Here is a 337,196-nt window from a genome sequence, read left to right as displayed (position 1 = left end):
GGCCGGCGCCGGAGCGGCCGGCGCCGGAGCGGCGGGCGCCGGAGCGGCGGGCGCCTCGGCCGCTGGAGCGGGCTCCGGTGCTGCCGGAGCGGGGGGAGCGACATCGGGTGTCGACTCCGAGGCGGCGGGAGCTTCTGCTTCCTCCGACACTTCGGTCGACGGCTTGACCGTGTCAGCTTCTTCTTCCTGCGCCTCGGCGGCAGGATCTTCGCCAGCCGGTTCTTCAGCGGGTGCCTCTTCGACGGGTTCTTCAGCGGCTGGCTCCTCAGCGGGAGCGTCACCGCCAGACGATGAGCCGTCTCCGATCTTCACGAGTGCCGTGCCGACCTCGACCGTCTCATCCTCCTGGACGAGAATCTCTTCGATCACCCCGGCGACGGGGGACGGGATCTCGGTGTCAACCTTGTCGGTTGATACCTCGAGCAACGGCTCGTCGACCTCGACCCGGTCTCCAACGTTTTTCAGCCAACGGGTGACCGTGCCCTCGGTGACACTCTCACCGAGCGCCGGAAGGCTTACGGATTCTGCCATGACCTTGTCTCCTTTGAAACCAGTTCTTTACGTATGTAGCTTAGATTGATCGCGCCCGGGTGGGTGCGGCCTAAAGTGCGTGGAGCGGCTTGCCTGCCAGGTGGAGGAAGGCCTCGCCGAGCGCTTCGCTCTGCGTCGGGTGCGCGTGGATCAGAGGAGCGAGGTCCTCCGGGTACGCTTCCCAGTTCACCGCGAGCTGACCCTCGGTGATGAGTTCGCCGACCCGGGCGCCGATCATGTGCACGCCGATGACGGGACCGTCGTTGACGCGGATGACCTTGATGTTGCCCGTGGTCCCGATGATCTCGCTCTTGCCGTTGCCGGCGAGGTTGAACTCGTATGAGGTGATCTTGTCTGCACCGTACTCTTCGGCTGCTTTCGCCTCGGTGAGTCCGACGGATGCGACCTCGGGGTCGCTGTAGGTCACCTTGGGGATGTTGACGTCGGGGATGAGCACCGGCTTGAGCCCGGCGATCTCCTCGACGGCAAAGATGCCCTGCTGGAAGCCCCGGTGGGCGAGCTGGAGGCCGGGGACGATGTCGCCGACAGCGTAGAGGCCCGGAATGTTGGTTTCGAGGCGGTCGTTGGTGATGACGAAGCCGCGGTCGATGGTGACGCCGACCTCTTCGTAGCCGAGGTTGGCTGTTGACGGTCCACGTCCGACGGCGACGAGCAGAAGTTCTGCTTCGATCGTTGTGCCGTTCTCGAGCGTGATGACCACGCCGTTCTCATCCTGGGTCACGCCCTGGAATCGCACGCCGAGCGAGTAGTTGATGCCGCGCTTGCGGAACGCACGTTCGAGGCCCTTGCTCATGGCCTCATCCTCGTTGGGGACGAGGTGGGGGAGCGCTTCGATGATCGTGACGTCAGATCCGAAGGACTTCCAGACACTCGCGAATTCGACGCCGATGACGCCGCCGCCGAGGACAGCGACCTTCTTCGGCACGAAGTCGAGCTGAAGTGCCTGCTCGCTCGTGATGACGCGTCCGCCGATGTCGAGACCGGGGAGGGAGCGGCTGTACGAACCCGTTGCGAGAATGACGTTCTTGCCGGTGACCGTCTGGTCGCCGACCTGGACGGTCGTCGGAGAGGTGAGCTTTCCTTCGCCCTCGATGACGGTGATGCCCCGCGCCTTGATGAGACCCTGAAGGCCCTTGTACTTTTTGGCGACGATCCCCTCGCGATACGCGGTGACGCCGGCGATGTCGATGCTGTCGAAGGTGGCCTTGACGCCATACTTCGCGGAGTCCCGCGCGACATCGGCAACCTCGGCCGAGTGCAGGAGTGCCTTGGTGGGGATGCAGCCGCGGTGGAGGCAGGTGCCACCGAGCTTGTCCTTCTCTACAAGTCCGACGGTGAAGCCGAGTTCGGATGCGCGCAGTGCTGCTGCGTATCCGCCACTTCCGCCACCGAGGATTACGATGTCAAAATTCTGCTCCGACACTGAGCTTCTCCCTCGTGCATCTGGGTTCGTGCTTAAGCCGCCGACACGGGTTCGAGCTGGCGACGATGGGGGCTGACTAGCCCATACGACCTTACTACGGGCGACCAATCTGTTCGGCCACCTTGACGAGAGTCCGAACTCCAACCCCACTGGGGCCGCCGGCGGTAAATCCGTACGGTGCGTCCGGGTTGTTTGCCGGCCCGGCGATATCGAGGTGCGCCCACGGAATCGTCTCCGCTCCCTCGTCCTCGCTCTGCTTGCCGATGAACTCGCGGAGGAAGATCCCGGCGAGGAGCATTCCACCCGCGGTATTCCCCACCTTGGCGTTCGCCAGGTCGGCCACGTCCGAGCGCAGCAGCGACCGGAGCTCGCCCGGGAACGGCATCGCCCACATCGGTTCGCCCGCGGTCCTTGCCGCGGAGAGCACATCCGAGACGAGGTCGTCGTCGCCCATCACAGCCGTGTAACGCTTGCCCAGTGCCACGAGTGCAGCGCCGGTCAGTGTCGCGATGTCGATGATGGCATCCGGGTGTTCCTCGCTCGCGGCGACGAGACCGTCGGCCATCACGAGGCGGCCCTCGGCGTCCGTGTTGGTTACTTCGACGGTGCGACCACCCTTCATCGTCAGCACGTCGTTCGGGCGGATGGCCGTGCCGGACGGCATGTTCTCCGCGATGCAGAGCCACCCCGTGAGCCGGACCGGGAGTTCGAGACGCGCAGCGGCGATGATGACACCGAGCACGGACGCCGCTCCGGTCATGTCGTACTTCATCCCGACCATGGAGGCGGCCGGCTTCAGCGACAGCCCGCCGGTATCGAAGGTGATGCCCTTGCCGATGAGAGCGAGGTGCTTCGCTGCGCCGGCGGGGGAGTACGACAGCTTCACGAGGCGCGGGCCTCGGCTCGATCCCTGGCCGACACCGAGGATGCCGCCGAAACCGTCGGCTTCGAGCGCTTTCTCATCCCACGTGGTGACCTCGACGGAGAGTCCGGCGACAGCGGACTCGGCTGCGGCGGCGAGCGTGGCCGGGTACAGGTCTCCGGGAGGTGTGTTCACCAGATCCTTGACCTGGGCGATCGCATCGGCGAGGACTTCGGCCCGGGTGACGGCAGCGTCGAACGACCCCTCGTCAGCCAGGGAACCGTCGAGGTGGACCGTCACGGATGCCACGCCCTGCTTGATCGAATCGAGCGATGTGTTCCGGTAGGCAGTGAAGGTGTACCCGCCGAGCGCGGCACCCTCGAGGATCGCATCCACATCGGTCGCGGATGCCGTGGGGAACGCAAACGCGACGGATCCGGCACCGGCCAGCTGGCGTACAGCGGAGCCGGCGGCATCCCTCAGGCTGTCGGCAGTGACGTCCGTTCCGATACCGATGATCGCGATACTCCTCGCTGAGCCGATCGTCGCAGGGATCCGCACGAGCTGGTCGGCGCTCCCGCTGACCCCGATGGCGTCGAGCGACTCACCGAGAGCCGAGAAGTCTTCGACCGCGTGGAGCGACGCCGACGATCCGGAGCTCACGGCTCCGATAACGAGGACGTCGACGGATGACTCGACGGCGGGGGAGGTGGACACGGAAAGCACGGGAACAGACATGCCCTTCATGCTAGACGCTGGCTCACGCGGAGCCGGCTCCGTGTTCGCTGAGCGCGTCGCGCGGCACGGTCTGCGCCCGGGCACGCCGATTAGAGTGGGAGCATGAGTTTCCCCGGAGAACTGTTCGAGTTGACGGCGTTGGCCGCCGACGTGCCCGACGGGCTCGACCTCGTCGTCGCGCTGACAGGCTTCTCCGACGCCGGTGGCGCGGCCGGGCAATTCAACGACTATTCCCGCGGAGCCTTCGAGAGCGAACCGGTCGCGGTCTTCGACAACGACCTGTTGCTCGATTACCGTGCGCGTCGGCCGATCATCTATTTCGACCAGGACCACCTGACCGAGTACTCGCCGCCCAAGCTCCAGCTCTCGCTCGCTTACGACGACCTGCGCCACCCGTTCCTGCTGCTCACCGGATATGAACCCGACTTCCTCTGGGAACGGTTCGTCCGCGACGTCATCGGCCTCATCGACCACTTCCGGGTAGCCCGAACGACGTGGGTGCACGCGATCCCGATGCCCGTTCCGCACACACGCCCGATCGGCGTGACTGTCAGCGGTACGCGCGAAGAGCTGATCGAGTCGATGAGCGTGTGGCGCCCACACACCCAGGTCCCGTCGAACGTGCTCCATCTGCTTGAGTACCGGCTGACCGAGCGCGGGGCGGGGGTCGCCGGGTTTGCACTGCTCATCCCGCACTACCTGGCTGACACCGAGTTCCCGACCGCGGCGATTGCGGCGATCGACAGCATCAGCGCGGCGACCGGCCTCATTCTCCCGACCGATGAGTTGCGCGAGGAAGGCCGTGAATTCGTCTCCCGCATCGACGAACAGGTGGGCGGGAACGAGGAGCTCAAGCGGCTCGTCGGCACCCTCGAGGAACGGTACGACACCTACATGGAGGGAAGCGCCCTCAAGTCTCCCTTGATGGACTCCGACGGGACGCTTCCGTCTGCCGACGACATCGCCGCGGAACTCGAGAAATTCCTCGCCGGCCGCAAAGGCCCGGACGACGGCCGCCGGCCGGGATCGGACGAGTAGCCCCCTCTAAGCTGGGAGGATGAATTCCGCGAAGTCCTGGCTGGTGTTCTGGGTCGGTGTCTTCGCTTACGTTGCAGCGGTCATGCAGCGGTCGACGCTCGGAGTCGCCGGCGTCAGCGCGGTCGACAGGTTCGACGCGACCGCATCCGCACTGTCCACACTCGCCGTGCTGCAACTGGTCGTGTATGCGGCGATGCAGGTCCCCGTCGGGGTTCTCATCGACAGGCTCGGACCCCGCGTCCTGATCGCCGCGGGACTCGCCTTCCTCGTTGCGGGGCAACTCGTCCTCGCTTTTGCTCCCTCCATCTCGATCGCCGTACTCGGCAGGATCCTCGTCGGTGCCGGCGACGCCGCGATCTTCGTCTCCGTGATGCGCCTGGTCACGTCCTGGTTCTCCGGTCCCGTGGTACCCCAGCTGTCACAGTGGATGGGAAACCTCGGCCAGGCCGGTCAGATCCTCTCGGCGATCCCTTTCGCATGGCTCCTGAACGCCTTCGGCTGGACGCCGGCGTTCGTCGCCGCAGCGTCGTTCGTCGCCCTTGCCCTCGTGCTCGCCCTCGCCGTCATCCGGGACCGGCCGGCAGGGACAGGGGGTGATGACCGGGCGGAGAGTTTCCGGGAGGCGCTCGGCTCCCTGAAGGCAAGTTTCCAACGGCCGGGCACCAGGCTTGGTTTCTGGTCGCACTACGTGACGCAGTCGTCCGGGACGGTGTTCGCCCTTCTCTGGGGTTACCCCTTCATGGTCTACGCACTGGACATCTCGGAAACGACGGCGGCCTCGATGCTTCTCGTCATCGTCGCCTCCGGTGTCGTGATCGGGCCGCTTCTCGGCATCCTCTCTGCCAGGTACCCCTACCGCAGAAGCAACCTCGTCCTCGGGATTGTCGCCGCGATCGGAGCCGCGTGGACGCTGCTTCTGCTGTGGCCAGGAACTCCGCCTCTCTGGGTCCTCGTGCTGCTGCTCGTCGTTCTCGGTGCCGGTGGACCTGGGTCGCTCATCGGATTCGACTTCGCGCGTACCTTCAATCCCGTTCGGGTCCTCGGTTCGGCCAACGGCGTGGTGAATGTCGGGGGGTTCCTGGCCAGTTTCGTGATGATGTTCTTCATCGGCCTGATCCTCGACTCGCAGGCGCCCGCAGGAACTGCTCCGGAGGAGTTGTACACACTGGACTCGTTCCGGCTGGCTTTCGTCGTGCAGTACCTGGTCATCGGTTTCGGCGTGGTGATGCTCATGATCGCCAGGCGCCGGACGCGCAGGCGCATCGTCGAAGAAGAGGGAATACAGGTGGGCCCCCTCTGGGTTGCAGCTCTTGAGGCAATTCGACGCCGCCGCCGCTGACGGCGAATGGGAAAATGGAAAGTTCTCCCAGCAAAACGTGACATAATGTGGACTAAGGACCCGTTCAAGTCCGTGCAGGCCGTGTCTTCCGACGCGATCCCAGCGCCAGGGCTTGACATGGGTCTTAGTAATGTCCGAAAACAATCTGGGCCCATGAGCGGGTGTCCGTGACAAACACGCTCCCGGGACTGAAAGGTGCTCCTATGGCCAGCAAGGCCGCACAAACTTCGGCAACGGAAGACAAGAAGACGGCAACGAAGGCCGCAACAGAAACAGCGGTCGCAGACAAGGCGACCACGACCAAGGCTCCGGCCAAGAAGGCGCCTGCGAAGACCGCGGCGGCGAAGGCCCCAACGAAGACAGCAGCCGCCAAGAAGGCTGAGGCAGCCGCAAAGGCTCCAGCCGCGAAGGCGCCGGCAAAAGCTCCCGCGAAGCGCGCGGCCGCCAAGAAGAAGACGGACGAGCCCGAAGAGGTTCACGTCGACCAGACGGACGCCGAGCGTGAAGAGGCTGAGGAAGCCCGCAAGAAGAAGGCAGCGGAGGCGGAGGCCCTCCCACAGGGTGCACTCGTGCTGTCGCTCGTCGACGACGAGGACGAAGTTCCCGTCTACTCTTCGGCGATCACCGGTGCGACCGCCGACCCCGTCAAGGACTACCTCAAGCAGATCGGAAAGGTCGCACTTCTCAACGCGGCCGAAGAAGTCGAACTCGCGATGCGCATCGAGGCCGGCCTGTTCGCTGAGGACAAGCTGTCACAGATGGACGACACCGAGAAGCGCACGCAGCTCGGCCGCGAACTTCAGTGGGTAGCGAAGGACGGCGCTCGGGCGAAGAGTCACCTGCTCGGCGCGAACCTCCGCCTCGTGGTGTCGCTCGCGAAGCGCTACACGGGTCGTGGGATGCAGTTCCTCGACCTCATCCAGGAGGGAAACCTCGGTCTCATCCGTGCGGTCGAGAAGTTCGACTACACCAAGGGCTTCAAGTTCTCAACGTACGCGACCTGGTGGATCCGTCAGGCAATCACCCGCGCCATGGCAGACCAGGCCCGCACCATCCGTATCCCGGTACACATGGTCGAGGTCATCAACAAGCTCGCCCGCGTCCAGCGGCAGATGCTTCAGGACCTCGGTCGCGAGCCGACGCCTGAGGAACTCAGCCGTGAACTCGACATGACACCCGAGAAGGTCATCGAGGTCCAGAAGTACGGCCGCGAGCCGATCTCGCTGCACACGCCGCTCGGTGAAGACGGAGACAGCGAGTTCGGTGACCTCATCGAAGACACCGAGGCCGTCGTCCCTGCCGATGCTGTTGGCTTCACGATGCTGCAGAAGCAGCTCGAGAGCCTGCTCGACTCGCTCAGTGAGCGCGAAGCCGGCGTCATCCGCATGCGCTTCGGACTTGGTGACGGTATGCCGAAGACTCTCGACCAGATCGGTGACACGTTCGGCGTGACGCGTGAGCGGATCCGTCAGATCGAGTCCAAGACGATGGCGAAGCTGCGTCACCCGTCACGGTCGCAGTCGCTCCGGGACTACCTTGAGTAAATCGACCGGCCTGCACTATGTCCTCCCGATTCTCGCTGGCCGCCTGACGCGTTTTGCGACGCGCCTGCGCGGCGGCGGGAGCGCACTGCCAGGCGTTGTCGTGCAGAAGCTGGCCCCGAATGTGATGCGCGACGTGGCGTCGCAGCTTCCGTACGGTGTCGTCTTCGTTCTCGGTTCCAACGGCAAGTCCACGACGACGAACCTGCTCTCCGCTGTCATGCGCGAGCACGGTCTCAGAGTCTTCACGAACCCGTCCGGCGCGAACATGCCGCAGGGCATCGCCTCGGCGATCCTTGCCGAGACGTCGCTGACCGGCCGGATGGACGCCGACATCGCCATTCTCGAGATCGACGAGGGTTACGGGGCCGTCATTGCGCGGCAGCTCAAGCCGGACACGGCAGTCATTCTGAACCTCCTCGTCGACCAGATCTACCGTTTCGGCGAACCAGACAAGGTTGCCGCGATGTTCCGGGGGATCGCCGCCGAGATCGGCTCGTCGATCGTGCTGAACCGCGACGACAACTTCCTCGGAACGCTGGGAACCGAACTGGAAGCCGAAGGCAGGCTCAACGTCGAATACTTCGGGGTCACGCCCGAGGTCCAGGCATCAGCGCCCCATGGCCAGGTTTCCGCCCGTGACTTCTCCGGCGCGGCGGCCACAGCCCTCCGGTCTGCTGTCGCCGAGGTCGTCCAGGCTGACGGTTACGACGCGAAGATCAGCTTCGCTGGAACCGTTCACGATGTGCGGATGCCGTCCCGCGGCATCCACTACGCCGTCGACATCGCCGCGGCATTCACTCTCGCCGCTCGCAACCTCGGCGACAGGTTCGACATCGCGAAGGCGGTGTCCGCCGTCCAGACCACGAAGACGGTCTACGGCCGGGGTGAGGTCCTGCACGTCAACGGGCGCGAGATCGAGATTCTCATGCTCAAGAACCTGGCGAGCCTGCAGCTCAACCTCGACTACCTCGAGGGCACACCGGATTCGGTGCTCTTCGCGTACGACGAGTCGAGCAAGGACCCGTCCTGGCTCTATGCGGCCGACCTCAGCAAACTCGACCACGTCGACGTCATCTCCGGGCCGAAGGGAGCGTTCGTCGCCCTGCGCCTCGCCTACGAGGGCAAGGACTTCGGTGTCATCGAACCCGACGTCACGAAGGCCGTGCAGCGGATGCTCGACGGCCCCCGGCCGAAGAGCGGAAAGCACACGTTCTTCCTCGACTACGACCAGATGATGGCGACGCGCCGTTACCTCGGCTACAAGGACCTGGAAGCGGGTGCAGCATGAGTGTTCGTGTTCTCGAACTGTACCCCGCAGATCTGTCGCTCAACGGTGACGTCGGCAACCGCACCGCGCTCGTCCGCCGGATGCGCCTCGCCGGGATCGCGGTCGAGGAGCTCAGCTATTCGGCGGGAGATGAACTCCCCGAGACGGCAGACATCGTCCTGATCGGGACGGGTTCCTCAAGCGCGGTTCGCTCGATCGCCGTTGACGTCGACCGCATCGCGCCGACCCTTCGCGCCTGGTCTGAAGCAGGTGTCGTGATCGTCGGTGCGGGAGCGGGCTTCCACCTCCTCTCCACGTCGATCCGGCTCAGCGCGACCGAGGTCATCCCCGGTGCTGGCGTCTTCGCCGGTTCGGTCGACAACAGCTCGAAGCGGATCATCACCGAGGCGTTTGCACTCGACAGCGACTTCGGGCTGATCATCGGCACGGAGAACCACACGTCGGTGTACACCGGGCGCCCGGATCAGAAAGCTCTCGGACGGGTCCGCAACGGCTTCGGAAACGGTGACGGTACCGACGGGGTCCGGGTGCACAACAGCATCGGGACACACTGTCACGGACCGTTCCTCGTTCTCAATCCGATCGTGACGGACGCACTGATCACCATCGCTGCCGAGCGCGCGGGACTGTCATACCAGCCGGGGCCGGCACACGCCGATCTCGACCAGGTCGTCGACCTCGCCCGCAACATCCTCATCGCCAAGCTTCCGTCCTGACCGAAGCCAGCGCGTGACAGAAGCCGCCCCCGGGTTCCCGGGTGGCGGCTTCTCCTTTGTCACAAGCGTTACCAGCCGCTCCGGGTCGGGGTGTGTCCGCCGCGCGCGTCATCTGGCATTGCCATCTCGGCTCGGAAGCCGAGCAGACGGATCGGCCGATTGGCGTCGATTCGTCCGACGAGTTCCATCGCCCTCTCGAGGACCACACCGGCATCCGCGGTTTCCGGGATCTTCTTCGTAAATACCTTGGTCGAAAAGGGCGCGTACCGAACCTTGAGGGTCAGACCGACAACCGGTCGCGCTTCGGCCTCGATGTCCTCCTGAACGCGGGCGACGAGTTCGCGCGCGGCTTCTTCCACCTCCGCGGGTGTCACGAGGTCGGTCTGATACGTCGTCTCACGGCTGTGCCCGCGCGCCACCCACGGGGTGTCATCGACCTCGCGCGCACCCTCACCCCGTCCAAGCTGGCCATACCAGGGCCCCATTTTGGGTCCGAACTCGGCGATCAGGGGCTCGTTGTCCGCTGCCGCCAGCTCGGATACGGTCGTGATTCCGAGCGCGGCGAGGCGCCGGGATACTTTGGCGCCAACACCCCAGAGATCGATGGTCGGCCTGTCACCCATGACCTCGATCCAGTTCGCCTCGGTCAGCCGGAATACGCCGCGGGGTTTACCGAAGCCGGTGGCGACCTTCGCGCGGACGAGGGTGTCTCCGATGCCCACGCTGCAGTGCAGCCGCGTGCGTTCGAGGACCGCGCGCTGGATGTCCCTCGCGTACGCCTCGGGGTCGCCGGTCGCGATACCGATGAAGGCTTCGTCCCAGCCGAGCACCTGCACGACGGCACCCGGCTGTTCCTTGAGAGTCGCCATCACGTCGTGCGATGCGGCAGTGTAGGCGTCCGCGTCGACCGGGAGCAGAACGGCATCCGGTGCCTTCCTGGCGGCGATGCGTAACGGCATCCCCGAGCCGACCCCGAAGGCGCGTGCCTCGTAGGAGGCCGTGGAGACGACGGCGCGTTCAGTCGGGTCACCCCGCCCACCGACGATGATGGGCTTGCCGGCGAGTTCAGGGTGTCTGAGCACTTCGACGGCCGCGATGAACTGGTCGAGGTCGACGTGCAACACCCATGGATCACGCGCGAAGTTCACGCGACCAGTCTGGTCGCCGGTCGATGGTTTGCCTAGCGGCCGGCTGCAGGCAGCACGAAAAAACCGCCACCTGGGTTGCAGGTGACGGTTTCTGGTTTTCCGGCTCGTGCCGGCGAAATCAGCGGGGGTCGGTGAGCAGCCGACTCGACTCGTCGTGCCAGCTGTGGGCGATGGCCGACAGCTTCTCCTCGTACTTCTTTCCGTGGTGAGCACAGAACAGCAGTTCGCCGCTCTTCACCACGACCCGGATGTAGGCCTGTGCTCCGCAGCTGTCGCAGCGGTCTGCGGCGGTCAGCTGTGGCTCGAGGGTGTCGACACTACCGTTCGTGACTCGTCCGGTACCGTGTTCTCCTGTTGACATGAGCTCCTCCTGACCTTGGTGTTCGAGCATGTGCTGTCACACAATGAAACCACGCGTGGCTGGATATCTTCCCACCGCGCCTGCCGTTTCGCTCAGCGCGTACGGCCACCGGGTTGCAATCGTGTCACTTCCGGCGCTTTCCCGCTTCCTCGGTAGGCTTGAATACTGTGAGTTCCGACTATTCCGCCCGCCATCTTTCCGTTCTCGAAGGCCTTGAGGCGGTCCGCAAGCGCCCAGGAATGTACATCGGTTCCACCGATTCCCGTGGACTCATGCACTGCCTCTGGGAGATCATCGACAACTCGGTCGATGAAGCGCTCGGCGGTCACGGCGACCGGATCGAGGTCGTCCTCCACGATGACGGAAGTGTCGAAGTACGCGACCGTGCCCGCGGCATCCCCGTCGATATCGAACCCAAGACCGGACTCAGCGGTGTTGAAGTGGTGTTCACGAAGCTGCACGCCGGCGGCAAGTTCGGTTCGGGTTCCTACGCGGCGTCTGGTGGACTCCACGGCGTCGGAGCATCCGTCGTCAACGCCCTCAGCGAGCGACTCGACGTCGAGGTCGACCGGAACGGCAAGACCTGGGCGATGTCGTTCCACCGCGGTGAGCCCGGGATCTTCACCGACTCCGGCGAGCCCAGCCCTGACGCTCCGTTCACTCCATTCGAATTCGGCAGCGAGCTGCGCGTGGTCGGCAAGGTCAAGAAGGGTGTCACCGGATCACGCGTTCGGTACTGGGCCGACCGCCAGATCTTCACCAAGGGTGCTGCATTCCAACTCGAGGACCTCGTCTCGCGCGCGCGTCAGACCGCGTTCCTCATCCCCGGTCTTGCGCTCACGATCGAGGACCGTCGTGCCGGTGAGACAGCGGATGCCGACACGCACCTCTTCGAATACGAGGGCGGTATCTCGGAATTCGTCGAGCACCTCGCGACCGACACCCCGGTGACCGACATCTGGCGTCTCACCGGCAGCGGAACCTTCACCGAGACCGTGCCGGTGCTGAGCGAATCAGGTGCCATGCTCGCAACCGAACTCGAGCGCACCTGTGAAGTCGATATCGCGCTGCGCTGGGGGACCGGGTACGACACCATCACCAAGAGCTTCGTCAACATCATCGCCACTCCGAAGGGTGGCACCCACCAGCTCGGCTTCGAGCAGGCGCTCCTCAAGCACCTGCGGCAGCAGGTCGAGCAGAATGCCCGCCGGCTCAAGGCGGGGTCGGACAAACTCGAGAAGGACGACGTTCTCGCCGGACTGACAGCGGTGCTGACGGTGCGTCTGCCCGAGCCGCAGTTCGAGGGACAGACCAAGGAGATCCTCGGTACCCCTGCCGCGCGGAGCATTGTCGCGAGTGTCGTCACGAAAGCACTCAAGGAACGGTTCAGCTCGACCAAGCGCGACGACAAGGCGCAGACCTCGCTCGTGCTCGACAAGGTCGTCTCCGAGATGAAATCCCGCATCTCGGCGCGTGCCCACAAGGAGACCCAGCGCCGCAAGAATGCGCTCGAGAGCTCGTCCCTCCCCGCGAAGCTCGTCGATTGCCGCAGCAACGATGTCGCCAACAGCGAACTGATGATCGTCGAGGGTGACTCGGCGCTCGGCACGGCCAAAAATGCCCGCGACAGCGAGTTCCAGGCGCTGCTGCCGATCCGGGGCAAGATCCTCAACGTGCAGAAGGCGTCCGTCTCCGACATGCTCTCGAACGCCGAGTGCGCGGCCATCATCCAGGTGATCGGGGCGGGCTCCGGCCGCAGCTTCGACATCTCGACGGCGCGCTACGGCAAGGTCATCATCATGAGCGATGCGGATGTCGACGGTGCCCACATCCGGACCCTGCTGCTGACCCTGTTCTTCCGCTACATGAGGCCCATGATCACGGAGGGGCGCGTGTTCGCCGCTGTCCCGCCGTTGCACCGCGTTGTCGTCATCAACAACGGTTCCAAACCCAACGAAACGATCTACACGTACTCGGAGCAGGAGCTGCAGGCGCTTCTTTCCAAGCTCAAGAGGTCCAACAAGCGCTACAAGGAACCGATCCAGCGGTACAAGGGACTCGGCGAGATGGATGCCGACCAGCTGGCGACGACGACGATGGACCGCAGGCATCGCACCCTCCGGCGTGTGCAGATGCACGACGCCGAGCAGGCCGCCCAGGTGTTCGAGTTGCTGATGGGCAACGATGTCGCACCTCGCAAGGAGTTCATCGTCGACAGCTCCGACCGCCTGAACCGCGACCGCATCGACGCGTGATCGGACGGGGCGCGTGCCCCGTGGCATCCGCGGGTTCGTTCGCCCGAGCGCCGCGGTGTTCGATTGTCGCTAACGCTCGCAAAGCCGCCGTTTGCGGTGCGTTAGCGACCACCAAACCCTGCCCGGATCCGTTCAGTTGTCACAAACGCACGGTTACGCGTCGTTTGCGGTGCTGGAGCGACCACCGAAGCCGGCACCGTGGTGTGTGCGGCGCCCATCGGTCCCGAATGTCCGGTTCTTTCGCCTGAACCCGGCATTCGGGACCGACGAGTCCAGCGGGCGCGACCGATCGGGGGTCGCCGGGGCGGCATCCGCTCGTCAGTCGGTCGTGATCTCGCGGCCGAACGAGCCGATCACGGAGTCGATCGCTGTACCGGAGCCGTCGCGTTTCGCTCCCGCGTCTGGAAGGACGCGAGACGACCCGTCCGGACCGACAGCATGCACGGGGGCAGGGCCTGCCCAGGCAAGAGACAGACCGTCCTCGCCCTTGAGGAATGCGTGGGCGCGAACACCGCCCGTCGCGCGTCCCTTGGCGGGGAACTCCGAGAAGAACGACACCTTGACGCGACCGGGATCCGTGCCCGGAAGCGCAGCGGATGTCACCGAAACGGTTGCGACGACGTTCTCGGCAGTCGGGTCGATCGCTCCGAAGAAGACGATGTGCGCGTCCGACGGGAGGTTCATCCCGGCAACACCGCCGGCGGGCCTGCCCTGCGGGCGAACCGCAGACGCGGGGAAGTGCAGCAGTTGCGCCGCCGAGCTGATGAAGACGAGCTCGGTGCTGTCTGGAGCCTGGGCGGCACCGACCACTTCGTCGGACGGTTTGAGGCCGATGAGTTCGAAGTCCGGCTTGTTCGGCCAGTCACCGGGGGTGACCCGTTTGACCGTGCCGAGCTTCGTGCCGAGGGCGATGGGGTCCGTGCTCTCGAGCGAGACGAGGGCGAGGATGCGTTCCGCCTTGTTGGGCAGCGCCAGATAGTCCGCAATCCTGGTGCCGGCGGCGAGCTGCAATGAATTCGCCGGGACGACGGGCAGGTCCACGGCGGTGAACTTAATAAGCCTGCCGAGGGACGTCACCGCACCGATCTCTGTACGTGCCGTCGTATCGAGGAACGACCGAACGGCATCGTGCTTGCTGCGCCGCCGGGCCCTGGGCTGGGCATCCGCTGCTGCGACGGCTTCGGCGTCGCTGAGGTCGATCCGTACGGCACGGCCGGTGGTACTCAGGAAGACACGACACGGGGTGTCTGCGACCTCGAGCTGGGCGGCCTGACGCTTCGACGACGTCGCGATACTCGGGCGTGCTTCGGTGAGAAGGGTGCGTCGTGGGGTGCCGAAGCGCTCGGCGACATCGGCGAGTTCATCGCCGACCTGCTTGCGGATGAGCGCCTGGCTGCCGAGAAGCCGTTCCAGGGCGGCGATCTCGGCGATGAGCTTGTCCCGCTCACTCTCGAGTTCGACGCGCGAGAACTTCGTGAGCCGGCGCAACCGGAGTTCGAGGATGTATTCGGCCTGCAGCTGGGACAGGTCGAACACCTCCATCAGTTTGGTGCGGGCCTGGTCGCTGTCGTCGCTGGCACGGATGACCTGGATGACCTCATCGATGTCGAGGATCGCGACAAGCAGCCCCTCCACGAGGTGCAGTCGTTCCTTGCGGCGGGCGAGCCGGTATGCCGAGCGACGGGTGACGACCTCGATACGGTGGTCGACGTAGACCTGCAGAAGCTCACGCAGCCCGAGGGTCTGCGGTCCGCCGCCGACGAGGGCGACGTTGTTGATGCTGAACCCGTCCTCGAGCGGCGTGTAACGGTACAACTGCTCGAGCACCGCTTGCGGGCTGAATCCGGTCTTGATCCCGATCACGAGTCTGAGCCCGTGTTTGCGGTCCGTGAGGTCCGTGACATCCGAAATGCCGCTGAGCTTCTTGTTGGTGACGCCGTCCTTGATCTTTTCGATCACGCGTTCCGGGCCGACGAGGTACGGCAGTTCGGTGACGACGAGGCCGGTCTTGCGGGCGGTCAGACTTTCGATGCTGACCTTGGCGCGGGTCTTGAAGCTGCCGCGCCCGGTCGCGTACGCGTCCTTGATGCCGTCGAGGCCGACGATCGTCCCGCCGGTCGGCAGGTCGGGCCCCGGAACGTATTCCATGAGCTCGTCGAGAGTGGCGTTCGGGTGTGAAAGCAGATGCCTGGCGGCACCGACGACCTCTATGAGGTTGTGCGGGGCCATGTTCGTCGCCATTCCGACAGCGATACCGCTCGCGCCGTTGACGAGGAGGTTGGGGAACGCTGCGGGGAGAACGTCGGGCTGGGTGAGCTGGTTGTCGTAGTTCGGGACGAAGTCGACGACATCCTCGTCGAGCCCCTCCGTCATCGCGAGAGAGGCTGCGTCGAGCCGCGCCTCGGTGTACCTGGCGGCAGCGGGTCCGTCGTCGAGGGAGCCGAAGTTGCCGTGTCCGTCGATGAGCGGCACGCGAAGAGTGAACGGCTGGGCGAGCCGCACCAGCGTGTCGTAGATCGCAGAGTCGCCGTGCGGGTGCAGTTTTCCCATCACCTCACCGACGACACGAGCGGATTTGACGTGGCCGCGCTCCGGGCGGAGCCCCATCTCGCTCATCATGTACAGGATGCGACGCTGCACCGGCTTCAGGCCGTCCCTGGCGTCAGGAAGGGCCCGCGAATAGATCACCGAGTAGGCGTACTCCAGGAACGACCCCTGCATCTCGACGGAGACATCGACGTCCTCGATGCGTTCGGTGAAGTCATCGGCCGGGGGAGGAGTGTGTGTGCGGGACATCCGGGATTTCTGGGGAAGGGGCAGGGACCGAACGATCGGCGGCCGCGTCGCGGTTGTGCCAGAATTGCCCGGATGGCCACCATGCTACCCACCGAGAAACCCGGCGCCCGGAGCCTTGCCGATGTTCTGCCGAATTCGGTGAGCGCACTGGCAGGCGAATCCAACGCTCTCGACCTGCCGGCCGTTCACTCCGTCGTCGTGATCGTCGTCGACGGGCTCGGCCGATCGCAACTGTCCGCTCGCGCAGGGCATGCCCGGTTCCTCGCAGCGCGTCCTCGCGACCCGATCACCTCGGTGTTTCCGACGACGACTGCGGCGGCTCTCGCAACGCTCACCACGGGTGTTTCACCCGGGCAGCACGGGCTGGTGGGGTACCGAACGCTCGACGCGGCAAATGACCGTCTCGTCAATCAGCTCACCGGGTGGGACGACAAGATGGTGCCTGACGTGTGGCAGCCCGAACCGACGGTGTTCGAGCGGGCCGCGGCAGGCAGCATCCGCAGTTTCGCTGTCGGGCCGGCGAAGTTCCGGTCATCCGGGTTCACGAAGGCCGTGCTGCGCGGGGCGGACTACCGCAGCGCCAACAGCCTCAGCGACAGGTTCGCCGCGGCCTCGAAAATCCTGTCGACGGGCGAACCGTCGCTGACGTACCTGTACATCCCCGAACTCGACAAGGCATCGCACCAATACGGGTGGGAGTCCGACCAGTGGCTCGGCGCGCTCGAGGCCGTCGACGCCGAAGTGCAGTCCTTCGCGAGAACGCTCCCCCCACGAGTCGGTGTCCTTGTGACCGCCGATCACGGCTCCGTCGACGTCCCTCAGCACTCGCAGGTCCTGTTCGACCAGGCGCCGGAGCTCGTCACCGGCGTTCGTCATGTCGGCGGAGAGCCGCGCTGCCTCCACCTCTACCTTGAACCGGGGGCGACGGATGCCGACCGGCTCGCGCTCGCGACGGTGTGGGAACAGAGCGAGGGCGAGAGGTCCTGGGTGGCGTCACGGCAGGATGCCGTCGCCAACGGCCTGTTCGGGACGGTGCGACCCGAGGTGCTTTCCCGCATCGGTGATGTGATCGTCGCCGCGCGCAAACGCATCGTCTACTACGACTCCCGGCCGACCGACCAGACCGCCCGCAGCATGATCGGGCAGCATGGTTCTCTCACAGCCGACGAGCGCATCGTCCCGCTCGTGCGCCTGGGTGCGTTCGAGCGCTGACGCGATCGACGAACCGAGCAGCGCTTCAGCGGATCAGTCGTCCTCGGACTTGGCGCCGAACACGATCTCGTCCCAGGACGGCATCGCAGCGCGGCCACGCTTGGGTCTCGCGGACGACGTCGGCTCCACGGGAGCCGGGGTCGGCAGATCGTCGCCGATTCCTTCGATCTCCAGCGGCACGTCGACGAGACGGGGAGCTGACCGCGACTCTTCCTCGGGGCGGTGCGCCGATTCGCGCTCACCGCGGCGTTTGCGGAGCGCCTCGAGCAGGTCGGCCGTCTGGTTGGACTGCCCGCTGGCATCCTCGGCCCTGTTGATCGCCGCGGCAGCAGCCGCCTTCGATGACGACTGGGGACGGGTGAGGATCTCGATGTGCGGGGAGACGTCACCGCTGTCGTCGGTGGTGCGGAAGTTGAACGCACCACTGTCGAACCGACTGTCGTCCGGGTGGGCGTCGTCGCGCTCGACCGCGCGCAGGCGCGGGATGAGCGCCGTCGGGAGTTCGCCCTGCTTCGACAGGGTCACGGCTTCACCGTTGAGCGGAGCGAGGGCCTGCTTCTTGGGCTCGAAGCTCCAGCGGGCGTCGTGGTCGACGTTCGCAGCTGTGAACGACAGCTTGACCGTCCATCCGCCGCCCGCTTCCTTCCAGCTGGTCCAGCGCTCGTCGCTTGCCCCGAGCGACTCGAGGCGAGCACGGATCGCTGCTCCGAAGGTGGAGTCGTCGTCGTCCGTCGTCGGCTCGATCGCCGTGAGCACGTGAACGCTCAGGGCAGCGCCGACGATGTGTTCGCGTTCAGCGAGCACAGGACCCTCGAAGCGCTGGATGTACTCGAGGTCGGCGCCGGTGAGGTTCGCAACCTCCTCGGCGGACATACCGGAACGGATGTGCGCCTGAACCTCGCGCGGGCTCGGCTTGGGGCCGTTCGTCGGCTCCTGGCGGCTGCGTCGCACGTGCGACTGCAGCACGTCGTCGATGAGGAGGCGGAAACGCTCTCCGTTTTCCGTCGCCGCGATAAGCGCGCCGTCCTCGACGCCAATGACTTTCAAGTCGTGCATGATCAACTGCCTCTCAGGCTGTGATTTGTTCCTCAAATCGTGCCACGGCTTGCCCGAATCGGTGGGAATACCGTGGGCGTGCCGCGGGTTCTGCTGTGCGGAACCTCGAGCGAACCTTTCCCGGTTTGCTATTCAGGTGGGAATCATGCAAACTGTCGCCGCCGCACAGCGAGCGGCTGACAACATTAGAAGTGGATGGACATGGCAACGGACTACGACGCCCCCCGCAAGACCGACGATGATTCAGAGTCGATCGAGGCCCTCAAGGAGCGCGTGCCGGACAAACTGTCCGGATCCGTCGACGCCGAAGACGCCGACAACCCCGGTGGTTTTGACCTCCCGGGAGCCGACCTCTCGGATCTCGACCTCGACGTCGTTGTGCTGCCGCCGCAGGCTGACGAGTTCACCTGCGTGAGCTGCTTCCTCGTGAAGCACCGGTCGCAGATCGACCACGAATCCAAGCTCGGCCCCGTTTGTGCGGAGTGCGCAGCTTAACGATTCCCTGAAGCATCAGCTGGCCGTCGTGATCCCTGGATCGCGGCGGCCAGTTCTGTTGGGTGCCGCGTCGAGACGAGCCAGTAGGGCGTCGGATCGGCAGGGTCGTTCAGTTCGACCCGCACGACGGCATCGATAGATCCCCGGATCATCAGCCATGCCCGGGCGTCGAGCCGTGGGCCGCGTTCCTGGCGCGCCTCTTCACCGGAGAAAGCCTGAGACGATCCGATCAGCTCGAGCGGGATGCGTGCGCGACCCGCGCGGAGCATCCGCTCGCCGACCTCGATCGTCGGAGCCCCGAGAACGAACAGGGCGACACAACCGGCGTACAGGATGACTGCCGTGACGATCCCCGCCAGCAGCGAGATCGGCGCAAGTACCAGCATGCTCGCCGGGATCACGAGCGCTGCAGCGATCAGGAGCCAGGGCGCAGGCCACAAACGTTCGCGATATCGGGTCATGGGCTCATCTCATTCATACTTCTGCACTACCCTCGACACGTGATCGAAAGCGTTGACGTACTCATTATCGCCCCCGAGCTGCCCGTGTACTCCCACCCTGGTGACGCTGGTGCTGACCTCATCTCGACGGATGCCGTCACTCTCGCTCCCGGGGAACGCGCGGTGATCGGTACCGGCGTCTCGATCGCGCTCCCGGACGGCTACGTCGCCTTCGTCGTTCCACGGTCCGGCCTCGCGGCCAAGCACGGGATCACCGTCGTGAACGCGCCTGGCACCGTCGACGCCGGATACCGGGGCGAGATCAAGGTCACACTCCTCAACACCGACACATCGAACCCGTACGAGATCGTCCCGGGCGACCGAATCGCCCAGATGATCGTGATGCCGGTCAGCAAGGCACGCTTTGTGCCGGTCGAGACGCTGCCGGGCAGCCTCCGCGGCGAAGGCGGCTTCGGCTCCACCGGCTACAACACTTCGAAGACAGGACCCCAGGCATGAGCAGGAAGAGCAAACAGAAGAAGCAGGACGAGATCGACCTCACCGAATCGACCGTCGGAACCGACGTCGACGCCGTCGATGCCACCACCGAGCTCGACTCGGTCGAGCCGGAAGAGCTGGGCACCGACCTCTCCAAGTCAGCACCGGAGGATCGCGAAATAGAGGGCCCGCTCGACGAGGCCGAGGCCAACTCCGTCCGCCCGTACATCGACCTCGGCGGTGTGAAGATCCTTCCCCGTGAGGGCCTCAACCTCCGACTCGAGATCGAAGAGAGCACGAAGCGCATCGTCGCCGTCGGCCTCGACTACGCCGGTTCCACGCTGCAGGTGCAGCCGTTCGCAGCCCCACGCAGCACAGGCCTCTGGAACGAAACCCGCGTTCAGATCCAGGAGCAGATCGCCAAGCAGGGCGGGACCGCGACCGAGCGGGACGGTGTCTTCGGACCCGAACTCGTTGCTGAGGTTCCCGTCGTGCAGGGAACGGACGGCGCAGCAGGCATGCGGATCGCCCGGTTCGTCGGCGTCGACGGTCCTCGCTGGTTCCTCCGCGGAGTCATTGCGGGAGAGGGTGCAACGAACCCCGAAGCTGCGGCCAAGGTCGAGGATCTTTTCCGCAGCATCGTGGTGGTGCGCGGGTCCGCTCCGATGCCTCCGCGCGACCTGATCCCTCTCAAGATGCCTGCATCCGCGACTCCCACCGCCTGATCGCGCGATGAGCGCGCCCAGCGAACCAGAGAACACGAGCGACCCCGGGAAAAACACGGAGCCCGAGACCGCTGATGCGATAGCCCAGGCTCTCGGAACCGCAGCCGCACGGTCGGGTCTTGGCGCCCTCGCGCAGGCCGACCAGCCGAACGGCAAGGTCCTGCTCGAGGCGATGGGCGGCATCCGGGGCATTTTCGAAGCTGTGCTGCCCGGCCTCCTCTTCCTCGTCGTCTACACGATCGACCAGAACCTGCCACTCGCGCTCGGCATCTCGGTGGGCGTCGCCGCGATCTTCACCGTGCTCCGGCTGGTGCAGAAGACTCCGGTGTCGTCCGCGCTCGGAGGCCTCATTGCGGCGGGAGCATCTGCCGTCCTTGCCCTCGTGACCAATCGGCCCGAGGACAATTTCGTGCTCGGCTTCGTCACGAACGGTGTGTACGCGGCAGCTCTCCTCATTTCCATCGCCGTTCGCTGGCCGGTCATCGGACTGATCGCCGGTTACCTGATGAACGAGGGAACCGCCTGGAAGCGCAACGCGACCAAGCGGCGGGTGTTCGCGATCCTCACCTTCTGCTGGGCGGGTATGTTTCTCCTGCGACTCGCGGTACAGCTTCCGCTCTACCTCTCCGGGAACGTCGAATGGCTCGCGGCGACCAAACTGATCATGGGTATTCCGCTCTACGCGCCCCTGTTGATCCTCACCTGGCTCGTCGTCCGCGCCCTCTACCGGAAGATCCCCTCCGAGGCCTGATAGAGTTATCTCGACATCAAGATAAATCGGGTCGGTTTCCCCGGCGGATGCGACGTGGCTGGTTAGGTTCGCCTTGCTAGCCACGCACGGGGTCGGGAAACCACTATTGACCTATGGCAGGCGTGAGCGTGCCTGTGCCAACGAAGGAGAAGGCCAGTGTCTACCGTAAACAGCTTTGGGGCGAAACAAACGCTCTCAGTCGGGGGTACCGACTACGAGATCTTCCGGCTTGACGCCGTCGAAGGATCCGCCAAACTTCCATTCAGCCTCAAGGTGCTGCTCGAGAACCTCCTGCGCACCGAAGATGGCAAGAACGTCACGGCTGAGCAGATCCAGAAGCTTGCCGGCTGGGTTCCCAGCGCTGACCCCGACACCGAGATCCAGTTCACTCCGGCGCGCGTGGTCATGCAGGACTTCACCGGGGTGCCGTGCATCGTCGACCTCGCCACCATGCGCGAAGCCGTCGCCGAGCTCGGGGGAGACCCGACAAAGATCAACCCGCTCGCCCCGGCTGAGCTCGTGATCGACCACTCGGTCATCGCCGACCTCTTCGGCACCGAGGGCGCCCTGGAGCGCAACGTCGAGATCGAATACGAGCGCAATGGTGAGCGCTACCAGTTCCTTCGCTGGGGCCAGACGGCGTTCGAAGACTTCAAGGTCGTCCCACCGGGAACCGGCATCGTGCACCAGGTCAACATCGAATACCTGGCTCGCGTCACCTACACGCGTACCGTGAATGGCGCCCTTCAGGCGTACCCGGACACGCTCGTCGGAACCGACTCCCACACCACGATGGTCAACGGCCTCGGTGTGCTCGGCTGGGGTGTCGGCGGAATCGAGGCCGAGGCTGCAATGCTCGGCCAGCCCGTCTCCATGCTCATCCCGAAGGTCGTCGGCTTCAAGCTCTCCGGCTCGATCCCGACCGGCGTCACCGCAACCGACGTCGTTCTCACCATCACCCAGAAGCTGCGCCAGCACGGCGTCGTCGGCAAGTTCGTCGAATTCTACGGTGAAGGCGTTGCCGAGGTTCCCCTCGCGAACCGGGCCACGATCGGAAACATGAGCCCCGAGTTCGGCTCCACCGCCGCCATGTTCCCCATCGACGACGTCACCCTCGGCTACCTGCGCCTCACCGGCCGCAGCGAAGAGCAGGTCAAGCTCGTCGAGGAGTACTCGAAGACCCAGGGACTCTGGCACGACCCGGCCGTCGAGCCCAACTTCAGCGAGTACCTCGAACTCGACCTGTCGACCGTCGTCCCCTCCATCGCCGGCCCGAAGCGGCCGCAGGACCGGATCGAACTGACGCTCGCGAAGAGCCAGTTCGAGTCGGACCTCGTCAACTACGCGACCGTCGAGCACGACCTCGTCGACCTCGAGACGTCCGAGTCCTTCCCGGCTTCGGACCCGCCAGGCAACACCCCGGAGAGTGAGCACAACAGTCACACCCACTCGCACAGGAGCCACGCACCCCAGGCTGTGTCGAAACCGACGTCCGTCACTCTCGATGACGGCCAGTCGTTCACGCTCGACCACGGTGCTGTGACCATTGCGGCCATCACGTCGTGCACGAACACGTCGAACCCGTCGGTCATGCTGGCCGCGGGTCTCCTCGCCCGCAACGCGGCGAAGAAGGGCCTGACCTCGAAGCCGTGGGTCAAGACGACTCTGGCTCCCGGATCCAAGGTCGTCACCGACTACTACGCAAAGGCCGGCCTCACCGACGACCTCGAGTCGCTTGGCTTCCACACCGTCGGATACGGCTGCACCACCTGCATCGGTAACTCCGGTCCGCTGATCGAAGAAGTCTCGACAGCGATCAACGAGAATGACCTCGCCGTCACGGCTGTCCTCTCCGGAAACCGCAACTTCGAGGGCCGGATCAACCCGGACGTCAAGATGAACTACCTCGCGAGCCCTCCGCTCGTCATCGCGTACGCCCTCGCAGGGTCGATGAACTTCGACTTCGAGACGGATGCCCTGGGCAAGGACCAGGACGGCAACGACGTGTTCCTCAAGGACATCTGGCCGGACGCCGCAGAGGTGCAGCACACCATCGACACCTCCATCGACACCGAGATGTTCACGCACGAGTATGCATCGGTGTTCGAAGGCGACGAGCGCTGGCGTTCACTTCCGACGCCGGCAGGCAACACGTTCGACTGGGATCCTGAGTCGACCTATGTGCGGAAGCCCCCGTACTTCGAGGGAATGACGATGGAGACGACCCCGGTGGCGAACATCACCGGCGCCCGCGTCCTCGCCAAGCTCGGCGATTCGGTCACCACCGACCACATCAGCCCGGCTGGTTCCATCAAGGCCGACAGCCCGGCCGGTCACTACCTGACCGACCACGGCATCGACCGCAAGGACTTCAACTCCTACGGCTCGCGCCGCGGGAACCACGAAGTGATGATCCGCGGCACCTTCGCGAACATTCGACTCAAGAACCAGCTGCTCGATGGCGTCGAGGGCGGGTACACCCGCGACTTCAGCCAGCCGGATGCTCCGCAGTCGTTCATCTACGACGCCTCGCAGAACTACCAGGCGCAGGGAACACCGCTGGTGATTCTCGGCGGCAAGGAGTACGGCTCCGGTTCCTCCCGTGACTGGGCTGCGAAGGGCACGAGCCTCCTCGGAGTCAAGGCCGTCATCACCGAGAGCTTCGAGCGGATCCACCGCTCGAACCTCATCGGCATGGGGGTCGTGCCGCTTCAGTTCCCCGCGGGCGAGAGCTGGGAAAGCCTCGGCCTCGACGGCACCGAGTCCATCAGCATCGCCGGGCTCGACGCGCTCAACGAGGGCACGACGCCCAAGACGGTCCACGTCGTCGCCGAACCGACTGAGCACTCGCCGGAGGGCAAGGCCACAGTCGAGTTCGACGCTGTCGTCCGCATCGACACCCCGGGCGAAGCGGATTATTACCGTAACGGCGGCATCCTGCAGTACGTCCTGCGGAGCCTCGTCTAAACAGCACTACCACAACGGCACCCCTCCGCGATTCGCCAGGAATCGCGGAGGGGTGCCGCGTAGAGTGGCAGGGTCGGCACTCGCCGGTTGCAGAATCCGAACAGGGAGTAGTACGCGATGGGTCTTCTTGAGACGATCAGAGATCCACGGGACCTCGACGCCCTCTCAGGAGAACAGCTCATCCAACTGGCAGCAGAGATTCGCACCTTCCTCGTCAGCGAGGTCTCCCGGACCGGGGGACACCTCGGACCGAACCTCGGCGTCATCGAACTGACCCTTGCGATCCACCGTGTGTTCCAGTCACCCACCGATGCAATCGTCTTCGACACCGGCCATCAGTCGTACGTTCACAAGCTTCTGACCGGACGCCAGGACTTCAGTAAGCTGCGTGAGCGCGGCGGCCTCGCTGGCTACCCGCAGCGGAGCGAATCGCCTCACGACATCGTGGAAAGTTCCCACGCCTCCAGTTCGCTGAGTTGGGCAGACGGAATCTCGCGTGCGTTCGAGATGACGGGACAGACGGACCGTCATGTCGTCGCGGTTGTCGGGGATGGCGCACTGACCGGTGGGATGACCTGGGAGGCGCTGAACAACATCAGCGACGACAACACCCGCAACCTGGTCATCGTCGTCAACGACAACGGACGATCGTACGCTCCCACGATCGGCGGCATGGCCCGGTTCCTCAACACGGTACGCACCCGCAGAACGTACCGGGACCTCTACCTCACCAGCCAGAAGGCTTTCGACCGACTCGGCGGCCCCGGTCGCGCCGTCTACCGCGGCGTTCGCGGCGGGATGCACGGCTTCCTCAGTCGCCTCACCAACAACGAAGCGCTGTATTCGAACCTGGATATCAAATACCTCGGCCCCGTCGACGGGCACGATGTGCAGGCGATGGAGGAGGCACTCACCCAGGCGAAGAACTACGGCGCTCCCGTCATCGTGCACGCGATCACCCAGAAGGGTAAAGGCTACGCGCCCGCGGTGCACGACGAAGCGGACCAGTTCCACGCCGTCGGAAAGATCGATCCCGTGACCGGCGAACCGATCTCCACGAGCACAACCCCCACCTGGACGGGTGTGTTCAGCGACAAGCTCGTGGAACTCGCAGAGCAGAATTCCCGCATCGTCGGGATCACGGCGGCGATGCTCCGCCCCACCGGCCTCAACAAGCTCGCGGAACGCTTCCCCGATCGCGTCCACGATGTCGGAATCGCTGAGCAGCACGCCGCGACGTCAGCGGCAGGCCTCGCCTTCGGGGGACTGCATCCCGTCGTCGCGATCTATGCGACGTTCATCAACCGTGCCTTCGACCAGGTCCTCATGGACATCGCCCTGCACAAGGCCGGTGTGACCTTCGTGCTCGACCGTGCGGGTGTCACCGGTCCGGACGGACCGTCTCACCACGGGATCTGGGACCTGTCGATCCTCCAGGTGGTGCCTGGGATCCGTCTCGCGGCCCCCCGAGACGCAGCTCGGCTCGAAGAAGAACTCGCCGAAGCCGTCGTCGTCGACGATGCCCCCACCGTCATCCGGTTCCCCAAGGGCGGCGTCAATGCCGACCTCCCTGCCCTCCGGCGCACGGCCGACGGCGTCGATGTCCTCCATGAGCACGGGGCAAAAGACGTTCTTCTCGTCACCGTCGGTCCGATGGCTGAGCTGGGCCTCGACGTCGCGGGGCGGCTCGCGGCTGCCGGTGTCGGCTGCACCGTCGTCGACCCGCGTTGGGTGGTTCCCGTCGCGAACAGCATCGTGGAACTCGCCGACGCGCACCGCCTGGTGATCACCATCGAGGACGGTCTTCGGGTCGGCGGCATCGGCACCCGTATCCGTCAGGACCTCCGCGCCGCGGGAGTGGACACCGGTGTCGACGAACTCGGACTTCCTGACGAGTTCCTCCAGCACGCCACCCGTGAGCAAATTCTCGAGGATGCCGGTCTCACCGGTGAGAGAATCGCCAACGATATCCTCGCCCAGATCTCCGGGACGCGCATTCCCGTTGCACGCCCCGCGACAGCGCCGATTTCCACCGCCAAGCAAAGCTGATCTTCCACCGGTTGCTCCCTGTGGCCGGTCCATCTCGAGGGAGTACCGATGACCGCCACTTCGCCACCAGCATCCGATCGAGCTCTCAGGCTCGGGGTGCTCGCAACCTCCAGGAAGAAGCACGAGCGTCGTCTTCCGATCCACCCGCACCACCTCAACCGGATCGAGCCGCATCTGCGTGATCGGATGATACTCGAGATCGGCTACGGGGAGCGGTTCGGGATTTCCGATGAACAGCTGTCGCCGCTGATCGGGCGCATCGCCGGCCGCGACGAGCTCATCCGGGACAGCAACATCATCCTGCTGCCGAAACCGCAGGCTGAGGACCTCGCCGAGCTTCGCGATGGACAGGTCTTGTGGGGCTGGCCGCACTGTGTTCAGGACGCAGAGCTCACGCAGGTCGCTATCGACAAGCGCCTCACCCTCATCGCTTTCGAGGTCATGAACCACTGGAGCCCCGAGGGTGGCTTCGCGCTCCATGTCTTTCATAAGAACAACGAACTGGCCGGGTATGCCTCTGTCCTTCACGCCCTCGAATTGATCGGATCCACCGGCGACTACGGCCGCCGGCTCAGCGCCGTGGTCATCGGATTCGGCGCGACAGCGCGCGGAGCGGTCACGTCCCTCAACGCTCTTGGCGTGCACGACGTCACCGTGCTCACCAGCCGGGGCCGTGCCGCGGTTGGTTCACCGATCCACTCGGCGACGATCGTCCAGTTCGATCAGGACGAGGACGGCCCCTTCCTCGCCAATGACATCGCCGAGGACGGTCGCAAACCGCTTGCGCCGTTCCTCGCCGGGCACGACATCGTTGTGAACTGTACGCTGCAGGATCCCAACGACCCCGTCATCTACGTGAACACCGCCGATCTGTCGCTGTTCCGACCCGGCAGCCTCATCGTCGACGTCTCCTGTGACGAAGGCATGGGCTTCGAATGGGCTCGTCCGACGACATTCGATGACCCGATGTTCGAGGTGGGCGACCACGTCCGCTACTACGCGGTCGACCACACCCCGTCACATCTCTGGGACTCAGCGACGTGGGAAATCAGCGAGGCGCTGCTCCCGTTCCTCGAAACAGTGATGGACGGCGTGACAGACGAAGACCGCAACGAGACGATTCGCCGTGCGGTCGAGATCCGGGACGGGGTCATCCAGAACCCGGCCATCCTCACTTTCCAGAACCGATCACCGGAGTATCCGCACCCCGTCCGGTAACCCAGGCAACAAAAAACGGGGTGCGAGGCTGGAAAGCCTCGCACCCCGTTCGTCGTTCTCGCTGTCAGTCGCGAATTCCGCGGATCTGCGGGTCATGGAACGTCCCGCCGAAAACACGCTCGCTCGCGCCCTCACGGTCGAGGTACGGCGTTACACCGCCCATGTGGAACGGCCAGCCGGCACCGAGGATCATGCAGAGATCGATGTCTTCAGGACCTTCGACGACGGAATCCTCGAGCATGCGGTGGATTTCGTCGGCGAGGCCGTCGACGAGCCGTACGAGGATCTCATCTGCCGTCAACGGCTCTTTGCCCCCGGAGACGATTTTGAGCGCTCCCCTGTCGAAGCCCTTGACCTTGCCCTTGGAGTCCTTCTCGAGCAGGGTGCCGTACTCGGCGAGCTTGTGCAGGTTGTCGCTGCGGTAGAACCGATCTGGGAACGCGTTGTGGTGGGTGTCGAGCACGTGCGCGCCGACCTTGAGCCCAACCAGATCGAGAAGCTGCGACGGCGGCATCGGCAATCCCAGGGGAGCCATGGCCTGGTCGACGACCTCGAACGATGTTCCATGGTCGACGGCGTACATCGCCTCACCGAGGAGCTTCGCGAGCACCCGGTTGACGACGAACCCTGGGGTGTCGCGGGTGATGACGGCGTTCTTGCGCAGCTTGGCCGCCGTTGCCATCGCCGTCGCGAGAGCCTCGGGGGTGGTCTGAGGGGTCTTCACAACTTCGATCAGGGGCATGACTGCCACCGGGTTGAAGAAGTGGAACCCAACGAGCCGCTCGGGGTGTGCGAGCTTTTCACCGATCTTCTCGACCGAGAGCGATGACGTGTTCGTCGCGAGAATCGTCGTGTCCGAGATGTACTGTTCGACATCGGCGAAGACGTCCTGCTTCACACCCAGTTCCTCGAAGACCGCCTCGATGACGAAGTCACAGTCGGCGAAGTCCCTCTTGTCCGTGGTGCCGGACACGAGCGCGTTGAGCCGGTTCGCCTCATCGGGGGAGATGCGCTTCTTCGACAGGAGCGCGTCGATCTCGTTACGGATGTAGTCGAGTCCCTTGTCGACACGGGCCTGGTCGAGGTCCGTGATGACGACGGGGACCTGCAGCCGGCGCACGAAGAGCAGGGCGAACTGGCTGGCCATGAGGCCGGCTCCGATCACACCGACCTTGGTGACCTTCTGTGCGAGCGCCTTGTCCGGCGCACCCGCCGGGCGCTTCGCGCGCTTCTGGACGAGGTTGAACGCGTACACGCTTGCCTGGAACTGGTCGCCGGTGGCGAGCCGAGCAAGCGCTTCGTCCTCGCGCTCGAATCCTTCTGCTTTCGTTCCGCTCTTCGCTGCCTTGAGCAGGTCAAGGGCGAGGTACGGAGCGACAGGGACGGTTCCGATCTTCGACTCGAGCATCTTGCGGGCGATGCCAATGGCGACATCCCATTTGACGAGCCGCTCCACCTTGCCCGGCGTGTTCTTGCGTTCGACCTTGGTCTTGCCTGCAAGGACCTTACCGGCCCAGGCGAGCGAGTCCTCGAGGAAGGAAGCCGCCGGGAAGATCGCATCTGCGATGCCGAGCTCGAACGCTTCGCGGCCCTTGAGCATCCGGTTCATCTTCAGCGGGTTCTCGATGACGACCTTGAGGGCGTTCTCGATGCCGATGAGGTTCGGAAGCAGATACGCGCCACCCCAGCCAGGGATGAGCCCGAGGAAGACCTCGGGAAGAGCGATTCCGGGAGCGGATGCATCGACGGTCCGGTAGGTCGCGTTGAGCGCGATCTCCAGACCGCCGCCGAGGGCGAGGCCGTTGATGAAGACGAATGACGGAACGCCGAGCGTGTCGAGCTTGCCATACACGTGGTGACCGAGCTGGCCGAGGAGCACGGCTGACTCGCGAGAGTCCACCTCGCTCACCTTGCTGAGGTCTGCGCCGGCGGCGAGGATGAACGGTTTGCCTGTGATGGCGACCGCCGAGATCTCCTTCGACCCCGCACGATCACGCTGGGCGTCGAGGATGTCGCCCAGCTCGAGGAGCGTGACGGGGCCGAGCGTGTTCGGGCGGGTGTGGTCCCGACCGTTGTCGAGGGTGATGAGGGCGATCACGGTGCCGTCAGGCAGGGTGACGTCGCGGACGAAGGAGTGGGTGACGACCTCGTCCTGCGCGTGGGCGAGAAGCGGGCTGAAATCGATGGTGGAGTAGTCAGTCATTGGAGTTACTTCCTGCCCTTCCAGTTCGGGTTTTCCCAGATGACACTGCCGCCCTGGCCGAGGCCGACGCACATGGCGGTGAGGCCGTACCGTACGTCGGGGCGCTCGGCGAACTGGGCTGCCAGCTGGGTCATCAGGCGAACGCCGGACGCTGCAAGGGGGTGACCGACGGCGATGGCGCCGCCCCACTGGTTGACGCGGGGGTCGTCATCATCGATGCCGAAGTGGTCGAGCAACGAAAGCACCTGGATGGCGAACGCTTCGTTGAGCTCGAACAGGCCGATGTCGTCGATGGTCAGGCCGGCCTTGCGCAGCGCCTTCTCCGTCGACGGGACCGGGCCGATGCCCATGATCTCCGGCTCGACGCCGGCGAAAGCAAAGCTCACCATGCGCATCTTCGGCTTGAGCTTGAATTCCTTGACCGCTGCGCCTCCGGCGAGCAGGCTCACCGTTGCACCGTCGGTGAGGGGAGAAGCAGTTCCGGCGGTGACGCGACCGTGGGGGCGGAACGGCGTCTTGAGGTTCGCCAGCCCCTCCATGGTGGTCTCCGGGCGGGTGCCCTCGTCACGCGTGGCGAGCCCCCAGCCCGATTCGCTCTTGATCGCGACCGGGATCAGGTCCGGCTGGATCTTGCCGGCGTCGTAAGCGGCCTGCAGTTTCTGCTGGCTGCGCATTCCGAAACGGTCGGCGCGTTCCTTGGTCAGGTGGGGGAACCGGTCGTGGATGCGCTCCGCCGTCTTTCCCATGTCGAGGGCGTCGGCGGAGACGAGCTTCTCGGACAGGAACCGCGGGTTCGGGTCAGCATCAGCACCGAGCGGGTGACGACCCATGTGCTCCACGCCACCGGCGATCGCGAAGTCGTACGCACCGAAGGCAATCGCACTTCCGACCTGGGTGACAGCGGTCATCGCGCCGGCACACATGCGGTCGATGGCATAACCGGGGACGGACTGCGGCAGACCGGCGAGGAGCGCGGTCGTGCGGCCGAGGGTGAGGCCCTGGTCGCCCTGCTGTGTCGTCGCCGCGATGGCAACCTCGTCGATTCGGTCCTTCGGAACGTCCGGGTTCCGCTCGAGAAGTCCAATCATCGCCTTGACGACGAGGTCATCTGCGCGGGTGTTCCAGTACTGGCCTTTTTCTCCGGCGCGACCAAACGGGGTCCGCACACCATCAACAAAAAAGACGTCGGCTATTTCGGCCACTTTGCCTCCCAATCATCGGATACCTATTGATCCTAGGAGAGGCAGGATTTTGGCCCGGAATCCTTTGATTCTTCCTACGAATCGGCTTTCTGCGCCTCACTCAGCGTTTGGTGAGACTCTACAAACGCGGAGGCGATTGACTGTGCAGTAGCTTCAATCTGCCACGGGCGAGCCGAAAGCGACGCCAGAGCATCACTCACTGATTCTGCGGTCACAGATTCGGGGGGATTCCATGCCACGCGCCGCAGGATCTCGGGGGTGAGAAGGTTCTCGACCGGGATGGCAAGCTCCTCGGAAATCTCGGTGATGGCCTGCCGCGCGGCCTTGAGGCGGGCATCCGCTTCTGGATTTCGCTCCGACCAGCTGCGCGGGGGAGGAAGGGCGTCGGTCGAGGACGCCCGAACGGGCGGAAGCTCGTCGGTCGTGCGGCCGCGTTCGATCGCGGCCCACCACCGTGGCAGCTCGCTTCGTGATGCCCTGCCCTTGAATTCCCGGAGGGCGGCGAGGGCAGAACGGGTGCGCGGCTCCGCTTTGACGGCGGCCACGAGGGAGGAGTCGGGGACAAGCCGACCGGGAGCGGTGTCGATCTCGCGAGCGAGAGCATCCCGCTCCATCCACAGCTCACGGGCGACCGCGAGGTTCCGTGCCCCACGGACCGTGTTGAGCCCGGAAAGCCTGCGCCACGGGTCCTTGCGCTGGACCTTCGACTGACGGGCAAGGGTCGCCTGGAATTCCTGGGAGGCGATTTCGCGTTTGCCGCCATCGTCGAGCAGGGCAGCGAGCTTGTCGCGGACGTCGACGAGCAGTTCGACGTCGAGGGCCGCGTACTCGAGCCAGGTGTCAGGGAGTGGCCGGGTGGACCAATCAGCGGCGGAATGTTCCTTGGCGAGGTGGATGCCGAGGAGTTCCTCGACGACGGTGCCGAGTCCCACTCGCGGCATGCCGAGGAGGCGCGCTGCGAGTTCGGTGTCGAAGATGCGTTGGGGATCGAGGCCCACTTCGCGAAGGCAGGGGAGGTCCTGGCTGGCGGCATGGAGGACCCACTCCGCGGGGACGATCGCCTCGTTCAACTCGTCGAACCGACCGACCGCTGGAGGGTCGAACAGGAAGAGCCCTGCGCCACGACGATAGAGCTGGATGAGATAGGCGCGCTGCGAGTACCGGTAACCGGATGCCCGTTCGGCGTCGACCGCGATGGGGCCGCTGCCGGCCGCGATGATCTTTACGGCGTCGAGGTATTCGTCCCTCGACTCGATGACGTGGCGTTCAGTCACGCGCCGTCCTGCGGCTAGACAACAGAGTGACACCTTCAGTTGTTGGTGGAAGCCCGGCAAGCATGCAGAGCAATTCACTCCAGCCTTCCACATGTGACGAGATGTCGTCCTCGCGCGGCGTCCAGGACGCCCGCAGCTCGATCTGCGCGCCGTCGCCCTGGGCAGCGAGTTCGCCGAATCCGGTCGAGAGGATCTTCGTCGCCGTGCCGGATGCAGAGTCGTATTTCGCCGAGCGCGCGTTGAGGGCGTCGACGAGCCAGGACCATGCGACCTCGGCGAGGAACGGATCAAGACCGATCTCCGTTTCGAGCGGAGCCTGGGCGAAGCAGACCACACGGAACGGACCGCCCCACGCCTCGGGCTCAGCCGGGTCGTACAGCAGGATAAAGCGGCCGGTGCCGAGCTCGGAGTCGGCCCCGTGCCTCGTCGGCGTGACGTCGGCCGCAAGGGCGACGCTGAACGGAGCGAGGTTACCCGGTGCGGGAATTTCGGTCACCGCGAGCTCCGGTCGCGCAGAGGCACGGCGCACCGAATCCAGTGCTCGCTGGAACTCTGCCGGCACGTCAGTACCTATCGGGATATCAGCCACGTTTGCAGACTAGAGTTACTTGCCAATGAAACGTCACAGCCACGCCGACCAGCCCGTCCCCCGCTCGTCGGCCCGCCGGAGGCGCATCGCCATCACCCTGGGTGGCATCCTTCTCACCCTCACCGGAAGTGCGATCCTCGCTGTCGGCACCGTGGCCAGGCGCGTTGTCACGCCGGCTCGTACCCGGTTCAGGGAAAGTGACGTGCTCGCCATCGATTCCTCGAACGGCACCATCACCCTCGCGAAGAACCCCGACACCGTTCTGCCCGGCCGGTACGGACTGTTCTTCGGCACGCCCGAGAGGTACCTGCGCCTCGGCGGGCTACTCGAATCGAACGGAACCACCGTCACCCGCGAGCTCGAGTCACCGAGCGACGGGCTACCCGAGCGCGGGCCGGCGACCTTCAGCGGCTGGTATTACTCCCGACCCGACGAACTCGGAATCGACTACCGGGACATCGCCGTTCCGACGCCAGCGGGAAACGCCCCGGCGTGGCTTTTCCCCGCGTCGGACGATACCGGCCGCTGGGTTGTCATCGTGCACGGTCGTGGAACGACGCGGAGTGAATGTCTCCGCGCCGTCCCGGTCTGGCGTGAGGCCGGGTATTCATCGCTCCTCGTCTCGTATCGCAACGACGGTGACGCACCCCGCAGTTCTGACGGGCTGTACGGCCTCGGCGACACCGAATGGCAGGACGTCGACGCCGCCATCACCGTCGCTGCGGAACATGGGGCAACCGAGATCGTGCTCATGGGCTGGTCGATGGGTGGGACGATCGCTGTGCAGACGACGTTGAGGACGAGCCGCCCGGATCTCCTCCGCGGCATCGTCCTCGAATCCCCGGTTCTCGATTGGGGTCGCGTTCTGGAATTCCAGGCGGATGCCACGCGCATCCCTGTTCCTCTTCGACTGGCAGCCATCGGGGCGATCTCAAATTCGTGGGGACGCGCTCTTACCGGTCTCGACGCAGCCGTCGACTTCCCAGGACTCGACGTCGTCAGCCGCGCAGACGAACTGCACCTCCCGATGCTCGTCCTCCACAGTGATGACGATGGATTCGTTCCGTCGTCAGGGTCGCACGACCTGGCCGCGGTGCGGCCGGACATCGTGACGTTCGAGCGCTTCACCGTCGCGCGGCATACGAAGCTCTGGAACTACGACGAGAAGCGGTGGACGAGCGCGATCCGCGACTGGGCTGCGACGCTCGACTGAGATCAGACCGAGGCTCGCGCGGCGAGCTGTCGTTTCGCTCGCTGCAGCATCCCGTTCATCCCGTTGAGGCGCAGCGGAGAGACCGCCTTGCCGAGCCCGAGCATCTGCGGGAAGTCGGCGGGAATCGCAAGCACCTCGTCGACGCTCAACCCGTCGATTGCCTGCGCCAGGATGCTCGCGAACCCACGGGTGGTCGGCGCCTCCTCCGGTGCCGTCGCGTGGAGGTGGACGCCGTCGTCTGCAACCTCGACGAAGATGAAGATGGGGGACTGGCACTCCACGACCCGTTCGAGCAGGTCGGGGTGGTCAGCGTAACGCTGGGGAAGCGCAGGCAGCTCCCGGGAGAACTCGAGCAGGAGCTGAAGCCTCGTCCGTTCGTCGACGGCGAGGAACTCGTCGCGGATCTCGGCAAGCTGGTTCGGAAGAGTTTCAGTCATGGTGTCCCTATTCTCCCACGACCGGATGCCGCGCGGCCGGGTCAGCGACGGAGCTCGCCCGGCTCGGTTCCGATCGCGATCGGGACGCGAACAGCGCTGCCCCACTCGGTCCACGATCCGTCATAGTTGCGCACGTTCTCGAAACCGAGCAGGTAGGACAGCACGAACCAGGTGTGGCTGGACCGCTCACCGATCCGGCAGTACGCGACGACCTCGTCGCCGTCACGGAGTCCGGCTCCGTCGCGGTAGATCGAGTCGAGATCGGTGACCGGCCGGAATGTTCCGTCATCGGCCACGGCCTTCGACCAGGGCACGCTCCTCGCCGTGGGAATGTGGCCGGAGCGCAGTGCGCCTTCCTCCGGGTACGCCGGGGCAGTGTTGCGCTCCCCGCTGTACTCCTCGGGGGAGCGCACGTCGATGAGCGGCTTGCCGAGGTGCGCGAGCACATCCTCCTTGTACGCGCGGATCCCGGAATCGTCGCGCTCGACGACGGGATAGTCCGTGCGTGGCCGCCCCGGAGCATCCGTCGTCATCGGGCGTCCTTCGGCGATCCACTTGTCACGCCCGCCATCGAGGAGACGGACGTCACTGTGGCCGAACAGGGTGAAGACCCAGAGCGTGTACGCCGCCCACCAGTTGCTCTTGTCGCCGTAGAGAACGATCGTGTCGTCGCGGGAGATGCCGCGGCTGGAGAGAAGTTCGGCGAAAGCGGCACCATCGATGTAGTCGCGTTCGACCGGGTCGTTGAGGTCGGTGTGCCAGTCGATCTTCACGGCGCCCGGGATGTGTCCGATCTCGTAGAGCAGGACGTCCTCATCGGATTCGACGACGACGAGCCCGTCGGTACCGAGCCGTTCCTCGAGCCAGGCCGTGCTGACGAGGCGTTCCGGGTGTGCGAAGTCCGCGAAGGCGGGGGAGTTGTCGGTTTCGATGGGCATGCTCTACCTCCGGAGTGGGCCGCTTCGCGGCACGGCTGGTGCATCGAAAAGGCTTAGGCTGGGGACCGTTCTTTCCTGCGAAATCCGACCCTGTCCCGACTTCCGGGGAGGCGCCGGACAACTTCGACACACGAGGTATTCTCCCATGAGCCAGACCGCTGAGACGGCCCGCACCCGCATCTCCGACCGATCGCCGTCGATCACCGGAGACGAGATCGCCGCAAGCCTCGTACCTCCGCGCCAGTTCACGGATGCCAGCTTCGCGAGCTACCGGCCCGACCCCGAGTTCACGTCCCAGCAGGAAGCCGTCGAACTGCTCGAGGCATTCTCCACCGGGTGGACACCGGCGAAGTCATCGGGATTCTTCGGACGCAAGAAGAAGGAGCCGGAGGTGAAGCCGGGTGTGTACCTCGACGGCGGCTTCGGTGTCGGCAAGACCCATCTGCTCGCGGCGTTGTGGCACGCCGCTCCCGGCCCCCGCAAGTACTTCGGCACCTTCATCGAATACACCGCACTCGTCGGCGCGCTCGGCTACGCGAAGGCCGTCGAAGCGCTCACCGGATCGACCCTGCTGTGCATCGACGAGTTCGAACTCGACGACCCGGGCGACACCATGATGATGACCAGGCTGCTGACCGACCTGGTCGGTAAGGGGACCCGCGTTGCCGCGACCTCGAACACCCCGCCGAACGCGCTGGGGGAGGGCCGGTTCGCCGCCCAGGACTTCCTTCGCGAGATCCATGCCATGTCGAGCAATTTCACCACGCTGCGCATCGACGGCAACGACTTCCGCCGACGCTCCACGGAGGGTCACGCCGCAACAGTCGATCCTGCCGACTATTCCCAGACTCTCGCGTCTGCCGATGCAGCGGGGGAGCGGATGTCGGATGACACGTTCGACGACCTCATCGCCCACCTCGCCACCGTGCACCCGTCGAAGTACATCAAACTCATCGACGGACTCGACCGGATCGGGCTGCGCGACGTTCACGAGCTGCACTCGCAGACCGAGGCGCTCCGGCTCGTGGCGTTCATCGACCGGGTGTACGACGCGCAGATTCCGATCACCGCGACCGGAGTCCCTCTCGACCAGGTCTTCGCCGGCGACATGCTCTCGGGCGGCTACCGCAAGAAGTACCTGCGGTCGATGTCGCGAATGATCGCCCTCACCGAAACGTCCTAGTCCCGCGAAACGTGCTTTTTACACAAGCACGTCCGGTGTAACCAACCCGAAACATCGGGCGCACCGCTCTCGAAACGTCCGGCATCCAAGCTGGCTTCACACCGACAGGCACCTTGTGTTCCTCGTCGGCGGCCCGATGCACTTCGAGAGAACTAAGGACACGATATGGACACCGGCAGCATTGCCTGGGGAATCACAGCAACCGCGCTCGTGCTGTTGATGACCCCTGGCGTCGCATTCTTCTACGGCGGCCTTGTGAAGGCCAAGAGCGTCATCAGCATGATGATGATGAGCTTCGGCGCACTGGGCCTCATCACCGTGCTGTGGATTCTCTACGGCTTCAACATGAGCGCGGTCGCGAGCCCCACCGACTTCGCTGGCAACCCGTTCGCCGACTTCGGGCTCACCGCCCTCGCGCAGGGTGAGGATGCCAACACCAACCTCCTCGGCGCGACCTACGGTGCCACCTTCGCCATCATCACCATCGCCCTGATCTCCGGTGCGATCGCCGACCGGGCGAAGTTCGGGTCCTGGATGCTCTTCGCCGGCATCTTCGCGACCATCGGATACTTCCCCATCGCGGCATGGGTGTGGGGTGGCGGCTGGATCATGAACCTCGGCACGACGCTCTTCGGTGAAGAATCAGGCATCGCCGTCATCGACTACGCCGGTGGTACCGCCGTCCACATCAACGCCGGTGCCGCAGCACTCGCACTCGCCCTTGTCCTGGGCAAGCGGGTCGGCTTCCAGAAGGGCATCCAGAAGCCCCACAATGTTCCGCTCACCCTCCTCGGCGCGTCGATCCTCTGGTTCGGCTGGTTCGGTTTCAACGCCGGAGCGGAATGGCTCAACGGCCTGGCGAACACCGGACTCATCGTCATCAACACGCTCGGCGCGACGGCGGCAGCGATCATCGGCTGGCTGATCATCGAGAAGCTCAAGGATGGCAAGGCCACCTCCGTCGGAGCAGCATCGGGAGCTGTCGCCGGCCTCGTCGCCATCACACCGGCCTGCGCGAACCTCACTCCTGGCTGGGCCCTCCTCCTCGGTGTCGTCACCGGTGCGGTCTGCGCCCTCGCGGTCGAGCTCAAGTTCAAGCTCGGCTTCGATGACTCACTCGACGTCGTCGGCATCCACCTCGTCGGTGGCCTCGTCGGAACGGTCTACCTCGGCTTCTTCGCCACCGGCACCGGCCTCTTCCTCGGTGGCGGGTTCGAACAGCTCGCCGTCCAGGTCATCGCGGCAGCAGCTGTCCTCGTCTACGCCTTCCTCGTCGCCGGGATCATCGGCTTCGCGATCCAGAAGACCCTCGGCTTCCGGGTCAGGAACGAAGACGAAATCGCCGGCGTCGACACCTCGGTGCACGGCGAAGAGGGATACGCGCTCGAGGTCGTCTGACCTTCGAAGCACACCGACAGATCGGGATGCCGCCTTCGGGTGGCATCCCGTTCCGTCGTTCACGGGGTGCTGTTGCGGCGGGGTTAGGATGAGCGGCGTCCGACCGCGTGCGTGACGGCGCGTCCCCGTGGACAGAAAGAGGCGACACCATGGCATCCGTCGGCAAAATGGTCCGCTCAGTTCTGACGGCGCTGCTGCGCTCGGGACAAACATCGACGCCGCGCGATGCTCAGCACTCTCCGTCGACAGCGAGCGACGCTGAGGCTGGTCGCTCCGGCTCTCACGCGACTCGGGAGATCGAACCTGGCACGGTCGGCCGGGTCCGGATGTCCTATGTCCCGTCGACGGATGGAAACCCGGATCCCGGCGAGATCGTCTGGACCTGGGTCCCGTACGAGGAGAAGGATGGCAGAGGCAAGGACCGCCCGGTGCTCATCGTCGCCACCCGACCGAACGGCTCGTGTGTCGCCGTGCAACTGACGAGTAAACCGCACGGGACCGAGGACGTGGACTTCGTGTCGATCGGCAGTGGGAACTGGGACGTTCAGGGCCGCCCGAGCTGGGTGGGCATCGATCGTATTTTCGAGGTGCATCCCGACGGCATGCGTCGGGAGGCAGCCGCCCTCGGTGAAGCTCAATTCGCCCGCGTCGCGCACGCTCTGGGACGTCGATACGGTTGGCGCTGATCCACAACGGGCCGGAGCGGCGGTAGAATTTCGGAATCGACTGTTCGGACGGGGAGTCCTCATCAGAATCATCAGCTACAACCTGCGCAAGCACGCAGCAAGCGCCGAACTCACCGGTCTGGAAACCCTCTACGAGGCCGATGTCCTGTGCCTCCAGGAAGCCGACAGTGAGCTTCTGCCCGAGACCGTCGGCAACCTGCGGCTGGCCGACTCGACCCGCGCCAACCGCCTGGGGCTCGCGATCTACTACAACCAGGACCGGTTCGACGCCATCACGACGACGGCTTTCGAACTGAAGAAATCCATGCACGACATGCTTTTCTCGCCCGCGAACGAACGACTCATCGCCACGAAACTGTTCGATAGGGAAGCGGGGCGCGAGATGCTCGTCGCCTCGTTCCACGCCGCACCCCTCACAGCGCTGAATTCGCTTCGTCGCAAGCAGATCAAGACGGCGCACAGTGAGCTGCACAGCCTCGCGGAAGGCATCCCAACCGTCATGGTGGGTGACTTCAATTACCCGATCTTCAAGAACAACCTGCGACGCAGGATCACCGAGATGGGCTACGAGCTCTCCCTGAGCAACGAGCGCACGTACTCGAGGTACAAGATTTTCCGGGGTCACTTCGACTTCGTGACGAGCGTCAACATGGGCATGGACGACGTCAAGACGCTGCCGCGCGGCGCGTCCGACCACCGGGCGATTCTCGTCACCACGACCTACATCGACTGAATCCGCTCTGATTTCCTCCTTGGCGGGGCTCGACAGGTCCGGCATTCCTGAGTAGCGTGCTGCAAACCTGAGGAATCCTCATGCTTGGTCCACGGGAAATCTCCTCTGCGGTGCGGTAGATACCGCAGGACGCGGGCGGCAGCATCCTGACTCCTCTGTCCAATTCATCTGACAAAGGAGTACAGAGTGAAAAGCACGACCCTGTCGGCGACGGTGTGCGCAGCCGTGATCGCGACCGTCGCGATCGCAGCGCCGGCATCCGCCCACGGTGGAAAACCACCGGTCAGCATCAGCGAACGAGTGATCGCAGACGGACTACTCAGCCCCCTGTCGCTCGACGTCGATCACCGCGGAAACGCCTATGTGACCCAGAACTTCTCCGGCGTCCTGACCAAGGTCCCTCCGCGCGGCTCGTCCACGACCATCGCGAGCGGGAACGGCGACGAGATCGGCGCGGTCAGCACCCGAGGCGACACCGTCTATTACGTGCAGGCATCACAGGATGAAGCACACTCGCGCGCGACGCTGATGAGGATCACGAAGCGCGGCGCTCCGACGGCGGTGGCAGATCTCCGCGCCTTTGAAGACCGCGTGAACCCTGACGGCGTCAACACGTATGGATTCACCGACCTGCCGGAGTCGTGCGCATCTCAGTTCGATCCCAACGGGCCATTCGGCGCTGCCAGTTACACCGGCATCCTCGATACCCACGCGTATGCGTCCCTGGCACTCAAGGACGGGGTCTACATCGCAGACGCCGGGATGAACGCCATCATCAAGGTCGGGCACAAGGGCAGGATCTCGACTGTCGCCGTGCTTCCGCCGATGCCACCGATCACCATCAGCGCTGAACTCGCTGAGCAGGCGGGATTCCCCGAGTGCGCCGTCGGGTATGGTTACCGGTTCGAACCAGTGCCGACGGATGTCGAGGTGGGACCAGGTGGGTGGCTGTATGTCACCGCGCTCCCTGGCGGTCCTGAAGACGCGAGCCTCGGAATGCGTGGCATGGTCTACAAGGTCAACCCGTGGAACGGCAAGGTTGTGACCCATGCGACCGGATTCGTGGGTGCGACAGGTCTCGCTGTCTCGCAGAAGACCGGCGTGGTGTTCGTGGCGGAGATGTTCGGCGGCCCCGACGGCACCGGTCAGGTCTCGGTGGTCCTGCCGTGGAGCAAACAGGCTGTGGCATCGTTCCCGGTGACCTCGCCCGCCGCGATCGAGCTGTCGGGCAGGTCGATCTATCTGACGAAGGATGCCTTCGTCATGGGCGCGGAGGGCCCACAGGCGATCGGCAAGGTCGTGAAGGTCAGCCTCAAGGGCAAATGGATGAAGTCCTACCTGGGTTGACAGTGACGTTCGGGGAAACGTCGAATCCAACACAGCGACACCGGGCCGCGCAGAGGTACTGACGGATGCAGACAGCCGCGTCGCGATCGACGAAGCGCTCGAGCGTAAGTACGGGCTCCGCTACAAGGCGATCCGGGCGGCCAGCCGGTTGCGCGGTGCGGCCTCGAATTCCGTCGTCGTGAAGATCTCGACCGGCGCCTGAGAGCCCGTACCGAGCCGGGAACGGCGAAAGGCCCGCAGGTGCCTGCGGGCCTTCATGGTGGGCGATACCGGACTCGAACCGATGACCTCTTCCGTGTGAAGGAAGCGCGCTACCAACTGCGCCAATCGCCCATCCGTCGAGAACCGAAAACGGTTCACAACGACGTCTCATCGTACCGGAACCGGAGAGGCCTCGCGAACCACGTGGCATCCGTTTTCGCGTCTTTCCGGCGATGAATGACACGGCCGTAACTCGATTTTGTTTCTCAGCAGTTCATCAAGTAGAGTCTTTCAAGCACGCAGGAATGCGAGCAAATGCGGATGTGGCGCAGTGGTAGCGCATCACCTTGCCAAGGTGAGGGTCGCGAGTTCGAATCTCGTCATCCGCTCGAGTGTTGGGGTTAGCCTTAGGGTTGACCACGGCATGTGGGCAACCACACGCGGTGGCGTGGCCGAGAGGCGAGGCAGCGGCCTGCAAAGCCGTCCACACGGGTTCGAATCCCGTCGCCACCTCACACTCAAAACTGAATTAGCATGGCACGTAGCATGAGCGATTGGCGCAGCGGTAGCGCGCTTCCCTGACACGGAAGAGGTCGCTGGTTCGATCCCAGTATCGCTCACAGAAAGAAGCCCGGACTGAAGAGTCCGGGCTTCTGTCGTTAAGCCCGCTCGGCGGGACGCGGCTGCAGCCGAGCGACGAGCTCACCTCTGCTTCGGACACCGACCTTCGCGAATGCAGACTTCAGATGGTCCTGCACGGTGTTCTGCGAGACGAAGAGATTGCCGGCGATGTCCGCGGTGGAATGCCCAGCGATCACTTCGCGGCAGACATCCCGTTCCCGAGGCGACAGCCCATATGCTGCGAACAACAGGGTGGTGAGCTGCTCACCGGCCGCAGGATCGATGGAGACCGCGACCGCGTCGGCGCCACCGCCGATGAGTGCGCTGGCTTGGAGGAGCGCCCACTGCCCCCGACCGTCGCGGATCCGCGCCCGGAAGACACCAGCGTGCGTGTTCCGCACTCCTGCGACCATGACGTGCATCATCGCGACGAACCACCCTGGCTCCAGGGCGTTCAACCGCTCCTGCCACTCCCTCGCAGAGCCAGTGGCGGAACGGATGTTCCCGGAGTCACTGACGATGACGATCGCCGGCTGCCCCGTTGCCAGTCTGTTCGAGATCTCGGAGCGAACGGCCAGCCGGGTTGCAGCACCAATGGCCGGCGCAACGGCGCCGAGATACTCCACCTCCCGGTCTGAGAAGACCAGGCCTGACCGCACTAGCCCAGCGGCACCCCAGGTGGTGCCATCCGCTGTGAAGAGCACGCGAACTTCCTGCTCGACACCGAGAGGACGCCACACGTTCCGGTATCGCCTGCTCCGGTCCCGATCGTTCCGGGGATAGTCGGAGAACCGGGTCAGCAGTTCCGCACGTCGAGCCATCGCGGCGAAGCTGTGCGTCTCGTCAGGCGAGAGTTCCGCGTTCGCGAGCAGCGGTTCGTATTCGACAGGAACCCGGACCTCACTGCTGGTCATCGCACTGATGACGAGCGACTCCGGATCCAGCGTCGCCCAGCAGGTCAACTCCGTTTTCACGTCGCGGTCGATGACCCGGATGGCCTCGGCGTGCAGGTCGCTCACGCCCAGTCCGGATGCTGCCAGGCCCGCGATTTCCCGGCGTGCTGCGTAGGCTCGTTCCTCCCACATGACGAAAGTATCCCACCGCGGCACGTCGCCGTCATTCCCCGATTTCTGGGATCGACGCCTGCGCATCCCGCTTCTAACGTTGCGGCCATGAACCACACGACCCACTTCAGGCACGCGGGTACCGGCAGGCAATTGCACGCTCCGGATGCCACGCTGACCGTTGTCGTCGGCGGCGAGCACACCGACGACGGATACGAGATCTTCGAGATCATCGCGCCGAAAATGGATCCCACTCCGCTGCATCGGACGGGCTGGGGCAAGAGCTACTACGTGCTTGACGGACGCATGCTCGTATTCGTCGATGGGGAGAGTTTCGAATTGGATCCAGGCTCGTCGGTCGCGATCCCTCCCCGTGCACTGCACACCTTCACCGTGCTCACCCCGACGGTCAGGTTCCTCGTGTTCAGCCTCACCGGCGGAATGGGCCGCTTCCACGCCGACCTCGACGCATCGGTGCCGCGCGGCAAGCCGGTCGATGAGGTCCTCCGTGACATCGGAGACGTGCTCGGACGTCACGACGTCACCCTCGAGAACATGAAGGCCGTGCCATGATCGTCGTCGTCTGGGCGTTCGCCCTGCTGACCGCGGGCCTGCACGTTCTCGTCTTCGTCTGGGAGTCGCTGCTGATCAGCCGCCCCGCCGTTCACTCGCGCATCTTCGCGATACCGGCAGCCGACGTTCCCGCGATCCGGCTCTGGGCGTTCGGCGTCGGTTTCTACAACCTTTTCCTCGCCTGCGGTCTCATCGCTGGAGTCTTCCTGTGGGCCACAGGTTCGGTCGACGTCGGGCGGGCACTGGTTTTTTACCTGTGCACCATCCTCTTCCTGTCCGGGGTCGTTCTCCTCATCGCGGACCGGATGTCACTGGGTCGCGAACGCGGATCCGGTATCGGGGGAGCGCTGTCGCAGGGCATCCCGCCGCTCATCGCCCTCATTGCGATGGCCTTCACCTGACGAGTTCACTCACTGCGGTCGGATTCACGCGGCATACCGGGTGAATCCGACCGCAACGGATGAAAACGCGGCCAGTTACGGCTTGAGCACCACCTTGATGCAGCCGTTCTCCTTCTTCTGGAACAGGTCGTACATCTCGGGCGCCTTGTCGAGCGGCACCCTGTGTGAGACGAGATCCTCGACGCCGAGCGGATCGGACGGGTCCTCGACGAGGGGGAGCAGCTCGTCGCGCCAGCGCTGGACGTTGCACTGGCCCATCCGGATCGACACTTGCTTGTCGAACAGGGACTTCATGGGGATCGGGTCAGCCTCGCCGGCGTACACGCCGCTCAGGGACACCGTTCCGCCCCGGCGGACCGAATCGAACGAGTTGTACAGGGCCTCGAGGCGGTCGACACCGGCGGTGTTCATGAGCTTCTTCGCGATGCCGTCCGGCAGCAGGCCGACAGCGTTCTGGGCGAGAGTCGCCCCGGGGCTTCCGTGGGCTTCCATTCCCACCGCCTCGACGACGGAGTCCGCTCCACGGCCGTCGGTGGCGTCGCGCAACCGTTCGACGACGTCGTCGGTCAGGTCGAACGTCTCGATGCCGTAACGCTCGGCCATTTCACGACGCTCGGCGACGGGTTCGACGGCGAGCACGCGATGCCCGAGGTGTCGCCCGATCCTGCTCGCGAACTGACCGACAGGCCCAAGTCCCATCACGATCAGGGTCCCATCATCGGGAAGATCGGCGTACTGCACACCCTGCCAGGCCGTGGGCAGGATGTCACTGAGGAACAGGTAGCGGTCGTCAGGCAGTTCGTGTCCGACCTTGGTCGCGTTGAAGTCCGCCAGCGGGACCCGCATCCGCTCCGCCTGACCACCAGGAACAGAGCCGTACAGTTCACTGAAACCGTAGAGAGTGGCGCCCGTTCCCTGATCGGTGTTCTGCGTCGTCTCGCACTGGGAGTGGAGACCCCGCGAGCACATGTAGCAGTCGCCGCAGGCGATGACGAACGGAATGACGACCCGGTCGCCTGGGGCGAGGCGCGTGACCTGTGAGCCGACCTCTTCGACCACGCCCATCGTCTCGTGACCGAGCACGTCGCCCTTGTTGAGGAACGGGCCCAGAGTTTCGTACAGGTGAAGGTCTGACCCGCAGATCGCGGCAGATGTCACGCGGATGACGACATCCGTGGGCTTCTCGATCGTCGGGTCAGGGACGGTATTGACGGAGACGGAGCGTTTTCCTTGCCAGGTGAGTGCTTTCATGTGCTCTGTCTACGCGTTCGGCCGCGTCACCGTCGACCGCCTTGACGCTCAGCCGCACGGCAAGTACCGTGCGCCGCGGTCGACCGCAACCATCCCGACCCGACTCGGTGAAGAAACTAGGCTGAGCGCATGAGCGCCGACATCGAGCCACAGCACACCACCGAGAAACCGTCACCGCGAAAGCTCTGGACAGACAGGATCGGCTACCTCGGGACACGAAGCATCCAGCTTCTCGTGATCATTCTCCTCGCCGGTGTCGTCATCTACGGGATGGTGCAACTGAAGCTCGTGGTCATCCCCGTGCTCATCGCGCTCATCGTCGCGGCAGCTGCGTCCCCCGTCATCCTCTGGCTTCGCCGGTTCATGTCCAACCTGCTCGCCGCGTGGGCAGCGCTTCTCACCGGCTTCGTGGTCTTTGGGGGAGTCGTCACCCTCATCGTCTTCGCGGTCCGCGGCCAGTCGGAAGAGCTCGCCGACTCAGCGATCCGCGGGATCGACCAGCTCCAGACCTGGCTTCTCGAGGGTCCGCTTCCGATCGATGCGCAGCAGATCGAGGATGCCAGGGACGCTGTCGTCGACTTCCTCACGAGCAGCCAGTTCGGCACTGGCGCCCTCGCCGGAGTTTCGGCAGCAGCGAACCTCGTCACAGGCCTCGTTCTCGCGATCGTCATCCTGTTCTTCTTCCTGAAGGACGGCGACGCGATGTGGCGCTTCTTCCTCAGCCCGCTTCACGGGGAACGTCTGGAACGCGGGCGCCGGATCGGGCACACCGCCGTCCGCGTCCTCGGTGGCTACGTTCGGGGGACCGCCCTCATCGCGTTCGTCGACGCGTTCTTCATCGGGCTCGGTCTCTTCATCCTCGGCGTGCCCCTCGCATTGCCGCTCACCGTCATCGTGTTCCTCGGCGGCTTCATCCCGATCGTCGGGGCGACGGCCGCAAGCATCCTCGCTGCTCTCGTTGCGCTTGTCGGAACCGAGAACGGCCCGATCGTCGCCCTCATCGTCATCGGTATTGCGGTTCTCGTGAACCAGCTCGAGGGCAACTTCCTGCAGCCGATCGTCATGGCGCAGTCGCTCAAGCTCCACCCGCTGGTCATCCTCGTCGCCCTCGCCGCCGGAACGATCCTGGGCGGAATCACCGGAGCCGTGCTCGCTGTGCCGATCACGGCCGTCGCCTGGGCGATCCTCAAGGTGTGGAACGGGCCAAACCTGCCCGTTCACAACCCTCAGACCCGCAAGGCGCAACGCAAAGCTGTACCGGCTAAGGCTGACGATTCCGCTGCGCCGGAGGCAACGACTCCCGCGTAACGTTCACGGGGGCCGTTGTCTGCTTGGCCTCGCGCGCGAAGGCAGCCAGGATCGACGCCGTCCGCTCCGGTTCAACATGCTGGACGACGTGGGCTGCGCCATCGACTTCGATCATCCGCCCGTCTCGAGCCGTCCGGGCCAGGCGAGCCGCCCATCCCCGCGGCGCGATGGGGTCCCTGCTTCCGCGAAGAACAAGAACGGGAACCGAGACGAGGGGGAGCCGCTCCTCGGTGCGGTATCCGAGCATGACCGGGAGTTCGGTGAGGTACCAGCGGATGCCGCTGCGCAGGTAATCCGTCGCGACGATCCAGTTCGCCGTCGGCGACTCCCGCAGCATGTCACGGCTCAGCCGCATCCCCTGCTGCCACGGCATCGGCGCCCGCTCGTCGACGACGGGACCGGCGAGCACCAGGCCCGCGAGCCGGTTCGGGTGCACAGCGGCGAGCTCTACGACGAACTGGGTGCCCATCGAATGGCCGACGAGAACAGCACCGTCGAGCTGTTCCGACCGCAGGAAGTCCGCGAGCAGCGCGGCTCCCTCTTCGATGGTCAACTGCCGCGGTGGGCGAGGAGCGGAACCGAAACCGGGCAGATCGACAGCGAAAACGGTCCCGTGGGCCCTGAGCTCGCCGGCCAGCCGCTCGAAGTAGCGAGAGGACACTCCGATTCCGTGGACGAGAACGAAGGTGTCCGTCCCGCCTCCCGCCACTCTTTCCCAGCGCCGGACGAGCATCGTGAGATCACCGGAGATGAAACGGCGTGGAGCGGGCAACGTCATCGTGTGTCGCTCCCGACCGCCACCGGTTCCGTGCGTCGCGCGGAGCCGAGCAGCCGCACGATCCCGATGGCGATGAAGCCCTGGCCGGAAAGATACGTGAGCATGACGAGGAAGCCGGCGACGGGAATGTCTGCGGCATCGACGAACGCGTTCACGGCGAGGATCGAGTCCGAGAGCAGGAAGAGAGCAGCACCGAGGCTCACCATCCAGCCACAGCGGGTGGCGATCGCAGCCATGGTGCAGATCACGAGTCCGTAGCCGACGACCGGCGCCAGCATCCCACCGAGGTGCGGAACGAGGATGACGAGCAGCAACGCGAACCACGCGGCGTAGACGACACTCCACACCGCCGGCTTGCCGGACCCCACGCGAGAGGAGAACAGCGCGACATAGCCCAGATGAGCGACCAGGAAGCATCCGAGTCCGATGAGGAACCAGGAGTCTCCATCGCCGAGGAGAGCAAGATCACCGAGCCAGCTGAAGAGCAGGGCGGCGAGAAGAAGGATGACACCCGACGACCTGCGGCCGCGTGAGAGCCAGAGGACCGCACCGGCGAGGAGGGGAATGAGCAGCGGCTTCGTCGCCAGCGCCAGGGGTTCGAACGATGCGAGGTGGCCGGCGAGATGCACTCCGCTCACGATCAAGAACGGGATCAGCGCTGGCAGGGGGGAACGGTTCTCGGATGGGGGCACGTCCGGGTCCTCTCGCATTCTCGGGTGCATTCACTCTAGAGGCGAGCACCCGGCTCCGGGCGGCGGCACGGGTGGCCGGGCCGACGGCGCTAAAGTTGAAGAGTCTTTCCAACAAGAGGAGCAAACCAGGTGTCTGACGGATTCGAACGATTCTCTGACCGTTCCGTTGTCGCGATGCGCGTCAACGGCGAACTGAAGGATCTCGCGACGACCCTCACGGACACCGACGAGGTCGAGGCGGTGACGATCGATTCCGCAGACGGGCTCAGCATCCTCCGCCACTCGGCCGCCCACGTCCTCGCGCAGGCTGTGCAGAAGGTCAACCCGGATGCGAAGCTCGGTATCGGTCCTCCCGTCACAGACGGTTTCTACTACGACTTCGAAGTGCCGGAGTCGTTCACGCCCGAGGACCTCAAAGCCCTGTCCAAGGAGATGGACCGGATCATCCGATCGGGCCAGCGCTTCGTGCGCCGGGTCGTCACGGACGCCGAAGCGCGTGAAGAGCTCGCGAACGAGCCGTTCAAGCTCGAACTGATCGGCCTCAAAGGCGGATCAGCGGATGGCCAGGACAACGAGAACGTCGAGGTCGGCGGCGGCGAGCTCACCATCTACGACAACGTCAACCCGAAGACAGGCGAGACGGAGTGGAAGGACCTCTGCCGCGGACCACACCTGCCGAACACCCGCATGATCGGCAACGGCTACGCCCTCACCCGGGTGGCCGCAGCGTACTGGCGCGGCTCGGAGAAAAACCCGCAGCTGCAGCGCATCTACGGAACGGCCTGGCCGACCAAGGACGAACTGCGCGCGTACCAGTCACGTCTCGAGGAGGCAGCCAAGCGCGACCACCGCAAGCTCGGCGCCGAACTCGACCTGTTCAGCTTCCCCGACGAGATCGGATCCGGCCTCGCCGTGTTCCACCCCAAGGGCGGGATCATCCGCTCCGAGATCGAAAACTACCTGCGCGAGCAGCTGATCGAGAACGACTACGAGCTCGTCAACACGCCCCACATCACGAAAGCGCAGCTGTTCGAGACCAGCGGGCACCTCAACTGGTATCGCGACGGCATGTTCCCTGCCATGCACCTCGACGAAGAGACGGATGCCGATGGCAACGTCACGAGGCAGGGCCAGGACTACTACCTCAAGCCGATGAACTGCCCGATGCACAACCTGATCTTCCGTGCACGGGGACGCAGCTATCGGGAGCTTCCCCTCCGCCTCGCGGAGTTCGGGACCGTGTACCGGTACGAGAAGAGCGGAACGCTTTCCGGCCTGACGCGCGTGCGCGGCCTCACGCAGGATGACGCCCACATCTACGTCACCCAGGACCAGATCAAGGACGAGGTGGGGCGCCAGCTCCAGTTCGTGCTCGAGACGCTCCGCGGTTACGGCCTCAACGACTTCTACCTCGAATTGTCGACGAAGGACCCCGTTAAGTTCGTCGGCAGCGATGAGATCTGGGAGAGCGCCACGCAGACACTCCGGGACGTCGCCGTCGATTCCGGGCTCGAACTCGTCGACGACCCGGGCGGAGCGGCGTTCTACGGCCCGAAGATCTCGGTGCAGGCGCGCGACGCGATCGGCAGGACCTGGCAACTCTCGACCGTGCAGCTCGACTTCAACCAGCCGGAGCTGTTCGAGCTCGAATACACGGCCGCCGACGGCACCCGCCAGCGCCCCGCGATGATCCACCGCGCACTCCTCGGGTCGGTTGAGCGGTTCTTCGCGATCCTGCTCGAACACTATGCCGGCGCCTTCCCGGTCTGGCTCTCCCCGATCCAGGCCATCGGCATCCCGGTCGCCGAGGAGTACGCTGCCTACCTCGACGACATCGCCGCGAAGCTCAAAGCCCGTGGGGTCCGGGTTCAGGTCGACCACAGCGACGACCGGATGCCGAAGAAGATCCGCACACACACCAAGGCGAAAATCCCGTTCCAGCTCATCGCCGGGGAGGACGACCGCGCCAACGGTGCGGTGAGCTTCCGATTCCGGGACGGAACCCAGCTCAACGGCATCCCCGTCGATGAGGCGATCGAGAAGATCGTCGATTCGATCTCGTCACACGCACAGGTATCGACGGCATGGCTCGACTAGGCCTCGACGACCACCGGGAACCGAACGAGCAGGACGCGCCGGTGGCGGACTCGGTGGAATCCGGGGCGCACCTCGCCGGGGTGCCGGACGAATTCCAGCGGCTGTGGACACCTCACCGTCTTGTCTACATCCAGCACGGCCAGCAACCGCACCAGGACGACTGTCCGTTCTGTCATGCACCTCAGATGAGCGACGAAGACGGCCTCATCGTCGCCAGGGGAAAACACGCCTACGTGCTGCTCAACCTGTTCCCGTACAACAGCGGTCACCTGCTCGTCTGCCCGTACCGCCACATTCCGACCTACGACCAGGCCACACCGGAAGAGGTGGCCGAGATCGGTGAACTCACCCAGACCGCCATGCGGGTCGTCCGGAGTGTGTCGAAGAATGACGGCTTCAACATCGGAATGAACCAGGGCATCGTCGCCGGCGCGGGAATCGCTGGCCACCTGCACCAGCACGTCGTGCCGCGATGGGCGCAGGACTCCAACTTCCTGCCGATCATCGCGAAGACCAAAGCGCTTCCGCAACTGCTCGGTGACGTCCGCGCGGCCATCGCAGACGCCTGGCCGGCCTCCTAGAACTCACGCGCGCGTCCGGCGTGTCCTCCAGCAACGATCTAAGATTGAGAATTATGACTAACAGCACCAGCACCGCCGAACAGGGTTCCAACCGCGTCAAGCGCGGTCTTGCAGAAATGCTCAAGGGTGGCGTCATCATGGACGTCGTCACAGCCGAGCAGGCACGCATCGCCGAAGACGCCGGAGCCGTAGCCGTCATGGCCCTCGAGCGGGTCCCGGCTGACATCCGCTCCCAAGGTGGTGTCGCCCGCATGAGTGACCCAGACCTGATCGAGTCGATCATCGCCGAGGTCTCCATCCCCGTCATGGCGAAGGCTCGCATCGGACACTTCGTCGAAGCGCAGGTGCTCCAGGCGCTCAAGGTCGACTACATCGACGAGTCAGAGGTGCTCAGCCCCGCCGACTACGTCAACCACATCGACAAGTGGAACTACGACGTTCCCTTCGTCTGCGGCGCCACCAACCTCGGTGAGGCACTTCGCCGCATCACAGAGGGTGCTGCCATGATCCGCTCGAAGGGCGAGGCCGGAACCGGCGACGTCTCCGAAGCCACCAAGCACATCCGCAAGATCAAGAGCGAGATCGCCTCGCTGTCGTCGATGTCCAGGGACGAACTGTACGTCGCTGCCAAGGAACTGCAGGCTCCGTACGAACTCGTCGCCGAGATCGCGGAAACCGGCAAGCTCCCCGTCGTCCTGTTCACCGCCGGTGGTGTCGCCACTCCGGCCGACGCAGCGATGATGATGCAGCTCGGCGCAGACGGTGTCTTCGTCGGCTCGGGCATCTTCAAGTCGGGGAACCCCGAGAAGCGTGCCGCGGCCGTGGTCAAGGCGACGACGTTCTTCGACGACCCGAAGGTCATCGCCGAGGTCTCCCGCGGTCTCGGTGAAGCAATGGTCGGCATCAACGTTTCCGACCTCGCGGCGCCGCACCGCCTTGCCGAGCGTGGCTGGTAGTCACAGGCCTCAGGTCGGCGTCCTCGCCCTCCAGGGCGACTTCCGTGAACACGCGGCGGTTCTCCGTGGGCTTGGCGCAGACGTCGTTGCCGTCCGCAGGCCGGAAGAACTCACCGACGTCGACGGCATCGTCCTCCCCGGGGGAGAGTCGAGCGTGCAGGACAAGCTGTCGCGAACGTTCGGGATGGCTGAACCGCTCAAGCAGGCCATCGCCGGCGGACTGCCCGTGTACGGGACGTGCGCCGGGCTGATTCTGCTCGCAGACAGCATCCTCGACGGCATCGCGGGTCAGCAGACTCTCGGTGGTCTCGACGTGGTGGTACGGAGAAACGCTTTCGGCTCGCAGCTCGATTCGTTCGAGACCGACATCGACATCCCGGAACTGGGGGAGGAGCCGATGCACGCGGTCTTCATCCGTGCGCCGATCGTCGAAAGCGTCGGCACGAAGGCGACCGCGATCGCGTCGCTTTCGGACGGTCGCGTCGTCGCCGTCGAACAGGGCAACCTGCTCGGCACCTCCTTCCACCCCGAGATGACCGGGGACATCCGGTTCCACGCCTACTTCCTCGAGAAGGTTCGGGCACACGCAGGCTGAACCGGCCCGATCAGCGCCCGGTGAATTAGACTGGCGCGGTTAGACATCCAGTAAGGGAGCACATGTCCGGACACTCCAAGTGGGCGACGACGAAGCACAAGAAGGCGATCACAGACTCGCGCCGTGCCAAAGCGTTCGCGAAGCTCATCAAGAACATCGAAGTCGCCGCGAAGATGGGCGGCGCAGACCTGTCAGGCAACCCGACCCTCGTCGACGCCATCCAGAAGGCGAAGAAGACGTCGGTCCCGAACGACAACATCGACCGCGCCGTCAAGCGCGGAGCGGGGCTTTCCGGTGAATCGGTCAGCTACACGACGATCATGTACGAGGGCTATGCGCAGCACGGCGTCGCCCTGCTGATCGAATGTCTCACCGACAACAAGAACCGTGCCGCGGCAGACGTCCGCACCATCATGAGCCGCAACGGCGGAACGATGGGCGACCCCGGCAGCGTCGCATACAACTTCGCGCGCAAGGGCATCGTCGTCGTCCCCGCCGCTGACACCACCGAGGACGACATCCTCGCCGCTGTGCTCGACGCCGGCGCCGAAGAAGTCGTCAACGAGGGTGAGACCTTCGAGATCATCACGGAGCCGACCGACCTCGTCGCCACCCGTCAGGCACTGCAGGACGCCGGGATCGACTACGACTCGGCCGACGCCGCTTTCGTGCCGAACCTCAAGGTCGAAGTCGACGCTGAAACCGCGCGAAAGATCTTCAAACTCATCGATGCGCTCGAGGACTCCGATGACGTCCAGAACATCTACAGCAACTACGACCTGTCGCCAGAGGTCCAGGCCGAGCTGCACGCGCAGGACGACTGACCGGTGACGCTCCGGGTGCTCGGCGTCGACCCCGGCCTGACCCGCTGCGGGATCGGAATCGTGGACGTCGAACCCAACCGGAAGGCTCGGCTCGTCCACTACACGGTCGTTCGGAGTCCGATCGACGCGACGATCGACCAGCGGCTCCTCGTGATCGGGCGCGGACTCGACGAGGCCCTCGACGAATTCCTGCCCCAGGCGGTCGCGGTGGAGCGGGTCTTCGCCCAGCACAACCTTCGCACGGTGATGGGCACCGCCCAGGTGTCAGGGCTCGCCCTGCACGCCGCCGCGAAGCGCGACCTCCGGGTCGGGCTGCACACGCCGTCCGAAGTGAAGGCCGCCGTCACCGGTTATGGTTCCGCCGACAAGAAGCAGGTGGCCACCATGGTCGCTCGTGTTCTCGGCCTCGCCGAGCCGCCGCAGCCGGCGGATGCCGCCGATGCGCTCGCCCTCGCGATCTGCCACGCGTGGCGAAACGGGGTGCAGGCGACCGGGGGAGAAACATCCGCTCTCACTCCCGCACAGCGGGCGTGGGCGAACGCCGAACGGGCCGCCCGCGGCGGTTCGTAGGCACCGCGCACCTCGCCAGACAGCGTGGCTCCACCCAACTGTCGGATGCCCCACGTAGGCTGACGGAGTGATCTCAAGCGTACGTGGAACAGTGCTCTCAGCCGTCGGCGGGAACATCGTCATCGAGGTCGGCGGGATCGGTTATGCGATCCAGGTCACCCCTGAACATGCCCTCGCATTGAGGGTCGGTGACTCGGCCTTCGTGCACACCGCATTCATCGTGCGCGAGGACGCGATGAGTCTCTTCGGCTTCGAGACCCGAGAACAACTCGCCGTCTTCGAACTGCTGACAGGTGTCACAGGCGTCGGCCCGAAGTCCGCGCTCGGCGTGCTCTCCGTTCTCGGCCCCGGTCAGATCGCCACGGCGGTCGCCGCCGAAGACGACGCCGCGTTCCGCAAGGTATCCGGTATCGGACCCAAGACCGCCAAACTCATCGTCGTCTCGCTCGCAGGCAAGCTCATCGCCCACGCCGAGCCCGCCGCCCGCCCCGCTGTGACGCCCGCTGGCGACCAGGTCGTCGTCGCCCTCGTCGGGCTCGGCTGGTCCGAGAAGATCGCCGCGTCGGCCGTCGAAGGGGTCATTGCAGCGAATCCGGATGCCGCTGCATTCCCCGTGCAGACGCTTCTGCGACTTGCCCTCGCCCAGCTCGGACCCGCCCAGCACAGTGCAGTCGCTGCGGGTGCGGAATCATGAGTGATTTCGATCTGACCGACCCCGAACCGCAGTCGGACTCCGAGCTCGTCTTCGAGGGAGCGCTCCGCCCGCAGAGCCTTGACGAGTTCGTCGGGCAGACCAAGGTCCGTGGGCAGCTCGAACTCCTGCTCAAGGCTGCAGCCATCCAGGGTCGTACCGCTGACCACATCCTGCTCTCCGGTCCTCCAGGACTCGGCAAGACGACGCTGGCCATGATCGTCGCCCATGAGAGCGACAAACCACTCCGGATGTCGAGTGGGCCGGCGATCCAGCATGCGGGTGACCTGGCTGCAGTGCTGTCGAGCCTCGTCCCTGGCGAGGTCCTCTTCATCGACGAGATCCACCGGATGGCACGCTCGGCCGAAGAGATGCTCTATCTCGCCATGGAGGACTTCCGCATCGACATCATGGTCGGCAAAGGCCAGGGCGCCACCTCCGTGCCGCTCGACCTCGCACCGTTCACCCTCGTCGGGGCGACGACGAGATCCGGAATGCTTCCCAACCCGCTCCGGGACCGCTTCGGCTTCACGGCACATCTGGAGTTCTACGACGCGCCCGAGCTCGAGCAAGTGCTGCAACGCGCGGCCCGGATGCTCAACTTCCCGATCGCCGACGACGCCCTCGCCGAGATCGCCGGCAGGTGCCGGGGCACACCGCGGATCGCGAACCGGCTGCTTCGCCGGGTGCGTGACTATGTCCTGGTGCACCGGACAGACGCAGACAAGGCATCGGTTCGTGCCGCGCTCACGCTCTACGACGTCGATGAACTCGGTCTTGACCGGCTCGACCGTGCGGTGATGGACATCATGCTCACCCGATTCGGGGGAGGGCCGGTCGGCCTCAACACCCTGGCGGTTTCCGTCGGTGAGGAAGCCGAAACGGTCGAGAGCGTCGTCGAACCGTTCCTCGTCCGGATCGGCCTCATCACGCGCACCCCGCGCGGTAGGGTTGCGACACCTCAGGCGTTTGCCCACTTCGGGGTACCCCACGCTCAGGGTTCCCTGCTGCCCGATGTTCTATAATTTGAACCTGGCCTCTCGGCCTGCTCCCTAACCTTGCGGTGAGACCACCGCGGAAGGCTTCACAAAACTCATGATTCTTGATCCACTCAGCATCGGCATGCTTGCCATCCTCGCCGTCCTCATCTTCTTCATGTTCCGCAACGGACAGAAGCGCAAGAAAGACATCGAGGAAAAGCAGACGAAGATCGTTCCTGGTGCAGAGGTGATGACGAACTTCGGTGTATTCGGCACCATCCTCAGCGTCAACGAAGAGAAGGTCCAGGTTGAAACCAGCCCCGGCAACGTTCTCACCGTGCACAAGCAGACCATCGTTCGCTTCCTCGACGAGGAAGTCGCCCCCGAGGTCGAGGAAGACGTCGTCGCGGACGACGAGCAGATCAACGAGGACCACCCGTCGTTCACGACGGAGCCTGAGTTCGGCGAGGTCGCGGACGGCACGGACACCAAGCCTGCCTCCGATTCACGTGAGAAGAACTCAGACCAGTAGTCTTCCTGAGGGGCGCGGCCGACCCGTGCCGCTCCTCTCCACTGCAACACCCTCGTAGCGCTCGTCCCATCCTCGTGTGGGACGAGCGGTCATTAGAAAGCTGAGTACGTCGTTGGCACAGTCGAAGTTGACGCCCACCCGGATGGCGGGACGTTCCCTGACCTGGCTCGGTGTGATCACCCTTGCCCTCCTCGGCATCCTTGTCGGAGGCATCATCTGGTCGAGCGCGAGCTGGGCACCGAAGCTCGCCCTCGACCTCGAGGGTGGCACGCAGATGATCCTCAAGCCGAACCTCGAGGGTGGTGAGCAGGCGACGCCCGAGCAACTCGCCCAGGCCGTTTCCATCATCCGCCAGCGCGTCGACGCGTCCGGCGTGTCCGAGGCAGAGGTCAACACCGAGGGCAACAACGTCGTCGTTTCCATCCCGGGTGAAGCCGACGAGGAGACCCGCAAGCGCATCGAAGCATCCGCGAAGCTCGAATTCCGTGCTGTCCTGGTTGCCGGCCAGCCGTCGAACACCTTCGTCGGCGAAGACGGCACCGAGACCCCGTACCCCAGCCCCGACCCTGCCCTCCCGAACACTCCGACGGCAGAACCGACCAGCCCGAGCGACCTCAGCCAGATCACCCCGGCACTCGAGGCGCAGTTCCAGGCATTCGACTGCAACGAACCCGTCGAGCCCGGTGTCGTCCAGCCTGCGGACGAACCGATCATCGCGTGTGAGGCTGACGGCAGCGTGAAGTACATCCTCGGACCCGTTGAGGTCGAGGGATCGAAGATCACCGACGCCACCAACGGCATGCGGACCACCCAGACCGGCGCGACGACCGGGGAGTGGGCGGTGAACCTCGTCTTCAACGGACAGGGAACCGACCAGTTCGCCGAGGTCACCAGTCGGCTCAACGGCCTCGAAAGCCCGCAGAACCAGTTCGCGATCGTTCTCGACAACCAGGTCATTTCGGCCCCGCAGACTCTCGCTGTGATCAGTGACGGCAAGCCCGAAATCTCCGGTAACTTCACGCAGGAGTCGTCGAAGACTCTTGCCGACCAGTTGAAGTACGGCGCACTTCCCATCAGCTTCGTGGTGCAGAGTTCCGACCAGATCTCAGCAACACTCGGCTCCAGCCAGCTCGAGATCGGAATCATCGCCGGGCTCATCGGGCTTGCGCTTGTCGCCGTCTACACCCTCTTCCAGTACCGGCTCCTCGGAACGGTGACCCTCGCGTCGCTCGTCGTCGCGGCGGTCCTCACCTACCTCGTGATCGCGATCCTCTCCTGGCGCAACGGGTACCGCTTGTCACTCGCCGGTGTCGCCGGGCTCATCGTTGCGATCGGATTCACCGCGGACTCGTTCATCGTGTACTTCGAACGTATCCGCGATGAGCTCCGTGACGGACGTGGACTGGAATCTGCGGTCGAAGCCGGCTGGAAGCGAGCGAAGCGGACGATTTACGCGTCCAAGGGCGTCAACCTGCTCGCCGCGATCGTTCTCTACGTTCTCGCCGTCGGCAACGTCAAGGGCTTCGCATTCACCCTCGGTGTGACCACCGTGATCGACGTCATCGTCGTGTTGCTCTTCACTCACCCCACCCTGCAGTTGCTGGCGCGGACGAAGTTCTTCTCCAGCGGCCACCCGCTCTCGGGCCTCGACCCCACCGCTCTCGGTGCCGTGTACCGTGGCCGCGCTCAGTTCCGCCAGCCGGTCGACGTGTCGAAAACCAAAGCAGCAAAGTCCAGCCGTGAGGCAACAAAGCGCCAGACCATCGCGGAGCGCAAGCAGGCCGAGCTCATCGCCGCTGGCGGAAGCACGAGCCAGGAGAAGGATTCCTAATGGCAAGCCTGACCACTTTCGGCAACGACCTCTACACGGGGAAACGATCCTTCAACTTTGTGGGCAACCGCAGGGTCTGGTTCACCGTCGCCATTCTTCTCGTCCTGGCATCGATCCTCGTGCCCGTCGTCAAGGGCGGATTCAACCTGAGCTTCGAGTTCACCGGCGGGTCGCAGTTCACGGTGTCACCCGTGGCCTCCGCCGATCAGGACCTGGCGACGGATGCTGTTGCAAGCGTCGTCCCTGACGCGGTCTCCAAGGTCAGCACCGTCGGAGACGACTCGGTGCGGATCCAGACCAACCAGCTGACGAGCGATGAGACCAACGACGTGACCGCGGCTCTCGCCGAGGCGTTCGACGTCGAGGAGAATGCCGTTGCCACCTCGTTCATCGGCGCGTCCTGGGGTCAGGACGTCACCCGTCAGGCGATCACCGGGCTCGTCATCTTCCTCGCTCTCGCTTTCATCACCATGGCGCTGTACTTCCGCACCTGGAAGATGTCCGCGGCGGCGATGCTCGGTCTGCTCGACGTCCTCGTCATCTCGCTCGGCGTGTACGCGCTCAGTGGCTTCGAGGTCAGCCCGGCGGCGGTGATCGGATTCCTCACCATTCTCGGATACTCCCTCTACGACACCGTCGTCGTCTTCGACAAGATCCGCGAGAACACAACCGAGGACGGTGACAACTCTCCGAGGACCTTCGGAGAGTCCGTGAACCTCGCCGTCAACCAGACGCTCGTGCGGTCGATCAACACGTCCGTCGTCGCCGCGCTGCCCGTGGCATCCATCCTCGTCATCGGGAACTTCGTTCTCGGAGCCGAGACGCTCCGTGACATCTCGCTGTCCCTCTTCGTCGGTATCCTCATCGCGACGTACTCGACGATCTTTGTCGCTGCGCCGTTGTATGCGCTGTTCCGCCAGAACGAGCCTGAGATCAGGAAGCGCGACGAGAGGATCCTCGAGGCACGCAAGCGCTCCACGGAATCACCCGTCGTCGCTCCAGCGGTCTGAATCGCGTCCGCCACGCGGGATAATGGAGAGAGGGAGGTTGTCCGATGACTGAAACACAATCGTCAAGTGCCTCCCTGCGCCGCCTTGTACCGCGTATTTTCTCGAAGGCGCAGCCCGTCGGCGCGGTCGAGCGGTTGATCCGCACTGCGCGAATGCACCACCCGAAGTCTGACCTCTCGATCATCGAGCGCGCGTATACCGTCGCCGAGAAAGCGCATCGCGGGCAGAAGCGTCAAAGCGGCGAGCCGTACATCACCCACCCCGTCGCTGTCGCGCAGATCCTCGCGGACCTCGGGATCGGCCCAAAGACACTCGCCGCTGCCCTCCTCCACGACACCGTGGAAGACACGGGATACCCGCTCGACGAGCTGCGCGCCGAATTCGGTGACGAGGTCGCGATGCTCGTCGACGGCGTGACGAAGCTCGACAAGGTCAAGTACGGCGAAAGCGCCCAGGCCGAGACTGTCCGGAAGATGATCGTCGCGATGTCGAAGGACATCCGCGTCCTCGTCATCAAACTCGCCGACCGGCTGCACAACGCGAGAACCTGGGGATTCGTTCCTCCGGAGAAGGCAGCCCGCAAGGCCACCGAAACCCTTGAGATCTACACCCCGCTCGCTCACCGCCTCGGAATCCAGACCATCAAGTGGGAGCTCGAAGACCTCTCGTTCGCTGTGCTGTACCCGAAGCTCTACGCCGAGATCGAGAGCCTCGTCAAGCAGCGCACGCCCCAGCGGGAAGAACTCGTCCACCAGGTCATCGACTCGGTCAACGAGGATCTGAAGGCTGCGAAGATCCGGGGCAAGGTCGTCGGCCGGCCGAAGCAGTATTACTCGATCTACCAGAAGATGATCGTGCGCGGCCGGGACTTCGACGAGATCTACGACCTCATCGGTATCCGGATCCTGGTGAACTCGGTCCGCGACTGCTACGCCGTGCTCGGTGCCATCCACGCGCGCTGGACGCCGATCCCCGGGCGGTTCAAGGACTACATCGCCACCCCGAAGTTCAACCTGTACCAGTCGCTTCACACGACGGTGATCGGTCCAGGCGGCAAGAGCGTCGAGATCCAGATCCGTACCCACGAGATGCATCAGCACGCCGAATACGGAGTTGCCGCTCACTGGAAGTACAAGGAAAACGTCAACGGCAAGAACGCTGGCGCCAAGGCCAATGAGAACGACATGGTCTGGCTCGCCCACATCTCAGACTGGCAGGCGGAGACCGCCGATCCGGGGGAGTTCCTCGACTCGCTCCGGTTCGAAATCGGCGCGAAAGAGGTCTACGTCTTCACGCCGAAGGGCCGCGTGATCGGGCTGCCAGCCGGCGCAACACCTGTCGATTTCGCGTACGCCGTCCACACCGAGGTGGGACACCGCACGATGGGCGCCAAAGTGAACGGTCGCCTCGTCCCGCTCGAGACCGAGCTCAACAGCGGTGAGGTCGTCGAGGTGTTCACCTCGAAGAACCCGGACTCTGGGCCGAGCCAGGACTGGCTCAGCTTCGTCAAGAGCACCCGCGCGCGCAACAAGATCCGGCAGTGGTTCACGAAGGAACGCCGCGACGAAGCGATCGAGCAGGGCAAGGATGCGATCGCCCGCGCGATGCGCAAACAGAACCTGCCCCTTCAAAAACTCATGAGCCAGGACTCCTTCGCCGAGGTCGCCGCGCAGATGCGATACGAGGACGTCTCTGCGCTCTACGCAGCGGTCGGTGAGGGTCACGTATCGACCCAGTCCGTGCTCGAGAAGGTTGCCGCGCTCCTGCAGGGCGACAGCGAGGCTGAAGCCGAGGCCATCGACTTCCCGGTGCGTGGACGCACCCGTAAGCTTCCGCACAGCGACTCAGGAGTCCTCGTCCGCGGCGCCCCGGACATCCTCGTGAAGATGTCGAAATGCTGCACCCCCGTCCCGGGAGACGACATCGTCGGCTTCGTCACCCGCGGATCCGGCGTCTCCGTCCACAGGAGCGACTGCCACAACGTGCAGGAGCTGCTCAAGGAACCCGAGCGGATGATCGACGTCGAATGGGCGCCGACGTCGAAGAGCGTGTTCCTCGTCAACATCCAGGTCGAGGCTCTCGACCGGGCGGGCCTTCTCAGCGACGTCACGCGGGTGCTCAGCGAACACCACGTCAACATTCTCTCCGCCACCGTGTCGACATCGACGAACCGTCTCGCCATCAGCCGGTTCGTGTTCGAGATGGGCGACACCACGCACCTCGACCGAGTGCTCAACGCCGTGCGGCGAATCGACGCGGTCTACGACGTTTACCGGGTCAACGGCGGCTGATTCCATAGCGCCGCGATCCGTTCGATCGCGAGCCGCGCTCCCGGCAGAGTCGCACGGATGCCGTCCGTCGCGTCGGCAGGACAGACCCCATGGTCGCCCACAAGCGTGGCGAGTGCCCTGAGTTCCGGTGCAGACAGCGTCGTTCGCCGAGCAAGGTCGAAGGCGGTGCGTACGGGCGTCGTCACACGGACCGGACCGATCCGTTCGACGTCCGCGTCGGCGAGGAGGAGTTCGCGCAACACAAACCTCCTCGTGAGCATCGGGGTCGACCGTTCTCCGAGTCGCGAGCAGGCCTCGTGACGCGGGGGAGGAACATCCGTCGCCGCGTGCAACCAGGCAGCACTGATTCCCATCACGATCAGGCGATCGGAGGAGGGCGGGAGAAGGCGGCTCAGCGCCTCAGCCCTGATCTCGCTGCCATCGGGCTCATCGGCACAGACCCAGCACTCGTCGACCGCAAACAGGTCGCCGTCGAGCCGGGCGGCGGACAACTCCGCCAGAGGGAGAATGCCGGGGGCCATCACCGGCGGAATCCGAAACACGGGTTACAGCCTGCCCGGATGCGCTCAGACGAAACCGGCGCCCGTCCCTGCTGTGCAGAGTCGGGCGCCGGTGGCGACGGTGTGGAGAAGCTCCGGTCTCAGGAGAGTGCGTTGAGCCAGAGCTTGCGTGCTTCAAGAGCCTCGGTCGCCTCGGCGATCCGCGCTTCGTCCCCGGATGCCTTCGCGTCGTCGAGTTCCCGCTCGAGCTTCGCGATAGCGGCGTTCAGCTGCCCGGCGAGGCCCTCGGTGCGAGCCTTGGTCTCCGGGTTGTTCCGCTTCCAGTGATCGTCGTCGAGGGTTCGCAGGTGCTGCTCGACCTTGCGCAACCGGTCCTCGACGTTCTTGACCTGGTCCCGGGGAACCTTTCCGATCTCGTCCCAGCGTCGCTGGATATCGGCGAGCGAAGAACGCAGCTTGTCGCGGTCCTTCTCAGCGAGGAGCGGCTCTGCTTCGTTCAGAAGGGCCAGCTTGAGTTCGAGGTTGCCGGAGAATTCGGCGTGGTCCCTGGCGTCTACTTCGGACTTCGCCGCGTAGATCGCATCGCCTGCCGCTTTGAAGCGAGCCCACAGCGCGTCGTCGTGGCGCTTGCCCGCTCGACCGGACTGCTTCCACTCGTCGAGGAGCGCGCGGTATCCGGGGATGCCGTCCACACCCTTTTCAATGAGCGCTTCGGCCTTCTCGATGAGCGCCTGCTTGCGGCTCTTGGCGTCACGGTGCACGGAGTCGAGTTCAGCGAAGAACGCACGCCGGTTCTGTTCGATCGTGGACTTGGCGGTGCGGAATCGCTTCCAGAGGTCGTTGGCCTCTCCCTTGGGAAGCTTCGGACCTTCCTGCTGGTGGGTCTGCCACTGGGCGAACAACGCGTTGATCTGCTCAGTGGTGTTCTTCCACTGCGCCTTCGCCGGGTCCTGTGCGGCCAGTTTCTCCGCTTCCGTGACGATCGCCGTCCGTGTCGCAAGTGCCTCGGCGACGGCCGCCTTCGCTTCTTCGCCCTGCTGCTCGGTGAGTTCGCCGACAGTGGAGTCGAGTGCGGCGACGCGGGCCTTCAGGCTCTCGAGGTCACCAACCGCATTGGCGCCCTCGAGGTTCTTCGCCAGGCGGGCGACGGCGGTCGCGACATCGGCGGCGGGGGCTCCCCGCTTGACGCGCTGCTCGAGCAGCGTCACCTGACCGGCGAGGTCGACGAACTTGCGCTCGAAGTATGCCAGTGCTTCTTCCGGCGTACCGTCTGGGTACTGGCCAACCTCGCGCCAGTTCTCACCCTCGCGGACGAAGACGGCGCCGGAATCGCCGACGCGACCCCATGGTTGCTGCTCTGAATTGGACACGTGCCTCACCTTGCTGTGGGTGCCGCACTGCTGTGCGACCGGAAACTCTGCTCAAGCCTATTACGTCGGCGCTTCCGCGCGGCAATGGCTACTCGACGGTGACACCGGTGATGACAACGGGAACCGCTGGCGGACCGTCAGTGACGCCACCCTCGATGCCCTCGTCGATCACTTGAGCCTTCAGTTCGTCGAGCCCGCTCGTGACCGACCCGAGAACGGTGTAACCACCAGCGGCATCCGACGGGATCGTGGTGTCCTCGTAGACGATGAAGAACTGGCTGCCGTTGCTGTACGCGTCGCCACCCTGCCTCGCCATGGCGATCGTCCCTGCCGGGTAGACGTCGTCCGTCGGCGCATTCTCGATCGGTCCGTAACTGTAACCGGGGCCGCCGCTTCCGTCGCCCTCCGGGTCTCCGCACTGGAGAACGAAGAATCCGTCGTTGGTCAGGCGGTGGCAGGAGACATCGGCGTAGAACCCCTTCTGGGAGAGGGAGACGAAGGATGCGACGCCCTGAGGGGCGGTCGCACCGTCGAGTTCGATGCCGAGCGGCACGTCATTGATCGAGAGAGTGCCTGTCCAGGTGCGCGCTTCGGCGAGGGCTGGATCCGGGACGTCACCGACGTTTTCGCCCTCGGCTGGGAGGGTCTCGGTCGGTTCCGGTTCCGGTTCCGCCGTTGCAGCCGGTTTTCCGGGGCCGGCGGAGAAATAGGCCAGTTGAGCGAAGGTGGCACCGATCGCGACGACGACGATGGCGACAACCGCAATCCAGTTGTCGCGCTTTCTGCGACGGATCCGAAACGCGTGCATCGCCTGGCGGGCTTTATATCCTTTGAGCCGTTCGCGATTCGCGCGTGCAGCGCGGTCTTCGATCTTGCTGGGTGCCACGTGGATCCTCCATGGGTGCCTGTGCGCAGTCGCGCCGGGGAGTCGCCTGCGGCTTCCTCACCCCGTGAAACCTTACGGTCCTGTGACGGCGGGTACCAAATGCCCAGGCGTGATTTAGGTTAGCCATGCCATACTTAGGTAATGCTTACTCTGAGCCCCGTCGCCGTCAAGGACTCCCGTCCCGCGTATCGCCCGTACGAGGCAACCGTGGTCGCCGTGCGCAAACTGAGCCCGCACTTCGTTCGCGTCACGTTCACCGGGGATGATCTCGGCGGCTTCGGCATCGACCGTCTTGACCAGCGGCTGAAAATCGTGTTTCCACTCGAAGGCACCGGGATATCGGAGTTCGGAGCGGCACATCCTGGGACGATTTCCGATGGCAGCTGGTACACACGGTGGCGTGCCCTGCCTGACGCCGAGCGCAACCCGTTCCGCACCTACACGGTACGCGCGGTCCGCCCGCACGACCGGGAGGTCGACGTCGACATGGTCGCGCACGGAGACGGTGGGCCGGCCTCGCGCTGGCTGAATCGCGCCGAGCCCGGAGACGAAGTCGTCCTCATCGGTCCAGACGCGGCGAGCGAGAACTCGGCTATCGGGATCGACTGGCACCCCGGTGATGCGCGGTGCGTGCTGCTCGTGGGCGACGAGACAGCGGCACCCGCGATCTGCAGCGTGATCGAATCGCTGCCAGCGTGGCGCAAGGCCAGGGCATTCATCGAGGTGCCAAGTGCAGCCGACATCCTGCCCCTCGATGTACCGGAAGGCTCCGAGGTCACCTGGCTTCCCCGGGAGGATCTCCAGCCTGGTGCTGTCCTCGATCCCGCGGTTCGAGAGTGGGTCGCCAGGAACCGACCGATGTATCGCGCGGCCCTCGCGAGTTCGGTTCAGCTCGTCGAAGACGTGGATGTCGACACCGAGCTCCTCTGGGATTCTCCCGAGGCCCAGCACAACGGTGACTTCTACGCCTGGCTCGCGGGGGAGGCCGGAGTGATCAAGACATTGCGCCGGTTCCTCGTCAGCGAAACCGGTATCGACCGTAAGCGGATCGCGTTCATGGGGTATTGGCGCACAGGGAAAGCCGAAGCGCAGTAATGGCCGCCGGCCTCATCGAGGCGACGGCAACGGCGACTCCGCTTGCGTCGCGGACGCGACGACGACTGGGACTGCTCGCCGCTGTGGGCGTGCTCGTCGTTGTCGTGGCACTCAGCCTCACCCTCGGAACCCGGGCCACATCGATCGACACGGTATTCGCCGCGTTGTTCGACCCTGTCGCCGGAAACACCGATCACTCCGTCGTGCGCGACCTGCGCGTCCCCCGCACCGTCATCGGCCTCGTCGTCGGGTCGGCCCTCGCCGTCGCGGGAACCATCATGCAGGGCATCACGCGGAACCCTCTTGCTGATCCGGGGCTTCTCGGAGTGAACGCAGGCGCGTCCCTATTCGTCGTCGTTGCGATCACCTTTTTCGGCGTCACAAGCCCGGCAGGCTACGTCTGGTTCGCTTTCGCCGGAGCCGCGGTCGCCGCGGCGATCGTCTACCTCGTCGGGTCGCTCGCACGCGGCGGCTCGACCCCCGTCACTCTTGCCCTTGCCGGGACGGCCATGACCGCGGGGATCACATCGATCATCACGCTGCTTCTCATCACCGACATCGACACGTTGAGCAATTACCGGTTCTGGTCGGTCGGTTCGCTCGTCAACCGGGACCTCGACGCCGCCGTGTCGCTCCTTCCTTTCCTGCTCGCGGGGGGAGTGCTCGCCGCCACGATCGGTTCCACCCTCAATGTCCTCTCACTCGGTGATGACCTCGCGAAAGGTCTCGGTCAGGGTGTGGGCGTGTCGCGGGCGATCGCTGCGGCAGCCATCGTTCTTCTCTGCGGTACGGCGACGGCACTTGCCGGGCCCATTGTGTTCGTGGGTCTCGTGATCCCGCACCTCGTTCGACCGTTCACGGGACCGGACTATCGCTGGATCCTGGTTTACTCCGCCGTTCTCGGCCCCGTCCTCGTGCTCGCGGCGGACACTCTCGGGCGGCTTCTCGCCTACCCGGGCGAAATCGAGGCCGGACTCCTCGTCGCTCTCCTCGGAGCTCCCGTGCTCATCGTCATCGTCCGTCGTTCGAGGATGGCCGGGCTATGACCGTTGTGAAACACACGGATGCCGATACACGGTCATCCCGCGCACCCTCGGCCCCGGCAACCTCTCGCCGGCGCATCGTCATCGCGTTGCTCGGCCTTCTCGTCGTCGTGCTCGCAGCGCTGAGTGTCTCTGTCGGTGCATACACGCTGACTCCGAGTGACCTCGTCCTCACCCTGATCGGGCAGGGCTCAGGGAGCGACAACGTCATCGTCTTCCGTTTGCGTCTGCCGCGCGTTGTTCTCGGGATCCTGGCCGGGGCCGCTTTCGCCATCGCCGGTGCCCTGTTCCAGACAATTCTGAGGAACGACCTCGCGAGCCCGGACATCATCGGCATCTCCGGGGGCGCGAGCGTCTCCGCCGCGACGGCGATCCTCGTTTTCGGGGCCAGCGGCGCGATCGTGTCGCTGAGTGCTTTCGCCGGGGCACTCGTCGTCGCCGCTGCCATCTACCTCCTGTCCTGGCGCGACGGAGTGAGTGGGTACCGGTTCGTTCTCATCGGTGTCGGTGTCGCCTTCCTGATCCAGTCGGCGCTCGGATACCTTCTCACGCGCGGCGAAGTGAAGGAGGTATCGCAGGCGCTCGTCTGGATGGTCGGCGGCGTCGGCGGGGCGAAGTGGCCCGACATCGCGGTGCTCGCAGGAACGCTCGTCGTCCTTCTCCCTCTGGTCGCCGCACTCGCCCCTCGCCTGCGCGTCCTCCAGCTCGGCGATGACACCGCCGGGGGTCTCGGTGTACCTGTCGAAGCGACCCGGCTCGCGCTTGTCGGCATCGCTGTCGCGCTGTGCGCCACGGCGACGGCGTTCGTGGGACCCATCGCGTTCGTCGCCTTCGTCTCTGCGCCCATCGCCCGTCGCGTCGTCCGCGACGGTTCTCTCGCTCTCGTGCCGAGCGCTCTCGTCGGCGCAGCACTCGTGGTCGCCGCCGACTTCCTCGCGCAGCACGCGCTTCCCGGCGAGCTTCAGGTTCCCGCCGGGATCCTCACCGGCGTCCTCGGGGCCCCCTACCTGCTGTGGCTGCTCGCCACCACGAACAAAGGAGACCGCAGCGCATGAGCCGAGAACGACTGCAGGGCGCGGAGCCCGCACATACCCTCGAAGCTGACGGGCTCAGCCTCGCCTACGACGGTCGGGAGGTGATCGGCGACCTCGACCTCACCATTCCCGACGGAGACGTCACCGTCATCGTCGGGGCGAACGCATGCGGTAAGTCGACGTTGCTGCGCGGGATCGCGCGACTTCTCCGCCCATCCGCCGGTATCGTCCGCCTGGACGACCGGCAGATTTCGACCTACCCGGCCAAGGAATTCGCCCGGGTCGTCGGGATCCTGCCTCAGTCCCCGATCGCGCCGGACGGAATCACCGTCGCCGACCTCGTCGGGAGGGGACGGCATCCGCACCAGGGGCTTTTCCGTTCCTGGTCGAGCGCTGACGGCGCCATCGTCGCTGATGCGATGGCCGCGACGTCGACGACCGAACTGGCAGGCAGGCGAGTGGGGGAGCTCTCCGGTGGGCAGCGGCAGCGGGTGTGGGTCGCCATGGCCCTGGCCCAGGACACCGACATCCTGCTGCTCGACGAGCCCACTACGTTCCTCGACGTGACTCACCAGATCGAGTTGCTCGATCTCCTCGCCGAACTGAACCACACCCGGAAGAAGACCATCGTGATGGTCCTGCACGACCTCAACCTCGCCGCGCGCTACGCCCATCACCTCGTCGTGATGGCTCATGGCGAGGTCGTCGCCACCGGCGCTCCGGCCGACGTGCTCACCCCGGAACTGGTGCAGCGCGCCTTCGGCCTGGAGTCTCACATCATTCCCGACCCCGTGTGCGGTACACCGATGGTGATTCCCATCGGTCGTTTTCACCGCCCGGCACCCATCTCGTATTAGGATAGGCTCACCTAACATCCCAAACTGAACCTGGAGCACCTGTGCCATCTCGACCCCGACTCGCGTTAATCGCGACCGCCGCCGTCACCCTGCTTGCCCTCAGCGGCTGCGCGCCGGCGTCCGCCGACAAAACCGCTCCCGCAGACGACACCGGCGCCTCATCGTTCCCCGTCTCGATCGAGCACGCCTTCGGCGACACGAAGATTGAAGAGGCCCCGGAGCGGGTCGTCACCCTCGGCTGGGGATCGACGGATGCCGCGATCGCCGTCGGGGTCGTCCCGGTCGGAATGGAAGCACAGAGCTATGGCGGAGACGAGAATGGCGTGCTGCCCTGGGTTGCCGAAGCGCTCGAGGATCTCGACGCCGACACCCCCGCGATCATCCCATCGACGGTCGAAGAACCCGCGTACGAAGACATCGCGGAGCAGTCACCCGACCTGATCCTCGCGGTGTACTCCGGGATCACCGAGGAACAGTACGACCTCCTGAGCGAGATCGCGCCGACCGTCGCCTACCCGGACGCCCCGTGGTCGACCCCGTGGACCGACGTCGTCACGACCGTCGGCGAAGCGCTCGGCAAAACCGCGGAAGCCGAAACCGTGCTCAACGATATTGCCGCGATCACCGCTGAACAGGCGGAGGCCCACCCCGAGCTGGCCGGCAAGACCGTCGCCGCCGTCGCCGACTTCGGAGGCAAGTTCTATGTCTACAAGGGCGCGGACTCCCGCGTCGACTTCCTCTTCGACCTCGGGCTCGTCGACGCCCCCGCCGTCGAGGAACTCTCCACCGGCGACTCAAGCTTCTACTACGAGCTGAGTTACGAAGAGGTCGACAAGCTCGAGAGCGACATCCTCGTCAGCTACTCGGACACTGCGGAAGCGGAATCCGCATTCCTGTCGTCGAGCTATGCGAAGACGATCCCCGCTGTCGCGAGCGGCGCTGTCGCATCGGTCGTCGGCGTCGAACTGATCGCCGCGGTGTCTCCGCCGAGTGCACTGTCGCTGACCTGGGGACTCGAAGACTACGTAGCCCTCCTCTCCACGGCCGCATCGGCGGTCGAATAGGACTCCTGGCCGCACCCGCCGCGATTGTCGGCGGGTGCGGCTAGCCTTGCACCATGGCAAATACGACAGCGGCGCTGCATTCGGGTAGCGTTCCGCTCGCCGTGCGCATGAGGCCCAAGAGCCTCGACGAGGTCGCCGGGCAAAAGCATCTCCTCAAGCCCGGTTCACCGCTTGTCAGCCTCGCCACGAGCAAATCCGGCGACAAAGGATCGGTGTCCGTCATCCTCTGGGGCCCGCCGGGAACGGGCAAGACGACGATCGCCCAATCGATCGCCCACAGTTCCGGCCGACGATTCGTCGAACTGTCCGCCGTCTCGGCAGGCGTCAAAGACGTCCGCCAGGTCATGGACGAAGCGATGACGAGCAGGGATCTGTACGGCCTGTCCACCGTTCTCTTCCTCGACGAGATCCACCGCTTCACCAAGGCGCAGCAGGATGCTCTCCTCCCCGGAGTTGAGAACGGCTGGGTCATTCTCGTGGCTGCGACGACCGAGAACCCCTCGTTCTCCGTCATCTCACCTCTGCTCTCGCGGTCGCTTCTCCTGACCCTGGAACAGCTCACCGACGACGACCTCCGGATCGTCCTCGATCGGGCGATCGAGGACCCTCGCGGACTCGGCGGCCGGTTCGATGTGACCGACGACGCCCGCGACACGATCATCCGGCTCGCCTCGGGCGACGCTCGGCGCGCCCTGACAGCGCTTGAAGCGGCATCCGTCAGCGCCGATTCGCTCGACGCAGGAGAGTCGGCCGACGACGACAGGAACACCGCCGACCTCGATCCTGACAACGACGACGACGAGAGCCCTGACGACGACGACGAGGAGAGCGAAGACTCGCCAGGGTCCGCCACCTCCAGAGCGCACGCCCCGGCAGCGGAACGACGCCCGGTGATCACCGCCGACATCGTCTCTTCCGCGGTCGATCGAGCACTGCTCCGCTACGACAGGAACGGTGATGAGCACTACGACGTCATCAGTGCCTTCATCAAGTCCATTCGCGGTTCAGACGTCGACGCAGCACTTCACTACCTGGCCCGGATGATAGAGGCGGGGGAGGACCCGCGTTTCATCTCCCGCCGCATCATCGTGTCTGCCGCAGAGGACATCGGGATGGCGGATCCGAACGCCCTGGTCATCGCTGTCGCGGCTGCCGACTCCGTGCAGTTCATCGGCATGCCCGAGGGACGCATCCCCCTCGCGGAGGCCGTCGTCTATCTCGCGACGGCTGCGAAGTCGAATGCCTCGTACGTCGCGATCGATCGTGCCATCGCCGACGTGCGGGCCGGCAAGTTCGGTCGCGTTCCCAAGCCGATGCGCGATGCCCATTACGCCGGCGCCAAACGGCTCGGGCACGGCAAGGGCTACCGCTATCCCCACGACGCCGACGTCGGTGTCGTGGAGCAGCAGTATCTCCCCGACGAACTGCAGGGCGTGCGCTATTACCAGCCGACCCAGCACGGCAACGAGAGGGATGTCTCATCACGGCTGGCGAAGCTTCTCCGCATCGTGCGCGGCGGGCGCGTCTGAGGCAGCCGGCGTGTTAGGATTGCTGCTGGCCTAGGCCCGGTTAACTGTATGGCTGCACTGAACCGGGTTGACGGACATGTTCTTTAGCCGAACTGTTCCGGCTCACCCCTCTAACTTTCCGGTTCGCCTCCGCGCGCACCGGCACATCCAGTTTGAGATTCCACCGAAAGGAACCCGTGTCTACCAAGTCACGTACACGTAGCAAGACCCGCCTCTCGCGGGCACTGGGCATTGCCCTCACCCCCAAGGCAGCGAAGTACCTCGAGAAGCGTCCATACGCTCCGGGTGAGCACGGCCGCACCAAGCGCAAGACCGACTCCGACTACGCTGTGCGTCTTCGCGAGAAGCAGCGCCTGCGCGCCCAGTACGGCATCCGCGAGAAGCAGCTGAAGATCGCCTTCGAAGAGGCTCGCCGCATCAAGGGCCTGACGGGTGAAAACCTCGTCGAGATCCTCGAGACCCGTCTCGACGCTCTCCTCGTTCGCTCGGCCATCGCCCGCACCACGGCGCAGGCTCGCCAGATGGTTGTGCACCGTCACATCCTCGTCGACGGCCAGCTCGTCGACCGCCCGTCCTTCCGCGTGAAGCCGGGCCAGCTCATCCACGTCAAGGCCAGGAGCGAAGGCACCGAGCCTTTCCAGGTAGCAGCGGCCGGCGGACACGTCGACGTTCTTCCTAAGCTTCCGCCGTACCTCGAGGTCGAACTCGACAAGCTCCAGGCTCGCCTCGTGCGCGCCCCGAAGCGTGCCGAAGTTCCCGTGACCTGTGAAGTGCAGTTCGTCGTGGAGTACTACGCAGCTCGCTAGTACATCCTTGCGTCGTTCGAACGGGGTCGCGGCTTATGCCGCGGCCCCGTTCTTCGTTGCAGCGGCGGGACGAGAGGTTCCGCCCGATAGGATGAATAGCTTGGAAGCATCCGCCCCACCGTTATGGAGGCCCCTATGAAGAACCTGCTCTGGCTGATCACAGGCATCGGCGCGGGTTTTGTTGTCGCTCACGAGATCAACAAGACCCAGCGCGGCAAGGAATTCTTTGCCGACCTGGACCTCAAGCTCAAAGAGTTCAGCGACACCGTCGCAGACGCATACAAGGAGCGCGAGGCCGAGCTTCGCGACGCCATCGACGACATCGCCCGAAACGCTGAAGACACGCTCGGCGACCTCAGCAACAAGAACTGACCAGCGCCGCCAGGCGCCACCGACTCCCTCGAACGGACCCATGAAGACCGCTGATATCCGCCAGCGCTGGCTAGATTTTTTTGCCGAGCGTGGCCACACCGTCGTCCCCTCCGCCTCACTGGTCTCCGACGACCCGTCACTGCTCTTCACCGTGGCCGGAATGGTCCCGTTCGTGCCGTACCTCACCGGCCTCGTCCCAGCGCCTTACCCGCGCGCGACCAGCGTGCAGAAGTGCATCCGAACGAACGACATCGAGGAAGTGGGCAAGACCCCGCGTCACGGCACCTTCTTCCAGATGAACGGCAACTTCTCGTTCGGTGACTACTTCAAAGAGGGCGCGATCAGCTACGCGTGGGAGCTTCTGACCTCTGCCGAAAGCGCCGGTGGTTACGGATTCGACGAGAAAGACCTCTGGGTCACCGTCTATAAGGATGACGACGAAGCCATCGCGCTGTGGAAGAAGATCGCCGGTCTCCCCGACGAACGGATCCAGCGCCTCGGCGAAGACACCAATTATTGGCACACCGGACAGCCGGGACCGGCCGGGCCCTGCTCGGAGATCTTCTTCGACAGAGGACCGGCATACGGCGCCGACGGAGGCCCCGCCACCGACGACGACCGGTACGTCGAAATCTGGAACCTCGTCTTCATGCAGTACCTCATCGGCGACGTCCGCTCCAAGACGGACTTCCAGATCGTGAGCGACCTGCCGAAGCAGAACATCGACACCGGAATGGGACTCGAGCGGGTCGCCTTCCTCAAGCAGGGCGTCGAAAACATGTACGAGATCGACCAGATCCGTCCTGTCCTCGACCGCGCCGCCGACCTTTCCGGCCGCCGCTACGGGGCCGACCACACCGACGACGTACGGATGCGCGTCATCGCCGACCACGTGCGCAGCTCGCTCATGCTCATGAGCGACGGCGTCACCCCGTCCAACGAAGGGCGCGGCTACATCCTGCGCCGCCTGATGCGGCGCACCGTCCGCGCCATGCGCCTGCTCGGCGTCGACGCCCCGTCGTTCCCCGAGCTGTTCGCCGTCTCCCGCGACGCCATGAAGTCCTCCTACCCCGAGGTCGAGCACGACTACGGGCGGATCTCGCAGGCCGCATTCGGCGAGGAGGAGACGTTCCTCCGCACGCTCGCAGGCGGCACGACGATCCTCGACCTAGCCGTCACCAAGTCGAAGGACACCGGAAGCACCCGGCTGCCGGGGGACACGGCGTTCCTCCTGCACGACACGTACGGCTTCCCGATCGACCTCACTCTCGAGATCGCCGAAGAAGCCGGGCTGTCCGTCGACCGCACCGCATTCGACGCCCTCATGACGAAGCAGCGCACGATGGCGAAGGCGGACGCGAAGGCGAAGAAGACCGCCCTCGCCGACCTCTCTGTCTACAGCGGATTCCGTGCCCAGGGCGAAACGGTCTTCACCGGCTACACCGAACTCGAAACCGAGTCCCGGATCCTGGGCCTCATCGTGGGCGGACACTCGGTGACCACCGCCGTCGCCGGTGACATCGCCGAAGTGATCCTCGCGGAGACGTCGCTCTACGCCGAATCCGGTGGTCAGGAAGCCGACCAGGGACTCATCGTCGGAAACGGGTTCGAACTCGAGGTCCTCGACGTCCAGAAACCGGTCAAGGGACTCATCAGCCACAAGGTCCAGGTCGCCCGCGGAGAAGTCGGAGTCGGGAACCTCGCCCGAAGCGTGGTCGACTCCGACTACCGCCGTGGAGCGAAGCAGGCCCACTCCGGCACCCACATCATCCACGCTGCGCTGCGCCAGATCCTCGGCCCAAACGCGCACCAGTCGGGCTCATACAACAAGGCCGGATACCTGCGGCTCGACTTCACCTGGAACTCCGGACTGTCAGCCGAGACGCGATCGGAGATCGAAGAGGTCTCGAACAACGCCATCCGGAACAACCTCGAGGTCGTCACACGCGAACTCCCGCTCGACGAAGCAAAGTCACTCGGCGCCATGGCCCTGTTCGGCGAGAAGTACGGCGACGTCGTCCGCGTCGTCGACATCGGTGGGCCATGGTCGCGCGAACTCTGCGCAGGGACCCACGTGGCATCCAGCTCCGAAATCGGCATGATCAACCTGGTCAGCGAGTCGAGTGTCGGTTCGACGAACCGCCGAGTGGAATCCCTCGTCGGCCTCGAAGCCTTCCGTGAACTCGCCGCAGAACGCGCGATCGTGTCGCAGCTGACGTCGTCTCTGAAGACACCAAGGGAGCAGCTTCCCGAGCGAATCGCCGAGCTCGTCGCCAGCCTCAAACAGGCCGAGAAGAAGATCCAGTCATTCGAGGCACGCCAGCTGAGCGAACGAATCCCGTCCCTCGTTTCGAAAGCCCGTGACGGCGGTCAGTACCGGATCGTGGCCGAAGACCTCGGCACCCTTGCATCCGCAGACGACCTGCGCCAGCTCGTGACCGGTGTGCGGGAGCGACTCGGCTCGAACGCGTCCGTCGTCGCCCTCGCCGCCACCGTCAAGGACCGGCCGATCGTCATCGTTGGAACCAACGATTCCGCCAGGACGCTCGGAGCGAAGGCGGGCCAACTCGCCCGTATCGCCGCAGGAATTCTTGGTGGAGGCGGTGGAGGCAAGGACGACCTGGCCCAGGGTGGCGGGTCGGATGCCGCCGCCGTTCCTGCAGCGCTTTCCGCCGTCGTCGACGCGGTCGCCCGCGAGGCGTGACCGGCGTGCGCACGGGAGTCCGCCTCGGCATCGACGTGGGTAAAGCCCGCGTCGGTGTCGCGAGGTCGGACTTTCACGCGATGCTCGCGACGCCGGTCGAGACGGTTCCCCGCGCAGCGACCGGGGACGCGGACATCCGTCGCATCCTCGACATCGCAGCCGACCTCGAGCCGGTCGAGATCGTCGTCGGCCTTCCCCTCGCGCTGTCCGGCGCGAACACGGCGTCCACAGCGGATGCCGTCGCGTTCGCGGACGCGCTGGCTGCAGCATCCGCCATCCCGGTCCGGCTCGTCGATGAACGCCTCTCGACGGTCTCCGCGCATTCCGCGCTCCGGACCTCCGGTCGGAAGCAAAAAGGGTCGAGGGACATTGTCGACCAAATCGCAGCCGTCATAATCTTGCAACATGCCCTCGATGCCGAGCGCGGGAGCGCGCTGCCGCCCGGCAGGCTCGTCGGCACGAACGAAGGACTCTAGGACGTGACTGATAAGACGCCGCGCGATGATGCGTTCGACGCCATCTTCGGATCCGAGCCGGCAACGCCGGAACAGGGCGCGCCGCCCGCGTCCGGCGCCGAGCCCGGACCGGTTCCCTCCTCCAGGCGCGAAGCGCGACAGCGCGCTGCGAAGACCGCTGGTGAGCCGACCGACGCCCAGGAACCGGCGATCCCCGCGGAATCCTCAACCCCGGGAAAGGATGAGCCCTCCGCGAAGCCGAGCCGTGCCGCGAGGCGGGCAGCGGCGGCGGATTACCCACCCCGTGAGAAACGCAAGAAGTCGGGCTGGCTCGCCGCGCTCCTCGTTCTCGTGCTCGTCGGAGGTATCGGAGGCGGCGGGTTCTATGTCTGGAAGACGTTCGAACCGCAGATCCGCTCGGTGATGGGCTGGCAGGAACCCATCGACTACGAGGGTGACGGCTCAGGCGAAGCTCTCGTGTCGATCTCCGAGGGTGACACGGGGACCGACATCGCACGAACCCTCAAGAACAGCGGGGTGACGAAAACCACCGAGGCGTTCTATGAGCTGCTCATCACGCAGCCGTCCGAACCGGTCTTCCACCCTGGCGTCTATCAACTGGCGAAGAAGATGAGCGCTCAGTCCGCTCTCACCGCCCTGCTCGACCCCAAGAACAAGATCGAACGCACTGTGCTGCTCCGCGAGGGCATCACCGGTCCGGAGATCCTGGCTGAATTGTCTGCAGGAACAGAGATCCCGGTGGAGGAGTTCCAAGCCGCCGTCGCTGACCCGACGATCTACGGCGTCCCCGCCGAGGCTGTATCGATCGAGGGCTGGCTGTTCCCGGCGCTCTATACCTTCGATCCGGGACTCAGCGCCCAGCAGGTCATCCAGATCCTCGTCGACCGCACGATCACGTCGCTGGACGACGCGGGCGTGCCTCCCGCTGACCGCGAACGCATCCTCACCATCGCGTCGATCATCGAACGCGAGGCCAGGCTCGAGGACGACTTCTACAAGGTCAGCCGCGTCATCCAGAACCGCCTCGCGATCGACATGAAGCTCGAGATGGATTCGACGGCGCAATACACCGACACCGCCAAGTCCGGCTCGGTGTGGTCGTCGAAGGAAGCACTCGAGTCCGACAACCCCTGGAACACCTACCAGAGGACCGGGCTGCCGGTCGGCCCGATCGCAAGCCCGGGGGATACCGCGATCAAAGCTGCGATGTCACCGGCAGACGGCCCGTGGCTGTTCTTCGTCACCGTCAACCTCGACACGGGTGAAACCATCTTCACGACGACGGTCAACGAACACGACGCCGCGGTGAAGCAACTGCGGACCTGGTGCGCGGAGAACCCAGACAAGGGCTGCTGATGTCCGATCACCTCGCGGTCTTCGGTTCGCCGATCGCGCATTCGAAATCCCCGGTACTTCACCGCACCGCGTATCGGATTCTCGGACTCGACTGGGAGTACGGCTCGCGAGACGTCGTCGCGAGCGACCTGCCCGGAACAGTGTCGGGGCTGGGGGAGGAATGGCGTGGACTGTCCCTCACGATGCCGTTGAAGTCCGCGGCGTGGGAACTGGCTGACAGCCGCGACGCCATGGCCGAACTCACCGGCGCCGTCAACACGCTGCGGTTCACGGGCAGCGGTGACGATCGCACACTGTTCGGTTACAACACCGATGTGGCCGGAATCACCCGGGCCCTCGCCGCCGTCGGCGTGACCGAAGCGACACACGTGCACATTCTCGGCGGGGGAGCGACGGCAGCCAGCGCTCTCGTCGCTGCCGCTGAACTCGGCGCGTTATCCGTCACGATCCTCGCGCGCAGTCCCGGAAAATCATCGGCGCTGACGGACCTCGGCCACCTGGCAGGCCTCGCCGTCGACATTGCCCACTTCGACCGAGTCCACAACCTCCCGGCACCCGAGCTCGTCATCAGCACGCTCCCGGGCGGTTCGCCCGCCCCTGTCGCCTATCCGGCGAGCGTCCTGGCTACGTCAGCACTGCTCGACGTCGCATACGATCCCTGGCCGAGCGACCTCGCCACCAGGTGGACGGATGCCGGTGGTCCAGTCGCGAACGGACTCTCGATGCTCGTGCACCAGGCGCTCATCCAGATCAGGATCTTCGCCACCAACGACCCGCACACCCCTCTCGAGGGTGAGGACGCCGTCCTCGCGGCGATGCAGGCATCCGTCGGTCTCGACGACAGCGGCCAGCCGGCCGTCTGACACAAAGCACCGGTCGTCCGAGCGGGGCCGGGGGCTGTGGAAGGATAGAGCCATGCTTCGTTGGCTCACTGCCGGAGAGTCTCACGGCCCGGAACTCATTGCAATCGTCGAGGGTCTTCCCGCCGGCGTCCCCGTCTCTCTCGACGCCATTCGCGCCGACCTCGCCCGCCGGAAGCTCGGCTATGGCCGCGGCTCACGCATGAAGTTCGAGCAGGACGAGCTGAACATCTCCGGCGGCGTACGCCACGGTTACAGCCTCGGAAGCCCGGTCGCCGTTCGCATCGGGAACACCGAGTGGCCGAAGTGGGTCGAGGTGATGAACCCGGAACCCGTCGAGGAAACCGAGAAGTCACGCGGCCGCAGCGCCCCGCTGACCCGACCCCGGCCAGGACACGCCGACCTCGTCGGGATGCAGAAGTACAACTTCGATGAGGCACGGCCCATCCTCGAACGGGCAAGCGCCCGCGAGACCGCCGCGCGGGTGGCGCTCGGCGCCGTCGCGCGGGGATTCCTCGCCGAACTCGGCATCACCCTCGTCAGCCACACCCTCTCCATCGGACCCATCAGGGTTCCGGAGGACGCCGCACTCCCCACCCCGGCAGACGTCGACGTCCTGGATACCGACCCGTTGCGTTGCTTCGACCCGGCCACGTCTGAACGCATGGTCGCCGAGGTCGACGCTGCCAAGAAGGACGGTGACACGCTCGGGGGCATCGTCGAGGTCCTCGCCTACGGCCTGCCGCCCGGGCTCGGTTCCCACGTGCACTGGGACCGTCGCCTCGACGGCCAGCTCGCCCAGGCGCTCATGGGTATCCAGGCCATCAAGGGTGTCGAAGTCGGTGACGGATTCCTCACCACGACCCGCCGCGGGTCGGCCGCCCACGACGAACTCTTCGCCATCAACGACGAGATCGTCCGCTCGAGCGACAAAGCAGGAGGCACCGAGGGCGGCATGAGCACCGGGACGGTCCTGAGGGTCCGCGCAGGCATGAAGCCGATCGCCACGGTTCCCCACTCCCTGCGAACGATCGACGTCACGACGGGTGAAGCCGCCGGTGCCCACCATCAGCGTTCAGACGTCTGCGCCGTTCCGGCCGCGGGAGTCGTCGCAGAAGCGATGGTCGCCCTCGTGCTCGCCAACAGCGTGCTGGAGAAGTTCGGCGGAGACTCGATCGATGAGACCCGGCGCAACCTGCAGTCGTACCTCGCCGCCATTCCGGCCGGGCTGCGAACCGCAACCGAATCGACGTCGCAATTCTCGTGAGCGCTCCCTCGGTGCCGCTTCCCCTCGTCCTGATCGGGCCGATGGGGGCAGGCAAAACCAAGATCGGTCGCCGGGTCGCGCGATCGCTTGCGGTTCCATTCGTCGACACCGACAAACGGATCGTCGCCGAATACGGGCCCATCACCGGCATTTTCGCCGAGCAGGGTGAACCGGCATTCCGTCGGCTCGAGCGTGACGCCGTGCAGGCTGCCCTCGCCGAGGACGCCGTGGTCTCGCTCGGAGGAGGCGCCGTACTTCACCCGGACACCCAGCGCGATCTCGCAGACCGAACCGTCGTCCTGCTGACCGTCACCGCAGCAGCGGTCGCCGCCCGGATTCGCACTGACAAACGCCCGCTGCTCGCCAACGGAACGGGCGACTGGCAGCGCATCTACGACGACCGCCGCCCGATCTACGAACGCCTGGCGACCGTCAGCTTCGACACATCGAGCGAACCCATCGAACGCATCGCCGAACGAATCGCCGACTGGGCGAGAGGACACTCATGACCGAGATCACGACCGTCCGGGTCACCGGAACCGACGCATACGACATCGAGATCGGCCGTGGCATCCTCGACCGGTTGCCCGCGATGCTCGGCGACAACGTCGCGAAGATCCTGCTCGTGCACCCGCCGACGTTGGCCGAGAAGGCAGAACGGCTGCGGGAGAGCCTCGCCGGCCGGTACCAGGTGCTCCTCGCCGAGATCCCCGACGCCGAGACAGGCAAAAGGGTCGAGGTCGCCGCGTTCTGCTGGCAGATCATGGGCCAGGCCGATTTCACCCGGACGGATGCCGTGATCGGCTTCGGTGGGGGAGCGACGACCGACGTCGCCGGTTTCGTCGCGGCGACGTGGTTGCGCGGTGTCCGCCTCGTCCAGGTCCCGACCTCCGTCGCCGGGATGGTCGACGCGGCCGTCGGAGGCAAGACCGGCATCAACACCAACGAGGGCAAGAACCTCGTCGGCGCGTTCTACGCTCCCGCCGGAGTCCTCGTCGACCTCGAGCTGCTCGACTCGCTGCCGAGGAACGAGATCCTCGCCGGATTCGCGGAGATCGTGAAGTGCGGATTCATCGCCGAACCCGAGATCCTCGACATCATCGAAGCCGATGTCGACGCGGTGACGAACCCGGCAACCGACGCGTTCCGCCGGGTGGTCGAACTGTCCATCGCCCTGAAGGCCCGGGTGGTCAGCGAAGATTTCAAGGAGGGCGGACTCCGCGAGATCCTCAACTACGGACACACCCTCGGTCACGCGATCGAGCATGCGGAACGCTACCAGTGGCGCCACGGTGCCGCCGTCGCGGTCGGGATGATGTTCGCCGCGGAACTGTCGCGACTGGCCGGGCGGCTCCCGGACGACGTCGCCGACCGGCACCGGAGCATCCTCGATTCGCTCGACCTGCCCACCGAATACCCGGTTGGCCGCTGGAACACCCTGCTCGCAACGATGCAGCGCGACAAGAAGGCGCGGGCCGGAATGCTGCGCTTCATCGTTCTCGACGACATCGCCAAGCCGACGGTCCTCGCCGGCCCCGAAACCGCGCTGTTGTTCGCGGCATACCAGGAGATCGGCTCATGACCTCGGCATCGGTTCTCGTCCTCAACGGCCCCAACCTCGGCAGACTGGGTTCTCGTGAGCCGGACGTGTACGGGAGCGGCACCCTCGACGATCTCCGCAGCATTCTCGAGGCGGACGCTCCCGACGGTACGACGATCGACCTGCGCCAGACCAACGACGAAGCCGAACTGATCTCCTGGCTCTACGAGGCGGTGGATTCCGGCACACCGGTGATCCTCAATCCAGCGGCGTTCACCCACTACAGCTATGCACTGAGGGATGCCGCAGCGCTCGTTCCGAAGGCCGGCCTCGCGCTCGTCGAAGTGCACATCTCGAATCCTCACGCGCGCGAGGCGTTCCGGCACACGAGCGTCATCTCCGGCGTCGCAACCGGAGTCATCGCCGGCTTCGGATTCGATTCCTACCGGCTCGCTCTGACGGCGATCACCCGCCTCGACTGACCTCCGGGGCAGCCGCGCCTTTGGTGAGCGCCGGTGCGGCAGGTAAACTCTCTCCGATGGCCCCGTCGGGCCAACCCTCTTCCCACTGAAATGGAACCCCCTCTTCATGGCATCTACCGCCGACATCCGCAACGGAATCGTCCTCAACATCGACGGCCAGCTCTGGAACGTCATCGAATTCCAGCACGTCAAGCCGGGCAAGGGCGGCGCGTTCGTTCGCACCAAACTGAAGAACGTCGTCTCTGGCAAGACCGTCGACCGCACCTACAACGCGGGCACGAAGATCGACATCGAGAACGTCGACCGCCGCGACTTCACCTACCTCTACAACGACGGTGACTCGTACGTCTTCATGGACGTCGCCGACTACGACCAGCTCACCGTCCCAGGCACCATCGTCGGCGACGCGGCGAACTTCATGCTCGAGAACCAGGCCGTCACGATCGCGCTCAACAACGGCAACCCGCTCTACGTCGAACTTCCGGCATCCGTCGTCCTCGAGATCACGTACACCGAGCCCGGCCTCCAGGGAGACCGCTCGACCGGCGGAACCAAGCCCGCGACCGTCGAGACCGGCTACGAGATCCAGGTTCCGCTGTTCCTCGAACAGGGCACCAAGGTCAAGGTCGACACCCGCACCGGTGACTACATGGGCCGCGTCAACGACTAGTGAGCGCCCGCAGCAAAGCCCGTAAACGGGCTCTCGACATCCTCTATGGTGCCGACCTCCGCGACCTTTCCCTGCGCGACGCCCTGACGGTCGAAGCCCAGCGCGCATCGAGCGAACCGCAGCGCGAGGCATCCTGGCTCTACGCCCGCGACATCGTCGACGGCATCATCGACAACGCCGAAGAGATCGACGAGCAGATCGAGACCTATGCGCAGGGCTGGACCCTCGCGCGGATGCCTGCCGTCGATCGGGCGATTCTCCGGATCGGCGTCTGGGAGGTCCTGTTCAACGACGAGATCCCCGCGGCCGTCGCCATCGACGAAGCGGTTGAATCAGCCAAGACGCTGTCGACCGATGACTCGGCCGGCTTCGTCAACGGACTCCTCGGAAAGATCGCTCAGGCTAACGGCTGACGAGCTGTCGACCGCACGACGCCCGCTAACGCACCCCCGTGCCGGCGGGCGTTTTTGCGTCCGCGGCATCAAGCAGCCGGATGATCCCCGAAACCGCCGCACGCCCCGCCCGGTTCGCTCCGATCGTCGACGACGACGGACCGTACCCGACGAGGTGCACGCGCGGTTCTGCGGCGACAGCGGTGCCGTCCATGACGATGCCGCCCCCGGGGGAGCGCACATGCAGCGGAGCGAGGTGGTCGAGCGCCGCGCGAAACCCGGTCGCCCAGAGGATCACGTCGGCGGCCTGGAATCCGCCGTCGGCCAGTCGCACCCCGGTCGGCTCGATCGCCGTGAACATCGGATGCCGCTCCAGCACGCCGCGATCCGCCGCGGCACGGAGCGCCGGCGTCCAGATCAACCCCGTGACGGAGACGACGCTGGCGGGCGGCAGGCCCTTCCGCACCCTCTCCTCGACGAGCGCCACCGCGGCGGACCCCGCCGCCGCATCGAACTCGGCATCCCGCCAGACCGGTTCGCGCCGGGTGAACCACGTCGTCGTGGTTTCGCGGGAGATCTCATCGAGCAGTTGGACGGCGGAGATTCCGCCACCGACGACGACGACGTGTTCGCCCCGAAACTCCCCAGCCGAGACGTAGTCGGCGACGTGCAGCTGTCTGCCGGTGAACGCCGACTGCCCGGGATACAGCGGCCAGAACGGTCGGGTCCAGGTGCCCGTGGCGTTGACGACAGCACGGGTGGACCAGCTTCCGGCGTCCGATTCCACCAGCAGTCGCCCAGCCGGGTTCGCGTCTTCCCGGGAAACGGTCCTGACCCGCACGGGCCGGACGATGGCGAAACCGAGGTCCCGCTCGTACGCGCCGAAGTACCCGGTGAGGAACTCGGAGCTCGGCTGAGCCGGGTCCACGTCCGGCTTGGGGATGCCGGGCAGGTCGCTGATCCCGTTCACCGTCGACATCACGAGGCTCTTCCAGCGATGCCGCCAGGCCCCTCCGGGTCCGTCCTCGGCATCGAGGACGACGTAGCTGGGCGCATCCGTTCGTGATGCACCAGCGGGCACGAAACCCCTGCGCTGCAGGTGATAGGCGGTGGACAGTCCGGCCTGGCCGGCACCGATCACGACGACATCGACCGTGACAGGAGAGGGCGTGAGGGTCGAGGCAGGGGAGTCCGGGGTCACATCGCACTGTAACGCGGTGAGCGCCGAAGTCCTTCCCGCGGGTCGACGACCCGCCGGCTGGTAGGCTCGAACAAATCGACAACCTTTAACGCCGTCCAGAGAGACGGAGAAGGGAGTCAGCATGAGTGCGCGAGTCGTACTTCAGCAGGCTGATATCACCAGGGCTCTGACTCGCATCTCACACGAGATCATCGAATCCAACCGAGGTGCAGAGAACCTCGTTCTCCTGGGTATCCCCACTCGCGGCGTGATCCTCGCCGACCGGATCGCCGCCATCATCTCCGGCATCACGGAGACCCCGATCGAAGCGGGATCGCTCGACGTGACGATGTACCGCGATGATCTCGCGAAGCATCCGACCCGCACTCCGTCCCCGACGCGGATTCCCGCCTCAGGGGTCGACGGGAAGACGGTCGTACTCGTCGACGACGTGCTGTACTCGGGTCGAACCATCCGCGCCGCCCTCGACGCCATCGGTGACTTCGGTCGGCCGCGGGCCGTCCGGCTCGCAGCTCTCGTCGACCGCGGCCACCGGGAACTTCCCATCCGCCCGGACTTCGTCGGCAAGAATCTTCCCAGCGCGCAGACCGAGCGCATCAACGTGCGGCTGGCGGAGCTCGACGGCGCCGACCTCGTCTCGATCGATTCGGCGGCCGGCTGATGCGTCACCTGCTTTCCACCCGCGACCTCGGCAGGGAGGGGGCCATCCGGCTCCTCGACGTCGCCGAAGACATGGCAGACACGCAGCAGCGCGAAGTCAAGAAACTCCCGACGCTGCGGGGCAAGACGGTCGTCAACCTGTTCTTCGAGGACTCCACCCGCACGCGGATCTCGTTCGAGGCGGCAGCGAAGCGGCTCTCCGCCGATGTCATCAACTTCAGCGCGAAAGGGTCAAGCGTCTCCAAGGGCGAAAGCCTCAAGGACACGGCCCAGACTCTCCAGGCGATGGGAGCGGATGCGGTCGTCATCCGCCACCCCGCATCCGGAGCTCCGCAGACCCTCGCGACGAGCGGCTGGATCGACGCCGGAATCCTCAACGCGGGCGACGGGACCCACGAGCATCCGACGCAGGCCCTCCTCGACGCCTTCACGATCCGCAAGCGCGTGCACGGTGACGCGTCCCGCGGCCGAGGCCTCGACGGCCTGTCGGTCACCATCGTCGGAGACATCCTGCACTCGCGGGTCGCCCGCTCGAACGTGTGGCTCCTCACCACACTCGGAGCGACGGTCACCCTCGTCGCCCCGCCGACCCTCGTCCCTGTCGACACGCGCCTGTGGCCGGTAACCGTCGGGTATGACCTCGACGAGGCCATCACGGCGGGACCCGACGTGGTCATGATGCTCCGCATCCAGGCAGAACGGATGCATGACGCCTTCTTCCCGAACACCCGGGAGTACGCGAGACGGTGGGGACTCGGCGACGGGCGACTCGCACGTCTGGAGCCGACTACCATTGTTATGCACCCCGGGCCCATGAACCGGGGCCTCGAAATATCCGCTGCTGCCGCAGACTCGCCCATGTCAACCGTGCGCGAACAGGTCACCAACGGTGTTTCCGTGCGGATGGCCGCACTGTACCTGCTGCTTTCCGGCGATCGGGAGAACTGAGAAATGTCCACGACAACGTACCTGATTTCAGGCGCCGCGCTTCCCGACGGGAGCCGAACGGACATCCTGCTGAAGGACGGTCTCATCGCCGAACTCGGCACAGGACTGTCCGCTGCGGGTGCCGAGCGAATCGACGCGAACGGCCTCGTTGCACTTCCCGGCCTCGTCGACCTGCACACCCACCTCCGTGAACCCGGCTACGAGCAGAGCGAAACCGTGCTCAGCGGAACGCGGGCAGCCGCCGCCGGCGGCTTCACCGCCGTGTTCGCCATGGCGAACACCTCCCCGGTTGCCGACACCGCAGGCGTCGTCGAACAGGTTCTCTCGCTCGGTGAACAATCGGGCTACGCCACCGTTCAACCGATCGGAGCCGTCACCGTCGGACTCGGCGGCGAACGTCTCGCCGAACTCGGCGCCATGGCCGCCTCCCGAGCCCGCGTCCGGGTCTTCTCCGACGACGGCTCGTGCGTCTGGGACCCGGTGCTCATGCGCCGTGCCCTCGAATACGTGAAGTCGTTCGACGGCGTCATCGCGCAGCACGCACAGGAGCCCAGGCTCACCGTCGGCGCCCAGATGAACGAGGGCGCTGTTTCGGGAGAACTCGGACTCACCGGGTGGCCCGCCGTCGCCGAAGAATCGATCATCGCGCGCGACGTTCTTCTCGCCGAGCACGTCGGCAGCAGACTGCACATCTGTCACGTCTCGACCGCAGGCTCCGTCGACGTCCTGCGCTGGGCGAAGGCCCGTGGCATCCGCGTCACCGCCGAGGTCACCCCGCACCATCTGCTGCTCGACGAGGAACTGGTCCGCAGCTTCGACGCCAGGTACAAAGTCAACCCGCCGCTCCGTCGTCGGGAGGACGTTCTCGCCCTGCGCGAGGCCCTCGCGGACGGAACCATCGACATCGTCGCCACCGACCACGCTCCGCATCCGGTCGAGAGCAAGGATTGCGAGTGGGATGCGGCAGCGAACGGCATGGTCGGCCTCGAGTCTGCGCTCAGCGTCGTCCACGCCTCCGTCGTCGAAACCGATCAGCTCGGCTGGGCCGATGTCGCGCGCGTCTTGTCGAGTGCACCGGCAGCGATCGGCCGGATCTCAAGCCACGGCCAGGGGATCGTCGCCGGCGCCAGCGCTCAGGTGACCCTCTACGACCCGAACGCGAGCCGCGATTTCAGCACGGCGGATCTTGCCGGTCAGGGTGTCAATTCTCCCTACATCGGCCGCACCCTTCCCGGCCGGGTTCTCGCCACCTTCCACAATGGCGCGGCAACTGTCCTCGACGGGATGCTCCGCCCCTCAGACGAGGTCGGGGCAGCGTCGCAGAAGGCAGCGCATGTCTGATCGGCTCGTCCCCACGGTGGTCGTCCTGACGATCCTCGTCGTCGCGCTCCTCGGGATGTGGATCGCCTGGCGTGCCCGCTCGAGACGGGACGCAGGTGTCGCCGGCTCCCCGCTTCCCGCCGAAGGAATCCATCCCACCCTCACGACGGGTGTTCTGTACGTGGCGACAACGCGCGCCGGACAGCCACTCGAACGGCTCGCGATCCGCGGCCTCGGATTCCGCGCCAACGCCGACCTGACCGTCGCCGAGGAAGGCGTTGTCCTGGCGATCCCCGCCCAGGACCCCGTTTTCCTCCCGGCCGCGAGCCTGCGGTCAGCATCGACGGCGACCTGGACCATCGATCGCGTCGTCGAATCCGACGGCCTCATCGCCCTGCAGTGGCGTTGGGGCGACATCGACGTCGACAGTTACTTCCGCGTCATCGACCCCACCCGGAACCGGTCGGTCCTCTCGGCCCTGACCTCCCTGACAGCCCCGGCTCCGGCCGGGCACTCCGACTCCACCACTGAGAGTGAGAAATAATGAGCAGCTCGACGTTTGGCGATGCAACCCCAGCGGTCCTCGTCCTCGAGGACGGAAGCCGTTACCGGGGCCGCGCATACGGCGCCGCCGGCAGGACCCTCGGCGAGGCTGTGTTCTCCACCGGCATGACCGGATACCAGGAGACCCTCACCGACCCGTCCTACGCCGGTCAGATCGTCTTGATGACCGCCCCGCACATCGGCAACACCGGCGTCAACGCCGATGACATGGAGTCGAAGAAGATCTGGGTCGCCGGATTCGTGGTGCGCGACCCCTCCCGCGTGGTTTCGAACTTCCGCGCCGAGGACAGTCTCGACAACGACCTCACCACCAACGGAATCGTCGGGATCAGCAACATCGACACGCGCGCCGTCACGCGGCACATCCGCTCGAAGGGCGCCATGCGAGCCGGCATCTTCTCCGGTGAATACGTCGACCTTTCCGATGGCGAGCAGCTGGATCAGGTCCGTCAGGGTCAGGGGATGGCGGGCAGGAACCTCTCCCACGACGTCTCGACGATCGACCCGTACGAGGTCCCCGCCCAGGGTGAGCGGATCGGCCGCGTGGCCGTGCTCGACCTCGGCATCAAGACCTCGACAGTGAAGTACCTGTCCGAGCGTGGTTTCGACGTCCTCGTTCTGCCGCAGAACGTCACGGCGGAACACGTACTCTCACTCAACCCGGACGCCCTGTTCTTCTCGAACGGACCCGGCGACCCCGCTGCATCCGACGCTCACGTCACCCTGCTCCGCGAGGCCCTCCGGGCCGACCTGCCGTACTTCGGGATCTGCTTCGGAAACCAGCTTCTCGGCCGCGCACTCGGCTTCGGAACATACAAGCTGCCGTTCGGCCACCGCGGCATCAACCAACCCGTCCTCGAGAAGGCGACAGGGCGGGTGGAGATCACCTCCCAGAACCACGGCTTCGCCGTCGACCTGCCGATCGAGGGCGAGCACGACTCGCCCGAGGGATTCGGCCGTGTCACCGTCAGCCACTACAGCCTCAACGACCAGGTCGTCGAAGGCCTCGCCTGCCTCGACATCCCGGCATTCAGCGTGCAGTACCACCCGGAGTCGGCCGCAGGCCCGAACGACGCCAACCACCTCTTCGATCGCTTCCGCGACCTGGTGATCTCGAACAAGGCCAACCGAGCAGGAGACAACAACTAATGCCCAAGCGCGACGACATTTCCAGTGTCCTTGTCATCGGCTCAGGCCCGATCGTCATCGGCCAGGCGGCCGAATTCGACTACTCGGGCACGCAGGCCTGCCGCGTCCTCCGCGAAGAGGGCGTCCGCGTCATCCTCGTGAACTCGAACCCGGCGACGATCATGACCGATCCCGATTTCGCCGATGCCACCTACATCGAACCGATCACCTGGGAGGTCCTCGAGACGATCATCGCGAAGGAGAAACCGGATGCCATTCTGCCGACCCTGGGCGGGCAGACGGCCCTCAACGCAGCGATCGAGCTGCATGAGCACGGCATCCTCGAAAAGTACGGCGTCGAACTGATCGGCGCGAACTTCGAGGCCATCAACAAGGGCGAAGACCGCCAGATCTTCAAGGAACTCGTGCTCGAATGCGGCGCAGACGTGGCGAAGTCGTTCATCGCCCACACCGTCGACGAGGCCATCGACTTCGCTGAGCAGCTCGGCTACCCGCTCGTCATCCGGCCGTCCTTCACCATGGGCGGTCTCGGCTCCGGTTTTGCATACACGCGCGAAGAACTCATCCGTATGGTCACCGATGGTCTGCACCAGAGCCCGACGACCGAGGTCCTTCTCGAGGAGTCGATCACCGGCTGGAAGGAATACGAGCTCGAACTCATGCGCGACACCGCTGACAACACGGTCGTCGTCTGCTCGATCGAAAACGTCGACCCGGTCGGCGTGCACACGGGCGACTCCATCACTGTCGCGCCCGCACTCACACTCACGGACCGCGAATACCAGAAGCTCCGCGACATCGGAATCGACATCATCCGCGCCGTCGGCGTCGACACCGGCGGCTGCAACATCCAGTTCGCCATCGACCCGGCGAACGGCCGCATCATCGTCATCGAGATGAACCCGCGGGTGTCTCGTTCGAGCGCGCTCGCGTCGAAGGCGACCGGATTCCCGATCGCGAAGATCGCCGCGAAGCTCGCTATCGGTTACCACCTCGACGAGATCCCCAACGACATCACCAAGGTGACGCCGGCAAGCTTCGAGCCGACGCTGGACTACGTCGTCGTCAAGGTTCCCCGGTTCGCTTTCGAGAAGTTCCCTGCGGCGGATGCCACACTCACGACGACCATGAAATCGGTCGGCGAGGCGATGGCCATCGGCCGTAACTTCTCGACCGCTCTCCAGAAAGCGCTGCGGTCGCTCGAGAAGCGGGGATCGAGCTTCCACTGGGGCGAAGAGACCCGTTCGGTCGACGAGCTCCTCGAAATCGCCGCGGTTCCCACCGACGGGCGCATCGTTGTCGTCCAGCAGGCGCTGCGTCTCGGCGCGACCCCTGAGCAGCTGTTCGCCGCCACGAAGATCGATCCCTGGTTCCTCGACCAGATCGTGCTCATCAACGACGTCGCGGAATACATCCGCACCGCCGACCGCCTCGACACCGACGTCCTCACGACGGCGAAGGACCACGGTTTCTCCGACGTCCAGATCGGTCAGCTGCGCGGCTTCGGCGAGGCCGAAGTCCGCGAAGTCCGCCACATCCTCGATGTGCGTCCTGTCTTCAAGACCGTCGACACCTGCGCGGGCGAGTTCCCCGCGCTCACTCCGTACCACTACTCGAGCTACGACGAGGAGACCGAGGTCGTTCCGTCCGATCGCCGCAAGGTCGTCATCCTGGGGTCAGGCCCGAACCGGATCGGTCAGGGAATCGAGTTCGACTACTCGTGCGTCCACGCATCGTTCGCCCTCCGCGACGCCGGGTTCGAGACGATCATGATCAACTGCAACCCGGAGACGGTCTCGACCGACTACGACACGAGCGACCGGCTGTACTTCGAGCCGCTGACGCTCGAGGACGTTCTCGAGATCATCCACGCGGAAAGCCAGGCGGGCGAACTCGTCGGCGTCGTCGTCCAGCTCGGCGGCCAGACCGCCCTCGGGCTCGCCGCCGGCCTCAAGGCCGCCGGAATTCCCATTCTCGGAACCAGTCCCGAGGCGATCAACCTCGCCGAGGAGCGCGGGGAGTTCTCACAGATCCTCGACAATGCCGGTCTCCTCGCGCCGAAGAACGGCACGGCGACCGAGGTCACGGGTGCCGTCACGATCGCCGAGGACATCGGCTACCCGGTCCTCGTCCGCCCGAGCTTCGTGCTCGGCGGCCGCGGAATGGAGATCGTCTACGACAGCGCATCGCTCAGGGACTACTTCGACCGGATGGCAGGACAGGGCATCATCGGCCCCCAGCATCCGCTTCTCGTCGACCGGTTCCTCGACGACGCGATCGAGATCGACGTCGACGCGCTCTACGACGGCACCGAGCTCTACATCGGCGGCGTGATGGAGCACATCGAAGAGGCCGGCATCCACTCCGGCGACTCGAGCTGTACCCTCCCGCCCATCTCGCTCGGCCGCGCCCAGATCGACCGGGTCCGTGAGGCGACGCTCGCCATCGCACAGGGCATCGGCGTACAGGGGCTCCTCAACGTCCAGTTCGCGATCGGCGCAGGCATCCTGTACGTGCTCGAGGCGAACCCGCGGGCGTCACGCACCGTTCCCTTCGTGTCGAAGGCGCTCGGAATCCCGCTCGCGAAGGCCGCGGCGCTCGTCATGACGGGCTCCACCCTCGCGGAGCTCAAGGATTCCGGACTGCTCCCGCCGGTCGACGGATCACGCGTGCCGATGGACTCACCGGTCTCCGTCAAGGAAGCCGTGCTGCCGTTCAAGCGGTTCCGCACCAAGGACGGCCGGATCGTCGACTCGATCCTCGGCCCCGAAATGCGTTCCACCGGAGAAGTGATGGGAATCGACCATGACTTCCCCCGCGCCTTCGCGAAAAGCCAGACCGCCGCATACGGAGGCATCCCGCAGACCGGGACCGTGTTCGTTTCGGTCTCCGACCGTGACAAGCGGTCGATCGTGTTGCCGATCCTGCGTTTCCAGGAGCTCGGGTACGACATCCTCGCGACGGAAGGCACCGCCGAGATCCTCAACCGGAACGGGATCTCCGCCCGCACGGTCCGCAAGTTCAGCGAGGGCAACGAGTCAGAACTCGGCGAGCCGTCGATCGTCGAACTGATCAACCGTCACGAGGTCGACATCGTCATCAACACGCCATCGGGGCGTTCTGGCCGGGCCGACGGGTACGAGATCCGAGCGGCAGCCGTCGCCGAAGACAAACCGCTGTTCACGACGATCGCCGAGCTCACGGCCGCCGTGGCCTCGATCGAGGCCGTCCGCAACGGGTTCACCGTTCGCTCACTCCAGGAGTACGCCGGAGACCGGGCGCTGCGGGCATGACCGCCAGCTTCGCCGACCGTCTGGCCGGGGTCTTCGCTGGCCCCGGCCGGCTGTGCGTCGGCATCGACCCCCACTCGTGGCTGCTGAGCGAGTGGGGGCTCGACGACACCGCCGCCGGCACCCGCGAGTTCGGTCTCCGCGTCGTCGACGCTGCGGCAGGACAGGCAGGGATCGTCAAACCACAGGTCGCGTTCTTCGAACGCTTCGGATCCCGCGGATTCGAGGCGCTTGAAACAGTGATCCGTTCCGCCCGCGATGCGGGAATCCTCGTCATCGCCGACGCGAAGCGGGGAGACGTCGGCTCGAGCGTCGACGCGTACGGCGAGACGTGGCTCGCGGAGGGCTCACCACTCGAATCCGATGCCGTCACCCTCAATCCGTTCCAGGGCGTCGGAGCCCTGAGCGGACCGATGGAACTCGCTCACCGCACCGGGAAAGGAATCTTCGTCCTTGCTGCCACATCCAATCCTGAAGGTGTCGCCGGTCAGCAGGCAAAATTGGCCTCCGGCGCGACCCTCTCGCGGAGTATTCTCGACGACGTGACCACGTGGAACAAAGCGCACGCGGACGGCCCGCTCGGGAGCGTCGGTGTCGTTCTCGGGGCCACGCTCGACCTCGACGGATTCGGGCTCGGTCCCGTCCCCGTTCCCGCGCCTCCGGTCCTTGCACCCGGTTTCGGCCACCAGGGAGCGTCCATCGACGACCTCGCTCGAATCTACGGGGATCTCGCCGACGGCGTCATCGTCTCCGAATCGCGTGCGATCCTCGCCACAGGGCCGGACGGCATCCGCCAGGCCATCACCGCCCGAGCAGAAGAAGTGAGACGGGCCAGTGCCTGAACCAACCGACCGCACACCCCCAGAGGTCGACCGCGTCGCCGCATCCCGTGCCGCCGTCGAAGCCCGCCGCGCACGAGCAGCGCTGAAGAACGCCATCGCCGCCGGAGAAGCGACAGCGCTGTCCGTTCTCGATGACGGACTCGACCACCCCGACGGCGTCGCAGGCAGGATGCGGGTCACCGATTTCCTGCTCAGCGTGCCGGCGATCGGGCGAACCAAGCTCACCCGGATCCTCGAAGACCTCGGCATTTCTCCGGCGAAGCGCATCGGAGGACTCGGCCACAACCAGCGTGTGCGGCTGCGGAGCTTCATCATCGAGCGAGAGGCACGCAACCGAGGCAGGCGCAAGAGCAGGCTCGTTGTGCTTGCCGGTCCCACGGCCGTCGGCAAGGGGACCGTCGCCACCTACATCCGGGAGAACTACCCGGACGTTCTGCTCTCGGTTTCCGCAACCACCCGTCGGCCGCGACCGGGTGAAGTCGAAGGTGTGAACTATTTCTTCGTCGACGACGCCGAATTCGACCGGCTCGTCGATGCGAACGAACTGCTCGAGTACGCCACCGTTCATAACGCCTACCGTTACGGAACGCCGCGCAAACCGATCGACGAGGCCCTCCGTCGTGGACACAGCGTTCTTCTCGAGATCGACATCCAGGGCGCCCGCCAGGTGCGTCAGGTCATGCCCGAGGCGACTCTCGTGTTCCTGCTGCCGCCGACCTGGGACGAACTCGTCCGCCGGCTCGTCGGGCGGGGGACCGAAGACGAGGAGGAGCGCGAGCGGCGCCTGCGCACCGCAAAGCTCGAATTGGCGGCCCAGAATGAGTTCGATTACCGGGTCGTTAACGGCTCCGTGGCTGAAGCAGCCCGGGAGGTCGTAGACTTGATGCAGACTCGTGGCCCGTCCGACGCCGTTCCGGTGTAACCAGCGGCCGCAAACAGACCTCTATTCTCCAATCCGCAACACACGAGGAGTGTGACTTCAGTATGGCTGAGAAGCCCAAGGGAATCATTGACCCGCCCATCGACGACCTGCTTTCCAAGGTCGACTCCAAGTACGCCCTGGTGATCTTCGCCTCCAAGCGCGCGCGCCAGATCAACGACTACTACTCCGATCTGCACGAGGGAAGCCTCTTCGACAACGTGGGCCCGCTGGTCGACTCTCACGTCGAGGACAAGCCGCTCTCCGTCGCACTCCACGAAATCAACGAGGACAAGCTCGTCCTGCGTCCCATCGTCGAGTAACACAGCACCTCCCCGATGACAGGTTCTCTGAATGTCGTTGTCGGCATAACGGGTGGCATCGCCGCGTACAAAGCGGTCGGTGTCATCCGTTCTTTCGTTCTCGCGGGGCATTCCGTGCAGGTGGTCGCCACCGCCGGCGCCCTGAAGTTCGTCGGCCGGCCCACCCTCGAAGCGATCTCACGCAACCCGGTACACACCGAACTGTATGAAGGTGTCGCCGAAGTCCGCCACGTCGCCATCGGTCAGGCCGCCGACCTCATCGTCATCGCACCGGCGACCGCGAACACGATCGCCAAAATAGCCGGTGGCCTCGCAGACGACCTGCTGGGCAACACCGTCCTCGCCAGCACAGCGCCCGTCGTCATCGCCCCGGCGATGCACACCGAGATGTGGCAGAACCCGGCGACCCAGGCCAACATCGCCACCCTGGTCTCCCGGGGCGTCACCGTTGTCGGGCCTGCGAGCGGTCAGCTCACCGGAGCGGATTCCGGCCCCGGCAGGATGGAAGAGCCGGATGCCATCGCGCACGCAGCGCTTGCCGCCCACGCCGCCGCCTCAACGCCAGGCGACCTGTCCGGCACCCGCATCGTGATCACCGCTGGCGGCACGCGCGAACCGCTCGATCCCGTCCGGTTCATCGGCAACCGCTCGAGCGGCAAACAGGGAGTCGCCCTCGCGACCGCCGCGCTTCGACGCGGTGCAACCGTGACTCTCATCGCCTCCCATCTCGACGTCCCCGTTCCCGCCGGTCTCACCGTCGTCGACGCGCCCAGCGCGGCGGAACTGCACGACGCCGTGACGGATGCCGCTGAGGAGGCCGACGTCGTCATCATGGCGGCTGCGGTCTCCGACTATCGGCCAGCCGAGGTGCAGGACGCGAAGATCAAGAAGGAAGACGTGGGCGATGAGCTCACCCTCCGCCTCGTCAAGAATCCCGACATCCTCGCCGGCCTGGCGGCAGCGGCCAGGGACGGACAGGTCATCGTCGGCTTCGCCGCCGAGACCGCGAGAAGTGACGACGATCTCCTGTCGATCGGCCGGGCGAAGCTCGAACGCAAGGGCTGCGACTTCCTCGTGGTCAATCGCGTGGGCTGGACGGAGGGCTTCGCGCTCGACACGAACAGTGTGCTCGTGCTCGAACGCGGCGGAAACGTGACGGCCGAAGCATCCGGCACCAAGTTCGCCGTCGCCGATCGCATCCTCGATGCTGTCACTGCGCCTGCGCGCGCTTCGTGACCGAACCGGGCCGGACGGCCCGGAGATATAGTGAACACGGCTCCCGCGCCGTCTCCTGTCGGTGGTGACACCGATACTTGACCACGGGCGGCCCTCTCGAACCCCTGTTTTTCGCCCCGTACCTTTGGAGTTGGTATGACGCATCTGCGCCTGTTTACCTCGGAATCCGTGACAGAAGGCCACCCGGACAAGGTCTGTGACCAGATCTCGGACAGCATCCTCGACGCCATGCTCGAACAGGACCCGGAGAGCCGTGTCGCCGTCGAAACGCTCGTGACCACCGGACTCGTCCACGTTGCAGGCGAGGTCACGACCGAGGCGTACGTCGAGATCCCCGCGCTGATCCGCGAGCTCGTCACCTCGATCGGGTACAACCACTCCGACGTCGGCTTCGACGGCGCATCCTGCGGCGTCTCCGTCTCCATCGGCCAGCAGTCCCCGGACATCGCGCAGGGCGTCGACGACGCCTTCGAAGCCCGCGAGCAGGCGAGCGTCGACGCGCTCGACTCCCAGGGCGCCGGTGACCAGGGCATCATGTTCGGCTTCGCCACCACCGAGACGCCGCAACTCATGCCCGTGCCCGGGTGGATCGCGCATCGGCTGGCCGAGCGTCTCTCCGCCGTCCGCAAGACTGGGGAACTCGACTACCTGCGCCCGGACGGCAAGACCCAGGTCACGATCGGTTACGACGGAAACACTCCGCGAACCGTCGAAACCGTGGTTCTGTCGACACAGCACGAGGACGGGATCACCCTCGATCGGCTCCGCAAGGACGTGGGTGAGCTCGTCATCCGTCCCGTTCTCGACTCCGTCGACCTCGACACCTCCGACGTCAACTTCCTGATCAACCCCACCGGCCGCTTCGTCATCGGCGGCCCGGCCGGCGACGCCGGCCTCACCGGACGCAAGATCATCATCGACACCTATGGGGGAGCCGCCCGCCACGGCGGCGGTGCCTTCAGCGGCAAGGATCCCTCGAAGGTCGACCGTTCTGCCGCCTACGCCATGCGCTGGGTCGCCAAGAACGCCGTCGCAGCCGGATTCGCTGACAAGCTCGAGGTGCAGATCGCCTATGCCATCGGCAAGGCAGCACCGGTCGGCCTGTACGTCGAGACGTTCGGGACGGCGAAGGTCTCCGAGGAGACCATCGTCGACGCCATCCGCGACGTCTTCGACCTCCGTCCTGCAGCCATCGTTCGCGACCTCGACCTCAAACGCCCGATCTACGCAGCGACGGCGGCGTACGGCCACTTCGGCCGTGAACTCCCGGACTTCACGTGGGAGCGGCTCGACAAGGTCGCCGACCTGCAAAGCGCCGCCGGACTCTGAAGCGTGAGAGCACGGCCATGACCGATGGCGTCGTTCCGGACCAGGCCGCACAGGCCGGTCCGGGCGCGCGGCGCGCGACAACGGCGCGCGTGGTGCTCGATTCGCCGCTGCCGCAGCTCGATCACCTTTTCGATTACCGGATCCCACCCGAACTCGCCGACTCCGCCACACCTGGCGTTCGGGTGACCGTTCCACTCCGGTCCGCCGGGCGGGTCGCCCGTGGCTACATCGTGGAGACCGTCGACGAGGCCGACGGGTTCGAGGGGGAGCTGAGCCCACTCGACTCGGTCGTCTCGCCGGTGCCCGTGCTCACTCCGGAGGTATGGGCTCTTGCACGGCGGGCTGCGGATCGCGCCGCCGGCGGAGCATCCGACATCCTCCGCCTCGCGATCCCCGGAAGACAGGTGCGCGTCGAGAAGGCGTGGCAGGCGGCTCAATCGACTCCGGTTCGGCCCGACCCGGTCGATTCGCCCGGCATCACCGGCTATGCGGGCGACCTCGCCCAACGCATCGCCGCGCACGAACGACTCGCCGTCGACGCCATCCCCGCCGTCGTCCAGGTCGATGGCGACAGCTGGGTGGGCGCCTGGGCGCTCTCCCTCGCGCAGATGGCGGCTCGAACGGTAGCTGCGGGGGAGAGCGCGATCATCGTCGTCCCGACCTATCGTGACGTCGACCAGATGCTCGCTGCCCTCTCCGGTTTCCTCCCCGCCGACAGGATCACGCGTGTGGACGCATCCCAGCCCAATGCTGAGCGCTACCGCGGTTTTCTCGACTGCCTCAGCGAGATCCCGCGCGTCATCGTCGGCAACCGGTCAGCCGTGTACGCTCCCGCGTCCAGGCTCGGCCTGATCGTCGTGTTCGATGACGGCGACCCACTGTATTCGGAGCCACTCACCCCGTACGTGCACGCCCGCGACGCCGCACTCATTCGGCAGGAGCAGTCGGGGGCAGCACTCGTTCTGGCCGGGCACACCCGAAGCGTGGACGTCCAGCGACTCGTCGACATCGGCTGGGTCACCGCGATCGGTCCGGAGCGCGCCACGAGCCCCCGGGTCCTCGTCACCGCGACAGCCGACCACGACGACCAGGCAGCGACAGCCCGGATCCCCTCGATGGCGTGGCGCCAGGCCAAGGAAGCCATCGCGACCGGCCCCGTCCTCGTCCAGGTTGCCCGCCCCGGGTACGCTCCCGTGACCGCGTGCGCCACCTGTTCGTCTGCCGCGAGGTGCACCGTGTGCGCCGGCCCTCTGGGCATCGCCCGCGCAGGCGCCGCACCGTCGTGCACCCTGTGCGGTGCGATCGCCGCGGGCTGGGCCTGCCCCACGTGTGAGGGAACAAACTTACGCCTGGTGACCCGGGGAACCGGCCGAACGGCGGAAGAGCTCGGCCGGGCGTTCCCCGGCGTCCCGGTGATCATCGCGGACGGTGAACGACAGGTCACCGCGGTCGACGCGCGACCGGCCCTCGTCATCGCAACACGGGGAGCCGAGCCGATCGCGGCCGGTGGCTACGCCGCCGTTCTCCTCCTCGACGGCGACAGGATGCTCGCTGCCGAACATCTCCGGATCGGCGAAGACTGCCTGCGCTGGTGGTCGAATGCCGCAGCTCTCGCCCGCCGGGGCGCTCCCGTGGTACTCACCGGCGTCACCGGGGACCTTGCACGCGCCCTCGCCACCTGGACCCAGCAGGCGTTCGCCTCAGCCGAACTGCTCGACCGCCGCGCGCTGCGGTTCCCGCCCGCCGTCCGAGCGGCATCCGTCTTCGGCGATGCCACAGCCGTTGCTGATGCCATCGCCGAGGTTCGCGACCTGCCGGGGGCGAACATCCTCGGTCCGACACCGGCCGAGGAGGGCGTCAGGGCGATTCTCCGGATCGACTACGCCCACGCCGGGAACGCAGCCCGGTTGCTGCGGGGAGCGGTGATCCGCAACGCGACGAAACGCCGCAAGGCCCCACCGGGCAAGGCGGGCTACCGGCCGCCACCTACACTGAAAGTCCGCTTCGACGACCCGGAGATCCTGTCATGACCGCCGCTCTTTCCCGACTCGAATTCGCATGAAGCTTCTTTTCGCCGGTACCCCCGACGTGGCCGTACCCAGTCTCGATCTGCTCCTGGCGGGAAGGCACGACGTCGTTGCCGTCCTGACCCGGGAGGATGCCCCTCTCGGGCGCAAACGCATACTCACCCCCTCACCCGTCGCGCTGGCCGCCGAGAGGGCGGGAATCCCGGTCATCAAAGCCAACCGCCTGACCCCGGAGATCGTCCAGGCGATCACCGAGCTCGAGGCCGACCTCGGCGTGATCGTCGCATACGGCGGACTGCTGCGGGAGCCTCTGCTCTCTGCTCCGAGGTACGGCTGGACCAATCTGCACTTCTCCCGGCTTCCCGAGTGGCGCGGCGCTGCGCCGGTGCAGCACGCCCTCATCGCCGGCGACACGGTCGCAGGCGCGAGTGTCTTCCAGCTCGTCCGTGAGCTCGACGCCGGTGACGTGTTCGGCGTGCTCGAGCACCCGATCGAGCCGAACGCCACGGCAGGAACACTCCTCGCCGAACTGTCAACGATCGGGGCCGGCTTCCTCGCGGGAATCGTCGACGACATCGACGACGGTACCGCGCGAGCGGTAGGCCAGCATGGGACGGTCACCCTCGCCCCGAAGCTGACCATCGAGGATGGTCGCCTGGACTGGCGGGACCCGGCGGAACAGGTCTACAACCGGTTCCGCGGGGTCACTCCAGAACCCGGCGCCCACACGAGCATCGCCGGCACCCGTTTCAAAATCCTCGAGGCTCGACCCGCCGCCGGGCATACTCTTCCCTCCGGCGTGCTCGACCGCGTCGACGGGCTCGTCCTCATCGGCACAGGCACGACCGCGCTCGAGCTCGTCCGGGTCCAGCCGTCGGGAAAACCGGCGATGGCGGCATCCGACTGGTGGCGGGGACTTCATCACGACCAGCCCATCCGGGCAGAGTAGGTTTCTCATGACCGCAGCACCTTCACGCTCCCCGTCGACCGTTCAACCGGCCAGGCGAATCGCCTACGACGTCCTCTCGGCGGTGAGCACCGACGACGCCTATGCGAACCTTCTGCTGCCGACGCTCATCGCGCGCGCGTCGCTCAACACCGCTGACGCCGGTCTGGCCACCGAACTCACCTACGGCACCCTGAGACTCCGCGGCTACTACGACCTCGTGATCGCTCTCGCGGCAGGCCGGGACATCCGTGAGATCGACCCGGCCATCCTCGACGTGCTCCGACTCGGTGCCCACCAGCTCCTCGCGACCCGTGTCGCCCAGCACGCGGCGGTGAACGAATCCGTCGTCCTCGCGCGCATGGTCGGTTCCCGTTCAGCCGTCGGCTTCACGAACGGCGTCCTCCGGGCCATCTCCCGGTCGACGCCGGACGAATGGCGGGAACGCGTGCTCGCCGGTGCAAAGAACGCCGATGACAGGCTCGCCGCAGACACCGCCCATCCGGCGTGGATCCTGCGCGCGTTCCGGCAGGCACTCGCGGCTGAAGGCAGGGCAGACGAGCTGGAAACGCTTCTCGCCGCAGACAACCAGGCACCGCGCGTCAACCTCGTCGCACTGCCCGGCCTCACCGCCATCCCCGAGGACGCGGACGCCAACCACTATTCCCCGTTCGGTTTCACCCTCGCCGGAGGTGACCCGGATTCCGTCATCCGGCACGAAAACGGACGGCTCAGGGTTCAGGATGAGGGCTCCCAGCTCGCTGCCCTGGCTCTCAGCAGGGCACGGCCCGTCGAGGCAGGGGAGCGCTGGCTCGACCTCTGCGCCGGCCCGGGCGGGAAGACCGCCATGCTCGGCGCCGAAGCCGCCCTGGCCGGTGCGCTGGTCACCGCAAACGAGATCGTCCCGGCCCGGGCACAACTGGTGCGCCGAGCGGTCGCGCCCGTCCCCGGCGACATCCGCGTGACCGAACTCGACGGAACCGACATCGGAGACCTCCAGCCAGAAGCGTGGGACAGGATCCTCGTCGACGCTCCCTGCACCGGACTCGGCGCCCTCCGCAGGCGTCCAGAAGCCCGCTGGCGGAAAACAACGAAAGACGTCGCCGACCTCACCATTCTCCAGCAGAAGCTGCTCCTCTCGGCCTTCGAAGCGCTGAAGCCAGGGGGAGTCGTCGCCTATGTGACCTGTTCGCCCCACGTCGCAGAAACCCGCGGTGTTGTCGCTGATGCGCTCCGTCGGCTGGGCGACACCGCGGAACTGCTCGACACCGCGAGCGTGCTGCAGTCGATCGTCTCCGAACCCCTCGACCTCCCTGAAGCACCGACAGCCGACGGCGCCGCCGGGACCACGGTGCAACTGTGGCCTCACCGGCACGGAACCGACGCCATGTTCATCGCCCTCATCGCCAAATCGCCGTCGGCGATTCGTTAGGCTGAACGGATGTCGATCCGAATCTCCCCGAGCATCCTGGCCGCCGATTTCGTCAACATGGAGCGAGACCTCGGCCGGATCGGCACCGCGGACCTCGTCCACGTCGACGTGATGGACAACCACTTCGTACCGAACCTGACGTTCGGCCCGCAAATGGTCGATCGGATCCAGCAGGTTTCTTCCCTGCCGCTCGACGTTCACCTGATGATCGACGACCCCGACCGCTGGGCTCCCGGGTACGCCGAACTGGGCGCTTACAGTGTCACCTTCCACGCGGAGGCGACGGCGGAACCGGTCGCACTCGCGCGAAGGCTGCGGCAGATCGGCTCACGAGCCGGCATCGCCCTCAAACCGGGCACCCCCGTGGAACCGTATCTCGACCTTCTCGCCGAGTTCGACCAGGTTCTCGTGATGACCGTCGAACCCGGTTTCGGTGGGCAATCGTTCATGTCGGAGACGATGCCGAAGCTCACCTCACTTCGCCAGACGCTGTCGAGGACCGGGGGAGATGTCTGGCTCCAGGTCGATGGCGGCATCAATGAAGACACCATCAGCATCGCGGCAGAAGCCGGAGCAGACACCTTCGTCGCCGGCTCGAGCGTGTTCGGGTCTGACAACCCCGAACTCCGGATCAGTGCGCTGCGCGAGGCAGCGGCATCCGGTCACGCGCACGGGGCTTTCGCCGGGAACTAGTACCCTGATACCTGTGAAGACATTCGACGACCTGTTCGCGGAACTCAGCCTCAAAGCCGCCGCACGCCCCGAGGGCAGCGGCACGGTTCGCGAACTCGACGCCGGCGTGCACGCGATCGGCAAGAAAATCGTCGAAGAAGCCGCAGAAGTGTGGATGGCAGCCGAGTACCAGAGCGACACCGAGACCGCTGAGGAAATCTCGCAGCTGCTCTACCACCTGCAGGTCCTCATGCTCGCGAAGGGCCTCTCGCCGGAGGACGTGTACCGACATCTGTGACGCTCGCGTCACTCCTGTCGACCCCTCCGTTTTCCCCACCAAGAGAGACTTCCGCATGTTGAGAATTGCAGTGCCCAACAAGGGCTCACTGAGCGAAACAGCCGCACAGATGCTGTCAGAGGCCGGATACGCCGGCCGTCGCGACCCGAAGGAACTCCACCTTCTCGACGCCCCTAACGGTGTCGAGTTCTTCTTCCTCCGGCCCCGTGACATCGCGACCTACGTCGGATCGGGGGCTCTCGACGTGGGCGTCACCGGTCGCGACCTGCTCCTGGACTCCGGCTCAGAAGCATCCGAGATCGAGAGCCTCGGTTTCGGTGACTCCACCTTCCGCTTCGCCGGGCCCACCGGCCGATTCGCCGACCTCTCGGACCTCGCCGGTCACCGCGTCGCCACCAGCTACCCCGGCCTGGTCGGGCGCTTCCTCGCGGAGCACAACGTCGACGTGACCCTCGTCTCCCTCGACGGTGCCGTGGAATCCGCCGTGCAGCTCGGGGTCGCGGATGCCGTCGCCGACGTCGTCTCCACCGGCACGACACTCCGCAAAGCCGGGCTCGACATCTTCGGTCCCGTCATCCTCGAATCCACCGCCGTGCTCATCGGGGCTCCCGAGGAGAAGCCGGGGCTCGAGACTCTTCGCCGTCGTCTGCAGGGTGTTCTCGTCGCCCGCCGTTTCGTGATCATGGACTACGACCTGCCTGCGCACCTCCTCGACGAGGCGACGGCCATCGCCGGGGGCATCGAGTCACCGACCGTGTCGCCGCTGAGAGACAAGGACTGGGTCGCCGTTCGCGTCATGATCCCGCGTGAGCGCACGAACCAGATCATGGACGCGCTCTACGAGATCGGCGCCCGAGCGATCCTCGTCAGCGCCATCCACGCGGCGAGACTCTGACCGGGAGCGCACATCATGTCCGTTGCCTGCCGTGTCATTCCCTGCCTCGACGTCGCCGGCGGCCGCGTCGTCAAGGGCATCAATTTCCAGAACCTCCGCGACGCCGGGGATCCGGTCGAACTGGCTCGGCGCTACTACGAACAGGGCGCTGACGAACTGACGTTCCTCGATGTGACCGCGACCGTCGACAACAGGGAGACGACATACGATGTCGTGACCCGCACAGCGGAACAGGTCTTCATCCCGCTCACCGTCGGAGGGGGCGTCCGCAGCGTCGATGACGTTGCCCGCCTGCTCGGAAGCGGAGCGGACAAGGTCGGGGTCAACAGCGCCGCGATCGCCCGACCGGCGCTGCTCGGCGAGATCGCCGACCGCTTCGGGGCTCAGGTACTCGTGCTGTCGCTCGACGTCAAGCGTGGCGGCAACACCGCATCCGGTTTCGTCGTCACCACCCACGGCGGCCGCACGGAGACCCGCATCGACGCCCTCGACTGGGCGCGCGAAGCAATCGAGCGTGGAGCAGGCGAACTCCTGGTCAACTCGATCGATGCCGACGGCACGAAGGAAGGCTTCGACACCGAGCTGATCTCGCTCATGCGCGAGGTCAGCAGCGTGCCGGTCATCGCTTCGGGTGGAGCCGGAGCAGTGACAGACTTCCCGCCGGCGATCGCCGCCGGCGCCGACGCCGTCCTGGCCGCGAGCGTTTTCCACTCCGGCGCGCTGACCATCGGCGACGTCAAGCGGGAACTGATCCACGAAGGGGTACTGGTGCGCTGATGAGTGTTTCCTCGACCATCGAACAGATTCAGTTCGACGGGAACGGACTCGTTCCCGCGATCGTCCAGCAGTGGGACACCGGTGAAGTGCTCATGCTGGGTTACATGAACGACGAGGCGGTCCGGCGCACCCTCACCGAGGGCCGCGTCACGTTCTGGTCCAGGTCCCGCCAGGAGTACTGGCGGAAAGGCGACACGTCCGGAAACGCGCAATACGTCAAGGGTGCCTCACTCGACTGTGACGCCGACACCCTCCTGCTCCAGGTGGAACAGGTCGGCGTCGCCTGCCACACCGGGACGAGGACCTGCTTTGACGCACACGTGCTCAGCCCCACCATCGGCGACCAGCCCGACGAGGACACCCATGTCACAGAGTGAAGGGGGCGGCACAACGAGCCGCGCCGAGTTCAGTGCGCTCGCCCGCGAGCACCGCGTCATTCCCGTTCTCCGCGAACTCTTCGCCGACGGTGAAACCCCCGTGGGGATCTACCGCAAGCTGGCCATCGGCAAGCCGGGGAGCTTTCTCCTCGAGTCCGCCGAACAGGGCGGGATCTGGTCGCGGTTCTCCTTCGTCGGGGTCTCCTCCTTCGGAGTCCTGACGCAGTCGAACGATACGGTGCAGTGGATCGACTACGGGCTCAGCCGCCAGCGCGCCCTCGGTGACGTGTCCGGACTCCGGCCGCTGCAGGCAATCGCCGAACTGCACCGTCGATGGGAGACCCCGCACATCGACGGGCATCCGCCCCTCACCGGCGGCCTCGTCGGTTTCATCGGGTGGGAAGCGATCCGCCAAATCGAGAAGCTGCCGCACCGACCGCCGAAAGAGTTCGACGTTCCTGGGCAGGCGATGTGTTTCGTCGCGGACCTGGTCGTCCTCGATCACCGCCGCGGCACCGTCCAACTCATCGCCAACGTGCTCAACGACGGTCTCGATGATGAAGCGACACTGTGGCGATCCGCCCAGGACCGACTCGATGCCATGCAGTCCCGGCTGGCAAGGCCCGCCGAGGCGTGGCTCGCGGACGTCGACCTGATGACCGCGCCGACGCCTCGGAACCGCACAGAGAAGGCCGACTTCCTCGACGCCGTCGTGACGGCGAAGGAACGGATCCGCGACGGCGACATCTTCCAGGTGGTCGTCTCACAGCGGTTCGACCAGGAGTGCACGGCAGAGCCGATCGACGTCTACCGGATTCTGCGGAGCCTCAACCCGAGCCCGTACATGTACCTGCTGACGCTGTCCGGCGTCGACGGTACGCCGTACTCGATCGTCGGCTCGAGCCCGGAGGCGCTCGTCAAGGTGCAGGACAAACGGGTGCTCACCCACCCGATCGCCGGCTCGAAGCCCCGCGGAGACACCCCCGAACACGACATCGAGCTCGCGACGGAGCTCGCGGGCGACCAGAAGGAACGCGCCGAGCACCTCATGCTCGTCGACCTCGCCCGCAATGACCTGCTCAAGGTCTGCACGGCGGGCAGCGTCGAGGTCACCGAGTTCATGCGGATCGAGCGGTTCAGCCACATCATGCACCTCGTGTCGACGGTCGAAGGAACGCTGAGTGACTCGGCGACCCCGATCGACGTGTTCACCGCGACGTTCCCCGCCGGCACCCTCTCCGGAGCACCCAAACCGCGGGCGCTCGAGATCATCGACGAACTCGAACCCGCCCAGCGCGGTGTGTACGGGGGAGTGGTAGGCTATTTCGCCTTCTCCGGCGATATCGACCTCGCGATCGCGATCCGCACCGCCACCATCGTGAACGGCGTCGCCCACGTACAGGCCGGGGGCGGGCTCGTCGCGGATTCCGACCCGGAAAGCGAATATCTCGAATCGCAGAACAAGGCAGCGGCGCCCCTGCGTGCCGTGGCCGTCGCCAACGCGATGAAACGGGTGCGATGACATCCCCTTCCGGTGCTTCGCGCACCAAGTACGTCCTCATCCTCGCCTCTCTTCTGCTGAGTGGCCTTGCGCTGATCGCGTGGACACAGACCTGGCTGACCGTCGAGCTGCAGCCAGGAGCTCCGACCACGTCCGTCGCCGTCGACGGCACCGTCGCCGCACCGGCGCTGGCGGCCCTCGCCCTCGCCGGCCTTGCCCTTGCGGCAGCACTCGCGATCGCCGGCGTTGTGTTCCGGATCCTGCTCGGAGTCCTCAACGTCGTTCTCGGCGCCTGCATCGTGCTGTCATCGGTCCTCGCGCTGACAGCGCCCGTCGGCGCCAGTGAAGCCGCTGTCACCGAAGCCACCGGTGTTGCAGGCTCGAACTCCATCGCCGACATCGTCACCTCGAGCTCGCTGACCGTCTGGCCCGTCATCGCTCTTCTGGCGGGCGTCCTGCTCGCGATCGCCGGGGTCGCGATCGTCGTCAGTGCGAGAAGCTGGCCGTCGTCCTCACGCAAATATTCAGCCGTCCGCCTCGAACCGGCCGACGGCGACGCCACACCGGATGCCGTCGACAGCTGGGACGACCTCACCCGCGGCGACGACCCGACCCGCTGAACCGCCGTACCCGCCCGGCCGCCGAGAGTCCGTCGCGACAACCGATAGACTGAGGCCGCACTGAATTACTGGAGGAAACCCATGAGCGCAGAGTCGACAGAACTAGGACACGGCCACTCACCGGCCGCCTGGACGGCGGTAACGGTGATGCTGATCGCGTTCCTCATCGGAACGATCGCATTCTGGCTGGACTGGGCCTGGCTCGTCTGGGCTGCTGCAGGGTTGCTCGTCGTCGGCGCACTTCTCGGCTGGATCCTCGCCAAGGTCGGCTACGGCGTCAACGGCCCCAAGTCTGCTCCGAAGGAGCACTAGCGCCGTGCTGGCAGACCTCACCGCTGGCGCGCTCTCCGATGCCCGCCAGCGCGAGATCCTGCGCCCACTCGCGCAGGTCGAAGCCGCAGCGACGGATGCCCCTCCCGCCCTCGACGCCCTGTCCGCGCTGGCTCCGGCCGACCGGGTGAAGATCATCGCCGAGGTCAAGCGGGCCAGCCCGTCGCGCGGGGACCTCGCAGACATCCCTGACCCCGCCCAGCTCGCCGTGTCCTACGAGCGCGGCGGCGCGAGCGCCATCAGCGTGCTCACCGAAGGCCGCAAATTCAAGGGCTCACTCGACGACCTCGTGAATGTGCGCGAATCCGTCGGAATCCCGGTTCTCCGCAAAGACTTCATCTCGATTCCGTACCAGGTGTTCGAGGCGCGTGCGGCCGGCGCAGATCTCGCTCTCCTCATCGTCGCGGCACTCGATACGAAGACTCTCACTGAGCTCTACGGTCTCATCACCGACCTCGGAATGACGGCCCTCGTCGAGACCCACAGCGCTGACGAACTCGAACGCGCGCTCGACCTCGGTGCCGGCCTCATCGGCGTCAACGCCCGCAACCTCTCCACGTTCGAACTCGACCGCGACCTCTTCGGCCGGCTCGCACCCCAGATCCCGTCCGGAGTCATCCGTGTCGCTGAATCCGCGGTCCTCGCCCCAGCCGATGTGGCGCACTACCGCGAAGCAGGGGCGGACGTCGTCCTCATCGGCGAAGCACTCGTGACGAACGATCCCATACTCACCCTCGGCGAATTTCTGGCGGTCTGAACACCATGGCACTACGCGACGAAACCGGTCCATACTTCGGAGACTTCGGCGGACGTTTCGTCCCCGAATCCCTCATTGCCGCCCTCGACGAGCTCTCCGAGGCATGGGAACTGGCGAAGCAGGACCCCGGGTACGCGGCCGAACTCTCCGAGCTCCACGCGACCTACACCGGCAGGCCGTCCATCATCACCGAGGTGCCCCGGTTCGCCGAGCACGCCGGGGGAGCGCGGATCATCCTCAAACGCGAGGACCTCAACCACACCGGTTCCCACAAGATCAACAACGTTCTCGGACAGGCCCTGCTCACCAAGCGCATCGGCAAGACCCGCGTGATCGCCGAGACCGGCGCCGGGCAGCACGGCGTCGCCACCGCGACCGCCGCGGCGCTGTTCGGTCTCGACTGCGTGATCTACATGGGCGAGGTGGATACCGAACGCCAGGCACTCAACGTGGCACGGATGCGGCTCCTCGGCGCCGAAGTCATCGCCGTGAAGACGGGCTCCCGTACCCTCAAGGACGCCATCAACGACGCCATGCGCGACTGGGTGACGAACGTCGAGAGCACCAATTACATCTTCGGAACCGTCGCAGGGCCTCACCCGTTCCCCGCCATGGTCCGTGACCTCCAGAAGATCATCGGAGAAGAAGCACGCCAGCAGGTACTCGACCTCACCGGCAAGCTTCCGGATGCCGTCGCGGCGTGCGTCGGCGGCGGCTCGAACGCCATGGGCATCTTCCACGCTTTCCTCGACGACCCGGATGTCGCCCTGTACGGTTTCGAGGCGGCGGGCGAAGGCGTCGACACGCCACGCCACGCAGCGACCATCTCGAAGGGCCGCCCCGGTGTCCTCCACGGCGCGAAGAGCTTCCTGCTGCAGGACGACGACGGGCAGACGATCGAGTCGCACTCGATCTCAGCCGGCCTCGACTACCCCGGCGTCGGCCCCGAACACTCCTGGTTGTCGAGCATCGGCCGTGCCACGTACCGGCCGGTAACGGATGCCGCAGCGATGAGCGCCCTGCGTCTGCTGAGCCGGACCGAGGGCATCATCCCGGCGATCGAAAGCGCCCACGCCCTCGCCGGCGCGCTCGAACTCGGCAAGGAACTGGGCGCCGAAGCGACGATCCTCATCAACCTCTCCGGCCGCGGAGACAAGGACATGGAGACCGCCGGTCGATACTTCGACCTGATCGACCAGGGAGCAGAACAATCGTGAGCAGTGTGGCATCCGTCCTCGCCGAACGCAAAGAAGCGGGAAGCGGTGCCCTGATCGGTTACCTCCCGGTCGGCTTCCCGACATTCGACGAGAGCGTCGACGCCGCCGTTGCCATCGCTCGGAACGGTGTCGACATCATCGAACTCGGCCTGCCGTACTCCGACCCGGTCATGGACGGCCCCGTGATCCAGAAGGCGACGCAGCACGCCCTCGCGAACGGGTTCAAGCTGAGCCACGGCTTCGACGCGGTTCGCGCCATCACCTCCAGAGTCGACGTCCCCGTCCTTCTCATGACCTACTGGAACCCTGTGGTGCAGTACGGCGTCGAGCGGTTCGCCGACGACCTCGCCGCTGCCGGTGGTGCCGGGCTCATCACTCCGGACCTCATCCCCGACGAGGGGGCGGACTGGCTCGCGGCGTCCGAACGTTCCGGCCTCGACCGGGTCTTCCTCGCTGCGCCGTCATCGAGTGACGCCCGGCTCCGCCAGGCCGTCGACGCCAGCAGGGGATTCGTCTACGCCGTCTCCACGATGGGCATCACCGGCGCGCGCGGCGACGTCGACAAGGCCGCCCAGATTCTCGTGTCTCGTCTCCGCGAGGCGGGTTGCGAGAACGCGTGCGTCGGTCTCGGCATCTCGACCGCCGAGCAGGTGCGCGAGATCCTCGCCTACGCCGACGGCGCCATCGTCGGCTCGGCACTCGTCAAGGCTCTCGCCGACGGGGGAGTCGACCGCGTCGCCGCCGTGGCCCGCGAATTGGCACAGGGAACAGCCCGCGCGAACTAGAGTTAACCGCGCACCTCGACAGCAACCCCAGAAAGGCATGGAACCACGTGTCCATCCACCTGAGCATTCCGAGCCCGGAAATCAATTCCATCCAACTCGGTAACTTCACGATCTACTTCTATGCCATCTGCATTCTCGTAGGCATCGTTGCTGCCGCGTTCCTCACGAACGCCCGGCTCACCCGTCGCGGCGCCGAACCGGGCATCGTGCTCGACATCATCCTCTGGGCCGTTCCGCTCGGTATCGTCGGTGCCCGGATCTTCCACGTGCTGACCCACCCCAACGACTACTTCTACCCGGGCGCCGACCTGCTCCGCACCCTGTATGTCTGGGAGGGCGGCATCGCCATCTTCGGTGCCCTGATCGGTGGAGCCGTCGGCGCGTGGATCGGCTGCCGGATGACCGGCATCCGCTTCTGGACCTTCGCGGATGCCGTTGCTCCCGCTCTCCTTCTCGCCCAGGCGTTCGGCCGGTTCGGGAACTGGTTCAACCAGGAATTGTTCGGCATCCCAACCACCCTGCCGTGGGGCCTCGAGATCGAGCAGTCGAACCCGGCATGGCCTGTCGGCCTGCCCGCGGGCACCCTGTTCCACCCGACCTTCCTCTACGAAGTTCTCTGGAACCTCGCCGGCGTCGCCGTGCTCCTCATCCTCGAGCGACGGTTCCGCCTGCAGTGGGGCAAGGTCCTCGGCCTCTACCTGCTCTGGTACGGAATCGGCCGAACGGTCTGGGAAAGCATCCGGATCGACCCGAGCGAAGTGTTCCTCGGGCTGCGCGTCAATGTCTGGGCCGCTCTCCTCGCGATCGTGGTCGGCCTTCTCATCCTCGCCGTCCAGTCCCGCAGGCACACCGGGTTCGAGCCGAGCCCGTACGTTGCGGGTCGCGAGTGGAACGGGTCCGGCGCTGGGGTACACTCGTCACACACCGATTCGGACTATGTGGATCTCGGCGAGCCCGAAGAGACACCATCTGAATCAGGGGATGCCCTCGCCACAAGCGACACTGCCCCCAAATCCTAGGTCTGCCTGAACCGTACGGCTTCAACCGACCACTCCTTCGCCTCGTGTGACACGTCACACAGTCCGCTGACGGGCGGCGAAAACGCTTCACCCTCCCGGGCCATCGTCGTCCCACCGCCCAGATTCTTCCGTGAGGACGGTTTTCTGATGGAGCCTCGACCCACCTTTTCCCAGTTCAGCCTCGTTCCAGAGGCGCAAGGACTGTACAACCCTGCCCGCGAAAAGGACGCATGCGGTCTGGCGATGGTCGCCACCCTGCGGGGCACCGCCGGGCACGACATCATCGTCTCCGCGCTCGACGCCCTGCGGAACCTCGAACACCGCGGTGCGATCGGATCCGACGCGGGAACGGGTGACGGTGCAGGCATCCTGACCCAGATCCCCGATGAGTTCCTCCGCGCTGTCAGCGGTTTCGATCTGCCGGCAGCCGGCCAGTACGCGGTCGGAATGGCGTTCCTCCCGCACGATGAGACCGAGCGGGCCGAGCTCAAGGCCGGCATCGAGCGGCTCGCCGACGACGAGGACCTCACCGTTCTCGGGTGGCGCGTCGTTCCCACCGACGACGAGCACCTCGGGCGTCTCGCCCGCGACGCCATGCCCGCGTTCGAGCAATTGTTCGTCTCGAGCACCACGACGACGGATGCCGGTGAGCCGGTCTCCGGAATCGTCCTCGACCGGCAGGCGTTCCGCTTCCGCAAGCGTGTCGAACGCGAGCTCAACGGTTACTTCATCTCGTTCTCGTGCCGCACCCTCGTCTACAAGGGAATGGTCACGACGCTGCAGCTCGAGCCGTTCTACCCCGACCTCAGCGACGAACGTTTCGCGTCGAAGCTCGCGATCGTGCACTCGCGGTACTCGACGAACACCTTCCCGTCGTGGCCGCTGGCGCAGCCGCTCCGGATGATGGCCCACAACGGCGAGATCAACACGGTCGAGGGAAACCGCAACTGGATGCGAGCGCGCCAGTCGCAGCTCGAGTCGGAGCTGCTCGGAGACATCCGGCCCCTGCTCCCGATCATCACCCCCGGCGCGAGCGACTCCGCGTCGTTCGACGAGGTTCTCGAACTTCTCACGCTCACCGGCAGGACACTGCCACACGCGATGATGATGATGGTGCCGGAAGCCTGGGAGAAGCAGACCGGGCTGTCACAGGAACTCCGCGATTTCTACGAGTTCAACTCGATGCAGATGGAACCGTGGGACGGCCCTGCCGCCCTGACCTTCACCGACGGTACCCTCGTCGGCGCAACGCTCGACCGCAACGGGCTCCGCCCCGGCCGCTGGCTCGAGACGACAGACGGCCTCATCGTTCTCGGCAGCGAGATCGGAGTCCTCGACATCGCTCCCGAGCGCGTGAAGCGGAAGGGCAGGCTGCGCCCAGGCAAAATGTTCCTCGTCGACACCGAAGGCCAGCGCCTCATCGAAGACGACGAGATCAAGGCCGAACTCGCGGCATCCCGGCCATGGGGTGAATGGCTCGAGGCCGGCAGGATCAACCTGTCCGACCTCCCCGAGCGCGAACACATCGTTCACACGCCGGCATCGGTGACCCGCCGCCAGCGCACCTTCGGCTACACCGAAGAAGAGGTGCGCATCCTCCTGCGGCCGATGGGCCAGACCGGTGCGGAACCGCTCGGTGCGATGGGTTCAGACACTCCGATCGCCGCGCTGTCCAAGCGTCCTCGCCTGCTGTTCGACTACTTCACCCAGCAGTTCGCCCAGGTCACCAACCCGCCGCTGGACTCGATCCGCGAAGAGGTCGTGACGTCGCTCAAACTCGGACTCGGCCCCGAGCGCAACCTGCTCAGCTCCGGTCCGGAACACGCGAGGCAGGTCGTTCTCGATTTCCCCGTCATCGACAACGACGAGCTCGCGAAAATCCAGCACATCGACCCGGCGCACGGTTCGAAGACCACGACGACCATCCGCGGCCTGTACCGGTTCGACGAAGGTCCCGATGCGCTGCGCAACCGCCTCACCGCGATCTGTGCCGAAGTCGATGACGCCATCGAGGCCGGCGCCCACTTCCTCGTGCTGAGCGACCGCGACTCGAACAAGGACCTGGCACCGATCCCGTCGCTGTTGCTCGTCGCCACCGTCCACCACCACCTGATTCGAGCGCAGAACCGGCTCAAGGTCGGACTCGTCGTCGAGGCCGGCGACGTGCGCGAGGTGCATCACGTCGCGACGCTCATCGGGTACGGAGCTTCGGCGATCAACCCGTACCTCGCGATGGAAACCTGCGAAGACCTCGTGCGCAGCGGCGTCATCGAGGGAGTGAGCGCCGAGAAGGCAGTTCGCAACGTGATCTACGCCCTCGGCAAGGGTGTGCTCAAGATCATGTCGAAGATGGGCATCTCGACGGTTTCCTCATACGCAGGCGCCCAGTGCTTCGAAGCCGTCGGGCTCAGCCAGGAGTTCGTCGACGAGTTCTTCACCGGCACCGAATCGAAGCTCGGCGGGGTCGGCATCGAGGTCATCCAGGCGGAAAACCTCAAGCGCCACCGGTCAGCCTTCCCGCTGAACACGGCCGAGGTCGCCCACGAACGGCTCGAGACAGGGGGCGAGTACTCCTGGCGTCGAGACGGAAGCCCGCACCTGTTCAACCCGGACACGGTGTTCCGCCTGCAGCACTCGACCCGCAACCGGCGCTACGACATCTTCCGTGAGTACACGCGCCTCGTCGACGACCAGGCCGAGAACCTGATGACTCTCCGCGGGCTGTTCACTCTCAAAACGGCCGAGCGCGAGAGCATCCCGATCGACGAGGTCGAATCGGTCGCCTCGATCGTCAAGCGCTTCTCGACGGGTGCGATGAGCTACGGCTCGATCTCGCAGGAAGCACACGAGACCCTCGCGATCGCGATGAACCGTCTCGGCGCGAAGTCGAACACCGGTGAAGGCGGCGAGGACATCGATCGCCTGCTCGACCCGGAGCGTCGGAGCTCCATCAAGCAGGTCGCCTCCGGCCGTTTCGGTGTCACGAGCATGTACCTCACCCACGCCGATGACATCCAGATCAAACTCGCGCAGGGTGCGAAGCCCGGCGAGGGCGGTCAGTTGCCGCCGACGAAGGTGTACCCGTGGGTGGCCAGGACGCGTCACGCGACAGCGGGTGTCGGTCTCATCTCGCCGCCGCCGCACCACGACATCTACTCGATCGAGGACCTCAAACAGCTGATCTTCGACCTCAAGCGCGCCAACCCGTCCGCCCGCATCCACACGAAACTGGTCAGCCAGTCCGGAATCGGCGCGGTCGCCGCTGGCGTCGCTAAGGCGCTGTCGGACGTCATCCTCGTTTCCGGCCACGACGGCGGGACCGGCGCAAGCCCGCTGAACTCGCTCAAACACGCGGGAACCCCGTGGGAACTGGGCCTTGCAGAGACCCAGCAGACGCTCATGCTCAACGGCATGCGGGATCGCGTCGTCGTGCAGGTCGACGGTCAGCTCAAGACCGGTCGGGATGTCATCATCGGCGCTCTGCTCGGTGCCGAAGAATTCGGATTCGCCACGGCCCCTCTCGTCGTCTCCGGGTGCATCATGATGCGGGTCTGCCACCTCGACACCTGTCCGGTCGGCGTCGCCACGCAGAACCCCGTGCTCCGCGAGCGGTTCACCGGAAAGCCGGAATTCGTCGTCAACTTCTTCGAGTTCATCGCCCAGGAAGTCCGTGAATACCTTGCCGAGCTCGGCTTCCGCACGCTCGAAGAGGCCATCGGCCACAACGAGCTGATCGACACGAACACAGCGATCGCCCATTGGAAGGCGTCAGGGCTCAACCTCGAACCGATCCTCGTCGGACCGGAATTCCGTCAGGGAGAACCTCGCACCCACGCGCGTGAGCAGGAACACGAACTCGACAAGCACTTCGACGTCGAACTCATCAAGCGCAGTCACAACGTCCTCGCGCACGGCGGCCAGGTCCGCATCGACCTGCCGATTCGCAACACCGAGCGCGCCGTTGGCACCATGCTCGGTCACGAGGTCACGGTGCGCCACGGCGAGAACGGCCTTGCGAATGGCTCCATCGACGTTCACCTGACCGGCTCGGCCGGGCAGTCCTTCGGCGCCTTCCTGCCGAGCGGAATCACGCTCCGCCTCGAGGGCGACTCCAACGACTACGTCGGCAAGGGACTCTCCGGCGGCCAGATCATTGTTCGGCCCCCGGTGTCCTCGACCTTCGAGGCCTCCGAGAATGTCATCGCGGGAAACGTCATCGGTTACGGCGCCACCAGGGGGAGCATGTTCATCTCCGGGACCGTCGGTGAACGTTTCCTCGTGCGCAACTCCGGTGCCACCGCCGTCGTCGAGGGCGTCGGAGATCACGCGCTCGAGTACATGACCGGCGGGCTCGCGCTCATCCTCGGGGCAACGGGCCGCAACCTGGGTGCAGGCATGTCGGGCGGAACCGCATACGTCCAGAACCTGTCGACCGATTCAGTCAACCGCGAAGCGCTCGCGACCGGCGAACTGCAGCTCACCGAGCTGGGCAGCGCAGACTCCGAGATCGTCCGCGATCTGCTCGAACGGCACCTCGCCGAGACCGGGTCCGAACTCGCCGCACGACTGCTCTCGACCTTCGACGAGAGCATCCGCACATTCGTAAAAGTACTGCCCCGGGACTACGCAGCCGTGCTGCAGACCCGCAGCGACGCAGTCTCCGAGGGGCTCGACCCCGACGGCGACATCGTCTGGGGCCGAATTCTGGAGGTAACCGGTGGCTGATCCCAAGGGATTCCTGAAAGTCACGGAACGTGAACTGCCAAAAAGGCGCCCCGTTCCGATCCGGCTGATGGACTGGAAAGAAGTCTACGAACAGGGCGACCCGACGCAATTGCGTCGACAGGCCGGCCGCTGCATGGACTGTGGCGTTCCGTTCTGCCACCAGGGCTGCCCGCTCGGGAACCTCATCCCCGAGTGGAACGACCTGACCTGGCGCGGTGAGGGCAGGCAGGCGATCGAACGGCTGCACGCCACGAACAACTTCCCCGAGTTCACCGGTCGGTTGTGCCCGGCCCCGTGCGAGAGTTCGTGCGTCCTCGGTATCAACCAGCCCGCTGTCACCATCAAGCAGGTCGAGGTGTCCATCATCGACCAGGCGTTCGCGAACGGGTGGGTCGATTCCCACCCGCCGGAGAGCCTCACCGGCAAGACGGTCGCCGTTGTCGGCTCCGGCCCTGCGGGACTCGCGGCGGCACAACAGCTGACCCGCGCGGGACACACCGTTGCCGTCTTCGAGCGCGACGACCGCATCGGCGGATTGCTGCGCTACGGCATCCCCGACTTCAAGATGGAAAAGAAGCACATCGACGCGCGGCTCAAGCAGATGGCAGACGAAGGCACGCGATTCCGTGCCGGAGTTCACATCGGCGTCGACATCAGCTGGAGCGACCTGCGTTCGCGGTACGACGCTGTCGTCATCGCGACCGGCGCGATGGTTCCGCGTGATCTTCCCATTCCCGGTCGCGACCTCGCCGGCGTTCACTTCGCCATGGACTATCTCGTCCCGCAGAACAAGGCGGGGGCCGGCGACGACGTCCCCGGCCAGATCACCGCCGAAGACAAGCACGTCGTCGTCCTCGGCGGCGGTGACACCGGTGCCGACTGCATCGGTACCGCCCACCGCCAGGGTGCTGCATCCGTCACCAACCTGGCGATCGGCAAGCAGCCACCACCGGCGCGGACCGACGCGCAGCCGTGGCCGATGATGCCGACACTCTTCGAGATGCAGAGCGCGCACGAAGAGGGCGGCGAGCGGCAGTACCTCGTCTCGACCGTCGAGTTCCTTTCCAACGAGTCAGGCGAAGTGCGGGCGATCCGGGTGGCCGAAACCGAATTCCTCGACGGCCGGCGTGTGCCGAAGAGCGGTACCGAGCGGGAGATCCCAGCCGATCTGGTTTTGCTCGCCCTTGGCTTCACCGGGCCGGAGACGGACTCGCTCGCGCCGCAGCTCGGAGTGCCGTTCGACGACCGAGGGAACGTCGAGCGCGACAACGATTACCAGACCAGCGAACCCGGTGTCTTCGTCGCCGGTGACGCCGGCCGCGGCCAGTCCCTCATCGTCTGGGCCATCGCCGAAGGACGTGCGGCAGCAGCCGCCGTTGACCGCTACCTCGAAGGCGAGACCAGCCTCCCGGCACCGGTTCGCCCGACCGATCGCGCGATCTCGCTCTAGACTCGAAGGGCGCGGCCACCGTCCGCCCTCATTCCATCCCTCCGCAATCCCGCCAGCGCAACCCTGCGCAGAACATGGAGCAGCATCAATGAGACGTGCAAAAATCGTCGCGACCCTCGGCCCAGCCACCTCGAGCTATGAGGACATCCGCGCGATCATCGACGCCGGTGTCAACGTGGCCCGAATGAACCTCAGCCACGGCACCTACGACGTGCACGAGGGCGTCTACGCCAACGTCCGTAAGGCCGCCGCGGATGCCGGCAAGCCCGTCGCCGTCCTCGTCGACCTTCAGGGCCCGAAGATCCGCCTCGGCAAGTTCGAGGGCGGCCCGTACCACCTCGCCGAAGGCGACATCTTCAAGATCACCACCGAGGATGTCCTCGGCACCCGTGAGCTGTCCGGCACCACCTTCAAGGGACTGCCGAACGATGTGAAGCCAGGAGACTTCCTGCTCATCGACGACGGCAAGGTCAAGGTCAAGGTTCTCGAGACCGACGGCGTCGTCGTGACCACGGAGGTCGTCGTCGCCGGCGCTGTCTCCCACAACAAGGGCATCAACCTCCCGGGTGTCGCCGTCAACGTTCCCGCCCTGAGCGACAAGGACGAGGCCGACCTGCGCTGGGGTCTCAAGCTCGGTGCCGACTTCATCGCCCTGTCCTTCGTGCGGAACGCTGAAGACATCCAGCGGGTGCACGAGATCATGGACGAGGAAGGAACGCGTCTTCCCGTCATCGCAAAGATCGAGAAGCCGCAGGCTGTCGACAACCTCGAGGAAATCATCGACGCGTTCGACGGCATCATGGTCGCCCGAGGCGACCTCGGTGTCGAACTCCCGCTCGAGGCCGTCCCGATCGTCCAGAAGCGCGCCGTTGAACTCTGCCGCCGCATGGCCAAGCCGGTCATCGTCGCGACGCAGATGCTCGAATCGATGATCTCCAGCCCGATTCCGACGCGCGCCGAGACATCCGACGTCGCCAACGCCGTCCTCGACGGTGCCGACGCCGTCATGCTCAGTGGCGAGACGAGCGTGGGGGAGTACCCCGTCATCACCGTGCAGACCATGGCGCGGATCATCGAATCGACCGAGGACCACGGCCTCGACCGGATCGCCCCCCTCGGTACCAAGCCACGCACGCAGGGCGGCGCTATCACGCTCGCCGCGAGCGAGGTTGCCGACTTCGTCGAGGCGAAATTCCTCTGCGTCTTCAGCGAGTCAGGCGACTCTGTCCGTCGGATGGCGCGCCTGCGCACACAGATTCCCGTACTCGGATTCACCCCCGACGAAGGCATCCGCCGCCGGATGCAGCTCAACTGGGGTGTCGAAGCGTTCCTCGTCGACCGGGTCACCCACACCGACGCCATGTTCGGTCAGGTCGACGATGTGCTCCTCGGCATGAAGATGGCAGAAATCGGAGACAAGGTCGTCGTGATCTCTGGGTCCCCTCCCGGAATCTCCGGCTCGACCAACGACCTCCGGGTTCACAAGGTCGGCGACGCCCACCAGGGCGCTGCGCCTGCGTACCAGAACTAGGTCGCGGAAGCACTCAGCGCGGGCACCGGTAAACCGGGGCCCGCGCCGAGTCGTTAACGCTCGAGGTCGTCCGGGTCGAGGTCGTCGTCCGATTCGAACTCGAGTTCGTCGATGGGTCTCTCCTCATCCGGGAGGGCGGCGACATCGAAGTCGAGTTCCTCGTCGTCATCAGGAAGGACCGCGAGGTCTTCGTCTTCGTTGTACTCCACCGGGTCTTCGTCCGGAATTCGGTTCATCATGATTCGAGTTCCTCCCGTCCTGGCCAGGCCGCGAGCCCGTGGCCGCGCTCAAACACTAAGCTGGCCATTCGAGCCGCTCAAGGCCTTGACCCGGTTCCGCGGGCGGTGTTAACACGGAGTAGAAGGACGCCGTCGTCCTGGGCTGAAGGCGAGATCATGTCAACCGGTAACCCGAACACCGGCACGGAGCGTCTGCTTGCAGGACACGGCCGTGACGAAACCGAACTGGAGCGCTCCGACCGCAACTGGGCCGATGTGCTCCAGGAATTGCGGGTGCTGCAGGCGGGGACGCAGATCCTGACCGCGTTCCTCCTCGCGATCGCGTTTCAGCCCCGATTCGTCGAACTGGATGAGTTCCAGCTCGTCCTGTACCTCACGCTGGTCTCCGTCTCGATCACGACAACCGTTCTCAGCCTGCTCCCGGTCAGCGCCCACCGCATCCTGTTCCGCCACCTTGTGAAGGACACAACGGTGAAAATCGGGCATCGGATGATCCGGGCGGTTCTCGTCGGCGTCTCCCTGTCGATGGTCGGAACCGCGATGCTCGTCTTCGACTTCGTCGTCAGCCGCGAGGCGGGAATCCTTGCCGCCGCCGCCGTCGGCACGATCGTTCTTCTGCTGGGACTCGTCGTCCCGCTCGTGGTCCGCACTACCATGTCGCGCCGCGAATCCCGGGACACCGGCAAGGGCTAGGCATCGGTATCGGCTCTGGTGTTCACTGGGGTGCATGAGAGCAATTTGGAAGGGCGCGATCACCTTCGGGCTCGTCAACGTGCCCGTCAAGGTTTACAGCGCCACCGAAGATCACGACCTGCCGCTGCACCAGGTGCACGACAAGGACGGCGGTCGCATCCGGTACCAGCGCCGCTGTGAGATCTGCGGAAAGATCGTCAAGTACGAGAACATCGACAAGGCGTACCAGGACGGGGATCAGACGGTGATCCTGAACGCTGACGACATGGCATCCCTCCCCGAGGAGAAGAGCCGCGAAATCGAGGTGGTCGAGTTCGTGCCGAGCGACCAGGTCGACCCCATCATGTACGACAGGAGCTACTTCCTCGAACCCGACTCGTCGTCGGCGAAGGCGTATGTCCTTCTGCGCAAGACGCTCGAGTCCACGGACCGCACGGCCATCGTCCAGTTCGCACTCCGCCAGAAGACCAGGCTCGCCGCCTTGCGGTCCCGTGATGGAGTTCTGCTGATCCAGACGCTCCTGTGGGAGGACGAAGTACGCAAGGCGGAATTTCCGTCCCTCGAGGAGAAGGTACGGATTTCGGCGAAGGAACTGGAACTGTCGTCGTCACTTGTCGACAGCTTCGCCGACGACTTTGCGCCGGGCAAGTACCGCGACGAGTACCAGGAGCAGCTCCGCAAACTCATCGAGGCGAAACTCGAACAGGGCGACGCCGTCGACACGGATGCCACGTTCGGCGAGTCAGGCGAGGACGCGGGGGAAAGCGGCGAGGTCATCGACCTCATGGAGGCGTTGCGGCGGAGCGTGGAGAAGTCCCGCGACGCGAAGAAGTCCGCAAAGAAATCGACGAAGAAGACCCCGGCGAAGAAGGCGCGCAAGCCGGCATAGTCCGGTGTGACCGCTCTCAGTCGGCGAGGGTCTTCACCGCTGGCCCCTCGAGGACGGTGCCGTCCGGAGCGAATCGCGACCCGTGCAGCGGGCAATCCCACGACGACTCGGCATCGTTCCACGTCACGATACCGCCGAGGTGGGTGCAGACGGCGGAACGTCGTCGGGTGATCCCGTCGACCGTGCAGACAGCGACGGGAACGACTCCGTCGCGAACGACGATGCCCGTCCCTTCGGCCGGCGCGTCTTTCGGATCCGCCGACAGTTCCGCGCCGAGCCAGCCCTGCGCGAGGTCGCCCGCGACCTTCGCTCCCGCTCCCAGGGTGCTTCCGACGGCGGTGAACGCGGGTGGCCTGCCCTCCAGCGTCTCGGCCCATGCCGGGCGGGTTCCTGTGATGCGGGAGGAGATCGCGATTGCAGCGGCGATTCCGTTGGTGAGGCCCCACTTGGCATATCCGGTGGCGACGAGAATCCGGTCGTCACCGGCAGTGACCGGACCGAAGTGAGGCAGTTCGTCCGTCGACCGGTAGTCCTGCGCCGACCAGCGATGTGAAGCGACGGCTTGCGGGAATTCTGCTGCCGTCCACCGGACCAGGTCGTCGACATTCTCGGTCGTGGGCGTGTCCTTGCCGACCCGGTGGCCGTTTCCCCCGATGACAAGGTAGGTGCCGTCTGCTCGGTGGGCGTCCCGGATGGTGCGGGACGGCTCGTCGACGGACAGGTACATTCCCTCGAGGGGTCGGCCCGGCCACCGGAAGGCGACAGCATATGACCGCTGAGGCTCCAGGGTGGTGAAGTGACCGCCGCGCTTGAGGAACGGTGACCCTGTCGCGACGACGACCCGGTCGGCTCGCACATCACCTCGCGTGGTGGAGACAACGCACGGGTCGCCTGAGTCGATCTTCGTCGCCCGGACACCCTCGATCACCAGTCCGCCGTGCCGCCGGACAGTGCCGACGAGTGACTCGAGCACGTCGACGGCATCGAGCTGAAACTGGCCGGCAAGGGCCACGGCGGCCGTCACCGAAAACGGAAGATCGAGCGTGCGCCTGGCCGTGACCGGCAACCCGAGATCGGATGCCGCGTCCAGCTCCGCTTCGACGGTCGGGGCTCCGGCATCCGTCGACGCGTACGTGACCGCCGTGCGCTCGTCGAACGCGACACCGTGGTCGCGCACGTGCCGCAGGAGCCAGTCCTGACCGGCGCGGTTCGCGCCGACGTAAGCTTCCGCGAGGTCGCGGGAGACGGCATCCCGGATCTGGGACAACCGTGACCCCTGCAGCAGTGTCACCTTGCCTGTCGTGTTCCCGGTCGTCACGGCTCCGACGGAACGCGCCTCGAGCACGACCACCGAGCGGCCCTCCTCGGCGAGCATCGCAGCGGTGGCAAGACCCGAAATCCCGGCCCCGAGCACCAGCACATCTACGGTGTCGAGTGGGCGCCACTCGTCGGTTTCGACCGGTGATGGCCGGTCAAGCCAGAGGGACCGGTGGAGCGGTGAGGCCGTCATGAGGAGCACCCTTCGTTGTCGTGGCGTTCGCGGCCGGGCCGCAGCCGCCCAACGCTACTGGGGATGCCACTCGAGCCGCCACCCCCTTCCACCTCGAACATCACGCGGCGTATGGTTCTACGCATCGTTCGCCGGACGCGGCACTCCCGCCGTTCCTGACCCATTCCTGAGACCGAGAGGGGCCTGCCGTGACCGCTGGAAACATCGACCCGACGTCGAAGTACACCTCCGAAGACTTTCCCCGCCAGGAACAGGACCAGCCGGGCCTCACCTCGAAGACGGACCCACGCCCCGACCACGGTGAAGAGAGCTATGTCGGGACGGGAAAGCTCGACGGCCAGGTCGCGCTCATCACCGGAGGTGACTCGGGGATCGGGCGGGCGGTCGCGATCGCATTCGCACGCGAGGGAGCGGATGTCGCACTCTCCTACCTCCCCGAGGAACAGGATGACGCGGAGGACACCGCGGGATGGATCGAGAAAGCGGGCAGGAGAGCACTCCTGCTGCCCGGCGACGCTCGCGAAGAACAGTTCAGCACCGACATCGTCGAACTCACGGTCGAAGAGTTCGGCCGGCTCGACGTTCTCGTGCTCAACGCCGCGTACCAGGAGAACCGCAGCGGCCTCGAGAATCTGCCGACGGCGGAGTTCGACCGCGTGTTCAAGACGAACCTGTACGCCCCGATGTGGACGGCACGCGCAGCGATCCCACACCTCAAGCCCGGGGCTTCCATCATCACGACGTCGTCGATCCAGGCGTTCCAGCCGTCGCCGCAGCTTATCGACTACGCGATGACCAAGGCTGCGCAGGTGGCATTCACTCGAGCCCTCGCTGCCCAGCTCGGAGAGAAGGGTGTCCGGGTGAACGCGGTTGCCCCCGGCCCGATCTGGACTCCGTTGATCCCGGCGACGTCCTGGCCGGACAAGGTCGAAACGTTCGGGCAGGACACGCCGCTCGGTCGTGCCGGGCAGCCCGCCGAACTCGCTCCCGCCTACGTGTACCTCGCTTCGGAACACGCCTCGTACGTCTCCGGTGCCGTCCTTCCGGTCACCGGCGGCAAGAATCTCTGACACCGAATACGCCAGGAAAAAAGATGCCGCAGAAGAAAAATCCCAGCCTCAAGGACCCGGACCTCTACGAAGAGCTCCGGGAGGACGGCGCCTCAAAACAGAAGGCTGCCCGCATCTCGAACGCCGCCGCACAGCGCGGTCGGAGCGAGGTCGGCCGCTCTGGCGGCGAATCGGGAAGCTACGAGGACTGGACGGTAGCCGACCTGAAGAAACGAGCGAAGGAGATCGGCCTGACCGGGTACTCTCACAAACGCAAGGGCGACCTGATCTCGGAGTTGAGAAATTCCTGAGTTCTCGCGGCGGGGTGATGCCTGATGCCGCGCCTGCGCAGAAGTGACACAACGGCTCCAGGACTCGGCAGGAGGAGAACCCGCTCCGGATTCCGCTATGTCGATGAGGGCGGGCACCCGCTCCACGACGAAGCGACCATCGGACGGATCACCGCGCTCGTCATTCCACCCGCATGGACGGATGTCTGGATCGCCCCGCACCCGAACGCCCACATCCAGGCGGTGGGCACCGATGGAGCCGGGCGACGACAGTACCTGTACCACGAGGCATGGTCGCGCAAGCAGGCGGAACGGAAGTTCGACCGTGCCCTTGAGCTGGCATCCGCCCTGCCGTCTGCTCGCCGTCTCGTCACCCTCGATCTGCGCAGCGTACCCGGGTCTCGGGAGCGAGCGCTTGCGGCCGGGTTCCGATTGCTCGACTCCGCACGGCTCCGGGTCGGAACGGAGCGGTTTGCGCTCGAGCACGGCAGCCACGGCCTCACCACGCTTCTCAACGCCCACGCGACCGTGAGCGGCGACACCGTGTTGCTCGACTTTCCCGGGAAAAGCGGGCAGGCCTGGTCGAGCGAGACAGAAGATGCGGACCTCGCCGCCGTGATCCGATCGCTCAAGACCCGCGGGCCACGGGCACGTCTCCTCGCCTGGAAGAGCGGTGACAGCTGGCGTCCTCTCCGACCGCAGGAGGTCAACGACTACGTTCGCGAACGAACCAGGGGAGACTTCACCGCGAAGGATTTCCGGACGCTGCACGGCAGCATCATCGCGGCGACCGCTCTGCGGCGCCTCGGCGTCGCGCCCAACGCAACCCGGTGTGCACGGAACGTCGTGACCGCTGTCAAGGAGACAGCGGAAGCCCTCGGCAATACGCCCGCCGTCGCCCGCAGCAGCTACATCGACCCGCGCGTCCTGGACCGCTATCAGTCCGGTGAGGTCCTGAACGGCAGGGGAGTGGCTCCGGAGACGGCGCTGCGTCGCCTGATCCTCGGCGACTGAGCCGGGGAGGGTGTCAAGCCCCTGTGGCCATTTCTCTCCCGCGGCAAGAATTCTGACATGACATCTTCTGACCCCAGCATTGCCCAGGCCATCGCCCTCGCCGAGGAGATCGCCGGAGCTGTCGAAGGGACACATCTCAAGATCGCGGTGGCTGAGTCGCTGACCAGCGGGCAGATCGCCGCCCGGCTCGGAGCCGCCCCCAATTCATCGGCCTGGTTCGCCGGTGGGGTGGTCGCGTACATGAGCGAGACCAAGCACCGGGTGCTCGATGTGGCTCCCGGCCCCGTCGTCTCTGCCCGGGCAGCCGAGGAGATGGCGACGGGAGTCGCCCGCCTCTTCGGTGCGAATCTGGCGCTGTCGGTCACCGGTGTGGGCGGTCCGGACGAACAGGACGGTCAGGAGGTCGGTACTGTCTTCATCGGACTCCGTTCCCCGCGGGGTGAGTTGCACGTCGTCGAACGGCAGCTCGGTGGCAGCCCGGAGGAGATCGTCGAATCGACGGTCGTCGCGGCGTTACGCCTGCTCACGTCGCGGGTGCAGGCTCTCGTGCAGCATTACGCCGGAACTCACTGAACCGATTGCGCACGTCGGCGCCGACGCAGACGGAGAAGAAATCCGTCAGCGAGGACGGCGACGACGGCACCGAGCGCGCCGGTGATCAGATCTGTCCAGACGAACGTCGTTCCGAGCACGTAGCGGACCGGTGGCAGTGCGGCGCCGAGCGAACTCGGGAGCCCTGTCAGTTGGAGCAACTCGACAGCGGTGCAGACGATGGCGGCGCCAATCCCGATGTGCGCCGCAGGCGCGGCGGGCGCGAGCATCGCGATGACGGCGTAGACGAGGACCGCGTAGAGGATGCCTCCTGCACCGTCTCCGAGAGGACCGGGAACACCCCGCACGGAGAGCCCGACCACCACGACGAGAACGATGACGCCGACGAGCACCGGGCGCCGACGGGGTGGTGTTCGTCGCACAAGGATCGCCGCACGGGAATTCGTCGTCACCGCCCCAGTCTGACTCACGCCGCAGCGCCAGGGAGCGCGGCGCGGCGTCCCGCGTATCCTGATTCGATGACGACGAAGCCGGAGACCGAGCTGAGTGAGGTGCTCCAGGACCTCTACCTGCGCACGCCGACGGAGTTCGTCTCGGTTCGAAAATCACGCGCGCGATCGGCGAAGGATGGCGGGAACGCCGAACTCGCCCGGCAGATCTCGCGCCTGCAGAAGCCGGCAACCGGTGCCTGGCTCGTCAACCTTCTCGTGGCACGCCGAGCCGACGACATCGACCGGATCCTCGAGCTGGGCGCTTCGCTGCGGGATGCCGAGAAGAATCTCGACGGCGACGACCTGCGCCAGCTGGGCAAGCAGCGACTCCAGTTGTTGCGGGCACTGGCACGCCAGGGCAGGGATCTTGCCGAGAAAGACGGCCAGAAGGTCAGCGCAGCCGCCATCTCCGATGTCGAACGGACGCTCCAGGCGGCCATGACGGACCCGCAGGCAGCCGACGCGGTACTGAGCGGCCGGCTCGTGCGCGCGCTGTCCTCGAACGGGATCGAACCCGTCGACCTCGATGGTGCCGTCGCCGAGCCCTCCGTGAGCACGCCCCGGTCGCGCCGACCCGCGCTCCGGGTTGTCGAGAACAAGAAATCCGCTGAACAGATCGCGGAAGCCGAGCGCAAAGCGACCGAAGCGCTGGCCAGGGCGGCGGATGCCGATTCCGAACGTGACGCGGTGAGGAAGAAGCGGACCGCCCTGTCCGAGCACCGGATCGAACTGGGGAAGCGACGCCAGGCGCTCGAAGACGAGATCGCAGAGCTCGCCCGGGACATCGCCGCGACCGAGAGGGAAGACGAGTCGCTTGGCCGCACCGCAGCATCCGCTGATCACGCTGCCGAGGTCGCCGGCCGTGCCGCCGAGCGGGCGTCGGAAAGGCTGCGGAGGCTTCGGGAGAGTTGACCCGATGCCGCCGATTCGAAATCATTCCCGCTCCCGGGCGCGTTCGGAGACTATCGTGCTTAGTGGAGGCGTCCTGCGCTCGCGAAAGGTAAATCATGGCAAAGCTGCTGTACGGAATTCCGGCCGTCGAGATCGACACGACCGACCGGGAACTGGCGCACCTGAAGGTCGTCATCGTGACAAAGCTCCGGCGGGGAGAAGTGTTCACCCTCGCTGTGAACGGCCGGATCAACGACGCGGGACCCGGACGCAGGATCCTGTGGGTGCATCCGTCCATTCCGATCCAGTTCCAGTTCGATGGCACTGCCGAGGAGAAGCTCAACCGCGAATGGCTCGAGGAGCTGATGGCTGCGGTGAACGCCGGCGGTAACCTGCAGATCACCCCGGAGCCGGCCGCTCACGGCTGACGCGGCGTCCGGCGTCGTTTTTATCCTCGCCCAGCGGTCAGCGGTCTGACATCCAGACCCCTAGGCGCCGGTCTCGCTCGCGGGAAAAGCTTCGTGGTGGCGGCTGCCATGCGTGCGGCGGTCCTCCTTCATTTCCGCTTCGAAGAGGTGCCGCCGACCGCCGACGAGCTGGCTTCGAGCATCCGCCTCCGCGTCGACGAAGGGACGGTAGTAGTTCTCGTCGTAGTCTTCGACGATCTGGAACGTCCACCGGCCTTCGATGACGTTCCGGCCGACGATCCGCTTTTCGAGGTCCTCCGCGAGGTCCTCATGCCCGGCCTTCCGCAGCAGCTCGACCGCTTCGCCGAGAGCGAGGTCTGCCGTCCCGGTCAGTCGGTGGAATCCGTAGAGCAGGCCGCGGGCGTGTTCCACGACTTCCAGTGCTTCGGAAAGCTTGCCGAGCGCTTCGACTGTGGCGTCGCTCACACCCTCGGGTCGGCGGTGGGCGGCATCTGGTCCTGAGTTCGACGGTGCGTTCATGAAGCCCGATTATGTCGTGGCCGTCGCGTCGAGCGCCATCCTCTTGCACGATCGACCGTCGACGAACGCGCCCCCGACCAAAAGAAGGAACCCCCGATCCTTCCAGCGCTAACGCTGACAGAATCGGGGGTCTTCATGCTGTACCGGTGGTGGGACTCGAACCCACACGTCCTTTCGAACAAAGCATTTTGAGTGCTCCGCGTCTACCATTCCGCCACACCGGCGCGTAACAACGTGCACAAGAGTACCGTAGGATTAGGGCGTGACCGAGCCAAACGTAACACCCCCAGCCCCTCGTCGAGTCGTCGTAGCCGAGGATGAGTCGCTCATCCGACTCGACATCGTCGAGATCCTCCGAGACAACGGCTTCGAGGTCGTTGGAGAGGCCGGAGACGGTGAGACCGCCGTTGCGCTCGCGACCGAGTTGCGCCCCGACCTCGTCATCATGGACGTGAAGATGCCGCAGCTCGACGGCATCTCCGCTGCGGAACGGCTCAACAAGGCACAGATCGCCCCCGTGGTACTGCTCACCGCGTTCAGCCAGAAAGAGCTGGTGGAGCGCGCGAGCGAGGCCGGCGCCCTCGCCTACGTCGTCAAACCGTTCACGCCGAACGACCTGCTCCCAGCAATCGAGATCGCACTCAGCCGGTACCAGCAGATCATCACCCTAGAAGCCGAGGTCGCCGACATGGTCGAGCGCTTCGAGACCCGCAAGCTCGTCGACCGGGCGAAGGGGCTGCTCAACGAGAAGATGGGCCTCACCGAGCCCGAGGCCTTCCGTTGGATCCAGAAGGCGTCCATGGACCGCCGCCTGACCATGCACGATGTCGCCCAGGCGATCGTCGAACAGCTCACAGCGAAGAAGTAACCCACCGCACGAACGGGCCGGTTGATTCGGCCCGTTTTGCGTTTAACCGGGTGCGGCCGGGCGGATGCCGTCAGCGGGCTGGCGCGTCCTTGATGAGATTCGTGATCCGGATGGTGGAACACCGCCGGCCCTGGTCATCAGTCACCACGATCTCGTGCACCGTCATCGAGCGGCCGAGGTGGATCGGCGTGCAGACACCGGTGACGATGCCTGACGTCGCCGAACGGGTATGGGTCGCGTTGATGTCGACGCCGACGGCGAGTTTCCCCGCGCCGGCCCAGAGGTTCGCTGCCATCGACCCGAGCGACTCACCGAGGACGACGTACGCGCCCCCGTGGAGGAGCATCGCCGGCTGGGTGTTGCCGTCGACCGGCATTGTCGCGACCGCCCGCTGCACCGTGAATTCGGTGAACTCGATGCCCATCTTGGCGGCGAGGGCACCGCTCCCGCGCTCCAGGACGTAGTCGAGCGCGTTCTCTGTCGTGTCGGTCATCGTCGCCTTTGCTCGTTCGGAAGCCACCGTCGGATGTCGCTTGTAGGCTGGGGTGGTGTCGGACAACGAAAAGCCTACCCTCCTCGTCATTGACGGTCATTCCCTCGCATTCCGGGCGTTCTACGCCCTGCCGGTGGACAGTTTCTCGACCAAGGACGGGCAACACACCAACGCGATCCATGGCTTCCTCGCCATGCTCATCAACCTGATCCGCGACCACAAACCGACCCACATCGCTGTGGCGTTCGACATTTCCCGCTTCAGCTTCCGCACCAGGGAGTACCCCGAGTACAAGGGAACCCGGGGCGAGACGCCGCCGGAGTTCATCGGCCAGGTTCCGCTTCTGCAGGACGCACTCGCCGCGATGAACATCACGACCATCTCGATCGAGGACTACGAAGCCGACGATATCCTCGCCACCCTGTCCGTGCAGGGCAGGGAACAGGGGTACCGGGTTCTCGTCGTGTCCGGCGACCGTGACACGATCCAGCTCGTGAACGACGACGTGACTCTGCTCTACCCCTCCCGCATGGGAGTCTCCGACCTCACGATGTACGACGCCGCGAAGGTGATGGAGCGGTACGGCATCCAGCCCCACCAGTACCCCGAGGTTGCTGCCCTCGTCGGAGAGACGAGCGACAACCTTCCCGGCGTGCCCAAGGTCGGCGAGAAGACCGCTGTGAAGTGGCTCAACCTGTACGGGAGCCTCGACGGGATCCTCGAGAACGCCGACAAGATCACCGGCAAAGTGGGGGAGAGCCTCCGCGAGCACAAAGAGAACGCGATCCGGAACCGCAAACTCAACCACTTGCTCACCGATGTCGAACTGCCAGTGACGATCGCGTCACTGGAGAAGAAGCCGATCGACGAGCAGGCCGTGCGCGAGATCTTCGCCCGACTTGAGTTCCGCACGATGCTCGACCGGCTGTTCAAGGCCGAGGGCATCGGCGAGAACGGTGATGGCTCCGGTGCGACCACCACCGCGACAGGCGCTGCCGCCGAAACAGCCCCCACCCCGCAGAACCTGCTCGACGAAGAGCTGGGAGCGTGGCTGACCCGCGCGGTCGCCGCCCACCCCGACGGCCTCGGCTTCACCGTCGACGTGCTCGACGGCAAACCGGCGGGCATGGGCATCTCCACCCCGACCGAGTCGGTCTCGGTCGCATGGCAACCCGGCCGCGCCGACTACGCGCCGTTCGAGGAGTGGCTCGCGAGTCCCGCGGCGAAACTCATGACCGACGCCAAACGGCAGCTCAAGGCGCTCAAGAACGCCGGACTGCCCTTCGCCGGCATCGCATACGACACCCACATCGCCGGCTGGCTGCTCCGCCCGAGCGGGCAGGAGAAGACGCTGTCGGACCTCGTCAGCCGCTACCTCGGCGAGACGCTCCCGGTCTCCGACCCTAACCAGCTCGTGCCCGTCAATGAGCCGGCCTCCGCCCCGGTCGAAGCCTGGTACACCGTCCGCCTCGTCGATGCCCTCAACGACGCACTCGACCCGGGATCGCTCCACGTTCTCACGTCGATCGAGATTCCGACGTTGCTCACGCTCGTCGACATCGAACTCCGCGGGGTCACCGTCAACCACGCGCAACTGACGGAGCTTTCCGCCGAACTGGCCGCCAAGGCCGCCGACCTGGCATCCCGCGCGTACGCCATCATCGGCCACGAGGTGAATCTCGGGTCACCGAAGCAGTTGCAGGAAGTCCTGTTCAACGAACTCGACATGCCGAAGACCCGCGCCAACAAGACCGGCTATTCGACGGATGCCGGAGCGCTGGCCGATCTGCAGGCGTCGAACCCGCACCCGTTCCTCGGCCTGCTGCTCGAACACCGTGACGCCACCAAACTGAGGCAGATCGTCGAGACCGTCGACAAGTCCATTGCCTCTGACGGGCGCGTGCACACCAGTTATGTGCAGACAGGGACCACGACCGGCCGGATCTCGTCGACCGACCCGAACCTGCAGAACATCCCGGTACGCACCGAAGAAGGACGTCGCATCCGCGAGTCGTTCGAAGCGGGCGCCGGCTATGAGACGCTCCTGACCGCCGACTACTCCCAGATCGAGATGCGGATCATGGCGCACCTCTCCGGCGATGAAGGACTGATCGAAGCATTCCGGTCGGGCGAGGACCTTCACCGGTTCGTCGGTGCTCGGATCTTCGGTGTCGCACCCGCGGACGTGACCAACGAGATGCGCACGAAGGTCAAGGCGATGTCTTACGGCCTGGCATACGGTCTCAGCGCCTTCGGCCTGTCGAAACAGCTTCGGATCGATTCGTCCGAGGCCAAAAAGCTCATGACGGACTACTTCGCGCGGTTCGGCGCGGTTCGCGACTACCTGCGCAACGTCGTCGAGCAGGCGGTCGATGACGGCTACACGACCACCATCTTCGGCCGCCGCCGCCCGTTCCCCGATTTGAAGAGCCCCAACCGGGTGCTGCGCGACAATGCCCAGCGAGCCGCGCTCAACGCACCCATCCAGGGCTCTGCCGCCGACATCATGAAGATCGCCATGGTCAACATCGAGGCCGACGTAGCATCCAGGAAGCTGGGTTCCCGCATGCTCATGCAGGTGCACGACGAATTGATCTTCGAGGTCGTGCCGGGGGAGTGGGACGCTCTCGAGGCGATCGTGCGCAACCGGATGGCGAACGCGGCAGAGCTGGCGGTTCCCCTCGACGTCCAGGTGGGCCGCGGACACAACTGGGATGCCGCCGCGCACTGATCCGTGACGGGCGGGGCGGTGCTGTCGTAGGCTTCTGCGCATGACTGAACCCACGCGCCCTCCGTCTGCCATCGACGCCATCGCCGAGAACTGGGTGGACACGCTCGTCGACCTCGATCCGCTCGTCGGCACGTATATCGGCCGCACCGACGCGAACAGCAGATTCGGCGACTTCTCACCGGCGGGCCACGAGAGGTACGTCGACGAGGCGAAGCGGGCGCTCAGTGCGCTCGAGGCGGCGAGCCCGGTGGATGACATCGACGCGGTCACCCGGACCGACCTCGCCGCAGAACTGCGGCTCGACCTCGAAAGCGCCGACGCGGGTCTGCATTTGCGGGACCTGAACGTCATCGCCTCGCCTGCCCAGGGCATCCGGGAGATCTTCGATATCATGCCGACAGCGACCGTCGACGACTGGGCGGATGTCTCCACGCGGCTGAAAGCGCTGCCCGCTGCGGTGTCCGGCTATATCGAGACGCTGCGGCTCGGGATCGAACGGGGGATCACCCCGGCGAAGCGCCAGGTCCGCGAGGTCTTCGAACAGGCCAAGAAGTACTCCGCCGACGAGGGCTTCTTCGTCGAACTCGGAGCGACCGCTAGTCCGGTCGAAGGTCAGCTCCCGGCGTCGCTCGCGTCTGACCTGTCCGCCAACGCCGGACAGGCAGCCGTTGCCTACCGCGCACTCGCTGACTTCCTCGCCCATGAACTCGAGCCGGTCGCCCAGGAACAGGATGCCGTCGGCCGGGAGCACTATGCCCTCCAGTCCCGCAGATTCCTCGGGGCAACGATCGACCTCGACGAGACCTACGAGTGGGGCATCGAGGAGCTCGCCCGCATGGTCGAGGAGCAGGAGCGGATAGCCCGGGAGATCAAGCCGGGTGCGAGCGTGGAAGAAGCCATCGCCTTCCTCGACGGCGATTCCAGCCGGAAGCTCCATGGCACCGATGCGCTGCAGAAATGGATGCAGGAGACCAGTGACCGCGCCGTCGCTGAACTAGGCAGGAGCCACTTCGACATCCCCGAGGAGATCCGCACCATCGAGTGCATGATCGCTCCCACCCAGGAGGGTGGGATCTACTACACAGGTCCCACCGACGACTTCTCGCGCCCCGGGCGGATGTGGTGGTCGGTGCCCGAGGGAGTGACCGAGTTCGACACCTGGCGGGAACTGACGACGGTCTACCACGAGGGGGTCCCCGGCCACCACCTGCAGATCGGGCAGGCCGTCTACAACCGGGCCAAGCTCAACACCTGGCGCAGGCAGCTCGCCGGCACCTCCGGCCACGCTGAGGGCTGGGCCCTGTATGCGGAACGGCTGATGGAGAACCTGGGCTACCTCGACGACCCGGCCGACCGGCTCGGGATGCTCGACGGCCAGCGGATGCGCGCAGCCCGCGTCGTGCTCGACATCGGAGTGCACCTCGGCAAAAAGCACCCCGACGGCACCGGCACCTGGACGTCCGAGGACGCCTTCTCTTTCCTGGCCAGGAACGTGAACATGAACGACGGTTTCGTGCGGTTCGAGGTCAACCGCTACCTCGGCTGGCCCGGGCAGGCTCCGTCCTACAAGGTCGGTCAGCGCATCTGGGAACAGCTCCGTGACGAGTGCGCCCGCCGGGAAGGCGACGCTTTCGACATCAAGGAGTTCCACCGCCGCGCACTCGATCTCGGCGGTGTTGGTCTTGACACGCTCAAGCGCACCCTCCTTGCCGGTGAGACGGCGTGAGCACCCAGACCGTTCCCTGCTTTTTGGCGGCCCCCTGCGGCGGAGCAGCAGCGTGAGCGCGATCGCACTCGTCAGCCACGGTATTACCGACCCTGCCTACCGCGATGATGATCTTCCGCTGCTCGTCGACGGTCTCACGGCCGCGGGGCTCTCCGCAGCTGTCGTGCTGTGGAATGACCCAACGGTCTCATGGGGAGACTTCGACCTCGTCCTCATCCGGTCGCCATGGGACTATCCGGACCACGCTGCCGCGTTCCTCGACTGGCTGGACTCGGTGGCATCCGTCACTCGTGTGCTCAACAGTCCGGACCTCATCCGCTGGAACATCGACAAGACCTATCTCAGGGACATCGCCGGCGTTTCGGATGTGCCCCTCGTGCCGACGACGTTCTGCGCCAGCGCCGCTGAGGTGGCCGTCGCGGTGGAGCGCGTGCAGTCGCGCCGACTCGTCGTGAAACCGACGGTGTCGGCAGGATCCATGAATACCGGACTGTTCGACGTGGGCGACCCGGCCGCACCGGCGCTGGCGGAACACATCCTGTCCCTGGGCAAAACGGTGATGGTCCAGCCCGCGATCGACGGTGTGCAGGAACACGGGGAGCGAGCCCTCCTCTACTTCAACGGCCGGTTCAGCCACGCGGTGTCCAAGGGGCCGTTGCTCGCCGTCGGAGGCGGGTTGCGCGGCGGGGTCTACGTCGAGGAGATCACGCCGGTGCAACCGGGGGAGCGGGAGCTCGGCGTCGGTGCGGCACTCATCGGGGCCGTGCAAACGGTGCTGGCGGCGAGAGGGCTGCCGGAATCCGACGCCCTGCCGCTCTTCGCGAGAGTCGACATCGTCGACGACGCAGATCGCGGCCCTCTCGTCCTCGAGGCGGAACTGTTCGAACCGTCGCTGTTTCTTCCGTTCTCGCCGGATGCCGTCGGTAACGTGGTGACGGCGGTGCTGGAGCGTCTCAGCACGCCCGGTTGAGTCGAGCGGTCGGCCCGGAATTCGCCATTTGCGGGGGGTCCCTGTTTATCGGTAGACTGACATGTCACTTTTGTGACGTTCTATCCGTTCGCCGTGCACGGAAACTCTCCTGACACTTCACAGCAGTCAGGGTCGTGCCGGCCTGATATCAGTCCTTACTGGAGCAACCACTACATGACAACCGCAACGACCGCCAAGCAGGTCGCTATCAACGACATCGGATCGGCTGAAGACTTCCTGGCCGCGGTCGAGAAAACACTGAAGTTCTTCAACGACGGAGACCTCATCGAGGGTACCGTCGTCAAGATCGATCGCGACGAGGTTCTCCTCGATGTCGGTTACAAGACCGAGGGTGTCATCCCCTCGCGCGAACTTTCCATCAAGCACGACGTCGACCCGAGCGAGGTCGTTCAGGTCGGCGACATGGTTGAAGCCCTCGTCCTCCAGAAGGAAGACAAAGAAGGCCGCCTCATCCTCTCCAAGAAGCGTGCTCAGTACGAGCGTGCGTGGGGCGACGTCGAGAAGATCAAGGACACCGATGGCGTCGTGACCGGTTCGGTCATCGAGGTCGTCAAGGGTGGACTCATCGTCGACATCGGCCTCCGTGGCTTCCTGCCCGCATCGCTCATCGAGCTGCGCCGGGTCCGCGACCTCACGCCGTACCTCGGCCAGGAGATCGAGGCGAAGATCCTCGAGCTCGACAAGAACCGCAACAACGTTGTGCTTTCTCGTCGTGCACTGCTCGAGCAGACCCAGTCCGAGAGCCGCACGACCTTCCTCAACAACCTCCAGAAGGGGCAGGTCCGCAAGGGCATCGTCTCGTCGATCGTCAACTTCGGTGCGTTCGTCGACCTCGGTGGCGTTGACGGTCTCGTCCACGTCTCGGAGCTCAGCTGGAAGCACATCGAGCACGCGTCCGAGGTCGTTGAAGTCGGCCAGGAAGTCACCGTCGAGATCCTCGAGGTCGACCTGGACCGCGAGCGTGTCTCCCTGTCGCTCAAGGCGACGCAGGAAGACCCGTGGCAGGTCTTCGCCCGCACCCACGCCATCGGCCAGGTTGCACCGGGCAAGGTCACGAAGCTCGTTCCGTTCGGTGCGTTCGTCCGCGTCGCAGACGGCATCGAAGGTCTCGTGCACATCTCCGAGCTCAGCGGCAAGCACGTCGAGCTCGCCGAGCAGGTTGTCTCGGTCGGCGACGAGGTCTTCGTCAAGGTCATCGACATCGACCTCGAGCGTCGCCGCATCTCGCTGAGCCTCAAGCAGGCCAACGAGGGCGTCGACCCCGAGGGCACCGAGTTCGACCCGGCTCTCTACGGAATGCTCACCGAGTACGACGACCAGGGGAACTACAAGTACCCCGAGGGCTTCGACCCGGAGACCAACGAGTGGAAAGAGGGCTTCGACACCCAGCGCGAGAAGTGGGAGCAGGACTACGCTGCAGCCCAGGCTCGCTGGGAAGCTCACAAGAAGCAGGTTGCCACCGCTGCGACGGAAGAGGCAACTGCCGCTGCCGCTCCCGCAGCAGGTTCGACCTTCTCAAGCGAGACCGCCGGCGCTGGCACGCTCGCTGACGACGAGTCGCTCGCGGCTCTTCGCGAGAAGCTGACCAGCAACTCCTAAGCACGACAGTTCGGCGGCTGGCCGGTCCCGTTTTCGGGGCCGGCCAGCCGCTGTCTTGCGTCCACGCACGCACTCGGGCCCCGCAAGTGGGGGCACTGGGCACCGTTTCCCGACTGATAACGTTGGAGAACTGCTGCGGGGGCGGCTCCCCACTTTTCACTGACAACTTAAGGCGCGATGTGGACGTTAGTTCTCTGAGGCACTATCTGGCGACAGACATTTCGAATGAAAAATCGCTGCGCAACAACCCCCAGCAGGAGCGAAGCCGCCAGAGTCTCGGCGCCATCCTCCGGGTCTGCGGCGAGATCATCGACGAGTCGGGTCACGCTGGCGTGACGACCGCGGAAGTCGCGAAACGTGCCGAGATGGCCATCGGTACCGTGTACCGGTTCTTTCCCGACCGAATCGCCCTCATGCTCGGCGTCTACCAGTACATGCAGGACCAGTACGTCGCGTTGTGCATCGAGAACCTGCTCGAGGTGGAACCGGAGACCTGGCAGGAGACGCTTCGCGTCATGATCGACACGTCTGTCGGAGCCCGCCGCAGCATCCCGGGTTACAAGGCGACGCAATACCGGATCCTCGGTGACGACGAGAGCCAGGAACAGTACCTGCGCGGATCGCGCGAGTATGTCGCCGCCCTCGCCGGCCTGCTGGAACAATTCGACTTCCCGCGCGACGAGCGCTGGCTGGTGCACCTCAGCGTCGCCGTCGAACTCTCGCGGGCCCTGCAGCGGCTCGCATTCGACGCGTCGCCCGAGGGAGACCCCTGGCTTCTCGCTGAGGCGCGTTCTGTGCCCGTCGCCTATCTCGAGGGTCATCTCGTCCCGAGCGCCTCGGCCTGATCCCGACATGCAACTGATCGGCCTCACCGGCGGTATCGCGTCAGGCAAGTCGACGATCGCGAAGCGACTTGCCGAGCTCGGTGCCGTTCACATCGACGCCGACCAGCTGTCCCGCGAAGTCGTGGAACCGGGCACGCCCGGCCTTGAAGCGATCGCCGAGAGGTTCGGAAACGACGTCATCGCCGAGGACGGCAGCCTCGATCGGGCTGCGCTCGGTGCCGTCATCTTCGCCGACCGCGCGGCCCGCGAGGACCTCAACGCGATCGTGCACCCGGCCGTGAGGGAACTCGGGCAGAAACGAATCGCTGCTGCCCGCGACGCGGACGCCGACGCCATCATCGTCTACGACGTGCCTCTCCTCGTCGAGTCCAGGAATCCGTATTCCTTCGACCGGATCGTCGTGGCCAGCGCCTCACGCGAGACACGGCTCGGCCGGCTCATCGACGCCAGGGGGATGGACCCGGATGAGGCCGCCAGACGGATCGATGCCCAGGCAACTGAGGATGAGCGTCTCGCCATCGCCGATGTCGTGATCGATACAGACGGCACGCTGGAGCACACGCTCGCCCAAGCCTACACGCTGTGGCAGAGCCTGACGACAGAGCGGCGAGCATAGCCCCGCAGGTCGATGTCAGTGGTCGCACCTAAACTTGAGGTATGCAACCCACCCGCTCCGTGCACCCGTTCGAGGTCATCAGCGAATACACCCCCAGCGGCGACCAGCCCAAAGCGATCGCGGAACTCAGCGCCCGCATCAACGCCGGCGAGACGGATGTCGTTCTGCTCGGTGCAACGGGTACGGGCAAGTCCGCGACGACCGCGTGGCTCGTCGAGGCCGTCCAGCGCCCCACACTCGTTCTCGCACACAACAAGACGCTCGCTGCCCAGCTGGCCAACGAGTTCCGCGAACTTCTGCCGAATAACGCCGTCGAGTACTTCGTCTCGTACTACGACTACTACCAGCCAGAGGCGTACGTCCCGCAGACCGACACCTTCATCGAGAAGGACTCGTCGGTCAACGCCGAGGTCGAACGTCTCCGGCACTCCACAACGAACGCGCTGTTGAGCAGGCGCGACGTCATCGTCGTCTCCACGGTGTCATGCATCTATGGTCTCGGTAAGCCGGAGGAGTACCTCAACGCGATGATGGCGCTGCAGGTCGGCCAGCGGGTCGACCGCGACTGGCTCATCCGCAAGTTCATCTCGATGCAGTACAACCGCAACGACGTCGACTTCTCCCGCGGCAACTTCCGTGTGCGGGGCGACACGATCGAGATCATCCCCGTCTATGAAGAGCTCGCCATCCGGATCGAGATGTTCGGCGACGAGATCGAAGGACTGTATTCACTGCATCCGCTCACCGGTGATGTCGTCCGCAAGCTGGAGTCGGTTTCGGTGTTCCCCGGCTCGCACTACGTGGCCAGCACCGACGTCATGCAGCGGGCGATCGTCACCATCCAGGAAGAACTCGAGGAGCGCCTCGCGGACCTGGAGCGGCAGGGCAAATTGCTCGAGGCCCAGCGGCTGCGGATGCGCACGACGTTCGACCTCGAGATGATGCAGCAGATCGGGTTCTGCTCGGGCATCGAGAACTACTCGCGTCACATGGACGGCCGGGCGCCCGGTCAGGCACCTCACTGCCTCATCGACTACTTCCCCGACGATTTCCTCGTCGTCATCGACGAGTCCCACGTCACCGTCCCGCAAATCGGCGCGATGTACGAGGGCGACTCGTCGCGGAAGCGCACCCTCGTCGAGCACGGCTTTCGCCTCCCGAGCGCACTCGACAACCGGCCGCTCAAGTGGAACGAGTTCAAGGACCGGGTCGGCCAGACGGTGTACCTGTCCGCTACTCCCGGCCGATACGAGATGGGCGTCGCCGACGGCGTCGTCGAGCAGATCATCCGCCCGACCGGCCTCGTCGATCCCGAGATCGTCGTCAAACCCTCGAAGGGCCAGATCGACGACCTGCTCGAAGAGATCCGGCTGCGGTCCTCCCGTGACGAACGTGTCCTCGTCACGACGCTCACGAAGAAGATGGCCGAAGAACTCACCGACTTCCTCACCGAGGCCGGGGTGCGCGTGCGCTATCTACACTCGGACGTCGACACCCTGCGCCGGGTGGAGCTACTCAGCGAACTGCGGTCAGGGCTGTACGACGTCCTCGTCGGAATCAACCTGCTTCGAGAAGGCCTCGACCTTCCCGAAGTGTCCCTCGTCGCCATCCTCGACGCCGACAAAGAGGGTTTCCTGCGATCGTCGACATCGCTCATTCAGACGATCGGTCGCGCGGCACGAAACGTGTCTGGCGAAGTACACATGTACGCGGATGTCCTCACCGATTCCATGAAGAAGGCCATCGACGAAACGACGCGGCGTCGCGAGACCCAGGTCGCGTACAACCTGGAGCACGGAATCGATCCGACCCCGTTGCGTAAGAAGATCGCTGACATCACCGATGCTCTCGCCCGCGAGGGCGCCGATACCGCGCAGATGCTGGCGAATCGAGACGGCAGGAAGAAGAGCCCGACGCCACGGCTGCGCAAGGAGGGCATCGCGTCCGAAGGCGCCGCCGAGCTCGAGTCGATCATCGCCGATCTCAACGCCCAGATGTTGTCGGCCGCTGCCGAACTCAAGTTCGAGCTTGCAGGTCGTCTGCGAGACGAACTGTCCGACCTCAAACGCGACCTGAGACAGATGGAGAAAGCCGGTCACCTCGGCTGACGCTCAGCCGCCGAATCGGTCAGGTTCCGTACCGAACGCCCCGATCAGTGGGACGAACGTGACCCCACCGAGGTCCTCGAATCGCGGATCCCGGTCGGGGCCGAGGGTGATTCGCTTCAGCGATTGACCGAGCCCCGGCTTGCCGATGGGCATCACCAGCCTGCCTCCGTCGGCAAGCTCCTGCAACCACGGATCCGGGATCCGCGGTGCGGCTGCGGCCACGACGATCGCGTCATACGGTGCGCCATCCGGCCAGCCGAGCGTTCCATCCCCGGTCACGACGGTGACGTTGGCGTAGCCGAGCCGGTCGAGGACCTCCCTGGCCCCATCAGCGAGGGAGGGATGACGTTCGATCGTCACGACGTCCGCGGCGATCTCGGCGAGAACGGCGGCCGCATACCCTGAGCCCGTACCGATGTCGAGCACGCGACTGGACGAATCGATGTGAGCGGCTTCGACGGTGAGCGCGACGATATACGGTTGCGAAATCGTCTGTCCGTGCGAGATCGGGAGCGGATGATCCTCGTACGCGACCGACCGTGACGATGGTCGAACGAATTCTTCCCGCGGGACCCTCCGCATGGCATCGAGGACCTGTTCGTCGCGGATCCCGCGGGCGGCGATGTGTTCGGCGACCATCCGTTCCCGACCTACCACAAACGAGTCCATGCCGCCCATTGTGCACCCCTCGGACGGCGATGTCAGTGGGTCGACGTAGACTCGTGGGGTGTCAATCTCGAAGGTAAATTCCACGTCAAAACTCAGCGTTCGCGGCGCCCGCGTGCACAATCTGCACAACGTCGACCTCGACATCCCCCGTGACTCGCTCGTCGTCTTCACCGGGCTCTCCGGGTCGGGCAAGTCATCGCTGGCTTTCGACACCATCTTCGCCGAAGGGCAGCGACGCTACGTCGAATCGCTGTCTGCGTACGCCCGCCAGTTCCTCGGACAGGTGGATCGCCCCGACGTTGACTTCATCGAAGGGCTCAGCCCGGCGGTTTCGATCGACCAGAAGTCGACGAACCGCAACCCCCGGTCGACGGTGGGGACCATCACCGAGGTCTACGACTACATGCGCCTGCTCTGGGCCCGTATCGGGGTCCCTCACTGTCCCGAGTGCGGCGAACCGATCGAGCGTCAGACGGTCCAGCAGATCGCCGACCAGCTGATGGAGCTCGAGACGGGCACCCGCTACATGGTGATGAGCCCCATCGTGTCCCAGAAGAAGGGTGAGTTCGTCGACCTGTTCAAGGAACTCGCCGCCAAGGGATACGCCCGTGCCCTCGTCGATGGGGAGCAGATCCAGCTCAACGAGCCGCCGAAACTCAAGAAGTCCTACAAGCACGACATCTCCGTCGTAGTTGACCGGCTGGTTGCGGGGCCTGATGCGCTGAGCCGCCTGACCGATTCGCTCGAGACCGCGCTCGGCCTCACTGACGGCCTCGTCCAGGTGAAGCTCGTCGACGAAGAAGGGCCGGATTCGATTCGCTCCTACAGCGAAAAACTCTCCTGCCCGAACAACCATCCGGTCCAGCTGACCGAGATCGAGCCGCGCACCTTCAGCTTCAACGCGCCGTTCGGTGCCTGCCCGGAGTGCTCGGGCCTTGGCACTCGGATGTCGGTCGACCAGGATCTCCTCATCGGCGACGAAGACCTCAGCATCAACGACGGTGTGATCATCCCGTGGACGACGCAGGGCAAGGGCCTGTACCAGTACTACGAGAAGCTTCTCGAGGGCCTCGCCCGCGACCTCGACTTCTCGCTCAGGACCCCGTGGAAGAAACTCCCCGCCAAGGTGCAGGAGGCCGTGCTCCGCGGCGAGAATTTCAAAGTCAAGGTCAAGTGGAAGAACCGGTACGGCCGTGAGGTCAGCTACACCTCGGGCTTCGAGGGTGTGATGCCGTACATCGAACGTCAGTACAGCCAGGCCGAGACCGATGTCCAGCGCGCACGCTGGGGCGAATATTTGCGCGAGATTCCGTGCCCGGTCTGTGACGGCAAGCGGCTGAAGCCCGAGGTTCTCAGCGTTCTCATCCACGGGTCGAACATCGCCGACATCGCCGAGCTGAGCCTCACCGACGCACGCGAGTTCATGGACACGATGCACCTCACCGATCGCGAGGGCATGATCGGGGCGCAGGTTCTCCGCGAGATCAAGGTGCGATTGGACTTCCTCATCCAGGTCGGCCTCAACTACCTCAACCTGTCGCGCACCGCAGGCTCCCTGTCGGGTGGAGAGGCACAACGGATCCGGCTGGCGACCCAGATCGGCTCCGGACTGACCGGGGTTCTCTATGTCCTCGACGAACCCAGCATCGGGTTGCACCAGCGCGACAATCGACGCCTGATCCAGACCCTCGTCACGCTTCGCGACCTCGGTAACACCCTCATCGTCGTCGAACACGACGAAGACACCATCCGCACCGCCGACTGGGTCGTCGACATCGGACCCGGCGCCGGCGTCAACGGCGGCACCGTCGTGCACTCCGGCTCGTATGACGATCTCCTCTCGAACACGCGATCTCTCACCGGCGACTACCTCTCCGGCCGCAAGCAGATCGCCGTTCCCGAGAAACGCCGGCCCGTCGACCCGAACCGGATGATCACCGTCGTCGGCGCGCAGGCGAACAACCTCCGCAAGGTGACCGTCGACTTCCCCCTCGGGGTTTTCACCGCCGTCACCGGCGTGAGCGGCTCGGGTAAATCATCCCTCGTCAACGACGTCCTGTACCGGGTGCTCGCCAACAAGCTCAACGGTGCCAGGAAGGTTCCCGGAAAGCACACCCGCGTGACCGGGGTCGAACAACTCGACAAGGTGATTCACGTCGACCAGGCGCCGATCGGCCGCACTCCGCGCTCGAACCCCGCCACCTACACCGGGGTCTTCGACCGCATCCGGAACCTGTTCTCCGAGACCATCGAGGCGAAGACCCGTGGCTACCTGCCCGGCCGGTTCAGCTTCAACGTCAAGGGCGGCCGCTGTGAGGCGTGCTCGGGTGACGGCACCATCAAGATCGAAATGAACTTCCTTCCCGATGTGTACGTGGCCTGTGAAGTGTGCGGGGGAGCGCGGTACAACCGCGACACCCTCTCCGTCCACTACAAGGGCAAGAACATCGCCGAAGTTCTCGACATGCCGATTGCCGAGGCCGCCGAATTCTTCGAGCCGATCACGTCGATCCACCGATTCCTCAAGACCCTCGTCGAGGTCGGGCTCGGCTACGTCCGGCTCGGCCAGAGTGCAACGACGCTGTCCGGTGGGGAGGCTCAGCGCGTGAAGCTCGCGACCGAGCTGCAGCGCCGGACCAACGGGCGGAGCATCTACGTTCTCGACGAACCCACCACCGGGCTGCACTTCGAGGACGTCCGCAAACTCCTCCTCGTGCTGAACAGCCTCGTCGACAAGGGCAACACCGTCATCGTGATCGAACACAACCTCGACGTCATCAAATCGGCGGACTGGCTGATCGACATCGGTCCAGAGGGTGGCGCTGGCGGCGGAAAGATCCTCGCGACGGGAACGCCTGAGAAGATCGCCACCGTGAAGAAGAGCCACACCGGGTACTACCTCAAGGAAGTTCTCGAGGCTGACGCGATCGTCGCCCGTAAGGCGGGCTAGATGAGCGGTACGCTCAGCTACCGGCCACGCCCGGGGGAGATCCCGACGAGCCCGGGCGTGTACCGTTTCCGCGATGAGAACGCACGCGTCCTCTATGTCGGGAAGGCGAAGAACCTCCGGGCGCGGCTCAGCAATTACTTCGCGCCGCTTCCGAGCCTTCACGAGCGAACCCGCCGCATGGTCACGACGGCGAAGAGCGTCGAATGGACGGTCGTCGGCAGCGACATCGACGCCCTGCAGCTCGAATACACCTGGATCAAGGAGTTCGAGCCGCCGTTCAACGTCAAATTCCGCGACGACAAGACGTACCCGTACCTCGCCGTCACGCTCGGCGACGAAGCACCGCGGGTCCTCGTCACCCGGAACCCGCGAATCCGTGGGGCGAAGTACTTCGGTCCGTATCCCAAGATCTGGGCCGTGCACGAAACCATCGACCTGATGATCAAGGCCTTCCCGATCCGCACCTGCTCGGATTCGAGTTACAAGCGCGCCATGCAGTCCGGTCGACCATGCTTCCCGGGGCAGATCGGACGCTGCGGTGGGCCATGCTCCGGCCGGGTCACGATCGAGGAACACCGGGCGATGGTCAACGACTTCGTCAGCTTCCTCAACGGCAACGACAAGCGATTCGTCACCGAGGCGACGAAACAGATGCGCGAAGCGGCTGCGGTCCAGGACTACGAGTCGGCAGCCCGCTACCGCGACCGCCTGCAGGCGCTCGAGGCAGTCCTCGACAAGAGCGCTGTCGTACTCAAGGATTCGGTCGATGCCGACCTCTTCGGTCTCGCACACGACGAATTGTCCGCGGCCGTGCAGCAGTTCCTCGTGCGTGGCGGACGAATCCGAGGAGTACGCTCCTGGACCGTCGATAAGGAGCTGGATCTGTCGACGGCCGAACTCATCGACAGCGTGCTGCAGCGCGCATACGACTCAGGGAGCGTCGTCGACATTCCCCGTGAGATCCTCGTTCCCGAGCTGCCGGACGACGCGGCCGAACTCGAGACCTGGCTCGCCGGCATCCGTGGAAAAGGAAAGGTCCGCCTGCGCACGGCGCAGCGCGGAGAGAAGGCTGCCCTCATGCAGACGGCCGAGATCAACGCGAAGGGTTCGCTCATGGTCTACAAGACCAGGCGGAGCGCCGACTTCGTGGCACGGTCGCAGGCGCTCACCGACATCCAGTCCGCCATCGGGATGGATGTCGCACCACTCCGGATCGAGTGCTTCGATGTGTCCCACCTCTCCGGCACGAACATCGTCGCCTCGATGGTGGTGTTCGAGGACGGCCTGCCCCGCAAGGATCAGTACCGCCGGTTCAGCATCGCGGAGTCCACAGACGACACGGAGTCGATCTATCAGGTGCTGTCGCGGCGTCTCGCCTACCTGACGCAACCCGAAGCGGATGCGACGGCACAGGGAGAGACGGACGAGGACGCAGCGAAGCCGCGCAAGTTCGCGTACCCACCGCAGTTGCTCATCGTCGATGGCGGGCAACCGCAGGTCCAGGCGGCCCGGCGTGCCCTGCAGGAATCAGGGCAGACCGACATCCAGCTCGTCGGAATGGCGAAGCGACTCGAGGAGATCTGGCTTCCGGACAGCGACTACCCGGTCATTCTTCCCCGCAATTCGGAGGCGCTTTTCCTGCTCCAGCGGATCCGTGACGAAGCGCACCGCTTCGCGATCACCTACCAGCGAACGAAACGTCGCAAGGACATTTCGAGCGTGCTTGCCGACATCCCGGGCCTCGGACCAGCCAGGGTGAAAGCACTGCTTCGGCATTTCGGCTCCGTCGCGAAGCTCAGGCAGGCCAAGCCGGAGGCGATCACCGAGGTCGCCGGTATCGGGCCGGCGTTGGCGTCCGCCATCCACGCCCAGTTGAACAGTCGGTAGGCTGGGAGGGTGGCCGGATTCCATCGGCCGCACAACGGAAAGCGCAGGAAACCGGTGGAGCAGCCGACCCCTCAGCAGGAAGTCCTCATCGTCACGGGCATGTCGGGAGCCGGCAGGTCAACGGTCGCCAACGCCCTCGAAGACCTCGACTGGTACGTCGTCGACAACCTTCCTCCGCAGATGCTGCGTCCCCTCATCGACCTCGCCGAACGGGCCGGGGGAGCGCTTCCGCGAATCGCCGCCGTCGTCGACGTCCGCGGACGTGATTTCTTCGGCGACCTCCAGCAGATGATCCAGTCGCTGCGGTCGGGCACGAAGCTTCGCGTCGTCTTCCTCGACGCAACGGATGCCGCCCTGGTTCGCCGCTTCGACGCCGTCCGTCGCCCGCACCCGCTGCAGGGCGGTGGAACCATCCTCGACGGCATCGTCAGCGAACGAGCCAGGCTGTCAACCATTCGTGAGTCCAGCGACATCGTCATCGACACGTCCGACCTGAACGTGCACCAGCTCGCCACGAAGACGGCAGAGCTCTTCGCCGCCGAGGGGACGCCGGGCGTGAAGCTCACCGTCATGAGCTTCGGATTCAAATACGGCCTCCCTTCCGACGCCGACACCGTCGCGGACGCCCGCTTCCTGCCCAACCCGTTTTGGGTTCCCGAGCTCCGGGCGCATACTGGACTGGACGCCGAAGTCAGCGACTTCGTGCTCGACCAGCCAGGCGCCAGGGAATTCCTGGACAGCTATGCGACTGCACTCGCCCCGGTCCTGGCCGGGTATCAGCGGGAGAACAAACGATTCGCCACCTTCGCCATCGGCTGCACGGGCGGAAAGCACCGCTCCGTCGCCATGGCGCTTCAGCTCGCCGACAAACTCTCGGAGTTGCCCGGCGTTGCTGCGACCGTCAAACACCGCGACCTCGGCCGCGAATGACAGCGGCCTGAACGACATTCGATTCACCACACGAGATAGGACAACGATTGGCACTGACTGCTGAAGTCAAAGAAGAACTGGCCGGAATCGTTGAACCGAAAACGGCGGTCCGCGCTGCTGAACTGACCTCGATCCTTCGCTTCAGCGGAGGCCTCCACCTGATCTCGAGCCGCATCGCGATCGAATCGGAGCTCGACACACCACAGCTGGCCCGCCGTATCCGCAAGGACCTGGCCGAACTCTACGGAGTGCGCAGTGAGGTCAGTATGATCAGCGGGTCCGGCACGCGCAGGGGCGAGTCCTATCTCGTCCGCGTCCAGGACGGCGGCGAGACACTCGCACGGCAAACCGGGCTTCTCGACGCCAGGAGACGCCCGATCCGGGGGCTCCCGAACCGGCTGACCACCGGCACCAAGACGGAACTGGCCGCCGTGTGGCGCGGGGCGTTCCTCGCAGCCGGTTCGCTCACCGATCCCGGACGCTCAGCAGCCCTCGAGATCACCTGCCCAGGCAACGAGTCCGCAATGGCACTCGTCGGGGCAGCAGGCCGGCTCGGTGTCGCTGCCAAGGCGCGCGAGGTCCGCGGTGTCCACCGCGTCGTCATCCGCGAGGGTGAAGCGATCAGCGCCATGCTCGTCCTGATGGGCGCCCATGGAACCGTCAAGGCGTGGGAAGAACTCCGCCAGCGCCGCGAGGTGCGGGCAACCGCCAACCGGCTCGTGAATTTCGACGACGCCAACCTGCGCCGCTCGGCGCAGGCCGCTGTCGCCGCCTGCGCACGGGTGGAACGCGCGATGGAGATCCTGAGCGACGACATCCCCGAGCACTTGCGATACGCAGGCGAGTTGCGTCTCAACCACCGTGAGGCGAGCCTTGACGAGCTCGGGCACCACGCGGACCCGCCGATGACGAAGGATGCCATTGCCGGTCGGATCCGGCGCCTGCTCGCCATGGCGGACAAACGAGCCCAGGACCTTGGACTGCCGGGAACGGACGCGAACCTGCCGCCCGACCTCGACGACGCCTGATCTCCCGCAAGGGCCTCCGGCCGGGAAGTCGACCTGACTAGACTGGAAAAGTCGCCCTGCGCCGCACCACCAGCGGCCGGCGTCACAAGAAGAGGAGAGATAAACAATGGCTGAATACACCCTCCCTGACCTTCCCTATGACTACGCGGCGCTCGAGCCGAGTATCTCGGGGGCCATCATGGAACTGCACCATTCGAAGCATCACCAGACCTACGTGACCGGCGCGAACACCGCTCTGGCACAGCTGGCCGAGGCCCGCGATTCCGACAACCTTGCCAACGTGAACAAACTCGAGAAGGACCTCGCCTTCAACCTCGGCGGTCACGTCAACCACTCGATCTTCTGGACCAACCTCTCGCCAAACGGCGGCGACAAGCCGACCGGCGAGCTCGCCGCAGCGATCGACGAGTTCTTCGGCTCGTTCGACAAGTTCCGCGCCCACTTCACCGCCGCCGCTCTCGGTGTGCAGGGGTCCGGCTGGGCTGTCCTCGCCTGGGACTCGATCGGCCAGAAGCTGATCGTGCAGCAGTTCTTCGACCAGCAGTCCAACTTCGCAGCAGGTACGGTTCCCGTGCTCATGCTCGACGTCTGGGAGCACGCGTACTACCTCGACTACAAGAACGTACGCGCTGATTACGTCAGGGCGTTCTGGAACATCACCAACTGGGAGAACGTCGAGCAGCGCTTCGTAACAGCCCGCGAGAAGACCGCCGGGCTACTGCTACTGTCATAACCGACATGGTCGTCCGGGGTTCCCGGACGACCATTTCCATCTTCCACAACACTGTTCAACAAAAATCGCGCTCCGGCGCCACAGAAACAGGAGAGATCCTTGTCCGTAAAGATCGGTATCAACGGGTTCGGCCGCATTGGCCGCAACTACTTCCGCGCCGCCCTCGCCAAAGGCAGCGACCTCGAAATTGTCGCGGTCAACGACCTCACCGACAACAAGACTCTGGCCCACCTGCTGAAGTACGACTCCATCACCGGCCGCCTCGACGCGACTGTCGAGTTCGACGGTGAGCAGATCGTCGTCGACGGCAAGGCCATCAAGGTGTTCGCTGAGCGCGACCCCGCCAACCTGCCCTGGGGCGAGCTCGGTGTCGACATCGTCATCGAGTCGACCGGTTTCTTCACGAACGCGGACGACGCACGCAAGCACATCACGGCCGGCGCGAAGAAGGTTCTCATCTCGGCTCCGGCCAAGGGTGAAGACGCCACCTTCGTCATGGGCGTGAATGAAGACCTGTACGACCCGGAGAACCACCACATCATCTCCAACGCTTCGTGCACCACGAACTGCCTCGCGCCACTCGCCAAGGTGTTCAACGACGAGTTCGGCATCGAACGCGGTCTGATGACCACGGTCCACGCGTACACCGCAGACCAGAACCTCCAGGATGGCCCCCACAGCGACCTTCGTCGTGCTCGTGCTGCTGCCGTCAACATCGTCCCGACCTCCACCGGTGCGGCCAAGGCCATCGGTCTCGTCCTGCCCGAGCTGAAGGGCAAGCTCGACGGCTTCGCGCTTCGGGTTCCTGTTCCGACCGGTTCGATCACCGACCTCACGGTCGAGTCCTCCCGCCCGGTCACGGTCGACGAGGTCAAGGCTGCATACAAGGCCGCTGCTGAAGGGCCGCTCAAGGGCATCCTGCTGTACACCGAAGACGAGATCGTCTCGAGCGACATCGTCACCGACCCGCACTCGTCCATCTTCGACGCCGGCCTGCTGCGCGTCATGGGCAACCAGGTCAAGCTCGTCAGCTGGTACGACAACGAGTGGGGTTACTCCAACCGTCTCGTCGACCTCACCGAGTACGTCGCAGACCGTCTCTAGGGACGGAGAGCTCCCCGTGTCGCTTCGTACACTCGAATCGCTGGGCTCGCTCGCCGGCACGCGCATCGTCGTTCGGTGTGACCTCAATGTTCCTCTCAAGGACGGGGTCATCACCGACGACGGGCGCGTGCGCGCGTCACTGCCCACACTGAAGAAACTGCTCGACGGAGGCGCCCGCGTCGTCGTCATCTCTCACCTCGGTCGCCCTGATGGCGCCCCGGACGCCAAATACAGCCTCGAGCCTGTCGCAGTCCGTCTCGGTGAGCTGCTCGGGACACCTGTCGCTTTCGCCTCGGACACCGTCGGCGATTCCGCGAAATCAGCTGTCGACGCGCTCGAGAACGGCGAGATCGTGGTCCTCGAAAACCTCCGGTTCAACCCGGGGGAGACCAGCAAGAACGAGTCGGAGCGCACTGCATTCGCCGAGAAGATCGCGGGCTTCGGCGACGCGTTCGTCTCGGACGGGTTCGGTGTCGTCCACCGCAAGCAGGCGAGCGTTTACGAGCTGCCCACCATCCTGCCGAGCGCCGGTGGCCTGTTGATCTCCGCGGAGCTCGAAGTTCTCGACCGCCTCACCGAGTCGCCTGAACGCCCATACACGGTCGTCCTCGGCGGTTCCAAGGTGTCGGACAAGCTCGGCGTCATCGGTCATCTCCTGCCGCGGGTCAACACCCTGCTCATCGGAGGAGGGATGCTCTTCACCTTCCTCGCCGCGCAGGGCCACAAGGTGGGCTCGAGCCTCCTCGAGGAAGACCAGCTCGAAACAGTCAGGGGATACCTCGCGGAAGCGGAAAAACTCGGTGTCGAGATCGTTCTGCCGACGGATGTCGTCGTCGCGGCGTCATTCAGCGCCGATGCCGAGCACCAGGTGCAGCCGGCCGACGCGATCGAGGACACCGCTTTCGGTTCGTCAGGGCTCGGCCTGGACATCGGACCCGAGACGTCCGCCCGCTTCGCCGAGATCATCCGCTCATCGAAGACAGTGTTCTGGAACGGCCCGATGGGCGTTTTCGAACTCGCTCCGTTCGCTCTTGGCACCCAGGCCGTCGCGCAGGCGCTCACCGAGGTCGACGGCCTCAGTGTCGTCGGCGGTGGCGACTCTGCCGCTGCGGTTCGCGCCCTCGGATTCACGGACGACCAGTTCGGACACATATCGACCGGAGGTGGCGCGAGTCTCGAATTCCTCGAGGGCAAGCGGCTTCCAGGACTTGAAATTCTAGGATGGCAACAGTGAGCACATCAGTACGCAGGACCCCGCTGATCGCGGGCAACTGGAAGATGAACCTGGATCACCTCCAGGCCATCGCATTCGTCCAGAAGCTGGCATGGAGCCTCGCTGATGCCAAGCACGACGAGGCGAGCGTCGAGGTCGCGGTGTTCCCGCCTTTCACCGATCTGCGCAGTGTCCAGACGCTGGTGGCGGCGGACAAACTGCCGATCGCTTTCGGTGCTCAGGACCTGTCCGAGCACGATTCGGGCGCATACACCGGCGAGATCTCCGGCGCGTTCCTCTCTGCGCTCGACTGCGGTTACGTCCTCATCGGACACTCCGAGCGGCGCACCATGCACGCGGAATCAGATGAGCAGGTGGCCGGAAAGGTCCGTGCCGCCCTCAAGCACAACCTGGTCCCGATCATTTGCGTGGGAGAGACGGCCGAGGACCTCGAGAAGCATGGGCCGAGCGCTGTTCCCGTCGGTCAGTTGAAGGCGGCACTCGCCGGCATCAGCTCGACGGTCGACATCGTCGTTGCGTACGAACCTGTCTGGGCAATCGGTTCGGGACAGGCGGCAACGCCGGAACAGGCCGAGCAGGTCGCGGCAGCGCTGCGTGCGGTTCTCGTCGATGCGCTCGGCGAGGACGTCGCGCAGAAAACCCGTATTCTGTACGGCGGTTCTGTGAAGGCTGCGAACATCGCCGGATTCATGCGGGAACCGAACGTCGACGGAGCTCTTGTCGGCGGCGCGAGCCTTGACCTCAACGAGTTCTCGAGCATCGTGCGGTACCAGAAGCACGTGGGACTCTGACCCCGCGCGCTCACGCTATAATTGGGGATGGTTCATGGAACTCCATGTCCGCCTCATGAAAGGTCCTTTGTGGAGATTCTTCAGGTAGTTCTGCAGGTGTTGCTCGGAATCACGAGCCTCCTGCTCACATTCCTCATCCTCTTGCACAAGGGGCGCGGCGGTGGACTTTCGGATATGTTCGGCGGCGGCATGGGGTCGAGTCTCGGCTCGTCGGGTGTCGCTGAACGGAACCTCAACCGCTTCACCGTTGTACTTGCTCTTGTTTGGTTCAGCTCGATCGTTGCGCTTGGTCTCATCACCAAGTTCTCCGCGGGCGTGTAGGAGGAACATATGGCTGCCGGAGGTAGCGCAATTCGTGGTTCACGCGTGGGTGCAGGACCCATGGGTGAGCAAGACCATGGTTTCCATGCAGATCGGGTGGCGGTCTCGTACTGGGACATCCTCGGAAATGAAACGGTTCGGCACTTCTCTGCCAGCCTTCCGGACGAGGAAATCCCCGAGACGATCGACAGCCCGTCGTCAGGGCTGCCAGCGGGCCGCGACCGGGCCAACCCGCCCGAGGTGGCAAAGCTCGAGCCGTACAAGACGCACCTTGCCTATGTGAAGGAACGTCGCACGGAAGAAGAAGCCGAGGCGCTCCTCGATGAGGCACTTCAGCAGCTTCGCGCCCGCCGCGGAACCGCAACCGCGTCGTAGGACTGAAACCGCCTGAAGCACTCCAGGCACGCGAAAGAGCCCCTGTCGAAACCGACAGGGGCTCTTCTCGTGTAGCAGGGAACTCAGTAGCTGCGCGCGATGAGATTCTCGGGAACCTCAGACGCGGCATCCGCATCGACGAAGAAGACCGTACGCTTACGACCCTTCATCCCGGCGATGGGAACCTCCGTGTACGCGGCGCCGGCGAGGGCAAGCCCGAGGACGGACGCCTTGTCAGCACCGGAGAGGCTCACCCAGATCCGATGCGACGAGTTGATCGCCGGGCGCGTGAGGCTGATGCGTTCCGCAGGAGGCTTCGGCGAGTTGCGGACAGCGACGACCGTGGCGTCCCGCTCGAGAACCTCTTTGCGGTCCGGGAACAACGACGCCGTGTGACCGTCGGGGCCGACACCGAGGAACGTGATGTCGAATCGCGGCAGGTTTCCCTCACCGTCGGCGTGCTCCGCGAGCTCGGCTGCATAGGCGGCGGCCGCGGCGTCGAGGTCGAGGCCCCCATCGGAGGCGGGGCAGGAGTGGATGTTCTCCCCAGGAATCTCGATGTGGTCAAGCAGGGCTTCCCGTGCTTTCCTGTCGTTCCGCTCGGGATCACCGGCGGGAAGCCAGCGTTCGTCACCCCACCAGAAATGCACCCGCTCCCAGTCGACGCTGTCGCGCGCGGGGGAGGCGTTGATTGCGGCGAGGACCTTGAGCGCGACGCGGCCGCCCTCGAGGACGACGTTGATACGGTCGTTCTCGTCGAGCAGGTCGACACTCTTGGTCAGGAACCTGGCGGTCATCGAAGCTGCCAGGGCATCGCTGTCGGCGTGGACGAGAACACGGCGTTCGTTGGTCATCGAGTTTTACCTTCCCCGGTGGCGAGCTCGACTTCGAGCTGACGCACACCCTTGGTGATCACTTCACCGTACAACGGATCCGGGTCGAGCCTGCGCAGCTCCTCAGCGAGACAGTCGCGAAGGCTCCTGCGGGGAAGCGTCAGTTCGTGTGTCGGCTGGTTCGGCTGCGTCAGCTTGGCGATGGCGTCGAACGGGCGCTCGAGCACGATGTCGCCACTGGCACGCGTCAACCGCACGCCGTGGATGCCAGTGTCGCCCGAGCCGCGCTCGGTGAGTTCCTGGGTGACGGGCACCTGGAGCTGCATCTGCAGCCACGCTGCCAGCAGCACGGTCGACGCTGAATCAGCGGCGCCGGCCACGGTCACGGCCGTCACCTGCTCATACGGCGGCTGGTCCAGTACTGCGGCAAGCTGGGCCCGCCACAGCGTCAGTCGTGTCCAGGCGAAGTCGGTGTCACCGGGGGAGTGCGACCGGGAGAGCTCGAGAAGCGCCGCGTGCGGATCATCGTGCTCGGAGGCATCCGTGATTCTGCGTTGCGCGATGTGACCGATGGCCGTATTCGCGACGTCAGCAGGAGCCTCGACGGGCCACCAGGCCACGACGGGGGCATCGGGAAGAAGCAGCCCGTTGACGAGGCTTTCCTCGTTGCCCGCGGCTTCACCGTAAGCCCGGAGGATGATGACCTCGCTCGCTCCTGCATCCCCTCCGACGCGGATCTGCGCGTCGATCCGGGGAGCAACTCCGGCTCCGTCCGGGATTCGGGAGAGAACGAGGACGCGCATCGGATGCTCGCGTGACGCGTCATTCGCCGCTTCGATCGCTTCCTCCTCCTCGCCGAGCTGGGAGACGATGACGAGAGTGAGCACGCGCCCGAGGGCAACGGCGCCGCCGTCTTCGCGCAGGGTGACCAGTCGCTTGGACAGCTTGCTGACGGTGGTGTCGGGCAGATCGACAATCATGGTCGCCTCCAGGTGCGTCCGTCACGCGCAAGGAGCGCGTCGGCGGAATCGGGGCCCCACGAGCCCGGGCGGTACTGTTCGAGAGGACCGCCTTGAGCGGCCCAGTATTCTTCGATCGGATCGAGGATCTTCCACGACAATTCGACCTCCGCGTGGCGGGGGAAGAGGGGCGGGTCCCCGAGCAGCACGTCGAGAATGAGACGCTCGTAGGCTTCCGGGCTCGCTTCGGTGAACGCGTGACCGTAGCCGAAGTCCATCGTGACGTCACGGACCTGGGTGCCGGCTCCCGGAACCTTCGATCCGAACCGGATCGTCACTCCTTCGTCCGGCTGCACCCGGATGACGAGCGCGTTCTGCCCGAGCTCCGAGGTTTGGCTCTCCGCGAAAAGGAACTGCGGCGCGCGCTTGAACACGACGGCGATTTCGGTGACCCTGCGGCCGAGGCGTTTTCCTGCCCTCAGGTAGAACGGCACGCCGTCCCAGCGCCGTGTTTTGATGTCGAGCCGCATCGCCGCGTAGGTCTCGGTCGTCGAGTCGGGTGACATGCCGTCTTCATCGAGGAAGCCGGGCACCTTCTCTCCACCCTGCCAGCCGCCCGCGTACTGTCCGCGGGCGGTCGCGGTTCCCAGGTCCTCGGGAAGGGTCACAGCAGCGAGCACCTTCTCTTTCTCTGCCCGCAGGTCCTTCGCGTCGAACGAGAGGGGTTCCTCCATCGCGGTCAGGGCGAGGAGCTGCAGGATGTGGTTCTGGATGACGTCGCGGGCCGCACCGATACCGTCGTAGTACCCGGCTCGCCCACCGACTCCGATGTCTTCCGCCATGCTGATTTGCACGTGGTCGACGTAGTGCGAGTTCCAGATGGGCTCGAACATCTGGTTGGCGAAGCGCAACGCCAGGATGTTCTGAACCGTCTCTTTGCCGAGGTAGTGATCGATCCTGAACACCGAGTCCGGAGGGAACACCGATTCGACGACGGTGTTGAGTTCACGAGCCGTCTTGAGGTCGGATCCGAACGGCTTCTCGATGACAACGCGACGCCACTGGCCTTCGCTCGCATCCGCGAGACCTGACCGGCGCAGCTGCTCGGTCACCTCGGGGAACGCCTTCGGCGGGATCGACAGGTAGAACGCGTGGTTCCCCATCGTTCCGCGTTCCGCGTCGAGCTTGTCGACGGTCTCCTTGAGGTTCTCGAAGGCCGCATCGTCGCCGAATTCACCGGACACGAAACGGATGCCCTGGGCCAGCTGGTTCCAGACATCCTCACGGTATTCGGTGCGGGCGTAAGACTTCACCGCCTCGTGTACGACCTCCATGAAGTCCTGGTCCTCCCAATCCCTGCGGGCGAACCCGACGAGGGAGAACCCGGGAGGAAGAAGACCCCGGTTCGCGAGGTCGTACACGGCGGGCATCAATTTCTTGCGCGACAGGTCGCCCGTCACTCCGAAAATGATGAGACCGCTCGGACCGGCGATGCGGTTCAGTCGGCGGTCAGAGTCCAAGCGCAGGGGATTGGACTCGGGGGTGATATCCGCGGGGGACATACAACTCCTCGGTTACGGCCAGCCAGCGAGAGCTAGTTGATGGCCTCAAAAAGGGACACAATGTTGTTTTCCGGGTCCGTCAGGTTGAGCGTGACCACGGGACGTCCCGCATCGGCGAGCACACTGGCATCGCCCTGGGCCTGCGCCTGGATCAGCTGACCGAACGTGAACGGACGGCCGGGAACCTCGAGGTCCGTCGGCTGTTCCTGCGTGATCTGGAGGAAAACGCCGACGGCGGGGCCGCCCTTGTGGAACTGTCCCGTCGAGTGGAGGAATCGCGGGCCCCATCCGAACGTCACGGGACGATCGGTGATGCCGGCGAGCATCGCGCGGATGCCCTCCAGCTGGGGGAGCGAGACGCGATCGACGTACGCCTGAACCGCCAGGTAGCCGTTGTCGGGCAACTGGGCGATGAGGGTGTCGATGGCCTGCTTCACCGTCGACGTGCCTGCCAGTACCGATCGGTCTCCGCGGACCTCGATGCCGTTCTCGGCAAAGAGGGGAGCGGTCTGCTCCGGGCGAGCATCGAGGAGCCCGCGCGTTGCGATCTTGGCGGATTCGACGTCTGGCTGGTCGAACGGGTTGATGCCGAGAATGCGTCCGGCGACAACGGTCGCGTACTCCCAGACCATCATCTGCGCGCCGAGCGTTCCCGAGACGAGGATCTCGCCTTCGTGCCGGTCGCGGGGGAACAGGTGCAGCTGGTCGGCGTCATCGACAAGGCGCACGAGCTGCACGTCCGGGTAATCACCGGAGAGCTCGGGTGCGAGCGCATCGACGACGACGGGGAGCAGTCCTGTTCCCTGCTTGCCTGTTGATTCGGCGATCAGTTGCTCTGCCCAGTCGGGGAATCCGACGATGTGGGTTCCATCGGCAACGATCACCAGTTTGTCCCGAAGCGGCGACGTTCCTGCGATGGCTGCGCCGAGGATGAGACCCGGATTGTGCTTGTCGTCGATCGACAGTTCGACGGCGACCGAGTCGGCCTCGTCGAGCAGGGCTCCGACATCGACACCGGCAAGACCGGATGGCACGAGCCCGAATGCGGTGAGGGCAGAGTACCGGCCCCCGACGTTCGGGTCGGCGTTGAAGACCCGGTAGCCGGCTTCGCGGGCGGATGCGTCGAGCGGCGACCCGGGGTCGGTCACGACGATGATGCGTCCGCGCGGGTCGATGCCGACGTCCGTGAAGGCCTTCTCATACGCGCGACGCTGGCTGTCGGTCTCGACCGTGGAGCCGGACTTGGAGGACACGACGAGGGCCGATGCCTCCAGGCGGTCGGCGAGTGCGGCAAGAACCTGTCCCGGAGCGGTGGAATCGAGGACGGTGAGGTTGCCTCCGAGGGTGCGGGTGATGACCTCTGGTGCGAGCGAGGAACCGCCCATGCCGGCGAGGACGATGTGCTCCACCCCGGCATCGGCGAGCTCAGCGCGGAGCGCCTCGATCTGCGGCACGAGCGGCCGGGAGACCGTTGTCGCCTCGGTCCAGCCCAGGCGCTTTGACGCTTCCTCTTCGGCCGACGGGCCCCACAGGGCTGAGTTCAGCCCTGTGATGCCCGACGCGACCATGTCGCCGACGAGCGTCGGGACGACCGCGTCAACGGCGTCCTTGGCTGCGCCGCTGACGTGGATCCTGAAGCTCATTTTGCGGCCGCCAGAGCAGCGGTGACCGTGTCGAGCAGTTCGTTCCAGGAGACGATGAACTTCTCGACGCCTTCCTTCTCGAGGAGCGCCGTGACCTCGTCGTACGAGATACCGAGGCCGGCGATCGCGTCGAGAACCTGGTTGGCCTCATCGTATGAACCGGTGATGCTGTCGCCCTCGATCTTGCCGTGGTCGAACGTCGCCTCGAGCGTCTTCTCCGGCATCGTGTTGACGACGCCCTGCGCGACGAGCTGCGTCACGTAGAGGGTGTCAGGAAGGCTCGGGTCCTTGACACCGGTCGAGGCCCACAGCGGTCGCTGCTTGTTCGCGCCCGCGGCGAGGAGGCTTGCAGCCCGCTCGGACGCGAAGGTCTGCTCGAAGGCTTCGTACGCGAGCTGTGCGTTGGCGACGCCTGCCTTGCTCTTGAGAGCAAGAGCTTCGTCGGTTCCGATGTCGACGAGGCGCTTGTCGATCTCCGTGTCGACGCGCGACACGAAGAAGGACGCGACCGAGTGGATCGTCGACAGGTCGATGCCGGCGGCCTTGGCCTGCTCGAGGCCGGTGAGGTACGCGTTCATGACCTCGCGGTAGCGCTGGAGGCTGAAGATCAGTGTGACGTTGACGCTGATGCCGGCGCCGATCGCGGCGGTGATTGCTTCGAGGCCCTCGACGGTCGCGGGGATCTTGATCATCGCGTTCGGCTTGTCGACCTTGGCCCACAGTGCCTTCGCCTCGGTGATGGTGCCCGCTGCGTCGTGTGCCAGGCGCGGCTCGACCTCGATCGAGACCCGGCCGTCGAAGCCGTTCGATGCGTCGTAGATCGGACGGAACAGATCCGAGGCGCGTGCGACGTCAGCGGTGGTAATCTCGAAGACCGCCTCAGTGACATCCTTGCCTGCTGCAGCCAGCTCGGACACCTGCTCGGCGTAGCTCTCACCGTTGCTGAGCGCACTCGCGAAGATCGTCGGGTTCGTGGTGACACCGACGACGTTCCTCGTGTCGATGAGCTGCTGGAGGCTGCCCGAGTCCATCCGTCCGCGGGAAAGGTCGTCGAGCCAGATGCTGACGCCTGCGGCGGAAAGCTGGGCGGTGGGGGTTGATTCAGTCATGATTCTTCTCCTCGTGCCCGGGCTACTTGCCGAGCGTTTCTTTTGCGGCGGCGACAACGGCTTCAGTGGTGATGCCGAACTCGCGGAACAGGGTCTTGTAGTCAGCGGAAGCACCGAAGTGCTCGATCGAGACGGAGCGGCCGGCGTCGCCGACGATGCTCTTCCAGGTCAGGTCGATGCCCGCCTCGACGGAGACCCGCGCGGTGATCGCCTTCGGGAGGACCTTCTCGCGGTACGCGTCGTCCTGCTCCTCGAACCATTCGAGGCAGGGAACGGAGACAACGCGGGCCTCGACGCCATCAGCCTTGAGGGCTTCTCGGGCGTCGACAGCGAGCTGGACCTCGGAGCCGGTGGCGATGAGGATCACGTCGGGGGTGCCGTTGGATGCCTCGGCGAGGATGTACGCACCCTTGGACACGTTGGACGCTGCGGCGAAGGTGTCGCCGGATGCTTCACCTGTGCCGCGTTCGAACACCGGGATGTTCTGACGCGTGAGCGCGATACCGGCTGGTCCGCCACGGCGGGCGAGGATCTCTTGCCAGGCGTAACCGACCTCGTTGGCGTCGCCGGGGCGGACGACAGCGAGGTTCGGGATGGCACGCAGGGTTGCGAGCTGTTCGATCGGCTGGTGGGTCGGGCCGTCTTCGCCGAGGGCGACGGAGTCGTGGGTCCAGACGAAGATCGACGGCACGTTCATCAGGGCGGCGAGACGCACGGCGGGGCGCATGTAGTCGCTGAAGATGAGGAAGGTTCCACCGTATGCGCGGGTCGGGCCGTGCAGGGCGATGCCGTTGAGGATTGCTCCCATGGCGTGCTCACGGATTCCGAAGTGCAGGACACGGCCGTACTCGTTGCCGGTCCACTCCCTGGTCGAGTGGTCGCTCGGCACGAACGAGGCTGCGCCTTCGATGGTGGTGTTGTTCGACTCGGCGAGGTCGGCGGAGCCGCCCCACAGTTCGGGGATGACCGGTCCGAGTGCGTTGAGCACCTTTCCGGATGCCGCGCGCGTCGACACATCCTTACCGGGCTCGAAGACAGGAAGGGCCTCTTCGACGCCCTCGGGAAGCGCTCCGGTCAGCAGGCGGTCGAGCAGTTCACCCTTCTCAGGGTTCGCTGCCTTCCAGGCGTCGAAGCTCTTCTGCCATTCGGCTCGCTGCTCAGCGCCACGCTCGACGGCCTTGCGGGTGTGGGCGAGGACCTCGTCGGAGACGACGAAGCTTTCGGCGGGGTGGAAGCCGAGGACTTCCTTGACTCCGGCCAGTTCGTCAGCACCAAGAGCGGAACCGTGGATCTTGCCGGTGTTCTGCTTCTTCGGGCTGGGCCAGCCGATGATCGTCTTGAGGACGATGAGCGACGGGCGGTCGGTCTCGGCCTTCGCCGCTTCGATGGCGTCATTGAGGGCCTGGATGTCCTCGACGTACTCGCCGGTCTTCTTCCAGTCGACCGTCTGAACGTGCCAGTGGTATGACTCGTAGCGGGCCGCGACATCCTCGGTGAAGGCGATGTTGGTGTCGTCCTCGATCGAGATCTGGTTGCTGTCGTAGATGGCGATGAGGTTGCCGAGGCGCTGGTGCCCGGCGAGCGATGATGCCTCGCTTGTGACGCCTTCCTGGAGGTCGCCATCGCCGGCGATCACGTAGACGAAGTGGTCGAACGGGCTCTCGCCCTTGGCGGTGTCCGGGTCGAACAAGCCGCGCTCGTAGCGGGCAGCGTATGCGAAGCCGACGGCGGAGGCGAGGCCCTGGCCGAGCGGGCCTGTCGTGATCTCGACGCCATCGGTGTGGCCGTACTCCGGGTGACCCGGAGTGAGGGAGCCCCAGGTGCGAAGCGCCTTAAGGTCTTCAAGCTCGAGCCCGTAGCCACCGAGGTACAACTGGACGTACTGCGTCAGCGAGCTGTGGCCGACGGACAGGACGAACCGGTCGCGTCCCAGCCAGTGCTGATCGCTCGGGTCACGGCGCATGACTTTCTGGAAGAGCAGGTAAGCGGCCGGGGCGAGGCTCATCGCCGTACCCGGGTGACCGTTCCCAACCTTCTCGACCGCATCCGCTGCGAGGAGACGGGCGGTATCAACCGCCGTGTTGTCAATGGAATCCCATTGCAAAGCTGCCACAGTAGTGACCCTTCTGATCGACGTCGTCGGGCCATCTCTGGCCCGCTAACTGAGCGTGAAACACGCACGTTTGGCTTCATTGGCTCCGCCGGACACACCTCCGACGACGAGAACGACGACTGGGAGAGCACCACAAACGGTTTGGCGAGCCCCTTCAGTATAGGGAACACCGTATGCGTATGACGGGGAGGTTACGTCCCGGGGCCCAGTCTGGTAGCGGGCTTAACCGTTCATACTCCTCACCTAGAATGGGGGAGCAAGCCACCGGTAAGAGGAGCGATGAACATTGCTGTAGAAGACCGCGTCACGCCACAACGCGTGAGCGCCGTCGACAAGATCAAGGGATACATCTCCCTCACGAAACCCCGCGTGATGGAACTTCTCCTGGTCACAACCGTCCCGGTCATGATCCTTGCCGAGGGCGGCATCCCGAACCTCTGGCTGGTCCTCGCTACCGTCATCGGTGGGGCGCTCAGCGCGGGATCGGCCGGCGCCTTCAACTGCTACATCGACCGCGACATCGACAAGGTGATGAAGCGCACGAGCAAACGGCCGCTCGTCACCGGCGTGCTCAGCCCGCGCGAAGCTCTCGTCTTCTCCTGGACCCTTGCCATCGTCTCGACGGTCTGGCTGTACTTCACGACCAATCCGCTCACCGCGGCGCTGTCCGTCGGCGCGATCTTCTTCTACGTCGTCATCTACACGCTGTGGCTCAAGCGCTGGACGTCGCAGAACATCATCTGGGGCGGAATCGCCGGATGCTTCCCCGTTCTCATCGGCTGGGCCGCCGTCGCGAACTCCCTCAACTGGGCGCCGGTCATCCTCTTCGCCGTCGTGTTCCTCTGGACGCCTCCGCACTATTGGCCGCTGTCGATGAAGTACCGCGAGGACTACCGCACGGCTGGCGTCCCGATGCTCTCGGTGGTCCGTGGACGCGCGCAGGTCGGACTGCAGGTCATCCTGTATGCGTGGGCAACGGTCGCATGTTCGCTGCTTCTCATCCCTGTCGCCTCGATGGGCATCCTCTATACGGTGGTCGCCGCGGCATCCGGTGGTTGGTTCATCTATGAGACCCACCGCCTGTACAACCTCGCGATCCGCCACGAGCACGTCTCGCCGATGCGGGTCTTCCACGGGTCGATCAGCTACCTGACCCTGTTGTTCCTCGCTGTCGGTATCGATCCGCTGCTTCCCTTCTAGGAGGGTCAAGTCGAGCGTTCGAGCGGTCCGTAACGGTCGCTCGGATTCGTCACGGGCGAGCTTTGCGGACCGATCGATCGGCGGAGTGACCCTTCGGGACCTCGAGGAAAAGGGACCGACAGGAAAGGGGCCTATGCGGACCGGAGCGACTCCGCCGGTTCGGTTGCCGCCGGCAGCTCCGCGGGCGTCTTGAGGTGCAGCACCGTCACCGTCATCGCTGCGGCGAGCATGCAGGCGAGCACCATGTGAAGCCCGACGAGAATTTCAGGAAGACCCATCCGGGCCTGGGCGACACCGACAACGATCTGCACGCCTTCGACGACGAGAAGAAGTGCCGAGGGGAAGCGCAGGCTCGGCACCGGCAGCAGCCAGGCAGCGGCGACGATCACGACGGTCAGTGCAAGGGTGATGTAGGCGGGCCACGAGTGCACGTGCTGCAGGAACTCGGAATCGAGTCCATTGCGCGCAGCTCCCTTGTCACCGGCATGCGGCCCTGACCCGGTCGTGAGAACTCCGACGACGATCGTCACGGCGACGAAGAACGATGCAGCATGGGTCGTCGCAGACAGCCACACCGGCGCCGTGCGCACTCGCGCAGCGTTGCCCTGATAGACCCGGAACACGAGAACCGCTCCGAGCACGACGAGCGTGACACTGAGCAGGAAGTGCATGCCGACGACGTAGGGGTTCAGGCCGCTGAGTACGGTGATGCCGCCCACGACAGCCTGGAACAGGACACTGCAGGCCGGGATGATGGTGAGGATGAAGAGATCGCGGCGGCGCTTGCGGTACTTGAGCACGAACAGCAGAGCGAAGATCGCGATGATCTGCAGCACGAAGAACAGCGTGCGGTTGCCGAACTCGATAACGCCGTGGATGCCCATCTCCGGCGTCGAAACGAAGGACTCGGCGGTGCACTTCGGCCAGGTCGGGCAGCCGAGGCCCGAACCGGTGAGCCGGACCGCGCCACCCGTTCCGACGAGAACCGTCTGCGCCACGAGGTTAAGCCACGCCACCACTCGCACCCGTCGGTCGACATCCGTCGGTAGCCAGTTCCAGAATCGTCTGGCTTCCTGTGCAATTCGGTTCACGGTCGAGCATTCCTCTACTTGTGGTGTTGCTGTGACTGGTCTTCGAGCCTCGTGCTATTTACCGCCACAACCTGTAGAATCGTGGGGTTCATGCATTTAAGTCTGGCACTCGCCAGCGAACGGCGCGGGAGCAGCGCGGCCCCCGTCCTTGAACAATTGTAGATACGCAAAATCAGCCGCCTGCACATTCCTGAGCAACTCCTGTTGTTCCGGCGTGCGCGGGAATGCGCCGCGCAGAAATCCTGTTAGGCAGCTGAGAAGGAAAGAGGTAGACATGTCAGACGTTCTGATAGACCGCCCCGAACTCGAAAGCCTTGGGCAGTACGAATTCGGATGGGCGGACTCAGACGCCGCAGGCGCTTCCGCCCGGCGTGGAGTTTCTCCCGAAGTCGTCTCGGACATCTCCGCCCTCAAATCGGAACCCGAATGGATGCTTCAGCGCCGCCTCAAGGGACTCTCGCTCTTCGAGCGCAAACCGATGCCGCTGTGGGGTGCAGACCTCTCGGAGATCGACTTCGACAACATCAAGTACTTTGTGCGCTCCACCGAGAAGCAGGCGCAGACCTGGGAAGACCTCCCCGACGACATCAAGAACACGTACGAAAAGCTGGGCATCCCCGAGGCTGAGCGCCAGCGTCTTGTCTCCGGTGTCGCGGCACAGTACGAATCCGAAGTTGTCTACCACCAGATCAACGAGGACCTCGAGCGCCAGGGCGTCATCTTCATGGACACGGACACCGCTCTTCGCGAGCACCCGGAGATCTTCGAGGAGTATTTCGGAACGGTGATTCCGGCAGGTGACAACAAGTTCGCCGCGCTCAACACGGCCGTCTGGTCGGGTGGATCGTTCGTGTACGTGCCGCCGGGAGTGCACGTCGAGATCCCGCTGCAGGCCTACTTCCGGATCAACACCGAGAACATGGGTCAATTCGAGCGCACGCTCATCATTGCCGACGAGGGCAGCTACGTTCACTACATCGAGGGCTGCACCGCCCCGATCTACAAGTCGGACTCACTGCACTCCGCGGTCGTCGAGATCATCGTGAAGAAGAACGCCCGTGTTCGCTACACGACCATCCAGAACTGGTCGAACAACGTCTACAACCTCGTCACCAAGCGCGCCACCGCGGCAGAGGGCGCAACGATGGAGTGGATCGACGGAAACATCGGCTCCAAGGTCACCATGAAGTACCCGTCCATCTACCTCATGGGCGAGCACGCCAAGGGTGAGACCCTCTCCGTCGCGTTCGCCGGCCCCGGCCAGCACCAGGACGCCGGCGCGAAGATGATTCACATGGCTCCGTACACGCAGTCGTCAATCGTCTCCAAGTCGATCGCACGCGGAGGTGGACGCGCCGGCTACCGCGGCGAAGTCCGCGTCGATGCCAACGCGCACCACTCGGCGAACACCGTTCGCTGTGACGCACTCCTGGTCGACACGATCTCGCGGAGCGACACCTACCCCGCCATCGACATCCGTATCGACGACGTCCAGCTCGGGCACGAGGCAACCGTCTCGAAGGTCAGCGAAGAGCAACTGTTCTATCTCATGAGCCGCGGAATGCCGGAAGACGAGGCCATGGCGATGATCGTCCGTGGCTTCATCGAGCCGATCGCTCGCGAACTGCCCATGGAATACGCACTCGAACTCAACAAGCTCATTGAAATGGGCATGGAAGGATCGGTCGGCTAAATGACGATCTCCGCGCCGGAAGCAACACCCACCAAGCTCGAACAGACCGGGCAGCTCGGTTACAAAAAGCACACCGACGGTGGATGGGGAGTCGTCCCGATCCAGACCAGGTCCGATCGGTTCCGCTCGACCGACGTCGCCGACTTCCCGGCCCTCACCGGTCGGGAAGCGGTCTGGAAGCTGACCCCGATCGACCGGATCTCCGATCTCATCGACGGAGAGCTCGACGGCGGCGAATACGCGTACTCAGCGACGGCTGTCGACGGGGTCGACATCCGCTGGGTTGACCGCGATGACACCCGCATCGGCACGGCGGGTACGCCGGAAGAGCGCGGCTCCGCGAACGCATGGACCCGCTTCGAGAAAGCCCTCGCCGTCACCGTTTCCGGTGAGGAAGCGAAGACCGTTCGGATCGACCGCTCCCAGTTCGGCATCGCCCCTCGTGCTGCCCACGTGCTCATCGAGGCCAAGCCGTTCAGCTCCGCGCTCGTCATTCTGGAGAACACCGGATCCGCGCGTCTCAGTGAGAACGTCGAGATCCTCGTTGGGGACGGCGCGGACCTCACCGTCGTCACCGTTCAGCAGTGGGACGACGAGGCAGCGCACCTCGCGTCACACTTCACCGTTGTGGGACGTGACGCTCGCATCAAGCACGTCGTCGTCACCCTCGGCGGCAGTGTCGTGCGCATCAACCCGTCGACACACCTCAACTCCTCTGGCGGCGAGGTCGAGGCGCTCGGCCTGTACTTCGCTGACGCCGGCCAGCACCTCGAGCAGCAGGTCTACGTCAACCACGACGCCCCGCACACCAGGAGCCGTGTGACCTACAAGGGAGCACTCCAGGGCGAGGGCGCCCGCACCGTCTGGATCGGCGATGTTCTCATCCGCCAGACGGCGACGGCGACCGACAGCTATGAGCAGAACCGCAACCTCGTCCTCACCGACGGAACCCGGGCTGACTCCATCCCCAACCTCGAGATCGAGACCGGCGATATCGCCGGAGCCGGCCACGCCAGCGCAACCGGTCGATTCGACGACGAGCAGTTGTTCTACCTGCAGGCTCGTGGCATCAAGGAGGAAGAAGCTCGCCGCCTTGTCGTTCGCGGGTTCCTCACCGAGATCGTCCAGCAGATCGGCGACGCCGACCTGCAGGCACGTCTCGAAGTCGCCATCGAAGAAGAGCTGAGCGGAACCAGCCTCACGTCGGACGGACGGTAACGGTGGCCGAACGTGTCTGCGCGCTCAGTGACCTCGCGGTCAACCAGGCCAAACGTGTCGTCGTCGACGGCATCCCGATTGCTCTCGTGCTCGACAGCAACGGCGATGTGCACGCGATCGGTGACACCTGCACCCACGGCGACATCTCGCTGTCAGAGGGTTTCGTCGAGAACGACACCCTCGAGTGCTGGGCGCACGGCTCCCAGTTCTCCCTCCTCACCGGCAAGCCGCTGACGCTTCCCGCATACGAACCCGTCCCGGTCTACGCCGTAGAGCTGACCGACGGAGATATTTTCATCGACCCGACTGTAACGAAAGAGATCTGACACCATGTCTGTACTTGAAATCCGCGACCTGCACGTCAGCGTCGAGACCGAACAGGGATCCAAGCCCATCCTGCGTGGCGTCGACCTCACCATCAAGAAGGGTGAAACACACGCCATCATGGGCCCCAACGGGTCCGGCAAGTCGACCCTCGCTTACACGATCGCCGGTCACCCGAAGTACACCGTCGACTCCGGCTCGATCACTCTCGACGGTGTCGACGTCCTGGCGATGAGCGTCGATGAGCGCGCCCGCGCCGGCCTCTTCCTCGCCATGCAGTACCCGGTTGAGATCCCCGGCGTCACCGTCACGAACTTCCTCCGCACCGCAAAGACCGCCATCGACGGAGAAGCACCGCCCATCCGTCACTGGATCAAGGACGTCAAGAACTCCATGAAGGACCTCCGGATGGATGCGACCTTCGCCGAGCGAAACGTCAACGAGGGCTTCTCCGGTGGAGAGAAGAAGCGCCACGAGATCCTCCAGATGGAACTGCTCAAGCCGACCTTCGCCGTTCTCGACGAGACCGACTCCGGACTCGACGTCGACGCGCTGAAGATCGTTTCTGAGGGTGTCAACCGCGCCAAGGAGAACACGAACCTCGGCGTGCTTCTCATCACGCACTACACCCGGATCCTCCGCTACATCAAGCCGGACTTCGTTCACGTCTTCGTCGACGGACGCATCGCCGAGCAGGGTGGGCCCGAGCTCGCCGACCGTCTCGAGAACGAGGGTTACGACCGTTTCCTCGTCGGCGAAGCGACGACGGCGTAGGCTTAAGCCATGGTCAGCACACTGAGTCCACAGCGCTTCGACGAAGTCGAGGAAGCCCTCAAGGACGTGATGGATCCCGAACTCGGGATCAACATCGTCGACCTCGGGCTGATTTACGACCTCGGCTGGGACGACGAGAACAACGCGCTCATCATCCACATGACGTTGACAAGCGCCGGTTGCCCGCTCACCGATGTTCTTGAAGAACAGACGGCGCAGGCTCTTGACAACGTCGTCGACGCTTTCCGGATCAACTGGGTCTGGATGCCGCCGTGGGGTCCCGAGAAGATCACGGACGACGGGCGCGACATGATGCGCGCGCTCGGTTTCTCGATCTGAGAAGACCCACCCGATATCGTCGGGGGATGACTGATGTTTCCTCCGACCCGACCGACGTTCTGCGTGCCCGGACGAGCGAAAAGTGGGCGGAGCATCCCGACGATGTTCTCCCGCTCTTCGTCGCTGAAATGGACTACCCGCTTGCGGACCCCATCCGCCGGGTTCTGCACGAGGCGATCGACCGCGGTGACACCGGATATGTGGCGTCGGCGAACCCGCTCGCCGGGGCATTCTGCGGGTTCGCCGGCAGACGGTGGAACTGGGACCTGACGGACGCCACGGTGCTGTCGACGGCGGACGTCAGCATGGGCATCGTCGAAATCCTTCGCGCGGTGACGGCGCCGGGGGACCGGGTAGCGATCACTCCGCCGGTCTACCCGCCGTTCTTCGACCTTGTCGCGGAAGCGGGAGCATCCGTCACAGAAGTCCCCCTCGTCGACACCGGTGATGGGCCCCGGCTCGACCTCGATGGACTCGAGACGGCCTTCGCCGGCGGCGCACGCGCGTTCGTCCTCTGCAACCCGCACAACCCGCTCGGGCTGCTCCACAGCCGAGCCGAGCTCGCGCGCGTCGCCGAGCTCGCCCTGGCGTTCAACGTGCGGGTGATCAGCGATGAGATCCACGCGCCTCTCACGCACCCTGGCGCGACATTCGTCCCATACCTCAGCGCGTCGACGGTCGCGAGGGAGAACGGCTTCGCCCTGCACTCCGCCAGCAAGGCATGGAACATCGCCGGCCTCAAGTGCGCCCTCATGGTGGCGGAGGGGGAGGAGCCGAAAAGCATCCTCGCCGGACTGCCCGTGGAGGTGACGTGGAGGACCGGCCAATTCGGGATGCTCGCGAGCACCGCCGCGTACCGGGAGGGTGAGGGCTGGCTCGACGGTGCCCGTGCCTCGATCAAGGCGAACCTCGATCTTCTCGACGAGCTCCGTCGTGAGCACCTTCCCGATGTGTCCTGGCGACGTCCGGACGCGGGCTATCTCGCCTGGCTTGATTTTCGCGGTCGCGGTTGGGGCGACGACCCTGCGGCGCGGATCCTCGAGCAGGCGAGGGTCGCCCTCAGCCCGGGAACGGGGTTCGGCTCGGGAGGATCAGGCTGGGCCCGGATCAACGTCGCCTGTTCTCCTGAGCTTCTCACGGAGGCGGTCCGGCGCATCGCGGCCATCCCACCCGGACCTCAGCGCCAGTGAACTGAGGGGTGAGGCGAGCTCCCAGCCGGGACAACGTAGACTGTCAGGTTGACCCCCCTATTTTCTGCGTCATTTGTGGCGCTCCCGAAGGAACTGGAACAACGTTTTGCTGAGTGTGCACGATCTCGAAATTCGCGTCGGGGCACGGGTTCTCATGGACGATGTCAACTTTCGTGTCTCCGCAGGCGACAAGATCGGCCTCGTGGGCCGTAACGGCGCGGGCAAGACAACACTGACCAAGGTTCTTGCCGGCGAGCTTCAGCCGTCCAACGGCAAGGTGGAGCGTTCAGGCGAACTCGGCTACCTCCCGCAGGACCCGCGGTCGGGCGATCCAGAGGAGCTCGCACGCACGCGAATCCTCAACGCCCGCGGTCTCGGCAGCCTCGTCCTCGGAATGCAGGAGGCGACCATGGGGATGGCGTCAGAGGATGCCGCGACGAGCGCCGCGGCGATGAAGAAGTACGGGAACCTCGAAGAGCGTTTCCAGATGCTCGGTGGATACGCGGCCGAGGCGGAGGCCGCATCGATCGCGAGCAACCTCAATTTGCCGGACCGAATTCTCGACCAGCAGCTCAAGACGCTCTCCGGCGGACAGCGTCGCCGGATCGAGCTGGCCCGGATCCTGTTCTCCGACGCGAGGACGATGATCCTCGACGAACCGACCAACCACCTCGACGCCGATTCGGTGATCTGGCTGCGCGAGTTCCTCAAGACCTACACCGGCGGCTTCATCGTGATCACCCACGATGTCGAACTCGTCGGGGAGACCGTCAACAAGGTGTTCTACCTCGACGGCAACCGCCAGGTCATCGATGTTTACAACATGAACTGGAAGAACTACCAGCGCCAGCGTGCCGCCGATGAGGAGCGACGCAAGAAGGAACGCGTCAACGTCGAGAAAAAGGCGACATCGCTGCAGCTCCAGGCTGCGAAGTTCGGCGCCAAGGCGTCCAAGGCTGCCTCCGCCCACCAGATGGTGGCTCGGGCTGAGAAGATGCTCTCCGGCCTCGACGATGTCCGCGCCGTCGACCGGGTCGCCAAGCTGCGATTCCCGGAACCGGCACCGTGCGGCCGTACCCCGCTGATGGCATCCAACCTGTCACGCAGTTACGGGTCCCTGGAGATCTTCACGGCCGTCGACCTCGCGATCGACCGCGGCTCCAAGGTTGTCATCCTCGGGCTCAACGGTGCCGGAAAGACGACGCTGCTGCGAATCCTCGCGGGAGTGGACTCCCCGGACACGGGGGAGGTCGAACCCGGCCACGGTCTCCGCATCGGTTACTACGCCCAGGAACACGAAACCCTCGACGTGAAACGCAGCGTGCTCGAGAACATGGTGTCCTCGTCGCCGCACATCACGGAGACCGAAGCCAGGAGGGTCCTCGGATCCTTCCTGTTCACCGGAGACGACTCGCACAAGCCTGCTGGCGTTCTCTCCGGCGGTGAGAAGACTCGACTCGCTCTCGCGATGATCGTCGTCTCCGGCGCGAACGTGCTGCTCCTCGACGAACCCACCAACAACCTCGACCCCGCGAGCCGCGCCGAGATCCTCGACGCCCTCGCGCACTACGCGGGTGCTGTCGTCCTCGTCAGCCACGATGAGGGCGCCGTGCAGGCCCTCAACCCGGAGCGAGTCCTCATCCTGCCCGATGGCGTCGAAGACCACTGGAACAAGGATTACCTCGAGCTCATTGAGCTCGCCTGACCCGTCCGCTCAGCGGAGCGAAGCGTCGAGGATGTCATCCTCGACGTCGGCATCCGTACGCTTCGCAGCCCGTTTGCGTTCGCGCTGATCGGCTCGCGCCTTCTCGGCGGGATCGTCCGCGTTGAGGTGACGGTACTCCTCACGGATGGCGTACCCCAGGAACGCGAACCCGAGCAGGGCGAACACGATCCACTGCAGGGCGTACGAAAGGTGCGAGCCCTCGCTCAGTTCGGGTTTGAATGCGGGGAGCGGCCTGTCGTCTGCCGGGGCAGGTGTTTCGGAGGCCATCAGCCCGTATGCGCCGGTGAAGACCGTCGCATCGATCCGCTCGGCGAACTGGGCAAGCTCAACGGTCGCGATCTGGCCGTCCGGTGCGGTGCGGCCAGGCAGTGACGGCTCGCCTGGTTTGAGCCTCGCCGTCACGGTGACCTCGCCGTCGGGCGGTTCCGGGATCATGTCGGGGAGGTCCTGCGCATTGCCCGTCGGCAGCCAACCGCGATTGACCACGAAGACGCTCCCGTCGGTGAGGCGGAGTGGGGTGAGGACCTCGAATCCCGGTTGTCCGTTGCGGGGTCGGTTACGGACGAGCACCTGTTCGTCCACGAGGTAGGTTCCCGTCAGTGCGACGGGCGTCCACTCGACACCGTCGTCCCAGTCCGCGGGAGAGTCCAGGACGTCGCGGAGCGGGATGGCTTCGTTTTCGTAGTTCTCGAGCACGAGGGAATTCTCGAGGCGTCTCTCCTCGAGCCGCGCCACCTGCCAATTGGACAGCAGAACGCACACGATGGCGAAGACCATTGCGACAGCGAGGTACCCGAACCACCGCCTGCTGAAGACGAAACGCCAGTTCTTCACGGTGCATCCTCCGGGTTCAGCGCGAGCATTGTGACGGGAAAATCCCGCGCGGCGAGAAAGTCGCGGAGATACCCGGAGTGTTCATCGCACGCGAGCCACACCTTGACCCGGTCCTCGGAGTGGATTTTCGGGTTGCGCCATTCGATCCGCCACCCGGCCGTGGCGGAGCATCCGGCCCGGGAACAGGTGAACTGCTCGGGCTCTGAGAAAAGTGAGATCATGACGCCTGACGGTCCGGCCTGTCCTGCTCGGGAACGACCCGCTCCGGAAGTGCGACGATTCCGTCTGGTCGCAGCACCGTTGGGTCGGCCCTCGGCGCGCCGACGTTCGCGAGAACGACCGCCACGTATGGCAGACCGATCGCGCCGGCAGCGAACACGAACTGCCACCACCCTGTCGTCACCAGCATCAGCACAAGGCACACCACACGAACGCTCATCGCAATCGTGTATTTGAGCATTCGTGACCGCCGCTCCGCTTCGGGAGACGGCGGTAGTGAGGTGATGGATGGCTGTTTCATTCACTCCAAGACTACGCTTGTTTTCGTACCTCCAGCCGGGTTGACGATCCACTTGCGTGACGTCGAACCACTGGGATTTCCATCACCACCGGAAGGCCGACATGCCCCACTCTGACTTCACTCCGCGCACCGTACTCGTGACGGGAGGAAACCGGGGAATCGGTTTCGCCATCGCGGAGGAGTTCGTCGCTCTCGGGCACCGCGTTGCTGTGACGGCTCGATCGGGAGAAGGCCCGACAGGGAGCCTCACCGTACGGGCGGATGTCACGGACGCAGCCTCGATCGACGCCGCGTTCACCGAGATCGAAGCGGAGCACGGGCCGGTCGAGGTCGTCGTCGCGAACGCCGGAATCACGCGCGACACCCTCCTCATGCGGATGAGCGAAGACGACTTCGACAGTGTCGTCAACACCAACCTGGGCGGGTCCTTCCGTGTCGTGAAGCGGGCGTCGAAGGGAATGCTCAAGGCACGCTTCGGCCGGATCATCCTCATCTCGAGCGTCGTCGGGCTGTACGGCGGTCCCGGCCAAGTCAACTACTCCGCGTCGAAGGCCGGGCTCGTCGGCATGGCGAGGTCCATCACCCGCGAACTCGGCGCGCGCGGAATCACCGCGAACGTCGTCGCACCGGGCTTCATCGAGACCGACATGACGGCTGAGCTGCCCGAGGCAACCCAGACCGAGTACAAGAAGAGCATTCCTGCCGGCCGGTTCGCCACACCCACCGAGGTCGCGAGGGTCGTCGCGTGGCTCGCCGGCGACGACGCCGGATACATCTCAGGCGCTGTCATCCCCGTCGACGGTGGACTCGGGATGGGCCACTAGCGCGGAGAGGCCTGACTCAGCCCCTGAGTCCGAGCAGCGGCAACACGTCGGCGAGATCAATGTTCTCGACGACAACATCTGCCCCGACGCGCACGGCGGGCTTGGCGTTGAAAGCGACGCTGAGCCCCGCCTCCGCCATCATCCTGAGGTCGTTGGCCCCGTCGCCGATCGCGACGGTCCGCGACACGGGCACACCGGCATCCGCCGCCCACTCGAGAAGAGCGGATGCTTTCGCTTCCGCATCGACGATGGGGCCGTCCACGCGTCCGGTGAGACGTCCGTCCTGGACTTCCAGCCGGTTGGCACGCCAGACATTGAGGCGGAGGGTGGCAGCGAGCGGGTCGAGGAGTTCGTGGAACCCGCCGGAGACGACGCCGACGATGCCCCCTGCGGCGTGGACGCCTGCGATGAGTTCGTGCACGCCACGGGTGGGCCGGATCCGTGAGGACACCGTGGCGAAGACGGCGTCGGGGAGCCCGGCGAGGGTGGCGACACGGCCGCGCAGGCTCTCGGCGAAGTCGAGTTCACCCCGCATGGCACGCTCGGTCACCCGGGCAACGACGTCGAGGGTTCCCGCTTCATCGGCGAGGAGTTCGATGACTTCGTTTTCGATGAGTGTTGAGTCGGCGTCGAGCACGACAAGGAACCGGGCCGGCACTCGAGGCGCCGGCGAGATGGGGGAGCTCATCGGGAAACGCGCAGCCCCTTGCCGACCACCGTCAGGCCGGATTCAGTCACGGTGAAACCGCGGGCGCGGTCGCGTTCGGGATCCACACCGACGGACGCGCCTGCCTCGACGACGACATCCTTGTCGAGGATCGCGCGCCGCACCGTGGCATCCGGCCCGACATCGACCCGGTCGAACAGGACGGAGTCGACGACGCTTGCCCCTGACTCGACCTTCGACCACGATCCGAGGACGCTGCGTTCGATGTGCGCGCCCGAGATGAGAGAACCGAGCGACACGATCGAGTCGATGACCGTGCCCAGGTTGCCCTTCGCATCCCGAACGAATTTGGCCGGGGGAGAGTTGAGCTGCTGGCTGAAGATCGGCCACTCGCTGTTGTACAGGTTGAAGATCGGCAGGGTCGAGATGAGATCCTGGTGTGCTTCGAAGAACGAGTCGATCGTCCCGACGTCGCGCCAGTAGTAGCGGTCGCGGTCGGTGGACCCTGGCACGTCGTTGTTCTTGAGGTCGAACACGCCGGCATCGCCACGGTTCACGAAATCGGGGATGATGTCCCCGCCCATGTCGTGGTTCGAGTCCGTCCGCTCGCCGTCTCGGATGACGGCCTCGATGAGCGCGTCGGTGTTGAAGACGTAGTTACCCATCGATGCGAGGACTTCCTGCGGCGAGTCGGCGAGGCCCTCGGCATTGATCGGCTTCTCGAGGAATTCGGAGATCTTCGTCGGGTCGTCCTTGTCGAGCTGAATCACGCCGAACTGGTCGCTCAGTTCGATCGGCTGACGGATGGCCGCAACCGTCGCTCCGCGGCCCGATTCGATGTGGGCCTGAACCATGTCGCGGAAGTCCATCCGGTACACGTGGTCGGCACCGACGACGACGACGATGTCCGGCTTCTCGTCACGGATGAGGTTGAGGCTCTGGAGGATCGCGTCCGCCGATCCGGAGAACCACCGTTTGCCGAGGCGCTGCTGCGCGGGAACGGATGCAACGTAGGCGTTCAGGAGCCCGGACAGCCGCCAGGTCTGAGACACGTGACGGTCGAGACTGTGTGACTTGTACTGGGTCAGCACGACGATCTGGGTGAGCCCGGAATTAATGAGGTTCGACAGCGCGAAGTCGATCAACCGATACTGCCCTGCGAACGGAACGGCTGGTTTTGCCCGGTCAGCCGTGAGCGGCATCAGGCGTTTCCCTTCGCCACCGGCGAGGACAATTCCAAAGATCTTCTTCGATGCGACCATGCCACAACACTAGAGGCAACCCCAGAGGTGTACTAGCGTTCGAGTCATGCGAGTCGATCTTCTTACCCGGGAATACCCACCTGAAATCTACGGCGGAGCCGGCGTTCACGTCGCCGAACTCGTCGCAGCGATGCGGGGGGAGATCGACGTCACCGTTCGCTGCTTCGGTGAGGAACGGGGGGAGGCGGATACGTTCGCCTACCAGGTTCCCTCGGAGCTGGCCGGCGCGAACGGAGCGCTCACGACGCTCGGCACCGATCTGCTGATGGCGCAGGACGCTGCGGGTGCCGATCTCGTTCACTCCCACACCTGGTACGCGAATGGCGCAGGGCATCTCGCGAAGCTGCTCCACGGCATCCCGCACATCGTCTCCGCACACAGCCTGGAACCGCTGCGGCCGTGGAAGGCGGAGCAACTCGGAGGCGGATACCGCGTCTCGAGCTGGATCGAGAAGACCGCGTTCGAAGCAGCGGATGCCGTCATCGCCGTCAGCAACGGCATGCGGCGCGACATCCTCCGGAGCTACCCGGCACTGGACGAGTCCCGCGTGCACACCATCTACAACGGCATCGACCTCGACGCGTGGAAGCCTGTCCACGACGACGAGCTCGTTCGCTCGATGGGCATCGACCCGACGAGGCCGAGCGTCGTCTTCGTCGGGCGGATCACCCGCCAGAAGGGCCTCCCGTACCTGCTGCGGGCGGCATCGCTGCTTCCGCCAGAGGTGCAGCTCGTGCTGTGCGCCGGAGCACCGGACACACCCGAGATCCTGGCCGAAGTCGAGGCCGGCGTCCGCGAACTCCAGAAGGAGCGCTCCGGCGTGGTATGGATCGACCGACTGCTGCCGAGGCGGGAGCTTTGCGCCGTCCTGACAGCCGCGACGACCTTCGTCTGCCCGTCGGTGTACGAACCGCTCGGCATCGTCAACCTCGAGGCAATGGCCTGCGGTGCCGCCGTCGTTGGAACCGCGACCGGCGGCATCCCCGAGGTCGTCGACGACACGGTCACCGGGCGTCTCGTTCCGATCGAGCAGGTGACGGACGGAACGGGAACACCCGTGAACCCCGACACGTTCGTGGCCGATCTCGCCGCGACCCTCACCGCGGTCGTATCGGACCAGGACGCCGCCGCCGCGATGGGCGCCGCCGGACGGATACGGGCCGAACGCGAGTTCAGCTGGGAGCGGATCGGCTCCGAGACCATCGCCCTGTATCGCTCGGTTCTTGCGCGCTGACGCGCGCGCCACCGGCACGGACGACCGTTTCCGACGGATAGGCTAGGAACATGTCGAGCGTTTTGCAGTTGAGTGACGTATCGGTCGTTCGAAACGGCCGTGCCATCGTGGATTCCGTGTCCTGGACGGTCGAGGACGACCAGCGCTGGGTGGTGCTCGGGCCGAACGGCGCGGGGAAGACCACCGTGCTCCAGCTGGCATCGACACTCATGCACCCGAGTTCGGGGACGGTCGAGATCCTCGACTCCGAGCTCGGCAAGGTCGACGTCTTCGAGCTTCGCCCTCGGATCGGTATCGCGTCGACCGCAATGGCACGACGTGTTCCGTTCGAGGAGAGCGTGCTCAACGTCGTCATGACGGCCGCGTACTCCGTCACAGGACGCTGGAACGAAGACTACGAAGACATCGACGTGAAGCGCGCCCGCCGGGTGCTCGCGGAATGGAGCCTCGAAGACCTCGCTGACCGCAAGTTCGGGACGCTGAGCGACGGCGAACAGAAGCGAGTGCAGATCGCCCGTTCGGTGATGACAGATCCCGAACTCCTCCTGCTCGACGAGCCGGCGGCAAGCCTCGACCTCGGCGCACGCGAAGAACTCGTGAAGCTGCTCGGCGGGTACGCCCAGTCCGAGGAGTCACCGGCCATCGTCATGGTCACCCACCACGTCGAGGAGGTTCCGGTCGGGTTCACTCACGCACTGCTTCTCGCCGACGGCAAGGTCACGGCATCCGGGCCGCTGGCAGAGGCGCTCACAAGTGACACCCTCTCCGAAACGTTCGGGCTTCCGATCGAACTGACCGAACGCGACGGGCGCTTCAGCGCGCGTGCCAAGTAGCCTCCGTTCTCTGATAAAGTAGGTAGCTGGTCCAATGGGCCGTCTGCTTTCTTGCCGCATTTCGCGTGCGGGCGAGACTGAAACAATTCCTCCGAAACTTACAAGGAAGTCCTCATGAAGACTGACATCCACCCCGACTACAAGCCGGTTGTTTTCCGCGACCTCGCCTCAGGCGCAGTGTTCCTCACGCGTTCGACCGTGGGAAGCTCGAAGACCATGGAGTGGGAGGACGGCAACGTCTACCCCGTCATCGACGTTGAGATCTCCTCGGAGTCACACCCGTTCTACACGGGCAAGCAGCGCATCATGGACTCGGCCGGACGTGTCGAGAAGTTCAACAAGCGCTTCAAGGGCTTCGGCAACTAATTCATCGAGAAAGCCCGCGACCATTCGGTCGCGGGCTTTTTTCGTGCCCGGCGGCACCGGGCGGCGCACGTTGGGCAGGAGATTGCACGCTTGACAGGAGAGAAATCGCAAAAGTCTCCCGTGGATCGTGCGATCTCCTGTTTTGCGTACGAGCGCGGGTGCGCGGCCCTCGTCGCCGACGCGACAAGGACAAAGTCGCGAGAGAAGGATGCTGTCGCCCCGCGGCAACCTTATCCCGCGCCTTTCTCCTTCTCCCGCACCGGGCAGCGCCAGACAGCGAACCGTTACAGGACATCGCACGGTTTACAGGAGAGAATCCGCCGAAGTCTCCTGTGAACCCTCCGATCTCCTGTTCTGCGTACGAGCGGCGGATGCGCTGGCCCTCGTCGCCGACGCGACACAAGGACAAAGCCGCGAGAGAAGGATGCTGTCGCCCCGCGGCATCCTTATCTCGCGCCTTGGTCCTTCTCCGGCGCCTTATCCCGTCGACGCGGTCGCCGGGCGACCCGCTCAGGAACCGACGAACCGAGGCTGCGGGATCGCGGAGCCTCCGATCAGCGAACCGGCCACCCGGTCGCTGCCACGAACGTCGCGTCGCGGTTGCGCCGCATGTAGTCCTGGAAGCTGTCGGCCTGGTCCTGGCACCAGCCCTCCTGGAGCCGGTGCAACTCGATCGCGTCGACATTGAGCGCCCGGGAATGGGTACGTGCGATGGCCTGGGCCACCCGACCGGCGGCGATTGCGTCTGCGCCGGCGTCGTGGGCATCGGTGAGTTCGACGCCATAGTGGAGCGCAGCGGCGACGAGGGTGCGCTTGCCCTTGCGGTATCGGTCGACGGCCTTGTCGATCACGAGGGGGTCGATCACCGGTGCCGGGCTCAGCAGCGGTTCAACGTGATGACGCAGCGACTCGTGGAACAGCAGCGAAAGGTCGTACGGGGCGTTGTAGATGACGACGGGAATGCCCGCGTCGAAGTAGCCGCGCAATTCGGCGACGATCTCGGCGACGACGACCGGCGCGGGTCGCCCCTCCGCCCGAGCCCGCTCGGTCGTGATCCCGTGGACCGCTGTCGCCTGCTCGGGGATGGGGACTCCCGGGTCAGCGAGCCAGTCCCGTCGGCGGAGAACCTCACCCCGCCCGTCGAGGAGCCCGACGTTTGCGCTGACGATGCGGCTTGTGACGACGTCGATACCGGTGGTCTCGAGATCGAAGACGGCGAGGGATTCGGACCAGGGCGTTACTGCAGTTATCTCCACGGGACTCACGCTAGAGCGCACCACCGACAGGTCCTCGCTCACGCGTGACGCCGCTGTGAGAAGGGAGAGTCGGTCGGTCGCGCAACGTGCAGCCAGTAGAAGCTCTGGGCGGCGATGGTGAGCGTCACCTCACCGTTCTCGTCGAATGACGGGAACTCGGCCCCGCCGAAGAGGTCGAACAGCCGGCACCCGGCGAGGTCCGGCGCGACGATGGTCGTCGCGATCGGGTGATGCGAGAAGCTGAAGACGCACAGGATGTCTTCTTTCTCGTCGCCGATATGGCCGCCGATGTGGCCGCCGGTGCCCTGGTAGCTGCGGACGAAGCTCAACACCGACTCGTGATTGTTCGAGACGACCTCGACCGTGCCGAGCCCGAAAGCTGGGTGTCCTTTTCGCACGTGGATGACGTTCCGCACCCAGTGCAGAAGCGAGCGGGACTGGGCAAGCTGCGACTCGACATTGACGAGGGTGTAGTTGAACACGAGCGACTGAACGACGGGAAGGTACAGTTTGCCCGGGTCTGCCGTCGAGAACCCGGCGTTACGGTCCGGCGTCCACTGCATCGGCGTGCGTGAGGAGTCCCGGTCGGCGAGCCAGATGTTGTCGCCCATCCCGATCTCATCGCCGTAGTAGATGAATGGGCTGCCGGGGAGCGAGAACAGGAGCGCGTGGGCGAGCTCCAGTTCGGCACGCGAGTTGTCGAGCAGGGGGGCGAGGCGGCGCCGGATACCGACGTTCGCACGCATCCGCGGGTCGTAGGCGTACCAGCCGTACATCGCCTGGCGGTATTCCTCGCTGACCATCTCGAGGGTGAGCTCGTCGTGGTTGCGGAGGAAGACGGCCCACCCGGCCCAGTCCGGAACATCCGTCGTTTCCGAGAGCACCCGCACAAGCTCTTCTGCCTGCTGCGACCGCAGGGAGTAGAAGATTCTCGGCATCACCGGGAAGTCGAATGCCATGTGGCACTCCGGTTCCTCGTCGGTCCCGAAGAACGCGGCGACCTCGCGGGGCCACTGGTTCGCCTCCGCGATCATGATCCGGCCGGGGTACTCCAGGTCGACCATCGCGCGAAGCTTCTTGATGAACGCGTGGGTTTCGGGCTCGCCCTCACCGTTGCCGCCGTCGGACTCGTAAAGATACGGAATAGCGTCCAGCCGGAACCCGTCGACTCCCATGTCGAGCCAGAACCGGACGATGTCGAACATGGCCTCGTGCACGGCCGGGTTCTCGAAGTTCAGGTCCGGCTGGTGGGAGAAGAACCGGTGGAAGAAGAACTGCCGCCGGACCGGGTCGAACGCCCAGTTGGAGTCTTCGGTGTCGGTGAAGATGATCCGGATGTCGGGGTACTTCTGGTCGGTGTCGCTCCAGACGTAGAAGTCGCCGTACGGCCCGTCCGGGTCTTCGCGCGACGCCTGGAACCACTCGTGCTGGTCGGAGGTGTGGTTGAGCGGCATGTCGATGATGACTCGCATGTTCCGCTCGTGGGCCTTGGACACCAGATCCTTGAACTCTTCGACAGTGCCGAACTCGGGAAGAATCGAGCGGTAGTCGGAGACGTCGTATCCACCGTCGCGCAGGGGAGAGGTGAAGAACGGCGGGAGCCAGAGCGCGTCGACTCCCAGCCACTGCAGGTAGTCGAGGCGCGTGGTGAGCCCCTGGAGATCGCCGGAACCGTCACCGTTGCTGTCGACGAACGACCGGACCATGACTTCGTAGAAAATCGCCCGGCGATACCACAGAGGATCTCTCTCGAGACCGGGGAGCTGAATGGGCGCGGTGAAAGTCACTGGTATCGATTCCGTCGGGGCAGGTGCGAGGGGTGGACCCCCGCCGTCGTTGCCCTGATTCTATGGGGAGCCGGGTTCGGTTGCCGGGAGCGAAAAGCCTAAACTGGGATTCCCCATGACTGTCACCTCCCCGTACTCAGCGAGACTCGATCGCATCCCCGTCGCCGCGCACTCCGTCGACATCGACGGCAGCCGCACGCGCTACTGGGAGTACGGGTCAAGCGGCACCGGGCCGACCGTCGTGATGGTTCACGGTTTCCGCGGGGATCACCACGGGCTCGAACCGGTCGTCGCCCACCTCGAAGGACTGCACATTCTCAGTCCTGATCTCCCGGGATTCGGGGAATCGGAGCCGCTGTCGACGCCTCATGACATCGATGGCTATGCGACGTGGCTGATGGCGTTCGTCGCTGCCCTCGAGTTGCCGGAGCCGCCGGTGATCCTCGGTCACTCCTTCGGCTCGATCGTGGTGTCAGCTGCCCTCGCGCGCACGACGCTCCGCGCCCCGCTCGTGATCCTGGTCAACCCGATCGCTGCACCCGCACTCGCCGGGCCCCGTGGCTTCCTGACCAGACTCGCTGTCTTCTACTACAAGATGGGCGCGATCCTGCCCGAGCGACTCGGTTTCGCGCTGCTCCGCAACCGCGTGATCGTGCGCGTGATGAGCGTGACAATGGCGAAAACGAAGGACAGGAGTCTCCGGCGCTGGATCCATTCCCAGCACGACCTCTATTTCAGCGCGTTCGGGAACCGGGCGGTCGTGCTCGAAGCGTTCAAGGCGTCCGTCGGCAACGACGTCAGCGAATTCGCGTCGGACATCGTCGACCGTACCCTGCTGATCGCCGCCGATCAGGATGACATCACCCCGGTTGCCGCCCAGCACACGCTCGTCCGCCGTTTCCCGGACGCCGAGCTCGAGATCCTCTCCGGAGTCGGGCACCTCATCCACTACGAGGTTCCCGCCGAAGCAGCCGGACTGATCCGCGGCTTTCTCGCGGGGGAGAAGGCGTGAAGCTTCTCGTCGACTGCCGCTGGGTGACGGACGACCCCGACGACCAGCTCAGCCGGATGTCACGTGGCATCGTTCACGCCCTCGCCGAACGCCGGTCGTTCGTGATGATCGTCGGACCGTCGACGGCGCTCGACCTGCTTCCGTCGTTGCCGTGGGAACTCCTGGGATCTCCGTACAGCCCGGCCGAACTGCTCGCAGGCAGGAAGCTCAGCAGCATCGGCGCTGATGTCGTTTTCACCCCGGTCCCCGGGCTGATGGGCACTGGACGGCGGTTTCGGCTCGTCATGGCAGGGGGAACGCCTGCGGTCGACGACAGTGCCGGCCCGCTGTCCCGAATCAGGACCTGGCCTTGGCGGTTCAGGTACACGAGAAGCTGGATGATGCGCTCGGCCGACCTCATCGTGGGAGTGTCACGCGCCCAGCAGCGGACACTCCTCGGCGACAGCGCGACGGACCAGCCCGTGATCACGCTGCACACGGAAGACGCAGCGAGTGTGTCACCGGAGGTATGGCGGGAGTCTGCCGCTCAGCTCGACAGTGCGATCGAGCAGCTGGCCCGGGACTGAGACTAGCGCTCCGACGAAGCAGCGGACCGGTCAGCCGAGAAGGCGCTCGGCCAGGGCGGCGAGGGTCTCGGAGGCCCCGGCATCGAGCTTGACCGTCGCCCGGGAATCACCCTTCGTCTCGCCACGGTTGATGATCACGATCGGGCGCTTGTTTCGCCTCGCGTGTTCGAGAAGACGGATGCCGGAATTCACGACGAGCGAGGATCCGGCGATCACGAGGGCGTCCGCCTGGCCGACGATGTCGCGCGCTTCGGCGAACTTGACCGGCGGCACGAACTCACCGAAGAAGACGACATCAGGTTTCAACGGCCCCCCGCAAACCGAGCACGCCGGCGCGATGAATCTCTCGACGGACGTGATCTCGGCGTCGCCGTCCGGATTGAGCGTGACGGCATCCGGTCTCGACAGCCAGGGATTGTCGCTGTCGATCCGTGCGGCGATACTCTGCCGCGCGAACGTCTGGCCGCAGTGGAGGCAGTGGACCCGGTCCATGGAACCGTGCAGGTCGACGACGCGACGCGAGCCGGCGCGCACGTGGAGACCATCCACGTTCTGGGTGACGACCCCGTTCACGAAACCCGTTTCCTCAAGGGTGGCGAGCATCCGGTGCCCCGCATTGGGTTCCGCTGCGTCGAAGTGTGCCCAGCCGAGGTGGCTTCCTGCCCAGTACCGTTTGTGGGAGTCGTCATTTCGGAGAAACTGCGTCACCGTCATGGGCGTCCGCTTCGGGGCGCCCGCGCCCCGGTAGTCAGGGATGCCGGAGTCTGTGCTCACTCCCGCGCCCGTGAGCACAGCGAAGGTACCGCCGGACAGGACGGCGTAGGCTCGATCGAGCCCGCGTTCGTCGAGTTCCGGCGTCGGTCCGGTGATCATGGTCATGTCGGCCTTTCGAAAACCTGTGCTGACCCGAGAGTAAACAATCCGCATGTCCGATTTGTTTCGGATGCCGCGGCCCGGTCTTTCGACAGTACGCCACCACCAGAAGGAAACACCGTGCGAATCGTCCCGATCTCCGACCTCGACGCCGATGGGCTCTCCGACTACGCCCGTCTAACGGACGTTGCCCTGCGCCGGGTGAGCGAGCCCGAGGGCGGGCTCTACATCGCTGAGTCGCACAAGGTCATCGCCCGGGCCATCGCCGCCGGCCATGAGCCCCGATCGATCCTGCTGCAGGAACGATGGCTCGCCGACGTCGAGCCCCTGCTCGACCGATTTCCGGATGTCCCGGTGTACGTCGGGAACTCCGACGTGCTCGAGAAACTGACCGGCTATCACATGCACCGGGGTGCGCTCGCTGCACTGCACCGCCCCGCGCTCCCGGACATGGCGACTCTCCTCGCGGATGCCTCGCGCGTGGTGATCCTCGAGGACATCGTCGACCACACCAACGTCGGCGCCATCTTCCGTTCCGTCGCCGGCCTCGGAGCCGATGCCGTCCTCATCACACCGCGGTGCGCGGATCCGCTCTACCGCCGGAGCGTCAGGGTGAGCATGGGCACCGTCCTGCAGGTGCCATGGACGCGGATGCCCGAGTGGCCGGATGCCCGCCGGATCCTCGACGAAGCCGGTTTCCACGTTGCCGCCCTCGCCCTCGACGACCGCGCCATCGGACTGGATGAGTTCGCGGCAAATCCGCCGGAGCGGATCGCCATCACGCTCGGCGCCGAGGGAGACGGCCTCAGCAGCCAGGCACTCGACGCGGCGGACACGACGGTCATGATCCCGATGCTCCACGGCGTCGACTCGCTCAATGTGGCCTCGGCGAGCGCCGTCGCCCTGTGGGCGCTCCGCCGCTCCTGACCCGCCTTCGAGGTTCCCACCGGTAGAATCGTCGGGTGCAGAGCTCCCTCCCTTCCGATCGTTCGCGGGTGTATCGACGGCGGCGGGTGACGGTCTTCAGCGCCCTTGCCATCGTGCTCCTCCTGCTCGGCTATACCTCTCTCGCGGTGCTCCGTCCCATCCCGGCGAACGCCGCCGAACTGGCACCCGCGGGAGTGATCAGCCAGCCAGTCAGCGAGCTCGACTGGCCGTCGTTCGGCACCGGGGCGATCGGCGTTATCGGGACCGATGGGGTTCTCGAGGGTTTCGGCGCCCAGGAGTCCACTCCGATGGCGAGTATCACCAAGACGGTGACGGCCCTCGTGGTCCTCGACAGGATGCCGCTCGACGAAGGCGAAGACGGGCCGGAGCTGACCCTCACCGAGGCAGACGCCCGGATCTACTCGCAGACGATCGCCGAGGGCGGGTCGGCGGCCAGGGTTGCCGTCGGTTCGGTGTTCACCGAACGCCAGCTGCTCGAGGCCATGATGTTGCCGTCGGCCAACAATTACAGCATCACTCTCGCCAACTGGGCATACGGGTCGGTGCCGGCGTTCCTCGACGCCGCGCAGGCCTGGCTCTCCGCGCACGATCTTGCGGGCACCACTCTCGCTGACTCCAGCGGCCTCAGCAGCGGAAGCCGGTCCACCCCCGCCGACCTGGTCGCCATCGGCAAACTGGCACTCGCTCACCCGGTGTTGTCGCAAGTGGTGCAGCAGACAAGCGCTGAACTCCCGGTGATCGGTGAGGTGAAGAACACCAACAAGCTCCTGGGGTCCAACGGTGTCATCGGGCTGAAGACCGGCACGACCCGTGTGGCGGGAGCATGTCTGCTCTTCGCAGCAGAAGCGACCGTCGGCAGCGAGACCGTCACGCTCGTGGGCGTGATCCTCGGAGCGCCCAACCACCGGCAGCTCAACCAAGCGGTGACCGCTCTTCTCGCCAGCACCACCGCAGGGTTCCACGAGGTGACGCTCGTCGAAGCCGGCGAGAGCTACGGCAGCTACACAGCGCCGTGGGGCGCGACGGCGAACATTGTCGCGGCCGAGGACGCGAGCGTGCTCGTCTGGCAGGATGCCCCGGTGACGGTGACCCCGACGGCATCCGCTCTCGAATCCGGCGAGGACGGCCGCACGGTCGGGTCAGTCACGTTCGACCACGCAGGCGAGAGCATCGCCGTTCCGCTCGTGCTCGAGGATGAACTCGAGGGAGCGGACCTGGGCTGGAAGCTCGCCAATCCGTTCGGCTGATCGGCTGATCGGCCCGTTCTCAGCCGTCGCTGCGGGTGTATCTCTCCGCCAGCGGCCGTTTCGCCGTGATGAAGTCGCCCGAGGACTGGTGACGGATACGCCGGATCACCCAGGGCACGAGGTACTCGCGTGCCCAGGCGAGGTCCGACGTGCGTGCCTGACGCCACGTCGACGCCGGAAGCGGCTCGGGTTTGAGCGGTTCGAGATCGTTCTCCACGGCGAGGGCGGCCAGCACCATGCGAGCGACCGTGTGGTGCCCGAGTGGGTTGAGGTGAAGGCGGTCAGGTGACCACATCCGGCTGTCCTGCACGTCGGTCAGTGACCACATGTCGGCGACGATGCAGTCGTACTTCGTCGCGATCGCCCGGATGTTCTCGTTGTAGATCGCCACCTTTCCACGGATGCCGCGGAACACCGGTGAGAATCCCACATCGACACCGGTGAACAGGACGATGGTGGCGTGGTCGCGGCTGAGCCGGGCGATCGCCTCGTCCATCCTGGCGGCGGTCGCATCCGGGTCCGTGCCCGGACGGATGACGTCGTTCCCCCCGGCCGAAATCGAAATGAGGTCGGGTCGCAGGTCAAGCGCAGGCTCGACCTGCTCGTCGACGATCTTGCTGATGAGCCTGCCGCGGACGGCGAGGTTGGCATAGGCGAAGTCGTCGAGATCCCGGGCGAGAACCTCGGCGACCCGGTCGGCCCATCCCCGGTGGCCGCCGGGTGACGCGGGTTCTGGGTCGCCGATTCCTTCGGTGAACGAGTCACCGAGCGCGACGTATCGCGACCACGGGTGCGGGCGCCTGACAGGAACGGTGTCGTCGCCTGGCCCGTCTTCCGGATGCAGCATACTGTCGTTCACAGAGCCTCCTTTTCCCCGGGCGAGCCTACCGGTCCTCGCCACGCCAGGGGACCCCCTCGGTTCGCCCGGCAGCGGGGGAGCGGGTAGATTGTCGTCAAGTGAGCACAGAGATCTTTCCGGGAGAGCAACCGGCACAGGATGCCGTCCCGGAACTCCGGATCGGAACCTCTGCGGCCGAACATCTCTCCCCGGCGTTTCCCGAGCGGGCCGCGTGGGGAACCGTCTCAAAGCTCCGCGCCTGGCAGCAGGAAGCGATCGAGTCCTACTTCACCACCGAGCCGAAGGACTTCCTCGCTGCCGCCACCCCCGGGGCAGGCAAGACGACCTTCGCGCTCCGCCTCGCCGCCGAGCTCCTCGCCCGCCGTACCGTCGACCGCATCACCGTCGTCGCTCCCACGGAGCACCTCAAGCGCCAGTGGGCTGATGCTGCACACCGAGCGGGCATCCGGCTCGATCCGACATTCACCAACGCCGCTGGACGCTACGGACGGCACTACCACGGCGTCGTGGTCACATACGCGCAGGTCGCCGTCCGAGCAGCACTCCACCGTGACATCACCGCGTCGTCGAAGACCCTCGTCATTCTCGACGAGGTCCACCACGGCGGAGACGCGCTGAGCTGGGGCGACGCGATCCGCGAGGCGTTCGAACCGGCCACGCGCCGCCTGTCCCTGACGGGAACCCCGTTCCGCTCCGACACCGCGCCGATCCCGTTCGTCACCTATCTCCCGGACAAGCAGGGCATCCGCACGTCGCTCACCGACTACAACTACGGGTACGGCCGCGCCCTCGCCGACGGTGTGGTCCGGCCGGTGATGTTCATGGTCTACGCCGGGCACATGCGCTGGAGGACCAACGCCGGCGATGAGATGGAAGCTCGACTCGGCGAAGGCAACACCAAGGACATCACCTCGCAGGCGTGGCGCACGGCCCTTGACCCCAAGGGGGAGTGGATTCCCCAGGTCCTGCAGGCGGCTGATCGTCGACTCAGCGAGGTACGGCAGAGCATTCCGGATGCCGGTGGCCTCGTCATCGCCACCGACCAGACCGCCGCGCGGGCGTACGCCGCCATCCTCACGGACATCACCGGGCAAAGTCCGACGGTCGTCCTCTCCGACGAGAAGGAGTCGTCCGACCGGATCGACGAATTCTCCCAGGGAACGAGCCGGTGGATGGTTGCCGTGCGGATGGTGAGTGAGGGGGTCGACGTCCCCCGGCTGGCCGTCGGGGTGTACGCGACGAGCGCGTCGACACCGTTGTTCTTCGCCCAGGCCATCGGTCGGTTCGTGCGCGCCCGTCGCCGCGGCGAGACAGCATCCGTTTTCCTCCCTGACGTTCCCAACCTGATGAACCTCGCCTCACAGCTCGAGCTCGAACGGGACCACGCGCTCGACAGGAAGAGCGACGGCGACGCTGAAGGGGACATATGGAACCCCGAGGACGCGATGGTCGCCGAGGCGAACCGGGAGTCGAAGGGTTCAGATGCTCTCGGAGACGAATTCCGGTATGAGGCGATGTCCTCGTCTGCAACATTCGACCGGGTCGTCTACGACGGCGACGAGTTCGGCCAGTGGGCAGAACCCGGGACGGAAGAAGAACTCGATTTCATCGGGCTTCCCGGGCTCCTCGAACCCGAGCAGGTGCATGAGCTGCTCACGCAGCGGCAGGCTCGACAGGCCAAGCGGTCATCGACGAAGGCGCAGCAGATCCCCGCGGAAAAGACCGCAGACGTTCCACCTCCGCTGTACCGCACCCTGAAGGAGCAGCGGAGCCTGCTCAACAGCCTCGTCGGCCTGTACGCGAAGTCCACGGGGCAGCCGCACGGACTCGTGCACGCTGAACTGAGACGCATGTGTGGAGGTCCCGCGGTGCAGCAGGCCAGTGTCACCCAGTTGCAGTCACGGATCGAGTGGCTCCGGAAGAAGATGAGCGGCCGCCGCTGATCGCAATCACGCGACCGCGCAGGTCGGCCCGGTGGAACGGCTGAGCGGCTTAACCAAGAAGAGCCGGACCATTTCTGGTCCGGCTCTTCTTCTGTCTCAACACAGTGTGCGCGAAGGGGGACTTGAACCCCCACGCCCGTAAGGGCACTAGCACCTCAAGCTAGCGCGTCTGCCATTTCCGCCACCCGCGCATGTGTTCCGGCTGCGAGGTATTTCCGCTGCCGAGGTAAGACTTTAGCACGATTTCGGAGCCGTGTTTTCCACCTCGGGCAAACTCCGGGAACGGTAGCGTTGGGGGCATGCTTTCCGCTGAGACGACCCCAGACGTTCCTGACGCCGAACTCGACGAGACCGTGCGGATCGCCCGCGATCTCATCCGCTTCGACACGACGAATTACGGTGGCGGACGCTCGAAGGGCGAGACGGCAGCGGCGGAGTACGTCGCGGAATACCTTCGGGAACTCGGCCTCGAACCCCGGTTGTTCGATTCGGAACCGGGTCGAACGAGCGTCGTCGCCCGAGTCGCCGGACGCGACTCCTCCCGTGGAGCCCTTGTCGTGCACGGTCATCTCGATGTCGTCCCAGCCGACCCCGCCAACTGGAGCGTCGACCCGTTCGCCGGTGAGATCCGCGACGGGATGCTGTGGGGTCGCGGGGCGGTCGACATGAAGAACATGGACGCGATGATCCTCACGGCCGTCGCCGACCTCCTCCGGGCGGGGGAGCGGCCCGCCCGCGACCTCATCCTCGCCTTCTTCGCCGATGAGGAGAACGGCGGGGTGCTGGGGTCGCACTATCTCGTCGAGAACCACCCCGAACTGTTCGACGGTGCGACCGAGGCGATCAGCGAGGTCGGTGGGTACTCCATCTCGATCGACGGAAAGCGCGCGTACCTCGTCCAGACCGGAGAAAAGGCGTTGCTCTGGGTGAAACTCATCGCGAGGGGCCCTGCGGCGCACGGCTCGCGGGTCGTCCGGCAGAACGCGATCACCCGACTTGCCGAGGCTGTGGCAGTGGTCGGAAGACAGGACTGGCCGATCCGTCTCACCGCGACGACGACGGCGCTCCTCGGCGAGGTGGCACGCATCCTCGACGTGGAACCGCAGGCGCTCGGGCCGGACGAACTCGCCCTCGCGACCGGAACGGCATCCGGGTTCATTCAGGCCTCCCTGCGCACAACGACGAACCCGACCGTGCTGACAGCCGGCTACAAGCACAACGTGATCCCCGACACCGCCGAGGCGCTCGTCGACATCCGTTCCCTTCCCGGTGAGGAGGATGCCGTCCTCGCTGCCGTGCAGGAACTGGTCGGCAGCGACATCGAGATCGAAGTGATGCACCGCGACGTCGGCCTCGAGAACGACTTCTCCGGTCCGCTCATCGACGCCATCTGCGAGACCCTCGCCGCACACGACCCGGGCGCTGAGGTGCTGCCGTATCTTCTGCCGGCGGGCACCGACAACAAGGCGCTCTCCCTGCTCGGCATCACCGGGTACGGATTCGCGCCGCTCCGGCTGCCGGAAGACCTCGACTTCCCGGCGATGTTCCACGGGGTTGACGAGAGGGTGCCGCTCGACGCATTAGTCTTTGGCAGGCAGGTTCTGACAGACCTCCTCCGCACCTATTGACCCGAATCCCGACAACGGCAGGAACAACTCTCTCTCGTGGACCTTCTCAACGCGATCATCCTCGGCCTCGTCCAGGGTTTGACCGAATTCCTTCCCGTGTCGTCGAGTGCTCACCTGCGGATCGTCGGCGAGTTCCTCGGGACGGGTGAGGATCCAGGAGCCCGGTTCACCGCCATCACCCAGATCGGCACCGAGCTCGCCGTGATCATCCTGTTCTGGGGCGACATCGTCCGGATCATCGGCGCGTGGTGCAAAGCGCTCGTCGGCAAGATCCCGCGCAATGACCCGGATGCCAGGATGGGCTGGCTCATCATCCTCGGCTCGCTGCCGATCGTGGTCCTCGGCCTCCTGTTCCAGGACCAGATCGAGACGACGTTCCGCTCCCTGTGGTTCACCGCGTCGATGCTCATCGGGTTCGGTCTGCTGCTCGGTCTCGCCGATTGGATCGGCCGCAAGGACCGCAAACTGGAGAACCTCGGTTACCGCCACGGCATCGTTTTCGGATTCGCCCAGGCGCTGGCCCTCATCCCCGGTGTCTCGCGGTCCGGTGGCACCATCACCGCCGGATTGTTCCTCGGCTACGAGCGTGCCGCCGCCGCTCGGTATGCGTTCCTTCTCGCCATCCCTGCCGTGATGGGCAGCGGTTTTTACCAGATCTACAAGTCGATTGCGAAGCCCTGCGTCGAGGGCGCGGCCAATTGCACTCCCGAGGTGTACGGACCACTCGAAACGCTCGTCGCCACAGTCGTCGCGTTCTTCGTCGCCATCGTCGTCATCAAATTCTTCATGAGCTACATCTCGAAGCGGAGCTTCCTGCCGTTCGTGATCTACCGCATCGCCCTCGGCCTCGTCCTGTTCGTGCTCCTCGGCACCGGCGTCCTCGCTGCGGTCTAGGCGTCCGCCGAAGTCTCCGGCCACGATTAGGCTGGGGGAGTGAAGGCATGGACGAGACCCGAGATCCCCACCCTTCCAGGACTCTCCTCGGCACCGTGCCTCTATGACACGGCGTCGCGCGGGCTCGTGGAAGCGCACACCGGTGACACCGCACGGATCTACGTCTGTGGGATCACCCCGTACGACGCTACCCACATGGGCCACGCGGCCACCTACCTCGCCTACGACACCCTGCAGAGGGTCTGGCTCGACGCCGGGCTCGAGGTGCACTTCGCGCAGAACGTGACGGACATCGACGACCCGCTGCTCGAACGCGCCGCCGCAACCGGTGTCGACTGGCAGGAGCTCGCGGCAAGCCAGGTCGATCTGTTCCGCGGCGACATGGAAGCACTGAGCATCCTCCCTCCTGAGGACTACGTCGCTGTGACGGAGGTCCTCGACGAAATCGCGGAGGCCGTCGGGCGGCTGCTCGTTGCGGGCATCGCCTACGAGGTCCCGACACCGGAGAGTTCAGCAGGATCGGACATCTACTTCGACAGCGCTCGAGCTGCCGGTCTCGGGGGCTGGACGCTCGGTGACGTCAGCAACCTCGACAGCGTCGCCATGGCGACCCTGTTCCGCGAACGTGGGGGAGACCCGGACCGTGCGGGCAAGCGCGATGTTCTCGATCCGTTGCTCTGGCGCGCGGCACGTGACGACGAACCATCGTGGCCGAGCTCCGTCGGCGCCGGGCGCCCCGGCTGGCACATCGAATGCTCCGTCATCGCGCTGATGGAACTGGGCAGGGACTTCACTGTCCAGGGCGGAGGGTCAGACCTGATCTTCCCGCACCACGAGATGAGCGCCGGTCATGCGGCGGCGCTCAGCGGGCATCCGCTCGCCCGGGTGTACAGTCACACCGGCATGGTCGCCTACCAGGGCGAGAAGATGTCGAAGTCGCTCGGCAACCTCGTGCTCGTGTCGAAACTCGTCGCGTCGGGCGTTGACGCCCGGGCGATCCGACTGACGCTTCTCGCCCATCACTACCGTTCCGATTGGGAATGGACGGATGCCGCGCTCGAGACGGCGGTCGGACGGCTCCAGCTCTGGGGCGCCCGGTTCAGGGGAATGAGCCCGACCGGTGATCTGTCGGCGGAAAACATCCTGTCCGAGCTTCGCGAAGCGCTCCGGATCGACCTCGACACGCCGCGTGCGCTCGCGGTGATCGATCAGGCGGCCGAACACGGCGTCGACGATCCGGCGCTCGTGCGCCGAGCCGTGCACGCCCTGCTCGGCGTCGAACTCCGGGAGCTCTAGCGCGGGGTCGGTGGCTCGTTGCGGCCGTCGCCTTTGCCGTCGGCTGACTTGCGAAGGTAACGTTCGAATTCCTTGGCGATGGCCTCACCGCTTGCTTCGGGTGCTTCCACGGTGTCGCGAGCCTGCTCCAGCTGACGGATGTATGCCGCCATGTCCTCGTCCTCACCCGCGAGGGCGTCGATTCCCTGCTCCCACTCTGCTGCTTCCTCGACGAGGTCGCCTCGAGGGATCACGACGTCGACGATCTCCTCGAGCTTGTCGATGAGCGCGAGTACCGCTTTCGGCGACGGCGCGTTGTGAACGTAGTGCGGCACGGAGGCCCAGATCGAGAGAGTCGGAATTCCCGCGTCCTCCGCGGCTTCGGCGACGACGCTGAGGATGCCGACGGGGCCCTCGTACATGCTTCGCTCGATCTGGAGTTCAGCGCGGACCTCCGGGTTCTCACTCGAGGTGAAGATCGAGATCGGGCGGGTGTGCGGAACATCGGCGAGCATGGCGCCGAGGAAGACGATTCCCGAGATGTCGGCCGCGAGCGCGGCGTCGATGATCTCGGCGGTGAATGCCTTCCACGTTCTGGAAGGCTCAACGCCGATGAGGAGATAGATGTTGCCGCCGTTGTCGCCCGAGACACTGAGGTCAGCGTCGGCGGCGAGGGGCTCGACCGGCATCTGCGGCGACGACGGACCGTACATCGTCGTGGTCGGCCAGGTCAGCCGCCGCCTCGCCTCGTCGTCGATTCCGATGACGGGGCGGTTGAACTGGTAGTCGTAGTACAGCTCGGGATCCAGTTCACGAACCGGAGCAACGTCAAGTTGCTCCTGCAGTACACGGACCGCACCCGTCGCCGCTTCCCCGGCGTCGTTCCAGCCTTCAAACGCGACAACAAGCAGTCGACCCTTGAGCAAGAGTTCCCCATTCCGTGGACGTGTCCGCGATGGAACGCGGGCATCCATCAAGAATAGGCGCAGTCCGGCACCCGGTAGCATTGAAACCCGTGACTACACAGCTTCCCGCCGCCGTCCTCTGGGACATGGATGGCACACTCGTCGATACCGAACCGTACTGGATCACCGCAGAGACGGATCTGGTCGAGTCCTACGGGCACACCTGGACCTACGAGGACGCCATGACGCTCGTCGGTTCCGGCCTCTGGGAGTCAGCCGAGGTGTTCCGCTCCCGCGGCGTCGACCTGCCGGCGGATGACATCGTGCAGCTGCTGACCGGTCGGGTGCGCGACCGGCTCGCTAAAGACGGCGTACCGTTCCGCCCCGGCGCACGTGAGCTCCTCAAAGAGCTCCGCGCGCTCGGAGTGAAGACAGCGCTCGTCACCATGTCGATCCGCCCGATGGCCGAGCAGGTGCTCTCCCACCTCGACTTCGACGCGTTCGACCTGCTCGTCACCGGCGACGAGGTCGACAACCCCAAGCCGCACCCGGAGCCGTACCTCACCGCCGCGTCCCTGCTCGGTGTCTCCATCTCCGACTGTGTCGCCATCGAAGATTCACGCGCCGGACTGGCATCCGCCGTCGCATCCGGTGCCGTCTCGATCGCCGTCCCGCACGCCGTCACCATTCCCGAAGCATCCACCCACACCACCTGGCCCACCCTGGCCGGCAGAACCAGCACCGATGTGTCGGCAGTCTTCGCCGCCTCACGCAGCGAAGGACTTTCCCGATGACCGATCAGCTCCCCACCGAACACCCGCTCGACGAGCGCCCCCAGAACTCGGGCCCGTTCCGGGTCGGAGACCGCGTGCAGCTCACCGGCCCCAAGGGCAAGCGAAACACGATCACCCTCGAACACGGCAAGGAATTCCACACCCACCGGGGAATCGTCGGGCACGACAGCATCATCGGGCTCCCCGACGGTTCGGTGATCACGACGACGGACGGAATCGAATACCTGGCCCTCCGTCCACTGCTCGTCGACTTCGTCATGTCCATGCCGCGCGGCGCCGCGATCATCTATCCGAAGGACGCCGCCCAGATCGTCGGCCAGGCCGACATCTTCCCCGGCGCGACCGTCGTCGAGGCCGGGGTCGGGTCCGGCGCGCTGTCATTGTGGCTCCTCCGCGCGATCGGCCCGACCGGCCGGCTCGAATCATTCGAACGACGCGATGAGTTCGCCGACGTGGCCCGCGGGAACGTTGCCACCTTCTTCGGCTACGACCCGGACAACTGGCGCGTCTCGGTCGGCGACCTCGCCGAGGCCCTCCCACAGGCCGTCGAACCGGCATCCGTCGACCGGGTCATCCTCGACATGCTTGCCCCGTGGGAGAACATCAATGCATGCGCCACCGCGATGAAACCGGGCGGCGTGCTGCTCTGCTACGTCGCGACCGTGACCCAGCTGTCCCGCGTCGCGGAGGCGATCCGCGCCACCGGCCAGTTCACCAACCCGGACTCGAACGAGACCATCGTGCGCGGCTGGCACGTCGAAGGACTGGCCGTGCGCCCGGACCACCGGATGATCGGCCACACCGGGTTCCTCATCACCGCCCGTCGTCTCGCCGACGGAGCCGTGCTCCCCGAGCTCAAGCGCCGGCCGAGCAAGTCGGACTTCAGCGATGAGGACGTCGAACTCTGGACGCCGGGAGCACTCGGGGAACGCAACGTCAGCGCCAAGATCCTCCGGAAACGGATGCGCACCGTCAACAATTCGGCAGAGCTCAGCCGATCAAGGTCGCTCGGGACGGCTGACGACGACACCGTCGACGCCGCGGAACCCGACGAGACCCCCGACCACTAAAATAGATTCGCGACAGCGTCGCATCCGCCCTCAAGCATCGAAGAGAGATCCCGTGCGCAAGGCTCCAGTTCTTATCCTGTCCGCCGGCCTGTTGGTGGCCACCCTCACCGGTTGTGCCCCGTCGGCTGCGGAGGCCTGCGAGCCGACGACGACGGAGGGGAGCGCTTCGAAGCTCATCGACGTCTCCGGCCCGTTCGGCGAGGCGCCCACCGTCAGCATGCCGACGCCGGTCAAGGCCAAGAAGACGGAGCGATCGGTCATCATCGACGGCGACGACGACGGAAACGTCGTCACGGGCGACCAGAGCGTGAAGATGAGCTTCGCCCTGTACGACGGAGCGACGGGGGAGCCGCTCGAGCAGAACGCGTATGGCGAGCCGGCCCTCTACGTCCCCTCCCAGCTTCACCCCGAGATGGCGGACGCGCTGCACTGCGCTACGCCTGGATCACGCATCGCGATGACGATCCCCGAGGGTGAAGAGACCCTCGTCCTCGTCGCTGACATCCTCGACGTGTTCCTCGAGAAGGCCGACGGCGCGATCCGGCCGGTCGTCGAATCCGGCTTCCCGTCCGTCGTGACGGCAGGGGACGGTACCCCCGGGCTAACCATCCCGTCCTCCGAGCCGCCGAGCGAGCTGAAGGTCGCGGTGCTCAAGGCCGGAGATGGAGAGAAAGTCACCGAGTCCGGGCCGATGGTGGTCCACTACACCGGTGCTCTCTGGGCGGACAAGACGATCTTCGACTCGTCCTGGGAGAAGGGCGTTCCGGCTGTCTTCGCCGCCGACGGCATCGTTCCCGGCCTGTCAGAGGCGCTCGTCGGTCAGCAGGTCGGTTCGCAGGTTCTCGTCGTCATTCCGCCGGAGCTCGGGTACGGCGACCAGGCAAACGCGGCTGTCCCGGCCAATTCCACCCTCGTCTTCGTCGTCGACATCCTCGGCACGGTCTCCTGACCGCTCGGCCTCCCGCCGCGCGATTAGGATGAAGCCGTGCCAGATCCCACCGAAGCTGCAACGCCGCGAGTCGCCGTCGAGGAACGCCTCTTCAGCCTCGTCCTCGCGCTTCTCGCAACCGAACAGGGCCTGACCAAGTCCGAGATTCTCTCGACGGTGCAGGGCTACCGGCAGCGCTACTCCAGCTCAGGAGGGAACGCCAACCTCGAGCGCCAGTTCGAGCGCGACAAGGACGACATCCGCGAACTCGGCATTCCCCTCGAGACCGTCGAGGCACCGGGCGATCCCGGCAACAACCAGCTCACGCGATATCGAATTCCCAAAGGTGAATACGACCTGCCCAAGGAACTGACGTTCTCACCCGCCGAGATCGCCATGCTGTCGCTCGCCGCCACCGTCTGGCGTCAGGGTTCCCTCTCGGGGGAGTCGCGCAGGGCGATCCTCAAACTCCGCTCCCTCGGAATCGAATCTGACGAACCGGTCATCGGTTACGCGCCCCGCGTGCGAATCCGCGAGAGTTCGTTCGAACCGCTGCGCCAGGCGCTCGAACGCCACACCGTCGTCGAGTTCCCGTATCTCAAGCCGGGGGAGTCGACGGCGAAGACCCGAACCGTGGCTCCGCTCGCCCTCGTCCAGCACCACGGCAGGTGGCACCTGTCCGCCCACGACCTCACCGTCGGCGACAAACGCACCTTCCTGCTGTCGCGCATCGTCGGCCCGGTTGCCACGGTGCAGCGCACCTGGACCCCGCCGGAGACCGGGGGGCATGCCGAACGCTCGCTTAATGACCTCGACGCTCTCTGGGCATCACAGCGCGCCGTGATCCGGGTCGAACCGGGAACGGATGCCGCGACGCGGCTCACGAAGCGGGCATCCGTCTCGGATAGTGGGACTCTCGAACTTCACTACACCGACGTCGACGTTCTCGCCGACGAGCTCGCGGCGTACGGCCCGGAGGTCCTCGTCGAGTCCCCGCAGCGACTCCGAGACGCCGTCGTGTCACGCCACGTCAGGACAGTTCGCACCCACCGCGGCGGAACAGGAGCTTCCCGTGGCTAAACCAGCGCTGCACGCTCGCGACAAGCTCGCCTTCCTCCTCGCGCTCGTCCCGTACCTGATGGATCACGGTTCAGTGCGGGTGGCTGACGCAGCGAGGCACTTCGGTGTCGACGAGGACCAGATCCGTGAATCGGTCCGGCTCATCGCCGTCTCCGGAGTACCCGGCGAGACGAGCTCGTACCAGCACGAGGACCTCTTCGACATCGACTGGGACGCATTCGAACAGGACGACGAGATCGTCATCACCCACCTCGTCGCGATCGATGACTCGCCGCGGTTCTCGGCCCGCGAAGCGGCTGCGCTGATCGCCGGACTCCAGTACCTGTCGTCACTGCCGGAGCAAGCAGACCGTGACGTGCTCGGTTCGCTCATGTCGAAGCTCGCGCTCGGGTCGACGGGTCGGCCGTCGGAGGTTGCTGTGGGGTCGAGCCAGGCGGACAGTGCCCTCGCCCTCATCCGAAACTCCGTCGCCGCGGGAAACCAGATCGAGTTCGATTACCTCAATTCGCGCGGCGAATCCGAGAAGCGCCGGGTCGACCCTCTCCGCATCCAGTCGCTCGACCAGGACTGGTACCTGCGCGGCTGGGACCACCTTCGTGAGGCCGTCCGCACCTTCCGGCTCGACCGGATGAGCAACCTCGACGTCACCGACGAGCCGATCAGCCACCACGCCGGTGAGATCCCTCTCTCCGAGAGCCTGTTCGAGAGTTCGGAGAGCGACCTCGAGGTCGTCGTCGAGTTGCCGGAGGACGCGATCGGCATGATCGCGGACTACCTCACGTCGGATGCCCCGGTGCCTGCCAGGAACGGACGCTCGCGCGTCACCCTCCACGTGGCGCACGACCATGGGCTCAAGCGGCTGATTGCCGGGCTCTCCGGCGTCGTCACCGTCATCTCTCCCGACACTGCGCGCGTGCGCGTGGCTGACTGGGCGCAAGCCGCTCTCGACCGGTACGCTGGAGAAATCGACGCGCAGTGACGCACGCGACTTCCAGCGAAGCGCGGTAAACTGACCCGAACTACGACAGGATCAAAGGACAGCTCATGGGAATCTTCGGCAACGCGTTCACCGGATGGCACTTGCTCGTCATCGTGTTCCTCGTCCTTCTGTTGTTCGGTGCTCCCAAGCTTCCTGCCCTCGCGAAGAGCGTCGGTCAGTCAATGAAGATCTTCAAGAGTGAGATCAAGTCCGACAAGATCGACAAGACCGACGACGCAGCCGGCACTACGCCGGTCGCCCCGGCGGCAACGGTCACCCCGGTCGACACTGTCGCGCCACCCGCTGAGCAGCCGGCTCCGGCGAACCAGACTCCGGGCGCCTCCGGATCCCAGACGAAACCGTAGGGTTCGTGGCCGCCCGCACCAAACGGGGCAGGAGCGTCGACGGTCGGATGTCGCTCGGCGCGCATCTGGTCGAGTTACGCAAGCGCCTCTTCATCAGTGCCCTCGCCATCGTTGTCGCGATGGTCGCAGGCTTCATCGTGTCGGAATTCGCGATCAACGCGATGGCCGCCCCGATCACGGACATCGCTGAGGGCCGTGGCCAGGCGTTGCTGAACTTCGACAACGTGACCGGCGCCTTCGACCTCCGGATGAAGGTCGCGTTCACCATCGGTATCGTCGTCGCGAGCCCCGTCTGGCTCTACCAGATCTGGGCATTCCTCGTACCTGGACTCACCAGAAAGGAAATCGGCTACGCCCTGGGTTTCCTGCTGAGCGCTGTCCCTCTGTTCCTCGCCGGCTGTGCCGCCGGATGGTTCGTCATGCCTCACATCGTCGAACTGATGGTCGGCTTCACACCCGCTGACGCCTCCAACTTCTTCAACGCGGGGATCTACTTCGACTTCGTGCTGAAGCTCGTCCTCGCGGTCGGGATCGCCTTCATCGTGCCCGTCTTCCTCGTTCTGCTGAACTTCGTCGGGGTCCTGAGCGCAGCCACAATCATCAAGTCGTGGCGAGTCGCGGTTCTCGTCATCGCGCTGTTCTGCGCAACGGCTACTCCGGCAGCAGACGTGATCTCGATGTTCATCCTGGCCATCCCGATGGTCGCGTTGTATTTCGGTTCGTACGGCATCGCATATCTTCATGACCGCCGCGTCGCGAAACGCCGGCTGGCGTTCGAGGCAGAATTGTTCGCGTGACCGTGAACCTGAGTCCTGCCGAACGCTATGCAGCTTCCAAACGCAAGACCCCGCTCCTCGACGCCTTCCGCGCCAGGCAACGATTCGACCTCGACCCGTTCCAGCTCGAAGCCTGCGCCAGTGTCGAAGCCGGAAACAGTGTGCTCGTCGCGGCGCCGACGGGCGCGGGCAAGACGATCATCGCCGAGTTCGCCATCTATGCCGCAATGCAGCGGAGCCGGTCGAAGGTGTTCTACACCGCGCCGATGAAGGCGCTCAGCAACCAGAAGTTCAACGAGCTCGTCGCCGAGTACGGGCCAGAGTCCGTCGGCCTCCTCACCGGTGACACCAACATCAACGCCCGTGCCCGTGTCGTCGTCATGACCACAGAGGTCCTCCGGAACATGCTGTATGCGGATTCGGACCTCCTCGCGGACCTCGCCTACGTCGTCATGGACGAAGTGCATTACCTCGCCGACCGCTTCCGTGGCGCCGTCTGGGAGGAGGTCATCATCCACCTTCCGCAGGACGTGCGCATGGTCTCGCTGAGCGCGACGGTCTCGAACGCCGAGGAGTTCGGCGACTGGCTCCAGGCAGTCCGCGGTCACACCGAAGTCATCGTCTCCGAGGAGCGCCCGGTTCCGCTCGACCAGCACGTGCTGATGCGCGGAAAGCTCATCGACCTCTTCGCCGCGCCGACGCTGGCGGAGACGCATTCGGTCAACCCGGAGCTGGTGCGGCTGGCCCAGTTCGGCGGACGGTCACCGAGCTCGAAGCATCACAAGGATGTCAGCCGATACAACGCGAAACGCCAGCGTCCGCAGCAGAGGCTCGACCGCGGCGACACCATCGAACTGCTCGATGAACACCACCTGCTACCCGCGATCTTCTTCATCTTCAGCCGAGTGGGCTGTGACCAGGCGGTCGCGCAAGTGCTGCGCTCAGGCATCCGTCTCACCGAAGCGCACGAACGTGATGAGATCCGCGAGATCGTCGAGGAACGCTGCTCCAACCTGCAGGACGAGGACCTCGGCGTTCTCGGTTACTGGGAGTGGCTCGACGGACTTGAGCGCGGCGTGGCTGCGCACCACGCGGGCATGCTGCCCGCGTTCAAGGAAGTCGTCGAGGAACTGTTCCGGCGCAAGCTCGTCAAAGCGGTGTTCGCGACGGAGACCCTCGCCCTCGGTATCAATATGCCGGCGAGGACCGTTGTCCTCGAGAAACTCGAGAAGTTCAACGGCGAGGCACGCGTGCCGATTACTCCGGGGGAGTACACCCAGCTCACCGGTCGGGCGGGGCGCCGGGGGATCGACGTGGAGGGCCACGCTGTCATCGCGTGGCAGGAGGGACTTCACCCGCAGTCGGTCGCTTCCCTCGCGTCTAAGCGGAGCTACCCGCTCAACTCCAGCTTCAAGCCGACCTACAACATGGCGGTGAACCTGATCGACCAGTTCGGCCGGGAGCGGACGCGCGAGATCCTCGAGTCGTCATTCGCGCAGTTCCAGGCGGATCGCGCCGTCGTGGGAATGGCACGGAAGGTTCGTGAGCAGGAGGGGTCGCTCGCGAAATACCGGGAAGCGATGACGTGTCACCTCGGCGACTTCGCCGAGTACGCCGGTATCCGGCGCGAACTGACCGACCTCGAGCGCAAGAGCGCTCACCCTGAACACACCTCCCGGTCGAACAACGACCGCAGGCAAAAACAGCTCGCGTCGCTGCGCAAACGGATGAAGGCACACCCGTGCCACGGCTGTTCCGACCGGGAACAGCACGCGAGATGGGCTGAACGCTGGTTCACGCTGAAACGGCAGACCGACCAGCTCAGCAGACAGATCTCCACCCGCACCGGTGCGGTCGCCAAGATCTTCGACCGCGTGACAGACGTTCTCCTCGAGTACGAATACCTCCTCCCAGGTGACGGAGGAGAGGTGGAGCTCAGCGCTGCCGGCCGAACCCTCAAGCGGATCTACGGAGAACGCGACCTCCTCGTCGCCGAAGCACTCCAGCGCGGAGTGTGGAACGATCTCGACCCCGCGAGCCTCGCCGCCATGGCGAGCTGTATCGTGTTCGAGCCGAGGCGGGACGAAGGCATGATGCCTGACCGCTTCCTTCCGCGTGGTGCGTTCCGGGTCGCACTCGACAAGACGCAGGAGCTGTGGGCGAGGCTCGACGACACCGAGCAGGAGAATCGTCTCCCTGGCAGTGAACCGCTCGCGACCGGGCTCATTGTCGCAATGCACAAATGGGCGCGGGGATCGAACCTCAACGCCGTGCTCACCGAAGCGGACATGGCCGCTGGTGACTTCGTCCGGTGGACAAAACAGACGATCGACCTGCTCGATCAACTCTCCATCGTCGCCGATGGCGGCGTGGGCAGGAACGCGCGCAAGGCGCTCGAGGCTATCCGCCGGGGGATCGTCGCCTACAGCACGGTGTGAATGCGCCCGAGCTGAACCTGACGCCTGTTTTTGCACCATAGGCTGGAGAAGTGACAGCCGAACCAGCCCCGATGCGCCCCCCTGTTCCGCTCGTGGCTGCTCTTCTCCTCGCCGCAGGTTCCGGGCCGGTCCTCGACGCCGGCTTCCCCGACCTCGGGATCTGGCCGCTCGCTTTCGTCGGCATCGGCATCATCCTCATCTCACTCATCGGCAGAAGCGCGTGGGGCGCACTGCTCGTCGGGTTCGTGGCGAGTGTCTCGTTCTACCTCGTCCACATCTCCTGGATCACCCTCTACCTCGGCGACGTCCCCTGGCTTGCCCTGTCGATCCTCCAGTCGATCTTCTTCGCGCTCGGCGCCCTGCTCATCACCCTCGCGTTCCGCTGGATCCCGAACGTCTGGCCCACCGCCCTGGGGCGGGTCGGACTGCTGCCGATCGTCATCGCTGGACTCTGGACGGCACGCGAAGCCCTCGTCAGCACCTGGCCATACGGCGGATTCGCGTGGGGTCGGGTCGCCCTGAGCCAGTCCGAGAGTCCGTTCGCTCCACTCGTCGCGTGGGTCGGTGTGAGCGGCCTCAGTTTCGTGATGGTCTGGCTCGTCGCGTTCCTGCTGCAGTTCCTGCGCGAACCCGAGGTCACGGTTCCCTCGCTCCGCCTCCTCGCCCCCGCCGCAGCTGTCGCCGTTGTCCTTGCACTACCCGCCTGGCCTGTCGTGGAGCGGGGCACCTCGACCATCGCGGCCGTGCAGGGGAACGCCAAAGCGGGCTACTTCGACGAACGGGAACCGGGGGACATCCTCGCCGCGCAGGCGTCGGCGACCTTGCCTCTCATCGGGACCCCGGTCGACATGATCGTCTGGCCGGAGAACGGCACCGACCTGGACCCGACCCGGGAGCCGCAGGCGGCATCCGTTCTGGATTATCTCGGAGCACAGGCGCAGGCACCGATCATCGCCGGCACGATCACGGAACGTGACGGCCGCTTCTACAACACGTCGTTGCTGTGGGAGACGCAGACCGGACCGGTAGACCACTATGACAAGCGTCATCCCGTGCCTTTCGGCGAGTATGTTCCCGACCGCGACTTCTGGGAGCCATTCGCGCCGGATCTGATCGGGTTGATCGGCCGCGAGTACACACCGGGGACAGTGGACAACGTCTTCAACGTCAACGGCGTGATAGCCGGCATCTCGATCTGCTTCGACATCGTCGACGACGCACTGACCCGCGAAGCGGTCGACCGCGGGGCGCAAGTGATCATCGCCCAGACGAACAACGCCGATTTCGGGCGCACGGACGAGAACCAGCAACAGCTGGCGATCGCCCGGCTCCGCGCGATCGAGTCGTCGCGCAGCCTCGTCAACATCTCCACCGTCGGAACCAGCCAGATGATCGGGCCTGACGGCGCAACGCTCACGGAGATCCCCGCTTACGAACCCGGGCACATGGTCTACGACGTTCCACTTGTCTCCGAAGTGACGCCGGCGATGGCGGCCGGCGGACACATGGAATCGTTCGTGTCGTACTTCGGGTTGCTCGCGCTCGGCGTCGCCATGCTTCTGCGCACAAAAAACGGGCGCCCGCATCGCGGACGCCCGAATTCTGGAGGCTAAGCGCCGACCTTCTGCTGGCCGCGCCGGGCCCGGAGGAACGTCAAGCGCTCCTCGAGGAGCTCTTCGAGCTCGTCCCTGCTCCGTCGCTCAAGCAGCATGTCCCAGTGGGTGCGTGCCTGTTTCTGATCTGACCGGTCGATGACGACCGGTTCTGAACCCACCATGAGAACGGCTTCGCCGCTGCAGTGGCGGCACTCCCAGGTGTCTGGGGCTTCCGCGTCTGCGGCGAACATGAGCGCCGTCTCGTGGTTGCAGGTCGGGCATAGATACACCGACCGGATTCGTTCTGAAAATACGACGCCGTCTTCGCTTTGTAGGCTCTGGGCGCCGAGGCGCATTCCGCGCAAACTACGATCTGCCATGGTGTGGACCCCTCTCGTTCGCTGAGTCCAGTTATAGACCCCCAAGCTGGGCGTCACCTTGTTTCTTGGAGATTGCTCCCAGCCTACGTTCAGGTTGAGGGAGTGGTCATGCGCCCGGCGACGAGGTGGAGTGCAAGATCCGCCCGGTCGGTGATGATCCCGTCGACGCCGAGATCGAGGAGACGGCGCATGTCATCCGGTTCGTTGACCGTCCAGACGTGGACTTCAACACCGGCGCGGTGAAACGCGTTCACCGTCCGTCTGGTGACGAGTTGCACATTGCGATGCCGCTCGGGGATCTGGACACAGCGGATGCCGCCCAGCGCGGCACGTACGATGGCCGCGGATCCGAGACGGGCACCGATGAACGCGCGCGTGAACCGCTCCGACGACGCCGACGAGGCGGCATCCGCGAGCAGAGCCGTCGCCCGGGATCGTCGTGCCTCGTCGAATGACGTGACCAGCACCCGGTCCTCTGCCTTCTCGGCGCGGACGGCATGAGCGACAGGCCCGGCGGCCTGCTCGGACTTCACATCGATGTTGAACCGGGTCCGGGGAAAAGTGACGAGAGCGCTGGCGAGGGCCGGGACGCGGTGACCGCCGCCGAGATCCAGTTGACGCAGCTGGCTCCAGGTCAGATTGCGGACGGTGTGGGTCACACCGTCCGCAATGATCTCCGGGTCATGAACGAGGACCGCGACACCGTCGCTGGTGGCGTGGGCATCCGTTTCGACATAGTGCGCCCCGACATCGATGGCCGCCTGGAACGCGGCGATCGTGTTCTCCGGAGCCGAGAGCGCGAGACCACGGTGAGCGAATACGCGTGGCCTCTCGAGATCGAAATACCGTGAGGCCACGCGTTCTGCCGCCATGCCTACTCAGAGATCGGGGCAGACGGGGGAGCGGGCGGGGTGGGCGGCACCGAGTCGGGCGCTCGCTCGGGCGGGAAAAGGCTTGACGGGAGGTCAGGCGCCGGCCCCTTCGGCGTGTACGGCTGGTCGTCGCCCTTGCCAGGAACGAAAGCCTTGCCGAGTCCTTTGAGCGCCTCGGTCAGCTCGGACGGGATGATCCACAGCTTGTTGGCGGAACCGTCGGCGAGCTTGGGGAGGGTCTGCAGGTACTGGTACGCCAGCAGCTTCGGGTCGGGATCTCCGCGGTGAATCGCGTCGAACACGGTCGTGATCGCCTCTGCCTCACCCTGCGCTCGAAGCACGGCTGCCTTCGCATCACCTTCCGCGCTGAGGATCGCGGCCTGGCGGGCACCTTCAGCCGTGAGGATCGCCGACTGTTTGGTTCCCTCGGCGGTCAGGATGAGTGCACGGCGGTCACGCTCGGCCCGCATCTGCTTCTCCATCGAATCCTGGATGGAGAGGGGCGGGTCGATGGCCTTGAGCTCGACGCGGCCGACCCGGATTCCCCACTTACCCGTCGCCTCGTCGAGAACGACGCGCAGCTGACCGTTGATGTTGTCGCGGCTGGTGAGAGCCTCTTCGAGGTTCAGGCCACCGACCACGTTACGCAACGTGGTCGTGGTGAGCTGCTCGACGGCTCCGAGGTAATTGGCAATCTCGTAGGTGGCGGCGCGGGCATCCGTCACCTGGAAGTACACCACCGTGTCGATCGACACGACGAGGTTGTCCTCGGTGATGACGGGCTGCGGTGGGAACGACACGACCTGTTCGCGCATATCGATGAGCGGGCGGACCCGGTCGATGAAGGGAACAAGGATGTTCAATCCCGGCTGCAGCGTCTTGTGGTACCGGCCGAGGCGTTCGACGACGCCAGCTGTGGCCTGGGGGATGATCCGGATGGCGCGGAACAGCACCACGAGGATGAAGATGAGGACGACGATGCCGATGATCCAGGCGACGACGGTCCCCACGAGTTCGGTTGGGTTCTCCACTTAGGAATTCCTCTCTTGCGGGACGACCACGGCGGTCGCTCCCTGGATGGCGAGCACGCGGACCGCGGTTCCCGGTTCCAGGCTCGTAGCGGGGGAGTCTGCTGCGACGGTTGCCGTCCACAGTTCTCCGTTCGCGAGCTTGACCTGCCCGCCGATGCCGGAGACGGTCTGCACGACCTGACCCCTCGCGCCCAGGAGGGCGTCGACATTGCTCTTTGTCGGATCCTCACCCTTTCGCAGGGCGCGGAGTAATGGTGGCCGGACGAGTAAGAGGAGAAGAACGGATGCCGCAGCACCGATGAGGAGCTGGGCCCACCATGGCACCCCGATCAGACCGGACACCAGGCCGATTGCGCTTCCGATGGCGAGCATGAGGAAGGTGAATTCGAGGCTCAGCATCTCGATGGTGATGAACAGGAGGATGAGAACGATCCAAATCACCCACGTGTATTGCGCGACCCAGTCCATGCCACACCCTCTCCGGAACCCGCCTCTGGGCACCGCTTTGTTCTCGAATCTAGCAGGTCCGATGAAGGCGGCAGGGGAGTTCTTGGTAGTCTCGGAGGCCGGGAATGCCGCAGCAGGCATCCGCATTGTTCGTGAAGGAGCTCCACTCGTGTCCAACCCCCTCGCCCCAGGTTCCCTCACGGGCAAGAACGTTCTTGTCACCGGCTCATCTCGCGGCATCGGCGCCGACACGGTCCTCTACTTCGCTGAGGCTGGAGCGAACGTCGTCATCAACTTCCGCAACAAGGAGGCCAGGGCGGTCAAGCTCGCCGACGCGATTCGCGCCCAGGGAGGAACGGCCATCACGGTGGGTGCTGACCTCACCGACCCGGCGTCGGTCGCGTCGATGTTCGACACGATTCGCCAGGAGTACGGATCGCTCGACGTGCTTGTTCTCAATGCCTCTGGCGGAATGGAAAGCGGCATGGAGGCCGACTATGCGATGCAGCTCAACCGCGACGCGCAGGTCAACGTCCTCGAAGCGGCCCTGCCTCTGCTTGCCCCCGGTTCCCGCGTCGTGTTCGTCACCAGCCACCAGGCACACTTCATCCGGACAACGGAGACGATGCCCGAGTACGAGCCTGTCGCGCTGTCCAAGCGAGCCGGCGAAGACGCTCTGCGGGACCGCATGCCTGCGCTCACCGAAAAGGGCATCGAGTTCGTCGTCGTCTCCGGCGACATGATCGAGGGAACGATCACGGCGACGCTCCTGGAGCGCGCGAACCCGGGCGCGATCAGCGCCCGCAAGGACTCGGCGGGCAAGCTCTACAACGTCGGTGAATTCGCGGCAGAGGTAGCCGCTGCGGCTGTCGACCCGATTCCCGAGGAGAACACGCGCTACGTCGGCGACACGTCGGATTTCACGCGCTGAGCTTCGCTGTCGACAGCGGTGTGACCGAACTTTATGTCAAGTAACCCGGCATGACCCCGCGGAAGCGGGGCAGGGCCTGCAGCGCCGTGCGGTGCAACGCCACCAGGATTCGTCGCATCCGCTGACGCCGTGATCTCGTGTTCGTTGCTGCGACGCCCGCTCATGAGCACCAGCAGGATTTTGTGCGCGTCGGCAAGCGTGCCCGAGCCAGAACGGAGAATGACGGCTCGAGGCACCGTGGGAATCCGCGGGAGCATTCGTCAGCTTCCGACGCCGGTGCGCTCCGTGAGCTGCTCCCGTCCACGTTCGTTGTTTTGTGCCGATAATGCACATTATGTCAACAAACCGATTCGAGTGCCCTAACGGCCCGCTCTCTCGACCCTGGCTCTTTCGGCTGAGTCAGCCGACGGCAGAGCCACCGGAGCGCTCGAGCGCTCGAGCGCTCGAGCGCTCGGGCGCACTACCGAGGTTTTCACCCGCTTCGGACGAATTCACCCGGCGTAGCGGGTGAATCCGTCCGGAACGCGTGACCAGGACGCCCCGCGCCTGCCGCGATCTGTCACCGCGTCTTCGCGCGTGCCCTCCTGGGCTCGCGGACCGGCATCCCGAGTTCATCGAGCGGCGAGTAATTCTCGAGTTCGAGGCTGTGATCGATGGGTGCCGGGCACTCGAGCAGGGCGTTCGGGGTCGAGTGGTCGATGGAGTGCTCCCCCATCGGATGCCCGCACACCGGGCACGAGGGCACGGTGCCTCCGCTCCGCACACCGTCATCGGTCGAGACGGGTGGCGCACCGAAGACGGGCATGAGTTTTCGGTCGATCCACGCGGCCGAGCGAACCAGCCGGCCGTCGGTGGTCTCCGTTTTTGCTGATCGGACCATACAGCCATCGTACCGCTGATTTGACGAAACCACAGAGAACTGCTATATGCCGTTCGTCAGTCCTCGCCGAAGCCGGAAGCGACGAGATCCGCAAGCGCGTCGACCGCTTCCTTTCCATCCGGATCAGCAGTTGCGATTTCGGCGTCCCGTCCGCGGACCAGGCCGAGGGCCATGATCGCGAGGAGGCTCTTGGCATCCTTCCCGTTGACGGTCACCCGGACCGGGAACGTGCTCGCGAGCTTCACGAAGTCTGCCGCCGGCCGAGCATGAAGCCCGTCCCGGTTCACGATGGACACGACACGTGAGTACCCCGACGAAGAGGACGGCTCCGCCTGAGGGGCCTGCGACGTGCCCGCAGAATCGTCAGCTCCCGCGGATGCGTTCGCCGTCCCTGCAGCCGCTGCGACACCGTCCAGGTCGCCGCCCGTCTGCGCTGCCACCGCAGCGGCGACGCCCCCCTCCACAAGTGGCGCATCGGCGAGACGCACTCGCGCGCGGGAGTCGTCGTCGAGAAAGTCCAGCGCCGTTTCGGCGGTCAGGATCGCCGATCCGAGGTCGCAGAGAACGACGACGCCGTCACCGGAGTCAGCCTCATCGATCGCGGCGGCGACGCGGTCGAAACTCGTCCCGATCCCACCATCGTCGGTGCCACCGGCGGCGACGAGCGTGACATCCGCCGCCATCTGACGAGCCAGATCCACGAGACCCTCGGCGATTTTCGAACTGTGCGAGACGAAGACGAGTCCGACCGTCATTCGGATGCCGCGTTTCTCGCGGAGTCCGCGGCGGCCCTGAGTAGCAGCAGCGTCGACTGTGCACCGGGATCGCGGTGTCCGATCGCCCGCTCCCCCAGGTAGCTCGCGCGCCCCTTGCGTGCGATCAGGGGCTCGGTCGAGGCGGCGCCCTCGGCAGCAGCCGTTGCGGCGGCCTCGAGGATCTCCAGCTCGGACGCACCGTTCGCGTGTGCGGCGTCCGCCGCTTCGACGGCGGGGTTCCACGCGTCGATCATGGTCTTGTCACCGGCCTCGGCCTTCCCCCGCAGCACGATGCCATCCCTGGCCGCGCGGAGGATCGCGGCAACAGAGGCCCCATCGAGCTCGGCACGTCCCGCGACCGCTCCTGCAGCCTTGAGGTAAGCAGTTCCGAACAGCGGGCCGGATGCTCCACCGACCGTCGAGATGAGAGTCGTGGCCACGAGCTTCAACACGTCCGCCGGAATAGCGTCATCCGCGAGACCATCGAGCTTCGCGAGTACCGCCGAGAAGCCACGGTCCATGTTCTCGCCATGGTCGCCGTCGCCGATCTCCCGGTCGAGAGTGATCAGCTCCACCCGGTTCTCGGCGATGACGGCGGCACTCGCCCTCACCCAGTCGGTCGCCCATTCGGTTCCCAGGGTCATGTAGTTTCCTCTCGGTCGTCTCATCGTGTTCTCAACGGCCCCAGCGCAGCGCTGCGGTCTGGACAGGGGCGTCCCACAGTTCGGTGAGTTCGTCATCGAGCTTGAGTACGGACAGCGACATGCCCTGCATCTCGAGTGACGTGGTGTAGTTCCCGACCAGGGATCTGGTCACCTCGATTCCGCGGTCGGCGAGCACACGTGCAGCATGGCGGTAGGCGATGAACAATTCGACCTGCGGCGTGCCCCCCATTCCGTTGACGAGCAGGAGAACCCGGTCACCGGATGCGAACGGGATGTCGTCGATGATGGGCCCCAGCAGTCGCTCAACGATCGCGTCGGCGGGCTGCAGCTTGATCTTCTCCCGGCCGGGCTCGCCGTGAATGCCGATACCGATCTCGATCTCATCGTCTTCGAGGTGGAAGCTCGGTTCCCCCGCGTGCGGCACGACGCAAGGCGTCAGCGCGACGCCCATCGACCGGACCTGGGCGTTGACCTTTTCGGCGACGGCGGTGACGTCATCGAGGGAATCGCCGCGCTGCGCTGCCGCTCCCGCGATCTTCTCGACGAGGACCGTGCCGGCCACTCCCCTGCGCCCCGCCGTGTACAGCGAGTCCTGGACGGCGACATCGTCGTTGACTATGACCGTCCTCACGTCGACGCCCTCCGCGGCCGCGAGGTCAGCGGCGGTCTCGAAGTTGAGCACGTCGCCCGTGTAGTTCTTGACGATGTGGAGGACACCGCGCCCGCCGTCGACCGCGGTCGTTGCGGCGACGATCGGGTCGGGGGTCGGAGACGTGAATACCGCGCCGGGCACGGCGGCGTCGAGCATGCCGTATCCCACGAAACCACCGTGCAGCGGCTCATGGCCGCTTCCGCCCCCTGAGATGATTCCGACCTTGTCGGATGGGGCGTCGGTACGGACGAGGAACAGCGGGTCGGCCGAAGCGCGCACGATGTCGGCGTGCGCCGCGGCGAATCCCTCCACTGCTTCGGTGACGACGTTCTTCGGGTCGTTGATGAGCTTCTTCATTGAAATCTCCTGATCTGCGGAAACCGGGCCGGGGGCAGCCTGCTCTCAACCTAGCCGTCAGACACCCCGGGCCGTAAGGGGCTCAGCCGGCCGCGGCGCCTGAGGTTGCGTTCACCCACTCGTTGAGCTTCGCCAGCGCACGACCGGAGTCGATGGACTCCCGCGCCACCTCCAGTTGGGCGGCGAACCGGTCGAGGATGGCCGTCTGCATCTGCGACGGATCCTCCGCGAGCCGATAGGCGACGAGACCAGCGGCGGCGTTCAGCAGCACGATGTCCCGGACCGGCCCCTGCTCCCCCTCCAGAACGCGCCGGACGACGTCGGCGTTGTGCGCTGGATCGCCACCGACGAGCTGGCTCATCGTCGACCGGGGAATGCCGAGGTCGCGCGGGTCGAGGTCGTGCTCGGTGACGAGCCCCCGGCTCACTTCCCAGATGTGCGAGTGTCCGGTCGTCGTGAGTTCGTCCAGGCCGTCGTCTCCGCGGAACACGAGCGCCGTCGCCCCGCGCGTCTGGAAGACACCGACGAACAGCGGTACACGGTCGAGCTGCGCGACGCCGACGGCCGAGGCCTCCGGCCGTGCCGGGTTGCACAAGGGGCCGAGGTAGTTGAACACCGTGGGGACTCCCAGTTCGGCGCGCACGGGAGCTGCGTGTCGGAAGCCGGGGTGGAATGCCGACGCGAATGCGAACGTGATTCCCGTCTCGGCGAGAGCGGATGCGACGGCATCCGGCGACAGGGTGAGATCGATTCCCAGTTCCCTCAGCACGTCGCTGGCACCGGAGGTCGAGCTCACCGCCTTGTTTCCGTGTTTTATCACCGGTACGCCGCTCGCCGCGACGACGATGCATGCCATCGTCGAAATATTCACCGTCCCGAAGCGGTCGCCTCCGGTCCCGACGATGTCCAGCGCCATTGAATCGACGGGGAGAGTGACCGCGCGTTCGAGGATCGCGTCACGGAAACCGACGATTTCATTGACCGATTCGCCCTTCGCGCGCAGTGCGACAAGGAAGCCGGCAATCTGAGCAGAGCTCGCCTCTCCGCTGATGACCTGCTCCATCGCCCAGGTGGCTTCGGCAACGCTGAGGTCGTCCCCGGAGAGGAGCGTGGTGAGGACGGACGGCCAGCGCGGAGAATCAGACATGACCCCAAGGTTACCGAGTAGCCGCCCTTCGGCGTATTCACGGCGAATTGACGAACTCTTATAAGGCTGCCCTAACTAACGACTCGTCGCCATGGGCCCCGATTGCGAAAAACCCGCCGGGATATCGGCCATAATGGAAGAGTGACGAGCACTTCATTGAACTATGCGGCGAGAGCCCCGAAGATCAACAGACCCAACACCGTCGCTGTAGGCACCATCGTGTGGCTCGGCAGTGAGGTCATGTTCTTCGCGGGGCTGTTTGCGATCTATTTCACCCTTCGGTCTGTTGCGCCGGACCTCTGGGCGAGCGAGGCAGGCCTGCTGAACATTCCGTTCGCGGCGGTTAACACGAGCATCCTTGTCGCGTCGTCGTTCACCTGCCAGTTCGGTGTCTTCGCGGCTGAGCGGATGCAGTCCCGTTCCGTGGGCTGGAAGCCGACGCAGTGGGGCATGGTCGAGTGGTTCTTCCTCACCTATGCCCTTGGCGCGATCTTCGTCGCCGGCCAGATCTGGGAGTACGCGACTCTCGTCAGCGAAGGTGTCACCCTGTCGTCCAACGCGTACGGCTCGGCGTTCTACTTCACGACCGGCTTCCACGGCCTGCACGTCACTGGCGGTCTCATCGCCTTCCTCCTCGTTATCGGACGCGCGTACGCCGTCACCAACTTCGGCCACAAGGAAGCGACAAGCGCAATCGTCGTCTCCTACTACTGGCACTTCGTCGACGTGGTCTGGCTCGGCCTTTTCTTCGTCATTTACGTACTGAGATAGCAACCGGAGAAAGTTCGAATGCCCAAGACACCATCGCCCACCGCTCGCAAGAGTCGTAAGCAGGGACGCCGCAGCCCGCTCGCCACGATTTCGCTTCTTGCCGTCGGACTCCTCTTCACCGGTGGCGCCTTCGCCGCCTTCTCCACGAGCACCGCGAGTGCTGAGACGCCGGCGGTCGTCAGCGCAGCGAGCGTGGAAGACGGGAAGAAGCTCTTCCAGGCGAACTGCGCCTCCTGCCACGGACTCGACCTCGAGGGAACCGAAGACGCACCGAGCCTGATCGGCGTCGGAGCCGCAGCCGTCGATTTCCAGGTGGGAACCGGCCGTATGCCGATGCAGGCTCACGGCCCGCAGGCGCCGGTCAAGCCGGTCCAGTTCACCGATGACCAGATCAAGTCGATGGCGGAGTACGTCGCCACGACCGCACCAGGCCCCGGCATCCCCGACGAATCACTTCTCGACGGAGAGGGCGACGTCGCGAACGGCGCCGAGCTCTTCCGCATCAACTGCGCGATGTGCCACAACGTCGCCGGCGCCGGTGGTGCGCTGACCGAGGGTAAGTACGCACCGGCACTGACCGGAGTCGCTCCCGAGCACATCTACGAGGCGATGGTCACCGGCCCGCAGAACATGCCCGTCTTCAGCGACGCGAACCTCTCACCCGAAGAAAAGCGCGACGTCATCTCGGCTCTCAAATTCATGGAGGCGAACCCCTCCCCCGGCGGACACACGCTCGGATCGCTCGGACCCGTCGCCGAGGGACTTTTCCTTTGGATCTTCGGCCTGGGAAGCATCGTCGCACTGACCGTGTGGATCACGGCGCGGTCGAACTAGGGATCGGGCACAGAACAATGCGCAGAACTATGAAGGAGCAGCATGGCACAGGACGATAACAGCGGCACGGAACTCGCCGCTGCCGACTCGTCAGACCACGGCCACGGCACAGCACACGCCGTCGGTACGGCGGTAGTCGCCAGGGACGCGGTTCAGAACCCCGGATTCCCCCCACACCGGCCCCGGGTCACCGACCTGGATCCGAAGAAGGAGAAGAACGCTGAGCGCGCGGTTTACACGCTCTTCTACCTCTCCATCGTCGGAAGCGTCTGGGCCATCGCCGCGTACATGGCATTCCCGATCGTCCCGGAGGACATCGCTTCGGTCCGCGCAAACAACCTGTTCATCGGTCTCGGTCTTGCCCTCGCGCTCCTCGCGCTCGGCATCGGAGCTGTGCACTGGGGCAAGGCGCTCATGCACGCCGAAGAAGGTATCGATGAGCGTCACCCGGTCCGCGGAACGGTCGAGACTCGTGCGCGTGCCATCGAAATCTTCGACGAGGCCAACCAGGAATCCGGTTTCGGACGCCGTTCACTGATCCGCAACAGCCTCATCGGCGCACTGATCGCCTTCCCGCTCCCCGCGGTGGTTCTGTTCCGTGGCCTCGCCCCGGAGAACCAGAACCCAGTCGACCTCTTGAAGCACACCATGTGGGAAGCAGGCGACAAGCTCGCGCGTGACCCCTCCGGTGTGCCGATCAAGGCAGCAGATGTCACTGTCGGTTCGGTCTTCCACGTGATCCCCGAGAAGCTCGCGAGCGTCGGGCACACGGAGGGCTACCTGGAAGAAAAGGCGAAAGCCATCGTCCTTCTGATGCGGCTCAAGCCAGAAGATCTCGTCGAAGACGAGGACCGCAAGGCCTGGTCGTACGACGGCATCGTCGCGTACTCCAAGGTGTGCACCCACGTCGGGTGCCCGGTTGCACTGTACGAACAGCAGACACATCACCTGCTGTGCCCATGCCACCAGTCACAGTTCGACGTCACAAACCACTGCGCCGTGATCTTCGGACCCGCGGCTCGTCCCCTTCCGCAGCTTCCGATCGCCGTTGATGACGAGGGCTACCTCGTCGCACAGAGCGACTTCAAGGAACCTGTCGGCCCGAGCTTCTGGGAGCGTCATTGAACACCGTCACGGCCCCGGCCGAACCTACGACACCGACGCCGACGAAGAAATCCGGCGGGTTCACTGCAACGGCGTCGAACTACATCGACGAGCGGACAAGCATCTCGACCGCTGTCAAGGAACTCGGTCGCAAGATCTTCCCCGACCACTGGTCGTTCCTGCTCGGTGAGGTGGCGCTGTACAGCTTCGTCATCATCCTGCTCTCCGGAACGTTCCTGACGTTCTTCTTCCAGGCGTCGATGGCCGAAGTGCACTACGAAGGCTCCTACGTACCGCTCAAGGGCATCGAGATGTCCGCGGCGATGGCATCCACCCTCGACATCTCATTCGATGTCCGCGGCGGACTCCTCATGCGGCAGGTACACCACTGGGCTGCGCTGCTGTTCGTGGCGTCGATCGGCCTGCACATGCTGCGCATCTTCTTCACCGGTGCATTCCGCAAGCCGCGTGAACTCAACTGGGTGATTGGATTCGTCCTCTTCATCCTCGCCATGGCAGAGGGTTTCACCGGCTACTCACTTCCCGACGACCTGCTCTCGGGTAACGGTCTCCGGATCATCGACGGAATGGTCAAGGGAATTCCGGTCATCGGCACCTGGACCTCGTTCCTGCTGTTCGGTGGCGAGTTCCCCGGAACGGACATCGTTGGCCGGTTGTACTCGCTCCACATCCTGCTGCTGCCGGCGATCATCCTCGTGCTCATCGCGCTGCACCTCCTGTTCGTCGTCGTGCACAAGCACACCCAGTTCTCCGGTCCTGGGCGTACGCAGCAGAACGTCGTCGGCTACCCGATCCTCCCCGTGTACGCAGCGAAGGCAGGTGGGTTCTTCTTCATCGTCTTCGGTGTCGTCATGCTCATCGCGTCGCTGTTCACGATCAACCCGGTCTGGAACTACGGCCCGTACGACCCGTCACCGGTGTCCGCGGGAACCCAGCCTGACTGGTACATCGGCTTCGCCGACGGCGTGCTCCGGCTCGCTCCGTCGAACTGGGACATCGTGCTCTTCGACCACACGTTCTCGTTCGGAATCCTGATTCCGCTCGCGGTCGTCGGTCTGTTCATCGTCCTCGTCCTGATCTACCCCTTCATCGAAGGCTGGATCACCGGAGACAAGCGTGAGCACCACATCCTCGACCGCCCGCGCAACGCGGCGACCCGCACCGCCATCGGCTCTGCCGGTGTCACCTTCTATGCGGTTCTGTGGGCTGCGGCCAGCTCGGACATCATCGCGACGCACTTCAAGGTCACGATGGAGGGTGTCATCCACACCCTGCAGGTTCTCCTCTTCGTCGGACCGGTCCTCGCTTACTTCATCGCCAAGCGCACCTGCCTCGCCCTGCAGAAGAAGGACCGCTCGATCGCCCTCCACGGTTACGAGTCCGGACGCATCGTCCGCCTCCCCGGCGGAGAGTACATCGAGGTTCACGAGCCCGTCGACGAGTACGAGCGCTGGAACCTGGTCGGACACGAGTCATACCAGCCGCTGATGATCCGCCCGAACTCGCGCGGACGCATCACGGTGGCCCAGCGCACGCGCGCAGCGCTTTCACGCTGGTTCTTCGAGGACCGCATCGACCCGGTGACCCAGGGCGAGCTCGAGTCGTCGCACGACCACCACTAGGACCATCACCGAACCGATCGGGCAGCGTTGACCCTCCACCAACTGGCAGGAGGGCTTCGCTGCCCGTTCTGTTTCTCCCCGGGCGGACAATCTCTTCCGCTCTCCCCCACCGGCTCACTCACGCTCGGTTGCGAACACGGCCACCGTTTCGACGTCAACAAGCGGGGCTACATCTCGCTTCTGCCTCCCCGCACCCGCGTCGTCGGCGACAGCGCAGACATGCTCGCCGCGCGCGACAGGTTCTTCAGCACCGGTGCCTACGATCCCATCGCTGCAGCCGTGGCGACTGCCGTCCGGGACGCAGCACCGGCCGCGCCCGCCAGGATCGCCGAGATCGGCTGCGGCACCGGGTTCTACCTCGCTGCCGCCGCAGAGCGCCTCGGCTCGTCGGATGTACTCGCCGCCGATCTCTCTCCCGCCGCCGTCCGCATCGCTGTCCAGCGCGTTCCTGACGCCGTTGGAGTCGTCCTCGATGTCTGGCAGCCGCTCCCCCTCGCTGATGTGTCACGCGACGTGCTGCTGAGCGTCTTCGCGCCGAGGAACCTGCCCGAATTCGCGCGCGTCCTCGACGAGAACGGATGCCTTGTGGCGGTCGTTCCTACCGGCACGCATCTTCGTGAGGCCCGGGAGGCTGGCCTCGCGCTCGACGTCCCGGACGGCAAGGCCGACGACCTCGTGACCGCCGCGGATCCGTGGTTCGCCGAGGTCGCCAGGACAACCGTCGAATTTACCATGGAGCTCGACCGGGATGCACTGAGCGCGCTGCTCGGCATGGGGCCATCTGCGCACCATTCGCGCAGAGATTCCGAGTACCCGGACGGGGCGGATGCTGTGCGCCGCGTGACGGCATCCGTCACCGTTCTCACGCTGCGACGAAAGCGCTGAGGCCCGGCCCGCCGCCCGTCAGGAGGCACAGAGAAGGCCAGGCGCGTCGCGCCTGGCCTTCTCTCTATGGTGCTGGAAATCAGCGTGCGTGGAACCCGCGGTAGAACTCGTAGGTCCAGCCGATCACGGCGATCAGGACCAGTGGAGCGGCGATGAACGCGATCCAGTAGCCGACAGCAAGTCCGAGCATCAACAGGGCGCATCCGCCGGCGAGGAAGATCGGCCACCAGCTCCACGGAGCGAAGTGTCCCATCTCGGGGTCGCCGTCGTCGATGTTGGCAGTGAGCGTGTCCTCAGGGAGCTCTCCGCCCTGGTGACGGTGCACCCGGTTGAGGTAGAACCCGAGGAAGGCAGCCAGCACTGCGGACAGTGTCAGCGCGGTTGCGCCTGCCCACTCGAGCCGGCCGGCCGTCGTCGTCCAGAAGATGTAGATTCCGGCGACAAGCGTGAAGAAGACGGCAAGGATCCAGAAGAGATTGACGTTCGCCTTCATTACTTCACTTCACCTTCCGAGCGGTCGTACGTGGGGGCATCCGGGGCGTCCTTCGCCGGTCCGATACCGACGGGGATGCCGGCTTCGGGGTGGTTCAGGTCGAAGGCGGGGCGCTCGGAGCGGATCCGCGGGATCGACGTGAAGTTGTGGCGAGGAGGCGGGCAGGATGTCGCCCACTCGAGCGATCCGCCGTAACCCCACGGGTCGTTCACCGTGACCTTCGGTGCCTTGCGCGCGGTGATGTACACGTTCAGGAAGAACGGAAGCATCGACAGCGCGAGGATCATGGAGCCGACCGTCGACAACTGGTTCATCCAGGTGAAGTTGTCTTCAGGCGAGTACGTGGCGTAGCGACGAGGCATACCGACGACACCCAGCCAGTGCTGGATGAGGAAGGTCGTGTGGAAGCCGATGAAGAGCAGCCAGAAGTGCCAGTAGCCGAGCTTCTCGTTGAGCATCTTTCCGGTCCACTTGGGCCACCAGAAGTAGAACCCGCTGAACATCGCGAAGACGACGGTACCGAAGACCACGTAGTGGAAGTGGGCGACGACGAAGTAGGTGTCCGAGACGTGGAAGTCGAGCGGGGGCGATGCCAGGATCACTCCGGTGAGACCACCGAAGGTGAACGTGACGAGGAACCCGATCGCCCACAGCATGGGGGTCTCGAAGGTGACGGAACCCCGCCACATGGTTCCCACCCAGTTGAAGATCTTCACACCCGTCGGTACGGCGATGAGCATCGTCATGAGCGCGAAGAACGGCAACAACACGGAGCCTGTGACGTACATGTGGTGTGCCCACACCGTCACCGACAGGGCGGCGATCGCGATGGTCGCGTAGACCAGGGTCTTGTACCCGAAGATCGGCTTACGGCTGAAGACCGGGAAGACCTCACTCACGATGCCGAAGAACGGCAGCGCGATGATGTAGACCTCGGGGTGGCCGAAGAACCAGAACAGGTGCTGCCAGAGAATCACTCCGCCGTTCTCGGCGTCGTAGATGTGCCCTTCGAAGACGCGGTCGAGCCCGAGTCCGAACAGAGCCGCCGCGAGAACCGGGAAGGCCATGAGGATCAGCAGCGACGTGACGAGCGTGTTCCAGGTGAAGATCGGCATCCGCCACATCGTCATGCCAGGGGCGCGCATGGTGATGATGGTCGTGATGAAGTTCACTCCACCGAGGATGGTTCCGAATCCGGAGATCGCGAGACCGAGCACCCAGAGGTTTCCGCCGATACCCGGTGAGAACGTCGTGCTCGACAGGGGTGCGTATGCGAACCAGCCGAAGGATGCCGCACCCTGCGGGGTGAGGAATCCGCCGATGGCGAGCAGGCTGCCGAAGAGGAAGAGCCAGAACGAGAATGCGTTGAGCCGCGGGAATGCGACGTCGGGAGCGCCGATCTGGAGGGGCATGAGCGCGTTGGCGAAACCCGCGAAGAGCGGCGTCGCGAACATGAGCAGCATGATCGTGCCGTGCATGGTGAACAGCTGGTTGTATTGCTCTTTGGTCTCGAGCAGGGCGAGGCCCGGCTCGAACAGCTGCGCACGGATGATAAGGGCCATCACGCCGCCGACGCAGAAGAACAGGAACGACGAGATCAGGTACATGTACCCGATGGTCTTGTGGTCCGTCGACGTGATCCAGTTGACGAGGACGTTCCCCTTGCGCGCAACCGTGTTCTTGTTGACAACCCGAGCCTGGCCGGCTGGGATCTCGATGGTGGTAGCCATGGCTAGTTACCCTCTTCCTCGGGGCGATCCGGGGAGTCGATGCCCGGGAGTGTTGCGTTGCGGGAGAATTCGTCTCCGAAGTCGCCGATGTTGCCTTCGTCTGCGAGACCCTGCAGGTAGTTGTCGTACTCCTCCTGGGAGACGACCTCGACGTTGAAGAGCATCAGGGAGTGGTATTCACCACAGAGCTCAGCGCACTTGCCCGCGTATGTCCCCTCACGCTCGGGGATGAACGACATGTAGTTCGTCTTTCCGGGGAACATGTCCTTCTTGTACAGGAAGTCGATGACCCAGAACGAGTGGATGACGTCACGCGATTCGAGCGCGATCGTCACCTTCTTGTCGACGGGCAGGTACAGCGTCGGAAGCTGTTCCTGGTCGATGGTGCCGCGTTCGGCACCTTCTTCTTCCTGAGCCTGGATGCCTGCGGTCCAGACGTCTTCGCCATCGACACCGTCGGTGTAGACGAAGTCCCACGCCCACTGCTTGGCGAAGACGGAGATCTCGACGTCGGGGTCGTCGTGGTGCGTCTCGATCGCGGCCTGGTCGCGCGCGGTGAACGCGAAGAAACCGAGGACGAGGATGAGCGGCACGATCGTGTAGAAGATCTCGATCGGCATGTTGTAGCGCATCTGGACGGGAAGGCCGGTCTGGCCCTTCCTGCGGCGATAGACGACGATCGCCCAGAGGATGAGGCCCCAGGTCAGAAGACCGACGCAGAGGAGGACGATCCACGAGGTGGTCCACAGCCCGGCTATGCGCTCGGTGTGGTTCGTGACGGGCGCTTCGCCCTCCACAAAACCTGGAAGATAGCCGTTCAGTTCGGCCTGGGTACAGCCGGCCAGGACCACGGCGAGCGTGATGGCGACCGGTACAGCAGCCCATCGGAGTCGAGGATTCGAGCGCACCTGGGACCTTTCGATGACAGTGTTATTACAGCCTTCAGTCTAGCCCGATCCCCGCACCCGCTCTCGACCATTTACCGGGCGCGGCCCGGTATCCGGCGGTCGCGGTCGACTTAAATGATGTAGAGGACCCGCCGTTCCCGGCGCGCCCCCTGCATCGAATCCTGAAAAACCGCCTAGTGGAAGCTGTCTCCGCATGCGCAGCTGCCGCCCGCGTTGGGGTTGTCGATGGTGAAACCCTGCTTCTGGATGGTGTCTTCGAAGTCGATCGATGCACCGTCCAGGTACGGGACACTCATCTTGTCGACGATGACTTCGACGCCGCCGAAGTCGACGGTGGCGTCCCCGTCGAGCATCCGCTCATCGAAGTACAGCTGGTAGATCAGACCGGAGCAGCCGCCGGGCTGCACGGCGACGCGCAACCGGAGGTCGTCACGGCCTTCCTGCTCGAGCAGGCTCTTCACCTTGGCTGCTGCCGTGTCGCTCAGCCCGACTCCGTGGGCGGGCGGGGCGGATGTCAGCGTCGTGTCGCTCATGACTCTCCTTGGTAGGTCGTGCTTTCGGGTACTGCCACAATCGTCTTCATTCTACGCATCGAAACCGTGTGGAGGCTGGAGGGATCAGGCGGATGCCACGTGGCTGGCGTCGTTGAGCCTGCCGAGGAGCAGCGCCTCGGCGAGGATCGCCCGGGAGAACACTCCGAGGTGCAGCGACTCGTTGGGGCTGTGGGCGCGGGAGTGCGGATCCTCGACCCCGGTCACGAGAATTTCCGCCTCGGGGAATTCCCTCACGAGGTCGGCGATGAAGGGGATGGAGCCGCCGATGCCGAGCTCCACCGGTTCGACACCCCAGGCATCCGCCATCGCCCGTTTCGCTTCGCCGACGGCGTACCCGCTCGTGTCGACGAGGAACGGGTCGCCGAGGTCGAGGTCGTCGATCTCGACCGTCGCTCCGAATGGGGCGTTTGCGGTGAGATGCCGCTGGATCGCAGCCTGGGCATCCTTCGCTGTCTGACCTGGCGCCACCCGCACGCTGACCTTGACGGAGACCGTGGGAGAGAGTGTGTTCGAGGCGTTCGCCACGGACGGGGCATCGATCCCGGTCACGGTGATCGATGGCTGGGACCAGATCCGGCTGAGGATCGTGCCGGTGCCGATCGGGCTGACGCCGGGGAGGAGACCGGCTTCAGCGCGCAGCTGCTCTTCCGTGTACTCCGGGGTGACGCCATCGTGGCGCGTGAGCCCGTCGACCGCGACGGACCCGGCGTCGTCCCAGAACGTGGACAGCAACCGGATCGTGGCGAGCATGGCATCCGGAACCGCTCCCCCGAACATTCCGGAGTGCGAGGCGTGCTCGAGCGTCGTCACAGTGAGCCGGAAGGTGACGTTGCCGCGCAGCGCGATGGTGAGGGCGGGTGTCTTCTCATCCCAGTTGTTCGAGTCCGCGACGATGATGGCGTCCGCGGCGAGGGCCTCGCGATTGGCCCGGAGAAAGTTGGCGAAGGAGCGGGAGCCGAACTCTTCCTCTCCCTCGATGAAGAGGGCGAGTCCGAGGTCGAAGTCGTTCCCGACCGCTGCCGTCAGCGCACGGAGAGACGCGATGTGTGCCATCACTCCGGCTTTGTCGTCGGCAGCCCCACGGCCGTAAATGCGGTCACCGCGTACTGTGGGCTCGAACGGCTGGGAGTCCCAGTCCTCGTCCTTGCCGGGCGGCTGGACGTCGTGGTGGGCGTAGAGCATGACCGTCGGTCTGCCGTTCTTCGCGCGACGCGTGGCGAGCACGGCCGGCTGCCCGAGTTCCTCGGTCTCACCGATCGGGGCCTGCAGGACCTCGACCGACTCGAAGACGCCCGTGTCTCGTGCCAGGGTCGCGACGGCTTCCGCGCTCGCCCGCACGTGAGCGGGGTCAAAGGCAGCCCAGGACACGCTCGGAATCCGCACGAGTCTCGACAGGTCGGCGATCGTCGACGGCAGAGAGCCGGCCACCGCATCCCGGATCGCGGAGTCGGAGGAGGAGGTTTTCGGCTGGACGTGCTCGTCGGTATCGGTCATGCAGGTAATCTTAAGAGATATCCAGCGCAAGGACTCATCGTGACCAAGCACACTTCAGGCTCGTCCCCCGAGCCCATCATCGAAACCGCCGAAGAGACGGCTGACCGTCTCGCCGGCAACAGCGGTAAGGGGCGGCCGACGCCGACCCGCCGTGAACGCGAAGCGCTCAACAAGCGACCGCTTGTGCCTGGCGACCGCAAGGAAGCGGCGAAGGCAGCCAAGGCGAAGATGGCCGAACAGCGCGAGAAGGCCCGGATCGGCCTCGCCGCCGGTGACGAACGGTACCTGCCAGCGCGCGACCGCGGCGTGCAGAAGCGATTCGTGCGTGACTACGTCGACTCCCGGTTCAACATCGGCGAGTTCCTCATTCCGGTGATGTTCCTCGTCATCCTGCTCACCCTGTTCCCGCCGCTCGTGCAGGTCTACGCGATGCTCCTGCTGTGGGTGTTCTTCGCCATCGCTGTTCTCGACGCGGTGTGGCTCGGGATGTCGGTGAAGCGCAAGCTCGCTGCCAAGTACGGCGCTGACGGGGTCGAGCGCGGTGTCCGGTGGTACGCCGCCATGCGTGCGTTCCAGATGCGTGTCCTCCGTCTGCCCAAGCCGCAGGTCAAGCGGGGCCAGCGCCCAGCCTGACCTCGACCGGACTCCGTCTCAGCGTGAGCTGAGCGCGCTGAGTCCCCGGTTGATCTGGCGCGCCCACAGCGGTCCGCGGTACAGGAACGCCGTGTAGCCCTGAACGAGGGTTGCGCCGGCGGCCAGTCGTGCGGCGACGTCTTCAGCCGTCTCCACTCCCCCGACGGAGATCACGCAGAGGTCGCTGGGGACGACTGACCGGATGAGACGAAGCACTTCCAGGGACCGGTCGGCGAGGGGTGCTCCCGAGAGACCACCGGCACCGGCCGCTTCGACGACGGCGGCCGGGGTCGACAGTCCGCTCCGCGCAATCGTGGTGTTCGTGGCGATGATCCCGTCCAGTCCGACCTCGACGGCGAGTTCGGCGATTCTGCGCACCTCGTCGTCGCTGAGGTCAGGAGCGATCTTCACGAGCAGCGGAGTGCGGCCTGCGGCCTGTTTCACTTCCGTCAGGAGTGGGGCGAGCTTGTCGAGCTCCTGCAAACCGCGCAACCCGGGAGTGTTCGGCGAACTCACGTTGACCACGAGGTAATCGGCGACGGGCGCGAGGAGCTTCGTGCTCGTGAGGTAGTCCGAGATCGCGTTGTCCACACCGACGACACGGCTCTTGCCGATGTTCACTCCGAGCACCGGGCGGTTGGGAATGCCGCGGACGCGCGCGAGTCGGCGGGCAGCGGATGCCGCTCCCCCGTTGTTGAAGCCCATCCGGTTGATGACAGCGCGGTCGGGAATGAGGCGGAACAGCCGCGGCTTCGGGTTTCCCGGCTGGGAGTGAGTGGTCAGCGTTCCGACCTCCACATGGCCGAAGCCGAGCGCTCCGAGGCCGACCACGCCTTCACCGTCCTTGTCGAATCCGGCGGCGAGACCGAACGGCGTGTCGAAGTTAAGGCCGAGGGTGTCGACGCGGATGTCCGCGCTCGGCCGCGTGAACCGTCGGACGGCGCCGTCGAGGCCGATGGTGGGCAGTGCCCGGATCACCGCAAAAGCGAGGTGGTGGGCGCGTTCAGGATCGAGCCTGGACAGGACGGAGGAGAAAAGAAAGCGATACATGCCGATGCAAGGGTATCGTGCCTGCGGATCAGGCCTGCGCGTGCTCCCCCGCGGCATCCGCTTCCTCGTGCTCGCTGCGGAGCAGGGTGATGGCGTCCTCGAAATCCTCGAGCGAGTTGAAGGCCTGATAGACACTCGCGAAGCGCAGGTACGCGACCTCATCGAGTTCGCGAAGCGGCGTGAGGATCGCGAGTCCGATCTCGTTCGCGTCGATCTGGCTGGTGCCGGTCTGCCGGATCGACTCCTCGACCTTTTGCGCCAGGATCGCGAGATCGGAGTCCGTCACCGGTCGCCCCTGACACGCCTTGCGCACGCCGGAGACGACCTTTTCGCGGCTGAACGGCTCCACGACACCGCTGCGTTTGATGACGTTGAGGCTCGCGGTCTCGGTCGTCGAAAAACGGCGTCCGCATTCCGGGCACTGCCGGCGGCGGCGAATTGAGAGACCGTCGTCACTCGTGCGCGAGTCGATGACACGGGAATCGGGGTGACGGCAGAACGGGCAATACATGCGTCAAGACTACCGCTGCCGAGTTCGCCTTCGGCTGGCGCTGGAATCGCCGCCTCGTTCGCGTCAGTGAGCGGGGAACCTTGCGGTGACAGCGTCCCCGTGCGCGGGGAGAGCCTCGGCATGTGCCAGTGATACGACATGTTCTGCGACTCCGGCGAGAGCATCACGGTCGTATTCGATGACCTGCTGCGGCCGGAGGAAGGTGTGCGCGCCAAGACCGGACGAGAACCGCGACTGGCCGCCGGTCGGCAGCACGTGGTTCGAGCCTGCGAGGTAGTCGCCGACGCTGACCGGCGAGTGCGCCCCGAGGAAGATCGCGCCGGCGCTCGTGATCGTGGCGAGCACGGCCTGATCGTCCTCGGTCTGGATCTCGAGGTGTTCCGGCCCGTACGCGTTGCTGAACCGCGCAGCCGCTGCGAGGTCGTCGACGAGCACGATCGCAGACTGTGGTCCGCCGAGAGCTTCGGTCACCCGGGCGGAGTGTTCCGTCGAGTCGGCGAGCCTGGACAGTTCCGTTTCGACCGAGCGAGCGAGATCGACTGAGTCGGTGACGAGCAGAGATGCCGCCGCCTCATCGTGCTCTGCCTGGCTCACGAGGTCCGCGGCGACCAGAATCGGGTCGGCCTTGGCGTCCGCGATCACCAGGATTTCGGTCGTCCCCGCCTCGGAGTCGATGCCGACGACGCCACGGACGAGGCGTTTCGCGGCCGCGACGTAGATGTTGCCAGGACCGGTCACGACGTCGACCGGATCGAGGTCCAGCGAGGGCACCCCGTAGGCCAGGGCACCGATGGCGCTCGCACCTCCCATGGCGTAGACCTCGTCGACGCCGAGGAGACCTGCGGCGGCGAGGATGGTCGGGTGCACGGCCCCCCCGTGGTCGTGCTGGGCGGGCGAGGCGATCGCGATGGATGCCACTCCGGCGACCTGAGCGGGGACGACGTTCATGACCACGCTCGACGGGTAGACAGCCTTTCCACCCGGGACGTAGAGTCCAACCCGGTCGACAGGCTGCCAGCGCTGGTGAACGGTAGCGCCCGGCGCCAGTGTCGTTGTGACGGGGTTGGGCACTTGAGCTCTGGTGGCTTCGCGGACGCGCTCGATTGCCGCTTCGAGTGCGACTCGCACGGCGGGATCGAGCGAAGCGACGGCATCCGCTATCGCCGACGGCTCTACCCGGATCCGCGCACCGGCGACTCCGTCGAACCGCTCGGCATGCCGGCGAATGGCGTCTTCCCCGTCTGCCCTCACTTCGTCGATGAGGGTGGCAGCGGCGGCCGAAGCGACGGAAACGTCGACGACCGGGCGCGGAATGAGGGCAAGCAATTCGGCGCGGCTAGGCTGAATTCCGCGAAGGTCGAGAGTCTGAATCATGTTGACCCCAGCATATCCGGCGGTCCTGAACGGAATAACCCTGCCACGTCCACGTTGATCTCACACGCAGGGAAGCCGCAGGCGCTCGCCCCGAAAGGAACACACAGAATGAACCCGATGCAGCCCGATCTGGATGCTTTCAAGGCCGCGTTCCGCCGTCACGCCGCTGGCGTCGCGGTGGTCACTGCCATCGACAGCACCGGGACCCCGGTTGGCTTCACGGCGACATCGCTCGCGTCCCTCGCCGCGGTTCCTCCGCTTGCGACCTTCAACATGGCGAGGAGTGCCAGTTCCTGGCCGGCGATTTCGTCGACCGATCGCGTCGTGATCCACATGCTCGGTGCCCGGAACCGGCGGGTCGCCGAGATCATGAGCGGCGACAACGCCGCGCGGTTCATCGGCGACCACTGGCACATGGGCGACAACGGTCTGCCGATTCTCGATGGTGTGACCACCTGGATGAGCGGCAGGATCATCGAACGATTCCCCGTGCACAACAGCGCAGTCGTCGTCGTCCAGATCGAACGCGGCGCGATCGGCGAGGATGACGAGCCGTTGATCTACCACGAGCGCCGATATGTGCGCCCGGGCGACATCGCCTGAGGCTAGCTAGCCGCGGGTGATTCCGTCGAGGTCGTGAAGCACGCCGATGCGTCCATCATCGTGCCGGATCACGAGTTCGGATCCGCGGTCGACCACCGCAAGAGCCCACGCGGTGGGGCCGATCTCGAACACCGTCGCCCCTGACACTTCGTCGACCACCGGACGTGGCACCGGAGAGTAGACCCAGAACGGTTGGGTGGAAAAGACTGCTGTCGCCGATGCCGCACCCGGCGTCGCCTGTTCTGGACGCGCCCCCGTGTCTGGCCGGACTGCTTCAGGCTCGGCGATGTCCGATTCCGCGCTGTCTGATCCGGCGCTGCCCTCGCTCGCGGGCTGGCCGGACTCCCCGACGGCTTCCACGGAATCCACACGGGTATCGGTCGCCTGCCTCCCGGAAGCGGCTTGCGCAGACACATGGCTGAAGGCTGACACCGGCGCTGACACCTCATCGTGGCGCTCATCGTCGACGTCACCCGGTGATGCTGCGGCACCGGGTTCCGGGTCCACAGCGGGCACATCGGTCGCGACGAATCCGGGCGCGAACGCCTGCGGCTCGCCGTGCGCTCCGTCGTCGACGGTGCCAGCGGTGCCTTCGGTTGCCGAGTTCGGTTCGCTGACGCTCTCCTGGAACTCGTCGAACGGCACAGCAGCTGTTCGCTCGGCGGAGATCCCGGAAGATTCCGCGGCGCTGGCGGACGGCGGGCGAACCGGCTGCCCGGCGATCGTCCGTTCGTCGATTCCCTCGTCATCGCGCGGCTGCTCGGCGAGGCTCAGCCCGGCGCTTTCTTCAGCGCTCGGGACGTGCTCGTCCGCCGCTACAGCGGGAGCCGATCCGCGTCGCTGGTATGCGGCGAACTCACCTGGCCCCGCCTGCTGCAGCGGAAAGCCTGATTCACCCTGCGCCTGAGGCAACTGCTCGCCGGGAATCTGTTGTTCCGGGCGGGGGCGGCGAGGGACGGCGTCGGCCGGACGCGCAGTCCGGTGGGCGGATGCGTCACCTCGCCTGGTGAAATCGGTGTTGAACGCTGGAATCACAGGGGCAAGCGTCGTGAGAACGACGGCGGCCAGGGAGAACAGCAGACCGACGATCACGCCGGCGCCCGGCGCCAGGATCTCGCTCCCGCCGCCGAACCAGGCGGGGAATCCGACGATCAGGAACAGTGCTCCCAGGTAGAACCCGGCTGTCACGACGGATGCCGCTGACGCGAACTGGTCGACGGACAACGAGCCGACCCGGAGGCGCCTGGTCGGCGAAAGCCGCCGGCTCACGATCAAAACTGCTGCGGCGACGAGGACGAGAGCCGCGGGAATGGCGAGCCAGGGGGCTGGAGCCCACGCGCTCGAGTAACCGAAGAGATCGCTGTAGTCCCCGCCCAGGAACGGGAGGAACGACGCGAGGAACACGATTGCTGTCACACCGAGGAACAGGATCTCCCGCAGCGTGAACGGACCGATGCCGTACGGCACCCCTGAGGCATCCGTTCTCGGCCGTGGCGGCCGGGCGGGCGCCTGCCGAGATGACTGCGGGTAGTGTTCCTGGGCAGGTGCGGGCTGAACCGGCTGGTAGACCGGCGGGTTCTGCTGCGGGAACGGCTGCTGCGGATAACCACCCTGCTGTGGATACGACTGCTGCGGATAGCCGCCCTGCTGCGGGAACGGCTGCTGCGGATAACCACCCTGCTGCGGGAACGGCTCCTGCGGATAGCCGCCCTGCTGCGGGTACGGCTGCTGCGGCACGAACGGTTGCTGCGGCTCCGGCTGTCCCTGACCGGAATCCCGAGGTTCAGGCGGCGTGGTCGGGTTCGTCATGGGGATCCTTCGTTCGCGGCTGTACAGGTGTTTGGGGGGCACGGGGCCGACACGGTTCGAGCGTACGTCATCCGAGGCAATTGGGCCCGAGCAGTGATTTCAGCTCGCCGAACAGGTCAGGCGTGACCTTGACGGGATAGGGAATCTCGAAGAGGCGGGCGACGTCTCCGCGCACCAGCTTGAGCCGCACTTCGGCATCCCCGGAGTGACGGGTCAGGATGCCGCCGAGTTGCGTGACGAGCTCCGTCGTCGCCCGTGCGTCTGGCATGGTGAGCGTCAGCGGGCCCGAGACTCCGCCCTGCTCGACATCGGGCGAGAAGATGCTGTAGGCGTGCAGGTTCATGCCGTCATCGCGCATGCTGACGCGACCTCGGACGACGACGACGGAGTCGTTAATGAGCGTCGGTGCGAACTCGAGGTACGCCTTCCCCATGAACATCACGGTGATTTCACCGCCGAAGTCCTCGACCTGGATCATGCCGTACTGGTTGCCTGATGTCTTCGCCACCCGGTGCTGCACGCTCGTGACGAGGCCCGCGATGGTCACGGTGTCGCCGTCCTGCGTGTGCTCCGAGGTGAGGAGGTCGGTGATCGTGGTTGTCGCGTGTTTCGCGAGCTGTAATTCGAGGCCCGCGAGGGGATGGTCGGACACGTAAAGACCGAGCATCTCGCGCTCGAACGCAAGTTTGTCCTTCTTCGACCACTCGGGCCGGTCAGGAGCGGACTCTTCGGGCGCATCGAGATCGAAGATCCCGCCGAACAAATCCACCTGGCCGTTGGCCTCGTTGCGTTTGAGGCTGACCGCGCTGTCGACGGCATCCTCGTGGACCTCGATGAGTCCGCGACGCGTCGCGCCGAGCGAGTCGAATGCTCCTGCTTTGATCAGCGACTCCACCGTGCGCTTGTTCGCGACAGGGAGCGGGACTTTGCGGAGGAAGTCGTGGAACGAGGTGAATGCACCCTCGCTTTCGCGAGCAGCGCGGATCGCTTCGACGACGTTGAACCCGACGTTCCTGACCGCGCCGAGCCCGAAGCGGATGTCCTCACCGACGGCGCGGAAGAACCCGATGGACTCGTTGACATCCGGCGGGAGGACCTGGATTCCCATGCGCCGGCATTCGTTCAGGTAGATCGCCGCTTTGTCCTTGGAATCCCCGACGCTCGTGAGCAGGGCGGCCATGTACTCGGCCGGATAGTGAGCCTTGAGGTAGGCGGTCCAGTACGACACCACCCCGTAGGCGGCGGAGTGCGCCTTGTTGAAGGCGTAGTCGGAGAACGGAAGCAGGATATCCCAGACGGCTTTGATCGCTGCGTCCGAGTAGCCGCGTTCGCGCATGCCGCCGCTGAAGCCCTCGAACTGTTTGTCCAGTTCGGACTTCTTCTTCTTGCCCATCGCCCGCCGCAGGATGTCCGCCTGGCCGAGCGAGAAGCCGGCCAGCTTCTGCGCCACGGACATGACCTGCTCCTGGTAGATGATGAGACCGTGGGTCCCACCGAGGATCTCCTGCAGGGGCTCTTCGAGCTCGGGGTGGATCGGCGTGATCGCCTGCAGCCCGTTCTTGCGCAAGGCGTAGTTCGTGTGGGAGTCAGCACCCATCGGCCCCGGCCGGTACAGGGCGATGACCGCGGAGATGTCCTCGAAGTTGTCGGGTTTCATCAGGCGCAGGAGGCTGCGCATAGGACCGCCGTCGAGCTGGAAAACGCCGAGGGTGTCGCCCCTGGCGAGTAGTTCGTACGCACCGGTGTCATCGAGGGGAAGCGTCTCGAGCTCGATCCGCGTGCCGCGGTTCGATTCGATGTTGTCGAGCGCGTCGCTGACGATCGTCAGGTTCCGCAGCCCGAGGAAGTCCATCTTGATCAGCCCGAGGGCTTCACACGCCGGGTAGTCGAACTGGGTGACGATCTGGCCGTCCTGTTCCCGCTTCATGATCGGGATGATGTCGATGAGGGGGTCGCTCGACATGATCACACCAGCAGCGTGCACACCCCACTGTCGCTTGAGGTTCTCGATCCCCAGAGCGGTGTCGAAAACCGTGCGTGCCTCGGCATCCGTCTCGACGATCGTGCGGAGGTCGACGGTCTCCTTGTATCGCGGGTGCGTCTTGTCGAAGATCCCGGTCAGGGGGACGTCCTTGCCCATGACGGGAGGCGGCATCGCCTTGGTGAGTTTGTCGCCCATGCCGAAGGGGAAGCCGAGAACGCGGGACGAGTCCTTGAGCGCCTGTTTCGCCTTGATCGTGCCGTAGGTCACGATCTGCGCGACGCGTTCGTCGCCGTACTTCTGGGTGACGTAGCGGATCACCTCACCACGGCGCCGATCGTCGAAGTCGACGTCGAAGTCGGGCATGGAGACACGGTCAGGGTTGAGGAACCGCTCGAAGATGAGACCGTGCACGATCGGGTCGAGGTCGGTGATCTTCATCGCGTACGCGACCATCGAACCGGCACCGGAACCACGGCCAGGACCCACCCGGATGCCGTTCTCCTTCGACCACTTGATGAAGTCGGAGACGACGAGGAAGTAGCCGGGGAACCCCATCTGGACGATGACGCCTGCCTCATAGTTGGCACGCGCTCGTACGTCGTCTGGGATCCCGCCGGGGTACCGCTCGACGAGTCCGCGCTCGACTTCCTTGATGAACCAGGTTTCTTCGGTCTCACCGGCGGGCACGGGAAAGCGCGGCATGTAGCTTGCGCTCGTGTTGAACTCGACGTCGCAGCGCTCGGCGATGAGGAGCGTGTTGTCGCACGCCTCCGGGTGGTCGCGGAACAATTGCCGCATCTGCTGAGCGGACTTGAGATAGAACTCGTCGGCGTCGAACTTGAACCGGTTCGGGTCGTCGAGCGTGGAACCGGACTGCACGCACAGCAGTGCAGCGTGGGCCTTCGCATCGTGGGCGTGTGTGTAGTGCAGATCGTTCGTGGCGACGAGGGGAAGATCGAGTTCTTTCGCGAGCCGGAACAGGTCGGTCATCGTCCGGCGTTCGACGTCGATGCCGTGGTCCATCACCTCGCAGAAGAAGTTGTCCTTGCCGAAGATGTCCCGGAACTCGGCGGCAGCCGCCTTCGCTTCGTCGTACTGCCCGAGCCGCAGTCGCGTCTGGATCTCACCACCGGCGCACCCCGTCGTCCCGATGACTCCCTTGGCGTACGTGGCGAGTACTTCACGGTCCATCCGCGGCTTGAAGTAGTACCCCTCGATGGACGCGAGAGACGACATCCGGAAGAGGTTGTGCATGCCCTCCGTCGTCTCGGACAGCAGCGTCATGTGCGTGTACGCACCGCTGCCGGAGACGTCGTCGCGGCCCTGGGCGCTCGTGCCCCAGCGCACCCGGGTTTTGTCGGTCCTGTGTGTCCCGGGGGTGATGTACGCCTCTGTACCGATAATCGGCTTGATTCCCGCGGCGGTCGCCGTCGACCAGAAGTCGAAGGAGCCGAACATGTTGCCGTGGTCGGTGACCGCGACAGCGGGCATCCCCTCGGCGACAGCGGCCTCGATGAGCGGTTTGACGCGGGCCGCGCCGTCGAGCATCGAGTACTCGCTGTGGACGTGCAGGTGAACGAACGAGTCGTCAGTTGAAGGCAAGACTTCTCCGGAGAACTGGGGGCTGGGCTCCCAGCCTAATCCTCACGGAGGACATCGAGGGCGTGCTGGAGGTCGTCCGGGTATGCCGAGTCGTAGGTGACCCAGTCCCCCGAGCCGGGGTGTGTGAAGGAGAGCCGGGCAGCGTGAAGCCACTGCCGGGTGAGACCCAGCCGGGCGGCGAGCGTGGGGTCGGCCCCGTAGAGCGGGTCGCCGACGCACGGATGCCGCTGGGCGGCCATGTGAACGCGGATCTGGTGCGTGCGACCACTCTCGAGGTGGATCTCGAGCAGTGACGCGCTCGCGAAGGCTTCGACCGTTTCGTAGTGGGTGATCGACGGCTTGCCCTCGGCCGTGACCGCGAATTTCCAGTCGTGTTTCGGGTGCCGCCCGATGGGGGCGTCAATCGTGCCGGCAAGCGGATCCGGGTGTCCCTGGACGAGAGCGTGGTACACCTTTTCGACCTCGCGGTCGTGGAAGGCGCGCTTCAGGTGGGTGTACGCGCGTTCGCTCTTCGCGACGACCATGAGACCCGTGGTACCGACGTCGAGGCGATGCACGATGCCCGCACGCTCCGCTGAGCCCGACGTCGAAACGCTGTAACCGGCTCCGGCCAGAGCGCCGAGCACGGTCGGGCCTGTCCAGCCCACCGAAGGATGCGCGGCGACGCCAACGGGCTTGGACACCACGATGATGTCGTCATCGTCGTGCACGACGGAGAGGTCGCTGACGATGACGGGAACGACGACGGGTTCCTGTTTGGGCGTCCAGGTCACCTCGAGCCAGGACCCTGCGGTCAGCCGGTCTGATTTGCCGGCGGGTTTGCCGTCGAGGCTCACTCCCCCGGCTTCGGCGACGTCGGCGGCAAAGCTGCGGGAGAACCCGAGAACCTTCGCCAGGCCGGCGTCGACACGGGTGCCGTCAAGGCCGTCAGGGACGGGCAGGCTGCGCGTCTCCATCAGGCGTCCGAGCGGTGGGGCGTCTCCGAGGCACCGGGCTGGTGCTCCGCCGGTGTTTCGTCGGTCGCCACCGGAGTCGTCACCGGGTCGATCGTCTCGTCGCTTGCCGCGGCATCCGGATCTGATGTCTGCTTCGTTGCCCGGGTTCCGTCGAGGTTGATCCCGAGGATGGTCAGCAGGATGAAGAGCCCCATGCTCGACACGATGCAGATGTCGGCGATGTTGTAGATCGCGGGAATCATCCACGGAGTGGAGATGAAGTCGATGACGTGGCCGAGCCCGAACGACGGCTCCCGGAACAGGCGGTCGGTCAGGTTACCCAGCACCCCTCCGAGGAGGAGACCGAAGACGACGGCCCAGCCGATCGACCGGATGCGAGGTGAGAGAACGATGATCGCGACGGTGACGACGGCGGCGAGAATCGAGAAGATCCAGGTACTGCCTGCCGCGAGGGAAAACGCCGCCCCCGGGTTCCGCACGAACTGGAAGATGAGAACGTCGCCGAGAATCTTGACCTGCTCGCCGAGCGGGAGGGTCGTGACCACGAGGTGCTTGGTGAACTGGTCGAGCGCCAGTGCCGTCGCCGCAAGGGCGGCGACGACAACTAGCGCTCGGACACGGAGTGGTCCAGCCGGTGTGGGTTCCGGCGAAACCTTTTCTTCGCTCAAAACTTACGCGTTGGACTTCTCGCTGGTCACGTAGCCGGAGCCCGATCCCTGTGCGCTCGGCCCGGCGTTTGAGTCGAGTTCCTTGAGCTGGCTCTCGATGTAGCCGCGGAGCTTCTGACGGTACTCGCGCTCGAAGTCGCGCAGTTCGTCGATCTTCTTCTCGAGGGTGGACCGCTCCTCGTTGAGGATGTTCATCTGTGCGCGCTGCTTGGCCTCGGCCTCGGCAACGACGCGGGCCGCGGTGGCGTGGCCTTCGGCGATGAGTGCGTCGCGCTTCTCGGCGCCCTCGCGCACGTGCTCGTCGTGGAGACGGCGTGCGAGCTGGAGGAGGCTCGAGCTGGACTCGCCCTCATCCTGAGCCGACGGCGCGGGGGCCGGAGCCGCAGCGGGGGCAGGCTCAGCAACAACCGGAGCCGGTGCGGCTTCTGCTGCCGGCGCAGGTACTGCTTCTACCGGGCGGACGTCGCCGGCGTCGGAGCCTTCGAGGCGTGCCTTGAGCTCGTTGTTTTCCTGGAGCAGGCGGCGAAGTTCGACAACGACCTCGTCCAGGAAGTCATCGACCTCGTCCTGGTCGTAGCCCTCGCGGAACTTTGTCTGCTGGAACTGCTTGTTGACTACGTCTTCCGGAGTTAGCGCCATGGCTTCCCACCTCTTACTTGATTGAGCTCGAATGGACGTGCCTACGCTAGCAAACACCAGCAGCGACTGCTGGCTGAGAGCTGAGGGGCACGTGGCTTAACAGGATACCCCGCGCGCACCCTCAGCGCAGAAGCAGATTGACCAGCGTCATCGACACGATGACGCACAGCATGGTGATGCTCCACCCGAAATCGAGCGCGAGCGCACCGATTCTGACGGGTGGGAGGATCCGGCGGAAAAACCGGATCGGTGGGTCCGTCAGGCTGAAGACGAGTTCGGCGGCGATCAGCCCAGGACCGGTCGGCCGCCAGCGCGGCTTGAACGACCGGGCAAGGTCAAGACCGAACCGTGCCCACATGACGAAGAAGTACAGCAGGAGGGCGAAGTACAGGATGTTTCGGAGAAGCGAAAGAACGGAGTCCACCCCTCAATTATTGCTGAGCGAAGAAGGTCGACTCTGCATCAGCGGCTGCGCCCTGGTCGCCGAGCACGGCGACGTGCGCGGGAGAGAGCAGGAAGACCTTGCTGGTGACACGCTCGATCTTGCCGTAGAGACCCTGCGACAGGCCGCTGGCGAAGTCGATGAGGCGCTTGGCGTCTCCCTCGCTCATCTGCGACAGGTTGATGATGACCGGAACTCCATCGCGGAACGTTTCGGCGATCACCTGAGCGTCACGGTACTGCTTCGGGTGCACGGTGAGGATCTCGTTGAGCTCCGCCGGCGCTGCCTGCTTGGTGGCCGTCGGGCGTCGCAGGGGCGTGACGGGAGCGCGGTTCTGCACAGGCGCTGCGGACGAAGCGGCTGACGCGCTCGTCGCGGACGTGCCGTGCGTGTTCGACGCAGCTGGTGCCGCGGCGGGGGCAGTCTGCTGGTTCTCCTCGTACTCGAGATCATCATCTGCGAGGCCAAGGTAGACCATTGTCTTCTTCAGCGGGTTGGACATCGCTACCTCCGTTTGTGCGGTTCCTACTTCAATGAGATTAACCGGGTAACGGCCGGTTACCCGTGATTGCGGTCCCAATGCGAAGGTGTGTCGCGCCTTCGGCGATCGCCTCGCGGTAATCGTGGGACATTCCTGCTGAGATGCGATTCGCCTCCGGCGCCAGCGCAACGACGCGGTCGGACAGCGCGCGGAGTCGGGCGAATGCGCGGCGGGGCTCCTCGCCGAGCGGCGCGACGGCCATCACGCCGAGCAGATTGAGCGGTGTGGTCGCGAGGACTCGCTCGACGAGTTCGTCGAGCCCGTCAGGCGCCACACCGCCGCGACCGGGATCGTCGGTGAGGTTGATCTGCACGAAGCAGTCGAGCGGGACCTCCCGCGGCACTGCAAGCGCGGTGACGAGGGCCGCCCGGTCGATCGAGTGGACGACCGAGGCGTATCCGGCAACCTGCCGCGCCTTCTTCGACTGCAACTGGCCCACGAAGTGCCAGGTCGCGTCGCGCAGGTCCGAAAGATCGGCGGCTTTCGCCGCCGCCTCCTGGTGCCGGTTTTCGCCGAAATCGCGAACGCCGAGCGCGTACAGTTCCCGCACGAGGTCTGCGGGGTGGAACTTCGTGACGACGATCGTCGTGATCTCGGATGCCGCGCGTCCGGCCACCGATGCGGCATCCGTTATTCCCGCCCGGACACGCGCCAGGCGCTCGTCCAGCGAAAGCTGGTCGAGCGCCTGGTCGTTGCCGTCCGGCATGTCTACTTGAGGAAGTCGGGGATGTCGAGTTCGTCTTCGTCGGCAAACGCCGGGTCCGCCGTCACCGGAGGCGTCGCGAGCGACTGCTCGGTGACCTTCCAGGTCTGGGGGGCTTCGGTGAGAACGGAACCGCCCGCAGCGGCGCCCGTGCTTCCGGCTGCGGCCGCAGCCGCGGGAACAGCCGGCGCACTCGTCTGCACGCCCCCGGTCGTGACGACCGCGTCGCGGGACGACTCGCCCTGCCGTGACGGCGGCTCTCCTCCGTCGAACCCGGCGGCGATGACGGTGACCCGAACCTCGTCACCGAGGGTGTCATCGATGACGGCACCGAAGATGATGTTGGCTTCGGGGTGCACTGCTTCCTGGACGAGGCGAGCGGCGTCGTTGATCTCGAAGATTCCGAGGTTCGATCCGCCCTGGATCGAGAGCAGAACACCGTGCGCGCCCTCGATGCTGGCCTCGAGCAAGGGGGACGCCACGGCGAGTTCAGCAGCCTTGATCGCCCGGTCTGCACCGCGTGACGATCCGATTCCCATGAGCGCCGAACCTGCGCCCTGCATGACGCTCTTCACGTCGGCGAAGTCGAGGTTGATCAGGCCCGGGGTGGTGATGAGGTCGGTGATGCCCTGGACACCGGCGAGGAGGACCTGGTCGGCGGTCGAGAAGGCCTCGAGCATGCTGATTCCGCGGTCGCTGATCTCAAGGAGACGGTCGTTCGGCACGACGATGAGCGTGTCGACTTCTTCCTTGAGTTTCGCGACGCCCAGTTCGGCCTGAGCCTGGCGACGGCGGCCTTCGAATCCGAACGGCTTCGTGACGACACCGATGGTGAGCGCGCCGATGGATTTAGCGATGCGGGCGACGACGGGGGCACCACCTGTACCGGTTCCTCCACCTTCTCCCGCCGTGACGAAGACCATGTCGGCGCCGGCAAGGGCTTCCTCGATCTCCTCGGCGTGGTCTTCGGCCGCGCGTCGACCCACCTCCGGGTCTGCGCCCGCTCCGAGGCCGCGCGTGATCTCCCGCCCGACGTCGAGCTTGACGTCGGCGTCGCTCATGAGCAGCGCCTGGGCGTCGGTATTGATGGCGATGAACTCGACGCCGCGAAGGCCGAGTTCAATCATTCGATTGACGGCGTTGACGCCGCCGCCGCCGATGCCGACGACTTTGATCACGGCAAGGTAGTTCTGGTTACTAGTCACGTCCGGCCTCCGGGGAAAGAACCCTCAACCTCAGGTTAAGGTTTAAAGTTATGCTCAGTATGCATTTCTTGAACTCAAGTTATGCCGGGCACACCCAACGCGCGGGATGACGTGCGCGTGTCGCGAAATCGGCGAAGAAAAAACCGGGAGGTGCGCTCAGCGGACGACGGCGACGCTCGGTGATGTGACGTCGTACTCGGCGAAATCCGGTTGCGCCTTCATGAGTGCTTCGAGTGTGTATGCCTTGAGCGCCGACTCCTCGGAACTGCCCCATACGACGGTGGTTTCGCTGTCGGCAAGCGTGAAGCGGACGTCGTCCTTTGTCGTCGCAGTGACGGTGTCTACCCGCGCGAACAGTCCGTCCGGTAAAGCCCGCAGGACGGCGGCGGCGGGGGCGAAACCGTCCGCTTTCACTCCGCCATCGACGGAGATGAGGGGGTACCCACCTGGGCGGTCGGTCGCCGACTCGATGATCACGCCGGCCGCGTCGACGATGAGGAAACCGTCCCCTGTGTCGATCGCGCCCACCGGCGTGCGCTCGACCAGACGGATGACGAGGGTTGACGGGGGGCGGGCTTCGACCGCGTAAGACTCGATCAGCGGATAGCTCACGAGAGCAGCCTTGATGGCGGATTCATCGACCATGGGGAACGGGGAGCCCAATTGGCCGGAGAGATCGGCGACCACGGCGTCCGAACTGACTCGCTCTGCGCCCTCGACCTGGATCGTGCGAACCGACAGGATCGGCGTGTATGCGAGCAGGCACGCGAGAAGGGCAAGTCCGAGGACCCCGCCGACGACGGACAGGATCGTCCTGCGCCTGCGCCTCGCGTGAGCAGTGAAGCGCTTGACCTCTGCTCGCTCGACGCGCTTGCGCTGTTTCCGTGCTTCACGGAGCTTGGGCAGCTTCTCCGGCTCGGTCGCCTCCGTCCGATCGGCATTCGACGGCGTGAACGGGATCGGCTCCGCAGGCGTGACGGTGACCGGTTTTCTGGGCACCGTGATCGATGCTTCACCGCGCGACCGCGACGGGGCCGTCGAACCGTCCGGCTCGGCTGGAGACGGTCGCTGGGGGGTGAAACCTGAGGGCCGCTTCATTCGTTACGGCCTGGCAGCGGTGAGCGAACCGAGAAGCTGGGGCACGATCCGGTAAACGTCGCCGCAGCCGAGCGTGATGACGTAGTCGCCTGGTTCCGCGATGGAGGCGACGTAGTCGGCCGCTTCCTGCCAGTCCGCGATGAAAGCGACGCGGGACGCATCCGTGAACCGCTGCGAGACGAGCTCGCCGGTGACGCCGGGTTCCGGGTCTTCTCGGGCACCGTAGACGTCGAGCACGACGGTCTGGTCGGCGTGCGATTCGAGAGTTTCGGCGAACTCACCGGCCATCAGCCGCGTGCGGCTGTAGAGGTGCGGCTGGTGCACGGCGATGATGCGCCCGTTCCCGACGACCGTGCGCGCGGCAGACAGCGCGGCGGCCACCTCGGTCGGGTGGTGGGCGTAGTCGTCGAAGACGCTGACGCCGTCGACGGTGCCGTGGAGTTCGAACCGGCGTTCCGTTCCTCCGAAATCCGCGATCGCGGCGAGGGATTCGGCGGCGCCGAACCCGAGACCGACGAGGACCGCGAATGCGCCTGCGGCGTTGATGGCGTTGTGTTTGCCCGGGATCCGCAGCGTCGCTCCGTTGTCCTGACCCTGATAGCTGAGAACGAACGACACCGGACCTTCTGACCCGATCGAGTGCACCCGCACATCGGCATCCTCCGCTTCACCGAAGGTGAGGATGCGTTTGCCATCGAGCTTGGCGGCGACGCGGAGAGCTCCGGCGTCGTCGGACGAGATGACGACGAGTTCTGACGCCTTCTGTGCGAAGGTGACGAAAGCGTCGTCGAACGCCTCGAGCGATCCATAGTGGTCGAGGTGGTCGGCGTCGACGTTGGTGATCAGGGCAACGGCGGTGTCGTAGAGCAGAAATGATCCGTCTGATTCATCGGCTTCGACGACGAAGAGATCGCCCGTTCCCCTGGCGCTCGACACACCGAGGGATTCGATGACTCCCCCGTTGACGAAGCTCGGGCTTTCGTTCAGTCCGAGGAGACCGGTGACGATCATGCCCGTCGAGGTGGTCTTCCCGTGCGCACCCGCGACCGAAACCAGGCGGGTTCCGCTGATCGCAGCAGCGAGAGCCTGCGACCGGTGCAGGACCGGGATGCCGCGTTCCTTCGCGAGAAGATACTCAGGGTTCGTTGGCCACAGGGCACTCGTGACGACGATGGTATCCGCGTCCCCGACATTGGCGGCGTCATGGCCGATGTGCACCGTCGCGCCGAGTTCGCGGAGCGCCTCGGTGTTCGCGGACTCGCGAACATCTGAGCCGGTCACCCTGTGCCCTGCTCCGAGGAACAACCGGGCGATTCCGCTCATGCCGGAGCCGCCGATGCCGACGAAGTGCACGGTGCCGAGATCGTCGGGGATGTCGACGCTGAAGTCGGGCTTGATCACGCTGGGTACTCGCTATTCTCTGGGCTGTACGGAAGGTTCAGTTATAACGCATGGGGCTGGGTGTCAGCGCCCGGCGAGGGATTCGTGAATGAGGTCGTACATCCGGCTGGTGCCCTCGAGGGTGCCCATCAGCCGGGACTGCACGGCCATGTCCTGGACCCGCATCCGGTCGGTGATCAGCGGGACGAGCGAGGTCTCGATCCACTCCGGGGTGAATTTGGCGTCGAGGACGATGACCGCTCCCCCGGCATGGACTGCGTCTGCGGCGTTGTAGCGCTGCTCGCCGTTGCCGACAGGATAGGGAACATACGCGGCGGGGATCCCGAGCGCTGAGAGTTCGGATACGGTGGCAGCGCCCGCGCGGGACACGGCGAAGTCGGCGACGGCGAGGGCGAGGTCCATCCGGTCGCAATAGTTCACGAGGTGGTAGTGCTCGGTTCCCGGGTCGGTGAGGTCGGATTTACTTCCGACGATGTGGAGGATCTGGTAGCCGGCGTCGATGATCGTCTGCCGTGACGCGAAGATGGTCTCGTTGACCCGGCGTGCGCCGAGTGAACCGCCGGTGACGAGGAGCGTGGGCCGGTCGCCCGCGAGCCCGAACAGGTCGGCCGCTTCTTTTCTCGCCACGTCTCGATCGAGACGTTCGATCTCGCGTCGGAGCGGCATCCCGACGAAGCGGGACTGGCGCAGTTTCGTCCCGTGGAAGGCGACTCCGACGAACGGAGTGAATCGCGCTCCGAGCCGGTTGGCAAGCCCAGGCTTCGCGTTCGCCTCGTGGACGACGACCGGGATGCCTGCGCGACGCGCTGCGAGATACGCGGGCGCCGAGGCGTAGCCGCCGAATCCGACAACGACGTCGATGTTGTGCTCAGCGATCATCGCGACGATCTCGGACACTGCCTGCCGGAACCGCGACCCGAAGCTCAGCGCGCGGCGATTGATCCGTCGTGGGAACGGGAGCTTCGCGATGGTCAGGAGTTCGTAACCGCGTTCGGGAACGAGCCTGGACTCCAGCCCCTCCTTCGTTCCGAGGACGAGGACCTGCGCGTCGGGCTCACGCTCGGTGATGGCGTCCGCGACGGCCAGGAGCGGATTGACGTGACCGGCGGTACCGCCGCCGGCGAGAAGGTACGCGGTCATGACTGGAACCGCCCTTCGGCGAGAGCGCTCCGGGGCGAAGATTGTTCCCTCGCGAAGGCGAGCACGATTCCGATGGCGGCGAGTGATGTCAAGAGAGCAGTTCCTCCTGCGGAGATGAATGGGAGCGGAACACCGAGCACCGGGAGCAGGCGAAGAACGACCCCGATGTTGATGAACGCCTGGCCGACGATCCAGACGAGAATTGCGCCGGTCGTGATGCGGACAAAGGGATCGGAACTGGCGCGGATGATGCGAACGAAGCCGACAGCGAGCAGCACGAACATGACGAGGACGACGACCCCACCGATCAGTCCGAGCTCCTCACCGATGATCGCGAAGATGTAGTCGTCGGATGCAGCGGGGAGCCAGGAATATTTCTCACGCGAGTTGCCCAGTCCGAGGCCGAACACTCCCCCGTTTGCGAGAGCCCAGGTTCCGTGAAGCGGCTGCCAGCACAGACCTTCATAGTCGAGGCACTCCTCGTCGAGGAACGTCATGATCCTGGCCATCCGGTTCGGGCTCATGATCGCCATGACGAAGAACATCAGGATGCCGGCGAGAACGGGGACGGCGAGGAAACGGAGTTTGACGTTGGAGAAGAACAGCGCGCCGAACACGAGTCCTCCCATCACGACGACCGTTCCGAGGTCGTGACCGGCAAGAACGAGTCCGAGTGCGAGTGCACTCACCGGGATCGCAGGGATGAACGCGTGCTTCCAGTCCGACAGCAACGCCATCTTCCGGCTGAGAACAGCACCGAGCCAGATCGCGAGAGCCAGCTTGAGCAATTCCGATGGCTGTCCGTTGAGCGGGCCGACGGCGATCCAGTTGCGGTTTCCACCGCTCCCGAAGCCGAGAGGCGAGAAGACGAGGAGCTGCAGCAGCAGAGCGCCACCGAGAACGACCCAGGCCCACCGTTTCCAGAACTTCGCGGGAATCCGGCTGATCACGAGCATGAGCGGAATACCGATCACCGCGTAGGTGGCCTGCTTCCAGAACCCTCCGAAGAAGCCTTTGTTGTCGAGGAAGGAATCGACGGACGACGACGACAGGATGATCACCAGCCCGACCCCGACGAGAAACAGGGTCGTGCCGAGGACGAGCAGATAGTTCTTCGACTGCGGGGTGAGCGTGTGCCCGAGGGAGATCCGGGCGGATGCCGGTCGGTCGTCGCTACCGGTGCGACTGGTCGTCGGGGCGCTCATCTCTCGATCCTCCCCATCGTTTCTGCACGGCGTCACTGAATTGTCTGCCCCGTTCGGCGTAATCCGCGAACTGGTCCATGGATGCCGCGGCGGGAGCGAGGAGGACGACGTCGCCTGACGCCGCTACCCCGCTCGCCAGGTCGACGGCCTGGGTCATGACGTTTCCAGTGTCATCCGCCGTCACCTCGAACACAGGGACTTCCGGGGCGTGTCGCTCGAATGCGGCGAGTACCGCGACACGGTCGACGCCGATGACGACGGCTCCGCGGAGGCGATCGGCGTGACGGGCGACGAGGTCGCCGACGTCGACGCCCTTGAGCAGACCGCCGAGGATCCAGACGACGGAGGGATACGAGCGGAGCGAGGCGTCGGCGGCGTGGGGATTGGTGGCCTTCGAATCGTTCACCCAGCCGACTCCACCGGCAGTGAGAACGAGCTGGATGCGGTGGGCATCGAGCGAGAACGTCGAGAGCGCGCGGGAAATGATCGCCGGCGCCACACCGAAGGATCGAGCGAGGGCGGCGGCCGCGAGCACATTGGCGACGATGTGGGGCGCCGCGAGCCCTGCTGCGGCAAGGTCGTCGACGGTGGTGAGTTCGAGCGCGGAGGTGAAGCGCTCCTCGAGGAAGGCTCGGTCGACGAGGATGCCGTCGACGATCCCGAGATCGCTCGGCCCAGGCACCCCGAGGCCGAAACCGATGGCTCGCGCGCCATCGGAGACGTCGGCGTCCCTCACGAGTCGCTCGGTGACGGCATCCGAACGGTTGTAGACGCACGCCACCTTCGTCCGCGAGTAGACCTCGCCCTTCGCGGCGATGTAGGCCTCAAGGGAACCGTGCCAGTCGAGGTGGTCATCGGCGATGTTGAGGCAGACGCTCGAATATGGAGTCACTTTGTCGGGACCTGCCTGCCCGGCCAGGTAGTGGAGCTGGTAGCTCGACAGTTCGACGACGAGCACGTCGAAGCCCTGCGGGTCGCGGATCGCGTCGAGTACCGGGATGCCGATGTTGCCGCACGGGGCGACGCGGAGACCTGCCTCGGCGATCATCGCGGCCGTCAGCTGGACGCTCGTCGTCTTGCCGTTCGTCCCCGTGACGAGGATCCACTCGGCGGGGGTGCCAACCTTGTCGCGAACCCGCCAGGCCAGTTCGACGTCGCCCCAGACCGGGATGCCCTGTTCAGCGGCCCAGACGAGCAATGGATGCGACGGGGCGAACCCCGGAGACACGACGAGAACGTCTGCACGGTGCTCGACGAGTTCCGCCGGGGCGGTGTCGAGGTCGCTGCGCACGAGGCGCGCTCCGATGACATTGAGGAGTCCCGCGCGCTCATCTGGAGCCTTCGACGCGACGACGAGGACATCGGCACCGAGTTCGGCGAGAGTGTCCGCGACGGAGAATCCGGTGACGCCGAGGCCGAGGACCCCGACACGGAGTCCGGTCCAGTCGGCGCGCCAGCTGGTCAGGGTGTCCAGTCGGTTCGTCATGGTTATCTCAGGATCCACTCGAGGTAGAAGGTTCCGACGCCGGCGGCGACGAGGAGCCCACCGACGATCCAGAACCGGACGACGACGGTGACTTCGGCCCAGCCCTTGAGTTCGAAGTGGTGGTGGATCGGGCTCATCCGGAAGATCCGTTTGCCGCCGGTGACCTTGAAGTACGCGCGCTGCACGATGACGGAGCCGGTCTCGATGACGAAGAGGCCGCCGATGAGCACGAGGAGCAGTTCGGTGCGCGTGAGGATCGCGAGGGCGGCGATGGCGCCGCCGAGTGCGAGGGACCCGGTGTCACCGAGGAAGATCGACGCTGGGGAGGTGTTCCACCACAGGAATCCGATGAGCGCGCCGCAGATGGCAGCGGCGACGATGGCCAGAGCCAGCGGGTCGCGGACCTCGTAGCATTTGTATGCCACGTCGTCAGCGAGACCGAGAGCGGCGCAGGACTGGTTGTACTGCCAGAACCCGATGATCACGTACGAGCCGATGGCGAGGATCGATGCTCCGGTGGCGAGCCCGTCAAGTCCGTCGGTCACGTTGACACCGTTGGAAGCTGCCGTCACGATGAAGCTCGTCCAGAGCAGGTACAGGGTGACCCCGATCACCGGACCGAGAATCATCAGATCGATCGGCAGGTCGCGCGTCGCCGAGATCGCCGTGGAGGCGGGGGTCACACCCTCCGCCGTCGGGAAGTTGATGGCGAGGATTCCGAAGGTCACCGCGACGAGCACCTGTCCGAAGATTTTTGCCCATCCCCCGAGACCGAGGCTTCGCTGCTTGCGGGTCTTCGTGAAGTCGTCGATGAAGCCGACGACGCCGAGACCGACCATCATGAACAGAACGAGAAGTGCTGACACACTGATCGTGTCGCCGGTGATGAGCATCGCCGTGAAGAAGCCGAACAGCGTCGCCGCGATGATGACGAGTCCACCCATGGTCGCGGTTCCGCGCTTGGCGTGGTGCGACTTGGGACCGTCATCGCGGATGAACTGGCCCCACTCGAGTTTCTTGAACAGTTTGACGAACACCGGCGTGAGGAACAGCGAGAACGCCATCGCCAGGGCGCCTGCCGTGAGAAGTGCTACCACGAGAAGAGGTCTCCTAACCGGTCGCCCAGGAATCTCAGCTGGGCAGAGTTGGAGGATTTCACGAGCACCGTGTCCCCCGGGATGATTTCAGCAGCGAGGTAGTCGTAGGCCGCGTCCATATCGTCAAAGTACACGCTCTCGCCATCCCACGACCCCTCGTTGATCGCGCTGATGTGCAGGCGGCGTGCCTCGGGTCCGACGACGACGAGGCGCGAGATGTTGAGCCGGACGAGTTGCAGGCCGATCCGGTCGTGTTCTTCACCGGAGTATTCTCCGAGTTCACTCATCGCGCCGAGCACAGCAATCGTGCGCTTGCCTGGTTCGGAGATCTGGGCGAGCGTCTTGATGGCAGCCGACATCGAGTCAGGGCTCGCGTTGTAGGCATCGTTGATGATCGTGACGTCGTCCCGGCCACCGAGAACTTCCATCCTCCAGCGTTCCGCTCGCGCCAAAGTCCCCAGTGCGGCGGCCGAGCGGGCAAGCGGTACACCGAGCGTGGTCGCCACGCTGATCGCGGCGAGGGCGTTCGAGACGTGGTGCTCACCGAGAACGCGAAGACGGACGGGGGCAGGGTCCTCCCCCGGTGCGTGCACGGTGAAGTTCGTCCCGGTACGGGTGCCTGCGATATCGGTGGCCCGGATGTCGGCGTCGACTTCGGAACCGAAACGCAGGACCCTGGCGGGGGTCTTGTCCGCCATGGACGCCACGCGTGGATCGTCGGCGTTGAGGACGGCGACTCCTGTCTCGGGCAGGTCGGTGACCATCTCAGTCTTCGCCGCGAGGGTCGACTCGATTCCGCCGAAGCCGCCGGCGTGAGCGAGGCCCACTTTGAGGACGACCCCGACGTCCGGACGCGCGAGAGCGACGAGCCGGGCGATGTCGCCGATTCCGCTCGCACCCATCTCGACGATGAGGTACCGGGTGGAATCGGTGACGCGGAGCATCGTGGTCGGTGCACCGACGGCGTTGTTGAACGAACGGATCGGGGCTACGGTTTCACCCTCGGCGGAGAGGATCCGCTCGAGCATGTTCTTGGTGGTGGTCTTACCGTTTGAACCGGTGATGCCGATGACGGTCAGTTCGCCCGTCGAACGCACGCGCTCGACCACGAACCGGGCGAGCTCGCCCAGCGCCGCGACGGCATCCGCAACCACGATCTGGGCGATCGGATCGTCGACGGGGTGCTCGACGATGGCGAGGGTCGCGCCCTTCGCGAGGGCGGCTCCGACGAACAGGTGACCGTCGGTGTCGTCACCACGTTTGGCGACGAAGATGCCTCCTGGCACGATCTCCCGGGAGTCGGTCTCAACCGGGCCGTCGACGATGGTGCCGCCCGCAGCGTCGGTCGTTCCCGGGTGGAGGGTTCCCGAGAGCCGGTCGGCGATCTCGGACAGCGTCAAACGAATCATAAAAAGTAGGTCTTTCCGGCACGGCGGGGTGCGGCCTGTGCGAGGGGAAATGTGCTCGCACGCATGGGTTAGTAGGTTCCGGGGTAGTTCGCGCCGGGGGTGGTCGACGGCGGGATTCCGTACTTCTTGATCACCTGGAGGACGGCTTCCTTGAAAACCGGAGCAGCTGCAGCTGATGACCGCTTGTAGAGCGGATCCTTCAGGGTGACGGTGACCACATACTCGGGGTCATCGGCCGGAACTGCGCCTGCCATCGATGAATAGAACGTGTCTTGAAGTATACCGTCGATGATCTGCTCGCCCGTTCCTGACTTGGCGGCGACACGGTAACCGGGGATCTCGAGCGACTCCGACCAGAAGCCTTCGGTGACGACGGTTTCCATCATTCCCAGGGTTTCGAGCGCCGCTTTCTCGGAGACGATGCGCTCCGGCTTGGCCTTCTCGGGTGCACCGGTCACGGTGCCGTCCGGGTAGCTGCAGCCTTCGATCAGCTGGAGCGGGAGCTTCTCACCCAAGTTGGCGAGAGCCTGATAGGCACCGGCAAGCTCGATGCCCGTGACGTCGACTCCCTGACCGAACATGGTGGTGTAGTAGGTCTGGTTGTCCCACTCCTGCCACGGGTGGAGGACGCCCTTTTGTTCTCCGGGGAACTTGAGGCCACTCGCGTGGCCGAATCCGAAGGCATCGAGGTAGTTGTAGCGTTTTTCAGCGCTCAGCTTCTCACCCAGCTGGCTGGTGCCCGTGTTGGACGAGGTCTGGAGCACGCCGGCGAGTGTCAGTTGCTGGCGTTCGTGCGGGAGCGCGTCCTTGATGCTCGCCCCGTTCTTCGGCTTGTAGCGGTAGTCGGCGATCACCTGGGACGCCGGGGTGGCGAGCCCCGCATCGATGAGGGATGCCGCGGTGAGGGGCTTGAAGACGGAGCCAGGCTCGAACCTGTTTTGGAAGACGCGCGATCGTCGTTCTTCGGCCGCTGTCGCCGAGACGTCGTTGGGGTCGAGCGATGGCGCCTCGGCAATGGCCCGGATCTTCCCGGTCTTCGCCTCGGTCACGACGATGGTGCCCCACGCCGCCTGCTGGGCTGTGACCTGGGAAGCAACAAGCTGCTGCATGTACCAGTTGAGGTCGGCGTCGAGGGTCAGCTTGAGCTCACCGCCGGGTTCAGGCTCTTTCGTGATGGTCGTCGTGCCGGGGAGTGCAACATTGTCCTTCGAACGCTGGAATGCCTGTGTGCCGTTCTGACCGGTGAGGCAGGAGTCCTGCGCCAGTTCAAGCCCACCGAGACCGGCGTTGTCGCTGCCGACGAAGCCAAGCACGCCACCGGCAACGGCTCCGTTCGGATAGGTCCGCCCCGAGGTCTGCTGGGTGTAGATCCACCACGTGCCGCTCTTCTTCAGCTCCATGAGCGCCTGATAGGTGTCGTACCCGACCCCGCGGGTCAGAAAAGCGAAGTTCGCCGACGCATCCTTCTCGAGCGCGTCCGCGACGATCTTCTGCACGTCCTCAGCCTTTTGACCTGTGACGGCAGCGACCTCGGCGAGAGCGTCTGCCGCCGGGATGGTCACCTTGTTGCCGTCGTCGTCGATGCGGTCGACGTCGTCGACGTCGACCGGCGAGATGGTGACGTCGAAGCGGGTAACGCTTCCGGCGAGCAGGGTGCCATTGGTGTCGACGATGTTTCCGCGAGGCGCGTACAGGGTCCCGGCACCAGAGGTCTTCTCGAGTGAGGCAGCGACGAGCTGATCAGCGCGGACCACCTGGATGTCGATGAGCCGGACGACGAACGCACCGACGATGACCACGACGCAGAGGATTGCGACGGTCACGCGACGTCGGGTTGAGAGTGAGTGTTTGACCACGCGCCGTCCTTTGAGCCGTGGCATCCCTACCTCCGGCGCCTAGCGGGTCTGTGGCGCGGGGATGCCGTTTTCCAACGATACGGGCGCGGCCGTCGCGTCGGCGTCTGCCACGCCTGCTGCCGCCGGATCCACCGTTGCTCCGGGAACGGTCACGAGTGGCACTCCGTCGAGGAGCGAGTTACCGACGAGCGTCGACGGCCCCACCGGAATCTCCGTCTCGGTCGTCGCCGCGGCGGGCACGCCGACGATGGCGCCGTCAGAGAGGCGGAGGTACGCGGGGGTGCCGTTGATGACCATGCCGAGAGCCTGGGCGTTTGCGGCGATGAACTGCGGTGAAGACACGTTCATGAGATCGTCCGAGACCGATTGCTGCTGCCAGCCGAGCGTGGTCTGCTGCTGCTGCAGCGCTGACATCTCGTATGCACCGTGGCTCAGCCCGACGCTGAGGAGCAACTGCGCGACAACCATGGCGAGGACTCCCCCGACGGCGACAACCGCGTACGCGAGCTTCGGCCGGGCGCGACGGCCGACGGCATCCGGAACGGCGCGAACCGGCCGGGGGGCGTGCTCGGTTGGCGTCGGTGCAAAGGCACGGCGCGGGAGGCTGACGGCGGTAGCGCTCATGTGTTCCTCAACTTCAGTCGTTCAGCCGCGCGCAACCGGACGGGTGTCGCACGCGGGTTCTCTGCTTTTTCGGCGTCTGTGGCGAGTTCGGCTCCCTTGACGAGGAGCTTGAATCGCGGTGAATGCTCGGGGAGCTCCACCGGGAGGTCGGCGGGCGACGTGGATGCCGTCGCAGCCTGGAAGTCCCGCTTGACGATGCGGTCCTCGAGTGACTGGTACGACAGGACGACGATGCGTCCGCCTACTTCGAGCGTCTCGAGGGCTGCGGGAATCGCTGCCCGGAGGACCTTGAGCTCCGTATTGACTTCGATCCGGAGGGCCTGGAAGACCCTCTTGGCCGGGTGACCTGCGCGCGAGACCGCTGCCGGTGTCGCTTCCTGCAGAAGCTGCACGAGCTGGCCGGAGCGGGTGATCGGGGCGACGCTCCTGGCTTCGACGATCTTGCGCGCGTAACGGCCGGCGAGTTTTTCCTCGCCATAGTCCTCGAAGATCCTGCGGAGGTCGCCCTCACGGTACGTCGCAAGAATGTGCTCGGCCGTGAGCTCACTCGTCGCGTCCATCCGCATGTCGAGGGGCGCGTCCTGGGAATACGAGAATCCCCTGTCGACCTGGTCGAGTTGGAACGATGAGACGCCGAGGTCGAAGAGGATGCCGCTTGTGCTCTCGAGGCCGAGCCCGTCGAGCGCCTCGCGGATGCCGTCGTAGACGGTGTGCACGGGATGAAAACGTCCGGCGAAACGCTTGAGCCGCTCCTCCGCGATCGCCAGTGCGTCGAGGTCACGGTCGAGGCCGACGAGCGTGAGGTGCTCGAAGCGCTCGAGGAATGCTTCGGCGTGGCCGCCCATGCCGAGAGTGGCATCGACGAGCACTGCACCCGGCTTGCTGATCGCCGGGGCGAGCAGTTCGATGCATCGTTCGAGAAGTACGGGGGTGTGGATGTTGTTGAGTTCCATGAGATGTCCCGGGAGGCCCCGGGTCCTGATCCCCATCCATTCCGACCTGGCACCGGGGAAGTGTGTCAGGGCGTGTGAACGGCTGGGAGTCAGAATCCGGGGACTAGAAGAGTCCGGGGATCACCTCCTCCGCTGTGTCGGAGAACGCCGCTTCCTGCTCGGCCAGGTAGGCCTCCCAGGCTTCGGTGTCCCAGATCTCCGCGCGGCTTCCTGCGCCGATGACGGTGAGGTCGCGGCCGAGTCCGGCGTAATTCCTGAGCGCTGCAGGCACCGTGACACGGTGCTGCTTGTCGGGGGTCTCCGCGCTGGCACCGGAGAGGAAGACACGCAGGTAGTCCCGAGCCTGTTTGCTCGTGACGGGCGCCTGGCGGATCTTCTCGTGCAGCGATTCGAATTCACGGTTGCTGAAGACGTAGACGCAGTGCTCCTGGCCACGGGTCATGACCACTCCCCCTGCGAGTTCGTCACGAAACTTCGCCGGCAGGATGATGCGGCCCTTCTCATCGAGCTTCGGGGCGTAGGTGCCAAGAAACATCGCTACGCCCTCCCTCTCGTTCCGGCCAACTCTGGGTCTTCTCCACTTTACTCCACTTCGCACCACAAATCTACGAAAACGGCGTTATTGCCGCTATCAATGGGCCGTTCTCCGCTCCACGTCAACGATCGACGAGGTGGAGGGAAATGGAGCGCTTATACGCTTCGAGGGCGCATTTCGACGCTCGACGGAACGGGCGACGAGGCGAACGCCCGATTTCGGGCACAAAAAAGGGCCGACCTTTCGGTCGGCCCTGAAGTGAGGGGTGAAAGTGGAGGATCGCCTAGCGGTCGTCCTGGCGCTTGTCCCAGCGGTCGTTCATCCGGTCCATGAATGTGGTCGAACCCTTCCGCGGATTGCTCGTCGACGCGGAGGCGAAGCCGTCCTTGTCTGCGGGAGCATCGGCATCCGCTTTACCGGGAGAGATCGCGACGAGAACGCCGGCGAGCATGACCCCGAACCCGAGGATCCCGATGATGGGCTGCTGAAGAATCACACCGAGCACGAGAGCAGCGGCGCCCACGATGGTGATGACGCTTCCGAGCGCAACGCTTCGATAGGTGGGGCGACCACGCCGGTCCCCGACGGTCGACACGAAGTCGGCATCGTTCCGGTAGAGGTTGCGCTCCATCTCATCGAGAAGCCGTTGCTCCTGTTCAGACAGTGGCATGATGTTCCCCTCCAACTCGGGTTCGACGCAGGTCCATCTCGTCAATTCTAGCCATGGTCAGATGGCTAGGCTAGCGCTGTGAGTGAAACTGCCAACCTGCACGACCTGGTCCAGTCGAGAATCGACAATTTCCTGAGTTCTCGTGAATCCATTCTCGCCCAGGTCGGAGCCGACCTCGAGCCGTTCTCCTCCTTCTCTCGGGAGTTTCTCAGCGGTGGGAAACGCTTCCGGGCAAGCTTCTGTTACTGGGGCTGGGCGAGCGTCGCCGGACCGGGAAATGCCCCGGAAAACGGACTCGACGCCATGGTCTCCCTCGCCGGCGCCCTCGAGCTCTTCCACGCCGCCGCGCTCGTGCACGATGACATCATCGACAATTCCGACACCCGGCGGGGAGCACCGGCTGCACACAAGCGTTTCGAGAGCCTCCATCTGTCCTCCGGCTGGGACGGGGACGGCGACGGCTATGGTCGAGCGGCTGCCATTCTTCTGGGGGACCTGCTGCTCGGATGGAGCGACGAACTCCTCGACGAAGGCCTCGCCGCGGTGGCGCCGGAAGCCAGACTCGCCACTCGGGCTGAGTTCATTCGGATGAGAACCGAGGTGACGGCGGGCCAGTACCTCGACATCCTCGAAGAGCGCGCATGGCGCGCACACCCCGAAGAGGATCAGCTCGCCCGCGCCAGGCAGGTGCTGATATTCAAGTCGGCAAAGTACAGCGTCGAAAGCCCGCTTGCGATGGGAGCTCTCCTCGGCGGCGGAACGGAGACGCAGGTCGCATCGTTGCGCGCCTTCGGGCTTCCGCTCGGAATCGCCTTCCAGCTTCGCGACGATCTGCTGGGTGTCTTCGGTGATGCCGCGGTCACCGGCAAGCCGAGCGGCGATGATCTCCTCGAGGGCAAGCGCACCGTTCTTGTCGCACTCACCAGGCCGACGTTGCCGAAGGCTGCTCGCCGGATCTTCGACGAGCTGCTCGGGGACCCGACACTCGACGCAGAACAGATCGCGTCGCTGCAGGCGACCATCAGGGACTCGGGAGCCGTCGACGAGGTCGAGGCGATGATCGCCGACAATCTGGGACGGGCGAACGCGGCGCTCGACGGGGCAGGCCTCAGCGACGAAGCGACGAACGGGCTGCGATCGCTCGCGGACGCGGTGGTCAGGCGCAACTACTGAGCCGGACCGGACCCTGACGGCTCAGGCGAGCGCCTGGGCGACGCGGCGCACCTCGGCTTTGCGGCCGGCGCGCAAGGCGTCGATGGGGGCAGTGCCGAGACTTTCCTCGACGGAGAGCATCCACTCCATCGCCTCGTCGTCCGTAAACCGCGCATCGGCGAGGACGAAAAGCGTTCCCCGGAGTTCGCTGAGCGGCTGGTCCTCGTCATTGAGGAAGTCGGCCGGCACACTGAGGACACCGTCACGCTTGATGGCGAGAAGCTGGCGCTCCTCGATCAGGCGGCGAATCCGGCTGGGAGTGAGGTCGAGCTTCTCGACGAGGTCGGGAATGGTCAGCCACTGGCGGTCTGCATACAGATCTGTCACAGGTATGAGTGTGACAGATCGAACGCGGACCGGTGGACCCTTGGGATCGTTTTGCACCACCGCTACCGGGTCCCGTCCGTCACTCTCATTGACTCACATCCCAGCAGTGTGCGAATCTGAGGGGCGATTGACACACGAATGGGGGCCATTTCCATGGCGCAGCGAACCGTAACACCGCACCGAGCGGGCGACGTGCGCCAGCGGGCGCGCAATTTGACCCTGCCGATTCTGCTCACCGGCTCTCTTGCGGCCAGCATGCAGGCGATGCCCACCGAGGCCGCCGCGGCTCCGCACTCCCCCTCCCCTCGGACGAGCGCACCGAGCCCGAAACCGCTGGCGACGGCTCCCGCAGCGGTCGCTGCCGTCGCCTCCGCTCCTGCCCGCTACACCGTCGCAGCCGGCGACACCGTGAGCGACATCGCCGCCAGGTACGGACTCGCGACGGCGTCGGTGCTCGCGCTCAACGGACTGAGCTGGTCGAGCACGATCTTCCCCGGCCAGGTCCTCAGTCTCACCGGCGCGACGGCAACACCGGCGCCCCCGGCGGCGGCTCCCGCGCCGGCTCCGAAAACGAGCCACGTCGTCGTGGCAGGCGACACGGTAAGCGGCATAGCAGCGGACCATGGCGTTGCCGTCTCAGCCGTGCTTGCGGCCAACGGCCTCAGCGCGTCGAGCATCATCTATCCCGGCCAGTCCCTGAAGATCCCCGGAAGTGCCGCGGTCCCCGCGTCTCCCCCGGCTCCGACGCCGAAGCCCACCCCGAAGGCGAAAGCGGATGCCGTGACCCCGCTGAGCGCCGAAATGGCAACGAACGCACGAATCATCGTCGCGACCGGCCGGTCGATCGGAGCGAGCGATGAGGCAATCGTCGTCGCGCTTGCGGCCGCGGCACAGGAGTCAAGCCTCAGGAACGTGCAGTTCGGTGATCGCGACTCGCTCGGCCTGTTCCAGCAGCGACCGAGCCAGGGTTGGGGAACAGCGGCACAGCTCCTCGACCCGGTCCGGGCGACCAAGGCGTTCTTCGGCGGGAAGAACAACCCGAACCCCGGGCTCACCGTCGGTCTGTTCGACATTCCCGGCTGGACGTCGATGTCACTCACCGACGCCGCCCAGGCCGTCCAGAAATCCGGACACCCGGATGCCTACGCCAAGTGGGAGACCTCGGCCAGGGCCTGGCTCAGCCAGCTCGGTTGACCCGGCCGCTCAAGCGCTCCCATCGGGCGGTTTCTTCACAATCCGGTCACGAATTCGGTTCCATTAGCCGTCGTTCCGGTGTTTTGCGAGCGTGTATGGTGCCCGGCTCCATAGACTTCCAATCGTGACAACGAGCCAGCGGATCGACCCCCTCATCGGTCGTCTCATCGACGACCGCTACGAGGTCCGTTCGCGCATCGCTCGGGGCGGGATGGCAACCGTCTACCTGGCCACAGACCAGCGACTGGAACGCCGCGTGGCCATCAAGGTCATGCACGGTCACCTCGCCGATGACAGCAACTTCCGCAATCGATTCGTCCAGGAAGCCCGGTCGGCAGCCCGACTTGCCGATCCGCACGTGGTGAGCGTCTTCGATCAGGGGCAGGATTCCGATCTCGCCTACCTGGTCATGGAGTACCTCCCGGGGATCACCCTGCGCGATCTGCTCCGCGACCACGGCAAGCTCACCCCCCGCCAGGTCGTCGACATCATGGATGCCGTGACGAGCGGCCTCGCCGCCGCGCACCGGGCGGGAATCATCCACCGCGACCTCAAGCCCGAGAACGTCCTGCTCGCCGACGACGGTCGCATCAAGATCAGCGACTTCGGTCTCGCCCGTGCCGCAAGCGCGAACACCGCAACGGGCCAGTCGCTGCTCGGTACGATCGCGTACCTCTCCCCCGAACTCGTCACACGCGGTGTCGCCGATGCTCGAAGCGACATCTACGCGCTCGGCATCATGATGTACGAGATGCTCACAGGTGAGCAGCCATACAAGGGCGAGCAGCCGATGCAGATCGCTTACCAGCACGCCAACGAATCGGTTCCGCGGCCGAGTGTCGTGAACCCGTCGGTCCCCGACCCCCTCGACGACCTCGTTCTCTGGGCTACGGAGCGGTCGCCGGATGAACGTCCAAGCGACGCCCGCGAGTTGCTCGAGCGGCTTCGCGAGGTCGAGAAGCAACTGGGGTTCGCTTCGACGGCGACGGCGGCACACAACCCGACGATGCTCATGCCGGCGGCGCCACCGATCAGCGACACCGCCGAGTTCACGCAGGCCCTCACATCCGCCAACATGTCGACGGACCCAGTAGCCCCCGAGGATGCGACATCCGCTCTCCGCACGACAACCGCGAGGCGCCGCAAGAAAGGCTGGTGGGTCCTGGCCTTTGTCCTCATGCTCGCCGCGGTCTCCGGGGGCACCGGCTGGTACTTCGCCGCCGGTCCCGGGTCTCAGGTCTCGATGCCGGATCTGGTCAATTCGACACCGGAGGAAGCGACGGCGATCCTTCAGGAGATGGGGCTCCAGGTCGAGCAGGGCAGCGAATACAGCTTCGATGTCGCGTCAGGACTCGTGTCGAGCACGGACCCGGGGCCGGGGAGCCAGGTCGTGCGAGATTCCGCGGTCACCGTGAATGTGTCACTGGGGCGGGCACCCGTCACCGTGCCGGCACTCGCGGGCATGACCCTGGAGGAGACCCAATCCTTCCTGACCGACAATCGGCTCACGGTCGGCACCGTCGACAAACAGTTCAACCGTGACGTCGAATCAGACGTCGTGATCAGCGCCGTCGATCCCGCCAGCGAAAAGGATCTCTCCGCCGGTGGCGAGATCCTCCAGGGCGAAACGGTCAACCTCGCGGTGTCGGTCGGTGCGATACCGAACGGTGTCGGGTTGAGTCCGGATGCCGCACGGGCCGCGTTCGAGGACGTCGGCCTGGTGGTCTCGGACAAGGTCGAGGAACGTTTCAGCGATGAGATCGACAAGGGTCTCGTCCTCTCCGTCATTGTCGCCGACGGCGTGATCCGCCCAGGGGATGACGTCAGCCTGGTCGTCTCGAAGGGCGTCGACCTTGTTCCGATCCCCGACGTCGTCGGCATGCTCGTCGCCGACGCCATCCAGAAACTGCAGGACGCCGGGTTCAAGACCACGGTGGAAAGCGACCTCGAGGAACTCTTCTGGGCGCCGACGCGGCTGACCGTCGACAGTATCGACCCCGAAGCCGGCGAGTCGGCGAGACGCGGATCGACGATCACGGTGACCGCGAACATCCTCGACTGACGAACGGTCCGAACACACATGAGGCGCCGGGAACCTTCGTTCCCGGCGCCTTCGATGTGTTCCCCTTCTACTTGCCGAGTTCCTCCGCGACGAGGAATGCCAGTTCGAGGGACTGCATGTGGTTGAGCCTCGGGTCGCAGAGAGACTCGTAGCGGGTCGACAGGGCAGCCTCGTCGAGGTGCTCTGAACCGCCGAGGCACTCCGTGACGTCGTCACCGGTGAGTTCGACATGGATGCCGCCCGGGTGCGTCCCAGCGGCACGATGCGCTTCGAAGAAACCCTTCACTTCGTCGACGACGTCGTCGAAGCGGCGGGTCTTGTAACCGTTCGGCGTCGTGATTCCGTTTCCGTGCATCGGGTCGGTGACCCACAGCGGATTGGCGTCTGTCGCTTTGATCGCCTCGAGAAGCGGAGGCAGGGCATCCCTGATCTTGCCTGCACCCATCCGCGTGATGAACGTGAGCCGACCAGGCTCCCGCTCGGGGTCGAGCTTCTCGATGAGCTCCTGCATCGCCTCGGGTGTCGTCGACGGGCCGAGCTTGACACCGATCGGGTTCCGGACCCGCGACAGGAAGTCGACGTGGGCTCCGTCGAGGTCCCGCGTACGCTCGCCGATCCAGATGAAGTGCGACGAGGTGTTGTACGGGGTACCCGTGCGCGAGTCGATCCGCGTCATCGGCCGCTCGTAATCCATCAGCAGGCCCTCGTGGGCGGTGTAGAACTCGACACGCTTGAGCTCGTCGAAGTCAGCTCCTGCGGCCTCCATGAAACGGATGGCCTTGTCGATCTGGCTGGCGAGCTGTTCGTACCGGTGGTTCGCCGGGTTGGACGCGAAGCCCTTGTTCCAGCTGTGCACCTGACGCAGGTCGGCAAAACCGCCCTGCGTGAACGCGCGGATCAGGTTGAGCGTTGACGCCGCCGTGTGGTACCCCTGCACGAGGCGGTTGGGGTCGGCGCGGCGCGACTCAGGAGTGAAGTCGTACCCGTTGACGATGTCACCTCGGTACGCGGGCAGGGTGACGTCGCCGCGGGTCTCGGTGTCGCTCGAGCGGGGTTTCGCGAACTGACCGGCCATGCGGCCCATCTTGATCACGGGCATCGACGCACCGTAGGTGAGGACGACGGCCATCTGGAGGATGGTCTTCACGCGGTTGCGGATCTGGTCCGCTGTTGCTCCCGCGAAGGTTTCGGCACAGTCGCCGCCCTGCAGGAGGAAGGCGTCGCCGCTCGCGGCCCGCGCGAGTCGTTCGCGGAGGATATCGACCTCACCCGCGAAGACGAGGGGAGGAAACGAAGCGATCTGCGCGGATGCCCGGCCGACGGCATCCGGATCCGGCCATTCCGGCTGCTGCTTGATCGGCAGTTCACGCCAATAGTCCAGACCGGAAATCACAGAGTCATCTGCCAATACCACCGGATCAGTTGGATCTACCACGGAACGTTCCTGTTTCTCTCAGAAGGGGAAGTGAGCACCACGACGGGCCCGATTTCCAACCCTACCGCGAAAGAGTTGGCGCCTTTTCCTTCACGCTCGTCGCGTACACATCGACGTATTCCTGCTTGCTCAAGCGCTGCATCTCGTACATCAGCTCGTCCGTGATCGATCGGAGGATGAAGCGGTCACCTTCCATCCCCTCGAACCGGCTGAAGTCGAGCGGTTCGCCGATGATGATCCCGATCCGCCGAAGTCGCGGCAGGGTCGTTCCGATCGGCATCATCTTCTCGGTGTCGACCATGGCGATGGGGATGATCGGAACGCCGGCTTCGAGGACCATGCGTGCCACGCCCGTTCGCCCGCGGTACATCTTGCCGTCAGGGCTGCGTGTGCCCTCCGGGTAGATGCCCAGGAGGTCTCCGCCACCGAGGATGCGGAGACCGGTGTTGAGTGACGCTTCTGACGCTTTGCCGCCGGAACGGTCGATCGGGAGCTGCCCCGTCGCCTTCATGAACGTCCGGGTGGCCCAGCCCTTGAGTCCCTTGCCGGTGAAGTACTCGCTCTTCGCGAGAAAAGAGATCCTGCGATCGAGGTACAGCGGCAGGAACACCGAGTCGATGACAGACAGGTGGTTGGAGGCGAGGATCGCCCCGCCGGTCTTGGGGATGTTGTCCTGGCCGATCACCCACGGGCGGAACAGCGTCTTGAACAGCGGTCCAGCCACCAGGTACTTCATGAACCAATAGAACATCGTCGTTCCAGTATCCCTTACTGCCGGTTCGCCGGAGCGGTACGACGTGCTGACACCCGGGCGAGGTCGGCGGCACCGACGACACCGGCGTCGTTCACCAGTTCCGCGATGCGGAATTCAGGCTCCGGGTGGTAGCCCCGCGCGGGAAGGTGCTCAAGATAGGCGTGACGGATCGGCTCGAGCAGGAGTTCGCCGACCTGCGCCACTCCCCCGCCGAAGACGAAGAGCTGCGGGTCGAGGATGGCGCCGAGCGTCGCGCAGCCCTGGCCCAGCCAGTTGCCGAGCTGGCGCAGGGCAGCGAGGGCGCCCCCGTCTCCCTCCGCGATGAGGTCGGCGACGTCGTGCCCGGTGAGGACGCCGGAGACGTTCCTGCGTTCGGCCAGGGCCTGGCCGATGCCCCCGGCGTCGGCGAATTCATTGGCCATACGGAGCAGCGCCCGCCCCGACCCGTACTGTTCGAGGCACCCGTGCTGTCCACAGCCGCACGGAAGTCCATCGGGGATGAGCCGCAGGTGCCCGAGCTCCGCTCCGGCACCGAACCCACCGCGGAACAGCTTGTCTCCCGTGACGAAAGCACCGCCGACGCCCGTGCCGATCGTGAGCATGACCATGTCGCTCACCAGCCGACCGGCCCCGAACCGGAATTCGGCCCAGCCGGCAGCATTCGCGTCGTTTTCGATGACGATCGGAAGATCGATCCGCGCGGCGAGTCGGCTCTGGAATGGTTCGTTCCGCCAGTTGATGTTGGGAGCGTAGTAGACCGTCGACTGGGCTGCATCGATGAACCCTGCGGCTGCCACACCGACGCCCTCGACGTCGCGGCCGGCTGCCAGAGTATTGACCATGTCCACGACCGCGTCCTCGATCAGTTGGGTCGGACCGGTGGGGGTCGGGATGCGGGCTTCAGCGACGACATGTCCGTCGTCGTCGACGAGCGCTCCGGCGATCTTCGTTCCACCGATGTCGATACCAATGGCGTGCACGCGAAAAAGACCTCCAAAGTGGGGGGTGGACTGCCGAAAGCCACAACAACGTTCCTCGCGGCCCGGATCAGTTTAGTGATCCGGGCCAACTCCCGCCACGAGAACAGGGGTCGGCGCTCGACTGCCCCCTAGAGTAGACGTACCTTGCCCCTACAGGTACCAAAGGAGCTACCGTGGAACAGTTTGAAGTCCCCTCCCTCGTCCCCGCCGACCCGAACGGCAACACCACCGACCTGTTGGTCGAGCGGGTGAAGCTCACGCCGAATGCGCCTCTGTTCGCCCTCCCCCGCGGAGGCTCGTGGGAGGACGTTTCCGCAGCAGAGTTCCACCGCCAGGTCGTCGCCCTCGCCAAGGGCTTGGTCGCAGCGGGAATCGAACCCGGCGACAAGATCGGTCTCATGGCGAAGACCAGCTACGAATGGTCTCTCATCGACTTCGCCACCTGGTTCGCCGGTGCTGTCCTCGTCCCCATCTACGAGACCAGCTCCCCCAGCCAGGTCCAGTGGAACATGAGCGATTCCGGCGCCGTTGCCGCCATCCTCGAATCGGCTGACCACTTCGCACGGTTTGACGAAATCCACCCGGAGCTTCCCCTCGTCCGCAACGTGTGGCAGATCAACCTCGGTGACCTCGACAAGCTGGCCGCGAGCGGCGCTGACGTCCCAGACGAAGAGATCGAACGTCGCCGCCAGCTTGCAGTCGGCTCGGATATTGCCACCCTCATCTACACGTCCGGTTCCACAGGAAAGCCGAAGGGCTGTGTCCTCACCCACTCGAACTTCGTCGAGCTGTCTCGGAACTCCGCCGTCGCTCTCCGCGAGGTCGTGGCCGCCCCGAGCGGAGCATCCACTCTCCTCTTCATCACCCTCGCGCACGTCTTCGCCCGGTTCATTTCGGTACTCAACGTTCACGCCGGTGTGAAGACCGGGCACCAGCCGGACACCAAACAACTGTTGCCGTCGCTCGGATCGTTCAAGCCGACCTACCTCCTTGCCGTACCGCGTGTCTTCGAGAAGGTCTACAACTCGGCCGAGCAGAAGGCTGAAGCGGGCGGAAAGGGCAAGATCTTCCGCCGCGGAGCAGATGTCGCCGTCGCCCACTCGATGGCGAAGCAGAAGGGCGACTCGATCCCGCTCGGCCTCAAGCTGCAATTCAAGCTCTTCGACAAACTGGTCTACAGCAAGCTCCGTACCGCAATGGGCGGCCACGTCGAATACGCTGTCTCCGGTTCGGCGCCGCTCGGACCGCGACTCGGGCACTTCTTCCACAGCCTGGGTATCGAGATCCTCGAGGGTTACGGCCTCACCGAGACCACGGCACCCGCAACGGTCGGCCGCCCAGGCAAGACCCCGATCGGGACAGTGGGACCGGCGATGCCCGGTGTCGCCATCCGGACCCTGGATGACGGTGAGATCGAGGTCAAGGGCATCAACGTCTTCAAGGAGTACTGGAAGAACCCCGAGGCCACAGCCGAAGCGTTCAACGACGGCTGGTTCCGCACCGGTGACCTGGGATCGTTCGACAAGGACGGAAACCTCACGATCACCGGCCGCAAGAAGGAGATCATCGTCACTGCAGCGGGCAAGAACGTCGCCCCCGCCGGCCTCGAGGACCCCATTCGGTCGAACCCCGTCGTCGGACAGGTCGTCGTCGTCGGAGACCAGCGTCCGTTCATCTCGGCACTCATCACGCTCGACTCGGAGATGCTGCCCACCTGGCTCGGCAACAACGGTCAGGAAGCCACGCTCAGCCTCGAGCAGGCAGCGAAGAACCCGGCCGTGCTCGACGAGATCCAGCGGGCGATCGACGCTGCGAACACCAAAGTCTCCCGTGCGGAGTCCATCCGTAAGTTCGTCGTCCTCCCGACGGAGTTCACCGAGGCGAGTGGGCACCTGACGCCGAAGCTCAGCATCAAGCGCCACGTCATACTCAAGGACTTCGCCACAGACATCGACGCGCTGTACGCGGACGCGCCGACCCAGGGCATCCCCCTCGGTTAGAGCTCCTTAAACGAGCAACGGCCCCGATCCCTTCGCAGGGTTCGGGGCCGTTTTCTCGTGGGGGCGATCAGAACCAGTCGCTCTCGCGGACTTCCTTCATCGCCGCACGCCGGTTCTCCTTGTCGAGACGGTCGAGATACAGCAGCCCGTCGAGGTGGTCGACCTCGTGCTGAAGCGCCTGGGCGAGCAGCCCCGTCCCGCTGAGCTCGACCGGCTCGCCGTCGAGGTCGTTGCCGACGACACGGACGAACGGATACCGCGGGGTCGGGTACCAGAGACCAGGCACCGACAGGCATCCCTCGTCGACCGGTTCTTTCTCGCCACGCGTCTCGACGATCACCGGGTTGAGGATGTAGCCGATGTCGCCGTCGATGTTGTAGCTGAAGGCACGCAGGTTCACGCCGATCTGGCTCGCAGCGACGCCGGCCCGTCCCGGGGGCCGCACGCTGTCGAGCAGGTCGTCGACGAGGCCCCGGACTCCGTCATCGATGGCGTCGATCGGATCGGATGCTGTCTTGAGGACGGGGTCCCCGAAAATACGGATTCGTCGTTCTGTCACTGGGATCTTTCGTGGGTCAGGCCCGTCGCGAGGGCAGACCCTCGACGACGAGTGCAGCGAGGGTTCTCGCGGCATGGCGGGTGACCGGGCGCAGGTCCCGGAAGGATATGGCGGAGCCCGCTGCGAGTTGTGGGTCGTACGGGATCCGCACGATCTCGCGCACCCGGGACTGGAAGTGCGTTTCGATCTCATCAAGGCGAACCATGTGTGCGCCGTGTGTTGCGGTGTTCAGCACGACGACGGCCTCTTTCACGAGGCGATCGTACCCGTTCTGTTCGAGCCAGGTCAGCGTCTCGGATGCCAGCCGCGCCTCGTCGACGCTCGCACCGGACACGATGACGACGGAATCCGCGCGGGCGAGGGTGGCCCGCATGACGGAGTGCACGATCCCGGTGCCGCAATCGGTGAGGACGAGCGAGTAGTAGCGGGCGGCGAGGTCGGCGACCGTGTTGTAGTCGGCTTCGTTGAACGCCTCGGCGAGGTGAGGGTCCGTGTCGGAGGCAAGAACGTCGAGCCTGGTCTCGTCGCGCGCGACCCGGTCGGAGAATTCGGAGTACCCGGTGATGCTGTCGATGTCACGGACGATGTCACGCACCGTGTAGTCGGTGTGCTGCGCGATCCGTTCAGAGAGGGTTCCCCTGTCCGGGTTCGCGTCGATCGCGATGACGCGGTCGTCCCTGGCATCCGCGAGAGCCATCCCGAGCAGTGCTGTGACGGTGGTCTTGCCGACGCCGCCCTTGCGGGTGAGAACGGGCACGAACCGTGCACCGCCCTCCCAGCGTCGCCGGATGCGCGCGTCGAGCTCCTTGCGTGCCACCGCCCGGGCTGAATCGCCGAGGTTCACTCGGGAACGCGTCACGTCGTAGACGAGCTTCTGCCAGCGTCCCTCCGGTGGCGTCCTGGTGGCAGGGGTGCCGTCGAGAAGTCTTTCGCTCGTGAGCAGCGCGGACGGCTCCGGGGCCCCGGTCTGGTAGCGCGTCGCGCTGATGCTCTGCGGTTCGGCCGCATCGGACGCGACGGCAGAAACCTCGACGATACGCGTGTTCCGGTGCTCGGAGTCGAGTGTCTCCGGGTTCACGGGAACATCATCGATGGCGACCGCGAGCTCGTCCTCAGGGATGTCGTGAACCGGCGCTGCCGGGAACTGGACGGAGAGCGTCGCCGGAGACCCTGACAGCTCGATCGACGACGTGTCGACCCCGACGTCGTCGAGCCGGGGCGCGACGGCGTCGTCACTGGAGTGACGCGGGGTGCCACGGCCAGGTGTGCTGGAAGCCAAGGGCTGCCTCCTTCGTTCGGGTTCGACCCCAAGTTTAGGCATGCAGCCCCGCGGCTCCTACTCTCCTGGCTGGACGACGACAAGGAGGTCGCCCGCCTCCACCTGCTGGGTACCGGGGATGGCGAGTCGCTGGACGCGTCCGGCGACCGCCGTGGTGATCGCAGCTTCCATCTTCATCGCCTCGATGGATGCCACCGCATCACCGGCTGCGACGACGTCGCCTTCCTGCACCTTGAGCGTGACGACACCCGAGAACGGAGCAGCAACCTGCCCTGGCTTCGAGGTGTCCGCCTTCTCGACGACCTTCGACTCCACGGTGATGCTCTGGTCCCGGATGAACACGGGACGCAGCTGACCGTTGAGGGTCGTCATGACGGTGCGCATTCCCTTGTCATCCGGTTCACCGATCGCTTCGAGTCCCGCGTACAGCCGGACGCCCTTCGCGATCTCGATGACGTGCTCTTCGCCCGGCTCAAGTCCGTACAGGTAGTCGATGGTGTCGACGACGGACAGGTCGCCGTAGGTCTCACGCACCGTTTCGAATTGCTTCGTCGGGGCAGCGAACAACAGGCGGTTGAGCGTTGCCCGCCGGTCCGTCGCGCTGCCGTCGAGAAGCTTCTGGTCGTCGTCGCTGAGAGGCGCGACCTCGATGTTGATGTTCCTGCCGGCGAGAACCTTGCTGCGGAACGGCTCGGGCCAGCCGCCGGGCAGGTCGCCCAGCTCGCCGGCCATGAAGCCGACGACGGAGTCCGGGACGTCGTACTTGTCAGGGTTCGCGGCGAAGTCGGCAGGATCTGCCTTCACAGCGGCGAGGTACAGGGCGAGGTCGCCGACGACCTTCGACGACGGCGTGACCTTGGGAACTCGACCGAGGATGTTGTTCGCCGCGGCGTACATGTCCTCGATCAGCTCGAAGTGATCGGCGAGGCCGAGGGCGATCGCCTGCTGGCGCAGGTTCGACAGCTGGCCGCCCGGGATCTCGTGGCGGTAGACACGGCCGGTCGGCCCGGGAAGCCCGGATTCGAACGGCTTGTAGATGTGACGCACGGCTTCCCAGTACGGCTCGAGGTCGGTAACGGCCTGGAGCGAGAGTCCGGTGTCGCGTTCGGTGTGCGCGAGGGCGGCAACGAGGGCGGACGCCGATGGCTGGCTGGTGGTCCCGGACATCGGTGCGCTGGCGACGTCGACCGCGTCGGCACCGGCCTGGCTCGCGGCGAGCAACGTTGCGAGCTGACCGCCTGCCGTGTCATGGGTGTGCACGTGCACGGGGAGGTCGAACCGGTCGCGGAAGGCGGAGACGAGTCGTGCCGCCGCTGCCGGCCGGAGAAGCCCGGCCATGTCCTTGATCGCGAGGATGTGCGCGCCCGCTTCGACGATCTCGTCGGCGAGCTTGAGGTAGTAGTCGAGAGTGTAGAGGTCCTCGTTCGGATCGAGGAGATCCCCCGTGTAGCAAACGGCCACCTCGGCGACGGTCGTTCCGGTGGCGAGCACGGCGTCGATCGCCGGCCGCATCTGGTTGACGTCGTTGAGCGCGTCGAAGATGCGGAAGATGTCGACACCGCTGTCCGCTGCCTCGCGGACGAAAGCATCCGTCACCGCTGTCGGGTACGGCGTGTAGCCGACCGTGTTCCGGCCGCGGAGCAGCATCTGGATGTTGATGTTGGGCAGGGCTTCGCGCAGGCTCGACAGCCGCTCCCACGGGTCTTCGCCGAGGAACCGGAGGGCAACGTCATACGTGGCGCCTCCCCAGGCCTCGACCGAGAGGAGTTCAGGGGTGAGTCGTGCCACGTGCGGTGCAGCAGCGAGCAAGTCACGGGTACGCACGCGCGTCGCGAGCAGCGACTGGTGGGCATCGCGGAACGTCGTCTCGGTGACGGCGAGTGCTGTCTGCTCGCGGAGTGAGCGGGCAAATCCCTGCGGGCCCAGTTCGAGCAGACGCTGGCGTGCACCGGCGGGAGCGGGCTGGCTCAGGTCGATCTCGGGCAGCTTCTCGACCGGGTGGAAATTGGTCGGGCGCGGACCGTACGGCTGGTTCACGGTGACGTCGGCGAGCCAGTTCATGATCTTCGTACCCCGGTCCTTGGAGACCCGGCCCTGGACCAGCTGCGGGCGCTCGTCGATGAACGACGTGCTGAGGTCACCTGCGACGAACGACGGGTCTTCGAGAACGGCCTGGAGGAACGAGATGTTCGTTGAAACGCCGCGGATCCGGAACTCGGCGAGCCCGCGCTTTGCACGGGCAACGGCGGCCGGGAAGTCCCTGCCGCGGCAGGTCATCTTCGCGAGCATGGAGTCGAAGTGCGGGCTGATCTGTGCGCCGGGGTTGATCGTTCCGCCGTCGAGACGGATGCCGCCACCACCCGGTGAGCGGTAGGTCGTGATCTTGCCGGTGTCCGGGCGGAAGTTCTGTGACGGGTCCTCGGTCGTGATCCGGCACTGCAGGGCCGCGCCGTGGAGCTGGATCTGGTCCTGCGTGAGGCGCAGATCGGCGAGGCTCTCTCCAGCCGCGATGCGGATCTGGGCCTGGACGAGGTCGACGTCCGTGACTTCTTCTGTCACGGTGTGCTCGACCTGGATGCGCGGGTTCATCTCGATGAAGACGTGCTTGCCAGCACGCTCACCCGCGGTGTCGAGAAGGAACTCGACGGTACCGGCGTTGACATAGCCGATGGAGCGGGCGAAGGCGATGGCATCCCGGTACAGGTTCGCACGCAGCTCGTCGCTGATGTTCGGTGCTGGAGCGATCTCCACGACCTTCTGGTTACGGCGCTGCACCGAGCAGTCCCGCTCGAACAGGTGCACGGTTTCACCGTTGGCGTCTGCGAGGACCTGGACTTCGATGTGGCGGGGCCTGATCACGGCCTGCTCGAGGAACATGGTCGGGTCGCCGAAGGCGCTGTCTGCCTCACGCATGGCCTCGGCCAGGGCGGGGGCGAGCTCGTCCTTCGTGTTGACACGTCGCATCCCTCGTCCGCCGCCGCCGGCGACAGCCTTGGCGAACAGGGGGAAGCCGACATCGTCGGCGCCTGCGAGCAGTTCGTCGATGTCACGGGAGGCCGGGGTGGAGGCGAGGACGGGAACGCCCGCCTCGATCGCGTGGGTCTTTGCGGTGACCTTGTTGCCGGCCATCTTGAGCACGTCTGAGGTCGGACCGATGAAGGTGATGCCGTTCGCGGCGGCCTGCTCGGCCAGATCAGGGTTCTCGGAGAGGAACCCGTAACCGGGGTAGATGGCATCCGCCCCGGACTCGAGGGCGACGCGGATGATCTCCGCAACGTCGAGGTAGGCACGCACCGGGTGACCCGGTTCGCCGATCTGATAAGCCTCATCGGCTTTCAGCCTGTGCATGGAGTTGCGGTCTTCGAAGGGGAAGACGGCAACGGTTTTAGCCCCGAGTTCGTAAGCGGCGCGGAACGCGCGGATGGCGATTTCGCCTCGGTTGGCAACGAGAATTTTGTTGAACATGCAGACCTCTCTGGCAGCACAGCGCACAGGGAACAGTTAGGTTCTGCAAGCTTAGTGAAGGTAACGTATCTTCTTGTGCACGTACTCAGCGTCTCGAGCCTCAAGGGAGGCGTCGGGAAAACCACCGTCAGCCTTGGCCTGGCCTCCGCCGCGTTCGCCAAGGGCGTCCGTACCCTCGTCGTCGACCTCGACCCGCAATCAGACGTCTCGACCGGCATGGATATTTCTCTCGCCGGGCGCCTGAATGTCGCCGATGTCCTCGCTTCTCCCAAGGAAAAGACGGTGCGTCAGGCGATTGCGCCGAGCGGCTGGACGAAGACGCACCCCGGCACCATCGACGTGCTCATCGGGAGCCCGTCCGCCATCAACTTCGACGGTCCGCACCCCTCGATTCGCGACATCTGGAAGCTCGAAGAAGCTCTCGCCCACGTCGAGGACGACTATGACCTCGTTCTGATCGACTGTGCTCCTTCGCTCAACGCGCTCACCCGTACCGCCTGGGCGGCGAGCGACCGTGTCGTCGTCGTCACCGAACCCGGGCTGTTCTCCGTTGCCGCTGCAGACCGAGCCCTCCGGGCGATCGAGGAGATCCGGCGGGGCCTGAGCCCGCGCCTGCAGCCCCTCGGAATCGTCGTCAACCGGGTCCGGTCGCAGTCCATGGAGCACCAGTTCCGGATCAAGGAACTGCGCGACATGTTCGGTCCCCTCGTCCTCAGCCCCCAGCTGCCGGAGCGTACCTCGCTCCAGCAGGCTCAGGGCGCCGCGAAGCCGCTGCACATCTGGCCGGGAGACAGCGCCCAGGAGATGGCGTCGAACTTCGACCAGCTGCTCGACCGTGTGCTCCGCACCGGCCGCGTCGGCGAATACGCCGACGCCGCGAAGGCTGCACGGTAGTTTTTCGTCGGCTTGAGTTCTCCGGGGCTCGAGCTTTGGCTTTGGCTACCCGCCATTTCACCCGCTGCGGACCGATTCACTCGTCACGCCGGATGAATGCGTCCGGAGCGAGTGAATTCGCTGGCGGAGTGGGCGGAGAAACTCAGGCCGTGCGGGCGGCGCGACGAGCGGCGAGCTCGTCCATGGGGTCTGCAGCCTGAGAGTCGAACTCGATCAGGGTGGTTTCCACCTCGCGGAGAACCTTGCCGACGGCAATACCGAAGACGCCCTGGCCGCGGCTGACGAGGTCGATGACCTCATCGTCCGAGGTGCACAGGTAGACGCTGGCGCCGTCGGACATCAGCGTGGTCTGGGCGAGGTCGTTGACCCCGGATTCACGCAACTGGTTCACCGCGGTGCGAATCTGCTGGAGGGAGATCCCGGTGTCGAGCAGGCGCTTAACGAGCTTGAGCACGAGGATGTCACGGAAACCGTAGAGACGCTGCGACCCGGATCCGGCTGCACCGCGCACGGTGGGTTCGACGAGCCCGGTGCGTGCCCAGTAGTCGAGCTGGCGGTAGCTGATGCCTGCGGCACGCGCGGCGACAGCGCCCCGGTAGCCGGCCTGGTCGTCGAGTTCGGGCAGTCCGTCGGTGAACAGGAGACCCAGGTCATAGCGAGGACTGTCGTTGGCGGGGAATTCGCTCATCCGTGTGCTCCTCTTGGGTTTCGACTGCGGCGGTACCGCACAGTCCACGGTACCGAGGGCGGCGGGCTTCTACAACGACATCCGGCGGCGGGGGTCGGCGTGTCGGTTGGCCGTGATCATTCTGTGACAATCACGGCTGATGGTTCAGTCTAATCTCACGACGTCAATCGGCCCAGGGCGCTCCGCACCAGGCTGGCACGAATCACATCGAGCTGGCCGGCGATCTCGCCCGAGAGTTCGGCGGCGCGCGCACGGCTGGCCGCGTCCTTACGGCGGGCGATCGGGAGCAGGGCGCTCTCGATCATGCTGACCTCGCGTTCGGCGGTCGCCCGGTACCCACGAAGGTGACGCGGCTCGATGCCGCACTTCTTCAGCGCGACGAGTGAGCGCAGAACGGTGATGGCATCCTCACCGTAGTTGTCTGCCGGGGCGATGATCGACGCGGAGATCGCGTCGGACAGGAGGGCAGCACTCGCGCCCGACTCCCGGAGCACGTCTTCGCGCCGGTAACGCCTGCCTGCGGGGATGATCGTCGACAACTGGCCGTTGGACGGTGCGCCAGGCAGCGCCGGAGCCCGACCGGCGTCGATGTCCGCGAGGTGGCCACGGATGACCTTGAGAGGGAGATAGTGATCCCTCTGCATCGACAGGATCAGACGAAGCCGCTCAACGTCCTGCGGTGAAAACTTGCGGTAACCGGACTTCGTCCGCGACGGGGAGACGAGACCCTGCTCCTCGAGGAATCGCAGCTTCGAGTTGCTGAGTTCGGGGAACTCCTTGGCCAGCCGTGCGAGAACCTGCCCGATGCTGAGAAGCTGGGAGGCGGATGCCGACCTGCCGGGGTCGCGCTCGTCGTCGTTTCTGCGCGCTGCCTGGGCAGTCACGATCTAGGCGCCCGCGGGCGGCTGAAGGTCGTCCCTGGACGGGTAGAAGGTCAGACGAAACTTTCCGATCTGGACCTCGGCGCCGTCGCTCAAGGGTGCGTCGTCGATGCGCACACCCTCGAAGTAGGTGCCGTTCAGGGAATTGAGGTCCTTGACCTGGAACGAGACACCCGTGCGAACGAACTCGGCATGACGACGGGAGACCGTGACGTCGTCGAGGAAAATGTCTGCGTCGGGGTGGCGACCGGCGAGCGTCACGTCGGCATCGAGGAGGAATCGTGCCCCGCTGTTCGGGCCGCGCCGGACGATCAGCAACGCCGAGCCGCTAGGCAGGGCGGCAATCGCTTCCTGCTCTTCAGCGCTGATGTCGCTGTCGACGCTCGACAGGCTCGCGCCGAACTCCCGACTGAAATTCGCGGTTGTATCGTTCGGGGCACCACCGGTTGCATCGTTCTGCGCCGCTGGCTCGCGCAGATATGCCCGAGTGGGGGGATTCTGCTCGTTGGGATATGACACCTGGACCTCCTAGGTCTCCAGCGTATCTGAATCAGGCTGCGTCTGCCCCGTGCGTTTTCTCGACGCCTGCACTGTCTGCACGAGGTACAGCCCTCCTGCCCACCAGTACAGGGCAGCGCCGACGATGGCGAAGACCAGACCGAATGGCCGGGTGTACTCCATGGTGTCCGGGAAGGCCGCCGACAGCATGAGAAGTGGCAGGCCGATGAAGAGGCACGCGGTCGCCCACTTGCCCACCCAGTTCACGGGGAATGGGCCGTGACCCATCCGTGCAAGCCACCCCGCGAGGATCACGAGCATGACGTCCCTGGCGATGATAACGACGACGAGCCAGAGCGGAATGAGTTCACGCCAGCCGAGCCCCAGGAGAGCAGCAAAGATGTACAGCCGGTCCGCTGCCGGGTCGAGCAGCTGACCGAGCTTGGAGACCTGGTTGAGCCGTCTCGCCAGGAAACCGTCGAGGAAGTCGGTGACCCCGGACAGGGCGAGCACCGCGAGGGCGATGAGGTCCTGCCCTTCGACGAGCAGGATGAGGAACACGGGCACGAGCGCGAGGCGCAAAAAGCTCAGGATGTTCGGGACCGTCAGGATACGGTCGCTCGGTTCGACATCCTCCCGCTCATCCACACGCCCAGTCTAGGGAACGCCGTCCCTGTGGGCTGCAACGCCGCGCGGCGACCGGACAGTACGTCGCGTCTCCCCCAGTCAGAGGCACATGGACTTTCCCGCGCCCAGCACGACGTACCCTAGAGCCATGAGAACGACGCCACAGCCTCGCCGGCGACGCGACCGAGGCTCTGGCTCTCTTCTCCGACTGGTACTCGTCCGTGTCGGTCTCCCCGCTCTCGCCATCGCCATCGTCGCCAGTGTCGCGTTCGCGACGATCCCACGGCCTGCGGCCGGAACGAGCGCGGGCGCCGATGGCGGCCCGCCGATCGCGGCCGAACGGCAGTCCAGCCTCGTGCCGTTCGCCGACGCCCGCGACCGGCTCGCCGACGAGAACCGCCCGTTCGTCGTGACCGTCATCGGTGACTCCACCGGGGATGCGCCGGGCGAATGGGTTGATCTTGCCTTCCGCCAGCTCGCCGAGGAGACCGACCGCCCCCTGGTTCAGCATTCCTGGGACCTCGTCAACTCCTCCTACCTGCCCGCAGTCGAATCGAACGCCGACGCGGCATCCGCCCCGCTCATCGTGTGGAACGGATCGGCGAGCGGCAAGACCGGCGAATACTCTCTTGCACACTTCGACACCCTGGTGCCAGCACAGCCCGACCTGGTGATCTTCAACCACGGCCTCAACAATGTGCCGAAGCCGGCAGCGGTCGGCCCGCAGCTCACGGCTCTCGTCGCCGAGGTGGAGCGCTACTGGCCGGCAACGGCCGGGTTCGCTGCGATCCTCGAGAACCCGCGCTTCGACGCTTGGGCGGATGCGCATCGTGACGTCATCGACAATGTCACGTCCTGGCTGGGCGAACACTCGTCCGTTCGCAGCATCGACGTTCACTCCGCCTACCTCGCGGTCGAGCCCGAGGCGCTCCTGCTCCCCGATCTCCTGCACCCGAATCCCGCCGGGTCGGCCGTCACGGCTGCGACGGTCCTCGAGGCGCTTCGACGCTGAAGCTCAGCGACCCGCGCGCGGGTCGTGCATCAACAGGAGCCGGTGCGGCGCCTGAGGAACCACCCGCCATCCCACGGGAACCGCAGCGGCGAGTTCGGCGACACGGTGGCTGCGCCGAATGGAGAGCAATCCATCTTCCCGGATGAAGGTGCCTCTGAAGCGTCCGGCGGTGAATACCGAGTACAGCGCGTATGCGGTCGCCGAACGGCGGATGTCGCTGTGGACGACCCCCAATCGCGCCAGCTGTTCCGAGTCGGCCAGGACGGTACCGAGTTCGGTCGGGCCCAGGTGGTGCAGCACATGGTTCGAGAGAACAAAGTCGAATAGCCGCCCCTCATCCGCCAGGTCGCTGCTCGTGCCGAGCCGGTGGGTGTAGCCGTCGAGAGGTGCAAGCGTGGAGACATAGGCGGCGGCGCGTTCGTCCGGGTCGATCGCTGTGATCTCAAGACGCACGCCATCCCTGCGCGCCCAGCCGATCAGGGCGCGAGCGACATCGCCGCCGCCTGCTCCGATGTCGACGACGCTGTGCTCGGGTCCGGTGAAGTTCGGCCGCAACCGTTCGCGATAGGTACGGCGCCAGCCGGCAAGAAGGGCGTTGACGTGCGAGAAGGCGGCATAGGTCCGGAACAGCGCATCCCGGTCACACGCCGGATCGTCCATCAGTTCCACGAGGCCGGGGTCCCGTTCGCTCAGCGTCGACACCACCGGCGGTCGCCGTCCGCTCACGGACGCACTCGCGTGAACAGCCCGGTTTCGACGGTGAGTCCAGGACCGAACGCCATCGCGCACACGCGATCCGACCCTGAACCCTGCTCCTCGAGAAGATCCTTGAGGATGAACAGCACGGTGGCGCTCGACATGTTGCCGAAGTCCCTGAGGACTCGCCGTGATGCTTCGAGTTGTCTGTCGCTGAGGCCGAGTTTGGCCTCCACCTTGTCGAGGATGCTCCGTCCTCCCGGATGGATGGCCCACGAACGGATGCCTCCGGCCGGGTCGGCCGCGAGCTCCGGTTCGGGGGACAGCAGCGGCACGAGCGCACCCTCGATGTAGTTGTCGATGATTTTGGGAACGGCGGCGCTCAGCACCATGTCGAAGCCGGCGTCTCCGATCGTCCAGGCCATGTCCTTCTCCCCCACCGGGGTGAGTTCACTCGCGAGCCGGTCGATGACGAGTGACGGGGCATCCGCCGGGAGTTCCCGTGCAGTGACGATGGCGGCCGCGGCGCCGTCACCGAACACGGAGGATGCCACGATCTGGTCGGGGTCGTTCGACGACCGCACGTGGATGGTGCACACTTCGCAGGAGACGACGAGTACAACGGCGTCCGGATCTGCGCGGCAGAATGCAGCGGCCGCCCGAAGGGCAGGGAAAGCGGCATAACACCCCATGAATCCGATGTGGGTGCGCTGGACGGTCGTCGCCAGGCCCAGTTCCCGGACGAGCTCGAAGTCTGGTCCGGGCGCGTAGAACCCCGTGCAGGATGCGGTGACGACATGGGTCACGTCTGCCGGCCCGAGATCGGGGCACGCGTCGAGCGCCGCGCGGCCCGCTTCGACGAACATCGCTCCAGCACTCCGGATGTACACGTCGTTGCGCTCGCGTGTCGACGGTGAGAGGAGCGCGCCGGTTGCGCCGTCGAAGAATGTCCGTTCCCCGTCTCCATGCGCGCTGAAATCGTCGATGACGGTGTGCCGCGTTTCGATGCCCGATGCGTCGAACGCCGCTCCCACGAGTCGCTCCCCCAGGCGGGTCAGGCCGGGTTGTGTCACGAATATTCTCCGCGCGTCGACCTGCCGCAAAACGGTGGAAGGGACGGCTGTCTGGATGGAACGAACGTGCACGGGCATAGGTTTCACCTTAGACAGCGGTGCCGCCACGGAAGACACCCTTGCGCGTCGCGCCCGAAATGCACAGGCATCCGCCGGATGTATCAGCTCCTTGACCGATTGCAAGGCCTTGAGGCGGCAGGAGGGACCCGGTTGACTGGGGACACCCACCCTTTCAGGAAGGACTTTTCCATGTCGACAGCCACGGCAACCCGTGAACGGACCAGCAGTTCAGCCATCGGAGCGAAGACGACGAGGCGGCGCAAGCCCGAGGGCGGTTTCATCGCGTCGAAGGAACTCGCGGACTCGATGCAAAAGGTCCTCGTCGACCTCATCGAACTGCACGTGCAGGGCAAGCAGGCGCACTGGAACGTGGTCGGCCGCAATTTCCGTGACCTTCATCTCCAGCTTGACGAGGTCGTCGAGGCCGCGCGCGAGTTCTCTGACGAGGTTGCGGAACGGATGCGGGCACTGCACGCAACTCCGGACGGCCGCAGCGATTCCGTCGCGGCGACCACCACCCTTCCGGCCTTCCCTGCCGGAGAAGTGGACACGGCAAAAACGATCGATCTCATGACCGTGCGCATCGAAGCCGTCGTCGGTACGATGCGCGAGGTTCACGACTCGATCGACGAAGAGGACCCGACGACCGCCGACATCCTCCACGCGATCATCGCGAAGCTCGAGCAGTACGCCTGGATGATCAGCGCTGAAAACCGGACGCCGTCAAAGAACTGACCGGTTGAAGGTCAATCCGTCGAGACGGTCGCCATCACGTCGACGACCGCGATCGGGATGCCGGCTGTGATCAGCAGGTAAGCCGGCTCGAGGATTCCTTCGCCGCTGTTGGCCTCGAGCCAGTGCGGCGTACCGCTGGACATGGCCTCGGTGATCTCCTTGCGGACATCACCGAGGTCGCGGTTCGGGATCGTGTATTTGCTCCCGCCGTAGTGCAGCTCGATGCGCTTCACAGCTGGCCCCCTTCGGGAGAGCCGGTGCCCGAGGTGTTGGCCGGGGGCTCCGGCACGATCTGCAATCCGCCAGCCGAGTTGGACGATGCGCTCAGAGCGATGATCCATTCCCGGTTGAGCGCAGGAAGCCTGGACCCAAAGTACTTGTAATGCAGCGGGATGTTCGGGGCAAGCCAGATCGTGCTCCGACCGTCGCCGACAGCAGGATCGTCCTTCCAGCTGAAGTAGAAGGATTCCCCCCGCCGCAGCTTCGCACCGATCACGATCTGCAGATGGGCGAGCACGCGGTCGTCGAAGTCGACGGTCAGGGTCGAATCATAGAAGAGCTTGCCCATCGGGACCTTTCGCCAAGAGCCGTGCGAGTTCGAAGACACTCGCCATTCTGTACTTTAGCCCCCCGCACATGCATCAATCGGGGGTTGACTCTTTTCGGGGGCGAGACCTGCGCTGTGTCTTATCGACGGAACCGCCCTCACACAAGTCCCTTGAGCGAGAACAGCGACCGGAGGACAGTCGGAGGAATGAGACGACTTTTCTACTCCAGTGGATCCTTCCTGACCGGTGATCTCGTCGGCGACGCCGTTCTGCAGTATGCGCGCGCTCTTGCCGGCACGGGGGACGCCGATATCGTCTCTGTTCCCGCCCGCACCGATGACGGACTCAACGGCCTCGCGCACATTCTCGTCGGTCCTGCGAGCCAGATCTTCACGATGCCTGCGCCGTCGAACGGTGACGAGCCGTTCGACCGGGAGATCGTCGACGCGCTCAACGCCAAGAGTCACGCCCTCCAGCCCAGCCGCCCCGAGGCTGAGGCGCCCCGAACGGATGCGGTGGATCTCGACCTGGCGTGACAAAGGAGGCTGCGCCGTAGGATCGAGCAATGTCCTCATGGAATGAAGTCGCCGATCGGGTCTACCAGCGGCGTTACGATCCGCTCGACGTCTCGGTGTGTGTCGTCGCCGGGTCGGACGGTTTGCTTCTCGTCGACACGCGATGCAATCCGCGTGAGGCCGGCGAACTCGCCGCGGACGTCGCGGAACTGAGCTCCGCTCCGATCCGCTGGGTCGCGAATACCCATGCCCACTATGACCACAGCTTCGGCAACCAGGTCTTCCCGGACACGTCGATCTTCGGGCATCACCTCATCGCGAGGCACTTCGCCGAGTTCGAAGGTCCACGACTGGAGTCCTGGCTCGCTGCCCCCGAGTCTCAGCCGCACTATGACTGGCGTGATGTCCGGCTGACGCCTCCGACCGTCCCCGTCACCGACGTACTCTCACTCGATCTCGGCGACCGGCTCGTGCGGTTCCACCCCCTGCCGCCCGGTCACACCGACACCGACCTCATCGTCGAGATCCCGGATGCCGCGACCTGGCTCCTCGGCGACGTCGTCGAAGAATCCGGGCCGCCGATGTACGGTTCCGGCAGCTTCCCGCTCGGCTGGCCGGGAGTCCTCGACAACATCGCAGAGCTCATCGCACCGGGTGACGTGCTCGTCCCGGGCCACGGGCGCCCCGTCGACCGCGCGTTCCTCCTGGAGCAGGCGGCCGTCCTCCACATCGTCGCCGACGGCATCCGCTCGTCCTTCGACCAGTCGGAGCCGATCGAATCCGCCAGCGAACGCGTGGCGTCGATGTCCCGACTTCCGCTCGAGATCGTCGAGTCCGCGGTACTTCGCGGATACACCCAGCTGGCCGCGAGTGCGGGAGCATCCGAGTGACCGAACCGTTGTCGAGCGTGCGGGTGGACAGCTGGCTCTGGGCTGTGCGGATCTACAAGACCCGCTCGATGGCGACGACGGCCTGCCGCGCAGGGCACGTGCGGGTCGGCGGTGACCGGGTGAAAGCGTCGCAGGCGATCCGCGTCGGAGACGAGATCCGCGTGCGCGAAGGCGGTTTCGACCGCATCGTCGAGGTCAAACGCCTTGTCGTGAAGCGGGTGGGCGCGACGGTCGCCGCAGAATGCCTGATCGACAAGACCCCTCCTCCCCCGCCACGCGAGGAGGTCGCCCTCCGGCCGTTGCGGGACCGCGGCGCCGGCCGGCCGACGAAAAGGGAACGGCGCGACCTCGAGAAGCTCCGAGGCCGCGACACCGACGGTCGCGACCAGGAGTACTGAAACACGAGTTCGTTAGTCTGAGGGCGTGACTGACCTGTCGATCGACCTGCTGGAGCGGATTCGCTCGCGGGCACCCGGCTATGACCGGGAGAACCGTTTCTTCACCGAGGACCTCGACGAGTTGCGGGATGCTGGTTACCTCGCGCCGCAGTCCCTCGCCGAGGCCGTGCGGAACCAGAGACTTCTCGCTCGGTTCGCCCCGGCGACGGCGCTCGGGATCAACATGCACCATGTCGTTGTCGGTGTCGCGCGGGTTCTGCACGACCGGGGTGACTCCAGCCTCGACTGGATTCTCGACGACGCACGAAAAGGCGAACTTTTCGCTTTCGGCATCAGCGAAGCGGGCAACGACGAGGTTCTGTTCGACTCGCGCACGACAGCTGCGCCCGGGCCAGGTGGCTCGTTTGTGTTCACCGGTCGCAAGATCTTCACCTCCCTGTCCCCCGCGTGGACGCGACTGGGCATCTTCGGCCGGGACGACTCCGACCCCGACAATCCCACCCTTGTGCACGCCTATCTGACCAGGGACACCGAGGGACATCGCCCGGTCGGGTCCTGGGACCCTCTGGGTATGCGCGCCACCCAGAGTTTCTCCACCGAACTCGACGGAGCGCTCGTTCCCGCGGACCGCATTGCCCGGATCCTTCCGGTCGGCCCGAGCCCTGACCCGTATGTGTTCGGGATCTTCAGCAACTTCCTGCTTCTCATCGGTGCCGTGTATGCGGGAATCGGAGACCGTGCCCTCGCGCTGGGTGTCGAGGCAGCCGGACGGCGCACGTCCTGGAAGAACGGAGGACGCCCGTATTCGAGCGATCCCGACATCCGCTGGCAGCTCGCAGACGCCGCGATCGCCCTCGACTCCCTCGCACCCCAGCTCGACACGCTCGCCGCTGATGTCGACTCGCTCGCCGATCATGGAACCGCCTGGTTCCGCCTCCTCGTCGGCGCCAAGACCCGCGCCGTGGATGTCGCTCGAGGCGTTGTCGACACCGCTGTGCGCGTGTCCGGCGGGAGCTCCTACGACACCGGCAGCGAGTTGTCCCGGCTGTATCGCGATTGTCTCGCCGGGCTCTTCCACCCCAGCGACCCGGAGTCGGCGCACTCGACCGTGGCGACGAACCTGCTCGGCCCCGAGACGCGCTAGTCGACGTCTACTCCGTCAGTACCGACAGAACGTTGCCGGAGGGATCCCGGAACCACGCGATCGTCGGCCCGTTGTCGCGCATGATGCCCTTGTCGTCCGTCGGCAGGTTGGGGTCGTCGTAGATTTTCGTGACGACGCCCTTCCCGTTGAGCTCCTCGACGGCCACGTCGACGTCGGCGACGACGAAATTGAGGATCGTGAAGCTCGCCGGTGTGTGATCCTGCTTCGGGTATACGAGAACCTCAGCGCCTCCTGGAAGCACGAGCTGCAGCAGGCCCATGTCGTTCTCGGTCACGGTGAGACCAAGAATCTCGGTGTAGAACGCGCGCGCCTCATCGAGATCATGAACGCTGAAACCGCTGAAAGCGTGGACAGGGCTGAACATGACTTCCTCCTTCGGATTCGGAACCACTGATCACGATGGCACACGCATCGCGCACACGCGAGGGGGTAAATCATCCGGCCAAGGGGACGGCATCCGTCCTCTTGGCTATCTACTCTTGATCCACCACAACCGAAGACACACCCAGGGAGGAATCGTGGAGTGGAGAATTGAACTGATCTACGTGCCGGTGACCGATGTGGATCTCGCGAAAGCCTTTTATGCCGATCGCGTCGGGTTCGTCGTCGATCATGACGTGCGGGTGTCGGAAGAGGTCCGTTTCGTGCAATTGACCCCGCCGGGGTCCGCGTGCTCGATCGCTATCGGCGAAGGACTCACGGACATGGCGCCCGGTTCCCAGAACGGGATCCAGGTGGTCGTCCCCGACGCGGATGCCGCGAGGGCTCACCTTCTCGATCAAGGCATCGATGCGAGCGAGGTGGACGAACAGCCGTGGGGACGATTCGTCGGATTCGCCGACCCGGACGGCAACGCGTGGGTGTTGCAGCAGCTGCCGCCGCGCGAATGACATCCGTTCGCGCCGGTTCGGACGGTACGGGACGAGAACCCGCCGTTCCCGGTTCGGTTCGTCGTATTCAACCGGCCCGCGGCCGACGCCTTTCGTACCGCGCTGGAAGCATGACGGGCCCCGCTCGAGGGGCCTGATCCCCAGACACCGCCGGTGCAACCCCTTGACCGGGATTCGGCCGCGGTGCCAGTTTCGAGGACATGACTCGATTTGGATACACCCTCATGACCGAACAGTCCGGCCCACGGGAACTCGTCGGCTACGCCGTCGCTGCCGAGAACCAGGGCTTCGATTTCGAGGTCTGCAGCGACCACTACTCGCCATGGCTGACAGAGCAGGGTCACGCTCCGTACGCCTGGACGCTCCTCGGTGCGGTCGCGCAGGCTACGCAACGCGTGGACCTCGCGACCTATGTCACCTGCCCGACGCTCCGCTACCACCCGGCTGTGGTCGCCCAGAAGGCGGCAACACTGCAGTTGCTGTCTGAGGGACGCTTCCTGCTCGGCCTCGGCTCGGGCGAGAACCTCAACGAGCACGTCGTCGGCGCCGGCTGGCCGTCCGTCGATCTTCGCCAGGACATGCTCGAGGAGTCGGTGCACATCATCCGTGAACTGTTCACCGGGAACCTCGTCACGTGGGAGGGCGAGCACTTCCGGGTCGATTCGGCGCGGCTCTGGGACGTCCCCGACGGCGGGGTGCCCATCGGCATCGCGGTATCAGGAAGCAAGTCGATCGAACGGTTCGCCCCGCTCTCCGACCACTTCATCTCGACCGAGCCCGATGCGGACCTCGTAGGGGACTGGAAGAAGGCGCACGGCGGCGACACGGCATCCGCTCGCGTGATCGGCCAGATCCCGATCTGCTGGGACCCGGACAAGGACAGGGCGGTCGAGCGGGCACACGAGCAGTTCCGCTGGTTCGCGGGCGGCTGGGCGGTCAACGCCGACCTTCCGACGCCTGCCGGGTTCGCCGGTGCCTCTCAATTCGTCCGGCCGGAAGACGTGGCCGACCAGATCGTGTGCGGCCCCGACCTCGACGAGATCGCCGAGAGCGTCCGGCCGTTCATCGATGCCGGGTTCACCGACATCGCCCTGGTCCAGGTAGGCGACGAAGGTCAGGAGGACTTCCTGGCCGAGGCGGCCGCTCCCTTGCTCGAGCGGCTCCGGGCCCTGTAGGGCGTGGCGCTACGAGGGTGAACCCTGGTCCATCCACCACTCCGTGAACTCTCGCGCCCGGCCGCCGTCCCCGGGACGGATCACCCACAGGTTGCTGTACGTCCTGCCGTCGGTGTAGTCGGTCGCGCCCTGGACCACCCACAGGTCGTCGGTGATCACGAGGGGAAACCACTCGAAGGTGTGGTTGCCGGGTTCGTCCCTGCGTGCGAGCCACTGCGCGACGATCGCCTCATGACCGTGGAACGGTTCCGTCCAGGGTTCGTTGCGGAGCACGGCATCCTCGGTGAACAGAGCCCGGATGTCGGCTGGGTCGTTTGATTCCCATGCTCGTTCGTAGGCCTGCATCCACTGCGTCGTCGGATCCATCATGGAAGCAGGTTTACTCCGGTCGGCGCGCTCGAGCAACCACCGGTCACGCGGGAGGTGCGGCGCTGCGCGGGTGTAACGACACCCGCGCAACACCAACGACCAGCGTCCTCAGAGAGTCAGCCGAGAACGACGACCGAGTGGGCGGGGAGCGTCAGCCGCCCGTTTTCTACTTCGTCGACTCCGGCTCCGGTGGACGTGAATGCGGCGAGCTGCGCGCCTCCCCGCACCGGGATGCTCCGCTCAGCGTCGCTGAGGTTCAGCACGATCGAGCTGCTCCCGCGGTGAAGAACGAACCAGCGCTCGGTTTCGTCGAGTTGAACGCTCACCTGGCTGAAGCGAGGGTCGGTGAATTCGGGACGCTCACGGCGGAGTGCGGCGAGAGCCCGGTAGAACGCCAGCACACGCGCGTGGTCGCCGTGTTCAAGCTCGTCCCAGTGGAGCTTCGAGTTGGTGAACGTTGCCGGGTCCTGCGGGTCCGGAACCACTGCCGGGTCCCAGCCCATCCTGGCGAACTCGGCGATACGCCCCTCGGCTGTGGCCTTCCCGAGTTCGGGTTCCGGGTGGGACGTGAAGAATTGCCACGGTGTCGACGCCGCCCACTCCTCCCCCATGAACAGCATGGGGGTGAACGGGCCGAGGAGCGTGAGGGCAGCCGCGATGGCGAGCTGGCCGGGGCCGACCTGTGCCGCGAGCCGATCACCGACGGCACGGTTGCCGATCTGGTCGTGGTTCTGGTTGGCGACGACGAGACGCCAGGTGGGCATCCGTTCCGTGTCGATCGGGCGACCGTGGTTCCTGCCGCGGAAGCTCGAGTAGGTGCCGTCATGGAAGAAGCCGCGGGTGAGAACCTTCTCGAGGGCGGTGAGCGGTTCGAAGTCGGCGTAGTAGCCGGTCGTCTCTCCGCTGACAGCGACGTGAACGGCGTGGTGGAAGTCGTCGCTCCACTGCGCGTCGAGCCCGAATCCGTGTGCTTCACGCGGGGTGATGAGCCTGGGGTCGTTGAGGTCTGACTCGGCGATGAGGCTGAGCGGCCGGCCGACAGACGCGCTGAGGACCGCGACCTCGCTCGCGAGCTGTTCCAGCAGGTGCACGGCGCTGGAATCAACGAGCGCGTGGACGGCATCGAGCCGCAGCGCGTCGACGTGGTAGTCGCCGAGCCACATCAGGGCGTTGTCGACGATGTACCGGCGAACGGTGTCGGCATACTCGCTGTCGAGATTGAGCGACGAGCCCCACGTGTTCCCTGGGCCGTCGGTCAGGTAGGGGCCGAACTTGGGCAGGTAGTTACCGCTCGGTCCGAGGTGGTTGTGAACGACGTCCTGGATCACACCGATCCCGGCACGGTGGCAGGCGTCGACGAAGCGCTGGTAGCCCTCGGGTCCGCCGTACCCCTCGTGAACGGTGTACCAGAGAACACCGTCGTAGCCCCAGTTGTGCGTGCCGTTGAATCCGTTGACCGGAAGCACCTCGACGAAATCGACCCCGATGGAGGCAAGGTGGTCGAGCTTGGCTGCCGCGGCGTCGAAGGTTCCCTCGGGGGTGAACGTGCCGATGTGGAGTTCGTAGATGACTGCGCCGGCGAGCTGGCGGCCCGTCCACGCGGCATCCGACCACTGGAATCGGGTGGGGTCAACGAGTCTCGACAATCCGTGGACACCATCCGGCTGGCGCCGTGACCGCGGGTCGGGGAACGGCCCCTCGCCGTCGATGAGGAACCCATAACCGCTGTCGGGGCCTGGGTGCGCCCCTGTGCTCTCCCACCAGCCGCCGTCGGCGGGACGAAGCTCATGGCTGTCGTTCTCGATCACGAGCTCGACCCGAGTCGCTTCTGGTGCCCAGACACGGATGCTGTCGGTCATGTCAGTCCCCCATCATTCCGTGGTCATCGAAATCGTCGGCCACGAGGAGCGCGACCGGGTAGGTTGCCAGCAGGTCGGCGAGCCGCACCGCTCCGCCCGGATAGCGTTCGCCGGTGAGCGAATCGACCCAGCGCCGGCCGGCGAGCTCAATCGTGGTGTCGCCCCAGCCGCCTGCCGCTTCGAGGCCGAGCGGCAACCGGGTGGCTACCGTCACGGCATCTCCGCGGTCGAAAGCGAGGACGTGGTCGGCGGCGTCACCGTAGGCCGGAACAGGGAGGTACCGCGAGAACCACTCGGGGTGATCACGGCGAAGCCGGAGGGCACGGGAGGTGACGAGGAGCTTCGCCGCTCCGGTCTCGTCGATCTCAGGAAGCCAGCCGCGGTCGACCCGGGCGAGGTACTCCTTGCGCACGTCGAAGTCGACGTGGCGGCGATTGTCCGGGTCGACAAGAGACGTCTCCCACAGTTCGCTGCCCTGGTAGACGTCCGGCACACCCGGGGCGGTGAGCTGCACGAGTTTCGCTCCCAGCGAGTTCGACCAGCCGGCGCGCGCGACGCGCTGAACGAAGGTGCTGACCAGTTGCGACACCGTGTCATCGGTGAAGACCGCCGCGACCAGGTCGTGCATCTTCTTCTCGAATGCTTCATTCGGCTGGGTCCACATCGTGGAGGTCCCGGCTTCCCGCGCTGCCTTCTCCGCGTAGGCGTCGAGCCGCTCCTGCGAGATGGGCCAGGCGCCGATCACGGCCTCCCAGAGCAACTTCTCGAACGGACCATCCCCAAGGGGTGCGCGTTCGCGCAATTCGGCAAGCGTTGCCTCCCACTCCCCCGGAATCTCGGCGATAACCGCGATCCGCGCGCGAACGTCTTCACCACGTTTGGTGTCATGGGTCGACAGTGTGGTCATCGAAGCCGGGATCGACGCCTGGCGGTGCTGCTGCCGGCTGTGGAACTCGGCGACATCGATGGAGAACTCTCCCGGATCCGCGCCGACCTCGTTGAGCGAGGTCAAGCGGCTGAACCGGTAGAACGCCGTATCCTCGACACCCTTGGCCATGACCATTCCCGAGGTCTGCTGGAATCGGATGGCGGCGAGGTGATCGGGGTCGGAGAGCACGGGGACGAGCGCGTCGATCGTCGATGCGAGCTCCGGGCGACGGGCCGCTGCAGCCCGCGCCGCGTGATGCAGGTGCTCGATCCCGTATGGCAGGTAGGAGCGGTACACCGGGAAAGCGGCGAGCAGCTCAGCGATGGCATCGTCCGCATCCGTGATCTCGGGGACCAGCCGAGCGAGGCGCAGAACTTCGGACCGGAGGATGCCGTCGGCAATGTTGCGCTTGCTGGCGTAGATCATCTCGGGCCAGACCACCTCTATGTCGGCGGGCACCCCCTGGAGCCTGCCCTCGAGGTCGTCGAGCACAACCTGTCCGTCCGGGTCGACGAAGACCCGGTCGATGTCACCGAGCGCGTCATAGCCGGTCGTTCCGGCTGCGGCCCAGCTCGGCGGCATCTGCTCGTCGCCCTCGAGGATCTTCTCGACGAGGACGTAGGTCCCGCCTGTCGCCTGCTGAAGGGCGTCGAGGTAGCCGCCAGGGTCGGCGAGACCGTCGGGGTGATCGACACGCAATCCGTCGACGAGACCGTCCCGAACCCAACGCACGATTTCGGCGTGCGACTCGGCGAACACCCACGGCACTTCAACACGGATGCCGGCCAGGGTGTTGACGGCGAAGAACCGCCGGTAGTTCAGCTCGGCGTCCGCTCGGCGCCAGTTGACCAACTCGTAGTTCTGACGGTCATGGATCGTGCGAACGTCCGCCCCGTCGTCCGCGGTCCCGGGAGCGACAGGGAACGCATTGTCGTAATAGTGCAGTTGCCCGTCCACGAGGGTGAGCGAATCCAATTCGGTGTCACCATCCCCGAGCACCGGGATACGGATTTTACCTCCAGCAGCCTCCCAGTCGACGTCGAACGCCTCCGCAAAGCGCGACGCCTGGCCCAGGGTGAGAAGGTCCCACCACCAGGCGTTCAGTGACGGCGTCGCTACGCCCATGTGGTTCGGCACGATGTCCACGAGGACGCCGCGCCCGGCGGCGCGAGCAGCTTTCGACAGCGCCTCGAGCCCGGACGCTCCCCCGCGGACCGGGTCGATTCGTGAGTGGTCGACGACGTCGTAACCATGATCCGATCCGGATTCCGCGACGAGGAGAGGGGACAGGTAAACCCAGTCAGCACCGAGGGAGGTGACGTAATCGGTCAGTTCCGCGGCATCCGTCAGGGTGAGGCTCTCACGGATCTGGAGCCGGTAGGTCGAGAGCGGAAGTCTCATGACACTGCTCCGGGGCGCACCTCGACCGTGCTGGTGTTCTGGGATCCGCTGAGAACGGCGAGGGATGCTGCGACGGAGTGATCGGGCTCGGCCTCCGGAGCACTGTACGCGCGCATCACCATCATGGAGCGCGCAACGACCTTCTGCGCGGCGCCAGCCTCACGGGCTACGGAGTCCGCGCCCTCCCCGGCCGTGTCGACGACGATCTCCCACGCCGGGGAGTACTCCTCCGGAGGCAGGATGAATTCGGCGTCCTCATCGCCCGCGTTGAAGAACAGCAGGAAATTCACGTCGGTGATCCACTGGCCGCGGGAGTCACGCTCGCGGATGCCCTGGCCGTTGAAGAACACGCCGACGGTACGGGCGAGGTTCTCGTCCCAATCCTCCGGCTGCATCTCGGTGCCCTCGCTGGTGAGCCAGACGATGTCCGACAGCGGCTCTCCCTCGCCACGGCGTACCGGACGACCGTCGAAGAAGCGGCTCCTGCGGAACACCGGGTGTTCCTTGCGGAGCCGGGCGACTGCCGCAGTGAACTCGACGAGCGGAGCGTCGGCCTGGTCCCAGTGCACCCAGGTCAGTTCGTTGTCCTGTGCGTAGCCGTTGTTGTTACCCTGCTGGGTCCTGCCGAGTTCGTCTCCATGGAGGAGCATCGGCACGCCCTGCGACAGCAGCATGGTCGCGATGAAGTTGCGCTGCTGGCGCGCGCGGAGCCCCAGCACCTCGGGGTCATCGGTGTCACCTTCAACTCCGGAGTTCCACGACCGGTTGTGTGACTCACCGTCGTTGTTGTCTTCACCGTTCGCGTCATTGTGCTTCTCGTTGTACGAAACGAGGTCGCGCAGGGTGAACCCGTCGTGGGCGGTCACGAAGTTGATCGATGCGACCGGGCGCCGCCCCGAGTGCTCGTAGAGGTCGGCGGAGCCGGTCAGTCGTGACGCGAATTCTGCGAGCGTCGATGGTTCACCGCGCCAGAAGTCACGAACGGTGTCGCGGTACTTACCGTTCCACTCCGTCCACTGGGGCGGGAAGTTACCGACCTGGTACCCGCCGGGGCCGACATCCCACGGCTCCGCGATGAGCTTGACCTGCGACACGATCGGGTCCTGCTGCACGAGCTCGAAGAAAGTGGAGAGCCGGTCGACTTCGTACAAATCACGGGCCAGGGCGCTCGCAAGGTCGAAACGGAACCCGTCGACGTGCATCTCGGTCACCCAGTAACGCAGGGAGTCCATGATGAGCTGCAGCGAGTGCGGATGCCGCACGTTGAGGGTGTTTCCGGTGCCGGTGTAGTCGGTGTAGTACCGCTTGTCATCTTCCTCGAGCCGGTAGTAGGCCTCGTTGTCGAGTCCGCGGAACGAGAGCGTGGGGCCGAGGTGGTTTCCCTCCGCCGTGTGGTTGTACACAACGTCGAGGATGACCTCGATGCCCGCTTCGTGGAGCGAGCGAACCATGCCCTTGAACTCCTGCACCTGCTGGCCGTCCTGGCCAACCGAGGAGTAATCGCTGTGTGGTGCGAAGAATCCGATCGAGTTGTAACCCCAGTAGTTGCTGAGCCCCTGGTCGAGCAGGGTGGAGTCCTGGACGAACTGGTGAACGGGCATGAGTTCGATCGCCGTCACGCCGAGTTTGAGGAGGTGCTCGATCGTCGCGGGGTGTGCGATACCCGAGTATGTGCCGCGCTGGGCTTCGGGGATGGCTTCGTTGAGCTGCGTGAGGCCCTTGACGTGTGCTTCATAGATCACGGTCTGGCCGTACGGGGTGCGCGGGTGACGGTCGCCTGCCCAGTCGAAGAACGGGTTGACGACCACGCTGAGCATGGTGTGCGGGGCGGAGTCCTCGTCGTTGCGGGAATCCGGGTCGCCGAAGTTGTAGGAGAAGAGCGCCTGGCTCCAGTCGTTCGTCCCGCAGGTCGCTTTTGCGTATGGGTCGAGGAGAAGCTTGTTCGGGTTGGCGCGCTTGCCCTGGCTCGGGTCGTAATCGCCGTGCACCCGGTAGCCGTAGCGCTGCCCCGGCTGCACCTCGGGGAGATAACAGTGCCAGATGAACGCATCGACTTCGCGCAGTTCGATCCTGGTCTCGTCGAGGCCTTCTTCGCTGAACAGGCAGAGTTCGATTCTATGTGCGGCTTCGCTGTAAACGGCGAAGTTGGTTCCGCTTCCGTCGTACGTCGCACCGAGGGGGTAGGCACTTCCGGGCCAGGTTTCCATTGGTCTCCTTGTTTCAGCTGCGTTGCGCGAGATTCGCGCAGCGCAGGAACAAACTTACTTCGATGCGCCACGGTTGCCTTTTCGCCCGCCGCCTCTGGCTTTTTGCTGCCGCCGGTGATAGGCGGCAGACGTTGCCCTTGTGCCGGTGGGCGGTCAACGGTTTCATGGAAGCAACACCCCAGCGCGGCTCGGTCGGCGCTCTTGTTCGACCCCGCGTGAACTTTCGCCGACGAAGGAGGACACATGGCTCATCGAACAGACGCCCAGACGGAGAACGGCACACGGGATCCCCGCACGGAACAGGTTCGGGATTGGGCGGCTCTCTGGCGTCGGGACGGATCGTCGAGTGTCGTCCATGTGGATGCCGCCGCGTTGTTCGACGGCTCGGGACAGGACGCCGAGGCCCGGCGGGATACGATCAGGAACTCGCTGCGCACCGCCGGTGCTCCCGCTGCGGATTGCGAAGCCATCGACCGGATACTCGCTGAACCGACCGGCGTCGGGGGTCCGTGCTCCCGGTTCCTGGTCGCCACCGAGGGGGACGTGATCATCGACGAGATCCTCGCCGGGCCGATGACCTCCGCCGAATCGGTCGAGTACACCGCTGTGCCGAACCTGCTCCCCCTGCTTGTCGATCGAAAGAACGACGCGCTGTACCTCGTCGTCGAGGCAGCGCGGGAGGGAGGCGAGATCCACGCCTTCCGGGCGAGGCACACGGCGAGCCTGCATGACGAAGACATCCAGGGCCGCACCGACAGCCTCAACAAGGTGCAGGCGGGCGGCTGGTCGCACAGCCGCTACCAGCACCACTCGGAGGAGATCTGGCGTCAGAACCAGAACCAGCTCGCCAGTGCGGTTGACACTCTCGTTCGGGAGCTGCGCCCCCGCCTGCTCGTCCTCGCCGGCGACGTTCGAGCGGTACAACTCCTCTCGGACGAGCTCGCCCCGGCATCGCGGGAGATCGCGTCGACCGTCCCCACGCACGTCAGGGCAGCAGGGTCCTCACGCGACGCCCTCAACGACCACGTGGCCGCCCGGCTGACCGAGCTGCGGGCCAAGGACGAACAGGCTGCCGTCGACAGGCTCTCCGCCGGCGACTTCGAGAACGGAGCGGTCGGTGTCGGAGCGGTCATCCATGCCCTTCAGCAGGGGCAGGTGGAGAAGATGCTCATCGACCTCGATGCGATCGGCGATCGTTCGCTTTTCGCGCTCGCGTCCGAGCCGTGGGTGGCGTCAGCGCCGGAGGAAGCGCTCGGAGCCGCTGTTCTCGGTTCAGTGCCCGCTGCTCTGGCACTGTCCCGTGCAGCACTCGTCGCCGATTCACGGTTGATGTTCGTGGACACCGGTCGACTCCCCGAGCGCGCTGGGGTGGCCGCCGTACTCCGCTGGCCAACCGGTCCCGCTGTTCCCGGCACCCCTCGATGGACACCGCGCCCCTGACCGGGGCGCAAGCCATCGCCGAAAGGAGTGCCGATCCCCTACTGTGGCTGGATGACGACGAAGAGGACGCCCCTGACCGCAACGGCGCTTGCCACCCTGTTCGCGATCACCGGGGCGATCCACTTCGTCCGTCCGGCGGTCTTCGACCCGATTGTGCCCCGAAGCCTTCCCGGTTCGAGCCGTTCGTGGACCTATGGCTCGGGTGCAGCCGAGTGGGTTCTCGCCGCAATGGTCGCGCATCCACGGACGCGCAGCATCGGCGGGTTGCTGTCGGCGTTCTTCCTCCTTGTGGTCTTCCCGGCGAACGTTCGCACGGTGCGCGTGCTTCGCAGAAAGCCGCTGCCCCATCGGCTGGTCGCGCTCGTACGGCTGCCGTTGCAGGCGCCGCTGATCACACTCGCTCTCCGGGTCGGCCGTGACGAGGCGTCATGACTGAGATCGCGAGCCCGTCGGCAATTCTCGGGCGGGTCCTCGCCGCGTCTCTCCTCGCACTCCAGCGAGTGAGATCTCCGCGGCCGGTGCATCCCCACGGGGTCGCACTGTCGGGAACGCTTCGCTTCACGACACAGGGTTCGGTGTCCGGACTGCCGTTCCTCGATGATCCGCCCACCTCCCAGATCGCCGTCACCGCCCGGGTGTCGCGCTCGATCGGCCTGCCCCTGCCGCTCCCTGACGTTCTCGGCCTGGCGCTCCGGCTCCCCGTACCGTCCGGCTTCGCGGACGTTCTCCTCGCCTCCACCGGCTTCGGGATGCCATCACGGTTCTGGCTCGCCGTCCACCGCTCCCCCTCCCGCGCTCGATTCACCAGCTTCTTCCCATACAAATCCGACCGCGGCCCAGTTCTCCTCGCCGCGCGGACCATTGGGCCGACCGATCTGCCCGCCGAGCCGACCGCCCTCGCGCAGGCGCTCGAGACCACGACCTGGCGCCTGCACCTCTACCACGCGACCCCGAGTGGCCGATGGCATCCGTTCGCGGTCCTCGAACTCGGTCGTACGCCCGGCCCGGTTGACACCACGGACCGGTACGACCCGATTCGACACCCGCTGCCCGGACGCACAACGTACGCATGGACGCGACGTTTGCGCCAGCGGTCATACGCCGAGATCCAGGAGGAACGATCATGAGAAGTGCTGAAATCCTGGCGGATGCCTTCGGTCGCGTGTCAGAAGCGGTACACCGTGCCGTCGACGGCCTCGGTTCGCGTGAACTGATGGCCCGGATCGACGAGGAAGCGAATAGCATCGCCTGGTTGATCTGGCACCTCACGCGAGTGCAGGACGATCACATCGCCGATGCGATGAACACCGACCAGATCTGGTTGTCTGCCGGCTGGGTGGACCGGTTCCGTCTGCCGCTCCCCGCATCGGACACCGGCTACGGGCACTCTCCCGACGAGGCGGGCGCTGTCGTCGTGGACTCCCCCGACCTGCTTCTCGGATACTTCGACGAGGTGCACGACCGGACCATGCACTTCGTCAGCGCTCTGTCCGACGATGAACTCGACCGTGTTGTCGACGAGAACTGGACCCCGGCGGTCACACTCGGGGTTCGGCTGATCAGCGTCGTCACCGACGATCTCGAACACGCCGGTCAGGCCGCGTACGCGAGAGGTATTCTGCTCCGCCGCTGACGTCAGCGGGCTCGCGCGGCGAGCCGACGGAGCGCCGCGAGCGGTATCGGGAGCCAGTCCGGCCGGTTTCGTGCCTCATAGACGGCTTCGTAGACGGCCTTGTCCATCTCGAACGCGTCGAGAAGCTCGCGGTGCGCGCGAAGGTCGATGCCAGACTCCTCGATGTATCCGCTGAGGAAGGCGCGGCGCGCGGCGCTCGTCCACGCCGCCGCCTGCTCGGTACTGCCGAGGGAACCAGCGACATAGTCGAAGCTGCGCAGCATCCCGGCGACGTCGCGCACGGCGAAGTCGGGTCGCGACCGTTCGATCATCGGTCGCATCGGTTCGCCCTCGAAGTCGATGAGGATCCAGTGGCCATCAGCTACGAGGACCTGGCCGAGGTGGTAATCCCCGTGAATACGGTGCAGCGCCGGCCACTCCAGCGTGCGAACGGTCGAGTAGAGATCTTCGATCACTCCGCGCAGTTCAGCGATGGCAGGTACCTCGTCGATCGCCAGCTGGAGCCTGGCGGAGAAGCTGTCGAGGGTCTCGGCGACGTCGGAATCGGACGGGGTTTTCGTCCCGAACGACGCGGCGAGGGTGCGGTGCACCTCCGCCGTCGTCGTACCGAGCGCGTGCGCTTCGGCGGTGAAGTCGACGCCGTCTTCGCTCGCCCTCAGGGCGATTCGCCAGGCGTCCTCGGCGCCGGCGAGAAACTCCTGCGCGAAGGCGAGGTGCCCATGGGCGAGCCCGCCTGGCTGCCCGATATCACTCCAACCTCCCTCGATGTAACCGATCGAATGGGGGACGCTGTCGGAGCCGGCGGCGGCAATCGCTGACTGCAGGACGACGTCGGGGTTCTCTCCGTGGTGCAGCGCACGGAAGACCTTGCAGATCACCCGGAGCGGACCGTTCGGGGTGGTCACCTTGTAGATGATCGAGGTGTTCGACTGTTCACCCCGCAAAACACGGGCGGCGTCGATCGCTGAGATCTCCATGTCGCCGAACGACCGGCCGACGGCATCCGCGCCCTCGGGAATAGCCGTCGCGCCGGAGACGATCATACGGAGCAGCGCTTCGGCATAGACCGGATCCTGGGGCCCGTCGTACAGGTAGACGGTGTCGTCGCCGTCAGGGAAGGTACCGATGAGGGCAGCGTCGCCGTCGGTGAGCGGAGAGCGGTGTTCGGTGACCGGGACCTGGTAGAGCACGGGAACCGTTGCGCTGTGATCCATGATCAGGTGGGTCAGCACGCGGCAATCGGCAGCGGGGATCTGCCAGCTGCCCAGGAGTTCGAGCTCGGGAAGATGCCCTTTGCTGGCGAACCAGCGTTGGGATCCGAGCCAGGGGGCAATGAGGTCGAGGTGGCTCGTCAGCGGGGACATGCTACGAAGACTATTGCCTCGAACCGAAGAAGCCGGAGCGAGAGGCCCGGGGTTGACAGTGCGCTCCGGGCTATGTGGTTCGCGGCTCCCGAACGCGGCGAGCGCGGCGTTCACCGTCGAGATACAACCACGCGAAGAAGACGAGGGATGCCGCGAGCACGACGACAACGGGAAGTGTCACGACGTTCCGCCAGTCGAGCTGGTCCCGGCACAGCACGATCGCGACGTTGAGGAAGAGCAGGCAGACCAGTTCGGCCTGCACGATCCACTTGAACGCGCTCCACCGCCGGTCGACGAGCATCCACACGTTCACCGCCCCGGGGAGGATGAGCACGGCCCCGAGGACCCTCGCCGTGAGCGGAGTCACCTCCCACGCCCATGAGCCGATGGCGAGGGTCGGCCAGACGAACATGACGATCCCGACGACGGAGGATCCCACCCCGACGATCGCGAGGACGAGGCGGGTAGGCCAGGGCATGGCCGCGTCGACGGCATCCGGTCTTCCGACATCCGCTCGCCAGTTGACGACGAGAACGCCCACGAGCAGCACCGGGGTGACGAAGTACAGGGTTGCCCAGGCGAGAAACGAGACATGGCCGAAGTGGAACCGGTCCCAGTGGAGGATCGTCGCCAGAGCGAGGAGCGTCGCGAAGATGAGGACGGCGGGGAACCCGTGCCTCACCCGGTGCCAGCGCCCCTGGCGGAGCACCTGAACGAAGAACCAGATTCCGCCGAGGTAGGCGCTCGCCAGCACCATGGCGGTGAGCGGCGGCTGGATCGTCCACGCGAACAGCCGATCGGTCTCTCCGGCGAAGAGATACAGCAGCACACTGGCCGCGGCGAGAAACGGGAGAACCAGGATCGACACCGCCCTGGTGAGGGGCCGGATGCCGTCATCTCCGCGTTGAGGCCGTGGCCGCTGGACCTCGGGTGCTGTCTGCTCCTCAGCCATCGCCGGTCTTCTCTCCCGGTGCAGGATTCTGCTCGAGTGCGTATGCCGCGGCGTCCAGCGCCGACAGCGTCCTCCCAGCCACCCGCGCCTCCTCGAACGTGGTGGCAGCGGGACTGGAACGGATCTGCGCCACCCACTGGTCGTGGAATGAGAACGTCGGAGCGTTGTAAATGCCTCCCTGTTCCCTCACCCGTTCCGATGCACCGAGCAGCCGGCCGGCCCGCTCGATGTCGCCGCCGGACGCAGCGGTGGCCACCATCCCCTCCAGTCCGTAGGCGATCCCTTCGTCGTGGCCGAGGCGGAGCGAGAGTCCGAGGCTCTCGCGGAACGATCCCTCTGCCGCCGGCAGGTCCCCCATCACCACGTGTGCCCAGCCGAGGTGATGGAGCGCGATGGTTTCGCCGAGGTCGTCATCCAGCTCTCTCGCAAGCGCAAGACTGTGGGAAAACCGGGCGAACGCGGCCTCAATGTCCTGCCGGAGCAGGTCGACCCGCCCCAGGGTGACGAGCGTCACCGATTCACCCCAGGTGTCGTCCGCCTCCCGGAAGATCTCGAGGCTGCGATTCAGTTGTTCATCCGCCCCGACCGGATCCGGTTCGGCTGACGCGAGCAGGGCGAGCGCGAGGGAGATCCGGGTGAGTGCTTCTCCGGGAGGATCCCCTCCGCGCCGGAACAATTCGGCGCTCTCGGTGAGGCCGGGAACGACCTGGCCGTCGGGATCCTGCCAGAAGGTGATCGCTCGCGTGTAATACAGCGCGACCGCCGTGGCCAGGTCGGACAGGGTCGCACCGGATGCCAGCACGGTCTCCATCCAGCGGCGCACTTCACCGAGGTGACCACCGACCCACCAGAAGATGTACAGCGTCCAGGCGAACCCGGTGGCCCGTTCCCAGTCCTCCGTCGCGAGAAGATAACGTTCGACGGCTCGGAGGTTGTCGCAGTCATCGGTCAGCCGCACCATCCAGTCGTGTTGCTTGCGCGTCTCGAGCTCGGCCTCGGCCTCCAGCCCGAGCGCGATGAAGTAGCGTGCGTGACGTTCCCGGAAGTCGGCAAGGTCCCCGGACTCCTCCAGGCATTCGACGGCGTATGCCTTCACTGTCGCCAGAAGTGAGAAATACGACCGGCCACCCGAATCCTGCTGCCGGACCAGGCTGCTGTCGACGAGGACACCGAGCACCCCGAGGGTGTCGTGTTCCCGCTCCTGGTCCCACACCGATTCGATCGCTTCGAGCGAGAACCCTCCCTCGAACACCCCGGTCGCGGCAAGAAGACTCTTCTCGTCGTCGCTCAGCATCTGGGTGCTCCACTCGATGGTCTGCCGGAGAGTCTGCTGGCGGGCAGGAAGGTCCCGCGGGCCGTCGCCGAGGAAGGACAGCAACCGGTCGAGCCGTTCGAGCATCGACGTCGGCGACAACACCCGGATCTTCGCCGCCGCAAGTTCCAGGGCGAGTGGCACACCGTCGAGCGCCCGGCAGATCCCGACGACGGCGTCGACGTTGGCGTCGGTCACTTCGAAGTCCGGTTTCACCGCGTGGGCGCGTTCGACGAACAGTGCGACGGCCGGGATGCCGACGACGTCGTCAGGACGGAAGCCGGATCCGGCATCAGGCAGTTCGAGGGGCCCGACAGGAAAGCTGCGCTCCGCGGAGACACGCAACAGGCTCCTGCTTGTGACGAGAAGGGTGAGGGATGGCGCCACCACGAGCAGTTCCGACAGCGAAGGAGCCGCTTCGACGATCTGCTCGAAATTGTCGAGGATCAGGAGAATCCTCCTGGAGCGCATGGCCGTTGCGAGTTTGTCGATGACGGGCGTGTCACCGATGTCACGCACGCCGAGCGCCTGGGCGATAGTGGAGAACACGAGCGCGGGTTCGCGCACCGCGGAGAAGTCGACGAAGCGCACGCCCCCGGGGAACTTGCTCGCGGCTCGTCCCGCTGCCGCGATCGCCAGACGGCTCTTGCCGATTCCCCCGGGGCCGGTGAGGGTGAGCAACCGCACCGACCCGCCGCGGAGCATCCGGTCCAGTGCCTCGAGTTCCTTGTCGCGGCCCACGAGGCCGGTCAGCGGAACGGGGAGCCGCACCTGGTCGTCACCGTCCGGAACGACGGTCTCTGCCCCGTGCGGGAGAGTTTCCGGTACAACCCGACTCTGGTCGAAGCGCTCCGCGAGCAGGACGGCGAGGTCCGCTTCGAGGAAGCCGCGCAATTCCCGTGGGTCGGAGAAGTACTTGAACGACGCGGAATCGTCGGAGCGGATGCGATCGAGCAGCTCAGTGAGGCGCGGCTCACGCCCCTCGGACTCACGAATGTAGATGAGCTTCGGCATCGTGCGCGGTGACAGCAGATACTCGTCGGCGAGCCCTGAGACGTCCTCGCCCGGGGCGACCCAGCCGTACCGGTCCCCGTAGATCCCCACGAAGACGTCGCTCTGTTCCAGGTAGGAACGGTAGAGGTCGCGGGGCGGGTGGGGGCGGGCCCCGAGTTCGAACATCACCGGCGCGAGGCGCAGGCGTTCGATCGCGGCGCGTGCCGCTTTACGCTCCGACGCCAGCTCCTTCAGCGTCGAGCTGACGAAGACGCGCAGACGCTGGTCGGGCGTGCGAATACCTCGCGAGGAATTCATACCTGAAAGTGTGGAACGCCCCGAGGGTCCTCGTCCAGCCCTCGGATCCGGCCGGACCGCTGGTGCGTCGCAGGATGCCGGGAGTACTCTGGCCGCAGCAATCCTCGGCAGCCATCGGAGGACGGAGGGCTGACATGGCGAGGGGCGACGACCGATCACATCCGATCATTCTCGTCTGTGCGGCGAACCCAGACGCGCGGGAGCGTCTCGTCGATGAGCTTCATACCCGTTACTCGGCCGACTACGAGGTGATGTCGTCGTCGACAGCGGCCGAATCCGCCGATCTCCTCCGGCGCTCGAGCACCGCCGAGCGGCAGGTTGCCCTCGTGCTCTCCGACGACCTCACGGAGGACGCGGACGACGTCACCGTCTTCGACCTTGCCAGGCGGCTGTACCCGGACGTTCGCCGCGGCCTCGTGGTGCGGTGGGGCTCGTGGGTGGATCCGGTTGTCGCGAGGGCGATCTTCGACGCGATGACCCGCACCCGCATCGACTACTACGTCGTCCTTCCCCGGCACACACCGGACGAGTACTTCCACCGCACGGTCACCGAGTTCCTGCTCGAGTGGGAACGCGCAGCGGGCGATCACTCCCCCGACGCGATCGTGTTCGGCCGTGACTCGTCTCCCCGCGTCCACGAGATCCGGCGCTTTCTGTCGAGGGCCGGCATCCGGTTCCGCTATGCCGCTCCCGGGTCGCCGCTCGCCACGTCCGCCGCCGACGACGTCGCCAACGACATAACGGATGCTCCCGCCGTGCTTCTCGCGGACGGCCGGCTTCTCCTCGAACCCACGAACGCGAATCTCGCGGATGCCGTCGGACTCACGACCGCGCTCCCTGCCCAGACCGTCGACCTCGCGATCATCGGTGCGGGGCCCGGCGGGCTCGCCGCCGCCGTGTATGCCGCGTCGGAGGGTCTCGACACCCTCGTCCTCGAGCGGGAATCGATCGGCGGGCAGGCCGGGTCGAGTTCCCTCATCCGCAATTACCTGGGTTTTTCCCGTGGGGTCTCGGGTGCTGAACTGTCGGAACGGGCCTACCAGCAGGCCTGGGTGTTCGGAGCCCAATTTGCCCATACCCGGGAGGCGGTCAGCATGCGGGTTGAGCCGGACGCCTTCGAACTCACCGTCGCACCCGGGGACACGGTGCGGGCGAGGTCGATCGTGCTCGCCAGCGGGGTCTCCTACCGTCGGCTCGCTATTCCCGCTCTCGACCCGTGGGTGGGATCGGCCGTGTTCTACGGCGCGTCCGCTGTCGAGGCGAAGGCACAGACCGGGCGCATCGTGCACGTCGTCGGCGGAGGGAACTCCGCGGGGCAGGCGGCGTTACACCTGGCTCGCTACGCGGCATCCGTTTCGCTCATCGTCCGCAGCCCGAACCTCGCAGCGAGCATGTCGGCCTACCTGATCGCCGAGCTCGCCGCCGCCGGGGTGGCCGTGATCACCGAGACCAGGGTCGTCGGCGGTGGCGGCGACGGGAACCGGCTCGAGTACCTCGTGCTTCGGCACCGCGTCACCGGGGAGGAAGAAAGCGTGCCGAGCAACGCGCTCTTCATCACGATCGGCGCTGCTCCCCACACCGGCTGGCTGCCGGACGAGGTCTTGCGCGACAGGTGGGGGTTCGTCTGGACGGGGAGCGACGTCGTGCTCGAGGGTGGCCGCCGGGCGTGGTCGCAGGCGAGGCAGCCGGGGGCGCTCGAGTCGTCGGTGCCCGGGCTGTTCGCGATCGGGGATGTGCGGCGTGGTTCGGTGAAACGGGTCGCGTCTGCCGTGGGTGAGGGGTCGGTTGTCATTTCTTCCGTGCACGCTTTCCTCGCCGAGCGTTCGGCCGCACGAGGGTGACCGGTCAGCGGCGTTCGGCGAGGAGCTCGCGCAGGCGCATCGCGTCGTACGGCGCCCGCACTTTGACGTCGTTGTCACAGTAGACGTACACGTCGCGCGGTCTGCCGTCCGGCGTGGTCGCGCCGGTGAGCCAGCCGTCGACCCGATTCGCCCACTGTTGCAGGAGCTCCTCCGGGTAACCGCTGACGTACAACTCTTGCGCCCCATGAAGCCGCACGTAGACGAAGTCGGAGGTGACGTCGAACATCTGGGGGAAATGCCCGGCGCTGTCCGCGACGACGATCCCGGCGTCCTGTTCCGCCATGAGCTCGATAAATTCCTCGCACTCGAAGCTCGGATGCCGTACCTCGACCGCGTGTCGCAGCGGGCGGTCTTCGTCGGTCTGCAGCCAGGATCGACCGTCGAGCCGCTCATCGTGACCGCGCGCGATCTCGACGGCGGCGGCAGTCGTCCGCGGAAGCGCTTCGAGGAAGGAGCGGACCAGCGCGGCATCGAAGACGAAGTTCGGTGGCAGCTGCCAGAGGATCGGCCCGAGTTTGGGACCGAGAGCGAGCAGTCCTGACGCAAAGAAGTTCGGCAGCGCTGTTTCGATGTTGCGGAGACGGAGGATATGACTGAGGTAACGCCCGCCTTTCACCGCGAACACGAAGTCCTCAGGAACCTCGGCGGCCCAGCGCTGATAGCTCGCCGGGGTTTGCAGCGAATAGAAGGACCCGTTGATCTCGACCGAATTGAGCCGCTCCGCCACGAAGGCGAGCTCGTTCCTCTGCACGAGACCCTTCGGGTAGAACACGCCGCGCCAGGGTTTGTACCTCCAGCCGGAGATTCCCACGAATGCTGTCGCCACGGCGCTACCGGGTCTCGCCCGGCCACACGTATGGCAGGTCGGCAGGGACACCGGGGAACAGCTCTCCGTAATACTCCGGGTCCTTGCGGATGAGGTTCGACCGATGGCTGAGGTGAAGCGCCTCATCGCCCAGCCACGGCGGCAGCTCGAGGTCTTCCTGGCTGAGCGCGTCGACCTCGGGGGCGAACTCGAGGATTTGCGGACGGACGGTATCCGCGTGTCCGCGCGAGATCCAGGCATCCGTCATGTCGAGGCCGTACCTGGTCAGCGCGGGGAGATATCCCCTCCACATTTTCGCCGCCGGATGGTTGCGCCAGCCATAGGTCGGAATCGTGACCGCTCGAAGGAGCTGGAGCGCCTCCACCCGCTGTTTGCCGAGCCTCGCGCGATCAAGCACGCGCGCGCTCTCTGAGAACGACGGGTACGGAAGGAAGGTCTGCACAGTGGATCGACGCTAACACCGCCCTCTCGCACAGGGACACGGGGTTGACGACACTCGCCTCTGTCGCCGCAGCCTCGACTGCGGCAGGATCGAGCCATGGATACTCCGGCACTCGAACTCCCCTCCCCCATGCTCGCGAAAGCCGTCGCAGCCGTTCCCGACCCGGATTCCGTCGACGGCGGTCTCAGCTACGAGCCCAAGTGGGACGGTTTCCGGGCGATCATCTCGTTCGACGGCGAGAACATCGAGATCGGCAGCAGGGGCGCCAAGATGCTCACGAGGTATTTTCCCGAGCTGACGGATGCCCTCGCCCGGCTCCTGACCCGGCCGTGCGTACTCGATGGCGAGATCGTCGTCCCCACCGGAGAGCCGGGCAGCCAGCGGCTCGACTGGGAAGCCCTCACCGCGAGGATCCACCCCGCAGCAAGCCGAGTGACGATGCTCGCGGCAGAGACACCGGCGATGTTCGTCGCCTTCGACCTGCTCGGGCTCGACGGGGAGAGCACCCTCGATCTGCCCTTCGGCGAGCGGCGGGCACTGCTCGAGGATTTCCTCGGCACGCCTCGACACCCGCTGCACCTCACCAGAACGACGACCGACGTCGACCTGGCCCGGAAGTGGCTCATCGAGTTCGAGGGTGCAGGCCTCGACGGCGTCGTCGCAAAGCCGCTCGCTGGGGCGTACGCGCCGGGCAAGCGGCAGATGCTCAAGATCAAGCACCACAGGACCGCGGATGTGGTGATCGTCGGGTATCGCGTGCACAAGAGCGGCGCCGGCGTCGGATCACTGCTCCTCGGGCTCTACGACGATGACGGAGTTCTTCGGAACGTCGGCGGGGCATCCGCATTCAGCAACACCCGTCGGCTGGAACTCGTCGACGAGCTCGAGCCGCTCGTCGTGCGCGACGACGACGGTAGCGTCGCGAGCGCTGAGACGGACCGGAGCCGCTTCAGTTCGAGCAAGGATGTCTCGTTCGTTCCGCTCGAACCGACCCGCGTCGCTGAGGTGCAGTACGACCAGATGGAAGGGATGCGGTTTCGTCACACCGTGCAATTCGCGAGGTGGCGTCCCGATCGGGAAGCCTCGTCGTGCCGGTTCGATCAGCTCGAGATACCCGCCGCATACGACCTCGACGACGTGCTCGACTAGTTGTACTGCCCAGCCTTCTTTTTCTCCTCGCCGTCCCAGTTGGCCTCGTTCTTGCGGCTCGGCTGCACCCGCGGCGGCTCGCCGGGCATTTTCGGGAAGTCGGGCGGGAAGGGAAGTTCACCGAGACCGTTCGACACGTCACGATCCCACCATTCGAGCAGAACATCGACCGTCCCGGGTTTCTCGTGCATGTTCTCCCACGGATCGCCGACGTCTGCCAGCCGTGCGGGGATGGTGAGGATGGTGAAGTCCCTCGGGTCAGCGCCCTCGAGCTCGTCCCAGCCCAGCGGGCAGGAGACGGGCGCGTGGGCAAGCGCGCGCGGGCTGTATGCCCCCGCCATGGTCCGGTCGCGGTTGGCCTGGTTGTAGTCGACGAACATCTTCTCGCCGCGCTCTTCCTTCCACCAGGCGGTGGTGACCTTCTCGGGCATCCGCCGTTCGAGTTCCCTCGCGGCGGCGATGACGGCGTGACGGACGTCGAGGAACTCGCGGACTGGTTCGATCGGGGCGAACACATGGATGCCCCGGTTCCCGCTGGTTTTCACGAACGCGGTCAGCCCCGCCTCCGCAAGCACCTCACGGAGCTCGAACGCCGCCGGGACAGCGTCGGCGAAGCCCGTTCCCGGCTGGGGGTCGAGGTCGATCCGCAGCTGGTCCGGGTTGTCGGAGTCGCCGGCGCGTGAGGGCCACGGGTGGAAGACGACGGTGTTCATCTGCACCGCCCACACCGCCGCCGCCGGTTCGTCGAGCACGAGTTGCGGATGCGACCGGCCGCTCGGGTAGACGACCGGTACGGCGCGCACGTAGTCCGGCGCCCCCTTCGGCGGGTTCTTGGAGAAGAACTGCTCACCGTCGATGCCTCCGGGGAATCGCTGCAGAGACACGGGCCTGTCGCCGTTCGCCCGGATGAACGCCTCACCGACATCGATCATGTAGCGCGCGAGGTCGAGCTTGGTGAGGCCGGGCTCCGGCCAGAGCACGCGCGTCGGACTCGAGATGCGAACATTCCTCTCGCCGTTCGGTCCGGGTACCTGGAGGACTTCCGCGTCTGTGGCCATGGCTCCCAACCTAGCCACATCATCGCGACCAGTCACGGCCTTGCGTGCGTTCCATGATCGGCAGGCGCCACCGAATGTGCTCGCGCGCCGAGCGGAGCGATGACCCCCGTGACGCGAGTGCGCCGCAGGAGTACCCTCGCCGCAGAACAGCCCGTGGAGAACGGGCAACGGGATCCGGCCTGTCGAATTCCGCGAACGGAACAGTGCCCGTCGGGCGCGTCCGACGAGAAGGAAGAAGGAACACGATGACCGATGTCGTCAGCGACGCCGACAAGGCGTTGAAAGCAAAACACCGGGCGATGTGGGCGTTCGGGAACTATCCGGAACTCGCATCAGACCTCATCTCTGAGCTGGGCGCCACCATCGTCGAAGCGTGCGGCATCGGCGACGGCCAGCGCGTGCTCGACATCGCCGCCGGCTCGGGGAACGCATCCATCCCCGCCGCACAGGCCGGTGCCAGCGTCGTCGCAAGCGATTTGACCCCCGAACTGCTGGAAAGCGGCCGTCGTCGTGCGGAGGAACTCGGGGTTCAGCTCGACTGGCAACAGGCGGACGCCGAGGCGCTGCCATTCGCCGACGACGAGTTCGATGTCGTCATGTCGACGGTTGGGATCATGTTCGCCCCGCACCACGAAGCAAGCGCGGCTGAGCTGATCCGAGTGTGTCGACCGGGAGGAACGCTCGGGCTCATCAATTGGACCCCGGAGGGGTTCATCGGCCAGATGTTCGCGACGATGAAGCCGTACGCACCGCCACCGCCTCCCGGAGCTACTCCGCCGCCACGGTGGGGCGACGAGGAGCATGTCCGGTCCCTGCTCGGCGATCGGGTCACCGACTTTTCCGCCGCGCGGAATACCCTCTCCGTCTCGATGTTCAGCACACCAGAGGAGTTCCGCGACTACTTCAAAGAACGGTACGGCCCGACGATCGCCACCTACCGCAACCTCGGGGACGACGCCGACCGCGTGGCCGCGCTCGATCGGGACCTGGCCGACCTCGCCCGGCGGCACGACAACGGCTCAGGAACGCTCGAATGGGAGTACCTGCTCGTAACAGCCCGTAAGGCCGAGTGACGGCATCCGCTGCGATGCCCGCCCGGTGTTCGTCCGGGCGGGCATCGACGGGGGTCACCGGCCGAAATGACCGAACTTCCCGCAGTCTTTCTTTGGCGATGCGTTGTCGATCCGGAGGACATCACCCCCGAGCGTCACGACGTAAGCCGTGTTCTTGCGAAACTCGAGCGATGTCGGCAGATCCAGTCCGGCAGCGACGACAGAGAAGGTGCCGTTGCGGTTGGCCTTCAACAGCTCACCGCTGTCGGGCAGTGCAGGAGCTCCAGCGGGAACCTGCCCGGGTGAATCACCCTGAGACAGGGCGAACAGACCGCCACAGCGGTTGAACTCCGCGTCGACAAGCAGGCTGTAGCCGGATGCCACGGTGCGCGCCTCGCCGCCCTGCCCGCGCACGGGGAACGCGATCACCCGGCCGTCTTCGGGTACGTGAGGTACCGGCCCGGCTTCGGCGAGGAAGACGGTGCGTCCGAACAGCGCGAGCCCGGTCGGCACGGTGTTGCCGAATGCACGGACCTCACGGATATCGCCGCGCACGGTGACGAAGAGCACGCGGTTGAGGTGGCCGTCGGTGACGAGGAAGCCTCCGCGCACGGTTTGAAGTGCGAACGTCAACCCGCTCGGGACGTCGAACGCTGTGTCTGGCGGATTGGCGACATTCCAGGCACCGATGTCGGCCACCAGTGTGGGAGTGCCGGCCCTGTCGATGCGGTAGAGCCCGTTGACATCGGCCCCGCCGACGTCCGGCCCGACCAGGGTGACCAGCACGAAGGCCGTGCGGCCGATGAACGCGACATCCATCGCTCCGCCCAGGTCGATCACCCGTTCGGGCAATCCGCTGGCGAATGTGGAGGTGCGGCCGGTTCGGAGGTCGATGCGCGTGACCTCGCCGGTCACCGCCTCGGGCACGTACAGGGCACCGTCCGGTCCGATCGTGCTTCCTGTGGTCCCTTCGAGACCTGAAGCCAGCACCGATACGGTCGGTTCTGAGGAGCGCGGCGTCGCCGTCGCAGCGGCCGGCACGAGAAGTGCCGGCAGAAGAAGCGCCGCGAGGGCAGCACTGAACAACGTTGTTCGTGGGGTTTTCATGAGGGGCTTTCCGGTAGAGCGTTCGTGAACGACCGGATCGTTCACGAAGTGCGGAGAGTGCCATCCCGGCGATCGTCGCATCCCGCCACGATCGGCCACGGGGTACAGAGCTGCAGCGCGGAGTTAACGCGCCCATAGTGCTCCTGTCATCGGGGCGCGTCAACCCGGGTGGCGATGATTGCTCCGCCGCTCGGCGAGGTCGAGGACCCACGCATGAACGCGGATCGGGTTGCCGGGCGGATACTCCGCATCTTCGACGCCGCTCAGCTCGAATCCCCCGGCTCGGCACAGAGCGTTGGATGCCGCATTGTCGGTTCGCGGGAACGCCACCAGCAGGTCGCGGTCCCCGTGGTCGACGGCGTGGTCGACGCACGCGGCGAGCGCTGCCGAAGCGTATCCCCGGCCCTGGTGCGGCGTGGCGATGCTCCACCCACACTCATAGACGGGGGCGTCTCGCCACACCGTTTGCCAGTAGCCGACCGAGCCGACGGCATCCGCCATCGAATCGACGTGCACGGTGAACATGGCTGCTTCGCCGCTTTCGACGAGTCGCAGGTACTTCGCGTGTCTGGTTGCCAGCTTCTCCGCGCTCTCGGGGCCGCCGAGGTAGACGGTCATGGCAGGAGTGTTGCTGCGTTCGAGGACCGGGAAGTCGCGTGGTCCCCACGGCTCGAGCCCGACCGTCGCCCGAATACCCACGGTTGTGCCCTCCTCTTTCTCCTGCTCCGCACCCATTCGAACATCACAGGGTGTGAAGAACCACCCTTGCTTCTGGAACACTGGGGGCGTGACCGAGAACGAACGACCAGCAGCCGCACCCGACGTCGCTCGAGCAGCAGAGTTCTGGGCCGCCTACGCGGCCGCCAACCCGGAAGCGGTTCGAACGGCACCGGAATACACGGTCGAGCACTTCGGGGACTCCGCCCGCCTCGCCGATGAATTGCTCCGCGAAGTCACCCACGGGGCGAAACGCGCGACGGCTGAGCTCGCCGAACAGTTCGCGCTCGACGGGGATTCGCTTCCTCGCATCGGCTCTCACTGGATCGCCTGCGACAGCACGGGAACACCGCGGGTCATTCTCCGGAGTATCGAACTCCGGCTCGGGACCTTCGACACGGTGGACGACGCGTTCGCGTGGGATGAGGGCGAGGACGACCGCACGCTCGCCAGCTGGAAGCGCGAGCACGCCAGGTACTGGACCCGCACCTGCGCGGCGCGCGGCGCTGAGTGGAGCGAGAACGACGAGATCATGTTCGAGCGTTTCCGGGTGGTCTGGCCTCCCGAACTCGCTGACTGATTTCGCCCCATCACCGATCCGGCGCTTCCTCCCGCACGGGCTGGAGCAGGAAGAGCCGGACTTCTCGCCCCGAGGCACGCTCGTAGGACCGGTAGCCCGGCCATTGCCGTTCAATCCGCTGCCAGGCGGAGTCGCGGTCGGCATCAGCGACCGGAGTCGCACGAACCGCCAGCCGTCGCTTCCGAACAGTGATCACGGCATCCGGATTCGCCATCAGGTTGTACGTCCACGCCGGATGCCGCTCGCGGGCGAAGCTCGTTCCGGCGACGATCGCGCGTCCCCGCCCATCCGGGGTGTACATGAGGACGGTGTCGCGAACCCTCCCGCTTCTCGCTCCGACCGAGGACAGCACGAGCGTCGGAACGAGCAGGCCGCTCACCTGTACTTTCCCTCCCGTGATCCGCTTCAGGGCACGTTCGAGCGGAGGAAGGATGCGGGGTCCGATCCGGCGGAACGTGCGCGTGCGACTCACCGGGGCGGCGAGCGTTCGAACGGCGTTGACGATACGGGGCATGCCCCATTCTGCACAGGCTTCGGCAGCCGGGGCATCCCCCTCCCCCGGACGACTCTTCGGCTCGGGCAAGTCCCCTCCCGTCATTGGGTTGATCAAGCGGCGTCGCATTCCCCACGGGAGAAATGACACCTAGCCGACGGACGGCGCCGTCGTTCCCACCGCGAATCGCAGGGCGTTGTTGAGCCGGTAACCGCCAGAGTGCAGCCGAAACGGGGCGGCTGCAGCGAGGACGGTCTCTGCCCCGCCCGAGAGTCCCTCCTCGTCCTCTCCCAGAAGGATGCCGCGAACCAGAGCGTCGTCGTCGGCCGCATCCCACGGCGCATCGATGAGACCGGTGACAACTGGCGTCAGCCCGCCACGGCGGAAGAATCCCGCGAGCCCTCCCGGCAGCCGCAGGTCGTCGTCCGGTGGAAGTTCTTCCTCGAACGAGGCGGCGACCGCCTGCTCGAGAACGTGGATGTCGTTGCACGGGGCATCGGCCCAGTTCGCGACGGCGACGAACCCTCCCGCTACGGTGACCCGTGTCATCTCCGCCAGTGCGGCATCCGGGTCATCGGCGAACTGGAGCGCATTGATCGCGACGACGACGTCGAAGGATGCATCCGGCCACGGCAAGCTCTCCACGGTGCCCCGGCGAATGTCGGCTCCAGGTACTCGGCTCCGCGAGAGTTCGACCATGGCCGCAGCCGGGTCGATACCGGAACACTCGGCTCCCGTTTCGGCGAGTGCGCGCAGGAACTCGCCGCTCCCACATCCGACATCGAGCACCCGGGTCCCTGGCCGGATGCCGGTGGCCTCCGAGATCGCACGGCGAACGGGATCCGCGAAGTCGCCCCACAAGCGGGCCCACTCTGCTGCCACCGCCGACCACGCGTCGTCTTCTGCCCCGTCCACGATGCTTCCTCCCGGTCCGACCCGGGAAACCAGGTTCGGCGGTCACACTAACACCGGGATCGGCGCGGCAGTAAACGGGGTCTTGTGCTTGCCGGACAGAGTCGCTAACGTACAACCAAATGGTTACATATGAACTGAGCGATACCGACGTTGACCGCATCTTCCAGGCACTGGCGGATGCGACCCGCCGCGACATCGTCTCTCGCACTCTCACCGACGAACTCTCCGTGACGGCGCTCGCCGGACGGTATGACATGAGCTTCGCCGCGGTGCAGAAACACGTTGCGGTGCTCGAACGCGCGACGCTCGTCGTCAAGCGACGCAGGGGCAGGGAGCAGATGGTGCAGGCAAATCCGGAGGCTGTGCGCCGGGCAGCGCGGTTGCTCGACGCCTACGAAAAGATCTGGCACGACCGTGCCGAACGCATCGGAGATCTCCTCTCCGACACAACGAAGGGAACAGAACAGTGACCGTGATCAGTACCAACAAAGACGTCGACAACCTGACGTTCACGATCGTTGCCGAATTCGACGCAGGTCCGGAGGCTGTCTGGCAAGTCTGGGAGAACCCCCGGCTGCTGGAGCGCTGGCGGGGCCCTCCCACCTGGCCGGCAACGTTCGAAAAGCTCGAGTTCGCGCCTGGCGGCGACGCTCGCTACTACATGAGCGGGCCCGACGGTGAGAAGGCGAGAGGGTGGTGGAAAATCGTTTCGATGGATGCTCCCCGCCGGTTCGCGTTCGACGACGGCTTCGCCGGCGATGATGGTAAGCCGCTCGACCCCGATGACACCACCCGGTGCGAGGTCACGCTGGCAGAGGACGGGAACGTGACGCGAATGACATCCGTCACGACCTTCAGAAGTGCCGAGCAGCTCGAGCAGATGGTGGAAATGGGCATGGAGGAGGGCACGATCGGCGCCATGGGGCAGATCGACGCCGTCCTGGCCGACGTCCGAGTCGGTTCCTGACACCGGTGTGAAGCGGCCGGGCACCTCGTGTGTCTGGCCGCTTCGCCGTAGGGTGGAAGCATGAGCAACCACATCCCAACCTGGCCGGCACGGACCGGAATCGGCGGCGTTGTCCTGTGGATCGGAGTGATCGTTGCCGTTGCGGGCATCGCTGGCTTCGTCTACGTGAACATCGTCGGCTACTAGCACCGGCCCTTGCCGCCGCAACCGGCGAAGAATAGAGTGGCGCCGACGTTGGAGTGTGGTCGCCATGCAGAGTCTCCGGTCCCTTCTCACCGACGCGGAAACCGATCCGATTCTTCCGGCGGGTGACGAGGAACGTTTCTCCGGGTACGCCGTGATGAGCGTCCCGTTCGAGTCCGGCCATCTGCTGGGGCTCAGGCGTTTTCCGCTCACGTCGATCGGCCCCGGCTACACCTCCGTCTGGCTTCGCGACCCGGAAGGCAGCTGGGTCATCTACACAACGATCGACCCGGCGTTGTCGTGCCCGCGCTATTTCGGTGCCGCCGTCTCGGCGACGTCCATCCACGACATCGACGTGTCCTGGACGGGCGATCAGAGCTTTACGGTGACCATCGGTGACGACGTGGACCTGAGCTGGCGGCTACAGATCTCTGCTACCCCCATGACGCGGCTCATGTCCGGCGCCATGGCGATGGTTCCGCATCCGGCGTGGCACAACACGCGGTTCCTTTCCGCCATGGGAGCGGTGGCAGGTCCGGCCCTGCGCGCTGGCCGGATGGGTTTGACGGGGGTCACCCCCAATCGGCAGTGGTTCCGGGCGGGGCCGAAGCAGATCTGGGCGGTCGATGAGAGTACGGCGAGCCTCGCAGGCACGGATCTCGGTCGCATCGCCGCTCCGTCGCCGCAATCACGGCTCGGAGATTTCTGGATGCCGCAACGCGGCATCCTGATGCTCGGTTCCGCCTCGTTCTCGCCGTTCGATCCCGACCGGCACTACGGCGGCACGACCGCCGCAGCGTGAGTGCACACACAGAACGCCCCCGGGTCACAGGACCCGGGGGCGTTCTCACGTGATCTAGCTTGCGACTTCGGCTTCGCGGCGCGGCAGCTTCCAGCCGGGGCGGACGAAGTGGCAGGTGTATCCGTTCGGGTACTTCAGCAGGTAGTCCTGGTGCTCTTCCTCTGCCTCCCAGAACGGGCCGGCCGCCGTCACTTCGGTGACGACCTTGCCCGGCCAGAGCCCTGACGCATCGACGTCGGCGATGGTGTCTTCGGCGACTCGCTTCTGCTCATCGCTGAGGTAGAAGATCGCGGAGCGGTAGCTCGCGCCGACGTCATTGCCCTGACGGTCCTTCGTCGACGGGTCGTGAATCTGGAAGAAGAACTCCAGCAGATCGCGGTACGAGATCTGCTCCGGGTCGAAGACGATCTCGACGGACTCTGCGTGGTTGCCGTGGTTGCGGTAGGTCGCGTTCGGCGTCTCTCCGCCGGAGTAACCGACGCGGGTCGAGATCACTCCCGGGCGCTTGCGGAGAAGCTCCTGCGCTCCCCAGAAACATCCGCCGGCGAGAATCGCGGTTTCGGTGGTACCGGTCATGTGTGGCCTCCTCAGTGTTGAACCCTGTCCATTGTCGGGCATGGGCACGCTGGAGAGAACCGTGCACCGGTCTTTCCTGTTCCCGCGTGGCTGGATGCCAGCCGTGAGTTCTTCCGAAGCGAGGGGCACGACGCAGCGCGGCGAAGCCGTCATTCGCCATGATGAGAGAGGAGAGGCCGAGACGGCGGAGCGGGAGATGACGGATGCCACGCATTCTGGGTGCCGCGTTGGCGGTCGCGTGCGCGCTGGCACTCGTCGGCTGCGGCGGGGCAGGATCTGACTTATCAGGCACTGACGCATCCCCCGGGACTCCCGCGGTCCAGCCGCTCCCGGCGAACATCGTCGTCGACTACCAGCTGGGTGGGGGCTATCCGCCGCCGGCCGGAATCGGCGGCGTGGTGAGGGACAGCACCGACGAGCCCGCCGACGGCCTCTACTCGATCTGCTACCTCAATGCCTTCCAAACGCAGCCGGCGGACCGGTCGCTGTGGCTGGAGCGGCATCCGGAACTCCTTCTCATGGACGAGACGGGTGAGCCCCTCATCGACGAGAACTGGCCGGACGAGCTTCTCTTCGACATCTCGAGCGCGCCTCACCGGAAAGAGCTCTCCTCCCTGCTGGCTCCGTCGATCGCCGAGTGTTCGGACAAGGGCTTCGCGGCCATCGAGCTCGACAACCTCGATTCGTGGACGCGGTCGCACGGCGCACTCACCGACGCGGATGCTCTCGCGTTCGCGTCGCTGCTGACCGAAACGGCGCACGCCGCGGGGCTTGCGGTCGGCCAGAAGAACGCACCTGATCTTGGCACGCGCGGGCGGGACGACGCCGGTTTTGACTTCGCGATCGCCGAGCAGTGCCACCGCTACGACGAATGCCAGGCGTACACCGCCGTCTACGGCCTCGGCGTTCTCGACATCGAGTACGCCGGGGATCTCGGGGGAACCGTCGCCGAGGTGTGCTCAGACGACCGGATTCCCTTCTCGACCATCGTCCGCGATCTCGCCCTCGCCACACCGGGAAGCCCCGGGTACACGTTCGATAATTGCCGCTAGCCCTGCCCCTACGGTGAACCCACATCCGCGAAGGACTACCGTTAGGGTATGACTTCCCCTGAAACAACCGCGCCCGCCGACGCAGACACCGTCGAATCCGGCCAGAACTTTTCCGAGCTCGGGCTCGCCGACGCCGTCCTGAAGGCCCTTCGCGACGTCGGGTACGAAACTCCGTCCGCGATCCAGGCCGCAACCATTCCGCCGCTTCTCGCGGGTCGCGACGTCGTCGGCCTCGCCCAGACCGGTACCGGCAAGACCGCCGCATTCGCCCTTCCGATCCTGTCTCGTCTCGACATGACGCAGAAATCCCCGCAGGCCCTCGTACTCGCACCCACCCGCGAGCTCGCACTTCAGGTCTGTGAGGCGTTCGAGAAGTACGCGTCCCACCTCAAGGGCGTTCACGTGCTTCCCGTCTACGGCGGCCAGGGCTACGGCGTTCAGCTGTCTGCGCTTCGCCGCGGTGTCCACGTCGTCGTCGGTACCCCCGGCCGCATCATGGACCACCTCGACAAGGGCACGCTCAACCTCTCCGAGCTCAAGTACCTGGTACTCGACGAGGCCGACGAGATGCTCAAGATGGGCTTCGCCGAAGACGTCGAGACGATCCTCGCCGACACCCCCGAAGACAAACAGGTCGCCCTGTTCTCCGCCACGATGCCGGCAGCGATCCGCCGTATCTCGGCCAAGTACCTGCACGACCCGGAAGAGATCACGGTCAAGAGCAAGACGACGACGTCGGTGAACACCACCCAGCGTTACCTCGTCGTCTCCTACCCGCAGAAGGTGGATGCGCTCACCCGCATCCTCGAGGTCGAGAACTTCGAGGGCATGATCGTCTTCACCCGCACCAAGAACGAGACCGAGACCCTCGCCGAGAAGCTGCGTGCGCGCGGCTACTCCGCTGCCGCCATCTCCGGTGACGTCGCCCAGGTGCAGCGTGAGCGCACGGTCAACCAGCTCAAGTCGGGCAAGCTCGACATTCTCGTGGCAACGGATGTCGCGGCGCGCGGCCTCGACGTCGACCGGATCAGCCACGTGGTGAACTACGACATCCCGATCGACACCGAGTCGTACGTGCACCGGATCGGCCGCACCGGCCGGGCCGGACGCAGCGGAACCGCGATCAGCTTCGTGACCCCGCGTGAGCGTCGCCTGCTCACCGCGATCGAGAAAGCTACCCGCCAGCCGCTCACCCAGATGCAGCTGCCGAGCGTCGACGACGTCAACGCGACGCGCCTCAGCCGTTTCGATGACGCCATCACCGAAGCGCTCAACCAGCCGGAGCGGATCGAGCAGTTCCGCGACATCATCGGCCACTACGTCAAGCACCACGACGTCCCCGATTCGGATGTCGCCGCAGCACTCGCCGTCGTCGCACAGGGCAGCACTCCCCTCCTGCTCTCGCCCGAAGAGATGCGCGCCCAGCGCGACCGTGACGAGCGCGAGCGGAAGGAAGCATCCGCTTCGCGCCCGAGCCGCGACGACCGCGGATCGTCGCGATTCGACCGCGGTGACCGGGGCGACCGTCCCGAGCGCCGCCCTCGCGGCGCGAGCGATTCGTCCCTCGCGACGTACCGCATCGCCGTCGGCAAGCGCCAGAAGGTCGAGCCGCGCCAGATCGTCGGTGCGCTCGCCAATGAGGGCGGGTTGAGCCGCAACGACTTCGGCCACATCGACATCCGTCCGGACTTCTCGCTCGTCGAGCTGCCGGCCGACCTGTCCGACGACGTGCTCTCGAAGCTCACGGGCACCCGCATCGGCGGCAAGCTCATCGAGTTGCGCCCCGACCGCGGTGCACCGGGTAAGCGCGACGACCGCGGCGCACGCAAACCTCGGCGCTAGAAAGTCCTCGGGCGTCCGGGTGGTTTCGACCACCCGGGCGCCCTTTTTCGTGCCTGCGGCCACCTTGCTCGGTCACTTTTTGCGCTTGGCGTCGTTGCTCGGTCGGAAGTGGTCGAGAATCGACGACACGAGCAGCCGGATGTGACCGAGCAGAGCGGATGCCGCCGAGCGCGCACGCGGGTCACGCCGCGTGGCATCCTGAATCCATGTGGATCGGATGGATCAAGCTCGACCTGCTGTCGGCGCACCGCGGATTCAGCGCTTCTGCCGACGAGTGACCCGCGGCGCTTTTGGCGCGTTCGACGCTCACGCGCCACACTGGGTACACACCCGCTTTAATCGAGAAGAGTTCCTCATGCCTGACGCCGTCGATTCGCGAGTCGCCGTCTATATCGACTTCGACAACATCGTCATCTCGCGCTACGACCAGGTCCACGGACGCAGCCAGTTCATGCGCGACCGGGCACGGGGATTCAGCAGCGCCGGCAGCGAAGCCAACCCCGAGATCGCCGAGAAGCTCAGCCGCGCGACCGTCGACGTCGGCGCCATCATCGACTTCGCGTCGTCGTTCGGCACGCTCGTCCTCACCCGCGCGTACGCCGACTGGTCGGCTCCGTTCAACGCCGACTACCGCGGCCAGCTCGTCAATCGCGCCGTCGACCTGGTGCAGTTGTTCCCCGCCGCCGCGTACGCGAAGAACGGGGCGGACATCCGACTCGCCGTCGACACCGTCGAAGACATGTTCCGGCTCCCCGACCTCACCCACGTCATCATCGTCGCCGGCGACTCGGACTACATTCCTCTCGCCCAGCGCTGCAAGCGCCTCGGCCGGTACGTCGTCGGCATCGGAGTCGCCGGCTCGACCAGTCGCTCGCTCGCTGCCGCGTGTGACGAGTTCGCCAGCTACGACGCCCTGCCGGGGATCAAGCCCATTCCTCCCGCCCCGGAGAAGGAAAAGTCCGAGACCGCGGCGGCGACGAGGCCCTCCCGCTCCAAGAAGACACCGACGGATGCCGTCGTGTCCGAGCCGGAACCGGAGAAGGAGGTCCTGTCACCCACCGCCCTCGTTTTCTCCGGTCCGGAACTGCCTCCCGCACCACCGCGTCGTCGGGCGTCCCGACGTGCAGCATCGCCCGATCCGGTCATCGAGGACGAACCCGAGGATGAACCGGACCCCCAGGAGGTCGCGACCGGACTTCTCGAACGTGCGCTGCGGCTGGGACACGAGAAGGATGACGCTGACTGGCTTCACAGCTCGAACGTGAAAACCCAGATGAAGCGCATGGATCCGTCCTTCAGCGAGAAGGCGCTCGGGTTCCGGTCATTCTCCGACTTCGTCAAATCCCGGGAGACCGTCGCCGAGATCGACGAGACCAGCACCGCCCACCTCGTCCGTCTTGCGCCGTCCCTCTCCGACAATTAGCCCCGCGGACGGGATGCCGATAGCTTCAAGCCAGGGACATCACGAGTTAACCGGAGACAGCGACGATGACCGATGACGGGGCATCCGATTTCCCGCGGGAAATCGGCACGGTAGCAGCCCGCTCGCTCGCGCTTCATGGCTTCACCACGTTCGGCGATCTGGCGTGCGCGTCAGAATCGGAGCTCCTCGCGCTTCACGGGGTCGGACCGAAGGCGATCCGGATTCTCGGTGAGCACCTCGCCGAACGCGGCCTCTCCTTTGCCGAACGGGGCGACTGACCGACCACCCGGGCGACATTCACGACACCGGGCACCGCTGGGAAGGACCCCTACGCCCCCTGCAGCAGCAGAAAGCCGGCACGATCGACCGAAGCGGAGGTCGCCGAGAGGATGATGGCCGCCGTTCCGGCTGTCCGGTCGAGTCCCATCCAGCTGCGGAATCCACCGGTCCCACCGTTGTGCCACGTGACATCCCTGCCCTTGAAAGGGAGAGTGAGCCAGGCGGCTCCGATGCGCACCCCGCCGGAGAACGTCTGCACCGGATCGAGGGCCGCGGTGCCCGGCGCACTCCCGTCGAGCAGCGATTCCGCGAGTCGTGCCATGTCGCCGATGGAGGAACGGATGCCTCCGGCCGGCGCGATCCCCTCCCCCGTCCACGGCTGCATGGTGCGGCCCCGCTTGCTTCGCCCGATGACGGCGGTCGACCTGAGTTCGGACCTGTCTGACGGCACGTACATGGAGTCGAGGCCGAGCGGTGACGTCAGCCGTTGAGCGACGAGTTCCCGGTAGCCCAGGCCTGCGGCGCGGGCGACAGCATGCCCGAGCAGCTCGTAGCCGAGGTTGGAGTATGACGGTTTCGGCGTGCCGGGGGTCACACCCCTCACTTGCTCGAGCAATTCGTCGAGGCTCTCGCCGTACGGATTCGTTCCGTGCCGCCACAGCTGCAGCGTGCGGCGATACGGTTGCGCAGCGGCCGGCAGTCGTGGCAGACCGGAGGTGTGGGTGCTCAGCGCACCCAGCGTCACCCGACCGGCAGCGCCATGGACGGGCAGCAGGTCGCCCAGCTGCGTCGTCGGTGCGACCTCTCCGCGTTCGACGGCGTCGGTGTAGAGAAGGCCCGTGATCCCCTTCGACACCGACCCGATCTCGAAATCCGATTCGGTCGTGGCGCCGCGAACGACCAGGGTCGTTCCGCCCGGTGCCACGACCGCGGCTCCCACGACCGGATGCCGCCGGCCGAGCCTGCGTTCCAGCTCGGTTGCGTTCGGAATCATCGTGCGTCCCTTCGTCGAAATCAGTTGCTCGTTGCGTCCTGCACTTCGCCGACGAGCTCTTCGATGATGTCTTCAAGGAAGAGCACTCCGGTGGTGTTGCCGTCGGCGTCGAACACCCGGGCAACGTGGGCACCGGTACGGCGCATCGTCGCGAGAGCGTCCTCGAGTTCGCTGCCGCTGAAGGCGGACGCGAGCCGGCGGATCCGTTTCGCCGGCACCGGCGTGCTGAACGCGTCGTCGGAGGTGAGGTCCATCACATCCTTGAGGTGCAGATAACCGGTGGGCTCATCGGTCTCGTTTGTGAGGATGTACCGCGAGTACCCGTGCTCGGCAACGGCCTTCCGGATATCGGCGGGAGTTGCCGCGAGAGGCAGCAGGACCATCTCGCTGAGCGGGACCTCGACATCCGCCACCGTTTTCGCGGTGAATTCGAACGCCGCCGTCAGAGTTCCCGACGTGTCGACCAGGAGGCCCTCGCGGGTGGACTGCTGGACGATCGTGGCGACCTCATCCAGTGTGTATGCACTCGTCGCACCATCCTTGGGCTCCACCCTGAACAACCGCAGCACCCCGTTCGCCACCGTGTTCAACGACCAGATGACCGGCTTGAACACTTTCGCGACGAACACGAGGGGCGGCGCCAGGATGAGCGCGGCGCGGGTGGGAACCGAGAACGAGATGTTCTTCGGCACCATCTCGCCGAGGACCACGTGGAGGAAGGTCACGAGGAGCAGGGCGACGATGAAGGCGACGATCCCGATGGCTTCGGCCGACAGTGCCGTGAACCCGAGTGGAATCTCGAGCAGGTGGTGGATCGCCGGTTCTGACACGTTGAGGATCACGAGGGAACAGACGGTGATGCCCAGCTGGCTCGTCGCCAGCATGAGCGTCGCGTGCTCCATCGCCCACAGCGTGGTCTTCGCTGCTTTGCTTCCGGCTTCCGCCTTCGGCTCGATTTGCGACCGGCGGGCAGAGATCACGGCGAACTCGGCACCGACGAAGAATGCGTTGACGACGAGGAGGATCACCAGCCAGATGATTCCGGGCAGGTATTCGCTCATGAGTGGGCTCCCTTAAGCAGGTCATCGACGATCTGGTCGTGAGCGGTCGTGGCGTTGTCACCGCTGTCTTCTGGTTCGGACGGGGTGAAGCGGAGCCGTTCGACGTGGGTGCCGTCGACGCGCTCCACTCGGAGCACGCCACCGTCGATGGGAAGCTCGTCGCCGAGTTCGGGGATTCGGTCGAGTTCGTCGCTGACGAATCCGGCGACGGTGTCGTAGTCACCGTCTTCCGGTACCGTGACGCCCGCGCGCTCCAGGAGTTCGTCCGGGCGGAGTGACGCGTCGAACGTGATCGAGCGCCCCGTCCGGATGATGCCGGCTCGAGCCCGGTCGTGTTCGTCTTCGAGCTCTCCGACGATCTCCTCCACGAGGTCCTCGAGGGTGACGATGCCTGCTGTGCCGCCGTGTTCGTCGGAGACGATGGCGACCTGCAGTCCCTGCTGGCGCAGCATCCCGAGCAGCGTGTCCACTCCCATCGATTCAGGAACGCGCAGCGGCGCACCCATGAGCTCACCGGCGGTCGACTTCGCGCGGTCAGCGAGGTCGAGTGCGAAGGCCTGCTTGACGTGCAGGACGCCGAGGATGTCGTCGGGGTCGCGACCGATCACCGGGAAGCGCGAGAACCCGGTGGCGGTTGCCCGGACGACGATCTCCTGTGCGGTCTCGTCTGCCCGGACCGACACCATGCGCACCCGCGGAGTCATGACGTCGGCGGCGGAGCGGTCAGAGAACCGCAGGGTGCGATGCAGCAGTGTCGCGTGGTCCTCGTCGAGGACGCCTTCGAGCGCCGACCGGCGAACGAGAGAGCTCAGTTCTTCGGCGCTGCGTGCACCGGAGAGTTCTTCCTTCGGTTCGATCCCGAACGAGCGGATAATGGCATTCGCCGTGTTGTTGAACAGTGAGATGACCGGGCCGAAGACCGTGGTGAACAGCGTCTGGAACGGCACGACGAATTTCGCCGTCGCGAGCGGAAGGGCGAGCGCGAAGTTCTTCGGAACGAGCTCGCCGATGATCATCGAGAAGATGGTCGCGAGCAGGATGCCGATCACGGCACCGATGCCCGGCACCACGGCCTCGGGGAGGCCGAGGTTGAGCAACGGGCCGCGCAGCATCGAGCTGATCGCCGGTTCGAAGGTGTACCCGGTGAGCAGGGTCGTGAGCGTGATGCCCAGTTGCGCACCTGACAGGTGGGTCGAGGTGATGCGCAGCGCCTTGATCGTGGGGCCGAGTCGCTTTTCACCGCGGGCCTGACGTGCTTCGAGATCGTTCCGGTCGAGGTTCACGAGCGCGAACTCGGACGCGACGAACATCCCGGTGCCAGCAGTCAGAAGGAGGCCGATTCCGACCATGATCCATTCATGCATGTGTACGCCCCCTCCGATCCGCTTCTAGAACGTTGTCGGCAGGAGGCGTGGGTCTATGTGAGGGAGGGTCATCCATGATGGGTCCAACACTAGTGGTTCGAATCCGGGAAAATGCCGGGCGTGACGACGGCGCCTTCGCCCGGAATACCGATCTCCCGAACGGTCCATGCGCTCCGGCGTGTCGGCTGCTCCGAGAAGTTCCGGAACGCGATCGGGATGCCACGGGCAACGGACAGGTCGCGACTGTCCATCGCCTGCACATGGACGTGCGGCTGCGACGAGTTGCCGGAGTTCCCGCACTCCGCGAGTGGTTGACCCGCGCGAACGCGCTCGCCGATCCCGACCAGGAGCGACGACTGTTTCAGGTGGACGAGGGCGACATACACCCGTGAAGGCACAACCTCGAGAATGACGAAGTTGCCGGCGACGGCGGCAATGCCCTGTTGCAGTCGAGCCCGCTGGCCCAGAAGGTAGGGCACGAGCGCCAACGGCGACCGGCGTGCCTCATGGTCGGGCTCGCCGTCGAGCCGGTCGACGACGACTCCGGGACACGGAGCAAGGATCGGCCTCCCGAAGGAGTAGAAGCGCTCTGCTGGTTCCGTGCCGGCCAAGGTTCCCCAGCTGGTACGCCCTCCCGTCCGCCGGTCGGTATCGACCCCGACGAAGTCGATGGCGTACCGTTCCCCCAACAGGTCGGTCCCGTGGCTCGGAACCCGGCGGGCAGGGCTGTTCTGGGTCAGCCACGCCCCTGTGAACGGCAGGTCGAGCGTGAGACCCCCACCCGAAAATCCGCCAGCCATCGCCGTCATCGGGGAAGTCTAGGCCGATGTCGGTCGTCCGCGCGATCATTGAGGAACGAACGGAGAGGAGCAATGATGACCATCGCAGTGACGACTCCCACCGGCAATGTCGGCTCCGGCCTGGTTCCGCTGCTGATCCAGGCCGGTGAGCGACCGCGCCTTCTCGTGCGCGATGCCGCCACTCTTCCCGCCGACGTTCGCGAAGCATCCGATGTCGTCGAGGTCGACCAGGGTGACGTCGACGGCGTCGTCCGCGCAACCGAGGGGGTCGACACCCTTTACTGGGTGAACCCGCCGACCGATGACGACGACCCGATCGTGGGCTATCTGCGGATGGGGTTGTCCGGAGCGACCGCGGTGAACAGGAACGGAATCCGGCGCGTCGTCTTCCAGTCGAGCGCGGGTGCCGAGGCACGCCACGGTTTCGGCGAGATCGACGGGCTTGGCGCGACAGAAGATCTCTTACCGGCGCTGATGTCACTCACCTGCGGTGCGGTTACTTCTTCAGCAATCTGCTGATGGATTCCGCTGCTCTCGCCGCCGGTGAGCTGACCACGACGCTCCCGCTCGATCTCCGGTTCCCGTGGGTCGCTCCCGCCGATATCGCGACGATCGCAGCGGTGCGGATGCTGTCGCCCGCGTGGTCAGGACGGGTCACGCAGGGCGTGCACGGGCCCGTCGACCTGTCGTTCAGCGACGTGGCTGCCGTCCTCGGCCGTGTGCTTGGCCGAACCGTCACCGCTAGACGGGTCGGCGAGAACGACGTCGCCACTCCACTGCGCGGTTCCGGTCTGAGCGAGAAGCAGGTCGACGGCATCCTCGGGATGGCGCGGGGCATGCAGTCCGGATTCTCGTACGAGAACGCGCGATCGCTGCTCACCACGACCAGTACGACGCTCGCCGCCTGGGCACAGGAGCACCTCACGACGGAATAGTCACGGCCGGCGCTGCCACCGGTACGCACCCCTGTACCGTGGCCTCATGACTTCGCCGAACCGCACAGAGTCCAGCACCGTGAACGCGGATGCCGCGCCGCGCGTCGCTCTCATCACGGGACTCGGTCGCAGAAACGGGATCGCCCGCGGGATCGCGCTCCGGCTCGCCGAGGAGGGCTGGGACATCGCCTTCAACTACTGGACACCGTACGAAAGCCGGATGTCGCTCGGAGGAACCGCCGAGAGCCCGTCCGAGATCGCCGAAGAGCTGCGTGCCACGGGTCGCCGGGTGCTCGCCATCGAAGCCGACCTCGAGGATCCGGTTGCACCGGCCGAAATCCTGGACCTCGCTGCCGCCGAACTGGGTCCCGTCTCCGCGCTGATCCTGTCGCATTCGGAGTCGGTGGACTCAAGCATCCTCGACACGACCGTCGAGAGTTTCGACCGCCACTACGCCGTGAATGTGCGGGCGGCGTGGCTGCTCATCCGGGCGTTCGCGCTCCAGGCTCCCCCGGAGGGCGGCGCGATCGTGGCGCTCACGAGCGACCACGTCGTCCATAACCTGCCCTACGGCTCGAGCAAGGGCGCGCTCGATCGCATCGTGATCGCCGCCGCGCGTGAACTCGGCGAACGTGGCATCTCCTCGAACGCGCTCAACCCCGGGCCGGTCGACACCGGCTGGATGGACGACGAGATCCGTGCGTCGGGAGTTGCGCGCCAGCCGACGGGCCGGCTCGGAACGCCGACCGACATCGCCAACGTCGTCAGCTTCCTCGTCTCCCCCGCTGGCCGGTGGATATCGGGCCAGCTGGTCAAGGCCGACGGCGGTTTCTCGGTCTAGTCCGCTTCAGAAACGAGAGGCAACGATCGCACGCTCTCGAAGTGCCGGAGTGTGCCGTCCACCGGGTCGGTGAAACTCAGCTCGCTCGCGAGCAGTTGCAGCGGGTGGGCGAAGTCGTCGACCGAGATGTCCTGCACCTCGGGGTAGAGCGGGTCACCGCTGATCGGGATGTCGAGGCTGAGCATATGCATCCGCAGCTGGTGGGTGCGCCCGGTCCGCGGGGTGAGGCGGTAGACGGCGCGCGAGTCGTCAAGCACGGAGTCGAGTTCGATTCTCGATTCGGAGTTCGCGGGCATCCCGTCAAGAATCTCGGCCTGCAGGTGGCCCCGGCGTTTGATGAGGTGGTTGCTCACGGTCGCGGGCAGCTCGAGGTCCTCGCGCACCGGAGCCATGGCGCGGTACACCTTGCTCACCTCTCCCCGCTGGAACAGGGTCTGGTATGCCGCGCGCCAGCGTTTCTCGGTGGCGAGGATCAGCAGCCCGGATGTCACACGGTCGAGCCGGTGGAGCGGTGACAGTTCCGGCAGTCCCAGCTCTGCTCGCATCCGAACGACGACACTCTGCTTTACGTGCCGACCGCGCGGGATCGTCGCGAGGAACGGAGGTTTGTCGATCACGACGATCCGCTCATCCCGGTGGATCACGTGGATCGTGCCTGGGACGGACGCTTCCTCCCGCAGGTCGCGGTGGAACCAGACGAAGGTGTGCGGGCGATACGGATCCGTCCCGACCGCGGCAGAACCATCCGCGTAGAGGAACCGGCCATCGGCAAGAAACGCCTCCACGTCGAGAAACTCGTGCAACCGCTCATCGAGCCACGCGCCCATCGTCGGCCACGGGTCCGGCCGGGACCGGTCCAGGTCCGGTGTGCGCATCCACGCCGGGTCGAGCCCGTGTCGTTGCGGAAGCGGAGAACGGGGAGGCACCCTGCGATGGTATCCGGGTTGGCTGGGCGCCTCGCATCCGCGCTGCGTGGCCCCTTGTGGCTGGGAGCACTTCTTGCGTGGCCACTTTTGGCTGAAAGCGCTCACGACTTTCGACCATTACTGGCCACGCAAGGCTCGAAACGACCGTTTGTGCGACCCCTCCTTGCGCGCGAACGAGAGTGTCAGCGACGCGTCGTCGGCTCGCCGTCGAGAGCGTCCTGGGTCTCCCCGGCAGCAGGGGCCTTCCGCCCCGACCGCTCGGCAGCCTCGAGCTCTTCGGCTTCAGCACCACCGATCGCCTCGCCGCGGGCGACGAGCCCGGCGGTGTCAGACAGTGGCACCTTCTTGAGGAACAGCGACAGGAGGAACGCGATCGCGATGAACGGCAGCAGGTACCAGAACACCGGAGCGAGGGCGTCGGCATACGCGGTCACGATGCCGTCCCTCACCGTGTCCGGAAGCGTCGCAAGAGTCTGCGGGTCGAGCGTCGATGTGGCGTTCGCGGCGGCCGCCGGGTCAGCGCCCGCGGCGGTGAAGACATCCCTCAGATTCTGGGTCAACCGCGTGGTGAAGATCGTGCCGAAGACGGCGACACCCAGTGAGGCACCGACCTCGCGGAAGTAGTTGTTCGTGCTCGTCGCTGTTCCGACGAGGGAGGCATCCACGGAGTTCTGGGCAACGAGAACCACAACCTGCATGATCAACCCGAGTCCGGAGCCGAAGATGAACAGGAAGACTCCGATGAGCCAGATCGGGGTGTCTGCCGTCAACGTGGTCATGCACACCATGGCGATGCCCGTGATGATCGTGCCCGCGATCGGGTAGATCTTGTACCGCCCGGTCTTCGAGATCCAGATACCGGAGGTGATCGACGTGAGCATGAGCCCAGCCATCATCGGCAGCATGAGAAGACCGGATGTCGCGGCCGACGTGCCGGACGACATCTGCAGGAACGTGGGGACGAACCCGATTGCGGCGAACATCCCGAGTCCGAGCGTGAGCCCGATCGCGGTCGCGTTGACGAAGGTCGGGTTCTTGAACAACGACAGTGGGATGATCGGGTCCTTGGCCTTCGCCTCGACGAGCACGAAGAGCAGCGCGGCGACGAGCATCCCTGCTCCGAACGCCCAGGTCTCGAGAGCCTCCCACCCGTGGTCGGCGCTTCCACCGAAGTCGGTGAAGAAGATCAGGCACGTGGTGAATGCCGAGAGCAGGATGACGCCCATCACGTCGATCGGCTGGGTCGCCTTCTTGTTCGGGAGCTTGAGCGTAAACCAGGCGATGGCGAACGCCGCGATACCGATCGGGATGTTGATGTAGAACGCCCACTGCCAGGTGAGGTGGTCGACGAAGAACCCACCGAGCAGCGGACCACCGACGGCGGACAGGCCGAAGACGGCGCCCAGGGGGCCGAGGTACTTGCCGCGCTCGGAAGCGGGGACGATGTCGGCGATGATCGCCTGCGACAGGATCATCAGTCCGCCACCGCCGAGACCCTGCACCGCACGCCAGACGATGAGCTGGGTGAAGTCGCCGGCGAACGCGCAGCCCACAGAGGCGATGGTGAACAACGCGATCGCGACGAGGAACAATCGACGCCGGCCGAGCACGTCCCCGAACTTGCCGTAGACCGGCATGACGATCGTGGTGGCCAGCAGGTACGCGGTGGTCAGCCAGACCTGGTGCTCGACTCCTCCGAGCTGCCCGACGATGGTCGGCATTGCGGTCGACACGATGGTCTGGTCGAGGCTGGAGAGGAACATGCCGGCGATGAGCGCGCCGAAAATGATCCAGATCCGGCGTTGGGTGAGGAGCATGGGCCCCTCGGTGGTGGTCGTCACGAACGTGCCTTTCGGGATGCGGGTGGTGCCAGGACGACGCGAAGCGCGGCGAGGTGGTTCCGGAGGATGGTGGGGAAATCGTGGGTGCCTGCAGGGTCGAGGTATTGCTCGCCCGCGTGCTTGAGCAGGGTGGTGAGGATTCCGACGACCGCCTCTGCGCGAGGGTCATCGTCTGGGACGTTCTCGCGGGATGCTACGAGGGCGACGGCCTGCCGCTCGCGTTCCCGGGTGGCTCCCATGAAACGGAGCAACAGCCGAGGCTCGCGTTCGATGGCCGCGGTGAACTCCGCGTGCTCGAGGTGGTTGTGTCCCGTCGTTTCGAAGTGCTCGATGATCACCTCGAGGAGGTCGTCGATCACGACTTCCCAGCCGCGCGATCCGCGGGACAGGAACGCCTCGGAGAACCGTTGCAGTTCCCCGGCCGGGTCGGCGCCGAGGACGGCGTCTTCCTTCGTGGGGAAGTAGTTGAAGAATGTGCGGCGGGAGACGTCGACGGCCTCGCAGACTTCTTCGACGGTGAACCCGTTGAGGCCACGTTCCGCGGTCAGCCGACGCGCAACGGAGGTGAGCTGGGTCGCGGTTTCCAGCATCCGTCGCTCGCGGCGATTCAGGCTTGCACTATTCGGCACAAAGTGAATCTTTGCACCAAACCTTGATTAGTGCAAAATCACCGGTCCGCGTCAGCGTGACGCCGTCGCTCTAGCATGGGACCATGCAGAGCTCATTGCCGAGAAGCACACCGTCCGCCCATTCCGTCGACGCGCAGGGAGTCTCCACCTTCCTCGATGCCCTCGAGTCGGCGCCGAACGTCGAACCGCACAGCGTCATGCTGCTCCGCGGAGGCGCCGTTATCGCCGAAGGCTGGTGGGCTCCGTACAGCCCCGAACGAACGCACCTGCTCTACTCGCTGAGCAAGAGCTTCACCTCCACCGCCGTCGGTTTCGCCGTCGACGAGGGCCTGCTGAGCCTCGACGACACCGTGGTGAGCCACTTCCCCGAACTCGACGCGGAGGTCACGGATCCCCGGTCCCGCGCGATGAAAGTCCGGCACCTGTTGTCCATGGCGAGCGGACACCGAGACGAGACGCTCGATCGGGCGCTCGAGCTCGACCGAGCGAGCATCGCCAGGGGCTTCCTGCTTCTGCCACCGGACGAGGATCCCGGAACGGTGTTCGCCTACAACCAGCCCTGCACCTACACGGCCGGCCTCATCGTCCAGCGCGCCACCGGCCAGTTGTTGACCGAGTACCTCCAGCCACGACTCTTCGAACCACTCGGTATCGACGGCGTCGGCTGGGTCCGCGACGGCATGGGGCATGAAATCGGCTTCAGCGGGATGTACGCGAACACCGAAGCCATCGCCAAGCTCGGCCAGCTCTACCTGCACAAAGGCCAGTGGAACGGTCGCCAGCTCCTTCCCGCCGCGTGGGTCGATGAGGCAACAAGACCGCACATATCGACGGGCACGGATTCCGCATCCGACTGGGAGCAGGGCTACGGCTTCCAGTTCTGGATGGCACGCCACGGCTACCGCGGTGACGGCGCGTTCGGACAGTTCTGCGTCGTTCTTCCTGAGCACGACCTGGTCCTCGCGATGACCGGTCAGAGCACAGACATGCAGGGAGTACTCACCCTCGCCTGGAAACACCTGCTTCCGGCGATCGGGACGGACGACAGACCACTGGGAAGCGACGAAGCGGATGCCGCGCTCGCTGGCCGAACTGCATCCCTCGCCCTCCCGCCCGTCCCCCAGGCATCCGGCACGGGACGAGTCGAGGCAGCCTCGTTCGCTCCCGCGGCGGTCGCGTCGGTGCAGGGAGTGACGAGAGTCGACATCTCGGGCGGCGACGATACGCGGATCGCGCTCACCGTCGCGGAGGACCGGAGCGAACTCGATATCGTCGCGGGTTGCGGAGAATGGATCACGACCGACGCCACAGCGGCCAGCGCCGCCTGGAGTGATGACGGCGGTCGTCTTCTCGTGGACGTGATCTTCCTCGAGCAACCGCACCGGCTGCACGTTGCCCTCGACGTGCGAGACCGTACCTTCACGGTCGGATGGGAGACGGAGCCGCTTTCCCGCCCCTCGCTCTCCTCGATGCGCAACCCGGCCGCGAAACCCGTCATCACCGGTGGACGCTGACATGCCGCGGCTGACGACGCGCCCGATGACGCAGGACGAGTTCGACCACTGGCAGTCGGCGCTGGCACACGAGTACGCAGAGGATCAGGTCGCGGCGGGCAACTGGCCCCGCGAAGACGCGCTCGATCGAGCCCTCGCACAGAACGCTCAGCTTCTGCCGCAGGGCATCGACACTCCCCGGACGTTTCTCGTCCTGGCGATCGGCGAGGACGGACAGGCCGTCGGTCGAGCCTGGGTCAGCCTCGATCACCCGCGCGGTGCTCTTGACACCGCCTTCCTGTACGACATCGAGATCGACGAAGCGCATCGCGGTGAGGGCTTCGGCAGGCTGCTGCTGGCCGACATCGAACGACTCGTCGCCGCCGAAGGCATCGGCGCACTCGAACTGAATGTCTTCGGGAACAACCCGACCGCCATCGCCCTCTACCAATCGAGTGGTTACAGCGTCGTCACCCAGCAGATGCGTAAGCCGCTGCGCTGAGCGACGTCAGCGCGCGGGTGTGAGCTCTCGTGCCGCGGCGACCGCCATCGCTTCGGCGACGCGGTCGAGGGCGCGAGTGCGTAACGCCCATTGCTGCCAGTACAGGGCGACATCGACCGTCTGGCCGGCGTCGAGCTCGACCAGGTCGCCCGATTCCAGCAGTCCCTTCGATTGCTGGTCGGGCAGCAGGGCCCAGCCGAAGCCCAGCCTCACCGCCTCGGCGAAGTCGGCCGACACCGGGACGAAGTGCTGCGGCGGTGCGAGCCTGGCGCGCGAGAACGACCGAAGGTATCGGTGCTGGATGTCGTCCTTCACGTCGAAAACGACCACGGGCGCTGCCGCTAGGGTCACCGCGCTCACCCCACCCGCGAACCACCGGGTGACGAATGCCGGGGATGCCACGGGGCGGTAATGCATGATCCCGAGCGCAGCGGAGGTGCAGCCCTGCACCGGAGTGGACTGGGTCGTGATCGCTGCCATCACCGTTCCGTCGCGCAGCAGTTCAGCGGAATGGTCCTGGTCCTCCCGGTGGATGTCGAAGGTGATCTCGTTGGCCAGGGGCGCGAGCGCCGGAAGTGCCCACGTCGCGAGCGAATCCCCGTTGATCGCGAGGGACACCGCGGGCCACTCACCACCGGTTCCGTGCGCCGCCTCTGCGGCGGCATCCGCTGTCAATGACGCGATCTGCCGGGCGAGCTTGAGATAGGTGGCCCCGAGCGCTGTCGCTTCGATCGGTTTCGTCCGGCGTAACAGCAGCCCGCCGACGGCGTTTTCGAGCGCCCGGATTCGCTGACTAATCGCGGATGGCGTGACGTGCAGCGCCCGTGCGGCGGCCTCGAACGTGCCGGTGTCGACGGCGGCCCGCAGGGCTTGCAGCTGGGACAGGTCCATAATTAGCGATACTAATGGCCCTGAAGATTCTTTAGCTACGTGAATGGTGGCACAGCCTCTAGCGTTGAACCCATGACGTCTCCCCTGCTGGCCGGTTTCGGGCTCGGCCTCTCCCTCATCGTGGCCATCGGTGCGCAGAACGCCTTCGTGCTCCGGCAGGGACTGCGAAAAGAACACGTGATCTGGATCGTCGCGATCTGCGCGCTCTCGGATGCCATACTGATCGCGCTCGGGATCTGGGGCCTGGGCGCGCTGATCGAACAGGCGGACTGGCTGCTGGTCGTCGTGCGCATCGCCGGTGCCGCATTCCTGACCTGGTATGGGGTCCGTTCGGCTGTTCGCGCGGCTCGGCCCGGCAAGCTCGACGCCGACCCTTCGGGCAGGCCTGTGCCTCTCGGAACCGCCATCGCCACGGCGCTCGCGCTCACGTGGCTCAACCCGCACGTGTACCTCGATACCGTCGTGCTCCTCGGCTCGATCGGAGCCACCTACGAAGACGCACGCTGGTGGTTCGCCGCCGGCGCGATCTCCGGAAGCATCGTGTGGTTCACGGCTCTCGGCTTCGGCTCTCGTCTGCTCCGGCCCCTCTTCGCCGAGGCGGTGTCGTGGCGCGTCCTCGACGCACTCATCGCCGTGGTCATGCTCGCGATCGCGGCGAGCCTGCTGCTCGGGCTGTAGCTCAGTCGTCGCGTGCGTCGACGGTGAGGAGTGGCCGCAGCAACTCTGCGAGAGCATGCTCGGTCTCAGTTGGGTCGAGCCCCCCGTCGTGGCGGAGAATTCGCCACGTCGTTGCATCACAGATCGCGATGACCTGCGCGAGATCAACCCGCCGTGAAACCTCGTCCGGTGCCGGGCGCAAATGCCCGGCGAACGCACGACGACACCAGTCGACGTGGAAGGCGCGCCCCTGCGCGGCGATTTTTGGGAGCCCGGGCACGAGCGGAGCTTCGGAGTAGGTCTTCAGGATCAGGGCACCGTAGTACTCGTAATGGTCGACGAGGGCATGGATGGTCTCGAACGGGGTCGACTGGGCAGCCTCCTCACGCGCTCGAATGATTCTGCCGAGCTCCCGCTCCACCGTGGCGGTCATCAGCCCCGGCTTACCTCCGAACCGACGGATGACCGTTTGCTGCGTGACCCCGGCGTCGGAGGCAACGTCTTCCAGCCGGATTCGCTCGTACGGGGTGCTCCGGAGTCGGGCCAGCATCGCGTCGATGATCCGCTCCCCCGTCAGTTCCACTGCGTCCGCGCGGGTCGTCATCCGATACTGTCGACTTTTCATGTTAGTCAAGCTAACATCAAAAAATGATCACTCCCCCTGAACACACCGAGCGAATCGAAACCCGGCTCGGACAACTCCACACCCGCGTCATCGGAACAGGCCGCACAACGGTTCTCTGGTCATCGATGTTCGTCGACAGCCACACCTGGGACCCCACCCTTACCCTCCTGCTCGATGGGTCGCGCGAGCCTCGCCGTCTTGTCCTCGTCGATCCTCCTGGCCTGGGGCTGAGCCAGCCGCTCCGGCGTCGAAGCAGTATCGCCGAGGCAGCCGGGGCCGCGCGGGATCTCCTGAAGGCCCTCGATGCCGGCCGAGTCGACTGGGTGGGCAATGCGTTCGGCGGGCACGTCGGTTATGAGCTCGCCCGGGATCCGTCGCTCCTGCGCAGCTTCGTGGCGATCAGTTCACCGACCGAGCCGATCCCTCCACACCTTCGCCGGAAGATCGGGGTGCTCAAGCCGCTGCTGCGGATTGCCGGTCCTGTTGGCCCGGTGCGGGAGGCCATCGTCAGCGCCATGCTGACCGAGGAGTCGGCGTCGAACTCCCACCTGCGCCAGGTCGTTCTCGACTCCCTCGGGCGCCCGACGCGCTCGAGCATGGCATTCGCACTCCGCTCGTTCATCCTCGACCGCTCAGACGTGACCGGCCACCTTGCCGACATCCGGATTCCGAGCCTCTTCGTGGCATCCGATGACCGCGGTGACTGGAGCCCGGCCGACGCACAGCGGGCTGCCGCTCTCACTCCGGATGCCACGGCGGTCACGATCGAGCGCGCACGCACGCTCATTCCACTCGAACAGCCGGCAGCGCTGGCCACGTCGATCGTGAACTTCTGGGCGGGAGTGCCTGCGACCAACTCCCCTGTTTAGTAAACGTTTGCGTGACCTCCCCGGCCCTCCTTAGTCTTTCGGAGCACGTTACGTAAACGATTTACCACTTGATTCGCACCTGGTGCGGGCCGGTCCAAGGGAGGGCGTTATGGTCACGATCCGCGACGTCGCCAGCCGGGCCGGAGTCTCGCCCGCGACCGTGTCGCGAGTGGTGAATGGACTGGTCGGCTACTCGGACGAGACGAAGGTCAGGGTCGAGGAAGCCGTCGCCGCCCTGCACTACGAACCGGACACTTTCGCCCGCGGACTCAAGATGAAGCAGTCGTCGGTGATCGGCGTACTCGCCCCGATGGTCTCGGATGCCCTCGCCTCGCAAGTGATGAGTGGCGTCGAACACGCCGCCAGGGAGGGCGGCTACTCGGTGATGCTCGGCCGAACCGGCCAGGGCTCGACTTTCGCGCCGGGGTACCTCCGCACACTGCGCACCTACCGCTCGGCCGGAGTCATCCTCATCTCAGCGGCGATCACCCCGGAGATGCGCCGCGTGCTGGGTTCGAACGTGCCGCTCATCTCGGTCGCCATTCGCGACGGCATCCGTTTTCCCAGCATCGGCATCGACGACGAGCGCGCGGCCTACGACGGAACGAAGCACCTACTTGCGCTCGGCCACGAGCGGATCGGCCTGCTCGCCGGCGACCCGCAGTCCACCCTTGTCAACGCGGTGCGGGAGCGCGGTTACCGGCGCGCCATGGCCGAAGCGGGCAGGCCCGCTGTGCTCGAACAGGGCAACTCACTGTACGACAGCGCTCCCCCTGCGCTGCACCGACTGCTGGCAACCGATCCCCACCTCACCGCCGTCTTCGCGTTGAGCGATGAGATGGGCGCCGCCGTGGTCAACGAGCTCCAGCGCATCGGACGCAGGGTTCCGCATGACATCTCGGTGCTCGGCTTCGACAACACCCGCACCGCCACTCATGTCTACCCGGCACTCAGCACGATCGCCCAGCCGCTCGAACGGATGGGCGAACTCGCTGTCGAACGACTTCTCAGCCTGACCGACCCTGGCCAGAAGGTCATGCCCCACCGACTCATCACGAGAGGGACGACAGCGCCTCCGCTGTCGTCCCACTGATCCACCGCACCAATCACCGCATCACGAAAGAGGAGCATTCATGAAGCAACGACGCCATGACCGGCGCACTGTCGCCGGTATCGCCATGATGGCCACGGCGGCCATCGCCCTGTCAGCATGTTCGGGTTCGACGACGCCGCCAGCGGAGTCGGGCGGATCCGGAACTGAACTCGAAGGCCGCGGGCCGATCCAGTACGTCAGCAGCCCGGACGCCTCCGGTGCCGCGCAGCAGTCGATCGACGAGTGGAACGAAGCCAACCCCGACGAGCAGGTCGAATGGGTGGAGCTTCCGCTCGACGCCGACCAGCAACGCCAGCAGATGGTGCAGAACGCCCAGGTCAAGGGCGAGACCTACAGCGTCCTCAACCTCGATGTGGTCTGGACGAGCGAATTCGCTGCCAACCGCTGGATCACCGAGCTGCCCGAGGATGCCTTCCCGCTTGACGAGCACATCCCGGCGACCGTCGAAGCAGCCTCGTACCGCGACGTACTCTACGGCGCTCCGTACTACACCGACGGTGCGCTCCTGTACTCCCGCAGCGATCTGCTCACAGCCGCCGGCGTTGCCGAAGCGCCTCAGACCTGGGACGAGATGCAGGCGGCGTGTGACGCAGTGCTCGCGCTCCCCGAGGCCGAGGGAATGTCGTGCTACGCCGGCCAGTTCGACAAGAACGAGGGCCTCACCGTCAACTTCAGCGAGGCCGTCGGATCAGCCGGCGGCTCGCTCTTCGACGACGAGGGAAAACCGACCGTCGACACTCCAGAAGCGCTCACCGCGCTGAACTTCCTCGTGGACGGGTTCGAGAGCGGGATGATCCCCAAGAACGCCATCACGTTCCAGGAGGAGCAGGGCCGCCAGGCGTTCCAGGACGGGAACCTCGTGTTCCTGCGCAACTGGCCGTACGTCTATGCGTCGTTCTCGGCCACAGACGGAACAAGTGGCGTCGAGGGCAAGTTCGGCGTCAGCGCGATCCCCGGCGAATCAGGGCCTGGCGTGTCGACCATCGGCGGCCGCAACCTCGCTATCTCGGCCTTCGCCGAGAACAAGGCGACGGCGCTCGACTTCATCACTTTCTTCACCAGTGAAGAGCAGGAAGAAAAGCGCCTCGAGCTGAGCTCGCGAGCACCGGTGTTCTCGTCCTTCTTCACCGACGAGGCAGCCACCGAGAAGCTCCCGTACCTGCCGACTCTGCTGGAGTCGCTCGAGAACGCCCAGCCCCGCCCGCGCGTCGTCGCGTACGGCGAGACCACGGCCGCGATCCAGGACGAGATCTACGCGGCACTCACCGGTGAGAAGTCACCGGAGGATGCCCTCGCAGACCTGCAGGACGCCCTCACCGAGATCACCTCGGACTGATCTCACTCGGTGGGCCGCCGGTAGCCCGGCGGCCCACCACCCCGACAGGTTCCAGAAAGGTTCCGAGATGACCTCCAGCCTCAGCGTTGATGCGCCTCGCACCGGCACACCGCGCCCCAAGGGAAAGGGCGAAGGCAGCATGGCGACAGCGCTGCTGTCTCCCACCTTCATCGTCCTCGCCCTCGTCATTGCCTATCCGCTCCTCTCGGCCGTGTACCAGTCGATGTTCTCGTCGCAGTCCGGCCTCGATGCCGACGGGTTCGTCGTCGAGGGCGAAACCTTCGTTGGAATCGCGAACTACCTCGACATCTTCACCGGGTCGGACTCGCCTCGTTTCTACAATGCGCTCTGGAACACCTCTTTCTTCACTTTCGTCTCTGTCTCGCTCGAGACGGTCATCGGTGTCGCTTTCGCGGTCATGATGAACCGCGCGTTCAAGGGACGTGCGTTCCTCCGCGCCGCCATCCTCGTTCCGTGGGCCATCCCGACGGCGGTGTCCGGTCTGCTGTGGCGGTGGATCTTCCAGTCCAACGGCATCGCCAACGAGCTCCTCAACCAGGAGATCCTCTGGACCGCCGAAGGCATGTCCGCCCAGATCGCCGTCATCACCGCAGAGGTCTGGAAGACGGCACCGTTCATCGGGCTGCTCGTCCTCGCCGGCATGCAGATCATCCCCGAGGAGGTCTACGAAGCGGCCAAGCTCGACGGCGCGAGCGGATGGCGCCAGTTCTGGTCGATCACCCTTCCCCTCGTGCGCCCCGCCCTCCTCGTCGCCGTGCTCTTCCGTCTGCTCGACTCTCTCCGGATGTTCGATCTGCCGTTCGTGCTCATCGGTCCGCGCAAGAGTTCGGTCGAGACGCTGTCGATTCTCGCGTGGGACGAATCGAACCAGCTCAACTACGGGGCGGCATCCGCCTTCTCGATCATTCTCGTGATCTACGTCGCGATCATCGCGTTCGTGTTCATCAAGCTCCTCGGTGCCAATGTCGCCGGCGACTCCGAAGAGAAGTCCGTGCGCCGAATGCGCACCGCCAGAAGGAAGGCAGCCCGATGACCACCATCACCGCGCCCACCGTGCGCACTGCCCCGCCGGCCAAGCGCCGCAGAAAAGGCACCGGCGCAGCCGTTCTCCGGTACGTCGGAATCGCCATCGTCGCCGTCTATTGCCTCGCGCCGTTCTACTGGATGCTCGTCTCGAGCTTCCGCCGGTCAGGCGACATCTTCGACAACTCGCTGTTGCCGACGACGTGGTCACTCGAGAGCTACGCTCAGGTGTTCGATTCGTCGACGATGTTCGGGACCGCGCTGCTCAACAGCCTCATCGTCGCGAGCATCACAACCGCCCTCGCCCTCGTGCTCGGTATCTTCGCGGCATACGCCATCGCCCGGCTGAACTTCCCGTTCAAGTCGTCGATCCTCGCGATCGTCATCGCGACGTCGATGTTCCCCGGCATTTCGGTCGTCGTGCCGCTGCTGCGGCTGTTCTCCGACATCGGGTGGATCAACACCTACCAGGCGATGATCGTGCCGAGCCTGTCGTTCGCGATCCCGCTCGCCGTGTGGAACCTCACGACATTCATGAAGCAGCTCCCGTTCGAACTGGAGCAAGCGGCGATGATCGACGGCTGCACCAAGTGGCAGGCGTTCCGGCTGGTTCTGCTGCCGCTCGCCGCCCCCGGAGTCTTCACCACGGCGATCCTGACGTTCATCCACAGCTGGAACGAGTTCATCATCGCCCTGTCGATGGTCAACGACCCCGCCATCCAGACCGCAACCGTCGCGATCTCGAAGTTCACCGGTGCGAGCGACTTCCAGGCCCCGTACGGCGCCCAGATGGCTGCCGGTGTCGTCGTCACGATTCCTCTTGTCATCATGATCCTGCTCTTCCAGCGACGTATCGTTGAAGGCCTCACCTCTGGAGCAACCAAGTAATGACGGATGCCACATCCACCGTTCCCCTTCCCTCCGATCTTCCCGGGCAGCCCGCGGACTGGTGGCGGACCGCCGTGATCTACGAGGTCTACCCCCGCTCGTTCGCCGACTCCACAGGAAACGGCGTCGGTGACCTCCAGGGCATCCGTAACCGTTTGCCGTACATCGCATCGCTCGGCGTCCAGGGAATCTGGATCACCCCGTTCCAGCGCTCGCCGCAAGTGGACCAGGGGTACGACATCAGCGACTACTGTGACGTCGATCCGCTGTTCGGAACACTCGCCGACGTGGATTCCCTGCTCGCCGAGGCTCACGCCCTCGGTCTGCGTGTGCTCGTCGACATCGTGCCGAACCACGCGTCGGTGGAGCATCCGCTGTTCCTGCGGGCCGTCGCCGCGGGTCCGGGCTCCCCGGAGCGGGAGATGTTCCACTTCGCCGACGGAAACGGCGATGCCGCACCGAACAACTGGATCAGCGTTTTCGGTGGCCCGGCCTGGCACCGCGTCGCGCCGGACTCCCCCGACGACCGGCAGTGGTACCTGCACCTGTTCAGCCCGGCGCAGCCCGACTGGAACTGGCGCAACCCTGCCGTGGTCGACTACTTCGACGACGTGCTGAGGTTCTGGTTCGAACGGGGGGCTGACGGCATCCGCATCGATGTCGCGCACGGCCTGTTCAAGGCCGAGGGGATGCCGGACTCCCCCGCTGTTCCGACGGTGATCGACGGGTTGCGCTCGAACCCGCTCGTCACCGACCAGGAACCGGTGCACGACGTCTACCGCCGTTGGCGGACGATCGCCGACGAGTATTCGCCGGAACGGCTGCTCGTCGGTGAGGTGAACCTCGAACCCGACCGCGCAGCCCGCTACACCCGCCCGGACGAGCTGCACCAGGCATTCGCGTTCGCGTTCGCCCGCCTCGGCTGGAACCCCGCGGAGTGGGCGGCGGTCGGCTCGGAGCTCGAGAAGGCGCGTCGTGAGCACGGTTCAGCCCCGAGCTGGGCCCTGGAGAACCACGACCTCGTGCGCACGGTGACCCGGTTCGGCGGTGGCGAGCGCGGGCTTCGGCGAGCGCGTGCTGGAATGGTGGCGCTGCTCGGCCTCCCGGGCGCCGTGTATCTCTACCAGGGACAGGAGCTTGCCCTGCCCGAGGTCGACATCGATCAGCACCAACGCGTTGACCCGATGTGGGTACACAGCGGAATCGGTCGTGACGGTGCGCGCATCCCGCTGCCGTGGACCGCCGGGCCGGGGAACGCCCACGGTTTCACCACCGGTGACGACGTGACGCCCTGGCTTCCCATCCCCGACGGCTGGGGCGCGTTGTCGGTGGAGAATCAGGACGATAACCCCGATTCCACCCTGAACCTGCTGCGGAAAGCGATGCGCGAGCGCACAACGCTGCTCGAGAACGGCCTTCCCGCTGACGAACGCGTCACCTGGCGGCATGAACCCAACGGCCTCGTCGTCTGTGACCGCGAGGGCGGGCTGAGTGTTGCGATAGCGATGGGAGACGAACCCGTTCCCCTCCCGGCTGGCACGGTGATCGTTCGATCTGACGACGGAACGGATGCCACGCTGCAGCCCGACACCGCCGCCTGGTTCTGGCGCGCCGGCTGACGCTGTCAATGGGCCGCACCGGGGTTGCGTGGCCACTTTCGGCTGGAGAATCGCGAAAGGCTCGACCAATTGTGGCAACGCAACCTTGGGCACCCGGATGAAAGTCGCCGTGTTGTGCGGCGCGGCGCAAGAATCGCGCGTGATCGGTGCTTCCGCAGAGCAATTCGCGGCTCCGCCATTCCCTCGCACCCCGTTCTGGTGGTGTACTGGCTTGCATTCGGCAGGCATCGCCTGCCCTCACCGGTCCCGCCGACGGAGATCATGAGTTAGCCGAACGGCTGGACCCTCAACTGGAGGTACAGCTGTGCACAAACCCCGCACACGCGCACTCGGTGTTTCACTGGGTTGCGCGTTAGCCGTAACGCTCGTCGCTACGGCGACCGTCCCGGCATCCGCCGACGACCACGAGAACCTGCCGGGTGAAGCAGGGATCACCCTGCCGATCAACGACAGTGAAGCCGGTGGCACGTATGACCAGAACTTTTTCCGCGCCTACGCCGGCGCCACCCCGGACGGCACCCCGGTCTACATTTACGTGCCCGATGGCACACCGCTCGACGGTTCTGCTCCGACCGGCGTCGCCAGTCTCGACCCCGCGTACGACCACAACCCGGACGACGAGTTCGTCCCGTGTTCCGATCGCGCGGCATCCGACTTCGTTCTGACCCAGGCGCAGATCGACTACATGGGAAACGAGCTCTCGAGCCAGATCGTCGCCGTCGACGAAGAGCATTTCGGGCCCATGGATGCGGCCGATCCCGACGAACCGGCGAGTGACTCGCTCGTCATGGTTGTCTACAACGTGCAGGATGCCAACTATTACGACTGTGCCGCAGACACATACACAGCGGGCTACTTCGCCCCCGACTTCATCGACTCGGTCGGCATGAACGTCATCGTCATCGACGCGTTCGACTGGGCGAACCGCGTGGGGCCGAACGATTCCGAATGGCGCGACGACGACCCGGACAATGACTCGCCCACGCTGTACGAGGGCGTCATCGCCCACGAACTGGAGCATCTGCTGCACAACTACAGCGATCCCGGGGAATTGTCCTGGGTCGATGAAGGTCTCGCTGACTTCGCGGTGTTCCTCAACGGGTACGACGTGGGTGGCTCACACCTGACCTACCATCAGGTGTTCTACGCCGAGACGTCACTGACCCGGTGGGGCGGTGGCCTGGAGAACTACGGAGCCGCGTACACCTACTTCCAGTATGTCTGGGAGCAGGCGGGCGGCAACGGCGACGGCACCTTCACTCCCGACCTCCAGAACGATGGAGCCGGTGGCGACCTCCTGATCCAGCGGATCTTCGAGAACGAAGCCGATGGAATGGAGGGCGTGCAGTCCGCGATCGACACGTTCAACGCTGAATCCGGCGCATCGCTCCGCTCGGCCGAGGAACTGTTCCAGGACTGGGCTGTCGCGATCTACCTCGACGATGAGGACTCAGACCTGTTCGACATCAAGGCGGTCGACTTCGGCGACCCGGCCTTCACCGAGTGGACGATCGACATCGCAGACGACCAGTTCTACGGAGGGCGCGGAAGCAATCAGGGCGCCCAGCCCTCACCCAAGTGGGACAAGCGCACCAACGGCCAATCACCGACGGCGCTCCCCTATGGTCTGCAGGTCGAACGGTTCCGGAACCCCGGCCCGACCGTGACCGTGTCTCTGGATGGTGAGGACAGCACCCAGATCGCGCCGCACAGCGGAGACACCCACTGGTACGCGGGATACGAGAGCCAGTCGGACAACATCCTGGACGTGGATGTGACGGGGACGGCGACGTCGCTCGACTTCTGGACCTGGCACTTCATTGAGGAGGGCTGGGACTACGGATTCGTCGAAGCACTCGTCGACGGCGACTGGGTCACCGTTCCCCTCGTCGATGACGCCGGCACGGTCGTCACCAGCAACGAAGACCCGCACGGCAACAACGCCGAGGGTAACGGCCTGACCGGAACCTCCGGTGGTGCCTACTTCGTCGACGACCCGGAATACGTGCACTACACCGCCCAGCTCCCGGCAGGGGTGACGGACGTGCGCTTCCGTTACTCCACCGACGCGGCATACCTCGACACGGGCTGGTTCGTCGACGACGTTCTGGTCAACGGGGCCGCCGCAGCGGTGAGTTCCGCCGAGGGCGAGTGGTTCGAGACGACAGGACTCCAGAACAACAATTGGACCCTGCAGGTCGTGGCATCGTGTGACCTCACGCCGGGAGTGAACTCACCGTTCGAGATCACGGATGGCGCGGGCAACTTCGTCTACCGGCTCGAGGGTGACGCGATCTCGCAGCCGGGCTTCAACACGAAGTGCGCGAACGGCCCGAACCGGGACTTCGCGACCCTCGTGTCGAACATGCCGACCGGTGACCTGATGTTCCTCGACGCGGACTACGTCCTCGGTGTGAAGAACACGGGCAACGGCAAGAAGTAGTCGCCACATACGAGACGGCGCCTCTCCACGAATGGAGGGGCGCCGTTCCGTGTCTCCTACTCGGCTGGCGGTCTGCGACGTTGCGCTTTGGTCTCGGAACGCTGGCCCTTCGCTGCGAGACGCCGCCGGTTCGAGCCGCGGGTCGGCTTCGTCGCCCGACGGCTGGGTCCGGCCGGCGCCACACCCCCACGCACGATGTCCGCAAGTTTGCGCCGCGCGATCTCCCGATTGCGCAACTGCGAACGCTCCTCGGAAGCGGTAACGGTGATAACCCCACCGACCAGACGTCGCTCCAGACGGCTGAGCAGCAGGAGACGTTGCTCCTCTGAGAGCGCGGCGGAACCCGCCACATCCCAGAGGAGCTCGACTCGGTTGTCCGAGGTATTCACGTGCTGCCCGCCGGGTCCCGACGAGCGGGAAAACCGCCAGCGCAACTCCGAGGCGGGAATCGTGAGCGTCGGCGTCACGTCGAGGTCCATAAGAGAAGCGTCGCATGAACCGCGAGAGACCGGTATCTCTCCGTGTCCGTACCCGGCCGTAGGCTGAGTACCGACAGCTCAGACAGGAGGCTCCCGTGGCCCAGACGACCGTGCCAGACATCACCGTAGAAGAACTTCTGGCGGAACTCGGCGCCCTCGAGGACCCGAAAGCCCGCGAGATCAACGAGAAACACGGTGATGACCACGGGGTGAACCTCGGCAAGCTGCGCGGCATCGCCAAACGGCTCAAGACCCAGCACCCCCTCGCACTCGAACTGTGGCGAACGGGGAGCACCCCTGCCCGCCTCCTGGCCCTGCTCATCTGCCGGCCGAAGGCGTTCGATCTCGACGAACTCGATGCGATGCTGCGTGAGGCGCGGATCCCGAAGGTTCACGACTGGCTCGTGAACTACGTGGTGAAGAAGAGCCCGCACGTCGAGGAACTGCGCGTCGTCTGGTTCTCCGACACCGACCCCATCGTTGCCAGCGCCGGCTGGGCTCTGACGACGGAGCGTGTGGCGAAGCATCCCGATGGCCTCGACCTCGACGAGTTGCTGACCATCATCGAGGCGCAAATGAAGGATGCTCCTGACCGTCTCCAGTGGGCGATGAACAATACCCTCGCGCAGATCGGAATCTCCCACCCCGAGTACCGGGCACGCGCGATCGACATCGGCGAGCGCCTCGAAGTTCTCAAGGATTACCCGACGCCCCCGAACTGCACCTCGCCGTTCGCGCCTATCTGGATCGCCGAGATCGTTCGCCGGCAGGACGCCCAATAGCGGTCCTGTCACCGGCCGGGCGAGGGCTCGCGAAGTCTGAGAGACTGGGTCACGAGGTCTGACAGGCGCTCACCGGTTGTCGGCCTCGGACTACGATGGGCGCACGGCCAACGACGGAGGTGTTCCCGTGACACGACGGCCGACCGACGCACAAGCAACGCCCGCACCGCACAGGAGCTGGTCCGCGCTCAGCGGCGACGACGTGCTCCAGGAGCTTTCCTCGACCCCGAGTGGGCTCCGTTCCGGCGAGGCCGAAGATCGACTGCGACAGTACGGGCCGAACGAACTGAGCTTCGCCACGGCAACCCCCTGGTGGCTCGTCCTCCTGCGCCAGTTCCTGAGCCCCGTGATCGGCGTCCTTGTCGTTGCCGCGGTAATCTCCGCTGCGACAGACCACCCGGTCGATGCGATCGCGATCTCCCTCATCCTGGCGCTGAACGCCGCCCTCGGTTTCTGGCAGGAACGCAAGGCCGAGGCCGACGTGCGCGCCCTCCAGTCCCTTTCTGTCGACACCTGCCGGGTTTTACGGGATGCAACGGAGCACGTCGTGTCGGCCGCCGATGTGGTTCCCGGTGACGTCGTGCTCGTGGAAAGCGGCGAGCGGATCCCCGCGGACATGCGGCTCATCGAGGCAAACGCTCTCCGGCTCGACGAGTCCATGCTGACAGGCGAGTCGGTCGCCGCCACCAAACGCTCCGCCGCTGTGCCGGTCGACTCCCCCTCGGGTGAGCGTTCGAACATGGCGTTCAGCGGCACATTCGTCACGAGCGGTCGCGGAGTCGGCGTTGTGACCGCGACCGGAGCACGCACGCAACTGGGTGAGATCAACGCTCTCGTTCAGGGTCCAGCCGGACAGGGCCCCCTGCAGATGCTCACCCACAAACTGGAGCGGCGCATCGGGCTGATCGTTCTCGTCGCCGTGACGCTGGTGTTCATCGCCGGCATCCTCACCGGCAACGACATCGCCGACATGTTTCGCACAGCGGTGGCGCTCGCCGTGGCATCCATACCGGAATCCCTGCCGATCGTTCTGACCGTCGCGATGAGCGTCGGGGTGTCGCGGATGGCGAAGCGCAACGCGATTCTCCGTACCTTGCCTTCTGTCGAAACTCTCGGGTCGACAACCGTCATCGCGTCGGACAAGACAGGGACGCTGACCCAGAACCTGCTGACGGTGGAGCGGATCTGGACACCGGATGCCACCGTCGACCTGACCGGGAATCGAGACGCACCTGCGTCCGACTCGCCGACGGTCAAGGCTGTGCTGCTGACCGGGGCGCTCACGAACGAGGCAGCCCGAGGGGGTTCCCACTCCGATTTGTCCGGTGACGCCGTCGACGTCGCGATGGCGCGAATCGCGCTCGAATTCGATGTGCTGGACGAAGAGAGACGCGCCGAGTCGCCCTCCGCTCATATGCCGTACGAGCCGGATCTCCGATATTCGCAGACGGTCAGGATGAATGAGAACGGCGAACGAACGCTTCACGTGAAGGGCGCAGCGGACACCCTGCTGTCGATGTCGGATTCCCTCGCCCGGCATTCCGGCCTCGCTGACCTCGACGAGGAGCTCGTTCAGGACGCCAACAAGCGCATGGCCGCTGACGGCCTGCGTGTGATCGCGACGGCTGCCCGGACGCTCGGACCCGATGAAGATCTCCCCTCACCCCTCCCCACGCCGAGCGGGCTCACCTTCCTCGGCCTGCAGGGGATGTCGGATCCGCCTCGCGCCGACGTGGCATCCGCGATCAGGGCATGCCAGCAGGCGGGGATCGCCGTGAAGATGATCACCGGTGACCAGCCGCTGACCGCGACGGCGATCGCGAAACGGCTCGGCCTGCGGACCGACGTGCCTCCTCTCACCGGCGCCGAGATGGCAGACCTCGACGACGACGCACTCACGCAGCGGCTCGCGGAGGTCAGCGTCGCCGCACGGGTCACCCCGCAGGACAAACTGAGGATCGTGCGTCTCTTGCAGGCAGCGGACCACGTCGTGGCGGTGACCGGCGACGGGGTGAACGACGCACCGGCCCTCAAAGCCGCAGCCATCGGTGTCGCCATGGGCCGGTCGGGAACGGATGTCGCCCGTGAGTCGGCCGACCTCGTTCTGACCGACGACAATTTCGTCACGATCGTCCACGCCGTCGAACAGGGTCGGGTCACGTTCGCAGCGATCCGGAAGGCCACATTCTTTCTCTTGTCGACGGGCGCTGCCGCGCTGCTGGCGATGTCCGTGAACGTGGTTCTCGACCAGCCGCTGCTGTTCCTGCCGCTTCAGATGTTGTGGATCAACATCGTCACCAACGGCGTTCAGGACATCGCCCTCGCGCTCGAGGCTGCCGAGGGGGAAGAACTCAAGCGGCCACCGCGCGCGAGGTCCGAGGGTCTGCTCTCCCGCACCCTCTGGTATCGCGCCGGAATAACGGCGATGTGGATGGCAGGGGCGATTCTCGTGGTCTTCACCTGGGCGCTCGAGACCGGGATGCCCGAAGTCGAGGCCCGCACATTCGCGCTGACCGCCTTCGTCGCGCTCAACTTCTTCCAGATCTTCAGCGCCAGGGCGCAGTACCGCTCCCTGTTCCAGCTGAACCCACTCGGCAACAAACCGCTGCTCTTCACGTCTGTCGGTGCCCTCCTCCTGCACTGGGGTGCGATGCAGTGGCCAGTGTCGGCCGATGCGCTCGGCATCACCCCGCTCAGCCCGTGGCAATGGGCGGCCTGTTTCGCCGTCGGATCGAGCGTTCTGCTCATCGTGGAGGCCGAGAAGTTCGTGCGTCGCTGGTCCCACCGCCGCGACAGGATCCCGGCACCCGCCCGGTGATGCTGCGCAATCTGTTCCTCGACACCTGAGAACCGAATAGGCTGGCCCGCACACGACGAAGGCCCGAGACGCCTCAGCAGGGAGCAGTTCCACGTGAGGGTAATTCCGAACCGATATCAGGAGATCGCCGAGACTCTCGCTCGCCATGGAATGGGCTTTCTCGCGTCCGCCGTCGGCATCAGGCACCGAGTCCCGTTCGTCAGGAACGCATTCGCTCCGCCCGACGAATCGCCCCGCAGCATCGCTGTTCGCCTGCGCCTCGTTCTCGAGGAACTGGGACCGACTTTCGTCAAGCTCGGCCAGCTGCTGTCAACACGTCCCGACCTGCTTCCCCCTGCTTACATCCTCGAGCTCTCCAAGCTGCAGGACGCCGCACCGCCGGTCCCGATCGACGCGATCGCTGAGGCGATCCGGGCAGAGCTGGGCGATGATCCGAGCCGGGTCTTCGCGACATTTGACGACAAGCCGCTGGCATCCGCTTCGATCGGTCAGGCGCACACCGCCACCCTTCCCGACGGCACACAGGTCGTCGTGAAAATCCGTCGACCGGATGCCGTCAGGATGGTCAACGAGGACCTCGAGATTCTGCGCAACCTCGCCGAACGCGCGAGCCGCCTGTGGGCACCGGCACGCACGTACAACGTGCGTGGTCTCGTCCAGGAGTTTTCGGACACGTTGAGGGGAGAACTCGATTACCTCCGCGAAGCGAAGAATGCGGAACGATTCGCCGATAACTTCGAAAGCAGAGCGGACGTGGCGATTCCGCGGGTGTTCTGGGATACCACCACCTCGCGCGTGCTCACGCTGGAGCGGGTGTCCGGCATCCGGATCTCCGATGTCCAGGCCCTCGACGCTGCCGGTGTCGACCGGCCGCTGCTTGCCCAAACGGGAGCACAGCTGGTGCTGCGGATGGTCTTCGAGGATGGCTTCTTCCACGCTGATCCGCACCCCGGCAACCTGTTCGTGCAGCCCGATGGGTCGATCACCCTCATCGATTTCGGAATGGTCGGTGAGCTCGACCCCGAACTCAGGGACAGATTCGTCGATTTTCTGGTCGCGTTCACCCGGCGTCAGCCCGGCGACCTTGCCGATGCCCTGCTCGACATCTCGGTGACCACGTCCGGTGCTGACCGGGACCAGCTTCGGGAACGGATGGCTTCCTTCGTCGCCGACTACAGCAACAAGACTCTGAGCGAGATCAAGTTTGCGAGGCTGGCAACGGTGCTGCTCACGATCGTCCGGCAGCAAAAGCTCCAGCTGCCGCGCGAAGTGGCCCTGATGTTCAAGGTGCTGATCATGGTTGAGGGAATCGGCGTCCAGCTGAACCCTGATTTCGACCTGATGGGAGTCCTGACTCCCTACGTGCGCAAACTGTTGAGAGAACGGCTGTCTGTCGCTGCCCTGTCGCAGCGGATGTATCGCGCGTCAAGCGACGCCGGTGCCCTCATGTTGGAACTGCCGACCCGGCTCCGTCGCATCCTCGAACGCACCGACCGGTCAGGAGTCGAGGTACACCTTCGTGCCGCGGAGCTCGAACCGCTGATGACTCGGGCTGAGCGTATCGGGAACCGCCTCGTCGCCGGGCTGATCGCGGCCGCGCTCATCAACGGAGTCGGTGAACTCGTCGTCAGCGAGCGCAGATGGCGACCGTGGTCGAACTCGCTCCTGGGGGCCGGCGTCACGGTGGTCGGGTCGCTGTCGGGCTACCTGCTCTGGACGTCGCGCCGCCACCGATAGTTCCCGTCCCCCCGCCGGATAAGCCGGTGCTGAATTCCCCCGGCAGGCTCGTGTCGGTGGCCACTGTTACCGTGCCACCATGCCGGAGAGAATCGAGCTGTGGTGGGCACGACGCCAGTTCTCCCGAGGCGTCGACGTTCCCTACCCGGCCGGAATCTACCGTGAAGCCTGGGCGCCATACCCCGCGCTGATCCGCCAGTACCTGCCCGATCGCAACGCCGGGATCCTGCTGACCCAGATCCCACCCGCTGCCGACGTCCTGCTGCTCTGGACGTGCGAATCCGGTCATACTTTCGTCGCCACACCCGAGGAGCAACGCTCCCGGCCGGGCCGGGAACGCCGCAAGTCGGCATGGTGCCCGGACTGTGCCGCGCTCGCGAAGCCCCCTCGCATCCGCACTCCTTCGCTCACACCGCGAGCTCCCCAGCCGGCGCGTGTTGTTTGTGGCAAGACGCCGTCCCTGCCGACGGGCGAACCGTTCCTGAGCGCGTGTGCGCCCCGACCGGCATCCGCCGTCGAAGGGCAACTGCGGCAGGACCTGTTCTCCCGCCTGGCCGTGACGCCGGGGATGAACGCCGTGCGCCTGGCCCGCCCCTTCTTCGACCATCTTGAGGTCTGGCCGGATCTTGTGCTCCCCGAGCTGCGCATCGCCGTCGAGTACGACAGCACCGGGCGACATGGGCTCGAACACGTCGGCAAGCGTGAGGCCGCTGATCGCCGGAAGGATCGGGCGCTTCGCGCGGTGGGATGGGAGGTCGTGCGGATCAGGACCGGCAAGCTCGAGAAGCTGGGACCCTTTGATCTGCAAGTGTCGAACGTGACCGGCCGAGGAATGGAGCGCCTGCTCGAGACCTTTCGAGACATCCGCGGACCGCTCCTGGTCGACGCCTATCTGACCTGACCTGACCTGACCTGACCTGACCCGCCGCTCGGCGAACGGAAGCGGTGAGGGTGGCATCAGCCGCCCTCACCGCCCGATCAGCGCCCGACCTCAGACGGTCATGCCGAGCCGGAGCCCTGCAGCGTGGATCGCTGCGCCGACGCTCCGACCAGCTCTGAGTCGTTCGCGCGGTTCTCACCGGCCGGTGCCGGAACCGACGCCGCGACCTTTCCCCGTGAGCGCTTGGTGCGGCGGATTCCCGGTGTGCGACGTGCGCTCGGCCGACCGTAGGTCAGGTACAGCGGGATAGCGGTGAAGAAGAGCCCACCGACGAGGTTGCCGATCACGGTGGGGATCTCGTTCCAGATCAGGTAGTCCATGATCGTGAAGTCGCCACCGAGCAGCAGGCCGGAGGGGAAGAGGAACATGTTGACGATCGAGTGTTCGAAGCCCATGAAGAAGAACAGCATGATCGGCATCCACATCGCGATCATCTTTCCCGGCACGTCTTTGGCGATCATCGCCATCGCGACACCGGTGGACACCATCCAGTTACACAGCACTCCGCGGATGAAGAGCGTGAGCATCCCGGCGGCACCGTGTTCGGCGTACCCGACGGTTCGCCCCTCTCCGATGTGACCGATCGCCTGACCCACTTCGTTCGGAGGCATCGAGAAGCCGTAGGTGACGACGATCGCCATGAGCACGGCGACAGTGAACGCCCCGATGAAGTTGCCGACGAAGACGAGCCCCCAGTTGCGCAGGACACCGCCCACCGTCACTCCTGGCCGCTTGTCGAGCCAGGCCAGCGGCCCGAGAACGAAGACACCGGTGAGGAGGTCGTACCCGAAGAGGTACAGCATGATGAACCCAACCGGGAAGAGGATCGCGCCGAGGAGCGGGCTGCCACTCGTGACACTGACGGTGATGGCGAAGGCAGCGGCGATGGTGAGCATCGCGCCGCCCATCGTCGAACGGACAAGGGTGTCGCGGGTCGACATGAAAATCTTCGCTTCACCCGCGTCGATCATCGTTGTCACGAGATCGTGTGGTTTGACGTAGGACATAGGATCCCCTTCGGGTTCGGCTGTGCTTCGAAGTCAGCGTGCGGCTGGTTGCAACCGAATCTATGTCTCGCGCGTTTCACCTCCGTGTCTCGCGGAATCCGCTTGTATTACCGTTGGCTCTCAGCCTCTTCGGTCACGTGTGAGGTGAATCGCCGGCCGCAGAATGCGCTGAGCCGCGACCGTTGCCGCCGCCGCCGCGGTGTGCACAGGACATACATCAGGCGACGAAGCGGAGGTAGGGATGAAGAAGCAGGCACTTCTGCGGTCGGTCGACGCGGTCGACACCGTCGAGGACGCGTCCTGAGCTAGTGATGACCGCGCGCGGACCCGGCGGCGATCGCGGTCAATTCACCCCGGGTGCGGACACCCGCCTTGCGGAGCAGATTCGACACGTGGAACTTCACCGTGTTGTCGGTGATTCCCAGCTGATCGGCGATGGCGCGGTTGCGCGCACCTGAGGCGACCAGGCGCAGAACGTCGCGCTCTCGCGCGCTGAAACCGACGGAGTCCTCGAGCGGCTCCGCCTCTGCCGGCGGATCCAGTGGCAGCCGAATCTCGAGCGACGTCCCCCAGCCCGTCGTGGACGACACCTCGAGGTCGCCGTCGAGCGCCGCAACCCGTTCCGCGATCGGCCGAAGCGAATCGTCGTGCCCGGTGATCTCGCCCCTCCCATCATCGCGGATGCCGATCAGCAGGTTGAGTCCGTCACAGTCCCACTGAATGCGCACCCGCTTCGCCTCCTCCTGGTCGACGAGGGCGAGGACGGCACTCCGGACGATCGCCCGTGCAGCGTGCGCGACTTCACCCGGCAACGCCCGCCCGGCCGTCGGCGGTTCGACGAACTGGACATCGAGTCCGCCGAACCGCGCGAGGGGTCGCAGGTCGGAGCGCAGTCGCGCAAAGGCTCCGTCGACCGGTTCGAGCATGGTGCCTCGCTGCTCGTCGGTCGTACTGCGCAGTCCGATCAACGCGGCGGATGCCAGGTCGAGCGCCATCGTGCGGCTCGCGCGGTCGTCCAGTCGCGATGACCGGAGTACGGCGAGGATCGACTCGAGCGTGACCGCATGGCGATCGGCCTGCTCCGCCACCGCCTGGGCGTGCTCGAGCTGAAGTCGGCGGGAGACCGGGGACGGAAGATCATTGCTGGTGCTCACCGTCCCAACCTACCCCCGCCACCTGTCCCTATCCCGATGGGTAGGAAGACTGCACGTCCGGGCGGGCTCCTCGGCTCCACGAACCGGCGACGATGAGAACATGACCGCAGTAACCCCCGACGTGACGTCGCCATCCGAAACCGGAGCGACGGCATCCCTCTCGACCATTCTCGACGAACTCACCGCGACCATCGTCGCTCTGGGCGACGAGCAGGCAGACAACCTTGATGCCGTCGCTGAGACACTCGCGGGCGCACACCGCGTTTTCGTCCTCGGTGCAGGGCGCTCCGGCCTCGCGCTCCAGATGACGGCCATGCGCCTGATGCACCTCGGCCTGAACGTGCACATCGTCGGCGAGGTGACAGCGCCGGCCATCGGCCCGGGCGACGTGCTCCTGACGGCGAGCGGATCCGGCACCACCACCTCGATCGTCCGGGGAGCGGATGCCGCGGTGAACGCGGGAGCGGATGTCGCTGTGATCACCACCGCAGCAGACTCCCCGCTAGC

318 protein-coding genes and 6 tRNA genes are annotated in these 337,196 nt (G+C 65.5%); 195 read left to right on the top strand and 129 right to left on the bottom strand.

Translation table 11 applies throughout. The features are described from left to right. From D9V29_RS05555 to D9V29_RS05545, 3 genes are all read right to left on the bottom strand, one after another. The coding region (locus D9V29_RS05555; RefSeq protein ID WP_310793912.1) for a biotin/lipoyl-containing protein at positions 1-531 on the bottom strand (531 nt) is incomplete at its 3' end. 70 nt (positions 532-601) lie between these two features. Continuing rightward, positions 602-1,975, bottom strand: a complete 1,374-nt coding sequence (gene lpdA / locus D9V29_RS05550) for a dihydrolipoyl dehydrogenase (protein WP_121672313.1) — start codon at positions 1,973-1,975, stop codon at positions 602-604. 94 nt (positions 1,976-2,069) lie between these two features. After that, on the bottom strand, positions 2,070-3,575 hold the full coding sequence (locus D9V29_RS05545) for a leucyl aminopeptidase (RefSeq protein WP_121672312.1): 1,506 nt from the start codon (positions 3,573-3,575) through the stop codon (positions 2,070-2,072). A gap of 102 nt (positions 3,576-3,677) precedes the next feature. Here D9V29_RS05545 and D9V29_RS05540 point away from each other — a divergent pair, with 102 nt between their 5' ends. From D9V29_RS05540 to D9V29_RS05520, 5 genes are all read left to right on the top strand, one after another. Next, positions 3,678-4,613, top strand: coding sequence for a proteasome assembly chaperone family protein (locus tag D9V29_RS05540; RefSeq protein WP_121672311.1), 936 nt, complete (start codon positions 3,678-3,680; stop codon positions 4,611-4,613). A gap of 19 nt (positions 4,614-4,632) precedes the next feature. Beyond that, entirely contained in the window at positions 4,633-5,952 is a 1,320-nt protein-coding gene (locus D9V29_RS05535) for an MFS transporter (RefSeq protein WP_121672310.1), read from the top strand. Positions 5,953-6,155: 203 nt separating this feature from the next. Further along, positions 6,156-7,496, top strand: a complete 1,341-nt coding sequence (locus D9V29_RS05530; protein WP_121672309.1) for an RNA polymerase sigma factor — start codon at positions 6,156-6,158, stop codon at positions 7,494-7,496. After that, a complete protein-coding gene (locus D9V29_RS05525) occupies positions 7,489-8,784 on the top strand; it encodes a Mur ligase family protein (protein WP_147436223.1) in 1,296 nt (431 codons plus the stop codon). Before D9V29_RS05530 ends, D9V29_RS05525 begins: the two co-directional genes overlap by 8 nt. After that, positions 8,781-9,500: a type 1 glutamine amidotransferase gene (locus tag D9V29_RS05520; RefSeq protein ID WP_121672307.1), complete on the top strand. Its 720-nt coding sequence runs from the start codon at positions 8,781-8,783 to the stop codon at positions 9,498-9,500. The genes D9V29_RS05525 and D9V29_RS05520 overlap by 4 nt, the downstream gene beginning before the upstream one ends. 68 nt (positions 9,501-9,568) lie before the next feature. Here the strand turns inward: D9V29_RS05520 and D9V29_RS05515 are convergent, their stop codons facing one another. Next, positions 9,569-10,648 carry a DNA polymerase IV gene (locus D9V29_RS05515; RefSeq protein ID WP_444543315.1) on the bottom strand — a complete coding sequence of 360 codons (1,080 nt, stop codon included), beginning with the start codon at positions 10,646-10,648 and terminating at the stop codon, positions 9,569-9,571. Between the two features lie 118 nt (positions 10,649-10,766). After that, positions 10,767-11,009 (bottom strand): DUF7455 domain-containing protein, encoded by a 243-nt coding sequence (locus D9V29_RS05510; protein ID WP_121672306.1) that lies wholly within the window; start codon positions 11,007-11,009, stop codon positions 10,767-10,769. 167 nt (positions 11,010-11,176) lie between these two features. Here D9V29_RS05510 and D9V29_RS05505 point away from each other — a divergent pair, with 167 nt between their 5' ends. Next, entirely contained in the window at positions 11,177-13,264 is a 2,088-nt protein-coding gene (locus D9V29_RS05505; RefSeq protein WP_121672305.1) for a DNA gyrase/topoisomerase IV subunit B, read from the top strand. 318 nt (positions 13,265-13,582) lie between these two features. Here D9V29_RS05505 and D9V29_RS05500 read toward each other — a convergent pair whose 3' ends face one another. Then, positions 13,583-16,060 (bottom strand): DNA gyrase/topoisomerase IV subunit A, encoded by a 2,478-nt coding sequence (locus tag D9V29_RS05500; RefSeq protein ID WP_121672304.1) that lies wholly within the window; start codon positions 16,058-16,060, stop codon positions 13,583-13,585. Between the two features lie 72 nt (positions 16,061-16,132). Between D9V29_RS05500 and D9V29_RS05495 the strand changes: the two genes are divergently transcribed. Further along, positions 16,133-17,272: an alkaline phosphatase family protein gene (locus D9V29_RS05495; protein WP_229790345.1), complete on the top strand. Its 1,140-nt coding sequence runs from the start codon at positions 16,133-16,135 to the stop codon at positions 17,270-17,272. 33 nt (positions 17,273-17,305) lie between these two features. On the opposite strand, the gene sepH is transcribed toward D9V29_RS05495, so the two are convergent. Beyond that, the gene (sepH, locus tag D9V29_RS05490; RefSeq protein WP_121672303.1) at positions 17,306-18,328 is read right to left on the bottom strand and encodes a septation protein SepH; all 1,023 of its coding nucleotides are present in this window, start codon (positions 18,326-18,328) and stop codon (positions 17,306-17,308) included. A gap of 201 nt (positions 18,329-18,529) precedes the next feature. Here sepH and D9V29_RS05485 point away from each other — a divergent pair, with 201 nt between their 5' ends. Then, entirely contained in the window at positions 18,530-18,823 is a 294-nt protein-coding gene (locus tag D9V29_RS05485) for a DUF4193 domain-containing protein (RefSeq protein WP_183084923.1), read from the top strand. Here the strand turns inward: D9V29_RS05485 and D9V29_RS05480 are convergent. Continuing rightward, on the bottom strand, positions 18,820-19,284 hold the full coding sequence (locus D9V29_RS05480; RefSeq protein WP_121672301.1) for a DUF3093 domain-containing protein: 465 nt from the start codon (positions 19,282-19,284) through the stop codon (positions 18,820-18,822). The two genes, D9V29_RS05485 and D9V29_RS05480, sit on opposite strands and share 4 nt — an antisense overlap. Before the next feature lie 39 nt (positions 19,285-19,323). Here D9V29_RS05480 and dut point away from each other — a divergent pair, with 39 nt between their 5' ends. From dut to D9V29_RS05450, 6 genes are all read left to right on the top strand, one after another. Further along, positions 19,324-19,782 (top strand): dUTP diphosphatase, encoded by a 459-nt coding sequence (gene dut, locus D9V29_RS05475; protein ID WP_121672300.1) that lies wholly within the window; start codon positions 19,324-19,326, stop codon positions 19,780-19,782. Beyond that, positions 19,779-20,486 carry a DUF3710 domain-containing protein gene (locus D9V29_RS05470; protein ID WP_121672299.1) on the top strand — a complete coding sequence of 236 codons (708 nt, stop codon included), beginning with the start codon at positions 19,779-19,781 and terminating at the stop codon, positions 20,484-20,486. Before dut ends, D9V29_RS05470 begins: the two co-directional genes overlap by 4 nt. 7 nt (positions 20,487-20,493) lie before the next feature. After that, a complete protein-coding gene (locus D9V29_RS05465) occupies positions 20,494-21,237 on the top strand; it encodes a DUF3159 domain-containing protein (protein ID WP_121672298.1) in 744 nt (247 codons plus the stop codon). A gap of 156 nt (positions 21,238-21,393) precedes the next feature. Next, positions 21,394-24,204, top strand: coding sequence for an aconitate hydratase AcnA (acnA, locus tag D9V29_RS05460; RefSeq protein WP_121672297.1), 2,811 nt, complete (start codon positions 21,394-21,396; stop codon positions 24,202-24,204). A gap of 117 nt (positions 24,205-24,321) precedes the next feature. After that, entirely contained in the window at positions 24,322-26,253 is a 1,932-nt protein-coding gene (dxs, locus tag D9V29_RS05455; protein ID WP_121672296.1) for a 1-deoxy-D-xylulose-5-phosphate synthase, read from the top strand. Positions 26,254-26,301: 48 nt separating this feature from the next. Continuing rightward, entirely contained in the window at positions 26,302-27,471 is a 1,170-nt protein-coding gene (locus D9V29_RS05450) for a N(5)-(carboxyethyl)ornithine synthase (protein ID WP_121672295.1), read from the top strand. A 64-nt stretch (positions 27,472-27,535) separates the two neighbouring features. Here the strand turns inward: D9V29_RS05450 and D9V29_RS05445 are convergent, their stop codons facing one another. The 4 genes from D9V29_RS05445 to D9V29_RS05430 all read right to left on the bottom strand — a co-directional run bounded on the left by D9V29_RS05445 (position 27,536) and on the right by D9V29_RS05430 (position 32,739). Then, positions 27,536-29,674, bottom strand: coding sequence for a 3-hydroxyacyl-CoA dehydrogenase NAD-binding domain-containing protein (locus D9V29_RS05445; protein WP_121672294.1), 2,139 nt, complete (start codon positions 29,672-29,674; stop codon positions 27,536-27,538). Positions 29,675-29,679: 5 nt separating this feature from the next. After that, positions 29,680-30,876 carry a thiolase family protein gene (locus tag D9V29_RS05440; RefSeq protein ID WP_121672293.1) on the bottom strand — a complete coding sequence of 399 codons (1,197 nt, stop codon included), beginning with the start codon at positions 30,874-30,876 and terminating at the stop codon, positions 29,680-29,682. 74 nt (positions 30,877-30,950) lie between these two features. Continuing rightward, positions 30,951-32,150: an HRDC domain-containing protein gene (locus tag D9V29_RS05435; protein ID WP_121672292.1), complete on the bottom strand. Its 1,200-nt coding sequence runs from the start codon at positions 32,148-32,150 to the stop codon at positions 30,951-30,953. Then, complete coding sequence (locus D9V29_RS05430; protein ID WP_121672291.1) at positions 32,143-32,739, bottom strand: DUF3000 domain-containing protein; 597 nt, start codon at positions 32,737-32,739, stop codon at positions 32,143-32,145. The genes D9V29_RS05435 and D9V29_RS05430 overlap by 8 nt, the downstream gene beginning before the upstream one ends. A 25-nt stretch (positions 32,740-32,764) precedes the next feature. Between D9V29_RS05430 and D9V29_RS05425 the strand changes: the two genes are divergently transcribed. Continuing rightward, complete coding sequence (locus D9V29_RS05425) at positions 32,765-33,952, top strand: alpha/beta hydrolase family protein (RefSeq protein ID WP_121672290.1); 1,188 nt, start codon at positions 32,765-32,767, stop codon at positions 33,950-33,952. Positions 33,953-33,954: 2 nt separating this feature from the next. Here the strand turns inward: D9V29_RS05425 and D9V29_RS05420 are convergent, their stop codons facing one another. Together D9V29_RS05420 and D9V29_RS05415 are read right to left on the bottom strand one after the other, a co-directional pair. Further along, complete coding sequence (locus tag D9V29_RS05420) at positions 33,955-34,389, bottom strand: SufE family protein (RefSeq protein ID WP_121672289.1); 435 nt, start codon at positions 34,387-34,389, stop codon at positions 33,955-33,957. A gap of 41 nt (positions 34,390-34,430) precedes the next feature. Next, positions 34,431-35,327, bottom strand: coding sequence for a sulfurtransferase (locus tag D9V29_RS05415; protein WP_121672288.1), 897 nt, complete (start codon positions 35,325-35,327; stop codon positions 34,431-34,433). A 145-nt stretch (positions 35,328-35,472) separates the two neighbouring features. On the opposite strand from D9V29_RS05415, the gene zapE reads away from it, so the two are divergent. The 5 genes from zapE (at position 35,473) to D9V29_RS05390 (ending at position 40,674) form a co-directional block, all read left to right on the top strand. Next, positions 35,473-36,510: a cell division protein ZapE gene (gene zapE, locus D9V29_RS05410; protein WP_121672287.1), complete on the top strand. Its 1,038-nt coding sequence runs from the start codon at positions 35,473-35,475 to the stop codon at positions 36,508-36,510. A 165-nt stretch (positions 36,511-36,675) separates the two neighbouring features. Further along, positions 36,676-37,908, top strand: a complete 1,233-nt coding sequence (locus D9V29_RS05405; protein WP_121672286.1) for an ammonium transporter — start codon at positions 36,676-36,678, stop codon at positions 37,906-37,908. Between the two features lie 149 nt (positions 37,909-38,057). Further along, on the top strand, positions 38,058-38,594 hold the full coding sequence (locus tag D9V29_RS05400; RefSeq protein ID WP_220699923.1) for a type II toxin-antitoxin system PemK/MazF family toxin: 537 nt from the start codon (positions 38,058-38,060) through the stop codon (positions 38,592-38,594). Positions 38,595-38,655: 61 nt separating this feature from the next. Beyond that, entirely contained in the window at positions 38,656-39,327 is a 672-nt protein-coding gene (locus D9V29_RS05395; RefSeq protein ID WP_121672347.1) for an endonuclease/exonuclease/phosphatase family protein, read from the top strand. Positions 39,328-39,513: 186 nt separating this feature from the next. Next, positions 39,514-40,674, top strand: coding sequence for a ScyD/ScyE family protein (locus tag D9V29_RS05390; RefSeq protein ID WP_183084921.1), 1,161 nt, complete (start codon positions 39,514-39,516; stop codon positions 40,672-40,674). Between the two features lie 257 nt (positions 40,675-40,931). On the opposite strand, the gene D9V29_RS05385 is transcribed toward D9V29_RS05390, so the two are convergent. Continuing rightward, positions 40,932-41,007 (bottom strand) — tRNA-Val (locus tag D9V29_RS05385). 185 nt (positions 41,008-41,192) lie between these two features. On the opposite strand from D9V29_RS05385, the gene D9V29_RS05380 reads away from it, so the two are divergent. The 3 genes from D9V29_RS05380 to D9V29_RS05370 all read left to right on the top strand — a co-directional run bounded on the left by D9V29_RS05380 (position 41,193) and on the right by D9V29_RS05370 (position 41,495). After that, a tRNA-Gly gene (locus D9V29_RS05380) sits at positions 41,193-41,264 on the top strand. A gap of 53 nt (positions 41,265-41,317) precedes the next feature. Beyond that, positions 41,318-41,388: transfer RNA gene (locus D9V29_RS05375), tRNA-Cys, on the top strand. 35 nt (positions 41,389-41,423) lie between these two features. Next, positions 41,424-41,495 (top strand) — tRNA-Val (locus D9V29_RS05370). A 39-nt stretch (positions 41,496-41,534) separates the two neighbouring features. Here the strand turns inward: D9V29_RS05370 and D9V29_RS05365 are convergent. After that, positions 41,535-42,581: a helix-turn-helix transcriptional regulator gene (locus D9V29_RS05365; protein WP_121672346.1), complete on the bottom strand. Its 1,047-nt coding sequence runs from the start codon at positions 42,579-42,581 to the stop codon at positions 41,535-41,537. Between the two features lie 87 nt (positions 42,582-42,668). Between D9V29_RS05365 and D9V29_RS05360 the strand changes: the two genes are divergently transcribed. Both D9V29_RS05360 and D9V29_RS05355 read left to right on the top strand, forming a co-directional pair. Next, entirely contained in the window at positions 42,669-43,133 is a 465-nt protein-coding gene (locus D9V29_RS05360; protein WP_121672284.1) for a cupin domain-containing protein, read from the top strand. Further along, positions 43,130-43,534, top strand: a complete 405-nt coding sequence (locus tag D9V29_RS05355) for a DUF1304 domain-containing protein (RefSeq protein WP_121672283.1) — start codon at positions 43,130-43,132, stop codon at positions 43,532-43,534. Before D9V29_RS05360 ends, D9V29_RS05355 begins: the two co-directional genes overlap by 4 nt. Positions 43,535-43,609: 75 nt before the next feature. On the opposite strand, the gene D9V29_RS05350 is transcribed toward D9V29_RS05355, so the two are convergent. After that, positions 43,610-44,785, bottom strand: coding sequence for a zinc-dependent alcohol dehydrogenase (locus D9V29_RS05350; RefSeq protein ID WP_121672282.1), 1,176 nt, complete (start codon positions 44,783-44,785; stop codon positions 43,610-43,612). 129 nt (positions 44,786-44,914) lie between these two features. Here D9V29_RS05350 and D9V29_RS05345 point away from each other — a divergent pair, with 129 nt between their 5' ends. Beyond that, positions 44,915-46,093 (top strand): AI-2E family transporter, encoded by a 1,179-nt coding sequence (locus D9V29_RS05345; protein WP_121672281.1) that lies wholly within the window; start codon positions 44,915-44,917, stop codon positions 46,091-46,093. On the opposite strand, the gene D9V29_RS05340 is transcribed toward D9V29_RS05345, so the two are convergent. Next, positions 46,047-46,871, bottom strand: a complete 825-nt coding sequence (locus D9V29_RS05340; RefSeq protein ID WP_121672280.1) for an alpha/beta fold hydrolase — start codon at positions 46,869-46,871, stop codon at positions 46,047-46,049. The genes D9V29_RS05345 and D9V29_RS05340 overlap by 47 nt on opposite strands. Then, entirely contained in the window at positions 46,868-47,563 is a 696-nt protein-coding gene (locus tag D9V29_RS05335) for a lysoplasmalogenase (RefSeq protein WP_183084920.1), read from the bottom strand. The genes D9V29_RS05340 and D9V29_RS05335 overlap by 4 nt, the downstream gene beginning before the upstream one ends. A 174-nt stretch (positions 47,564-47,737) precedes the next feature. On the opposite strand from D9V29_RS05335, the gene thrS reads away from it, so the two are divergent. The 12 genes from thrS (at position 47,738) to D9V29_RS05275 (ending at position 60,521) form a co-directional block, all read left to right on the top strand. Then, positions 47,738-49,660, top strand: a complete 1,923-nt coding sequence (gene thrS, locus D9V29_RS05330) for a threonine--tRNA ligase (RefSeq protein ID WP_220699928.1) — start codon at positions 47,738-47,740, stop codon at positions 49,658-49,660. Beyond that, positions 49,648-50,241 (top strand): HIT family protein, encoded by a 594-nt coding sequence (locus D9V29_RS05325; protein ID WP_121672277.1) that lies wholly within the window; start codon positions 49,648-49,650, stop codon positions 50,239-50,241. Before thrS ends, D9V29_RS05325 begins: the two co-directional genes overlap by 13 nt. A gap of 53 nt (positions 50,242-50,294) precedes the next feature. Further along, complete coding sequence (pdxS, locus tag D9V29_RS05320) at positions 50,295-51,197, top strand: pyridoxal 5'-phosphate synthase lyase subunit PdxS (RefSeq protein ID WP_121672276.1); 903 nt, start codon at positions 50,295-50,297, stop codon at positions 51,195-51,197. Continuing rightward, the gene (gene pdxT / locus D9V29_RS05315) at positions 51,187-51,792 is read left to right on the top strand and encodes a pyridoxal 5'-phosphate synthase glutaminase subunit PdxT (protein ID WP_121672275.1); all 606 of its coding nucleotides are present in this window, start codon (positions 51,187-51,189) and stop codon (positions 51,790-51,792) included. Before pdxS ends, pdxT begins: the two co-directional genes overlap by 11 nt. 62 nt (positions 51,793-51,854) lie before the next feature. Then, a complete protein-coding gene (locus tag D9V29_RS05310) occupies positions 51,855-52,616 on the top strand; it encodes a YebC/PmpR family DNA-binding transcriptional regulator (RefSeq protein ID WP_121672274.1) in 762 nt (253 codons plus the stop codon). A gap of 3 nt (positions 52,617-52,619) precedes the next feature. Then, positions 52,620-53,186 (top strand): crossover junction endodeoxyribonuclease RuvC, encoded by a 567-nt coding sequence (gene ruvC / locus D9V29_RS05305; protein ID WP_121672273.1) that lies wholly within the window; start codon positions 52,620-52,622, stop codon positions 53,184-53,186. A gap of 67 nt (positions 53,187-53,253) precedes the next feature. After that, positions 53,254-53,880 carry a Holliday junction branch migration protein RuvA gene (ruvA, locus tag D9V29_RS05300; RefSeq protein WP_121672272.1) on the top strand — a complete coding sequence of 209 codons (627 nt, stop codon included), beginning with the start codon at positions 53,254-53,256 and terminating at the stop codon, positions 53,878-53,880. Continuing rightward, on the top strand, positions 53,877-54,902 hold the full coding sequence (gene ruvB, locus D9V29_RS05295) for a Holliday junction branch migration DNA helicase RuvB (RefSeq protein ID WP_121672271.1): 1,026 nt from the start codon (positions 53,877-53,879) through the stop codon (positions 54,900-54,902). Before ruvA ends, ruvB begins: the two co-directional genes overlap by 4 nt. Before the next feature lie 70 nt (positions 54,903-54,972). Then, on the top strand, positions 54,973-55,389 hold the full coding sequence (yajC, locus tag D9V29_RS05290) for a preprotein translocase subunit YajC (RefSeq protein WP_121672270.1): 417 nt from the start codon (positions 54,973-54,975) through the stop codon (positions 55,387-55,389). A gap of 142 nt (positions 55,390-55,531) precedes the next feature. After that, positions 55,532-57,220, top strand: a complete 1,689-nt coding sequence (secD, locus tag D9V29_RS05285) for a protein translocase subunit SecD (protein ID WP_121672269.1) — start codon at positions 55,532-55,534, stop codon at positions 57,218-57,220. Then, positions 57,220-58,230 carry a protein translocase subunit SecF gene (gene secF / locus D9V29_RS05280; protein ID WP_121672268.1) on the top strand — a complete coding sequence of 337 codons (1,011 nt, stop codon included), beginning with the start codon at positions 57,220-57,222 and terminating at the stop codon, positions 58,228-58,230. The genes secD and secF overlap by 1 nt, the downstream gene beginning before the upstream one ends. A gap of 44 nt (positions 58,231-58,274) precedes the next feature. Then, positions 58,275-60,521 carry a RelA/SpoT family protein gene (locus tag D9V29_RS05275; protein WP_121672267.1) on the top strand — a complete coding sequence of 749 codons (2,247 nt, stop codon included), beginning with the start codon at positions 58,275-58,277 and terminating at the stop codon, positions 60,519-60,521. Here the strand turns inward: D9V29_RS05275 and D9V29_RS05270 are convergent. From D9V29_RS05270 to D9V29_RS05260, 3 genes are all read right to left on the bottom strand, one after another. Then, a complete protein-coding gene (locus D9V29_RS05270; RefSeq protein WP_147436222.1) occupies positions 60,500-61,063 on the bottom strand; it encodes a type IV toxin-antitoxin system AbiEi family antitoxin in 564 nt (187 codons plus the stop codon). The two genes, D9V29_RS05275 and D9V29_RS05270, sit on opposite strands and share 22 nt — an antisense overlap. 98 nt (positions 61,064-61,161) lie before the next feature. Further along, entirely contained in the window at positions 61,162-62,391 is a 1,230-nt protein-coding gene (locus D9V29_RS05265; protein WP_121672265.1) for a DUF349 domain-containing protein, read from the bottom strand. 88 nt (positions 62,392-62,479) lie between these two features. Then, positions 62,480-63,277 carry a peptidylprolyl isomerase gene (locus tag D9V29_RS05260; RefSeq protein ID WP_121672264.1) on the bottom strand — a complete coding sequence of 266 codons (798 nt, stop codon included), beginning with the start codon at positions 63,275-63,277 and terminating at the stop codon, positions 62,480-62,482. Between the two features lie 141 nt (positions 63,278-63,418). Between D9V29_RS05260 and D9V29_RS05255 the strand changes: the two genes are divergently transcribed. The 18 genes from D9V29_RS05255 (at position 63,419) to nusB (ending at position 80,845) form a co-directional block, all read left to right on the top strand. Next, a complete protein-coding gene (locus D9V29_RS05255) occupies positions 63,419-64,372 on the top strand; it encodes a siderophore-interacting protein (protein WP_121672263.1) in 954 nt (317 codons plus the stop codon). Then, positions 64,372-65,418, top strand: coding sequence for a FecCD family ABC transporter permease (locus D9V29_RS05250; RefSeq protein ID WP_121672262.1), 1,047 nt, complete (start codon positions 64,372-64,374; stop codon positions 65,416-65,418). The genes D9V29_RS05255 and D9V29_RS05250 overlap by 1 nt, the downstream gene beginning before the upstream one ends. Beyond that, a complete protein-coding gene (locus D9V29_RS05245; RefSeq protein ID WP_121672261.1) occupies positions 65,415-66,470 on the top strand; it encodes a FecCD family ABC transporter permease in 1,056 nt (351 codons plus the stop codon). The genes D9V29_RS05250 and D9V29_RS05245 overlap by 4 nt, the downstream gene beginning before the upstream one ends. Further along, complete coding sequence (locus tag D9V29_RS05240; RefSeq protein ID WP_121672260.1) at positions 66,467-67,306, top strand: ABC transporter ATP-binding protein; 840 nt, start codon at positions 66,467-66,469, stop codon at positions 67,304-67,306. Before D9V29_RS05245 ends, D9V29_RS05240 begins: the two co-directional genes overlap by 4 nt. 41 nt (positions 67,307-67,347) lie before the next feature. Next, positions 67,348-68,370 carry an iron-siderophore ABC transporter substrate-binding protein gene (locus D9V29_RS05235; protein WP_121672259.1) on the top strand — a complete coding sequence of 341 codons (1,023 nt, stop codon included), beginning with the start codon at positions 67,348-67,350 and terminating at the stop codon, positions 68,368-68,370. 53 nt (positions 68,371-68,423) lie between these two features. Continuing rightward, positions 68,424-69,899 carry a replication-associated recombination protein A gene (locus D9V29_RS05230; RefSeq protein WP_121672258.1) on the top strand — a complete coding sequence of 492 codons (1,476 nt, stop codon included), beginning with the start codon at positions 68,424-68,426 and terminating at the stop codon, positions 69,897-69,899. Between the two features lie 176 nt (positions 69,900-70,075). Beyond that, positions 70,076-70,705: a 30S ribosomal protein S4 gene (gene rpsD / locus D9V29_RS05225; RefSeq protein WP_090712772.1), complete on the top strand. Its 630-nt coding sequence runs from the start codon at positions 70,076-70,078 to the stop codon at positions 70,703-70,705. 135 nt (positions 70,706-70,840) lie between these two features. Next, positions 70,841-71,077 (top strand): hypothetical protein, encoded by a 237-nt coding sequence (locus D9V29_RS05220; RefSeq protein ID WP_121672257.1) that lies wholly within the window; start codon positions 70,841-70,843, stop codon positions 71,075-71,077. A gap of 40 nt (positions 71,078-71,117) precedes the next feature. Beyond that, positions 71,118-73,781, top strand: coding sequence for an alanine--tRNA ligase (alaS, locus tag D9V29_RS05215; protein WP_121672256.1), 2,664 nt, complete (start codon positions 71,118-71,120; stop codon positions 73,779-73,781). A 5-nt stretch (positions 73,782-73,786) separates the two neighbouring features. Next, on the top strand, positions 73,787-74,257 hold the full coding sequence (gene ruvX / locus D9V29_RS05210; protein ID WP_121672345.1) for a Holliday junction resolvase RuvX: 471 nt from the start codon (positions 73,787-73,789) through the stop codon (positions 74,255-74,257). 3 nt (positions 74,258-74,260) lie between these two features. Continuing rightward, positions 74,261-75,613, top strand: a complete 1,353-nt coding sequence (gene mltG, locus D9V29_RS05205; RefSeq protein ID WP_229790346.1) for an endolytic transglycosylase MltG — start codon at positions 74,261-74,263, stop codon at positions 75,611-75,613. Next, positions 75,613-76,476 (top strand): shikimate dehydrogenase, encoded by an 864-nt coding sequence (locus D9V29_RS05200; RefSeq protein ID WP_121672255.1) that lies wholly within the window; start codon positions 75,613-75,615, stop codon positions 76,474-76,476. The genes mltG and D9V29_RS05200 overlap by 1 nt, the downstream gene beginning before the upstream one ends. A gap of 52 nt (positions 76,477-76,528) precedes the next feature. Continuing rightward, positions 76,529-77,740: a chorismate synthase gene (gene aroC / locus D9V29_RS05195; RefSeq protein WP_121672254.1), complete on the top strand. Its 1,212-nt coding sequence runs from the start codon at positions 76,529-76,531 to the stop codon at positions 77,738-77,740. Beyond that, entirely contained in the window at positions 77,737-78,249 is a 513-nt protein-coding gene (locus D9V29_RS05190) for a shikimate kinase (RefSeq protein ID WP_229790347.1), read from the top strand. Before aroC ends, D9V29_RS05190 begins: the two co-directional genes overlap by 4 nt. Continuing rightward, entirely contained in the window at positions 78,246-79,322 is a 1,077-nt protein-coding gene (gene aroB / locus D9V29_RS05185) for a 3-dehydroquinate synthase (protein WP_121672253.1), read from the top strand. The genes D9V29_RS05190 and aroB overlap by 4 nt, the downstream gene beginning before the upstream one ends. After that, complete coding sequence (locus D9V29_RS05180; protein ID WP_121672252.1) at positions 79,319-79,762, top strand: type II 3-dehydroquinate dehydratase; 444 nt, start codon at positions 79,319-79,321, stop codon at positions 79,760-79,762. Before aroB ends, D9V29_RS05180 begins: the two co-directional genes overlap by 4 nt. 106 nt (positions 79,763-79,868) lie before the next feature. Beyond that, positions 79,869-80,432 carry an elongation factor P gene (gene efp / locus D9V29_RS05175; protein ID WP_121672251.1) on the top strand — a complete coding sequence of 188 codons (564 nt, stop codon included), beginning with the start codon at positions 79,869-79,871 and terminating at the stop codon, positions 80,430-80,432. Continuing rightward, complete coding sequence (gene nusB / locus D9V29_RS05170; RefSeq protein WP_121672250.1) at positions 80,432-80,845, top strand: transcription antitermination factor NusB; 414 nt, start codon at positions 80,432-80,434, stop codon at positions 80,843-80,845. Before efp ends, nusB begins: the two co-directional genes overlap by 1 nt. A 25-nt stretch (positions 80,846-80,870) precedes the next feature. Here the strand turns inward: nusB and D9V29_RS05165 are convergent, their stop codons facing one another. Continuing rightward, positions 80,871-82,025: an FAD-dependent oxidoreductase gene (locus D9V29_RS05165; protein WP_229790348.1), complete on the bottom strand. Its 1,155-nt coding sequence runs from the start codon at positions 82,023-82,025 to the stop codon at positions 80,871-80,873. A 121-nt stretch (positions 82,026-82,146) separates the two neighbouring features. On the opposite strand from D9V29_RS05165, the gene pyrR reads away from it, so the two are divergent. The 29 genes from pyrR (at position 82,147) to pyk (ending at position 115,964) form a co-directional block, all read left to right on the top strand. After that, positions 82,147-82,686 (top strand): bifunctional pyr operon transcriptional regulator/uracil phosphoribosyltransferase PyrR, encoded by a 540-nt coding sequence (pyrR, locus tag D9V29_RS05160; RefSeq protein WP_121672248.1) that lies wholly within the window; start codon positions 82,147-82,149, stop codon positions 82,684-82,686. After that, the gene (locus D9V29_RS05155; protein ID WP_121672247.1) at positions 82,686-83,633 is read left to right on the top strand and encodes an aspartate carbamoyltransferase catalytic subunit; all 948 of its coding nucleotides are present in this window, start codon (positions 82,686-82,688) and stop codon (positions 83,631-83,633) included. The genes pyrR and D9V29_RS05155 overlap by 1 nt, the downstream gene beginning before the upstream one ends. Positions 83,634-83,636: 3 nt before the next feature. Next, positions 83,637-84,974, top strand: coding sequence for a dihydroorotase (locus D9V29_RS05150; RefSeq protein ID WP_121672246.1), 1,338 nt, complete (start codon positions 83,637-83,639; stop codon positions 84,972-84,974). Further along, on the top strand, positions 84,967-85,497 hold the full coding sequence (locus D9V29_RS05145) for a PH-like domain-containing protein (RefSeq protein ID WP_121672245.1): 531 nt from the start codon (positions 84,967-84,969) through the stop codon (positions 85,495-85,497). The genes D9V29_RS05150 and D9V29_RS05145 overlap by 8 nt, the downstream gene beginning before the upstream one ends. Further along, positions 85,497-86,666 (top strand): glutamine-hydrolyzing carbamoyl-phosphate synthase small subunit, encoded by a 1,170-nt coding sequence (gene carA, locus D9V29_RS05140; protein ID WP_121672244.1) that lies wholly within the window; start codon positions 85,497-85,499, stop codon positions 86,664-86,666. The genes D9V29_RS05145 and carA overlap by 1 nt, the downstream gene beginning before the upstream one ends. Beyond that, positions 86,666-89,959 (top strand): carbamoyl-phosphate synthase large subunit, encoded by a 3,294-nt coding sequence (carB, locus tag D9V29_RS05135; protein ID WP_121672243.1) that lies wholly within the window; start codon positions 86,666-86,668, stop codon positions 89,957-89,959. Before carA ends, carB begins: the two co-directional genes overlap by 1 nt. Then, positions 89,956-90,798: an orotidine-5'-phosphate decarboxylase gene (gene pyrF, locus D9V29_RS05130; protein ID WP_121672242.1), complete on the top strand. Its 843-nt coding sequence runs from the start codon at positions 89,956-89,958 to the stop codon at positions 90,796-90,798. Before carB ends, pyrF begins: the two co-directional genes overlap by 4 nt. Continuing rightward, positions 90,791-91,720, top strand: coding sequence for a guanylate kinase (gmk, locus tag D9V29_RS05125; RefSeq protein ID WP_229790349.1), 930 nt, complete (start codon positions 90,791-90,793; stop codon positions 91,718-91,720). Before pyrF ends, gmk begins: the two co-directional genes overlap by 8 nt. Positions 91,721-91,782: 62 nt before the next feature. Further along, positions 91,783-92,040 carry a DNA-directed RNA polymerase subunit omega gene (gene rpoZ / locus D9V29_RS05120; RefSeq protein ID WP_090712805.1) on the top strand — a complete coding sequence of 86 codons (258 nt, stop codon included), beginning with the start codon at positions 91,783-91,785 and terminating at the stop codon, positions 92,038-92,040. Positions 92,041-92,055: 15 nt separating this feature from the next. Next, a complete protein-coding gene (gene coaBC / locus D9V29_RS05115; RefSeq protein WP_229790350.1) occupies positions 92,056-93,276 on the top strand; it encodes a bifunctional phosphopantothenoylcysteine decarboxylase/phosphopantothenate--cysteine ligase CoaBC in 1,221 nt (406 codons plus the stop codon). Positions 93,277-93,411: 135 nt separating this feature from the next. After that, positions 93,412-94,605 carry a methionine adenosyltransferase gene (metK, locus tag D9V29_RS05110; RefSeq protein ID WP_121672241.1) on the top strand — a complete coding sequence of 398 codons (1,194 nt, stop codon included), beginning with the start codon at positions 93,412-93,414 and terminating at the stop codon, positions 94,603-94,605. Positions 94,606-94,622: 17 nt separating this feature from the next. Next, the gene (locus D9V29_RS05105) at positions 94,623-96,635 is read left to right on the top strand and encodes a primosomal protein N' family DNA-binding protein (protein WP_183084919.1); all 2,013 of its coding nucleotides are present in this window, start codon (positions 94,623-94,625) and stop codon (positions 96,633-96,635) included. A 28-nt stretch (positions 96,636-96,663) separates the two neighbouring features. Continuing rightward, the gene (fmt, locus tag D9V29_RS05100; protein ID WP_121672240.1) at positions 96,664-97,581 is read left to right on the top strand and encodes a methionyl-tRNA formyltransferase; all 918 of its coding nucleotides are present in this window, start codon (positions 96,664-96,666) and stop codon (positions 97,579-97,581) included. 7 nt (positions 97,582-97,588) lie between these two features. After that, positions 97,589-99,010 carry an RsmB/NOP family class I SAM-dependent RNA methyltransferase gene (locus D9V29_RS05095; RefSeq protein ID WP_183084918.1) on the top strand — a complete coding sequence of 474 codons (1,422 nt, stop codon included), beginning with the start codon at positions 97,589-97,591 and terminating at the stop codon, positions 99,008-99,010. A 9-nt stretch (positions 99,011-99,019) separates the two neighbouring features. Further along, positions 99,020-99,703 carry a ribulose-phosphate 3-epimerase gene (rpe, locus tag D9V29_RS14880; protein WP_183084917.1) on the top strand — a complete coding sequence of 228 codons (684 nt, stop codon included), beginning with the start codon at positions 99,020-99,022 and terminating at the stop codon, positions 99,701-99,703. A gap of 13 nt (positions 99,704-99,716) precedes the next feature. Beyond that, a complete protein-coding gene (locus D9V29_RS05090) occupies positions 99,717-99,980 on the top strand; it encodes a phosphoribosyl-ATP diphosphatase (protein WP_121672239.1) in 264 nt (87 codons plus the stop codon). Positions 99,981-100,035: 55 nt separating this feature from the next. Next, on the top strand, positions 100,036-100,875 hold the full coding sequence (hisG, locus tag D9V29_RS05085) for an ATP phosphoribosyltransferase (protein ID WP_121672238.1): 840 nt from the start codon (positions 100,036-100,038) through the stop codon (positions 100,873-100,875). A gap of 15 nt (positions 100,876-100,890) precedes the next feature. After that, on the top strand, positions 100,891-101,652 hold the full coding sequence (hisF, locus tag D9V29_RS05080) for an imidazole glycerol phosphate synthase subunit HisF (RefSeq protein WP_121672237.1): 762 nt from the start codon (positions 100,891-100,893) through the stop codon (positions 101,650-101,652). After that, positions 101,652-102,029 (top strand): phosphoribosyl-AMP cyclohydrolase, encoded by a 378-nt coding sequence (hisI, locus tag D9V29_RS05075; protein ID WP_121672236.1) that lies wholly within the window; start codon positions 101,652-101,654, stop codon positions 102,027-102,029. Before hisF ends, hisI begins: the two co-directional genes overlap by 1 nt. Then, positions 102,016-103,551 carry an anthranilate synthase component I gene (locus D9V29_RS05070; RefSeq protein ID WP_121672235.1) on the top strand — a complete coding sequence of 512 codons (1,536 nt, stop codon included), beginning with the start codon at positions 102,016-102,018 and terminating at the stop codon, positions 103,549-103,551. Before hisI ends, D9V29_RS05070 begins: the two co-directional genes overlap by 14 nt. Then, on the top strand, positions 103,548-104,150 hold the full coding sequence (locus D9V29_RS05065) for a Trp biosynthesis-associated membrane protein (protein ID WP_121672234.1): 603 nt from the start codon (positions 103,548-103,550) through the stop codon (positions 104,148-104,150). The genes D9V29_RS05070 and D9V29_RS05065 overlap by 4 nt, the downstream gene beginning before the upstream one ends. An 81-nt stretch (positions 104,151-104,231) precedes the next feature. Next, positions 104,232-104,462 carry a DUF6704 family protein gene (locus tag D9V29_RS05060; RefSeq protein ID WP_121672233.1) on the top strand — a complete coding sequence of 77 codons (231 nt, stop codon included), beginning with the start codon at positions 104,232-104,234 and terminating at the stop codon, positions 104,460-104,462. 4 nt (positions 104,463-104,466) lie between these two features. Beyond that, positions 104,467-105,237, top strand: a complete 771-nt coding sequence (trpC, locus tag D9V29_RS05055; protein ID WP_121672232.1) for an indole-3-glycerol phosphate synthase TrpC — start codon at positions 104,467-104,469, stop codon at positions 105,235-105,237. A gap of 5 nt (positions 105,238-105,242) precedes the next feature. Continuing rightward, on the top strand, positions 105,243-106,454 hold the full coding sequence (trpB, locus tag D9V29_RS05050; protein WP_121672231.1) for a tryptophan synthase subunit beta: 1,212 nt from the start codon (positions 105,243-105,245) through the stop codon (positions 106,452-106,454). Further along, complete coding sequence (gene trpA, locus D9V29_RS05045; RefSeq protein WP_121672339.1) at positions 106,448-107,239, top strand: tryptophan synthase subunit alpha; 792 nt, start codon at positions 106,448-106,450, stop codon at positions 107,237-107,239. The genes trpB and trpA overlap by 7 nt, the downstream gene beginning before the upstream one ends. Before the next feature lie 47 nt (positions 107,240-107,286). Beyond that, positions 107,287-108,258 carry a prolipoprotein diacylglyceryl transferase gene (gene lgt / locus D9V29_RS05040; protein ID WP_121672230.1) on the top strand — a complete coding sequence of 324 codons (972 nt, stop codon included), beginning with the start codon at positions 107,287-107,289 and terminating at the stop codon, positions 108,256-108,258. A 147-nt stretch (positions 108,259-108,405) separates the two neighbouring features. Further along, the gene (gene gltB, locus D9V29_RS05035; RefSeq protein ID WP_121672229.1) at positions 108,406-112,983 is read left to right on the top strand and encodes a glutamate synthase large subunit; all 4,578 of its coding nucleotides are present in this window, start codon (positions 108,406-108,408) and stop codon (positions 112,981-112,983) included. After that, the gene (locus tag D9V29_RS05030; RefSeq protein ID WP_121672228.1) at positions 112,976-114,433 is read left to right on the top strand and encodes a glutamate synthase subunit beta; all 1,458 of its coding nucleotides are present in this window, start codon (positions 112,976-112,978) and stop codon (positions 114,431-114,433) included. The genes gltB and D9V29_RS05030 overlap by 8 nt, the downstream gene beginning before the upstream one ends. Positions 114,434-114,521: 88 nt before the next feature. Continuing rightward, positions 114,522-115,964 carry a pyruvate kinase gene (gene pyk, locus D9V29_RS05025; protein WP_121672227.1) on the top strand — a complete coding sequence of 481 codons (1,443 nt, stop codon included), beginning with the start codon at positions 114,522-114,524 and terminating at the stop codon, positions 115,962-115,964. Positions 115,965-116,017: 53 nt separating this feature from the next. On the opposite strand, the gene D9V29_RS05020 is transcribed toward pyk, so the two are convergent. Continuing rightward, complete coding sequence (locus D9V29_RS05020; RefSeq protein WP_121672226.1) at positions 116,018-116,203, bottom strand: hypothetical protein; 186 nt, start codon at positions 116,201-116,203, stop codon at positions 116,018-116,020. Positions 116,204-116,359: 156 nt separating this feature from the next. Here D9V29_RS05020 and D9V29_RS05015 point away from each other — a divergent pair, with 156 nt between their 5' ends. Both D9V29_RS05015 and ku read left to right on the top strand, forming a co-directional pair. Continuing rightward, on the top strand, positions 116,360-116,896 hold the full coding sequence (locus D9V29_RS05015) for a DUF6328 family protein (protein WP_121672225.1): 537 nt from the start codon (positions 116,360-116,362) through the stop codon (positions 116,894-116,896). A 34-nt stretch (positions 116,897-116,930) separates the two neighbouring features. Next, positions 116,931-117,785, top strand: a complete 855-nt coding sequence (gene ku, locus D9V29_RS05010; RefSeq protein WP_121672224.1) for a non-homologous end joining protein Ku — start codon at positions 116,931-116,933, stop codon at positions 117,783-117,785. A 16-nt stretch (positions 117,786-117,801) separates the two neighbouring features. Here ku and D9V29_RS05005 read toward each other — a convergent pair whose 3' ends face one another. After that, positions 117,802-119,295, bottom strand: coding sequence for an FAD-dependent oxidoreductase (locus tag D9V29_RS05005; protein WP_121672338.1), 1,494 nt, complete (start codon positions 119,293-119,295; stop codon positions 117,802-117,804). A 188-nt stretch (positions 119,296-119,483) separates the two neighbouring features. Here D9V29_RS05005 and D9V29_RS05000 point away from each other — a divergent pair, with 188 nt between their 5' ends. Genes D9V29_RS05000 through D9V29_RS04985 form a run of 4 tightly spaced genes read left to right on the top strand, consistent with a single transcriptional unit; the run spans position 119,484 to position 122,221 of the window. Next, positions 119,484-120,365 carry an SDR family oxidoreductase gene (locus D9V29_RS05000; protein WP_121672223.1) on the top strand — a complete coding sequence of 294 codons (882 nt, stop codon included), beginning with the start codon at positions 119,484-119,486 and terminating at the stop codon, positions 120,363-120,365. Positions 120,366-120,388: 23 nt separating this feature from the next. Beyond that, on the top strand, positions 120,389-120,655 hold the full coding sequence (locus D9V29_RS04995; protein ID WP_121672222.1) for a DUF7218 family protein: 267 nt from the start codon (positions 120,389-120,391) through the stop codon (positions 120,653-120,655). A gap of 24 nt (positions 120,656-120,679) precedes the next feature. Continuing rightward, complete coding sequence (locus D9V29_RS04990; RefSeq protein WP_121672221.1) at positions 120,680-121,648, top strand: DNA topoisomerase IB; 969 nt, start codon at positions 120,680-120,682, stop codon at positions 121,646-121,648. Positions 121,649-121,705: 57 nt separating this feature from the next. Further along, positions 121,706-122,221: a CinA family protein gene (locus D9V29_RS04985; RefSeq protein WP_121672220.1), complete on the top strand. Its 516-nt coding sequence runs from the start codon at positions 121,706-121,708 to the stop codon at positions 122,219-122,221. On the opposite strand, the gene D9V29_RS04980 is transcribed toward D9V29_RS04985, so the two are convergent. Then, a complete protein-coding gene (locus D9V29_RS04980) occupies positions 122,215-122,652 on the bottom strand; it encodes a ribosomal maturation YjgA family protein (RefSeq protein WP_183084915.1) in 438 nt (145 codons plus the stop codon). The genes D9V29_RS04985 and D9V29_RS04980 overlap by 7 nt on opposite strands. Positions 122,653-122,718: 66 nt before the next feature. Between D9V29_RS04980 and D9V29_RS04975 the strand changes: the two genes are divergently transcribed. After that, positions 122,719-123,603: a coiled-coil domain-containing protein gene (locus D9V29_RS04975; RefSeq protein ID WP_121672218.1), complete on the top strand. Its 885-nt coding sequence runs from the start codon at positions 122,719-122,721 to the stop codon at positions 123,601-123,603. 95 nt (positions 123,604-123,698) lie between these two features. Next, positions 123,699-124,010, top strand: a complete 312-nt coding sequence (locus D9V29_RS04970; protein WP_121672217.1) for a DUF7882 family protein — start codon at positions 123,699-123,701, stop codon at positions 124,008-124,010. Between the two features lie 60 nt (positions 124,011-124,070). Here D9V29_RS04970 and D9V29_RS04965 read toward each other — a convergent pair whose 3' ends face one another. Both D9V29_RS04965 and D9V29_RS04960 read right to left on the bottom strand, forming a co-directional pair. Continuing rightward, complete coding sequence (locus D9V29_RS04965; RefSeq protein WP_121672216.1) at positions 124,071-124,529, bottom strand: hypothetical protein; 459 nt, start codon at positions 124,527-124,529, stop codon at positions 124,071-124,073. 141 nt (positions 124,530-124,670) lie between these two features. Then, a tRNA-Leu gene (locus D9V29_RS04960) sits at positions 124,671-124,753 on the bottom strand. Between the two features lie 38 nt (positions 124,754-124,791). Between D9V29_RS04960 and D9V29_RS04955 the strand changes: the two genes are divergently transcribed. Further along, the gene (locus D9V29_RS04955) at positions 124,792-125,397 is read left to right on the top strand and encodes an ANTAR domain-containing response regulator (protein ID WP_121672215.1); all 606 of its coding nucleotides are present in this window, start codon (positions 124,792-124,794) and stop codon (positions 125,395-125,397) included. A 70-nt stretch (positions 125,398-125,467) separates the two neighbouring features. On the opposite strand, the gene D9V29_RS04950 is transcribed toward D9V29_RS04955, so the two are convergent. Next, entirely contained in the window at positions 125,468-125,890 is a 423-nt protein-coding gene (locus tag D9V29_RS04950; protein ID WP_121672214.1) for a hotdog fold thioesterase, read from the bottom strand. A gap of 55 nt (positions 125,891-125,945) precedes the next feature. On the opposite strand from D9V29_RS04950, the gene polA reads away from it, so the two are divergent. From polA to uvrB, 7 genes are all read left to right on the top strand, one after another. Further along, positions 125,946-128,621 carry a DNA polymerase I gene (gene polA / locus D9V29_RS04945; RefSeq protein WP_121672337.1) on the top strand — a complete coding sequence of 892 codons (2,676 nt, stop codon included), beginning with the start codon at positions 125,946-125,948 and terminating at the stop codon, positions 128,619-128,621. Between the two features lie 40 nt (positions 128,622-128,661). Next, entirely contained in the window at positions 128,662-130,347 is a 1,686-nt protein-coding gene (locus D9V29_RS04940; protein WP_121672213.1) for a DUF885 domain-containing protein, read from the top strand. A 52-nt stretch (positions 130,348-130,399) separates the two neighbouring features. Next, on the top strand, positions 130,400-131,317 hold the full coding sequence (locus tag D9V29_RS04935; protein ID WP_121672212.1) for an ATP-grasp domain-containing protein: 918 nt from the start codon (positions 130,400-130,402) through the stop codon (positions 131,315-131,317). Between the two features lie 174 nt (positions 131,318-131,491). Continuing rightward, entirely contained in the window at positions 131,492-132,937 is a 1,446-nt protein-coding gene (gene rpsA, locus D9V29_RS04930) for a 30S ribosomal protein S1 (RefSeq protein ID WP_121672211.1), read from the top strand. A gap of 179 nt (positions 132,938-133,116) precedes the next feature. After that, positions 133,117-133,782: a TetR/AcrR family transcriptional regulator gene (locus D9V29_RS04925; RefSeq protein WP_183084914.1), complete on the top strand. Its 666-nt coding sequence runs from the start codon at positions 133,117-133,119 to the stop codon at positions 133,780-133,782. 7 nt (positions 133,783-133,789) lie between these two features. Then, the gene (gene coaE / locus D9V29_RS04920; RefSeq protein WP_121672209.1) at positions 133,790-134,398 is read left to right on the top strand and encodes a dephospho-CoA kinase; all 609 of its coding nucleotides are present in this window, start codon (positions 133,790-133,792) and stop codon (positions 134,396-134,398) included. Positions 134,399-134,439: 41 nt separating this feature from the next. Beyond that, positions 134,440-136,506, top strand: a complete 2,067-nt coding sequence (uvrB, locus tag D9V29_RS04915; RefSeq protein WP_121672208.1) for an excinuclease ABC subunit UvrB — start codon at positions 134,440-134,442, stop codon at positions 136,504-136,506. A gap of 3 nt (positions 136,507-136,509) precedes the next feature. Here the strand turns inward: uvrB and D9V29_RS04910 are convergent, their stop codons facing one another. Then, positions 136,510-137,175, bottom strand: a complete 666-nt coding sequence (locus D9V29_RS04910) for a protein-L-isoaspartate(D-aspartate) O-methyltransferase (RefSeq protein ID WP_229790351.1) — start codon at positions 137,173-137,175, stop codon at positions 136,510-136,512. A gap of 58 nt (positions 137,176-137,233) precedes the next feature. On the opposite strand from D9V29_RS04910, the gene uvrA reads away from it, so the two are divergent. The 10 genes from uvrA (at position 137,234) to D9V29_RS04860 (ending at position 148,528) form a co-directional block, all read left to right on the top strand. Continuing rightward, positions 137,234-140,125 carry an excinuclease ABC subunit UvrA gene (gene uvrA, locus D9V29_RS04905; protein ID WP_121672206.1) on the top strand — a complete coding sequence of 964 codons (2,892 nt, stop codon included), beginning with the start codon at positions 137,234-137,236 and terminating at the stop codon, positions 140,123-140,125. Beyond that, complete coding sequence (uvrC, locus tag D9V29_RS04900) at positions 140,126-142,012, top strand: excinuclease ABC subunit UvrC (protein WP_121672205.1); 1,887 nt, start codon at positions 140,126-140,128, stop codon at positions 142,010-142,012. It begins immediately after the preceding gene. Positions 142,013-142,066: 54 nt separating this feature from the next. Further along, the gene (gene rapZ / locus D9V29_RS04895) at positions 142,067-142,942 is read left to right on the top strand and encodes an RNase adapter RapZ (RefSeq protein ID WP_259462885.1); all 876 of its coding nucleotides are present in this window, start codon (positions 142,067-142,069) and stop codon (positions 142,940-142,942) included. Between the two features lie 47 nt (positions 142,943-142,989). Then, positions 142,990-143,970 carry a DNA-binding protein WhiA gene (whiA, locus tag D9V29_RS04890; protein ID WP_121672204.1) on the top strand — a complete coding sequence of 327 codons (981 nt, stop codon included), beginning with the start codon at positions 142,990-142,992 and terminating at the stop codon, positions 143,968-143,970. A 106-nt stretch (positions 143,971-144,076) separates the two neighbouring features. Continuing rightward, positions 144,077-144,703, top strand: coding sequence for a superoxide dismutase (locus D9V29_RS04885; protein ID WP_121672203.1), 627 nt, complete (start codon positions 144,077-144,079; stop codon positions 144,701-144,703). A gap of 99 nt (positions 144,704-144,802) precedes the next feature. After that, on the top strand, positions 144,803-145,807 hold the full coding sequence (gap, locus tag D9V29_RS04880) for a type I glyceraldehyde-3-phosphate dehydrogenase (protein ID WP_121672202.1): 1,005 nt from the start codon (positions 144,803-144,805) through the stop codon (positions 145,805-145,807). Positions 145,808-145,823: 16 nt separating this feature from the next. Beyond that, positions 145,824-147,041, top strand: coding sequence for a phosphoglycerate kinase (locus D9V29_RS04875; RefSeq protein ID WP_121672201.1), 1,218 nt, complete (start codon positions 145,824-145,826; stop codon positions 147,039-147,041). Beyond that, positions 147,038-147,832 (top strand): triose-phosphate isomerase, encoded by a 795-nt coding sequence (tpiA, locus tag D9V29_RS04870; protein ID WP_121672200.1) that lies wholly within the window; start codon positions 147,038-147,040, stop codon positions 147,830-147,832. The genes D9V29_RS04875 and tpiA overlap by 4 nt, the downstream gene beginning before the upstream one ends. A 69-nt stretch (positions 147,833-147,901) precedes the next feature. Next, positions 147,902-148,153, top strand: coding sequence for a preprotein translocase subunit SecG (secG, locus tag D9V29_RS04865; RefSeq protein ID WP_121672199.1), 252 nt, complete (start codon positions 147,902-147,904; stop codon positions 148,151-148,153). A 9-nt stretch (positions 148,154-148,162) separates the two neighbouring features. Next, the gene (locus D9V29_RS04860) at positions 148,163-148,528 is read left to right on the top strand and encodes an RNA polymerase-binding protein RbpA (RefSeq protein ID WP_121672198.1); all 366 of its coding nucleotides are present in this window, start codon (positions 148,163-148,165) and stop codon (positions 148,526-148,528) included. Between the two features lie 83 nt (positions 148,529-148,611). On the opposite strand, the gene pgl is transcribed toward D9V29_RS04860, so the two are convergent. From pgl to tkt, 6 genes are read right to left on the bottom strand one after another with little or no spacing between them, the layout of a single operon-like run. After that, positions 148,612-149,382, bottom strand: coding sequence for a 6-phosphogluconolactonase (pgl, locus tag D9V29_RS04855; protein WP_121672197.1), 771 nt, complete (start codon positions 149,380-149,382; stop codon positions 148,612-148,614). Further along, on the bottom strand, positions 149,379-150,341 hold the full coding sequence (locus D9V29_RS04850; protein ID WP_121672196.1) for a glucose-6-phosphate dehydrogenase assembly protein OpcA: 963 nt from the start codon (positions 150,339-150,341) through the stop codon (positions 149,379-149,381). The genes pgl and D9V29_RS04850 overlap by 4 nt, the downstream gene beginning before the upstream one ends. After that, a complete protein-coding gene (zwf, locus tag D9V29_RS04845; RefSeq protein WP_121672195.1) occupies positions 150,338-151,882 on the bottom strand; it encodes a glucose-6-phosphate dehydrogenase in 1,545 nt (514 codons plus the stop codon). The genes D9V29_RS04850 and zwf overlap by 4 nt, the downstream gene beginning before the upstream one ends. Positions 151,883-151,914: 32 nt before the next feature. Further along, positions 151,915-153,525: a glucose-6-phosphate isomerase gene (locus D9V29_RS04840; RefSeq protein WP_121672194.1), complete on the bottom strand. Its 1,611-nt coding sequence runs from the start codon at positions 153,523-153,525 to the stop codon at positions 151,915-151,917. Beyond that, positions 153,522-154,634 carry a transaldolase gene (tal, locus tag D9V29_RS04835; protein ID WP_121672193.1) on the bottom strand — a complete coding sequence of 371 codons (1,113 nt, stop codon included), beginning with the start codon at positions 154,632-154,634 and terminating at the stop codon, positions 153,522-153,524. Before tal ends, D9V29_RS04840 begins: the two co-directional genes overlap by 4 nt. 22 nt (positions 154,635-154,656) lie before the next feature. After that, on the bottom strand, positions 154,657-156,747 hold the full coding sequence (gene tkt, locus D9V29_RS04830) for a transketolase (RefSeq protein WP_121672192.1): 2,091 nt from the start codon (positions 156,745-156,747) through the stop codon (positions 154,657-154,659). 279 nt (positions 156,748-157,026) lie between these two features. Between tkt and D9V29_RS04825 the strand changes: the two genes are divergently transcribed. Further along, a complete protein-coding gene (locus D9V29_RS04825) occupies positions 157,027-157,947 on the top strand; it encodes a heme o synthase (protein ID WP_121672191.1) in 921 nt (306 codons plus the stop codon). Positions 157,948-158,078: 131 nt separating this feature from the next. Here D9V29_RS04825 and D9V29_RS04820 read toward each other — a convergent pair whose 3' ends face one another. After that, entirely contained in the window at positions 158,079-159,038 is a 960-nt protein-coding gene (locus D9V29_RS04820) for a COX15/CtaA family protein (protein WP_229790352.1), read from the bottom strand. 274 nt (positions 159,039-159,312) lie between these two features. On the opposite strand from D9V29_RS04820, the gene sufB reads away from it, so the two are divergent. The 7 genes from sufB (at position 159,313) to D9V29_RS04785 (ending at position 166,281) form a co-directional block, all read left to right on the top strand. Beyond that, complete coding sequence (gene sufB, locus D9V29_RS04815; RefSeq protein WP_121672190.1) at positions 159,313-160,731, top strand: Fe-S cluster assembly protein SufB; 1,419 nt, start codon at positions 159,313-159,315, stop codon at positions 160,729-160,731. Between the two features lie 6 nt (positions 160,732-160,737). Beyond that, positions 160,738-161,949: a Fe-S cluster assembly protein SufD gene (gene sufD, locus D9V29_RS04810; RefSeq protein WP_373294776.1), complete on the top strand. Its 1,212-nt coding sequence runs from the start codon at positions 160,738-160,740 to the stop codon at positions 161,947-161,949. 2 nt (positions 161,950-161,951) lie between these two features. After that, positions 161,952-162,275, top strand: a complete 324-nt coding sequence (locus D9V29_RS04805; protein WP_121672188.1) for a non-heme iron oxygenase ferredoxin subunit — start codon at positions 161,952-161,954, stop codon at positions 162,273-162,275. Between the two features lie 4 nt (positions 162,276-162,279). Next, positions 162,280-163,047, top strand: coding sequence for a Fe-S cluster assembly ATPase SufC (gene sufC / locus D9V29_RS04800; protein ID WP_121672187.1), 768 nt, complete (start codon positions 162,280-162,282; stop codon positions 163,045-163,047). Positions 163,048-163,056: 9 nt separating this feature from the next. Further along, positions 163,057-163,386, top strand: coding sequence for a metal-sulfur cluster assembly factor (locus D9V29_RS04795; protein WP_121672186.1), 330 nt, complete (start codon positions 163,057-163,059; stop codon positions 163,384-163,386). A gap of 26 nt (positions 163,387-163,412) precedes the next feature. Further along, positions 163,413-164,576: a MalY/PatB family protein gene (locus D9V29_RS04790; protein WP_121672185.1), complete on the top strand. Its 1,164-nt coding sequence runs from the start codon at positions 163,413-163,415 to the stop codon at positions 164,574-164,576. 106 nt (positions 164,577-164,682) lie between these two features. After that, a complete protein-coding gene (locus D9V29_RS04785) occupies positions 164,683-166,281 on the top strand; it encodes an ABC-F family ATP-binding cassette domain-containing protein (RefSeq protein ID WP_121672184.1) in 1,599 nt (532 codons plus the stop codon). A gap of 9 nt (positions 166,282-166,290) precedes the next feature. Here D9V29_RS04785 and D9V29_RS04780 read toward each other — a convergent pair whose 3' ends face one another. Genes D9V29_RS04780 through D9V29_RS04770 form a run of 3 tightly spaced genes read right to left on the bottom strand, consistent with a single transcriptional unit; the run spans position 166,291 to position 167,656 of the window. Continuing rightward, positions 166,291-167,136 (bottom strand): SURF1 family cytochrome oxidase biogenesis protein, encoded by an 846-nt coding sequence (locus tag D9V29_RS04780; protein WP_121672183.1) that lies wholly within the window; start codon positions 167,134-167,136, stop codon positions 166,291-166,293. Next, entirely contained in the window at positions 167,133-167,357 is a 225-nt protein-coding gene (locus D9V29_RS04775) for a hypothetical protein (protein WP_121672182.1), read from the bottom strand. The genes D9V29_RS04780 and D9V29_RS04775 overlap by 4 nt, the downstream gene beginning before the upstream one ends. Further along, a complete protein-coding gene (locus D9V29_RS04770; protein WP_121672181.1) occupies positions 167,354-167,656 on the bottom strand; it encodes a DUF3099 domain-containing protein in 303 nt (100 codons plus the stop codon). Before D9V29_RS04770 ends, D9V29_RS04775 begins: the two co-directional genes overlap by 4 nt. Positions 167,657-167,757: 101 nt before the next feature. Here D9V29_RS04770 and D9V29_RS04765 point away from each other — a divergent pair, with 101 nt between their 5' ends. Next, the gene (locus tag D9V29_RS04765; protein ID WP_121672334.1) at positions 167,758-168,480 is read left to right on the top strand and encodes a beta-ketoacyl-ACP reductase; all 723 of its coding nucleotides are present in this window, start codon (positions 167,758-167,760) and stop codon (positions 168,478-168,480) included. Between the two features lie 16 nt (positions 168,481-168,496). On the opposite strand, the gene serB is transcribed toward D9V29_RS04765, so the two are convergent. Then, positions 168,497-169,168 carry a phosphoserine phosphatase SerB gene (gene serB / locus D9V29_RS04760; RefSeq protein WP_121672180.1) on the bottom strand — a complete coding sequence of 224 codons (672 nt, stop codon included), beginning with the start codon at positions 169,166-169,168 and terminating at the stop codon, positions 168,497-168,499. Continuing rightward, entirely contained in the window at positions 169,165-170,409 is a 1,245-nt protein-coding gene (locus tag D9V29_RS04755; RefSeq protein WP_121672179.1) for a glucose-1-phosphate adenylyltransferase, read from the bottom strand. The genes serB and D9V29_RS04755 overlap by 4 nt, the downstream gene beginning before the upstream one ends. A 46-nt stretch (positions 170,410-170,455) precedes the next feature. On the opposite strand from D9V29_RS04755, the gene glgA reads away from it, so the two are divergent. The 3 genes from glgA (at position 170,456) to D9V29_RS04740 (ending at position 172,842) form a co-directional block, all read left to right on the top strand. After that, the gene (glgA, locus tag D9V29_RS04750) at positions 170,456-171,643 is read left to right on the top strand and encodes a glycogen synthase (RefSeq protein WP_121672178.1); all 1,188 of its coding nucleotides are present in this window, start codon (positions 170,456-170,458) and stop codon (positions 171,641-171,643) included. A 50-nt stretch (positions 171,644-171,693) separates the two neighbouring features. Continuing rightward, a complete protein-coding gene (locus tag D9V29_RS04745; RefSeq protein WP_121672177.1) occupies positions 171,694-172,476 on the top strand; it encodes an ABC transporter ATP-binding protein in 783 nt (260 codons plus the stop codon). Between the two features lie 114 nt (positions 172,477-172,590). Then, the gene (locus tag D9V29_RS04740) at positions 172,591-172,842 is read left to right on the top strand and encodes a type B 50S ribosomal protein L31 (protein ID WP_121672176.1); all 252 of its coding nucleotides are present in this window, start codon (positions 172,591-172,593) and stop codon (positions 172,840-172,842) included. A 554-nt stretch (positions 172,843-173,396) separates the two neighbouring features. Here D9V29_RS04740 and D9V29_RS04735 read toward each other — a convergent pair. Further along, the gene (locus D9V29_RS04735; protein WP_220699927.1) at positions 173,397-174,092 is read right to left on the bottom strand and encodes an exonuclease domain-containing protein; all 696 of its coding nucleotides are present in this window, start codon (positions 174,090-174,092) and stop codon (positions 173,397-173,399) included. A gap of 44 nt (positions 174,093-174,136) precedes the next feature. Next, positions 174,137-175,885 carry a maltose alpha-D-glucosyltransferase gene (gene treS, locus D9V29_RS04730; RefSeq protein WP_121672174.1) on the bottom strand — a complete coding sequence of 583 codons (1,749 nt, stop codon included), beginning with the start codon at positions 175,883-175,885 and terminating at the stop codon, positions 174,137-174,139. A gap of 115 nt (positions 175,886-176,000) precedes the next feature. On the opposite strand from treS, the gene D9V29_RS04725 reads away from it, so the two are divergent. Next, a complete protein-coding gene (locus D9V29_RS04725; RefSeq protein ID WP_121672173.1) occupies positions 176,001-176,897 on the top strand; it encodes an alpha/beta fold hydrolase in 897 nt (298 codons plus the stop codon). Then, complete coding sequence (locus D9V29_RS04720; protein WP_121672172.1) at positions 176,894-177,463, top strand: hypothetical protein; 570 nt, start codon at positions 176,894-176,896, stop codon at positions 177,461-177,463. Before D9V29_RS04725 ends, D9V29_RS04720 begins: the two co-directional genes overlap by 4 nt. A 30-nt stretch (positions 177,464-177,493) precedes the next feature. Here the strand turns inward: D9V29_RS04720 and D9V29_RS04715 are convergent, their stop codons facing one another. Continuing rightward, the gene (locus D9V29_RS04715) at positions 177,494-178,342 is read right to left on the bottom strand and encodes a Sir2 family NAD-dependent protein deacetylase (RefSeq protein ID WP_229790353.1); all 849 of its coding nucleotides are present in this window, start codon (positions 178,340-178,342) and stop codon (positions 177,494-177,496) included. A 114-nt stretch (positions 178,343-178,456) separates the two neighbouring features. Here D9V29_RS04715 and D9V29_RS04710 point away from each other — a divergent pair, with 114 nt between their 5' ends. Together D9V29_RS04710 and D9V29_RS04705 are read left to right on the top strand one after the other, a co-directional pair. Next, positions 178,457-179,263, top strand: coding sequence for a TrmH family RNA methyltransferase (locus D9V29_RS04710; RefSeq protein ID WP_121672171.1), 807 nt, complete (start codon positions 178,457-178,459; stop codon positions 179,261-179,263). 35 nt (positions 179,264-179,298) lie between these two features. Beyond that, a complete protein-coding gene (locus tag D9V29_RS04705) occupies positions 179,299-180,531 on the top strand; it encodes a D-alanyl-D-alanine carboxypeptidase family protein (RefSeq protein ID WP_147436221.1) in 1,233 nt (410 codons plus the stop codon). A 19-nt stretch (positions 180,532-180,550) separates the two neighbouring features. On the opposite strand, the gene D9V29_RS04700 is transcribed toward D9V29_RS04705, so the two are convergent. Continuing rightward, positions 180,551-181,378, bottom strand: coding sequence for an SGNH/GDSL hydrolase family protein (locus tag D9V29_RS04700; RefSeq protein ID WP_121672332.1), 828 nt, complete (start codon positions 181,376-181,378; stop codon positions 180,551-180,553). 122 nt (positions 181,379-181,500) lie between these two features. On the opposite strand from D9V29_RS04700, the gene D9V29_RS04695 reads away from it, so the two are divergent. After that, a complete protein-coding gene (locus D9V29_RS04695) occupies positions 181,501-183,333 on the top strand; it encodes a DEAD/DEAH box helicase (protein WP_220699926.1) in 1,833 nt (610 codons plus the stop codon). Positions 183,334-183,440: 107 nt separating this feature from the next. On the opposite strand, the gene D9V29_RS04690 is transcribed toward D9V29_RS04695, so the two are convergent. Further along, positions 183,441-183,524: transfer RNA gene (locus tag D9V29_RS04690), tRNA-Leu, on the bottom strand. Positions 183,525-183,632: 108 nt separating this feature from the next. Between D9V29_RS04690 and D9V29_RS04685 the strand changes: the two genes are divergently transcribed. The 3 genes from D9V29_RS04685 to mshC are packed head-to-tail and all read left to right on the top strand — an operon-like array spanning position 183,633 to position 187,151. Further along, positions 183,633-184,961, top strand: coding sequence for a M20/M25/M40 family metallo-hydrolase (locus D9V29_RS04685; protein ID WP_121672169.1), 1,329 nt, complete (start codon positions 183,633-183,635; stop codon positions 184,959-184,961). A gap of 36 nt (positions 184,962-184,997) precedes the next feature. Then, positions 184,998-185,855: an undecaprenyl-diphosphate phosphatase gene (locus D9V29_RS04680; protein ID WP_121672168.1), complete on the top strand. Its 858-nt coding sequence runs from the start codon at positions 184,998-185,000 to the stop codon at positions 185,853-185,855. A gap of 39 nt (positions 185,856-185,894) precedes the next feature. Then, a complete protein-coding gene (gene mshC / locus D9V29_RS04675; protein ID WP_121672167.1) occupies positions 185,895-187,151 on the top strand; it encodes a cysteine--1-D-myo-inosityl 2-amino-2-deoxy-alpha-D-glucopyranoside ligase in 1,257 nt (418 codons plus the stop codon). On the opposite strand, the gene D9V29_RS04670 is transcribed toward mshC, so the two are convergent. After that, positions 187,148-188,104: a proteasome assembly chaperone family protein gene (locus D9V29_RS04670; protein WP_121672166.1), complete on the bottom strand. Its 957-nt coding sequence runs from the start codon at positions 188,102-188,104 to the stop codon at positions 187,148-187,150. The genes mshC and D9V29_RS04670 overlap by 4 nt on opposite strands. Before the next feature lie 41 nt (positions 188,105-188,145). Between D9V29_RS04670 and D9V29_RS04665 the strand changes: the two genes are divergently transcribed. The 9 genes from D9V29_RS04665 (at position 188,146) to lnt (ending at position 198,078) form a co-directional block, all read left to right on the top strand. Further along, positions 188,146-188,829 carry an HAD family hydrolase gene (locus tag D9V29_RS04665; protein ID WP_229790354.1) on the top strand — a complete coding sequence of 228 codons (684 nt, stop codon included), beginning with the start codon at positions 188,146-188,148 and terminating at the stop codon, positions 188,827-188,829. Beyond that, positions 188,826-189,899, top strand: coding sequence for a tRNA (adenine-N1)-methyltransferase (locus D9V29_RS04660; protein ID WP_121672165.1), 1,074 nt, complete (start codon positions 188,826-188,828; stop codon positions 189,897-189,899). Before D9V29_RS04665 ends, D9V29_RS04660 begins: the two co-directional genes overlap by 4 nt. A 52-nt stretch (positions 189,900-189,951) precedes the next feature. Beyond that, positions 189,952-190,848 carry an FKBP-type peptidyl-prolyl cis-trans isomerase gene (locus tag D9V29_RS04655; RefSeq protein ID WP_121672164.1) on the top strand — a complete coding sequence of 299 codons (897 nt, stop codon included), beginning with the start codon at positions 189,952-189,954 and terminating at the stop codon, positions 190,846-190,848. A 36-nt stretch (positions 190,849-190,884) separates the two neighbouring features. Next, positions 190,885-191,907: a helix-turn-helix transcriptional regulator gene (locus D9V29_RS04650; protein ID WP_121672163.1), complete on the top strand. Its 1,023-nt coding sequence runs from the start codon at positions 190,885-190,887 to the stop codon at positions 191,905-191,907. Next, on the top strand, positions 191,900-192,886 hold the full coding sequence (locus D9V29_RS04645) for a helix-turn-helix transcriptional regulator (protein WP_259462884.1): 987 nt from the start codon (positions 191,900-191,902) through the stop codon (positions 192,884-192,886). The genes D9V29_RS04650 and D9V29_RS04645 overlap by 8 nt, the downstream gene beginning before the upstream one ends. A gap of 65 nt (positions 192,887-192,951) precedes the next feature. Next, the gene (locus tag D9V29_RS04640) at positions 192,952-193,251 is read left to right on the top strand and encodes a twin-arginine translocase TatA/TatE family subunit (protein WP_121672162.1); all 300 of its coding nucleotides are present in this window, start codon (positions 192,952-192,954) and stop codon (positions 193,249-193,251) included. Positions 193,252-193,256: 5 nt separating this feature from the next. Continuing rightward, complete coding sequence (gene tatC, locus D9V29_RS04635) at positions 193,257-194,048, top strand: twin-arginine translocase subunit TatC (protein WP_373294772.1); 792 nt, start codon at positions 193,257-193,259, stop codon at positions 194,046-194,048. Then, a complete protein-coding gene (locus D9V29_RS04630) occupies positions 194,045-196,465 on the top strand; it encodes a DEAD/DEAH box helicase (RefSeq protein ID WP_121672160.1) in 2,421 nt (806 codons plus the stop codon). The genes tatC and D9V29_RS04630 overlap by 4 nt, the downstream gene beginning before the upstream one ends. A gap of 50 nt (positions 196,466-196,515) precedes the next feature. Continuing rightward, entirely contained in the window at positions 196,516-198,078 is a 1,563-nt protein-coding gene (gene lnt / locus D9V29_RS04625) for an apolipoprotein N-acyltransferase (protein ID WP_308428551.1), read from the top strand. On the opposite strand, the gene D9V29_RS04620 is transcribed toward lnt, so the two are convergent. The 4 genes from D9V29_RS04620 to D9V29_RS04605 all read right to left on the bottom strand — a co-directional run bounded on the left by D9V29_RS04620 (position 198,075) and on the right by D9V29_RS04605 (position 200,811). After that, complete coding sequence (locus tag D9V29_RS04620) at positions 198,075-198,440, bottom strand: RNA polymerase-binding protein RbpA (protein ID WP_121672159.1); 366 nt, start codon at positions 198,438-198,440, stop codon at positions 198,075-198,077. The genes lnt and D9V29_RS04620 overlap by 4 nt on opposite strands. An 89-nt stretch (positions 198,441-198,529) precedes the next feature. After that, positions 198,530-199,312, bottom strand: a complete 783-nt coding sequence (locus D9V29_RS04615; protein WP_121672158.1) for a glycerophosphodiester phosphodiesterase family protein — start codon at positions 199,310-199,312, stop codon at positions 198,530-198,532. A gap of 2 nt (positions 199,313-199,314) precedes the next feature. After that, entirely contained in the window at positions 199,315-200,322 is a 1,008-nt protein-coding gene (locus D9V29_RS04610; RefSeq protein ID WP_373294778.1) for an SPFH domain-containing protein, read from the bottom strand. A 21-nt stretch (positions 200,323-200,343) separates the two neighbouring features. Next, positions 200,344-200,811: an NfeD family protein gene (locus D9V29_RS04605; protein WP_121672156.1), complete on the bottom strand. Its 468-nt coding sequence runs from the start codon at positions 200,809-200,811 to the stop codon at positions 200,344-200,346. Between the two features lie 148 nt (positions 200,812-200,959). Between D9V29_RS04605 and D9V29_RS04600 the strand changes: the two genes are divergently transcribed. Continuing rightward, positions 200,960-201,721 (top strand): SDR family oxidoreductase, encoded by a 762-nt coding sequence (locus tag D9V29_RS04600; protein WP_121672327.1) that lies wholly within the window; start codon positions 200,960-200,962, stop codon positions 201,719-201,721. A 559-nt stretch (positions 201,722-202,280) separates the two neighbouring features. On the opposite strand, the gene D9V29_RS04590 is transcribed toward D9V29_RS04600, so the two are convergent. The 5 genes from D9V29_RS04590 to trpD all read right to left on the bottom strand — a co-directional run bounded on the left by D9V29_RS04590 (position 202,281) and on the right by trpD (position 206,177). Next, a complete protein-coding gene (locus D9V29_RS04590) occupies positions 202,281-202,601 on the bottom strand; it encodes a hypothetical protein (RefSeq protein WP_121672154.1) in 321 nt (106 codons plus the stop codon). Positions 202,602-202,657: 56 nt separating this feature from the next. Next, a complete protein-coding gene (gene dhaM / locus D9V29_RS04585) occupies positions 202,658-203,356 on the bottom strand; it encodes a dihydroxyacetone kinase phosphoryl donor subunit DhaM (RefSeq protein WP_121672153.1) in 699 nt (232 codons plus the stop codon). Next, the gene (gene dhaL, locus D9V29_RS04580) at positions 203,353-204,000 is read right to left on the bottom strand and encodes a dihydroxyacetone kinase subunit DhaL (RefSeq protein WP_121672152.1); all 648 of its coding nucleotides are present in this window, start codon (positions 203,998-204,000) and stop codon (positions 203,353-203,355) included. Before dhaL ends, dhaM begins: the two co-directional genes overlap by 4 nt. Positions 204,001-204,031: 31 nt before the next feature. Then, positions 204,032-205,030 carry a dihydroxyacetone kinase subunit DhaK gene (gene dhaK / locus D9V29_RS04575; RefSeq protein ID WP_121672151.1) on the bottom strand — a complete coding sequence of 333 codons (999 nt, stop codon included), beginning with the start codon at positions 205,028-205,030 and terminating at the stop codon, positions 204,032-204,034. 82 nt (positions 205,031-205,112) lie between these two features. Beyond that, positions 205,113-206,177, bottom strand: coding sequence for an anthranilate phosphoribosyltransferase (gene trpD / locus D9V29_RS04570; protein ID WP_121672150.1), 1,065 nt, complete (start codon positions 206,175-206,177; stop codon positions 205,113-205,115). A 141-nt stretch (positions 206,178-206,318) separates the two neighbouring features. On the opposite strand from trpD, the gene ctaE reads away from it, so the two are divergent. From ctaE to D9V29_RS04545, 5 genes are read left to right on the top strand one after another with little or no spacing between them, the layout of a single operon-like run. After that, a complete protein-coding gene (ctaE, locus tag D9V29_RS04565; RefSeq protein WP_121672149.1) occupies positions 206,319-206,948 on the top strand; it encodes an aa3-type cytochrome oxidase subunit III in 630 nt (209 codons plus the stop codon). Between the two features lie 18 nt (positions 206,949-206,966). Beyond that, positions 206,967-207,782: a cytochrome bc1 complex diheme cytochrome c subunit gene (gene qcrC, locus D9V29_RS04560; RefSeq protein WP_121672148.1), complete on the top strand. Its 816-nt coding sequence runs from the start codon at positions 206,967-206,969 to the stop codon at positions 207,780-207,782. Positions 207,783-207,824: 42 nt separating this feature from the next. Then, positions 207,825-208,907 carry a cytochrome bc1 complex Rieske iron-sulfur subunit gene (qcrA, locus tag D9V29_RS04555; RefSeq protein ID WP_121672147.1) on the top strand — a complete coding sequence of 361 codons (1,083 nt, stop codon included), beginning with the start codon at positions 207,825-207,827 and terminating at the stop codon, positions 208,905-208,907. After that, positions 208,904-210,529: a cytochrome bc1 complex cytochrome b subunit gene (gene qcrB, locus D9V29_RS04550; protein WP_121672146.1), complete on the top strand. Its 1,626-nt coding sequence runs from the start codon at positions 208,904-208,906 to the stop codon at positions 210,527-210,529. The genes qcrA and qcrB overlap by 4 nt, the downstream gene beginning before the upstream one ends. A gap of 27 nt (positions 210,530-210,556) precedes the next feature. Further along, entirely contained in the window at positions 210,557-211,414 is an 858-nt protein-coding gene (locus D9V29_RS04545) for a methyltransferase domain-containing protein (RefSeq protein WP_121672145.1), read from the top strand. Between the two features lie 79 nt (positions 211,415-211,493). On the opposite strand, the gene D9V29_RS04540 is transcribed toward D9V29_RS04545, so the two are convergent. The 5 genes from D9V29_RS04540 to D9V29_RS04520 form a co-directional block, all read right to left on the bottom strand. Then, positions 211,494-211,907, bottom strand: coding sequence for a cytochrome c oxidase subunit 4 (locus D9V29_RS04540; RefSeq protein ID WP_121672144.1), 414 nt, complete (start codon positions 211,905-211,907; stop codon positions 211,494-211,496). Then, positions 211,907-213,637: an aa3-type cytochrome oxidase subunit I gene (ctaD, locus tag D9V29_RS04535; RefSeq protein ID WP_121672143.1), complete on the bottom strand. Its 1,731-nt coding sequence runs from the start codon at positions 213,635-213,637 to the stop codon at positions 211,907-211,909. The genes D9V29_RS04540 and ctaD overlap by 1 nt, the downstream gene beginning before the upstream one ends. A 2-nt stretch (positions 213,638-213,639) precedes the next feature. Then, the gene (gene ctaC / locus D9V29_RS04530; RefSeq protein WP_121672142.1) at positions 213,640-214,545 is read right to left on the bottom strand and encodes an aa3-type cytochrome oxidase subunit II; all 906 of its coding nucleotides are present in this window, start codon (positions 214,543-214,545) and stop codon (positions 213,640-213,642) included. 173 nt (positions 214,546-214,718) lie between these two features. After that, positions 214,719-215,078 (bottom strand): HesB/IscA family protein, encoded by a 360-nt coding sequence (locus D9V29_RS04525; protein WP_121672141.1) that lies wholly within the window; start codon positions 215,076-215,078, stop codon positions 214,719-214,721. Positions 215,079-215,162: 84 nt separating this feature from the next. Beyond that, positions 215,163-216,593, bottom strand: coding sequence for a dipeptidase (locus D9V29_RS04520; RefSeq protein WP_121672140.1), 1,431 nt, complete (start codon positions 216,591-216,593; stop codon positions 215,163-215,165). A gap of 39 nt (positions 216,594-216,632) precedes the next feature. Here D9V29_RS04520 and D9V29_RS04515 point away from each other — a divergent pair, with 39 nt between their 5' ends. Next, a complete protein-coding gene (locus tag D9V29_RS04515) occupies positions 216,633-217,226 on the top strand; it encodes a DUF3043 domain-containing protein (RefSeq protein ID WP_229790355.1) in 594 nt (197 codons plus the stop codon). Between the two features lie 18 nt (positions 217,227-217,244). Here the strand turns inward: D9V29_RS04515 and D9V29_RS04510 are convergent, their stop codons facing one another. From D9V29_RS04510 to hisD, 3 genes are all read right to left on the bottom strand, one after another. After that, positions 217,245-218,276: a quinone-dependent dihydroorotate dehydrogenase gene (locus D9V29_RS04510; protein WP_121672139.1), complete on the bottom strand. Its 1,032-nt coding sequence runs from the start codon at positions 218,274-218,276 to the stop codon at positions 217,245-217,247. Positions 218,277-218,304: 28 nt separating this feature from the next. Continuing rightward, positions 218,305-218,787: a transcriptional regulator NrdR gene (gene nrdR, locus D9V29_RS04505; protein ID WP_121672138.1), complete on the bottom strand. Its 483-nt coding sequence runs from the start codon at positions 218,785-218,787 to the stop codon at positions 218,305-218,307. 63 nt (positions 218,788-218,850) lie between these two features. Continuing rightward, a complete protein-coding gene (gene hisD / locus D9V29_RS04500; protein WP_121672137.1) occupies positions 218,851-220,161 on the bottom strand; it encodes a histidinol dehydrogenase in 1,311 nt (436 codons plus the stop codon). Between the two features lie 108 nt (positions 220,162-220,269). On the opposite strand from hisD, the gene D9V29_RS04495 reads away from it, so the two are divergent. Next, positions 220,270-220,764 (top strand): flavin reductase family protein, encoded by a 495-nt coding sequence (locus D9V29_RS04495; protein WP_121672136.1) that lies wholly within the window; start codon positions 220,270-220,272, stop codon positions 220,762-220,764. 6 nt (positions 220,765-220,770) lie between these two features. On the opposite strand, the gene D9V29_RS14875 is transcribed toward D9V29_RS04495, so the two are convergent. The 21 genes from D9V29_RS14875 to D9V29_RS04390 form a co-directional block, all read right to left on the bottom strand. Next, the gene (locus D9V29_RS14875) at positions 220,771-222,573 is read right to left on the bottom strand and encodes a hypothetical protein (RefSeq protein WP_183084912.1); all 1,803 of its coding nucleotides are present in this window, start codon (positions 222,571-222,573) and stop codon (positions 220,771-220,773) included. Positions 222,574-222,640: 67 nt separating this feature from the next. Next, positions 222,641-226,105 (bottom strand): DNA polymerase III subunit alpha, encoded by a 3,465-nt coding sequence (gene dnaE, locus D9V29_RS04485; RefSeq protein ID WP_229790373.1) that lies wholly within the window; start codon positions 226,103-226,105, stop codon positions 222,641-222,643. Between the two features lie 89 nt (positions 226,106-226,194). Continuing rightward, positions 226,195-227,115 (bottom strand): RluA family pseudouridine synthase, encoded by a 921-nt coding sequence (locus D9V29_RS04480; RefSeq protein WP_121672134.1) that lies wholly within the window; start codon positions 227,113-227,115, stop codon positions 226,195-226,197. Next, entirely contained in the window at positions 227,115-227,783 is a 669-nt protein-coding gene (lspA, locus tag D9V29_RS04475) for a signal peptidase II (RefSeq protein WP_121672133.1), read from the bottom strand. The genes D9V29_RS04480 and lspA overlap by 1 nt, the downstream gene beginning before the upstream one ends. 3 nt (positions 227,784-227,786) lie before the next feature. Next, positions 227,787-228,422, bottom strand: coding sequence for a DivIVA domain-containing protein (locus D9V29_RS04470; protein ID WP_121672132.1), 636 nt, complete (start codon positions 228,420-228,422; stop codon positions 227,787-227,789). A gap of 121 nt (positions 228,423-228,543) precedes the next feature. Continuing rightward, positions 228,544-228,846: a YggT family protein gene (locus D9V29_RS04465; RefSeq protein ID WP_229790356.1), complete on the bottom strand. Its 303-nt coding sequence runs from the start codon at positions 228,844-228,846 to the stop codon at positions 228,544-228,546. Between the two features lie 7 nt (positions 228,847-228,853). Then, entirely contained in the window at positions 228,854-229,366 is a 513-nt protein-coding gene (locus D9V29_RS04460) for a cell division protein SepF (protein ID WP_121672131.1), read from the bottom strand. 37 nt (positions 229,367-229,403) lie between these two features. Continuing rightward, positions 229,404-230,111, bottom strand: coding sequence for a YggS family pyridoxal phosphate-dependent enzyme (locus D9V29_RS04455; RefSeq protein WP_121672130.1), 708 nt, complete (start codon positions 230,109-230,111; stop codon positions 229,404-229,406). Positions 230,112-230,113: 2 nt separating this feature from the next. Beyond that, positions 230,114-231,313, bottom strand: a complete 1,200-nt coding sequence (gene ftsZ / locus D9V29_RS04450) for a cell division protein FtsZ (RefSeq protein WP_121672129.1) — start codon at positions 231,311-231,313, stop codon at positions 230,114-230,116. Positions 231,314-231,469: 156 nt separating this feature from the next. Beyond that, on the bottom strand, positions 231,470-232,312 hold the full coding sequence (locus tag D9V29_RS04445; RefSeq protein WP_229790357.1) for an FtsQ-type POTRA domain-containing protein: 843 nt from the start codon (positions 232,310-232,312) through the stop codon (positions 231,470-231,472). 102 nt (positions 232,313-232,414) lie between these two features. Further along, positions 232,415-233,812, bottom strand: coding sequence for a UDP-N-acetylmuramate--L-alanine ligase (gene murC, locus D9V29_RS04440; RefSeq protein WP_121672127.1), 1,398 nt, complete (start codon positions 233,810-233,812; stop codon positions 232,415-232,417). A 63-nt stretch (positions 233,813-233,875) separates the two neighbouring features. After that, positions 233,876-234,952, bottom strand: a complete 1,077-nt coding sequence (locus tag D9V29_RS04435) for a UDP-N-acetylglucosamine--N-acetylmuramyl-(pentapeptide) pyrophosphoryl-undecaprenol N-acetylglucosamine transferase (protein WP_121672126.1) — start codon at positions 234,950-234,952, stop codon at positions 233,876-233,878. Beyond that, positions 234,949-236,157 (bottom strand): putative lipid II flippase FtsW, encoded by a 1,209-nt coding sequence (gene ftsW, locus D9V29_RS04430; protein WP_121672125.1) that lies wholly within the window; start codon positions 236,155-236,157, stop codon positions 234,949-234,951. Before ftsW ends, D9V29_RS04435 begins: the two co-directional genes overlap by 4 nt. Further along, the gene (gene murD, locus D9V29_RS04425) at positions 236,126-237,643 is read right to left on the bottom strand and encodes a UDP-N-acetylmuramoyl-L-alanine--D-glutamate ligase (protein WP_121672124.1); all 1,518 of its coding nucleotides are present in this window, start codon (positions 237,641-237,643) and stop codon (positions 236,126-236,128) included. The genes ftsW and murD overlap by 32 nt, the downstream gene beginning before the upstream one ends. A gap of 2 nt (positions 237,644-237,645) precedes the next feature. Next, positions 237,646-238,740 (bottom strand): phospho-N-acetylmuramoyl-pentapeptide-transferase, encoded by a 1,095-nt coding sequence (gene mraY, locus D9V29_RS04420; RefSeq protein ID WP_121672123.1) that lies wholly within the window; start codon positions 238,738-238,740, stop codon positions 237,646-237,648. Beyond that, positions 238,734-240,149, bottom strand: coding sequence for a UDP-N-acetylmuramoyl-tripeptide--D-alanyl-D-alanine ligase (locus D9V29_RS04415; RefSeq protein WP_121672122.1), 1,416 nt, complete (start codon positions 240,147-240,149; stop codon positions 238,734-238,736). The genes mraY and D9V29_RS04415 overlap by 7 nt, the downstream gene beginning before the upstream one ends. A 68-nt stretch (positions 240,150-240,217) precedes the next feature. Continuing rightward, positions 240,218-242,005: a peptidoglycan D,D-transpeptidase FtsI family protein gene (locus D9V29_RS04410; RefSeq protein WP_183084911.1), complete on the bottom strand. Its 1,788-nt coding sequence runs from the start codon at positions 242,003-242,005 to the stop codon at positions 240,218-240,220. A gap of 39 nt (positions 242,006-242,044) precedes the next feature. Continuing rightward, positions 242,045-242,629: a cell division protein FtsL gene (gene ftsL / locus D9V29_RS04405; RefSeq protein ID WP_121672120.1), complete on the bottom strand. Its 585-nt coding sequence runs from the start codon at positions 242,627-242,629 to the stop codon at positions 242,045-242,047. Further along, a complete protein-coding gene (gene rsmH, locus D9V29_RS04400) occupies positions 242,626-243,582 on the bottom strand; it encodes a 16S rRNA (cytosine(1402)-N(4))-methyltransferase RsmH (RefSeq protein ID WP_121672119.1) in 957 nt (318 codons plus the stop codon). Before rsmH ends, ftsL begins: the two co-directional genes overlap by 4 nt. 103 nt (positions 243,583-243,685) lie before the next feature. Further along, on the bottom strand, positions 243,686-244,117 hold the full coding sequence (mraZ, locus tag D9V29_RS04395) for a division/cell wall cluster transcriptional repressor MraZ (RefSeq protein ID WP_121672118.1): 432 nt from the start codon (positions 244,115-244,117) through the stop codon (positions 243,686-243,688). Between the two features lie 283 nt (positions 244,118-244,400). Further along, on the bottom strand, positions 244,401-244,787 hold the full coding sequence (locus tag D9V29_RS04390) for an SCO2097 family morphological protein (RefSeq protein WP_121672324.1): 387 nt from the start codon (positions 244,785-244,787) through the stop codon (positions 244,401-244,403). 78 nt (positions 244,788-244,865) lie between these two features. Here D9V29_RS04390 and D9V29_RS04385 point away from each other — a divergent pair, with 78 nt between their 5' ends. Beyond that, positions 244,866-245,960, top strand: coding sequence for a polyprenyl synthetase family protein (locus tag D9V29_RS04385; protein ID WP_121672117.1), 1,095 nt, complete (start codon positions 244,866-244,868; stop codon positions 245,958-245,960). A 21-nt stretch (positions 245,961-245,981) separates the two neighbouring features. Here the strand turns inward: D9V29_RS04385 and D9V29_RS04380 are convergent, their stop codons facing one another. After that, positions 245,982-246,326, bottom strand: a complete 345-nt coding sequence (locus D9V29_RS04380; protein WP_121672116.1) for an Rv2175c family DNA-binding protein — start codon at positions 246,324-246,326, stop codon at positions 245,982-245,984. 153 nt (positions 246,327-246,479) lie between these two features. Here D9V29_RS04380 and D9V29_RS04375 point away from each other — a divergent pair, with 153 nt between their 5' ends. Together D9V29_RS04375 and pknB are read left to right on the top strand one after the other, a co-directional pair. Continuing rightward, complete coding sequence (locus D9V29_RS04375; RefSeq protein WP_121672115.1) at positions 246,480-247,520, top strand: LysM peptidoglycan-binding domain-containing protein; 1,041 nt, start codon at positions 246,480-246,482, stop codon at positions 247,518-247,520. 124 nt (positions 247,521-247,644) lie between these two features. Beyond that, positions 247,645-249,582 (top strand): Stk1 family PASTA domain-containing Ser/Thr kinase, encoded by a 1,938-nt coding sequence (pknB, locus tag D9V29_RS04370; RefSeq protein ID WP_121672114.1) that lies wholly within the window; start codon positions 247,645-247,647, stop codon positions 249,580-249,582. 67 nt (positions 249,583-249,649) lie between these two features. On the opposite strand, the gene D9V29_RS04365 is transcribed toward pknB, so the two are convergent. The 3 genes from D9V29_RS04365 to D9V29_RS04355 all read right to left on the bottom strand — a co-directional run bounded on the left by D9V29_RS04365 (position 249,650) and on the right by D9V29_RS04355 (position 252,751). Further along, on the bottom strand, positions 249,650-251,017 hold the full coding sequence (locus tag D9V29_RS04365) for a class II 3-deoxy-7-phosphoheptulonate synthase (RefSeq protein ID WP_121672113.1): 1,368 nt from the start codon (positions 251,015-251,017) through the stop codon (positions 249,650-249,652). A 61-nt stretch (positions 251,018-251,078) separates the two neighbouring features. After that, complete coding sequence (locus tag D9V29_RS04360) at positions 251,079-251,768, bottom strand: lysophospholipid acyltransferase family protein (protein WP_121672112.1); 690 nt, start codon at positions 251,766-251,768, stop codon at positions 251,079-251,081. Between the two features lie 17 nt (positions 251,769-251,785). Then, the gene (locus D9V29_RS04355; protein ID WP_121672111.1) at positions 251,786-252,751 is read right to left on the bottom strand and encodes an ROK family glucokinase; all 966 of its coding nucleotides are present in this window, start codon (positions 252,749-252,751) and stop codon (positions 251,786-251,788) included. A 173-nt stretch (positions 252,752-252,924) separates the two neighbouring features. On the opposite strand from D9V29_RS04355, the gene D9V29_RS04350 reads away from it, so the two are divergent. Further along, positions 252,925-254,751, top strand: a complete 1,827-nt coding sequence (locus D9V29_RS04350; protein WP_121672110.1) for an AMP-dependent synthetase/ligase — start codon at positions 252,925-252,927, stop codon at positions 254,749-254,751. A gap of 67 nt (positions 254,752-254,818) precedes the next feature. Here the strand turns inward: D9V29_RS04350 and def are convergent, their stop codons facing one another. The 3 genes from def to D9V29_RS04335 are packed head-to-tail and all read right to left on the bottom strand — an operon-like array spanning position 254,819 to position 260,054. After that, positions 254,819-255,310: a peptide deformylase gene (def, locus tag D9V29_RS04345; protein WP_121672109.1), complete on the bottom strand. Its 492-nt coding sequence runs from the start codon at positions 255,308-255,310 to the stop codon at positions 254,819-254,821. A 16-nt stretch (positions 255,311-255,326) separates the two neighbouring features. Continuing rightward, positions 255,327-256,589, bottom strand: a complete 1,263-nt coding sequence (locus D9V29_RS04340) for a MinD/ParA family ATP-binding protein (RefSeq protein WP_229790358.1) — start codon at positions 256,587-256,589, stop codon at positions 255,327-255,329. 57 nt (positions 256,590-256,646) lie between these two features. Continuing rightward, positions 256,647-260,054 carry a pyruvate carboxylase gene (locus D9V29_RS04335; RefSeq protein WP_121672107.1) on the bottom strand — a complete coding sequence of 1,136 codons (3,408 nt, stop codon included), beginning with the start codon at positions 260,052-260,054 and terminating at the stop codon, positions 256,647-256,649. 75 nt (positions 260,055-260,129) lie between these two features. Between D9V29_RS04335 and D9V29_RS04330 the strand changes: the two genes are divergently transcribed. Beyond that, positions 260,130-260,948, top strand: a complete 819-nt coding sequence (locus D9V29_RS04330; protein ID WP_121672106.1) for a ParA family protein — start codon at positions 260,130-260,132, stop codon at positions 260,946-260,948. A gap of 142 nt (positions 260,949-261,090) precedes the next feature. Here the strand turns inward: D9V29_RS04330 and D9V29_RS04325 are convergent, their stop codons facing one another. The 4 genes from D9V29_RS04325 to pgsA all read right to left on the bottom strand — a co-directional run bounded on the left by D9V29_RS04325 (position 261,091) and on the right by pgsA (position 263,663). After that, positions 261,091-261,636 carry a MerR family transcriptional regulator gene (locus tag D9V29_RS04325; RefSeq protein WP_121672105.1) on the bottom strand — a complete coding sequence of 182 codons (546 nt, stop codon included), beginning with the start codon at positions 261,634-261,636 and terminating at the stop codon, positions 261,091-261,093. Between the two features lie 155 nt (positions 261,637-261,791). Then, the gene (gene ftsR / locus D9V29_RS04320) at positions 261,792-262,520 is read right to left on the bottom strand and encodes a transcriptional regulator FtsR (protein WP_121672104.1); all 729 of its coding nucleotides are present in this window, start codon (positions 262,518-262,520) and stop codon (positions 261,792-261,794) included. 3 nt (positions 262,521-262,523) lie between these two features. After that, positions 262,524-262,994 (bottom strand): FHA domain-containing protein, encoded by a 471-nt coding sequence (locus D9V29_RS04315; protein WP_121672323.1) that lies wholly within the window; start codon positions 262,992-262,994, stop codon positions 262,524-262,526. 51 nt (positions 262,995-263,045) lie between these two features. Beyond that, positions 263,046-263,663, bottom strand: coding sequence for a CDP-diacylglycerol--glycerol-3-phosphate 3-phosphatidyltransferase (gene pgsA, locus D9V29_RS04310; RefSeq protein WP_229790359.1), 618 nt, complete (start codon positions 263,661-263,663; stop codon positions 263,046-263,048). Between the two features lie 127 nt (positions 263,664-263,790). On the opposite strand from pgsA, the gene D9V29_RS04305 reads away from it, so the two are divergent. Continuing rightward, entirely contained in the window at positions 263,791-264,654 is an 864-nt protein-coding gene (locus D9V29_RS04305) for an SGNH/GDSL hydrolase family protein (protein WP_183084910.1), read from the top strand. 3 nt (positions 264,655-264,657) lie between these two features. On the opposite strand, the gene D9V29_RS04300 is transcribed toward D9V29_RS04305, so the two are convergent. Together D9V29_RS04300 and D9V29_RS04295 are read right to left on the bottom strand one after the other, a co-directional pair. Then, the gene (locus D9V29_RS04300; protein ID WP_229790360.1) at positions 264,658-265,380 is read right to left on the bottom strand and encodes a methyltransferase domain-containing protein; all 723 of its coding nucleotides are present in this window, start codon (positions 265,378-265,380) and stop codon (positions 264,658-264,660) included. Continuing rightward, positions 265,377-266,423 (bottom strand): type III polyketide synthase, encoded by a 1,047-nt coding sequence (locus D9V29_RS04295; protein WP_229790361.1) that lies wholly within the window; start codon positions 266,421-266,423, stop codon positions 265,377-265,379. Before D9V29_RS04295 ends, D9V29_RS04300 begins: the two co-directional genes overlap by 4 nt. Before the next feature lie 249 nt (positions 266,424-266,672). Here D9V29_RS04295 and D9V29_RS04290 point away from each other — a divergent pair, with 249 nt between their 5' ends. Next, entirely contained in the window at positions 266,673-267,218 is a 546-nt protein-coding gene (locus tag D9V29_RS04290) for a Dps family protein (RefSeq protein ID WP_121672101.1), read from the top strand. Positions 267,219-267,229: 11 nt separating this feature from the next. Here D9V29_RS04290 and D9V29_RS04285 read toward each other — a convergent pair whose 3' ends face one another. Next, positions 267,230-267,451, bottom strand: a complete 222-nt coding sequence (locus tag D9V29_RS04285; protein WP_121672100.1) for a hypothetical protein — start codon at positions 267,449-267,451, stop codon at positions 267,230-267,232. Continuing rightward, complete coding sequence (locus D9V29_RS04280; RefSeq protein WP_121672099.1) at positions 267,448-267,786, bottom strand: DUF7882 family protein; 339 nt, start codon at positions 267,784-267,786, stop codon at positions 267,448-267,450. Before D9V29_RS04280 ends, D9V29_RS04285 begins: the two co-directional genes overlap by 4 nt. A gap of 186 nt (positions 267,787-267,972) precedes the next feature. Between D9V29_RS04280 and D9V29_RS04275 the strand changes: the two genes are divergently transcribed. From D9V29_RS04275 to D9V29_RS04260, 4 genes are read left to right on the top strand one after another with little or no spacing between them, the layout of a single operon-like run. Beyond that, entirely contained in the window at positions 267,973-268,302 is a 330-nt protein-coding gene (locus D9V29_RS04275; protein ID WP_121672098.1) for a hypothetical protein, read from the top strand. Positions 268,303-268,331: 29 nt separating this feature from the next. Beyond that, entirely contained in the window at positions 268,332-269,171 is an 840-nt protein-coding gene (locus D9V29_RS04270; RefSeq protein ID WP_121672097.1) for an MBL fold metallo-hydrolase, read from the top strand. Beyond that, complete coding sequence (locus tag D9V29_RS04265) at positions 269,168-269,569, top strand: Hsp15 family ribosome-associated heat shock protein (protein WP_183084909.1); 402 nt, start codon at positions 269,168-269,170, stop codon at positions 269,567-269,569. The genes D9V29_RS04270 and D9V29_RS04265 overlap by 4 nt, the downstream gene beginning before the upstream one ends. 25 nt (positions 269,570-269,594) lie before the next feature. Continuing rightward, positions 269,595-270,713, top strand: a complete 1,119-nt coding sequence (locus tag D9V29_RS04260) for an acyl-CoA dehydrogenase family protein (RefSeq protein ID WP_121672095.1) — start codon at positions 269,595-269,597, stop codon at positions 270,711-270,713. A 7-nt stretch (positions 270,714-270,720) separates the two neighbouring features. Here the strand turns inward: D9V29_RS04260 and D9V29_RS04255 are convergent, their stop codons facing one another. Continuing rightward, positions 270,721-271,098 carry a VOC family protein gene (locus D9V29_RS04255; RefSeq protein ID WP_121672094.1) on the bottom strand — a complete coding sequence of 126 codons (378 nt, stop codon included), beginning with the start codon at positions 271,096-271,098 and terminating at the stop codon, positions 270,721-270,723. Between the two features lie 154 nt (positions 271,099-271,252). Between D9V29_RS04255 and D9V29_RS04250 the strand changes: the two genes are divergently transcribed. Next, positions 271,253-271,624, top strand: a complete 372-nt coding sequence (locus tag D9V29_RS04250; protein WP_183084908.1) for a VOC family protein — start codon at positions 271,253-271,255, stop codon at positions 271,622-271,624. 200 nt (positions 271,625-271,824) lie between these two features. Continuing rightward, positions 271,825-272,799 carry an LLM class F420-dependent oxidoreductase gene (locus D9V29_RS04245; RefSeq protein ID WP_121672092.1) on the top strand — a complete coding sequence of 325 codons (975 nt, stop codon included), beginning with the start codon at positions 271,825-271,827 and terminating at the stop codon, positions 272,797-272,799. Between the two features lie 9 nt (positions 272,800-272,808). Here D9V29_RS04245 and D9V29_RS04240 read toward each other — a convergent pair whose 3' ends face one another. The 4 genes from D9V29_RS04240 to glgX form a co-directional block, all read right to left on the bottom strand. After that, the gene (locus tag D9V29_RS04240) at positions 272,809-273,168 is read right to left on the bottom strand and encodes a nuclear transport factor 2 family protein (RefSeq protein WP_121672091.1); all 360 of its coding nucleotides are present in this window, start codon (positions 273,166-273,168) and stop codon (positions 272,809-272,811) included. Positions 273,169-273,284: 116 nt separating this feature from the next. Further along, the gene (gene treZ, locus D9V29_RS04235; RefSeq protein WP_121672090.1) at positions 273,285-275,027 is read right to left on the bottom strand and encodes a malto-oligosyltrehalose trehalohydrolase; all 1,743 of its coding nucleotides are present in this window, start codon (positions 275,025-275,027) and stop codon (positions 273,285-273,287) included. Position 275,028: 1 nt separating this feature from the next. Then, a complete protein-coding gene (gene treY, locus D9V29_RS04230) occupies positions 275,029-277,356 on the bottom strand; it encodes a malto-oligosyltrehalose synthase (protein WP_121672089.1) in 2,328 nt (775 codons plus the stop codon). Then, positions 277,353-279,563, bottom strand: a complete 2,211-nt coding sequence (gene glgX / locus D9V29_RS04225) for a glycogen debranching protein GlgX (protein WP_121672088.1) — start codon at positions 279,561-279,563, stop codon at positions 277,353-277,355. Before glgX ends, treY begins: the two co-directional genes overlap by 4 nt. A gap of 243 nt (positions 279,564-279,806) precedes the next feature. Between glgX and D9V29_RS04220 the strand changes: the two genes are divergently transcribed. From D9V29_RS04220 to D9V29_RS04205, 4 genes are read left to right on the top strand one after another with little or no spacing between them, the layout of a single operon-like run. Beyond that, positions 279,807-281,003: a baeRF2 domain-containing protein gene (locus tag D9V29_RS04220; RefSeq protein ID WP_121672087.1), complete on the top strand. Its 1,197-nt coding sequence runs from the start codon at positions 279,807-279,809 to the stop codon at positions 281,001-281,003. Between the two features lie 51 nt (positions 281,004-281,054). Continuing rightward, a complete protein-coding gene (locus D9V29_RS04215) occupies positions 281,055-281,435 on the top strand; it encodes a DoxX family protein (RefSeq protein ID WP_121672086.1) in 381 nt (126 codons plus the stop codon). Beyond that, the gene (locus tag D9V29_RS04210) at positions 281,432-282,130 is read left to right on the top strand and encodes a hypothetical protein (protein ID WP_121672085.1); all 699 of its coding nucleotides are present in this window, start codon (positions 281,432-281,434) and stop codon (positions 282,128-282,130) included. The genes D9V29_RS04215 and D9V29_RS04210 overlap by 4 nt, the downstream gene beginning before the upstream one ends. Continuing rightward, positions 282,127-282,636 (top strand): mycothiol transferase, encoded by a 510-nt coding sequence (locus D9V29_RS04205; RefSeq protein ID WP_121672084.1) that lies wholly within the window; start codon positions 282,127-282,129, stop codon positions 282,634-282,636. Before D9V29_RS04210 ends, D9V29_RS04205 begins: the two co-directional genes overlap by 4 nt. A gap of 2 nt (positions 282,637-282,638) precedes the next feature. Here D9V29_RS04205 and D9V29_RS04200 read toward each other — a convergent pair whose 3' ends face one another. The 3 genes from D9V29_RS04200 to D9V29_RS04190 all read right to left on the bottom strand — a co-directional run bounded on the left by D9V29_RS04200 (position 282,639) and on the right by D9V29_RS04190 (position 287,575). After that, on the bottom strand, positions 282,639-284,000 hold the full coding sequence (locus D9V29_RS04200; protein WP_121672083.1) for a maltokinase N-terminal cap-like domain-containing protein: 1,362 nt from the start codon (positions 283,998-284,000) through the stop codon (positions 282,639-282,641). Between the two features lie 70 nt (positions 284,001-284,070). Then, the gene (locus tag D9V29_RS04195) at positions 284,071-284,952 is read right to left on the bottom strand and encodes a hypothetical protein (RefSeq protein WP_121672082.1); all 882 of its coding nucleotides are present in this window, start codon (positions 284,950-284,952) and stop codon (positions 284,071-284,073) included. Then, positions 284,945-287,575, bottom strand: a complete 2,631-nt coding sequence (locus D9V29_RS04190) for an ATP-binding protein (RefSeq protein WP_121672081.1) — start codon at positions 287,573-287,575, stop codon at positions 284,945-284,947. Before D9V29_RS04190 ends, D9V29_RS04195 begins: the two co-directional genes overlap by 8 nt. Before the next feature lie 134 nt (positions 287,576-287,709). On the opposite strand from D9V29_RS04190, the gene D9V29_RS04185 reads away from it, so the two are divergent. Further along, positions 287,710-289,416 (top strand): NAD(P)/FAD-dependent oxidoreductase, encoded by a 1,707-nt coding sequence (locus tag D9V29_RS04185; RefSeq protein ID WP_183084907.1) that lies wholly within the window; start codon positions 287,710-287,712, stop codon positions 289,414-289,416. A 4-nt stretch (positions 289,417-289,420) separates the two neighbouring features. Here D9V29_RS04185 and D9V29_RS04180 read toward each other — a convergent pair whose 3' ends face one another. Both D9V29_RS04180 and D9V29_RS04175 read right to left on the bottom strand, forming a co-directional pair. After that, entirely contained in the window at positions 289,421-290,263 is an 843-nt protein-coding gene (locus D9V29_RS04180) for a DUF72 domain-containing protein (protein WP_121672079.1), read from the bottom strand. Positions 290,264-290,267: 4 nt separating this feature from the next. Then, positions 290,268-290,705 carry an MSMEG_6728 family protein gene (locus D9V29_RS04175; protein ID WP_121672078.1) on the bottom strand — a complete coding sequence of 146 codons (438 nt, stop codon included), beginning with the start codon at positions 290,703-290,705 and terminating at the stop codon, positions 290,268-290,270. 96 nt (positions 290,706-290,801) lie between these two features. Here D9V29_RS04175 and D9V29_RS04170 point away from each other — a divergent pair, with 96 nt between their 5' ends. Continuing rightward, positions 290,802-291,854 (top strand): ATP-dependent DNA ligase, encoded by a 1,053-nt coding sequence (locus D9V29_RS04170; protein WP_229790362.1) that lies wholly within the window; start codon positions 290,802-290,804, stop codon positions 291,852-291,854. Here D9V29_RS04170 and ligD read toward each other — a convergent pair. Further along, entirely contained in the window at positions 291,851-292,912 is a 1,062-nt protein-coding gene (gene ligD, locus D9V29_RS04165) for a non-homologous end-joining DNA ligase (protein WP_121672077.1), read from the bottom strand. The genes D9V29_RS04170 and ligD overlap by 4 nt on opposite strands. Before the next feature lie 245 nt (positions 292,913-293,157). On the opposite strand from ligD, the gene D9V29_RS04160 reads away from it, so the two are divergent. Further along, the gene (locus tag D9V29_RS04160) at positions 293,158-293,985 is read left to right on the top strand and encodes a class I SAM-dependent methyltransferase (RefSeq protein WP_121672076.1); all 828 of its coding nucleotides are present in this window, start codon (positions 293,158-293,160) and stop codon (positions 293,983-293,985) included. A gap of 54 nt (positions 293,986-294,039) precedes the next feature. On the opposite strand, the gene D9V29_RS04155 is transcribed toward D9V29_RS04160, so the two are convergent. Next, a complete protein-coding gene (locus D9V29_RS04155) occupies positions 294,040-295,071 on the bottom strand; it encodes a ScyD/ScyE family protein (protein WP_183084906.1) in 1,032 nt (343 codons plus the stop codon). A gap of 159 nt (positions 295,072-295,230) precedes the next feature. Beyond that, positions 295,231-295,770 carry a GNAT family N-acetyltransferase gene (locus D9V29_RS04150; RefSeq protein ID WP_229790363.1) on the bottom strand — a complete coding sequence of 180 codons (540 nt, stop codon included), beginning with the start codon at positions 295,768-295,770 and terminating at the stop codon, positions 295,231-295,233. Between the two features lie 88 nt (positions 295,771-295,858). Here D9V29_RS04150 and D9V29_RS04145 point away from each other — a divergent pair, with 88 nt between their 5' ends. After that, positions 295,859-296,368 (top strand): ASCH domain-containing protein, encoded by a 510-nt coding sequence (locus tag D9V29_RS04145; RefSeq protein WP_229790364.1) that lies wholly within the window; start codon positions 295,859-295,861, stop codon positions 296,366-296,368. Positions 296,369-296,378: 10 nt separating this feature from the next. Here D9V29_RS04145 and D9V29_RS04140 read toward each other — a convergent pair whose 3' ends face one another. Both D9V29_RS04140 and D9V29_RS04135 read right to left on the bottom strand, forming a co-directional pair. Then, positions 296,379-296,882 carry a nitroreductase family deazaflavin-dependent oxidoreductase gene (locus D9V29_RS04140; protein WP_121672073.1) on the bottom strand — a complete coding sequence of 168 codons (504 nt, stop codon included), beginning with the start codon at positions 296,880-296,882 and terminating at the stop codon, positions 296,379-296,381. A gap of 129 nt (positions 296,883-297,011) precedes the next feature. Further along, the gene (locus D9V29_RS04135; protein ID WP_121672072.1) at positions 297,012-297,776 is read right to left on the bottom strand and encodes a class I SAM-dependent methyltransferase; all 765 of its coding nucleotides are present in this window, start codon (positions 297,774-297,776) and stop codon (positions 297,012-297,014) included. Between the two features lie 119 nt (positions 297,777-297,895). Between D9V29_RS04135 and D9V29_RS04130 the strand changes: the two genes are divergently transcribed. From D9V29_RS04130 to D9V29_RS04120, 4 genes are all read left to right on the top strand, one after another. After that, entirely contained in the window at positions 297,896-298,246 is a 351-nt protein-coding gene (locus tag D9V29_RS04130; RefSeq protein WP_121672071.1) for an ArsR/SmtB family transcription factor, read from the top strand. Next, positions 298,243-298,743, top strand: coding sequence for an SRPBCC family protein (locus D9V29_RS04125; RefSeq protein WP_121672070.1), 501 nt, complete (start codon positions 298,243-298,245; stop codon positions 298,741-298,743). Before D9V29_RS04130 ends, D9V29_RS04125 begins: the two co-directional genes overlap by 4 nt. 60 nt (positions 298,744-298,803) lie before the next feature. Continuing rightward, positions 298,804-298,929, top strand: coding sequence for a hypothetical protein (locus D9V29_RS15100; RefSeq protein ID WP_259462883.1), 126 nt, complete (start codon positions 298,804-298,806; stop codon positions 298,927-298,929). Positions 298,930-298,993: 64 nt separating this feature from the next. Continuing rightward, on the top strand, positions 298,994-299,728 hold the full coding sequence (locus tag D9V29_RS04120; RefSeq protein WP_121672318.1) for a hypothetical protein: 735 nt from the start codon (positions 298,994-298,996) through the stop codon (positions 299,726-299,728). Between the two features lie 54 nt (positions 299,729-299,782). Here D9V29_RS04120 and msrA read toward each other — a convergent pair whose 3' ends face one another. Beyond that, entirely contained in the window at positions 299,783-300,304 is a 522-nt protein-coding gene (msrA, locus tag D9V29_RS04115) for a peptide-methionine (S)-S-oxide reductase MsrA (protein ID WP_121672069.1), read from the bottom strand. Between the two features lie 203 nt (positions 300,305-300,507). Here msrA and D9V29_RS04110 point away from each other — a divergent pair, with 203 nt between their 5' ends. From D9V29_RS04110 to D9V29_RS04095, 4 genes are all read left to right on the top strand, one after another. After that, positions 300,508-301,356, top strand: coding sequence for an endo alpha-1,4 polygalactosaminidase (locus tag D9V29_RS04110; RefSeq protein ID WP_121672068.1), 849 nt, complete (start codon positions 300,508-300,510; stop codon positions 301,354-301,356). A gap of 48 nt (positions 301,357-301,404) precedes the next feature. Next, entirely contained in the window at positions 301,405-303,198 is a 1,794-nt protein-coding gene (locus tag D9V29_RS04105; RefSeq protein ID WP_121672067.1) for a DEAD/DEAH box helicase, read from the top strand. Between the two features lie 355 nt (positions 303,199-303,553). Beyond that, positions 303,554-304,621, top strand: a complete 1,068-nt coding sequence (locus tag D9V29_RS04100; RefSeq protein ID WP_121672066.1) for an NYN domain-containing protein — start codon at positions 303,554-303,556, stop codon at positions 304,619-304,621. A gap of 65 nt (positions 304,622-304,686) precedes the next feature. Then, positions 304,687-304,899: a helix-hairpin-helix domain-containing protein gene (locus D9V29_RS04095; RefSeq protein WP_121672065.1), complete on the top strand. Its 213-nt coding sequence runs from the start codon at positions 304,687-304,689 to the stop codon at positions 304,897-304,899. Between the two features lie 50 nt (positions 304,900-304,949). Here D9V29_RS04095 and D9V29_RS04090 read toward each other — a convergent pair whose 3' ends face one another. The 4 genes from D9V29_RS04090 to D9V29_RS04075 all read right to left on the bottom strand — a co-directional run bounded on the left by D9V29_RS04090 (position 304,950) and on the right by D9V29_RS04075 (position 309,128). Continuing rightward, positions 304,950-305,894: a serine hydrolase domain-containing protein gene (locus D9V29_RS04090; RefSeq protein ID WP_121672064.1), complete on the bottom strand. Its 945-nt coding sequence runs from the start codon at positions 305,892-305,894 to the stop codon at positions 304,950-304,952. Between the two features lie 20 nt (positions 305,895-305,914). Further along, complete coding sequence (locus tag D9V29_RS04085) at positions 305,915-306,955, bottom strand: hemolysin family protein (RefSeq protein ID WP_121672063.1); 1,041 nt, start codon at positions 306,953-306,955, stop codon at positions 305,915-305,917. After that, entirely contained in the window at positions 306,952-308,319 is a 1,368-nt protein-coding gene (locus D9V29_RS04080; protein ID WP_121672062.1) for a hemolysin family protein, read from the bottom strand. Before D9V29_RS04080 ends, D9V29_RS04085 begins: the two co-directional genes overlap by 4 nt. A gap of 89 nt (positions 308,320-308,408) precedes the next feature. Further along, positions 308,409-309,128 (bottom strand): M23 family metallopeptidase, encoded by a 720-nt coding sequence (locus tag D9V29_RS04075; protein ID WP_121672061.1) that lies wholly within the window; start codon positions 309,126-309,128, stop codon positions 308,409-308,411. A 66-nt stretch (positions 309,129-309,194) separates the two neighbouring features. On the opposite strand from D9V29_RS04075, the gene D9V29_RS15095 reads away from it, so the two are divergent. Genes D9V29_RS15095 through D9V29_RS04065 form a run of 3 tightly spaced genes read left to right on the top strand, consistent with a single transcriptional unit; the run spans position 309,195 to position 310,895 of the window. Beyond that, the gene (locus D9V29_RS15095; protein WP_229790365.1) at positions 309,195-309,638 is read left to right on the top strand and encodes an SDR family oxidoreductase; all 444 of its coding nucleotides are present in this window, start codon (positions 309,195-309,197) and stop codon (positions 309,636-309,638) included. Further along, entirely contained in the window at positions 309,638-310,054 is a 417-nt protein-coding gene (locus tag D9V29_RS15090) for a Rossmann-fold NAD(P)-binding domain-containing protein (RefSeq protein WP_229790366.1), read from the top strand. Before D9V29_RS15095 ends, D9V29_RS15090 begins: the two co-directional genes overlap by 1 nt. A gap of 46 nt (positions 310,055-310,100) precedes the next feature. Further along, a complete protein-coding gene (locus tag D9V29_RS04065) occupies positions 310,101-310,895 on the top strand; it encodes an SDR family oxidoreductase (RefSeq protein WP_121672060.1) in 795 nt (264 codons plus the stop codon). Here D9V29_RS04065 and D9V29_RS04060 read toward each other — a convergent pair. From D9V29_RS04060 to D9V29_RS04050, 3 genes are all read right to left on the bottom strand, one after another. Continuing rightward, on the bottom strand, positions 310,892-311,821 hold the full coding sequence (locus tag D9V29_RS04060) for a pseudouridine synthase (protein WP_121672059.1): 930 nt from the start codon (positions 311,819-311,821) through the stop codon (positions 310,892-310,894). The genes D9V29_RS04065 and D9V29_RS04060 overlap by 4 nt on opposite strands. 182 nt (positions 311,822-312,003) lie before the next feature. Further along, complete coding sequence (locus D9V29_RS04055) at positions 312,004-313,638, bottom strand: MDR family MFS transporter (RefSeq protein WP_121672317.1); 1,635 nt, start codon at positions 313,636-313,638, stop codon at positions 312,004-312,006. 20 nt (positions 313,639-313,658) lie between these two features. Continuing rightward, on the bottom strand, positions 313,659-314,291 hold the full coding sequence (locus D9V29_RS04050) for a TetR/AcrR family transcriptional regulator (RefSeq protein ID WP_147436219.1): 633 nt from the start codon (positions 314,289-314,291) through the stop codon (positions 313,659-313,661). Positions 314,292-314,374: 83 nt separating this feature from the next. On the opposite strand from D9V29_RS04050, the gene D9V29_RS04045 reads away from it, so the two are divergent. Beyond that, entirely contained in the window at positions 314,375-315,805 is a 1,431-nt protein-coding gene (locus D9V29_RS04045; RefSeq protein ID WP_121672057.1) for a serine hydrolase domain-containing protein, read from the top strand. Position 315,806: 1 nt separating this feature from the next. After that, the gene (locus tag D9V29_RS04040; RefSeq protein ID WP_121672316.1) at positions 315,807-316,286 is read left to right on the top strand and encodes a GNAT family N-acetyltransferase; all 480 of its coding nucleotides are present in this window, start codon (positions 315,807-315,809) and stop codon (positions 316,284-316,286) included. 6 nt (positions 316,287-316,292) lie between these two features. Here the strand turns inward: D9V29_RS04040 and D9V29_RS04035 are convergent, their stop codons facing one another. After that, positions 316,293-317,177: a LysR family transcriptional regulator ArgP gene (locus tag D9V29_RS04035; RefSeq protein WP_121672056.1), complete on the bottom strand. Its 885-nt coding sequence runs from the start codon at positions 317,175-317,177 to the stop codon at positions 316,293-316,295. A gap of 72 nt (positions 317,178-317,249) precedes the next feature. Between D9V29_RS04035 and D9V29_RS04030 the strand changes: the two genes are divergently transcribed. Next, positions 317,250-317,855, top strand: a complete 606-nt coding sequence (locus D9V29_RS04030; RefSeq protein WP_121672055.1) for a LysE/ArgO family amino acid transporter — start codon at positions 317,250-317,252, stop codon at positions 317,853-317,855. A gap of 1 nt (position 317,856) precedes the next feature. Here D9V29_RS04030 and D9V29_RS04025 read toward each other — a convergent pair whose 3' ends face one another. After that, positions 317,857-318,459: a TetR/AcrR family transcriptional regulator gene (locus tag D9V29_RS04025; protein WP_121672054.1), complete on the bottom strand. Its 603-nt coding sequence runs from the start codon at positions 318,457-318,459 to the stop codon at positions 317,857-317,859. Between the two features lie 23 nt (positions 318,460-318,482). Here D9V29_RS04025 and D9V29_RS04020 point away from each other — a divergent pair, with 23 nt between their 5' ends. From D9V29_RS04020 to D9V29_RS03990, 7 genes are all read left to right on the top strand, one after another. Further along, positions 318,483-319,328 (top strand): alpha/beta fold hydrolase, encoded by an 846-nt coding sequence (locus D9V29_RS04020; protein ID WP_121672053.1) that lies wholly within the window; start codon positions 318,483-318,485, stop codon positions 319,326-319,328. A gap of 109 nt (positions 319,329-319,437) precedes the next feature. Continuing rightward, a complete protein-coding gene (locus D9V29_RS04015; RefSeq protein ID WP_121672052.1) occupies positions 319,438-320,421 on the top strand; it encodes a LacI family DNA-binding transcriptional regulator in 984 nt (327 codons plus the stop codon). Positions 320,422-320,461: 40 nt separating this feature from the next. After that, on the top strand, positions 320,462-321,778 hold the full coding sequence (locus D9V29_RS04010; protein ID WP_121672051.1) for an ABC transporter substrate-binding protein: 1,317 nt from the start codon (positions 320,462-320,464) through the stop codon (positions 321,776-321,778). 67 nt (positions 321,779-321,845) lie between these two features. Continuing rightward, the gene (locus tag D9V29_RS04005) at positions 321,846-322,832 is read left to right on the top strand and encodes a carbohydrate ABC transporter permease (RefSeq protein WP_229790367.1); all 987 of its coding nucleotides are present in this window, start codon (positions 321,846-321,848) and stop codon (positions 322,830-322,832) included. After that, positions 322,829-323,710 (top strand): carbohydrate ABC transporter permease, encoded by an 882-nt coding sequence (locus D9V29_RS04000; RefSeq protein ID WP_121672050.1) that lies wholly within the window; start codon positions 322,829-322,831, stop codon positions 323,708-323,710. The genes D9V29_RS04005 and D9V29_RS04000 overlap by 4 nt, the downstream gene beginning before the upstream one ends. Further along, positions 323,710-325,329, top strand: coding sequence for an alpha-amylase family glycosyl hydrolase (locus D9V29_RS03995; RefSeq protein ID WP_121672049.1), 1,620 nt, complete (start codon positions 323,710-323,712; stop codon positions 325,327-325,329). The genes D9V29_RS04000 and D9V29_RS03995 overlap by 1 nt, the downstream gene beginning before the upstream one ends. A gap of 304 nt (positions 325,330-325,633) precedes the next feature. Then, complete coding sequence (locus tag D9V29_RS03990; protein ID WP_121672048.1) at positions 325,634-327,772, top strand: M6 family metallopeptidase; 2,139 nt, start codon at positions 325,634-325,636, stop codon at positions 327,770-327,772. 56 nt (positions 327,773-327,828) lie between these two features. On the opposite strand, the gene arfB is transcribed toward D9V29_RS03990, so the two are convergent. Beyond that, positions 327,829-328,251: an alternative ribosome rescue aminoacyl-tRNA hydrolase ArfB gene (arfB, locus tag D9V29_RS03985; RefSeq protein WP_121672047.1), complete on the bottom strand. Its 423-nt coding sequence runs from the start codon at positions 328,249-328,251 to the stop codon at positions 327,829-327,831. 95 nt (positions 328,252-328,346) lie between these two features. Between arfB and D9V29_RS03980 the strand changes: the two genes are divergently transcribed. The 4 genes from D9V29_RS03980 (at position 328,347) to D9V29_RS03965 (ending at position 334,489) form a co-directional block, all read left to right on the top strand. Further along, positions 328,347-329,033, top strand: coding sequence for a DNA alkylation repair protein (locus tag D9V29_RS03980; RefSeq protein ID WP_121672046.1), 687 nt, complete (start codon positions 328,347-328,349; stop codon positions 329,031-329,033). A 127-nt stretch (positions 329,034-329,160) separates the two neighbouring features. Beyond that, complete coding sequence (locus tag D9V29_RS03975; protein WP_121672314.1) at positions 329,161-331,851, top strand: cation-translocating P-type ATPase; 2,691 nt, start codon at positions 329,161-329,163, stop codon at positions 331,849-331,851. Positions 331,852-331,944: 93 nt separating this feature from the next. Next, positions 331,945-333,588 carry an ABC1 kinase family protein gene (locus D9V29_RS03970; RefSeq protein WP_229790368.1) on the top strand — a complete coding sequence of 548 codons (1,644 nt, stop codon included), beginning with the start codon at positions 331,945-331,947 and terminating at the stop codon, positions 333,586-333,588. 79 nt (positions 333,589-333,667) lie between these two features. Further along, on the top strand, positions 333,668-334,489 hold the full coding sequence (locus D9V29_RS03965; protein ID WP_121672044.1) for a zinc-ribbon domain-containing protein: 822 nt from the start codon (positions 333,668-333,670) through the stop codon (positions 334,487-334,489). A 98-nt stretch (positions 334,490-334,587) separates the two neighbouring features. Here the strand turns inward: D9V29_RS03965 and D9V29_RS03960 are convergent, their stop codons facing one another. Both D9V29_RS03960 and D9V29_RS03955 read right to left on the bottom strand, forming a co-directional pair. Then, complete coding sequence (locus D9V29_RS03960; RefSeq protein ID WP_121672043.1) at positions 334,588-335,535, bottom strand: formate/nitrite transporter family protein; 948 nt, start codon at positions 335,533-335,535, stop codon at positions 334,588-334,590. A 305-nt stretch (positions 335,536-335,840) separates the two neighbouring features. Further along, the gene (locus D9V29_RS03955; RefSeq protein ID WP_121672042.1) at positions 335,841-336,689 is read right to left on the bottom strand and encodes a LuxR C-terminal-related transcriptional regulator; all 849 of its coding nucleotides are present in this window, start codon (positions 336,687-336,689) and stop codon (positions 335,841-335,843) included. A 100-nt stretch (positions 336,690-336,789) separates the two neighbouring features. Here D9V29_RS03955 and D9V29_RS03950 point away from each other — a divergent pair. Beyond that, the coding region (locus tag D9V29_RS03950; RefSeq protein WP_121672041.1) for an SIS domain-containing protein at positions 336,790-337,196 on the top strand (407 nt) is incomplete at its 3' end.

The organism is Mycetocola manganoxydans (genome assembly GCF_003667545.1).
In the GTDB taxonomy this organism is placed as follows: domain Bacteria; phylum Actinomycetota; class Actinomycetes; order Actinomycetales; family Microbacteriaceae; genus Mycetocola_A; species Mycetocola_A manganoxydans.
This window is presented reverse-complemented; position numbering and strand designations above follow the sequence as displayed.

Bases quoted from the DNA above. Each gene is read 5' to 3' on its own strand.
- mraZ (WP_121672118.1), bottom strand. From the start codon at position 244,117: ATGTTTCTTGGCACCTACGCCCCGAAGCTCGATGAGAAGGGCCGCATC.
- hisG (WP_121672238.1), top strand. From the start codon at position 100,036: ATGTTGAGAATTGCAGTGCCCAACAAGGGCTCACTGAGCGAAACAGCC.
- D9V29_RS04700 (WP_121672332.1), bottom strand. From the start codon at position 181,378: ATGCTGCATCCGGAAGACGGGCCAGGCGACGACACCGTTCCTGTCAGG.
- D9V29_RS04685 (WP_121672169.1), top strand. From the start codon at position 183,633: ATGCTTTCCGCTGAGACGACCCCAGACGTTCCTGACGCCGAACTCGAC.
- coaBC (WP_229790350.1), top strand. From the start codon at position 92,056: ATGACAGGTTCTCTGAATGTCGTTGTCGGCATAACGGGTGGCATCGCC.
- D9V29_RS05470 (WP_121672299.1), top strand. From the start codon at position 19,779: ATGAGCAGGAAGAGCAAACAGAAGAAGCAGGACGAGATCGACCTCACC.
- D9V29_RS05360 (WP_121672284.1), top strand. From the start codon at position 42,669: ATGAACCACACGACCCACTTCAGGCACGCGGGTACCGGCAGGCAATTG.
- gltB (WP_121672229.1), top strand. From the start codon at position 108,406: ATGGAGCCTCGACCCACCTTTTCCCAGTTCAGCCTCGTTCCAGAGGCG.
- sufC (WP_121672187.1), top strand. From the start codon at position 162,280: ATGTCTGTACTTGAAATCCGCGACCTGCACGTCAGCGTCGAGACCGAA.
- pyrR (WP_121672248.1), top strand. From the start codon at position 82,147: ATGAGTGCGCGAGTCGTACTTCAGCAGGCTGATATCACCAGGGCTCTG.
- D9V29_RS05465 (WP_121672298.1), top strand. From the start codon at position 20,494: ATGAGCGCGCCCAGCGAACCAGAGAACACGAGCGACCCCGGGAAAAAC.
- D9V29_RS04065 (WP_121672060.1), top strand. From the start codon at position 310,101: ATGACTTCGCCGAACCGCACAGAGTCCAGCACCGTGAACGCGGATGCC.
- D9V29_RS04910 (WP_229790351.1), bottom strand. From the start codon at position 137,175: ATGGACTCGTTTGTGGTAGGTCGGGAACGGATGGTCGCCGAACACATC.
- D9V29_RS04075 (WP_121672061.1), bottom strand. From the start codon at position 309,128: ATGACGGCGATGGCTGGCGGATTTTCGGGTGGGGGTCTCACGCTCGAC.
- D9V29_RS04245 (WP_121672092.1), top strand. From the start codon at position 271,825: ATGACTCGATTTGGATACACCCTCATGACCGAACAGTCCGGCCCACGG.
- D9V29_RS04160 (WP_121672076.1), top strand. From the start codon at position 293,158: ATGACCGATGTCGTCAGCGACGCCGACAAGGCGTTGAAAGCAAAACAC.
- D9V29_RS04765 (WP_121672334.1), top strand. From the start codon at position 167,758: ATGCCCCACTCTGACTTCACTCCGCGCACCGTACTCGTGACGGGAGGA.
- D9V29_RS05240 (WP_121672260.1), top strand. From the start codon at position 66,467: ATGAGCCGAGAACGACTGCAGGGCGCGGAGCCCGCACATACCCTCGAA.
- D9V29_RS05495 (WP_229790345.1), top strand. From the start codon at position 16,133: ATGGCCACCATGCTACCCACCGAGAAACCCGGCGCCCGGAGCCTTGCC.
- D9V29_RS04390 (WP_121672324.1), bottom strand. From the start codon at position 244,787: ATGCCACTGTCTGAACAGGAGCAACGGCTTCTCGATGAGATGGAGCGC.
- D9V29_RS05520 (WP_121672307.1), top strand. From the start codon at position 8,781: ATGAGTGTTCGTGTTCTCGAACTGTACCCCGCAGATCTGTCGCTCAAC.
- glgX (WP_121672088.1), bottom strand. From the start codon at position 279,563: ATGGAAACCTGGCCCGGAAGTGCCTACCCCCTCGGTGCGACGTACGAC.
- D9V29_RS03960 (WP_121672043.1), bottom strand. From the start codon at position 335,535: ATGTCCTACGTCAAACCACACGATCTCGTGACAACGATGATCGACGCG.
- rsmH (WP_121672119.1), bottom strand. From the start codon at position 243,582: ATGGAACTCAACAACATCCACACCCCCGTACTTCTCGAACGATGCATC.
- D9V29_RS04305 (WP_183084910.1), top strand. From the start codon at position 263,791: ATGAGAACGACGCCACAGCCTCGCCGGCGACGCGACCGAGGCTCTGGC.
- fmt (WP_121672240.1), top strand. From the start codon at position 96,664: ATGAAGCTTCTTTTCGCCGGTACCCCCGACGTGGCCGTACCCAGTCTC.
- D9V29_RS15100 (WP_259462883.1), top strand. From the start codon at position 298,804: ATGAGCAACCACATCCCAACCTGGCCGGCACGGACCGGAATCGGCGGC.
- msrA (WP_121672069.1), bottom strand. From the start codon at position 300,304: ATGACCGGTACCACCGAAACCGCGATTCTCGCCGGCGGATGTTTCTGG.
- D9V29_RS04000 (WP_121672050.1), top strand. From the start codon at position 322,829: ATGACCACCATCACCGCGCCCACCGTGCGCACTGCCCCGCCGGCCAAG.
- dxs (WP_121672296.1), top strand. From the start codon at position 24,322: ATGGGTCTTCTTGAGACGATCAGAGATCCACGGGACCTCGACGCCCTC.
- pgl (WP_121672197.1), bottom strand. From the start codon at position 149,382: ATGACCAACGAACGCCGTGTTCTCGTCCACGCCGACAGCGATGCCCTG.
- D9V29_RS05275 (WP_121672267.1), top strand. From the start codon at position 58,275: ATGACTGAAACACAATCGTCAAGTGCCTCCCTGCGCCGCCTTGTACCG.
- D9V29_RS04990 (WP_121672221.1), top strand. From the start codon at position 120,680: ATGCCGCGCCTGCGCAGAAGTGACACAACGGCTCCAGGACTCGGCAGG.
- D9V29_RS05070 (WP_121672235.1), top strand. From the start codon at position 102,016: ATGTCACAGAGTGAAGGGGGCGGCACAACGAGCCGCGCCGAGTTCAGT.
- D9V29_RS04120 (WP_121672318.1), top strand. From the start codon at position 298,994: ATGCAGAGTCTCCGGTCCCTTCTCACCGACGCGGAAACCGATCCGATT.
- pyk (WP_121672227.1), top strand. From the start codon at position 114,522: ATGAGACGTGCAAAAATCGTCGCGACCCTCGGCCCAGCCACCTCGAGC.
- D9V29_RS04975 (WP_121672218.1), top strand. From the start codon at position 122,719: ATGACGACGAAGCCGGAGACCGAGCTGAGTGAGGTGCTCCAGGACCTC.
- D9V29_RS04620 (WP_121672159.1), bottom strand. From the start codon at position 198,440: ATGGCAGATCGTAGTTTGCGCGGAATGCGCCTCGGCGCCCAGAGCCTA.
- D9V29_RS04775 (WP_121672182.1), bottom strand. From the start codon at position 167,357: ATGATCTCACTTTTCTCAGAGCCCGAGCAGTTCACCTGTTCCCGGGCC.
- D9V29_RS05340 (WP_121672280.1), bottom strand. From the start codon at position 46,871: ATGACGTTGCCCGCTCCACGCCGTTTCATCTCCGGTGATCTCACGATG.
- D9V29_RS04200 (WP_121672083.1), bottom strand. From the start codon at position 284,000: ATGTCCCCGCTGACGAGCCACCTCGACCTCATTGCCCCCTGGCTCGGA.
- zwf (WP_121672195.1), bottom strand. From the start codon at position 151,882: ATGTCCCCCGCGGATATCACCCCCGAGTCCAATCCCCTGCGCTTGGAC.
- uvrB (WP_121672208.1), top strand. From the start codon at position 134,440: ATGCAACCCACCCGCTCCGTGCACCCGTTCGAGGTCATCAGCGAATAC.
- D9V29_RS05150 (WP_121672246.1), top strand. From the start codon at position 83,637: ATGTCCACGACAACGTACCTGATTTCAGGCGCCGCGCTTCCCGACGGG.
- carA (WP_121672244.1), top strand. From the start codon at position 85,497: ATGAGCAGCTCGACGTTTGGCGATGCAACCCCAGCGGTCCTCGTCCTC.
- D9V29_RS04510 (WP_121672139.1), bottom strand. From the start codon at position 218,276: ATGTATCGCTTTCTTTTCTCCTCCGTCCTGTCCAGGCTCGATCCTGAA.
- coaE (WP_121672209.1), top strand. From the start codon at position 133,790: ATGCAACTGATCGGCCTCACCGGCGGTATCGCGTCAGGCAAGTCGACG.
- D9V29_RS04885 (WP_121672203.1), top strand. From the start codon at position 144,077: ATGGCTGAATACACCCTCCCTGACCTTCCCTATGACTACGCGGCGCTC.
- serB (WP_121672180.1), bottom strand. From the start codon at position 169,168: ATGAGCTCCCCCATCTCGCCGGCGCCTCGAGTGCCGGCCCGGTTCCTT.
- D9V29_RS05250 (WP_121672262.1), top strand. From the start codon at position 64,372: ATGGCCGCCGGCCTCATCGAGGCGACGGCAACGGCGACTCCGCTTGCG.
- D9V29_RS04080 (WP_121672062.1), bottom strand. From the start codon at position 308,319: ATGCATGAATGGATCATGGTCGGAATCGGCCTCCTTCTGACTGCTGGC.
- D9V29_RS04280 (WP_121672099.1), bottom strand. From the start codon at position 267,786: ATGGGCAAGCTCTTCTATGATTCGACCCTGACCGTCGACTTCGACGAC.
- D9V29_RS04100 (WP_121672066.1), top strand. From the start codon at position 303,554: ATGCCTGACGCCGTCGATTCGCGAGTCGCCGTCTATATCGACTTCGAC.
- ctaD (WP_121672143.1), bottom strand. From the start codon at position 213,637: ATGGCTACCACCATCGAGATCCCAGCCGGCCAGGCTCGGGTTGTCAAC.
- D9V29_RS04995 (WP_121672222.1), top strand. From the start codon at position 120,389: ATGCCGCAGAAGAAAAATCCCAGCCTCAAGGACCCGGACCTCTACGAA.
- D9V29_RS04605 (WP_121672156.1), bottom strand. From the start codon at position 200,811: ATGGACTGGGTCGCGCAATACACGTGGGTGATTTGGATCGTTCTCATC.
- D9V29_RS04540 (WP_121672144.1), bottom strand. From the start codon at position 211,907: ATGAAGGCGAACGTCAATCTCTTCTGGATCCTTGCCGTCTTCTTCACG.
- D9V29_RS05020 (WP_121672226.1), bottom strand. From the start codon at position 116,203: ATGATGAACCGAATTCCGGACGAAGACCCGGTGGAGTACAACGAAGAC.
- D9V29_RS05155 (WP_121672247.1), top strand. From the start codon at position 82,686: ATGCGTCACCTGCTTTCCACCCGCGACCTCGGCAGGGAGGGGGCCATC.
- arfB (WP_121672047.1), bottom strand. From the start codon at position 328,251: ATGGACCTCGACGTGACGCCGACGCTCACGATTCCCGCCTCGGAGTTG.
- D9V29_RS04255 (WP_121672094.1), bottom strand. From the start codon at position 271,098: ATGTTCAGCCCTGTCCACGCTTTCAGCGGTTTCAGCGTTCATGATCTC.
- D9V29_RS04290 (WP_121672101.1), top strand. From the start codon at position 266,673: ATGTCGACAGCCACGGCAACCCGTGAACGGACCAGCAGTTCAGCCATC.
- D9V29_RS05255 (WP_121672263.1), top strand. From the start codon at position 63,419: ATGCTTACTCTGAGCCCCGTCGCCGTCAAGGACTCCCGTCCCGCGTAT.
- D9V29_RS04660 (WP_121672165.1), top strand. From the start codon at position 188,826: ATGACCGATCAGCTCCCCACCGAACACCCGCTCGACGAGCGCCCCCAG.
- D9V29_RS04040 (WP_121672316.1), top strand. From the start codon at position 315,807: ATGCCGCGGCTGACGACGCGCCCGATGACGCAGGACGAGTTCGACCAC.
- secF (WP_121672268.1), top strand. From the start codon at position 57,220: ATGGCAAGCCTGACCACTTTCGGCAACGACCTCTACACGGGGAAACGA.
- D9V29_RS05220 (WP_121672257.1), top strand. From the start codon at position 70,841: ATGAAGAACCTGCTCTGGCTGATCACAGGCATCGGCGCGGGTTTTGTT.
- D9V29_RS04950 (WP_121672214.1), bottom strand. From the start codon at position 125,890: ATGACCGACACGACAGAGAACGCGCTCGACTACGTCCTGGAGCGCGGG.
- trpB (WP_121672231.1), top strand. From the start codon at position 105,243: ATGGCACTACGCGACGAAACCGGTCCATACTTCGGAGACTTCGGCGGA.
- qcrA (WP_121672147.1), top strand. From the start codon at position 207,825: ATGGCACAGGACGATAACAGCGGCACGGAACTCGCCGCTGCCGACTCG.
- D9V29_RS04415 (WP_121672122.1), bottom strand. From the start codon at position 240,149: ATGATTCGTTTGACGCTGTCCGAGATCGCCGACCGGCTCTCGGGAACC.
- D9V29_RS04725 (WP_121672173.1), top strand. From the start codon at position 176,001: ATGACTGTCACCTCCCCGTACTCAGCGAGACTCGATCGCATCCCCGTC.
- D9V29_RS05005 (WP_121672338.1), bottom strand. From the start codon at position 119,295: ATGACGGCCTCACCGCTCCACCGGTCCCTCTGGCTTGACCGGCCATCA.
- D9V29_RS04190 (WP_121672081.1), bottom strand. From the start codon at position 287,575: ATGAATTCCTCGCGAGGTATTCGCACGCCCGACCAGCGTCTGCGCGTC.
- D9V29_RS04035 (WP_121672056.1), bottom strand. From the start codon at position 317,177: ATGGACCTGTCCCAGCTGCAAGCCCTGCGGGCCGCCGTCGACACCGGC.
- pdxS (WP_121672276.1), top strand. From the start codon at position 50,295: ATGACTAACAGCACCAGCACCGCCGAACAGGGTTCCAACCGCGTCAAG.
- aroB (WP_121672253.1), top strand. From the start codon at position 78,246: ATGACCGAGATCACGACCGTCCGGGTCACCGGAACCGACGCATACGAC.
- D9V29_RS05230 (WP_121672258.1), top strand. From the start codon at position 68,424: ATGGCAAATACGACAGCGGCGCTGCATTCGGGTAGCGTTCCGCTCGCC.
- D9V29_RS14875 (WP_183084912.1), bottom strand. From the start codon at position 222,573: ATGACGAACCCGACCACGCCGCCTGAACCTCGGGATTCCGGTCAGGGA.
- D9V29_RS04090 (WP_121672064.1), bottom strand. From the start codon at position 305,894: ATGATTCCGAACGCAACCGAGCTGGAACGCAGGCTCGGCCGGCGGCAT.
- D9V29_RS05530 (WP_121672309.1), top strand. From the start codon at position 6,156: ATGGCCAGCAAGGCCGCACAAACTTCGGCAACGGAAGACAAGAAGACG.
- D9V29_RS03995 (WP_121672049.1), top strand. From the start codon at position 323,710: ATGACGGATGCCACATCCACCGTTCCCCTTCCCTCCGATCTTCCCGGG.
- D9V29_RS05365 (WP_121672346.1), bottom strand. From the start codon at position 42,581: ATGTGGGAGGAACGAGCCTACGCAGCACGCCGGGAAATCGCGGGCCTG.
- tal (WP_121672193.1), bottom strand. From the start codon at position 154,634: ATGACTGAATCAACCCCCACCGCCCAGCTTTCCGCCGCAGGCGTCAGC.
- D9V29_RS04480 (WP_121672134.1), bottom strand. From the start codon at position 227,115: ATGGAGACGCGCAGCCTGCCCGTCCCTGACGGCCTTGACGGCACCCGT.
- ku (WP_121672224.1), top strand. From the start codon at position 116,931: ATGAGAGCAATTTGGAAGGGCGCGATCACCTTCGGGCTCGTCAACGTG.
- D9V29_RS04985 (WP_121672220.1), top strand. From the start codon at position 121,706: ATGACATCTTCTGACCCCAGCATTGCCCAGGCCATCGCCCTCGCCGAG.
- D9V29_RS04130 (WP_121672071.1), top strand. From the start codon at position 297,896: ATGGTTACATATGAACTGAGCGATACCGACGTTGACCGCATCTTCCAG.
- D9V29_RS04010 (WP_121672051.1), top strand. From the start codon at position 320,462: ATGAAGCAACGACGCCATGACCGGCGCACTGTCGCCGGTATCGCCATG.
- D9V29_RS04455 (WP_121672130.1), bottom strand. From the start codon at position 230,111: ATGCCGGACGGCAACGACCAGGCGCTCGACCAGCTTTCGCTGGACGAG.
- D9V29_RS04640 (WP_121672162.1), top strand. From the start codon at position 192,952: ATGGGAATCTTCGGCAACGCGTTCACCGGATGGCACTTGCTCGTCATC.
- D9V29_RS05145 (WP_121672245.1), top strand. From the start codon at position 84,967: ATGTCTGATCGGCTCGTCCCCACGGTGGTCGTCCTGACGATCCTCGTC.
- D9V29_RS05510 (WP_121672306.1), bottom strand. From the start codon at position 11,009: ATGTCAACAGGAGAACACGGTACCGGACGAGTCACGAACGGTAGTGTC.
- rpsA (WP_121672211.1), top strand. From the start codon at position 131,492: ATGACAACCGCAACGACCGCCAAGCAGGTCGCTATCAACGACATCGGA.
- D9V29_RS04435 (WP_121672126.1), bottom strand. From the start codon at position 234,952: ATGACCGCGTACCTTCTCGCCGGCGGCGGTACCGCCGGTCACGTCAAT.
- nrdR (WP_121672138.1), bottom strand. From the start codon at position 218,787: ATGTATTGCCCGTTCTGCCGTCACCCCGATTCCCGTGTCATCGACTCG.
- D9V29_RS04325 (WP_121672105.1), bottom strand. From the start codon at position 261,636: ATGAGCGAATTCCCCGCCAACGACAGTCCTCGCTATGACCTGGGTCTC.
- dhaM (WP_121672153.1), bottom strand. From the start codon at position 203,356: ATGACGGTCGGACTCGTCTTCGTCTCGCACAGTTCGAAAATCGCCGAG.
- D9V29_RS05015 (WP_121672225.1), top strand. From the start codon at position 116,360: ATGTCAACCGGTAACCCGAACACCGGCACGGAGCGTCTGCTTGCAGGA.
- uvrC (WP_121672205.1), top strand. From the start codon at position 140,126: ATGAGCGGTACGCTCAGCTACCGGCCACGCCCGGGGGAGATCCCGACG.
- treZ (WP_121672090.1), bottom strand. From the start codon at position 275,027: ATGACCGACAGCATCCGTGTCTGGGCACCAGAAGCGACTCGGGTCGAG.
- D9V29_RS05245 (WP_121672261.1), top strand. From the start codon at position 65,415: ATGACCGTTGTGAAACACACGGATGCCGATACACGGTCATCCCGCGCA.
- D9V29_RS04360 (WP_121672112.1), bottom strand. From the start codon at position 251,768: ATGTTCTATTGGTTCATGAAGTACCTGGTGGCTGGACCGCTGTTCAAG.
- ftsL (WP_121672120.1), bottom strand. From the start codon at position 242,629: ATGAGCGCTACCGCCGTCAGCCTCCCGCGCCGTGCCTTTGCACCGACG.
- D9V29_RS05345 (WP_121672281.1), top strand. From the start codon at position 44,915: ATGAGCGCCGACATCGAGCCACAGCACACCACCGAGAAACCGTCACCG.
- secD (WP_121672269.1), top strand. From the start codon at position 55,532: ATGGCGGGACGTTCCCTGACCTGGCTCGGTGTGATCACCCTTGCCCTC.
- D9V29_RS04965 (WP_121672216.1), bottom strand. From the start codon at position 124,529: ATGAACGCACCGTCGAACTCAGGACCAGATGCCGCCCACCGCCGACCC.
- D9V29_RS04005 (WP_229790367.1), top strand. From the start codon at position 321,846: ATGACCTCCAGCCTCAGCGTTGATGCGCCTCGCACCGGCACACCGCGC.
- D9V29_RS04215 (WP_121672086.1), top strand. From the start codon at position 281,055: ATGACGACGAAGAGGACGCCCCTGACCGCAACGGCGCTTGCCACCCTG.
- carB (WP_121672243.1), top strand. From the start codon at position 86,666: ATGCCCAAGCGCGACGACATTTCCAGTGTCCTTGTCATCGGCTCAGGC.
- D9V29_RS04525 (WP_121672141.1), bottom strand. From the start codon at position 215,078: ATGAGCGACACGACGCTGACATCCGCCCCGCCCGCCCACGGAGTCGGG.
- dnaE (WP_229790373.1), bottom strand. From the start codon at position 226,105: ATGCTCGACGGCGCGGCCCGCGTCAAACCGCTCATCGAGGCCGCTGTC.
- D9V29_RS04670 (WP_121672166.1), bottom strand. From the start codon at position 188,104: ATGGATGCCCGCGTTCCATCGCGGACACGTCCACGGAATGGGGAACTC.
- D9V29_RS04195 (WP_121672082.1), bottom strand. From the start codon at position 284,952: ATGGCTGAGGAGCAGACAGCACCCGAGGTCCAGCGGCCACGGCCTCAA.
- D9V29_RS05485 (WP_183084923.1), top strand. From the start codon at position 18,530: ATGGCAACGGACTACGACGCCCCCCGCAAGACCGACGATGATTCAGAG.
- dhaK (WP_121672151.1), bottom strand. From the start codon at position 205,030: ATGAAGAAGCTCATCAACGACCCGAAGAACGTCGTCACCGAAGCAGTG.
- D9V29_RS05095 (WP_183084918.1), top strand. From the start codon at position 97,589: ATGACCGCAGCACCTTCACGCTCCCCGTCGACCGTTCAACCGGCCAGG.
- D9V29_RS05180 (WP_121672252.1), top strand. From the start codon at position 79,319: ATGACCTCGGCATCGGTTCTCGTCCTCAACGGCCCCAACCTCGGCAGA.
- hisF (WP_121672237.1), top strand. From the start codon at position 100,891: ATGTCCGTTGCCTGCCGTGTCATTCCCTGCCTCGACGTCGCCGGCGGC.
- D9V29_RS04825 (WP_121672191.1), top strand. From the start codon at position 157,027: ATGAACATTGCTGTAGAAGACCGCGTCACGCCACAACGCGTGAGCGCC.
- D9V29_RS04460 (WP_121672131.1), bottom strand. From the start codon at position 229,366: ATGTCCAACCCGCTGAAGAAGACAATGGTCTACCTTGGCCTCGCAGAT.
- alaS (WP_121672256.1), top strand. From the start codon at position 71,118: ATGAAGACCGCTGATATCCGCCAGCGCTGGCTAGATTTTTTTGCCGAG.
- D9V29_RS04715 (WP_229790353.1), bottom strand. From the start codon at position 178,342: ATGACCATGATCACCGGACCGACGCCGGAACTCGACGAACGCGGGCTC.
- D9V29_RS04095 (WP_121672065.1), top strand. From the start codon at position 304,687: ATGACCGATGACGGGGCATCCGATTTCCCGCGGGAAATCGGCACGGTA.
- treY (WP_121672089.1), bottom strand. From the start codon at position 277,356: ATGAGACTTCCGCTCTCGACCTACCGGCTCCAGATCCGTGAGAGCCTC.
- D9V29_RS04085 (WP_121672063.1), bottom strand. From the start codon at position 306,955: ATGAGCGAATACCTGCCCGGAATCATCTGGCTGGTGATCCTCCTCGTC.
- D9V29_RS04185 (WP_183084907.1), top strand. From the start codon at position 287,710: ATGGCGAGGGGCGACGACCGATCACATCCGATCATTCTCGTCTGTGCG.
- sufB (WP_121672190.1), top strand. From the start codon at position 159,313: ATGTCAGACGTTCTGATAGACCGCCCCGAACTCGAAAGCCTTGGGCAG.
- D9V29_RS04940 (WP_121672213.1), top strand. From the start codon at position 128,662: ATGACTGAACCCACGCGCCCTCCGTCTGCCATCGACGCCATCGCCGAG.
- glgA (WP_121672178.1), top strand. From the start codon at position 170,456: ATGCGAGTCGATCTTCTTACCCGGGAATACCCACCTGAAATCTACGGC.
- D9V29_RS04110 (WP_121672068.1), top strand. From the start codon at position 300,508: ATGCCACGCATTCTGGGTGCCGCGTTGGCGGTCGCGTGCGCGCTGGCA.
- D9V29_RS04220 (WP_121672087.1), top strand. From the start codon at position 279,807: ATGGCTCATCGAACAGACGCCCAGACGGAGAACGGCACACGGGATCCC.
- D9V29_RS05415 (WP_121672288.1), bottom strand. From the start codon at position 35,327: ATGCCCATCGAAACCGACAACTCCCCCGCCTTCGCGGACTTCGCACAC.
- D9V29_RS04840 (WP_121672194.1), bottom strand. From the start codon at position 153,525: ATGAGCTTCAGGATCCACGTCAGCGGCGCAGCCAAGGACGCCGTTGAC.
- D9V29_RS04020 (WP_121672053.1), top strand. From the start codon at position 318,483: ATGATCACTCCCCCTGAACACACCGAGCGAATCGAAACCCGGCTCGGA.
- murD (WP_121672124.1), bottom strand. From the start codon at position 237,643: ATGACGAACCGACTGGACACCCTGACCAGCTGGCGCGCCGACTGGACC.
- D9V29_RS04140 (WP_121672073.1), bottom strand. From the start codon at position 296,882: ATGCCCCGTATCGTCAACGCCGTTCGAACGCTCGCCGCCCCGGTGAGT.
- D9V29_RS05500 (WP_121672304.1), bottom strand. From the start codon at position 16,060: ATGTCCCGCACACACACTCCTCCCCCGGCCGATGACTTCACCGAACGC.
- D9V29_RS05105 (WP_183084919.1), top strand. From the start codon at position 94,623: ATGACCGATGGCGTCGTTCCGGACCAGGCCGCACAGGCCGGTCCGGGC.
- D9V29_RS15095 (WP_229790365.1), top strand. From the start codon at position 309,195: ATGACCATCGCAGTGACGACTCCCACCGGCAATGTCGGCTCCGGCCTG.
- D9V29_RS04105 (WP_121672067.1), top strand. From the start codon at position 301,405: ATGACTTCCCCTGAAACAACCGCGCCCGCCGACGCAGACACCGTCGAA.
- D9V29_RS04015 (WP_121672052.1), top strand. From the start codon at position 319,438: ATGGTCACGATCCGCGACGTCGCCAGCCGGGCCGGAGTCTCGCCCGCG.
- rpoZ (WP_090712805.1), top strand. From the start codon at position 91,783: ATGGCTGAGAAGCCCAAGGGAATCATTGACCCGCCCATCGACGACCTG.
- D9V29_RS04030 (WP_121672055.1), top strand. From the start codon at position 317,250: ATGACGTCTCCCCTGCTGGCCGGTTTCGGGCTCGGCCTCTCCCTCATC.
- rpe (WP_183084917.1), top strand. From the start codon at position 99,020: ATGTCGATCCGAATCTCCCCGAGCATCCTGGCCGCCGATTTCGTCAAC.
- D9V29_RS04615 (WP_121672158.1), bottom strand. From the start codon at position 199,312: ATGGCGGCAGAACGCGTGGCCTCACGGTATTTCGATCTCGAGAGGCCA.
- metK (WP_121672241.1), top strand. From the start codon at position 93,412: ATGACGCATCTGCGCCTGTTTACCTCGGAATCCGTGACAGAAGGCCAC.
- D9V29_RS04045 (WP_121672057.1), top strand. From the start codon at position 314,375: ATGCAGAGCTCATTGCCGAGAAGCACACCGTCCGCCCATTCCGTCGAC.
- D9V29_RS04055 (WP_121672317.1), bottom strand. From the start codon at position 313,638: ATGCTCCTCACCCAACGCCGGATCTGGATCATTTTCGGCGCGCTCATC.
- D9V29_RS04590 (WP_121672154.1), bottom strand. From the start codon at position 202,601: ATGGTCCGATCAGCAAAAACGGAGACCACCGACGGCCGGCTGGTTCGC.
- hisI (WP_121672236.1), top strand. From the start codon at position 101,652: ATGAGTGTTTCCTCGACCATCGAACAGATTCAGTTCGACGGGAACGGA.
- D9V29_RS05065 (WP_121672234.1), top strand. From the start codon at position 103,548: ATGACATCCCCTTCCGGTGCTTCGCGCACCAAGTACGTCCTCATCCTC.
- D9V29_RS04470 (WP_121672132.1), bottom strand. From the start codon at position 228,422: ATGGCGCTAACTCCGGAAGACGTAGTCAACAAGCAGTTCCAGCAGACA.
- D9V29_RS05425 (WP_121672290.1), top strand. From the start codon at position 32,765: ATGAAACGTCACAGCCACGCCGACCAGCCCGTCCCCCGCTCGTCGGCC.
- D9V29_RS04375 (WP_121672115.1), top strand. From the start codon at position 246,480: ATGGCGCAGCGAACCGTAACACCGCACCGAGCGGGCGACGTGCGCCAG.
- D9V29_RS04970 (WP_121672217.1), top strand. From the start codon at position 123,699: ATGGCAAAGCTGCTGTACGGAATTCCGGCCGTCGAGATCGACACGACC.
- ftsW (WP_121672125.1), bottom strand. From the start codon at position 236,157: ATGAGCGCCCCGACGACCAGTCGCACCGGTAGCGACGACCGACCGGCA.
- D9V29_RS04755 (WP_121672179.1), bottom strand. From the start codon at position 170,409: ATGGTCGCATCGAAGAAGATCTTTGGAATTGTCCTCGCCGGTGGCGAA.
- D9V29_RS05310 (WP_121672274.1), top strand. From the start codon at position 51,855: ATGTCCGGACACTCCAAGTGGGCGACGACGAAGCACAAGAAGGCGATC.
- aroC (WP_121672254.1), top strand. From the start codon at position 76,529: ATGCTTCGTTGGCTCACTGCCGGAGAGTCTCACGGCCCGGAACTCATT.
- D9V29_RS05355 (WP_121672283.1), top strand. From the start codon at position 43,130: ATGATCGTCGTCGTCTGGGCGTTCGCCCTGCTGACCGCGGGCCTGCAC.
- yajC (WP_121672270.1), top strand. From the start codon at position 54,973: ATGATTCTTGATCCACTCAGCATCGGCATGCTTGCCATCCTCGCCGTC.
- trpD (WP_121672150.1), bottom strand. From the start codon at position 206,177: ATGTCTGATTCTCCGCGCTGGCCGTCCGTCCTCACCACGCTCCTCTCC.
- D9V29_RS04520 (WP_121672140.1), bottom strand. From the start codon at position 216,593: ATGACCGATACCGACGAGCACGTCCAGCCGAAAACCTCCTCCTCCGAC.
- D9V29_RS04860 (WP_121672198.1), top strand. From the start codon at position 148,163: ATGGCTGCCGGAGGTAGCGCAATTCGTGGTTCACGCGTGGGTGCAGGA.
- D9V29_RS04770 (WP_121672181.1), bottom strand. From the start codon at position 167,656: ATGAAACAGCCATCCATCACCTCACTACCGCCGTCTCCCGAAGCGGAG.
- pyrF (WP_121672242.1), top strand. From the start codon at position 89,956: ATGACCGCCAGCTTCGCCGACCGTCTGGCCGGGGTCTTCGCTGGCCCC.
- D9V29_RS04240 (WP_121672091.1), bottom strand. From the start codon at position 273,168: ATGATGGATCCGACGACGCAGTGGATGCAGGCCTACGAACGAGCATGG.
- dhaL (WP_121672152.1), bottom strand. From the start codon at position 204,000: ATGACCCTGGGAACCGAATGGGCGACCGACTGGGTGAGGGCGAGTGCC.
- D9V29_RS04335 (WP_121672107.1), bottom strand. From the start codon at position 260,054: ATGTTCAACAAAATTCTCGTTGCCAACCGAGGCGAAATCGCCATCCGC.
- D9V29_RS04495 (WP_121672136.1), top strand. From the start codon at position 220,270: ATGAACCCGATGCAGCCCGATCTGGATGCTTTCAAGGCCGCGTTCCGC.
- D9V29_RS04790 (WP_121672185.1), top strand. From the start codon at position 163,413: ATGACTGATGTTTCCTCCGACCCGACCGACGTTCTGCGTGCCCGGACG.
- ruvB (WP_121672271.1), top strand. From the start codon at position 53,877: ATGAGTGATTTCGATCTGACCGACCCCGAACCGCAGTCGGACTCCGAG.
- sepH (WP_121672303.1), bottom strand. From the start codon at position 18,328: ATGCACGACTTGAAAGTCATTGGCGTCGAGGACGGCGCGCTTATCGCG.
- qcrC (WP_121672148.1), top strand. From the start codon at position 206,967: ATGCCCAAGACACCATCGCCCACCGCTCGCAAGAGTCGTAAGCAGGGA.
- D9V29_RS03965 (WP_121672044.1), top strand. From the start codon at position 333,668: ATGCCGGAGAGAATCGAGCTGTGGTGGGCACGACGCCAGTTCTCCCGA.
- D9V29_RS05405 (WP_121672286.1), top strand. From the start codon at position 36,676: ATGGACACCGGCAGCATTGCCTGGGGAATCACAGCAACCGCGCTCGTG.
- D9V29_RS05540 (WP_121672311.1), top strand. From the start codon at position 3,678: ATGAGTTTCCCCGGAGAACTGTTCGAGTTGACGGCGTTGGCCGCCGAC.
- D9V29_RS15090 (WP_229790366.1), top strand. From the start codon at position 309,638: ATGGATTCCGCTGCTCTCGCCGCCGGTGAGCTGACCACGACGCTCCCG.
- D9V29_RS05200 (WP_121672255.1), top strand. From the start codon at position 75,613: ATGTCCGATCACCTCGCGGTCTTCGGTTCGCCGATCGCGCATTCGAAA.
- hisD (WP_121672137.1), bottom strand. From the start codon at position 220,161: ATGATTCAGACTCTCGACCTTCGCGGAATTCAGCCTAGCCGCGCCGAA.
- efp (WP_121672251.1), top strand. From the start codon at position 79,869: ATGGCATCTACCGCCGACATCCGCAACGGAATCGTCCTCAACATCGAC.
- zapE (WP_121672287.1), top strand. From the start codon at position 35,473: ATGAGCCAGACCGCTGAGACGGCCCGCACCCGCATCTCCGACCGATCG.
- D9V29_RS04170 (WP_229790362.1), top strand. From the start codon at position 290,802: ATGGATACTCCGGCACTCGAACTCCCCTCCCCCATGCTCGCGAAAGCC.
- D9V29_RS04210 (WP_121672085.1), top strand. From the start codon at position 281,432: ATGACTGAGATCGCGAGCCCGTCGGCAATTCTCGGGCGGGTCCTCGCC.
- D9V29_RS04745 (WP_121672177.1), top strand. From the start codon at position 171,694: ATGTCGAGCGTTTTGCAGTTGAGTGACGTATCGGTCGTTCGAAACGGC.
- D9V29_RS05400 (WP_220699923.1), top strand. From the start codon at position 38,058: ATGGCATCCGTCGGCAAAATGGTCCGCTCAGTTCTGACGGCGCTGCTG.
- D9V29_RS05350 (WP_121672282.1), bottom strand. From the start codon at position 44,785: ATGAAAGCACTCACCTGGCAAGGAAAACGCTCCGTCTCCGTCAATACC.
- D9V29_RS04205 (WP_121672084.1), top strand. From the start codon at position 282,127: ATGAGAAGTGCTGAAATCCTGGCGGATGCCTTCGGTCGCGTGTCAGAA.
- D9V29_RS05450 (WP_121672295.1), top strand. From the start codon at position 26,302: ATGACCGCCACTTCGCCACCAGCATCCGATCGAGCTCTCAGGCTCGGG.
- D9V29_RS04795 (WP_121672186.1), top strand. From the start codon at position 163,057: ATGGTCAGCACACTGAGTCCACAGCGCTTCGACGAAGTCGAGGAAGCC.
- D9V29_RS04270 (WP_121672097.1), top strand. From the start codon at position 268,332: ATGTCCTCATGGAATGAAGTCGCCGATCGGGTCTACCAGCGGCGTTAC.
- D9V29_RS04155 (WP_183084906.1), bottom strand. From the start codon at position 295,071: ATGAAAACCCCACGAACAACGTTGTTCAGTGCTGCCCTCGCGGCGCTT.
- D9V29_RS05325 (WP_121672277.1), top strand. From the start codon at position 49,648: ATGGCTCGACTAGGCCTCGACGACCACCGGGAACCGAACGAGCAGGAC.
- ligD (WP_121672077.1), bottom strand. From the start codon at position 292,912: ATGGCCACAGACGCGGAAGTCCTCCAGGTACCCGGACCGAACGGCGAG.
- D9V29_RS04740 (WP_121672176.1), top strand. From the start codon at position 172,591: ATGAAGACTGACATCCACCCCGACTACAAGCCGGTTGTTTTCCGCGAC.
- D9V29_RS04025 (WP_121672054.1), bottom strand. From the start codon at position 318,459: ATGAAAAGTCGACAGTATCGGATGACGACCCGCGCGGACGCAGTGGAA.
- D9V29_RS05445 (WP_121672294.1), bottom strand. From the start codon at position 29,674: ATGACTGACTACTCCACCATCGATTTCAGCCCGCTTCTCGCCCACGCG.
- D9V29_RS05060 (WP_121672233.1), top strand. From the start codon at position 104,232: ATGAGCGCAGAGTCGACAGAACTAGGACACGGCCACTCACCGGCCGCC.
- D9V29_RS05545 (WP_121672312.1), bottom strand. From the start codon at position 3,575: ATGTCTGTTCCCGTGCTTTCCGTGTCCACCTCCCCCGCCGTCGAGTCA.
- D9V29_RS04850 (WP_121672196.1), bottom strand. From the start codon at position 150,341: ATGATTGTCGATCTGCCCGACACCACCGTCAGCAAGCTGTCCAAGCGA.
- D9V29_RS05420 (WP_121672289.1), bottom strand. From the start codon at position 34,389: ATGACTGAAACTCTTCCGAACCAGCTTGCCGAGATCCGCGACGAGTTC.
- D9V29_RS05535 (WP_121672310.1), top strand. From the start codon at position 4,633: ATGAATTCCGCGAAGTCCTGGCTGGTGTTCTGGGTCGGTGTCTTCGCT.
- D9V29_RS05480 (WP_121672301.1), bottom strand. From the start codon at position 19,284: ATGACCCGATATCGCGAACGTTTGTGGCCTGCGCCCTGGCTCCTGATC.
- D9V29_RS04275 (WP_121672098.1), top strand. From the start codon at position 267,973: ATGAGACGACTTTTCTACTCCAGTGGATCCTTCCTGACCGGTGATCTC.
- thrS (WP_220699928.1), top strand. From the start codon at position 47,738: ATGCGCGTCAACGGCGAACTGAAGGATCTCGCGACGACCCTCACGGAC.